This window comes from Streptomyces sp. NBC_01508 (assembly GCF_045040315.1).
GTDB lineage: Bacteria > Actinomycetota > Actinomycetes > Streptomycetales > Streptomycetaceae > Streptomyces.
This window is the reverse complement of record NZ_CP109419.1, coordinates 5,139,031-5,598,534: the sequence shown is the minus strand read 5'-3', so window position 1 is coordinate 5,598,534 and position 459,504 is coordinate 5,139,031. Positions and strand designations below refer to the sequence as shown.

400 protein-coding genes, 4 tRNA genes, 3 rRNA genes, 1 other RNA gene, 10 pseudogenes and 3 riboswitches (2 of these 421 cut by a window edge) are annotated in these 459,504 nt (G+C 70.5%); of the genes and pseudogenes, 173 read left to right on the top strand and 245 right to left on the bottom strand.

Annotated elements, in window-relative coordinates; translation table 11 throughout:
- Nucleotides 1-1,361: the 3' portion of a transglycosylase domain-containing protein gene (locus OG700_RS26065; RefSeq protein WP_405617537.1), read on the top strand. It extends 1,081 nt beyond the left edge of the window; only the last 1,361 of its 2,442 coding nucleotides appear in the window; the start codon falls outside the window, past its left edge; the stop codon is at nt 1,359-1,361.
- A gap of 374 nt (nt 1,362-1,735) precedes the next feature.
- Here the strand turns inward: OG700_RS26065 and OG700_RS26060 are convergent, their stop codons facing one another.
- The 3 genes from OG700_RS26060 to OG700_RS26050 form a co-directional block, all read right to left on the bottom strand.
- The gene (locus OG700_RS26060; protein ID WP_405617535.1) at nt 1,736-2,056 is read right to left on the bottom strand and encodes a DMT family transporter; all 321 of its coding nucleotides are present in this window, start codon (nt 2,054-2,056) and stop codon (nt 1,736-1,738) included.
- Nucleotides 2,057-2,087: 31 nt separating this feature from the next.
- A riboswitch (guanidine-III (ykkC-III) riboswitch) is annotated at nt 2,088-2,159 on the bottom strand.
- 42 nt (nt 2,160-2,201) lie between these two features.
- Nucleotides 2,202-2,504, bottom strand: a complete 303-nt coding sequence (locus OG700_RS26055) for a co-chaperone GroES (RefSeq protein ID WP_189107154.1) — start codon at nt 2,502-2,504, stop codon at nt 2,202-2,204.
- A gap of 95 nt (nt 2,505-2,599) precedes the next feature.
- Nucleotides 2,600-2,920: a DUF3618 domain-containing protein gene (locus tag OG700_RS26050; protein WP_405617533.1), complete on the bottom strand. Its 321-nt coding sequence runs from the start codon at nt 2,918-2,920 to the stop codon at nt 2,600-2,602.
- Nucleotides 2,921-3,078: 158 nt separating this feature from the next.
- Here OG700_RS26050 and bcp point away from each other — a divergent pair, with 158 nt between their 5' ends.
- From bcp to OG700_RS26025, 5 genes are all read left to right on the top strand, one after another.
- Nucleotides 3,079-3,546, top strand: coding sequence for a thioredoxin-dependent thiol peroxidase (bcp, locus tag OG700_RS26045; RefSeq protein WP_405617531.1), 468 nt, complete (start codon nt 3,079-3,081; stop codon nt 3,544-3,546).
- Between the two features lie 327 nt (nt 3,547-3,873).
- Nucleotides 3,874-5,370, top strand: a complete 1,497-nt coding sequence (gene proP, locus OG700_RS26040; RefSeq protein WP_405617529.1) for a glycine betaine/L-proline transporter ProP — start codon at nt 3,874-3,876, stop codon at nt 5,368-5,370.
- A 219-nt stretch (nt 5,371-5,589) separates the two neighbouring features.
- Entirely contained in the window at nt 5,590-6,270 is a 681-nt protein-coding gene (locus OG700_RS26035; RefSeq protein ID WP_405617527.1) for an HNH endonuclease signature motif containing protein, read from the top strand.
- Nucleotides 6,267-6,944: an HNH endonuclease gene (locus tag OG700_RS26030; protein WP_405617525.1), complete on the top strand. Its 678-nt coding sequence runs from the start codon at nt 6,267-6,269 to the stop codon at nt 6,942-6,944. The genes OG700_RS26035 and OG700_RS26030 overlap by 4 nt, the downstream gene beginning before the upstream one ends.
- Before the next feature lie 53 nt (nt 6,945-6,997).
- Nucleotides 6,998-7,081, top strand: a tRNA-Leu gene (locus tag OG700_RS26025).
- Between the two features lie 62 nt (nt 7,082-7,143).
- Here OG700_RS26025 and rdgB read toward each other — a convergent pair.
- The 4 genes from rdgB to OG700_RS26005 form a co-directional block, all read right to left on the bottom strand.
- The gene (gene rdgB / locus OG700_RS26020) at nt 7,144-7,746 is read right to left on the bottom strand and encodes an RdgB/HAM1 family non-canonical purine NTP pyrophosphatase (RefSeq protein ID WP_405617523.1); all 603 of its coding nucleotides are present in this window, start codon (nt 7,744-7,746) and stop codon (nt 7,144-7,146) included.
- A 33-nt stretch (nt 7,747-7,779) separates the two neighbouring features.
- Entirely contained in the window at nt 7,780-8,163 is a 384-nt protein-coding gene (locus OG700_RS26015; RefSeq protein WP_405617521.1) for a hypothetical protein, read from the bottom strand.
- 99 nt (nt 8,164-8,262) lie between these two features.
- Nucleotides 8,263-9,000 carry a ribonuclease PH gene (gene rph, locus OG700_RS26010; RefSeq protein WP_405617519.1) on the bottom strand — a complete coding sequence of 246 codons (738 nt, stop codon included), beginning with the start codon at nt 8,998-9,000 and terminating at the stop codon, nt 8,263-8,265.
- Between the two features lie 104 nt (nt 9,001-9,104).
- Complete coding sequence (locus OG700_RS26005; protein ID WP_405617516.1) at nt 9,105-9,338, bottom strand: glucose PTS transporter subunit EIIB; 234 nt, start codon at nt 9,336-9,338, stop codon at nt 9,105-9,107.
- 203 nt (nt 9,339-9,541) lie between these two features.
- Between OG700_RS26005 and OG700_RS26000 the strand changes: the two genes are divergently transcribed.
- Both OG700_RS26000 and OG700_RS25995 read left to right on the top strand, forming a co-directional pair.
- Complete coding sequence (locus OG700_RS26000; protein WP_405617514.1) at nt 9,542-10,825, top strand: PTS transporter subunit EIIC; 1,284 nt, start codon at nt 9,542-9,544, stop codon at nt 10,823-10,825.
- 383 nt (nt 10,826-11,208) lie between these two features.
- Entirely contained in the window at nt 11,209-12,471 is a 1,263-nt protein-coding gene (locus OG700_RS25995; protein WP_405617512.1) for a PTS transporter subunit EIIC, read from the top strand.
- A 72-nt stretch (nt 12,472-12,543) separates the two neighbouring features.
- On the opposite strand, the gene OG700_RS25990 is transcribed toward OG700_RS25995, so the two are convergent.
- On the bottom strand, nt 12,544-13,296 hold the full coding sequence (locus tag OG700_RS25990; protein WP_405617510.1) for an MBL fold metallo-hydrolase: 753 nt from the start codon (nt 13,294-13,296) through the stop codon (nt 12,544-12,546).
- Nucleotides 13,297-13,506: 210 nt separating this feature from the next.
- On the opposite strand from OG700_RS25990, the gene OG700_RS25985 reads away from it, so the two are divergent.
- A complete protein-coding gene (locus tag OG700_RS25985; protein WP_405617508.1) occupies nt 13,507-14,010 on the top strand; it encodes a type II toxin-antitoxin system PemK/MazF family toxin in 504 nt (167 codons plus the stop codon).
- A gap of 74 nt (nt 14,011-14,084) precedes the next feature.
- Here OG700_RS25985 and OG700_RS25980 read toward each other — a convergent pair whose 3' ends face one another.
- The 11 genes from OG700_RS25980 to clpS all read right to left on the bottom strand — a co-directional run bounded on the left by OG700_RS25980 (nt 14,085) and on the right by clpS (nt 23,230).
- Entirely contained in the window at nt 14,085-15,206 is a 1,122-nt protein-coding gene (locus OG700_RS25980; RefSeq protein ID WP_405617506.1) for a hypothetical protein, read from the bottom strand.
- A 116-nt stretch (nt 15,207-15,322) separates the two neighbouring features.
- On the bottom strand, nt 15,323-16,273 hold the full coding sequence (locus tag OG700_RS25975) for a PLP-dependent cysteine synthase family protein (RefSeq protein ID WP_405617504.1): 951 nt from the start codon (nt 16,271-16,273) through the stop codon (nt 15,323-15,325).
- On the bottom strand, nt 16,273-16,593 hold the full coding sequence (locus OG700_RS25970) for a MoaD/ThiS family protein (RefSeq protein WP_405617502.1): 321 nt from the start codon (nt 16,591-16,593) through the stop codon (nt 16,273-16,275). The genes OG700_RS25975 and OG700_RS25970 overlap by 1 nt, the downstream gene beginning before the upstream one ends.
- Nucleotides 16,594-16,687: 94 nt before the next feature.
- On the bottom strand, nt 16,688-16,801 hold the full coding sequence (locus OG700_RS25965; RefSeq protein ID WP_405617500.1) for a putative leader peptide: 114 nt from the start codon (nt 16,799-16,801) through the stop codon (nt 16,688-16,690).
- 69 nt (nt 16,802-16,870) lie between these two features.
- On the bottom strand, nt 16,871-17,662 hold the full coding sequence (locus OG700_RS25960) for an ABC transporter ATP-binding protein (protein WP_405617498.1): 792 nt from the start codon (nt 17,660-17,662) through the stop codon (nt 16,871-16,873).
- Nucleotides 17,659-18,762 carry a FecCD family ABC transporter permease gene (locus OG700_RS25955; RefSeq protein ID WP_405617496.1) on the bottom strand — a complete coding sequence of 368 codons (1,104 nt, stop codon included), beginning with the start codon at nt 18,760-18,762 and terminating at the stop codon, nt 17,659-17,661. Before OG700_RS25955 ends, OG700_RS25960 begins: the two co-directional genes overlap by 4 nt.
- Nucleotides 18,763-18,773: 11 nt before the next feature.
- Nucleotides 18,774-19,760 carry an ABC transporter substrate-binding protein gene (locus tag OG700_RS25950; protein ID WP_405617494.1) on the bottom strand — a complete coding sequence of 329 codons (987 nt, stop codon included), beginning with the start codon at nt 19,758-19,760 and terminating at the stop codon, nt 18,774-18,776.
- A gap of 40 nt (nt 19,761-19,800) precedes the next feature.
- Nucleotides 19,801-19,932: riboswitch (cobalamin riboswitch) on the bottom strand.
- On the bottom strand, nt 19,932-20,345 hold the full coding sequence (locus tag OG700_RS25945) for a Mov34/MPN/PAD-1 family protein (RefSeq protein ID WP_405617492.1): 414 nt from the start codon (nt 20,343-20,345) through the stop codon (nt 19,932-19,934). Its footprint overlaps the riboswitch before it by 1 nt.
- A 142-nt stretch (nt 20,346-20,487) precedes the next feature.
- Nucleotides 20,488-21,966 (bottom strand): amino acid permease, encoded by a 1,479-nt coding sequence (locus OG700_RS25940; protein ID WP_405617490.1) that lies wholly within the window; start codon nt 21,964-21,966, stop codon nt 20,488-20,490.
- Nucleotides 21,967-22,337: 371 nt separating this feature from the next.
- A complete protein-coding gene (locus OG700_RS25935) occupies nt 22,338-22,925 on the bottom strand; it encodes a DUF2017 domain-containing protein (RefSeq protein ID WP_405617488.1) in 588 nt (195 codons plus the stop codon).
- Nucleotides 22,925-23,230, bottom strand: a complete 306-nt coding sequence (clpS, locus tag OG700_RS25930; RefSeq protein ID WP_354608300.1) for an ATP-dependent Clp protease adapter ClpS — start codon at nt 23,228-23,230, stop codon at nt 22,925-22,927. Before clpS ends, OG700_RS25935 begins: the two co-directional genes overlap by 1 nt.
- A gap of 164 nt (nt 23,231-23,394) precedes the next feature.
- Between clpS and OG700_RS25925 the strand changes: the two genes are divergently transcribed.
- Entirely contained in the window at nt 23,395-24,750 is a 1,356-nt protein-coding gene (locus OG700_RS25925; RefSeq protein WP_405617485.1) for a nicotinate phosphoribosyltransferase, read from the top strand.
- A gap of 122 nt (nt 24,751-24,872) precedes the next feature.
- Complete coding sequence (locus OG700_RS25920) at nt 24,873-25,457, top strand: isochorismatase family protein (RefSeq protein WP_405617483.1); 585 nt, start codon at nt 24,873-24,875, stop codon at nt 25,455-25,457.
- 190 nt (nt 25,458-25,647) lie between these two features.
- Here OG700_RS25920 and OG700_RS25915 read toward each other — a convergent pair.
- Together OG700_RS25915 and OG700_RS25910 are read right to left on the bottom strand one after the other, a co-directional pair.
- Nucleotides 25,648-25,953 (bottom strand): annotated as a pseudogene (locus OG700_RS25915) (hypothetical protein); the annotation flags it as partial.
- 123 nt (nt 25,954-26,076) lie between these two features.
- Nucleotides 26,077-28,494, bottom strand: coding sequence for an immune inhibitor A domain-containing protein (locus OG700_RS25910; protein ID WP_405617481.1), 2,418 nt, complete (start codon nt 28,492-28,494; stop codon nt 26,077-26,079).
- A gap of 404 nt (nt 28,495-28,898) precedes the next feature.
- Here OG700_RS25910 and OG700_RS25905 point away from each other — a divergent pair, with 404 nt between their 5' ends.
- Nucleotides 28,899-29,171 (top strand): hypothetical protein, encoded by a 273-nt coding sequence (locus tag OG700_RS25905; protein WP_405617479.1) that lies wholly within the window; start codon nt 28,899-28,901, stop codon nt 29,169-29,171.
- On the opposite strand, the gene OG700_RS25900 is transcribed toward OG700_RS25905, so the two are convergent.
- Nucleotides 29,157-29,900 carry an RDD family protein gene (locus OG700_RS25900; RefSeq protein ID WP_405617477.1) on the bottom strand — a complete coding sequence of 248 codons (744 nt, stop codon included), beginning with the start codon at nt 29,898-29,900 and terminating at the stop codon, nt 29,157-29,159. The genes OG700_RS25905 and OG700_RS25900 overlap by 15 nt on opposite strands.
- Before the next feature lie 122 nt (nt 29,901-30,022).
- Nucleotides 30,023-31,681, bottom strand: a complete 1,659-nt coding sequence (locus OG700_RS25895) for an RDD family protein (RefSeq protein WP_405617475.1) — start codon at nt 31,679-31,681, stop codon at nt 30,023-30,025.
- Nucleotides 31,682-31,913: 232 nt separating this feature from the next.
- On the opposite strand from OG700_RS25895, the gene OG700_RS25890 reads away from it, so the two are divergent.
- Nucleotides 31,914-32,390, top strand: a complete 477-nt coding sequence (locus tag OG700_RS25890; RefSeq protein WP_405617472.1) for an SsgA family sporulation/cell division regulator — start codon at nt 31,914-31,916, stop codon at nt 32,388-32,390.
- Between the two features lie 27 nt (nt 32,391-32,417).
- Here the strand turns inward: OG700_RS25890 and OG700_RS25885 are convergent, their stop codons facing one another.
- Both OG700_RS25885 and OG700_RS25880 read right to left on the bottom strand, forming a co-directional pair.
- The gene (locus OG700_RS25885; protein ID WP_405617470.1) at nt 32,418-32,801 is read right to left on the bottom strand and encodes a VOC family protein; all 384 of its coding nucleotides are present in this window, start codon (nt 32,799-32,801) and stop codon (nt 32,418-32,420) included.
- Nucleotides 32,802-32,954: 153 nt separating this feature from the next.
- Nucleotides 32,955-34,400 carry an FAD-binding oxidoreductase gene (locus tag OG700_RS25880; RefSeq protein ID WP_405617468.1) on the bottom strand — a complete coding sequence of 482 codons (1,446 nt, stop codon included), beginning with the start codon at nt 34,398-34,400 and terminating at the stop codon, nt 32,955-32,957.
- A 98-nt stretch (nt 34,401-34,498) separates the two neighbouring features.
- On the opposite strand from OG700_RS25880, the gene OG700_RS25875 reads away from it, so the two are divergent.
- The 5 genes from OG700_RS25875 (at nt 34,499) to OG700_RS25855 (ending at nt 39,111) form a co-directional block, all read left to right on the top strand.
- The gene (locus tag OG700_RS25875; RefSeq protein ID WP_405617464.1) at nt 34,499-36,088 is read left to right on the top strand and encodes a tetratricopeptide repeat protein; all 1,590 of its coding nucleotides are present in this window, start codon (nt 34,499-34,501) and stop codon (nt 36,086-36,088) included.
- A 175-nt stretch (nt 36,089-36,263) separates the two neighbouring features.
- Nucleotides 36,264-36,407, top strand: a complete 144-nt coding sequence (locus OG700_RS25870) for a hypothetical protein (protein WP_405617462.1) — start codon at nt 36,264-36,266, stop codon at nt 36,405-36,407.
- Between the two features lie 336 nt (nt 36,408-36,743).
- Complete coding sequence (locus tag OG700_RS25865; RefSeq protein ID WP_405617460.1) at nt 36,744-37,484, top strand: ABC transporter substrate-binding protein; 741 nt, start codon at nt 36,744-36,746, stop codon at nt 37,482-37,484.
- 14 nt (nt 37,485-37,498) lie between these two features.
- Nucleotides 37,499-38,284 carry an amino acid ABC transporter permease gene (locus OG700_RS25860; RefSeq protein ID WP_405617458.1) on the top strand — a complete coding sequence of 262 codons (786 nt, stop codon included), beginning with the start codon at nt 37,499-37,501 and terminating at the stop codon, nt 38,282-38,284.
- Nucleotides 38,285-38,289: 5 nt separating this feature from the next.
- On the top strand, nt 38,290-39,111 hold the full coding sequence (locus tag OG700_RS25855) for an amino acid ABC transporter ATP-binding protein (RefSeq protein ID WP_405617456.1): 822 nt from the start codon (nt 38,290-38,292) through the stop codon (nt 39,109-39,111).
- A 101-nt stretch (nt 39,112-39,212) separates the two neighbouring features.
- Here the strand turns inward: OG700_RS25855 and hppD are convergent, their stop codons facing one another.
- On the bottom strand, nt 39,213-40,367 hold the full coding sequence (gene hppD, locus OG700_RS25850) for a 4-hydroxyphenylpyruvate dioxygenase (RefSeq protein ID WP_405617454.1): 1,155 nt from the start codon (nt 40,365-40,367) through the stop codon (nt 39,213-39,215).
- Between the two features lie 168 nt (nt 40,368-40,535).
- On the opposite strand from hppD, the pseudogene OG700_RS25845 reads away from it, so the two are divergent.
- From OG700_RS25845 to OG700_RS25805, 9 genes and pseudogenes are all read left to right on the top strand, one after another.
- A pseudogene (locus OG700_RS25845) lies at nt 40,536-41,006 on the top strand (Lrp/AsnC family transcriptional regulator); the annotation flags it as partial.
- A gap of 143 nt (nt 41,007-41,149) precedes the next feature.
- Nucleotides 41,150-41,797, top strand: coding sequence for an ABC transporter permease (locus OG700_RS25840; RefSeq protein WP_405617452.1), 648 nt, complete (start codon nt 41,150-41,152; stop codon nt 41,795-41,797).
- On the top strand, nt 41,751-43,082 hold the full coding sequence (locus OG700_RS25835) for a betaine/proline/choline family ABC transporter ATP-binding protein (protein WP_405617450.1): 1,332 nt from the start codon (nt 41,751-41,753) through the stop codon (nt 43,080-43,082). Before OG700_RS25840 ends, OG700_RS25835 begins: the two co-directional genes overlap by 47 nt.
- On the top strand, nt 43,079-43,921 hold the full coding sequence (locus tag OG700_RS25830; protein WP_405617448.1) for an ABC transporter permease: 843 nt from the start codon (nt 43,079-43,081) through the stop codon (nt 43,919-43,921). Before OG700_RS25835 ends, OG700_RS25830 begins: the two co-directional genes overlap by 4 nt.
- An 8-nt stretch (nt 43,922-43,929) precedes the next feature.
- Nucleotides 43,930-44,931: a glycine betaine ABC transporter substrate-binding protein gene (locus tag OG700_RS25825; RefSeq protein WP_405621979.1), complete on the top strand. Its 1,002-nt coding sequence runs from the start codon at nt 43,930-43,932 to the stop codon at nt 44,929-44,931.
- 167 nt (nt 44,932-45,098) lie between these two features.
- Nucleotides 45,099-45,725, top strand: a complete 627-nt coding sequence (locus tag OG700_RS25820; RefSeq protein WP_405617446.1) for an ArsR/SmtB family transcription factor — start codon at nt 45,099-45,101, stop codon at nt 45,723-45,725.
- Between the two features lie 67 nt (nt 45,726-45,792).
- Nucleotides 45,793-45,978 carry a hypothetical protein gene (locus OG700_RS25815; protein WP_405617444.1) on the top strand — a complete coding sequence of 62 codons (186 nt, stop codon included), beginning with the start codon at nt 45,793-45,795 and terminating at the stop codon, nt 45,976-45,978.
- Complete coding sequence (locus OG700_RS25810) at nt 45,975-47,264, top strand: MFS transporter (RefSeq protein ID WP_405617441.1); 1,290 nt, start codon at nt 45,975-45,977, stop codon at nt 47,262-47,264. The genes OG700_RS25815 and OG700_RS25810 overlap by 4 nt, the downstream gene beginning before the upstream one ends.
- Nucleotides 47,265-47,296: 32 nt before the next feature.
- Nucleotides 47,297-47,617, top strand: coding sequence for a hypothetical protein (locus tag OG700_RS25805; RefSeq protein WP_405617439.1), 321 nt, complete (start codon nt 47,297-47,299; stop codon nt 47,615-47,617).
- A 7-nt stretch (nt 47,618-47,624) separates the two neighbouring features.
- Here the strand turns inward: OG700_RS25805 and OG700_RS25800 are convergent, their stop codons facing one another.
- The 7 genes from OG700_RS25800 to OG700_RS25770 all read right to left on the bottom strand — a co-directional run bounded on the left by OG700_RS25800 (nt 47,625) and on the right by OG700_RS25770 (nt 55,374).
- Nucleotides 47,625-48,422, bottom strand: coding sequence for a S16 family serine protease (locus tag OG700_RS25800; RefSeq protein WP_405617438.1), 798 nt, complete (start codon nt 48,420-48,422; stop codon nt 47,625-47,627).
- 81 nt (nt 48,423-48,503) lie between these two features.
- Complete coding sequence (locus OG700_RS25795; protein ID WP_382563253.1) at nt 48,504-49,145, bottom strand: IclR family transcriptional regulator; 642 nt, start codon at nt 49,143-49,145, stop codon at nt 48,504-48,506.
- A gap of 325 nt (nt 49,146-49,470) precedes the next feature.
- Nucleotides 49,471-51,255, bottom strand: a complete 1,785-nt coding sequence (locus tag OG700_RS25790; protein WP_405621977.1) for a DEAD/DEAH box helicase — start codon at nt 51,253-51,255, stop codon at nt 49,471-49,473.
- Between the two features lie 156 nt (nt 51,256-51,411).
- Nucleotides 51,412-51,801: a type II toxin-antitoxin system death-on-curing family toxin gene (locus OG700_RS25785; protein WP_405617435.1), complete on the bottom strand. Its 390-nt coding sequence runs from the start codon at nt 51,799-51,801 to the stop codon at nt 51,412-51,414.
- The gene (locus OG700_RS25780; RefSeq protein WP_405617433.1) at nt 51,798-51,998 is read right to left on the bottom strand and encodes a ribbon-helix-helix protein, CopG family; all 201 of its coding nucleotides are present in this window, start codon (nt 51,996-51,998) and stop codon (nt 51,798-51,800) included. Before OG700_RS25780 ends, OG700_RS25785 begins: the two co-directional genes overlap by 4 nt.
- Nucleotides 51,999-52,038: 40 nt before the next feature.
- Entirely contained in the window at nt 52,039-53,511 is a 1,473-nt protein-coding gene (locus OG700_RS25775) for an MFS transporter (RefSeq protein WP_405617431.1), read from the bottom strand.
- Nucleotides 53,512-53,619: 108 nt separating this feature from the next.
- Entirely contained in the window at nt 53,620-55,374 is a 1,755-nt protein-coding gene (locus OG700_RS25770) for an ankyrin repeat domain-containing protein (RefSeq protein ID WP_405617429.1), read from the bottom strand.
- A gap of 176 nt (nt 55,375-55,550) precedes the next feature.
- Between OG700_RS25770 and OG700_RS25765 the strand changes: the two genes are divergently transcribed.
- Nucleotides 55,551-55,622: transfer RNA gene (locus tag OG700_RS25765), tRNA-Cys, on the top strand.
- A gap of 111 nt (nt 55,623-55,733) precedes the next feature.
- Here the strand turns inward: OG700_RS25765 and OG700_RS25760 are convergent.
- The 7 genes and pseudogenes from OG700_RS25760 to OG700_RS25730 form a co-directional block, all read right to left on the bottom strand.
- Nucleotides 55,734-58,043 carry a xanthine dehydrogenase family protein molybdopterin-binding subunit gene (locus OG700_RS25760; RefSeq protein WP_405621975.1) on the bottom strand — a complete coding sequence of 770 codons (2,310 nt, stop codon included), beginning with the start codon at nt 58,041-58,043 and terminating at the stop codon, nt 55,734-55,736.
- A gap of 5 nt (nt 58,044-58,048) precedes the next feature.
- Nucleotides 58,049-59,626 carry a 2Fe-2S iron-sulfur cluster-binding protein gene (locus tag OG700_RS25755; RefSeq protein WP_405617427.1) on the bottom strand — a complete coding sequence of 526 codons (1,578 nt, stop codon included), beginning with the start codon at nt 59,624-59,626 and terminating at the stop codon, nt 58,049-58,051.
- Complete coding sequence (locus OG700_RS25750; RefSeq protein ID WP_383643955.1) at nt 59,623-60,519, bottom strand: FAD binding domain-containing protein; 897 nt, start codon at nt 60,517-60,519, stop codon at nt 59,623-59,625. The genes OG700_RS25755 and OG700_RS25750 overlap by 4 nt, the downstream gene beginning before the upstream one ends.
- Nucleotides 60,520-60,837: 318 nt before the next feature.
- On the bottom strand, nt 60,838-62,484 hold the full coding sequence (locus OG700_RS25745) for a beta-N-acetylhexosaminidase (RefSeq protein WP_405617425.1): 1,647 nt from the start codon (nt 62,482-62,484) through the stop codon (nt 60,838-60,840).
- Nucleotides 62,485-62,801: 317 nt separating this feature from the next.
- A complete protein-coding gene (locus OG700_RS25740) occupies nt 62,802-63,107 on the bottom strand; it encodes a DUF3039 domain-containing protein (protein WP_405617423.1) in 306 nt (101 codons plus the stop codon).
- Nucleotides 63,108-63,165: 58 nt separating this feature from the next.
- The gene (locus tag OG700_RS25735; RefSeq protein ID WP_405617421.1) at nt 63,166-63,966 is read right to left on the bottom strand and encodes an ABC transporter permease; all 801 of its coding nucleotides are present in this window, start codon (nt 63,964-63,966) and stop codon (nt 63,166-63,168) included.
- A gap of 56 nt (nt 63,967-64,022) precedes the next feature.
- Nucleotides 64,023-64,679 (bottom strand): annotated as a pseudogene (locus OG700_RS25730) (ABC transporter ATP-binding protein); the annotation flags it as partial.
- A 114-nt stretch (nt 64,680-64,793) separates the two neighbouring features.
- Here OG700_RS25730 and OG700_RS25725 point away from each other — a divergent pair.
- The gene (locus OG700_RS25725) at nt 64,794-66,089 is read left to right on the top strand and encodes a sensor histidine kinase (RefSeq protein ID WP_405617419.1); all 1,296 of its coding nucleotides are present in this window, start codon (nt 64,794-64,796) and stop codon (nt 66,087-66,089) included.
- Entirely contained in the window at nt 66,086-66,853 is a 768-nt protein-coding gene (locus OG700_RS25720; protein ID WP_405617417.1) for a response regulator, read from the top strand. The genes OG700_RS25725 and OG700_RS25720 overlap by 4 nt, the downstream gene beginning before the upstream one ends.
- Here the strand turns inward: OG700_RS25720 and OG700_RS25715 are convergent.
- Nucleotides 66,826-67,386 (bottom strand): YqgE/AlgH family protein, encoded by a 561-nt coding sequence (locus OG700_RS25715; RefSeq protein WP_405617415.1) that lies wholly within the window; start codon nt 67,384-67,386, stop codon nt 66,826-66,828. The two genes, OG700_RS25720 and OG700_RS25715, sit on opposite strands and share 28 nt — an antisense overlap.
- 285 nt (nt 67,387-67,671) lie before the next feature.
- Here OG700_RS25715 and murA point away from each other — a divergent pair, with 285 nt between their 5' ends.
- On the top strand, nt 67,672-69,012 hold the full coding sequence (murA, locus tag OG700_RS25710; RefSeq protein ID WP_405617413.1) for a UDP-N-acetylglucosamine 1-carboxyvinyltransferase: 1,341 nt from the start codon (nt 67,672-67,674) through the stop codon (nt 69,010-69,012).
- Nucleotides 69,013-69,160: 148 nt separating this feature from the next.
- Here murA and OG700_RS25705 read toward each other — a convergent pair whose 3' ends face one another.
- The 9 genes and pseudogenes from OG700_RS25705 to OG700_RS25665 all read right to left on the bottom strand — a co-directional run bounded on the left by OG700_RS25705 (nt 69,161) and on the right by OG700_RS25665 (nt 78,762).
- Entirely contained in the window at nt 69,161-69,442 is a 282-nt protein-coding gene (locus tag OG700_RS25705) for an HU family DNA-binding protein (RefSeq protein ID WP_003954777.1), read from the bottom strand.
- Nucleotides 69,443-69,712: 270 nt separating this feature from the next.
- Nucleotides 69,713-71,146, bottom strand: a complete 1,434-nt coding sequence (locus tag OG700_RS25700) for an NAD-dependent malic enzyme (RefSeq protein WP_405617411.1) — start codon at nt 71,144-71,146, stop codon at nt 69,713-69,715.
- A 416-nt stretch (nt 71,147-71,562) separates the two neighbouring features.
- Nucleotides 71,563-74,166 (bottom strand): HelD family protein, encoded by a 2,604-nt coding sequence (locus OG700_RS25695; protein WP_405617409.1) that lies wholly within the window; start codon nt 74,164-74,166, stop codon nt 71,563-71,565.
- A 61-nt stretch (nt 74,167-74,227) separates the two neighbouring features.
- Nucleotides 74,228-75,097, bottom strand: coding sequence for a zf-HC2 domain-containing protein (locus OG700_RS25690; RefSeq protein WP_405617406.1), 870 nt, complete (start codon nt 75,095-75,097; stop codon nt 74,228-74,230).
- Nucleotides 75,094-75,681: a sigma-70 family RNA polymerase sigma factor gene (locus OG700_RS25685; protein ID WP_405617404.1), complete on the bottom strand. Its 588-nt coding sequence runs from the start codon at nt 75,679-75,681 to the stop codon at nt 75,094-75,096. Before OG700_RS25685 ends, OG700_RS25690 begins: the two co-directional genes overlap by 4 nt.
- 221 nt (nt 75,682-75,902) lie before the next feature.
- Complete coding sequence (locus OG700_RS25680; protein WP_405617402.1) at nt 75,903-76,505, bottom strand: CGNR zinc finger domain-containing protein; 603 nt, start codon at nt 76,503-76,505, stop codon at nt 75,903-75,905.
- Between the two features lie 176 nt (nt 76,506-76,681).
- Nucleotides 76,682-77,209: a GNAT family N-acetyltransferase gene (locus tag OG700_RS25675; RefSeq protein ID WP_405617400.1), complete on the bottom strand. Its 528-nt coding sequence runs from the start codon at nt 77,207-77,209 to the stop codon at nt 76,682-76,684.
- A gap of 111 nt (nt 77,210-77,320) precedes the next feature.
- Nucleotides 77,321-78,417, bottom strand: a pseudogene (locus OG700_RS25670) (uroporphyrinogen-III synthase); the annotation flags it as partial.
- Between the two features lie 78 nt (nt 78,418-78,495).
- Complete coding sequence (locus OG700_RS25665; RefSeq protein WP_405617398.1) at nt 78,496-78,762, bottom strand: hypothetical protein; 267 nt, start codon at nt 78,760-78,762, stop codon at nt 78,496-78,498.
- 97 nt (nt 78,763-78,859) lie between these two features.
- Between OG700_RS25665 and OG700_RS25660 the strand changes: the two genes are divergently transcribed.
- Nucleotides 78,860-79,768: a LysR family transcriptional regulator gene (locus tag OG700_RS25660; protein ID WP_405617396.1), complete on the top strand. Its 909-nt coding sequence runs from the start codon at nt 78,860-78,862 to the stop codon at nt 79,766-79,768.
- On the opposite strand, the gene OG700_RS25655 is transcribed toward OG700_RS25660, so the two are convergent.
- The 8 genes from OG700_RS25655 to ftsE form a co-directional block, all read right to left on the bottom strand.
- The gene (locus OG700_RS25655; RefSeq protein WP_405617394.1) at nt 79,713-81,098 is read right to left on the bottom strand and encodes an acyltransferase; all 1,386 of its coding nucleotides are present in this window, start codon (nt 81,096-81,098) and stop codon (nt 79,713-79,715) included. The two genes, OG700_RS25660 and OG700_RS25655, sit on opposite strands and share 56 nt — an antisense overlap.
- Entirely contained in the window at nt 81,095-83,215 is a 2,121-nt protein-coding gene (locus OG700_RS25650) for a glycosyltransferase (RefSeq protein ID WP_405621973.1), read from the bottom strand. Before OG700_RS25650 ends, OG700_RS25655 begins: the two co-directional genes overlap by 4 nt.
- A gap of 86 nt (nt 83,216-83,301) precedes the next feature.
- The gene (locus tag OG700_RS25645; RefSeq protein ID WP_405617392.1) at nt 83,302-83,988 is read right to left on the bottom strand and encodes a hypothetical protein; all 687 of its coding nucleotides are present in this window, start codon (nt 83,986-83,988) and stop codon (nt 83,302-83,304) included.
- 487 nt (nt 83,989-84,475) lie between these two features.
- Nucleotides 84,476-84,862: a transfer-messenger RNA gene (ssrA, locus tag OG700_RS25640) on the bottom strand.
- Between the two features lie 98 nt (nt 84,863-84,960).
- On the bottom strand, nt 84,961-85,446 hold the full coding sequence (smpB, locus tag OG700_RS25635) for an SsrA-binding protein SmpB (RefSeq protein ID WP_405617390.1): 486 nt from the start codon (nt 85,444-85,446) through the stop codon (nt 84,961-84,963).
- An 18-nt stretch (nt 85,447-85,464) separates the two neighbouring features.
- Complete coding sequence (locus OG700_RS25630; protein ID WP_405617387.1) at nt 85,465-86,658, bottom strand: S41 family peptidase; 1,194 nt, start codon at nt 86,656-86,658, stop codon at nt 85,465-85,467.
- Between the two features lie 67 nt (nt 86,659-86,725).
- Nucleotides 86,726-87,643, bottom strand: coding sequence for a permease-like cell division protein FtsX (gene ftsX / locus OG700_RS25625; RefSeq protein WP_405617385.1), 918 nt, complete (start codon nt 87,641-87,643; stop codon nt 86,726-86,728).
- Between the two features lie 35 nt (nt 87,644-87,678).
- Entirely contained in the window at nt 87,679-88,368 is a 690-nt protein-coding gene (gene ftsE / locus OG700_RS25620) for a cell division ATP-binding protein FtsE (protein ID WP_078077079.1), read from the bottom strand.
- A 269-nt stretch (nt 88,369-88,637) separates the two neighbouring features.
- On the opposite strand from ftsE, the gene OG700_RS25615 reads away from it, so the two are divergent.
- A complete protein-coding gene (locus tag OG700_RS25615) occupies nt 88,638-88,832 on the top strand; it encodes a hypothetical protein (RefSeq protein ID WP_405617383.1) in 195 nt (64 codons plus the stop codon).
- A gap of 75 nt (nt 88,833-88,907) precedes the next feature.
- Nucleotides 88,908-89,804: a hypothetical protein gene (locus OG700_RS25610; protein ID WP_405617381.1), complete on the top strand. Its 897-nt coding sequence runs from the start codon at nt 88,908-88,910 to the stop codon at nt 89,802-89,804.
- A gap of 300 nt (nt 89,805-90,104) precedes the next feature.
- Here OG700_RS25610 and prfB read toward each other — a convergent pair whose 3' ends face one another.
- The 3 genes from prfB to OG700_RS25595 form a co-directional block, all read right to left on the bottom strand.
- Complete coding sequence (gene prfB, locus OG700_RS25605; RefSeq protein WP_405617379.1) at nt 90,105-91,211, bottom strand: peptide chain release factor 2; 1,107 nt, start codon at nt 91,209-91,211, stop codon at nt 90,105-90,107.
- A 124-nt stretch (nt 91,212-91,335) separates the two neighbouring features.
- Nucleotides 91,336-92,583: a serine/threonine-protein kinase gene (locus OG700_RS25600; RefSeq protein WP_405617377.1), complete on the bottom strand. Its 1,248-nt coding sequence runs from the start codon at nt 92,581-92,583 to the stop codon at nt 91,336-91,338.
- 189 nt (nt 92,584-92,772) lie between these two features.
- On the bottom strand, nt 92,773-94,434 hold the full coding sequence (locus tag OG700_RS25595; RefSeq protein WP_405617375.1) for a serine/threonine-protein kinase: 1,662 nt from the start codon (nt 94,432-94,434) through the stop codon (nt 92,773-92,775).
- A 415-nt stretch (nt 94,435-94,849) separates the two neighbouring features.
- On the opposite strand from OG700_RS25595, the gene OG700_RS25590 reads away from it, so the two are divergent.
- The 9 genes from OG700_RS25590 (at nt 94,850) to OG700_RS25550 (ending at nt 110,651) form a co-directional block, all read left to right on the top strand.
- A complete protein-coding gene (locus OG700_RS25590) occupies nt 94,850-98,140 on the top strand; it encodes an FHA domain-containing protein (RefSeq protein WP_405621971.1) in 3,291 nt (1,096 codons plus the stop codon).
- 393 nt (nt 98,141-98,533) lie between these two features.
- Nucleotides 98,534-99,934, top strand: a complete 1,401-nt coding sequence (locus OG700_RS25585; protein ID WP_405617374.1) for an ABC transporter substrate-binding protein — start codon at nt 98,534-98,536, stop codon at nt 99,932-99,934.
- Nucleotides 99,935-99,938: 4 nt separating this feature from the next.
- Nucleotides 99,939-101,303, top strand: coding sequence for a carbohydrate ABC transporter permease (locus OG700_RS25580; protein WP_405617373.1), 1,365 nt, complete (start codon nt 99,939-99,941; stop codon nt 101,301-101,303).
- Complete coding sequence (locus OG700_RS25575) at nt 101,300-102,217, top strand: carbohydrate ABC transporter permease (RefSeq protein WP_405617372.1); 918 nt, start codon at nt 101,300-101,302, stop codon at nt 102,215-102,217. Before OG700_RS25580 ends, OG700_RS25575 begins: the two co-directional genes overlap by 4 nt.
- 138 nt (nt 102,218-102,355) lie before the next feature.
- Complete coding sequence (locus tag OG700_RS25570) at nt 102,356-104,599, top strand: CDP-glycerol glycerophosphotransferase family protein (protein ID WP_405617371.1); 2,244 nt, start codon at nt 102,356-102,358, stop codon at nt 104,597-104,599.
- A gap of 390 nt (nt 104,600-104,989) precedes the next feature.
- Nucleotides 104,990-106,207 (top strand): methyltransferase, FxLD system, encoded by a 1,218-nt coding sequence (gene fxlM, locus OG700_RS25565; protein WP_405617370.1) that lies wholly within the window; start codon nt 104,990-104,992, stop codon nt 106,205-106,207.
- Between the two features lie 85 nt (nt 106,208-106,292).
- Nucleotides 106,293-106,508, top strand: a complete 216-nt coding sequence (locus OG700_RS25560) for a hypothetical protein (RefSeq protein ID WP_405617369.1) — start codon at nt 106,293-106,295, stop codon at nt 106,506-106,508.
- Nucleotides 106,509-106,623: 115 nt separating this feature from the next.
- A complete protein-coding gene (locus OG700_RS25555; protein ID WP_405617368.1) occupies nt 106,624-109,428 on the top strand; it encodes a lantibiotic dehydratase in 2,805 nt (934 codons plus the stop codon).
- A complete protein-coding gene (locus OG700_RS25550; protein ID WP_405617367.1) occupies nt 109,425-110,651 on the top strand; it encodes a lanthionine synthetase C family protein in 1,227 nt (408 codons plus the stop codon). Before OG700_RS25555 ends, OG700_RS25550 begins: the two co-directional genes overlap by 4 nt.
- 574 nt (nt 110,652-111,225) lie before the next feature.
- Here OG700_RS25550 and OG700_RS25545 read toward each other — a convergent pair.
- The 8 genes from OG700_RS25545 to OG700_RS25510 form a co-directional block, all read right to left on the bottom strand.
- Nucleotides 111,226-111,399 carry a hypothetical protein gene (locus OG700_RS25545; RefSeq protein ID WP_405617366.1) on the bottom strand — a complete coding sequence of 58 codons (174 nt, stop codon included), beginning with the start codon at nt 111,397-111,399 and terminating at the stop codon, nt 111,226-111,228.
- 71 nt (nt 111,400-111,470) lie between these two features.
- Nucleotides 111,471-112,640, bottom strand: coding sequence for a glycosyltransferase (locus OG700_RS25540; protein WP_405617365.1), 1,170 nt, complete (start codon nt 112,638-112,640; stop codon nt 111,471-111,473).
- Nucleotides 112,637-115,558, bottom strand: a complete 2,922-nt coding sequence (locus OG700_RS25535) for a CDP-glycerol glycerophosphotransferase family protein (RefSeq protein WP_405617362.1) — start codon at nt 115,556-115,558, stop codon at nt 112,637-112,639. The genes OG700_RS25540 and OG700_RS25535 overlap by 4 nt, the downstream gene beginning before the upstream one ends.
- A complete protein-coding gene (locus OG700_RS25530; protein WP_405617360.1) occupies nt 115,555-119,088 on the bottom strand; it encodes a CDP-glycerol glycerophosphotransferase family protein in 3,534 nt (1,177 codons plus the stop codon). The genes OG700_RS25535 and OG700_RS25530 overlap by 4 nt, the downstream gene beginning before the upstream one ends.
- Before the next feature lie 74 nt (nt 119,089-119,162).
- Entirely contained in the window at nt 119,163-120,044 is an 882-nt protein-coding gene (locus tag OG700_RS25525) for a TylF/MycF/NovP-related O-methyltransferase (protein WP_405617358.1), read from the bottom strand.
- Nucleotides 120,045-120,103: 59 nt separating this feature from the next.
- Nucleotides 120,104-120,877, bottom strand: coding sequence for a methyltransferase domain-containing protein (locus OG700_RS25520; RefSeq protein WP_405617357.1), 774 nt, complete (start codon nt 120,875-120,877; stop codon nt 120,104-120,106).
- A 106-nt stretch (nt 120,878-120,983) separates the two neighbouring features.
- Nucleotides 120,984-122,525, bottom strand: a complete 1,542-nt coding sequence (locus OG700_RS25515; protein WP_405617356.1) for a glycosyltransferase family 4 protein — start codon at nt 122,523-122,525, stop codon at nt 120,984-120,986.
- A 323-nt stretch (nt 122,526-122,848) separates the two neighbouring features.
- Nucleotides 122,849-123,478, bottom strand: a complete 630-nt coding sequence (locus OG700_RS25510; RefSeq protein WP_405617355.1) for a TetR/AcrR family transcriptional regulator — start codon at nt 123,476-123,478, stop codon at nt 122,849-122,851.
- A 128-nt stretch (nt 123,479-123,606) separates the two neighbouring features.
- Here OG700_RS25510 and OG700_RS25505 point away from each other — a divergent pair, with 128 nt between their 5' ends.
- Nucleotides 123,607-124,566, top strand: coding sequence for an ABC transporter permease (locus OG700_RS25505; RefSeq protein ID WP_405617353.1), 960 nt, complete (start codon nt 123,607-123,609; stop codon nt 124,564-124,566).
- A complete protein-coding gene (locus OG700_RS25500; RefSeq protein ID WP_405617352.1) occupies nt 124,559-125,347 on the top strand; it encodes an ABC transporter ATP-binding protein in 789 nt (262 codons plus the stop codon). The genes OG700_RS25505 and OG700_RS25500 overlap by 8 nt, the downstream gene beginning before the upstream one ends.
- 158 nt (nt 125,348-125,505) lie before the next feature.
- On the opposite strand, the gene OG700_RS25495 is transcribed toward OG700_RS25500, so the two are convergent.
- From OG700_RS25495 to OG700_RS25485, 3 genes are all read right to left on the bottom strand, one after another.
- Entirely contained in the window at nt 125,506-130,614 is a 5,109-nt protein-coding gene (locus OG700_RS25495; protein ID WP_405617351.1) for an NAD-glutamate dehydrogenase, read from the bottom strand.
- A gap of 364 nt (nt 130,615-130,978) precedes the next feature.
- Nucleotides 130,979-131,650, bottom strand: a complete 672-nt coding sequence (locus OG700_RS25490; protein ID WP_405617350.1) for an HAD family hydrolase — start codon at nt 131,648-131,650, stop codon at nt 130,979-130,981.
- Nucleotides 131,651-131,694: 44 nt separating this feature from the next.
- Nucleotides 131,695-132,201, bottom strand: coding sequence for a DUF6912 family protein (locus OG700_RS25485; protein ID WP_405617349.1), 507 nt, complete (start codon nt 132,199-132,201; stop codon nt 131,695-131,697).
- Between the two features lie 294 nt (nt 132,202-132,495).
- Here OG700_RS25485 and OG700_RS25480 point away from each other — a divergent pair, with 294 nt between their 5' ends.
- Entirely contained in the window at nt 132,496-132,951 is a 456-nt protein-coding gene (locus OG700_RS25480) for an Rv3235 family protein (RefSeq protein ID WP_405617348.1), read from the top strand.
- Nucleotides 132,952-133,390: 439 nt separating this feature from the next.
- Here the strand turns inward: OG700_RS25480 and secA are convergent, their stop codons facing one another.
- On the bottom strand, nt 133,391-136,228 hold the full coding sequence (gene secA / locus OG700_RS25475) for a preprotein translocase subunit SecA (RefSeq protein ID WP_405617347.1): 2,838 nt from the start codon (nt 136,226-136,228) through the stop codon (nt 133,391-133,393).
- Between the two features lie 240 nt (nt 136,229-136,468).
- On the opposite strand from secA, the gene OG700_RS25470 reads away from it, so the two are divergent.
- Nucleotides 136,469-137,074: a GNAT family N-acetyltransferase gene (locus tag OG700_RS25470; protein WP_405617346.1), complete on the top strand. Its 606-nt coding sequence runs from the start codon at nt 136,469-136,471 to the stop codon at nt 137,072-137,074.
- Nucleotides 137,075-137,152: 78 nt separating this feature from the next.
- Entirely contained in the window at nt 137,153-138,343 is a 1,191-nt protein-coding gene (locus tag OG700_RS25465; protein ID WP_405617345.1) for a winged helix-turn-helix domain-containing protein, read from the top strand.
- A 9-nt stretch (nt 138,344-138,352) separates the two neighbouring features.
- Here OG700_RS25465 and OG700_RS25460 read toward each other — a convergent pair whose 3' ends face one another.
- The 7 genes from OG700_RS25460 to mtnA form a co-directional block, all read right to left on the bottom strand.
- Nucleotides 138,353-139,114, bottom strand: a complete 762-nt coding sequence (locus tag OG700_RS25460; RefSeq protein WP_405617344.1) for a response regulator — start codon at nt 139,112-139,114, stop codon at nt 138,353-138,355.
- A 193-nt stretch (nt 139,115-139,307) separates the two neighbouring features.
- Nucleotides 139,308-139,997, bottom strand: coding sequence for a ribosome hibernation-promoting factor, HPF/YfiA family (gene hpf / locus OG700_RS25455; RefSeq protein ID WP_405617343.1), 690 nt, complete (start codon nt 139,995-139,997; stop codon nt 139,308-139,310).
- Between the two features lie 317 nt (nt 139,998-140,314).
- Entirely contained in the window at nt 140,315-141,037 is a 723-nt protein-coding gene (locus tag OG700_RS25450; RefSeq protein ID WP_405617342.1) for a ComF family protein, read from the bottom strand.
- 142 nt (nt 141,038-141,179) lie between these two features.
- Nucleotides 141,180-143,030: an LpqB family beta-propeller domain-containing protein gene (locus OG700_RS25445; protein WP_405617341.1), complete on the bottom strand. Its 1,851-nt coding sequence runs from the start codon at nt 143,028-143,030 to the stop codon at nt 141,180-141,182.
- Entirely contained in the window at nt 143,020-145,107 is a 2,088-nt protein-coding gene (gene mtrB, locus OG700_RS25440) for an MtrAB system histidine kinase MtrB (protein WP_405617340.1), read from the bottom strand. The genes OG700_RS25445 and mtrB overlap by 11 nt, the downstream gene beginning before the upstream one ends.
- Nucleotide 145,108: 1 nt before the next feature.
- Nucleotides 145,109-145,786, bottom strand: a complete 678-nt coding sequence (gene mtrA, locus OG700_RS25435; protein ID WP_005486885.1) for a two-component system response regulator MtrA — start codon at nt 145,784-145,786, stop codon at nt 145,109-145,111.
- Nucleotides 145,787-146,032: 246 nt separating this feature from the next.
- The gene (gene mtnA, locus OG700_RS25430; RefSeq protein ID WP_405617338.1) at nt 146,033-147,181 is read right to left on the bottom strand and encodes an S-methyl-5-thioribose-1-phosphate isomerase; all 1,149 of its coding nucleotides are present in this window, start codon (nt 147,179-147,181) and stop codon (nt 146,033-146,035) included.
- Between the two features lie 183 nt (nt 147,182-147,364).
- On the opposite strand from mtnA, the gene OG700_RS25425 reads away from it, so the two are divergent.
- Genes OG700_RS25425 through OG700_RS25405 form a run of 5 tightly spaced genes read left to right on the top strand, consistent with a single transcriptional unit; the run spans nt 147,365 to nt 152,912 of the window.
- The gene (locus OG700_RS25425; protein WP_405617337.1) at nt 147,365-148,612 is read left to right on the top strand and encodes a hypothetical protein; all 1,248 of its coding nucleotides are present in this window, start codon (nt 147,365-147,367) and stop codon (nt 148,610-148,612) included.
- Nucleotides 148,613-148,616: 4 nt separating this feature from the next.
- Nucleotides 148,617-149,306: a DUF4129 domain-containing protein gene (locus tag OG700_RS25420; RefSeq protein WP_405617336.1), complete on the top strand. Its 690-nt coding sequence runs from the start codon at nt 148,617-148,619 to the stop codon at nt 149,304-149,306.
- A complete protein-coding gene (locus OG700_RS25415) occupies nt 149,303-150,610 on the top strand; it encodes a DUF4350 domain-containing protein (RefSeq protein WP_405617335.1) in 1,308 nt (435 codons plus the stop codon). The genes OG700_RS25420 and OG700_RS25415 overlap by 4 nt, the downstream gene beginning before the upstream one ends.
- Nucleotides 150,607-151,590: an AAA family ATPase gene (locus OG700_RS25410; RefSeq protein ID WP_405617334.1), complete on the top strand. Its 984-nt coding sequence runs from the start codon at nt 150,607-150,609 to the stop codon at nt 151,588-151,590. Before OG700_RS25415 ends, OG700_RS25410 begins: the two co-directional genes overlap by 4 nt.
- 11 nt (nt 151,591-151,601) lie before the next feature.
- Complete coding sequence (locus OG700_RS25405; protein WP_405617333.1) at nt 151,602-152,912, top strand: DUF58 domain-containing protein; 1,311 nt, start codon at nt 151,602-151,604, stop codon at nt 152,910-152,912.
- A 109-nt stretch (nt 152,913-153,021) separates the two neighbouring features.
- Here OG700_RS25405 and rrf read toward each other — a convergent pair.
- The 4 genes from rrf to OG700_RS25385 form a co-directional block, all read right to left on the bottom strand.
- A 5S ribosomal RNA gene (gene rrf, locus OG700_RS25400) occupies nt 153,022-153,138 on the bottom strand.
- A gap of 81 nt (nt 153,139-153,219) precedes the next feature.
- Nucleotides 153,220-156,342, bottom strand: a 23S ribosomal RNA gene (locus OG700_RS25395).
- A 328-nt stretch (nt 156,343-156,670) separates the two neighbouring features.
- Nucleotides 156,671-158,194 (bottom strand): 16S ribosomal RNA (locus OG700_RS25390).
- Together the 16S, 23S and 5S rRNA genes form the textbook arrangement of a ribosomal RNA operon.
- 589 nt (nt 158,195-158,783) lie before the next feature.
- Nucleotides 158,784-159,791, bottom strand: a complete 1,008-nt coding sequence (locus OG700_RS25385; protein ID WP_405617332.1) for a stage II sporulation protein M — start codon at nt 159,789-159,791, stop codon at nt 158,784-158,786.
- A gap of 119 nt (nt 159,792-159,910) precedes the next feature.
- Here OG700_RS25385 and OG700_RS25380 point away from each other — a divergent pair, with 119 nt between their 5' ends.
- Nucleotides 159,911-160,831: an RDD family protein gene (locus OG700_RS25380; protein WP_405617331.1), complete on the top strand. Its 921-nt coding sequence runs from the start codon at nt 159,911-159,913 to the stop codon at nt 160,829-160,831.
- A gap of 18 nt (nt 160,832-160,849) precedes the next feature.
- Here OG700_RS25380 and OG700_RS25375 read toward each other — a convergent pair whose 3' ends face one another.
- Together OG700_RS25375 and ahcY are read right to left on the bottom strand one after the other, a co-directional pair.
- Complete coding sequence (locus OG700_RS25375; RefSeq protein WP_405617330.1) at nt 160,850-161,464, bottom strand: hypothetical protein; 615 nt, start codon at nt 161,462-161,464, stop codon at nt 160,850-160,852.
- 195 nt (nt 161,465-161,659) lie between these two features.
- Nucleotides 161,660-163,117, bottom strand: a complete 1,458-nt coding sequence (ahcY, locus tag OG700_RS25370) for an adenosylhomocysteinase (protein ID WP_405617329.1) — start codon at nt 163,115-163,117, stop codon at nt 161,660-161,662.
- A 364-nt stretch (nt 163,118-163,481) separates the two neighbouring features.
- Here ahcY and OG700_RS25365 point away from each other — a divergent pair.
- Nucleotides 163,482-164,255 (top strand): annotated as a pseudogene (locus tag OG700_RS25365) (fructose PTS transporter subunit IIB); the annotation flags it as partial.
- Nucleotides 164,256-164,390: 135 nt separating this feature from the next.
- On the opposite strand, the gene OG700_RS25360 reads toward OG700_RS25365, so the two are convergent.
- From OG700_RS25360 to OG700_RS25330, 7 genes are all read right to left on the bottom strand, one after another.
- The gene (locus tag OG700_RS25360; RefSeq protein WP_405617328.1) at nt 164,391-165,422 is read right to left on the bottom strand and encodes a cation diffusion facilitator family transporter; all 1,032 of its coding nucleotides are present in this window, start codon (nt 165,420-165,422) and stop codon (nt 164,391-164,393) included.
- A gap of 98 nt (nt 165,423-165,520) precedes the next feature.
- Nucleotides 165,521-166,690 (bottom strand): mannose-6-phosphate isomerase, class I, encoded by a 1,170-nt coding sequence (gene manA / locus OG700_RS25355; protein WP_405617327.1) that lies wholly within the window; start codon nt 166,688-166,690, stop codon nt 165,521-165,523.
- 196 nt (nt 166,691-166,886) lie between these two features.
- The gene (locus OG700_RS25350) at nt 166,887-168,023 is read right to left on the bottom strand and encodes an SIS domain-containing protein (protein ID WP_405617326.1); all 1,137 of its coding nucleotides are present in this window, start codon (nt 168,021-168,023) and stop codon (nt 166,887-166,889) included.
- A gap of 401 nt (nt 168,024-168,424) precedes the next feature.
- Nucleotides 168,425-168,604 carry a Trm112 family protein gene (locus OG700_RS25345; RefSeq protein ID WP_405617324.1) on the bottom strand — a complete coding sequence of 60 codons (180 nt, stop codon included), beginning with the start codon at nt 168,602-168,604 and terminating at the stop codon, nt 168,425-168,427.
- A gap of 224 nt (nt 168,605-168,828) precedes the next feature.
- Nucleotides 168,829-170,187: a phosphomannomutase/phosphoglucomutase gene (locus OG700_RS25340; protein ID WP_405617322.1), complete on the bottom strand. Its 1,359-nt coding sequence runs from the start codon at nt 170,185-170,187 to the stop codon at nt 168,829-168,831.
- Nucleotides 170,188-170,261: 74 nt separating this feature from the next.
- On the bottom strand, nt 170,262-171,878 hold the full coding sequence (locus OG700_RS25335; protein ID WP_405617320.1) for an L-lactate permease: 1,617 nt from the start codon (nt 171,876-171,878) through the stop codon (nt 170,262-170,264).
- A gap of 220 nt (nt 171,879-172,098) precedes the next feature.
- Nucleotides 172,099-172,527 carry a DUF3499 domain-containing protein gene (locus OG700_RS25330; protein WP_405617318.1) on the bottom strand — a complete coding sequence of 143 codons (429 nt, stop codon included), beginning with the start codon at nt 172,525-172,527 and terminating at the stop codon, nt 172,099-172,101.
- A gap of 270 nt (nt 172,528-172,797) precedes the next feature.
- Between OG700_RS25330 and OG700_RS25325 the strand changes: the two genes are divergently transcribed.
- Entirely contained in the window at nt 172,798-173,226 is a 429-nt protein-coding gene (locus tag OG700_RS25325; RefSeq protein ID WP_405617316.1) for a metallopeptidase family protein, read from the top strand.
- Between the two features lie 48 nt (nt 173,227-173,274).
- On the opposite strand, the gene OG700_RS25320 is transcribed toward OG700_RS25325, so the two are convergent.
- The 3 genes from OG700_RS25320 to OG700_RS25310 form a co-directional block, all read right to left on the bottom strand.
- The gene (locus OG700_RS25320) at nt 173,275-174,849 is read right to left on the bottom strand and encodes a DUF5719 family protein (RefSeq protein ID WP_405617314.1); all 1,575 of its coding nucleotides are present in this window, start codon (nt 174,847-174,849) and stop codon (nt 173,275-173,277) included.
- Nucleotides 174,846-178,664, bottom strand: coding sequence for a glycosyltransferase (locus OG700_RS25315; protein ID WP_405617312.1), 3,819 nt, complete (start codon nt 178,662-178,664; stop codon nt 174,846-174,848). The genes OG700_RS25320 and OG700_RS25315 overlap by 4 nt, the downstream gene beginning before the upstream one ends.
- A gap of 278 nt (nt 178,665-178,942) precedes the next feature.
- Nucleotides 178,943-179,206, bottom strand: a complete 264-nt coding sequence (locus OG700_RS25310) for a WhiB family transcriptional regulator (protein WP_023541320.1) — start codon at nt 179,204-179,206, stop codon at nt 178,943-178,945.
- Between the two features lie 659 nt (nt 179,207-179,865).
- On the opposite strand from OG700_RS25310, the gene OG700_RS25305 reads away from it, so the two are divergent.
- From OG700_RS25305 to OG700_RS25295, 3 genes are all read left to right on the top strand, one after another.
- Nucleotides 179,866-180,366: a cysteine dioxygenase gene (locus OG700_RS25305; protein ID WP_405617310.1), complete on the top strand. Its 501-nt coding sequence runs from the start codon at nt 179,866-179,868 to the stop codon at nt 180,364-180,366.
- A 13-nt stretch (nt 180,367-180,379) separates the two neighbouring features.
- Nucleotides 180,380-181,348: a 2-phospho-L-lactate transferase gene (cofD, locus tag OG700_RS25300; protein ID WP_405617308.1), complete on the top strand. Its 969-nt coding sequence runs from the start codon at nt 180,380-180,382 to the stop codon at nt 181,346-181,348.
- Between the two features lie 65 nt (nt 181,349-181,413).
- A complete protein-coding gene (locus OG700_RS25295) occupies nt 181,414-182,691 on the top strand; it encodes a coenzyme F420-0:L-glutamate ligase (RefSeq protein ID WP_405621969.1) in 1,278 nt (425 codons plus the stop codon).
- A 22-nt stretch (nt 182,692-182,713) separates the two neighbouring features.
- Here the strand turns inward: OG700_RS25295 and OG700_RS25290 are convergent, their stop codons facing one another.
- The 3 genes from OG700_RS25290 to OG700_RS25280 form a co-directional block, all read right to left on the bottom strand.
- On the bottom strand, nt 182,714-183,745 hold the full coding sequence (locus OG700_RS25290; protein ID WP_405617306.1) for a DNA-3-methyladenine glycosylase family protein: 1,032 nt from the start codon (nt 183,743-183,745) through the stop codon (nt 182,714-182,716).
- A 282-nt stretch (nt 183,746-184,027) separates the two neighbouring features.
- The gene (locus OG700_RS25285) at nt 184,028-185,110 is read right to left on the bottom strand and encodes a sugar phosphate nucleotidyltransferase (RefSeq protein ID WP_405617304.1); all 1,083 of its coding nucleotides are present in this window, start codon (nt 185,108-185,110) and stop codon (nt 184,028-184,030) included.
- 64 nt (nt 185,111-185,174) lie between these two features.
- The gene (locus tag OG700_RS25280; protein ID WP_405617302.1) at nt 185,175-186,473 is read right to left on the bottom strand and encodes a peptidoglycan recognition protein; all 1,299 of its coding nucleotides are present in this window, start codon (nt 186,471-186,473) and stop codon (nt 185,175-185,177) included.
- A gap of 137 nt (nt 186,474-186,610) precedes the next feature.
- On the opposite strand from OG700_RS25280, the gene OG700_RS25275 reads away from it, so the two are divergent.
- From OG700_RS25275 to OG700_RS25260, 4 genes are all read left to right on the top strand, one after another.
- Nucleotides 186,611-187,411 (top strand): TIGR03089 family protein, encoded by an 801-nt coding sequence (locus OG700_RS25275; protein WP_405617300.1) that lies wholly within the window; start codon nt 186,611-186,613, stop codon nt 187,409-187,411.
- A 366-nt stretch (nt 187,412-187,777) separates the two neighbouring features.
- Nucleotides 187,778-189,325 (top strand): LCP family protein, encoded by a 1,548-nt coding sequence (locus OG700_RS25270; protein WP_405617297.1) that lies wholly within the window; start codon nt 187,778-187,780, stop codon nt 189,323-189,325.
- Nucleotides 189,326-189,549: 224 nt separating this feature from the next.
- Nucleotides 189,550-191,433: an LCP family protein gene (locus OG700_RS25265; RefSeq protein WP_405617295.1), complete on the top strand. Its 1,884-nt coding sequence runs from the start codon at nt 189,550-189,552 to the stop codon at nt 191,431-191,433.
- 69 nt (nt 191,434-191,502) lie between these two features.
- Entirely contained in the window at nt 191,503-193,263 is a 1,761-nt protein-coding gene (locus OG700_RS25260; protein ID WP_405617293.1) for an LCP family protein, read from the top strand.
- Nucleotides 193,264-193,350: 87 nt separating this feature from the next.
- Here the strand turns inward: OG700_RS25260 and OG700_RS25255 are convergent, their stop codons facing one another.
- A complete protein-coding gene (locus OG700_RS25255) occupies nt 193,351-194,382 on the bottom strand; it encodes a glycosyltransferase family 2 protein (protein WP_405617291.1) in 1,032 nt (343 codons plus the stop codon).
- 346 nt (nt 194,383-194,728) lie between these two features.
- Between OG700_RS25255 and OG700_RS25250 the strand changes: the two genes are divergently transcribed.
- Nucleotides 194,729-196,120, top strand: a complete 1,392-nt coding sequence (locus OG700_RS25250; protein ID WP_405621967.1) for an LCP family protein — start codon at nt 194,729-194,731, stop codon at nt 196,118-196,120.
- 124 nt (nt 196,121-196,244) lie between these two features.
- Here OG700_RS25250 and OG700_RS25245 read toward each other — a convergent pair whose 3' ends face one another.
- The gene (locus OG700_RS25245) at nt 196,245-196,793 is read right to left on the bottom strand and encodes an acyl-CoA thioesterase (RefSeq protein WP_405617289.1); all 549 of its coding nucleotides are present in this window, start codon (nt 196,791-196,793) and stop codon (nt 196,245-196,247) included.
- A gap of 129 nt (nt 196,794-196,922) precedes the next feature.
- Between OG700_RS25245 and OG700_RS25240 the strand changes: the two genes are divergently transcribed.
- The gene (locus OG700_RS25240) at nt 196,923-198,203 is read left to right on the top strand and encodes an LCP family protein (RefSeq protein WP_405617287.1); all 1,281 of its coding nucleotides are present in this window, start codon (nt 196,923-196,925) and stop codon (nt 198,201-198,203) included.
- A gap of 33 nt (nt 198,204-198,236) precedes the next feature.
- Here OG700_RS25240 and OG700_RS25235 read toward each other — a convergent pair whose 3' ends face one another.
- Entirely contained in the window at nt 198,237-198,737 is a 501-nt protein-coding gene (locus OG700_RS25235; RefSeq protein ID WP_405621965.1) for a DinB family protein, read from the bottom strand.
- Nucleotides 198,738-199,330: 593 nt separating this feature from the next.
- Between OG700_RS25235 and OG700_RS25230 the strand changes: the two genes are divergently transcribed.
- From OG700_RS25230 to OG700_RS25215, 4 genes are all read left to right on the top strand, one after another.
- Nucleotides 199,331-199,867, top strand: a complete 537-nt coding sequence (locus OG700_RS25230) for a DUF6879 family protein (protein ID WP_405617285.1) — start codon at nt 199,331-199,333, stop codon at nt 199,865-199,867.
- Nucleotides 199,851-200,708 (top strand): helix-turn-helix domain-containing protein, encoded by an 858-nt coding sequence (locus OG700_RS25225; protein WP_405617283.1) that lies wholly within the window; start codon nt 199,851-199,853, stop codon nt 200,706-200,708. Before OG700_RS25230 ends, OG700_RS25225 begins: the two co-directional genes overlap by 17 nt.
- Before the next feature lie 102 nt (nt 200,709-200,810).
- On the top strand, nt 200,811-201,011 hold the full coding sequence (locus tag OG700_RS25220) for a hypothetical protein (protein WP_405622282.1): 201 nt from the start codon (nt 200,811-200,813) through the stop codon (nt 201,009-201,011).
- Nucleotides 201,012-201,109: 98 nt separating this feature from the next.
- Nucleotides 201,110-201,625 carry a hypothetical protein gene (locus OG700_RS25215; protein WP_405617281.1) on the top strand — a complete coding sequence of 172 codons (516 nt, stop codon included), beginning with the start codon at nt 201,110-201,112 and terminating at the stop codon, nt 201,623-201,625.
- A 149-nt stretch (nt 201,626-201,774) separates the two neighbouring features.
- On the opposite strand, the gene OG700_RS25210 is transcribed toward OG700_RS25215, so the two are convergent.
- Nucleotides 201,775-202,950, bottom strand: a complete 1,176-nt coding sequence (locus OG700_RS25210) for an acyl-CoA dehydrogenase (protein ID WP_405617279.1) — start codon at nt 202,948-202,950, stop codon at nt 201,775-201,777.
- Nucleotides 202,951-203,183: 233 nt separating this feature from the next.
- Here OG700_RS25210 and OG700_RS25205 point away from each other — a divergent pair, with 233 nt between their 5' ends.
- The gene (locus OG700_RS25205) at nt 203,184-204,530 is read left to right on the top strand and encodes a UDP-glucose dehydrogenase family protein (protein WP_405617277.1); all 1,347 of its coding nucleotides are present in this window, start codon (nt 203,184-203,186) and stop codon (nt 204,528-204,530) included.
- 17 nt (nt 204,531-204,547) lie between these two features.
- Here the strand turns inward: OG700_RS25205 and OG700_RS25200 are convergent, their stop codons facing one another.
- From OG700_RS25200 to OG700_RS25185, 4 genes are all read right to left on the bottom strand, one after another.
- The gene (locus OG700_RS25200; protein ID WP_405617275.1) at nt 204,548-205,753 is read right to left on the bottom strand and encodes a membrane dipeptidase; all 1,206 of its coding nucleotides are present in this window, start codon (nt 205,751-205,753) and stop codon (nt 204,548-204,550) included.
- A 123-nt stretch (nt 205,754-205,876) separates the two neighbouring features.
- Nucleotides 205,877-207,070 carry a dipeptidase gene (locus OG700_RS25195; protein WP_405617273.1) on the bottom strand — a complete coding sequence of 398 codons (1,194 nt, stop codon included), beginning with the start codon at nt 207,068-207,070 and terminating at the stop codon, nt 205,877-205,879.
- A gap of 8 nt (nt 207,071-207,078) precedes the next feature.
- A complete protein-coding gene (purE, locus tag OG700_RS25190) occupies nt 207,079-207,603 on the bottom strand; it encodes a 5-(carboxyamino)imidazole ribonucleotide mutase (RefSeq protein ID WP_405617271.1) in 525 nt (174 codons plus the stop codon).
- Nucleotides 207,600-208,739: a 5-(carboxyamino)imidazole ribonucleotide synthase gene (locus OG700_RS25185; protein WP_405617268.1), complete on the bottom strand. Its 1,140-nt coding sequence runs from the start codon at nt 208,737-208,739 to the stop codon at nt 207,600-207,602. The genes purE and OG700_RS25185 overlap by 4 nt, the downstream gene beginning before the upstream one ends.
- Nucleotides 208,740-209,013: 274 nt before the next feature.
- Between OG700_RS25185 and OG700_RS25180 the strand changes: the two genes are divergently transcribed.
- On the top strand, nt 209,014-209,529 hold the full coding sequence (locus OG700_RS25180) for a GtrA family protein (RefSeq protein ID WP_405617266.1): 516 nt from the start codon (nt 209,014-209,016) through the stop codon (nt 209,527-209,529).
- On the opposite strand, the gene OG700_RS25175 is transcribed toward OG700_RS25180, so the two are convergent.
- Nucleotides 209,522-210,787 (bottom strand): ATP-binding protein, encoded by a 1,266-nt coding sequence (locus OG700_RS25175; RefSeq protein ID WP_405617264.1) that lies wholly within the window; start codon nt 210,785-210,787, stop codon nt 209,522-209,524. The genes OG700_RS25180 and OG700_RS25175 overlap by 8 nt on opposite strands.
- Before the next feature lie 68 nt (nt 210,788-210,855).
- On the bottom strand, nt 210,856-211,533 hold the full coding sequence (locus OG700_RS25170; protein WP_405617262.1) for a response regulator transcription factor: 678 nt from the start codon (nt 211,531-211,533) through the stop codon (nt 210,856-210,858).
- A gap of 261 nt (nt 211,534-211,794) precedes the next feature.
- Here OG700_RS25170 and OG700_RS25165 point away from each other — a divergent pair, with 261 nt between their 5' ends.
- On the top strand, nt 211,795-213,354 hold the full coding sequence (locus OG700_RS25165) for a peptide MFS transporter (RefSeq protein WP_405617259.1): 1,560 nt from the start codon (nt 211,795-211,797) through the stop codon (nt 213,352-213,354).
- Between the two features lie 95 nt (nt 213,355-213,449).
- Here the strand turns inward: OG700_RS25165 and OG700_RS25160 are convergent, their stop codons facing one another.
- The gene (locus tag OG700_RS25160; protein ID WP_405617257.1) at nt 213,450-213,938 is read right to left on the bottom strand and encodes an ATP-binding protein; all 489 of its coding nucleotides are present in this window, start codon (nt 213,936-213,938) and stop codon (nt 213,450-213,452) included.
- Nucleotides 213,939-214,135: 197 nt separating this feature from the next.
- The gene (locus OG700_RS25155) at nt 214,136-214,504 is read right to left on the bottom strand and encodes an STAS domain-containing protein (RefSeq protein ID WP_405617255.1); all 369 of its coding nucleotides are present in this window, start codon (nt 214,502-214,504) and stop codon (nt 214,136-214,138) included.
- 352 nt (nt 214,505-214,856) lie between these two features.
- Here OG700_RS25155 and OG700_RS25150 point away from each other — a divergent pair, with 352 nt between their 5' ends.
- Nucleotides 214,857-215,762 (top strand): RNA polymerase sigma factor SigF, encoded by a 906-nt coding sequence (locus OG700_RS25150; protein WP_405617253.1) that lies wholly within the window; start codon nt 214,857-214,859, stop codon nt 215,760-215,762.
- On the opposite strand, the gene OG700_RS25145 is transcribed toward OG700_RS25150, so the two are convergent.
- Both OG700_RS25145 and OG700_RS25140 read right to left on the bottom strand, forming a co-directional pair.
- Nucleotides 215,728-216,138 (bottom strand): hypothetical protein, encoded by a 411-nt coding sequence (locus OG700_RS25145; protein WP_405617250.1) that lies wholly within the window; start codon nt 216,136-216,138, stop codon nt 215,728-215,730. The two genes, OG700_RS25150 and OG700_RS25145, sit on opposite strands and share 35 nt — an antisense overlap.
- The gene (locus OG700_RS25140) at nt 216,135-216,539 is read right to left on the bottom strand and encodes an ATP-binding protein (RefSeq protein WP_405617248.1); all 405 of its coding nucleotides are present in this window, start codon (nt 216,537-216,539) and stop codon (nt 216,135-216,137) included. The genes OG700_RS25145 and OG700_RS25140 overlap by 4 nt, the downstream gene beginning before the upstream one ends.
- Before the next feature lie 233 nt (nt 216,540-216,772).
- Here OG700_RS25140 and OG700_RS25135 point away from each other — a divergent pair, with 233 nt between their 5' ends.
- From OG700_RS25135 to OG700_RS25105, 7 genes and pseudogenes are all read left to right on the top strand, one after another.
- The gene (locus OG700_RS25135) at nt 216,773-217,630 is read left to right on the top strand and encodes a helix-turn-helix domain-containing protein (protein WP_405617246.1); all 858 of its coding nucleotides are present in this window, start codon (nt 216,773-216,775) and stop codon (nt 217,628-217,630) included.
- Nucleotides 217,627-217,833 (top strand): DUF397 domain-containing protein, encoded by a 207-nt coding sequence (locus OG700_RS25130; RefSeq protein ID WP_405617244.1) that lies wholly within the window; start codon nt 217,627-217,629, stop codon nt 217,831-217,833. The genes OG700_RS25135 and OG700_RS25130 overlap by 4 nt, the downstream gene beginning before the upstream one ends.
- Before the next feature lie 23 nt (nt 217,834-217,856).
- Entirely contained in the window at nt 217,857-218,279 is a 423-nt protein-coding gene (locus tag OG700_RS25125; RefSeq protein WP_405617241.1) for a hypothetical protein, read from the top strand.
- A gap of 153 nt (nt 218,280-218,432) precedes the next feature.
- Entirely contained in the window at nt 218,433-218,771 is a 339-nt protein-coding gene (locus OG700_RS25120; protein WP_405617239.1) for a hypothetical protein, read from the top strand.
- Nucleotides 218,772-218,792: 21 nt separating this feature from the next.
- A complete protein-coding gene (locus OG700_RS25115; RefSeq protein ID WP_405617237.1) occupies nt 218,793-219,566 on the top strand; it encodes a hypothetical protein in 774 nt (257 codons plus the stop codon).
- 3 nt (nt 219,567-219,569) lie between these two features.
- Nucleotides 219,570-219,737: pseudogene (locus tag OG700_RS25110) on the top strand (type I restriction endonuclease subunit M); the annotation flags it as partial.
- A 783-nt stretch (nt 219,738-220,520) separates the two neighbouring features.
- The gene (locus tag OG700_RS25105; RefSeq protein ID WP_405617235.1) at nt 220,521-221,012 is read left to right on the top strand and encodes an SUKH-4 family immunity protein; all 492 of its coding nucleotides are present in this window, start codon (nt 220,521-220,523) and stop codon (nt 221,010-221,012) included.
- Between the two features lie 74 nt (nt 221,013-221,086).
- Here the strand turns inward: OG700_RS25105 and OG700_RS25100 are convergent, their stop codons facing one another.
- The 3 genes from OG700_RS25100 to OG700_RS25090 are packed head-to-tail and all read right to left on the bottom strand — an operon-like array spanning nt 221,087 to nt 223,790.
- Nucleotides 221,087-221,965: a hypothetical protein gene (locus tag OG700_RS25100; RefSeq protein WP_405617233.1), complete on the bottom strand. Its 879-nt coding sequence runs from the start codon at nt 221,963-221,965 to the stop codon at nt 221,087-221,089.
- Between the two features lie 56 nt (nt 221,966-222,021).
- Complete coding sequence (locus tag OG700_RS25095; RefSeq protein ID WP_405617231.1) at nt 222,022-222,873, bottom strand: ABC transporter permease; 852 nt, start codon at nt 222,871-222,873, stop codon at nt 222,022-222,024.
- Nucleotides 222,870-223,790, bottom strand: a complete 921-nt coding sequence (locus OG700_RS25090; protein ID WP_405617229.1) for an ABC transporter ATP-binding protein — start codon at nt 223,788-223,790, stop codon at nt 222,870-222,872. The genes OG700_RS25095 and OG700_RS25090 overlap by 4 nt, the downstream gene beginning before the upstream one ends.
- A gap of 135 nt (nt 223,791-223,925) precedes the next feature.
- On the opposite strand from OG700_RS25090, the gene OG700_RS25085 reads away from it, so the two are divergent.
- The 8 genes from OG700_RS25085 to OG700_RS25050 all read left to right on the top strand — a co-directional run bounded on the left by OG700_RS25085 (nt 223,926) and on the right by OG700_RS25050 (nt 232,465).
- Nucleotides 223,926-224,804 (top strand): helix-turn-helix domain-containing protein, encoded by an 879-nt coding sequence (locus OG700_RS25085; protein ID WP_405617227.1) that lies wholly within the window; start codon nt 223,926-223,928, stop codon nt 224,802-224,804.
- A gap of 400 nt (nt 224,805-225,204) precedes the next feature.
- Nucleotides 225,205-226,356, top strand: a complete 1,152-nt coding sequence (locus tag OG700_RS25080) for a DegT/DnrJ/EryC1/StrS family aminotransferase (protein ID WP_405621963.1) — start codon at nt 225,205-225,207, stop codon at nt 226,354-226,356.
- Between the two features lie 64 nt (nt 226,357-226,420).
- Nucleotides 226,421-228,388, top strand: coding sequence for a lipopolysaccharide biosynthesis protein (locus tag OG700_RS25075; RefSeq protein ID WP_405621961.1), 1,968 nt, complete (start codon nt 226,421-226,423; stop codon nt 228,386-228,388).
- 77 nt (nt 228,389-228,465) lie between these two features.
- Complete coding sequence (locus OG700_RS25070) at nt 228,466-228,651, top strand: hypothetical protein (RefSeq protein ID WP_405617225.1); 186 nt, start codon at nt 228,466-228,468, stop codon at nt 228,649-228,651.
- A 13-nt stretch (nt 228,652-228,664) separates the two neighbouring features.
- Nucleotides 228,665-229,393: a hypothetical protein gene (locus OG700_RS25065; RefSeq protein ID WP_405617223.1), complete on the top strand. Its 729-nt coding sequence runs from the start codon at nt 228,665-228,667 to the stop codon at nt 229,391-229,393.
- Entirely contained in the window at nt 229,390-230,475 is a 1,086-nt protein-coding gene (locus OG700_RS25060; protein ID WP_405617221.1) for a DUF6895 family protein, read from the top strand. The genes OG700_RS25065 and OG700_RS25060 overlap by 4 nt, the downstream gene beginning before the upstream one ends.
- Nucleotides 230,472-231,425, top strand: a complete 954-nt coding sequence (locus OG700_RS25055; RefSeq protein ID WP_405617219.1) for a DUF6895 family protein — start codon at nt 230,472-230,474, stop codon at nt 231,423-231,425. Before OG700_RS25060 ends, OG700_RS25055 begins: the two co-directional genes overlap by 4 nt.
- Complete coding sequence (locus OG700_RS25050) at nt 231,422-232,465, top strand: serine hydrolase domain-containing protein (RefSeq protein WP_405617217.1); 1,044 nt, start codon at nt 231,422-231,424, stop codon at nt 232,463-232,465. The genes OG700_RS25055 and OG700_RS25050 overlap by 4 nt, the downstream gene beginning before the upstream one ends.
- A 171-nt stretch (nt 232,466-232,636) precedes the next feature.
- On the opposite strand, the gene OG700_RS25045 is transcribed toward OG700_RS25050, so the two are convergent.
- The 6 genes from OG700_RS25045 to OG700_RS25020 all read right to left on the bottom strand — a co-directional run bounded on the left by OG700_RS25045 (nt 232,637) and on the right by OG700_RS25020 (nt 239,662).
- Nucleotides 232,637-233,758 carry a glycoside hydrolase family 26 protein gene (locus tag OG700_RS25045; RefSeq protein WP_405617215.1) on the bottom strand — a complete coding sequence of 374 codons (1,122 nt, stop codon included), beginning with the start codon at nt 233,756-233,758 and terminating at the stop codon, nt 232,637-232,639.
- Nucleotides 233,758-234,138, bottom strand: coding sequence for a hypothetical protein (locus tag OG700_RS25040; protein ID WP_405617213.1), 381 nt, complete (start codon nt 234,136-234,138; stop codon nt 233,758-233,760). Before OG700_RS25040 ends, OG700_RS25045 begins: the two co-directional genes overlap by 1 nt.
- On the bottom strand, nt 234,135-236,051 hold the full coding sequence (locus OG700_RS25035) for a hypothetical protein (RefSeq protein ID WP_405621959.1): 1,917 nt from the start codon (nt 236,049-236,051) through the stop codon (nt 234,135-234,137). Before OG700_RS25035 ends, OG700_RS25040 begins: the two co-directional genes overlap by 4 nt.
- 151 nt (nt 236,052-236,202) lie before the next feature.
- On the bottom strand, nt 236,203-236,958 hold the full coding sequence (locus tag OG700_RS25030; RefSeq protein ID WP_405617211.1) for a polysaccharide deacetylase family protein: 756 nt from the start codon (nt 236,956-236,958) through the stop codon (nt 236,203-236,205).
- A 98-nt stretch (nt 236,959-237,056) separates the two neighbouring features.
- On the bottom strand, nt 237,057-238,415 hold the full coding sequence (locus OG700_RS25025) for a glycosyltransferase (RefSeq protein ID WP_405617209.1): 1,359 nt from the start codon (nt 238,413-238,415) through the stop codon (nt 237,057-237,059).
- A gap of 26 nt (nt 238,416-238,441) precedes the next feature.
- A complete protein-coding gene (locus tag OG700_RS25020; RefSeq protein ID WP_405617208.1) occupies nt 238,442-239,662 on the bottom strand; it encodes a GNAT family N-acetyltransferase in 1,221 nt (406 codons plus the stop codon).
- Between the two features lie 462 nt (nt 239,663-240,124).
- On the opposite strand from OG700_RS25020, the gene OG700_RS25015 reads away from it, so the two are divergent.
- The 7 genes from OG700_RS25015 (at nt 240,125) to OG700_RS24985 (ending at nt 247,162) form a co-directional block, all read left to right on the top strand.
- A complete protein-coding gene (locus tag OG700_RS25015) occupies nt 240,125-241,582 on the top strand; it encodes an ATP-binding protein (protein ID WP_405617206.1) in 1,458 nt (485 codons plus the stop codon).
- Nucleotides 241,583-241,590: 8 nt separating this feature from the next.
- The gene (locus OG700_RS25010) at nt 241,591-242,037 is read left to right on the top strand and encodes a roadblock/LC7 domain-containing protein (RefSeq protein ID WP_405621957.1); all 447 of its coding nucleotides are present in this window, start codon (nt 241,591-241,593) and stop codon (nt 242,035-242,037) included.
- Nucleotides 242,034-242,399 carry a DUF742 domain-containing protein gene (locus tag OG700_RS25005; RefSeq protein ID WP_405617204.1) on the top strand — a complete coding sequence of 122 codons (366 nt, stop codon included), beginning with the start codon at nt 242,034-242,036 and terminating at the stop codon, nt 242,397-242,399. The genes OG700_RS25010 and OG700_RS25005 overlap by 4 nt, the downstream gene beginning before the upstream one ends.
- Complete coding sequence (locus tag OG700_RS25000; protein WP_405617202.1) at nt 242,377-243,072, top strand: GTP-binding protein; 696 nt, start codon at nt 242,377-242,379, stop codon at nt 243,070-243,072. Before OG700_RS25005 ends, OG700_RS25000 begins: the two co-directional genes overlap by 23 nt.
- A gap of 99 nt (nt 243,073-243,171) precedes the next feature.
- Nucleotides 243,172-244,413: a cytochrome P450 gene (locus OG700_RS24995; RefSeq protein ID WP_405617200.1), complete on the top strand. Its 1,242-nt coding sequence runs from the start codon at nt 243,172-243,174 to the stop codon at nt 244,411-244,413.
- Nucleotides 244,414-244,505: 92 nt separating this feature from the next.
- Nucleotides 244,506-245,720, top strand: a complete 1,215-nt coding sequence (locus OG700_RS24990) for a cytochrome P450 (RefSeq protein ID WP_405621955.1) — start codon at nt 244,506-244,508, stop codon at nt 245,718-245,720.
- 176 nt (nt 245,721-245,896) lie between these two features.
- Nucleotides 245,897-247,162, top strand: coding sequence for a family 16 glycosylhydrolase (locus OG700_RS24985; protein WP_405617198.1), 1,266 nt, complete (start codon nt 245,897-245,899; stop codon nt 247,160-247,162).
- Between the two features lie 55 nt (nt 247,163-247,217).
- Here OG700_RS24985 and hutI read toward each other — a convergent pair whose 3' ends face one another.
- The 4 genes from hutI to hutU all read right to left on the bottom strand — a co-directional run bounded on the left by hutI (nt 247,218) and on the right by hutU (nt 253,001).
- Nucleotides 247,218-248,390 (bottom strand): imidazolonepropionase, encoded by a 1,173-nt coding sequence (gene hutI, locus OG700_RS24980; RefSeq protein WP_405621953.1) that lies wholly within the window; start codon nt 248,388-248,390, stop codon nt 247,218-247,220.
- Between the two features lie 68 nt (nt 248,391-248,458).
- On the bottom strand, nt 248,459-249,835 hold the full coding sequence (locus OG700_RS24975) for a formimidoylglutamate deiminase (RefSeq protein WP_405617196.1): 1,377 nt from the start codon (nt 249,833-249,835) through the stop codon (nt 248,459-248,461).
- Complete coding sequence (locus OG700_RS24970) at nt 249,826-251,016, bottom strand: allantoate amidohydrolase (protein WP_405617194.1); 1,191 nt, start codon at nt 251,014-251,016, stop codon at nt 249,826-249,828. The genes OG700_RS24975 and OG700_RS24970 overlap by 10 nt, the downstream gene beginning before the upstream one ends.
- 311 nt (nt 251,017-251,327) lie before the next feature.
- Nucleotides 251,328-253,001: a urocanate hydratase gene (hutU, locus tag OG700_RS24965; RefSeq protein WP_405617191.1), complete on the bottom strand. Its 1,674-nt coding sequence runs from the start codon at nt 252,999-253,001 to the stop codon at nt 251,328-251,330.
- Between the two features lie 116 nt (nt 253,002-253,117).
- Between hutU and OG700_RS24960 the strand changes: the two genes are divergently transcribed.
- Together OG700_RS24960 and OG700_RS24955 are read left to right on the top strand one after the other, a co-directional pair.
- Nucleotides 253,118-254,527, top strand: a complete 1,410-nt coding sequence (locus OG700_RS24960; RefSeq protein WP_405617189.1) for a diaminopimelate decarboxylase — start codon at nt 253,118-253,120, stop codon at nt 254,525-254,527.
- A gap of 75 nt (nt 254,528-254,602) precedes the next feature.
- Nucleotides 254,603-256,003 (top strand): APC family permease, encoded by a 1,401-nt coding sequence (locus OG700_RS24955; protein ID WP_405617187.1) that lies wholly within the window; start codon nt 254,603-254,605, stop codon nt 256,001-256,003.
- Nucleotides 256,004-256,055: 52 nt separating this feature from the next.
- Here the strand turns inward: OG700_RS24955 and OG700_RS24950 are convergent, their stop codons facing one another.
- The 3 genes from OG700_RS24950 to OG700_RS24940 all read right to left on the bottom strand — a co-directional run bounded on the left by OG700_RS24950 (nt 256,056) and on the right by OG700_RS24940 (nt 259,268).
- Nucleotides 256,056-256,685: a hypothetical protein gene (locus OG700_RS24950; RefSeq protein WP_405617185.1), complete on the bottom strand. Its 630-nt coding sequence runs from the start codon at nt 256,683-256,685 to the stop codon at nt 256,056-256,058.
- A 130-nt stretch (nt 256,686-256,815) separates the two neighbouring features.
- The gene (locus OG700_RS24945) at nt 256,816-257,676 is read right to left on the bottom strand and encodes a MurR/RpiR family transcriptional regulator (protein ID WP_405617183.1); all 861 of its coding nucleotides are present in this window, start codon (nt 257,674-257,676) and stop codon (nt 256,816-256,818) included.
- Nucleotides 257,673-259,268, bottom strand: a complete 1,596-nt coding sequence (locus OG700_RS24940) for an aromatic amino acid ammonia-lyase (RefSeq protein WP_405617181.1) — start codon at nt 259,266-259,268, stop codon at nt 257,673-257,675. Before OG700_RS24940 ends, OG700_RS24945 begins: the two co-directional genes overlap by 4 nt.
- A 288-nt stretch (nt 259,269-259,556) precedes the next feature.
- Here OG700_RS24940 and OG700_RS24935 point away from each other — a divergent pair, with 288 nt between their 5' ends.
- Entirely contained in the window at nt 259,557-259,982 is a 426-nt protein-coding gene (locus OG700_RS24935; protein ID WP_405617179.1) for a hypothetical protein, read from the top strand.
- A gap of 297 nt (nt 259,983-260,279) precedes the next feature.
- Here the strand turns inward: OG700_RS24935 and OG700_RS24930 are convergent, their stop codons facing one another.
- Nucleotides 260,280-261,698: a cystathionine beta-synthase gene (locus OG700_RS24930; RefSeq protein ID WP_405617177.1), complete on the bottom strand. Its 1,419-nt coding sequence runs from the start codon at nt 261,696-261,698 to the stop codon at nt 260,280-260,282.
- Nucleotides 261,699-261,869: 171 nt separating this feature from the next.
- On the opposite strand from OG700_RS24930, the gene OG700_RS24925 reads away from it, so the two are divergent.
- The 3 genes from OG700_RS24925 to OG700_RS24915 all read left to right on the top strand — a co-directional run bounded on the left by OG700_RS24925 (nt 261,870) and on the right by OG700_RS24915 (nt 265,983).
- Nucleotides 261,870-262,883 carry an SGNH/GDSL hydrolase family protein gene (locus OG700_RS24925; RefSeq protein ID WP_405621951.1) on the top strand — a complete coding sequence of 338 codons (1,014 nt, stop codon included), beginning with the start codon at nt 261,870-261,872 and terminating at the stop codon, nt 262,881-262,883.
- Nucleotides 262,884-263,199: 316 nt separating this feature from the next.
- Nucleotides 263,200-264,444 (top strand): acetyl-CoA C-acetyltransferase, encoded by a 1,245-nt coding sequence (locus tag OG700_RS24920; protein ID WP_405617175.1) that lies wholly within the window; start codon nt 263,200-263,202, stop codon nt 264,442-264,444.
- 456 nt (nt 264,445-264,900) lie between these two features.
- On the top strand, nt 264,901-265,983 hold the full coding sequence (locus tag OG700_RS24915; RefSeq protein WP_405617172.1) for a hypothetical protein: 1,083 nt from the start codon (nt 264,901-264,903) through the stop codon (nt 265,981-265,983).
- Here the strand turns inward: OG700_RS24915 and OG700_RS24910 are convergent.
- Nucleotides 265,967-266,299, bottom strand: a complete 333-nt coding sequence (locus OG700_RS24910) for a hypothetical protein (protein ID WP_405617170.1) — start codon at nt 266,297-266,299, stop codon at nt 265,967-265,969. The genes OG700_RS24915 and OG700_RS24910 overlap by 17 nt on opposite strands.
- Before the next feature lie 103 nt (nt 266,300-266,402).
- Between OG700_RS24910 and OG700_RS24905 the strand changes: the two genes are divergently transcribed.
- Nucleotides 266,403-266,633, top strand: coding sequence for a DUF4287 domain-containing protein (locus OG700_RS24905; RefSeq protein WP_405621949.1), 231 nt, complete (start codon nt 266,403-266,405; stop codon nt 266,631-266,633).
- 102 nt (nt 266,634-266,735) lie between these two features.
- On the opposite strand, the gene OG700_RS24900 is transcribed toward OG700_RS24905, so the two are convergent.
- Together OG700_RS24900 and OG700_RS24895 are read right to left on the bottom strand one after the other, a co-directional pair.
- Complete coding sequence (locus OG700_RS24900; RefSeq protein WP_405617169.1) at nt 266,736-267,629, bottom strand: Bax inhibitor-1/YccA family protein; 894 nt, start codon at nt 267,627-267,629, stop codon at nt 266,736-266,738.
- A gap of 433 nt (nt 267,630-268,062) precedes the next feature.
- A tRNA-Leu gene (locus OG700_RS24895) sits at nt 268,063-268,146 on the bottom strand.
- A 472-nt stretch (nt 268,147-268,618) separates the two neighbouring features.
- Here OG700_RS24895 and OG700_RS24890 point away from each other — a divergent pair.
- Nucleotides 268,619-269,380, top strand: a complete 762-nt coding sequence (locus tag OG700_RS24890; RefSeq protein WP_405621947.1) for an ABC transporter ATP-binding protein — start codon at nt 268,619-268,621, stop codon at nt 269,378-269,380.
- Between the two features lie 138 nt (nt 269,381-269,518).
- A complete protein-coding gene (locus tag OG700_RS24885) occupies nt 269,519-272,059 on the top strand; it encodes an ABC transporter permease (protein ID WP_405617167.1) in 2,541 nt (846 codons plus the stop codon).
- 117 nt (nt 272,060-272,176) lie between these two features.
- Here OG700_RS24885 and OG700_RS24880 read toward each other — a convergent pair whose 3' ends face one another.
- Complete coding sequence (locus tag OG700_RS24880) at nt 272,177-273,469, bottom strand: class I SAM-dependent methyltransferase (RefSeq protein ID WP_405617165.1); 1,293 nt, start codon at nt 273,467-273,469, stop codon at nt 272,177-272,179.
- A 359-nt stretch (nt 273,470-273,828) separates the two neighbouring features.
- Nucleotides 273,829-275,250 (bottom strand): NAD(P)/FAD-dependent oxidoreductase, encoded by a 1,422-nt coding sequence (locus OG700_RS24875; protein ID WP_405617162.1) that lies wholly within the window; start codon nt 275,248-275,250, stop codon nt 273,829-273,831.
- A 605-nt stretch (nt 275,251-275,855) separates the two neighbouring features.
- Between OG700_RS24875 and OG700_RS24870 the strand changes: the two genes are divergently transcribed.
- From OG700_RS24870 to OG700_RS24850, 5 genes are all read left to right on the top strand, one after another.
- Nucleotides 275,856-276,293: a DUF6069 family protein gene (locus OG700_RS24870; protein WP_405617160.1), complete on the top strand. Its 438-nt coding sequence runs from the start codon at nt 275,856-275,858 to the stop codon at nt 276,291-276,293.
- Nucleotides 276,294-276,369: 76 nt separating this feature from the next.
- Nucleotides 276,370-276,987 (top strand): ArsR/SmtB family transcription factor, encoded by a 618-nt coding sequence (locus tag OG700_RS24865; RefSeq protein WP_405617158.1) that lies wholly within the window; start codon nt 276,370-276,372, stop codon nt 276,985-276,987.
- A gap of 5 nt (nt 276,988-276,992) precedes the next feature.
- Entirely contained in the window at nt 276,993-277,745 is a 753-nt protein-coding gene (locus tag OG700_RS24860) for an SRPBCC domain-containing protein (RefSeq protein ID WP_405617156.1), read from the top strand.
- A 161-nt stretch (nt 277,746-277,906) separates the two neighbouring features.
- A complete protein-coding gene (locus OG700_RS24855) occupies nt 277,907-278,479 on the top strand; it encodes a dihydrofolate reductase family protein (RefSeq protein WP_405617154.1) in 573 nt (190 codons plus the stop codon).
- A 126-nt stretch (nt 278,480-278,605) separates the two neighbouring features.
- A complete protein-coding gene (locus tag OG700_RS24850) occupies nt 278,606-279,058 on the top strand; it encodes an ArsR/SmtB family transcription factor (RefSeq protein WP_405617152.1) in 453 nt (150 codons plus the stop codon).
- On the opposite strand, the gene OG700_RS24845 is transcribed toward OG700_RS24850, so the two are convergent.
- The 7 genes from OG700_RS24845 to OG700_RS24815 all read right to left on the bottom strand — a co-directional run bounded on the left by OG700_RS24845 (nt 278,997) and on the right by OG700_RS24815 (nt 286,369).
- Nucleotides 278,997-279,944 (bottom strand): exopolyphosphatase, encoded by a 948-nt coding sequence (locus OG700_RS24845; RefSeq protein WP_405617150.1) that lies wholly within the window; start codon nt 279,942-279,944, stop codon nt 278,997-278,999. The two genes, OG700_RS24850 and OG700_RS24845, sit on opposite strands and share 62 nt — an antisense overlap.
- Complete coding sequence (locus tag OG700_RS24840) at nt 279,941-280,489, bottom strand: DUF501 domain-containing protein (RefSeq protein ID WP_405617148.1); 549 nt, start codon at nt 280,487-280,489, stop codon at nt 279,941-279,943. Before OG700_RS24840 ends, OG700_RS24845 begins: the two co-directional genes overlap by 4 nt.
- 23 nt (nt 280,490-280,512) lie before the next feature.
- Nucleotides 280,513-280,998: a septum formation initiator family protein gene (locus OG700_RS24835; protein WP_405617146.1), complete on the bottom strand. Its 486-nt coding sequence runs from the start codon at nt 280,996-280,998 to the stop codon at nt 280,513-280,515.
- A gap of 179 nt (nt 280,999-281,177) precedes the next feature.
- Nucleotides 281,178-282,464 carry a phosphopyruvate hydratase gene (gene eno / locus OG700_RS24830; protein ID WP_405617144.1) on the bottom strand — a complete coding sequence of 429 codons (1,287 nt, stop codon included), beginning with the start codon at nt 282,462-282,464 and terminating at the stop codon, nt 281,178-281,180.
- A gap of 359 nt (nt 282,465-282,823) precedes the next feature.
- A complete protein-coding gene (locus OG700_RS24825) occupies nt 282,824-283,528 on the bottom strand; it encodes a transglycosylase family protein (protein ID WP_405617142.1) in 705 nt (234 codons plus the stop codon).
- A gap of 3 nt (nt 283,529-283,531) precedes the next feature.
- Nucleotides 283,532-283,708, bottom strand: a riboswitch (cyclic di-AMP (ydaO/yuaA leader).
- Nucleotides 283,709-283,965: 257 nt separating this feature from the next.
- Complete coding sequence (locus tag OG700_RS24820) at nt 283,966-284,895, bottom strand: transglycosylase family protein (protein WP_405617139.1); 930 nt, start codon at nt 284,893-284,895, stop codon at nt 283,966-283,968.
- A gap of 214 nt (nt 284,896-285,109) precedes the next feature.
- On the bottom strand, nt 285,110-286,369 hold the full coding sequence (locus OG700_RS24815) for a cytochrome P450 (RefSeq protein WP_405617137.1): 1,260 nt from the start codon (nt 286,367-286,369) through the stop codon (nt 285,110-285,112).
- Between the two features lie 243 nt (nt 286,370-286,612).
- Here OG700_RS24815 and OG700_RS24810 point away from each other — a divergent pair, with 243 nt between their 5' ends.
- On the top strand, nt 286,613-287,431 hold the full coding sequence (locus tag OG700_RS24810; RefSeq protein WP_405617134.1) for a TIGR02452 family protein: 819 nt from the start codon (nt 286,613-286,615) through the stop codon (nt 287,429-287,431).
- A 359-nt stretch (nt 287,432-287,790) separates the two neighbouring features.
- Here OG700_RS24810 and OG700_RS24805 read toward each other — a convergent pair whose 3' ends face one another.
- Nucleotides 287,791-288,234, bottom strand: coding sequence for a hypothetical protein (locus OG700_RS24805; RefSeq protein ID WP_405617132.1), 444 nt, complete (start codon nt 288,232-288,234; stop codon nt 287,791-287,793).
- On the opposite strand from OG700_RS24805, the gene OG700_RS24800 reads away from it, so the two are divergent.
- Complete coding sequence (locus OG700_RS24800) at nt 288,195-288,842, top strand: Scr1 family TA system antitoxin-like transcriptional regulator (protein WP_405617130.1); 648 nt, start codon at nt 288,195-288,197, stop codon at nt 288,840-288,842. The two genes, OG700_RS24805 and OG700_RS24800, sit on opposite strands and share 40 nt — an antisense overlap.
- 145 nt (nt 288,843-288,987) lie before the next feature.
- Here OG700_RS24800 and OG700_RS24795 read toward each other — a convergent pair whose 3' ends face one another.
- Together OG700_RS24795 and OG700_RS24790 are read right to left on the bottom strand one after the other, a co-directional pair.
- On the bottom strand, nt 288,988-289,221 hold the full coding sequence (locus tag OG700_RS24795; RefSeq protein WP_405617129.1) for a DUF397 domain-containing protein: 234 nt from the start codon (nt 289,219-289,221) through the stop codon (nt 288,988-288,990).
- 14 nt (nt 289,222-289,235) lie between these two features.
- Nucleotides 289,236-290,078: a helix-turn-helix domain-containing protein gene (locus tag OG700_RS24790; protein WP_405617127.1), complete on the bottom strand. Its 843-nt coding sequence runs from the start codon at nt 290,076-290,078 to the stop codon at nt 289,236-289,238.
- A 187-nt stretch (nt 290,079-290,265) separates the two neighbouring features.
- On the opposite strand from OG700_RS24790, the gene OG700_RS24785 reads away from it, so the two are divergent.
- Nucleotides 290,266-290,595 carry a hypothetical protein gene (locus OG700_RS24785; RefSeq protein WP_405617125.1) on the top strand — a complete coding sequence of 110 codons (330 nt, stop codon included), beginning with the start codon at nt 290,266-290,268 and terminating at the stop codon, nt 290,593-290,595.
- Between the two features lie 11 nt (nt 290,596-290,606).
- On the opposite strand, the gene OG700_RS24780 is transcribed toward OG700_RS24785, so the two are convergent.
- Genes OG700_RS24780 through OG700_RS24770 form a run of 3 tightly spaced genes read right to left on the bottom strand, consistent with a single transcriptional unit; the run spans nt 290,607 to nt 292,220 of the window.
- Nucleotides 290,607-291,458 (bottom strand): helix-turn-helix domain-containing protein, encoded by an 852-nt coding sequence (locus OG700_RS24780; RefSeq protein WP_405617122.1) that lies wholly within the window; start codon nt 291,456-291,458, stop codon nt 290,607-290,609.
- Nucleotides 291,459-291,478: 20 nt separating this feature from the next.
- Nucleotides 291,479-291,994 (bottom strand): DUF6879 family protein, encoded by a 516-nt coding sequence (locus tag OG700_RS24775; RefSeq protein ID WP_405617120.1) that lies wholly within the window; start codon nt 291,992-291,994, stop codon nt 291,479-291,481.
- Nucleotides 291,966-292,220: a hypothetical protein gene (locus OG700_RS24770; protein WP_405617118.1), complete on the bottom strand. Its 255-nt coding sequence runs from the start codon at nt 292,218-292,220 to the stop codon at nt 291,966-291,968. Before OG700_RS24770 ends, OG700_RS24775 begins: the two co-directional genes overlap by 29 nt.
- Nucleotides 292,221-292,527: 307 nt before the next feature.
- On the opposite strand from OG700_RS24770, the gene OG700_RS24765 reads away from it, so the two are divergent.
- On the top strand, nt 292,528-293,655 hold the full coding sequence (locus tag OG700_RS24765; protein ID WP_405617116.1) for a methyltransferase domain-containing protein: 1,128 nt from the start codon (nt 292,528-292,530) through the stop codon (nt 293,653-293,655).
- 239 nt (nt 293,656-293,894) lie between these two features.
- Here the strand turns inward: OG700_RS24765 and OG700_RS24760 are convergent, their stop codons facing one another.
- Genes OG700_RS24760 through OG700_RS24745 form a run of 4 tightly spaced genes read right to left on the bottom strand, consistent with a single transcriptional unit; the run spans nt 293,895 to nt 297,565 of the window.
- Nucleotides 293,895-294,515, bottom strand: coding sequence for a response regulator (locus tag OG700_RS24760; protein WP_405617114.1), 621 nt, complete (start codon nt 294,513-294,515; stop codon nt 293,895-293,897).
- Nucleotides 294,512-295,858 (bottom strand): sensor histidine kinase, encoded by a 1,347-nt coding sequence (locus OG700_RS24755; RefSeq protein WP_405617112.1) that lies wholly within the window; start codon nt 295,856-295,858, stop codon nt 294,512-294,514. The genes OG700_RS24760 and OG700_RS24755 overlap by 4 nt, the downstream gene beginning before the upstream one ends.
- Nucleotides 295,859-295,864: 6 nt before the next feature.
- Entirely contained in the window at nt 295,865-296,611 is a 747-nt protein-coding gene (locus tag OG700_RS24750) for an ABC transporter permease (RefSeq protein WP_405617110.1), read from the bottom strand.
- A gap of 21 nt (nt 296,612-296,632) precedes the next feature.
- The gene (locus OG700_RS24745; RefSeq protein WP_405617108.1) at nt 296,633-297,565 is read right to left on the bottom strand and encodes an ABC transporter ATP-binding protein; all 933 of its coding nucleotides are present in this window, start codon (nt 297,563-297,565) and stop codon (nt 296,633-296,635) included.
- A gap of 416 nt (nt 297,566-297,981) precedes the next feature.
- Here OG700_RS24745 and OG700_RS24740 point away from each other — a divergent pair, with 416 nt between their 5' ends.
- The gene (locus OG700_RS24740; protein WP_405621376.1) at nt 297,982-299,148 is read left to right on the top strand and encodes an IS701 family transposase; all 1,167 of its coding nucleotides are present in this window, start codon (nt 297,982-297,984) and stop codon (nt 299,146-299,148) included.
- 183 nt (nt 299,149-299,331) lie between these two features.
- Here the strand turns inward: OG700_RS24740 and OG700_RS24735 are convergent, their stop codons facing one another.
- Together OG700_RS24735 and OG700_RS24730 are read right to left on the bottom strand one after the other, a co-directional pair.
- Complete coding sequence (locus OG700_RS24735; RefSeq protein ID WP_405617106.1) at nt 299,332-300,339, bottom strand: nucleoside triphosphate pyrophosphohydrolase; 1,008 nt, start codon at nt 300,337-300,339, stop codon at nt 299,332-299,334.
- A 60-nt stretch (nt 300,340-300,399) separates the two neighbouring features.
- The gene (locus tag OG700_RS24730; protein WP_405617104.1) at nt 300,400-301,059 is read right to left on the bottom strand and encodes a SurA N-terminal domain-containing protein; all 660 of its coding nucleotides are present in this window, start codon (nt 301,057-301,059) and stop codon (nt 300,400-300,402) included.
- 190 nt (nt 301,060-301,249) lie between these two features.
- On the opposite strand from OG700_RS24730, the gene OG700_RS24725 reads away from it, so the two are divergent.
- Entirely contained in the window at nt 301,250-301,648 is a 399-nt protein-coding gene (locus OG700_RS24725) for a YciI family protein (protein WP_405617102.1), read from the top strand.
- 38 nt (nt 301,649-301,686) lie between these two features.
- Here OG700_RS24725 and OG700_RS24720 read toward each other — a convergent pair.
- From OG700_RS24720 to OG700_RS24690, 7 genes and pseudogenes are all read right to left on the bottom strand, one after another.
- Nucleotides 301,687-302,055: pseudogene (locus OG700_RS24720) on the bottom strand (GtrA family protein); the annotation flags it as partial.
- Between the two features lie 91 nt (nt 302,056-302,146).
- Nucleotides 302,147-303,715 (bottom strand): protein kinase domain-containing protein, encoded by a 1,569-nt coding sequence (locus OG700_RS24715; protein WP_405617100.1) that lies wholly within the window; start codon nt 303,713-303,715, stop codon nt 302,147-302,149.
- The gene (locus OG700_RS24710; protein WP_405617098.1) at nt 303,712-304,350 is read right to left on the bottom strand and encodes a hypothetical protein; all 639 of its coding nucleotides are present in this window, start codon (nt 304,348-304,350) and stop codon (nt 303,712-303,714) included. The genes OG700_RS24715 and OG700_RS24710 overlap by 4 nt, the downstream gene beginning before the upstream one ends.
- Before the next feature lie 170 nt (nt 304,351-304,520).
- Nucleotides 304,521-304,706 (bottom strand): hypothetical protein, encoded by a 186-nt coding sequence (locus OG700_RS24705; RefSeq protein WP_405617096.1) that lies wholly within the window; start codon nt 304,704-304,706, stop codon nt 304,521-304,523.
- Nucleotides 304,703-305,494, bottom strand: a complete 792-nt coding sequence (locus OG700_RS24700) for an HNH endonuclease family protein (RefSeq protein ID WP_405617094.1) — start codon at nt 305,492-305,494, stop codon at nt 304,703-304,705. The genes OG700_RS24705 and OG700_RS24700 overlap by 4 nt, the downstream gene beginning before the upstream one ends.
- Nucleotides 305,491-309,042, bottom strand: coding sequence for a transcription-repair coupling factor (gene mfd / locus OG700_RS24695; protein ID WP_405617092.1), 3,552 nt, complete (start codon nt 309,040-309,042; stop codon nt 305,491-305,493). Before mfd ends, OG700_RS24700 begins: the two co-directional genes overlap by 4 nt.
- 246 nt (nt 309,043-309,288) lie before the next feature.
- Entirely contained in the window at nt 309,289-310,263 is a 975-nt protein-coding gene (locus OG700_RS24690; RefSeq protein WP_405617090.1) for a helix-turn-helix transcriptional regulator, read from the bottom strand.
- 146 nt (nt 310,264-310,409) lie between these two features.
- On the opposite strand from OG700_RS24690, the gene OG700_RS24685 reads away from it, so the two are divergent.
- The 5 genes from OG700_RS24685 to OG700_RS24665 all read left to right on the top strand — a co-directional run bounded on the left by OG700_RS24685 (nt 310,410) and on the right by OG700_RS24665 (nt 315,355).
- Complete coding sequence (locus tag OG700_RS24685; RefSeq protein WP_405621945.1) at nt 310,410-310,805, top strand: RidA family protein; 396 nt, start codon at nt 310,410-310,412, stop codon at nt 310,803-310,805.
- A gap of 234 nt (nt 310,806-311,039) precedes the next feature.
- Nucleotides 311,040-311,309, top strand: a complete 270-nt coding sequence (locus OG700_RS24680; RefSeq protein WP_405617088.1) for a hypothetical protein — start codon at nt 311,040-311,042, stop codon at nt 311,307-311,309.
- Nucleotides 311,302-311,925, top strand: coding sequence for a DUF6879 family protein (locus OG700_RS24675; RefSeq protein ID WP_405617085.1), 624 nt, complete (start codon nt 311,302-311,304; stop codon nt 311,923-311,925). The genes OG700_RS24680 and OG700_RS24675 overlap by 8 nt, the downstream gene beginning before the upstream one ends.
- Nucleotides 311,926-312,088: 163 nt before the next feature.
- A complete protein-coding gene (locus tag OG700_RS24670; RefSeq protein ID WP_405617083.1) occupies nt 312,089-314,344 on the top strand; it encodes an ATP-binding protein in 2,256 nt (751 codons plus the stop codon).
- Between the two features lie 144 nt (nt 314,345-314,488).
- Nucleotides 314,489-315,355, top strand: coding sequence for a hypothetical protein (locus tag OG700_RS24665; RefSeq protein ID WP_405617081.1), 867 nt, complete (start codon nt 314,489-314,491; stop codon nt 315,353-315,355).
- A gap of 23 nt (nt 315,356-315,378) precedes the next feature.
- Here OG700_RS24665 and OG700_RS24660 read toward each other — a convergent pair whose 3' ends face one another.
- On the bottom strand, nt 315,379-316,569 hold the full coding sequence (locus OG700_RS24660; RefSeq protein WP_405617079.1) for a methyltransferase domain-containing protein: 1,191 nt from the start codon (nt 316,567-316,569) through the stop codon (nt 315,379-315,381).
- 565 nt (nt 316,570-317,134) lie between these two features.
- On the opposite strand from OG700_RS24660, the gene OG700_RS24655 reads away from it, so the two are divergent.
- Entirely contained in the window at nt 317,135-318,130 is a 996-nt protein-coding gene (locus OG700_RS24655; RefSeq protein WP_405617077.1) for a helix-turn-helix transcriptional regulator, read from the top strand.
- A gap of 27 nt (nt 318,131-318,157) precedes the next feature.
- Here the strand turns inward: OG700_RS24655 and OG700_RS24650 are convergent, their stop codons facing one another.
- The gene (locus tag OG700_RS24650; RefSeq protein ID WP_405617075.1) at nt 318,158-318,439 is read right to left on the bottom strand and encodes a hypothetical protein; all 282 of its coding nucleotides are present in this window, start codon (nt 318,437-318,439) and stop codon (nt 318,158-318,160) included.
- Nucleotides 318,439-319,755 (bottom strand): amidohydrolase, encoded by a 1,317-nt coding sequence (locus tag OG700_RS24645; protein ID WP_405617073.1) that lies wholly within the window; start codon nt 319,753-319,755, stop codon nt 318,439-318,441. Before OG700_RS24645 ends, OG700_RS24650 begins: the two co-directional genes overlap by 1 nt.
- Nucleotides 319,756-319,981: 226 nt before the next feature.
- On the opposite strand from OG700_RS24645, the gene OG700_RS24640 reads away from it, so the two are divergent.
- Entirely contained in the window at nt 319,982-320,158 is a 177-nt protein-coding gene (locus OG700_RS24640; protein ID WP_078076938.1) for a thiazolylpeptide-type bacteriocin, read from the top strand.
- Nucleotides 320,159-320,252: 94 nt separating this feature from the next.
- Here the strand turns inward: OG700_RS24640 and OG700_RS24635 are convergent, their stop codons facing one another.
- The 14 genes from OG700_RS24635 to OG700_RS24570 all read right to left on the bottom strand — a co-directional run bounded on the left by OG700_RS24635 (nt 320,253) and on the right by OG700_RS24570 (nt 342,930).
- Nucleotides 320,253-322,325 (bottom strand): TOMM precursor leader peptide-binding protein, encoded by a 2,073-nt coding sequence (locus OG700_RS24635; RefSeq protein WP_405617070.1) that lies wholly within the window; start codon nt 322,323-322,325, stop codon nt 320,253-320,255.
- Nucleotides 322,322-323,077 carry an ABC transporter permease gene (locus OG700_RS24630; RefSeq protein WP_405621943.1) on the bottom strand — a complete coding sequence of 252 codons (756 nt, stop codon included), beginning with the start codon at nt 323,075-323,077 and terminating at the stop codon, nt 322,322-322,324. The genes OG700_RS24635 and OG700_RS24630 overlap by 4 nt, the downstream gene beginning before the upstream one ends.
- Nucleotides 323,078-323,232: 155 nt before the next feature.
- Nucleotides 323,233-324,186, bottom strand: a complete 954-nt coding sequence (locus OG700_RS24625; protein ID WP_405617068.1) for an ABC transporter ATP-binding protein — start codon at nt 324,184-324,186, stop codon at nt 323,233-323,235.
- A 44-nt stretch (nt 324,187-324,230) separates the two neighbouring features.
- A complete protein-coding gene (locus OG700_RS24620) occupies nt 324,231-325,397 on the bottom strand; it encodes a site-2 protease family protein (RefSeq protein ID WP_405621941.1) in 1,167 nt (388 codons plus the stop codon).
- 26 nt (nt 325,398-325,423) lie between these two features.
- Complete coding sequence (locus OG700_RS24615) at nt 325,424-326,485, bottom strand: lantibiotic dehydratase C-terminal domain-containing protein (RefSeq protein WP_405617066.1); 1,062 nt, start codon at nt 326,483-326,485, stop codon at nt 325,424-325,426.
- Nucleotides 326,482-329,205 (bottom strand): lantibiotic dehydratase, encoded by a 2,724-nt coding sequence (locus OG700_RS24610; RefSeq protein ID WP_405621939.1) that lies wholly within the window; start codon nt 329,203-329,205, stop codon nt 326,482-326,484. Before OG700_RS24610 ends, OG700_RS24615 begins: the two co-directional genes overlap by 4 nt.
- A 117-nt stretch (nt 329,206-329,322) precedes the next feature.
- Nucleotides 329,323-330,993 carry a nitroreductase family protein gene (locus OG700_RS24605; protein ID WP_405617064.1) on the bottom strand — a complete coding sequence of 557 codons (1,671 nt, stop codon included), beginning with the start codon at nt 330,991-330,993 and terminating at the stop codon, nt 329,323-329,325.
- A 13-nt stretch (nt 330,994-331,006) separates the two neighbouring features.
- Nucleotides 331,007-332,962: a TOMM precursor leader peptide-binding protein gene (locus OG700_RS24600; protein ID WP_405617062.1), complete on the bottom strand. Its 1,956-nt coding sequence runs from the start codon at nt 332,960-332,962 to the stop codon at nt 331,007-331,009.
- The gene (locus tag OG700_RS24595; RefSeq protein ID WP_405617060.1) at nt 332,952-335,417 is read right to left on the bottom strand and encodes a TOMM precursor leader peptide-binding protein; all 2,466 of its coding nucleotides are present in this window, start codon (nt 335,415-335,417) and stop codon (nt 332,952-332,954) included. Before OG700_RS24595 ends, OG700_RS24600 begins: the two co-directional genes overlap by 11 nt.
- A gap of 338 nt (nt 335,418-335,755) precedes the next feature.
- The gene (locus tag OG700_RS24590; RefSeq protein WP_405617057.1) at nt 335,756-337,549 is read right to left on the bottom strand and encodes a BTAD domain-containing putative transcriptional regulator; all 1,794 of its coding nucleotides are present in this window, start codon (nt 337,547-337,549) and stop codon (nt 335,756-335,758) included.
- Nucleotides 337,550-337,560: 11 nt separating this feature from the next.
- Nucleotides 337,561-337,722 (bottom strand): hypothetical protein, encoded by a 162-nt coding sequence (locus OG700_RS24585; RefSeq protein WP_405617055.1) that lies wholly within the window; start codon nt 337,720-337,722, stop codon nt 337,561-337,563.
- Between the two features lie 283 nt (nt 337,723-338,005).
- Nucleotides 338,006-340,582 carry an ABC transporter permease gene (locus OG700_RS24580; RefSeq protein ID WP_405617053.1) on the bottom strand — a complete coding sequence of 859 codons (2,577 nt, stop codon included), beginning with the start codon at nt 340,580-340,582 and terminating at the stop codon, nt 338,006-338,008.
- A complete protein-coding gene (locus tag OG700_RS24575) occupies nt 340,579-341,367 on the bottom strand; it encodes an ABC transporter ATP-binding protein (RefSeq protein ID WP_405617051.1) in 789 nt (262 codons plus the stop codon). Before OG700_RS24575 ends, OG700_RS24580 begins: the two co-directional genes overlap by 4 nt.
- A 594-nt stretch (nt 341,368-341,961) precedes the next feature.
- The gene (locus tag OG700_RS24570; protein ID WP_405617049.1) at nt 341,962-342,930 is read right to left on the bottom strand and encodes a helix-turn-helix domain-containing protein; all 969 of its coding nucleotides are present in this window, start codon (nt 342,928-342,930) and stop codon (nt 341,962-341,964) included.
- A gap of 448 nt (nt 342,931-343,378) precedes the next feature.
- Here OG700_RS24570 and OG700_RS24565 point away from each other — a divergent pair, with 448 nt between their 5' ends.
- Nucleotides 343,379-343,918, top strand: coding sequence for a hypothetical protein (locus tag OG700_RS24565; protein WP_405617047.1), 540 nt, complete (start codon nt 343,379-343,381; stop codon nt 343,916-343,918).
- 117 nt (nt 343,919-344,035) lie between these two features.
- Here OG700_RS24565 and OG700_RS24560 read toward each other — a convergent pair whose 3' ends face one another.
- The 3 genes from OG700_RS24560 to OG700_RS24550 all read right to left on the bottom strand — a co-directional run bounded on the left by OG700_RS24560 (nt 344,036) and on the right by OG700_RS24550 (nt 348,651).
- Nucleotides 344,036-344,947: a cellulose-binding protein gene (locus OG700_RS24560; RefSeq protein ID WP_405617045.1), complete on the bottom strand. Its 912-nt coding sequence runs from the start codon at nt 344,945-344,947 to the stop codon at nt 344,036-344,038.
- 270 nt (nt 344,948-345,217) lie between these two features.
- A complete protein-coding gene (locus OG700_RS24555) occupies nt 345,218-347,677 on the bottom strand; it encodes an SUKH-4 family immunity protein (protein ID WP_405617043.1) in 2,460 nt (819 codons plus the stop codon).
- On the bottom strand, nt 347,674-348,651 hold the full coding sequence (locus OG700_RS24550) for an SMI1/KNR4 family protein (protein ID WP_405617041.1): 978 nt from the start codon (nt 348,649-348,651) through the stop codon (nt 347,674-347,676). The genes OG700_RS24555 and OG700_RS24550 overlap by 4 nt, the downstream gene beginning before the upstream one ends.
- Before the next feature lie 442 nt (nt 348,652-349,093).
- Here OG700_RS24550 and OG700_RS24545 point away from each other — a divergent pair, with 442 nt between their 5' ends.
- Both OG700_RS24545 and OG700_RS24540 read left to right on the top strand, forming a co-directional pair.
- Nucleotides 349,094-349,555: a YwqJ-related putative deaminase gene (locus OG700_RS24545; protein WP_405621937.1), complete on the top strand. Its 462-nt coding sequence runs from the start codon at nt 349,094-349,096 to the stop codon at nt 349,553-349,555.
- 7 nt (nt 349,556-349,562) lie between these two features.
- Complete coding sequence (locus tag OG700_RS24540) at nt 349,563-350,051, top strand: SUKH-3 domain-containing protein (protein WP_405617039.1); 489 nt, start codon at nt 349,563-349,565, stop codon at nt 350,049-350,051.
- A gap of 40 nt (nt 350,052-350,091) precedes the next feature.
- On the opposite strand, the gene OG700_RS24535 is transcribed toward OG700_RS24540, so the two are convergent.
- Nucleotides 350,092-351,420: a sensor histidine kinase gene (locus OG700_RS24535; protein WP_405617037.1), complete on the bottom strand. Its 1,329-nt coding sequence runs from the start codon at nt 351,418-351,420 to the stop codon at nt 350,092-350,094.
- A gap of 157 nt (nt 351,421-351,577) precedes the next feature.
- Between OG700_RS24535 and OG700_RS24530 the strand changes: the two genes are divergently transcribed.
- The 7 genes from OG700_RS24530 to OG700_RS24500 all read left to right on the top strand — a co-directional run bounded on the left by OG700_RS24530 (nt 351,578) and on the right by OG700_RS24500 (nt 357,273).
- Nucleotides 351,578-352,435 (top strand): hypothetical protein, encoded by an 858-nt coding sequence (locus OG700_RS24530; RefSeq protein ID WP_405621935.1) that lies wholly within the window; start codon nt 351,578-351,580, stop codon nt 352,433-352,435.
- Nucleotides 352,436-352,461: 26 nt separating this feature from the next.
- Nucleotides 352,462-352,534 (top strand) — tRNA-Gln (locus OG700_RS24525).
- Between the two features lie 121 nt (nt 352,535-352,655).
- Nucleotides 352,656-354,104 (top strand): bifunctional UDP-N-acetylglucosamine diphosphorylase/glucosamine-1-phosphate N-acetyltransferase GlmU, encoded by a 1,449-nt coding sequence (glmU, locus tag OG700_RS24520; protein ID WP_405617035.1) that lies wholly within the window; start codon nt 352,656-352,658, stop codon nt 354,102-354,104.
- 110 nt (nt 354,105-354,214) lie between these two features.
- On the top strand, nt 354,215-355,192 hold the full coding sequence (locus tag OG700_RS24515; RefSeq protein ID WP_405617033.1) for a ribose-phosphate diphosphokinase: 978 nt from the start codon (nt 354,215-354,217) through the stop codon (nt 355,190-355,192).
- Between the two features lie 204 nt (nt 355,193-355,396).
- Nucleotides 355,397-355,987 carry a 50S ribosomal protein L25/general stress protein Ctc gene (locus tag OG700_RS24510; protein WP_405617031.1) on the top strand — a complete coding sequence of 197 codons (591 nt, stop codon included), beginning with the start codon at nt 355,397-355,399 and terminating at the stop codon, nt 355,985-355,987.
- 153 nt (nt 355,988-356,140) lie between these two features.
- On the top strand, nt 356,141-356,737 hold the full coding sequence (gene pth / locus OG700_RS24505; RefSeq protein WP_405617028.1) for an aminoacyl-tRNA hydrolase: 597 nt from the start codon (nt 356,141-356,143) through the stop codon (nt 356,735-356,737).
- 65 nt (nt 356,738-356,802) lie between these two features.
- Nucleotides 356,803-357,273, top strand: coding sequence for a hypothetical protein (locus OG700_RS24500; RefSeq protein ID WP_405617026.1), 471 nt, complete (start codon nt 356,803-356,805; stop codon nt 357,271-357,273).
- A gap of 42 nt (nt 357,274-357,315) precedes the next feature.
- Here OG700_RS24500 and ppc read toward each other — a convergent pair whose 3' ends face one another.
- Entirely contained in the window at nt 357,316-360,060 is a 2,745-nt protein-coding gene (ppc, locus tag OG700_RS24495) for a phosphoenolpyruvate carboxylase (RefSeq protein ID WP_405621933.1), read from the bottom strand.
- Between the two features lie 257 nt (nt 360,061-360,317).
- On the opposite strand from ppc, the gene OG700_RS24490 reads away from it, so the two are divergent.
- Both OG700_RS24490 and OG700_RS24485 read left to right on the top strand, forming a co-directional pair.
- Nucleotides 360,318-361,337: an acyl-CoA desaturase gene (locus OG700_RS24490; RefSeq protein ID WP_405617024.1), complete on the top strand. Its 1,020-nt coding sequence runs from the start codon at nt 360,318-360,320 to the stop codon at nt 361,335-361,337.
- Complete coding sequence (locus OG700_RS24485; protein ID WP_405617022.1) at nt 361,334-362,026, top strand: TetR family transcriptional regulator; 693 nt, start codon at nt 361,334-361,336, stop codon at nt 362,024-362,026. The genes OG700_RS24490 and OG700_RS24485 overlap by 4 nt, the downstream gene beginning before the upstream one ends.
- An 84-nt stretch (nt 362,027-362,110) precedes the next feature.
- On the opposite strand, the gene OG700_RS24480 is transcribed toward OG700_RS24485, so the two are convergent.
- From OG700_RS24480 to OG700_RS24470, 3 genes are all read right to left on the bottom strand, one after another.
- Nucleotides 362,111-362,737 carry a Uma2 family endonuclease gene (locus tag OG700_RS24480; RefSeq protein WP_405617020.1) on the bottom strand — a complete coding sequence of 209 codons (627 nt, stop codon included), beginning with the start codon at nt 362,735-362,737 and terminating at the stop codon, nt 362,111-362,113.
- Nucleotides 362,738-362,865: 128 nt separating this feature from the next.
- Nucleotides 362,866-363,228 carry a VOC family protein gene (locus OG700_RS24475; RefSeq protein ID WP_405617018.1) on the bottom strand — a complete coding sequence of 121 codons (363 nt, stop codon included), beginning with the start codon at nt 363,226-363,228 and terminating at the stop codon, nt 362,866-362,868.
- Nucleotides 363,228-364,085 carry a trans-aconitate 2-methyltransferase gene (locus OG700_RS24470; RefSeq protein WP_405617016.1) on the bottom strand — a complete coding sequence of 286 codons (858 nt, stop codon included), beginning with the start codon at nt 364,083-364,085 and terminating at the stop codon, nt 363,228-363,230. Before OG700_RS24470 ends, OG700_RS24475 begins: the two co-directional genes overlap by 1 nt.
- Before the next feature lie 131 nt (nt 364,086-364,216).
- Here OG700_RS24470 and OG700_RS24465 point away from each other — a divergent pair, with 131 nt between their 5' ends.
- A complete protein-coding gene (locus OG700_RS24465; RefSeq protein ID WP_405617014.1) occupies nt 364,217-364,720 on the top strand; it encodes a MarR family winged helix-turn-helix transcriptional regulator in 504 nt (167 codons plus the stop codon).
- Between the two features lie 85 nt (nt 364,721-364,805).
- Here the strand turns inward: OG700_RS24465 and OG700_RS24460 are convergent, their stop codons facing one another.
- Nucleotides 364,806-365,576 carry a LuxR C-terminal-related transcriptional regulator gene (locus OG700_RS24460; protein ID WP_405617012.1) on the bottom strand — a complete coding sequence of 257 codons (771 nt, stop codon included), beginning with the start codon at nt 365,574-365,576 and terminating at the stop codon, nt 364,806-364,808.
- 257 nt (nt 365,577-365,833) lie between these two features.
- On the opposite strand from OG700_RS24460, the gene OG700_RS24455 reads away from it, so the two are divergent.
- Nucleotides 365,834-366,277: a GNAT family N-acetyltransferase gene (locus OG700_RS24455; protein ID WP_405617010.1), complete on the top strand. Its 444-nt coding sequence runs from the start codon at nt 365,834-365,836 to the stop codon at nt 366,275-366,277.
- 54 nt (nt 366,278-366,331) lie between these two features.
- Here OG700_RS24455 and galK read toward each other — a convergent pair whose 3' ends face one another.
- The 3 genes from galK to galT are packed head-to-tail and all read right to left on the bottom strand — an operon-like array spanning nt 366,332 to nt 369,488.
- Nucleotides 366,332-367,480, bottom strand: a complete 1,149-nt coding sequence (gene galK / locus OG700_RS24450; protein ID WP_405617008.1) for a galactokinase — start codon at nt 367,478-367,480, stop codon at nt 366,332-366,334.
- On the bottom strand, nt 367,477-368,445 hold the full coding sequence (galE, locus tag OG700_RS24445) for a UDP-glucose 4-epimerase GalE (RefSeq protein ID WP_405617006.1): 969 nt from the start codon (nt 368,443-368,445) through the stop codon (nt 367,477-367,479). Before galE ends, galK begins: the two co-directional genes overlap by 4 nt.
- A complete protein-coding gene (galT, locus tag OG700_RS24440; RefSeq protein ID WP_405617004.1) occupies nt 368,442-369,488 on the bottom strand; it encodes a galactose-1-phosphate uridylyltransferase in 1,047 nt (348 codons plus the stop codon). Before galT ends, galE begins: the two co-directional genes overlap by 4 nt.
- 156 nt (nt 369,489-369,644) lie before the next feature.
- Here galT and OG700_RS24435 point away from each other — a divergent pair.
- A pseudogene (locus OG700_RS24435) lies at nt 369,645-369,842 on the top strand (hypothetical protein); the annotation flags it as partial.
- A gap of 43 nt (nt 369,843-369,885) precedes the next feature.
- On the opposite strand, the gene OG700_RS24430 reads toward OG700_RS24435, so the two are convergent.
- The 4 genes from OG700_RS24430 to OG700_RS24415 form a co-directional block, all read right to left on the bottom strand.
- Complete coding sequence (locus tag OG700_RS24430) at nt 369,886-370,590, bottom strand: LuxR C-terminal-related transcriptional regulator (RefSeq protein WP_405617002.1); 705 nt, start codon at nt 370,588-370,590, stop codon at nt 369,886-369,888.
- 398 nt (nt 370,591-370,988) lie between these two features.
- Nucleotides 370,989-372,860, bottom strand: coding sequence for a PQQ-binding-like beta-propeller repeat protein (locus OG700_RS24425; protein ID WP_405617000.1), 1,872 nt, complete (start codon nt 372,858-372,860; stop codon nt 370,989-370,991).
- 64 nt (nt 372,861-372,924) lie between these two features.
- Nucleotides 372,925-374,736 carry a PQQ-binding-like beta-propeller repeat protein gene (locus OG700_RS24420; protein WP_405616998.1) on the bottom strand — a complete coding sequence of 604 codons (1,812 nt, stop codon included), beginning with the start codon at nt 374,734-374,736 and terminating at the stop codon, nt 372,925-372,927.
- A gap of 262 nt (nt 374,737-374,998) precedes the next feature.
- Nucleotides 374,999-376,840 carry an ABC-F family ATP-binding cassette domain-containing protein gene (locus OG700_RS24415; RefSeq protein WP_405616996.1) on the bottom strand — a complete coding sequence of 614 codons (1,842 nt, stop codon included), beginning with the start codon at nt 376,838-376,840 and terminating at the stop codon, nt 374,999-375,001.
- A 482-nt stretch (nt 376,841-377,322) separates the two neighbouring features.
- On the opposite strand from OG700_RS24415, the gene OG700_RS24410 reads away from it, so the two are divergent.
- From OG700_RS24410 to OG700_RS24400, 3 genes are all read left to right on the top strand, one after another.
- Complete coding sequence (locus OG700_RS24410) at nt 377,323-378,483, top strand: PQQ-dependent sugar dehydrogenase (protein ID WP_405616994.1); 1,161 nt, start codon at nt 377,323-377,325, stop codon at nt 378,481-378,483.
- Between the two features lie 135 nt (nt 378,484-378,618).
- Entirely contained in the window at nt 378,619-379,194 is a 576-nt protein-coding gene (locus OG700_RS24405) for a GNAT family N-acetyltransferase (protein ID WP_405616992.1), read from the top strand.
- Between the two features lie 292 nt (nt 379,195-379,486).
- Nucleotides 379,487-379,687, top strand: coding sequence for a DUF397 domain-containing protein (locus OG700_RS24400; RefSeq protein WP_405616990.1), 201 nt, complete (start codon nt 379,487-379,489; stop codon nt 379,685-379,687).
- Nucleotides 379,688-380,220: 533 nt separating this feature from the next.
- Here the strand turns inward: OG700_RS24400 and OG700_RS24395 are convergent.
- Entirely contained in the window at nt 380,221-380,736 is a 516-nt protein-coding gene (locus OG700_RS24395; protein WP_405616988.1) for an ATP-binding protein, read from the bottom strand.
- A 222-nt stretch (nt 380,737-380,958) separates the two neighbouring features.
- Here OG700_RS24395 and OG700_RS24390 point away from each other — a divergent pair.
- The 5 genes and pseudogenes from OG700_RS24390 to OG700_RS24370 all read left to right on the top strand — a co-directional run.
- Nucleotides 380,959-381,171 (top strand): annotated as a pseudogene (locus OG700_RS24390) (helix-turn-helix domain-containing protein); the annotation flags it as partial.
- 21 nt (nt 381,172-381,192) lie between these two features.
- Complete coding sequence (locus OG700_RS24385; protein WP_405621931.1) at nt 381,193-381,807, top strand: DUF5753 domain-containing protein; 615 nt, start codon at nt 381,193-381,195, stop codon at nt 381,805-381,807.
- Nucleotides 381,808-381,816: 9 nt separating this feature from the next.
- Nucleotides 381,817-382,017, top strand: coding sequence for a DUF397 domain-containing protein (locus OG700_RS24380; protein WP_405616985.1), 201 nt, complete (start codon nt 381,817-381,819; stop codon nt 382,015-382,017).
- Nucleotides 382,018-382,309: 292 nt separating this feature from the next.
- The gene (locus OG700_RS24375; RefSeq protein ID WP_405616983.1) at nt 382,310-382,690 is read left to right on the top strand and encodes a hypothetical protein; all 381 of its coding nucleotides are present in this window, start codon (nt 382,310-382,312) and stop codon (nt 382,688-382,690) included.
- Nucleotides 382,691-382,735: 45 nt separating this feature from the next.
- The gene (locus OG700_RS24370) at nt 382,736-382,936 is read left to right on the top strand and encodes a DUF397 domain-containing protein (RefSeq protein WP_405616981.1); all 201 of its coding nucleotides are present in this window, start codon (nt 382,736-382,738) and stop codon (nt 382,934-382,936) included.
- Between the two features lie 260 nt (nt 382,937-383,196).
- Here OG700_RS24370 and OG700_RS24365 read toward each other — a convergent pair whose 3' ends face one another.
- From OG700_RS24365 to OG700_RS24355, 3 genes are all read right to left on the bottom strand, one after another.
- Nucleotides 383,197-383,538, bottom strand: coding sequence for a hypothetical protein (locus tag OG700_RS24365; protein WP_405616979.1), 342 nt, complete (start codon nt 383,536-383,538; stop codon nt 383,197-383,199).
- Between the two features lie 104 nt (nt 383,539-383,642).
- A complete protein-coding gene (locus tag OG700_RS24360; RefSeq protein WP_405616977.1) occupies nt 383,643-384,428 on the bottom strand; it encodes a hypothetical protein in 786 nt (261 codons plus the stop codon).
- 21 nt (nt 384,429-384,449) lie between these two features.
- Nucleotides 384,450-384,653 carry a hypothetical protein gene (locus tag OG700_RS24355; protein ID WP_405616975.1) on the bottom strand — a complete coding sequence of 68 codons (204 nt, stop codon included), beginning with the start codon at nt 384,651-384,653 and terminating at the stop codon, nt 384,450-384,452.
- A 226-nt stretch (nt 384,654-384,879) separates the two neighbouring features.
- On the opposite strand from OG700_RS24355, the gene OG700_RS24350 reads away from it, so the two are divergent.
- Both OG700_RS24350 and OG700_RS24345 read left to right on the top strand, forming a co-directional pair.
- Nucleotides 384,880-385,320 carry a DUF6086 family protein gene (locus tag OG700_RS24350; RefSeq protein WP_405616973.1) on the top strand — a complete coding sequence of 147 codons (441 nt, stop codon included), beginning with the start codon at nt 384,880-384,882 and terminating at the stop codon, nt 385,318-385,320.
- A gap of 83 nt (nt 385,321-385,403) precedes the next feature.
- Nucleotides 385,404-386,357: a WD40 repeat domain-containing protein gene (locus OG700_RS24345; protein WP_405616971.1), complete on the top strand. Its 954-nt coding sequence runs from the start codon at nt 385,404-385,406 to the stop codon at nt 386,355-386,357.
- A gap of 69 nt (nt 386,358-386,426) precedes the next feature.
- On the opposite strand, the gene OG700_RS24340 is transcribed toward OG700_RS24345, so the two are convergent.
- Nucleotides 386,427-387,173: an alpha/beta fold hydrolase gene (locus tag OG700_RS24340; protein WP_405616969.1), complete on the bottom strand. Its 747-nt coding sequence runs from the start codon at nt 387,171-387,173 to the stop codon at nt 386,427-386,429.
- Nucleotides 387,174-387,565: 392 nt separating this feature from the next.
- On the opposite strand from OG700_RS24340, the gene OG700_RS24335 reads away from it, so the two are divergent.
- Together OG700_RS24335 and OG700_RS24330 are read left to right on the top strand one after the other, a co-directional pair.
- Nucleotides 387,566-388,309: a hypothetical protein gene (locus OG700_RS24335; RefSeq protein ID WP_405616967.1), complete on the top strand. Its 744-nt coding sequence runs from the start codon at nt 387,566-387,568 to the stop codon at nt 388,307-388,309.
- Nucleotides 388,310-388,329: 20 nt separating this feature from the next.
- Nucleotides 388,330-388,794, top strand: a complete 465-nt coding sequence (locus OG700_RS24330) for a GNAT family N-acetyltransferase (protein ID WP_405616965.1) — start codon at nt 388,330-388,332, stop codon at nt 388,792-388,794.
- A 91-nt stretch (nt 388,795-388,885) separates the two neighbouring features.
- On the opposite strand, the gene OG700_RS24325 is transcribed toward OG700_RS24330, so the two are convergent.
- The 6 genes from OG700_RS24325 to rsmI all read right to left on the bottom strand — a co-directional run bounded on the left by OG700_RS24325 (nt 388,886) and on the right by rsmI (nt 394,706).
- Entirely contained in the window at nt 388,886-389,809 is a 924-nt protein-coding gene (locus OG700_RS24325) for a 4-(cytidine 5'-diphospho)-2-C-methyl-D-erythritol kinase (RefSeq protein ID WP_405621929.1), read from the bottom strand.
- Between the two features lie 17 nt (nt 389,810-389,826).
- A complete protein-coding gene (gene rsmA / locus OG700_RS24320; protein WP_405621927.1) occupies nt 389,827-390,672 on the bottom strand; it encodes a 16S rRNA (adenine(1518)-N(6)/adenine(1519)-N(6))-dimethyltransferase RsmA in 846 nt (281 codons plus the stop codon).
- A gap of 83 nt (nt 390,673-390,755) precedes the next feature.
- The gene (locus OG700_RS24315) at nt 390,756-391,964 is read right to left on the bottom strand and encodes a ubiquitin-like domain-containing protein (RefSeq protein ID WP_405621925.1); all 1,209 of its coding nucleotides are present in this window, start codon (nt 391,962-391,964) and stop codon (nt 390,756-390,758) included.
- 258 nt (nt 391,965-392,222) lie between these two features.
- Complete coding sequence (locus tag OG700_RS24310) at nt 392,223-393,134, bottom strand: TatD family hydrolase (RefSeq protein WP_405616963.1); 912 nt, start codon at nt 393,132-393,134, stop codon at nt 392,223-392,225.
- A 43-nt stretch (nt 393,135-393,177) separates the two neighbouring features.
- Nucleotides 393,178-393,663, bottom strand: coding sequence for a hypothetical protein (locus OG700_RS24305; protein ID WP_405616961.1), 486 nt, complete (start codon nt 393,661-393,663; stop codon nt 393,178-393,180).
- Nucleotides 393,664-393,791: 128 nt separating this feature from the next.
- Entirely contained in the window at nt 393,792-394,706 is a 915-nt protein-coding gene (rsmI, locus tag OG700_RS24300; protein ID WP_405616959.1) for a 16S rRNA (cytidine(1402)-2'-O)-methyltransferase, read from the bottom strand.
- Nucleotides 394,707-394,848: 142 nt separating this feature from the next.
- Between rsmI and OG700_RS24295 the strand changes: the two genes are divergently transcribed.
- From OG700_RS24295 to OG700_RS24280, 4 genes and pseudogenes are all read left to right on the top strand, one after another.
- Nucleotides 394,849-396,570: a dolichyl-phosphate-mannose--protein mannosyltransferase gene (locus OG700_RS24295; protein WP_405616957.1), complete on the top strand. Its 1,722-nt coding sequence runs from the start codon at nt 394,849-394,851 to the stop codon at nt 396,568-396,570.
- A 252-nt stretch (nt 396,571-396,822) separates the two neighbouring features.
- The gene (locus tag OG700_RS24290; protein ID WP_405616955.1) at nt 396,823-398,211 is read left to right on the top strand and encodes a hypothetical protein; all 1,389 of its coding nucleotides are present in this window, start codon (nt 396,823-396,825) and stop codon (nt 398,209-398,211) included.
- Nucleotides 398,212-398,476: 265 nt separating this feature from the next.
- Nucleotides 398,477-398,974 (top strand): annotated as a pseudogene (locus OG700_RS24285) (penicillin-binding transpeptidase domain-containing protein); the annotation flags it as partial.
- A 132-nt stretch (nt 398,975-399,106) separates the two neighbouring features.
- Nucleotides 399,107-399,484 (top strand): nuclear transport factor 2 family protein, encoded by a 378-nt coding sequence (locus tag OG700_RS24280; RefSeq protein WP_405621923.1) that lies wholly within the window; start codon nt 399,107-399,109, stop codon nt 399,482-399,484.
- A 267-nt stretch (nt 399,485-399,751) separates the two neighbouring features.
- On the opposite strand, the gene OG700_RS24275 is transcribed toward OG700_RS24280, so the two are convergent.
- Together OG700_RS24275 and OG700_RS24270 are read right to left on the bottom strand one after the other, a co-directional pair.
- Nucleotides 399,752-400,210 carry a VOC family protein gene (locus OG700_RS24275; protein ID WP_405616953.1) on the bottom strand — a complete coding sequence of 153 codons (459 nt, stop codon included), beginning with the start codon at nt 400,208-400,210 and terminating at the stop codon, nt 399,752-399,754.
- The gene (locus tag OG700_RS24270; RefSeq protein WP_405616951.1) at nt 400,207-400,875 is read right to left on the bottom strand and encodes a DinB family protein; all 669 of its coding nucleotides are present in this window, start codon (nt 400,873-400,875) and stop codon (nt 400,207-400,209) included. Before OG700_RS24270 ends, OG700_RS24275 begins: the two co-directional genes overlap by 4 nt.
- A 61-nt stretch (nt 400,876-400,936) precedes the next feature.
- On the opposite strand from OG700_RS24270, the gene OG700_RS24265 reads away from it, so the two are divergent.
- The 4 genes from OG700_RS24265 to OG700_RS24250 all read left to right on the top strand — a co-directional run bounded on the left by OG700_RS24265 (nt 400,937) and on the right by OG700_RS24250 (nt 403,919).
- Nucleotides 400,937-402,004: a helix-turn-helix transcriptional regulator gene (locus OG700_RS24265; RefSeq protein ID WP_405616949.1), complete on the top strand. Its 1,068-nt coding sequence runs from the start codon at nt 400,937-400,939 to the stop codon at nt 402,002-402,004.
- A gap of 72 nt (nt 402,005-402,076) precedes the next feature.
- Nucleotides 402,077-402,640, top strand: coding sequence for a YbaK/EbsC family protein (locus tag OG700_RS24260; RefSeq protein ID WP_405616947.1), 564 nt, complete (start codon nt 402,077-402,079; stop codon nt 402,638-402,640).
- The gene (locus OG700_RS24255; protein WP_405616945.1) at nt 402,637-403,488 is read left to right on the top strand and encodes an EamA family transporter; all 852 of its coding nucleotides are present in this window, start codon (nt 402,637-402,639) and stop codon (nt 403,486-403,488) included. Before OG700_RS24260 ends, OG700_RS24255 begins: the two co-directional genes overlap by 4 nt.
- 20 nt (nt 403,489-403,508) lie before the next feature.
- The gene (locus tag OG700_RS24250; protein WP_405616943.1) at nt 403,509-403,919 is read left to right on the top strand and encodes an ankyrin repeat domain-containing protein; all 411 of its coding nucleotides are present in this window, start codon (nt 403,509-403,511) and stop codon (nt 403,917-403,919) included.
- A gap of 46 nt (nt 403,920-403,965) precedes the next feature.
- Here the strand turns inward: OG700_RS24250 and OG700_RS24245 are convergent, their stop codons facing one another.
- Complete coding sequence (locus OG700_RS24245) at nt 403,966-404,667, bottom strand: hypothetical protein (protein WP_405616941.1); 702 nt, start codon at nt 404,665-404,667, stop codon at nt 403,966-403,968.
- A 128-nt stretch (nt 404,668-404,795) separates the two neighbouring features.
- Nucleotides 404,796-405,011, bottom strand: a complete 216-nt coding sequence (locus OG700_RS24240; protein ID WP_405616939.1) for a hypothetical protein — start codon at nt 405,009-405,011, stop codon at nt 404,796-404,798.
- 214 nt (nt 405,012-405,225) lie between these two features.
- On the opposite strand from OG700_RS24240, the gene OG700_RS24235 reads away from it, so the two are divergent.
- Nucleotides 405,226-406,275, top strand: a complete 1,050-nt coding sequence (locus OG700_RS24235) for an aldo/keto reductase (RefSeq protein ID WP_405616937.1) — start codon at nt 405,226-405,228, stop codon at nt 406,273-406,275.
- A 57-nt stretch (nt 406,276-406,332) separates the two neighbouring features.
- Here OG700_RS24235 and OG700_RS24230 read toward each other — a convergent pair whose 3' ends face one another.
- Complete coding sequence (locus OG700_RS24230; RefSeq protein WP_405616935.1) at nt 406,333-407,583, bottom strand: NAD(P)/FAD-dependent oxidoreductase; 1,251 nt, start codon at nt 407,581-407,583, stop codon at nt 406,333-406,335.
- Between the two features lie 220 nt (nt 407,584-407,803).
- Between OG700_RS24230 and OG700_RS24225 the strand changes: the two genes are divergently transcribed.
- Nucleotides 407,804-409,624: a lyase family protein gene (locus OG700_RS24225; protein WP_405616933.1), complete on the top strand. Its 1,821-nt coding sequence runs from the start codon at nt 407,804-407,806 to the stop codon at nt 409,622-409,624.
- On the opposite strand, the gene OG700_RS24220 is transcribed toward OG700_RS24225, so the two are convergent.
- A complete protein-coding gene (locus tag OG700_RS24220; protein WP_405616931.1) occupies nt 409,607-410,650 on the bottom strand; it encodes an NAD(P)/FAD-dependent oxidoreductase in 1,044 nt (347 codons plus the stop codon). The genes OG700_RS24225 and OG700_RS24220 overlap by 18 nt on opposite strands.
- An 89-nt stretch (nt 410,651-410,739) precedes the next feature.
- Between OG700_RS24220 and OG700_RS24215 the strand changes: the two genes are divergently transcribed.
- The 3 genes from OG700_RS24215 to OG700_RS24205 all read left to right on the top strand — a co-directional run bounded on the left by OG700_RS24215 (nt 410,740) and on the right by OG700_RS24205 (nt 414,059).
- Nucleotides 410,740-411,333 (top strand): helix-turn-helix domain-containing protein, encoded by a 594-nt coding sequence (locus OG700_RS24215; RefSeq protein ID WP_405616929.1) that lies wholly within the window; start codon nt 410,740-410,742, stop codon nt 411,331-411,333.
- A 117-nt stretch (nt 411,334-411,450) separates the two neighbouring features.
- Nucleotides 411,451-412,347: a class I SAM-dependent methyltransferase gene (locus OG700_RS24210; RefSeq protein WP_405616927.1), complete on the top strand. Its 897-nt coding sequence runs from the start codon at nt 411,451-411,453 to the stop codon at nt 412,345-412,347.
- Between the two features lie 155 nt (nt 412,348-412,502).
- Nucleotides 412,503-414,059 carry an MFS transporter gene (locus OG700_RS24205; RefSeq protein WP_405616925.1) on the top strand — a complete coding sequence of 519 codons (1,557 nt, stop codon included), beginning with the start codon at nt 412,503-412,505 and terminating at the stop codon, nt 414,057-414,059.
- A 3-nt stretch (nt 414,060-414,062) separates the two neighbouring features.
- Here the strand turns inward: OG700_RS24205 and OG700_RS24200 are convergent, their stop codons facing one another.
- The 6 genes from OG700_RS24200 to OG700_RS24175 form a co-directional block, all read right to left on the bottom strand.
- A complete protein-coding gene (locus tag OG700_RS24200) occupies nt 414,063-414,215 on the bottom strand; it encodes a hypothetical protein (protein ID WP_405616923.1) in 153 nt (50 codons plus the stop codon).
- Between the two features lie 25 nt (nt 414,216-414,240).
- Nucleotides 414,241-414,513, bottom strand: a complete 273-nt coding sequence (locus OG700_RS24195) for a hypothetical protein (RefSeq protein ID WP_405616921.1) — start codon at nt 414,511-414,513, stop codon at nt 414,241-414,243.
- 23 nt (nt 414,514-414,536) lie between these two features.
- Nucleotides 414,537-417,980 carry a HEAT repeat domain-containing protein gene (locus OG700_RS24190; protein ID WP_405616919.1) on the bottom strand — a complete coding sequence of 1,148 codons (3,444 nt, stop codon included), beginning with the start codon at nt 417,978-417,980 and terminating at the stop codon, nt 414,537-414,539.
- Between the two features lie 81 nt (nt 417,981-418,061).
- The gene (locus OG700_RS24185) at nt 418,062-418,418 is read right to left on the bottom strand and encodes a hypothetical protein (RefSeq protein ID WP_405616917.1); all 357 of its coding nucleotides are present in this window, start codon (nt 418,416-418,418) and stop codon (nt 418,062-418,064) included.
- 56 nt (nt 418,419-418,474) lie between these two features.
- Nucleotides 418,475-418,972 carry an ATP-binding protein gene (locus OG700_RS24180; RefSeq protein WP_405616915.1) on the bottom strand — a complete coding sequence of 166 codons (498 nt, stop codon included), beginning with the start codon at nt 418,970-418,972 and terminating at the stop codon, nt 418,475-418,477.
- A gap of 4 nt (nt 418,973-418,976) precedes the next feature.
- Complete coding sequence (locus tag OG700_RS24175) at nt 418,977-419,324, bottom strand: recombinase family protein (protein WP_405616913.1); 348 nt, start codon at nt 419,322-419,324, stop codon at nt 418,977-418,979.
- Nucleotides 419,325-419,547: 223 nt separating this feature from the next.
- On the opposite strand from OG700_RS24175, the gene OG700_RS24170 reads away from it, so the two are divergent.
- Both OG700_RS24170 and OG700_RS24165 read left to right on the top strand, forming a co-directional pair.
- Nucleotides 419,548-420,408, top strand: coding sequence for a helix-turn-helix domain-containing protein (locus OG700_RS24170; RefSeq protein ID WP_405616911.1), 861 nt, complete (start codon nt 419,548-419,550; stop codon nt 420,406-420,408).
- Between the two features lie 3 nt (nt 420,409-420,411).
- Nucleotides 420,412-420,633, top strand: coding sequence for a DUF397 domain-containing protein (locus OG700_RS24165; RefSeq protein ID WP_405616909.1), 222 nt, complete (start codon nt 420,412-420,414; stop codon nt 420,631-420,633).
- Nucleotides 420,634-420,711: 78 nt separating this feature from the next.
- On the opposite strand, the gene tgmC is transcribed toward OG700_RS24165, so the two are convergent.
- From tgmC to tgmA, 3 genes are all read right to left on the bottom strand, one after another.
- Nucleotides 420,712-421,848: an ATP-grasp peptide maturase system methyltransferase gene (gene tgmC / locus OG700_RS24160; RefSeq protein WP_405616907.1), complete on the bottom strand. Its 1,137-nt coding sequence runs from the start codon at nt 421,846-421,848 to the stop codon at nt 420,712-420,714.
- Nucleotides 421,838-422,077 carry a hypothetical protein gene (locus OG700_RS24155; protein ID WP_405616905.1) on the bottom strand — a complete coding sequence of 80 codons (240 nt, stop codon included), beginning with the start codon at nt 422,075-422,077 and terminating at the stop codon, nt 421,838-421,840. The genes tgmC and OG700_RS24155 overlap by 11 nt, the downstream gene beginning before the upstream one ends.
- Before the next feature lie 723 nt (nt 422,078-422,800).
- Complete coding sequence (gene tgmA, locus OG700_RS24150; RefSeq protein ID WP_405616903.1) at nt 422,801-423,058, bottom strand: putative ATP-grasp-modified RiPP; 258 nt, start codon at nt 423,056-423,058, stop codon at nt 422,801-422,803.
- A gap of 185 nt (nt 423,059-423,243) precedes the next feature.
- Here tgmA and OG700_RS24145 point away from each other — a divergent pair, with 185 nt between their 5' ends.
- Nucleotides 423,244-423,546, top strand: a complete 303-nt coding sequence (locus tag OG700_RS24145) for a DUF6087 family protein (RefSeq protein ID WP_405616901.1) — start codon at nt 423,244-423,246, stop codon at nt 423,544-423,546.
- A gap of 208 nt (nt 423,547-423,754) precedes the next feature.
- Here the strand turns inward: OG700_RS24145 and OG700_RS24140 are convergent, their stop codons facing one another.
- From OG700_RS24140 to OG700_RS24120, 5 genes are read right to left on the bottom strand one after another with little or no spacing between them, the layout of a single operon-like run.
- Complete coding sequence (locus tag OG700_RS24140) at nt 423,755-424,555, bottom strand: SDR family NAD(P)-dependent oxidoreductase (protein ID WP_405616899.1); 801 nt, start codon at nt 424,553-424,555, stop codon at nt 423,755-423,757.
- Between the two features lie 7 nt (nt 424,556-424,562).
- A complete protein-coding gene (locus OG700_RS24135) occupies nt 424,563-425,765 on the bottom strand; it encodes a serine hydrolase domain-containing protein (RefSeq protein ID WP_405616897.1) in 1,203 nt (400 codons plus the stop codon).
- Between the two features lie 44 nt (nt 425,766-425,809).
- Nucleotides 425,810-426,598 carry an energy-coupling factor ABC transporter ATP-binding protein gene (locus OG700_RS24130; RefSeq protein ID WP_405616895.1) on the bottom strand — a complete coding sequence of 263 codons (789 nt, stop codon included), beginning with the start codon at nt 426,596-426,598 and terminating at the stop codon, nt 425,810-425,812.
- Nucleotides 426,595-427,356 carry a cobalt ECF transporter T component CbiQ gene (gene cbiQ, locus OG700_RS24125; protein WP_405616893.1) on the bottom strand — a complete coding sequence of 254 codons (762 nt, stop codon included), beginning with the start codon at nt 427,354-427,356 and terminating at the stop codon, nt 426,595-426,597. The genes OG700_RS24130 and cbiQ overlap by 4 nt, the downstream gene beginning before the upstream one ends.
- Nucleotide 427,357: 1 nt before the next feature.
- Nucleotides 427,358-428,464 (bottom strand): energy-coupling factor ABC transporter permease, encoded by a 1,107-nt coding sequence (locus tag OG700_RS24120; RefSeq protein ID WP_405616891.1) that lies wholly within the window; start codon nt 428,462-428,464, stop codon nt 427,358-427,360.
- Nucleotides 428,465-428,713: 249 nt separating this feature from the next.
- On the opposite strand from OG700_RS24120, the gene OG700_RS24115 reads away from it, so the two are divergent.
- Nucleotides 428,714-429,130 (top strand): SsgA family sporulation/cell division regulator, encoded by a 417-nt coding sequence (locus OG700_RS24115; RefSeq protein WP_405616888.1) that lies wholly within the window; start codon nt 428,714-428,716, stop codon nt 429,128-429,130.
- 133 nt (nt 429,131-429,263) lie between these two features.
- Here the strand turns inward: OG700_RS24115 and OG700_RS24110 are convergent, their stop codons facing one another.
- Entirely contained in the window at nt 429,264-431,522 is a 2,259-nt protein-coding gene (locus OG700_RS24110; RefSeq protein ID WP_405616886.1) for an MMPL family transporter, read from the bottom strand.
- 157 nt (nt 431,523-431,679) lie between these two features.
- On the bottom strand, nt 431,680-432,252 hold the full coding sequence (locus OG700_RS24105; RefSeq protein ID WP_405616884.1) for a TetR/AcrR family transcriptional regulator: 573 nt from the start codon (nt 432,250-432,252) through the stop codon (nt 431,680-431,682).
- A gap of 197 nt (nt 432,253-432,449) precedes the next feature.
- Here OG700_RS24105 and OG700_RS24100 point away from each other — a divergent pair, with 197 nt between their 5' ends.
- Complete coding sequence (locus tag OG700_RS24100; protein WP_405616882.1) at nt 432,450-435,857, top strand: S41 family peptidase; 3,408 nt, start codon at nt 432,450-432,452, stop codon at nt 435,855-435,857.
- Between the two features lie 162 nt (nt 435,858-436,019).
- Here the strand turns inward: OG700_RS24100 and OG700_RS24095 are convergent, their stop codons facing one another.
- From OG700_RS24095 to OG700_RS24075, 5 genes are all read right to left on the bottom strand, one after another.
- Nucleotides 436,020-436,238 (bottom strand): hypothetical protein, encoded by a 219-nt coding sequence (locus tag OG700_RS24095; RefSeq protein ID WP_405616880.1) that lies wholly within the window; start codon nt 436,236-436,238, stop codon nt 436,020-436,022.
- Nucleotides 436,239-436,903: 665 nt separating this feature from the next.
- Nucleotides 436,904-437,098 carry a hypothetical protein gene (locus OG700_RS24090; protein ID WP_405616878.1) on the bottom strand — a complete coding sequence of 65 codons (195 nt, stop codon included), beginning with the start codon at nt 437,096-437,098 and terminating at the stop codon, nt 436,904-436,906.
- Nucleotides 437,099-437,189: 91 nt separating this feature from the next.
- Nucleotides 437,190-438,071 (bottom strand): SDR family oxidoreductase, encoded by an 882-nt coding sequence (locus OG700_RS24085; RefSeq protein WP_405616876.1) that lies wholly within the window; start codon nt 438,069-438,071, stop codon nt 437,190-437,192.
- Nucleotides 438,068-439,015 (bottom strand): alpha/beta fold hydrolase, encoded by a 948-nt coding sequence (locus tag OG700_RS24080; protein ID WP_405616874.1) that lies wholly within the window; start codon nt 439,013-439,015, stop codon nt 438,068-438,070. Before OG700_RS24080 ends, OG700_RS24085 begins: the two co-directional genes overlap by 4 nt.
- Nucleotides 439,012-440,553: a flavin-containing monooxygenase gene (locus OG700_RS24075; protein WP_405616872.1), complete on the bottom strand. Its 1,542-nt coding sequence runs from the start codon at nt 440,551-440,553 to the stop codon at nt 439,012-439,014. The genes OG700_RS24080 and OG700_RS24075 overlap by 4 nt, the downstream gene beginning before the upstream one ends.
- 144 nt (nt 440,554-440,697) lie before the next feature.
- On the opposite strand from OG700_RS24075, the gene OG700_RS24070 reads away from it, so the two are divergent.
- The gene (locus OG700_RS24070; RefSeq protein ID WP_405616870.1) at nt 440,698-441,348 is read left to right on the top strand and encodes a MerR family transcriptional regulator; all 651 of its coding nucleotides are present in this window, start codon (nt 440,698-440,700) and stop codon (nt 441,346-441,348) included.
- 7 nt (nt 441,349-441,355) lie between these two features.
- Here OG700_RS24070 and OG700_RS24065 read toward each other — a convergent pair whose 3' ends face one another.
- A complete protein-coding gene (locus OG700_RS24065; RefSeq protein WP_405616868.1) occupies nt 441,356-442,165 on the bottom strand; it encodes an exodeoxyribonuclease III in 810 nt (269 codons plus the stop codon).
- Between the two features lie 40 nt (nt 442,166-442,205).
- Here OG700_RS24065 and OG700_RS24060 point away from each other — a divergent pair, with 40 nt between their 5' ends.
- Entirely contained in the window at nt 442,206-442,697 is a 492-nt protein-coding gene (locus tag OG700_RS24060; protein WP_405621921.1) for a GNAT family N-acetyltransferase, read from the top strand.
- 62 nt (nt 442,698-442,759) lie between these two features.
- Here OG700_RS24060 and OG700_RS24055 read toward each other — a convergent pair whose 3' ends face one another.
- Together OG700_RS24055 and OG700_RS24050 are read right to left on the bottom strand one after the other, a co-directional pair.
- A complete protein-coding gene (locus OG700_RS24055) occupies nt 442,760-443,164 on the bottom strand; it encodes a rodlin (RefSeq protein ID WP_405616866.1) in 405 nt (134 codons plus the stop codon).
- Between the two features lie 214 nt (nt 443,165-443,378).
- A complete protein-coding gene (locus OG700_RS24050) occupies nt 443,379-443,789 on the bottom strand; it encodes a rodlin (protein ID WP_405616864.1) in 411 nt (136 codons plus the stop codon).
- A 218-nt stretch (nt 443,790-444,007) separates the two neighbouring features.
- Here OG700_RS24050 and OG700_RS24045 point away from each other — a divergent pair, with 218 nt between their 5' ends.
- The 3 genes from OG700_RS24045 (at nt 444,008) to OG700_RS24035 (ending at nt 445,989) form a co-directional block, all read left to right on the top strand.
- Nucleotides 444,008-444,421: a rodlin gene (locus OG700_RS24045; protein ID WP_405616862.1), complete on the top strand. Its 414-nt coding sequence runs from the start codon at nt 444,008-444,010 to the stop codon at nt 444,419-444,421.
- Between the two features lie 276 nt (nt 444,422-444,697).
- Entirely contained in the window at nt 444,698-444,931 is a 234-nt protein-coding gene (locus tag OG700_RS24040; protein ID WP_405616859.1) for a chaplin, read from the top strand.
- 146 nt (nt 444,932-445,077) lie between these two features.
- Nucleotides 445,078-445,989, top strand: coding sequence for a chaplin family protein (locus tag OG700_RS24035; RefSeq protein ID WP_405616857.1), 912 nt, complete (start codon nt 445,078-445,080; stop codon nt 445,987-445,989).
- A gap of 119 nt (nt 445,990-446,108) precedes the next feature.
- Here OG700_RS24035 and OG700_RS24030 read toward each other — a convergent pair whose 3' ends face one another.
- Together OG700_RS24030 and OG700_RS24025 are read right to left on the bottom strand one after the other, a co-directional pair.
- A complete protein-coding gene (locus OG700_RS24030; protein ID WP_405616855.1) occupies nt 446,109-447,389 on the bottom strand; it encodes an FAD-dependent oxidoreductase in 1,281 nt (426 codons plus the stop codon).
- A gap of 89 nt (nt 447,390-447,478) precedes the next feature.
- Nucleotides 447,479-448,717, bottom strand: a complete 1,239-nt coding sequence (locus tag OG700_RS24025; RefSeq protein ID WP_405616853.1) for an ATP-grasp domain-containing protein — start codon at nt 448,715-448,717, stop codon at nt 447,479-447,481.
- A 148-nt stretch (nt 448,718-448,865) separates the two neighbouring features.
- Here OG700_RS24025 and OG700_RS24020 point away from each other — a divergent pair, with 148 nt between their 5' ends.
- On the top strand, nt 448,866-450,155 hold the full coding sequence (locus OG700_RS24020; RefSeq protein ID WP_405616851.1) for a glycoside hydrolase family 26 protein: 1,290 nt from the start codon (nt 448,866-448,868) through the stop codon (nt 450,153-450,155).
- Between the two features lie 45 nt (nt 450,156-450,200).
- Here OG700_RS24020 and OG700_RS24015 read toward each other — a convergent pair whose 3' ends face one another.
- The 8 genes from OG700_RS24015 to OG700_RS23980 form a co-directional block, all read right to left on the bottom strand.
- Nucleotides 450,201-451,424 carry a GNAT family N-acetyltransferase gene (locus OG700_RS24015; protein WP_405616849.1) on the bottom strand — a complete coding sequence of 408 codons (1,224 nt, stop codon included), beginning with the start codon at nt 451,422-451,424 and terminating at the stop codon, nt 450,201-450,203.
- Nucleotides 451,424-452,128 carry a lipopolysaccharide biosynthesis protein gene (locus OG700_RS24010; protein ID WP_405616847.1) on the bottom strand — a complete coding sequence of 235 codons (705 nt, stop codon included), beginning with the start codon at nt 452,126-452,128 and terminating at the stop codon, nt 451,424-451,426. The genes OG700_RS24015 and OG700_RS24010 overlap by 1 nt, the downstream gene beginning before the upstream one ends.
- Nucleotides 452,129-452,136: 8 nt before the next feature.
- The gene (locus OG700_RS24005; protein ID WP_405616842.1) at nt 452,137-453,318 is read right to left on the bottom strand and encodes a glycosyltransferase; all 1,182 of its coding nucleotides are present in this window, start codon (nt 453,316-453,318) and stop codon (nt 452,137-452,139) included.
- On the bottom strand, nt 453,315-454,118 hold the full coding sequence (locus tag OG700_RS24000; RefSeq protein WP_405616840.1) for a polysaccharide deacetylase family protein: 804 nt from the start codon (nt 454,116-454,118) through the stop codon (nt 453,315-453,317). The genes OG700_RS24005 and OG700_RS24000 overlap by 4 nt, the downstream gene beginning before the upstream one ends.
- Nucleotides 454,108-455,970 (bottom strand): lipid II flippase MurJ, encoded by a 1,863-nt coding sequence (locus tag OG700_RS23995; protein ID WP_405616838.1) that lies wholly within the window; start codon nt 455,968-455,970, stop codon nt 454,108-454,110. Before OG700_RS23995 ends, OG700_RS24000 begins: the two co-directional genes overlap by 11 nt.
- The gene (locus OG700_RS23990; protein ID WP_405621919.1) at nt 455,967-457,460 is read right to left on the bottom strand and encodes an O-antigen ligase family protein; all 1,494 of its coding nucleotides are present in this window, start codon (nt 457,458-457,460) and stop codon (nt 455,967-455,969) included. The genes OG700_RS23995 and OG700_RS23990 overlap by 4 nt, the downstream gene beginning before the upstream one ends.
- Nucleotides 457,461-457,647: 187 nt before the next feature.
- Complete coding sequence (locus OG700_RS23985) at nt 457,648-459,222, bottom strand: sugar transferase (RefSeq protein ID WP_405616835.1); 1,575 nt, start codon at nt 459,220-459,222, stop codon at nt 457,648-457,650.
- Between the two features lie 83 nt (nt 459,223-459,305).
- Nucleotides 459,306-459,504 carry the 3' portion of a glycosyltransferase gene (locus tag OG700_RS23980; RefSeq protein WP_405616833.1) on the bottom strand. Its footprint extends 1,001 nt past the window's final position, so 199 of the gene's 1,200 nt are visible here — the last part of the coding sequence; the start codon falls outside the window, past its right edge; it ends in the stop codon at nt 459,306-459,308.

The following is a 459,504-nucleotide window of genomic DNA, read 5'->3' as shown; positions in this document are numbered from 1 at the left end:
TGGTCGACGCGGTCGACGAACAGGTGATGTCGAAGGTCGACGACAAGCGCGCGGCGGACCGCAACGTACGGGTCGGCGGCGCCTCCATCGACCCGGCCACCGGCGCGGTCGTCGCCATGTACGGCGGCGTCGACTACACCCGGCAGTACGTCAACAACGCGACCCGCCGCGACTACCAGGTCGGCTCCACCTTCAAACCGTTCGTGTTCGCCGCCGCCGTCGAGAACGACTCGCGGACCCAGGACGGTGAGCGGATCACCCCCAACACCGTCTACGACGGCACCAACAAGCGCATGGTGCAAGGCCCCGACGGACCCACCGGCTACGACCCGGCCAACGAGGACGACGTCTCGTACGGCCCCGTCACCGTCAGCGAGGCCACCGACAAGTCCATCAACGCCGTGTACGCGCAGATGGCGCAGGACGTCGGCCCCACGCGGGTCCGCGACACCGCGGTCGGCCTCGGCATCCCCGACGACACCCCCGACCTCACCGCGTCCCCGTCCATCGCGCTCGGCCCGGCCACGGCGAGCGTGCTCGACATGGCGGAGGCGTACGCGACACTCGCCAACCACGGCGCGCACGGCACGTACACGATGGTCACGAAGATCACCAAGGACGGCAAGACCGTCGAACTGCCGCGCCAGCGGCCCGGACAGGCCGTCAGCCGCCAGGCCGCGGACACCACCACGGCGATCCTCCAGAGCGTCGTGCGGGACGGCACGGGCACGGCGGCCCAGTCCGCGAACCGCCCGGCGGCGGGCAAGACGGGGACGGCGGAGGACGACAAGGCGGCCTGGTTCGCCGGCTACACCCCCGACCTCGCGACCGTCGTCGCGATCATGGGCGCGGACCCCAGAACGGCCCAGCAGAAGCCGCTGTACGGCGCGCTCGGCCTGGCCCGCGTCAACGGCGGCGGGCCGCCCGCGCAGATCTGGGGCCAGTTCACGGCGGCGGCGCTCGCGGGCACCGACGCCACGGACTTCGAACTGACCCTGGAGGACGGCGTGGACGACATCTCCCCACCACCGGACGGCGAGTCCGGCCGGCCCGAACAGTCCTCGTCACCGGGGCAGTCTCAGAGCCCCGGCGAAACGGGACAACCCGACACACCGGGCCGGCCACCGGGCCAGAACGCGGGCGCCGACACCGGCGGAAACGAGGGCCAGAGCCAGGGCCAGACGCCGGGACGGACCAACGGCGGCGGTACGGACGGAGGTCAGGGCGACGGCGGGGCGCAGGGCCAGGGGCAGGGCCAGGGCCAGACGAACGGTCTGACCGACGGACTCATCGGGGGCGGCGGTGCCGCGGACGGAGGCACGGGCAACGGCGCGCCCCGCACCGTCCGTCCGCAGCAGTGACGCCTACCGGGCTCAGGCCCGTCCTAGGCCCTGTCCGGCGGATCTTGGGGGGTCCGGGACGCCTGGCACGGCACCTCGCTTCGATGACAGCGTTTTCGAAGGCATCCGAGTACGTCCAGTACGAGCACGATCCTCCGCCTTGCGACGCACCGCACCAGACACCCCGGGCCGATCCCCGAAGATCCACCGGACAGGATCTAGGGCGTGTTGCGAAAGTAGCGCCGTCCGCCCGAAGGGCGGGGCCGACGGCGTCTGGTGCGTGCGATCGCAAGGCGGAGGATCGTTCTCGTACTGGACGTACTTGGATGATTCCGACAACGCGGCGAGTGCGCGTGCCAGGCGTCGTCGGCCAGGCGGGACTTTCGAAACACGCCCTAGTGGCCGGACGTCGCCTTCAGGCCCACCACGGCCACCAGCAGCAGACAGACGAAGAAGATCCGCGCGGCGGTCGTCGGCTCACCGAGGACCACCATGCCGACGACAGCCGCGCCGGCCGCGCCGATCCCGACCCACACGCCGTACGCCGTGCCGATCGGCAGCGTCTTGGCGGCCTGCGAGAGCAGCAGCATGCTGGCGACGATTCCGGCACCGGTGAAGAGGCTCGGCCACAGCCGGGTGAACCCTTCGGTGTACTTCATCCCGATCGCCCAGCCGACTTCGAGCAGACCAGCGACGATGAGCAGGACCCAGGCCATGACAGCACCTCCGAGCGAAACGCGGACAAGGAGTGCGTCGTCTTTCGATTGACCCGGTACGGCGCGTCTCGTCGGGGTCCCTCAAACGTAGCAAAGAGACGGCCGAAGGACCCGGTCCGGTGACGATGATCACCAGGCCGAAGGGCTACAGATAGAGCCCCGTGGAGTCCTCCGACCCCTCGAAACGGTCGGCCGCCACCGCGTGCAGGTCGCGCTCCCGCATCAGTACGTAGGCCACGCCCCGGACCTCGACCTCGGCGCGGTCCTCGGGGTCGTACAGCACCCGGTCCGCGGGCTCCACCGTCCGCACGCTCTGGCCGACCGCGACCACCTCGGCCCAGGCGAGCCGCCGCCCGACGGCGGCGGTCGCCGGGATGACGATGCCGCCGGACGAGCGCCGCTCGCCCTCCGGGATGTCGGTCCTGACCAGCACCCGGTCGTGCAGCATCCGGATGGGCAGCTTGTCGTGCGAGGTGTCGGGGGAGTTGTCGCTCACGCCGATGAACCTACCCGCCCGAATCCGCGCCCCATGACGGGCCCCGCTCAGACCCGGCGACGGCGCACCGACAGCGCGAGCAGACCGACCACGCCCACGGCGACCAGCGCCACCGGGACGAGCCGCTCCAGCCGTGGAGCGCCGTCGTCCGAGACGAACTTGTCCTTCACACCCGCCACCGTGCGATTCACCGCGACAAACGCCCTGCCCGCGGTCTGGTCCACCCGGGAAGCCATCCGGGCCTTCGCGTCGCCCATGATCGTCTGCGGGTGCACCCGCACCCCGATCTCGTCGAGCGTCTCGGCGAGCTGGTCGCGCCTGCGGACGATGTCCGCCTCGATCTGCGCAGGGGTCCTGGCATCCGACACCGCGCTGCCTCCGTCGTCGTGTCCGGTTGATTGATCCTTCGGTCCTTCGCCTTCGCCGACAGTCTGTCAGCTCGGCCGCCGTCGCACCCTGCGGCGCCCCTACTACGCTCGGCCCGATACACCTGGGCGACCTGCCCGCCCCCGTACCGAGGAGAACCATGAGCGAGCGACTTCAGCCCGGTGACACCGCCCCCGCCTTCACCCTGCCCGACGCGGACGGCAACGACGTCTCGCTCGCCGACCACAAGGGACGCAAGGTCATCGTCTACTTCTACCCGGCCGCTCTTACCCCCGGATGCACCAAGCAGGCCTGCGACTTCACCGACAACCTCGACGTGCTGGCCGGCGCGGGCTACGACGTCATCGGCGTCTCGCCGGACAAGCCGGAGAAGCTCGCCAAGTTCCGCGGCAAGGAGAACTTGAAGGTCACGCTGGTCGGCGACACCGACAAGGCCGTCCTCACCGCGTACGGCGCCTTCGGCGAGAAGAAGCTCTACGGCAAAACGGTGACGGGCGTCATCCGCTCGACCGTCGTCGTCGACGAGGAGGGCAAGGTCGAGCGCGCGCTGTACAACGTCCGGGCCACCGGCCATGTCGCGAAGATCATCAAGGATCTCGGCATCTAGGGCGTGTTTCGAAAGTCCCGCCTGGCCGACGACGCCTGGCACGCGCACTCGCCGCGTTGTCGGAATCATCCAAGTACGTCCAGTACGAGAACGATCCTCCGCCTTGCGATCGCACGCACCAGACGCCGTCGGCCCCGCCCTTCGGGCGGACGGCGCTACTTTCGCAACACGCCCTAGGGCCTCTCGTTTGGACCAACCGTTCGCCGATGACGCGGGCGGACGACGCGAGCCGGAGCCCCGCGACACCGTGGCTCCGGCTTGCGGCCGTCACGGCACGGTGTGGAGGCTTTCCCAAGGACTCACGTCCCCGAGGAAAGGAATCCGGCCATGGCGGCACCCGAGCGTGACCAGGTTGCCGACTCCCCCGCGGCCCGGCGCCACCCGGCCCTCTTCCGCGCGCTCCGGCGCCGGAAGAACCCCCGGCTGCGCAGGTCGGACGTCACCGTCACCGACGAGGCGGCCGTCAAGCGGGCGGTGAAGGCGGCCTCGCTGGGCAACGCCATGGAATGGTTCGATTTCGGCATCTACAGCTATCTGGCCGTCACCATCGGCCATGTCTTCTTCCCCTCGGGCAACGACACCGTCCAACTGCTCTCCTCCTTCGCGACCTTCGCGGTGGCCTTTCTCGTACGACCACTCGGTGGCATGTTCTTCGGCCCTTTGGGTGACCGGATCGGCCGCAAGAAGGTCCTGGCCATGACCATGATCATGATGGCGATCGGCACCGGCACGATCGGACTGATCCCGTCGTACGACACGATCGGCTTCTGGTCCCCCGCCCTGCTGATCCTCTTCCGGCTGGTGCAGGGCTTCTCCACCGGCGGCGAGTACGGCGGCGCGTCCACCTTCATCGCCGAGTACGCCCCCGACAGACGGCGTGGATTCTTCGGCAGCTTCCTCGAATTCGGCACCCTCGCCGGCTACGTCGGCGCGGCCGGGCTCGTCACCGCGCTCACGGCGTGGCTCGGCTCCGACGGCATGGACGACTGGGGCTGGCGCGTACCGTTCCTCGTCGCCGCGCCACTGGGACTCATCGGCCTCTATCTGCGGCTGAGGCTGGACGAGACCCCCGCGTTCGCGAAGATGGAGCAGGGCGCCGTGCACGTGTCGGAGGCCGCCGAACCGGTCGAGACCAGCACCGCCGCCGACCTCGGCCGGATCTTCCACGACCACTGGCCGAGGCTGATCCTGTGCATCTGCCTCGTCGGCGCGTACAACGTCACCGACTACATGCTGCTGTCGTACATGCCGACGTACCTCTCCGACCAACTCGACTACAGCGACACCCACGGGCTGCTGATCCTGCTCGGCGTGATGGTCGCCCTGATGGGGATCATCAACCAAGTGGGCCGTCTCAGCGACCACTTCGGGCGTAAGCCGCTCCTGATGACCGGCATGCTCGGCTTCCTGATCCTCTCCCTTCCGGCGTTCCTGCTCATCCAGCAGGGCAGCATCCCCGCGATCATCGCCGGGATGGCGATGCTGGGCCTGTCGCTGGTCTGTCTCCTCGGCACCATGTCGGCGGCGCTGCCCGCGCTCTTCCCCACGAACGTCCGCTACGGGTCCCTGTCGGTCGGCTACAACCTCTCCGCGTCGCTCTTCGGCGGTACGACGCCATTCGTGATCACCGGTCTCATCAGCCTCACCGACAACAAGCTGATGCCCGCGTACTACTCGATGCTCGCGGCGCTGATCGGTGTCATCGCGGTGGCCTGCATGAAGGAGACGGCGCGGCAGCCGCTGGAGGGATCGCCACCGTCGGTGGAGACGGCGCAGGAGGCGGCGGAACTGGTCCAGGAACAGACCCCCGGGCCGAGGTTCTGACCGCCCGGCCGGCCTCGACCGCCCGGCCGGCCTCTCCCGAAACACGGCTTCCCACTTGTCCGCCGACGCGGCACTGCTCCCCCTGGTCATGCGCCGATCCTCGCGCGCCTCGGCCGTGAGCGAGGCGAGTTATCCACATTCCGGACGTGACTAACCGATAAACGGCTCGTTGGGCTGTACGAGGCCGCGAACGCGCGGTCGGATACGGGAGGGCAAGTCATGCCGGTGAGCCCCTACACACGGCAACGCCTCGCCGAAGCGGCGGCCTCGTCGCGGACGTTGTCGGAGGCACTGGTCAAGTTGGGCGTGGATCCGAAGAGTCCGACACGGCGCTACCTACAGGAACGAATGAAGGCGATGGGCATACCGACCTCCCACTTCCAGCGGGAAGGAACGCGCTGGACCAGGGACGTGCTCGCGCCCGCCGTCGCCGCCTCGTCGACCATGTGCGAAGTGCTGCGCCGTCTTGGACTCGACGTGGTCGGCGGACACCACACCCACATCAGCCGCCGTGTGCGATCCCTCGGCATCGACACGTCGCACTTCGGCCGACCGTCCGGCGCGGGACGGCCGAGGCGTCGGCGAACACCGCGAGAACTGCTCGTGGAGCAGGAGAGCGGCCTCGCACGTCGCGTACCGGGCGCACGGCTGAAGGTGGCGATGGCAGCGCTCGGCGTCCCCGAGCGCTGCGCGCTGTGCGGTACGGAGCCCGTCTGGCGGGGCCGGCCGCTCCCGCTCGAAGTGGACCACGTCGACGGGAACTGGCACGACAACCGGCTGGAGAATCTCCGCCTGCTGTGCCCCAACTGCCATTCGACCACCGACACTTACCGCCGACGCGCGAAGGGCCGCCCGGGAGCGGCAGTCGTACCCGCACCGCGAAGGGCTGGTGGCCGATGAGCGGGAGCAGCCGCTACACGCACGAACGGCTGGCCGAGGCGGCGGATCGGTGTGCCGATGTGGATGAGGTCATAGCCTTCTTCGGTACGCGCCCGTACGGCCATCTGCGCCGGTACCTGCTCAGGCGCTTCACGCACTTCGGCATCGACGTCTCACATTTCCGCCGCCGCGGGGGCAACCTGCGGGAGGACCCACGGCCGAGCCCGGCCGAACTCTGCGAAGCCGTAGGCCGGTCCCGTTCCGTCGCCGAGACTCTGCGGCGGCTCGGGAGACCGGACAACAGCCGTCAGCGAGCCCGGCTCCGCGGCTGGGTGGCCGATGACGGCCTCAGCACCTCCCATTTCCTGGGGCAGGCGCATCAGCGCGGCAATCCGTCGCCGACCCCGGCGAGGAGAGCCGAGGACATTCTCGTCAAGCGCGAGGGGAAGACCCGTTCCAGAACCGTCCTGCTGCGCCGGGCACTGCTCGACATCGGCGTCGTGCTGCGGTGCGCGGGTTGCGGGACCGGGCCCGAGTGGAACGGACTGCCGATGACGCTTGAGGTGGATCACATCAACGGCGACCGGAGCGACGACCGTGCAGAGAACCTGCGGCTGCTCTGCCCCAACTGCCACGCTGTGACAGCGACGTGGTGCCGGGGCGGCGAGAAGCGCACCCGCGACGGATCGGCGTAGGACGATTTCGCGTATCGGATCATTCGTAGGCCCGATATCATGGCTGGCGACCGGCGGCCGTTGCTGAATTGGTATAAGCGCGACACTTAGGATGTCGTGGGAGAAATCCCATGTGGGTTCGAGTCCCACCGGCCGCACACCGCACCCTCTCCGATGGCCCCGCCCCCGCGGACCGCAGGGAGGGGGCCATCGACGTATCTCAGCCCAGCAGCTCCCGCACCACCGGCACCAGTGCCCGGAACGCCTTGCCGCGGTGGCTGATCGCGTTCTTCTCCGACGGGGTCAGTTCCGCGCAGGTGCGGGTGTCGTCGGACGGCTGGAGGATCGGGTCGTAGCCGAAGCCTCCCGTGCCCGACGGGGAGTGGCGCAGGGTGCCGGGGAGTTGGCCCTCGACCACCCGTTCCGTGCCGTCCGGGAGGGCCAGGGCCGCCGCGCAGGTGAAGTGGGCCGTGCGGTGGGGGGGTGCGATGTCGGAGAGTTGGGCCAGGAGCAGGTCGAGGTTGGCGCGGTCGTCGCCGTGGGTGCCCGACCAGCGGGCGGAGAAGATGCCGGGGGCGCCGCCGAGGACGTCGACGCAGAGGCCGGAGTCGTCGGCGACGGCCGGGTGGCCGGTCGCGCGGGCCAGGGCGTGGGCCTTGAGCAGGGCGTTCTCGGCGAAGGTGACGCCGGTCTCCTTGACGTCCGGGATGTCGGGGTAGGCATCCGCGCCGACGAGGTCGTGGGGGAGGCCGGCGTCGGCGAGGATGGCCCTCAGTTCGGTGATTTTCCCGGCGTTGCGGGTGGCGAGGATCAGGCGCGTCATGCGTCGATTATCCGCCCATGGCCGGGGCGTCCGTTACGGGGTGCAGACCTTGCCGATCTCGGTGGCCGCGTCCGTGACGGGGCTGAGGTCGGGGGCGGCGTCGCCGTTCTCGATGGCCTCGCGGACGGTGCCGACGCCGGTTTCGAGGTCGCCGACCGCCTTGCTGAGGTCGGCGTTGTCGGTCTTGTCCTGGAGCTTGGTCAGCTCGGTGTCGATGTCGTTCAGGGCCTCTTCGGCCTGTGTCGGGTCGTCCGCCGCGCTGGAGACCGCCTGCTGGAGCTTGTCCACGCTGGTGGCGATGGCGTCGGCGGTCTGGACGCAGTCGAGGGCCTTGTCGAGTGCGCCACAGCCGGCCGCCCCGGTGAGCGTGAGCAGGACGGCGGCTATGGTCGCCGCGGTGCGTCGGCGCGTGGCCATGGGTCGGTTCCCTCCCTGGTGCGGAAGGGCGTACGGGTACGTCCGTACGCCCTGAGTCGCGACTGTAACGACGCCGCACCAGGGCTCTTGGTTGCCTCTTTACCTGGCGAGGGTCTCTTTCAGCACGGCGGTCTGGAGCGCGGCGAGGTCCGCGCAGCCGCTGGTGGCGAGGTCGAGGAGGGCGCCGAGTTCCTTGCGGTCGAAGGGTTCGGCCTCGGCGGTGCCCTGGACCTCGACGAAGCGGCCGTCGCCGGTGCAGACGACGTTCATGTCGGTGTCGGCGCGCACGTCCTCCTCGTAGCAGAGGTCGAGGAGGGGCGCGCCGTCGACGATGCCGACGCTGATCGCGGAGACGGTCCCGGTCAGGGGCTTGCGGCCGGCCCGGACGATCTTCTTGGTCCTGGCCCATTCGACGGCGTCGGCGAGGGCGACGTACGCGCCGGTGATGGCGGCGGTGCGGGTGCCGCCGTCGGCCTGGAGGACGTCGCAGTCGAGGACGATGGTGTTCTCGCCGAGGGCCTTGCAGTCGATGACGGCGCGCAGCGAGCGGCCGATGAGGCGGGAGATCTCGTGGGTGCGTCCGCCGATCTTGCCGCGTACGGCTTCGCGGTCGCCGCGGGTGTTGGTGGAGCGGGGCAGCATCGAGTATTCGGCGGTGACCCAGCCTTCGCCGCTGCCTTTGCGCCAGCGCGGGACGCCTTCGGTGACGGAGGCGGTGCAGAAGACCTTGGTGTCGCCGAAGGAGATGAGTACGGATCCTTCGGCGTGCTTGCTCCATCCGCGTTCGATGGTGACGGGGCGGAGTTGTTCGGGGGTGCGGCCGTCGATTCGAGACATGGGTGTGAGCCTAGCCGGACATGGGTGAGGGGCTCGTTCCGGTTCTCCGTCGTGGGTACGGAGGTTGGCCGGACCGGGCCCCTCGGCGGACGCCGCGTGAGTGGTTACATCATGTCTTCGATGTCGGCGGCGATCGGGTCGGCGTCGGTGCCGATGACGACCTGGATCGCGGTGCCCATCTTGACGACGCCGTGGGCGCCGGCGGCCTTCAGCGCGACCTCGTCGACCTTGCTCGGGTCCACGACCTCGGTACGGAGGCGGGTGATGCAGCCTTCGACCTCTTCGATGTTCGCGATTCCGCCGAGCCCGGCGACGATCTTCTCAGCCTTGCTGGCCATGTCTTGCTCCCTGCTGTTCAAGGGGTGGTGTCCCGGTTCACCGCGGGTCCGATTTTTCACGGTAACTCACGGTTGGCCCATCTTCGCGGGCGGGTGACCGACCCGTACCGAAAGATAACGGTCACCAGTGGTACGCGGCCCGCGGCCCGGCCTCGGGAGCGTATCGCAACTGGTCTACACCACTGTGCCACGGGAGGACGCCGATGAGTTCGACGGGTGCCGACGCGTCGGCCGCTCCCCCGGCGCGTCGACGGCGGTGGTGGTGGAACGCTCTCTTCCAGGGGCTCCAGAAGGTCGGCCGCAGCCTCCAGTTGCCGGTGGCGGTGCTTCCCGCGGCGGGTCTGCTGGTCAGTCTGGGCAATCTCTTCGCGGCGTATCTGGACGGCCCGTTCTGGGACCGGACGACCAAGGTCTTCCTCCAGGGCGGCAACGCGATCCTGGACGGCGGCTTCGGGCTGCCGCTGCTCTTCTGCATCGGGGTCGCGATCGGCTTCGCCAAGAAGGCCGACGGGTCCACGGCGCTGGCCGCGGTCGTGGGTTTCCTCGTCTACCACAACGTCCTGGCGGCGTTCCCCGCCGACGACACGGTCACCGACGCGCTGCCGGAGGGCACCCCGCAGAATCCGGGGGTGCTGGGCGGCATTCTGATCGGTCTGCTCACGGCGGTGGTCTGGCAGCGCTTCCACCGTACGAGGCTGGTGGACTGGCTCGGCTTCTTCAACGGCCGCCGTCTGGTGCCGATCCTGATGGCGTTCCTGGGGGTGGTACTCGGGGTGCTGTTCGGGCTGCTGTGGCAGCCGGTGGGTGACGCGCTGACGGCGTTCGCGAAGCAGTTGATCGATCTGGGCGCGTGGGGCGCGGGCATCTTCGGTGTCGCGAACCGGCTGTTGATCCCGATCGGGATGCACCAGTTCCTGAACACCTTCTTCTGGTTCCAGGCGGGCGAGTTCACGACGAAGGACGGGACCGTGGTCCAGGGTGACCTGACGCGGTTCTTCGCCGGGGACCCGACGGCGGGGCAGTTCATGTCGGGCTTCTTCCCGATCATGATGTTCGGCCTGCCGGCCGCCGCGCTCGCGATCACGCACTGCGCGCGGCCCGAGCGCCGCAAGCAGGTGGCGGGCCTGATGGTCTCGGTCGCCCTGACCTCGTTCGTGACGGGTGTGACGGAGCCGCTGGAGTTCTCGTTCATGTTCGCCGCGCCGCTGCTGTACGGGCTGCACGCGCTGCTGACGGGTGCGTCGATGGCGATCACCTGGGCGCTGGGGGTGCACGCCGGTTTCAGCTTCTCGGCGGGGTTGATCGACTACGTCGTCAACTGGCATCTGGACACGAAGCCTTGGCTGATCATTCCGATCGGGCTCTGTTTCGCGGTCGTCTACTACGTCCTCTTCCGCTTCGCCATCGTCAGGTTCAACCTGCCGACCCCCGGCCGGGAGCCGGAGGAGGTGGAGGAGGAGGCCGAGCGGGAGAACCTGGAGAAGTGACGCCAGGAGAGGAGTGACCGGGAGATGAGCGGCGGGGGTGGCGACCCACCCGCGTAAGCCTCGCAGGCCCTCGCGGCCCTTCGGCAAGACCTTCGGAACGGCCTTCGGAACGGCCTTCGGCGCGACCCTCGGACCCCGTGGTCCGGGGGTTTTTCGCGTACCGAAGGCGCACAGAACGCGCACCGAACGACTACCGAACCCGAACCGGAAGTATCGAGTCCGGATCGAGAGAATCCGAAGGTTCCTTATTCAACCCTCACATGTTAAAACTGGTCTACACCACTCAAAGGTGTAGACCACATGGCCGCGCGCCGTGTTCCCAGGTCGCCGCCGCCCCCCATCATCCCTGCTCACGGCGGTGCCTTGTCCTCTGGAGGAAGTTGATGTCCACGGCCAGCGCCGCCCCCGCGGCTCCGAAAAAGGGCTCCGGCGTAATGTCCGTCATGCAGCGCATCGGCCGCAGCCTCATGCTGCCGGTCGCCGTACTGCCCGCCGGTGCCCTGCTGGTGCGTCTCGGCAACCCCGACATGCTCGGGCGCGAGTCGTTCCCCACCTTCATCACCAAGATCGCCGGTTACATGGCCGCCGGCGGCGGCGCGATCCTCGACAACATGCCGCTGCTCTTCGCCGTCGGCATCGCCATCGGCTTCGCCAAGAAGTCGGACGGCTCGACCGCGCTCGCCGCCGTCACCGGCTATCTCGTCTTCCAGAAGGTCCTCGCCACCTTCACGGACGGAAACCTGCCGCAGGTCGCGAGCGTCGTCGACGGCAAGATAGTCATGTCGGACGCCCCCGTGAACGCGGGCGTCCTCGGCGGTGTCGTGATGGGCGTCGTGGTCGCCCTGCTCTACCAGAAGTTCTACCGGACGAAACTGCCCGACTGGGCGGGCTTCTTCGGCGGCCGGCGTCTCGTCCCGATCCTGTCGGCGTTCGCGGGTCTGCTCATGGGCATCGCCTTCGGTCTGATCTGGCCGGTCCTCGGCGCCGGTCTGCACAACTTCGGTGAGTGGCTGGTCGGCTCGGGCGCGGTCGGCGCCGGTATCTTCGGTGTCGCGAACCGCGCGCTGATCCCGGTCGGCATGCACCACCTGCTGAACTCGTTCCCGTGGTTCCAGGCCGGTTCGTACGAGGGCAAGAGCGGCGACATCGCGCGCTTCCTCGCCGGTGACCCGTCGGCCGGACAGTTCATGACCGGCTTCTTCCCGATCATGATGTTCGCGCTGCCCGCCGCCTGTCTCGCGATCGTGCACTGCGCCCGCCCCGAGCGCCGCAAGATCGTCGGCGGCATGATGTTCTCGCTCGCGCTGACCGCCTTCGTCACCGGTGTGACCGAGCCGATCGAGTTCACCTTCATGTTCATCGCGCCGGTGCTGTACGCGATCCACGCCGCGCTGACCGGTGTGTCCATGGCGCTGACCTGGGCGCTGGGCATGAAGGACGGCTTCGGCTTCTCGGCGGGCGCGATCGACTTCTTCCTCAACCTGGGGATCGCGACCAACCCGTGGGGCCTGGCGCTGGTCGGGCTCTGTTTCGCGGCCGTCTACTACGTGGTCTTCCGCTTCGCCATCGTCAAGTTCAACCTGCCGACGCCCGGCCGGGAGACCGACGAGGAACTGGCCGAACTCCAGAAGGCCGAGGCCAAGTAGGCCCGCCCCACAGGCGCGTGTACGTGACGGTGCCCCCGGCCATCCCGGCCGGGGGCACCGTCACGTATCGGTTCAGATCTCGTACACCGCGCCGGGCGCGGCCAGTTCGGCCGGTCCGCCGTACACCGCCCGCGCGTCGCTCAGGTTCCGCGCGGCGTCCGTCCACGGCGGGATGTGCGTGAGGACGAGCCTGCGCGCCCGGGCGCGGGCGGCGTGCTCGCCGGCCTCGCGGCCGTTGAGGTGGAGGCCGGGGATGTCCTCCTTGCCGTAGGTGAACGCGGCTTCGCAGAGGAACAGGTCCGTGTCGTCGGCGAGATCGATCAGGGCCTCGCTGGCGCCGGTGTCGCCGGAGTAGGTGAGCGATCTGCCGTCGTGCTCGACGCGGATGCCGAACGTGTCGACGGGGTGGGCGACCTTCTCCGTACGGACCGAGAAGGGCCCGATCTCGAAGGCGCCCGGCTTGAGCGTGTGGAAGTCGAAGACCTCGCTCATGGACTTGTCCGTGGGGGTGTCGGCGTGCGCGGTGGTCAGGCGCTGCTCGGTGCCGTCGGGGCCGTAGACGGGGATGGTGGCGCAGCGTCCGCCGTCGTGGCGGTAGTAGCGGACGACGAAGTAGCCGCACATGTCGATGCAGTGGTCGGCGTGCAGATGGCTGAGGAAGATGGCGTCGAGGTCGTAGAGACCAACGTGACGCTGCAATTCGCCGAGGGCACCGTTGCCCATGTCGAGGAGCAGCCGGAAGCCGTCGGCCTCTACGAGGTAGCTGGAGCAGGCCGATCCCACGGAGGGGAAGGAACCCGAGCAGCCGACGACGGTGAGCTTCATGGAGCGTGAACCTCCGTGGCGTGGAAGGGGGGCGACGGGGGTCGTTCGGTCTGTCGAGCGTAAGGCGCTAAACGCCTGGTCGCTCCTCCACACCGGTCTGTTGTGGGGGAACTCACCTGCTCTGTCACCGGTTCGGGCGGACCTGGCCGCCGGGCGGTGTGCCGCGCATCGCGCCGGGTGCGGGCGGGCGGCGGCGGTACGGTCTGGGGCATGGACACGACCTGGTGGGTGGCTCTGATCGTCGTGGCGGTGCTGGCGATGGTCGCCACGCTCGTGGACGGGCGCGGCCGGAGTCCGCGGCCTCCGGGCAAGCGCTTCCTGCGCTCCCGGCGGCCGGGCGGGACGGACCGGAGGCCGCCGCGCGGGCCGGCCGGGCGGCAGACCGGCCCCCGGGCCGGGGGCCGGGGGCCGCGGGCGGGTGAGATCTGGTGGGCGATGGTGCCGTACGAGGACGGGACAGGGGCGAAGGACCGGCCGTGTCTGGTGCTCTCGGTACGGGGCCGTACGGTGCTGGTCGCGAAGATCACCAGTAAGTTCCACGAGGAGCGCCCCGGTGTGATTCCGCTCCCGCCGGAGGCGGTGGGCGACACGGACGGACGGCCGAGTTTCCTGGAGACGGACGAGTTGCGGACGGTGGACACGAAGGCGTTCCGCCGCCGGGTGGGGCCCGCCGATCCGGTGCTGTGGCGGCGGGTCCGGCACCTGGCGGGTTGACGCGGGGCGGCCGGGGGCCGGCGGCCGGAGGTTGGGGCCGGGAGTTCATCGCCGGGGGCTGGCCGGCCGCCGGACTACGGAAGCGGCGCCGTCGGGTACTGGGGCGTGGCGTACGGGCGTGGGGTGCGCAGGAGCAGGGCGATGGCCACCAGCATCGCCGCTCCCGCCGCGAACGCGCTGTTGAGGCTCCAGGCGAAGGTGGTGTTCCGGTAGTAGTCGGAGAGATGTTCGTAGGGGACGCCCGCGAGTTCGCGGAGCCGGAGGTACGCGGCGACGCCGAGCAGCGCGAGCGCCGCGCCGCGGGCCGCCGGGGCGTTGCGCAGCAGCAGGACGCCGACGACGAGGAACGCCGCCATGAGCGCGCTGTGGTAGTGGGTGTAGCCGACCGAGGCGCCGTACCCGCCACGGGCGTTGACGTTGAGCGCTTCGTGCCACCACTCGGTGAAGGCCCCCGGGCCGCCGTCCGGGCCGATGGCCTCGTTGTACTCCCGCAGGTAGTGGACGTACCAGAAACCCTGTACCGCGCCGATCAGGATCAGCAGGACGCCCGCCGCGCGCCGGCCGCCGGTCATGGGCTCGGGAGGTATGTCGCGTTCGCGGGCGGTCAGCAGCAGGATGATCACGGTGGCGGCGGCGAGGAAGGCGAACACGTAGGTGAGCACGATCAGCCCGCCGTGCTCGGTGGCGAACATGTGGTCGCGGTAGTCGCTCCTGGTCAGTCCGTTGAGCTGCCGGGCGCCGGCGCCCAGGAGCAGGAACGCGAGGAGCAGGGCGGCGCCGCGTGCGGTGGTGCGCAGGGCGAGGGCGGCGATGCCGACGACGAGCAGGGCGACGGCGAAGGCCCACTCGTGGACGGTGAGTACGAGCAGCGGCCGGCCCCCGTCGTCCTTGACGAGGCTTTCGAGGAGCACGCCGGGGTCGGGGCGTACGGCGACCGCGGTGTCGATGATCCAGGCGCCGAGGACGCAGGCGAAGACGAGGAGCAGGATGCCGGAGGTGACGTACGCGCCGAGGTGCCTGCGGGACGCGCGAGCGGTGGCCGGCGGTGGCGCGAAGGGGGCGGGGGGTCCGAAACCGGGGGGTCCGTAGCCCGGTGGTGGGCCGTTGCCCGGCGGCGGAGGGCCGTGGCCGTTTCCGGGGCCGGGGGGCTGTCCCGTACCGCCCGTACCGGCCGTGCCACTCCAGCGGTCGTCCATCTCTGTCCCCCGTGGTCGGTGCGTCGATCGACGTCGATCGTCACCGTCGGGGCGGTGGCGCAACAGCCCCGGGCGGGGACTGTTGCACCACTGTTGCCCCACGGGCGGCAGGGGGCTCAGGCCCAGAGCTGGCCCTGGAGCGTTTCGATGGCCTCTTCGTCCGTGGCCGCCGTGTAGACGCCGGTGGAGAGGTACTTCCAGCCGCCGTCGGCGACGACGAAGACGATGTCGGCGCTCTCGCCCGCCTTGACGGCCTTGTTGCCGAGACCGATGGCCGCGTGCAGGGCGGCGCCGGTGGAGACGCCCGCGAAGATGCCCTCCTGCTGGAGGAGTTGGCGGGTGCGGGTGACGGCGTCGGCGGAGCCGACGGAGAAGCGGCTGGTGAGGACGGACTCGTCGTACAGCTCGGGGACGAAGCCCTCGTCGAGGTTGCGCAGGCCGTAGACCAGGTCGTCGTAGCGCGGCTCGGCCGCGACGATCCTGACGTCGGGCTTCTGCTCGCGCAGATAGCGGCCGACGCCCATGAGTGTGCCGGTGGTGCCGAGGCCGGCCACGAAGTGGGTGACGGACGGCAGGTCGGCGAGGATCTCCGGTCCGGTGGTGGCGTAGTGCGCGCCCGCGTTGTCCGGGTTGCCGTACTGGTAGAGCATCACCCAGTCCGGGTTCTCGGCGGCCAGCTCCTTGGCGACGCGTACGGCGGTGTTGGAGCCGCCCGCCGCCGGGGACGGGATGATCTCGGCGCCCCACATGGCGAGCAGTTCGCGGCGCTCCCGCGAGGTGTTCTCCGGCATCACGCAGACGATCTTGTAGCCCTTGAGCTTCGCGGCCATGGCGAGCGAGATACCGGTGTTGCCGCTGGTGGGCTCCAGGATGGTGCGGCCCGGGGTGAGCCGGCCGTCCTTCTCGGCCTGTTCGACCATGCGCAGCGCCGGGCGGTCCTTGATGGAGCCGGTCGGGTTGCGGTCCTCCAGCTTGGCCCAGAGCCGGACGTCGTCCGACGGGGACAGCCGCGGCAGCCGTACGAGGGGGGTGTCGCCGACGACCGCGAGCGGGGAGTCGTACCGCATCAGAGCGTGGCGGACACGTCGGGCATGGACGTGCGGCCGGCACCGCCGGCGACGGCCGGGAGGATGGTGACGCTGTCGCCGTCCGCGAGTTTCGTGGAGATGCCGTCCAGGAAGCGGACGTCCTCGTCGTTGAGGTAGACGTTCACGAAGCGGCGCAACTGGTCGCCGTTGGCGCCGTCGACGATGCGTTCGCGGATGCCCGTGTGGCGGGTTTCGAGGTCGGTCAGGAGCGCCGCGATGGTGTCACCGGTGCCCTCGACGGCCTTGGCTCCGTCGGTATAGGTGCGGAGGATGGTCGGAATGCGGACCTCGATGGCCATGGCGTGGGCTCCTGTCGGAAGAGAGGCGTGACGGGCGCGCGGCTCTGCCCCCGCGCGGGGGGTGGTGCTCGGGATGGGCGTCCTGCCGCGCGACTCAGGCGGCAGCGCCGGCCGTACACATGGCGCTGGCGAGTCGGCACAGATCGACGTGCAGGCGCGTAACCAGGAGATCGCCTGGTGTCTTGTCGCTCACGTCGTGGGAAACCATGGGGTCATCGTATCGATTCCCGGTCCGCATCCCGGTATGTGATCTCGGATGATGGACGTTCGGTGTTCGTCAGATGGACTGTGGCAGGTAGACGACCGTGGGGGCACCGGTCCGGGGGTGCGGCGTGACCTCCGCCTCCACCTCGTAGACGGCGGCCAGCAGGGCGGGGGTCAGCACCTCGGCCGGGGGTCCGGAGGCGACGACGGTGCCCGCTTTGAGTACGTACAGGCGGTCGCAGTAGTACGCGGCGAGATTCAGGTCGTGCAGGGCCAGCAGATTGGTCGTACCCAACTCCCTTATGAGGGAGAGGACTTCGAGCTGGTGGCGGATGTCCAGATGGTTGGTCGGCTCGTCCAGGACGAAGAGCGCGGGCCGTTGGACCAGGGCGCGGGCGACGAGGGCCCGCTGGCGTTCGCCGCCGGAGAGCGACGGGAAGGCGCGCTCCGCGAGCGGCGCGATGCCGACGCGCCTCAGCGCGGCGCCGGCCAGCGCGGTGTCGGCCGCCGTGTCCGCCTCCCAGAAACGCCGGTGCGGCGAGCGGCCCATGGCGACGACCTCGCGGACGGTCAGCTCGAAGTCGCTCTGCCCGTCCTGCGGGACGGTCGCCACGCGCCTGGCGCGCGCCTTGGCGGTCATGGTGTGCAGGTCGTCGCCGTCCAGCAGCGCCCGGCCGTGGGTGGGGCGCAGCGCGCCGTACACGCAGCGCAGCAGGGTGGTCTTGCCGCTGCCGTTGGGGCCGACGAGCCCGACGGTCTCGCCGGGGGCGGCGGTCAGGTCGACGGTGTCGACGAGTTGGCGGCCGTCTCCTACTCCGTAGGAGAGTCCGTCGACGTGGAGCGAGGCGGCCGTACGGTCGCTCATACCGGGGCTCCTTCGGGGCGGCGGCGCATCAGCCACAGGAAGAACGGGCCGCCGGTGAGCGCGGTGAGGACGCCCACGGGGATGTCCTGCGGCGCGGCGACGGTACGGGCGGCGAGGTCCGCGACGACCAGCACGAGCGCCCCGCCGAGCGCGGCGACGGGCAGCAGCGGCCGGTGCGACGCCCCGACCGCCATCCGCGCGGCGTGCGGCACGAGCAGCCCGACGAAGCCGATGGCCCCGCTCGCGGCCACCATGACGCCGGTGACCAGCGAGGCGAGGACGAACACGGCGGCGCGGAAGCGCGCGGTGTCCAGACCGAGCGCGGTCGCGCCCTCCTCCCCCACCAGCAGCAGGTCCAGCGGCCGGGCGAGCGCCATGAGGACGGCGGTGCCGGCGACGAGGACGGCGGCCGGCACGACGAGCGTGCCCCAGCGGGCGCTGCCGAGCCCGCCGAGCGACCAGAACAGCGCCTCCTGGAAGTGTTCGGGCCGGGCGGAGACCACCAGGACGAGCGTGGTGAACGCGGACAGGATGTACGAGACGGTCACCCCGGCCAGTACGAGGCGCCCGCCGGTCATCGTGCCGCCGCGCCGGGCCAGCGCGTAGACGAGGGTCATCGCGACGAGCGAGCCCGCGAAGGCGGCGGCCGGCATGGCGACGGTGGTGGTGATCCCGCCGCCGATGCCGCTGCCGATGCCGAGGACCAGGACGAGTACGGCGCCGGTGGACGCCCCCGAGGAGATCCCGAGGAGGAACGGGTCGGCCAGCCGGTTGCGTACGAGGGCCTGGAGGACCGTCCCGACGACGGCGAGACCTGCGCCGACGACCGCGCCGAGCAGCACACGCGGCAGCCGTACGTCCAGGACGATCGTGCGGAAGGGGCTGGGCTCCGCGCCGCCGGTGAGGATCGTGAGCACCTCACCGGGCGGGATACGTACGGAGCCGAGCGCGAGCCCGGCGACGACGGCGCAGGCGAGGGCCGCGGCGAGGCAGGTGAGCACGACGGCCTGGCGCAGCCTGCGGTGGTGGTGGCCGGGCGGGTGGTGGCCGGGGTGATGGTGACGGGGGTGGTGGTGGCCGGGCGGGGTTGTGCGACTCATGGCCGTCGGCCCTACGCGCCCGCCCCGGGGTGGAGTTGGTCGGCGAGGCGCTGGACGGCGGCGGGGGCGCGGACACCGAGGACGGCGTCGGAGAGCGGCAGGACGGCGAAGCGCTTGTTCCTGATCGCCGGGACGTCCTTCAGTACGGGGTCCTCCAGCAGCCGCTTCTTCTTCTGGGCGACGGTGGTGGCGCCGTAGTCGTAGATGAGGATCGTCTCGGGCTTGCGGGCCACGACCTGTTCCCAGGTGGCGTCGCCGAAGGGTCTGTCGAGGTCGGCGAAGACGTTGCGCCCGCCGGCCCGCTCGATCAGCTCGTTGCCGATGCCCTTGCCGCCGGCGGTGAACGCGGTCTTGTCGCCGCTGTCGTAGACGAAGACCGGGAGGGGCTTCGTGTCTTCGAGCCCGGCGGCGGTGGCGGCGAGGGTGGTGCGCGCCTCGGCGGTCCACTTCTTCGCGCGGTCGGCGACACCGAAGGTGCGGCCGACCTCCTCGATCTCACGGAAGACGTCGTCCATGGAGGTCCGGCCATCGGCGCAGTTCTCCAGGTTGAGCCGGGTGTCGATGCCGGCGTCCTTGAGGTCGTCGCGGGTGCGGCCGTCCTTGGCGGCGAAGGCGCTGGCGTAGCCGCCGTAGACGAAGTCGGGGTTCGCGGCGAGGAGTCTCTCCTTGGAGGGGTACTCCTTGGCGATGACCGGGACGCTGTCGTACGCCTTCTCGTAGGCGGGCAGGACGGCGTCGTCCAGCCAGGCGGTGCCGACGAGGGACTTGGCGAGACCGAGTTCGATCATGATCTCGGTGACGTGCTGGTTCATCGTGACCACGCGCTTCGGGGGTGCCTCGAAGGTGGTCTTCACACCGCAGTTGGTGACCGTGTACGGGAATCCGGCGGCCGGCGCTCCGTCGTTCCGGACGGGGTCCGGGGTGGTGGAGCAGGCGGCGAGCGGGAGCAGCAGCGGGAGCAGGACCGCCGGTATGAGGGCGTGGCGCCGCGAGGACATGACTGGGCCTCCTCCGGGGGATTTCCGCGTCCCCTGGCATGGTGGGAGAAGGGCGACAGGTCAGTTCCTGGCTTCCGGGACCCGCGCTCGCGGGGCCTGGTCACAGTGGCGGGACCGTGCCGGATTCGCACCGGCTTCCTGGGTCCTGCCGCCCTGGATCGCGTCAGTCTCTCAGACGACCTCGACCTCTTCCTCCGTGACCTCGCCCTCGACGATGCGGTACGAGCGGAACTGGAACGGGCCCATGTCGTCGGTGTCGGCGGTGGAGACCAGGACGTAGTGGGCGAACGGTTCCATCGCCAGGTCGATGTCCCGGCGGGAGGGGTACGCCTCGGTCGCGGTGTGCGAGTGGTAGATGACCACCACGTCCTCGTCGCGCTCGCGCAGCTCGTTGTCGAGCTGCTTGTGCTCGGTCGAGTCGAACTCGTAGAACGTGGGCGAGCGGGCCGCGTTGAGCATGGGGATGAAGCGCTCGGGCCGGTCGCTGCCCTCCGGGCCCGCGATCACGCCGCACGCCTCGTCGGGGTGGTCCGCCCGCGCGTGGGCGACGATCCGGTCGTACAGCGCCTGGGTGATGGTGAGCATGAGGTGAAGGATAAGCAGGTGGCCTCCGCGTGTGAGATACGGAGGCCACCTGATGAGACGGCCGGTGAGACGGGTCGGTGGGACGGACCGGTGGGACGGACCGGTGGGACGCGTCGGTGGGACAGCCGGTGGGACGCCCGCGTCAGTCGGACACCTTCGCGTACTCCGGCTCGTGCGGGCCTTCCGGGTCGCGCCGTTCCCCGGAGGCGCGCGCCGCCAGTCCCGGGTTACGGCTCTTGAGCAGCGCCCAGCCGCCGGCCAGGAACAGCGCCCAGAGCGCGCCGACGTACAGCGACACCCGGGCGTCGGAGTCGTACGCGATCAGGCAGGTCACGAAGGACAGGAAGACCAGCGCCACCCAGCTCAGGGCCGAGCCGCCCGGCGCCGGGAACGAGGACGCCGGCAGCCTCCCCGCGACCACGGCGGAGCGGTACTTGATGTGGCTGATGAGGATCATCATCCAGGTCCAGATGCCGGCGGCGGTGGCCACCGAGGTGACGTACAGGAACGCCTTCTCGGGGACGACGTAGTTGAGGACGACGCCGATGCCCATCAGCGCGACGGACGCCGCGATGCCGAACGCCGGTGTCCTGCGGGAGTTGAGCTTGCCCAGGGCCTTCGGGGCTTCGCTGTTGGCGGCGAGGTCGCGCAGCATCCGGCCGGTGGAGTACATGCCGGAGTTGCAGGACGACAGGGCCGCCGTCAGCACCACGAAATTGACGATTCCGGCGCCGAGCGGGATGCCGATCTTGGCGAAGGCGTGCACGAACGGGCTCTCGCCCTCGCTGAATTCGGTCCATTCGACGACGGCGAGGATGACGGTGAGCGCGCCTACGTAGAAGACGATGATGCGCCAGGGCAGCGTGTTGATCGCCTTGGGGAGTGTCTTCTCCGGATTCTCGGACTCGCCCGCGGTGACGCCGACGAGTTCGACGGCCAGGTAGGCGAACATCACGCCCTGAAGGGTCATCAGGCTGGAGCCGATGCCGTTGGGGAAGATGCCGCCGTGCTGCCAGAGGTTGCCGGTGGCCGCGGTGTCGCCGGCGTCCGAGAAGCCGAGGGTGAGGACGCCGAGGCCGATGACGATCATGCCGATGATGGCGGTGACCTTGACCATCGAGAACCAGAACTCGACCTCGCCGAAGATCTTGACGGAGATCAGGTTGACGCCGAAGAGCACCACGAGGAAGACCAGGGCGCTGACCCACTGCGGGATCGCCGGGAACCAGAAGTGGATGTAGATGGCCGCCGCCGTGAGTTCGGCCATGCCGGTCACGATCCACATGAGCCAGTACGTCCAGCCGGTGGCGTAGCCGAAGAACGGGCCGAGGAATTCGCGGGCGTACTCCGCGAACGAGCCGGAGACCGGCCGGTAGAGCAGCAGTTCGCCGAGCGCCCGCATGATGAAGAAGATCACCACGCCGGCGAGGGCGTACATCAGGATGATGCTCGGCCCGGCCTTGGCGATGTTCGCGCCGGCGCCCATGAAAAGCCCGACGCCGATGGCGCCGCCGATCGCGATCATCTGGACCTGGCGGCTGCCGAGTCCGCGTTCGTAGCCCTCCTCCGAGGTGTTTCCGGAGGGCCTTTCCGAGGGGGTGTCGACCTGTGGGGAGGTCATGGTGATGCGCCCTTTCTCCCTGCCTGTGCCGGTGGTCGTGAAGATTTACCACGGGCCGGGCGGCGATTCGCGCAGCGCGCTGTGGCGCGGCCCACAGGAAGAGACGGAGAAATCTCGCCCGGAATCGCAAAGCACGCGGGGGCGGTGGCGCGATCGTTATCCGGAGTTGAGTGTCCGTCGAGGAAACGGAGGCTGTCCGTCCGAACACGGCGTGACGGCCTCGCGGAGAGCCTGTGACGGGTGGGTCCGGCGGGCGCGTACGCGTATGCCGGACCGACCGGTTCGGCGTACGCGTACGACGGACCGACCCGTCACACCAATCACGTCATCAGCGGCATCGCGGCATCACGTCATCAGCGGCATCAGCGGCATCACGGCATCAGCGTCTCGACCAGCGTCTCCTGGAGCGCCCCGAGCCACAGGTACGCCATCACCATCGGCTTGCGCGGGTCGGAGTCCGGCAGCCGGTACAGGCCCTCACCCTCGTCCTCGTCGGAGACGTCCAGCCGGTTGCCGATCGTCAGGCGCAGGTCGTTGAGCGCGCCGAGCCAGTGCCGGCAGTCGTCGGGCGCCAGCTTCAGTACGGCTCCGCCCTCGCCGGCCGCGTCCAGCGCGTCCAGGGTACGGACGACGGCGAGTCCGTCCTCGCGCTTGCGGGTGCGCAGGTCGTTCTCGGTGAAGCGCCTGAACTCGGAGGCGTACTCGCGCAGTTCGTCGTCGGTGTCGTCGCCGAAGCCGTACGCGTCGGGGAAGAGCCGGGCGAGCGCGGGGTCGGACGGCGGCTCGCTGGGGCCCGGGGCGAAGAGCGCGGCGAGCGGGTCCTCGCCCTTGGCCGGTTCGTCGCCGGGGCCGATCAGCTCCAGGAGCTGGACGGCCAGCGAGCGCAGGATGGAGATCTCGACCTCGTCGAGCGCGACGGCGGCGCCGCCGCCGGGGATCGCCTCGAACTGCCCGGCCATCAGCCCGCGTCCTGGGAGAGGGTGGCCCACAGGCCGAATCCGTGCATCGCCTGCACGTCGCGTTCCATCTCCTCGCGGCTGCCGCTGGAGACGATGGCGCGGCCCTTCTGGTGGACGTCGAGCATCAGTTTGTGCGCCTTGTCCTTGGAGTAGCCGAAGTACGTCTGGAAGACGTACGTCACATAACTCATGAGGTTGACCGGGTCGTTGTGGACGATCGTCATCCACGGCACGTCAGGTTCCGGGACGGTGAACGTCTCCTCGGCCGACTCGGGAAGTTCGATCTCTGTCGGGGCAACACTCACGGTTCGGGACGACCTTCTTCTCCGCCGGGGGTCCCGGGGTGCGCCCCGGGATGCACAGCCTCACAGCCCCATGCTGCCACCAGGTGGGGCCTGTCGCACAAACGGCGGTCTGAGCGCCCGTTAGATCTCGTCAGTCTGACGAGATCTCCTGTAGCATCATTGGCATGAACTCTGCGGACCTTGAGAAGGGCCTGGCGAAGGACGAGGGCGGACGCCGGGTCGGCGTTCCGTCGACCGCGCTCTTCACCGACCAGTACGAGTTGACGATGCTGCGGGCCGCGCTGCGGGCGGGGACGGCCGAGCGCCGTACCGTCTTCGAGGTCTTCACCCGGCGGCTGCCCGAGGGGCGGCGCTACGGAGTCGTCGCGGGCACCGGCCGCGTCCTCGACGCCGTCGAGAACTTCCGCTTCGACGAGGACGTCATCGGCTTCCTGCGCGAGCGCGGCATCGTCGACGAACCGACGCTCGACTGGCTCGCCGACTACCGCTTCGGCGGGGACATCTGGGGTTACCGGGAGGGCGAGGTGTACTTCCCCGGCTCGCCGATCCTGCGCGTCGAGGGCTCGTTCGCGGAGTGCGTGCTGCTGGAGACCGTGATCCTGTCGATCCTCAACCACGACTCGGCGATCGCCGCCGCCGCGTCCCGGATGTCGGCCGCCGCCGGCGGGCGCCCGCTGATCGAGATGGGCGCGCGCCGCACGCACGAGCTGGCCGCCGTCGCCGCCTCGCGGGCCGCGTACGTGGGCGGCTTCGACACCACGTCCGACCTGGCGGCCGGGTTCCGCTACGGCATCCCGACGGTGGGCACCAGCGCGCACGCCTTCACGCTACTGCACGACAACGAGCGGGACGCCTTCCAGGCGCAGGTCGACGCGCTCGGCAGCGGTACGACGCTGCTCGTGGACACCTACGACGTGGCCGAGGCGGTCCGTACCGCCGTGGACGTCGCCGGGCCCGGGCTGGGCGCCGTCCGTATCGACTCCGGCGACCTGCTGCTCGTCGCGCACCGGGTGCGGCAGCAGCTGGACGAGCTGGGCGCGGTGAACACCCGGATCGTGGTCACCTCCGACCTGGACGAGTACGCGATCGCCTCGCTGGCCGCCGCACCCGTGGACGCGTACGGGGTCGGCACCCGGCTGGTCACCGGCAGCGGCCACCCCACCTGCTCGATGGTGTACAAAATGGTCGCCCGTGCCCACTCCGCCGACCCGAGTGCGCCGCTGCACGCGGTGGCGAAGAAGTCGCTGGGCGGCAAGACGTCGATCGGCGGCCGGAAGTGGGCGGCGCGGCGGGTGGACGCCGAGGGGTACGCGGAGGCCGAGGTCGTCGGCACCGGCCCGGTGCCCGCCGACCTGCTGGACCGGCAGCTGCTGGTGGAGCTGGTCAAGGGCGGCGAGGTCGTCGCGCGTGAGCCGCTGGACGCGGTCCGTGACCGGCATGTCGTGGCGCGGGCGGGGCTGCCGATGTCGGCGATCCAGCTGTCGCGCGGCGAGCCGGTCATCCCGACGGTCTACCTGTGAGGGGTCCACCCATGAGGCATGAACCGGGACCTACCGGGAACGCCAGCCTGCGAGAGGCCGACCGCGGCGGGACACCATAGGCTCGGTGACCCGCCCCCGCTCCCCACCGAAGGACACCCGCCATGCACCGCGCACTGATAGTCGTGGACGTTCAGAACGACTTCTGCGAGGGCGGCAGCCTCGCGGTGGCGGGCGGCGCCGACGTGGCCGCCGCCATCACCGACCTGATCGGCCAGGCGACGGCCGGCTACCGCCACGTGGTCGCGACACGTGACCACCACATCGATCCCGGTGACCACTTCTCCGCGCGCCCGGACTTCGTCCACTCGTGGCCGGTGCACTGTGTCGCGGGGACGGAGGGGGTGGGCTTCCACCCCAACTTCGCGCCCGTCGTCGCCTCGGGGTCGATCGACGCCGTCTTCGACAAGGGCGCCTACGCGGCGGCATACAGCGGCTTCGAGGGCGCCGACGAGAACGGTGTCCGGCTCGCCGAGTGGCTGCGGGCCCGTGAGGTGGTCGAGGTCGACGTCGTCGGTATCGCCACCGACCACTGCGTACGGGCGACCGCCCTGGACGCGGCGCGTGCGGGGTTCACCACGCACGTGCTGCTGGATCTGACGGCGGGCGTCGCCGAGGCGACCACGGAGCGGGCCCTGACGGAGCTGCGCGCGGCGGGTGTACGGCTGACCGGCAAGCCGGTCGTGTAGGGCCTGTCCGGTGGATCTCCGGGTGCCCGGAGATCCACCGGACAGGCCCTGGCGCCCGGCCCTACGCGGCGCTGCCGCTGTCGGTGCGCAGGCCCGGCCGCCGCCACGAGGGCGACCCGGGCGGCGGGAGTGCCTGCGGCGCCGGGAGCACCCCTGTGCGGGCGTGGCGCGGCTCGGCCGGGCCGTAGCGCCGGGAAGGGCGCAGCAGGGCCCGTATGGGGTGCCAGAGCTCTTGTGCGCACTCCGGGGAGGCCCGCCAGAGCAGGCCGTCCGGATGGTGCAGCACCGCCGTGATCTCGTCCGGTGTCGGCGGTTCCGCGTTGCCGCGCAGATAGACGGCGCGCAGTCCGAGATTCCGCAGCCTGGTCAGGGCGCGGGCCCGGTTCATCGCGTGGACCAGAATCCGGACCGTACGGCCTTCGGCGACCGGGCTGGGCACGGTCAGCGCCACCACCACGGTCCCGTTCGGGAGCCTGCTGAAGCCTCCACCTGTCATGTGTCCTCATCCCCCCGTAAGACGTCGTGTCAATAAGAGTCGGTAGGACGCACCTAAACACGATCGGCCGCCGCCCCGCTAGTGGGCGACGGCCGATCATGGCTTGACCTGCGACGATGTCCGTTACTTGGTCGAGCGGTCCACCTTCACCGTGATCGTGGAGCCGTCGCGCGGCTCCTTCAGGATGGAGATCTTGGTGTTGGTGTCAGGAACGTCGACACCACCAGTGGGGTTCTCCTCGTACCAGTAGGTGCCCTTGCGGTCGTCGAAGACCGGGGTGCCCGACTGCGTACGGATCCGCTGCGCCGCGTCGGCCTTGTGCAGCTGGAAGGCGTCGGTCGGGTACAGGCTGAACGACGAGTCGAACGTCTGGATCTTGTTGCGCATCACCGTGCCGTCGGCCCACTTCAGGGGCTTGGCGTGCGCGTCGACCGGCAGGATCAGACCCTTGCCGGGGTGGGCGCTGGTGTTGTTGTCCTTCTGCGAGCTGTCCCAGAGCCAGACCATCAGGCCGTTCTGGTACGCGTAGTGCTCGACCCAGCCGTCCTTCGGCGACTTGAAGCCGAAGTTGTACGGACCCGACTTGAGGGTCTTGTCGTAGCTGACGTACTGCCGGTTCTCCGCGATGTAGAACTGGTCGTAGTCCTGGGTGAACGACTCACCGATGCGTGAGAAGCCCTTCGCGGTCCAGCCCGCGTCGTCCGCCTCGGCGTTGTCGGTGAACAGCGGGGTCCCGTCGGCGACGACACTGATCGCGTCGGCCGCGAAGCCCTTGCCGCCCGCGCCGCCGTCCGTCTGGTAGCGGAAGCGGACGTCGACCTTCTGGCCCGCGTACGCGTCCAGCGGGTAGACGAGCTTCTTGTGGGCGCCGGAGACACCGGTCAGGGCCGGCTTGTCGCCCGCGTCACGGGTGATGGCCTTGCCGTCGGCGGTGCCGTCGACCGGGGTCCAGTTGGCGCCGCCGTCCTGCGACACCTCGGCGTACAGGTAGTCGTAGTTGGCCTCGATGTCCCACCAGCCGTCCAGTTCCAGCGACGCCTTGGCCTTGCCGGTGAGGTCGACGGAGCGGGTGAGGGTGTTCTTGAGGTCGTCACCCATGTCGCTCCACCACTGCTTGGAGCCCTCGGCGGGCTTCACGACAGTCGTGGTGACCGGCTTCTTCGGCAGCTCGACGACGAGCGCCTGCGGGTTCTTCGTGTTGTACGCGGACACCCCCAGCTTGTGGGTCGACGCCGTCGCGGCCTTGGCCTTGTCGTAGTCGAGCCAGCCCAGCTGGAGCTTGTCCCAGGCGGTCATGTCGCCCGGCAGGTCGCCGATCTCGCCCTTGCCCCGGCCGAGCCAGGAACCGGCGGACATCAGGGACCAGTAGCCGGTGGAGTTCTCGCCGCCGCCCGAGGTGTCGTACAGGTCGGGCAGGCCGAGGTCGTGGCCGTACTCGTGCGCGAAGACGCCGAGTCCGCCGTTCTCCGGCTGCATCGTGTAGTCGCCGACCCAGATGCCGGTGTCACCGATCTGCGTGCCGCCGGACTTGTTCTGAGCGGGGCCCGTCTTGCCGGCGTCCGTGCCGTACGCGTACCAGCGGTGCGCCCACAGGGCGTTCTCGCCCTCGGCGCCGCCGCCGGCCGACTCGTCCTCGCCCGCGTGGACGATCTGGAAGTGGTCGATGTAGCCGTCGGGCTCGTTGAAGTCGCCGTCGCCGTCGAAGTCGTAGCGGTCCCACTCGTCGTAACTCGCGAGGTCCGCCTTGATCTGGGCGTCCGTACGACCCTTGGCCTTCTGGTCGGCGGCCCAGGCGGTGGTGCCGTCGCGTACCGCGTCCCAGACGTTGGCGCAGTTGGAGTCGCCGCAGTAGTTCGAGCCGTAACGGGCCTCGTTGTACTGGACCTTGACCCAGTCGGAGACCTCACCGTCGACCGAGTAACGGCCGGACGAGGTCTTCTCGTAGTAGGTCTTCAGCGACTCCTTCTGCCGGCCCCTGGCGTCCTTGCCCTCGCCGAAGTACAGGTCCTGGAAGTGCGCCTGGTTGTAGTCGGCCTGCCAGGCGGTGGAGTTGTCCACCTTCCGGTCGGGCTCGGCTATCTCGTTGTGCTGCGGGCCGGGCTCGCCGCCGTACTTCTTGACGGGGGGCTCGGGGCCGTCCGCGCCGTCCGGGTCGTACAGGGTGGTGTCGTCGACCTCGTCGCCGAACTCGACCAGAATCGTGAAGATCTTGTCGGTCTTCTCCCGGCCCAGCTCGACGTACTTCTTGCTGTCGAGCTTCACGACGTTGGAGCCACCGCGCTTCAGGATCTCGGCGTCACCGGCGAGGACCTGCTCCAGGGCGGCCTTCTTCCGCTGCTCCTGCTGCTTGCTGAACGGGCCGTCGAGATCGTGCTCGACATGGCCCTTCTGCGGCGCCGGATCGCGGCGCTCGACGCTCGCCCGACCTGCTGTGGGGTTGTCCTCGGCCTGGGCCGGGGCGAGCGCCGACGCCGTCGCGGCAGCCGTGGCGAGGGCCACGAACACCGCGGACGCTCTGATCGCCCGTCGATTGATGGTCACTTGAAGTTTCCTCTCCCCGCACCCGGAGTCCGCGGACCGGCTGTGTGGGGATCCGCGCGCAGGGTGCGCGTCACAAGTGACGACATTCGACCGGAGTTGAAGGAGAAAAGACAGTCCTTGACTTGCACAGGCCAAGTGCACTATGCACAAGTTGAGTTCCGGTATCCGGACGTCACGAGACCGGACGGTGGGCGCATCGATATGTCATATGGCGGGGGCGCGTGACTCCGTGCGCCCCCCATGCTCCGGCCTCGTGGGTTAGGTCACGCTTACTGTCGGTTCCTGCCGGGCATTCACCCGTCGTAGGGTCTTTCACAGAGCGACTTCGCGCAGCCAGCAGACACGCGAGACACCCCCAACACCCCCCGAAATCACTCCCGATCGCCCCGAGGGACGGATCAGCCATGCCGCGTTTGACTGCCGCACAGCTTGCCTACGGTTCCGCCACCGTCGTCCTCGCCACACTCTCGATGCTGCTGCTCTCCGGCGTCACGTCGGTCGTCGGCATCGCGGTGATCGCGCTCGTCGCCCTCTGTCTCGGCCTTCTGGTGTCGGTGAAGGCGGCGCACCCGGTCCGTGCGCACCGCATGGACCACGCCGCCTCCGCCGCCCCGGCCCCGGCCGTCGGGTCGCCGGCCGCCGCGGAGACCCGGATTCCGGCGTCACTGCGCCGCTGACACCACGACGGTCTTCGCCGCCTTGTCGTGCAGGCCCTGCCGGTAGGGCCGGTCGAGCAGGATCAGAATCAGGATCAGCAGCGGCCAGAAGCAGGCGCAGCACACCAGCGCGGGGACCCAGAGCACCAGGGCACGCAGGAGCGAGGCCCGGGAGTCGGGCACCTTCCCGTCGTTGAGCATCGCCACGCGGATCTTGCAGAGCCGCTTGCCGAGTGTCTGGCCGCCCCGCTGCGTCATCACCATGTCGTAGCCGACGTACGCGACGATCGTGATGATCCGGAAGACCCACTGCCCGCCGCCGTTCACGCCGTTGACCGCGTCGTCCCAGTTGTCCGAGCTGTCCGACCAGCGGTGGAAGACGTTGAACGGGATGCTGATCAGCGCGAGCGGGATCGCGACGATGATCCAGTCGACGATGCGCGCGAGGATGCGCTTACCCATGGCCGCGAGCGGCGGCATCCCACGGAGCGGATCGTTTCCGCCGTACGGGTCACCGGGGGGCGGTGGGGCGCCTCCGCCGTACGGGTCACCGGGAGGTGGCGGATTGGCACCGCCGTACGGGTCACCGGGGGGCGGTGGGGCGCCTCCGCCGTACGGGTCACCGTAACGGGGCGGCTGCCCGCCACCCGGGGGCGGGCCACCGGGCGGTGGCGGCCCGCCGGGGGGCGGCTGCTTGCGGAACGGGTCGTCGTCGGGCGGCTGACCGGGCGTCGGCTGATCGTTGCTCATGGGGGCAGTGCACCGCGCCGTGCGGGTGCCCGCAACGGCTCACCGGCCGTTCGGGGGAGCCGCTGGGGACGGTCGGAGCACATCAGCCCGCCGACATCACCCGCTGGCATCACCTGACGGCATCACCCGGCGACGAACGTGCGCGCCACCTTGTCGTGCCAGCACTGCCGCCACGGCCGGTCGAAGACGCACCACAGCACGTTCAGTACGCCGATGACGAGCACCCCCAGTACGGAGTACACGAGCCAGCGGCGCAGCGCCGGGCCGAAGGACGGGGCCTCGAACGACTCGATGCCCCGCACCTGGAGACCGCACAGCTTCTTGCCGAGTGTGCGGCCCCACTTGGCGGTCGGCAGCGCCTCGTACAGCACACCGATCACCAGCAGCGCGGCGAGCACCCCGCCGAAGTAGCCGGCCGTCGTGCCGTCGATCAGCCAGACCGTGACGGTCTCGCCGGTCTGCTTCGCCGCCTCGACCTTGTCGTCGATGTGGGCGAGCGCCTTGGACACCAGAGGTACGGAGACGGCCCCGACGATCCCCAGGAGGACGACGGTGTCGATCAGCCGGGCGGCGAACCGCTTGCCGAGCCCGGCGGGGCGGGCCGCCGCCTGAGCCTGGGCGGCTTGCAGGAACGGGTCGTTGACCGGCGGCTTCCACGGCACGACCGGCTGCCCGCCGGCGGGGTCGGCGCCGGGGCCGTGCCCTTGGCCGGCGGACGGTGTGGCCGGTGGCTGCGCGAGCTGGTGCACCTCCTGCGCCCAGGAGGGCGAGCCGCCGCCGGGGCCGGGGGCGAGCGGGCCGGCGGCGGGGGGCTGCGAGGAGTGCGGTGCGTGGGGTGCCTGGGGTTGGTGCGCGTGGGGTTGCTGCGCGTGAGGTGGTTGCGGTTGCTGAGGTGCCTGTGCCGGGACGGGCGCCGGGCCTGCGGAGCGGGGCCGCAGGGCACGGATGGCCATGGTGCCCTCGGCCTGGCCCGTACGGCCGGTGGCCTGTTCGCCCCGAGCGGGGGCGCCGCCCTGGCCGACCGGGCGGATGGTGACGGTGCCGTCGGTGGGCGCCTCGCCACCGCGAGGCACGGGCGCCGCGCCCTCGTCCGGACGGCGCCGGCTCCGCGCCTGGCCCTGCGACTCGCCCTGGCCCCCGCGTTCGGGGCGCGGGAGACGGATCGCGACCGTGCCCTCGGGGGCGCCGGGAGGTGACTCGCCGTCACCCGGGCCGCCCGTGCCGGGGCCGCCGGGGCCGGGTCCCAGGGACCGTACGCCGGGCAGCGCGCCGCCCGTGGGGTCGGCCGACGGATCGGCCGCCTGACCGGGCACCCGGGGGTCGCGCGAGTCACGCGCGTACCGGGGGTCCCTGGCGTCCTGCGGCTCCGGCGCGCCCGGCGCGTTCGTGGGACCGGGATCCTGCGGGCCACCCTCGCCCCAGGAGACCCGGGCGTCGCGCTCGCCGCCGAAGCCGGTCTGCCGGCGGGTGTCGGCCTGCCAGACGGAGGCCGGTTCCTGACGGGGCTCCTCGGCGGGGTCCTCGTCGAAGAACATCGGCCCCGTCTCCTCGACCGCCGGGGTCACCGGGGCCGGGGTCTGCCGGGCGGTCGTGGGAGGGGGCGCCGCGGCCGCCCCTTGGGGCGGCTCCGGCATGGCTTCGCCGGACTGCGGCGCCGGCCGACTGGTGCCAGGTACCCAGGACCCGCCGTTCCAGTACCGGACATAGCCGGGGATGGACGGGTCCGGGTAGTAGCCGGGGGAAGGGCTGCCGTCTCCGGTTGCCGAGGTCGGGGCGCTCATCACCGTGGTCCCGTATCTCTTCGATGGGCTCAACTCAAGGGTCCACATCTATCAGACCACCGCATGGCCCTGCGTCCATCCGGCTGTTTGGACCTCGATTCGGTCACGAAAGAGTCACGGTACGTCGCGGGAGCAAGTTCTTGCCCGAAGTCGCGTAATGCGGGCGGGAGTCGGTGCTCTCAATCGGTACGGCCCACTCCCGGGCGTCGTACGAGAAGGGAAGCACCCTGATATGCACACCGTGGTGGAACGCGAGCTGGAGATCAATCTGGTGCTCTCGCCCGAGCGCAGCATCCCCGTCCCTGCCCGGCTGACCTACCGCACGGCGGATCCGTACGCGGTGCACATCACCTTCCACATCAGCTCGGACACCCCGGTCAACTGGACGTTCGCACGCGAACTTCTGGTCGAAGGGGTGTTCCGGCCGTGTGGGCACGGTGACGTACGGATCTGGCCCACGAAGGTCGACGGCCGCGGCGTCCTGTGCGTGGCGCTCAGCTCCCCCGACGGCGACGCGCTGCTGGAGGCGCCGTCGGCGGCGGTCTCGGCGTGGCTGGAGCGGACGTTGCGGCTGGTGCCGCCGGGCACCGAGACGGACCGGCTGGGGATCGACGCGGGGCTGGCGCTGCTGCTGGCCCCGATGCCGGCCGACGATCTGTGGCTGCGGGACCCGTGGCCGTCCGACGAGTCCGCGGACGGCGAGTCCTGAGGCCCGCCGTCGATGGCCTGTTGTTCCTCAGTCGACGACGTAGGTGTGCGTGATGAATTCGATCGAGTGGCCGTCGGGGTCGTCGAGATAGACCCCGCGGCCTCCGAAGAGATGGTTGATCCGCTGCGGTGTCTCGTGTGTCGGATCGGCCCAGTAAGGGAGTTCACGCTCCGCCATGCGCGCGAAGATCTGGTCGAACTCGTCCTCGGACACCAGGAAGGCCAGATGCTGGCTGGGGATGTCCGGGGACGGCGAGTCGAGATAGTCGAGGGTGACCCCGCCGTCGAGCGGCAGGCTCGCGAACGGTCCGAAGGTCTTGGGCTCGGGCTCCCCGATCAGCTCCGCGAGAAAGCGCGCGGAGGCGAACCGGTCGCGGCTGTGGACGATGGTGTGGTCAAGACGGGCGGGCACGGGACCTCCCGGGTCGAAGTGCGGGCCGTATGGCGTCGGCCCGCTTCTTGTCCCTTTCACGGTAGGCCGCCGCGCTCCGCCGGGCCATTGGACTTTGGCCGTACGCCCTGTGCCGTACGGCGCCGTACGACCGGCCGAACCGGAACCGGCGGGTCAGAAGAGCTTTCCGGGGTTGAGAATGCCCAGCGGGTCGAAGGTCTTCTTGATGCCGCGCTGCAACTCCATGCCGACCGGCCCCAGTTCGCGGGCGAGCCACTCCTTCTTCAGGACGCCGACGCCGTGCTCTCCGGTGATGGTGCCGCCCAACTCAAGTCCCAGTGCCATGATTTCGTCGAACGATTCGCGGGCGCGCCGGGACTCGTCCGGGTCCGAGGCGTCGAAGCAGACGGTGGGGTGGGTGTTGCCGTCACCCGCGTGGGCGCAGACGCCGATCGTGAGGTCGTACTTCTCGGCGATGCGGTCGATGCCCGCGAGGACTTCGGCCAGCCGGGAGCGCGGCACACACACGTCGTCGATCATCGTGGTGCCCTTGACCGCCTCCAGCGCGACGAGCGCCAGCCGCCGGGCGTGCAGCAGCATGTCGGACTCGGCGGGGTCGTCGGCGGGGACGACGTCGGTGGCGCCGGCCGCCGTACAGAGTTCGCCGACGGCGGCGAGGTCGGCCGCCGGGTCGGCGGTGTCGAAGGCGCAGAGCAGCAGTGCCTCGGTGGTCTCGGGAAGACCCATGTTCGCGAGGGAGTTGACGGCGCGGACGGTGGTGCGGTCCATCAGCTCCAGCAGGGACGGGGTGTGGCCGCGCTCCATGATCTGGCAGATGGCGTCGCAGGCGGCGGAGGCGGACGCGAACTCGGCTGCCAGGACGAGCTGTTGGGGCGGCGCGGGCTTCAGCGCGAGGACGGCCCCGACGACGATGCCGAGGCTGCCCTCCGAGCCGACGAAGAGCCGGGTGAGGTCGTATCCGGCGACGCCCTTGGCCGTGCGGCGGCCGGTGGTCAGGAGGCGGCCGTCGGCGAGGACGATGTCCAGGCCCAGCACGTACTCGGCGGTGACGCCGTACTTCACGCAGCACAGCCCGCCGGACGCGGTGCCGATGTTGCCCCCGATGGTGCAGGTCTCCCAGCTGGAGGGGTCCGGCGGGTAGTACAGGCCGTGCTCGCCGACGGCGCGTGAGAGTACGGCGTTGACGACGCCGGGCTCGACGACCGCGATTCGGTCGACCGGGCTGATCTCCAGGATCTTGTCCATCTTGATGAGGGAGAGCACGATGCAGCCGTCGGAGGCGTTGGCGGCGCCCGACAGTCCCGTACGGGCGCCCTGCGGTACGACGGGGACGCGCAGGGCCGTCGCGGTCCGCATCACGTGCTGGACCTGCTCGACGGTGCGCGGCAGGACGACCACCGCCGGGGAGCCGGCCTCGCAGAAACTCGCCATGTCGTTCGCGTAGGACGCCGTGATGTCCGGGTCGGTGATCAGGGCCGCGGCGGGCAGACCGGCTCGCAGCTCCGCGAGGAGTTCGTCCGTGACGGCGGGGGCGGCGGCGGGGGTGGCTGTGCCGGCGGGGGCGGCGGCGGGGGGCGCGGCGGCTGCGAGGTCATCCATGATCCCAGCGTGGCACTCCGGGGCCATCGGTGTGAACCCGTCTGCGATCCACATCACCAAGGACGGGTGTGGTCTTCGTATTGACGCACAGTAATCACATGATCGCCAAGAACACCATGAACACGCAGCACACGAGGCACATCAGAAGGGCCGCACTGGCCACAGGTGTGGGGGCGGTGCTCGTCGCGGGCGTCCTTGTGTTCGTACCGGACGCGGCCGACGGCCCGCGCCCGCCGGGCCCCGAGGCGCGCGCCCGGGCCGCCGTCGGCGCGGGCGCGCCCGCCTCGCTGCCGGACGTGGCGGCGCTGATCCGGGACCGGGAGGCATGGCTGCGCAAGCACCCGAAGGACGCGGGGTCCTGGGCGGTGCTCGGCGCGGCGTACGTGGAGCGCGGCGGGCTGCGGGCGGACACCGCGTACTACCCGAAGGCCGAACGGGCACTGCGCCGCTCGCTCGACGTCACACCGGGTGAGCGGCGCAATCCGGCGGCGACGGCGGGCCTGGCGTCACTGGCCAACGCGCGGCACGACTACGCGGCGGCCAAGAAGTGGGGCGAGGCGGTACGCAAGGCGGACCCGGCGCGCTGGACGACGTACCCGGTCCTGATCGACGCGTACAACGGGCTCGGCGACTACGCGGCGGCCGGCAAGGCCCTGGACAAGCTCCGGGCGCTGCGCTCCGGCGCCCGCGTGCTGTCCGTGTCGTCGCTGGTCTACCGCGACCGGGGCTGGCGCGAGGACGCGGCGGCGAAGGCGGACGAGTCCCTGACGAAGGCCGGCACGCCCGTCGAGAAGGCCGCGGCGCTGCACGCCATCGGCGGGCTCGCCTGGGAGCGCGGTGAGCCGAAGGAGGCGCTGCGGCACTACGACGCCGCGCTGAAGGCGGCGCCGGACCACCATCCGTCGCTGGCGGGCCGGGCGCGCGCCCTGGTGGCGCTGGACCGGACGGACGAGGCGGCGCAGGTCTACCAGGCGGCGATCGCGCAGCGCCCACTGCCCGAATACGCCCTGGAACTGGGCGAGTTGTACGACTCGCTGGGGCTGGACGGGGACGCGCGGAGCCAGTACGCGCTGTTCCGCGACCGTACGGCGCGGGCGGCGGGCGACGGGGTCAACGAGGAGTTGCCGCTGGCCCGCTTCGAGACCGACCACGGCGAGCCGACTGCGGCGGTGGAGCGGCTGGAGGCGCAGTGGCGGCGCGGCCACCGGAGCATGTGGGTGTGCGACGCGCTGGCGTGGGCGCTGTACCGGGCGGGCGACGCCGAGAAGGCGCTGCCGTACGCGAAGAGGGCCACGGACCAGGGGATGCGGAGCGCGCTGTTCTCGTACCACCGGGGGGAGATCGAGCGCGCCCTGGGGATGGACGGCCCGGCGCGCCGGCATCTGGAGGAGGCGCTGCGGACGAACCCGCGGTTCTCGCCGCTGCTGGCGCCGAAGGCCCGTGCGTCGCTGGAGGAGTTGGGCGAGCTGCCGGGTGGCGGTCCGAAGGACATGCACGGCGACGGCGAGTACACGCCGCTGACGCCGCCGCCCAGCGCGCCGCCGCGAGGTACGACGCCGTCGTCGGCGGCTTCGCCGACCACGCGGCCGACCGCTCCGTCCTCCGCTCCGTCTTCGCCGGCGGCCCGGCCGGAGCCCGTATCCACACCCACGCCGCCCGTTTCGGCGTCTTCCGCCGCCCGCAACTGAATGACCGCTTCCGGTGGGCCCGTAACTGGGTCCTGAGGCCCACGTCGCGCTGACGGGCGTCGTCGCCGCGATCATCGGCGCGATCCTGGCGCTGACGGTCCCCACCGACGCCCTCCCCACCCCCTCCGACGCCGCGGAAGTACCCGGCAGCGACGCCGGACCACCGCAACGCCTGATGCACGACAAAGGCGAACTCTCCCGCCTCGACTACAACGCCAACACCGACTGGTGGAACGCCTCCCTCGGCATCGGCTTCGGCATCTCCGCAGGGCAAGTCACCCTCGGCTTCGAACTCTTCGGCATCGACATCACCCACTGAAGAGAAGAACCAGACCATCACCGGCGACCCCATCTACGCCACCGGACCCGAGAACGGCGGCGCCCGACCCTGGGTCGAATGGAAGAACTGCACCCGGACGACACCCATAACCTGATTCTCCGACCACGGCTCCGTGCCGTCACGCGGCCGTCACGCCACCGTGACGACCCGGTTGACCCCGCCCCCGGCGAGGAGACAACCGGCACCTCCGGTGGCAAGATCGGCGCAACTCACACACCATGTGGGCTGTTGCCCGTCCCCCGCCCTGGAGGCGTCTTGTCCCCGCGTACGCGTACCGTGTTGCCCGCCATAGCCACCGCAGCCGCCCTCGTCGCCATGACGGGATGCACAAGCACCAAGTCCTCCGGGTCCGACGGCTCGAAGCTGGATCTGGTGAACTCCGGCAAGCTCACGACCTGCACCCATCTGCCGTACGAGCCCTTCCAGTCCCGCCAGGACAACAAGATCGTCGGCTTCGACGTGGATCTGGTGGATCTGGTCGCCAAGGAGCTCAAGGTCACCCAGGAGATCGTCGACACGCCTTTCGAGGGCATCCAGACGGGTGAGGACCTCAACGCCCGCAAGTGCGACCTGGCCGCCGCCGGCATGACGATCACCGACGTGCGTGAGGAGAACCTGGACTTCTCCGCCCCCTACTTCGAGGCCACGCAGGCACTGGTCACCAAGAAGGGCTCCTCCTACGACTCGCTGGCGGCCCTCAAGGGCAAGAAGCTGGGCGTCCAGCAGGGCACGACGGGTGAGGAGTACGCGAAGAAGAACGGGAAGGACGTGGAGACCGTCCAGTTCGAGGATCTGGCACTGCTGCTCACGGCCGTGAAGACCGGGCAGGTCGACGCCGCCGTCAACGACAACGGTGTCCTCTTCGAGTACGTGCGCAAGAACCCGGACACCGAGGTCACGGCCGAGTTCAAGACGGGCGAGCGGTACGGCATCGGAGTGCGTACCGGCAACACGGCACTGCGCTCGGAGATCGACAAGGTGATCAAGGCGGCTCAGTCCGACGGCCGTTACGACGAGATCTACAAGAAGTGGTTCCCCGCCGCTCCCAAGAAGTGAAGGAACCACCGCCGATGTCCATGTCCCGCCGACAACGAACCCGCGTCATACGGGCCGTTCAGTACGCCGTGCTGGTCGCCGTGCTGCTCACCGTCGCCCTGGCCGCCGACTGGGGCGAGATCCAGCGGGCGTTCTTCGATGTCGAGGTCGCCAAGGCGCAGTTCCCCGACATCATCACCACGGCGCTCGTCAACACCATCATCTACACCCTGCTCGGCTTCGGGTTCGGGCTGGCGCTGGGGCTGCTGCTCGCGCTGATGCGGCTGTCGCAGGTGCCGCCGTACCGCTGGCTGGCCGTCGCCTACATCGAGTTCTTCCGCGGCATTCCGGCGCTGCTCGTCTTCATCGCCCTCGGATTCGGTGTGCCGCTGGCCTTCCAGGTGGCGCTCAACCAGTACGTGACCGTGATGCTGGCACTGGGCCTGGTCGGCGCCGCCTACATGGCGGAGACGATCCGGGCGGGTATCCAGGCCGTGCCCAAGGGGCAGACGGAGGCGGCGCGTTCGCTCGGCATGTCGCAGGGCCGGGCGATGGTCTCGATCATCATTCCGCAGGCCCTGCGGATCGTGCTGCCGCCGCTGACCAACGAGTTGATCCTGCTGACGAAGGACTCGTCGCTGGTGTATCTGCTGGGCCTGTCCCTGTCCCAGTACGAGCTGGCCAAGTTCGGCCGGGACGCCCTGAACCAGAATCGCAGTCTCACCCCGATCCTCATCGCCGGTCTCTGCTATCTGGTCATCACCCTGCCGCTCGGCCATCTGGTCCGGCGGCTCGAAGCGCGTACGGCAAGGGCGAGGTGAACGCGGTGCGGGAGCCGGTGGAGAAGGACGCGGAAACGCCCGGGGAGGCGCCCGCGATCGAGGTACGCGGTCTGCACAAGTCGTTCGGCACGCTGGAGGTGCTGGCCGGCATCGACTTCACGGTGGCGCGCGGCGAGGTGGTGTGCGTCATCGGCCCGTCGGGCTCGGGCAAGTCGACGCTGCTGCGCTGCGTGAACCGGCTGGAGGAGCCGACGTCGGGCACGGTCCTGGTGGCCGGCGCCGAGGTCACCGACCCGGACGTGGACATCGACAAGGTGCGCCGCGGCATCGGGATGGTCTTCCAGTCGTTCAACCTCTTTCCGCATCTGACGGCGCTGGAGAATCTGACGCTCCCTCAACGCCGGGTGCTGAAGCGGGACAAGGCGGAGGCGACGCGGATCGCCCGCGAACGCCTCGCCCGCGTCGGGCTGACCGACAAGGAGTCGTCCTATCCGGCGCAGTTGTCCGGCGGGCAGCAGCAACGGGTGGCGATCGCACGGGCGTTGGCGATGGACCCGCAGCTGATGCTCTTCGACGAGCCGACGTCCGCGCTCGACCCGGAGCTGGTGGGTGACGTCCTCGCGGTGATGCGTTCACTCGCCGACGAGGGGATGACGATGCTCGTCGTCACGCACGAGATGAGCTTCGCCAAGGAGGTGGCCGACCGGGTCGTCTTCATGGACGGCGGGGTGATCGTCGAGGAGGGCCCCCCGGCACGGGTGATCGGCGCGCCGAGCCACGCCCGTACGCAGTCCTTCCTGTCCCGCCTGCTGGACCCGGCGGCGGCCGGACTCGGCGGGGGCGGGGCGCGGACAGACAAGGAGTAGGAGCCGGACGGTTCGCCGGGTCCGCCCGGTGACCGGTTCGTCCTCAATCGCCGGACGGGCTGTATTCGCAGCCCGTCCGGCGATTGAGGACAGACAACCGGTCAGAGGTTGCCGCGCTTCTCCTGCTCCCGCTCGATCGCCTGGAACAGCGCCTTGAAGTTGCCCTTGCCGAACCCCATCGAGCCGTGCCGTTCGATCATCTCGAAGAACACCGTCGGCCGGTCCTGGACCGGCTTGGTGAAGATCTGGAGCAGGTAGCCGTCCTCGTCGCGGTCCACGAGGATCTTCAGCTCGCGCAGGGTCTCCACGGGCACCCGGGTCTCGCCCGCCCACTCGCCGAGGGTGTCGTAGTACGAGTCGGGGGTGTCGAGGAACTGGACACCGGCCGCGCGCATCGTGCGTACGGAGCCCACGATGTCGTTCGTCGCGAGCGCGATGTGCTGGACGCCCGCGCCGCCGTAGAACTCCAGGTACTCGTCGATCTGCGACTTCTTCTTCGCGATCGCCGGCTCGTTGATCGGGAACTTCACCTTGAGGGTGCCGTCGGCCACGACCTTCGACATGAGGGCGGAGTACTCGGTGGCGATGTCGTCGCCCACGAACTCCTTCATGTTCGTGAAGCCCATGACCTTGTTGTAGAACGCCACCCACTCGTTCATCTTGCCGAGTTCGACGTTGCCCACGCAGTGGTCGATGGCCTGGAAGGTGCGCTTCGCCGGGGCCTGGACCATCGGGGCGGCGGTGGCGTAGCCCGGCAGGTACGGGCCGTCGTAGCCGGTGCGCTCGACCAGGGTGTGGCGGGTCTTGCCGTACGTGGCGATCGCGGCGAGTACGACGGTTCCGCTCTCGTCCTTCAGCTCGTACGGCTCCTGGAGGCCGGTGGCGCCGTTCGCGGTGGCGTAGGCGTACGCGGCGCGGGCGTCCGGCACCTCGATGGCGAGGTCGATCACACCGTCGCCGTGCTCGGCGACGTGGTCGACGAGGAAGCGGCCCCACTCGGTGGACGGCTTGATGACGGAGGTGAAGACGAACCGGGCCGAGCCGTTGGTGAGCACGTAGCTCGCGGTCTCGCGGCTGCCGTTCTCGGGGCCCGAGTAGGCGACCAGCTTCATGCCGAACGCCGTCGAGTAGTAGTGGGCCGCCTGCTTGGCGTTGCCGACGGCGAAGACGACGGCGTCCATCCCCTTTACCGGGAAGGGGTCGGCGTCGCGTGCGGTGGACGGGGCGGAATCGAGGTTCACCGAGGTATCTGCCATGACCGCAGCGTCTCGCCGTTCGGCAAGGTGCGCAACAGTTCGCGTATTCGCTGGGCAGCCTGTACAGCTTAAGGTGCGGATGACCGGACCATCTGCACAGGATGACCATCGCAACGGCCACCAGGATCGCCGTGAGGGTCACCACCACGAACCGCCTCGGGAGGCGCCATGGGTATCGACGGGCTCGACGGCAGGCTCATCGCCCTGCTGGCACGGGAGCCGCGCATCGGCGTACTGGAGGCGTCGCGCCGGCTGGGGGTGGCGCGCGGGACCGTACAGGCCCGGCTGGACCGTCTCCAGACGAACGGAGTCATCCGCGGCTTCGGTCCGAACGTCGATCCGGCCGCTCTCGGATACCCCGTGACGGCGTTCGCGACCCTGGAGATCAAGCAGGGGCAGGGTTCCGATGTTCGAGCACATTTGAGCAACGTTCCAGAGGTTCTTGAGCTCCATACCACGACCGGGACCGGGGATATGCTCTGCCGACTCGTCGCTCGTTCGAACGCCGATCTTCAACGGGTGATCGACAGGGTCGTCGGTTTTGAAGGGATCCAGCGGGCCTCCACGGCGATCGTCATGGAGAACCCCGTTCCGCTGCGGATCATCCCGCTGGTGGAACAGGCCGCGCGGGACACCGACGGGGACCGCCCCGGCGGAGACCGAACCGACGGGGACCCGACCGACGGGAACCCGACCGGCGGGAACCCGACCGACCCACCCGACCGGCCGACCGGCTGAACCGCTGACCGGCCGACCGGCTCCGACCCACCGAGAGGAGCGCCGTGGACTTCTGGGACTACCTGGCCAACCGCCACCAGCAGTTGCTCACCGACACGTTTCAGCACGCCAGCGCCGTCTTCCAGTGCATGGTGATCGCCACCGTCCTGGGTGTCGCCATAGGCGTACTGACCTACCGCAGTCCCTGGGGCGGCAATCTGGCGATCCTCTCCACCGCCTCCATCCTGACCATCCCCTCGCTGGCGGCCATCGGCCTGCTGATCCCGCTGGTCGGTCTCGGCGTCGCGCCCACCGTGATCGTCCTGACGCTGTACGGGCTGCTGCCCGTCGTCCGCAACGCGGTGGTCGGGCTGCGCGGTGTGGACCCGGACCTGGTGGACGCCGCCACGGGCATCGGCATGTCCCGTACCGCCCGGCTGCTCAAGGTCGAGCTGCCGCTCGCCTGGCCGCCGATCCTCACCGGCATCCGGGTCTCCACCCAGATGCTGATGGGCATCGCCGCCATCGCCGCCTACGCGTCTGGGCCCGGTCTCGGCAACGAGATCTTCCGTGGCATCGCCTCGCTGGGCAGCGCCAACGCGATCAACCAGGTGCTCGCCGGCACCATCGGCATCGTCATTCTCGCCCTGCTCTTCGACGCCGCGTATGTCCTGCTGGGCCGACTCACCATCCCGAGGGGGATACGTGTCTGAGACCACCGACCCGAAGACGGCCGAGGCCGCGAGTATCACCTCCAACGGCTCCGCGAGCGGCGCGGGCTCCACGAGCGGCGCCACCATCCAGCTGGATGGTCTGAGCAAGCGCTACGCCGGCAGCGCCAACCCGGCCGTGGACAACGTCTCGATGGAGATCAAGGCGGGCGAGACCGTCATCCTGGTGGGCCCGTCCGGCTGCGGCAAGTCCACCACCCTCAAGATGATCAACCGGCTGATCGAGCCCTCGTCCGGGCGGATCAGGATCAACGACGAGGACGTCACCGACATGGACCCGGTGAAGCTGCGCCGGCAGATCGGCTACGCGATCCAGTCGTCCGGGCTCTTCCCGCACATGACGGTCGGCGAGAACATCGCGCTCGTACCGAAGATGGTCGGCTGGTCCAAGTCGAAGGTGAAGGACCGCGTCGAGGAGATGCTCGACCTGGTCGGGCTCGACCCGCGCGAGTTCCACGGCCGCTATCCGCGCCAGCTCTCGGGCGGCCAGCAGCAGCGCGTGGGGGTGGCGCGGGCGCTCGCCGCCGATCCGCCGGTGCTGCTGATGGACGAGCCGTTCGGCGCGGTCGACCCGATCACTCGGGACCACCTCCAGGACGAACTGATCCGTCTCCAGCACGAGTTGCACAAGACGATCGTGTTCGTGACGCACGACTTCGACGAGGCGATCAAGCTCGGCGACCGGATCGCGGTCCTGCGGGAGCGCTCGCAGATCGCGCAGTTCGACACCCCCGAGGCGATCCTCACCAACCCCGCCGACGACTTCGTGTCGGGCTTCGTGGGCGCGGGGGCGGCGCTGAAGCGGCTGAACCTCACGCGCGTACGGGAGGTGGAGATCGCCGAGTTCCCGACGGTGACGGTCGAGGACCCGCTCCAGTCGATCTTCAACAAGCTGAGCAGCGGCCCGCACAACGAGCTGCTGATGCTGGACCGGAAGAACCGCCCGTACAAATGGCTGCGCCGGGGCGACCTGTCGCGCGCCAAGGGGTCGCTCGCCAACGCGGGCCAGCTGGTGCACGACACCGTGACCAGGGACGCCACCCTGCACGACGCGCTGGAGGCGGTCCTGACCGACAGCGGCGGGCGGGTCGCGGTGACCGGCAGGCGCGGCGAGTACATCGGCGTCGTCGACATGGAGACGCTGATGACGTCCGTCCAGGAAATGCTGGAGGCGGACAGGCTCACCGTCTTCGAGCACCAGCACGAACTGGCGGAACAGCGCCGGCAGCGGACCGGGCAGGAGCCGCAGGGCGGTGCGGACGTATGAGTTCTCCCGCCCAGAAGAAACGCCCACCGGGCGAGCACGACGTCAAGGGACACGCCTTCCGGGACGAGGAGTCGGAGCCGGTCGCGCCGCCCGCCGCCCCGAAGCGCCGGATCACCGTGGCCAAGCTGGTGACGGTGCCCGCCGTGGTCGCGGTCGTCCTGCTGCTCACCTTCGTATGGATCACCAATGTCTCGCTCGACTCGATCGCGGAGAACTCGCTCGCCGGCGGCAATGTGCAGCTGCGCCTGTGGCAGCACGTCGAACTGACCGCGATCTCCACCTTCTGGGTGCTGGTCATCGCGATCCCGCTGGGCATCGCGCTGACCCGGCGCGGTCTGTCCAGGGCGGCGCCGGCGGTGACCGCCATCGCCAACATCGGACAGGCGACCCCAGCCATCGGACTGCTGGCGCTGCTGGTGATCTGGCTGGGCATCGGCCCGTCGACGGCGATCGTCGGCATGGTCATCTACGCGGTGCTGCCGGTGCTCGCCAACACCGTGGCCGGTCTGAAGGCCATCGACCCGCGGCTGGTGGAGGCCTCGCGCGGCATCGGGATGTCGGCGCTCGGCACGCTGGGCAGGGTCGAACTGCCGCTGGCCGTACCGCTGATCCTGGCGGGCGTACGGACGGCACTGGTACTCAACGTGGGCACGGCGACACTGGCGACCTTCGGCGGCGGCGGCGGGCTCGGTGACCTGATCACCTCGGGCATCCAGACGCAGCGCATGCCGGTCCTGATCCTGGGCTCGGTGCTGACGGTGACACTGGCGCTGCTGATCGACTGGCTGGCCTCGCTGGTCGAAGTGGTCCTCACGCCGCGCGGACTGGAGGAGCGCTGATGCGCCGTATGAACCGCAAGGCCAACCGGAAGTTCAACCGGAAGTTCGTGACGGGCGGGGTGGCGCTGCTGCTGAGCGCCGCCGCACTCAGCGGCTGCGGCCTCAAGAGCGGCTCCCCGATGGTGGACGACGTCGTTCCCGGCTCGGTCGGCAAGGGCCAGCCCCTCAAGGGCGCCTCGCTGACGGTCACGTCGAAGAACTTCAGCGAGAACATCATCCTCGGCCAGATGATCGGCCTGATCTTCAAGGCCGCGGGCGCGGAGGTGCTCGACCGGACGAACCTGCCGGGCTCGATCAGCGCACGCGAGGCGATCGTCAAGGGTGACGCGGACGCGATGTACGAGTACACGGGCACGGCCTGGATCACGTACCTCGGCAACGCGAAGCCGATCGTCGACCCGCGGAAGCAGTGGAAGGCCGTCCAGGACGCGGACCGTTCGCACGACGTGAGCTGGCTGTCGCCGTCCACGCTGAACAACACGTACTCGCTGGCCATCAGCAAGAAGAACAACGCGAAGTACAAGCTCAAGACGATGTCGGACGTCGCCGAGCTGTCGAAGAAGGAGCCGGGCGCGGTCACGATCTGCGTGGAGAACGAGTTCGCGTCGCGGGACGACGGGCTGCCGGGGATGGTGAAGGCGTACGGGATGAACATCCCCGCGTCCAGCGTGAAGAAGATGGACGCCGGCATCATCTACACACAGGTGTCGAAGTCCAACTCCTGCCTGGTGGGCGAGGTGTTCACGACGGACGGCCGGATCAAGTCCCTGGATCTGGAGACGGTCGCCGACGACAAGCGTTTCTTCCCGAACTACAACGCGGCGCCGGTGATCCACAGTTCGACGTACAAGAAGTACCCGGAGATCGCCGGTCTGCTCGATCCGCTGAGCAAGCGGCTGAACACCGGGATCGCGCAGGAGCTGAACGCGAAGGTGGACGTGGACGGTCAGGACCCGCACGAGGTGGCGAAGGACTGGCTGATCGAGGAAGGCTTCATCAAGGAGGGCTGAGCCCGCCGCCCTTCGATCCTTGGTCCGGCACTGGGCACTGGGCACCGAGCACCGGGCCGGCCCGACCTGGCCCGGCAAAGGATCGGACTCGCAAAGGATCGGACTCGCAAAGAACCAGTTGCAAAGAAGTCCTTGCAACTGGTTCTTTGCAACTCTACGATAGGGCCATGCCCGACACCCCTGCCGCAGATTCCTCCCCCTCCGCCCCGGGGCCGGACATCCGCACCCTGAACCCGCGCTCGCTGCGCGGCCTCGCCCATCCCCTGCGGATGCGACTGCTGGTCGCCCTGCGACACCACGGCCCGGCCACCGCTTCCCAACTCGCCGACCGGCTGGGCGAGTCGAGCGGCGCCACCAGCTACCACCTGCGGCAGCTCGCCGACCACGGGTTCGTCGCGGACGACCCCGGGCGCGGGAAGGGCCGGGAGCGCTGGTGGAAGGCCGCGGACAAGGCGATCATGGTCGACCAGGCGCTGTACCGCGACCCCAATCCCGAGGTACGCGGGGCGCTGAACACCTTCATCCACGAGACCGCCTCCATCCACGGCCAGGAGCTGAGCACCTGGCTGGCCACCACGCAGGACTGGCCGGAGACCTGGACGACGAAGGCCGACCTCAGCGACTTCACCCTACGGCTCACCCCTGAACTGCTGGCCGAACTCGACGGCCGGGTGCACGACCTGATCGCCAGTTACAAGGACCGCGCCACGCAAGAGAGCGACGAGGACGTGGCACAGGTACGGATCCATCTGCACGCCTTCCCGCAGAAGAGGCTCGACACCCCGGACGCCTGACCCGCCCCCACTCTCCCCCCGGAACCACCACACCCATCACACCCATCACGCGAAGGGTCGATTTGTCATGCCATTTCCCGATGTACACCTCCAGCTCCACGCGATACGCGCGACCGAACTGCACGCCGAGGCAGCCGCGTACCGCGCCCCGGCCCTCCACCAACTGATCCGCGCCCGACTGGGCTGGCTGCTGGTCGAGTTGGGCCTGCGGCTCGTCAACCGGCCCGCGCGGGCACTTCTCACCCCCGCATGAGCACCGTGGCGGTACGGCGGTGGCCACTCAGCGCCGTACTGGCCGCCAACGCGATCTCCGCGACCGGCCGGACCCTGAGCATGATCGGGATCCCCTGGTTCGTCCTCCAGACCACCGGCAGCGCAGGCCGCGCGGGAGTGGTGGCCTTCTGCGCCACCCTCCCGGTGGTGCTCGCAGCGCTCGTCGGAGGCCCCGTCATCGACCGGATCGGCCGGCGCCGCGTCTCGATCGCGTCCGATGTGCTGTGCGCGCTCTCCGTCGGGGCGATCCCCCTGCTGCACCGCGCCGACGCGCTCCCGTTCTGGACGCTCTGCGCGCTGGTGGCGCTCCACGGCCTGGCCCACACACCCGGCGACACGGCCCGCTACGTCCTCGTCCCCGACCTCGCCGAGCACGCGGGCATCTCAGTCACCCGCGCCGCGAGCCTCTTCGACGCCGTCGAACGCGGCGCCCGGATGCTCGGCGCGGCACTCGCGGGCCTGGTGATCGCGCTACTCGGGGCCGAAGCCGCCCTGCTGCTCGACTCGTTGACCTTCGTACTGTCGGCGCTGCTGATCGCGGCCGGGCTGCGCGGCGTACGGGGAGCGGAGCCGGCCAAGAACCCGGCGCCGGTCTCGCCGCGTACGTACGGCGCCGAACTGCGCGAGGGCTACGTCTACTTGGTGCGCACCCGGGTGCTGGCGGCGGTCGTCCTCATGGTGATGTTCATGAACGGCATCGACCAGGGCTGGAACGCGGTCCTGCTGCCCGTGCACGCCGAACGGAATCTGGGCGGAGCGGCCGAACTGGGCCTGGTGACGGCGGTGTTCGGGGCCGGCGGACTGCTGGGGGCGCTGCTGTACGGCGCGGTGGGCCACCGTTTCCGGCGCCGTACGGTCCTGGCCGTCGCCGTCCTGCTCTGCGGCGCGCCGCGCTTCGCGGTCGCGGGTCTCACCGACTCGACGGTGGCGCTCGCCGTCACCATGGGCGCGGCGGGAGTGGCGGGCGGAACGATCAACCCGATGCTGACGACGGTCATGTACGAGCGCGTCCCGGACGAACTGCGCAGCCGGGTGGCCGGCGCGATGACCGCCGGCTGCGAACTCACCATGCCCCTGGGCGGCTTGACGGCGGGCCTCCTGGTGGAGGGCGCCGGCCTCTCCTCCGCCCTGCTCCTGATGGGCGGCGGCTACCTGCTGGCGACGCTGAGTCCGGTACTGCTGCCGGTGTGGCGCGACCTGGACGCCGCCGACCGGACGTCTCAACTCCGCCCGGGCCGCGCCGAGTTCGGATGTGTGGAACGGTAGGACCGGTGCGACACGCGAGGGAGAGGGCCAGGGTGACGGGCAAGAAGGTATGGGCGGTGGGCGCGGTGGCGTTCCTCGTCGGGGCCGGGGCGATGTTCGCGGTGACGGTCGTGGTAGACGGCGATCCGAAGGTGACGGTCCAGCCGGAGTCCGCGGCGAAGGCGGACATGCCGCAGACCCGTGAGGAGCTTGTCGCCGCGTGGACGACCGAGTTGGCGAAGGCGGGCAAGGAGAAGCCGGACGGCTGGGAGACGCTGCCCACGGGTGAGATCCGCGACCGGTACCTGTCGCAGTACTTCATCAACGCGCCCGACGCCGAGGACATCGACCCGGGCATGGTCCGGCGGGGCTGATCCGGCGTCAGCAGCCCGGGACCTTGGCGCCCTGTTCCAGTGCCTTCAGTGACGACACCGCGTCCTTCAGAGTCCTGACCGGGATCAGCCGCATGCCGTCCGGGAGTTCCGACTGGGCGTCGGCGCACTCCGCCTCCGGGACCAGGAAGACCGTCGCACCGTCGCGGGCCGCCGCCTGGGTCTTGAGGGAGACACCGCCGACCGCGCCCACAGTGCCGTTCTCCTCGATCGTGCCGGTGCCCGCGATGTCCCGGCCGCCGGTGAGGTCGCCGCCCGAGCCGTCGCCGTCGAGCAGGTCGACGATGCCGAGGGCGAAGAGGAGGCCCGCGCTGGGGCCGCCGACGTCGGCGAGGTGAAGGGTGACGTCGACCGAGTCCCGCTTGCGGCCGAGTTGGTCCAGGGCCGCGTCGACGGCGACGTTCTGCGACTTCACCATCTCGTCGGTGTTGTGCTTCTGGATCTCCTTGTCGGACCGGCCCGCCGGGTAGACGGAGTCGCGCGGCAGCACGGCGCGGTCGGTGCGGATCCAGGCGTCGAGGACATCGGCGAAGTCGACGTCGGCGGAGGGTCCGGTCGCCAGGATCGTCGTCATCCGCAACTGGCCCTCCGGTTCGCGGGTCGGCGCGCCCTTGACCGAGATGACGGGTGTGCCCTGGTAGTCGCCGAGGACGTTCGCGGTGAGGCCGGGCTGGGCCACCGCGTACGGCAACGGGGCGACTCCGACGACGACGAGCAGCGCGACGATCGGGACCGCGGAGAGGGCAAGGGTGCGGGGGCGCGAGAGGCCAGCGAGACGAGAGAGCACAGCGTCAATCTATCGGCCGATCCGCGGTCCCGGTCCGGGGACCCGGCCCCCGGCCCGTACCGCACAGCCGCCCCCGCGGCCTCAGCGCAGCGCGTCGGCCACCTCGCGGGCGGCGTCGACCACGCGCGGGCCCACCCGCTCCGGCACCGAGTCGGCGAGCATCACGACACCCACGCTGCCCTCAAGGCCGGTCACCCCGACGAGCGCGGCGGCGGCGCCGCTGGCGCCCGCCTCCAGTTCGCCGTGGGTCAGCGTGCATCGCGCCTCGGTGTACGAGCCCTGCCGGGCGGCCAGGATGGCCTTGCCCGCGGCGCCCCGGTCCAGCGGGTGCCGGAAGCCGGCGCGGTACGCGACGTGGTAGTCCGTCCAGGTCGGCTCCACGACGGCCACGGCCAGCGCCTCGGCGCCGTCCACGAGCGTGAGATGGGCGGTGGCGCCTATGTCCTCGGCGAGCGAGCGCAGGGCGGGCAGCGCCGCTTCCCGTACGAGTGGGTGCACTTGGCGGCCCAGGCGCAGCACCCCCAGGCCCACTCTGGCGCGTCCGCCCAGATCGCGGCGGACCAGGGCGTGCTGTTCCAGGGTGGCCAGGAGTCGGTAGACGACGGTGCGGTTGACGCCGAGTTTGTTGGACAACTCGGTGACGGTCAGCCCGTGGTCGGTGTCGGCGAGCAGTTTGAGGACGCGCAGTCCCCGGTCGAGCGTCTGGGAGGTCTCCGCGGTCACGACGCCCTCTCCTTCGGAGTTTCGGAGTGAGCCGCCAGGCAGGCCATGGCGCACCGGCTGCGCTCCGCGGCGGCACTGCCACGGCGCGTAGGTATTGCCGGGACATTAGCGATCCGTACCGCTCAGCGGAAGACCTCGTCCAGAATCCGGTCAGGCCGGTCGGTTGGTCCCCGTTCGCGCCACAACAAGTGACCAAAAGGTACTTACGTCTACCATTCATCCGATTTCCCATGAATGGACGCGCGTAGAAACGTCACGGAAACATCTCGCGAACGCCTCTCGGACACCACAGCGGCGTCCGAGAGGCCGAAAAAAACCCTCGCGCTCAGCGCATTCGGGTCGCCCACTCCTGAACTTTCCTGATCCGCTCGCGGAGTTGGCCGCCGGTGGCCTCCGCGCTGGGGGGTCCGCCGCACACGCGGCGCAGCTCGGTGTGGATCACCCCGTGCGGCTTTCCGCTCTGGTGGACGTACGCGCCGACCATCGTGTTGAGCTGCTTGCGCAGTTCGAGCAGTTCCTTGTGGGAGACCACCGGGCGCCGGTCGGCGGGCAGTTCCAGCAGATCCGCCTCGGAGTCCGGCTTCTTGCGGCTGTGCGCGATCTGCCGGGCCTGCCGCTTCTGGAGCAGCATCTGCACCTGGTCGGGCTCAAGGAGGCCGGGGATGCCGAGGTAGTCCTGCTCCTCCGCGCTGCCGGGGTGTGCCTGCATGCCGAACTCGCCGCCGTCGTACAGCACCCGGTCGAAGACCGCGTCGGACTCCAGCGCCTCGAAGGGCAGCGCGTCCTGCTCCCCGGTGTCCTCGTCCTCCAGGCGCTCCGCCTCCGCCATCTCCTTCTCGGACTCGGCGTACGGGTCCTCCTCGCCGGCCTTCTTCGGTTTGTCGAGGACGTGGTCGCGCTCCAGCTCCATCTCGTTGGCGAAACCGAGGAGGTTGGGGATGGTGGGCAGGAAGACGGACGCGGTCTCGCCGCGCCGTCTGGACCGGACGAAACGGCCGACGGCCTGCGCGAAGAACAGCGGCGTCGAGATGGTCGTGGCGTACACGCCGACCGCCAGGCGCGGCACGTCGACACCCTCCGACACCATGCGGACGGCGACCATCCAGCGCTCCTCGCCCGCGCTGAAGTCGTCGATACGCCGCGAGGCGGCGGCCTCGTCGGAGAGCACGACGGTCGCCTTCGTCCCGGTGATCTCGCGGACGATCTTGGCGTAGGCGCGCGCCGAGTCCTGGTCGGTGGCGATGACCAGGCCCCCGGCGTCCGGGATGGACTTGCGCACCTCGGAGAGCCGCTGGTCGGCGGCGCGCAGCACGTTGGGCATCCAGTCGCCGCGCGGGTCGAGCGCGGTGCGCCACGCCTGCGAGATCGCGTCCTTCGTCATGGGCTCGCCGAGCTTGGCGGCGATCTCGTCACCGGCCTTGGTGCGCCAGCGCATGTTGCCGCTGTAGCTGAGGAAGATGACCGGGCGCACGACGCCGTCGCCCAGGGCGTTGCCGTAGCCGTAGGTGTAGTCGGCGGAGGAGCGGCGGATGCCGTCGTCGCCCTCCTCGTACGCGACGAAGGGGATCGGGTTGGTGTCCGACCTGAAGGGCGTACCGGTCAGCGCGAGGCGTCTGGCGGCCGGCTCGAAGGCCTCAAGACACGCCTCGCCCCAGGACTTGGAGTCACCGGCGTGGTGGATCTCGTCGAGGATCACCAGGGTCTTGCGCTGCTCGCAGCGGTTGCGGTGGAGCATGGGGCGTACGCCGACGCCCGCGTACGTCACGGCGACCCCGTGGTACTCCTTGCTCAGCGGTCCCGCGCTGTAGTCCGGGTCGAGTCTGATCCCTATCCGCGCGGCGGCGTCCGACCACTGCTTCTTCAGATGCTCGGTCGGCGCGACGACGGTGATCTGCCGCACGACGTGGTGGTGCAGCAGCCAGGACGCGAGGGTCAGCGCGAAGGTGGTCTTCCCCGCGCCGGGTGTCGCGACGGCGAGGAAGTCGCGCGGCTGGTCCTGGAGATATCGCTCCAGCGCCTTCTCCTGCCAGGCGCGCAGCTTGTTGGCGGTGCCCCAGGGGGCGCGGCCGGGGAAGGCGGGTGAGAGGTGGTGGGAGGCGGTAGTAGTCACGGTCTCCGGTTCACGGACGCTCGGGTGCACGGGCTGGGGCACGGGGCTCACGTACGGACCGAACCCCGGGCTCAGATACGACAACCGGGCCACCCTACCGGCGGCCCGGCCCGATCCTCGTCCGAAGGGGCCGGGGTCGCTCAGGTGGGACCCGGGTCACACCGGGGGCGCCAGCAGTTCCCGCAAGCCTTCCGAAATGGCCTTCACCTCGTCCGTGGCACCCGTCGCCACATCGATGACCAGGCGCTCGGCCGCGTCGATGTCCGGGCGCAGCTGGACGCCGTTCATCGCGAGGAACGTGACACAGGACAGCCAGGCCGTCCGCTTGTTGCCCTCGAACAGCGGGGGGTTGATGGTGAGCGATTGCAGGAGAGCGGCAGCCTTGTCGAGAAGGTCGGGATACGCCTCCTCACCGAACATGGCCGCGGACGGGCGGTGGGTCGCCGATTCCAGCAGTCCGGCGTCACGGACGACTACCCGCATGTCGCCGCAGGCGTGCCCCGCGATGGCAAGGACGTCCTCGGCGGAGAGATACACACACGTCACTTGAGCCGCGCCATAATCTCGCCCCACTTGGCCGCCTGCTCCGTGGCCGTCTGCTTGACCATTGCCTGATGCGCGGTTCTGGCCAGATAGTCATCCACGGCGCGGAGCAGGATGGCGTGCATGCTGGTCCCCTCCTGCTCCGCACGCCGCTTCAGTGCCTTGGTCTGGTCGTCACGAAGACGCAGGTTGGTAGCCATACCAGAACGGTACCATCAGGTGGGGCCAGGGTGGTACCACTCACCGCACCCGCACCCTCGTCGCCACCCACGCCCCCGCCAGCGCCACCGCCGCCATCGGGAGGAACACCACCGCGAAGGCCGCCGGGTGGGAGGCGTCAGCCGTCGTGAGGCCGTGGGCGCCGACCGCGCCGCCGCCCAGGGCCGCGAACGCCGCGCCGCCCGCCGCGAGCAGCAGGACGTTCGACAGGCCGTCGGATATCTGGAGCGCCGCGGAGTTCGTGCCCGCCTCCTGGGGAGGCGAGAGCTTCAGCAGCAGCACGCTCGTGGACGAGATCACCGTGCCCATGCCGAGGCAGCCGACCGCCCAGGCGACGCCCACGATCCAGACCGGGACCGACTCGATCAGCACGCTCGGCGTGACGGCGATGGCGGCGGCGACCAGCACCATGCCGCCCATCAGCAGCCGTTCGCGGTGCGGCTCCATGCGGGGGCGGGACTGGATGTACGAGCCGAGTGCCCAGGTCGCGCCGCCGACGGCCAGCGAGAGGCCGGCCATCGTCGGGGACAGGCCCCGCTGGGTGACGAGCATCAGCGGGACGAAGCTCTCCGCCGCGATGAAGGAGCCGGCCGCGACGCCGCGCAGCAGGATGACCGAGGGCATGCCGCGGGCCGCGCGGTAGGTGCCGCGCGGCAGCAGGCCGAGGACGGCGGGCACGATCAGCGCGGCGCCGGCCGCGCCGAAGAGCAGGGACCACCGGTTCAGGTCCTGGCCCGCGTACTGGAGCAGGCCCGCGCCGAGCGAGATCGCCAGGGCGAGGCGGATCCGGCGCCGGTCGAAGGGCGGTACGGGCTCCGCGGGGTTGGCCGGTCCGCCCGCCATCTGCCGGATCGCGGGCAGCGCGGTCGCCAGGGGCAGCACCACCAGGACCGGGATACCGACGAACACCCAGCGCCAGCCGAGGTGTTCGGTGACCGTGCCGGAGGCGAGCGGTCCGACGACCGAGGGGATCACCCAGCTCGCGGCGAACGCGGCCATGATCGCGGGCCGCAGCCGCTGCGAGTAGGCGCGGCTGACGACGACGTACAGCGCGACGATGACCAGTCCGCCGCCGAGCCCCTGGACCGCCCGGCCCGCGACGAACAGCCACATCGCGCCGGCCGTGCCGGAGAGCAGCAGTCCGACGGCGAAGGCGGTGATCCCGGTGACGAGCGGCCTGAGCGGGCCGCTGCGGTCGGCCCACTGCCCGGAGAGCACCATCGCGAAGAGGCTGGTGGTGAAGTACGCGGAGAAGGCGAACGCGTACAGCGAGACGCCCCGCAGCTCGCGTGCGGCGACCGGCATCGCCGTACCGACCGCCGTGGCCTCGAAGGCGATCAGCAGGACGACGCAGATGATGCCGATGCTGAGCGCCCGGTGGGTCTTGCCGAGGATGCCGTCCTGGCCGGGGTCCGTGGCGACGGGTGGGGTGGGCGGGGCAGGTGGTGCGGCTTCGGCGGCGACGTCGGCGTCGCTCGGTTCCAGGGCGGTCATGGACTCAGGGTAAGGGGCGTAGACCCGTATGAACCCTGTCGCTGGTCGCGGCCGTCCTGGTCCGTTCGTCGTACGCCCGGGGCGGGCCGTTCGCACGCGGCGGCACGCTCAGGCGGACTGCCACAGGAACGCGACCCGGTCGGGGTGCTCCGGGCACCGCAGGACGTACGCGGCGCCGTTGTCGCCCCAGCGGTGTGCCGGACCGGAGTTGATCTGCAACAGCATCCCGTCCATGAGGTGGTCGCCCTGCGGGCACCGCGGGTACTCGGGATCCTGCACCCAGTTCGGCCAGCCGCCGAGCTTGTGGCCCTGGCGGTTGAGTTCGAACAGGACGTCCTTCTCCTCGGTCGGCAGCTCCGACTCCTGGGCCTCCCGGTAGGGATAGTCCTTGACCGCCGGTCCCCAGCCCATGACGGGCAGCAGGGGCAGCACGCGAGCACCGTCCGGAGCGGCGGTGACGGTGGCCGTGCCGGCCGTGTCGATGATCCGTACCCGGCGCTCGTCGTGGGACGTCCGGTGGGGGTTGCAGGCGGTGCAGAAGAACACCTGCAACAGGCCCGGTCCGAACCTCGCGCGTGCCGTCGGCGGTATGCGGGCGAGGTCGACCTGGGCGAAGAAGGTCAGCGGCGCTTCGCAGTCGCCGCACACGGGCCACGCCTCACCCGCGCGCAGCACCGGAAGCCCGCCGAACCGCGACAGGCCGGCCGCCGTCTCGTCGGGGCGGCCCAACTCGGGGGCCCAGGAGCCGCGCGCCCGGTCCGCGAGCCGCTTGCGCAGCGCGCGGACGATCGCCGCGTGCGAGCGCACCCGCCTGCGCGCGACCGCGCCCGCGGCCTGGAGCAGCTGGACGGCTTCTTGGTTGCCCGTGGAGCGCGCGGCGCCGAGGGCGTCCTGACCCTGCCTGTCCCGCGCCTGGAGGTCGGCCCCGGCGGTGATCAGCGCGCGTACGGCCGCGACGGACCTCTGCTGGGCGGCGAACACGATCGGTGGCGCTCCGTCGTAGTCGTCGGGAGCGTCGATGTCGAGACCGGCCCCGATCACCAGCGGCACGGCCTCCGGGAGTCCGAAATAGAGGGAGTTGCGAAACGCGGACATGAGAGCGTCCGGCCCGGCCCCGCCGTACTCCAAGATCGCCGCGACGACCGGGAGTTGCCGTCCCCGCACGGCGGTGTCCAGCGCGCGGGCGCGCGTGAAGGAATCCTGCGACGGCAGCAACTCCCGCACCCGCGCGGCGAACCCACGTGCCGCCGCCTGGTCGAGATCGAGGTCGTCGGGCGAGAGCACCTCGGCGCCTCGCTCCCGCAGCAGATCGATGATCGCCGCGTCCCCGAGGTCGAGGGCGACATCGAGCGGGCGGTGGGGCGCCGGCGTCAGGAGGTTCGGGTCGGCGCCCGCGTCCAGCAACACGGCGACCGACTCGGCCGAGCCACCACGAATCGCTCCGAAGAGGGGAAGCCGGCACGTGTCCGGTTCGCGGGGGTCCTCCGCCCACGCGTTCGGGTCGGCGCCGCCGTCGAGCAGCAGCCGCAGGCTCTCCGTATCGCCTGCCGCCGCCACCCGCCACAGCGGGAAGGCGGCGGTGTCCGTGCGCGCGGGCGCACCGGCGGCGAGCAGGACACGGACGAAGGGGGCGGCGCCGTGGGGGCGGTCCGCCGCCTGGGCCAGTGCGATGCCCAGGTTGCCCTGTGCGTCGTAGTTCCGCGTCCGTTGTGCCGTGGCCAGCAGGCTCAGCAGGGCGTCGAGGGCGCCGAGCTCCTGTCCCGCCGCCGCCTTGATCACCGCCTGTCCGATCTTGAAGGGGGTGTTGGCAAGCTCCGCCAACTCATCGCCACCGACGGGCTGTTCGGCATTATTGATCTTCATGGCACGTCACGATAGGTCACCCCGATCACGGCCTGACCCCGGCCCGCGCGGTGATGAACGGTGTGTGGCAGTCGTGTTGCGGGGTGGACGATTCGCTTGAGGCCGTGCTGTCGCGGCCCTACGGTCGAGTCACCGACACGGCGCCGGTGAGGGTATCGGCGGCCGGCGGTACGCACGGCCGTGTGCCCGAGTGGTTCAGGGGCTCGACTGCAAATCGAGTTACGTGGGTTCGATTCCCGCCACGGCCTCTTAAGAAGGCTTCTCAGCAGGCTTCCTCTTCAGGAGGAAGCCTGCTTTCTCACGAGCGCCCCCGACCGCCCGGCCCCGCCCTTCCGCGTAGACCCCTCACGTGCCCGCCCTCACGCGCCCGCCGTCACCACCGCCGACTGCGGCCTGATCGGCAGCCGGTTGACCGGCCGGCCCGTCGCCGCGCGTACCGCCGCCGCGACCGCCGCCGGGGACGTCACGACCGGCGCCGCGCTCACCGGCTTCGCGCCGAACGGGGCCACCACGTCGCGCTCCTCGACCAGTTTGACGATCCGGATGTCCGCCGCGTCCAGGGACGTCGGCAGCGCGTAGCCGGTGAGGTCGGGACGGCGTACCAGACCGCGGGTCGTACGGAGGTTCTCCGTCAGGGCCGTACCGATGCCCTGGGTGACGCCCGCCTCGATACGGGTCGCGAGCTGCGCCGGGTTGAGGACCCGGCCGACGTCCTGTGCGACGGCCATCTCCACGACGCGGATCGAGCCGAGTTCGATGTCGACGTCCACGACCGCGCGGATCGCGCAGAAGGCGAGGCCGACGAACGCGTCGCCCTGGCCTGAGTCGTCCAGCGGTTCGGTGGGGTGCGGGCGGCACTGGGCGGTGGCCCACAGTTCCTTGCCGTCCATGGCCTCGGTGACGGTGGTCGACAGCACACCGTCGTAGGAGGTGATCTTTCCGTCGGTGATCTGGAGCAGTTCGGTCGACATGCCGAACTGGTGCGCCAGCGGCTGGAGGAGCTGCTTGCGGACCATCTTCGCCGCGCGTTCGACCGCGCCGCCGGAGACCCAGGTGTGGCGGCCGTGCGTGGCGGGGCCGGCCGGGGGCTGGTCGGTGTCGACCGAGGCGACGTGGACTTCCTCGATGCCCAGCGTCTCCTGGACGATCTGGCGGGCGAGGGTGGAGAAGCCCTGTCCGGTCTCGACGGCCGCGCAGATGACCGTGGCGACGCCGTCGTGGACCTTGACGGTGGCCGTGGAGACCTCGTCGGCGCCCTCCGCGCCGAGCATGTGGACCATGCCGAGCGCGTAGCCGACGCCTCGGCGTACGGCGCCTGGTTCGCCCGCTCCCTCCGGGCCGCCCGGCAGCAGCCAGGACGACTCGGGGATGTCCTTGGGCAGCGCGGGCAGTGGGAAGTCCCGTACGGCGCGCAGCAGTTCGGCCACGGGCGCCGGGCAGGTCACCGTCTGCCCGGTGGGCAGGATGTCTCCGGTCGCCAGCGCGTTGCGCAGGCGCAGTTCGGCCGGGTCGATGCCGAGCTTGGTCGCCAGCTTGTCCATCTGGCCCTCGTACGCGGCGCAGACCTGCATCGCGCCCTCGCCCCGGACGTGGCCGGACGGCGGGTTGTTGGTGCGTACGGCCCAGCCTTCGATGAAGGCGTGCGGGACGATGTACGGGCCGCAGGCGAACGCCACGGCCGCCGCCAGCGATTCGGACGAGGCGTCCGCGTAGGCGCCCGCGTCGAGCAGGATCTGTGCCTCGACCTTGACGAGCCGGCCCTCGCTGTCCGCGTGGTGGCGGTAGCGCAGCAGCGTCGGGTGCCGGTGGGCGTGCCCGAGGAAGGACTCCTCGCGGGTCGCGGCCAGTTTCACCGGGCAGCCGGTCCGCAGGGCGAGCAGGCCGAGCGGGATCTGGAAGCCGGGGTCCTCGCGGTCGCCGGTGGCGCCGGGGACACCGGTGACGACGACCTTCACCTGGTCGGGGTCGAGGCCGAAGCAGGCGGCGGCCAGATCGCGGTCGGTGTGCGGGTCGGTGGAGCCGGTGTAGATCTCCACGCCGCCGTCGGGTCGCGGTACGGCGAGTCCGGCCTCGGCGCCGATGGGCGCCGGGTCCTGGCGGCCGATGCGGTACAGGCCCTCGACGACCACGTCGCCGGTCAGGTCGGGGTCGCCGTAGCGCAGCGGGATGTGGCGGATCAGATTGCCGTCGGGGTGCAGCGGCTCCGCCTCGAAGGCCTTCTCCGGGTCGGTGACGGGATCCAGGATCTCGTACTCGACGGCGATGGCGGCGGCGGCGAGGCGGGCGGTGTCGGGGTGGTCGGCCGCGACGGCGGCGATGGCCTCGCCGTGGTGGCGTACGACCTCGGAGGCGAAGACGGGGCGGTCGGCGACGAGCCGTCCGTAGGAGGGGTCGCCGAGGACGTCGAGATGGGTCACCACGGCCCGTACGCCCGGCATTTCGGCCGCCGCGGCCGTGTCGATCGACAGGATCCGGGCGTGCGGGTGCGGTGAGCGCAGCAGCGCGGCCCACAGCAGGCCCTCGGCCCAGAGGTCGGCGGCGTACGGGAAGGTGCCCTCGGTCTTGGCGCGGGCGTCGGCCGGGGGGAGCGAGGCGCCCAGACCCAGCGCGGGCGGCTCCTGCCGGGGGCCGTCGAGCGCCTGGGTCTCGGTGGCCGCGTCGTTGCTCACGCCGCTCACGCCTTGCCTCCGTCGTGCGGGTCGAGAGGTGTGCCGGGGTGGGCGCCGCCGGTGCCCGGCGGTGCCTGGTGGGGGATGCGGGCCTCGTCGGCGGCCTCGGCGCTCGCCGCGCGTTCGGCGACGACCTCGCCGACGGCGTCGAGCACGCCCCGGTATCCGGAGCAGCGGCAGAGGTTGCCGCACAGCGCCTGGCGGGTCTCCAGTTCGCTGGGGTCGTGGTTGCCTTCGAGGAGGTCGTGGACGGTCATGGCCATGCCGGGAATGCAGAAGCCGCACTGCACGGCGCCGCAGTTGGCCAGCGCGCGCTGGACGTCGGACGGTTCGCCGTCGGAGGCCAGGCCCTCGACCGTACGGACCTCGGAACCGGCCGCGGTGGCCGCGGGGACCAGGCAGGAGGCGACGAGCCGGCCGTCGACCTGGACGTTGCAGGCGCCGCATTCACCCTGCGAGCAGCCGTCCTTGGCGCCGGCGAGGCCGAGGCGTTCGCGCAGGACGTAGAGCAGGGACTCGCCGATCCAGGCGTCGGTGACGGGGCGGTCGCCGCCGTTGACGCGCAGGACGTAGGAGTTGGCGGGGTGTTCGGCGCTGTCGTTGCTGCTGGTGAGGGGGGCGGGTTCGGGCTCGGGCGCCGTCGCCGTCGCCGGTTCGGGCGCCGTCGCCGGCTCCGCTTCCGGTACGGCGCCGGGCGCGGCTTCCGCTTCCGGTGCGGCTGCCCCGGATTCCGCTTCCGCTTCCCGCTCCGCTTCCGCCTCCGGCGCGGCGTCCGCCTCCGGCAGCGCGGTCGCTTCGGCGGTCACCTCGGTGCCGGGCCGTGCCTCCGCGTCCGGCCCCGCCTCGTAGGCGGGCGCCACCGCCATGTCGGTCACGGCCTCCGGCGGCGGCTCGGGCGCCTGTTCCGCCACGGGCTCCGGGACCGGTTCCGGTTCGGTCGCCCACGGTGCGCGTGCGCCGCCCGGAAGGGTGGCGGGCGGAGCCCCGCCCGACCACTGCGAGGTGGTGGGCATGGAGGTGGTGAACTCGCCCGATTCGTCGGGAAGATCGTCCGTGACGACCGGGATCACCCACTGCCCGGCGGGCTGCGACATGGCCGGGGGCCCCTGCTCCGCACGGGCGTCGGCGACAGCTGCGGCCTGGGCCGCGTCGGCGAAGGACCACTGCCCGGTCGCCTGCGGGCCGTGCGGCGCGTCCGGGCCGACGGCCCCGCGCGGGTCGTACGCGTGCGGGTGCCCCTGGCCGTGTGCCTGCCCGTGCCCCGGCCCGTAGCCGTACGGATCGGGCTGCGCCTGCGGCGTGTGCGGCGCCCACTGTCCGGCGCCCGCCGAACCCGTGGGTCCCACGCCGCCGTCCGGCTGCCGCTGGTCGATCGTCGGGGGTACGTAGCCGTGCCCGCGTGCCGCCAGCGGCGCGTCCGCCCGGTCCTCGGGCGGCAGTTGGACGAAGGCGGTCGACTCGCCGTCGTACTCGCCGCCCTGCGGGATCGGCTGCCACGCGCCACGCTCCCGCGCGGCTCCCTGGGCGTGTTCGCGCGGACGCCCCTCCGGATTCCCGGAGTTCTCGTTCTCGTCGGTGGTCACGGCAGCGCCCTCCCCAGTGCTCGTCGAGCCAGCGTGGCGACGGTACGCCTCAAGTGCAGTACGGCGGGCGGCAGAGCGGGCGGCTCGCTCCCGTCCGCCGCCGGAGCCGGGTCGGGGATGCAGGCCGCGGCGACGTACTCCCCGAAGGCGGCCAGCGCCTCGGGCGCCAGTCCCCGGTCCGCGTCCCAGTCGATCAGCGAGGCGATCCAGCGTTCGGCCTCCAGCGGGCGCAGCGGCATCGGCGCGATCGCGCCGACCGCGCAGCGCACCCCGCGGCGCGCCGGGTCGAGCACGACGGCGACGGACGCGGTGGCCCGGCCGGGGCCGGTGCGGCCGGTGGCCTTGAGGTAGACCTGCGGGGCGTGCAGCAGTGGAACCCGTACGAAACCGATGAGTTCGGCGGGCGCCAGCATCTCGCGGCCCGCCAGCAGGTGCGAGACGGGGATCTCCCGGCGCGCGCCGCCGGGGCCCGCGACGACGAGGTCCGCCTCCAGGGCCGCCAGCACGGGCAGTGAGTCGCCGGTGGGGGCCGCGCTGGCGATGTTCCCGCCGAGCGTGCCCGCGTTACGGATCTGGGGCGGGCCCGCGGCGCGTGAGGACGCGGCCAGCGCGGGGATGAGGGCGGCGAAGTCGGGCCGCCCCATGCGCGCGTGGGTGAGTCCGGTGCCCAGCAGGGCGTGTCCGTCCTGGTAGTGCCAGCCGCGCAGTTCGCTGATCCGGCCGAGGCCGACCAGTCCCGCCGGTCTGAGCAGGCCCTTGTTGACGGCGGCCATCAGATCGGTGCCACCCGCGACGGGCACGGCGGCAGGCATGGCGCTCAGTGCCGCCACGGCCTCGTCGAGCGAGGCCGGCAGCGTCACGGACTGCGCCGTCTGCGGTGCGTGCGTGGTCAACCCAGCTGCCCCTTCCCGGTGTCCCGGCTGTCCGCCTGTGTTGGCCGTACCGTACGTGCTCACAGGTCGGACGAGGCAACTCTGGCACATCTTCCGGGCCTACCGGTCCGAGGGTCCACGAAGGACACATCTGCCCCTGAACGAGGGGAAGGTCCTTTTTCGCGCCTCTTCGCCGACACATGCGGAATGCCGTTATTCGGCGCTTCTTGTACGGCATATCCGTACGGAGGGCACCGATCGACGGGTTCGCGGGTCACTGGGGTCACTGGGGTCGCAGTCCCAGGAGAACGTGCGCGGGGCACACGCCCCGGCGCGGGCTCACACGTTCGGGGGCGCTCCCTCGATCGGGCGTCCGAGACTGGCGGAGTCGCCGTTCGGCCCCGGGCGCTTCTGCCAGGGCAACGGGCCGCCGGGCGGCCGATAATCGACCCCGAGGGCGTCAAGGCGCTTGTAGTGCGCGGTCATTCGGCGTTCGAAATCGGTGAAGTCACGGTCCGCCGACGCGGGCAGGGCGGACCAGGCGACCTCGGCGAAGGCGGCGAGGCGCGGGAAGAGCTGGTAGTCGACGCGGGAACGGTCCTGCATCACCTCGGTCCACACATTGGCCTGGGTGCCCAGGACATGGGCGGCCTCGGCGTCGGTCAGCTCCGCCGGTACGGGCTCGAAGCGGTAGACGTCCTGAAGCGTGCGGACGTAGCCGATGGGCATCGGCTCGTCGTCGCCCGCCGCCTGACGGTGGTCCAGATACACCTGCTGCTCGGGGCACATGACGACGTCGTGGCCGGCCTTGGCCGCCGCGATCCCGCCGGCGTACCCGCGCCAGGAGGAGACGGCGGCGCCGGGCGCCAGCCCGCCCTCCAGGATCTCGTCCCAGCCGATGAGGCGCCGGCCGCGCGCCGAGAGCCAGCTGTCGAAGTGCCGGATGAACCAGGACTGGAGCTCGTCCTCGTCGGCCAGGCCGAGTTCACGGATCCGGTCCTGGGCGGTGGGCGAGAGCTTCCACTGGTCCTTGGGGCACTCGTCGCCGCCGATGTGGATGAACGGCGAGGTGGCGGCGGGGAAGAGGTCGAGCAGCTCCTCGAAGACGCCTTCGAAGAAGCGCAGGGTGTTGTCGGTGGGGGCGAGCACGTTCGGGTTGACGCCCCAGGTGTCCCAGACGTCCAGCGCCGCGGTGTCGATGACGTCGGTGTTGCCCAGCTCCGGGTACGCGGCGATGGCCGCCTGCGAGTGGCCCGGGATGTCGATCTCGGGGACGACGGAGATGTGCCGCTCGGCGGCGTACGCGACGATCTCGCGGATGTCGTCCTGGGTGTAGTAACCGCCGTGCGGCTTCTCCTCCCAGATGTCCGAGAACCGGTGGCCGTACTTGGTCCGGGACCGCCACGCGCCGACCTCGGTCAGCTTGGGGTGACGCTTGATCTGGACACGCCAGCCCTGGTCGTCGGTGAGGTGGAAGTGGAAGACGTTGAGCTTGTGCGCGGCCATCAGGTCCAGGAAGCGCAGGACGCCGTCCTTGGGCATGAAGTGCCGTGACACGTCGAGCATGACGCCGCGCCAGCCGAAGCGGGGCCGGTCCTCGATGACCTGACGGGGGATCTCCTGCCGTACGCCGGGCGACACGGGTGCGCGGCGGAAGGCCTTGGGGCCGAGGAGCTGACGGAGCGTCTGGGCGCCCCAGAAGACGCCTGCCGCGCTGCCGCCGTGGATCTCCGCGCCCCACTCGGCGGTGATGTCCAGCCGGTACTCCTCGGGGGCCATGGACTCGTCGATACGCAGCGACACGGCGTTGCTGCCGCCGGCCGGGCCGGGGGCGAGCGGGAGCCCCAGGGCCGCCCCGATGGTGGCGCGCAGCCAGCGCTCGGTGCCCTCGGTCCCGGGCGCCGCCCAGAGTGTGGTGGCCGAGTCGGGGACGAAGCCGCCGCTCTGCGGGCCTTCGACACTGGCAGGCGCCGGGATCAGGTCCATCACGTCAGTCCTCAGTCCTCGTTCGGCCGGTCGGCTGGCATATGCCGGAGTCAATGGGGCGTGGAACGTCCAGGCTGGACACTAGGCCCGTCCCGGACGAACGGACAAGTGGTCTCGACCAATCGGTGATCAGGCACACGTGTACGCCCCACCCTTCCGCGTACCCCTCGCCTACCCCGCTCGCGCCCCCGCGAACGCGAACTGCCCCGGGGCGCGTGTGAACGCGCCCCGGGGCAGTTGAGCCCGTCCGGCGACCGGGAGAAGAGCCGGGTGAAGAGCGGGTCCAGGCCCTGTCCGGCCCTAGGCCCTGTCCGGCCCTAGCTCTTGCCCTTGCCGCTCTTGTCCTTGCCACCCTTGTCCTTGTCCCCGCCGGGGCCCATGGACTCGTAGATCTCCTTGCACATCGGGCAGACCGGATACTTCTTGGGGTCGCGCCCCGGTACCCAGACCTTCCCGCACAGTGCCACCACCGGAGTGCCGTCGAGGGCACTCGCCATGATCTTGTCCTTCTGGACGTAATGGGCGAAGCGCTCGTGGTCGCCGTCGCCGTGCGACACCTTCGGTGTCGGCTCCACGAGGGTGCCCGTACCTGCCCCGCGCTCGGGCTCGTCAAGAGTGCTCATAGCCGCCAAGGGTACCCACGCCCGCGGCACTCCCGTGGCACTCCGGGGCGCCGCCCGCTCACGCATCGCGCCGACGCAGCATCACCAGCCCTCCGCAGAGCGCCGCGGCCGTCCACAGCAGCAGCACGCCGAGGGCGCCCCAGACGCTCACGTCGAACCTGCTGTCGGGAAGGACCCGCATGATCTGGACCCCGGCGACATTGGGCAGATACCGCGCCACGGTGCCGACGCCGGGCAGATTCGCAAGAATGTCCGAGACGATGAAGAACAGCGGGACGAGGATGCCGAGCGCCAGCACCGTACTGCGCAGCATCATCGCCACACCGGCGGAAATCAGACACAGCAGCGTCAGATAGACGGCGAGCCCGACAATCGCGCGCAGCGCGCCCGGGTCGCCGAGCGCCGCGTTCTGCCGCTCCCCTATCGCCGTCTGCGCGACGGCGAAGGTGAGGAAGGCGGTGGGCAGCGTCACCGCGAAGGCCGTCACGGCGACGGCGGTGAGCTTCGCCGCGCCGAAGACGACCCGGTGCGGTACGGCGGTGAGCGAGGCCCGGACCGTCCCGGTCGTGTACTCGGCGCCCACCGCGAGCACCCCGAAGCACACCAGCGCGAGCTGCGCGATGCTCGTGCCGGCGAAGCCGTAACCGACCGCGTCCCACTCGGGCTTGGCCCCGAAGTCGGCGTAATTGCCCCTGATCACCGAGCCGTAGAGGAGCCCCATGCCGACCGAGAGGACCACGACGGCTGCCAGGTTCCACCAGGTGGAGCGCAGCGTACGGAGCTTGAGCCCCTCGGCCGAGAGCACGTCCAGGAAGTGGCGCGCCAGATCGCGGCCGGCCCCGTCGCGTACCGCGCTCATCGCACACCGCCCGACGTCAGCCGCATGAACGCCTCTTCCAGCGAGCCGGCCGGACCCGCGTGGGTGCGGACGATGTCGGCCACGCCGCCCTCCGCGAGGAGCCTGCCGCGCCCGATGACCACTACGTGGTCGACGGTCAGCGCCGCCTCACTCATCAGGTGCGAGGAGACCAGCACGGTCCGCCCCTCGGCGGCCAGCTCCCGCATCAGGGTCCGGATCCAGACAATGCCCTCGGGGTCGAGCCCGTTGACCGGCTCGTCCAGCAGCAGCACACCCGGATCGCCGAGCAGCGCGGCGGCGATCCCCAGCCGCTGCCCCATGCCCAGCGAGAACGTCTTCACACGGCGGCCGGCGACGCCGTCGAGACCGGTCCGGCCGATCACCTCGTCCACGCGGCTGTCCGGAATGCGGTTGGTCCTGGCGAGACAGCGCAGATGGGCGCGGGCGGTCCGCCCGCCGTGCACGGAGGAGGCTTCGAGCAGCGCGCCCACGGTGCGCAGCGGATCGCGCAGCCGTCCGTAGGGCTTCCCGGCGATCAGGGCGTGGCCGCGGGTGGGGCGGTCGAGGGCCAGCAGCATGCGCAGGGTGGTGGACTTGCCGGCGCCGTTGGGGCCGAGGAAGCCCGTCACGCGGCCCGGTTCGACGGTGAAGGACAGCGCGTCGACGGCGGTCGTCGAGCCGTAGCGTTTGGTCAGGTCAGACACTTCGATCATGCGCCGTACGGTCCCGCCCGCGCCCCGGTGCGCGCATCGGGCCGGGGGCGGAGCGCCGCCGTCTCCCTCTCGGGAGGGAGGCGGCGGCCCGCCCGCCACCTCTACCGTCGGAGCATGACCGTCGACAGCCGCGCACACGCGGTGTTCGGGCGCCGCGTCCCCGCGTTCCTGGGACGTGACGTCGCCGCCGAGCGTGCCGTCCTGGGGCGCGACGCGCTCATGGTTCTCGGGTACGCGCTGCTGCTCACCGCCACCGGCAGCCCCGACGCCCCGGTGCCGGGCGGTACGGACGGGACGGCGGCCGGTGGCCGGGAGGTGCCGCTGTGGCTCCAGCTGTCGCTGATGGCCGCCGCGACGCTCCCGGTGGCGCTGCGCCGGCTCGCCCCGCTGCCCGTCTTCTGCTGGGTGACCGGGGTGTCCGCAGTCGCCGTGGCCTGCGACGCCCTGTGGGACCCGTTCCTGCCCGCCGCGTTCGCGCTCTACGCGGTCACCGTCACCCGCGAGGGCCGCCGCTGGTGGGAGCGCTGGCTGCCCGGCCTGGCGATCCTCCTGCTGACCGTCGCGGCTCTCTTCGCTCCGGCGGACGTGGCGGACACGTACTGGTGGTCGGCGGGCCCCGGCCAACTGCTGCTCGGCTTCGCCGCGCTGCTGGCCGCCGGGGAGCTGGGCCGGGTCGTCCGGGAGCGGCGCGCCCTGGTCCTGCGGACCGGGCAGCAGATGGCGCAGCGCGCCGTCACCGAGGAGCGGCTGCGGATCGCCAGGGAGCTGCACGACGTCGTGACGCACTCGATGGGCCTGATCGTGGTCAAGGCGAGCGTGGCCAACCATGTCGTACGGACCCGGCCCGAGGAGGCGCACGACGCGCTGCGGATCATCGAGGCCACCGGCCGCGGCGCGCTCACCGAGATGCGGCACATGCTCGGCGTGCTGCGCTCGGACACCACCGGCGAGCGCCTGCCGGCCGCCCTCGGCCCGGCCCCGGGCCCCGGCGCGCTGCCCGAACTGGCGCGCCGCGCGGGCGCGGAGCTGACCGCCGAAGGGCTCGACGGGCTGCCGGAGGGCGCGGGGCTCGCCGTCCACCGGATCGTGCAGGAGGCGCTGACGAACGTGCTGCGGCACGCGGGCCCCGAGGTGCCCTGCCGGGTGCGGGTGACGGCCGTGGACGGCGTGCTCCGTATCGAGGTCGTGAACGACGGGCCGCCGGTCGAGTACGTGGAACGCCACCCGCGCGAGGCCCGACAGCCCGGCGGCCACGGCCTGGTGGGCATGCGCGAGCGCGTCGCGCTGTACGGCGGCACGTTCACGGCCGGGCCCCGGGACACCGGCGGCTTCGCGGTACGGGCGACCCTTCCGTACGCCCAGGCGCCCCCCGGCGCGCCCGCCGGCGTGCGCCCGGAGACCGCCCGGTGATCCGGGTGCTGGTCGCCGACGACCAGGCCCTGCTGCGCGGCAGCCTGCGGCTGCTCGTGGACGCCGAGCCGGGGATGGTCGCCGCCGGGGAGGCGGCGGACGGCGCGCAGGCGGTACGGCTGACCGCCGAGACCCGCCCCGACGTGGTGCTGATGGATGTGCGGATGCCGGGCACGGACGGGATCGAGGCGACCCGCCTGCTCTGCGCCCCGCGCGACGCCACACCGGACGCCGGGCCTCGGGCGTCACCCGCCCACGTCCCGCGTGTGCTGATCCTCACCATGTTCGACCTGGACGAGTACGTGTACGGCGCGCTGCGCGCGGGCGCCAGCGGCTTCCTGCTCAAGGACGCCCCGCCCGCCGAACTGCTGGCCGCGATCCGGGTGGTGGCGGCCGGCGAGGCGCTGATCGCCCCGGCGGTGACGCGCCGGCTGATCGCCGAGTTCGCGCGCAGACCCGGCCCGGCGCGCCGCGACAGCGCGGGGCTGGACGGGGTCACCGACCGCGAGCGGGAGGTGCTGGAACTGGTCGCACGCGGTCTGACGAACACCGAGATCGCCCGGCGCCTGTTCGTCGGCCTGTCGACGGTGAAGACCCATGTGAGCCATCTGCTCACCAAGTTCGGGGCGCGGGACCGGGCGCAGCTGGTGATCGTGGCGTACGAGACGGGCCTGGTCACCGCCGGTTTCGCGGCCCCCGGTGGTCACCCGCCCGCCGACGGCCCCCGCGCGGCGGGTCAGTTGAGCGACGGATCGTCCGGGTAGGTGGCCACCATGGCGAGTTCACTGCGCTGTCGGCGCAGCACCGCGCGCCACAGGCTCTCCGGGCGCGGCGACGACACGTCGCCGGGCTCCGACTCGACCACGTACCAGGCGCCTTCGGTCAGTTCGTTCTCCAGCTGGCCGGGCCCCCAGCCGGCGTATCCGGCGAAGATCCGCAGCGAGCCGAGCGCCCGCGCGAGCAGTTCGGGCGGCGTCTCCAGATCGACCAGGCCGATCGCGCCGTGCACCCGCCGCCAGCCGAGCGGCCCCTCGTCACCGGGGATGACGGCGAGGCCGAGCGCCGAGTCGAGCGAGACCGGGCCGCCCTGGAAGACGACGCCGGGGTCCCCGGCCAGCTCGCCCCAGGACTCCAGGATGTCGCCGACGTCCACGGGGGTCGGCCGGTTGAGGACCACGCCGAGGGAGCCCTCCTCGTCGTGGTCGAGCAGGAGTACCACCGCGCGGTCGAAGTTGGGATCCGCCAGGGCCGGAGTCGCGACGAGCAGCCGCCCTGTGAGCGAGGACACCTCGGTCATGCGAGACATGATCCCGCACATTGGCCTTCCGCGGGGCCCGCGCGGCAGAGTGTGCGTGATGGCAGCTCAGGCGCACGGCGGCACGGAGGGCGCAAGGACGCGCCGTGACTCGGAACGAAGTGAACAGAAAGAGAAAGGTGACTCACCGCAAGGGGTGGCGAACAGAAAGTGTTCCGCCACCTTCGATACGGCTCCAGGGCGTCCGACGCCTCACGGGACAGGGGTGCGAGCCCCTTACCCTTTTGCTTTGGCCCCCTGTCCGACGACTCCCGGAACGCGAGATTCATGACCGGCTCAGACGATGTAATGCTTGTCCACGGCGGAACCCCGCTGGAGGGCGAGATCCGCGTCCGCGGCGCGAAGAACCTGGTGCCGAAGGCCATGGTCGCCGCCCTGCTCGGCAGCGGGCCCAGCAGACTGCGCAACGTGCCCGACATCCGTGACGTACGGGTCGTCAGGGGGCTGCTCCAGCTGCACGGTGTGACCGTGCGCCCCGGCGAGGAACCGGGCGAGCTGATCCTCGACCCGTCGCACGTCGAGAGCGCGAACGTCGCCGACATCGACGCCCACGCGGGCTCGTCGCGCATCCCGATCCTGTTCTGCGGCCCGCTGCTGCACCGCCTCGGCCACGCCTTCATCCCGGGGCTCGGCGGCTGCGACATCGGCGGCCGGCCCATCGACTTCCACTTCGAGGTGCTGCGCCAGTTCGGCGCGACGATCGAGAAGCGCGCGGACGGGCAGTATCTGGAGGCCCCGCAGCGGCTGCGCGGCACGAAGATCCGGCTGCCCTACCCCTCGGTCGGCTCGACGGAGCAGGTGCTGCTGACGGCCGTTCTGGCCGAAGGCGTCACCGAGTTGTCGAACGCCGCCGTGGAGCCGGAGATCGAGGATCTGATCTGCGTGCTCCAGAAGATGGGCGCGATCATCTCGATGGACACCGACCGGACGATCCGGATCACCGGTGTCGACTCGCTCGGCGGCTACAACCACCGCGCCCTGCCGGACCGCCTGGAGGCCGCCTCCTGGGCGTCGGCCGCGCTGGCGACCGAAGGCAACATCTACGTGCGCGGCGCGCAGCAGCGGTCGATGATGACGTTCCTGAACACCTTCCGCCGGGTCGGCGGCGCGTTCGAGATCGACGACAAGGGCATCCGCTTCTGGCACCCGGGCGGCCCGCTGAACGCGATCGCCCTGGAGACCGACGTACACCCCGGTTTCCAGACCGACTGGCAGCAGCCGCTGGTGGTGGCGCTGACACAGGCGGCGGGCCTGTCCATCGTCCACGAGACGGTGTACGAGTCGCGGCTCGGCTTCACCTCGGCGCTCAACCAGATGGGCGCGCACATCCAGTTGTACCGGGAGTGCCTGGGCGGCTCGGACTGCCGCTTCGGCCAGCGCAACTTCCTGCACTCGGCGGTCGTGTCGGGCCCCACGAGGCTCCAGGGCGCCGATCTGGTCATTCCCGACCTGCGCGGCGGTTTCTCGTATCTGATCGCGGCGCTGGCGGCGCAGGGCACCTCGCGGGTGCACGGCATCGACCTGATCAACCGCGGTTACGAGAACTTCATGGAGAAGCTGGTCGAGCTGGGCGCGAAGGTCGAACTGCCGGGCGGCTCCGTCGTCTGACGCCGTCGGGGCGCCGTCGGGCGTCGGGCGCGGCCCGCGCCCGGTGCCTGCCTGAAGCTCGTCCGAAGCTCACCTGAGGCACCGTATTCAAGCCACAAGGGCGGTCACCCCGACCGGGGTGACCGCCCTTGTGCTCTGCCTGAGGGTGTTACTTGCCCTTGGCGGCTTCCTTGAGCTTGGAGCCCGCGGAGACCTTCACGCTGTAGCCGGCCGGGATCTGGATCGGGTCGCCGGTCTGCGGGTTACGAGCGGTGCGAGCGGCACGGTGGGTGCGCTCGAAGGTCAGGAAGCCGGGGATGGTGACCTTCTCGTCGCCCTTGGCGACGATCTCGCCAACGGTCTCGGCGAGGGCGGCCAGCACGGCGTCGGCATCCTTGCGAGTCACCTCGGCGCGGTCGGCCAGGGCGGCCACCAGCTCACTGCGGTTCATGTTGTTACTCCCGTGTTCTTCTTGCGTGTGAGGCGTGAGATCGAAGCCGATGCTGCCAGGACCCTCTGACAGTCCCTGTGACCGGGTCTGTCCTTCAGGTCTTCGCGCCCCAGTGGGGTATCCCCTGGACATAGTCCTTGGGAAAGCATCCTGCCCCCACCAGCGGCGGGAAAGCCAATCCGGGCCCTGAAACCCCCTTGGAGCAGCGGGCTCATGGTCCGCCACCCTAGAGGTGGGTTCACGGTGCCGCGAATCGCGACGCGCCGGGCGTCAGACGGACGTGGGACCTGTCACAGCGTCACCGGCGGCCTTGGCGGCGGTGCGTACGGCCCCCGCGACGGCTCCGGCGACCTTGTCGTTGAAGACCGAGGGGACGATGTAGTTCGGGTTGAGTTCGTCACCCGTGACGACGTCCGCGAGGGCCGCCGCGGCGGCGAGCATCATGTCCGTGTTGACGGCGCGTGACTGCGCGTCGAGGAGGCCGCGGAAGACCCCGGGGAAGACCAGGACGTTGTTGATCTGGTTGGGGAAGTCGGAGCGGCCCGTGGCCACAACTGCCGCTGTCTCGCGGGCGATTGTGGGGTCGACCTCGGGGTCGGGGTTGGCCAGCGCGAAGACGATCGCGTTGTCCGCCATGGCCGCGACGTCCGTGCCGTCCAGCACGTTCGGGGCCGACACGCCGATGAACACGTCGGCGTCGACGACGGCCTCCTTGAGGGTGCCGGTGACGCCCTCCGGGTTGGTGTTGTCGGCGATCCAGCGCAGGGGCGATTCGGTGGCCGCGGACACCAGGTCGGCGCGTCCCGCGTGCACCACTCCGTGGATGTCGGCGACGACGGTGTGCTTGACGCCGGCCGCGATAAGAAGTTTCAGAATCGCTGTACCGGCGGCACCCGCGCCCGACATGACGACCCGTACGTCACCGATCGCCTTGCCGACCACGCGCAGCGCGTTGGTCAGCGCGGCGAGCACCACGATGGCCGTGCCGTGCTGGTCGTCGTGGAAGACGGGGATGTCCAGGGCCTCGCGCAGCCGCGCCTCGATCTCGAAGCAGCGGGGGGCGGAGATGTCTTCGAGGTTGATACCGGCGAAGCCGGGGGCGATCGCCTTGACGATCGCGACGATCTCGTCGGTGTCCTGCGTGTCGAGGCAGAGCGGCCACGCGTCGATCCCCGCGAACCTCTTGAAGAGGGCCGCCTTGCCCTCCATGACGGGCAGCGCGGCCATCGGGCCGATGTTGCCGAGGCCCAGCACCGCGGAGCCGTCGGTGACGACCGCGACGGAGTTGCGCTTGATGGTGAGCCGGCGGGCGTCCTCGGGGTTCTCGGCGATCGCCATGCAGACCCGTGCCACACCCGGCGTGTAGATCATCGAGAGATCGTCACGGTTGCGGATGGGGTGCTTGGACTGCATCTCGATCTTGCCGCCGAGGTGCATCAGGAACGTACGGTCGGAGACCTTGCCGAGGGTGACGCCCTCGATCCCCCGCAGTTCCTCGACGATCTCGTCCGCGTGGCTGGTGGAGCTGGCGGCGATCGTGACGTCGATCCGCAGCTTCTCGTGGCCGGACGCGGTGACGTCCAGACCGGTCACCGAGCCGCCGGAGGATTCCACGGCCGTGGTCAGCTGGGATACCGCCGTACCACTCGCGGGCACTTCCAGTCGGACCGTCATCGAGTACGAGACGCTTGGCGCCGTTGCCATGACCGTGTTCCTCTGCTTTCACTGGCTTCACTTGCCGCACCACCTCGCGCCTGGCGTCCGGCGGGACCGTCCGATGGTCGCACCTACCCGCAGGTAGGCGGTAACGGGGGTGGAGCCGGAAAACCGCGCAAAGAAGCGGGTCCGCGTCAGTGTGTGACGCGGACCCGCCGCTGTGAAGACGTATTCCGGTGAATGTCCGTGAACACTAAGAAGAAAACTCCGGCGCACAACGACGAACAACGCCGAAGGACGTACGCCGGGAGAGAAGTGGCACCGACCCGCCATGCTCGCCTCGCGGCAAGTGGTCGCTCGAAGCGACGAAGGTTGGGCCCGGGGGCTTGGATCGAGCCGGTGCCGACACCAGGCTAACAAACCACCCGGGAAAGTTGATTCCCCCGCGCGAGTCGACTTGCGGATCAGTCCCTGAGCAGGTCGGGAACTCCCTGCTCGTCGGGATCGTCGCGGCCCGCCGAGACCACCGTGAGCTGTTGCGTCGCACGGGTGAGGGCCACGTACAGCACCCGCAGCCCGGCCGGGGACTCGTCGGCGATCTCGGCCGGCGAGACGACCACCGTGGCGTCGTACTCCAGCCCCTTCGCCTCCAGGCTGCCCAGCGCCACCACCCGGTCGCCGAGCCCCGCCAGCCAGCGCGCCGCCTGTTCGCGGCGGTGCATCGCGACGACCACGCCGATCGTGCCGTCGACGCGGTCCAGCAGACGCGCGGCCTCCTGCCGTACGGCTCCTTCCAGGTCGCCGTCCCGTACGGCGCTGAAGCGCGGCTCGACGCCCGTGGAGCGGACGGCGGCCGGGGACTCCATGCCCGGCATCGCGAGCGCGAGGACCTTGGCGGCGAGGGCCGCGATCTCGGCCGGGTTGCGGTAGTTGACCGTGAGGGTGAAGTGGCGGCGCGGGCGGTTGCCCAGGGCCTCGTCGCGGGCCTGAGCCGCCTCGTCCGGGTCGGACCAGGACGACTGGGCCGCGTCGCCGACCACCGTCCAGGTGGCGTGCCGGCCGCGGCGGCCGACCATCCGCCACTGCATCGGGGTGAGGTCCTGCGCCTCGTCCACGATGACGTGCGCGTACTCCGTGCGCTCGGCCGCCAGCCGCTCCGCGCGCTCGCGCTGCGACTCCTCGCGCTGCGGCATCAGCTCCTCAAGGCCGGTCAGCTGGTCCAGCGGGTCCAGCTCGCGGCGCTTGCGCGGGCGGGACGGGGTGCCGAGCAGCTGCTCCAGCTCGTCGAGGATCGCCACGTCGTGCACGGACAGCGGCCCGGTGCCGTCGGGGCCGGCGCGCCGCAGCGAGCGGGCGACCTTCCTGGTCTCGTTCGGGTTGAGGATGCGGCGGGCCCAGCGGCCGAGGCGCCGTTCGTCGGCCATCGCGGCCAGCACGCCGCGTGCGGTGAGTTCGGGCCACCAGGCGTCCAGGAACTCGATGAAGCTGTCCTCGGACGTCACGTCCTCGTCGAAGCCGCCGCGCAGTTCGGCGGCCAGTTCGGCGTCGCCCTTCGCCAGGTGGTCCCCGGCCCGCGAAGCGGCGCCGGACTTCGCCCACAGCGCGTCGAGGAGCAGCTTGCGGGCGCGCGGGCGCAGCAGGTTGACGGGTGCGGTGCCGCCCAGTACGGACTGTCTGACCCGGTGCAGCTCGTCTGATTCCAGCTCCAGCCGGCGGCCGAACGCGACGACCCGCAGCCGGGTCGGGGTCGCGGCGCGCCCCGGTGCCGGGGACGTACCACCGCGCGGTGCGCCGGTGGCCGCGTTGCCGCCGCTGTCGTCCCGCGCGGTGCCCGCCTCTTCCTCGCCGAAGGCGAGCTGGCCGGTGGACCGCCCGGCGGTCTGCCCCGCCGCCGTACGGCTGCCGCGGGCGCCGCGGCCGCCGGCGGGCGTCCTGTCGCCCTCCAAGGCCCCGCGTGCCGCCTTGCGCAGCACCTTGAGCATGCGCGCCGAGCCCTTGACGCGGGACACGGCGGGTTCGTCGTACGCGGTGGCCTCCGCGCCGTCCACGAGTGAGCCGACCGCGCGGATCGCGACCTGCCCCTCCTCGCCCAGGGACGGCAGCACGCCTTCCGTGTACGCGACGAGCAGCGGCGTCGGTGAGACGACGAGGATGCCGCCCGCGTACCGCCGCCTGTCCTGGTACAGCAGGTAGGCGGCGCGGTGCAGCGCGACGGCGGTCTTGCCGGTGCCGGGGCCGCCCGACACCTCGGTGACGGACGCGGCGGGCGCCCGGATCACCAGGTCCTGCTCGGCCTGGATGGAGGAGACGATGTCCCGCATGGTGTGGCTGCGGGCCTGGCCGAGGGCCGCCATCAGCGCGCCGTCGCCGATGACGGGCAGCGCGGCGCCGTTCAGCGTGGCGGTCAGCTCCGGGCGCATCAGGTCGTCCTCGACGCCCAGGACCCTGCGGCCCTTGGAGCGGATGACCCGGCGCCGTACGACCCGGCCGGGGTCGACGGGCGTCGAGCGGTAGAACGGCGCGGCGGCCGGCGCGCGCCAGTCGATGACCAGCGGCGAGTAGTCGGAGTCCAGGACCCCGATCCGGCCGATGTGCAGCGTCTCGGCGATGTCCGCGGTGTCGTCGGCGCGTACGGCGTCGTCGGCGGGCTCGACGGAGGTGTACGCGCCGTCCGGGCCCTTCTTGCCGTCCTTGCCGGGCAGCAGGTCGACCCGTCCGAAGAGGAAGTCCTCGAACTCGTTGTTGAGCCTGTTGAGATGGATTCCGGCCCGGAACACCTGCGCGTCGCGTTCGGCGAGCGCGCCGGGGGTGCCGACCTGGCCGCGTTTGGCGGCGTCGTTCATCAGGAACTCCGCCTCGTGGATCTTCTCTTCGAGGCGGCGGTAGACCTGGTCGAGATGTTCTTGCTCGACGGCGATCTCACGGTCGCGGACGGAGTCGGCGCCCGCGCCGGGCGCGAGGTCCTTCCCCGTCGCGTGCACGGGGTGGCCTATGGCGTCGTTTCCCTTGTCGCGTACGGGATCGACTACCGATCCAGCGGATTCAACAGCGGCATCCTGCGCGGCCACCGAGGCCCCCTTCTGACGTGCACTGGGCAGCCGTCAACCGTACGCGAAGGGGGCGGGTATGTCAGGCCTCGACCTCCACCAGACGTTTGCCGTCGAATGTCCGGACCTCGAAGTGGTCGATGTCGTCGCGGTCCATGGCGGCGCCGCCGTGCACGTACAGCGGGTTCTTCGCCGGGTCGTGCGTGCTGTCCGGGAGGCCGTAACCCCACTTCGGCACGGCCCAGGAGGTGACGATCTCCTCCTCGCCGGTCTTGGACACGGCGATGAGGCTGCACTTGAGCGGGCCCTTGACGTTCTTCAGCTCCAGGGCCGCGTGGGTCCCCCAGCCCTTGCGCTCCATGCCGACGGTCGCGCTGACCTTCGTCGTGGGATCCGTCGCCCGGACCTTCTCCGGCATGTGTTCCATGAAGGCGTCCTCGGCGGGGCTGGTGGGGTGCGGGTCGGCGGCCTGGTTGCTCGTGCCACCGTCACCGGAGGTGGCGACGACCGCGACGGCGGGACCGCCGATGACCAGCGCCGCGGCGGCGGCGACCAGATACATCGAACGGCGCCTGCGCTTGGCGCGCTTGACCGTGACCTCGTCCACGAGCCGGTCCAGGAGCCGGGGGCTGGGCTGCACGGTGACGGCGGGCGCGGGTGGCGGCAGTGTGGCCGCCGCGGCGGGCTGCGTGAAGGGATCGGACCGGCCGAACGGCGACGGCTGCCCGAAGGGCGACGGCTGCCCGAACGGGTCCGGATTGTCCGCCAGCAGGGCCAGCATGGGCTCCATCTCGGCGAACTCCTCCAGATGGAGCGCGCAGATGTGGCAGCCCGCGAGGTGCGCCTCGAAGGCGGTGGCGTCGGCCTCGTCCAGAATGCCGAGCGCGTACGCCGCCGCCGCGTCGTGCGCGGTCGCGCCGTCGCCCTGCCCGGACTGCTCGTACGTGGTCACGCCGAGACCCCCCTCTCCTCCAGCGCGAGCTTCATGGAACGCAGTGCGTAGAACACACGCGACCGCACGGTCCCACTGGGTATGCCGAGCGTCTCGGCGGCCTCGTTGACCGTACGTCCCTTGAAGTACGTCTCCACCAGAACTTCCCGGTGGGCGGGGGTCAAATCATCGAGCGCATCAGAGAGCGTCATCAGCCACAACGCCTTGTCGATCTCGTCCTCCGCGGGCATGACCTCCAGCGGCGACGGGTCGACCTCCTGCGGCCGGGCCTGCCGGCTGCGGTGAGTGTCGATGACGATACGCCGGGCGACCGTCACCAGCCAGGGTCGGACAGAGCCGGTCGCCCGATTGAGCTGACCGGCGTTCTTCCAGGCACGGATGAGCGTCTCCTGCACGACGTCCTCGGCCCGTTGGCGGTCACCCGCGACGAGGCGCAGGACGTAGGCGAGCAGGGGTCCGGCGTGTTCCCGGTAGAGGGCGCGCATCAACTCCTCGTCGGGAACGGGGATGTTGGCGCGCCGGCCCTCGCTCCGGTGCCGGGCCCGGTGAGGTCGGTCATCGGCCACGGCCGCATCCTTGCGCACCTGAACCTCCCGGTCGAGACCTTGAGTTGGCTGCTTGTTCCGCTCACTGGTGACTTACGGACCGGTGGGCGGACGCACTCAACGGCGCAGCGGAAATCTTTCAAGATCTTTTACAGGGAGGGGCGGGAGGGGCGGACCAGGGCGGACCCGAGACAGCCCGGCACACGGGCCGGCGCGGACCCCGGCGGGCCGGGCTCTCGGGCCGGCGCGGGCCGGGCGGATCAGGCGCGGGCGACCGCCGCGCGGCGGCGGTGCCGGGCGACCCGCTCCCTGTTGCCGCAGACCTCGCTGGAGCACCAGCGCCGGCGGCGCCCGCGCGAGGTGTCCAGATACACCCGCCGGCAGCTGTCGCCCTCGCACTGCCGCAGCCGCGCCCGCGCGACGGGGTCGGTCAGCAGGTCCACGGTGTCCCGCGCCACGACCGCGAGCAGCGCGCCGCATTCGGGCTCGTCGCTCAGCGCCCGGACGAGGCCGCCGCCCGGCTCACGGACGGCCCGGATACCGGGCGGCGCGCCGGCGGCGATCGCGTTGACGCGCTCCAGAGCGGCTGCCGCGTACCGGCCGTCGATCTCGGCGCGCACCAACTGGCCGACGCAGTCGCGCAGTTCGGCGAAGCGCTGGACCCAGCCGGTGTCGACGCCGGTGAGCGGGGTGCCGGCGGGCACCAGGCCGGAGCCGGTGAGCCAGCGGCCGAGGAGTCCGGCGCCGTCGGTCCGTGGCTGTTCGCCGAAGCCCCTCGGTGCCGGTTCCCCGGCGGCCACCAGATCCAGGCAGACCCGCCCGGAGTCGAATCGCCACTCGTCCCAGCCCATGCCCGTAGTCATGCGCCTGTCACCGCCCCGGTCGCCGTCCTGCCGCATTCTTCCTGCCGCATTCTTCCCAGAGTGCCTGCCCCGGAACGCGTCCGGAACCCCTCCGGGGACCCCTCACTTGAACCGTCGACGATGAAATCACAGCCTCGGCGGGGGAACCCCGGCCCCCGCGACACCCTCTTAATGACTCACGGTGCGGTGTTCGGCGGCCCGTCGTGCAGGATCCGCTGGAAGAGATGGTGGTCGCGCCACGCGCCGTCGATGTGCAGATAGTTCGGTGCCGTACCGATCAGCTCGAACCCGCATTTGCGCAGCACCCGTTGCGAGCCGGCGTTGGAGAGCATCGTGCACGCCTCGATCCGGTGCAGCCCCAGATCCTCCAGAGCGGCCCGGCACACCTCCTCGGTGGCTCGGGTGGCCAGTCCGCGCCCGGTGTACCGCGCGTCGATCCAGTAGCCGAGGCCGGCGCTGCGGAACGGCCCGAGGACCAGCGTGGAGAGGGTGGCCTGGCCCACGATGTCGCCTCCGTCGACGAAGTGCCAGCGCAGATGGGCGGGGTCGGCCAGCAACTGGGCCTGCCCCTCCGGCGTGTAGTAGTCGGCCGTACGGTACGGCGACCAGGGACCCATGTGGTCCCTGTTGCGCAGAAGCGCCTCGGCGAGCGGGCCGGCGTCTTCCGCTCGCGCGGGCCGGAACGGAAGGGAGTCGTTGACCATCCGATTAAAATAGACGCGGCGCTTCCGTTTCGGGTACCGGAGCGGTCACGCCGATCGACGGACGGTCACCCGGCCCTGTTCACGCGCCCTCGCCCGCACTCGCGCTCCTGCTCAGGCGCCCCCGTACTTCGTGCCGGCCGCCGGATCCAGCGCGAGCCGGTAGCCGCGCCTGACGACCGTCCGGATCGGCTCCGACGCGCCGAGTGCCGTACGGAGCCGGGTCATGGCCGTCTCGACGGCGTGCTCGTCGCTGCCCGCCCCGGGCGGCGCCCGCAGCAGATCGGCCCGCGAGACCACCCGGCCGGGCCGCTTGGCGAGCGCGTTCGCCAGGGCCGTTCCGGCGGGCGGTACGGGCCTCAACTCGCCGTCCAGCAGCACCGCGTGGCCGCGGATCTCGAAGCCGCGGCCCGCGACCGTCAACGTCCGCGTACGGTCGGGGAGTTCGAGGCAGAGCACCTGAACGAGCGGGCCGAGACGGAAGCGTTCGGGCTGGACGGTGTCGATGCCGTGCCCCTGGAGCGGCAGGGCGGTGACGGGGCCGACACAGACGGCGAGCACATCGTGGTGCGGGGCCTCGACCAGTTCGGCCGGCAGACCGCGCCCACCGGCCCGGGAGAGCAGCGAGGCGGCGGCGGGCGCGCCGGTGAAGGTGACGGCGTCCAGGGTGCGCGCGACGGTCGCGTCGATGAGCCGGTCGACGGGCGCGATGTCCTCGGGCGGCATCCAGCGGTCGACGGACGCGACGACGACATCGGCGCCGCCGGCCCGCAGCGCCTCCACGAAGCCGGGCAGCGGCTCCCCGTGGAGCTGGAGCGCGACCCGGCGCCCCTCGACGCCCTCGGTCGGCAGCCGGTCCAGCACCTCGGCCGTGGACTCGGATTCCGGCGACCACTCCTCGGTCAGCCCGGCGGCGCGGATCGCGCCCTTCACCTTCGGCCCACGCGCCGGCAGCTCGGTGCCGCGCAGACAGTCGAGCAGATCCTGGCCGTGGCCCCAGCCATCGGCCGCCTCCACCAGCCGCGGAAGCCGATCGCGGTCGTCACGATCACCACATGCGGCGGGCGGCCGTTCAACTCCTTGGTGGCGGCGAGGAGTTCGGTGTCGTCGGAGACCGGCACGATACGCAGGGCGGGGGCGTGCACGACGGCGGCACCGCGCCGGGTGGGCAGCGCCCCGAGCTCGTCGGCGCGCCGGGCCGCGGACCGGCCGGGACGGTACGAGAATCCCCCTCCGCCGGGGCGGAGCGGAAGGGGGTCCCGGCCTTGTTTCTCGCCGCCGGGGGCCTCTCAGCGACCGGTACGGCACTCCGCCTTTGGTGCGTACATGACACTGCTCGCGCCCACCACCAGCCTCGGCCCGCCCCCGCCGCAGGGCTCCAGCCAGACCCGCACCCGCCCGCAGGCGCACCGCGTGTAGACCATGGTCCCCTCGGCGACGGCGTGGCGCGACGCCTCCTGGAGCGGGGCCGCCACAGGCCAGCCGCAGTCCGCGCAGACGGCGATGTCTTCCGACCGGATGTCCCGCGGACGGATGTCTCTCGGATCAGCTTCCATACGGCCCAGCGTCCGCCCCCCGGACCGTGCGCGTCCATCGCATCTTTCGGGACGGAACCATGCCGAAACAGCGTACGAATGGCGCACGATGGACGGTGTGATCAATCTGCGCCTCCTCCAGACGCTGCGCGTCATGCACGCGCGGGGCACCGTCGCGGCCACCGCCCGCGCGCTGAACCTCTCCCCGTCCGCGGTCTCCCAGCAACTGCGGCAGCTGTCCCGCGAGGTCGGCGCCGAACTCTGGGAGCCGGACGGCCGCCGGATCCGCCTCACCACGGCGGGCTGCGTCCTGCTGCACCACGCGGACCTGCTCAGCGCCCAGTGGGAGAGGGCCAGGGCGGATCTCGCCGAGCACGGCGGCGGCACGTACCGCACGCTGCGCATCGGCGGCTTCGCGACCAGCATCGGCCCGCTCCTCGCGCCCATCGCCCAGCAGTTGCGGGACGCGACGCCGCCGATCCGTACGACCGTCGCGGACATCGACACCCGCCACTGCTACGAGCAGTTGCTGGCCGGGAAGCTCGACATCGCCGTCCTCACCCAGCTGCCCGGCAGCCCCACCATGGACGACCCCCGTTTCGACCAACAGACGCTGATGGACGACTACATCGATCTGGTCGTCCCGGCGGAGCACCCGCTGGCCGGCCGCGAGCGCGTCGAGCTGTCCGAGACCGCGGACGACGACTGGATCTCGCCGCACCACGACCAGAGCCGCCTCATCGAGGCCCTCTGTGCCGCCTCCGGTTTCGCCCCGCGGCTGGTCCACCACGCCGACGAGTGGTCGGCGGTGCTCTCGCTGGTCAGCCACGGTCTCGGCATCTGCCTCGTGCCGCGACTGGTCCCCCTCACCACCCATCCGGAGCTGGTGAGGATCTGCGTCAGCGGCGACCCGCCGCCCTTCCGGCGGGTCCTGACCTGCGTACGGTGCGGCAGCGGGACCCAGCCGACGATCAGCGACGGTCTGGCGAGCCTGCGGGCGCGGGCGGCGCTGAGCCCCTGGACGTAGGACCCTCCTTCGAAGAACCGCCAGAGCCGCCGGAGCCGTTCGGCCAGAGCCTCGGCCGCCGTTTGGCCGCGACGTCCTCGACCCACCCGAAGGCCAGGATCGCGACCGCTATCAGCGGCCAGACCAGCACCAGCATCAACGCCGGGTAGGCGGCGTCCAGTTGGTCCCCGTACTTCCAGATGTTGGGAATCTTCCAGAGCTGGTCGATGATCGGTACCGTCGCCATGATCAGCAGGTTGTGCCAGAGGTAGATCGTCACGGCACGGTTGTTGGCGAGCGTGATGGTGGAGTCGAACTGCGCCAGCTTTCCCGGCAGTTGCCGCCACGACGGCGAGTACTGGAGCAGGATCGCGCAGAATCCGAGCGACCAGGTCGCCTGGGCCAGCGGGATCTCGTCCAGGTTCCAGCCCTCGTCGGTGAGATGCCCCGACGCCCACCAGAGCCCGAAGGCCATCGTGAACGTGGCCAGCGACACCGTGAGGTAGCGCGGCACCCGTGTGAACATGCCGTCGTTGTGCGCGAAGCCGAGGATCCAGCACGCGCCGTAGACCGCGAAGTCCGTGAGCGCCAGGCCCGTTTCGCCGGGGATCTCCACCAGACCGGTGCCGATGACGGCGGTCAGGGCGAGCGGCGCCAGCAGCGTCGCCCACGGCATCCGTCTGAAGGCCCACAGCAGCAGCGGCGACGCCAGCACGAACCAGAGGTACGCGCGGATGTACCAGAGCGGCCCGGCCGTCTGGCTCGCCCACGACAGGTCCAGCCAGCCGCCCTCGGAGCCGCTCTCCCACGGATACGGCGGCGCCCCGACCGGGAACAGGTAGTTGGCCAGCTTGAGGAACCACCACAGGCCCTCCTCCCTGACCGGCTTCCAGCCCATCGCGAACATCACCGGGACGACGACCAGCGCGAACGCCCACATCGGCGGCAGCAGCCGCCGCATCCGGCCCCGGATGACGCCCAGCGAGGGCCGGTTGAGGGAGCGTGCCATCAGCGAGCCCGCCAGCGCGAACATCACGCCCATGGAGGGGAAGAGGATCGTCAGCCAGGCCCAGCCGAAGATGTGGTAGATCACCACCCGCCCCAGCGCGATCGCGCGCAGCAGGTCGAGATAGCGGTCACGGCCGGCCGGGCGCGCGGCGTCCGGTGTCCCGCCCGTGGCCGGCCTCACGCCTCCCGGCGCCTTGTGCCGGGCGCGCGGCACGCTCCCGGTGCCGGTGCCACTCCCACTCCCGGTGCCACTCCCGGTGCCGGTGCCCGTGGCACCGGCGGCGCCCCCGATCCCACCGGCGCCCCCGGTCACTCCCCCGGTGTCGACAGAAAAGCCGCTCATGCCACTGGCCTCCGGATGTCGTCGCGCCGCCGGCCGGTCGTGGCCCCCGGCGCCTCCACGGCGCCCGTGCGGCGCAGCTTCTGCCAGCGGAGCCGGCCGCCGGTGAGGGCCGTGATCCAGGACTGGAGCAGCACGACGTACATGAGTTGTCGGTAGAGGACCTGCTGGAGGGGCAGCGAGATCAGATGGACCATGCGTTCGCCGTCGAGCCGGAAGGCGTACGCGGCGCAGACCGCCTGTACGGCCAGCACGCCCAGCCACGCGATGACGGTGTTGCGCGTGGGGCCGAAGACCAGCCCGTACAGCAGGAACACGTCGATGAGCGGTGCCAGCAGCGGGAACAGCACCATGAACAGCGAGACCAGCGGCAGTCCGACGCGGCCGAAGCGCCCCGAGGGGCCGCGTTCGATCACCGCGCGGCGGTGCTTCCAGATCGCCTGCATCGTGCCGTAACTCCAGCGGTACCGCTGGGACCACAGCTGCTGTACGGACTCCGGCGCCTCGGTCCAGGCGCGGGCCCGCTCCGCGTACACGACCCGCCAGCCGTCGCGGTGCATCGCCATGGTGATGTCGGTGTCCTCGGCGAGGGTGTCCTCACTCATCCCGCCGACCCGCTCCAGGGCCGTGCGACGGAAGGCGCCGACGGCGCCGGGGATGGTGGGCATGCAGCGCAGCAGGTCGTACATGCGGCGGTCCAGGTTGAAGCCCATCACGTACTCGATGTGCTGCCAGGCGCCGATGAGGGTGTCTCGGTTGCCGACCTTGGCGTTGCCCGCGACGGCCCCGACATTCGGGTCGCCGAACGGCTGGACCAGCTCACGCACGGTGGACGGCTCGAAGACGGTGTCGCCGTCCATCATCACGACGAGGTCGTGCCGGGCGTTCGCGATGCCGTTGTTGAGCGCGGCCGGTTTGCCGGCGTTGGCCTGCCGTACGACCCGGACGTTCGGCAGCCACATGTCGTCGACGAGGTCCGCCGTGCCGTCCGTCGAGCCGTCGTCGATGACGATGACCTCGATGGGATGGTCGCTCTCCATCAGGGAGCGGACCGTGTTGGCTATGCAGGCGCTCTCGTTGTACGCGGGCACGAGCACCGTCACCGGTTCGGTGACCGGCTCACCCCAGCGGAAGCCGCGCCGCCGCACCTTGCGCGCGTGCGCGAAGGACAGCACCAGCATCAGCCCGAACCGCCCGATGACCAACACACCGATCGCGGCGAGCCCGGTCACCAGCACGGCGGTGGTGCCCTCCGAGACGGCGACGGCGCCGACGAAGGCCTTGCCCTGGAGCAGTTCGACGCCGGAGACGGGGGTGTGGGCGCTCGGGGCGCCCAGCGCCTCGGTGAGGTTGGCGAACTCGTACCCCCGGTGCTGCATCTTCGGCAGGAAGCGGCCCAGCGCGGTGACGGTCTGCGAGCGGTCGCCGCCCGAGTCGTGCATGAGGACGATGGAGCCGCTGGTGCCCTTCGGGGTGGCCCGGTCGATGATCTCGTGGACGCCGGGGCGCTTCCAGTCCTCGCTGTCGGTGTTGTTGAGCACAGTGATGTAGCCGAGGCCGCCGATGTACTCGGTGACCGGCCAGGACTTGTCGTCCATCGCGCCGGCGAACGAGGAGTACGGCGGCCGGAAAAGCGACGTGCGGATACCGGCCGCGCCCGCGAGCACCAGCTGGTTCTGCGTCAGCTCCCAGTCGATACGGGACTTGGACTGGTACGCGAGGTCCGGGTGGTTGAAGGTGTGCAGGCCGATCTCATGGCCCTCGGCGACCATCCGCCGCACCAGCTCCGGATGGCGCGAGGCCATCGTGCCGGTGACGAAGAAGACGGCGTGCGCGTCGTACTCCTTCAGCTTGTCGAGGACCTTGGGCGTCCACTGAGGATCGGGTCCGTCGTCGAAGGTCAGCACGAGCTTGCGGTCGGGGACCTTCAGCGCCTTGGGCGTGGTCGTCCCGCGTGCGTCTATGACCGGGCCGCCCTTGAGGATCCGGTTGGGCACCTGCTCGGTGCCGGCCGGGGGGCGTACCCGGTGGTCGGCGAGGATCTCGCTGTGCACATAGCCGCGCAGCATCAGCATCACGAGCAGCGCGACGAGAAGCAGCGAGGGCAACAGATAGCGCATGGGCAGCCGGCGTCTGGCGACGCGCCCCCGCTTCTGCTTGTGCTGGCCTTTGTGCGACGGGGCCCGTCTGCCAGAAGAGGTCATTGCTACCGGGCGCCTTCCGCGACTGCCTGCTGGCCGTCCTGCACGGGTGGATCGACGGGCGGTGTGTCCGAGGGGCTGGGATCCGGGCCGGGATCGACCGGCCCCGGATCGACCGGTCCCGGGTCGGTGCCACCGGGATTGGGCCCGGGGTCGGGATCCCCCGTGCCCGGACCGGGCTCGCCGGGATCCGGCCGCGGATCGGGCTTACCGGGCGTCGGGTCCGGGTCGGGCTTGCCGGAGGTCGACCCGGACGGGTCGGGCTCCCGCGTCACTCCCGTGCTCGCGTCGGGCGCGGACGGCGAACCGGAGACGGAGTCCGACGGGCTGGGGCCGAGACCTCCCGCGCCCGGCGTGGCCCCCGTGGTGGGCCGGTCCTCCGGGGGCGGCTGTATCTCGACCTTGTCGGAGTCGCGCTTGTCACTGACGCCGGGTATCTGGAGCCAGGGGGCGCTGGAGCTGCCGCCGATCAGGGCCGCGGCCAGGGCGACGGCGTAACAGGCGCTGGCGATGGCCAGCACCCAGCCGAGACGCCGGAGTTTCTTGCTCCGCCGGCCGCTGGCGTCGACGAAGACGGGACCGTCGGAGCTGTCCGCGGCACGCGCCGCAGGTATGCCGGAGGCCTCCGCGGTCGGGCCGGGCAGCTCGGAGAGCTGCCGTCCCAGACCGTCGAGCTCGACGGTGACGTCCATCGACTCATGCGCATGCCCCTTTTGGGCATCTTCTCGCCAATTATCCACTGCTGTACGCACATCCCCCACAGGATCACTGGGTGCGTGCATGAAACTGGCCGGAATACGGCCATCGGCCGGGCCCCCACCCGAACCGAGCGCCCCCACCACTTGCACCCGGACCCAGAATGTAGCGCACGGCGCCGACACCCGCGCTCCAGCTTCGCCAGTTCATGGGGCATCTGTACGAGTTCATTGCCGAACGGCCGACCTTGAGGTAAACGTTCCGGCCATTCGGCACGGTCGCCCGACATGGGGCGCACTGTCCTGAACTGGCCTTATTCCGGGGCGCTTCGATGCGACGCGGCGGGCCGGCGGCTGCGCGGCCGACGGCGGGCCGCACCTCGCCGAGCCGCTGTGTCTGATTTCACGGCGGGGACTCGGCGCCGGGAGCACGGCGAAGGCCCCGCTGCCACCAGGGCAGCGGGGCCTTCGCCTCACATGGGAACTGTGGAGATGGCGGGAATCGAACCCGCGTCCAACGGTGCGGAACCAGGGCTTCTCCGAGTGCAGTTCGCTACGCTTTTCTCGGCCCCGGAGATCACACGAACAAGTCTCCGACGGGCCCAGTCACTGTTTGATTTCCCACCGTGTCCCGTGACCGAACACGGTGGTTTAGTCCCCTAATTGATGCCAGGATCCGGGTCGGGAACACTCCCGGGCTGACACTCCACGGAGTCTTCGCTAGCTGCTAATTAAGCAGCGAGAGCGAAGGTGGAGGAATCGCGCTTGGAATTGGCGATTATAGTTTGCGACATATGGTTAACGAGATCATTGCCGCTTCCTCGACTCGCTTCCCCTGCCTCGACATCCGCTGTCGAAACCGATCATCCCCATGTTGATTTTTCAAACGCTGCCCCTGCTGTGCGGGACAACAGCCATCGTACGTGACCAACACGGCGCGCGGCCACCTTATTCCGCCCCGTGGGGCGATCAGGCCCGCTGACGGCGGCGCGCGGCCGACACCACGCGGTCCGTCTCACGCCGGTCCTGCTTCTCGCGGAGCGTCTGGCGCTTGTCGTACTCCTTCTTCCCCTTCGCCAGCGCGATCTCGATCTTGGCCCGCCCGCCCTTGAAGTACAGGGCCAGCGGCACGATCGTGTGGCCGGACTCGTTCGACTTCTGCTCCAGCTTGTCGATCTCCAGCCGGTGCATCAGCAGCTTCCGCTTCCGCCGCGCCGAGTGGTTGGTCCAGGTGCCCTGGGTGTACTCGGGCACGTGCACGTTGTGCAGCCACGCCTCGTGGTCGTCGATCTGTACGAAGCCGTCCGCCAGGGAGGCGCGTCCCTGGCGCAGTGACTTGACCTCGGTACCTGTCAGCACGAGACCGCACTCGTAGGTGTCGAGAATGAGGTAGTCGTGCCGCGCCTTCTTGTTCTGCGCGACCAGCTTGCGCCCTGTGTCCTTTTCCTTAGCCATAGTGCCTTCATTTTCGCACTAAGACCCGCCCCCGAGGCCACTCAATACTGTGCGGGCCCGCTCCTGGGCCCGTTCGTCCACCACCAGGTCGGGTGTGATGCCCTTGTCGTCGACCTTGTGACCGGCCGGTGTGCGGTAGTGCCCGACCGTCAGCTCGGCCACGGAACCGTCCGGCAGCCGGCTCGGCATCTGTACGGAACCCTTGCCGAAGGTGGGCGAACCGACCGTGATCGCCCGGCCCCGGTCCTGGAGGGCGCCCGTGACCAGCTCGGCGGCGCTCATCGTGCCGCCGTCGACGAGCGCCACCACGGGCCGCTCGGTGTCGCCGCCCGGGTCCGCGTACAGGGCGCGCTGCTCACCGCGTATGTCGTACGTGGCGACCAGACCGCCGTCGAGGAAGGCGGAGGCCGTCTCGACGGCCTCGGTGACCAGCCCGCCCGCGTTCCCCCTGAGGTCGAGCAGGACGCCGGCGCCCCTGGGGGCCTCCAGGACGGCGTCCTTGATCTGCTTGCCGCTGCCCTTGGTGAAGGCGGCGACCTTGATCACGAGCGCGCCGTCGGTGCCGGTGTCGAACGTGACGGCGTCCGTACTGAGGCTGGCCCGGCGCAGCCGCTCGGTCCAGTCCTGTCCGTCGCGCGTCAGGCCCACGACGACGGTGGTGCCCGCGGAGGCGTCCTCGGACCGGCCGGTGTCCCGGTCCGTACCGTCACCGCGCAACAGCGCGACGACCTCGGTCACCGGCCGCCGGCCCACCGGCTCGCCGTCGATCGTACGGATGATGTCGCCGGCCTTGATCCCGGCCAGTGCGGCCGGGCCGCCCGGCTGGACCTTGCTCGCCGCGATCCGGCCGTCGGCCAGCCGCTTGGCGGAGAGACCCACCCCGGTGTACTTGCCGTCGAGGGCCTGCTCGAACTCCTCGTACTCACCCTTGTCGTACACGGCGCCCCAGCGGTCACCGCTGCGGCTGACGACGTCCTCGGCGGCCTCGGTGGCGGACTTCCCGTCGGCCATGGCTTCGGCGGCGGCCCTGGCGACCTCGTCCTTGTCGGCCGTGGAGGCGACGGAGCGGGTGCTTGTCCGGGCGGCTTCCTCGTCGGCGCGCGGCAGCGAGCCGGTGGCCGCGGCGGTGGCGAGCACGCTCGCGAAGAGCAGTGTCAGGGCCGCCCCGCGGTAGAACCCGTGGGGCCTGAGGCGATTTTCGTGGCCCGGCATGGCGACGAGTCTAGGACAACCCCCGGCGCCGCAGAGCGGCTTGGCGAGACGACGCCAGGGGCGATCATCACACCTTGAGGTACTTGCGCAGCGCGACGGAAGCGGCAACGGCCGGCATCAGCAGACCGATCACCAGCACCAGCGGAAGGACGGCCAGCACGGCGTCCCAGCCGATGAAGTTGACCAGTTGCATCTTGTCGGCGAGCGCGAGTCCGCCGTCGATCAGGAAGTAACGCCCGGCCAGCAGCAGGACGCAGGCGACGACGCCGCCGATCAGCCCGGCGAAGGCGGCCTCCATGATGAACGGCATCTGGATGTAGAAGCTCGACGCCCCCACCAGCCGCATGATGCCGGTCTCCCGGCGTCTGCTGAACGCGGACACCCGGACGGTGTTCACGATCAGCATCAGGGCGATGACGAGCATCAGCGCCATCACTCCGAGCGCGGCGACATTCATGCCCTGCATCAGGTTGAAGAGGTTCTCCAGGATGTTGCGCTGGTCCGCGACGGACTGCACACCGTCCCGGCCCTCGAAGGCGGTCGCCACCACCTTGTACTTCTCCGGGTCCTTCAGCTTGACCCGGAACGACTCCTGCATCTGGTCCGGGGTGATCATCCCGGCGATGGGCGTCTCGCCGTACTGCTCGCGGTAGTGCTTGTACGCCTCGTCGGCCGTCTCGTGGTAGACGTCGTCGACGATGTCCATCTTTTCGAGATCGGCTTCGATGGTCTTCCGCTGGTCGGCGGTGGCAGGACCCTTCTCGCACTTGTCGGTGGTCTCGGCGTCACCCTTGTTGCACAGGAATATCGAGACGTTGACCTTGTCGTACCAGAAGTCCTTCATCACGCTGACCTGCTCGCGCATGAGCAGTGCGCCGCCGAACAGCGCGAGCGAGAGGGCTACGGAAATGATGACGGCGAACGTCATCGTCAGATTTCGGCGGAGACCGACGCCGATCTCCGACAGGACGAACTGGGCGCGCATGGCGTCCTTTCAGCTTTCGATGCTCTTCGCGTTACTCAGTGCTGGTAGCCGTAGACGCCTCGCGCCTGGTCTCGCACGAGACGGCCCTTTTCGAGCTCGATCACACGCTTGCGCATCTGGTCGACGATGTTCTGGTCGTGCGTCGCCATCACCACAGTCGTGCCGGTGCGGTTGATGCGGTCCAGCAGCTTCATGATGCCGACGGAGGTCTGTGGGTCGAGGTTGCCCGTCGGCTCGTCCGCGATCAGCAGCATGGGGCGGTTGACGAAGGCCCGCGCGATCGCGACGCGCTGCTGCTCACCACCGGAGAGTTCACCGGGCATCCGGTCCTCCTTGCCGCCCAGTCCGACGAGATCGAGGACCTGGGGGACGGATTTACGGGTCTCGCCACGGGACTTGCCGATGACCTCCTGCGCGAACGCGACGTTCTGCGCGACGGTCTTGTTCGGCAGGAGGCGGAAGTCCTGGAAGACCGTGCCGAGTTGACGGCGCATGCTCGGCACCTTCCAGTTCGACAGCCGCGCGAGATCCTTGCCGAGGACGTGCACCATGCCGTGGCTGGCGCGCTCCTCACGCAGGACGAGGCGCAGGAAGGTCGACTTGCCGGAGCCCGACGAGCCCACCAGGAAGACGAATTCCCCCTTCTCGATATCGAGGGACACATCACGCAGAGCGGGTCGGTTCTGCTTCGGATATGTCTTGGAGACGTTGTCGAATCGGATCACGGGTGCACCACGGTAGGCCGGGAGTAGGTGAGCGAGACCTTACGCGAACCGGCCAAGGCCGCGCAGTCGGCCGCCGGGGTTGGTCCGGGCATGGGTGATTTATCACGGATGACGGCCGAGCGCCATCGGGGACGGACCGGGTGTAATCCGACGGGGCGCGCCGAAACGAGCGGAAGCTGGCACAGTGGTAGGGGGAACGGTCGCGTTTCCCGGAGCGTTGAGCGCAGAGACAGTGCCCGCGGCTCCGCGGCGCGGGAGGAGGAGAGCGCATGACCTTTGATCGGCTGGTGTGCGCCAACTGCGCGGGACCCGTCAGCGAGGGCCGGTGCCATGTCTGCCGCGCGAACAGGGAGCGGCTGGAGCACGACCCCTTCGGCGGTCTGAGCCCGGTGGCGCTGCTGACTCTGCTGGCCGTGCTGATAGCGGCGGTGGCCCTGGTGGCGATGGGACAGCAGACGGCCTGAGCCGCCCCTGAGCGGGGTGGACCCGAGCACGGGAAAGAGCCCGGACACTGAATCGGTGTCCGGGCCCTTCCTTGTGTGCGTGCGAATGCGTCAGGCAGCCGCGGCGCGGTTGCCGGCCAGACGCGGAAGCATCCGGAAGCCGATGCCGCCGGCGATCATGGTCGCGGCACCGATGAGCAGGAACGTGGTCTCGGCGGCGCCGGTCTCCGCCAGCTCCTCCTTGGCCTCGCCCTGCTCGACCGGCTGAGAGCCGCCGTTGTCGGTGTCGGCCCCGCCGGTGGCGGTGTCGGTGCCACCGGTCTGGCCCGCGTCGGTGCCGCCGCTCTGGCCCACGGTGGCGCCACCATCGGCTCCACCGTCAGCACCGCCATCGGCACCGCCGTCAGCACCGCCATCGGCTCCACCGTCAGCGCCACCATCGGCTCCACCGTCAGCACCGCCATCGGCTCCACCGTCAGCACCGCCGTCAGCACCGCCATCGGCTCCACCGTCAGCACCGCCGTCAGCACCGCCATCGGCTCCACCGTCAGCACCGCCGTCAGCGCCACCATCGGCTCCACCGTCAGCACCGCCATCGGCACCGCCGTCAGCACCGCCGTCAGCACCGCCGTCAGCGCCACCATCGGCTCCACCGTCAGCACCGCCGTCAGCGCCACCATCGGCACCGCCGTCAGCACCGCCATCGGCTCCACCGTCGACACCACCCGGGTCGCCGCCGCCGTCAACACCGCCGTCGACACCACCCGGGTCGCCGCCACCGTCGGTGTCGCCGAGGCCGAGGCCGACGTCCAGGCCACCCTCGTTGACATCCGCGTTGGCGCTCAGGCCACCGACGTTGACGTCGATGCCGACGGCCGAGGCGGCGCCCGCAGCGGTCAGCGAGGCACCGGCGGCGATCACCGCGCCGGCAGCTATCCGCGCTACGCGGATACGCGTCTTCTTGGTCATGTGCTTGCTACCCCCAGTAGCTAATCGTGAATGGTGCAGCGTCCGGGGCCGGCCGGTTGGGGGTCCGTGTGTGCGGGTCCCCCGATCACACGCGCCCCAGAAATACGCATGCCGCGCGTCACCATTCCGAGTTTTCGCATAAGCGTCAAGGTCGTTGCGCGCACGATGCCCGGATTTCAAGGCAGTTGTCCGCCGAGCGAGCGGTAACTGTGACATAAACGGGAACTGCCGCCTCCTGGGCGACAGTTCCCTTGTCGACAAAGCGAGTCCCTTGTCGGAGGCCTCAGTTGGGCTCTGACCTTGGGCGGAATCCCTGAGAAGTGCCTAGCGTTCCTGCTGCTTGCGCCAGCGAATTCCGGCCTCCAGGAAGCCGTCGATCTCGCCGTCGAGCACACCCTGCGGATTGCCTACCTCGAACTCCGTACGGAGATCCTTGACCATCTGATACGGATGCAGGACGTACGAACGCATCTGATTGCCCCACGAGTTGCCGCCGTCGCCCTTGAGGGCATCCATCTTGGCCTGCTCCTCCTGACGTCGGCGTTCGAGCAGCTTCGCCTGAAGGACGTTCATGGCGCTGGCCTTGTTCTGGATCTGCGAGCGTTCGTTCTGGCACGAGACGACGATGCCGGTGGGAATGTGCGTGATCCGGACCGCGGAGTCCGTGGTGTTGACGCCCTGGCCACCGGGGCCCGACGCGCGGTAGACGTCCACGCGCAGCTCGGTCTCGTCGATCTCGACGTGGTCGCTGGACTCCACGACGGGAAGCACCTCGACACCCGCGAACGAGGTCTGACGGCGTCCCTGGTTGTCGAACGGCGAGATACGGACCAGGCGATGGGTGCCCTGCTCGACGGAGAGCGTGCCGTAGGCGTACGGCGCCTTGACGACGAAGGTGGTCGACTTGATGCCGGCCTCCTCCGCGTACGACGTCTCGTAGACCTCGGTCGGGTAGTTGTGCCGCTCCGCCCAGCGGATGTACATGCGCTGGAGCTGCTCGGCGAAGTCCGCCGCGTCGACGCCGCCGGCCTCGGCCCGGATGTTGACGAGGGCCTGCCGCTCGTCGTACTCGCCGGACAGGAGGGTGCGGACCTCCATCTCGTCGAGCGCCTTCTTCACGGAGGTGAGTTCCGACTCGGCCTCGTTGCGGGCGTCGGCGTCGTCCTCGCTCTCGGCGAGCTCGAAGAGCACCTCGACGTCGTCGATCCTGCTCCGCAGCGCCTCGGTCTTGCGCAGCTCGGCCTGGAGGTGCGACAGCTTGCTGGTGATCTTCTGCGCCGCCTCCGGATCGTCCCAGAGGGACGGGGCGGCGGCCTGGTCCTCCAGGACAGCGATCTCGGCCCTCATCTTGTCGAGGTCAAGGACGGCCTCGATCGACCCCATGGTCGAGGAAAGGGACTTCAGCTCTTCGGATACATCGACGACTGCCACGGCCCCAGCCTAACGGCTGCCCGCCGAAACCCCGCCGCCGTGCTCTGCTGGCTGCCGCGCGGGCGGACGGGGCGCAATCGCGGCCCGTCTCGGCGATCGAGGGCAGCCGTGCCCGGGGGAGCCCCTACGGAACCGGCGGCGCCGACCGTGGCGGGGCCGTGGGGGCGCGCTCCGCGCCGTCGCTGCTCGTCGCCAGCCAGCCGCCGACGCCGAGGACGGCGATCAGCAGCACGGCCGTCGCGCCCAGTGTGATCCGGCGCTTGCGGACGACCTCCGCCTTGTGGCGGGCCGATCCGGGCCTGCGCTGGCCCGCGGCCCGCGGCGCCCTGGCCGTGCCGCGCGCACCGCCCGCGAGTTCGTCGGGGGCCGGGACGCGCATGCTCGTGTGGGTGTCGCGGTTGGAGTCGGGGGCCGCTCCGGGGACGAGCGGGACGGCGCCCCGGCGGCGGGGCTGCTCGGCCGCCGCCGACGCGGCCTCGGCGTCGCCGTACGACCGCTCCTCCTCGGCCGGCTCGGCGTCGGGCTCGTCCACCTCCAGGGAGGGGATGCCGGCGAGCTGCGGAAGCTGCTCGCGGAGCCGGGCGGCCAGCTCGGAGGCGCGCAGCCGGGACGCCGGGGCCTTGGCCAGGCACTGGACGAGGAGCTGCCACAGCTCGTCGGGGATGCCGGGCAGTGGCACGACGGTCTCGGTGACATGGCGGCGCAGGACGGCTCCGGGGTGGCCGCCGCCGAAGGGTGTGAAGCCGGCGAGCAGCTCGTACAGGACCGTCGCGAGCGCGTAGATGTCGACGGCGGCGCGCGGCGGCAGGCCCTCGACGATCTCGGGCGCCAGGTAGTCGGGGGTGCCGATGATCCTGGTCGCCTTCGTACGGCGGGGGGTGTCGATCAGCTTGGCGACGCCGAAGTCGGTGAGCAGCGCGGGGTGCGAGCCGCCCGGGCCGATCGGGCCCTCCATGTCGAGCAGGATGTTCTCCGGCTTGACGTCGCGGTGCACGACACCGGCGGCGTGCGCGGCGGCGAGGGCGTCGGCGACGTCCGCGACGACGGCGACCGCGGCCTCGGGCGCGAGGCGGCGTTCGCGGTCGAGGCGGGTGCGCAGGTCGGTGCCGCGCACCAGCTCCATGACGAGGGCCAGGTCGTTGCCGTCGACGACGAGGTCGCGGACGGCGACCACCCTCGGGTGGTCGAGTCCGAGCAGCGCGGTGCGCTCCTGGACGAAGCGCCCGACCAGTTCCTGGTCGGAGGCGAGGTCTTCGCGCAACAGCTTGATGGCGACGGGCCCTTCGGGTCCCTCACCGAGCCACACCGTGCCGGCGCTGCCCCGTCCCAGGATCTGATGGGCGGTGTACCGGCTGCCGATATTCCGTGCCAAGACTGCTCCCTCAGCGGCTGGCTTTGCCCATCAAAGTACGCGGGTATCGGGGTGTTCACTGCCCGGTACCGCGTCAACGTTCACTTCTACGGGGGAATTGGTCCCGCAGCTATCGACAAAGCGACAGAAGCGCCGGATCCGTACCGGGCGCCGATGGGGAGCCCCCACCGGCGCCGGTGTTCCGCTGGATCAGGGGGTGGGTCCGGAGTCCGAACCGCCGAACTCGGAGACCCAGTCCGACACCGAGTTGTACGAGTCCTTGATCGCCTGCCAGAAACTCTTGCCCTGGCCGATCCACTCCTGGAGCGGGGTCAGCTCCCAGACGAGCCAGCTGGCCACGACGAGCAGGATGATCGTGAACAGGCAGCCCTTGAGACAGCCGAGGCCGGGGATCCGCATCGGGTTGGCGTTGCGCTGCCGGGGCTGGCGCGGTGCCGGCGGCTGGGGCGCCTGGGGCGCGGGCTGCTGCGGGGGCGGTGCGTAGCGCTGTTGCTGCTGCGGGGGCGGTGCGTAGCGCTGCTGCTGGGGCTGCTGGGGCGGGTACGGCTGCGGTGCTCGCTGCGGCTGGTGCTGCTGCTGGGGCGGCGGGGGCTGTTGGCGCTGGCCGCCCTGGCCCTGGGGCCGCTGGGGCCTGCGCCGGAGCGGATCCTGACCCGGGTCCAGGTACTGGACCTGGGTCTGCTCGTTGCGGTCGCGCGCCGCCCTGAGCTGGTTCTGCCAGGGGTGCGGGTCCTCGGGCCGCGGACCGGCGCCGGGAGCGCCCGCGCCGGGACCGCCGGCGCCGACCGGCATGACCGACGTCGGGTCGGCGGAGCCGGGCGCGTTCGGCGCGTTGGTCGGCAGCACGCTGGTCGCGGCGCCCGGGTCGTACGATCCCGCGTTGCTCGGCAGGACCTGGGTCGGGTCGGCCGCGCCGGGCTCACCGGGCACCGTGGTGGGCGACGGGTCGGGCGCCAGCAGGGCTCCCACCCCCATCGCCGCGTTGACCTGGGCGGACGTGGAGTGCACACCGATACCGGAGGCGACGGTGCGCAGACCGCGGGCGAGATTCACGGCGCTGGGCCGCTCGTCCGGCTCCTTACGGAGGCAGCGTTCGATGACCGTCCACAGCGGATCGGGAACGGTGGACGGGCGGCGGGGCTCCTCGCTGAGATGGCGGTGGAGCACTTCGAGGGCCGTGCCGCCCGCGAACGGCGGGCGGCCTGTGACCAGCTCGTACAGCAGGATGCCGGCGCCGTAGATGTCGACGGCGGAGGTCTGCGGCCGGCCCTCGGCGGACTCCGGCGCGACATAGGCGGGCGTGCCGACGAACTCGTGCGTCCGGGTCAGCCCCGGGGAGTCGGCGAGCCGGGCGATGCCGAAGTCGGTCAGCATCGGGTGCAGCTGATCGCCGTCGTCCTTCAGCAGGACGTTGGCGGGCTTCAGGTCGCGGTGTACGACGCCGTCGGCGTGGCTGGCGGCCAGCGCGTCCGCGATCTGGGCCGTGAGCAGCGACGCGGCGACCGGGCTGAAGGGGCCGTTCTGCCGCAGGTAGTGGTGCAGGTCGGGCCCCTCGACCAGATCCATGACGAGGGCCAGGAGGTCACCCTCGACGACCAGGTCGCGGGTCCGCACGATGTTGGGGTGGGTCAGGCGGAGCAGGACGGAGCGCTCGCGCAGGAAGCGCATCACCACGTCCGCGTCGTTCGCCAGCTCCTCCTTGAGGACCTTGATCGCGACGGTCTCGCCGGGCTGCCCGGCCACCGCCGCCTCGGCGCCGGCGGTCTCCCGCTGACGGGCACGCCAGACGGTGCCCGTGGCGCCGCGCCCGATGGGCTCCTCCAGGAGGTACTTGCTGCCTACCGGCCGCACGTCATGCGCTCCCTGCTGCTGGTGGTCCTTGCATGGTCCCGGGCCCACCCGGGTGTCCGACCCACTTTAGAGGTCGGACGCGGGTTCCCGTCGCGGTCATGTTCGAGAGGAAGACGCACGCCTCCTACGGATGGTTGCCACTCACGGGTACCCACAGGGTCCGCGGATGATCCCAACACGCTCCCAACCACGCACTTTTGCACCCACAGCCGACCATTCAAGATCACTTACCCCCGGCCCGTGGGCGTGTTGTCGGTGGCAGGTGCGAAGATGCCATCCAGCACTCGATGTGTGGGGTCGTTCGCTCACCGTCCGTGCCGACCTGTACCGGACGATGTGTCGGTGCCGGGTGGGGGGATTCACACAGGGCAGCACCCCTGCCGGGCACCCCGCGCAGAAGGGACCGCTGACGGCGATGCAGATCCGGCTGACCGTCCTCGCGCCGCGCAGCGGCCATCCTGCGGGGCGCGCGTGCGACGTGCTCGTCACCGCCCCGGCCGGGACGGCGCTCGCCACCGTCGCCTCCGGTCTGGCCACGGCCGTCGCCGGCCCCGACGTCTCGGGCACCGTCGTGCTGTACGCGGGGCGGGAGCGGCTGGACGCGCACCGCCGCACCCTGGGCGAGCCCCCGCTGGTGGACGGCGCCGTGCTGTCCCTCCAGGTCCCCGGCGAGGACGACGCGCCCACCGACGACGTCCCGGCCCAGCTCCATGTGGTCGCGGGTCCGGACGCGGGCGGGGTGCATCTGCTGCACGGCGGGCAGGTCAGGATCGGCCGCTCGGCCGACGCCGACGTACCGCTCGACGATCCGGACGTCTCGCGGCTGCACTGCTCGGTGACCGTGGCCGATGACGGTCATGTGTCGGTGGCGGACCTGCATTCCACGAACGGCACGACGCTCGAAGGCATCCGGGTCGGGTCCCGCGCGGTCCCGCTCCCGGCGGGCGCCCTGCTGCGGCTGGGTGAGTCCGCGCTGCGGCTCACCTCGGGCGGCCGGATGCCGACGCTGACGGCGACGCCGGACGGCGAGGGGTATCTGCGGATCACCCCCGGCGGCGGCACGGACGGCGGCGGTGCGCACAGCGACGACGAGGCCGGCGGCAACGACAGTGCGGGGACGTCCACCGGCGCGCGGTCCGGGTCGGACTCCGGGTCGGACGGAGGACCGGGCACCCCCGGCGGCCGTACGGTCCACGCGTACACGCGGGGCGGTCACGGCGGCCCCGCCGTCACGCCCCGGGTGCCCGACCCGCGCACCCCCCGCTCCGACGCCGACACCCGTTACGGCGACGCCCGTTACGCGCCGGTGCCCGGCGCCGCAGGGCGCCCCGCGCACGACCGCGCCGAGGGCGACGAGGCGCACGGCGCGGCCGACGACGGCCCGCAGGGACACAGCCGTACGCCGGGGTCCCGCCGGCAGGGCACGCCCACGCGCGGCACGGAGCTGCCCGAAGGACCCCCCGGCAGGCGGCGTGGGGGCATAGGCGCCTGGGCCCGGCGGCTGGCCGGTGCCCGCGGCGACGAGTTCCCGGACGGTGACGACGGTGTCCCGTCGGACACCGGCTCCGGGGCCCGGCCGACCGGCCGCGCGCCCCGCGACGAGACCTGGCCGGATCCCGCCTCCGTACTGATGACGACGCTTGGCCCCGGCCCGCGCCTGTGGGAGCGCGGCCCCGGCCACCCCGAATCGCTCGTCCTTCGGCTGGGCACGACCGAGCGCCCGTCGCCCGAGGGGTCCGGCCCGCTGCCCTCGGTGCCCGTGACCGTGAGCCTGCGCGAGGCCGGTTCGCTCGGTCTCGCGGGCCCCAGGGAGCGGCTGACCGGTCTCGCCAGGTCGGCCGTGGCGCAGCTCGCCGCGCTGCACTCCCCCGCCGATCTGGAGATCGTGCTGATCAGCGCCGACCGGACACGAAGCGTGGAGCAGCGCAAGCGGGAGTGGGGCTGGCTCGGCTGGCTGCCGCACGCGCGGCCGGCCCACGGCCAGGACTGCCGGCTGCTCCTCGCCTACGACCGGGACCAGGCCACCGCCCGGCTGGGCGAGTTGACGCGCCGGCTGGACGACGGGCCGCTCGGTACGGCGTGGGCGTCGGCCGACAACCGGTCGGTCGCCGAGGCCGCCGGGCGGTACGAGGGGACGGCCACCCTGGTGGTGGTGGACGGCGATCCCGGCTCGGCGGCGCTGCGCGAGACCACGGCGCGGCTGGCCGGTGCCGGCTCCGTGGCGGGTGTCCATGTGATCTGTCTGGCCGAGACTCCGGCGGCGTCGCCCGTCTCCCCGGTGGCCGCGACGTACGAGACGGCGTGCGCGGCCTCGCTCGCCTTCCGCGAGTGCGGCGCGGTGGCCATGCTGAGCGGCGATGTGGCGACGGCCCTGCGGTTGTTGCGTACGGCGCTGGGGCAGCCCGCAGGGCACGGCACGGTCGCGACGGTGGACGCGGTGTCCCCGGCATGGGCGGACCGTTTCGGCCGGGCGCTGGCCCCCCTCCGTACGGAAGCGGGCAGCGCCGCCGCATCGGGCCGGCGCAGACAGGCCGCGGTACTGCCGCGTTCGGCCAGGCTGCTGGACGAGCTGGGGCTGGCGCGGGCGACGCCCGCGTCCCTGATGGCGCGCTGGGCGTCGGCGGCGGGCAGCACCGCGGTGCTCGGCACGGGGCCGCACGGCCCGGTGACGGTGGATCTGGTGGAGGAGGGCCCGCATCTGCTGATCGAGGGCCCGCCGGGCAGTGGCCGTACGGAGCTGCTGCGCGCCGTCGCGGCGTCCCTGGCGGCGGGTGGCCGCCCGGACAGGCTCGGCCTGCTCCTGGTGGACGGTGCGGGCGGTGAGCGCGGTGAGGGGCTGCTGGCCTGTACGGAGCTGCCGCATGTGACCGAGCACCTGGTGGCGTCGGACCCGGTCCGGATGCGGGAGTTCGCGCAGGCGCTGGGTGCGGAGTTGAAGCGGCGCGCCGAGGTGCTGGGGCGGCTGGACTTCGCCGAGTGGCACAACAGACGTGAGGTCGCCGAGCGGATGGTGGGCCAGCGCGCGCCGAGCCCCACCGAGCAGCGCGGCGGCCCGCGGCCTCCCACCCAGGGCACCGCTCCGGGCGGCAGGCCCGGCGAGCCCGCGCAGCCGGCCGGCGGCGGCACCCTCAGGCTGCGGCAGACCTCGTCCCGTACGCGCGGCGAGCCCGGCCCCGGCCCGGTCCTGCCGAGGCTCATCGTCCTCGTCGACGACTACGACGCCCTGGTCGCTCCGGGGCTGGGCAGTCCGGGCCGCCCGGCGGCCGGTTCGGTCGTACGGGCGCTGGAGGCGATCGCACGCGACGGCGAGCGCCTCGGCGTCCATCTGGTCGCGACGTCCGCCCGCCCCGACCGGACCTCGGAGACGGAGTTGGCGGGCCGGACCCGGCTGCGGGTGGTCCTGGACACGCCGACGGCCGCGCCCACCCCGGACGATCCGCTGCCGGGCCGCGGCAGGCTCGGGCATCCGGACGGCCGGGTGACGCCGTTCCAGGGCGGCCGGGTGACCGGCCGGATCCCGCGTACGGCGACGCTGCGGCCGACGGTCGTCCCGCTGGAGTGGGAGCGCATGGGCGATCCGCCGGCCCGCCGCCCGGTGCGTGAGCTGGGCAACGGGCCGACGGATCTGGCCCTGCTCGCAAGTGCCCTGGAAAGGGCGGCCCGTTCGGTCTCGGCGGTGCCCGTGGGGCCGCTGGGGCCGGTCTGACCGGGCCTGCCCGCGCGGTGGTTGGCGGGGTGGCCGACGAGGTCGGCGGCGAGGTCGATGGCGGGGTCGTCACGCGAGCGGTCGGCGGGCGATCGGCGGGTGTCCGCGCGATGGCCGAAAGCGGACATCCCGAGGTCGGAGCCCTCTTTGGTCCAGACCTCGGCACGTCGCCATGCCTTCACCTCTCTGAAATTACCCCTACGTCCGCAAACGACGTCACGAGCCCATCACGATCTTGGATTTGAAGCCCAGGACGGTATTGCGGCCTACGGTCACGGCGCGTATCACTTACCGCACGGGACAAGGACGGCGTCGTCAGCTCGCGCGAGGCGCCGGTCCGCATGCGAAAACATGCGTCAAGATCCGCACGCGCAATGGAGAGACGGGGCAGTCATGCGTACAACTCTTAATCGCCGTAAGGTGTTTGGAGCCGGAGCACGCTCATGGGCACAGGGCTCACCCAGAGCGGCGGTGGCGGCGGTCGTCGTCGGCGCCGTGGTGCTCACCGGCTGTGGTGGCGACTCCGAGGACAAGTCGGACGGTGGGAGCGAGAGCAAGAAGCCCGCGACCACGGTCGAACTGCCCAAGCTGGACGGCGAGAAGATCCAGGTCGCCGCAGTGTGGACCGGCCCCGAGCAGGCCAACTTCACCAAGGTGCTGGACGAGTTCGAGAAGCGGACCGGGGCGACGGTCACGTTCGTCCCCGCGCAGGACCCGATCGTCAACTTCCTCGGTACGAAGATCGCCGGCGGCAGCCCGCCCGACGTGGCGATGCTCCCGCAGGTCGGCGCGATCACGCAGGCCGTGGAGAAGAAGTGGGCCAAGCCCGTCGGCGCCGAGGCGAAGGCGCAGCTGTCGAAGAACTACGGCAAGGGCTGGCAGGATCTCGGCGCGGTCGACGGCGAGCAGTACGGCGTCTACTTCAAGGCCGCCAACAAGTCGCTGGTCTGGTACAACAACACGGCCTTCGAGAACGCGGGCGCGGCCGAGCCGAAGACCTGGAAGGACCTGCTGACGACCGCCGAGACGGTCTCGGCGTCGGGTGTCACCCCGGTCTCGGTCGGCGGCGCCGACGGCTGGACGCTCACCGACTGGTTCGAGAACGTCTATCTGTCGCAGGCCGGCCCGGAGAAGTACGACCAGCTGGCCAAGCACGAGATCAAGTGGACCGACCCGTCGGTGGCCGCCGCGCTGACGACGCTCGCCGAGATCTGGGGCAAGCCCGCCCTGGTCGCCGGTGGCGCGGACGGCGCGCTCCAGACCGAGTTCCCCGCCTCCGTCACCCAGACCTTCACCGGGGGTGACGCGCCGAAGGCGGCCATGGTCTTCGCCGCGGACTTCGCCGGTGTGAACGTGACCGAGGCCGGCGCGAAGGTCGGCACGGACGCGAAGATCTTCCCGTTCCCGGCCGTGGGTGCCGACTCCCCGGTGGTGACCGGTGGCGACGCGGCCGTGGCGCTCACGGACAGCAAGGGCGCGCAGGCGCTGCTGACCTTCCTGGCGTCCACGGACGCCGCGCAGATCTGGGCGGAGGCCGGCGGCTTCATCTCGCCGAACAAGGCCCTGGACGGCAAGGCGTACCCGAGCGACGTGCAGCGTGACATCGCCAAGGCGCTCATCGACGCCGGTGACGACTTCCGCTTCGACATGTCGGACCAGATGCCGCAGTCGTTCGGCGGTACGCCCGGCAAGGGCGAGTGGAAGGCCCTTCAGGACTTCCTGAAGAACCCGAAGGACGTCAAGGGCGCTCAGCAGCAGCTGGAGTCGGACGCCGCCAAGGCATACAAGAGCTGACGCGGTGACGTCGGCGACAACAGGGGGCACCGGCACCAAGGTGTCGGCGCCCCCGCCCCCTGCCAAGGGGAAGCGCAAGAGCGTGACAGGCACACGTAAAGGTCTCGCGGTGGCGTTCCTGCTGCCCGCGCTGGTGCTGCTTGGCGCGCTCGTGGTCTACCCGATCGGGTTCTCCGTCTACAGGTCGTTCTTCGACCAGTCCGGCGACGGCTTCGCCGGTTTCGACAACTATGTGGAGATATTCACCGAGGACACCATCCGGACCGCGATCAAGAACAACCTGATCTGGGTGATCGTGGCCCCGACGGTGGCCACCGCCCTCGGTCTGATCTTCGCCGTCCTCACCGAACGGGTGCGCTGGGGAACGGCGTTCAAGATGATCGTCTTCATGCCGATGGCGATCTCGATGCTCGCGTCGGGCATCATCTTCCGGCTGGTGTACGAGCAGGCCCCGGAGCGCGGCATCGCCAACGCCGTCGCGGTGGGTGTGCACGACACCTTCTCCGAATCGGCCGGCTACCCGAAGGCGCGCCCGCTGCCGGCGCATCCGCTGAAGGCGGGCGACGCCAAGGGCTCGTTCGTCACCAAGGCGCCGGTAACGGCGGGCACGCCGGTGCTGATCCCGCTGGTCGGCGTACCGGCGGGCAAGATGCCGTCGGACGCCGAGCCGGCCAGGGCGGCCAAGAGCGGCGGCGGCGAGATCACGGGCACCGCCTGGCTGGACTTCACCAAGGGCGGCGGCGGCAAGCCCAACATCGTCGACCCCAGGGAACTCGGCCTGGGCGGCCTCAAGATCGAGGCGGTCAAGGACGGCAAGGTCGTCGCGTCGGCCAGCGCCGCCTCCGACGGTACGTTCAGCCTGCCGGCTTCGGCCGACGGAGCCGTACTCCAGTTGCCCGAGAGCAACTTCAGGGAGCCGTACAACGGCGTGGACTGGCTCGGCCCGAACCTCGTCACCCCCGCGATCATCGGCAGCTATCTGTGGATGTGGGCGGGCTTCGCGATGGTGCTGATCGGCGCCGGTCTGGCGAGCATGCCGCGTGAACTCCTGGAGGCCGCGCGGGTCGACGGCGCGAACGAGTGGAACGTGTTCCGCCGGATCACCGTGCCGCTGCTCGCGCCGGTGCTGGCCGTCGTCATGGTCACCCTGATGATCAATGTGCTGAAGATCTTCGACCTGGTACTGATCATCGCGCCAGGCTCGTCCCAGGACGACGCGAACGTGCTGGCGCTCCAGCTCTACCGCTCGTCGTTCGGCACGGACGCCAACGTCGGCGTGGGCAGCGCGATCGCCGTATTCCTCCTGCTGCTCGTGATCCCGGTGATGCTCTTCAACATTCGCCGGATGCAGAAGGAGAACCGCCGATGAGTACGACTGACACAGCGGTCAAGGCGAAGCGGACCCCGCCGGCCGACACCTCGGTCAAGGCGAAGCTGTCACTGCCGGCCCGGATCGCCGCGAAGGCCGGCGGCGGGGTCGTCCAGGTCTTCCTCATCCTGGTCGCCCTGTTCTGGATGATGCCGACGATCGGTCTGCTGATCTCGTCGCTGCGCGGCGGGGCGGACATCGCGGCGAGCGGCTGGTGGCAGGTCTTCACCAAGCCGGCGCAGCTCACCACCGAGAACTACTCGGAGCTGCTGTCCAACGACATCATCACCAACTCCCTCTGGTCCACGGTGATGATCACGGTCCCGTCGACCCTGCTGGTCGTGGTGATCGGCTCGCTCGCCGGATACGCCTTCGCGTGGATGGACTTCCCGGGCCGCGACTGGTGGTTCATGCTCGTCGTCGGTCTGCTGGTGGTCCCGGTCCAGGTCGCGCTCATCCCGGTCTCGGAACTCTTCGGTGAGATCGGGATCTTCGAGACGACGTTCGGCGTGGTGATGTTCCACGTCGCCTTCGGACTGCCCTTCGCGATCTTCCTTCTGCGGAACTTCTTCGCGGAGATTCCGCGCGAACTCCTGGAGGCGGCCCGCCTCGACGGCGCGGGCGAGATCCGGCTCTTCACCCGGGTCGTGATGCCGCTCGGCGGTCCCGCGATCGCCTCGCTGGGCATCTTCCAGTTCCTCTGGGTCTGGAACGACATGCTGGTGGCCCTGATCTTCGCGGACTCCGAGAATCCGCCGATCACGGTCGCACTCCAGCAGCAGGTAAGGCAGTTCGGCAACAACATCGATGTGCTGGCGCCCGGCGCCTTCCTGTCGATGATCATCCCGCTGGCCGTCTTCTTCCTGTTCCAGCGGCAGTTCGTCTCGGGGGTCATGGCGGGGGCGGTCAAGTAGGGCCGCTTCGGGCACCCGTTCGACGGGAAAGTACGCCAAAAGGGGCGGGCCGGTTCAACTACCGGCCCGCCCGGCGCATTTGTCCCCCGTATGCCACGTCTGGCGTAACCCGGTCACTCCATCGGCCGTTCCCGAGCCATGGCCCGGTTCAGCATCATCGTCCCCGCGTACAAGGTCCAGGCGTACTTGCAGGAGTGTCTGCGGTCGGTGCTCGGCCAGACGTACGAGGATTTCGAACTCATCGCCGTGGACGACGGATCGCCCGACGCCTGCGGAACGATCATGGACGAAGTCGCCGCCGGCGACCCGCGCGTGATCGCCGTGCACCTCCCGCAGAACGAGGGCCTGGGCCCCGCCCGTAACGCCGGTATCGCCCGAGCCACCGGCGACTACCTGATCTTTCTCGACGGCGACGACACCCTCACCCCCGGCGCGCTCCAGACCATCGCCGACCGGCTCAAGGAGACGGACGGCCCCGACGTCCTCGTCTACGACTACGCCCGTACGTACTGGTCGGGCGAGGTCGTGCGGAACATCCTGTCCGACCTGCTGGACGAGTCCGGCCCCGCGCCCTTCCGACTCGCCGACAGGCCGGACCTGTTGAGGGTGCTGATGGTCGTGTGGAACAAGGCGTACCGCCGCGAGTACATCGAACGCCAGGGCTTCGCCTTCCCGCCCGGCTACTACGAGGACACGCCCTGGACCTTCCCCGCGCTGATGGCCGCCGACTCGATCGCGACGCTCGACCGCGTCTGCGTGCACTACCGGCAGCGGCGCCAGGGCAACATCCTGTCCACCACCAGCCGCAAGCACTTCGACATCTTCGACCAGTACGACCGGGTCTTCGCGTTCATCGACTCCCGGCCGGCCCTGGACAACTGGCGCCCCGTCCTCTTCCGGCGGATGCTCGACCACTTCTCCAAACTCGTCGCCGTTCGGGGGCGGTTGCCGCGCCGCAGCCGCCCCGAGTTCTTCCGCCGGGCCCGCGCCCACCACCGCCGCCACCGCACCCCGGGCTCCGCGCCGCTGCTGCGGGCCCGGCTGCGCCACACCCTGCTGCGGTTCGGCGCCCACCGCACGTACCGCGCCCTGTGGACGGCGCAGCGCGCGCAGATCGGCGCCCACCGGGTCGCCACAGCACTCGCGCGGGCCGTGCGCGCCGGGGCGCTGCACCTGCACTACCGGGTCCAACGGTGCCTGCCCGTACGGGAGAACAGGGCGGTCTTCGCGGCGTACGACGGCCGGGGGTACGCCTGCAACCCGGCGGCCATCGAGGAGAAGGTCCGCGAACTCGCCCCGCACATCGGCACGTCGTGGATCGGCCGCGCCGAGTACCACCACACCGTGCCCACCGGGACCCGCAAGCTGCGCCCCGGCAGCTTCGGCTACTGGACGGCGCTCGCCCGCGACAAGTACCTCGTCAACAACGTCAACTTCGACCGTCGCCTGGTCAAACGCCCGCGCCAGATCCTCCTCCAGACCCACCACGGCACCCCGCTCAAATCGATGGGCCTCGACCTCCAGGACCACCCGGCCGCCGCCCGTCGCACCGAGTTCGACCACCTCCTCGCGGGCGTCGACCAGTGGGACTTCTCCCTCTCGGCGAACCGTCACTCCACCCTCGTGTGGGAGAAGGCGTATCCGGCCGGCCACACCGCGCTCGAATACGGCTATCCCCGCAACGACGTGTTCCAGCAAGCCACTTCGGCCGACGTCGCCCGGCTGCGGGAGTCCCTGGGCATCCCCGAGGGCTTCACGGCCGTGCTGTACGCGCCCACCCAGCGCGACTACCGGCGCACCCCGTACGTCCCGCTGGACCTGGAACGCCTCGCCCAGGCGCTGGGCCCGCGCTTCGTGATCCTGACCCGCGCCCACCACACGTACGAGGCCCCGCTGCCGCACACCCCGCACCCGCGCATCATCGACGTCTCGGGCCACCACCGGGTCGAGTCGCTGTGCCTGGCCGCCGACGCGCTCATCACGGACTACTCGTCACTGATGTTCGACTACGTCAATCTGGACCGGCCCGTGGTCATCCACATCGACGACTGGGACGCCTACGAGGCCTCCCGCGGCACCTACTTCGACGTCCGGGCCTTCCCGCCGGGCGCGGTGGCGCGCGACGAGGACGACCTGATCGACATCTTCATCACGGACCACTGGCGCGGCTCACGCTCCGCCCAACTGCGGTCGGCCTTCCGGGCGCGCTTCTGCCCGTACGACGACGGCCTGGCGGCGGAGCGGGTGGTCCGCCGCGTCTTCCTGGGCGAGACGACGGGCCTGCCAGCCCCGGTCCCCCTGGAGGACCGCACACCGGCACCGTCACCGCTGTCGCTGCCGGGCCAACGGCACGGACCGCAGGTGTCGGGGGTACGGCGCTGAGGCGCGGCCCATAGGGGCACGGTGGGGGCGACCGTCCCCACCCGGCAACTGATCCGCTGTCAGAAGTGGCTGAAATCAAGGGACTTGACGCAGAGCCCGTGAACACGGAGAACATGGACGTGGCCTCCGAAGGCCAACCGAAACCGATCACACAACTACCGAACGTGGCGTTCACGACACGTACCGCAACCTTCAGGCTGCTGGCCGAGTCAGTTTCCGCAAGGCGGAGAGTCCGCGGTTGGGGCGTGCTGGAGTTCGACGCGGACTCCTCGGACGCGGGTTGGTCGTGGTTGCCACAGATGCTCGTCTTCTGCGAACGGACACCGGCTCGGTGACGAAGCGCGGCGCGCTTGAGGATGGAGGCGGCGTGACCTTGAGGATGGAGACGGCGTGACTGAGACCGGCGTGAACACGTCGACGCCCGAGGTTCTTCGCAGACGGATGGTCGCGGACCTGCGGGCGCGTGGGGCGATCACCTCGGACGAGGTGGCAGCAGCCTTCCTGGCGGTGCCGCGACACCTGTTCGCTCCCGAGGTGAGTCCGCAGGAGGTCTACAACGCGCCCGAGGGCATCTTCACCAAATACAACGACCGCGGAAAACCGGTCAGTTCGGTGTCGGCCCCCTGGCTGCAGGCCCGGATGCTGGAGGCGGCCCAGGTTGCCCGGGGCATGACCGTGCTGGAGGTCGGGTCGGGCGGGGCCAATGCGGCGCTACTGGCGGAGCTGGTGGGCGAGCAGTCCTCGGTGACCAGCGTCGACATCGATCCGGACATCACCCTTCGGGCTCGCACTCTCCTCGACAAGGCCGGCTACGGGGGAGTACGGGTCAGGCAGGCGGACGGTGCCCAGCCGCTCCCGGACGTTCCGGCGCGAGGGTTCGACCGGATTGTCGTCACCGTCGGCGCGGCGGACGTGGCGGCGGCGTGGGTGGACCAACTCGCCCCGGATGGGCGACTGTTGGTGCCGCTGCGGTTCCGTGGCCTCTCCCGTACGTTCGCGTTCGCCCGCGAGGGGAGGCATCTGCGTTCCGATACGGTCATTCGCTCCGGTTTCGTGGCCATGCAGGGCTTCAGCGCACACGCCGTACGCAGTGTTCGGTTAGCCGGCCGGGACGTGCGCCTGATCGTCGACGAGGACCAGGAAGCAGACGCTGACGCGCTCGCCGAGGCGTTCACCGGCCCGCGCCACGAGCAGTGGTCCGGCGTGGAGCTGAGTGGCCAGGAGGGACTGCTGCCGCGGCTGGAGGTGTGGCTCGCGGGTGTGATCGCGCCGTACGGGCGGCTGCGTGCCACATCGGAGACGGTCGAACGGGGTCTGGTCGGCTGGGTGCTCGGTGCGGGGATGCCCGCCGTGTGGGACGACGGCTCGCTGGCGTACCTCACGCTGCGACCGGTTCCGCGGTCGGCCTCCGAGCGCTACGAGCTGGGCGTCATCGCCCACGGACCGGGCTGCGAGCAGCTCGCCTCCCGCCTGGCCGATGCCGTCCGTCGCTTCGACCGCGAGAAGCGGGACGCCGAGCCCGTTGTACGTGCCTACCGGCCCGACGACCCCGATGTTCCCGGCGGGGTGAGCGTCGACAAGCCCAGCACGCGTCTGACGATCGACTGAAGACGCGGGCCCGTTCGACAGCGGACGGGCCCGGAATCCATGCCACCCGGCGACGAGGCCGGGGGCTTGAGCGCAGGGAGTGGAGATGGCAGCACCGGCAATCCAGGAGCATCTGCCCGGCGACATGAGCGAGGCGCCCGCAGGGCTCTCCGACATTTTCGACCTGGACCCCAGGCACCAGGACATCGGCGAACTGGGAGTCTGGCTCGGCGGCGAGGAGGACGAGCAAGAGGACGACGGTGTCACCACGGGGGACGGCTGCGGAGAGTCGCCGCCCCAGGGTCCGACGAGCGGCTGCTGACGACAGGTGGTTCTCGGGGCTGGGTACGCGCGACGCCGTACCCGGCCCGCCTCTCTACCCGGCATGCTGAGCGGACGGTGTAGTGCGTAGGCTCTTCAATCCCCACCCCGTGGCGATGGCCCGAATTGCGTTACGTCCCGTGTCCGCCTCGGCCGACGAGAACACTGGTCTGCTGGCTGAGGGTGTGCTCCTGGCCGGCCGGATTGCAGAGCCGGCTGCGAGAACCGAGCGCGGGCGCGCGACGCTCAGCGGTTATGACGTGCGGTCCCGTCTTCGTACCACTCCGCACGGGGTTTTCGCCGGCGTCGCGCCCGCCGTGCTCACCGGGTCCGCTCCCGTGTTGCGGCTGGGGAGCACTCATCGGGCCGTGACCACTCTCAGCCCCTCCTGGCTGACCGCCGTGGCTTCCCGCCTGCTCACCGAGGAGCCGGATCTGCTGCTTTCCCTCAGCCTCACCGCCGCCTCCCTGGCCGTGGAACGGGGCGGGCGGCTGGAGGTCGAATGCCCCACCGGGCAGGGAGTCAGGCTGTCCGGCGTGCGTGCCACCAAGGTCTCACGTCGACTACTGGAAGCGGGCCGCAGCGGGGCATCGGCCGCCGAACTGCTGGTGGAACTGGTCCGGCTCTACCCGGGTGCCGGGGAGCCGATGGTCCGGCGCGCCATCCTCGACATGATCGACACCGGCCTGCTGCTGACCGACCTGCTCCCTGCGGATCTGCGCGCCAACCCGCTGGAGCATCTGCTGGAAAGGCTCCCGCCCACTGCGGAGGCCCAGCCTGCCCTTGTCCGTCTCAACCGTCTGTTGAACCGGTGTGACGCTCACCCGCCCGGTGTCTCGCAGCGGCGGCGCCTGCTGGAAGAGGCGCGCGAGCTGGCCGGCCGGCTGCACGAGGCAGACCGGCCGCTGGCGGTGGACACTCTCGCCGACGCCGAGATCACCTTGCCGCCCGCAGTAGGCGAGCAGGCCGCACAAGCCGCCTCCGTCCTGTGGCGGATCGGACACCGCGCCGGCCCGCTCGCCGACTACCACCGGCGCTTTCGCACCCTCTACGGCCGCCAGCGGCTCGTACCCCTGCCCGAAGTCCTCGACTCCGTCACCGGCCTCGGTCCACCCGGCACAGGTGACGGGCTCGGCGCCAGGGAAGAGCCGGGCCAACGCCGTACCGCCGTACTGGCCCGTCTGCTCGCCGATACCCTCACCGAAGGCAGAGGCGAACTCGAGCTGCGCGAGGAGCACATCGACCAGCTCGCCAACCCATCCTCCCTGGCCCCGCCGCGCAGCGCCGAGATCCATATCCAGCTTCTGCGCGCCCCGGCCGGAGTGCGCGTCGCGGTCTGCCCCAGCACCGGATCCCAGACCGGGGGCGCCTCGCCCGGCCGGTGGCACCGCTGGCTCCCCGACCTCGTTCCCGGTGAGGAAGCCGACACCGGCAGCGGCCCGATGATCGCGGAAATCGTCTGTAGCCCCCGTACTGGCGCAGCGGGCGCCCTGGCTGCCGAGACCGGCGCCGCGCCCTGGCGCATCCCGCTCGATGTCCCCACCCGCGACGGCGACCTGCTTCTCGACGAACTCGCGGTGACCACCACCGGCACCCACCTGCACCTGTGGTCGACCCGCCATCGGCGGACGGTCCTCCCCGTGCTCTACAACCGCCTCACGCCCCGCCACCTCCCCCCGGCCGCGTACCTTCTCTATCTGCTCGGCCAGAGCGGGACCCGCCCCTGGCACCCGTGGAACTGGGCCCCGCTGGAGAACTGGCCCTACACCCCTCGGGTGCGCTACCGCGACATCCTCCTCGCCCCGGCCCGCTGGCGGTTGCCCGGCGCCCTGACCACTGCGGCAGGCGACCGCGCCGCCTTTACGAAGCAGCTCGCCAGCTGGCTGAACGGCACCCGCCCCCTGCCCCCGCCCGTACTCGTCGCTGAGGAAGCCGACCGCCGCCTCCCCCTCGACCTGCGCGAGGAGAATCACCGCGAGCTGCTGCGTCGCAGCATCCACCGCGGTACCCAGTTTCTCGCCGAACCCTTCGCCACACCCGAGGAGTTGGCAGTGGTGGACGGCCCGGACGGTCAGTGCCACATGATCGACCTCGTGGTCCCCCTCACACGGCACCACGAGCCTCGCCCCACACCGGCGGACCCGCGGAAGGCGCCACGAGCGCCGGGCACCGGCGTCCACCTGCCCGGCAGCAGTTGGCTCTCCGCCACCCTGAGCGCACCCGCCCGCCTCCACGACACCGTCCTCACCGCGCTCACCCCGCTGCTCACCGATCTCCCCGACGACGTGGAGCGCTGGTTCTGGCTGCGATACACCACCCCCTCCCTCGGCCCCCACCTGCGGGTACGCATTTACGCCACCCCGCACACCCTCACCACCGAAATTCAGCCCCAACTCAGCCGTCTCGCCGAGTACTTGCAGGATTTGCGTATCCTGCGGCCGGGCGCACTGCGGCTGGAGCCGTACGAGCAGGAGATCGAGCGCTACGGCGGCCCCCAGGCCATGCCCCTGGCTGAGGGAGTCTTCTGCGCCGACAGCCGCGTCGCCCTGGCCGCCCTCTCCCGCTCCGAGGACCAGCGACTCCTGAACGCCGCCGCAGGCGCCGCCGACATCGCCCGCACACTTGCCCCCGAAGAACCCCGCTCGGCCCTGGGGCCCGGCCGCCTCACACCGGGTCAGCGCCGCCATCGCGACGCCCTGCGCCCCCGCCTCGCCGACGACCTCGTACCCGACCACCTGAAGGCGGCCCACGCCGCACGCCACGAAACGCTCCTCGCTTACCGCAAGGTGCTCGCCCAGGAGTTCGCCGCACGGTGCGCCGGCGACATCATCCACCTGCACGCCAACCGCATGCTCGGCACCGATCCCGGACTCGAACGGATCACGCGCACCCTGGCCGCCGACCTGCTCCACCGCCCGTGAGCGCCACCCTGCGCACCCGGGCCGCAGAGACGGCGCTGAACATCGCCCGCGAACTGCGCGACCCCGAGGTCGTCACCACCGCACTGTCCGAACGTGCCGCCCCTACCCTGTGCTACGGGCTCGCCGGCACCGCCCTCCTCCACGCCTGCCTCGCCGACGCCGGGCCCAGCTCCGCGGCCACCGCCGCAGCCCACTGGAAGGCAGCCGGACGTCTGCTCGGCACCGCACCTCCTGACGGCATCCACACCGGCCCCGGCGCCGTCGCCGCCTCCCTGATCATCGGTACCGGCTACCTGTCACCACACGACCCTCACCACGACCTGCTGCCCAGTGCCACCGCCTGGCTCTGTGCGCGCGCCACCGCACTGGCCCAGCATCACCATCAGCGTGCCGAGAAACAGCAGGGCACGCCCTGGATGGTGTACGACGCCATCAAAGGGCTCACCGGCATCGGCCGCGTCCTCCTCGCCGCGTACACCCGAGGCCGCTGCGGCGACGCCGAACCCGGCCTGCGTGCCGCCCTGGACGCGCTCATCCACATGATCCTCACTCCTCTCGGAACCCGTCCGGGCTGGTGGCTCCCCCCATGCCTCCACCCGCCGACTGTCAAGGTCCCGGTCACCGGCGCCGCCACCACCGGTCTCGCTCATGGCATCGCAGGCCCTCTCGCCCTCCTCTCAGCCGCGCATCAGGCCGGCTACACCGTGCCGGGACAGACTGACGCCATCCGCGTCGCGGGCGAATGGCTTGTCAACTGGCAGACCCCGAGCCGCACATGGCCACCGCGTGTCAGCGGAGCGGCCCTCGACAGCCAGGACAGGACCACCGGCCATACCGAAGGGCGCACCACGGCTTGGTGCTACGGAACACCCGGCATCGCCACCGCCCTCCGCAGCGCCGGGCACGCCATCGGCGAAGCGGTCTTCCGTCACACCGCCGACGAGGCCATGACCGCACTCGCCACGCGAAAGCCGGACGAGTGGGACACCGAAGGAACCGCCCTCTGCCACGGCACCGCCGGCATCCTCCAGGCGGCCCGCAGCCTCCGCCACCTGAGCCTGACGGACCACGCCACTGACACCACATTGGCCCACGCTCCGCTCACCGGACCACAAGGCTTTCTCACCGGCAGAGCCGGAACCGCCCTCGCTCTGGCCGACTACGCGGGCCTGCTCCCCGGCGGCGTCGCTGACACGTGGGACAGTCTCCTCCTGCTGTCCTAGGTGTTCTGTCCATGGAGGTCGCCACAACCCCCACCACCAGGCGACAGCCAGCAAGACGACCTGAAACAAAGCCCCACCGCGTGGAGCACGATGGGGCAACCTGTCGAACTCCCAAGATTCGAGGATGAGCGGCCGGGTGCCTTCCTTGGGCATGTGCCCCTTCAACCACTGATGAACGAAAGGTGCCCGGTACTTGAGTGGCGTCCCTCGCTCGGTCCCCATGCGGTTGACCGTCTGGGCGAGCTGACGCAGCGTCCACCCGCTCTCGCGGTACAGCCACTCAAGCGCAGTGTTCGGCTCCGGTGTGCCCCCTCGCCCCAACTCCCCCTAAGCGCAGCTCTTGAAGCTCTTAGGTCGTGTCGCTGTAACCACAGTAGCGCTGTCAGTAGCGGTCCAGTTGCCTAGAGCGAGGACGTCGACCGGATCACTCAATGAGAGGGGCACGACAGTGACAACGATCGCGGAAACACCGACCGCTGAGACAGTGCCGGCCACACCCCGACGGCTGTGGTTGGACCTGACCCGAAAGTGCCAACGGGCGAACATCACCAAGGCCGTGCGGCTTGGCATCCCCCTACGCGTCGGGGTCATCGTCGGCGACGAGACGCAGCGAGCGGCCGAGGCGCGGCGCGAACTCGCGGCCCTGGGTGTGACTCGCGTGCGTGTGGATCACGTTCGGCCCTTCGGACGGGGTGGTCAGGACAAGGCGCCGGACATGGCCGAGCTGTGCGGAAGCCCGACGCGGCATGGCTCACATCCATGGTCACGGCGGCGGAATCCTGGGCCGGGCACCGTGGCGTGACAGCGGTCTGAGAGGCCCTACCGGTCCAGCAGCGCGAACAACTCGTGCCAGCGGCGCAGGATCTCGTCCTGCGAGTACCGCTGGACGTTCACCCGCGCCCGGTCCCCCAGTGTGTCCCGCAGCCGGGGGTTCCCCGTGAGCCGTAGCAGCCGGTCGGCCAGGGCGTCCGTGTCGCCCGGTGGGGCCAGGAGGCCGTCCTCGCCGTCCGTGATGATCTCGCGGACGCCCGGCGCGCAGTCGAACGCCGCGCACGGGACCGCGCTCGCCATCGCTTCCATCAGGGCCAGCGGGAATCCTTCACCGCGTGAGGACTGGACGAAGACCGAGCTGGCGGCCAGCGCGCCCGCGACGTCGTCGGTGCGGCCCATCCACTCGACCGAGCCGTCAAGTCCGAGCGCCGTGCACTGCTTCTTCAGTGCGGCGGCGTCCTGGCCGGCGCCGTAGATCCGCAGGCGCCAGTCGGGCCGCTGCCCGGCCACCGAGGCCCAGGTCTCCAGGAGCAGGTCGATGCCCTTCTGGTCGTCCAGCCTGCCGATGCTGGCGACGGTCTTCTCCGTGCGGGGGGAGGGCAGTTCGGGCAGTGAGCCGAGCGCGTTCGGGAGGGCGCCGACGTTGTCGAAGCCTTCGGCGATCCAGGCGTCCGCGTCCTCCTGGGTGAGGGTGAGCCAGCGGTCGACGTGCGGATAGCTGTTCTTGATCCAGCGGAAGCGGTGGCAGCGCTTGCTGTACTCGTACGACTCGTGGCTCATCCCGATCAGCCGCAGACCTGTGGTGTCGGCCTCCAGGACCCACTCCATCGGCCACACCTGGGTGACGATCACCAGCGCGCCGGGACCGGCCGCCCGGAAGATCTCCGAGAGCCGGGCGACGGCCCGCCGTCGGTCCGCGACCCTGGCCGACTCGCGGCGGCGGGCGGCGAGGTCGAAGAAGGAGAGCGGGGAGCGCGGGCGCCAAGGGGTGGGCGGGTGGGTGGGGTAGAGCGCCGTCACCGGGTAGGCCGGCGGCTCGGGGAGCGTGAGTTTCAGTTCGGCCTCGTGGATGCCGACTACCTGGACGCGGTGGCCGTGGGCGCCGAAGAGGCGGGCCATCTGATGGGTCCAGGCGGTGACGCCGCCCAGGACGTCGGTGGCGTTGGCGAGGAGGATCAGCTCGCGGGGCTCGGTGGCGGCGAGCGCGGTCTCGGTCACCGGCGGGTCGTCCTTCCTGCGAGGAGTACGTCCACGGCGGTACGGGCGGCCTGGCCGCTGTCGTAGCCGCCGAACCTCTCGGCGAAGCGGGCGCGGTCCGCCCGGTGCGCGGCGTCGGCCTTCTTCAATTCGCCCATCATCGACAACAGTTCGTCCTGCGACTCGACCACGGGTCCGGGGGCCTCGGCCCGCAGGTCGAAGTAGCCGCCGCGCTGAGCCACGTACGCGTCCAGGTCCGGTGCGAAGAAGACCATCGGCCGGTCCAGCAGGGCGTAGTCGAACATGATCGACGAGTAGTCCGTGATCAACGCGTCGGCCAGGCAGAGCAGTTCACTGACGTCGTGGTGGCCGGACACGTCGATCACCGTGCCGGGCGGGCAGACCGGCAGGACGGCGGACTCCAGATAGTGGGCGCGTACGAGCAGGACGTACTCGTCACCGAACCGTTCCGCGAACTGCCTTACGTCCAGCGGCAGTCGCGTCGTCCGGCCCTTCTTCGGCATCCCACGGAAGGTCGGCGCGTAGAGCACCACCTGCCGGTGGTCGGGGATGCCGAGTTCGGCCGCGAGCGCCGGACGCGGGAAGCGCCCCCGGCTCTCGTCGGTGGCGCGCGCCCGCACGAGGCGGTCGTTGCGCGGATAGCCGCACCGCACCAGGGACGTGGCGGGCTGCCGGTAGTCGCGCGCCAGGGTCGCCACGTCGTGCTCGGACCGTACGAGGAAGTGGTCGAACCGCCCGAGCGCGGCGCTCAACTTCGCCCGCTCGGGGGCGTTCTGCGCCTTGATCCGGCTCTCGGCGAAGCCCATGCGCTTGTACGCGGAGCCGTGCCAGGTCTGAAGGTAGGTGGTGCCGGGGGGCTTCCTCAGGTCGAGCGGGAAGCCCTGGTTGTCGACCCAGTACTGGGCGCGGGCCAACGCCCACAGGTAGCGCCAGGACAGCCGCCGCACCAGCCGCACGTCCGCCGGGAAGCCGTCCGTCGAGGACGCGTACGACCAGGTGGAGCGCAGCCCGCGCCGGCCCTGCTCGCGCAGTTCCTCGTGGATGGCGCGCGGGCTGTCGCCGTAGCACTTGCCCATGTGGCTCTCGAAGACCACCGAGCCCTTACGGGTGGGGAGTCGGACCAGCAGCCGGTTGTAGACGCGCGTCTTGACGGAGCGGGCGGAGAGCCGGTCGAAGCGCCGGCGTACCGCCTTGGCCAGCCGCTTCGCCTTGCGGGCCGGACGGAAGTGGGTGAGGTAGTGGACGGCCGCCGCCGCGAGGCGTCCGGGGCGCCGGCGCGCCGTCAGTTGCAGCGCGAGGTGGTGCTTCACCGTGACATACGGCTGCCAGGTGTCGCCGAACAGCCTTCCCAGGCGCGGGCGCGCCGGGTGGCTGCCCGCCGCGTCGACGCGGTCCCGCTCCAGGAAGAGCGGGCCGGTGGTGGTGCCGGTGGGGGTGTGCAGGGCGAGGCGGGGGTCGCACACGCGCTCCCGCGCGCCGCCGACGCGCAGCAGCGCGCCGATCTCGACGGTGGTACGCCAGTGGACGGCGTCGGCCTCGCGCCACACCTCGTCCACGGGCGTACGGAAGACGAGCCGGCCGTCGCTGCCGCGTGCCACGAACTCCAGGGTGGCCGTCAACGGGGCGCCAGTTGGCAGTAGTTGCAGTGGCGCGGGGAGCCGCCCTTCGAGGACGAGCCGGTCACCCTCCTGCCCGCAGTGGGTGAGGTGGTTGAGCAACGGGGTGTCGGTCAGCGGCCGGTACTGGTGGCCCAGCTCCGTGACGTCGAGCGCCTCCCGCGCCCGCGGGTCGTCGGGCAGCTCCGGGCGCCAGTACACCCTGCCGTCCCGCTCGGTGAGCGCCGTGGCGACGGCACCGGGTTTGCCGAGCGCGTAGCCGGCGGCCAGTACGCCGTCCGCGTCGCCGTCGGCGAGGAGTTGGAGGCAGACCCGCTCCAGGGGCGGCAGGCCGAGCCGTAGGTCCGGGGCGGTGCGGGCGGCGGGCAGTGCGGCGACGAGGGCGGCGGCGCGGGTCCGGGTGTCCGCGTCCAGTTTGGGGAACTGCCGTGCCAAGGCGATGAGTTGGTCGGCGAGGAAGATACGGTCACGGGCCTCGCACAGCGCCGTACGGCCCTGGAGCGTGAGCAGTTCGGCGACCCGTACGTGCGCGGCCAGCCGGCCTTCCAGGGTGGCGGCGGGGTCGTCGGGTGCCCGGCCGCCGACGATCAGGTTGGGGACGAGCGCGATCCGGCGCGCGGCGGTGGCGGCTTCGGCGCCGAACAGCATCTCGCCTCGGTCCAGATCCTCGGCGTAGCGCAGCCCTGTCCGTTCCAGGAGGGCGGTGCGCACACAGAAGCCGGTCACCAGTGCGTCGGCGGTGAGGAGTTCGGGAGCCCCGGCCGGGTTGTCGAAGGTGTGCTCGTCGAGCGCGTGCTGGTCGAAGGTGTGCTCGTCGAGCGTACGGGAGCGCGCGTACAGCTCGCTCCCGACGAGCCGGGCCGGGGGCTGTTCCTTGGCGCGGCGGCCCGCGCGCCGGGTCCACCGCCCGGCGACGAGTTCGGCGCCGGAGCGTTCGGCCGCCTCCCACAGATTGCGGCAGGCGTCCGGCTGGAGCCGTTCGCCCTCGCCGAGCACCAGGACGTACCGGCCGCGCGCCTGGTCGAGGCCGTGGTTGCGCAGCACGGCGGTGGTGGGCGCCTCGGCGCCCGAAGTGGCGATCCTGACGCGCGCCGGGTCGAGTGCGGCGAGTTCGTCGGCCACGGCGCGTACGTCCTCGGCGGCGGATTCGTCGTCGGCCGTCAGCCCCGGCGCACTCAGGCCGAGCACCACCACCGCCTCGGTGGCGCGCATGGTCTGCGCCACGACGGACTCGACGGACCTGCGCAGCGACTGGGGGTCCGCTCCACCGATGACGACACAGCTGATCTCGACCGCGCTCATGCGCCGCCCCCCACGGGCATCAGGTCCGCGACGCGGGCGGCGGCTGTGCCGTCGTCCAGATCGCAGAACGTCTCCCGGAATCGGTCGTACGCGGGGGTGGGCACCGGGGATCTCGGCGCCCGCAGGGCCGCCACGAGCGCGTCGGTGTCGGCGACGACGGGTCCGGGCGCCGCCGGCTCGAAGTCGAAGTAGAAGCCGCGCAGTGTGTCCCGGTAGTGCTCCAGGTCGTACGCGTGGAAGTACATCGGCCGGCCCGTCTGCGCGAAGTCGAACATCAGCGACGAGTAGTCGGTGACCAGGGCGTCGCTGATCAGCATCAGCTCGGCGACGTCGGGGTGGCGGGACACGTCCCGTACGAAGTCGGCCGCGCCGCGCCCGGCGCCCGGGATCGCGCCCCCGACGAGATAGTGACGGCGTACGAGCAGGACATGGTCGTCCGCCAACTCCTCTGCGGCGCGCGCCAGATCGAGTCGGAGGTCGAGCCCGTACCTGCCGCCTTTCTTGGGCTGGTCCTCACGCCAGGTCGGCGCGTAGAGGATCACCCGCCTGCCCTCCGGGATGTCCAGTCTCTCGCGCAGCGCGTCGGCGACCTTTCCCCGGTCGGGGGCGTGCAGCAGGTCGTTGCGCGGATAGCCGGACTCCAGGACCGGGCCCTCGTATCCGAAGGCGCGGCGCATGATCGGGGTGGAGAAGCTGTTGGGCGAGACGAGCACGCTCCACTGCGCGGCCCGGCGCGGCAGGGTCGCGATGTACGCCTCGTCGGCGTGGGCGCTGCCCGAGAGGTCGCGGCCGATGCGCTTGAGCGGGGTGCCGTGCCAGGTCTGGACGACGTACTGGCCGTCCGCCCGCTCGAACCACTCGGGCAGATGTGTGTTGCTGACGACGCATCGGCTGCGGGCCAGCGCCTCGTGCCAGTCGGCGCTGTGGAGTTCGACGGCGCGCACGCCGCGCGGCAGGGTCACCTGCCGGTCGCGTACGACCCACAGGTGCTCCACCGGGGCCTGCCTGCGCACCAGTTCCTCGTGGACGGCGCGCGGCGAGTCGGAGTACTGGCGGCCGTCGAAGCTGTTGTAGAGCACGGCGTCGCGCAACGGCCCGGCGGTGCGGGCGGTCGCGTAGAGGCGGCGCAGGCGCTGTTGCCGGTAGGCGCCGCGGTCCTGTTCCGCCAGTACGGAGCCGGAGTGCAGCTGGAGCAGATCCTGGTGGTGCCGGTCCAGGGTGAACTCGCGTCCGTCCAGCATCCGTACGAGCGGCAGTGTGTGGTGCCGCGAGGGCCGGATCCGTACGGCGGTGTAGCGCTCCGGGTCGCTCTCCCCCGGCTCGCGGACATACAACAGCCAGCGCCCCTCGGCCAGTTGGTGTACGCCGTGGAGTCCTTCGACGGCGCCGGGCCGCAGCACCGTACGGAACCGGCCGTCCGGGAGCGTGTCGACGGCGAAGACGTTCTCCTCGCGGTGGCCGCTGTGGCGCACCACCAACTCGACCGCACACACGGGGGGTTGGCTGCCGGCCAGGATCAGTTCACCGTCCGCCGTCCAGTCGAGCGTGTCGACCACGGGCTGCTCGGTCTGGTCACTGAGGACCAGATCGCCCGCCGCGTTGACGGTGACGTACAACTCGCGTCCGGCGCCGAGGCCGTAGTGTCCGGGCCCGCCCGTGTCGCGGGCCGCGACGGCGAAACGGCTGCCGTCGGCGCGGACGAGGTGGACGCCCCAGGGCACGGTGGCCCGCCGCCGCTCCGTGTGGTCATCGAAGACGGCCAGCGGGACGTCGGCGGTGAACGTGCCGTCCACGAGCCGCAGCGGGACCTCGTGGACGGCTTTGGTGTACCAGTTCTGGACGGCCAGCGCGCTGGGCGGAGGGCCGCCGGTGGGGCCGCCGGCAGGGTGGAGCAGTCCCTCGATCCGTACGGCGTCGGTGGCGCCTTCGGTCCCCAAGTGGCGGCAAAGCAGGGCGCGTACGGGCTCCACGCGCAGTTCGAGCTTGTTGCCGCAGAGCGCGGGCACGACGCGCGTGGTGTCGTCCACGTAGTGCACGGCCGGTACGGCGGGTGCCGCGGCCGAGCCGGTGAGCCGCAGCGGCGCCCGGCGCAGCCGGCCCGCTCCGAACACCCCCATCTCCAGCTTCCAGACGGTGCGGCTCGCAGCGGAGCTGTGTGCCTTCGCCAGGCGGCGCGGGTCGACCACGGTCTCGAAGCCGGCCCAGTCGTAGACGTGCAGGCCCTGCTTCGACTCGTACGTCGCCGCCGGCATCCGTACGGTGCGCGTCCGCAGCGGCAGCACGCGCCGCTTCCCGGCCCGCAGCCAGGCCGTCTTGATGGATTTGCGGCGCGCGTCGGCCGGCACGTTGCGTACGTACGCGTAGCCCCTGAGGTGCAGTCGCCCGTCGCGCCATACCGCCTCGGTGAGATGCGAGGTCACCGGCAGTTCCTTGGGCTTGAGGGTGGCGACGGCCCGGGGCAGACCGCCGGTGAGCACCGGGTACTCGGCGCGGGACCTGCGCAGTCCACGGACGCCGAAGGCCCCGGGGTCGGCCTTCTCGTGGGCCAGCAGCGCGAGGAGTTCGGGCATCCGGCGTTCCCGGATCAGATGCCACTTGACGCGCAGATGCAGCGGCAGGGCGTCGAAGACGCTCTGGTCGACGGTGGCGGCGAATGTGTTGGCGTGGTCGAGGAAGGCGGTGTGGAAGTCGGCGCCGCCGGCGGGCAGCGCCTCGATGAAGAGCCACAGATCGCCGGAGAGCACATGCTGGTGGTAGCGGCGCAGCGCGTCGGCCCAGTCGGTGTCACCCGCACCCGAACTCCGCTGCGCGACAAGGAAGTCGGCGACCGTCGACACGGCGGTGACCCGGTCCCTGATCCCCTTCGGTACGGCGCGCTTCGCGGTGATCGAACCGTCCCTGGTCCGCCAGTGGTAGACGGGGCCCGCCAGCACGTCCACCGCGCCCGCCAGGAAGTACGCGGGCAGCACCACCGCGATGTCCTCGTACAGCACCCCGGACGGAAAGGCGAAGGAGTGGCGGTCCCAGAAGGCCTTCCGGAAGACCTTGTTGCAGGCGATACGGTCCCCGAGCAGCACCCAGTCGCGGGTGACCCGGGTCCCGGAGCGCTCCGTCGCCATCGGCTTGCGGAACATCGGCGCCTGTGTCAGGGCGCCGCCGGGGCCGAGCCTGAGCACGTTGCCGGTCGCGAAGTCGGAGCCCGACGCGTCGAGCGCCGCGAGCATCCGCTCGTACGCGTCGTCCGGTACGACGTCGTCACTGTCGACGAAGGCGATGAACTCCCCCCGGGCGTGCCGGACTCCGGTGTTGCGCGCGGCGCCGAGCCCGGCGTTCTCCTGCTCGACCAGCCGGAAGCGCTCGTCCCGTTCGGCGAACCGTCTCGCGATGCGTGCGCTCCCGTCCGTGGAACCGTCGTTCACCATGACGATCTCGGAGTCGGCCATGGTCTGTCCGGCCAGTGAGCGTAGGCAGCCGTCGAGATACTCCTCCACGTTGTAGATGGGCACGACGACGGTGAGGCGGGGGGTCATGCGCGGTGCACGGTCCTTCCGAACTTCCGGACTTGCGAACTTCCGGACTTGCGAACTTCACAACTGCGTCGGATTCAGGGCTTGACCGCGATCCGGCCCTCGTCCATGCGCAGCATGAGCAGCCGTTCGCCGGTCTTCTCCAGGAACTCGTCGACGGCCTGGCGGGAGCCCTGCCAGTAGCCGTAGTCGTCGATGAGCAGCACACCGCCGCTCACCAACCGGGGGTAGAGAAACTCCAGTTCGTGCTTGGTGGAGGCGTACCAGTCGGTGTCCAGGCGCAGGATGGAGATCTGCTCGGGGGCCTGCTGCGGCACGGTGTCCTCCACCATGCCCTGCACGTAGTGCACCCGCTCGCCCGGGTACGGCACGCTCGCGAAGCCCGCCTGTACGTCCTCCAGCGAGGCGATCGCCCAGATCGGCCGGTCCTTGCCCTGCGCCGCGAGCAGATCCTCGGCGGACTTGCCGTCGCGCCGCAGATCCTCGGCGGTGGGCGGCGGCATGCCCTCGAAGGTGTCGAAGAGGTGCAGGTCGCGGTCGGTCTCGCCGAGCGAGAGCAGCGTCTTGGCGCAGGCCTGCATCGAGCCGCCGCGCCAGACTCCGCACTCGACGATGTCGCCGGGGATGTTGTGCCGTACGACATGGCGGGTGGCGAGGATGAAGGCGTTGAGCCGCTCCGGGGAGGTCATCGTGAACGGCTTGACCGCGCGGATGATCCCCTTCGCCTCGTCGTCGTAGTCGGCGGGGAGCGCCGCGGGCTTCGGTTTCGGCTTGGGCTTGGGCGTCGGCGTCGGTTCCGCGGCCTGCGGGTCCGGCTCCGGTACGACGGGGGCCGCCGCCGATGCCGGACTTGATGCCGGAGTTGATGCCGACGACCGGGGGGCGGGGACCGCGATCCGCCGGAGCTGATATCCGGTGAGCTTTTCGAGTGCGCCGTTCACTGCGCTTCGCCATGCCATGCGGACGGACGGTACGCGGAGAACTCCGCCGATGTCACCTTTCGTCAACTCCCGCTCATTTAGCTCTCTTTCGTGTGCATCTCAGCCGTTACGGGCTGTACGGCTCCGGGCTGTGCCTCCGGCGTGGCGGTCGGAGCGGGCACGACGGGCTTCCCCCGGCCGCACCGGTCGCGCCCCGCGACCGGCCCGGGCAGCGGGATGCCCTCGACGCCGCCGACGCGGTTGGCGTAGCGGACGGTCAGTTCCCGTACCGCGTACTCCCACAGCCGCCGCCTCGGCCGGCGCGGCCTGCGGAACACGCCCACCGAGTCGCCCCAGTAGGCGCGCTTGCCGTCGATGGCGGCGTAGTCGAAGCGGATGCCCTTCATGGGCGGGAAGTCCGTGTACGCCTCGGCCAGTTCGAGCCCGGTGAAGGCGGCCATGGCCCTGAACCCGTCGGGGTAGTACCGCCAGCAGTCCTGCGCGTCGTGCACATGGCCGCGCGAGGGCGCGGTGACGAACGCCAGGCCGCCGGGCCGCAGGACGCGGGCGATCTCCATCATCGACGCCCAGAAGAACGGGATGTGCTCGAACGCCTGGCCCGAGATCACGTAGTCGGCGCTCCGCGACCGCACCGGGATCCGGTACGGCTTGCGCATCACGATGTCGACGTTGGGACCGTCGAGCACGTCGACGCCGATGTAGTCGACGTCGCGCCCGTCGAGCAGGCTGCGGTGGGTGAGGGACTGCTTGGGCGAGATGCGCGAGCCCAGGTCGACCACCCGGTGGCGGCCGGACGCGGGCATGTACTCCTTGACGCAGAGTTCCATCTGCTCGTACGCGGACCTGTGCACGGTGACTCACTTTCCAATCCGGCTCGTTGGGTGCGACGCTCCCCCGACGTTCGAGGACATCAACGCCCGTACGGCCGTATGGTCACGTGGCGACCGGCTCACCCGGTCACGTCGCGGTGGCGCCCGCCGGATCGCCCGGTTCCGTACCCTCCTCCTGTGCGACCGCCGCGACGGCGGTCGCCTCCGCCGGAACGGCCAACAACCCTCGGTAGACGCCGTCGAGGATGTCGGCCTGCGCCTCCCAGGTCCACCGCTCCAGCAGGCCGGGGCGTACGTACGCCCTGCGGTAGGCGGCCGGATCGTCGAGCACGGCGCGTACGGCCCGTACGAAGTCCGCCGTGTCCTCGGCGCGGAACACCTCGCCCTGCCCGGTCTCGCGCACCTGCGCCGCCATCGTGCGCACGTCGCTGACGACGATGGGCAGACGGGCGTGCGCGTACTCCATGAACTTGGTGATCAGGGCGAGTTCGTGGTTCGGCCAGTGGTGGATCGGGATGACGCCGATGTCGGCGGTGGCCAGGAAGGGCACGATCTGCCAGTGCGGGACGTACGGCAGCGGGTGGACGCGGTCGGCGACGCCGAGATCCGCCGCATGGTCCAACACCGTCTTGACGACCCACCCTTCGGGCGCGGGCACGACGAGCGCCGCGTGCGCGCCCGGCAGTTGGGGCAGCGCCTCGATGAGCGTGTCGAGCCCGCGCTGCGGGGCGAGGGCGCCGCTGTAGACGAGCAGCGGCGTATCGGCGTCGATGCCGCACAACTCCCGCAGATCCGGGACGGGTTCATCTGCCGCGACCATGTCGGCGGGCGGGCCGCCGCCGGGGGCGTTGAGCACGACGGCGGGCGGCCTGGGCAGCCGGTGCTCCTTGTGCAGCAGCTCGGCCAGGGCTGGGGAGACGGTGACGACCGCGTCCGCGCACCGCCCGTACTCCCGCTCGTGCGCGACATGCGCCGGCATCCAACGCCGGTACCCGGCACGGGGCTTGATACCCGGCAGATACTCGTGCGCGTCCCAGACCAGCTTCACGCCCCGGCCCCTGCCCCGTGCGCGGTGCACGGCGCGGGCGCCGACGCCGATCATCCGGAAGTCGTTGGCGTGGATGAGATCGGGCTCCAGCGCGTCGACGACGGGGCCGAAGGCGAACTCGTAGTCCCACAGGTACGGTTCGAGCCTGCGCCAGCAACGGTCGCCGAGCAGGGCGCGCCACATGGCCGTACGGAGCCGCTCCGGCAGCGCGTCGGGGTCGCGTCTGCCCTCCACCAGGGCGAGTTGGCGGTGCCGGAAGCCGACCCAGCGGGCCAGGACACGGGCCGCCGTACGCCGGACCAGGAACCGCCGCCCCTCGGCGGACCTACGGGCCAGCAGATCGGCGCGCCACGCCTTGACCCACTGCCTGCGGTGCTGCGCGATGCCGCCGCGCCGGTAGGCGAAGAGCCGGGGCAGTACGACCCGGCGGTAGTCCCTGCGGCGTTTCGCGAGGGTCATCACGACGGGGACCAGCCGCACTTCGGCGTCACCGATGGTCCAGCGGTGCCGGTCACGATCCGGGGACTGCCCGAGGAGCACCACATCCCAGCCGGCGTCGGCCATGGAACGGGCGGCCTTCTGTACGCGGGAGTCACCGTTGACGGCGTTGTCCACGAGCATGACGACCCGTCCCCGGCCTCGGCCGCGTCCTGGGTGCCGCCCGGATTCTGGTGTGGAAGCGACACTCATGGGGTGGCCCGTCCTTCGACTCGTCTTCGCGGGGGCCGCCCTGCCCTGGTCCACCCCCACCGGGGCAACGAAGATTCATCCACCAGGGCTACGGAGACGCCCTCCAAGTCACCCATACGGCGGCTTCACCACCCCCGCCCACCCGGCGGGCCTTCAAGCCCGCCCGGCGATTGAGGGCACACCCCCAGCCCGTCCGGCGCTTGAGGACAGAGCCCCCAGCCCCTCCGGCGCTTGCGGACAGAGCCCCCGCCCCATCAACCGGCGCGCCCACCCGTCATCGCGGAAACCGCCACCGCCGCGAGGTCGTCCAGATACCCGGCCGGCAACTCACCCCGGACCACGACCAGACGCCAGTACAGCGGCCCCGCGATGAGATCGAGCGCCCGGTCGGGATCGGTGCCGTCGGGCAGCTCGCCACGGGCGACCGCCTCGCGTACGACCACCGCCGCGATCCCCTGCCGCCCGTCCAGCAGCGCCGACTTGATCGCCTCGGAGATCTCCGGGTGCCGGGCGGCCTCCACCAGCAGATCGGGGATGACCCGGGAGGCCAGCGGGTGACGCAAGGCGTGCGACGCCACTTCCAGCAGGGCACGTACGTCGCCGTACAGCGAACCGGTCGCGGGCACCGGCAGTCCCTGGGCCGCGACGGCGGAGACCAGATCGAGCACCAGCGCCAGTTTGGACTTCCAGCGCCGGTAGACGGCGGTCTTGCCGACGCCGGCCCGGCGGGCGATGCCTTCGATGGACATGCGGGCGAAGCCGACTGCGGCCAGTTCCTCGAAGACGGCGGAGCGGATGGCGTCGGTCACGTCCTCACGGAGCACGGCGGCTCCCGCTGGGGCGCGGCGTGAGAGGCGGGGGTCCGTGGGCATGGCACCGAGCATAGCGTCAGGGACGTCACGACGAAACGGTTGCGTTGCGACGCACTTCCGCCTTAACCTCTGCGTTACGACGAAACGGTCCCGTCCCGTCGCACGACCCCGTTCAATGTCCCTCGTCGAAAGCGCCCTCCGTGAGCCAGACGACCGCCTCCCCCTCCCCGGTCCGGGCCGCCCCGGCCCAGGGCGCCCCCGCCCCGCCGGCCCCAGTCCCGCAGGTCCTGGACCTGGACCTGCGCGCGCTCGCCGCCCGGCACGGTCTGACCGAGAGCGGGGCCCGGCCCCCGCTCCCCGCGTATCTGCGCGGGCTGCACACCCGCCGCCACTTCGTCACCGCGTTCGCCACCGCCAGGCTGACCTCGCAGTACAGCAAGGCGAAGCTCGGCCAGCTCTGGCAGATCATGACGCCACTGCTCAACGCGACGGTCTACTACTTCATCTTCGGCGTCCTGCTCGACACCAAGCACGGGGTGCCGGACTTCGTCCCGTTCCTGGTCACCGGCGTCTTCATCTGGTCCTTCACCGCCGGCACCATCACCGCCGGGACGCGCGCCATCTCCGGCAACATGGGCCTCGTCCGCGCCCTGCACTTCCCGCGCGCCTCACTGCCGCTCGCGTTCGCCCTCCAGCAGCTGCAACAACTGCTGTTCTCACTGGGCGCGCTGACCGTGATCCTGGCCGTCTTCGAGCAGTACCCGAGGCCCGCCTGGCTGCTGGCCGTGCCCGTCCTCGCGCTCCAGACGGTGTTCAACACCGGCCTCGCGATGATCTTCGCGAGACTGACGGCGGCGACACCCGACATCGCCCAGCTGACGCCGTTCCTGCTGCGCACCTGGATGTATGCGTCCGGCGTGATGTGGAGCCTGGACACGGTCTTCAAGAACCAGAACGTCCCGGAGCTGGTCCGGCTGGCCCTCGAATGCAATCCGGCGGCCGTCTACATCGACCTGATGCGCTTCGCGCTCATCGACAGTTTCACCGCCGGTCAACTCCCGCCCCACGTCTGGCTGGTCGCCACCGGCTGGGCGGCGCTCGTCGGGGCCGGCGGATTCCTGTTCTTCTGGCAGGCGGAGGAGAAGTACGGCCGTGGCTGAGACCGAGCGTGTTCCGACCGTCGTCGTCGACGGCGTCCACATCACCTACCAGGTGCACGGCACCAAGGGCGGCAGAGGCAGCGCCACCTCGGCGCTCAGCCGGATCGTCTCGCGCCGGAAGGCCCCCGGAGTGCGCGAGGTGCACGCCGTACGGGACGTGAGCTTCGTCGCGTACAAGGGCGAGGCGATCGGCCTCATCGGCTCCAACGGCTCCGGAAAGTCGACCCTCCTCAAGGCAGTCGCCGGGCTGCTGCCGGCCAGCCGGGGCAAGGTCTACACGCGGGGCCAGCCGTCGCTGCTCGGCGTCAACGCGGCGCTGATGAGCGATCTGACCGGCGAGCGCAACGTCATACTCGGCGGGCTCGCGATGGGCATGACGCGCGAGCAGGTCAAGAGCCGCTACGCCGGCATCGTGGAATTCTCCGGGATCAACGAGAAGGGCGACTTCATCACCCTGCCGATGCGCACCTACTCCTCCGGCATGGGCGCCCGGCTCCGCTTCTCCATCGCGGCGGCCAAGACCCACGACGTCCTGCTCATCGACGAGGCGCTGTCCACGGGGGACGCCGCCTTCCAGAAGCGCAGCAAGGAGCGCATCGCCGAACTGCGCGCGGAGGCCGGCACGGTCTTCCTGGTCAGCCACAGCAACAAGACGATCACCGAGACCTGCGACCGGGCGATCTGGCTGGAGTCGGGAACGCTGCGGATGGACGGCCCGGCGGCGGAAGTCATCGCGGCGTACGACGAGTTCACGGGCACCCGGAAGAAGCCCAAACGCTAACCGCCGGACGGGCTCACTTCGAGCCCGTCCGGCGGCCACTTCAAGCCCGTCCGGCGCTTGAGGACACCCCCACCACCGGCCCGACCGGTTCCAACCGACCCGCAGGCCACCCCCAGCCCGTCCGGCGCTTGCGGACAGAGCCCCGCCCGGCCACCCGCCTACGCGTGCGTCCGCAACAGCGTCCGCATCGTCCGCATCGCGACCGACAGATTCGCCAGGTCGAACGAGTCCGAGCTCTGGATCTCCTCCAGCGTCGTACGCGAACGGCCCAGAATCGCCGCGTTCTTCTGCTCCCACGCCTTGAAGCGCTCCTCCGGCGTCGACGTCCCGTTGCCCACGGACAGCACGTCCGACGTCAGCGCGGCGTGCGCCGCGTACAGGTCCTCGCGGATCGACGCGCGGGCCATCGACTGCCAGCGGTCGGCCCTCGGCAGCTCGATGATCCGGTCCATCAGCTGCGTGATCCGCAGCCGGTCACCGAGGTCGTAGTACACGTCGGCGACGGCCAGCGGCTCCTTGCCCGTACGGTCGGCGATCTGCACGATGTCCAGCGCCGGGAACGCCGCCGAGAATCCGGCGACCCGCAGCGCCAGCACGTCGGGCACGCCCGCCCCGGTCAGCTCGTCCACGATGTTCTGGTACCACTCCAGGTCCGCGCCGCGCAGCAGTCGCGGCAGTTGCTGCCACACCTGCCTCACGCCTTCGGCGAAGAACTCGACCGTCCCGGCGATCTCCACCGGCTGCGGCCGGTTGCCGAGCAGCCAGCGGGTGCCGCGCTCGACCAGTCGCCGTGAGTGGAGCCGGATCCGGGTCTGGACGTCGGCGGCGACGCTGTTGTCCAGCGACTCGACCGAGTCCCAGACCCCGCCGAGACCGAAGATCTCCCGGGCGGCCGTCTGCGCCCGTACGATCTCCTCGATCGACGCCCCGGTCTCCTCGCGCAGCCGGTGCAGGAAGGTCGAACCTCCCGCGTTCACGGTGTCGTTGACCAGCACCGTCGTGATGATCTCGCGGCGCAGCGCGTGGCCCTCGATCTGCTCGGCGAACTTCTCGCGGAGCTGCTCGGGGAAGTACGCGTACAGCAGCTTGCGCAGATACGGGTCGTCGGGCAGCCCGGTGGAGATCAGCTCGTCGGCGACCGTGATCTTGGTGTACGCGAGCAGGACGGCCAGCTCGGGCTGCGAGAGTCCCTTGCCGCTGTTGAGCAGTTCCCGGATCTGGCGGTCGGTCGGCAGGAATTCGAGCGCCCTGTCGAGGTTGCCGTCGCGCTCCAGGCGGCGCATGAACCGCTGGTGGGCGTGGAGCAGCGACGGGGCCTGGAGGACCGCGTTGGCGAGTGCGACGTTCTGCGCGTAGTTGTTGCGCAGGACCAGCGTGCCGATCTCGTCGGTCATGGCGGCCAGCAGCTTGTTGCGCTGCTTGACGGTCATGTCGCCTTCCGTCACGAGGCTGTTGAGCAGGATCTTGATGTTCACCTCGTGGTCGGAGGTGTCCACGCCCGCGCTGTTGTCGATGGCGTCGGTGTTGATCTTGCCGCCGTCGCCGTCGGCCCCGCGCCGGGCGAACTCGATCCGGCCGAGCTGGGTCGCGCCCAGGTTGCCGCCCTCGCCGACGACCTTGGCCCGCAGATCCTCGCCGTTGATGCGGATGGCGTCGTTGGCCTTGTCGCCCACGTCCGCGTTCGACTCGGCGAACGACTTGATGTACGTACCGATGCCGCCGTTCCACATGAGGTCGACCGGGGCCTTGAGGATCGCCCGCATCAGATCGGCCGGCGTCAGCTTGGCCACGCCCGCTTCGATCCCCAGCGCCTCGCGCACATGCGCGTTGACGGGAATCGACTTCGCGGTACGGGGGTGGATCCCGCCGCCCTGGGACAGCAGCGACTTGTCGTAGTCGGCCCAGGAGCTGCGCGGCAGGTCGAAGAGGCGGCGGCGCTCGGCGAACGAGGTGGACGCGTCCGGGTTCGGGTCGATGAAGATGTGCCGGTGGTCGAAGGCGGCGACCAGCCGGATGTGCTCGGAGAGCAGCATGCCGTTGCCGAAGACGTCGCCGGACATGTCGCCGACCCCGGCGACGGTGAAGTCCTCGGTCTGGGTGTCGTGGCCCAGCTCGCGGAAGTGCCGCTTGACGGACTCCCAGGCGCCGCGTGCCGTAATGCCCATGCCCTTGTGGTCGTAGCCCGCGGACCCGCCGGAGGCGAAGGCGTCGCCGAGCCAGAAGTCGTAGGCGATCGCGACCTCGTTGGCGATGTCGGAGAAGCTGGCGGTGCCCTTGTCGGCGGCGACGACCAGATAGGTGTCGTCCTCGTCGTGCCGCACCACGTCGGCGGGGTGCACGACCTCGCCGGCCACCATGTTGTCGGTGATGTCGAGGAGGGCCGAGATGAACGTCTTGTAGGAGGCGATGCCCTCGGCGAGCCAGGCGTCACGGTCCACGGCCGGGTCGGGTAGCTGCTTGGCGACGAAGCCGCCCTTGGCGCCGACCGGCACGATCACGGTGTTCTTGACCATCTGTGCCTTGACCAGGCCCAGGATCTCCGTACGGAAGTCCTCGCGCCGGTCGGACCAGCGCAGCCCGCCGCGGGCGACCTTGCCGAAGCGCAGGTGCACGCCCTCGACCTGGGGCGAGTAGACCCAGATCTCGTACGCCGGGCGGGGCGCGGGCAGATCGGGGATGGCCTGCGGGTCGAACTTCATCGACACATAGCTGTGGTGCTTGTCGGCCGTGGCCCTGCGGCCCGTCCCTCCGGGCACCTTGCTCGTGCCCTGCCGCTTCTTGACGCTCGACTCACCGGTGCCCTGGCCGGCGCTCTGGAAGAAGTTGGTCCGCAGCGTGGCCTTGATGACGGTGAGGAACGAGCGCAGGATGCGGTCCTCGTCGAGGCTGGCGACCTGGTCGAGCGCGCCGGTCAGCTCTTCGAGGAGCCCTTCGATCAGTTCCGTGCCGGCCCGCTGGCGGTTGGGCGCCATCCGGGCCTCGAAGAGGGAGACGAGCAGCCGGGTGGTGTGGACGTTGTTACGGAGGGTGTCCTCCATGTAGTCCTGGCTGAAGGTCGCCCCGGCCTGGCGCAGGTACTTCGCGTACGCGCGCAGCACCATCGCCTCGCGCCAGTTGAGCCCGGCGCGCAGGACGAGGGAGTTGAAGCCGTCGTTCTCCGCCTCGCCCGTCCAGACGGCCGCGAAGGCGTCCTGGAAGCGCTCGCGGGCGTCTTCGGCGAGGTGGTCGTCCTTGGCCTGACCGTTCTCGCCGCGCGGCATGCGCAGCCCGAAGTCGTAGATCCAGGCTTGGGCGCGGTCGGTGCGGCGCAGCTCGTACGGCCGCTCGTCCACGACCTCGACGCCGAGCTGCTGGAGCACCGGCAGGACGGCGGAGAGCGAGACCTGCTCGCCCGTGCGGTAGATCTTGAAACGGCGCTCGCCGGGGCCGGCGCCGACCGGCTCGTAGAGGGAGAGCGCGAAGTCCTTCTCCTCGCGGCTCAACTCCTCGACGCGTACGAGGTCGGAGACGGCGGAGCGCGGCGAGTGGTCGGCCTTGTAGCCCTCGGGGAAGGCGTTGCCGTAGCGGCGCAGCAACTCGGCGGCGCGCTCCTCGCCCAGCTCGGCGTTGAGCGCCTCACCGAAGCCGTCGGCCCAGGAGCGGGCGGCCTCGACGAGCCGCCCCTCGATGCGGTCGGCATCCGCGTCGGTGAGTTTGGCCAGCTCGGTGCCCTGCGGGACGCGTACGACGAAGTGGAGCCGGGAGAGGATCGATTCGGTGTTCCAGGCGGTGAAGTCGACGCTGGTGCCGCCCAGTTCCTCCTTGAGGATGTCGATGAGGCGCAGCCGGACGCCGGTGGTGTAGCGGTCGCGCGGCAGGTAGATGAGGGCGGAGTAGTAGCGCCCGTACTCGTCCTGGCGCAGGTAGAGCCGCAGCCGACGGCGCTCCTGGAGGTACAAGACGCTGGTGACGATGGAACGGAGCTGGTCGACCGGGGTCTGGAACAGCTCGTCGCGCGGGTACGTCTCCAGGATCTGCATCAGGTCGCGGCCGTCGTGGCTGTTCGGCGAGAAGCCGGCGCCCTGAAGAACCTCGGCGACCTTGCGGCGTACGACGGGCACACGGCGTACGGACTCGGTGTACGCCGCCGAGGAGAAGAGGCCGAGGAAGCGGCGCTCGCCGATGACGTTGCCCTTGTCGTCGAACTTCTTCACGCCGACGTAGTCGAGATAGCTCGGGCGGTGCACGGTGGAGCGGCTGTTGGCCTTCGTCAGGATGAGCAGCTTGTGCTCGCGGGCCTTGGCGCGGGCGTCGGCCGGCAGCCGGTTGAACGACGGGCTCACCGGGTGGGCCTCGTCGTCGGTGTGCCTCGGGTCGGAGCGCAGGATGCCGAGGCCGGTGCCGGGCACGGCGGTCAGGGCGTCGTCGCCGGTCAGCTCGTACTCGCGGTAGCCGAGGAAGGTGAAGTGGTTGTCGGCGAGCCAGCGCAGCAACTCACGTGCCTCATCGACCTCCTGGTCGCGCAGGTCGTCGGCGGTCGGCTCGCTGGGCAGCTCGTCGGCGATGCGCAGCGCGGACTCGCGCATCTTGTCCCAGTCCTCGACGGCCTCGCGGGCGTCGGACAGGACGCGCAGCAGGTCGGCGGTGATCTGCTTGAGGTCGGCGCGGTCGGTCTCGCGGTCGATCTCGACGTGGATCCAGGACTCGATCAGGGTGTCGTGCGTCTGCTCGGCGCCGTCGCCCCGGCCGCCGGGAAGAACCTCGATGAGTTTGCCGGTGACATCGCGGCGCACCAGGATCTGCGGGTGGATGACGGCGTGGATGCCGCGGTTCTGCCGGGAGAGTTCGTTGGTGACCGAGTCGACCAGGAACGGCATGTCGTCGGTGACGACCTCGACGACGGTGTGGGTGCACGTCCAGCCGTTCTCCTCGACCGACGGCGTGTGGACGCGCACGTTGGCGGTGCCCTGCGGACGGTTCTCGGCCAGCCGGTAGTGGGAGAGCGCCGCGCCGTAGATGTCGACCGGATCGCGGTCGGCGAGGTCGTCCGGGGCGGTGTGCAGGTAGTACTTGTGGAGAAACGCGAGCAGCGTCTCGTTGTCCGGACGCTTCGCGTCGTACGTCCGGTCGTGCGTCCGGTCGTGCGTCTCGCCGCCGGTCGCCGTCGCGGCCGAGCTGTTCCGGGAGGCGCCCCCCAGCCCCTCAGCACCCCCGGCCGGGCTGTTCTCAGCGACCCGGGCCGCCCGTGCGAGCAGCTCGGCCTTGGCTTCGTCCAGCTTGGTCTGCATGTCCTCTGGCTCCTGTCGCGCGCCGTTGCGTGACGTCGATGAAAGAAGCGACACAACGCCACGACGCGAGGTCTCCGGTCGATGTCGACGCTATGCCGCGATGAGAGATGTCCGGGACGTTATTGGCCAAACTTGACGGCCACGCCGGATTGTGGAGATCAGCGAGGCCCGGGGCGCTGTGGCACTCCGGGCGCGGGCCGGGAGCTTCGCTGCTCCCACGGCATATCGCACTGATCACGGCCCCAGGCTATCCCGCCGCACCCCGGACCCGTCATGAACCGCATATGTACAAAAGATGGGCGCGAAATCTGCCGGTCCGGCCAGTGACAAGTGGCCGGTGACGTGGGCGTTGTGGAGACGACGGTCAGCGCGCGATGCTCTGCGCGAGGTCGACGGCCTCGGCGAGACTGTCCACGACGGGGACTCCCACCTCCTCCAGGCTCTTACGGCTGTGCGATCCGCCGGTGTAGAGCACCGCACGGGCCCCGACATGAGCGGCGGCCAGGGCGTCGTCGACGGCGTCACCGATCACCACGGTGCGGGCCGGGTCTATCCGGCCATCCTTGGCGAGCGACGCCAGATGGCGCTCCATGTGCACGGCCTTCGTACCGCCGGAAGGTCCCGTCCGTCCGTCGACCCGGACGAAGTGCTGGTGAATCCCGTAGTCCCGCACCACGGGCACCAGTCGATCGTGTTCGTACATGCTGAGAATCGACTGGCTGCGGCCGGCCAGCGTCCACTGCGCCAGCAGCTCCTCGACACCCTCGGTCAGCGCGCACCCCACGCGCCGCTCCACGTAATGCCGCTGGAAGGCCTCGTCCATGACCAGCCACTCGGCGTCCGTGGGCAGGCGGCCCATCAGACGCTCGTAGAAGACCGGGATCGGCATGCAGTACAGATCCCGGTACCGCTCCGCGGTGATCGGCTCCAGACCGATCTCCGCGAAGCTGGCGTTGGTCGCCCCGATGACCGCGCTGAAGTCGTCGAGCAGAGTCCCGTTCCAGTCCCAGACCAGATGTGTGTCGTGCTTCCCCATGCCGGAAACGTTACCGGCCGGGTCTGACAACGCGCCGCCGAACCCTACGCGACGATGCCCGGGATCTCCTGCACCCCGAACCAGAGCAGTTCGTGGTCCTCGGCGCCGTCGACCGTGAACCGCGCGTCGTCGTCGCCGTGGTCGGCGGCGCCCAGCGCCGCGGCGGCGGCGGACACGTCGTCCTCGGCGTCGTCCGCGTCGACGTGCACGGCGGCGGCCTTGGCCAGCGGGACGGCCGAGGCGATCCGCACCTCGCCCAGCCCGGCGGAGTCCACCCCTCGGTCGGGATCGGCCGCGGCGTCCTTGTCCGGTACGTCGACGGCGACCACGACCCGGCGCCGCGCGGCGGACGGATCACCGGCGAGCTGCCGGAGCGAGGAGGCGGCGGCGCGGTTGAGGGCCGCGTACTCCAACTCCTCGATGTCGTCGGAGAGATACCACTCGCGCAGTCCGGGCGTCACCGCGTACGCGGTCAGCGGCCCGGGGCCCAACTCGCCCGTCTTCTGCGCCTCGGCGAGACCGGGAAGGGTCAGAGGGACGTAGACGCGCATGCGATGACCGCTTTCGTAGTCGGAAGAGCGGTTCAAGAGTACGTCCGGTGTCTCCGGCCGGTCCCTCGTCGGGGTGACACTGCGGAGCCGTTCCGCGTCCACTCGCATACGCAGAGTGATGCCTCCAGCCCTGGTACGGCCTGCGCGCCCACTCGGACAGGTGACATCCGACGCACGCGTCACCCCGGAATCCGGACCTTGCGACGGCACCGGATCACCCGTAGAAGATCCCCAACACAAGTTACCGCCCGGTAATGCGATGCGGACCGGGTCGGCGGAACGGGGGCGAGCTGCGTGAGCGGTACCGAAACCAGCAGGACGTACGACAGGGCGGCGGCACGAACGGTCGCCACCACCCGGCCACCGGCCAGGCGCGACCCACGCAGGCCGGGCCGGGTGGTCTCCCAGCGCCACCGGCCCTGGCTCCAGCCGCACGAACGCTTCGCGGAACAACTGCTCGCCGTCCTCAGCGGCCTGCGCCCGGTCCACTCGATGCTGGGCCAGACGGTCGGCGAGGCCTACGACCAACTCGTCCACCTGGCCCCGACAACCCCGCTCCGCGCCCGCAACACCACCCCGGTGATCCGCACCTGCCGGAGCTTCCACCCCCGCCCCGGAGCGGTCGAGGCATGGGCCAGCATCGCGGCGGGCGACCAGATCCGCGCGATGGCCTTCCGCCTCGAACAGGGCCCCGACCTCCGCTGGCGCTGCGCGGCGGTAGAGGTGGCCCCCCGCCGCCCCCCGGGGTAACCGACCCACCCCTCACCGCCGGCCACCGATCAAGCCCGCCCGGCGCTTGAGGACACACCCACCACCGCGGGCCGCTTCCCAACCGCCCCACACCCACCAAGCCCGCCGGACGGGCCATCTGAGCCCGTCCGGCGCTTGAGGACGCCACCCACCGACCGAACCCTTCCCAACCCACCCGCAGCCCACCCAAGCCCGTCCGGCGATTGAGGACACACCCACCACCGCGAGCCGACCCATTCCAACCCGCCTGCGGCCCAATGAAGCCTGTCCGGCGATTGAGGACAACCCACCCACCGGGCCGGCCCTTTCCAGCCCGTCCGGCGCTTGAGGACGAACCGGCCACCGGACGGCCCCGGCAACCCATCCCGCCCACAGACAACGGCGGCCAGGCCCAGACACAACGTGTCCGAACCCGGCCGCCGTCAAAGGTTCCGCCGGCTTACTTCTTGCGCCGCCGCCCCCCACCCTTCTGCGCCTTCCGACGCTCCGCGCGAGTCGTCCCCGCCCCCGCCTCCGTACGGTCCGCCCCGCCGTTGCTCTCGAAGTCGCCCTCGACGACGCCGCCCTCACCGTCAACCGTCGGCGCGGAGAAGTGCAGCCGGTCGCGCCGCTGCGGAGCCTCCAGGCCCTTCGCCCGGATCTCCGGACGCGCGCCACCGGCACGCGCGCCCGCGCCCGCCGGCGCGTCCGCCTTCGCCAGCGACGTACGCTCCGCCGCGTCCTGCACCGGGACTTCCTCGACCTGCTGCTCGACCTGGACCTCCAGGTTGAACAGGTAGCCGACGGACTCCTCCTTGATGCCCTCCATCATGGCGGTGAACATGTCGAAGCCCTCGCGCTGGTACTCGACCAGCGGGTCCTTCTGCGCCATGGCGCGCAGGCCGATGCCCTCCTGGAGATAGTCCATCTCGTAGAGGTGCTCACGCCACTTGCGGTCGAGCACGGACAGCACCACGCGCCGCTCCAGCTCGCGCATCACGTCCGGGCCCAGCGACTTCTCGCGCTCGTCGTACTGCTCGTGCGCGTCGTCCTTGATGGACTCGGCGATGAACTCCGCCGTGATACCGGCCCGGTCGCCGGTCGCCTCCTCCAGGTCGTCGACGGTGACCTTCACCGGGTAGAGCTGCTTGAAGGCGCCCCACAGCCGGTCCAGGTCCCACTCCTCGGCGAAGCCCTCCGCCGTCTCCTGGCGGATGTAGTCGTCGATGGTGTCGTCCATGAAGTGCCGGATCTGCTCCTGGAGGTCCTCGCCCTCCAGGACCCGGCGGCGCTCGCCGTAGATGACCTGACGCTGCCGGTTGAGCACCTCGTCGTACTTCAGGACGTTCTTACGCGTCTCGAAGTTCTGCTGCTCCACCTGCGACTGCGCCGAGGCGATGGCACGGGTGACCATCTTGTTCTCGATCGGGACGTCGTCGGGGACGTTCGCCATCGACATGACGCGCTCGACCATCTGCGCCTTGAACAGGCGCATCAGGTCGTCGCCCAGCGACAGGTAGAAGCGGGACTCGCCCGGGTCGCCCTGACGGCCGGAACGGCCACGCAGCTGGTTGTCGATCCGGCGCGACTCGTGGCGCTCCGTACCGAGGACGTACAGCCCGCCGAGGTCCACCACCTCGTCGAACTCCGCCTTCACCGCCTGCTCGGCCTTCTCCATCGCGGCGGGCAGCGCGGCGGCCCACTCCTCGACGTGCTCCACCGGGTCGAGCCCGCGCTGACGCAGCTCCGCCTCGGCGAGGTCGTCGGGGTTGCCGCCGAGCTTGATGTCCGTACCACGGCCGGCCATGTTCGTGGCGACGGTCACCGCGCCCTTGCGCCCGGCCTGGGCGATGATCGGCGCCTCACGGTCGTGCTGCTTGGCGTTCAGCACCTCGTGCTGCACGCCCCGCTTCGAGAGCTGCTGCGACAGGTACTCGGACTTCTCCACGGAGGTCGTGCCGACCAGGATCGGCTGGCCCTTCTCGTGCTTCTCGGCGATGTCGTCGACGACCGCCGCGAACTTCGCGACCTCGGTGCGGTAGATCAGGTCGGGCTGGTTGACCCGGACCATCGGCCGGTTCGTCGGGATGGGTACGACGCCCAGCTTGTAGATCTGCTGGAACTCGGCGGCCTCGGTCATGGCCGTACCGGTCATGCCCGACAGCTTGTCGTAGAGGCGGAAGAAGTTCTGGAGGGTGATCGTGGCGAGCGTCTGGTTCTCGTCCTTGATGTCCACCCCTTCCTTCGCCTCGATCGCCTGGTGCATGCCCTCGTTGTAGCGGCGGCCCGCGAGGATACGGCCCGTGTGCTCGTCGACGATCATGACTTCGCCGTCGATGACGACGTAGTCCTTGTCGTTCTTGAAGAGTTCCTTGGCCTTGATCGCGTTGTTCAGATAACCGACGAGGGGCGTGTTCACCGACTCGTAGAGGTTGTCGATGCCCAGCCAGTCCTCGACCTTCGCGACCCCGGACTCATGGATGGCGACGGTGCGCTTCTTCTCGTCGACCTCGTAGTCGCCGGTCTCCTCGATGCCCTTGAGCTGGTTGCCCGCCTCGCCCTTGGTGAGCCGGGTCACCAGCTTGGCGAAGTCGCCGTACCACTTCGTGGCCTGGTCGGCGGGACCGGAGATGATCAGCGGCGTACGGGCCTCGTCGACCAGGATCGAGTCGACCTCGTCCACGACCGCGAAGTTGTGACCGCGCTGGACGAGCTCGTCCTGGGACCACGCCATGTTGTCGCGGAGGTAGTCGAAGCCGAACTCGTTGTTCGTGCCGTACGTGATGTCGTTGTTGTACTGCTCACGGCGCTGCGCGGGCGACATGTTGGCGAGGATGCAGCCGACGGAGAGGCCCAGGAACTTGTGGACCCGGCCCATCATCTCGGAGTCGCGCTCGGCCAGGTAGTCGTTGACCGTGATCACGTGAACGCCCTTGCCGGACAGCGCGTTCAGGTAACAGGGCAGCGTGCCGACGAGAGTCTTGCCCTCACCGGTCTTCATCTCGGCGACATGGCCGAGGTGCAGCGCGGCGCCGCCCATCAACTGAACGTCGTAGGGGCGCTGGCCGAGAACCCGCTTGGCCGCCTCCCGGACGGTCGCGAAGGCCTCGGGGAGCAGGTCGTCAAGGGTCTCACCGTCGGCATAACGCTGCTTGTACTCGTCGGTGAGGGCCTGCAACTCGGCGTCGGAGAGGGCGGTGAAGTCCTCTTCGATGGAGTTGACCTGGTCCGCGATGCGGTGCAGTTTGCGCAGGATCTTGCCTTCGCCTGCACGCATGAGCTTGTTGAAGACGGACACTGAGGTTGGTCTCCTTGCCGGTCGGGCCTGGCACTGGGTTCTGGTGAGGGACAGTGGCGCGGGCGCGGCAGGCCGACCCCACCGCAACGGCCATCGTAAGCGAGGACCCGGCCGCCTCGGGAGGTCCACGTGACGCCGGCCTGCTGTCACCCGCAATGAGAACGCTCAGGACGCGCGGAAGGTGCCGGTGAAGGATGAAAAGCGCTCGCGCCGGGGAGTGCCCGTCACCAGAATCCCCCCATGGAGCCCCTCACGCCCGCGGCGGCCTCGCCGGACCCCTCGACCACCTTCCTGATCACCGAGCGCCTGCGGCTGCGGCCCCTGAACCCGGACGACATCGAGGCGGTGTACGCGGCCTGTCAGGATCCCGACGTCCAGCGGTGGACGACGATCCCCTCTCCGTACGAAAGGCAGCACGCCGAACACTTCATCGAGCGCTTCGTCCCGGAGATGTGGCGGGCCGGGAGCAACTTCGTCTTCGGCGTCGAGCCGGTCGGCGGCGGCCCGCTGCTGGCCTCGCTGAACGCCCACAACCAGACGGGTGTGTGGGAGGTCGGCTACTGGACGGTCAAGGAACACCGCGGCCGGGGCTACACGACGGAGGCGCTGCGCGCCCTGACCCGCTGGATGTTCACGGAGCTGGGCGCCGACCGCGTCGAGTGGCGGGCCGAGGTCGGCAACGAGGGCTCGCGTGCCGTCGCGCTGAAGGCCGGTTTCGTGCTGGAGGGCACCCTGCGCGGCGCCCTGCTCACCAGGGGGACGACGCGTGACACCTGGATCGGCGCGCTCCTGCCCTCCGATCTCGGCCTGCCGTCCCGGCACCCGTATCTGCCCCCGCGCCCCTGACGCGGCGGTCGGCGGCGGTCACCAGCGGCGGTCAACGGCCCCGGTCCGCTGTCAGTGCCGCCGACTATCGTTCGGGGCATGACCACTGTGCCGCCCGCCGCCGCCGAGCTGTCCGCCGACGAAGCCCGCCGCATCGCTCTGCGCGCCCAGGGGTTCCTCGGCGCCCCCGACCGCCGGGGCGGTGTGCGCGGCGTGCTGCGCCATCTCGGGGCCGTCCAGCTGGACACGATCTCGGTGCTCGCGCGCTCGCACGAGCTGATTCCGTACGCACGGCTGGGCGCCGTGGGCCGCCGGACGGTCGAGGAGGCGTACTGGACGCCGGCGGCCACCGAAGGCGCCCCGCCCCGGCCGCACGCCTTCGAGTACTGGTCGCACGCCGCCTGCATCCTCCCGGTCGAGGAGTGGCCGCATTTCGCCTTCCGTCGCCGTGCCTACCGCGCCCGCCCGCACTGGCACCACGAGCTGTCGGGCGGGGCGTACGAAGCGGTGATCAAGCAGTTGCGGGCCGAAGGCCCGCTCACGGCCACCGAGTTGGGCGGCGCCAAGAACGGCGGCGAGTGGTGGGACTGGTCCGAGGCGAAGGTCGCCGTCGAGCGGGCGCTGATGCACGGCGAGGTGGTGTGCACGGAGCGCCGGAGCTGGAAGCGGGTCTACGACCTGGCGGAGCGCGCCATTCCCGACGAGGTGCTGCACGACGATCTGGACGACGCCGAATGTCTGCGCCGACTCGTACGGCTGGCGGGCCGGTCGCTCGGTGTGGGCACCCGCTCCGACATCGGGGACTACCACCGCATCAAGGGCGAGCAGGTCGACGCGGTGATCGCGGACTCGGGGCTGGTGCCGGTGACGGTCGAGGGCTGGGCGAAGCCCGCCTGGGCCGATCCCGAGGCGCTGGCGAGCGTTCCGCGCGGCCGGCACCGTACGACCCTGCTCTCGCCGTTCGACTCGCTCATCTGGGAGCGTGCCCGCACCGAGCGGATCTTCGGCTTCGCGCACCGCCTGGAGGCGTACGTCCCCAAGCCCAAGCGGATCCACGGGTACTTCGCGATGCCCCTGCTGTCGGGCGGGAAGCTGCTCGGCCGCGTCGACCCGGCACGCGAGGGCAGCACGCTCGTCGCCCGGCAGGTGTCGCTGAACACCCTCACCGCCGTCGAGCCGATGGCACGGGCGCTGCGGGAGGCCGCCGAGTGGGTGGGCTGCGACTCCGTACGGATCGAGCGCGCCGACCGCCCCGAAGTGGCGGCGGCCCTGACGCGGGCCGTCAACTGATCGCGGGCGTCACCTGATTTCGAGGATCTTCTCCCGCATCGCGTAGACCACGGCCTCCATCCGGGAGTGCAGCTGCAACTTCTCCAGAATGTTGCGGACATGGTTCTTCACGGTGTTCTCGGAGATGAACAACTCCTTGGCGATATCACGGTTGTTCATTCCCGTGGCGACCAGTTTGAGGACTTCGAGCTCGCGGTCGGTGAGCTTCGGCGCCGGCACGAGCCTGCGCTCGTCGGTGCGCTGAATCATCGACTTGAACTCGGTCAGGAGCTTGGAGGCCATGGAAGGGCTGATTTGCGACTGTCCGTCGGCCACGGCGCGAATCGCGGTGGCCACCTCGTCCGTCGAAATCTCCTTGAGGAGATAGCCGGTGGCGCCCGCCTTGATCGCGTCGTAGAGATCGGCCTCCTCGTCGCTGATCGTCAGCATGATGATCTTGGCGCTGGGAGCCACCTCCTTGATGGAGGTGCAGGCCTCGATGCCACCGCGCTTGGGCATCCGGACATCCATCAGCACGATGTCGGGAAGCAGGTCGGCGGCCTTGTCGACGGCCTCCGCGCCGTCTCCGGCCTCTCCCACCACCTGGATGTCCTCCTCCTGGGCGAGGACGATCTCCAGCCCCCGGCGGAAGAGGGCGTGGTCGTCCACGACAAGGACCCTGATCGGCTCCTTGCCCGGGTCGTCCGGGTCCGCACCGGTGTCCGGTGCGGTGCGGCCGGTCATACCGCCGGCACCGTGCGCGTGGTGCACCGGCCCGAAGCTGTCCGCCATCGTTCCTCCCCCTGAAGGCCATGGGCCGAAGTACATGCGAGCTACACCAACCCCAGGTCAGGGACCGGGGGTTGGCGTGCGTGGCCATGATTTCATGCCCGGCCGACAGAGCGGTGATCCTGTGGTCGCGCGGTGGTGCCCCCGCGGCCGGATCGGACACTGCGGGGGCACCACCGAGGGGGCGTGTTCTCTCTCAGCCGCCGAGCGCGCCGCCCGCGCCCGCGGCCTCGGACTCGGCCAGTTGGTCGGTCCTGAGGTGGATGACGCCGTAGTCGTAGGCGTGCCGTCGGTAGACGACGCTTGGCTCCTTGGTCTCGGAGTCCACGAACAGATAGAAGTCGTGTCCGACCAACTCCATCTCGTAGAGCGCCTGGTCGAGGGTCATCAGGGCGGCGGTGTGCGTCTTCTCGCGGACCACCAGCGGTCCTTCGCCCTGCACCTCCAGCGAGCCGATCCTCGTGGTGGGCACGCCGTTCGGCGACTCACTCACGGGGGCGGGGCCCGATCCGTTCAACTGGGCGACACCGGGAACGACGTCGACGACCTCGGCGGCCGAAAGCCTGCCGACGCCACGGCGGTTGTGGCGCTTCTCGTGCTGCCTGCGCAGCCGCGCCTCCAACTTCCCGGTGGCCAGATCGAGCGCCGCGTACGGGTCGGCGGCGGCGGCTTCCGCCCTGATGACGGGACCGCGGGAGTGAAGCGTGATCTCCACCCGGTCGCTGCGGTCCGCCTGACGCGGGTTGTGTTCCTTGGACACCTCGACGTCGAGGCTGATCACCTTGCCGTCGAGCTTCTGGATCTTCTCCAGCTTCAGCTTCTCGGCCACGTGCTTCCGGAACCGCTCGGGTACCTCTGTCTTGCGGCCCTTGACGACGATGTCCACGCAGAACTCCGTTCCGGATTTCGCTCCGCCGCGTTGCGGAGCTACTCCCTCTTGCACCCGACCCCGATGGTCACCGAGGCCTCGGACTTGGTGACTTTCACCTCCTCCTCCCCCGTCGGCAAGATCTCCATTCCCCTCGACTTCGAGGTTCTGGAAAACGCTCCCGCACGCCGCTGCGTCTATCCGTGAGGTCCGGCTTTCGCTTTCCTCACAACCGAACATAGCTCTCTTGGACGGGTGTCGGCACCCGCTACCCGTGCGTACGTCCGTTCCGGTGTTTTACGACCGTTACTACCTGCAACGAAGCAACCTCGCGATCAGTTCCGGTTTATTTCGAAAGACAGCGGCGGTGCGGCCACCACGGCGGCGCTCACCTGTACGAATGCGGGGTACCCCGGCCTTGTCGCGGCATGCATCGCCCGCGACGCCTCGACGAGCGAGGCGCCGGTCGTCATGAGATCGTCCACCAGCACCACCCTGCCGCCCTCCAGAAGCCCCGCGCCCCCGACGGCGACCTCCAGGGCTCCGGCGAGATTGGCGAGCCTCTGACGGGCGCCCAGGCCCGCCTGGTCGGCCACCGCACGCCGCTGCCGCAGCACGGGAAGCACCCGGGCCGACCGTCCCGCCCGCCGCAGCTCCCCGGCCGCCGCCAGGGCGATACGGCGGGCGGCGTCATGTCCCCGCGCACCGACGGCGCGCTTCGTCGACGGAACCGGCACGAGCATCAGCGGGCCGACACCGGTGCCCGGCGGAACAGCGGCCTGCACGGCCCCGGCCAGCGCCCTGCCCAGGGGCGCGGCCAGCCCGAGGGCGCCACGCTCCTTGTGCGCCAGCAGCACGGCCCGTACGGCGTCCTCGTACGGAGCCGCGGCGTGCACCACCGGCAGCCCCACGGGCTCGGGAACCGGCCGCACCCGGCACGGCCACGTCCCGTACAACGCCCTTCCGCACGCGTCGCACAACGGCGTCCTGGGACTCCCGCAGCCGCCGCAGGCGACCGGCAGTACCAGCCCGGTGATTTCTCGCCACCACCCCCGCATGTCACCCACTGTGCCAATGACTCGGACCTCCGGCCACCCCTGTGGATAACCCGGATCGACATCCGGCCCGAATGCCATCGGCCAGGCCTCGACCGGGGCCGGCCTCCCAGGTTCTGTCCGGCCGGATCCAAACGACAGGCCCTTAGCCCGGATAGACCGGTGACGAGCCCTCTTTCACCATCGTCTGCCAGTTCGCACCGGTCGGCAGCCGCACGATGCCCGCGTCGTCCGAGTCGGCCACCAGCGGCTGCTGTTCGTCGTCGGCGGCGGCGATCCCGGTGACCTGGTTCAGACCGGGCAGCACACCCGCCGCCGACGTCGAACCGTCCGTCTGGATATAGCTCACCTGCTGCACCCCGCCGGCCTCCTTGCCCACCACGACGAGCCTGCTGGGCCCCGCCCACGACACGGCTGTCACCGTCTCCATACGAGGCGCCACGGCCTTCAGTTCCGTCACGGACGCCGTCTGCTCCCCGGCCGGCCCGCGACGCTCCACCCGGCCGATCTGAAGGGTCGTACGTTCCCCCTCGGTGAGCAGCAGCGCCACCCGCACCCCGTCGGCGGACACCCGCAGCGCCTCGATACGCGCGTCGCCGAGTCCGTCGACGGTGACCTCCCAGGGCGCGTCGGCACCGTCGGCCAGACGCAGCAGCCGGGGCTGCCTCGGGTCGCGGTCCGCTATCCACAGATCGCCGTTCCCGTCCCAACTCGGCGCCGACAGCCGGTCGTCCTTCTTCTCCGCCTTGCTGACGACCAGGGGGGCGCCCACCTCGCCCGCCGAGATGACGGACCCGACGTACATGGACTTCCCGTCCTGCGAGACACCCGCCGCGTGCTTCTCGTCCCGCGCGACGGCGACCTGGCCCAAGGGCATCGTGCCGTCGCCGAACGGGCCCCGCACGCGCGACGGATCGATCGGCTCCTTGCTGCTCGCCGACAGCTGTGCGAGCCGGCCCTTCGCGTCGATGAAGTACGCGCTGTCCGCGCTGCCCGACGTGCGGTCGGCGGCGAACTCCTCCGCCTCGTCGCCGCTCAGCACGCACAGCGAGGAGCCGTCCTGCCTCAGCAGCTCGACCTGTTCGCCTCGGGTGGACGTCAAGTCGCGGAGGGTGAAGAGCAGTTGCGCCGCCATCTTGCGGCACTGCTCACGCCCGACGTTGTCGACCTTCGCGTTGAGCGGCACCTTCAGGGCGTTCCGGTCGTCGAATTCGAGCGTGCGGGTGCCGCGCTTCAGCTCCGTACCGGTCGGGAAGGGCGAGTCGACCACGGGCCGCATCCAGTCCGTCGGGCCGTCGAGCAGCACCTTGACCGCCTGAGTGACCGGGTCCATTCGCGTCACCGGGTCTATGCGCTGCCGGATGTAGACGGGGTCGGCGACGAGCCAGCCCTGCCCGGAGGCGAAGTAATACTTGTTCACGGCGCGGTAGTTGCGCTGGAAGTCCGACTCGCCGAGCACGAGTCCCTGCGGCAGGTCGTCGATGCGCCACTCCTTGCCGTCCAGCACCTTCTCCTGGACGAGATGGATGGCACGGTTGTACGGCTCCGGCGCCACCGGCTGGTACGCGTGCCCGGCGTCGACCGCGGCGATCTGCTCGCCGTACAGCAGGTAGCTGAGGCCGGGGCCGTCAGGACCGGTCGGCCCCTGGGGATCGGCCGGGTCGGGCGCGGCGGCCAGCACCGTCGTACGGTCCGCCGGCTGCCAGCCCCGCGATGCCTGCTTCGTCAAATACTTCCTGGCCACCGCGAAGTCGGGGTCGTCACTGGTCATCGCCTCCAGGAAGCCGTCGACGATCTCGTTCGGATCGGCCCCCTCGGCGGGAGCGACGGGATACACCCGCACCTGGGAGTCGCCGCGCGGGGACGCCTTGACGGGCTCGACGTCCCCGCTGTCGGGGATCGACGCACAGCCGGCCAGCAGCAGGGCTCCACACCCCCACGCGACGGGCAGCCGCACCGTACGTCCCCGGCCGTGACGAAGGCGGTCAGCGCCCACGAGTCGTGTCCTCCCGCTCCGGTGCCTGGGGCGCGGACGCGACCACGGAGGCAGTTGACGATGGCGTACTCGATGACCGTGGCGGTTGCGAGGACGTGCCGGGGCCCCGTTCCACGGGCTCCCCGGTGGTACGCGGCACCACCCGGGACCCGTTGCCGGGCAGCGCCGTCGGGTCGACCACCCCCGCGGGTGGTGGCACCGGAGCCCGGGGCGGCACCGGGAGCGACGACCCGGACGCCGACTGGGAGGGCACGCTCGTCAACCGGTGCGCGCTCTCCTTCGGTTCCCCGAAGACGGAACGCTCCCGGCCGCGCCGCGAGTCCTCCGGCTCCAGTGGTATCGGCGAGCCCCGCAGCGGCTCGTCGGCGGTACGCGGCAGCGTCAGCCGGAACTGCGACCCGCCGCCCGGCTCACCCCACGCCTGGAGCCAGCCGCCGTGCAGACGCGCGTCCTCGACGGCGATCGACAGGCCGAGGCCCGTACCACCGGTGGTCCGCGCCCGCGCCGGATCCGCCCGCCAGAACCGGTTGAAGACCCGGGTCGCCTCGCCGGGCTTCAGGCCCACCCCGTAGTCGCGTACGGCCACGGCGACGGCTCCGCCCGCCACCGCCATCCGCACCACCACGTCCCGCCCCTCGCCGTGCTCCACGGCGTTGACGACCAGATTGCGCAGCACCCGCTCCACGCGCCGGGCATCGGCCTCGGCGACGACCGGCTGCTCGTCCCCCATGACCCGGATCCGGGTGCCCTTGCGCTCGGCGAGCGGTTCGGCCCCGCCGATCACGCGGCGTACAACCACCCGCAGGTCTATGGGCTCGGCCTCCAGAGCCGCCGCACCGGCGTCGAACCGGCTGATCTCCAGCAGGTCCGAGAGCAGGGACTCGAAACGGTCGAGCTGGTCGCCCAGCAGCTCCGCCGAGCGCGCGGTGACGGGGTCGAAGTCGACACGCGCCTCATGGATGACGTCGGCGGCCATCCGGACGGTGGTCAGCGGGGTGCGCAACTCGTGCGAGACGTCCGACACGAAGCGGCGCTGCATCCTGGAGAGCTCCTCCAACTGCTGGATCTTGAGCTGAAGATTCTGGGCCATCTTGTTGAAGGCTTCACCGAGGCGGGCGATGTCGTCCTCGCCGGTGACCTTCATGCGTTCCTGGAGCCGGCCGGTGGAGAGCCGTTCCGCGATCCCCGCGGCCATCCGTACGGGCGTCACGACCTGCCGTACGACGAGCCAGGCGATGGCCCCGAGCAGCACGACGACGAACAGTCCCGCCGTCGCGAGGGTGCCCTTGACCAGATTGAGCGACTGCTCCTCCTGCGTCAGGGGGAACAGGTAGTACAGCTCGTAGGAGTTGCCGTCGACATCGGTCAGCCGCTTGCCGACCACCAGTCCGGACTCGGACTCTCGTCCGTCCGTGTACTGGATCAGGGTGTACCGCTGGAACGTCCCGGTGCCCTTGGTGACGGCCGACCGCAGATCCGCGGGAACGCTCGCGATGTGGTCCACGCCGCCGGAGGCGCGCGGGAAGCGGCTGCTGGAGCCCGCGCCGTTCTCGTCGGCGCTCAGCGCCACCACGTTGAACGCGCTCTGGCCTCCACTGGCCAGCTGTACGACCAGGTCGGAGCGCCAGTTCACGGAGTTGCGGCTCGATTTGCCGTCCCCCGCCCCGCCGTCCTGGCCACCGGGCTCGATCGGCGCGTCGGCCTTCTCCTTGGCGACGGTGAAACCACCGGCCGCCTGGCTCTGGGCCGCCTTCTCCTTGGCGTCGAGCAGGCCGTTGCGGACCTGCCCGATCACGACGAAACCCAGCAGCAGTACGACGCCCAGCGACATCAGCAGCGTGGTGGTGACCACCCTGAGCTGAATGTTCCGCCGCCACAGCCGCACGGCGGGCAGCACCGGACGCCTGGCCCAGCGCACGACGAGCCGCAGTACGGGACCGCCCGCCGCCCCGTCCTGGAGCAGCCGACCGCCCCGCAGAAGCCTGCCGAGGCGTGAGGCCCCACGGCCCCGGTCGGCGGTCCGCCCCGTACGGACTCCCGGCTCCCCGGGCTTCGGGGCGGTACTGCCGCTGGACATGTCAGCTCGGTCCGGCCTTGTAGCCGACACCGCGGACGGTCACGACGATCTCCGGGCGCTCCGGGTCCTTCTCGACCTTGGAGCGGAGCCGCTGGACATGCACATTGACCAGACGGGTGTCCGCCGCGTGACGGTAGCCCCACACCTGCTCCAGGAGCACCTCACGGGTGAAGACCTGCCACGGCTTGCGGGCCAGTGCGACCAGCAGGTCGAACTCCAGCGGTGTCAGGGCGATGGACTGCCCCTCACGCTTCACGGAGTGACCTGCCACGTCGATGACCAGATCGCCGATGGCCAACTGCTCCGGCGCCGGCTCCTCGGACCTGCGCAGCCGCGCCCTGATCCGGGCTACCAACTCCTTGGGCTTGAACGGCTTGACGATGTAGTCATCGGCACCCGATTCGAGCCCCACGACCACGTCGACCGTGTCGCTCTTGGCCGTCAGCATGACGATCGGCACACCCGACTCGGCCCTGATGAGCCGGCACACCTCGATACCGTCACGGCCCGGCAACATCAGATCCAGCAGCACCAGATCCGGCTTGGCCTCACGGAAAGCGGCGAGGGCCTTGTCGCCGTCCGCGACGAACGACGGCTCGAACCCTTCACCTCGCAGCACGATGCCGAGCATCTCGGCCAGTGCGGTGTCGTCATCGACGACAAGGACGCGTCCCTTCATATCGACATCATCCCATTTTCATTTCCGTTGCGTAGACTTGCGTGATCCAGCTCACTGACCTGGGACGACGTGGACGTGTGTCCTTCGTGGACCGTCGCGGTTCGTGTCTGTTGACGTCAACCACAGATGTCACACCCTGTCTCGTTGACCTGGTCCTCCGACAGGAACCATAGCGAGCCGTCCGCCCGGCGAACCCGACAGCGCCTCTCCCCCGTCCCTCTCTCCGCCCCTCGCGCACATGCCCCGTCAGCGCCTCGCCTCCTGTCGCGCCTGGGCACACAGCTCCGCGATCCCGTCCCGGGTGACCGGGGACAGCGCTCCGTACTCGGTGACCAACGCCGTCACCAGTTCCGGAGGCGTCACGTCGAAGGCCGGGTTGTACGCCTGTGTCCCCAGCGGTGCCACCGGCATTCCGCCGCCCACCGCGACCCCGGCCCCGGCCGCCTGTGGAGCCATCAGCTCGGTCACCTCCTGCCCCGGCCGCTGCTCCACCTCGATCGACGCACCGTCCGGGGTATCGAGGTCCAGCGTCGTGGTCGGCGCGACCACGACGAACGGCACATGGTGGTACTTCGCCTGCACCGCGAGCGGGTAGCTGCCCACCTTGTTCGCCACCGAGCCGTCCGCGGCGATCCGGTCCGCCCCGATGAGCACGGCGTCCACCTCGCCCGCCGCGAACAGCGAACCGGCGGCGTTGTCCGCGAGCAGCGTGTACGCCATCCCGCTACGAGCCGCTTCGTACGCCGTCAGCCGCGCCCCCTGGAGCAGCGGACGTGTCTCGTCCACCCACAGCCGCCTGAGCCGCCCCGCCCGATGCGCGGACAGCGCCACGGCGAAGGCCGTGCCCTCGCCGCCCGAAACCAGTGACCCGGTGTTGCAGTGGGTCAGGATCCGGTGGCTTCCGCCCGGCAGCAACTCATCGAGGAGCGCCAGCCCGGATGCCGCCATCAGAGCACTGGCCACGGCGTCCTCGCGGTGCAGCTTCTTCGCCTCCACCAGCGTGGCCACCGCCGCCTGCTCCTGATCGGCCCCGCCGACGATCGCCGCCCGGTGCACCCCCAGCGCCCGCCGCACCCCGTACCCAAGATTCACGGCGGTGGGCCGGGCACTCTCCAGCAGCGCCGCGGCCTCGTCGACGTCGTATCCACGGGTGGCCGCGAGAGCGACACCGTAGGCACCGGCGATGCCCAGGAGCGGCGCCCCGCGCACGGCGAGCGTCCGTATCGACTGGACCAGGGCCGGCACATCGGTGCAGACCAGCTCAGCCTCCTCGACCGGCAGTCTCGTCTGGTCGAGCAGGACCAGTACGGGCCCTTCCGGCAGCTCCTCCCAGCGCAGCGCGGGAGACATGGACGGCTCGGCCGCGGGCGGGGATGGTGCGTACGGATCAGTCATCCGCCCAGTCTGCCCGGTACCGCCGGGACTATGAAGACGAGAAGGAGATGGAGCACCCCGCCCACCAGCGGGCCACGCGTGGCACGATGGCTGCCAGCCTCCCGCTCTGCTTCGCAGACAGGCACCGTTGAAGCGCAGGCTCCCCGAGCCTGCCTCCGTAACCAATCCACGAGGTGGACGACCGTGAACGACACTCCGGGCTGGGCCTCGCCCGGATCTGCCCCGTCCGACGGCCAGGACGCGAGCGTGCCCCGGCCCGCCGCGCCCGCCGACGACACCGGCGCGCCCTCGGACTCCCCCTCGAAGTGGTCCAAGACCCAGCCGCCGGCCGGACAGTGGTCCGCGCCCAGCGCCCCCGCTCCTGTGCCGCCCGCGCCCAGGTCCGCGCCGGGCTGGGGCGGCCCCGGTCCCGGCGGACGGCACCCCGGCTGGGGACAGCCACCCCTCGCGGCCAAGCCCGGCGTCATCCCACTGCGCCCCCTGGGCGTGGGGGAGATCCTCGACGGTGCCGTGTCCACGCTGCGCGCCCACTGGCGCACCGTCCTCGGTGTCACCATCGTCGTCGCGGTCATCTCGCAGATCGGCAACATACTCGTCCAGCGCTATCTCCTGCCGGAGCCGGTGGACATCGACCCGAACGCGAGCCCGTCGGAAGCCCTGAACCAGGCCGTCGACGCGATGCAGTCCAGCCTCCTCGCACTGGCACCGTCCCTTTTCATCACCATCGTCGGCACGCTCTTCACCACGGCCGTACTGACCGTGGTCATCAGCCGATCCGTACTCGGCCGCAGCGTCACGCTGTCGGACGCCTGGGCCGAGGCCCGGCCCCGACTGCTGCAACTGCTCGGCCTGACCCTGCTGTTGCCCGTCATGGGCGCCCTTGTCGTGACCGTCGGCATCCTCCCGGGACTGCTGATCGGCTCCGGCGCCGGAATCGCCCTCACGATGCTCGGCGGGCTGGCCGCGGTCGTCCTGCTGATCTGGCTGATGGTCAGCTTCAGCCTCGCCTCGCCCGCCCTGATGCTCGAACGGCAGGGAATCGTGGCATCCATGCGCCGCTCCGCCAAGCTCGTGAAGGGCACCTGGTGGCGGATCTTCGGCATCCTGCTGCTGACGCTGCTGCTGACCTTCGTGGTCGACATGATCATCGCCGTGCCGTTCAGCCTCGCTGCCCTGGCCGTGGACGGCGAGGGCGTCCGCAGCCTGCTCTCCGACACCGCCCCGGACTTCGGCTGGCCGTTCCTGATCATCACCGGCATCGGCAGCGTGATCAGCACCTCCATCACCCTGCCGATCTCCGCGGGCGTCTCGGTGCTGCTCTACGTGGACCAGCGCATCCGCCGCGAAGCCCTCGACCTCGAACTCGCACGCGCCGCCGGCGTACCGGGCTACGGCTCCGAGCGGCCTGGCAACGACGCCCCCAGGGGCTGATGCGGTGTTCGGCACGGGGGGCACGGCAACGGCGTGGCTGGCGGCACGCACGAACGACGACATACCGGTGGACACCTCGCGCGTCCCGGCCCGTGAGGCGGCCGAGGACGAGCTGTCCAAGCCCATGTACCACGAGAACGACCCGAATCTGCTCCAGCGCGCGATGGACCGCTTCTGGGAGTGGATCGGAGACCTCTTCAACTCCGTTGCCGGCTCCGGAGTAGCGAGCCCGGTCGGGCTCGCCGTCATCGCATTGATTGTCGCGGCGCTCGGCGTCGCCCTCTGGTGGCGGCTCGGCACCCCCCAACGCACCACCCGCCCCAAGGACGCGCTCTTCGACTCCGGCCCACGCGGCGCGGCCGAACACCGCGCCAACGCGGAGGAACACGCCGCGGCCGAACGCTGGAACCAGGCCGTCCAGGAACGGATGCGCGCCATCGTCCGCTCCCTGGAGGAGCGCACGGTCCTCGACCCACGACCCGGCCGTACCGCCGACGAGGCCGCCGCCGACGCCGGCCGGTCACTCCCCGAGCACGCGACCGCACTGCGGGCCGCCGCCCGAGCCTTCGACGACGTCACGTACGGCGGACGCTCGGCGGACCGGCAGACATACCTGCGCCTGCGAGAGCTGGACCTCGGCCTGGAGAGCAGCAAACCCCAACTGAGCAGCGCCACCCAGGGAGCTGCCGAATGACCGGCACCGCGACGAACTCCCCGTCCCGGCCCGCGACCAGCGCCACGTCGATGTCGCCCAGCGCCCAGCAGGTCTGGAGGCGCGCCCGGGGGCTGCTGGTCGCACTCGCCATCCTCCTCGTGGCCGGGATCACCCTGGCGGCCGTACGCTCCGGCGACCAGCACGGCCGCCTCGACCCACGCTCCGCAGACCCTCTGGGCAGCCGCGCCGTGGCCGAACTGCTCAAGGACCGCGGCGTCTCCACCCGCGTCGTCACGACACTCGCCGAGGCGACCGAGGGGACCGGACCGGACACCACCCTGGTCGTCACCTCCCCCAACCTGCTGACCTTCCATCAACAGCGCACCCTGGAGAGCGCGACGGAGCGCTCCGGCGGTCGCACGGTCCTTCTGTCGGCAGGGCCACCCTCCGTCGACACCCTCGCCCCGGGCGTCACATCGGACACCGAGACATCGGTGGCCGCGCGTGCCCCCCGCTGCTCCCTGCCCGCCGCCCGCGCCGCGGGCGCCGTCGACATCGGCGGAGAACGCTACGCCACCGACTCGCCGAACAGCGACGCCTGCTACCCGGCCAACGGACTGCCGTCCCTTCTCAGGGTCGACACCTCGTCCGGCGGCGACACCGTGCTGCTCGGCTCCCCCGACCTCCTCTACAACGAGCGCTTCGCCAAACAGGGCAACGCCTCGCTGGCCCTTCAACTCCTCGGCTCCCGGCCTCATATCGTCTGGTACCTCCCCTCACTCAGTGATCCTTCCGCCACCGAATCCGCCACCGGCACCGGTAGTGGTAGCGATGGCAACGGCAGTGGCAGTGGCGACAACAGTGGTGACAGCGGCGGCAACAAGGAGGAACAGGACGGAGGAGGCAACGAGTCAAGCTTCCTTGACCTGATCCCCTCCGGCTGGCTCTGGGGCACTCTCCAACTCGCCCTCGCCGCCGTCCTCGCCGCCGCGTGGCGCTCCCGCCGGCTCGGCCCCGTCGTCGCCGAACGGCTTCCGGTCGCCATCCGCGCCTCCGAGGCCACCGAGGGCCGCGCCCGCCTCTACCGCAAGGCCAACGCCCGCGACCGTGCCGCCTCGGTCCTCCGTACGGAGACCCGTACCCGTCTCGCTTCCCTCCTCGGTGTCCCACCGTCCGAGGCCCACTCCCCGGAGGCCCTCGTCCCCGCCGTCTCCGCACAACTCCCCAACGACTCGCGGGATCCCCGCACGCTGCTCTTCGGCCCGGCGCCGGCCGACGATGCCGCTCTCATCCGCCTGACGGACCAACTCGACGCCCTCGAAAGAGAGGTACGCACCTCATGAGTGCCCCGACCCCCGTGACCGCTGAGAACTCGGACAGCGCCCGCGCCTCCCTGGAGGCCCTGCGCACCGAGATCGCGAAGGCCGTGGTCGGCCAGGACGCCGCCGTAACCGGACTCGTCGTCGCCCTGCTCTGCCGGGGCCACGTCCTCCTCGAAGGAGTCCCCGGCGTCGCGAAGACACTCCTGGTACGGGCCCTCGCCGCCTCTCTCGAACTGGACACCAAGCGCGTCCAGTTCACCCCCGACCTGATGCCGAGCGACGTCACAGGCTCCCTCGTCTACGACGCGCGAACAGCGGAGTTCTCCTTCCAGCCCGGTCCCGTCTTCACCAATCTGCTGCTCGCCGACGAGATCAACCGCACCCCGCCCAAGACCCAGTCGTCGCTGCTCGAAGCGATGGAGGAACGCCAAGTCACGATCGACGGAACGCCACGGATGCTCCCCGATCCGTTCCTGGTCGCCGCCACACAGAACCCGGTCGAGTACGAAGGCACTTACCCCCTCCCCGAAGCACAGCTCGACCGCTTCCTGTTGAAGCTGACAGTCCCCCTGCCGTCACGCGACGACGAGATCAGCGTCCTGACCCGCCACGCGGACGGCTTCAGCCCACGCGACCTCCAGGCGGCCGGCGTACGCCCTGTCGCAGGCCCCGCGGACCTCGAAGCGGCACGCGCCGCGGTCGCCAAGACCTCCGTCTCCCCGGAAATAGCGGGCTACGTCGTCGATATCTGCCGTGCCACTCGTCATTCCCCCTCGCTCTCCCTCGGCGTCTCCCCACGAGGCGCCACCGCTCTGCTCTCCACCGCCCGTGCCTGGGCCTGGCTCACCGGCCGCGACTACGTCACGCCGGACGATGTGAAGGCCCTGGCACTGCCCACCCTGCGACACCGCGTCCAACTCCGCCCCGAGGCGGAGATGGAAGGAGTCACCGCGGACTCCGTCATCACCGCGATCCTGGCCCATGTCCCCGTACCCCGATGAGGCGATGAACCATGGCCCTCACCGGGCGAGCGGCACTCCTCGCCGCTCTCGGCTCGATTCCCGTCGGCCTCCTCGCGCCCAGCTGGGCGGGGATGCTGGCGGTCAACGCGCCCCTCTCCCTCGCAATTCTGTGCGACTACTGCCTGGCCGCGCCAGTGCGAACGCTCCAGTTCACTCGAAGTGGTGATACGTCAGTTCGACTCGGAGAAAGTGCCCAGGTCCAGCTCGCGGTCGTCAACCCGTCACGCCGCACACTGCGCGCCCATATCCGCGACGCATGGCCCCCGAGCAGCTGGCCGACCGGCACCGAACAGGTCGCCTCCCGCAACGAGTTGAGCGTCCCTGCCGGTGAACGCCGCCGTATCTCCACGCTTCTGCGCCCGACGCGCCGCGGCGACAGGCACACGGAGCGAGTGACCGTGCGCTCCTTCGGCCCCCTCGGCCTGGCGGCCCGCCAGGGAAATCACGACGTCCCGTGGACGGTCCGTGTCCTGCCGCCTTTCACCAGCCGCAAGCACCTGCCGTCCAGACTCGCCCGGCTGCGCGAACTCGACGGCCGGACAAGCGTGCTCACCCGTGGCGAGGGCACGGAGTTCGACAGCCTCCGCCCCTACGTACCGGGAGACGACACCCGGTCCATCGACTGGCGCGCCACGGCCCGCCAGTCAGCGGTGGCGATTCGTACCTGGCGGCCGGAACGCGACCGCCACATCCTCATCGTGCTCGACACCGGCCGCACCTCGGCCGGCCGCGTGGGCGACGTCCCACGACTCGACGCCGCGATGGACGCCACACTCCTCCTCACCGCGCTCGCCACCCGCGCAGGCGACCGTGTCGACCTGCTGGCATACGACCGCCGGACACGCGCCCAGGTCCGAGGCCGCTCGGCGAACGACGTACTGCCTGCGCTGGTGAACGCACTTTCCACGCTGGAACCCGAACTCGTGGAGACGGACGGACGCGGCCTGGCGGCCACAGTCCTGAAAAGCGCCCCGCGCCGCTCACTCATCGTGCTGCTGACCAGTCTTGAAGCGGCCCCGGTAGAGGAAGGGCTCCTGCCCGTCCTCCCTCAACTCACCCAACGGCACACGGTGCTCGTCGCCTCGGTGGCCGACCCGCACGCCCAGACCATGAGTACGGCACGCGGTTCGGTGGACGCGGTGTACGAAGCCGCCGCCGGCTCCCAGGCACAGTCTCAGCGCCGCCGTACCGCGGAAAAGCTCCAGCGCTACGGAGTCACAGTGGTAGACGCTGTGCCCGACTCATTGGCGCCGGCACTGGCGGACGCCTATCTGGCACTGAAGTCCGCAGGCCGCCTCTGAACAGACAAGTACGGGTTCGGGGACGGGAATTGCCCGGTCCCCGAAACGGCCTCTGAACGCAGAAATGCCCCGCACCAAAATGGTGCGGGGCATTCCCGACTCAAAAATTGTTCGGCGGCGTCCTACTCTCCCACAGGGTCCCCCCTGCAGTACCATCGGCGCTGAAAGGCTTAGCTTCCGGGTTCGGAATGTAACCGGGCGTTTCCCTAACGCAATGACCACCGAAACACTATGAAACTGCTGAACAACCGGATGATGTCACGGACTGTTCGTTGTCTCAGAACTAACACAGTGGACGCGAGCAACTGAGGACAAGCCCTCGGCCTATTAGTACCGGTCAACTCCACACCTCACGGTGCTTCCATATCCGGCCTATCAACCCAGTCGTCTACTGGGAGCCTTACCCCATCAAGTGGGTGGGAGTCCTCATCTCGAAGCAGGCTTCCCGCTTAGATGCTTTCAGCGGTTATCCCTCCCGAACGTAGCCAACCAGCCATGCCCTTGGCAGGACAACTGGCACACCAGAGGTTCGTCCGTCCCGGTCCTCTCGTACTAGGGACAGCCCTTCTCAAGACTCCTGCGCGCGCAGCGGATAGGGACCGAACTGTCTCACGACGTTCTAAACCCAGCTCGCGTACCGCTTTAATGGGCGAACAGCCCAACCCTTGGGACCGACTCCAGCCCCAGGATGCGACGAGCCGACATCGAGGTGCCAAACCATCCCGTCGATATGGACTCTTGGGGAAGATCAGCCTGTTATCCCCGGGGTACCTTTTATCCGTTGAGCGACGGCGCTTCCACAAGCCACCGCCGGATCACTAGTCCCGACTTTCGTCCCTGCTCGACCCGTCGGTCTCACAGTCAAGCTCCCTTGTGCACTTACACTCAACACCTGATTACCAACCAGGCTGAGGGAACCTTTGGGCGCCTCCGTTACTCTTTAGGAGGCAACCGCCCCAGTTAAACTACCCATCAGACACTGTCCCTGATCCGGATCACGGACCCAGGTTAGACATCCAGCACGACCAGAGTGGTATTTCAACGTTGACTCCACCTGAACTGGCGTCCAAGCTTCACAGTCTCCCACCTATCCTACACAAGCCGAACCGAACACCAATATCAAACTGTAGTAAAGGTCCCGGGGTCTTTCCGTCCTGCTGCGCGAAACGAGCATCTTTACTCGTAGTGCAATTTCACCGGGCCTATGGTTGAGACAGTCGAGAAGTCGTTACGCCATTCGTGCAGGTCGGAACTTACCCGACAAGGAATTTCGCTACCTTAGGATGGTTATAGTTACCACCGCCGTTTACTGGCGCTTAAGTTCTCAGCCTCGCCACACCGAAATGTGACTAACCGGTCCCCTTAACGTTCCAGCACCGGGCAGGCGTCAGTCCGTATACATCGCCTTACGGCTTCGCACGGACCTGTGTTTTTAGTAAACAGTCGCTTCTCGCTGGTCTCTGCGGCCACCCCCAGCTCACACCGTAAAGATGATCACCAGAAATGGCCCCCTTCTCCCGAAGTTACGGGGGCATTTTGCCGAGTTCCTTAACCATAGTTCACCCGAACGCCTCGGTATTCTCTACCTGACCACCTGAGTCGGTTTAGGGTACGGGCCGCCATGAAACTCGCTAGAGGCTTTTCTCGACAGCATAGGATCATCCACTTCACCACAATCGGCTCGGCATCAGGTCTCAGACTATATGCACGACGGATTTACCTACCGTGCGTCCTACACCCTTACCCCGGGACTACCACCGCCCGGGCTGGACTACCTTCCTGCGTCACCCCATCGCTTACCTACTACAAGTCTGGTCCGACGGCTCCACCACTCCCCTTTGCCCGAAGGCTCCAGGACGGCTTCACGGTCTTAGCATCGCCTGATTCGATACTGGGCGTTTCAAAGCGGGTACCGGAATATCAACCGGTTGTCCATCGACTACGCCTGTCGGCCTCGCCTTAGGTCCCGACTTACCCTGGGCAGATCAGCTTGACCCAGGAACCCTTAGTCAATCGGCGCACACGTTTCCCACGTGTGTATCGCTACTCATGCCTGCATTCTCACTCGTGAACCGTCCACCCCTCGCTTCCGCGGAGGCTTCACCCGGCACACGACGCTCCCCTACCCATCCGCACGCCCGTTGAGGCTACATGTACGAATGACACGACTTCGGCGGTACGCTTGAGCCCCGCTACATTGTCGGCGCGGAATCACTTGACCAGTGAGCTATTACGCACTCTTTCAAGGGTGGCTGCTTCTAAGCCAACCTCCTGGTTGTCTCTGCGACTCCACATCCTTTCCCACTTAGCGTACGCTTAGGGGCCTTAGTCGATGCTCTGGGCTGTTTCCCTCTCGACCATGGAGCTTATCCCCCACAGTCTCACTGCCGTGCTCTCACTTACCGGCATTCGGAGTTTGGCTAAGGTCAGTAACCCGGTAGGGCCCATCGCCTATCCAGTGCTCTACCTCCGGCAAGAAACACACGACGCTGCACCTAAATGCATTTCGGGGAGAACCAGCTATCACGGAGTTTGATTGGCCTTTCACCCCTAACCACAGGTCATCCCCCAGGTTTTCAACCCTGGTGGGTTCGGTCCTCCACGACCTCTTACAGCCGCTTCAACCTGCCCATGGCTAGATCACTCCGCTTCGGGTCTTGAGCGCGCTACTATGTCGCCCTGTTCGGACTCGCTTTCGCTACGGCTTCCCCACACGGGTTAACCTCGCAACACACCGCAAACTCGCAGGCTCATTCTTCAAAAGGCACGCAGTCACGACTGTATGCGCAAGCACATACAGCGACGCTCCCACGGCTTGTAGGCACACGGTTTCAGGTACTATTTCACTCCGCTCCCGCGGTACTTTTCACCATTCCCTCACGGTACTATCCGCTATCGGTCACCAGGGAATATTTAGGCTTAGCGGGTGGTCCCGCCAGATTCACACGGGATTTCTCGGGCCCCGTGCTACTTGGGAAATACGCAAGAGAGCCGCACAGATTTCAGCTACGGGGGTCTTACCCTCTACGCCGGACCTTTCGCATGTCCTTCGCCTACCTGTACGGTTTCTGACTCTCCGACCAGCCGGCAGACTGATCAAGTGCACTCCCACAACCCCGCATGCGCAACCCCTGCCGGGTATCACACACATACGGTTTGGCCTCATCCGGTTTCGCTCGCCACTACTCCCGGAATCACGGTTGTTTTCTCTTCCTGAGGGTACTGAGATGTTTCACTTCCCCTCGTTCCCTCCACACTGCCTATGTGTTCAGCAGCGGGTGACAGCCCATGACGACTGCCGGGTTTCCCCATTCGGACACCCCCGGATCAAAGCTCGGTTGACAGCTCCCCGGGGCCTATCGCGGCCTCCCACGTCCTTCATCGGTTCCTGGTGCCAAGGCATCCACCGTGCGCCCTTAAAAACTTGGCCACAGATGCTCGCGTCCACTGTGCAGTTCTCAAACAACGACCAACCACCCGCCACCCCACCGCATACACAGTGAGTTCACCGGGGCCGGCAACCGAAGACACAAGCAGCTCACGCAGCCCGTACCCTCAGACACCCAACAGCGCGCCCGGCACCCCCAACCACCGTGTTCCCGTTCCACGCCCCGAAGGACAGTACTTGGACAACACAGCAGCAAAGAGTGCCGAATAGTCAACGTTCCACCCATGAGCGACCACCGTCGGACAGGTGCCGACGAAATGGTTCCTGGACCACCCGACCCAAGGGGTCCGATGGTCTAGATGCTCCTTAGAAAGGAGGTGATCCAGCCGCACCTTCCGGTACGGCTACCTTGTTACGACTTCGTCCCAATCGCCAGTCCCACCTTCGACAGCTCCCTCCCACAAGGGGTTGGGCCACCGGCTTCGGGTGTTACCGACTTTCGTGACGTGACGGGCGGTGTGTACAAGGCCCGGGAACGTATTCACCGCAGCAATGCTGATCTGCGATTACTAGCAACTCCGACTTCATGGGGTCGAGTTGCAGACCCCAATCCGAACTGAGACCGGCTTTTTGAGATTCGCTCCACCTTGCGGTATCGCAGCTCATTGTACCGGCCATTGTAGCACGTGTGCAGCCCAAGACATAAGGGGCATGATGACTTGACGTCGTCCCCACCTTCCTCCGAGTTGACCCCGGCGGTCTCCTGTGAGTCCCCATCACCCCGAAGGGCATGCTGGCAACACAGAACAAGGGTTGCGCTCGTTGCGGGACTTAACCCAACATCTCACGACACGAGCTGACGACAGCCATGCACCACCTGTACACCGACCACAAGGGGGGCACCATCTCTGATGCTTTCCGGTGTATGTCAAGCCTTGGTAAGGTTCTTCGCGTTGCGTCGAATTAAGCCACATGCTCCGCTGCTTGTGCGGGCCCCCGTCAATTCCTTTGAGTTTTAGCCTTGCGGCCGTACTCCCCAGGCGGGGAACTTAATGCGTTAGCTGCGGCACCGACGACGTGGAATGTCGCCAACACCTAGTTCCCAACGTTTACGGCGTGGACTACCAGGGTATCTAATCCTGTTCGCTCCCCACGCTTTCGCTCCTCAGCGTCAGTAATGGCCCAGAGATCCGCCTTCGCCACCGGTGTTCCTCCTGATATCTGCGCATTTCACCGCTACACCAGGAATTCCGATCTCCCCTACCACACTCTAGTCTGCCCGTATCGAATGCAGACCCGGGGTTAAGCCCCGGGCTTTCACACCCGACGTGACAGACCGCCTACGAGCTCTTTACGCCCAATAATTCCGGACAACGCTTGCGCCCTACGTATTACCGCGGCTGCTGGCACGTAGTTAGCCGGCGCTTCTTCTGCAGGTACCGTCACTTTCGCTTCTTCCCTGCTGAAAGAGGTTTACAACCCGAAGGCCGTCATCCCTCACGCGGCGTCGCTGCATCAGGCTTTCGCCCATTGTGCAATATTCCCCACTGCTGCCTCCCGTAGGAGTCTGGGCCGTGTCTCAGTCCCAGTGTGGCCGGTCGCCCTCTCAGGCCGGCTACCCGTCGTCGCCTTGGTAGGCCATTACCCCACCAACAAGCTGATAGGCCGCGGGCTCATCCTGCACCGCCGGAGCTTTCAACCGTCCCCCATGAGGGGCACAGTATTATCCGGTATTAGACCCCGTTTCCAGGGCTTGTCCCAGAGTGCAGGGCAGATTGCCCACGTGTTACTCACCCGTTCGCCACTAATCCACCCGAAGGCTTCATCGTTCGACTTGCATGTGTTAAGCACGCCGCCAGCGTTCGTCCTGAGCCAGGATCAAACTCTCCGTGAATGTTTACCCGTAATCGGGTGACACCACGAGAGCGGAACAGTCGACCGGAATAAGGCCAACCGTTCACAGCGTCCTCGCTGTGTTTCTATCAAAGGAACCTCAACCCAATCCACAACAGTGGACGAGGTCGGGGTATCAACATATCTGGCGTTGACTTTTGGCACGCTGTTGAGTTCTCAAGGAACGGACGCTTCCTTTGTACTCACCCTCTCGGGCTTTCCTCCGGGCTTCCCTTCGGTCTTGCTTTCCTTCGTCTCCGACTCTATCAGAACCTTTCGGCGCCTGATTCCCAGTCGACGGGAGTGCTTTCGGATATTCGCTTTCGCGTTTCTCTTTCGGCGAGACCGACATTATCAGAAACATCAGGGCCGAGGTAAATCGACCGCCGTGATTCGAATGATGTATCGGAAAGCTCTGCGGAAATTCGATCCCCGCTCAGAGCTGGATAGACATTAACCGTCGCTCTCGAACTTGTCCAGCTTCGAGGCAACCGTTCAAATCTACCTCCCCACACAGACCCTGTCAACGATCGGCAGCGATCTTTGTGGAGCGAGGAGGAGACTAACAGGTCGGCGACCCGCAACGCACATCAGGCTGCCGTGGGCAGTTGGGCGCTCTGATCGGCGCTCTCCACGTCGCCCGTGGCGCCCGCGCGGGCCGCTCGGCCGCCGAGTACGTACACGTACGCCAAGAAGGCCAGTTCGGACACGATCCCGATGGTGATGCGCGCCCATGTCGGCAGGCCGGACGGGGTCACAAAGCCCTCTATCAGGCCCGACACGAAGAGGATCAGCGCGAGGCCGATGGCCATGCCCACTGCCGCGCGCCCCTGTTGGGCGAGCGCCGTTCGACGGGTGTATGGGCCGGGGTCGATCAGGGTCCAACCGAGGCGGAGGCCCGTACCCGCCGCGACGAACACGGCCGTCAGTTCGAGCAGACCGTGGGGCAGAACCAGGCCCAGGAACGTGTCCAGGCGGCCGGCCGACGACATCAGGCCGATGCCGACACCGAGGTTGAGCATGTTCAGGAAGAGGATCCAGATCACCGGGAAGCAGAGGAAGGCGCCGAGGACAAGGCACATGGCGGCGGCCTGGGCGTTGTTCGTCCAGACCTGCGCCGCGAAGGACGCTGCCGGGTGACTTGAGTAGTACGTCTCGTACTCGCCGCCGGGGCGGGTCATCTGGCGGAGGTCTTCGGGAGCCGCGATCGCCGACTGGACCTCGGGGTGCGCCGATATCCACCAGCCGATCAGAGCTGCGACGAGCACTGAGAGCAGTGCGGTCGGTATCCACCAGTGCCGGGAGCGGTACACGGCGGCCGGGAAGCCGGCCGTAAGGAAGCGGGCGGCGTCGCGCCAGCCGGCGCGGCGGGTGCCGGTGACGACCGACCGGGCGCGTGCGACCAGCTGGGTCAGGCGCGCGATGAGCATGGGGTCCGGGGCGCTGGACTGGATCAGGGAGAGATGAGTGGCCGTGCGTTGGTAGAGGGCGACGAGTTCGTCCGCCTCGGCACCGGTGAGGTGCCGTCCGCGGCGCAGGAGAAAGTCCAGGCGGTCCCACTCGGGTCGGTGGGCCGTCACGAAGACGTCGAGATCCATGGTCTGCTGCTGCTCCAGGCACTGGGTGCGTACGGTCCGTACTACTGCGGCACGTTGCAGGCCAGCTTGGCAGACTGAGCGGTCCGGGGGCAGAGAAGGTCGGCGAAGGGTGGGCACCGGTGAATGAGCTTGTGACGGGCGACGCGGTCGTACTGGGGCTGCGCCCCGCGAAGCTGCCGAGCCGGGCGTTGGCCGTCGTCATCGATCTGGTGGTGGTCTGGGCCGCGTACATCGTGGTCTCGATCGTCCTGGCCATCGCGACGGATTCCCTGGACACGGCCGCGGTGGCGGCCCTGGCGGTCGCGAGTTTCCTGCTGATACCAGTGGGTGTGCCGATCGCGGTGGAAACCCTCAGTCACGGGCGTTCGTTGGGGAAGTTGGCCTGCGGGCTGCGGGTGGTGCGGGACGACGGCGGGCCCATCCGTTTCCGCCACGCGTTGGTGCGTGGGGCGATCGGTGTGGTGGAACTGCTCATGTCCTTCGGGGTGATCGCGTGCATCGCTTCGCTCGTGTCGGCGCGTGGGCGTCGGGTCGGGGACCTGTTCGCGGGGACGTTGGTCGTACGCGAGCGGGTGCCGGCGGATCGGGCTCCTGCCGTGCCGCCTCCGCCGCCGTGGCTCGTCGGCCGCTTCTCCGAGCTGGATCTGTCGTCGGTGCCCGACGAACTGTGGCTGGCCATACGGCAGTACCTGACCCGTATGAGGCAACTCGACCCCGGCGTCGGCTGGTCGATGGCGGAGCGGCTGGCCGGTGATCTGGCGACGCGTACGGGCGTGCCGCTGCCGCACGGTGTGCCGCCGGCGGCGTATCTGGCGGCCGTGGTGAACGAACGGCAGGCACGGGACGCGCGGCGGGCTTTCGGCGCCGGCCCGGCCGGTCGGCCCACGCCCGGCACCCCTCGTCCCGCCGCTTCGGTCGGTCCGGCCGGTCCGGTCGGCAGACAGCCGGTGCGGCCACCGCGCGACGTGGCGGACGCGGCGTCAACTCGTGCGCCGGATCCGGCCGTTCCCCCGGCATCCAGGTTCACGCCGCCCGCCTAGGTCCTGTCCGAGTCGGTGTCAGGGCAGGGCCGACGGCGGGGATTCGAGGTCTTCGAGCTCGATGCCCGGCGCGGCGAGAACCACGTCACCGCTGATGTGGACGCTGTGTTGCTCACCGGTGTCCAGGGCGCTGACCTGGTACTCGTCCACAGTCAGGGGTCCATTGTCAGTGGCATGCGCTTCACTTCTCACTAGCACCCAGGACTGGTCGAGAGTGCGGGGGGCCAGGACCGGGTCGGTGAAAGCCACGAACCGGACGCGGGTCGTCGGGGAAGCGGGGGTGAGACGCAGGAGGCGGGTGGTCGCGACGAGGAACGCGGGGGACGTGCCGGTGAAGGCATGGGCGGGGACATTGCCTTCGGTGGCTTCGGTGCCGGTGGGGTCGGTGCGGACCCAGGTGACGCCTTCGAGTGCGGCGGCGCGGACCTGCCAGCTCGCGGCATGCAGTTCGAGACGGATGGGACGGCCGAGTTCGTCGAGGGTGAGGTCGACGGAGCCGGAGTGCTCGCCGGAGGGAGCGGTGATCTGGGAGACGTAGCGCCAGCCCGAGGGGCCGGGTGCGCAGTGGAAGTGTTCTTCGCCGAGAGGGGTGTGGTCGTGCGGATCGTGGAGTGAGTAGCGGCCACGCGGCATGTGCGGGAGTCCTTCGGTGTCCTCTGGGCCCGTTGCCGTGAGAGCGCACGGGAGTGCCGCTCGCATACACACAGACCATCTGGACGCCTGGGAACAGACGTGGGCGGGACCAGGAGCCGGAGACCGGGGCAGGCCCCCAACACGGGGGTGTGGGGGCCTGCCCGTACCGCTGGTGTCAGCGGCGGTGTCTGTGGGTCAGTAGCGGTAGTGGTCTGACTTGTACGGGCCTTCGACCTGCACACCGATGTACGCGGCCTGCTCGGGGCGGAGGGTCGTGAGCCTCACGCCGAGCGCGTCGAGGTGGAGCCGGGCGACCTTCTCGTCGAGGTGCTTGGGCAGCACGTAGACGTCGGTCGGGTACTCCTCGGGCTTGGTGAACAGCTCGATCTGGGCCAGCGTCTGGTCCGCGAACGAGTTGGACATCACGAAGGAGGGGTGACCGGTCGCGTTGCCGAGGTTCAGCAGACGGCCCTCGGACAGGACGATCAACGTCTTGCCGTCGGGGAACTTCCAGGTATGGACCTGCGGCTTGACCTCGTCCTTGACGATGCCGGGGATCTTCGCGAGGCCGGCCATGTCGATCTCGTTGTCGAAGTGGCCGATGTTGCCGACGATCGCCTGGTGCTTCATCTTGGCCATGTCCGCGGCCATGATGATGTCCTTGTTGCCCGTCGTGGTGACGAAGATGTCGGCGATGCCGACGACATCGTCCAGCGTCGCGACCTGGTAGCCGTCCATCGCCGCCTGGAGCGCGCAGATGGGGTCGATCTCGGTGATGATCACGCGGGCGCCCTGGCCGCGCAGGGACTCCGCGCAGCCCTTGCCCACGTCGCCGTAGCCGAAGACGACGGCGACCTTGCCGCCGATCAGCACGTCGGTGGCGCGGTTGATGCCGTCGATCAGGGAGTGGCGGCAGCCGTACTTGTTGTCGAACTTCGACTTGGTCACGGCGTCGTTGACGTTGATCGCCGGAAAGAGGAGGGTGCCGTCGCGGTGCATCTCGTAGAGACGGTGGACACCGGTCGTGGTCTCTTCCGTGACACCGCGGATCTCGGACGCCAGGAGGGTCCACTTCTGCGGGTTCTCGGTGAGGGTGCGGTTGAGGAGACGCAGGATGTAGCTGTACTCCTCGCTGTCCGCCGTGGCCGGGTCGGGGGCCGCGCCGGCCTTCTCGAACTCGACGCCCTTGTGGACGAGCAGGGTGGCGTCGCCACCGTCGTCCAGGATCATGTTCGGGCCGCCGGTGGAGGCGTTGGGCCAGGTCAGGGCCTGCTCGGTGCACCACCAGTACTCTTCGAGCGTCTCGCCCTTCCAGGCGAAGACCGGAACGCCCTGCGGGTCGTCCGGGGTGCCGTTCGGGCCGACGGCGATCGCGGCGGCGGCGTGGTCCTGGGTGGAGAAGATGTTGCAGGAGGCCCAGCGGACGTCGGCGCCGAGCGCGACCAGCGTCTCGATGAGGACGGCGGTCTGCACGGTCATGTGCAGGGAGCCGGTGATGCGGGCGCCGGCCAGGGGCTGCGCCTCGGCGTACTCCCTGCGGATCGACATCAGGCCGGGCATCTCGTGCTCGGCGAGGGTGATCTCCTTGCGGCCGAACTCGGCAAGCGAGAGATCGGCGACCTTGAAGTCCTGTCGGTTGGCGACAGTGGTCATAGCGAGCTGCTCCTCGTAAAGGGGTCGAGGGTGGGTACGGCTGACTTTGCGGCGGGCGGGCATACGAATGCCCGGACGTACGCAACGCAGTCCGTCGGAGGCCCTCTCTCCCTCGGCCGGTCCGCGCCGCAGACCGCCCGACCGCCATCAGCAGCGACGTCTGGCTCTGATGACGAATCTACACCGATCGGCCCAGCGCCCCACAGCGCACCGGGGCCCGGATCCCGTCCGCGACGGGCTTCAAAGGGTCCCCAACTCGGGCCTTCCGGGCTTTTTTTCGCGCGTCGTCGGGTGTTGCAGGATGCGGGTGGATCGGTGAGTGCAACACGCACCGATCCGGGCCGCGAAGTGTGAGGAGATCCAAGTGACCAGTCCGGCGAGTGAGCAGCGCAAGGCGCGGCTGCTCGCGGTTACCGCCTGCCCGACCGGCATCGCGCACACCGATATGGCAGCGGAGAAGCTGGCGCAGGCCGCGGAGGCGCTCGGTGTCGAGATGAAGGTGGAGACCCAGGGCTCCATCGGTGCCGAGAACGTCTTGACCGACAACGATGTCAGAGAACGGACGGCATCATCATCGCCGCCGACAAGGATGTCGGCCGCGGCCGGTTCGTCGGGAAGCGGGTGCTGGCCGTGGGGGTGGCCGAGGGTATCCACCATCCCGAAGGACTGATCGAGCGGGTGCGGAGCGCGCCCGTAACACGGGGCCACCGGGAGCGGCGGCGACGATCACGAAGTGGTCGGATCAGCGGGACGTGGTGGCGCCGAGGGTGGCGGGATGGGCGCGACCGGCGGGACCGGTGGGAGCGCCACGGGCGGCGGCAAGGCGCGGAGTCTGGCGTACAAGGCGCTGATGAACGGCGTCTCGTACATGATCCCGTTCGTCGTGGTCGGCGGTCTGCTGATCGCCGTCTCGCTCTCGATCGGCGGCGACCAGGATCCCAAGTTGGGGCTCGTCATCCCCGAGCAGACGTTCTGGCGGTACGTGAACCAGATCGGCACCATCGGGTTCACTCTGATGGCGCCGATCCTGTCCGGTTACATCGCCTACGCGATCGGTGACCGGCCGGCGCTGGTGCCCGGCATGATCGGCGGCTGGATCGCCAACACCGGTGCTCTGTACGACTCCGAGGCGGGAGCGGCTGACGGCAGCGCCCGACGAGGCGGCGATTCTCGGTGTGCTGGGCGAGATCCGGTAGGTCGTACGAACTCACCTCCGTAAGGAGGCCCCGGCGCGAGGTGCGCCGGGGGCCTCCTTACGGATGCGAGCGGGTGATCAGTGGCCGTTGCCCGAGTCGGGAGCCGACTCGGCGGTCGAATCAGCGGCCGGCTCGGCGCTCGGCTCGGTCTCCGTGACGCCGGGCGACTTACCCGGGTTGGTCCCCGCCGCAGCGGCAGCGGCGTTGAAGATGTCCGGCTCCAGGTAGATCACGCGGGCGATCGGGACCGCGTCGCGGATCCGCGTCTCGGCCGCGTTGATCGCCTGGGCGATCTCGGCAGCCGTGTCGTCGTGCTCGACCGCGATCTTGGCCGCCACCAGCAGTTCCTCGGGACCGAGGTGGAGCGTACGCATGTGGATGATGGCGGTGACGTCGTCACCGTCGACGATCGCGGCCTTGATCTTCTCCACGTCCTCCAGGCCGGCGGCCTCGCCGAGCAGCAGAGACTTCGTCTCGGCCGCCAGGACAATCGCGATCACGATCAGCAGGATGCCGATGCAGAGCGTGCCGATGCCGTCCCAGATGCCGTCACCGGTGACGAGCGCCAGGCTCACGCCCATGAGCGCCAGGACCAGACCGACCAGCGCGCCGAGGTCCTCAAGGAGGACGACCGGGAGCTCGGGAGCCTTGGAGTGCCGGATGAACTCCTTCCAGGAGCGCTTGCCGCGGATCAGGTTCGACTCGACGATGGCTGTACGGAAGGAGAACGTCTCGACGATGATCGCGAACACGAGGACGCCGACCGGCCAGTACCAGGCCTCGATCTCGTGCGGGTGCTTGATCTTCTCGTAGCCCTCGTAGATGGCGAACATGCCGCCGACGGAGAAGAGCACGATGGAGACGAGGAACGCGTAGATGTAGCGCTCACGGCCGTAGCCGAAGGGGTGTTCAGGGGTCGCTTCGCGCTTCGCCCTCTTGCCGCCGAGGAGCAGCAGCCCCTGGTTGCCCGAGTCGGCGAGCGAGTGCACGCTCTCGGCGAGCATCGACGACGAACTACTGAAGAGGAACGCCACGAACTTGGCTACTGCGATCGCGAGGTTGGCGACGAGCGCCGCCACGATCGCCTTGGTTCCGCCTGACGCGCTCATGGGTGCGGTGGATCCCTTCCTCGGTCTGCGGCCCTGGCGCCGCGGTACGGCGGCACATTGTTGCAGCCGCCGAGGCGGACGGTACGCGAAGCGCTGGTTCAGGCGATGACGGTGGCACGGAACACCCTGCCCGTACCGGTCAGTTCGGTCTTCTCGCCCGCGGGGACAAAGACCGAATCACCGGGGGTCAGATCGATGTCGTTGGCACGCGGGGTGCCCGCCGTGCAGAGGAGGATCTGAGGGGTGTCGGCGGTGAGTTCGCGGTGCGTCCCGCCGGGCGCCAGGCCATAGGCGGACAGCCGGAACTCGTCGATCGGGGTGTCGTACAGCTCCTCGCCGGACGCCGACGCCTCGGGGCGGAGCACGGCGGGTTCGGTCGACTCGAAGCGCACGATGCGGAGCAGTTCCGGCACGTCGACGTGTTTGGGGGTGAGGCCGCAGCGCAGGACGTTGTCCGAGTTGGCCATGATCTCGACACCCAGCCCGTGCAGATAGGAGTGCGGGACGCCGGCGCCCAGGTAGAGGGCTTCACCGGGCTGGAGTTGTACGTGGTTGAGCAGCATGGCCGCGATGACGCCCGGATCGCCGGGGTAGTGGTGCGCGATCGACACATATGGCGAGTACTCGCCGCCGAGGCGTGCCGCTGCTTCGGCGGTGGAATGAACGGTGTGGGACATCTCGTCGGGGTCGGCGGTCAGCACGGCGGTGAGGACTTCGCGCAGCGCGGCTTCCTCGGGGTGGGCGTGCAGGAGGTCCACATAGGGCTTGAGCGAGTCGACGTCCAGCCGGGCGAGGAGGTCGGCGGTCTCGGCGGGTGCGCGGAAGCCGCAGAGGCCGTCGAAGGGGGTGAGGGCGCAGATCAGTTCGGGCTTGTGGTTGGTGTCTTTGTAGTTGCGGTGCGGCGCGTCGATGGGGACGCCCTGGCGCTCCTCCGTCGCGTAACCCTCCTTCGCCTGGGCGGGGTTGGGATGGACCTGGAGGGAGAGAGGCGCGTCGGCGGCGAGGAGCTTGAGGAGGAAGGGGAGACGTGGACCGAATTTCTTGACGGTACGGGCGCCGAGTTCCGCCTCGGGGGCGGCTGCGATGGCTTCGGAGAGCGGGTGATCCAGGGGGGTGGTGGAGCGGTTGATACGGGACGGGGCCCCCGGGTGGGCGCCCATCCACATCTCGGCCTGGGGCTCGCCGGTGGGGGCGGTGCCGAGCAGCTCCGGAATGGCGGTCGTGGAGCCCCAGGCGTAGGGGCGCACGGTGTTGGAGAGGCGGTCCATGGGTGCTTCCTTGTTGCGTGGTGTACGGGCGAGGTGCTTGATGTGCAGGCGAAGTCGCCTGGTGTACGGGCGAAGTTCGGAGGTGTGTGGAGTACGGGCGAAGTAGAGGCGACATACGGGGGGATGGCCTGCGGGTGACGTGCCCGGTGGATGAGGTGCGTTCAGTGCGGGGGGCGGTCGTGGAGACCGGGCGGGGTCATTCGCGGTTACCCGAGGCCAGGGCCAGATAGACAGCCGTGAAGTCGGTGACGGCGACGAGTTCCGCGAGGGCTTCGAGCTCGCTGCCCTCCTGCGGCTCCAGCTCGCTGATGGCCGTCTCGTGGCTGATGGCGAGTTCGCGGGCCGCCGGCGCCGCGGTCAGTCCGCCGACGGGGCGGTCCCGGAGCAGCACGACGCGGGCGCGCAGCGCCTGGGGCTCCTCGACGCGGTCGCGGAAGAAGTCGTCGGGGTCGGCGGCACCGCCGGCGAAGTCGCCGCCCAGGAGCAGGCCGTGCGCGGGCAGGGCGCCGGGAAGCTCGGCCGCGAGCGCGGGGCGGCCGGACAGCTCGGCCAATACGGCGGCGAAGCGGCGGCCGGCGGGGGCGGCGGCCGTGCCTTCCGTCCAGATCAGCGGGAGACTGTCGGCGAGTTCGGCCGCGAGGGTCTTGGCCGGGTTGCTGTACGTCGCGATGGCCGGGCCGCAGCGCTCCGCCGTGCTGTCGAGGCGATCGGCGACGAGCTGAAGAGTCTCGGCCGAGGCGGTGAGCAGTCCGACGCGGTCGAGAAGCGACAGGAGCGGGGTGAACAGCGCCCAGAGCGCCCCTGGGCTCGCGGCCTGGATCTCCTCGTACTGCTCCTGCGGTGTGGGCGCCATGGGGACGGCGAGGCCGTGTGTGCCGTCCACGGCCTCGCTGAGCGGGGACTGGCGTGGGGCGACGGCGACGACGGTGCAGCCGCGGCGGTACGCCTGCTCGGCGAGGAGGGCGAGGCCCGGTTCGCCGCCGTCGGTGGTGGCGATCAGGAGCAGGTCGACGGAGCCGGCCCAGCCGGGGAGCGCCCAGCGCAGGGCGCCTGCGGCGGGAGCCACTCCGGTGGGCCGCAGCAGGGTGACGGGCGCGGCGGCACCCGCGAGCGCGCCGAGCAGGTCGGCTACGCCGAGTGCGGCGGTCCCGGAGCCGGCGAACAGCACGGCGCGGGGGCGGCCCTCGGGGGTGAGCTGTCCGATGCCCGCCTCGGCGGCGTGCCGGACGGCGGTACGTACCCGTGCCCCGGCCTCTGCGGCGCCGAGGAGGAGCCCACGGTGGTCGGCGCGGGCCAGCGCGTCCGGCGCGTCGAGCAAGGACTCGTCGAGCATGGGGGTGGGTCTCCGATCGCCTGGGCGCCGGGTGCGGCGCGTGAGCAAGGGCGTTGCGCGGGCCTGTGGAGCGGGGCGGCGCCTCTGGGCCGTGTTGGGGAAGTAGCGCCGTCCGCCCCGCAGGGCCAGCCTCGCGCCCGCTCTGCGGAGCGGCTGACGACTCCGTCGGTGCTGGCGATCGCGAGGCGGAGGATCGGCGTTGTGGATGGCCCGGCCGTCCTTGAACGACTGGTGACAACGCGGCTAAGGGGCAGCTCCCGTGCCCCTTCGGGGCTACGGAGGAGTGCGTGCCGGGCGTCACGGGGCAGGCGGGACTTCCCACACACGGTCTAGGCCCTGTCCGGCGGATCTTCGGGGGCCCGGGTCGCCTGGCTGATCCCCGAAGATCCGCCGGACAGGACCTAGGGGCGGCGGGCCTCGTCCACGAGGAGTACGGGGATGTCATCGCGGACCGGGTAGGCGAGGCCGCAGTCCGCGCCGGTGCAGATCAGCTCGGGCGTGTCGGCTTCGGTGCGGTCGCTGAGCGGCGCGTGACAGGCCGGGCAGGCGAGGATCTCCAGAAGGCCGGCTTCGAGCGGCATGTGGTGGGTGTCCCTTCGAACGAGCTGAGGCGTACGGGGTGGTGCGGATTGGGCCACATCAGCCTACCGCCGGGGGATGGGGGCGGGCCGGGGCCGCGCAAGCGGCGCGCTTCCCCCTACCCGCCCTTCCCGCAATCGGGGCAAGCCCCAAGACCCCTGGGCTCCATGCTCAGGCGCCGGACGGGCTGCCCACGCAGCCCGTCCGGCCGGGCAAAGAAACCGGATCAGGACCGGATCAGAGCCAGGGCCTCGTCCCTGATCTTGGCCATCGTCGGTTCGTCGCGGGCCTCCACGTTGAGGCGCAGCAGCGGTTCCGTGTTGGACGCGCGGAGGTTGAACCACCAGTCGGGGGTGGTCACCGTCAGGCCGTCGAGGTCGTCCGTCGTGACACCCTCGCGGCCGGTGAATGCCTTCCGTACAGCGGCGAGGCGGGCCGTCTGGTCGTCCACCGTGGAGTTGATCTCGCCCGAGCCGGCGTATCGGTCGTAGGAGGCGACGAGTTCGGACAGCGGGCCGTCCTGCCCGCCGAGCGCCGCCAGGACGTGGAGCGCGGCGAGCATGCCCGTGTCGGCGTTCCAGAACTCGCGGAAGTAGTAGTGCGCCGAGTGCTCACCGCCGAAGATCGCGCCGGTGCGGGCCATCTCCGCCTTGATGAAGGAGTGGCCGACGCGCGTACGGACCGGGTTGCCGCCGTGCTCCCTGACGACCTCGGGCACCGACCAGGAGGTGATGAGGTTGTGGATCACCGTGCCGCCGGGGTGCTTGGCGAGTTCACGCTCGGCGACCAGGGCCGTGATCGCCGACGGTGACACGCCCCTCCCCCGCTCGTCCACGACGAAGCAGCGGTCCGCGTCGCCGTCGAACGCCAGGCCCAGGTCCGCGCCTTCGGACAGCACGCGCGCCTGGAGGTCCACGATGTTCCGGGGGTCGAGCGGGTTGGCCTCGTGGTTGGGGAACGTGCCGTCCAGCTCGAAGTACATCGGGACCAGGTCGACCGGCAGCCCGGCGAAGACCGTGGGGACCGTGTGGCCCCCCATGCCGTTCCCCGCGTCGACCACGACCTTCAGCGGGCGGTTCGCCGAGAGTTCGACCAGGGACAGCAGATGTGCCGCGTAATCCGACAACGTGTCACGCTGTGTGATCGTTCCCGGCTTGGCCGCCGGTTCCGGGGGTCCCTCGGCCAGCCAGGTCTCGACCAGCGCGCGGATCTCCGCCAGGCCGGTGTCCTGCCCCACCGGTGCGGCGCCCGCGCGGCACATCTTGATGCCGTTGTAGCGCGCCGGGTTGTGCGACGCGGTGAACATCGCGCCCGGCAGGTCCAGTGCGCCGCTCGCGTAGTACAGCTGATCGGTCGAGCACAGCCCGATCAGCGTGGCGTCCGCCCCGCGCCGGACGGCACCCTTGGCGAAGCTCGCCGACAGGTGGGGCGAGGAGGGCCGCATGTCATGACCGACGACGATCGCCGTGGCGCCCGTGACTTCCACGAAAGCCGCTCCGAACAGCTCGACGAGCCGGTCGTCGAGCTGGTCCGGATATACGCCACGTACGTCGTACGCCTTCACGATCTGGCCCAAGTCGGCCACGGCACCCCTCCTGAGGTCTCTGCGGACAGTCCTCACAAACTACCCGCGGGCCCACCGGGATCCGAAGGAAGGGCCTACGGCAGCATCCACCCCAGCACGAAGGTGCTCTGTCCCACCACGATCAGGCACATCACCAGCAGCAGTCCGAGACTCCACGGCAGGACCTTCCTAAGGAGGTCTCCTTCCTTGCCGGCCAGACCGACCGCCGCGCACGCGATCGTCAGGTTCTGCGGGGAGATCATCTTGCCGAGTACGCCTCCGGAGCTGTTCGCCGCCGCCAACAGCTCGGGTGACAGCCCGGATTCGCGTGCCGCCGTCACCTGGAGCGCCCCGAAGAGCGCGTTGGCGGAGGTGTCGGAGCCCGTGACGGCGACGCCGAACCAGCCGAGCACGGGCGAGAGGAACGCCAGCCCCGCACCCGCCGCCGCGACGAAGTGGCCGATGGTGGCCGCCTGTCCGGAGAGGTTCATGACGTACGCGAGGGCCAGCACCGACACGACGGTGAGGATCGCGTACCGCAGCTCGTGCACCGTGGCCGCCCACTCCTTCGCCGCGTCCTTCGCCCTGAGCCCGATGACCCCGGCCGTCAGGAGGCCCGCGACGAGGACGAGCGTGCCGCCGGTCGAGATGAGCGGCAGCGTGAAGACGTTGGCCCCGACCGGCGTTCCCTCCGAGTCGGTGACGTCGAGGAACGGCCAGTCGAAGGACTGGGTCGCCTTGGCCAGTTGGTCCTTGATCGGCGGGATCTGCGCGAGGGAGAAGATCACCACGATCAGGCCGTACGGGGCGTAGGCGCGGACGACTTCGCGGCGGTCGTCCTCGACGTCCAGGTCCTCGCTGCGCGCGCCCGTCAGTACGGAGGTGCGCACCGCCTCGTCGGCCGGCTTGCGCGCGCTCGGCACGGCGAGCAGCGCCGCCGCGCCCACCAGCGCGGCCCCGATGTCGGCGAGTTGGGCGGAGACGAAGTTGGCCGCGACGAACTGCGCGACGCCGAAGGCGAATCCGCACGCCAGGGCGGGCGCCCAGGTCTCGCGCAGGCCCCGTTTGCCGTCGACGAGTCCGACGAGCACCAGGGGTACGACGACGGCGAGCAGCGGCGTCTGGCGGCCGACGACCGAGGCGACGGTGTCCAGCGGCAGTCCGGTCACCTGTGCCAGGGTCACCACCGGCGTGCCCATCGCGCCGAAGGCCACGGGCGCGGTGTTGGCCACGAGGGCGACGACCGCCGCCTTGACCGGGTTGAAGCCGAGTGCCACGAGCATCACCGCGGAGATGGCGACCGGTGCGCCGAAGCCCGCGAGCGCTTCGAGGAGCGCGCCGAAACAGAAGGCGACGACGAGTGCCTGGATGCGCGGGTCGTCGGAGAATCGCCCGAACGAGCGGCGCAGGATGTCGAAATGCTGGGTACGGACCGTCATCCGGTACACCCAGAGGGCGTTGACGACGATCCACATGATCGGGAAGAGACCGAAGACGACGCCCTGCGCGCCGGCGGAGACGGTCTGGCCGATCGGCATCCCGAAGGCGAGCCAGCCGACCGCTACGGCGACGGCCAGGCCGATCAGTCCGGCGCGATGGGCCTTCATACGGACGGCGCCGAGCAACACCAGCACGGTGACCAGCGGAAGCGCGGCGACCAGGGCGGACAGGCCGAGTGAATCGGCGACGGGTTCCAATTGCTGTTCGAACACGACAGGGGCCTCCGAATTCCGCGATGCGGAAAGTGATCTCTCACTACTGGGAGGCATGATCGTGTCCACGACAAGCAGGGTCAATGGTCCGTACAGGATCCGTCGCGGAAAGCCGGAGGAAGGGATTCAGCGCGGCCGGGAGACCCGGCCGGAGTCAGGAACGCAGGAGTCAGGAGTCAGTCATCGAGAATCGAGAATCAACGGACTCGGGAACCGGGATTCAGGAATCGGGGGAACGCAGCACCCGCAGGTGCCCGCGGCGCCCGACCTCCGGCTGACCCGTCCCGCGCGGCCCGCCGCCGGGTCCCCCCGCCGCCCGCTCCGGAGGGCGCGCCGCCTCACGCACGGCGTTCGCCAGGGCTTCCAGATCGTCACCGCTGGGCCGGGCCGGCGCCGAGCCGTCCGTGAGACGGACGACCTCCCAGCCGCGCGGCGCGGTCAGCCTCTGGCTGTGTTCGGCGCACAGGTCATAGCAATGGGGCTCGGCATACGTGGCGAGCGGGCCGAGGACCGCGGTCGAATCGGCATAGACGTACGTCAGTGTCGCGACAGCGGAACGGCCGCACGCGGTGCGCGAACAGCGACGTACAGGGCTCACGATATTGGACGGTACCGCACTCTTGAGCGGGCCGCGACGACTCTCCCCCACGTCCCTCCACCGTGTCGTAACGCGGCGTTCACCCCGCTCCACCCGCGCACAACTGCCCTGACCTGCACGGGAGGAGGAGTGAGCGATCGATGACCTTCAGTGACCGGGTCGCCACTTGGGGCAAATCCCATCAATGAAGGCGAGCCCCACGATCCGGCCGACATAGCGAAACGAGCCCCAGCTTGGCCGGAATGCTCAATTTGCGACATGGCGTCCGGCGGGCTCGGCGGGCCGTCGCGGCACCCCCCGGAGAGCTACCCTGCGTCAGTGATGGACAGTCCCGTACCGCCGCCCCCGACCGAGCCGAAACCACGCCGCCGTGACCGCCATGGACGCGGGATGCGCGGGCCCGTCGCCCCACCGCAGGTACCGCTCTCGGCGAGCCGCTCGGATTCCTTCCGTGATCTTGTACGGGACTCTGTGGAGCGGCTGGAACGGCGCTGGCCCCAGTTGGCGGAGATCGACTTCCTGGTGCTCGACGTGCCCGGCGCGGAGGACGAGTCGGTACCGCTCGGCCGGTCGGTCCCCGAGGGCAAGGACCGGCCCGCGCGCATTGTCGTGTACCGGCGGCCCGTCGAGATCCGTACGAAGAACCGAGAGGAGCGCGCCATGCTCGTCCACGAGGTGGTGGTCGAGCAGGTCGCCGAACTGCTGGGGCTCGCACCGGAATCCGTCGATCCGCGCTACGGCCAGGACTGACCGCGGATCCCGTACCCGTACCCGCACACCGTCAGTCCCGCCCCGACCTCACTTCAGTACGGAGAGGTCTTCCTTCGTCGCCGGTACGGACACCATGCCCCGGTCGTCCGGCAGCGTCTGCACCGTGAACATCGGTACGCCGTCCTGCGTCACCGCCAGCGTGCGCGCCGCGTGGACCGGACCGCCCGACTCGTGCTCGACCGTCAGCGCGTACGAACCCTTGAGGCCCGTCGGCACCGGCGGTGCGACGGCCTGCGTCGTACCGCCCTTGACCGTGTACGTCTTGACGACCTGCTCACCGCCCCCGCTGCCCGCCGAGGCCGTGACCTTCACCTTCCCGGTCTTGCCCGGCGCGGCCAGCGACAGCGTCGAGCCCTTGACCCGGTTGTCGGCGACCGTCGCGCGCTCCGCCACGGGTCCGGTCGCCGGGATGAACGCGACCTCCTGGTCGGCGCCCTTGCCCCGCACGACGCGCAGCGCGGCGACCACCGGGGTCTCGCCGGCCTCCTCCGCCGGGCTCAGGAGCACCGAGCCGGGCTCGCCCTTGGCGACGTCCTCCAGGTCGAGCGACGCCGTCATGCCTGACTTCACGTTGAGTGTCTCGGCGGCGGCGGCCGGGACGATCGTGCCGCTCTTGCCCGCCAACTCCACCTTCAGTTCGGCGTCGTCCTCACCGGGCGCGAAGACCACCAGTCGTACGGAGGTGGCGTCGGCCGGGACTCCGGGGAGCACCACGCGCGGCGCGGGATCGGCGGAGGCCGCCAGCCAGTCGCCGCCGATCTTCTCGTCGGCGGCGTTCACCACGGCGCCCACGCGGCCCGTGCGGGTGCTGACATGGACGGTGACGTTCGGCTCCGCCTCTCCGGTGAGGGTCGACAGCAGGACGGGGACGCTGGACCGCGCCGGGACCGGAATGCTCTCTCCCGTATCGGACTTGAGCGTGCCCTCCTTGCCGTACAGCGCGACGTCGGCGACGGCCGCCGTGTCGTCCGGGTTGGTGAGGTGGACGTAGTCCTGGCGCGACTTGTCCGTGGACGCGCCGGGGAACCAGAAATCGCTGTCGGGCGCGGTGCAGGTCACGCCGAGCAGCCCGCGAGCGTCGCCGGCCGTGACCGTGGTGGTCTGCTGGGTGGTCCAGCCGGGCGCGAGAGGGCCGGTGGCCGTGCCGACGAGTGCGGGGGCGTCCGAGGCGTTCTTGGTCCCGGAGACGGGCTTGCCGGGCTCCTTGAGGGCCAAGAACGGCTTGACCTTCGCGTCCGCTCCGTCCGCCGCGGGTTCCTTCGCCTTGTCGTCATTCGTCCCGTCGTCGGCCTTGTCGTCGGTCTTCTTCTCGTCGTCGGCCGCCGTGTCGTCCAAGAGCGTGACGGACGGCGCCAGTTCGGCCGCGCCGCCCGTGCCCGCGCCCTCCGTTCCGGCCGGGGTGAAGGACGTGTACGCCGTTTCGGCCAGCTCCGACGTGCTGGGCGCCGGGCAGAGCAGGCTGCTGCGCTCCACGGGGAGCCGTGCGGGCGTCTTGGCCGTCGCCGTCGTCTCGGAGGCGTCGGGCGCGCTGACCGCGGCGAACCCGGTGACCGCCGCGAGCGCGGTGGCTGCCGCGATGAGGGAGAGGGTCGTGCGGTTCACTGGTTGCTGCTCCCGTCGGGACGCTGCTCGTTCTCGTTGCCGTCGGTGTACGGCTGTTGGGGATCGGCGTAGGGCTGCTGCCCCTCGGCGTACGGCTGTTGGACGACGTATCCGTACTGGTCGTACTGGACCGGTGCCTGCTGCTGGTACTGGTCCGCCGGGTACTGCGCCGGGTACTGCTGGTAGCCGTCGGCGTCGTACTGGGGAGCGCCGTCGTACTGCTGCGCGCCCTGGTAGGGGGCGCCTTCGTACTGCTGCTGCTCGTTCTGCCCGCCTTGGTACGGCTGTTCATTCGTGTACGAGCCGTAGTCCGCGCCCTGGTAGGACGTCTGGCCGTCCCACTCTCCGTACGACTGCTGCTGCGGCACGGACGCGGCGGCGACGTACGGGGCCTCCGCCGGCTGCGGCGGTGCGGCCTCGGCGACACCGCCGACACCCCCGGCACCGGCGGCCTCCGCCGCCTCCGTGCCTTCCGGCGTCTCCGCCTGGGCCGCGGCACGCAGCCTGCGCGCCCGGCGGCCCTCGCCCGACACGGGCTGTGCGGGCACCTCGACCCGCTCCTCGGGCAGGTCGTCGTCGATCTCCCTGCGCCGCCCCGGCAGGGCGAGCACGAGCAGGACGACGGCGAGCGCGCCCTGCGCCCAGACCCACGCGGTGTGGGTGAACGTGTCCTCGTACGTGAGGTCGAGCCTGCCGCCCTCGGCGGGGAGCTGGAATCCCTGCGCCCAGCCGTCGACGGTCGTCTTCTCAAGGAGGCGGCCGTCGAGCGTGGCCTGCCAGCCGTCGGCGGCCCGGTCGGCGATCCGCAGCACCCGCCCGGCCTTGCCCGCCGGGATGTCGGTGTGGGCCTCGACCGTGGACGATCCGACGGGCAGCGGCTCGGCGCCGCTCCCGCTCCCGCCCTCGCTGTCGCCTTCGACGATCATGGCCCGTGAGATCTGGCGGTCGACGCGCCACAGCGCGCTGCCGTCGAGCTGGCTGAGCCGGCTGAGGCCGGGGGTGGCGTCGAGCACCCGCGACATCTGCGCCGGAGCGCCGTCCCGGACGAGGACGTAGCGGATCGCGAAGCCGCTGAGCTGGTCGGTCTGGTCGGCGCCGGAGCCCGCGACCAGGCGTCCGACGACCTTGTCGAGCCCGGGGTCGCTGCCGCCCGACTCGGTCAGCTCGGCGTCGCCGAGCCGGCCGCCGGAGCCGCGTACGAGCGAGTACGAGACCTCCGCGGCCGACGTACCACCGAGGATCAGTGTGCGCGGCTGGTCGCGGGTGATGCTCTCCTCGGCGACGAACGCCGGTACCTGCACCGGGTCGCGCCGCTCCAGCGGGCCCGCGGCGCCGCTGAGCATCCAGCCGCCCGCCGCGAGCAGCGGGGCCGCCCCGGCCGCTACGGCGATGAGTGCCGCGACGGGCTGTCGCCAGCCGAAGCTCTGGCTGGCGACGCGCTCCTTGGCGCCGTCGGCGCCGAGCACGGCCGCCGCGATGAGCGCGAGGCCGTAGACGAGGGTGGCGGGACCGGCCCAGCCGGAGTTGTTGGCGAGGACGGCGAAGACGAGCGCCACGACGGCGGTCACCCAGGCCGCCCGCACGGCGAACTGCCGCTCGCCACGCAGCAGCGCGGCCAGTGCCGCCAGGACGACGCCGATCAGCAGCAGCCCGCCCGCGGCCTTGGGGCCGCCGGGGCTCATGCCGAGCAGATCGAGGGCGGTGGCCTGTCCCGTACCGAACTCCAGTCCCGCTTCGCGGAAGAGCGCGGACGGTGCCGTCAGCAGCGAGAGCGACCAGGGGGCCAGGACGAGCAGCGGGGTGCCGGCGACGGCCAGCAGGCGCAGCCCGTACGCCACGATGTCGCCGCGGCGCAGGACCAGGACGGCGAGGCCGAGGACGAGCGCCATCGGCCAGACGATGGGGGTGAACGCCATCGCGAGGGTGAGCAGGAAGGCGTACGCCCAGGTGGCGCGCCAGCTTCCGCGCGCCCCGCCGCCCGCGCGGGCTGCCGCGCCGGTGCCGCCGGCGGCGCTCTCAGCGCTCTCGCCGGACCCGGCGCGGAATCCGTAGGCGGCGACGGCCGCCCGCGCGATGAGCGGCAGCAGGACGGCCAGGACGGCCGTGCCGAGCCGCCCGGTGGCCAGGGCGCCGGTGGCGGCGGGCAGGAAGGCGTACGCGACGCTCGCCCAGGCCCGCAGCAGCTTCGACTCGACGAGCGGCCGGGAGGCGAAGTACGCGGTGACGCCGGCCAGCGGTACGGAGCAGACGAGCAGCAGGGTCAGCGCGAAGCCGGTCGAACCGAGGAACAGCGCCGACAGGGCGGCGAGGACCGCGAGGTACGGCGGCGCCGTCTGGGTGCCGCCCGTGCCGATGGGGTGCCAGCCGTCGGCGTAACGGGACCACAGGCCCGCCACGTCCGGCGGCGCGGGCAGCAGCGCGCCGCCCGCGAGCGCGCCGCCGCCGAGCAGCGCGCGGCAGGCGACGAGCGAGACGACGAGCAGGACGGCGAAGAGGACGGGGCCCGGCTTGTGCGCGAGGCGCTTCAGCCGGGCGAACTGCTCGATCTCCAGGAAGTCCGCGTCGTCCCCGCCGGGGCCCGACTCCACCGCGCCGTGGCGTGAGCCACCGGCCTCGGTCTCAGAGCCGCCACCGAGGCTGCCTGCTACTTGCTCGACCGTTGCCCGGACGGTGGCGCCGGGTGGCGGGAAAAGCGCGCGAAGTTCACTGGCTTCGACGACGCCCTTGCCGCGCCGTTTTCGCGCGCCGATGATTCTGCCGGGCCGCAGGAGTGTGCCGGACAGTCCCATGACCTCGTCGACGGCCTGCCCCGGCGCCTTGCCCACCAGGTAGGCGACGGTGCGCAGGAGCGTGCCGACGAAGAGCCGCAGTAGTACGTAGGGCAGCACGGCGCCGCGCGAGTTGACGAGCAACGTGTAGACGGCGCCGGCCTTGTCGACCCGGTGCGGGTTGACGACGGAGCGGCCCGCGCAGTCGACGGTGCGGCGCTCGCGTGCGGCGGCCTCGGCGTGCCGCAGGACGGCGTCGGGTGCGACGAGCACCCGGTGTCCCGCGGTGTGCGCGCGCCAGCACAGGTCGACGTCGTCGCGCATCAGGGGGAGCCGGCGGTCGAAGCCGCCCAGCTCTTCCCAGACGTCCCGGCGGATGAGCATGCCCGCGCTGGAGACGGAGAGCACGGTGCGGACCTGGTCGTGCTGGCCCTGGTCCTGTTCGCGCCGGTCCAGCCCGGTCCAGCGGCGCCCGCTGTTGGCGATGGAGACGCCGACCTCCAGGAGCTGCTTGCGGTCGTACCAGCCGCGCAGCTTGGGGCCGACGATCGCGGCGTGCGCGTCGGTGTCGACGACGCGCAGCAGTTCGGCGAGGGCGTCGGGGTCGGGCGCGCAGTCGTCGTGGAGCAGCCACAGCCACTGCACGGGCTCGCCGTGGGGCAGTTCGGGCATGTCGTACGCCTCGTCGCGCCAGGTCCGGGTGACCGGGTCCCAGCCGCTCGGCCGTCTCAGATACGGCAGGTCGTCGGGCGTGAGCACGCCGGCGGTACGGACCGCCTCCTCGACGGCCGTACCGAAGCTGGTGCGGCGGGCGAGGTGGACGACGCGGTCCGGGCCGAGCGATTCGGTGAGCAGCGTGGCCGATTCGTCGGCGCTGCCGGTGTCGGCGGCGATGACGTTCTGTACGGGGCGTTCCTGGCCGATCAGCCCGGTGAGGGCGTCGGGGAGCCAGCGGGCACCGTCGTGGGAGACGAGCACTGCGGTCACGACGTGCCGCGGGTACTCCGGTGCGGTGGCTGAAACGAACGCGGCTGTGGTGGCGGACATCGAGGTAGGGGCCCTCCGGCCGGGGGGTCGCCCCGACGGGGCGTTGGGGCGTCTCGGACGGGGCCCCACACTAACGGTACGAACAAGCGCCGGATCGCCGAGCGCCGGGACAAAGCGGACGACCGGGGAGACAGCGCCGGGCCGTGGTGCCCGCGCCGGTCACGACAACGGTCCGCCGCCTGCGAAGAGGACGCAGATGACGGACCGTTCGAATAATGACGCGCGAGGTGTCACGCGGGCTATCGCGCAGGGCGCGGGCCGAGAATGGCCGGAACTGTTCAAACCGCGGCCTTCTTGAGACGGCGGCGTTCACGCTCGGACAGACCGCCCCAGATACCGAATCTCTCGTCGTTGGCGAGGGCATACTCCAGGCATTCGGAGCGGACCTCACAGGCGAGACAGACCTTCTTCGCCTCTCGGGTGGAGCCGCCCTTCTCGGGGAAGAAGGACTCGGGATCGGTCTGGGCGCACAACGCGCGCTCCTGCCAGCCGAGTTCCTCGTCCGCGTCCTCGACCAGCAGTTGTTCGAACAGCTCGGTCATGTGCGCCCCTCGTCTGTCTTTACGTCCCCGTGCTTGCGGCCGCTACCGTTTTCGGCCGAACGACACGAGTGAAATTACAAGTGTGCGGATACGAGCCAGTCAAGCCGAGATCTGCTATTGGTCCCGGTATTCACTCTGCGGAACCAAGGCTATGCGGAAAGTGTTCAAATCACCAAAAACCTGACACATGCCACTGGCCTGCCCGCATCCACTCCTCCCCGGGGGAGACGCTCGGAGCCTCATTGATGTTGCGATCCAGCCACGGAAGCGATCCGAATCACAGCTCGATCACGCCAAAGCGAGAGCGCGAGGATGTTTGCGAGCCCGACTGCTGCGCCATGTCTCCCCGTCAGCGAGTGCACAAACCTTTCTCCGAACTCCGTAACCAGATGAGGTGAAACATTGCCGCCAAATCGGTCATTGAGTTGACAAGTGGGAACCGTTCCCGCCACCTTTGAATGCATGCCGGTCACCTCAGCGTCGTACGCGATCCACACCCGTGGATTCCGCAGCGCTGTCCAGGCCCGCTGTTGCTGTTCCTGTTGTCCGTGCTGTTGAGCCTCTGACGCTCCGGCCGTACATCTCTTTCCTTTCCGCTCCTTCCGCGCACCTTGCTTCGCGCCCCCACGCACGCCTTCTGCCGAGGAACCTCCACACCCATGAACAGCGACAGCGACCTTCACATCGCGGGCGACCTCCTTGAGGTACCGCACCTTCTCCAGCCCGCCCGTGAGCACCCCGCCACCGTGGCCGAGTTCGCCGGTCTGGCCCGTGCCATCGCCGCCGACCGCCCGCGGTGGGCCACGCTCGTCCGGTACGACGCCGCCAGCCGCTGGTACCACCGGCTGAGCACCGGTCCCGGCTACGAGGTGTGGCTGCTCTCCTGGGTGCCCGGCCAGCGCAGCGGACCGCACGACCACGGCCGCTCGTCCGGTGTCCTGACCGTCCTGGACGGCGAACTGACGGAGCGTACGCAGACGGCCGGCCGCACACTCGGCGGCGGCGCGCAGCGGGTCTTCGCCCCCGGATACGTCCACGAGGTGGTCAACGATTCGCTCGAACCCGCCGTCAGTCTGCACATCTACCACCCGGGTCTGACCGAGATGCCGATGCACTCCGCCCGGTGCGCCCCGGCGGCCCGGGATGTCGTACCCGCCTGACAAACTGCACCGCATGCGCATTGTGGTTCTGGCCGGCGGTATCGGTGGTGCCCGTTTCCTGCGTGGCCTCAAACAGGCCGCGCCGGACGCGGACATCACGGTGATCGGCAACACCGGTGACGACATCCATCTGTTCGGGCTGAAGGTCTGTCCGGACCTCGACACGGTGATGTACACCCTCGGGGGTGGCATCAATGAAGAGCAGGGCTGGGGACGTACGGGCGAGACGTTCCAGGTCAAGGCGGAGCTTGCGGCGTACGGAGTGGGGCCCGAGTGGTTCGGCCTCGGCGACCGCGACTTCGCCACCCATATCGTCCGCACGCAGATGCTGGGCGCCGGTTATCCGCTGAGCGCGGTCACCGAGGCGCTCTGCGCCCGCTGGAAGCCCGGGGTGCGGCTGCTGCCGATGTCCGACGACCGCGTCGAGACGCATGTCGCCGTCGATGTGCCGGACAGCCCCACCGGCGAGCGCAAGGCCGTGCACTTCCAGGAGTACTGGGTGAAGATGCGCGCCTCCGTGGAGGCCCACGCGGTCGTGCCCGTCGGCGCCGACCAGGCCAAGCCGGCGCCCGGTGTGCTGGAGGCCATCGCCCAGGCCGACGTCATCCTCTTCCCGCCGTCCAACCCGGTCGTCAGCATCGGCACGATCCTGGCCGTGCCGGGGATCCGCGAGGCGATCGCCGACGCCGGGGTGCCGGTCGTCGGGCTCTCGCCCATCGTCGGGGACGCGCCGGTGCGCGGCATGGCCGACAAGGTCCTCACGGCGATCGGCGTCGAGTCGACGGCCACCGCCGTGGCGCAGCACTACGGTTCGGGGCTGCTGGACGGCTGGCTGGTCGACACCGTGGACGCGGCCGCGGTCGCGGAGATCGAGGGCGCGGGGATCCGCAGCAGGGCCGTACCACTGATGATGACCGATCTGGACGCGACGGCCGCGATGGCGCGTGAGGCGCTGACGCTGGCGGAGGAGGTGCGGGCGTGACGTCCTACGAAGGCGAAGTCGAAGGCAGTGCCGGTGGCGGTGGCGAGGGGGGCGCGTCGTACAGCGTGCGGGCGCTCGGCGGGCTGCCCGAGGTCCGCGCGGGCGACGATCTCGCCAAGCTGATCGTGGCGGCGGGGCCCGGTCTGGCCGACGGGGACATCCTCGTCGTCACGTCGAAGATCGTGTCCAAGGCCGAGGGCAGGACCGTCGAGGCGCGGGACCGCGAGGCGGCGATAGACGCGGAGACCGTCCGTGTCGTCGCGCGGCGCGGCCCACTGCGGATCGTGGAGAACCGGCAGGGTCTGGTGATGGCCGCGGCCGGCGTCGACGCGTCCAACACCCCTTCGGGGACGGTGCTGTTGCTGCCCGAGGACCCCGACGCCTCGGCCCGCGCGATCCGGGAGGGGCTGCGGGACGCGCTGGGCGTGGACGTCGGCGTGCTCGTCACGGACACCTTCGGCCGGCCCTGGCGCAACGGGCTGACGGACGTCGCGATCGGCGCGGCGGGTGTGCGGGTCCTGGACGATCTGCGCGGTGGTACGGACGCGCACGGCAACCCGCTGAGCGCGACGGTCGTCGCCCTCGCCGACGAACTGGCCGCCGCCGGCGAGCTGGTGAAGGGCAAGTCCGCCGGGCTGCCGGTGGCGGTGGTGACCGGCCTGGCGCGGCTGGTGGGCGAATCGGCGGACGGCGCGCGGGCGATGGTGCGGGTCGCGGCGGACGACATGTTCCGGCTCGGGACGTCCGAGGCGGTACGGGAGGCGGTCACCCAGCGCCGTACGGTCCGGGAGTTCACCGACGAGCCCGTGGACCCCGGCGCGGTGCGCCGCGCGGTCGCCGCGGCCGTGACGGCTCCGGCGCCGCATCACACGACGCCGTGGCGGTTCGTCCTGCTGGAGTCGCCCGGGGCGCGCGGCCGGCTCCTCGACGCGATGCGGGACGCGTGGATCGCGGACCTGCGCCGCGACGGCAAGTCGGAGGAGTCCGTGGCCAAGCGGGTACGGCGCGGGGACGTGCTGCGCAACGCGCCATATCTGGTGGTGCCGTGCCTCGTGGCGGACGGCTCGCACACCTACGGGGACGCGCGGCGCGACGCGGCGGAGCGCGAGATGTTCGTCGTCGCGACGGGCGCCGGGGTGCAGAACTTCCTCGTGGCGCTGGCGGGCGAGCGGCTGGGCTCCGCGTGGGTGTCGTCGACGATGTTCTGCCGCGACGTCGTACGGGACGTGCTCGAACTGCCCGCGAACTGGGACCCGATGGGCGCGGTGGCGGTCGGACACGCGGCGGCGGAGCCGAAGCGGCGGCCGGGGCGGGCGCCGGAGGACTTCATCGAGGTGCGGTGAGCGCGGGCTGCGGCGACGCGCCTCAGAGGTGGGCGATTCTGCCGACCGGCATGCGGGGTGCGCGGCGTGGTGGCGTACGGCCGCTGAGCAGGATGAGCCGTACGGCGCGGTGGCGTTGCCCGGCGTACGGCTCCAGCAGTTCGAGCATCCCGGCGTCGTCGGTGTCGGGGCGGCCGGCGAGCGCGTAGCCGACGATGCCCGGCAGATGGAGGTCGCCGACGGTGACGGCGTCCGGGGCGCCGTTCGACCGCTGAAGGGTCTCGGCGGAGGTCCACGGGCCGATGCCGGGGATCAGCTCCAGGCGGGCGGCGGCGAGTTCGGGCGTCATGTCGACGGCCTCCTCCAGCCGGCGGGCGACGCGGGCCGCGCGCACGATCGTGTCGGAGCGCTTGCTGTCGACGTTCGCCCTGTGCCACTCCCAGGACGGGATCATGGCCCAGGTGCGGGGGTCGGGCATGACGTACATCGGGCTGTCGCGACGGCCGTCCGGTGATTCGCCGTACGGGCCGGGGGCGGGCTCGCCGTACTTCCGTACGAGCAGCCGCCAGGCGCGGTACGCCTCGATCGTCGTGACCTTCTGCTCCAGGATCGACGGAATCAGCGACTCCAGGACGAGGCCGGTGCGGCACAGGCGCAGACCGGGGCGGCGGTGCCGGGACGCGGCGAGGAGTCTGTGGCGCGGGACGAAGGCGGCGGGGTCGTCCGACGCGCCGAGCATCTCGGGCAGCCGCTCCAGCAGCCAGTCGGCCCCGGGGCCCCACGCCTCGGCGTGCACGGCGCCGTCGCCGGGCCTGACCCGCAGGGTGCCAGGCCCGGCTGGAGTGCGGGTGGCGCGGATGGCGGAGCCGTCGGGCGGGGTACGGAAGGTGGGGTCGGCGGGTCCGCGACGGAGGGGGCCGAGGACGAGCCCCAGGTCGAACGCGTCGCCGGGCGGGACCCAGACCCTGATCTTCGCGGTCACGCCACTGCCGCCGGTGCCGCCGCCGGTGCCGCCGCTCGTCCGGGGTGCGGGAAGGGCGGAGGTGCGGGGACGGGGGGCGAAGCGGCCTGCCACGGGGAGGGTCCTTGGGATCGGGGTCTGTGAAGAGGGTAGGCGGTGCGGCGGAGGCGGTGCCGGGGCGGGGCTCTCCCCGACCCCGCCCCTTCCCGAAACCGGGGGTGGGCCCCGGACCCCGCGCCGGGGCGGCGAACCGGCGGGGCGGGGCGTGAACAGCCCGCACCGGCCTTCCAGGGCCCGGAGGTTACGCGGCGGGGCCGTACCCGCCGGCACAGCCACCCGGCACGTGCACCCCGTCCGTCCTCGGACGCCGGACGGGCTGAAGAAGCCCGGTGGGTCCTATTCGTCCGACGAGAAGCGGATCGAGCGGGCCGGGAGCGTCGTGTCGCACCAGACGCGGGCTCCGGGGTGGAGTTCGTTGTCCGGACCCACCGTCGCGCCGTCGCCGATCACCGCGCCCGACAGTGTCGTGCGGGCGCCCACGTGCGCGCCCGCGCCCACCAGCGAGTCCGTGATGACCGCCCCGGCGCCGATCACCGCGTTGTCCAGGATCGCGCTGCCCGAGATCCGGGCGCCCTCCGCGATCACCGCGCCCGCGCCGATCACCGTGCCCGCCGTGAGCTTCGCGTCCGGCGCGACCCTGGCGGTCGGCAGGACGAGGCGGTCGCCGCAGCGGCCCGGCACCGCCGGGGACGGGGCCACGCCCAGGACCAGGTCCGCCGAGCCGCGAATGAAGGCCTGCGGCGTGCCGAGGTCCAGCCAGTACGTGGAGTCGACCATGCCGTGCAGATGCGCACCGGACTCCAGGAGGTCGGGGAACGTCTCGCGTTCCACCGACACCGGGCGCCCCGCCGGGATGGAGTCGATCACCGAGCGGCGGAAGACGTAAGCCCCCGCGTTGATCTGGTCGGTGACGATCTCCTCCGGTGTCTGCGGCTTCTCCAGGAACGCCGTGACCCGGCCGGTGTCGTCCGTAGGCACCAGTCCGAACGCCCTCGGGTCGTCGACCCGTGTCAGATGCAGTGAGACGTCCGCCCCGGCCGACGCGTGGGTGTCGACCAGCGCGCCGATGTCCAGGCCGGTCAGGATGTCGCCGTTGAAGACGAGCACCGGGTCGTCCGGCCCGGAGTCCAGCCGGGCGGCGACGTTACGGATCGCGCCGCCGGTGCCGAGCGGCTCGTGTTCGGTGACGTACTCAAGACGCAGGCCGAGCGATGAGCCGTCCCCGAAGTACGGCTCGAAGACCTCGGCCAGATACGACGTCGCGAGGACGATGTGCTCGACCCCGGCGGCCCGCGCCCGTCCCAACTGGTGTGCGAGGAACGGGACACCGGCCGCCGGGACCATCGGCTTGGGCGTGTGCACCGTGAGCGGCCGGAGCCGGGTGCCCCTGCCGCCGACCAGGAGGATCGCTTCAGTCACCTTGTCGTCTCTGCTTCCTGCTGGGGCCTGCGCTCCCCCGTACGGGGGAGGGTGACCAGCCAGTCTAGGAGCGACCCTGGTACTTGGCGGCGGACACACGGATGGTGCCGAGTTTGCTGTACAGCTTGTTGCCCGGACAGTCCGTCACGAACCCGTCCCGGTGCCCGGAGACCGCGTTCATGCTGACCTTCTTGCCCTTGGCGTACTTGTTGCCGCCGGCCGACGTCAGCGTCACCTTGCCCCGCGGGTTGATCCCGTGCAGCCCGAGCTTCCAGGCGCTGAGCTTGGCCACCGCCGTCGTGACGGCCGCGGGCGGATTGGTGGTCGAGTACGACCCGAGGACGGCGATGCCCGTGCTGTTCGTGTTGAACCCGAGAGTGTGCGCGCCCATGACCGGCTTCGTCACGCCGCCGGCGCGCCCCTCGTAGATGTTTCCGCACTTGTCGATGGCGAAGTTGTAGCCGATGTCCCGCCAGCCGCTGCTCGTCACGTGGTAGCGGTAGATACCGCGAATGACGGAGGGCGCCTGCTTGCAGGTGTAGTTGTTGCCCGTCGCGCTGTGATGGACGAACGCCGCCTTCACCGTCTTGGTGTAGCCGAGCCGCTTCTCGCGCAGCTTCTCGTTCGCGCCCCACCCCTTGCGGGAGATGATCTTCGGGCGCGGTGCGGTGTACGGCTTGGCGGCGGTGCCGGTGTTCGCCGTGTTCGGCTTGGTCGCCGCGTTCGGCGTGTTCGGCTTGGTCGCCGCGTCGGAGTCGGAGTCGGAGTCGGTCGCGACGGTCTGGCCGCGCGAGGCGTCGGCCTCCGTCACCGGGAGTTGTTCCGGCGCCTCCCCCGGGTCGACCAGTTCCAGGCTCAGTCCGCGTGGCAGCGGCGCGCGGGCGGGGCCGGCGTCCGGGCCGTCGTCCGCCTGGACCCGTACCTGGACACCGTCCGACGCCCCGACCCACAGGGGAGCCGTCGAGCCCCGCACGGTGCCCGAGTCGCGTTCCGACGTACCGAGGTCGGCGCCGTGTTCGGCGTTGTGCGTCTCGATGTCCTGCCAGCCTGACCAGTCGCCTGTTTCGGCGGACCGGCTTCTGACCTGGACCGAGCCGTGGAGTTCGGCGTCGGCGTCGTCCCAGACGACTCCGACGAGCGAGAAGGGTTGGACGTCCCGCTGGGGCAGCCCCTGCTCGGTGGCGACACCGAAGGAGCGTTCCGACCCGAGCGGGACCAGTGGCAGCGACTCCGTGGAGCCCGGGACGGCTGTGCCCGTCCGGGCGTCCTGGGGAGCCGCCGCAGCCCCGGAGGGCACGGAGAGCGGGAGTACGAGAGCCGCGGCACAGGCGACGCCGACCGAGGAAGACAGGAATGCACGCATGTTCCGATCGTGCGGCCGGCCGGCCGGGCCCGCCTTCCGGGAGTACCCGCGGAAACTGACGGGCCATCGGACCAACCGGTGGACGGCGTCACCGGTACGGCGGTGCGCGCCCGGCCGCCCGGCGTACCCTTGCCCGCGTGAACGCCAGCGACCGTACCCCCGCCGACCTGCTGCGATCCGCTCTCGCCACGGATCCGGTCCGCCCCTTGGTCACCTTCTACGACGATGCCACCGGTGAGCGCGTCGAATTGTCCGTGGCCACCTTCGCCAATTGGGTGTCCAAGACCGCCAATCTCCTCCAGGGCGACCTCGCCGCCGAACCCGGCGACCGGCTCGCGCTGCTGCTGCCCGCGCACTGGCAGACCGCCGTGTGGCTGCTCGCCTGTTCCTCGGTCGGGGTGTGCGCCGAGATCGGCGGCGACCCGGCCGCCGCGGACCTCGTCGTCAGCGGTCCGGCACCCGAAGACCTCGCCGCCGCCCGCGCCTGTCGGGGCGAGCGGCTGGCGCTCGCGCTGCGTCCGCTCGGGGGCCGCTTCCCGCAGCCGCCCGAGGGTTTCGCCGACTACGCGGTCGAGGTGCCCGGCCAGGGCGACCGCTTCGCGCCGTTCGCGCCGGTGGATCCGGACGCGCCCGCGCTCGTCGTCGCCGGTACGGAGCTGACGGCGGCCCAGGTCGTCGGGAAGGCCCGCGCGGACGCCGCGGACCTCGGTCTGACGGCGCCCGGCGCCCGGCTGCTGTCCGGCAGGCCGTACGACACCTGGGAAGGGCTCTCGGCGGGGTTGTACGCGCCGCTCGCCGCGGGCTCGTCGGTGGTGCTGTGCCGCAACATGGACCAGTTGTCGGCGGACGGGCTGGCGAAGCGGATCGAGAGCGAGCGCGTCACCGGCACGGCGGTCGGCACGGCCGGAGATGTCGGCCAGGCCGGCCAGGTCGGCTAGGTCGGCCAGGTCGGCTAGGGCGTGTTGCGAAAGTAGCGCCGTCCGCCCGAAGGGCGGGGCCGACGGCGTCTGGTGCGTGCGATCGCAAGGCGGAGGATCGTTCTCGTACTGGACGTACTTGGATGATTCCGACAACGCGGCGAGTGCGCGTGCCAGGCGTCGTCGGCCAGGCGGGACTTTCGAAACACGCCCTAGGTCGGCCTGCGCGCGGCGACACGGTGACCTGATGAGCTGACGGGTTCCGGCGCGGAACACCGCCTCCGGTAGATGATCGTCGGTAGATCCAGTTCAGTGCACAACCAAGCGTGCGGTTCAGCCGTCTACCCCTGAAACCGGCGGGGCCGTGCGTCGCCGACGCCATGAAGGATGGACTCCGCCGTGACCGACAGTGCTGGCACGCCGCCCGAACGGGACCCCCGGGCCGACGACGAGCCGCCGACCGCGTCGACCGGGTCCGACGGCGACAAGACCACGAACGACAGTGGCGGAGCAAGCAAGAAGAAGAGACGCCGCAAGGGCAAGGCGAAGGACGAGCCGGCCAAGGACGCGGCGGGCGCGGTAGGCCCTGCGGCTGCGGCTGCCGGCGAAGAAGAAGCCGCAGCGGAAGACGCCGTACCGGACAAGGCGAGAGACGAAGCGAAAGACGGGGCGAAGGACGGGGCGAAGGACGAGGCGTCCGACAGCCCGGACGCAGTCGCCGCAGTCGCCGCCCCTGTCTCCGCCGGCCCCGACCCCAACCCCGACGCCACCGCCCCGCGCAAACGCCACTGGCTCCGCTGGACCGCCCTCGGCACCTCCGTCGTCGTCCTCGCCGCCGCCGGTGTCGGCTGGTGGTTCTACCAGAAGCTCGACAGCAACATCACCACCGACACCACCGCCGAAGCCGAGCTGCGGACATACGAGAAGGAACGCCCCAGGCCCATCGCCGTCGACGCGAAGAACATCCTGCTCATCGGGTCCGACACCCGCGCGGGCTCCGGCAACGGCAAGTACGGCCGCGACGAGGGCGGTTCGCAGCGCTCCGACACCACGATCCTGCTGCACCTCGCCGCCGACCGGCAGAGCGCGACCGCCGTGTCGATCCCGCGCGATCTGATGGTCGAGATCCCGAGCTGCCAGACCTCGGACGGCAAGCGCTCGGGGGAGCAGTCCGCGCAGTTCAACTGGGCGTTCCAGTTCGGCGGTACGGCGTGCTCGATCCGTACGGTCGAGAAGCTCACCGGCATCCGCGTCGACCATCACATGGTGGTCGACTTCAGCGGCTTCAAGGACATGGTGGACGCGGTCGACGGCGTCGAGGTCTGTCTGAGGAAGCCGGTCGACGACAGGGACGCCCATTTGAAGCTGCCGGCCGGCAAGCAGACCCTGACCGGCGAGGAAGCACTCGGATTCGTACGGGCCCGCAAGACGATCGGCGACGGCAGCGACACCGAACGCATGGAGCGCCAGCAGCAGTTCCTCGGTTCGCTCGTCAAGAAGGTGCAGAGCAACGGTGTTCTGCTCAATCCGACCCGGCTCTATCCGGTGCTGGACGCGGCGACCAAGTCCGTGACGACCGACCCCGGTCTGAACACGCTCAAGGATCTTTACGACCTGGCGCGCGGCCTGCGTAACGTACCGACGGAAAAGGTGCAGTTCCTGACCGTACCGCGACAGCCCTATGCCAATGACCCGAACCGTGACGAGCTCGTACAGCCGGACGCGGGGCGACTGTTCACTCAACTGCGCGAGGACAAGCCGGTTTCGGTCGTGCCCGCCGGGCAGGAACAGGACGTCGAAAGCGACGGAGGGAACACACAGGGTGACGGCGGGAGTTCGAAGACGGACGGAAAGCCGGACGACCCGGGACCGTCGAGCGCCACTCCGACTCCGGCTTTCCCGGGCACAAATGCCGCCGCCGGCCTGTGTAAGTAAAAGCAATACCAAGGAGGGGTCGACAGTCTATGACGATTGGGCAGATTGCCCCCTTGTAAGGGGAGTCGAATTTGTCACGGACGTCGCTGGACGCTGAACTGGGCGGATAGTGTGACGCGATCCGGTACGTCGGGCCGCGAGGTCGCGAACCGCCGGATCGAAAGACCGAGCGCTTTTGGGGGATGAAGCGCTTCGCGTGGCACCGACGGAGGACTCAAGCAACCGTGGATGCGCAAGGCCGTGGACAAGGCGACGGGATCGATCCCGCCGACCAGTGGGTGCTCAACCCGCAGACCGGCAATTACGAATTGCGACTGAACCACTCCGAAGGGCAGCCGTCGACCCCTTCCCGTGACACGGGAATCGGGCACGGCACTCCTCGCCGGCCGAGAAACACCTCGCCCGCGGACGGTTCGCCGCGCGGTCGTTCCGCCGGGAACCGCAGAGCGCCCGGCGCCACGGGAGCGGGCTCCGGTGGCGGCGCCGGTGCTGACGGTGCGTCGGACGGCGCGGGCGCGAGCATCCCCCGGGCGCGTAACTCCTCCGGTTCCACCGGCACTTCGGGTGCGTCCCGCCGGGACGTACCCGCCCAGCGCGGGCGCCGCGGCGCGAACAACGCCGACGCCGCGTCCGCCGCGGGCGCGGGCCGCCGCAAGCGCAAGCCGCCCCCCAAGTCGCGCAAGAAGCAGATCCTCGGCTGGACCGGCGGCATCACGGCGTTCATCCTCGTCGGCGGGGCGGGCGCCGCCTACTACGCGTACCAGGAGCTCAACGGCAACATCAATACGATCGATGTCGACGGGGCGGGCAGCGGCGGCTTCAAGAAGGACCAGGCCGTCAACATCCTGGTGATCGGCACCGACAAGCGCACCGGGTCCGGCAACGAGGGTTACGGCGACAAGAACAGCCTCGGGCACGCCGACACCACGATCCTCTTCCATGTCTCCAAGGACCGGACGAACGCGACCGCGCTCTCCATCCCCCGCGACCTGATGACCGACATCCCGGACTGCGAGACGAACACCGAGGACGGCAAGAAGATCGTCCCCGGCGAGCAGGGCGTCCGCTTCAACACCAGCCTCGGCCAGTCCGAGCGCGACCCGGGCTGCACCATGCGTACGGTCAAGGAGTTGACCGGGCTGACGGTCGATCACTTCATGATGGCCGACTTCAACGCGGTGAAGACGCTGACGACCGCGGTCGGCGGTGTCGAGGTGTGTGTCGGCAAGGACGTCGACGACCCCGACTCGCATCTGAAGCTGAGCAAGGGCAAGCACGTCATCAAGGGCGAGCAGGCCCTCGCCTTCGTCCGTACGCGGCACAGCTTCGGCAACGAGAGCGACCTGGACCGGATCCAGACCCAGCAGCAGTTCCTCAGCTCCCTGATCCGCAAGATGAAGTCCAGCGAGACGCTCACCAGCCCCTCGAAGCTGTGGGACCTGGCGAAGGCGGCGACCGACGCGCTCACGGTCGATACGGGCATCGGCAGCATCGAGAAGCTCCGCGACCTCGGTACGGAGCTGGCCAAGGTCAACCCCAAGAACATCAGCTTCACCACGCTCCCCGTGGTGGACAACCCGGCGGAGGTCGTGAAGGCGACGGTCGTCGTGAACGAGGCGAAGGCGAAGCCGCTGTTCGCGATGATGCGCAACGACACCTCCCTCACCGAGGTGAAGGATCAGGAGAAGGCCTCCAAGAGCAAGCAGGCGGCGCTCCTCAAGGGAACCAAAGCAGCCCCCGCGGATGTCAGGGTCGATGTGTTCAACGGCGGCGGGCCGCAGGGTTCCGCCCAGGAGACGCTCGCCTGGCTCCAGAACGAGGAAGGCGTACCGAAGTCCACCAACAAGGGCAACGCGCCCAAGGAGTTGGACAAGACGTCGCTGGAGTACGCGCCGAACCAGGCGGACCAGGCCCGCCGTCTCGCGGACATGATGGGCCTGCCCGCCGCGGCGATGAAGCCGGGCAAGGAGGACGCCGAGGGGTTGCAGGCGATGGCCCTGACGCTCGGTGCGGACTTCAAGGGTGCGGGCGTGCCCATCGTCGGCCCGGCGAAGGTGCCGGACGACGTGCAGAAGGTGGAAGCCGACAAGCAGGTGTGCGCCAAGTGAGGCAGGCTCCGGTGTGCCCGGAGCCCCGGCTCGCGCGGAGCGCTTGAGCGACAGGGGTAGGGGCACCGGGTGGGGCAGAGCATACGCAGGCAGGGGACGCGACAACGCGTCCCGCACGCCCGCGAGTTGGGCTGGGACGACAGTCTGTACGAAGGCGGCGCGGACGGGACTGCGGGCGGCCCTGACGGCACGTCACACGGCGGCGGAGGCGCGGGCGGCGAAGGCGCGCGGGCCGGCGACGGCTCGGACTCCGACGACACGGCCACCGATGGTGGTGACGGCTCGGGCCGGGCACAGCGGGGCCGCCCGGGCCGCAACGGCGCGCGCCCGCGCAAGCGGCGCGGCAAACGCCGAATACTGCTGTGGATCTCCTCCGTCCTCGCCCTGCTGATACTCGCCACGGCCGGCGCCGGATACCTCTACTACCGCCATCTCGACGGCAAGCTCAAGAAGGAAGAACTGACGCTCGGCGACAAGCCGATGGCCGATCACAAGGCCAACTCCGCGGGCCAGACCCCGCTCAACATCCTGCTCATCGGCTCGGACGCCCGCGACTCCAAGGCGAACCAGAAACTCGGCGGCGCCACGGAGACCTTCGGGGGCACACCGCTCGCGGACGTACAGATGCTGCTTCACGTCTCGGCCGACCGCAGCAACATGTCCGTGGTCAGCATGCCGCGCGACACGATGGTGAAGATGCCCAAGTGCACCGACCCGAAAACCGGCAAGGTCTACCCGGCGAGCACGGGCAACGTACAGACCAACGCGAGCCTGGGGCGCGGGGGTCCAGGCTGCACGGTGGCCACCTGGTACGAGCTGACCGGCATCACCATCGACCACTTCATGATGATCGACTTCGCGGGTGTGGTGTCGATGGCGGACGCCATCGGCGGCGTGCCGGTCTGCGTCCAGGAGAACGTCCACTCACGCAACGCCGAGGGCAAGGGCTCCGGGCTGAAGCTGAAGAAGGGCAAGAACACCATCCAGGGCGAGCAGGCGCTCCAGTGGCTGCGTACGCGCTACGGCTTCGAGGACGGCAGCGACCTCGCCCGCACGCACGCCCAGCACATGTACATGAACTCGATGGTCCGGGAGCTGCGCACGGGCGCCAAGCTGACCGACCCCGGAAAGCTGACGAGCCTCGCCGAGGCGGCCACCGACGCGCTGACCGTCGACAAGGGCCTGGGCGGCGTCACGAAGCTCTACGACCTGGCGGAAGAGCTCAAGAAGGTGCCCACGAAGCGCATCACGATGGCGACGATGCCGAATGTGTACGGCCAGGGTGCCGAGTCCGGTCGGGTGTTCCCGAAGCCGGGCGACGCCGAGCAGTTGTTCACGATGGTCCGCGACGACGTGCCGCTGGACGGCAAGGCGTCCAAGCGCAAGCCCCCGGCCGAGTCCAAGGACCCGGCGGCGGCTCCGGCCGAGACCGGGGTGCTCGTACGCAACGGCACGGGCAGCGACACGCAGGCGCCGACGCCGCAGCGGGCCACGGCGGTGGCGGGGCTGCTGGCCGCCGAGGGCTACCCGAAGGCCGTGGCCGACACGACACTCGATCCGACCGCGCGCACCGAAATCCTTTTCCCCAGCGCCGACTTGGAGGGTGACGCGCAGGCGGTCGCCAAGTCCCTGGGGATTCCGGTGACTTCGGCGAAGAAGTCGACGGACGTATCGGGTGTGACGCTGGTCGTGGGCGCCGACTGGCGTACGGGTGACACGTACCCGAAGTCGGCGGCGAAGGACGAGTCGAAGACGCCGGACACGGCGCGGGCGCTGAACGGGGCCGACGACGGCGAGTGCATGGAGATCCAGCCCGGCTTCACCTGGTAGCGGGGAGGCCGCGTACCAAGTGGCCGCGTAAGAGGTGGAGCCCCGGGCGACGCGCCCGGGGCTCCACCTCGTACGTAACGGCCTTGCTCAGGCGGTCTGTTGGACCGCCGGGCGGCGGCTCGCCATGACCTTCTTGGCGAGCGAGCGCGGGCTGGTCAGGAAGCCGGCCCCCCACGACATGTGCATCGTGGCGAGCGCGAGCGGGATCTGGAGCCGGGCCTTGGGGGGCAGCCCCTTGCCGGCCGGTATCGAGCCCACGACGATCGCGGCGAGATAGCCGCCGGGGACAATCAGCGCCCAGGGCGTGAAGGCGAGGCCGACGACGACGCCCACGACGTTGGCGCAGACCGCGACCGGCGGGGCGAGGTAGCGCAGATTGATCGAGCCCGAGTGGAAGCGGGCGACGATATGGCGCCAACGGCCGTAGTCCTTGTACTGCTTGGCGAGCGCCCGGACGGACGGCCGCGGTCGGTACTGGACGCGCAGCTCGGGCGAGAACCAGATCTGGCCGCCGGCCTCCCGGATCCGGAAGTTCAGCTCCCAGTCCTGGGCGCGGATGAACTCCTCGTTGTAGCCGCCCTGTTGCTCCAGCGCGGCGCGCCGGAAGACCCCGAGGTAGACGGTCTCGGCGGGACCGGCCGCACCGCCCGTGTGGAACGCCGCGTTGCCGACACCGATCTTGGAGGTCATCGCCGCCGCGACGGCGTGCTCCCAGTCGTTCTCGCCCTCGGCGTGCATGATGCCGCCGACGTTCTGCGCGCCGGTCTCCTCCAGGAGCCGTACGGCGGTGGAGATGTAGTTCGGCGACAGCATGCCGTGGCCGTCGACCCGTACGACGACGGGGTGCTTGGACGCCTTGATGGCCGCGTTGAGCGCCGCCGGCGTGCGGCCGGTCGGATTGGGCACGGTCTGCACGCGGGCCCGTGCGCTGTCCGCCGTCTCGCGTACGAGTTCGGCCGCGATCTCGTCGGTGCGGTCCGTGGACGGACCGAGCGCGATGACCACTTCCATCTCGCCGTCGTACTCCTGCTCCAGGATGTGCTGGACGGAGTTCCTCAGATGCCGTTCCTCGTTGAGCACCGGCATGATCACGGAGACGGCGGGGGGCTGGGCAGGCATGTGATCCTTCGGGCGTCAGGGAGACGGGTTCATCGCACGCCACGTTACCGCGAATGGGGGACAGCGACGCGCGTCGGGCGGGCTCAGCGCAAGGCTGCTGATCGTATGGGCCTACGTTGCGTCCCCTGGCCGCCCTTCGCCCCCGTACCCAGTAGTCCAGCCGTTCCCGTCACCCGCGGAGGTGTCCCCCGTGCCCACACCACCCCGCTCCCCCCGGCCCCGGCCCGCCGGCCGGCCGAGACCGCCGCAGACCGGCGTCCGAAGCGCGGGGAACGCCCGAAGCACCCGAAGCACCCGAAGCGCCCGGACCGTGCGCGGCAGACGGGACGGGCGGCCCCGCTGGGGGATGCGGGTGGCGACCACCCTGTCCGTACTGGTCCTCGGCGCCGGCGGCATCGGCCACGCCCTCGTGACGAGTCTCGACTCGGGGATCGGCCGGGTCGACCCGTTCAAGGACATGAAGAACCGCCCGGACGCGGGCCACGGCGTGAACATCCTCCTCGTCGGCACCGACGGCCGCGACAAGATCACCAAGGAGGAGCGGCAGAAGTACCGGCTCGGCGGCGCCCCCTGCCGCTGCACCGACACGATCATGCTCGTGCACATCTCGGAGGACCGTGAGCGCGCGAGCGTCGTGAGCCTGCCGCGCGACAGTTACGCGGAGCTGCCCTCGCACACCGACGAGAACACCGGCGACAAGCACGGACCCCACCCGGTGAAGCTCAACGCGGCCTATTCGGAAGGCGGTCCGCATCTGACGGTCAGAACCGTCGAGAGCATGACGGGCGTGAAGATCAACCACTATCTGGAGATCGACTTCACCAGCTTCATGAAGACGGTCGACGCGCTCGGCGGGGTGGAGATCTGCACCGCCAAGCCGCTGAAGGACTCGCACACCGGCCTCGACCTGACCGCCGGGACACACGAACTGGACGGCGGCCAGGCGCTTCAGTACGTACGGTCCCGCTACCTCGACGGCTCGTCCGACCTCGGCAGGATGCAGCGCCAGCAGCGCTTCATGGCCGCGCTGATCAAGCAGGCCACCAGCAGCGGTGTACTGCTGAACCCGGTGAAGCTGCGCGGTGTGACCTCGACCATGCTCGAATCGGTCCGGGCGGACAAGGGCTTCGGTACGGAGGAGATGCTCACGCTCGGCAAGGCGATGCGCGACTTCACCCCGGCGTCGTCCGAGTTCACGTCGGTGCCGGTCACCGCCGGGGGCTTCCCGGTCAAGGGCATCGGCTCGACGCTGAAGTGGGACCCGGTGAAGTCGAAGAAGCTCTTCCGCGCGCTGCGCGAGGACAAGCCGCTGACGCCGCCGGCCCCCGAGGGGCGGCGCGGGCCGCAGGGGCCGAAGCAGCAGCCGGCCTCGATGGTCGAGGTGTCGCCGCAGCAGATCAGGGTGCAGGTCTACAACGCGACACGGCAGGACGGGCTGGGCCAGCGCGTCGACGGTGCCCTGCGCGCGACCGGCTTCGACACCACGCGAGCCCCGCTGAACCACACGGGACCGGAAGTGTCGCGTACGCAGGTGCTGTTCGACCCGCGCTGGGACCGCTCGGCGAAGTCCCTGGCGGCGGCCCTGCCGGGCTGTGAGCTGCGGCCGGTGCCCCGGCAGGGCGCGACGCTCAAGGTGATGGCGGGGACGGACTACAAGGCGGTGCGGCCGGTGCGGGCGGAGGACACGCACCAGGGCGAGTTCGGGGCGGTGACGGGCGACCAGGTGGTGTGCCCGTGACGCGGGGGCGGACTCTGGCGCCGGGCTCTGGGGCGTGGCTCCTGGTCCGGGGGCGTTGATCGGGTGGCGCGGCTCGTGGGCCGCGGCTGTCCTCGGTCGCCGGACGGGCTGTGATCGCGGCCGGTCAGTCGCCGATGCCGTCCGCTGCGCGCCTCTCGCGCAGTTCCTTGATCGCCCGGCGCCGGGCGAGCCGGTGCGTACGCCGGATCTGCGCCTCCTGGTAGCGCCGCTTGTCGCGCTCCGTCTCCGGGACCACCGGCGGTACGGGGCGGGGCCTGCCGTCCGCGTCGACGGCGGCGAAGACGAGATACGCGCTGCCGACCTGCTGGGCGGGGGTGGACTCGTTCCAGCGCTCGGCGAGCACCCGCACGCCGACCTCCATGGAGGACCGGCCCGTCCAGTTGACCTGGGCCTTCACATGGACCAGGTCCCCGACCCTGACCGGCTCCAGGAAGACCATCTCGTCCATGGACGCGGTGACCGCGGGCCCGCCCGAGTGCCGGCCCGCGACCGCGCCCGCGGCGTCGTCCACGAGTTTCATGATCACGCCGCCGTGCACCGTACCGAGGAGGTTGGTGTCACTCCCGCTCATGATGTGGCTGAGCGTGGTGCGGGACGCCGAGGTGGGCTTACCCGGAATATCTGTCTCGGGGCGGACGGCCTGGTCTGTCATGCCCTCCACCCTATGCGGGGGTCCGTCACGGGACGTCACGGGTCGCATTGCATCAGCTTGGCAACAGCGTTGCTGTGATTTTCCCTCACCCCTGTATACGGGGCGTGTCGGAGCCGCACACTGGTCGGCATGAACGATCGGCGTGATGGATGGAACGGCGAACGCGACGACCGCGGCGGGCGTTACGGGCGCGGCAGCGCGGACGCGCAGCCCGAAGGCGTACGCGCGATGCCGCACGTGCAGCGGCGCGCCGTCCCCCAGCAGCCGTCGCAGGGGTACGACGCGGGGTACGACCCGCCCCCGTACAACAGCGACTACAACACGGGCCAGGTCTACGGCACCCCGGCCGACCGGGGCGGTCAGGGCGGACCGCCGCCGACCGTGCCCCCGCAGGGGTCGTACAACGGCGGCGGGCGCTCCCCCGACTACGCACCGGACTGGCGGCGCCGTATCAAGATCACCGCGATCTCCCTGGTCGTCGTCCTGCTCACGGTCTCCATAGGCACGTACTTCTGGGCCGACTCCAAGCTCAAGCGCGAGGTCGACCTCTCGAAGGTCATCGAGCGGCCGGAGTCCGGCGACGGAACGAACTATCTGATCGTGGGCTCCGACAGCCGTGAGGGCATGTCCGACGCGGAGAAGAAGGATCTCCACACGGGCAGCGCGGAAGGCAAGCGCACCGACTCGATGATGATCCTGCACGACGGCTCGAACGGCCCGACGCTGATCTCGCTGCCGCGCGACTCGAACGTGGTGATCCCGTCGTTCCGCGGCTCGGATTCCGGGAAGATGTTCCAGAACACGGGCCGGGAGACGAAGCTCAACGCCGCGTACGCGGAGGACGGGCCCGAACTGCTCGTCCGTACGGTCGAGTTCAACACCGGTCTGCGCATCGACCACTACGTCGAGATCGGCTTCGCGGGCTTCGCCAACATCGTGGACGCGATCGGCGGTGTCGAGCTGGACATCCCGAAGGCGTTCAAGGACGAGAAGTCGGGCGCCGACTTCCAGAAGGGCAAGCAGACGCTGGACGGCGAGCAGTCCCTCGCGTTCGTCCGGACCCGGTACGCGTTCGCGGGCAGCGACCTGGACCGCACGAAGAACCAGCAGAAGTTCCTGGCGGCCCTGGCGTCCCAGACGGCCACGCCGGGCACGATCCTCAACCCGTTCAAGCTCTACCCGACGCTGGGCGCGGGCCTGGACACCCTGATCGTCGACAAGGACATGTCCCTCTGGTCACTGAGCCAGATGTTCTTCGCGATGAAGGGCGTCACGGGCGGCGACGGCACGTCGATGAACATCCCGGTCTCGGGCAGCAAGGGCGGGAACCTGGTCTGGGACAAGGCCAAGGTCAAGCAGCTGGTGGACCAGCTGAACAAGGACGAGAAGGTCACGGTCACCTCGAACTGAGACCCGGACCGAACGCGGCGGGCGGTCACCGAGTCACCCCTCGGGTATCTCCGGATGACCGCCCGTCGCCCCGTCGATCAGCTCGCGCACGATGTCCATGTGTCCGGCGTGCCGCGCGTTCTCCTCGATCATGTGGATCAGGACCCAGCGCATGGTGACGGTCCTGCCATTCCATGACGTGCCGGTCTCCTCCAGCCCGATCTCCCGGATCGCCCGGTCGGCGGCGGCGCGGGCCCGTGCGTAGAAGGCCAGGATGTCGGCGGTCGACTCGTCCGGCCCGACGGTCATGTCCTCGGTCTCGGTGTCGAACCAGAACGGCTCGCTCTCCCGCCCGAACGTCGCGCAGAACCAGCCGTACTCGACGGTGGCCAGATGCTTCACGAGCGACAGCAGGTTGGTCCCCGAGGGCGTCAAGGGCCGCCGCAGCGCCTCGTCGCCGAGCCCGTCGAGCTTCCACACGACGACATCCCGATGCCGGTCGAGAGCGGCGTACAGGCTGTCCTTCTCACTGCCGGTGTACGGCACGGTTCTGATCACGCGGCGAACGTAACAGGGGGCTCTGACAACGCCCCCCGACGCACACACCAGGTCCCCGGCCCGAGGCTGGACCGTCAGCCCTGCTCAGACCTCCTCCGCTCATGACTCACCTACTCGGTTCTATGCGACTACGTAACTAAGAGCTCGCCGCTCTTGTGACGAGGACAGGACGCTCCGTAGTTTGCTGATCACACCAGGATCGGGGGATGTATCAGTGGAAGAACTACGCGTGATCGCGGGTGGACCGTGCAGGAGTGAGGACGACGACAAGTGCGGAAACGGTGACTGTCCCACCGTGTACGAGACGCCGGACCCGACGATGTTGGCGGTACAGGGCTACGACCTAGGGCGTGTTGCGAAGGTAGCGCCGTCCGCCCGAAGGGCGGGGCCGACGGCGTCTGGTGCGTGCGATCGCAAGGCGGAGGATCGTTCTCGTACTGGACGTACTTGGATGATTCCGACAACGCGGCGAGTGCGCGTGCCAGGCGTCGTCGGCCAGGCGGGACTTTCGAAACACGCCCTAGCGCACAAGACGCCGCAGGGTGAGTCCGTCGTGCTCATCCCCGAAGAGGTTCTGAAGGAGGCCGCACGTGCCCGTGGATGGTTCTAGCCCGATCCTCTTGGACGGCGACAAATGGCAGGCGTACTTCCGGGACTTCAAACGGTCCGCGTTCCGGCTTGAGGTGCACCAGACGTACACGATGCCTGCCGAGGCCGAGACCGTGCGCGCGTTCCTTGCTGGTGACCCGATGCCGGACGGCTTCAACGCTCCGTGGCATGACCTGATTCGAGGTCATGCCACAGCGGGCCGAACCATGACGCGGGCCAAGGTCGTGCGACGGCCCCTCACCGACTACAGCCTCTATCTATTCGAGTGGTGCGTTCCTGAGAACGTGGCAGCCGGAGAGAGCTACCAGATAGTTGATCTGACCAACCGGCCGAACCCCGGACTCCCTGAACAGGACTTCTGGCTGTTCGACGAATCGAGCGTGGTTCACCTGAACTATCGGCCGGACGGGACGCAAATCAATCGTGAGCTCATCCAAGAACCCGACATTGGCAAGTACCTTGCCTGGCGGGACATAGCACTTGAAAGCGCAGTGCCATTCGGTGCCTATCGAACCTGAGAAGCAAGCGCAGGAGCGTAGAGATTTGGCGGGGGCTCTTCGGAGCCTCCGTCGCGCTTCTGGGTTGAGCGGCGAACGCCTCGCGATTCGCTGCAACATGAGCCAGACAAAGATCAGCCGAATCGAAACCGGCCGGACACTCCCGACCGTGATTGATGTGGAGCGCATCCTCAAAGCATTGGATGTGCCCGGTAAAGTCTCGGACGAGATACCGCGGCTTACGCGACGGGCGAACGTCGACTACGCGTCCTGGCGGACGTACGCTCGGGTCGGCTTCTACCACAAACAGGCTGAGCTCAAGGCGTTGGAATCTTCATCGCGGGTGATGCGGCACTTTCTCCCCGCGATTCCTACCGGGTTGCCGCACGTCCGGGACTACGCGACAGCCACGCTGACGCCAACGGTCGAGGGGGACCCCGCCAGGGACGTCTCCAGGGCTGTCGACGCTCGCATGGAGCGTCAGCGGCTCTTGGATGACGATTCCCGGCTGTTCTCCTTCCTGATGACGGAACAAGCCGTGAGGTGGCGACGTGCGGCCCCGGGGGTCATGGCGGCCCAGTGCGCCCACATGGCCAAGGTCAACAGGAAGCCGAACATCAATCTGGGGGTCATTCCGCAGACGGCCGAAGTTCCCGGCATCCCAATGAACATCTTCGTCGTCTATGACGACCGACTCGTGACTGTCGAACTGTTCTCCGGGGAAGTCGCGTTGCGCGATCCGAGAGACATCACCCAACACCTCAACCTGTTTGATCCGTTTTGGAGTTGCGCCCTCACGGGTGACGCCGCCACTGCCTTCCTCATTGAGGCGGCAGAGGGCTTTATGCGTGAACGCAACTAGCCCTTCCTTTGACCCGGCCGGCAGTCGATGATGGATTCATACCGAGCGAAGAGAATCCGTCTCTCGCGCCGTGAAGGTAATCCCAGAATTCCATCTGCCCAGGTGGTGGACGGCCGCGCCTGCGGCCGTACTGACGATCAGGAAGGCACACCCATGATCGACGGACGGGCGCTGTACGCGCTCAACATCGAGAGCGCGGAGTTCGTGAAGGCCTGCGGAGGGCCCTGCACCGAAGGGTGCGTGACTCTCTCGAAGATCGGGCCGGATGCGGCAGGCATCTCGCCCGAGCGTTTCGGCCTGTAAGCCTGACCGCTCTCACCTCTGGCCGGTCCCGATCCACCTCCAAAAGGCGGTGACCGGCCGGATTCCCAGTCCGTGAACTCCCCGAAGGGGAAGAACCATTGCACCACCACGGGTATCTGTGGCCCGGTTCCAAGCAACGGTTTGATCATGAAGCGCTGAGACGGCCTCCTCCTCCCGACCCGCCCCCGGTCGACAGCAATCCGGAACTGATCCAGCGCTACAAGGAGGTGAGGGCGGTGTTTCCCGTAGTGAACCTACCGCCGCTGGAAACGGCTTACTGGCTGATCAAGCCGAGCGAGCTGATTCGCGGTACATGGCAGGAGCCTAAAGAAGCAGCGACATGGCTCGGGGAACGACTGGCGGAGTACGCGCTTCGGTTCGCCTCGGAGAGAGACCGGAACAGCACGTACTTGAGTGAGTTGGTGAACTCGACTGCGGAACTGCTTGGTTGGGGTGAAGACCTCTCCTGCGGCTTCTACCTGGAGCGTCCCGCCTACCTGTCAGTGGCACTGGTGACATGTTCTCCGAACCGTGCGGCGCCTGAACTCGCTTGCCCTCTCGGTCATTCGAAGGGGCCGACCGGTGCGCCGGGGCGGCTGTCGCCGGCATGCTGACACGAGCCGCGCTGCCAGGGGCTGAAGCCGATGCCCCCGGAGGTCGGACCGGCACGGCCGGCGAGAGGCGACGAACGGCCCCCGGCGTTCCGCTGGGGGCCGCCTGTTCGAGCAGGTGAGGGCCGGCGTTCCGTCCCGCGCGGGCCTCGTTACGGCAGGTTCCTCGCCATCACGATCCGCTGCACCTGATTCGTGCCCTCGTAGATCTGGGTGATCTTGGCGTCGCGCATCATCCGTTCCACCGGGTAGTCGCGCGTGTAGCCGTAGCCGCCCAGGAGTTGGACCGCGTCCGTCGTGATCTCCATCGCCACGTCGGAGGCGAAGCACTTGGCCGCCGCGCCGAAGAAGGTCAGGTGTTCCTTGTTCTTGCCGCCGTCGGAGGTGCGCTGGGAGCGGGCCGCCGCCGAGTAGGTGAGCTGGCGGGCCGCCTCCAGCTTCATCGCCATGTCGGCGAGCATGAACTGGACGCCCTGGAAGTCGCCGATCGGCTTGCCGAACTGCTTGCGTTCCTGGACGTAGCCCGCCGCGTAGTCGAGGGCGCCCTGGGCGATGCCGAGGGCCTGGGCCGCGATCGTGATGCGGGTGTGGTCCAGGGTCTTCATGGCCGTCGCGAAGCCGGTGCCCTCGGGGCCGATGAGGCGGTCGGCCGGGATGCGGACGTTGTCGAGGTAGACCTCGCGGGTCGGGGAGCCCTTGATGCCGAGCTTCTTCTCGGGAGCGCCGAAGGAGACGCCCTCGTCGTCCTTCTCCACGACGAACGCCGAGATGCCCTTCGTACGGAGGTCGGGGTCGGTGACGGCCATCACCGTGTAGTAGTCGGAGACGCCGGCGTTGGTGATCCAGCGCTTCACGCCGTTGAGTACGTAGCTGTCGCCGTCCCGTACGGCCTTGGTCTTCATGCCGCCGGCGTCGGAGCCCGCGTCCGGCTCGGAGAGGCAGTACGAGAACATCCCGTCGCCCTTGGCCAGCGGGCCGAGGTACTTCTTCTTCAGGTCCTCGCCGCCGGAGAGGATGACGGGCAGCGAGCCCAGCTTGTTCACGGCCGGGATCAGGGAGGACGACGCGCAGACGCGGGCGACCTCCTCGATGACGATCACGGTGGCCAGGGCGTCGGCCCCGGCGCCGCCGTACTCCTCGGGAACGTGGACCGCGTGCAGATCGGCGGCGACCAGCGCGTCGAGCGCCTCCTGCGGGAAGCGGGCCTCCTCGTCCACGGCGGCGGCGAACGGCGCGATCTTCGCCTCGGAGAGGGCGCGTACGGCGTCACGGAGCATGTCGTGCTCCTCGGACGGGCGGTACAGGTCGAAATCAGCCGATCCGGCCACGGTCTTCCACTCCCCTGGTCAATGCTAACTACCGTTAAGTAACCCTAATTTTAGAGGGCTGGGACGCCGGTGTCCTACGTGAGTTTGCCGACAGCTCTCACGCACTGCCGTACGGGCGCCCGAAAGGGGGTGCGTACGGCGTGGATATGCTCGGGCACCGCACTCGCGGTGCGATCGCAGCCGCGATCGCACCGAGTGCGCGCCGCTTCCCGACCGCACTCCCAGGAGCACCCATGGCCCTCAAGATCACTGTGATCGGTACCGGCTACCTCGGCGCCACCCACGCCGCGGCCATGGCGGAACTGGGCTTCGAGGTACTGGGGCTCGACATCGTCCCCGAGAAGATCGAGATGCTGTCGGCGGGCAAGGTCCCGATGTACGAGCCCGGTCTCGAAGAGCTGCTGCGCAAGCACGTCGCCGGCTTCGAGGGGTCGAGCGGGCGGCTGCGCTTCACCTCCTCCTGGGAGGAGGTCGGCGCTTTCGGCGACGTCCACTTCGTGTGCGTGAACACCCCGCAGAAGCACGGCGAGTACGCGTGCGACATGAGTTACGTGGACAGCGCCTTCGAGTCGTTGGCCCCGCAATTGGGCCGGGCGGCGCTGGTGGTCGGCAAGTCGACCGTGCCGGTCGGCAGCGCGGAGCGCCTGGCGCTGCGGCTCGCCGAGCTGGCGCCGGCGGGCGAGGACGTCGAGCTGGCCTGGAATCCGGAGTTCCTGCGGGAGGGCTTCGCCGTACAGGACACGCTCCACCCGGACCGGATCGTGGTCGGTACGCGGAGCGAGCGTGCCGAGAAGCTGCTGCGTGAGGTGTACGCGACGCCGGTCGGGGAGGGGTCGCCGTTCGTCGTGACGGACTTCCCGACCGCCGAGCTGGTGAAGACCGCCGCGAACTCCTTCCTCGCCACCAAGATCTCCTTCATCAACGCGATGGCCGAGGTCTGCGAGGCGGCGGGCGGCGACGTCGTGAAGCTCGCGGAGGCCATCGGGTACGACGAGCGCATCGGGAAGAAGTTCCTGCGCGCCGGGATCGGCTTCGGCGGCGGCTGTCTGCCGAAGGACATCCGGGCGTTCATGGCGCGGGCGGGCGAGCTGGGCGCGGACCAGGCGCTGACGTTCCTGCGCGAGGTCGACTCGATCAACATGCGGCGCCGGGGGCACATGGTGGAGCTGGCGCGCGAGGCGGTCGGCGGCGACTCGTCGTTCCTCGGCAAGCGCGTCGGGGTGCTGGGCGCGACGTTCAAGCCGGACTCGGACGACGTACGGGACTCCCCCGCCCTGAACGTCGCGGGCCAGATCCACCTCCAGGGCGGTCAGGTGACCGTGTACGACCCCAAGGGCATGGACAACGCCCGCAGGCTCTTCCCGACGCTGGGATACGCCGAGTCGGCGCTGGAGGCCGTACGGGGCGCCGATGTCGTGCTGCATCTGACCGAGTGGCGCGAGTTCCGCGAGCTGGACCCGGCGGAGCTGGGCGCGGCGGTGACGCGGCGGCTGATCCTCGACGGGCGCAACGCGCTGGACCCGGCGGTGTGGCGCGGGGCGGGCTGGACGTACCGGGCGATGGGGCGGCCGAGGGCCTGACCGGCCCCACGTCCCAACTACCGGCGCGGGGCGTCCAGTTCCTCGATCGTCGCCATGGACGCGGGTCGCCGTCCCTGGGCCGCGCGGGCCAGGAACTCGGTGTCGCGCAGCACACGGGCCGCGTTGCCCCAGGTGAGATCGGTGATCTCGGTGTCGTCCCAGCCCCGGTCGAGCAGTTCGGTGATCAAGTGCGGGTAGCACGAGGGGTCTTCGAGGCCGAGAGTGCGGGGCGCTTCCGCCTCGCGGCCGTACGTCCCCGAGAGGCCGACGCACTGCGGGCCGGCCACGTCCCGTACCCGCTCGACACGGTCCGCGACGGCGGAGACGGACGGGGCGCGGGCGTCGCGTGCGGTCGCGCGGGCGTCGGGTGCGGTCGCGCGGGCATCGCTTGCGGTCGGACCGGGCGCGAAACTCACCATGCAGACACCGCTGTTGGCGCGCAGGAGCGTCAGGATCTCGTCGGTTACGTCGCCGTCGCCGTGGGAGAACATCGCCGGGGCCTTGGTGACGGCGAAGGTGGCGCGCGCCGTCTCGTCACACGCGCCGGTGAGATCGACGACGACTCCGAGGCGGTTCATCTCGCGCACGGCCTCCTGGCCGAAGCGGGTGAGCCCGTCGTCGGCCCAGCGCGCGCCCGCGAGGGCGAGGACGCGCACGCCGAGGAAGTGGAACGCGCGGAGCGTGGCGAGCGAGTCGCCCATGGCCCGGCCCGAGACGGGGCCCAGCAGCGAGGCGACGCGTCCGTAGTTACGGGCGTCGGCCAGGTCCCCGGCGCCGAGCGCGAGGCGCAGGGTGTCCGGGCAGGAGGCGATCAAGTCCCTTACGAGGTCGATGAGTTCCAGCGTGGTGCTGACGGCCCCGTCCGTGTCGGCCGCGTCGTCGGCCACCTGGAGGGAGTCCACCTGGAGCGACCAGAACTGCGCGCCCAGCGCGCCCGCCCTGAGTCGGGGCAGGTCGGTGTCCAGGGAGCTCTCGCCCTGTTCGAGGTCGTGGCTGTGCCCGGCGCCGCGACGGCGCAGCAGGGTGGGGGCGAGGCTGTTGTGGCCGTCGACGACGGGGTGCGAGGACAGCAGCACGCGGGCGCGTTCGGCGGACGGCGCCGGGGTGGTCTCAGTGGGCACATGCGGCTGTGGCGGCTGCGACGGCTGTGACGGCTGCGCGTCGAGGTCGCCGGCCGCGGCCGTGGTGTCCGAGTCGATGGGATCGTCCCGTAGATCTGCCATGACGAGGCTCCGTGGGGTGCGAAGGCAGTAGAGCCACCGTGCCACGGGCGGGCGGAGGGGTCGCGGCGGACGGTGCGTTCGGGGGTACGTCCCCGTCCGCCCCGTCCGCCCCCGTACAGCCGCTCAGCCGTCCAGTTCCTCGATCGTCGCCGTCGACGGACCCCGCTCCGCGCGCAGCCCACGCGCCACGTCCTCCGCCGTGCGCAGCACCCGTACCGCGTTGTGCCAGGTCAGCTTCGACAGGTCTTCGGGCGACCAGCGGCGGGCGAACAGCTCCGCGACGAGGTTCGGGTAGCCCGCCACGTCCCGCAGGCCCTCCGGCGTGAACGCCGTGCCGTCGAAGTCGCCGCCGATGCCGATGTGGTCGATGCCCGCGACCTCACGCATGTGGTCGAGGTGGTCGGCGACCGTCGCGACCGTGGCCACCGGGCGCGGGTGGGCCGCCTCGTAGGCCCGGTGGATCTTCATCCCGGCCTCGGTGGTGTCCAGCGGGTGCGCGCCGTGCGCGCGCATGTTGTCGTCGGCGGCCTTCGTCCAGGCGATCGCCTCGGGGAGGATGAACTTCGGTACGAAGGTGGCCATCGCGACCCCGCCGTTGGCCCGCAGCAGCGCCAGCACGTCGTCGGGGACGTTGCGCGGATGGTCGCAGACCGCCCGCGCGGAGGAGTGCGAGAAGATCACCGGCGCGGCGGACGTCACGAGCGCGTCGCGCATCGTCGTGGCGGCCACGTGCGAGAGGTCGACCAGCATGCCCGCGCGGTTCATCTCGCGTACGACCTCGTGCCCGAAGGGCGACAGGCCGCCCACGCCCGGCTCGTCGGTCGCCGAGTCGGCCCACGGGAGGTTGTCGTTGTGCGTGAGCGTCATGTAGCGCACCCCGAGGGTGTGCAGGGCGCGCAGCGTGGCGAGGGAGTTGTTGATGGAGTGGCCGCCCTCGGCGCCCATCAGGGAGGCGATCTTGCCCGTGCGGCGGGCGTTCTCCATGTCGTCGGCGGTACGGGCGGCGACGAGGTCGTCCGCGTAGCGGGCGATCATGCGCCCGACGACGTCGATCTGTTCCAGGGTCGCGCTGACCGCCGTGTCGCCGGCCATGTCGGAGCGTACGTACACCGACCAGAACTGCGCCCCGACGCCGCCCGCCCGCAGCCGGGGGATGTCGGTGTGCAGGTGCGCCGACTGGTCGTCGGCGATGTCGCGGCGGTCGAGGTCGTAGCGGACCTGCTCGCGCAGCGCCCACGGCAGGTCGTTGTGCCCGTCGACCACGGGGAAGTCCTCAAGCAGTTCGCGGGCCTGCTCCAGGTAGTTCTCGGCGCCCATGGCGGCCCTCACTTCCCGAAGCCGAAGGCGTCGTGACCGGCGACCTTCGCACGGAGGCGTTTGCCCTTGTCGGTGGCCTGCTCGTTGAGCCGCCGCTGGAAGTCCTTCATACGGGCCTGGAGTTCCAGGTCGTGGGCCGCGAGGATCCGCGCGGCCAGCAGACCGGCGTTACGGGCTCCTCCTACGGAGACGGTGGCGACCGGCACGCCCGCGGGCATCTGGACGATCGACAGCAGCGAGTCCATGCCGTCCAGGTACTTCAGCGGTACGGGGACCCCGATGACCGGCAGCGGTGTGACCGAGGCCAGCATGCCCGGCAGATGGGCCGCGCCCCCGGCGCCCGCGATGATCGCCTTCAGTCCGCGTCCGGCGGCCTCCTCGCCGTACGCGATCATCTCGCGCGGCATCCGGTGCGCGGAGACGACGTCGACCTCGTACGGGATCTCGAACTCGTCGAGCGCCTGGGCGGCGGCCTCCATGACGGGCCAGTCGGAGTCCGACCCCATGACGACGCCGATGAGGGGAGAGCTCATGTGGTGATCGTTCCTCGGAGGTATCCGGCGGCGTGGCGGGCGCGCTCCAGCACGTCGGCCAGGTCGTCACCGTAGGTGTTGACGTGGCCGACCTTACGGCCGGGCTTCACGTCCTTGCCGTACATGTGGATCTTGACCTGCGGGTCGTGGGCCATGCAGTGCAGATACGCCGCGTACATGTCGGGGTAGTCGCCGCCCAGCACGTTGCACATGACCGTCCACGGCGCGCGTGGGCGCGGGTCGCCGAGCGGCAGGTCGAGCACGGCCCGTACGTGGTTGGCGAACTGCGAGGTGATCGCGCCGTCCTGCGTCCAGTGCCCGGAGTTGTGCGGGCGCATGGCCAGCTCGTTGACGAGGATCCGGCCGTCGGCCGTCTCGAACAGCTCGACGGCGAGATGGCCGACGACGCCCAGCTCGGCGGCGATCCGCAGGGCGAGCCGCTGCGCCTCGCCGGACAGTTCCTCGGACAGGCCGGGCGCGGGCGCGATGACGGTGTCGCACACGCCGTCGACCTGCCGGGACTCCACGACGGGGTACGCGACGGCCTGGCCGTGCGGCGAGCGCACGATGTTGGCCGCCAGCTCCCGGACGAAGTCGACCTTCTCCTCGGCCAGGACGGGGACCCCGGCGCGGAAGGGCTGCTCGGCGTCGTCGGCCGATCGGGCGAACCACACGCCCTTGCCGTCGTAGCCGCCGCGCACCGTCTTGAGGATGACGGGGAAGCCGCCCACCTCGGCGGCGAAGGCCGCGACGTCGGCGGCGTCGGTGACGATGCGGTGGCGCGGGCAGGGTGCGCCCAGCTCGGTGAGCCTGGCGCGCATGACGCCCTTGTCCTGCGCGTGTACGAGGGCGTCCGGGCCGGGCCGTACGGGGACGCCGTCCGCCTCCAGGGCGCGCAGGTGCTCGATCGGGACATGCTCGTGGTCGAAGGTGATCACGTCGCAGCCCCGCGCGAACGCGCGCAGCGTCTCAAGGTCGCGGTGGTCGCCGACGACCACGTCGCCGACCACCTGCGCCGCGGATTCCGTAGGGGTCTCACTGAGGAGCTTGAATCTGAGGCCGAGGGGGATGCCCGCCTCGTGGGTCATACGGGCGAGCTGACCGCCGCCGACCATGCCGACTACCGGGAACGTCACACACCCAGGGTATCCGTCGCCGGACCGGGCCAGGTCCGGCGGTTCCGGGCCGGCCACCGGGCCGGCCAGGTCCGGCGGTTCCCGGCCAGGCCCGGGTCCGGCGGTTCCCGGCCAGGCCCGGGTCCGGCGGTTCCCGGCCTGGGCCGGTCCGGTGGTTACAGTGGGCCGGTCGGCGCCGTCGCGGCATCTCGGGCGGCTCCACCGACAAGACTGCGTCGTCGACGTCACCGGCGTCATCGACGGAACACACCGACAGAACGGGCTGAGCGACCATATGACTGCCGCGCCTTCGCAGCGACAAGCCCTGCGGGACCGGCTGTCCCTGCTCACCCGCGAGGTCGCCAAGTTCGGCGCGGTCGGCGGCGTGGGCCTGCTGGTCAATCTGGCGGTCTTCAACCTCGTACGGCACACCACCGACCTTCAGGTGGTCCGGGCCAGCATCCTGGCGACCGTCGTGGCGATCGCCTGCAACTATGTGGGCTTCCGCCACTTCGCCTACCGGGACCGCGACAAGAGCCGCCGCACGAAGGAGCTGACGCTGTTCCTGCTGTTCAGCGCGGTCGGGCTGGTCATCGAGAACGGTGTGCTCTACACGGCGACGTACGGGTTCGGCTGGGACGGTCCGCTGCAGAGCAACGTGTTCAAGTTCCTCGGGATCGGCGTGGCGACGCTGTTCCGCTTCTGGTCGTACCGCACCTGGGTGTTCCGTACGCTCCAGCCTGAGCAGGAGACCGAGTCGGTGCCGGGGTCCGGGGAGCGGCGCGAGCCGCAGCCCGGCCGCGTCATCTGACCGTCTTCTTCGGCTCCTCGCGCACCCGTACCTCACGGCTGAGGAACAGCGCGAACACCGGCGGCTGCTGCTGGAGCAGTTCGAGCCGCCCGCCGTCCGCCTCCGCCAGGTCGCGGGCGACGGCGAGTCCGATGCCCGTCGAGTTGTGCCCGCTGATCGCGCGCTCGAAGATCCGCGCCCCGAGGTTCGCCGGTACGCCGGGCCCCTCGTCCGTCACCTCGATCACGGCCTGGTTGCCGGTGATACGGCTGCGCAGGGCGACCGTGCCGCCGCCGTGCATCAGGGAGTTCTCGATCAGCGCGGCGAGCACCTGGGCGACGGCCCCGGGGGTGCCGACGGCGCGCATGTGCTGGGTGCCGGAACAGACGATCGCGCGTCCGGCGCTGCGGTAGGCCGGGCGCCACTCCTCGATCTGCTGCTGCACGACGTCGTCCAGGTCGAAGACGATCGCCGAACCGGTCCGGGCGTCACGGGAGTTGGTGAGCAGCCGCTCCACCACGTCGGTCAGCCGCTCGACCTGCGTGAGCGCGATCGTCGCCTCCTCCTTGACGATGTCCGGGTCGTCGGTGGCGGAGATCTCCTCCAGGCGCATGGAGAGCGCGGTGAGCGGCGTACGGAGCTGGTGGGACGCGTCGGCGGCCAGCCGGCGCTCGGCGGTGAGCATCCGCGCGATCCGTTCGGCGCTGGAGTCGAGCACGTCGGCGACCCGGTCCAACTCGGGCACGGCGTACCGCTTGTGGCGGGGGCGCGGGTCACCGGACCCGAGGCGTTCGGCGGTCTCGGCGAGGTCGGTGAGCGGTGAAGTGAGCTTGTTGGCCTGGCGTACGGCGAGCAGGACGGCGGCGATGACGGCGAGCAGCGCCACCGCGCCGATGATCAGCAGGGTGCGGCCGAGTTCGCGGGTGACGGACGCGCGGGACTCCTCGACCGTGACGGTCTCGCCCTGTTCACCGTCGGCGCTGCCCCGGATGGCGCCGCCCTCGGGGCGCTCACCGATCTCGACGGCCGGGCGGCCGGGGATCTCGACCTTGGCGTACCGCTCGCCGTTGACCTGTTCCCGCAGGATCGCCTCGGTGACCCGCTCGCCGCCGAGCAGCCGGCTGTCCACGATGCTGACCAGCCGCACCGCCTCCAGGTCCACGCTCTCCTGGGCGCTGCTGGTGATGGTGCGGGTCTCCACGATGACGAGGGAGACCCCGAAGACGGCGATGACGACGAGCACCACGGCGAGCGTGGAGTTGATCAGACGACGGCGCACTGTGTCCTACTCCGCTCTGCGCTCTGCTCTGCCCGGGCAGAGCCCGGCCACCCGGCCGCCCGGCCGGCTCAGCTCTTCTCGAAGCGGAAACCCACACCCCGCACCGTCGCGATGTACCGGGGGTTCGCCGCGTCGTCGCCCAGCTTCTTGCGGAGCCAGGAGATGTGCATGTCCAGGGTCTTCGTGGACGACCACCAGGTGGTGTCCCAGACCTCGCGCATCAGCTGGTCGCGGGTGACGACCCGGCCCGCGTCCCTGACCAGGACCCGCAGCAGGTCGAACTCCTTCGCGGTGAGCTGGAGCTCCTCCTCGCCCATCCAGGCCCGGTGCGACTCGACGTCGATGCGGACGCCGTGCGTGGTGGGCGGGGCGGCGGGTTCACTCGCGCCGCGCCGGAGCAGGGCCCGTACCCGGGCGAGCAGTTCGGCCAGCCGGAACGGCTTGGTCACGTAGTCGTCGGCGCCCGCGTCGAGGCCCACCACGGTGTCCACCTCGTCGGCGCGGGCGGTCAGCACGAGCAGGGGCACGGAAAGGCCCTCGGCGCGCAGTCTCCGGGCCACTTCGAGGCCGTCCATGCCGGGCAGCCCGAGGTCGAGTACGACCAGGTCCACGCCGCCCTCAAGGCCAGCTTCGAGCGCGGTGGGACCGTCTTCGCGTACCTCTACCTCATAGCCCTCCCTGCGCAGGGCGCGGGCCAGGGGCTCCGAGATGGACGCGTCGTCCTCGGCGAGCAGTACACGGGTCATGGGGTGATGGTAGTCCGCGCGGAGGAGCGGCCGGGCGGTGATCGCCGATGCCTGTGGCTCCGGTATGCGATTGGGTCACCTGCCTTCGAATGTGCCCCGTGGTTCCGGAGAACACCTGTGATCCATCACTCAAGACCTTCCATATACCTCTCTGTCATGCCGTATGGTGGCTTCGCTCTTTACGGCACCAGTTGGGGACCTTTGGCGGTTTGAGGGCCGAAGGTCCCCTTTTCATGAATTCGAGCGAGCAAGGATCCCCCCATGGCGTCCAGCCTCACCAAGGACTCCCCCGAGCCACCCGGCGGCCCCCACGGCCGCGGCCCCCTCAGCGGCCCCGAGAAGACGTTCTTCGGCCATCCGCGCGGTCTGGCCACGCTCTTCATGACGGAGATGTGGGAACGCTTCAGCTTCTACGGCATGCGGGCGCTGCTCACGATCTATCTGCTGTCCGGCGGTCCCGACGCCTCGAAGGGGCTCCAGGAGGGTGGCCTGGGGCTGACCCTGGCCACCACGACGGCGATCTACTCGATCTACCTGTCGATGGTCTATCTGCTGGCGATGCCCGGCGGCTGGCTCGGCGACCGGGTCTGGGGTCCGCGCAAGACCGTCACGATCGCGGCCTGCACCATCATGGTGGGCCATCTGACGCTCGCCCTGCCGGGCTCGGGCACCTTCTTCGCCGGTCTGTCGCTGGTGGCGCTCGGCTCGGGACTGCTGAAGGCCAACATCTCCACGATGGTCGGCCACCTCTACGACGACACCGGCGTGCCGAACGACCCGCGCCGCGACGGCGGCTTCACGATCTTCTACATGGGCATCAACATCGGTGCCTTCTTCGCGCCGCTGGTCATCGGCACCGTCGGCGAGAAGTACAGCTGGCACCTGGGCTTCGCCCTCGCGGCCGTCGGCATGGGGATCGGCCTGATCACGTTCCTGGCCGGTACGAGGCACCTGGCCCCGCGCAGCAGTGCCGTGCCGACGCCGCTGTCCCGCGAGGAGCGCGCGAACTGGCTGACCAGGGGGCTGACCTGGCTGCTGATCGGCTCGGCCTTCTACGGAGTCGTCGTCTTCACCGGCAACTTCACCCTCAACTGGGCGATGGTGCCGCTGACGCTCGCGGGCATCGTGATCCCGGCCGGGGTGCTGATCCGGATAAAGCGTGACAAGGATCTGTCGCCGGCCGAGCAGACGAAGATGTCCGGGTACATCTGGTTCTTCGTCGCGGCCGCCGTCTTCTGGATGATCTACGACCAGGGCGGGTCGACGGTTCAGGCGTTCGGTACGACGAAGGCCGCCGACCAGGTCTTCGGCATCGGCTTCCCGACGTCGTGGTACCAGTCGCTGAACCCCGTGTTCATCATGGCGCTGGCCCCGGTGATCGCCTGGCTGTGGCTCTGGCTGAACCGGCGGGGCAAGGAGCCGAGCACGGTCGTGAAGTTCGCCGCCGGCCTGGTCTTCGTCGGCGTCTCGTTCTTCTTCTTCCTGATCCCGCTGGTCCTGGCGGCGGACGGCACCCTGGTCAGCCCGGTGTGGCTGGTGGGCATCTATCTCATCCAGACCGTCGGCGAGCTGTGCCTCTCCCCGGTCGGCCTGTCGGTGACGACGAAGATGGCTCCGGCGAAGTACGCGAGCCAGATGATGGGCGTCTGGTTCCTCGCGGTCACGGCGGGCGACTCGGTGACCGGGATGCTCGCCATCGCCGGTGTCGATCTGAGCCGTACGGGAGTGGTCGCGGTGGAGGCGCTACTGGCCACGCTGGCGGGCTTCGCGGTGTTCATGTACCGCAGGAAGGTACGGGCGCTGATGGGCGACGTACGGTGACGCGGCGGACGGTGCCGGGCCGCGGCCACGCGCGCCGCCGCGGCCCGGCCGCCTGGCGGATGGACGCCGCGCACGCGGCGATGCCGGGCACGGGCCTACGCCGGGGCCGCCAGGACCGCCCACACCGTCTTGCCGGGCGCTCCCGGCGTACGGGCCACGCCCCAGTCCAGACAGAGCCGCTGCACGATGAACATCCCGTGCCCGCCCGGCCGTCCGGCCCGGTGCGGGGTGCGGGGCGCGGGCTGGCCCGTACCCCGGTCGGTGACTTCGAGGCGCAGCACCTTGGTGTCGGAGGAGACCCGCAGCTGTTCGGGCCCCTCGGCGTGCAGGCACGCGTTGGTGACCAGCTCGGAGACGACCAGCAGTACGTCCTCGGCGGCGGCGCGGCGGTCCGCGGTCGCGGCCGGCAGCCAGCCCCAGTCGTAGAGCGCCTGGCGGGTGAAGTCGCGTGCCATCGGGACGATACCGCTGGCGCTGCCCAACGCCAGGGTGCGTACCCGGCTTTCGGACCCGGCGGAGGTGGTACCCGCGCCGTCCGGCTCGGAGCCGAAATCGCCCGGCGGAGACTGCCGGGTGGTGCTCATCAGCGCTTCACCTCACCGATTCACCGGTTCGCCAATTAGTCGTTACGTCTGTACGGACAGTGCCCGGCGGCCTGTCCCGGCAGGCCACCCGGGGACTCTTCTGCCCGGCGTAATCGTGACAACACCCACAAGACCTACGCGGGTGACGTGAGACTTGCAACATCTGGTTCCCGTGGAGCCCGCGTGCGGCTCCCGGGTCAGTCGGCAAGGGCCGCTTCCAGCGACTCGTGCACGGTGAAGACCGCGTCGGCGCCGGTGATTTCGAAGACCCTGGCGACCACCGGCAGCATCCCTGCCAGATGGACGCCACCGCCGGCCGCTTCGGCCTTGAGGCGCGCCCCGAGCAGCACGTTCAGCCCGGTCGAGTCACAGAACTCAAGCTGTGAGCAGTCGACCACGAGGCGTATCCGCCCTCGGTCGAGCGCTTCTTCCAGAGGTGCGCGCAAAAGCTCGGCGGTGTGGTGGTCCAACTCACCCGCCGCTGTCACAACCTCGCTCCGGCCCTCGGTCCGAACTTCGACCCGAAGCCGGCCCCGGTTCGTGCTGCCGACCGTCTGGCGGTCCATGCCGGTCCGTCCCTCTTCTGCCGTGTCGTGCGCTGCCGTCAGTCGTCTCAGAAGGTGCCATCGGAAGACGTCTCAGATGTTCTGGTGTCCGTCGCCGCTCGCGCCCGCCGTTGCGTCACGCGCCGTTGACGTTCGTCGAAACATTACGCCTTTCAAGCGCCCTGCGGTACCCAATCTCCCACGCAATGCGGACATATGTACGAAATGACACTTGCATGTGTCCGTGCTGAACCGATAGGGCTAGTAAAGACACAACCAACCTGTCCGACACGACCGGCTATGGAGGCGCCGCAAACCGCAGCAGCGCGTATTGGCATCGGCAGCCATATGCCGAGAACGTATGGAGGAGACCATGTCACCCCGGCTCGACGAACCGCGTACCCCCCACGCGCCGTCGACAACCCCGTCCGAACCTGACGAGACCGGCGCCACACCCGCGTCCGGTTTCCCGGGCCTCGATGACATGCCAGAGATCCCGCCCTTCGACGAGGTGGGCGCACTCGACGCCCGATCCCTTTCGAAGACCCTCTTCGGGCGCCTTGAGGGCCTGGAAGAGGGCACCCACGAGCACGCTTACGTACGCAACACCCTGGTCGAACTGAACCTCGCCCTGGTCAAGTTCGCCGCCTCCCGGTTCCGCTCCCGCAGCGAACCCATGGAGGACATCATCCAGGTCGGCACGATCGGTCTGATCAAGGCGATCGACCGCTTCGAGCTGAGCAGGGGCGTCGAGTTCCCCACCTTCGCGATGCCGACGATCGTCGGCGAGATCAAGCGCTTCTTCCGCGACACGTCGTGGTCGGTGCGGGTGCCGCGAAGGCTCCAGGAGCTCCGCCTCGAACTGGCCAAGGCGGGCGACGAGTTGTCCCAGCAGCTGGACCGGGCACCGACCGTCGCCGAACTCGCCGACCGGCTCGGCATCACCAACGACGAGGTTGTCGAGGGGATGGCGGCGAGCAATGCGTACACGGCCAGCTCACTTGACGCGCAGCCGGAGGACGACGACACCGAGGGCGCGCTGTCCGACCGCATCGGCTACGAGGACCACGGGCTCGAAGGCATCGAGTACGTCGAGTCGCTGAAGCCGCTGATCGCCGGACTGCCGGCGCGCGACCGCACGATCCTGTCGCTGCGCTTCGTCGCCAACATGACGCAGTCGGAGATCGGCGAGGAGCTGGGCATCTCGCAGATGCACGTGTCCCGACTGCTGTCACGCACGCTCGTCAGGCTCCGCAAGGGTCTGACGATCGAGGAATGACGAGCACCTGCGGCAGTTGTTGTCCGTGTGGCCCGGCGGTCGTCCCCGACGACTGCCGGGCCACGGGCGTCAGGACCGGCGCCGCCGAGAGTATGTAGATGAGCAGGCCGTCCCTGACGAGGAACGAGTACGCGGAGTCCCGACCGAGCCGGGACAGCGCGCGGGCGTGCTCGGAACCGTCGGTCAGCCACGCGCGCAGCGGCAGAGCGGCTTCCGGGGCGACCTGCTCGGCGATGTGCTCCGCCCGTACGGCCAGCCAAGTCAGCGCCGACCAGGGCGAGTCGGCCGCGTACCCACCGAGCCAGAACAGCCGCCGGTCGTGGAGGGCGTAGGCGACGCAGTCGGCGCGGTAGTCGCCGTGGGCGGGAGAGGTCACGCCAAGTCCCTTTGGTGGATGGGCAGATGCACCCAGACGGTCTTGCCGACGTCACGCGGCCTGACCCCCCACTTGTCGCTGAGCGCGTCCACGAGTAACAGCCCCCGGCCGCAGGTGTCGGTCTCCTGAGGCTTCTTCAGCTGCGGCATCTGCCACTGGAACGAGTCGGAGACTTCGAGCACGAGCACGCCGTCCCGGCGGCGCAGCGCGAGTTCGAAGAACTCGCCCGCACCAAGGGCGTGTTGGACGACGTTGGTCGTCAACTCGCTGGTGATGAGGGTGGCGACGTCGATGAGACCGCCCAACCTCCACTCGGTCAGCAGCGCTTCGACGTGGTGTCGCGCCGCGGGAACGGAGTCTCTGCGGATCCAGAACCTTTTGCTGTGTGTGCGCCCGGACATGCGTCCCCCAAGGGTTGTGGGCAGGCGGAACCAGGGTCACGATCTGTCGCGGCCTGGCAACACCCCGTGACGCAACTCACGGTAGGACTCAAGTTGCGAACAATGCAATCGAACGTAAGCGAGAAGTTGCATCTCACTCTTCGTGGCAACTTGATGGCGTGTAGCGTCCACAGCCGTGCAAACTGGTCACGGACAGTGGAGGAGAGAACATGCCCGCAGGTGGACGACCTACCGTGCGCAGTAGGCGACTTGGGGCAGCGCTGAAGCGCTACCGCGAAGCGGCGAAGCTGGATCAGACGCATGCGGCCGAGCACATCGCGGGCTCGAAGGCCAAGATCAGCCGCATCGAGACCGGCCAGGTCTCCGCCCGCCCCGGTGACGTACGGCTGATGCTGGAGCTGTACGGGGTGGAGGACCGCGAGGTCTATTTACGGCTGGAGCAACTGGCGCGGGACTCCAACAAGCGGGGGTGGTGGCTCAACTTCCCCTGGGCGAGCAGGGCCGAGGGATTCGCCGACTTCGTCACGCTGGAGACGGACGCGAGTTACATCCGTACGTGGCAGCCGCTCTTCATCCCGGGCCTGCTCCAGACCGACGGCTATCTCAAGACCCTCCTGAGTGCGAGTCTGACCGCGTACTCGGCGGAGGCCGTTGAGGAGATGGTCGGCATCCGTCAGACGCGGCGGCGGACCATCGAAGAAGGCGGCGCCCGATTCGCGGCGGTCATCTGGGAGCCGGCTCTGACCGCGCCCATGCCGTCCGCGAAGATCTACCGTGAACAGCTCAGCCACATCTGCGATGTGGCGCAGCGTCAGAATGTGAGCATCCAGGTGTTGCCACTCACTGAATGGCACGCAGCACACATGAGCCCTCATTTCGTGCTGTTCAACTTCGGCCCGGAACCGGCACCCGAGGCCGTCGCGTACGACACCACGACCAGCACCGTGCTCCTGGAAGACCTGGCCGAAATGGCCAATCACGCGCAGATCTTCGAGTCTCTACGATCCGCCGCGCTGACCCCTGATCAGAGCCTTGCCTTCATGCGCAGAACGATGAACGAAATCCCCGAGAGCGAGAAGGACACGGAATGACTAACCAGGAAATCGTGACCGCGTTCAAGAAGTCCAGCGCCTCGTCGGGTGGGACCACCGACTGCGTCGAGGTCGCCCACACCGCCGACGGCGGACGCGCCGTACGCGACACCAAGGACCGCGCCGCCGGGACCCAGTTCTACACGCCGGCCCAGTGGTCCGCGTTCCTGACCGGCGTAAAGAGCGGTGAACTCGGCTCGTAGGCAAGGCCGTTAGCATGCCCGGCATGCAACGGGAGCTGGGTGGCATCGGGGCGGCGCCGCGCGGGGCGGGCGGGCTTCTGCGGGAGTACGTGCTGGGCGAGGCGGTGGACGGGCCGGCGGACCTGGAGGAAGAGGCAGCGGAGATACGCGAGTTGTACGCGCTCGTCCAGCGGTCCGAGCCGGCGGACGTCACGGCTTCTGTCGGTCTCACCGTCCTGGCGCTCGGCACGCTTCAGGCGTACGTGGAGAACGAGTTGGACGAGTTGTCCGAGACGGCGTTCGAGGAGCAGTGGCCGTTCGCCGGGCTGGAGGACGACGACGAGGTCGGCCGTGGACTGGCCGACGACACCGTTCGCGGGGCGCGACGGGCGCTTGAGCCTGACCCGGCGAACAATCTCGCGGCCTTCGCCCCTTGGCGTGGCGTTGGAATGGCTCAACGACCATGAGGGGCCGCCGCGGCCTACCGCGAGGCGCTGCGGCTCGGCCCGGATGACCACGCCGCCCAGGTCCGGGGCGAGACTCTGGAGGACGTAGAGCTTGACCTGGCATCGCCGGAGGAGGCCACGAGCCACCATGCCAGGGGCTTCTACCTGCTGCGGATGACCGAACTGGTCAGCAACAGCGGGACCGTGGTCGGCTGGAACTGGCTGGTGACGGACCCGGCCGGGGTACGTGGTGCGGCGGAGGACCATCTCGGCAAGAGAGTCCCTGGCGACGACGGAAGGGACACCTTCCGGGTGGACACCTACCTGCCTGGTCGGCCGATCGTGAGCGCGGACCTGTGCGCGTCGCTTCGCCGTACGCCGGACAGGCAGGTGGCGATCGACTGGTCAGCGGTGAACATGCCTGTCCTGGCCGGGGAACCGCTACCGGTCGGGCAGCCGGTGCGGGAATGCGGGCAGATGTTCTTCTTCGGCGCCAACGAGGAATTCGACTGACGTGAGTACAGAGGGGTACGGGTGAAAGCTGATCTGTTCAAGGAAGCGCAGGAGCTGACGAGTTCGGATGCGGACCGGGCTCGCAGGGCGCTCTTCGCGATATGTGAGGTGAGCTGTCCTCAGCGCGTGATGATTGAGCGCGACGCCGTGGAGTACATTCCCGTCCTGTTCGAGGCCGGGCTGTCTCTTACGACCTTGATCACGCCGGAAATATTCTTCTCTCTGGGTCGAATCCATACGCAGGCGCTCTGGGGGTGGAAGGACGCTCAGCTGCACACATCACCGGAACACCGTTCGAAATATGACGAGATGGTGGCATGGGAGACGAGTGTCGCCGCTGCCTATGAAAGGTACCTCCCCGCGGTTGTCGCGCTGGTTGAGCGAGATGAAGAGGTGCGTGACAGGTGCGCGGGCGTGTATCTGCTGTCGCAGATGAAGGAACACCGAAACGATCTGGTGGGGTTTCTGCGGTCGCAGTTCGATGATTCACTCGACGCACGGCTCAAGGTGGACATCATCGAGGCCCTGGCCAACCTGGGCTTCGGCACCGGGCCGATGGACGAGGTGGGGCAGGCCGTACATCAATGGGTCCGGGGGAAATTGAGTGACCCGTCTCCCGCGATCCGGCTGGGCGCCTTGCTCAGTCTCTCTCCCCGGGTCGATGACGATCAGCGGAAGTCTTTGAAGCGTGACATCGTCCAGACGTTTTCGGCTGGGCGTGCCGTCGTGAACGAGGCGGTCTGGCTCCTTGAAGGCTCGATTGCGTGGGCCATCCGCAGGGAGATTTCCGACTGAGCCGGGCACGCCGACATCCTGCGCGAGAGCCTCGACGGCCGGACCGGGTTGCGCGCCGAACACGAGAAGCAGATCGGCGAGGAAGCCCGTGCGGCCTACAGCGCGAAGATCGAGCAGGCCGCCAGGCCGGCCGCACCGATCAAGGTCGAGAGGTTGTCTCACGTGACGTGATGCTCGTGCGGCATGCTGCCGGTCCGCTCCATCTCGAACAGGGCTGCGGCACCTGACCGAAGATCACCAACTCACGAGACGTCACCGAGGAGAGTTCAGGCAGAGCCGGCGTCAAAAACGGTGAACTCGGCTTGTGGGCAGGGCCGTTCGGCGCAACCCCCGGAGTGGGCGGGGCGGCGGGAACAGATACGGTTGCCGCTGGTCCGTGGCAGCGGTCGGTCGCGCGGGGGGCGACGCGCACGGGCCGTAACGGGGGGTTCGGATGGAACTTGCTACGGCCTTCAACGACGCGTGGCACCGGCAGCCGGACCCGGCGGACCGGGACGGGGGGCGTCGACACTGGTGCTCGACAAGAGCCGTGGCCACCGCGACGAGCCATGGCCAGCGCCGCCCGAGCGGCTTGCCGCGATCGATCTGCCGGAGGTGACGGGCGCTGTCCCGTACGTCGGCATGTTGTCGGAGGACGACCACTCCACCGCCCCCGCAGAACTGGTCTGGCTCATCGCCGGGGCGGCCCACGTTCACGACGCGCGTCGGGCGTCGTTGGTGCGGTACCTCGCGAACGAGGCGGCGGGCACTCACGGAGTTCGGCCAATTCGTCTTCGTCGAGCTCGCGCTCCAGAGGTTTCCCTTCTTTGAAATACTCGCCCTCAGAGGGGATTTGCCGTATGGCATAACAGTAAAGAGAAATGTGCAACTCGACAGCACGCCAACACTACATTCTTGCTGAGGCGGCACATGTTGGTTTCCTCATCAGCAAACCGGGCCGGAGGCCGTAACCGCATGAATCGCTCATATATGCTCGGACGTTTTGGTGCCGCACTGGCCCCGGTCCTGCATCCCGATGAGATCCCGGACCAACTGGTAGATGTTCGATCCAGATTCGCCCTGACAGATATCGGCATACCCACAAGTATCGGCGATGCCGTCATGACCAACGTGTATGGCATGAGGCCCCTGCGTGAGAACCTGGGAGGAGTGGAACTGCCGGCCTGGGCGCGGTCAGACAACGTGTTGGCGCTGGGCCTGTTCCTCGACGGCTTCCTGTGCCTGGACGGAAAGAACGGCTCGGTTCTGCTGTTGACTCGCGAGCTCGAAGAGGTCCCTGTCAAATTGGCAAGTGACCTCTATGTTTTCACCTCAATTCTCGCAAGGGTGTCCGAGACCGCGACCAGTGCTGCCGACCTGGATATCACTGCCCTCATAGAACAGATTGATCCAAGTGCACTGAGCTCATCCCCCACATGGGAGATGATGGTCAAGAGCCTGGGTTGATTCGTACGAATCGCGGCGCGGGTACCACCGCCTTGGCCGCTGACCCGAGTGCTTGTGATGTGCCGGGCGGTGGCTCACTGGATCAGGTCGGTGTGCGGATGGAACTCCGGGCAGCCGTAGAGCTGAAGGTTGTTGCCCCCGGAGATCTGGACCCCGGGCGGGTTCGACACCCTGGCGTCGTCGAGCGCGGCAAGGGCTTGGTCCTCGTACGGGATCCAGCCCTTGTTGTCGGCGCCCCATTCGTTCGAGGGGATGGTCAGCAGCGGGCTCATCGCGACCCCGCAGGCGACGCAGAACCGGGGGATGGGATCGGTGAGGCCCCACGGGGGCCAGCCGCCGACCTTCCAGCCGGGGGCGAGGGACAGCTCGTCCATGTAGAACTCCTGCGGGGCGATCTCATAGGAATCGTCCACCGCGACACCGGCCGCCCGCCAGGTGCTCCAGTCCGCCAGCTGCTGTTGCAACTCCTCACTCAAATCGAGGTAGTTGGGGTACTCGGTGATCTGCTCCGGTGCGAGCACGCACGGTTCCGGTACGTAGCCGTCGTACTCCACCTCGGACGGCTGGGGCGGCGCGGTGAGGAGGTTGGTGACGTCGGCGGCGGTTTGCCAGTACGACGCGGTCGTCGGCTTGTACTCGGGAGGGTGCTCGAAGGGACACCACAGCACCTGGAGCAGATCGCACCGTCCGGGTGCCCGCAGCAGGGGCACATCGCGCACGTACAGCTGCGCCACGGGGAGAAGGGGGGAGGCCGGTCCCTCGTGCCACTTGTCGCAGTACGGCCACCGCTGTCCGGCGGGCCACAGCAGCGGCCCGCCGACCGAGCTGTCGTACGGCGACGGCGAACCGGGGCGGGGATGCAACCGGGTCGCCGGGCGTGCCAGCGGGGCCAGTTGGGGGAAGACCGTGGTGACGTCGAACGGGCGCGGTGGGGTGGTACGGATGACGTTCATAGCGACGATGCTGCCAGCAGCCTCCGACAGTGGCCGTGCCGATCCACGCACATCCCTCAGCCCACCCGGCGCAGCGCCTTCTCGCGGCGCGCGGAGACCGCCGAGCCCGATTCGCGGCGGGCCATACGGCGCAGGACGAGGGGGGCGAGCGCCAGGCCGAGTACGGCCCAGAGGCCGAGCACGCCGGCCGTCTCCCACTGGCGCCAGGACTCGGCTATCTCGACGGTGACGGCGGTGTCCGGGAGGAGGGCCGAGCGCATGCCCAGGCCGAGCCAGTAGATGGGGGTCGCCTGGCCGATCCACTGCGCCCACTCCGGCATCGAGGTCAGCGGGTAGAAGATGCCGGAGATCGCGATCATGCCCAACATCGGCAGCTGGATGAGCCCTTGGGCGCGGGCGCCGGTGAAGACCGAGCCGAGGACGGCGCCGATGGGGAGGGTCGCCGCCATGCCGAGGAGCAGTACCCAGGTGACGGTGAGCCAGGATCCGGCACTGCCGGTGGCGAGGCCGTCGATGATGAGCAGGCCGGGAATCAGCAGGATCGCGAGGTCGGCGACGAGGCTGCCGCCGACCGTGACGACCTTGCCGATCAGGTAGGCGGGCATACCGTCGGGTGTGGCCTTGGCGCGCAGGAGCGTGCCGTCCTCGCGGTCGGCGGTGAGGATCTGGCTCATGGCGACCATGCCCATCGCGACGTTCATGCCGAGGATGCCGGGCAGGACCAGGGTGCCGAGCATCAGCCCGCCGGACCCGAAGGCCGTGTCCCGCAGGACGTACATCACCGTCAGCATGAGGGTGGGCCAGAGGAAGTGGGAGAGCAGTTCACCGCCGTTGGTGAAGGACTGCCGCAGTTCGATCAGACCGCGGGACCAGCCGGCCCGTACGGTGCTGGTGGTCGTCGGACTCATCGGGCAGCCGCCTCTTCCTCGCGTACGAGCGCCATGTAGGTGTCCTCCAACGAGGCCCGGCGGACCTCCAGTTCGCCTATCGCCGTGCCGTGCCGGGCGAACAGGTCGCGGACGAATCCGGTCGAGTCGGTGGTCGCGCGGGTGAAGCGTTCGCCGCCGTGTGTCCAGCGCACCTCGTCCTCGCCGGCCACCTGCCGGGCCAGTTCGGCCGCTGAGCCGTCGGCGATGATCCGGCCGCCGGCCAGGATCACGATGCGGTCGGCGAGTCTGTCGGCCTCGGCGAGGTCGTGCGTGGTGAGCAGGACCGTGGTGTCGTGGTCGTCGGCGAGGCGGTGGACGAGGTCGTGGAACTCGTGGCGCGCCTGTGGGTCGAAGCCTGCGGTCGGCTCGTCCAGGAAGAGCAGTTCGGGGCGGCCGACGATGCCGATCGCGACGTCCAGTCTGCGCCGCTGGCCGCCGGACAGGGTCTTCGTCTTCTTGCCCGCGTGCGCCGTCAGGCCGACCGCCTCGACCAACTCGTCGGTGTCCCAGGGGCGTTGTGCGCGGTCGGTGGAGTAGGGGGCGTAGTACGTGCCGAGGTGGGCGAGCAGTTCGCGCACCCGCCAGTTGCTGTGGTCGCGCCAGGACTGGAGGACCACGCCGAGCCGGGCCCGCCAGCGTTCGTCGCCGTGCGCCGGGTCGGAGCCGAGTACGTCGACGTGGCCCGCCGACCGCATCCGGAAGCCCTCCAGGATCTCGATCGTGGTGGTCTTGCCCGCCCCGTTCGGCCCCAGCAGGGCCAGCACCTCCCCGTGGTGGGCCTGGAACCGCACATCGCGCAGGACGTCGTTCGCGCCGTACCGCATCCGCAGTCCGTCGACGTCGAGCACGACCCTGTCACTGGTCGCCGCGTTCAGCATGGGCGTGAGCATGAGCATGGGTGAAAGCTACGTTGCGTTTCGTAAATCGTCAACGAAATGACCCGTGCATACAAGGGTCGTTGCAATGAGATGACGGTGAACGCATACTGGACCGACCACTCACCGAAACGAACCATCAGGGGGCGAGCGCGGATGCCGGGAGGCAGGCTGACGCACGAGGACCGCCGGCACATCGGCACGGGACTGGCCGAGGGGCTGGGATACGCCGAGATCGCCAGACGCCTCGGCAGACCCACCTCGACCGTCAGCCGCGAAGTGGCGCGCAACGGCGGGGCCGACGGCTACCGCGCGGACCGCGCGCTGCGGGCCACCGAGCGGCGGGCGCGGCGGCGCGGGCCCGTGCCCGCGGGTCACGGGGACGCCGGCGAGGGCGGTGAGGGCGGGCGTGACCGCGACGAACTCCTGCGCTTCGCCGAGCAGTTCGCGGCGATGCTGGTCGAGACCGGGCTGCCGCGCATGGTGTCGCGGGTCCTCGTCCGGCTGTTCCTCACCGACTCCGGCAGCCTCACCGCCGCCGACCTCGTCCGGCAACTGCGGGTCAGCCCGGCGTCCGTCTCCAAGGCCATCAGCTACCTCGAAGGCCTGGAGATGGTCCGGCGCGAGCGCGATCCCCGGCGGCGGCGACGCGAGCGGTACGTCGTGGACGACGACGTCTGGGCACGGGCCTGGAAGCGCGACACACGCTCGACCGCGAACTGGGCGGACACCGCGCGGCGGGGGGCGGGCCTCGTCGGCGCGGGCACCCCGGCAGGGGTGCGGCTCGACCACATGGGCCAGTTCTTCGCGGCCCTCCACGACGAGATGGCGCCCGGTCCCAGCGCCGTCGACGACGCGCTGACGGTGCTCGCGGCGGTGGTGCACGTGGGGGTGGAGCCGGGCGCGCCGGGCGGGGTCGAGCGGCTGGCCGCCGGGCTCGGGTGGTCCGCGGACCGCGTTGCCGCGGTGCTGCGGTTGGTGGGGGTGGGGCGGCTTACGTCGGAGCAGCGGGACGCGTTGGGGGGTGGCGGGTAGGGGGTGACCGGGGCCGGCCGGTGGGCCGGTTCGTCCTCAAACGCCGGACGGGCTGATTGCGTCCGCCGCGCCGGGGGTGTGTCCTCAATCGCCGGACGGGCTCAAATGCCGCTCTGCCGAGCGGGCTTGGAAAGCTGCGGCCGCAACGGGGGTGTCCTCAAACGCCGGACGGGCTGGATACGCCGGGCGAGGTGAGTAGGTCCGCGGCAACGAAGTGCGTCCTCAAACGCCGGGCGAGCTGAAATGGGCTGAAGGGGGCGGCCGGTGGGCGTCAATCGGGGTGGGGCTGGACCGTATTGACGGGAGCGTCCACAAAGGCCACATTGATCCGGGGGCAGGGGGGAACCATATGGGCCTTGGGGAGGGCTGCCCGGCGCCGTACGGCGTGCTGGAATCGTTCATGCGGCGGCGGCTCGGCAGAGAGTGTCTGTACGTGCCGTCCTGTCGGCTCGGGCTCTACGTCGCGCTGCGGCACTGGTGCCCTTCCGGTGGGCGGGTGTTGATGTCGCCGGTCAACGACGACGTCATCATGTTCGTGGTGCTCGCCGCCGGACTGCGCCCCGTCCAGGCGCCGTTGAACGCGCGGGACGGGTCGATCGACCTGGCCGCCGTACCGGAGTCCGACTGGCGCGGGCTCGCCGCCGTAATGACCACGAACCTGTACGGGAATCCCGACCCCGCACCCGAACTGCGCGCCCGCTGCGATGTGTTGGGGATCCCGTTGATCGAGGACGCGGCCCACGCCATCGGCAGCGAGGTGGCGGGCAGGGCCGTCGGGAGCTTCGGGGACGCGGCCGTGTTCAGCCTCTCCAAGCATGTGGGCGCCAAGACCGGCGGGTTTCTCGCCCTGGCCGATCCCGCCCTCCGTACGGAGCTGACGGCGGCCCGTGACGCGCTCCTCCAGCCGTCCAGGCTCGCCTCCGAACTCGCCTACGCCCTGCGGCCGTACGCGGAGGCCGGGGTACGCGGGCTGCGGCTGGTGCGGGCCGCGCGAGGGCTGTTGCGGGCGGTCGGAGCCGAGGAACGCCGGGGAATCCGGATGGAGTTGCGTCCGGGTGAGCTGAAGGAGGCGCTGGCCGGGGGGCCGGGGCTGGGCGGCTTCGACTCGTGGGTGCGCGTGGACATGCGCCGTTACCGCATCACGCCGGGCCGCCCGCGCTTACGGCGTACCGAACGGCTGCTGTCCGGGCTCGATCCGCTGCTCGCCGCCCACCGGGCGGGCACGGAAAGGCTGTTGGCGACCCGGTGGGCGGCGCCCGCGCCTCCCGGAGCCCTGCAGCCGCTGTTCCGGGCGCCGTTGCTGGTCGCCGACCGGGACGCCGCCGTCGCCGCGCTCGCCCGGCGCCGGATCACCACCGGGTATCTGTACGACCCGCCGCTCGACGTGTACGCGGGTGATGTCTTCACCGACACGTCGCCGCGCCCCGGCCCCGCCGCCTGGTTTGCCCGCCACGCGCTGCCCGCCGATCCGTTACGGGCGCCTCAAGTCATCTCCGTACTGGAGGAGTTGGGGGCCGAGCCCGCCTTGCCTCCGGGGTACGGCGGTGGCTGACACCGCGCGCCACAACGTGGTGGCCGCGGAGGACGGCGCCGCCGAACGCGACAACAGCGCCTCGATGTTCCGCAACGCGTACGCGCTGATGCTCTCCACCGGCGTCTCCGCCGCCCTCGGTCTCGGCTTCTGGCTGGTCGCCGCCCGCTACTACACCGAGGAGGCCGTCGGCCAGGGCTCCGCCGCCATCGCCGCCATGCGGCTGCTCGCCTCCCTCACCGCGACCACCATGATCGGCGCCGTGGTGCGCTACGTGCCACGGGCCGGGCGGGCGACCGGCGCGCTGGTGTGGCGCGCGTACGCGGTCAGTTCGGCCGTCGTATGCGCCGCCTGCGTGGTCTTCCTGCTGACGCTCGACCTGTGGGGTCCGTCGTACGCGCCGCTCAGCGGCGTCACCGCCGGGCTCCTCTTCACCGCCTCCTGTGTCGCCTGGGCGCTGCTCACTCTCCAGGACGGGGTGCTGACCGGGCTGCGCGAGGCGTTCTGGGTGCCCGTCGGCAACACCGTCTTCTCGCTCGGCAAGCTGCTGCTGCTCGTCGCGTTCGCCACCGCGATGCCGGTGCTCGGCGTCTTCGTGTCGTGGGCGGCGGCCATCGCGCTGTCCGTACTGCCGCTCGGCTGGCTGGTGTTCCGCCGGCTCATCCCCCGGCAGGCCGCCACCGACCGGGACCGCGAGCCGCCGCGTACCGGCGACATCCGGCGGTTCCTGGCCGGTGACTCGGTCGGCGCGCTGTTCAGCCTGGCCATGATCAATCTGCTGCCGGTGATGGTCGCGGTCCGCTTCGACGCGGCCCACAACGCGTTCTTCTACACCGCCTACACCGTCGGCGGGACGATGGAGTTCATGGCCATCAACATGGCCTCGTCCCTCACCGCGCACGCCTCGCACTCCCCCGAGCGGCTGGCCGAGGGCGTACGGGGGGCGCTGCGCCGGATGACGGTGCTGCTGGTGCCCGTGGTGCTGGTGCTGGTGCTCTTCGCCCCCCAGGTGCTCGCGCCCTTCGGCGCCGACTACGCCGAGCACGGCTCGACGGTGTTGCGCCTGCTGGCCGCCGCCGCGCTGCCGCGCGTCGTCGTGGAGCTGTACATCGGCGTGCTGCGTGTCCAGGGGCGTACGGGCATGCTCGCCGCGCTCCAGGGCGCCATGTGCGTGTCCGTCCTCGGCAGCGCGGTGGTGCTGCTCGGTCCGGCCGGGATCTCGGGCGCCGGGCTGGCGATGCTGCTGTCCATGACGCTGGTCGCGCTGGTGGCGGCGCCGGGGCTGCGGTCGGCGCTGAGCGGGGGGCGGGGGCGCGGGCGGGGCCGGGGGCTGGGCCATGACAGGGAGCAGGAGTACGGGACGGCGTGGGCGCGCGAGGCCGCCGAGCGGAGGCGGCGTACGGAAGGCGGACCGGCCGCCGCACGGCCTGTGACAGCCGCCGGCCGGCGTGCGGCCGTGGGTCTGTGGCTGCTCCTCGCGCTCGCCGCCGGGCTGGTCCGGATCCCGCTGCGGGGCGTGGCCGACATCGGCGACGGCCGGGTGTCGGGCACCCAACTGCTGGCCGCGCTACCGCCCTTGACCCTCGGCGCCGGTGTCCTGCTGATCGTCGTGCAGTGCGCGGCCATCACCCTCGTACAGTCGCGTCCGCTCCTGCTCACGGCCACCCTGCTGGTGCTGTTCGGCGCGCTGCACGGGGTGCCGCCGCTCCTCGGCGTACGGCCCGAGGCAGCGTCCGGCCCCTGGCACCGGCCGGTGGCCGACGCCCTCGCCGAACTGACCGGCCGGACAACGGCGTTGGAGATCCTGCCCGTCGTCCTGCAACTGCTCTGCCTGGGGTCGGCCGCCGTCGCACTCCGCGCATTGCGCGCAGAGGGGCGGCGGACGGACGGGCGGGGTGTCGCGGTGGGGGTCTGGGTGCTCGTGGTGGTCGGCTGGTCCGCGCAGCGCGCCTTCGCGGCGGTCGCCGTGCCGGTGTCCCTGGGGCTGCTGGCCCTCGCCGTCACCGCCGTACTGGTGCGTATCGCCGCCCGGAAGTCCCGCTCCCGGAGCTGAGCGTTTGCACATGTCCGATATGTGAGGTGCACTTGTTTATGTACGCCAAATCAGCTTCCTCCTGAGGGGATGATGGCATGTCCACCGAGACCAACGCCCGAGACGTTACGAGGGACTTGGACGTCGACATCGACGCGGTCCTGAGCCCGAGCGAGGCCGAAGGAACATACCGCGACAGCCGCGAGTGCGCTTCGCTGGCGCTTGTGGCGGGCGGAGGAGCGATCCTGCTCTCGCCGCCGACTCCTCGCCCGAAGAAGGGTTGACGGGAGACGTCATATGGAGCAGTCAGGTACCTCTCCCCGCCTCGCGGGTGTGGTGCATGACCTGGCTTCAGAGGTGGTCTCCGTCCTACGGGACGGAGGCCATTCCTCTGTGGTGGGCGGCACCGTCGGCACCCTCGCAGACGACCAACTGGGCCTCGCGGCGGTGCGCGTACTGGGCGCCGACGTCCTGCTGCCGAGCGTGCTGACCCGCCGCCGGCCGCTCCCGGACGACCTGGCGGTCTTCCAGCGCGCCGTCGTCACCTTCGCCCCCAAGGCCACATCGTCCGCGACGACGGTGTGGAGCCACTGGGCGATGACCCAGACACTGCACAGACTGGACGTGTCCGCGACCGGAGCGCACGCCAGGCCCGACGCGTCGTGGCTGGACGACCTGGAGTGGCAGCGGCTGACCCACCAGCTGTCGCTGCTGGGCGCACTGGCCGTACCCGGCGCCGACTCGGCGATCGCGCAGGCCGCCGCCCGCAGGCCGGTGGACGTGGCACGGGGCTTCGTACGCGCCGTACGCCGCCGCGACTGGCTCCAGGCGGCCGGTGCCGGGCGCTGGCTGAGCGTCATCGACGGCGTACCGGACACCCTCGGGCTGGACACCGGCCTCGAATTCGTCGGGCAGATGGCCGGGACCGACGCGCGGGTGGGCCTGCATGTGCACGCCGCGCGGCACATCCGTGCGGGGGCCGGGGGCCGGAAAGCCGAGGGCCGGGAAGCCGGAGGCCGGGGATGAGCACGCCCCGGACAGCCTCCCGGGCCGCATCCCGCACGGGCTCCCGCACAGATGCCCCGACCGCCTCCCGGACCACCGGGGCGGCCGGGACCGCGCAGGCGGCGCGTGTCTGCGAGACGGCCCTGGGGTGGGTGTACGACCACCGCGACGCGTTCAGGCTGCCCGCCGACGTGCTGGACCCCGGCGCCGACGTCAACCGGACACTGAAGCCGCTCGGCGAGCTGGCCCAGCTCAGTCTCTCGATCCGGACGCACAGCGACCCCGGCTCGCCGCGCCACCGGCGCGCCGCGGATCTGCTGGACTTCGCGTGGGAGCAGATGCGGCAGGGCCGGCTCTTCCTCGACCTGCTGCGCGGCGAGCCCTTCACCACGTATCCGCTGGAGATCTACGCGCCCTTCGCCGCCGCCGGGCTGCGGCACCCCGGCTTCGAGGAGCTGGCGGACACGGTACGGCGCACCCGCGGCTGGGAGCGGATCGAGCAGGAGCCGAACCGGCGGCTGGGCGTACTCAACTCCGAACGGCGCGTGGGCTTTCCGCAACACGGAGAGCCGTCCGCCGCGCTCGCGCGCACCTGGCTCGGCGGGCTGCCGGAACCGTGGACGTTCGAGCGGACGGCGGGCTACGGACTGACGCATGTCGTCTTCCACCTCACCGACTGGGGCCACGCACCGCACCAAATGCCGACCGAGCTGGGTGACTATCTGGCGACGTGGCTGCCGGCCTGGCTGGACACCTGTCTGGAGGCGGAGCAGTGGGACCTCAGCGGTGAGCTGATCGCCGTGGCGGGCTGCGTACCTGACGCCGCGTCATATACGGCTCTGGCCGCAGCCGTCGAGACCGCGTGGGCGCGCGTCGCCGGCATCCAGGACGCGGCCGGCGGCATCCCCGAGAACGGCGCGGGGCGCCCGCACGAACCTCCCAGAGACTTCGCGAACTGCTACCACTCCACACTGATGGCCGCGTTCGCCGCCGCCCTGACCGACGTCCGGCCCACGGCCGTAGAGGTCGTAGAGGCCGCGCAGGCCGCGCAGGCCGCACAGGCCGCACAGGCCGCACAGGCCGCACAGGAAGGCGCCCTATGACGACGGACACCACCGACCCCGAAAGCGCCGACCACACACGGCTGATCCACCATGTCGGCGCGCAGGCGATGGAGTGGCTGCACACCAACCGCGCCGGCTTCCGGCTCGAACCCGACGTCGACCCCGAGATCGGCTTCCTGGAACGCTTCAAGCCGATCGGCGAAGCCGCCATGATCTGCAAGATCCTGTTCCGCGAAGGGGTGGCCGGCTCACGCCAATCGGCCCTCGCCCGCGGCCTGATGGACCATCTGTGGCGCGAAGCCCTCGACGGCGGGCGGATGCTGGCACGCGGGCAGCGGCAGGAGCCGATCTCGCCCATCCCCTTCGAGGTCTTCCTGCCGTTCAAGGAGATGGGCTACCAGGAACCGGAGACCGAGCGGGCCGTCCACCTCAACCACCAACTCGGCAGCTGGGCCGCCCTGGAGGTACTTCCCGTCCGGCGCCTGGGCATCTCCACGTACGAGCGGCGCTTCGGCCTGACGCCCAGCGCACCGGTCGAGGACGCGACCGCGCGCACCTGGCTCGCCCGCAGACCCGAGCCGTGGACGGTGGAGGGGAACATCGGCTACGACATCACCCACACCGTCTTCCACCTCACCGACTGGGGCCGCAGACCGGCCGGACTGCCGGCGGACATCGCCGACTACCTCGCCCTCTGGCTGCCGGTCTGGCTGGACGACTGGCTGGACCTGGAGCGCTGGGACCTCCTCGGCGAACTCCTCATCGTGGACGCCTGCCTGCCCGAACCCACCCTGGACGTACGCGCGTGGGCCGGCTTCGCCGCCGCGCAGCGGCCCGACGGCGCGATGCCCGCCGTGCGCGGGATGCCGGAGGGAAGCTGGGACGACGTGTTCGACGTCGTCTACCACCCGACGCTGGTCGCCGCGCTCGCGTCCGTACTGGCCACGTCCCGCGCCATGGCGCGCCTGTCCGCGCCCGTACCGTCATGAGCGGAAACGACCCCACCGGCCAGGTCACCCAGGTTGCCCGCGCCGCCCTCGCGAGCACACCGCACGACCGGCTCGACGCGGCGGTACACGCCGTCGACGCGCCGGACGTCGTCTTCGCCGTCTCCGTGCACGGGCACCGCACCGTCCGCGCCTCGCCCGGCGCGGAAGGGCTGCGGTACGAACTCGGGTCGGCGTCCAAGACATACACGGGTCTGCTGCTGGCCCGGCTCGCGGAGAGCGGTCACCTCGCGTACGACGACTCGGCGGCGGCCTGCCTCGGGCCGCCCCGACCGCCGCGCGCCGTCGCGCCGATCACCCTGCGGCATCTGATCACCCACACGTCCGGACTGCCGGCCCTGCCAAGGGACTTCTACCGGCAGGCACTGCCGCACTGGACGACCAACCCGTTCGCGGGCTATCCGGCGCACCGCATGGTCGACGCCTTCCTGCGCGCGCACCCACGCCACCGGCCGGGCACCCGCTGGCACTACTCCAACTTCGCGGTCTCCGTGCTCGGCCACGCGCTCTCCGCCGCCACCCGTACGGGCTGGGACGCGCTGATGGAGGAACAGGTCCTGGCGCCGCTCGGGCTGAGTGCCACGTCGACCCGTGGCGCCGGTACGGCCGGCGACGCCGTCGGGCACGCCGGAGACGGCGTGACCCAGGCGCCGCCACTGCGCATCGGCGGCTTCGCGGCGGCGGGCGCGGTCCGGGCCACCCCGCACGACCTGCTCACCTTCCTGGAGGCCCACCTCCGCCCGGAGCGCACGCCGCCGCTGGCGGGCGCGCTGCACGCGGTACGCCGCCCCGTACTGCGCCGCGGCCTCGGCAAGGCGCACACGCACACGCTGACGTGGTTCCAGCATCCGACGGACGACGGTCCGGCGTACTTCCACTGCGGGGCGACGAGTGGGCAGCAGGCGTTCCTGGGGTTCTGCCCGGGGACGGGGACGGCGGTGGCGGGGGTGGCGACGAGGCGGTTCCGGCGGGCCGACGCGTTTGTGCCCACGGCGTACGGGGTGCTGTTCGGGGCGGGGTGACCCCGGGGCCGGCCGGTGGGCCGGTTCTGTCCTCAATCGCCGGACGGGCTTGGATGGGTCCGCCGCAGCGGGGGTGTCCTCAATCGCCGGACGGGCTGAAATACCCCGCCGGACGGGCTGGGTACACCCATCGCACGCGCCTGAAACAGCGCACCCGCAACCGGGGTGTCCTCAAACGCCGGACGGGCTGGAATTGTTCGGGAGTGGTTGGGTGAAGTAGGAGTCCTTGCCCGCCTCGCGGTAACCCGCCAGTCCCGGGCCCTCGTTGACCGTCAGGTCGCAGTTGGCGCCGGGGACCGGTCTGTTCCACTGGATCAGCGCCTTCACCCCCGGCATCGTGCGCACCGTGGTGGGGATTCGCGTGTACCAGTCGCGTTGCCTGGTGGGGTCCGCCGGGTCCGGGACCGTGCCGAACTCGGCCAGCATCAGCGGCTTCTCGGCGGAGATGTTCGCCCGCAGCCAGTCGTACGCGGGGCGCTGGCTGCGGTCGAAGTCCTTCCAGTCCGTGGTGTTGTGGCAGAGGTAGTAGTTGTACTGGTCCATGCCGATCCAGTCGACGTAGTCGTCCCCCGGATACAGCGCCTTCATCTCGTCCGCGCTGCCCAGATAGCCGGAGACCGTCCACACCCACACCACGTTGTCGACTCCCAACTCCGCGAAGCGGTCGTGGAGATGGCGGTAGGCGGCGACGTACTCGTCCGGGGTGCCCGCGCCTTCCTTGATGCGGGCGTCGGCCTCCTGGTCGAAGGAGAGGAAGATCCGCTTGCCGTGCTCGTCGCCGTACTCCTTGATACGGCGCGCCTGCGGATCGATGATCCGCGCGTCGTACGTCCCGGCGGCGATGTTCGCCCAGCCCAGCTGGTCCTCGGTCCAGTTCTCGTGGTGCGGCTCGCGCCAGACCGTGGACTCCCAGGCCAGCATCAGCATCCGGTCCTCGCCCAGCTCCCGCTCGTCGGGGGTGAGGAGCCGGCCGTCGAGTTCGGTGTTCGACATGTCGTGGTAGTTGTAGACGACGTCGAGCCTGCGGCCGATCTTCTTCTCGAAGGCGTACACCGCCCTGGTGAGCGAACCGTCCGCCGAGCCGTTGTCCGAACGGTTCTCCGCGTACGGGACGTACGCGCCCCACCACGCGCCGCACGGCGGCTCCAGCCGTTCCGTCGCGGCGCAGCCGTCGTCCGCCCGCCCGTCCGACTCGGTGGCCCAGATGCCGATCCCGGCGATGAGCAGCCCGACGGCGACCAGGACGATCACGGTGTACGCCTGCTTCTCGATCTCGCTGAGCCGCACCGCCATCAGTGTCCCCGCCGGCCGGCCGCGCCCCGCGTCGCGGCGGGCAGTGGCAGTCCCGGCAGGGCGGCGGCGACGGTCGTGACGGCCGCGAGCGTCACCAGCAGGGCCGTCGCCGAGAAGCCGCGCACCAGAAAGAGCGTGGTGGCGACGGTGACCGCGAGGGAGAGGCTGAGCGGTGCGGCGAGGGCCACGGCCTCGATCCGCGCGGCCGGGCGCAGTGTGCCGCGCTGCGGGTGGAGCAGCGCGAGGCCGGGTCCGAAGCAGACGAAGAGCAGCACCGGGATCCAGCGCAGTGGAGAACCGCCGGGCAGCGCGGTCGCGGCCACCGCGCCCCAGCCGGCGAGGGCCAGCGGTAGTCGGAGCCGTAAATGATCGAAAGTCATGGGCGCTCGTTCTCCGGGGCGGTGGTGCCCGTGCGGGGCCGGTACTGAAGGACGATGCCGTACGGGTGTTCCTCCACGATCCGGAACAGTGGCGAGGCGGCGAGCCCTGATCGCAGCGTGGCGAAGCCGCCTGGTGGCAGGAGTCCTTCGCCGGCCGCGTAGATGTCCTGGGTGCGGGTGAGAATGACGTACGCGGTGGTGCCGGGTGGGATGCCGTCGGCCAGATAGCGGGCGGGGTCGGTCAACATCCGTTCGTTCTCGGCGAGTTCCTGCTCAGCGAAGAACCAGTGCTCGACCCGGTCGTAGCGGTGCAGCGCCTGCGGGAAGGAGCCGGTGGTGGCGAGGATCAGGGCGCCTTCGGATGCGTCGTCGGGCGCGTCGTCGGGCGCGCGGTCGATGGCGCGGTCGATGGCGCGGGTGACGAGCGCGGTCTCGGCGGGCGGGGTGTAGTACATCTTCTCCTTGCCGTAGTACGAGGGCAGGAAGCCCGCCAGCAGGACGAGGAGAGCGACGGGCAGCGCGCCGTGGAGGGTGAGCGCGGCGGCGCGTCTGCGGGCTTTACGACGCACGCGCCCGGCCGCAGGCACGAGCGTCGCCGCCGCGAAGAACGCGGCGCCGGGCAGCCCGAACAGGTAGACGCGGAACAGCATTTCGCCGCCGTAGTCGTTCACGACGAACAGCGGGACCGGCGCCAGCGACACCAGCAGCAGCGGCAGGGCGGCGCGCACCAGCCGGCGGCGAAGGAGCAGCGCCGCGCCCGCCAGGGCGGCGACGGCGAGGACCATCAACACGTTGGCGCGACCGGTCAGTTCCGGGCCGGGGCCGGTGAGTTCACCGGCGTATCCGGCGCGCGAGTTCTGGGTCAGTTCGCCGAGCGATTCGCGCAGGGTGCCCAGGGTCTCCAGGAAGAGCGGGCGCCCCATGGTCAGGTCCCAGGCCAGCATGATCAGCGCCGCGACCGCCAGCAGTCCGTAGTTGCGGTAGCGGCGGGTGAGGGTCAGGGCGAACAGCGAGACGCAGAGCATCACCGGCGTGAGCTGGTGCGAGGCGTTGACGGCGAGGATCAGCGGCGCGAGAACCGCCACACCCACCGCGCGCTGCCGGGCGCCGGTGGGCGGCGGCACGGCGGCGGACGCCGGGTCCAGGAACGACCGGTCGCGTAGCCTGCCCGCCGACCCCGGCAGCACGAAGTGCCGCAGCACGACGGCGATCACGGACAGGTGCAGCAGATACGCGAAGCCCTGCGGCGCCAGATAGTCCTGCCCCACCCAGTTGGCGAGTTGGAAGATCCAGACCGCTGTCCACACCAGCCGCCAGTCCTCGGCGAAGGTGCGGTAGAGCAGCACGAGCACCGGCATCATCAGCAGACCGAGCGCGATCGGGGCCCAGTTGAGGAACACGGCCGCGCTGTCCACGCCGAAGGCGCGCACCAGCCCGCCGGTGAGGGTGAAGAAGCCGGGCCACTGGTCGTAGGCGGACATGTTGCCCGACAGGGCGCCGTTCGGGCGCAGTTCGCCGTTGAGCAGGAGCTGGTTGACGACGGCGTCGTGCTTGGACGCCCAGGGGTAGCGCACGGAGTCGTACAGCACGGCGGGTGGCGCCTTGAGCGCGACGAGGAGGGCGACGCAGTAGCCGGCGGGCCACCACGGCGCGGTTCCGGCCCGGCGCAGCGCGGCGAGGAATCCGCAGGTGAGGAGCAGCAACGCGAGGTAGAAGGCGGCGGGGAAGCGGTCGAGGAGCCCGTAGTCGCCCATGGAGCGGAAGCCGACGCGCGGCAGCGAGTACGTCCAGAGGGCCGCAGCGGCGAGCAACGGGAGCCAGGAGAGGAGGAGTTGGGGGCGCAAGGAGCGTGGGAGCGTACGGCGGTGCGGCGGCGACGATGGCGGAGGGAGCGGGTGCGGCAGGGCCGTCATGTCCGGGGTCTCGGCCGGCACGGGCACGCGTGGTTGCACGGTGCGACTCCCCCCACCCCTGCGGTGTCCCCTTCAGCGAATTGTAGGAACTCTCCGCACTTTTGCGTGGCTCTCGTATGTCTCTGTTGCATAAGGGACCCGTCTCCAGGCGCTACCCCGCGAACTGCGGGCCGCGCGCCGCCGCGCGGACCCTGCGGCAGAGGCGCCAGCCGACCGTCGCCGGCGAGTCGGGGAACGGCGCCGCCCGCGCCCCCTCCCCCGCCATCCACGCCTCCACGTCCGCCACCGTGTGACCACGGCGCACGATGAGGCGGGCGATGCGGTACGGCTCGTCCGTCTCGGAGCTGAGCGCGTGGCGTACGGCGACGGCGGAGGCGTATCCGGCTCGGCGGGCGGCCTCGCGTACGGAGCGGCTGTTGTAGCCGTGCGGGTAGGCGAGATGCGTGACCGCGTGGCCGAGTACGTCTTCGAGCGCGGCTTTCGACTCCCCCAGCTCGCGGGCGAGTTCGGGCGCGCGGAGGGTGTCCAGCTGCGGGTGTGTGACCGTGTGCGCGCCGATCTCCATGCCGTGCCACTCCAGCGAAGGCGCCTGCGCGAGCGTCATCATCGGCGCGGGTGGCAGCAGGCTGCCGTGGCCGGGGGTGAGGGCGCCGGTCGTGAGATAGGCGGTGGCGGGCAGAGCGCGTTCGGCGAGCGCCTCGGCCGTCGGTCCCGGCAGATCGGCGAATCCGTCGTCGAAGGTGAGGACGACGGGGCGGGGCGGCAGCGGGGCACCACGGGTCAGCCGGTCGGCGAGCGCGCCGATCGGGACGGGGGTACGGCCGGTGGCCACGATCGCGTCGAGCTGGGCGGCGAACTGCTCTGGCGTGACGGTGAATTCGGCGATCCAGGCGGGCGGGTCGGCCATCACCGCGTGGTAGAGCAGCACCGGGACGCGGACGCGGGGGCGGGGGCGAGGGCGGACGCGGGGGCGAGGGCGGGAACGGGAGTCGCTGGTCGGGGGCGTCATCGTCTCCCCCAGCGGGCCTTGGCGTAGCCCAGCGGGCCGTACAGCATGCCCCGGCGCTCCAGCCGGGACAGCGAGCGCGGCCACGGGTGGCTGTGGGCGCCGTGCGCGCCGGGGATACCTGGGGCGCCGGCCCGAGGTTCGTCCCGGTGCGCGGTGATGGCGCGGGCGTGGGCCAGGCCGCGCGGGAGCTTCGCAAGGAGCGGGGGCAGCAGGGCGGGGTGGCGGCACAGGACGGCGGTGAGATACGCGGTGAGGCCGGCGCCGTAGCCGTACGCCTGGTTCCGCAGGTCCTGCCAGGTCTCCCGGTGGTGGTGCCAGACCAGCGCGTCGGGTGTGTAGCGCAGCCGGTGGCCGGCGGCCAGGATCCGGACGAACGCGTAGAGGTCGTCGCCGCCCCTGGCGGGTGTGCCGGTGCCGGTGGCGGGGTCGAATCCGCCGACGGCGCGCAGCGCGGACGCGCGGAACGCCATGCTGGCACCGGAGCCGAAGCTGCCCGCCGTGAAGGGGAAGAGCGGTTCACCGGCGGGCGGCGCGGCCGGATCGTAGAGACGCGGGGCGAAGCCCTTCGCGAATCCGCCGTGGCTCTCCAGCAGGATCTGGGCGGGCGTGGTCAGGCGGGCGGGGAGGATCAGGCCCGTGACACAGCCGGTGCGGGGGTCGGCCGCGAACGGCGCGGTGAGCGCGGTGAGCCAGTGCGGGTCGGCGGCGACGTCGTCGTCCGTGAAGGCGACGACGGGGCTGTCGGTGGCGGCGACGCCCGCGTTGTGGGCGGTGGCCAGTCCGGGCACCGGCTCATGGACGTAGGTGAGGCGGCCCGCGTAGTCCTGGTCGACCAGGTCGCGGGTGGCGGATGTGGCGGGCGCGTTGTCGACGACCACGATGCCGAAGTCCGGGTGGTCCTGCGCGAGGAGCGAGTCGAGCGCCCGGCCGAGCGTGTCCGCGCGCTCGCGGGTGGCGACGACGACTGTCGTACGGGGTGGTACGGCACCGGCACCGGCACCGACACCGACACCCGCACCGCTCAACAGGCTCTCGTGGCAGGGTTGTTGATCTGCGTCCGCGTACTGCGCGCGGAAGGCCGCGGTGAGTACGGCGGCGGGGTCGGCGCCTTCCGGGATCGTGGTGAGGACGGTGGCGACGGGGCGGCCCCGGAGCCGTACGAGGGCGTAAACGGCGCCCGCGCGGACGGGTGGGCAGCCGGGGGCGGGGGTCAGCGACAGCACCACACCATCCTCGCGGTCCAGATGCGAGTCCAGATCTGAGTCCAGATCCAGGTCCAGATCGACGACACGTACGTCGCGCAGCGGTGATCGCGTCGTCGGCCATGAGGATGCGCTCGGAGTGTGCGGCGGCATCATGCCTCCCCTCGTGTGGTGCCGGGTCACCGGTCGCGGAGCCGGCCCACCTGCTTCAGGGCGCGTTGCGCGTATCCGGCCAGCCTCGGCCGGTTCCGTACGAAGCTGTGCGCGCGGCGCGACGGCTCGCGCCCGAGCCGGTACAGGGCCGCTCGCGGCCCGCGCCGTACCGAGGCCCCTTCGTGCACCCGCAGGTCACCGGTCTTGAGCGCGTTCTTGTACTCGGCGGTGCCACGTCCCAGGTCGAGCAGCCCGATCCCGGCGCCGGCCGCCGCCTCGGCCATCCGCAGATGGAGGATCAGGCCCGGCGAGTACTTGGCGAAGTCGGTGTCGTAGGCGGGGAACCAGCAGGACAGGACCGTGCGCGAGCGGAGCCCGAAGTGCGCGGCGACCGGGCGGTCCGCGACGTACAGCACGGAGAGGACGCCCGAGCAGCCGGGCTTACGGTCGGACGTGAGGCCGGAAGGGTCGCCGGGCGTGCGGTCGGGCGTGCGGTCGGACGTGCGGCCGGAAGGGTCGCCGGGCGTACGGTCGGACGTGCTGCCGGACGTGCGGTCGGCCGCCAACTGCCGTACGAGCGCGCGGATCCACTCCTTCGCGAACCGGTCGCGACGGCCCGTCCTGCGGTACTGCGCCGACTTCCACTCCATGAGCGTGCGCAGGGCCGCCGGATCGCGCTCGTCGAAGACGAACCGGACCTCACCGGCCTGCCGGGCGAGTCGGCGTTCCTTGGCGGTCGTCGTACGGAAGAACTTGGGCGATCCGGCGCGCAGGGCCGCCTCGTACGCCTCGTACCCCTGGCCGATGTCGATGACCGGGGAGTCGAACTCCTCGGTGGCGTCCGGGACGAACAGCGTCTGTCCCGCTTCGAGGTTGTCGAACTCCCAGCTGGCGAGCGAGCAGCCACGCAGCAACTCGCCTGCTGTGAGGGTGTGTTCGGGGCTCAGGACCGGCCCCTGACTGTCGGACACCCCGAACCCGATCGCGCGGCCCTGCCCCAACGGGCCCCTCTCGTACGGGAAGAAGCCGACGGTCTCGCCCTGGCCCTCGACAATCGCGACACGGGCGCCCGGCCGGACGCGGCCGACGGCCCGGGTGAACTCGGGTTCCATGAACGGATTGGCGGGCGCGCCGGACAACGCCCGTAACTCCCGCCAGCGTTCGATCTGATCCGCGTCCAGCTCCCCCGGCCGCACCACACGGATGCGGGCGGCGGCGGCAGCGCCACGTACGCGTACCTCGCCCAACTCGACCCCCCGGTCACTCGGACAGGACGGTACCGGGTCAAATCGATCCGGTACAGGGCCAGTCGGCCATGTCATGACGGATACGAAACGCGGCCGACAGGACGGGTCGACCTGTCCATGGGACGGGTGATGGCGGTTGATGACGGGTGAGGACGGGGATGCCGGTGTGCGGGATGGGCTCACGCGTGCGGCCAGCCCGTATGTCCGGCGACTCGCGCATAGGAGTGGGCGGATGGCGCCCGACTCGTGCCGCCGGGTGACAGGAATTGCTCAACTCCCGCCCGAATCAAGCTCATTGCTCGTAGTATCTGGGTGCTCACGATCATGTCCGACGAGTCCTGGAAGAGGCCCGGTCTCCGTGTTAGCCGTATCCACGCCTGTCATGCCGGGGTCGCCGTGTTGAGCCGGCCGTTGAACAGACAGAGCGGACGCAGTGGCTGGGGCGGACGGAACGGACAGGCCGTGTGGTGGCTGGCAGTCCTCGTGGCCGCCGCCGTCACGGCGGCGCTGATCGGCCGGGCGGCCACGGCGGAGTGGCGGCAGACCCTCGCGGCCGGCTGCGCCGCCCTGTCCGTACTGCTCCTGGCCTGCGTGCTCGAACAGCGGCGGCGGTTGGCGGCGGAGCGCGCCGAGCGGGACCAGGAGCGGCGGACCGCCGCGGCGCGGGGCGCCGAGGTGGCGCATCTGGCGGCGGTACGGATCCCCGCCATCACCGAACGGGTGCGCGCGGGAAGTCGGTTGGACGGCGTCCCCGGCCCGCTCGCGCCCGACGCCGACACCGGCGAGGAGTTCGCGCGGGCGCTGGCCGCGGTGGTCGCCGCGCTCGGCTCTGACGAGGCGGTACGGCGCGAGCGCGGGCTGCGCGACTCGGTGCAGACGGCCTTCGAGTCGGTCGCCCGCAACATGCACGCGATGGCCACGGTGCAGCAGCGGGTACTCGACCACGTGGAGCGCGCCATCGACGATCCGCGCCTGATGGCGGACGTGATGAAGGCCGACCACGCGGCCTCGCAGATGACCCGCAAGGCCCAGACTCTGCTGGTGATGTGCGGGATCTGGCCGGCCAGGCGCGAGTCGCAGCCGGTCTCGCTGTACGACTGCGTGCGCGGCGCGCAGTCGCGGATCGTGGAGTTCGGGCGGGTGGAGGTGCACGGCGGGCAGACGCTGTTCGTGGTGCCGCCGGCCGTCGAGGGGCTGATGCACACGATCGCCGAACTCCTGGAGAACGCGACCGTGTTCTCGCCGTCCCGCACCCAGGTGATCGTGACGATCCGGGAAGTGGGCGCGGGAGCCGTCGTGGAGATCGACGACGCGGGCCTCGGGATGCCACCGGACGTACTGCGGCAGGCGATGTCGCAGCTCAAGGACGATCTGGACCTGACACGACTCGGGGCCGTACCGCGGCTGGGGCTGGCGTGCGTGGGGCGCTGGAGCCGGGAGATGGGCTTCAACGTCGAGCTGACGGGGGCGTCGGCGTACGGCGGGACGCGGGCCGTCACCTTCGTACCGCACCGGCTGCTGACCGAACCGCTGTCGCACTTTCCGCCGGTGCCGACGCGGGAGCAGGTGCGGGAGCAGGCGCCGGTGCCTGTGCCTGTGCGGGAGACGGAGTCGGCGGTGGTGGTCGAGGAGCGTGAACACGAGCGGCCGGCCGCCGCCGTACGCGCGCAGGACCCGCCCGGCGGGCTGCCGCGCCGCCGCAGCCGGCGACGGACGGCCCCTGCCGCCGCCCCCGCCCCCGCCACGGCCACCGCCACCGCTCAGGAACAGGCCCCACAGCCGGCGCGGCCCGCCCCCTCCTGGACCCCCGAAGCGGCCCGCGCGTCGATCACCAGCGTGGTGTCCGGCTCGCGTCGTGGCCGCGCGGCGGCCGGCCAGGACACCGAAGTGCCCGACCAACACGACGGAGGCCGGCAGTGACCGGAAGAGTGACCGGAACGATCTCCCGACTGCCCGACCTCGGGTGGATGCTCCGACCGCTGACCGAGATCCCCGGGGTCAGACACGCGGTGGTCGTCTCCGAGGACGGCCTGCGGCTCGGCCACGCGTCCGCCGCCGATCTGGCGGGCCCGGTGGCCGAACTGAGCGTGGCCGAGGCCGAATCGCTCGCCGCCGCGTCCGCCGCGCTGACCATGACCGGCCGGTCCACGGCGGGGCTGCTGTTCGGGGGCGGCGCCGACGTACGGCAGTTGATGCTGGAGTCCGACCAGGGCTTCGTCCTCTTCACATCGGCCGGGGTCGGGGCCCAGTTGGGCGCCGCGACCGAGACCGACGCCGATGTGGGCCTGGTGGCACAGCAGATGCAGCTCCTGGTCGTGAAGATCGGCAGCCACCTGAGCAGCCGGCCCCGGGATCCGGTGAGCCCGTCGTCATGACGGAGCTCCCCGACGACCGGACCACCACCACGTCGGCGGTACGCCCGTATGTGATCACCGGTGGAAGGGCGGACGCCGGAGGCGAACCACTGTCCTGGGAATCGCTCGTGGTGGCCGCGGAAGCGGTCCCGCCGACGACGCTCCAGCCGGAACACCGCACCATCCTGACGCACTGTCAGGGCCTGCTGTCGGTGGCCGAGGTGTCGGCTCATCTCGGCCAACCGCCTTCCGTGGTACAGGTGTTGCTCGCCGATCTCATCGACTGGGGACTGATCGTGACCCGCCCGCCCATACCGCCGGCCGAACGAGCCGATGTGACCATGCTGAGAAAGGTCCTCCATGGCCTCGAAAGCCGCCTCTGAGACCGAGGCGTCCTCGTCGAGCGCACCCGGCGAAGGCCCCGGCGACGACACAGGCCAAGACGCCGGCCAAGGCACCGGCCAAATCACTGGCGAAGGCACCACCTCCGGCAAGTACGTCAGGTCCAGCGTCGCCGGGGCGGCCAAGATCATGGTCGTCGGGCCGCTGGGCGTCGGCAAGACGACGTTCATCGGTACGGTCTCCGAGATCAAACCGCTCAGCACCGAGGCCGTGATGACACAGGCAGGCGCCTCGGTCGACGTGGCCGTCGACCGGGCCAAGGCCACCACCACCGTCGCCCTGGACTTCGGCCGTATGACGCTCGACGGCGAGTTGGTCCTCTACCTCTTCGGTACGCCGGGACAGCAGCGCTTCCTCCCCGCCTGGCGCGATCTGGCACGGGGCGCGCTCGGCGCCCTCGCCCTGGTGGACACCCGCGATCTGACCTCGTCCTTCGACGCACTCGGCCATCTGGAGGATCTGGGGCTGCCGTTCGCCGTCGCGGTCAATGTCTTCCCCGGCAGCCCCCTGCACAGCGACGGGGAACTGCGCGCGGCGCTCGACCTGCTGCCCGAGACGCCGCTGGTGTCCTGCGACGCGCGGGACGAACGGTCCTCCGTCATGGCGCTCATCGCCCTCGTACGCCACCTCGTCCGCGCCGCCGAGTCCTCATGACGACAGAGTCCGTATGACGACAGAGTCCGTATGACGACAGAGTCCGTATGACGACGGGAGTTCACATGACGACGGAGTCCACCTGATGACGGAGTCCACATGACCACGCCCACCGCGGCAGCCACACCCATCTACGGCGAACAGCTCGACGGCGACGGAATGCCGCGCCTGTACGAGCGACTGCGCGCCGAACACGGCCCGGTGGCCCCCGTCACCGTCGCCCCCGGCATCGCCGCGTGGCTGGTGCTCGGCCACCGCGAGGTGCTGCGGCTGACCCGTGAGGAGCAGGACTTCTCACACGATCCGCGCCGCTGGAGCCAGTTGCGCGAGGGCCGGGTGCCCGCCGACTCGCCGATCCTGCCGATGGTCGGCTGGCGGCCGGCGCTGCTGTTCGCCGACGGGCAGCAGCACCGCCGGATGCGGGCGGCCGTGTCGGACGCGCTCGGGCGGATCAACGGGCACGAACTGCGGCGCGGCGTACGGGCGACGGCCGAGCGGCTGATCGCGGAGTTCGCCGACGGCAAGCGGGCGGATCTGGTGTCCGACTACGCGCGCAAACTGCCGCTGATGGTGATCACCGGCCTGCTCGGGCTCGACGAGCCGACGGGCGAGCAACTGGTCCGGGCCATCGCGGGTTTGGTCGTGGCGAACGCCGACTCCGCCGACGCCAGCAAGCGGATGGGCGCGATCCTGCTCGCCCTGATCGAGGAGAAGCGCCGCCACCCCGGCAACGACGTCACCTCCGCGCTGCTGCACCATCCGGCGCGGCTGACGGACGAGGAGGTGCTGCACAATCTGGTGGTGATGTTCGTCGCGGGCAACCAGACGACGGTCAACTGGATCGCCACCACCCTGCGCATCCTGCTGTGCGACCCGGCGTTCCGGTCCTCGCTCACCGGCGGTCATCTGAGCGTCGACGACGCGCTGGACCTGGTGCTGTGGCGGTTTCCGCCGACGCAGAACTTCCCCGCCCGCTACGCCACCCGAGACCTGCGGTTCGGCGGGCGGCAGATCCGGGCCGGCGACATGCTGGTCCTCGGTCTGGCGGCGGCCAACGCCGACCCGGACATCCTGCCGGAGGACGGTACGCCCGTCGTCGGCAACCGTTCCCATCTGGCGTTCGGGGCCGGGCCGCACACCTGCCCGGCGCAGGACCCGGCCAGGCTGATCACCCGTACGGCTGTCGACACCATCAGACACCGGCTGCCGGATCTCGAACTTGCCGTACCGGAAGCCGAGTTGGCATGGATCAAGTCGCCCTGGAGCAAGGGCCTGGCGGCCCTGCCCGTCCGCTTCACCGAACCGCAGTTGCCGCGTGACGCGCAGGCGACGCGGAGTTGAGGAGAGCCCTGTTGAGCCCCGAGCCGAACACGTCCCCCGATACGACCTCCGACACCACCCCCGACCCGTCGTCCGCCACCGCCCCGCACCGGATGGATCCCTCCGGCGGCTGCCCGCACGCCGCCAACGCGCGCCTGCTCGCGCGGGGCGCGGTGGCCCCCGTGGTACTCCCCGGCGAGGTCGGGGCGATGGCCGTACTCGGGCACGACGCGCTGAAGGAGTTCCTGTCGCATCCCGATGTCGCGAAGGGCGCGACGCACTTCACGGCGCTGCGGGAGGGGCGGATCCCCGACGGGTGGCCGCTGAAGACGTTCGCGACCGTGCGGGGGATGACGACGGCGGACGGCGACGACCACCGGCGGCTGCGCTCGCTGGTGAGCAAGGCGTTCACGGCGCGGCGGGTGGAGGCGCTGCGCGGGCGGGTGGAGGAGATGACGGCGGAGCTGCTGGACTCTCTGGCGGCGGCGGGCGGCGCGGACGGGCGGCATGTCGTCGATCTCCGCGAGCACTTCGCGCTGCCGCTGCCGATGGGCGTGATCTGTGAACTGCTGGGCGTGGACGCCGAGTTCCGGGACCAGCTGCACCATCTTTCGAACCAGATCGTCGCGACGGACATCGCCCCCGAGGACGCGATGGCCGCCAACCGGGACATCGTGGCCGTACTGGGCAAGGTGGCCGCCTCCCGTACTCAGGAGCCCGGCGAGGATCTGACCAGCGCGCTGATCGCGGCGCGCGAGGAGGACGGCGACCGGCTCAGCGGGCACGAACTCATCGGCACCCTGCTGCTGATGATCATCGCGGGGCACGAGACGACGCTGAATCTGATCACCAACGCGGTGCGCGCGCTGTGCCGCCACCGCGATCAGCTCCAACTGGCCCAGAACGGCAAGGCGAGCTGGTCGGACGTGGTCGAGGAGACTCTGCGCTGGGACAGCCCGGTGAGCTTCTTCCCGTTCCGTTACCCGACGCGGGACCTGACGCTGGACGGCACGGTGATCCCGGCGGGCACGCCGGTGCTGGCGGGCTACTCGGCGGCGGGCCGGGACAAGGCGGCGCACGGCGCGGAAGCGGATGTCTTCGACCTCACCAAGTACGCCGAGGGCCCGACGGCCCGGCATCTCTCGCTCGGGCACGGCGCGCACTTCTGTCTGGGATCGTCGCTGGCCCGGATGGAGGCGACGATCGCGCTGGAGCGGCTGTTCACGCGCTTCCCGGACCTGGACGTCGCGGTCACGGAGGGGGAACTGCCGCGCCACGCGAGCTTCGTGGGCAACAGTGTGCAGCGACTGCCGGTGCTGTTGCGGTAGTTGGGTGGCGGCCGGCCGGGTGACGGCTGTCAGGGTGAGGGGCCGGGCGAGGTGACGATCCGTCAGGAACCCAGGTCCATACCAACGCCTTGACGGCCTCCCCCGCCCTCCCTTAAATCAAGTATTGAAATAACTCATGCGCATGCCTGCCTCCACGAGAAGTGAAGTGATGACCTGTGCGAACCCCCCTGCGGCGTCGTGTGACGCTGTACGCCCTGGCTCTTCTCTGCTGTACGAGCGTGGCCGCGGCCGTGCCCGCCGGAGCGGCGACACCTTCCCCCGAACCCCGCGTGAACAGCGCCAAGGCGGCCGCGGCCGTGACGTTCGACGAGAACTTCGACGGTCCCGCCGGATCTGCCGTGAACAGCGGCAGATGGCAGATCGAGACCGGCGACAACGTCAACAACCATGAGCGGCAGTACTACACGGCCGGCAACAACAACGCCGCCCTCGACGGCCAGGGCAATCTCGTCATCGCCGCCCGCAAGAACAACCCCGGCAACTACCAGTGCTGGTACGGCCGTTGCGAGTACACCTCCGCCCGGCTCAACACGGCGGGCAAGTTCACCGCGCAGTACGGCCGGGTCGAGGCCCGGATGAAGATCCCGCGCGGCCAGGGCATGTGGCCCGCGTTCTGGATGCTCGGCAACGACATGGGCCAGGTCGGCTGGCCCAACAGCGGCGAGATCGACATCATGGAGAATGTCGGCTTCGAGCCCGGCACCGTGCACGGCACACTGCACGGCCCCGGCTACTCGGGCTCGGGCGGCATCGGCGCCGGCTACAGCCTCCCCGGCGGCCAGGCGTTCGCCGACGCCTTCCACACCTTCGCGATCGACTGGTCGCCCAACTCCATCCGCTGGTCGGTCGACGGCAACGTCTTCCAGACCCGTACGCCCGCCGATCTCGGTGGCCGCCAGTGGGTGTTCAACAAGCCGTTCTTCCTGATCCTCAACCTCGCGGTCGGCGGCTACTGGCCCGGCGACCCCAACAGCGGTACACCCTTCCCGAGCACGCTCACCGTCGACTACGTGCGGGTCACCACCGACGGCGGCGGCACGGGCGGGTCGATCACCGGCCTCGGCGGCAAGTGCCTCGACGTGGCGGGGGCAAGTTCCGCCAACGGGACGCCTGTTCAGCTCTACGACTGCAACGGCTCCGGCGCGCAGCAGTGGAGCAGGGGCGCCAACGACTCGCTGCGGGCGCTCGGCAAGTGCCTCGACGTGAAGGACAACAGCACCACCGACGGCGCGCAGCTCCAGCTCTGGGACTGCTCGGGCGCGGGTAACCAACGCTGGGCCGTGTCGGGCGCGAACGACGTCGTGAACATCCAGGCGGACAAGTGCATGGACGTCACCGGCGGCGGTTCGGTGAACGGGGCGCGGGCCCAGATCTGGACATGCACGGGCGCGGCCAACCAGAAGTGGTCGGTCAACGCGTAGCGCTTCTCCCATCGCCGGACGGGCTCCCTTCGAGCCCGTCCGGCGATCGAAGGACTCAGTGCAGGCGTTCGCCCGCGCGCCAGACCGCCCAGGTCAGCGGAACTCCCGGCCGGTAGGCGAGATGGACATGGCTGGGCGCGTCGAGCAGGACGAGGTCGGCGCGGGCGCCGGGCGTGAGGCGTCCGACGTCCGTACGGCGCAGCGCGGCGGCGCCGCCCGCCGTGGCCGACCAGATCGCCTCGTCGGGCGTCATCCCCATGTCACGTACGGCGAGGGCTACGCAGAACGCCATCGACGAGGTGAAGGACGAGCCGGGGTTGCAGTCGGTGGACAGCGCGACGGTGGCGCCCGCGTCCAACAGGCGCCGCGCGTCCGGCCATTGGGCGCGGGTGGAGAACTCGGCGCCGGGCAGGAGCGTCGCGACCGTACGTGAGTGGGCGAGCGCGTCGACGTCCGCGTCGGTGAGGTGGGTGCAGTGGTCGGCGGACGCGGCGTCGACCTCGACGGCGAGCCGGACGCCGGGGCCGTACGACAACTGGTTGGCGTGAACGCGTGGTTGGAGGCCCCTCGCCCGGCCGGCGGTGAGGATCGCACGCGCCTGGTCGCCGTCGAAGGCGCCCTTCTCGCAGAAGACGTCGATCCAACGGGCGTACGGGGCACAGGCGTCGAGCATGTCCCCGGTCACGAGGTCGACGTAGGCGGCGGGGTCGTCGGCGAGTTCGGGCGCGACGATGTGGGCGCCGAGGTAGGTGACCTCGTCGGTGTGCCGGGCCGCGACGCGCAGGGCGCGCGCCTCGTCGGCGACGGTGAGGCCGTAGCCGGACTTGGTCTCCTGGGTGGTGGTGCCCTGGCGGAGGGCTTCGGCGAGGTACTTCGCGACGTTGGCGCTGAGCTCGTCGTCGGTGGCGGCGCGGGTCGCGGCGACGGTGGTGCGGATGCCGCCGGCGGAGTAGGGGCGGCCCGACATGCGGGCGTTGAACTCCTGGGTGCGGTCGCCCGCGAAGACGAGGTGGGAGTGGGAGTCGACGAAGCCGGGGACGGCGGCCCGGCCGCCGGCGTCGACGGCGTTGTCAGTGGTGGGTGCTTTGCTTGATTCACCGACCCAGACGACGCGGTCGCCGCCGATGACGACGGCCGCGTCCTGGATCAGACCGATGGGGGATCCGTCACCGAGGGAGGGGTCGTTGGTGACCAGAGCGGCGATGTTGGTGATGGCGGTGGTGGGCATGTCGGGTGTCGTGGATGTGGGTGCGACCGTGTCCGTGGTGGTGGGCGTCATCGTGGGGGCGCTCTCCTTCAGCCGCGTACGGCCGCGATCGACCGGGCAAGGGCTTGGGGCACGTCGGGGATCAGGGTGTGCGCACCGTCGCGTACGAGATGGCGGCCGGCCACGACCGTGTGGCGCACGTCCGCGGCTGTCGCGGCGAATACGGCGATCTCCGCGCCCAGTCGCGGTACTTGCCCCGCTGTTCTGACGGAGTCCAGCGCGACGGTGACGAGGTCGGCGAGCGCGCCGCGCTCGATCCGGCCCGCGTCGGGCCTGCCGAGCGCCGCGTGGCCGTCGGCCGTGGCGGCGGTGATGAGCGCGGCGGCAGTCCAGTGACCTCGCGTACGGGTGCGCAGCCGCTCGTTGAGTTCCAGGGCGCGGGCCTCTTCGAGGATGTCGATGACGGCGTGGCTGTCGCTGCCCAGCGACAGGGGCGAGCCGGCGTGCTGGAGGCGCGCGGCGGGGCCGATGCCGTCGGCGAGGTCGCGTTCCGTGGTGGGGCACACGCAGGTGCCGGTGCGGGTGGAGCCCAGCAGGGCGATGTCCTCGTCGGTGAGGTGCGTGTTGTGGACGCCGGTGGTGCGGGGGCCGAGGACGCCGTGGTCGGCGAGGAGACGGGCGGGGGTGCGGCCGTGGGTGGCGAGGCAGGCGTCGTTCTCGGCGGTCTGTTCGGAGAGGTGGACATGGAGCGGGGCCTGCCGGGCCTCCGCCCATTCGGCGACGGTCGACAGTTGCTCGGCGGGTACGGCGCGTACGGAGTGGATGGCGGCGCCGATCCGCACGTGGTCGTCGTGCTTGCCGTCCTTGACGTACCGGTCCGCGAGGTCGGACACGCGTTCCGCCCAGGCGTGCGCGGTGCCGTCGGAGAAGCGGACCTGGTGCCGGTCCGGCGGCTTGCCGCCGCGGCGCTTGGAGATGCCGGAGGAGAGATAGGCGGTGTCGAGGAGGGTGATCCGGATTCCGGCGTCGCCGGCGGCGGCGATCAGCGCCTCGCCCATCGCGTTGGGATTGTCGTAGGGCGTTCCGCCAGGAGCGTGGTGCAGATAGTGGAACTCACCGACGGAGGTGATGCCGGCCAGCGCCATCTCGGCGTACACGGCGCGGGCGAGCGCGTGGTAGTTGTCCGGGGTGAGCCGGGCGGCGGCCCGGTACATCATCTCGCGCCAGGTCCAGAAGGTGCCGGAGCCGACCTGGACCTTGCCGCGCAGCGCGCGGTGGAAGGCGTGCGAGTGGGTGTTGGCCAGGCCGGGGAGGGTGAGCCCGCGCAGGGTCGTGGCGCCGGGCGGCGGGGTGCCGTCCCCGGTGTGGACGCCGGTGATCCGGCCGTCGGTGACCGTCACGGTCACGCCCGGTTCGACGTGGGTGTCGAGCCAGGCGTGCTCCAGCCAGTACGTGGTCACGTGCACGCCAGCCCTTCTACTACGTCGGCGAGTGCGAGGACCCCGGCCACGCAGTCGTCCTCGGCCGCGGATTCGGCCGGGGAGTGCGAGACGCCGGTGGGGTTCCGTACGAACAGCATGGCGGTCGGAATGGATCCGGACAAAATACCCGCGTCGTGACCGGCGCCCGTCCCCAGCACGGGGAGCCGGCCGCCGAGGATCCTGCCGAGTTCGTCGCGCAGGGCGTGCGAGAACTCGACGAGGGGCGTGCGGGACTCCCGTACGACCCGCAGGTCGATGCCCGCGCGCTCGGCGTGCGCGTGGGCCGCCGCCTCGATCGCGGTGACGACGGTGTCCAGGGTGGCCTGGTCGGCGGCGCGGGAGTCGAGCCAGCCGCGTACGAGGGAGGGGATGGCGTTGACGCCGTTGGGTTCGACGGCGACTTTGCCGAACGTGGCGAGGGCACCGGCGAGTTCCGCCTCGCGGCGGGCGGCGAGGACGGTCTCGGCATAGCTGAGCATCGGGTCGCGGCGGTCGGCGAGGCGGGTGGTGCCCGCGTGGTTGGCCTCGCCGTGAAAGTCGAAGCGCCAGCGGCCGTGCGGCCAGATGGAGGAGGCGATACCGACTCGGTCACCGGTCAGGTCGAGCGCGCGCCCCTGCTCGACGTGCAGCTCCACGAACGCGCCGATCCGGGCGAGCCGTTCGGGGTCGGGCCCGATGGCGTCCGGGTCGTAGCCGGCCGCCTCCATGGCGCGCGGCAGCGCGACGCCGTCCCCGTCGCGCAGGGCGTGCGCCTGCTCGACGCCGAGCTGCCCGGCGGTGAGCCGGGACCCGACACAGGCGAGCCCGAACCGGGCGCCCTCCTCGTCACCGAAGTTGGTGACGGCGACCGGCCGGGTGAACTCGACGCCCCTGCGGCGCAGTTCGTCGAGCGCGGCGAAGGAGGACACCACCCCGAGCGGCCCGTCGAAGGCGCCGCCGTCCGGCACGGAGTCCAGATGCGACCCGACGACGACGGCGTCCCCGGCCCGCGGGTCACCGAGCCAGCCCCACTGATTGCCGTTCCGGTCGGCCTCGTACACCAGCCCCCGCGTCTCGGCCTGCGCCCGGAACCAGTCCCGGCACTCGCGGTCGGCCGCGCTCCAGGCGTAGCGCCGGTATCCACGGGTGCGGGGATCCCGCCCGAGGGGCGCTAGGTCCCGCCACATCTCCTGAAAGGTGGCCCCACCGACCCCACCGGCCCCGCCGACCCCACCGGCCCCACCGGCGCTGTCGGCGCTGTCGGTGCTGTCGGCGGGAGCTCCGGGTGTCGGCTGCGCGCCTACGCCCGCGCGACCCGTGTTCGGGTGCGGAGCGGCCGGCCCGGGGGCCTCCCCGGGAGTCGCGGCCCGATCCGGCCGGGCAGGTGGCTGGGCACCATCAGCCCCATCCGGCCCAGCGGCCTCTTCGCGCCCTGCGGTCCGGCCCTGTCCGGGGCGCCCCGGCCGGGGCTCGGAGGATTGCCCGTCCGGACCGGAGGTCATTCGCCCTCCCGCATCGGGATGCGGACACCGTGTTCGGCGGCGGCCGTCTCCGCGGTGTCGTAGCCCGCGTCGACGTGCCGGATGACGCCCATCTCCGGGTCGTTCGTCAGGACGCGGCGGATCTTGTCGCCCGCCAGTTGTGTGCCGTCGGCGACCGTCACCTGGCCGGCGTGGATCGAGCGGCCCATGCCGACGCCGCCGCCGTGGTGGATGGAGACCCAGGTGGCGCCGGAGGCGACGTTCACCATGGCGTTCAGCAGCGGCCAGTCGGCGATCGCGTCCGAGCCGTCGAGCATCGCCTCGGTCTCGCGGTACGGGGAAGCGACCGAGCCGGCGTCCAGGTGGTCGCGGCCGATGACGACCGGCGCGGCGAGTTCACCCCTCGCGACCATGTCGTTGAAGCGCTCGCCGGCCTTGTCGCGCTCGCCGTGGCCGAGCCAGCAGATGCGCGCGGGCAGGCCCTGGAAGTGGACGCGTTCGCCGGCCATCTTGATCCAGCGGTGCAAGGACGCGTTGTGGGCGGACTCGTCCTCGGGGAAGAGTTCCAGGATCGCCTTGTCGGTCTTGTGGATGTCCGACGCCTCGCCGGACAGCGCCGCCCAGCGGAACGGCCCCCGGCCTTCGCAGAACAGCGGCCTGATGTACGCGGGTACGAACCCGGGGAAGGCGAACGCTCGTTCATAGCCCGCCAGTTGGGCCTCGCCCCGGATGGAGTTGCCGTAGTCGAAGACCTCGGCGCCCGCATCCATGAAGCCGACCATCGCCGCCACGTGCCGCGCCATCGACTCGCGGGCGCGCAGCGTGAAGTCGGCCGGCTTCTCGGCGGCGTACGACGCCATGTCGTCGAAGTCGACGCCGAGCGGCAGATAGGCCAGCGGGTCGTGCGCCGAGGTCTGGTCGGTGACGATGTCGATCGGCGCGCCTTCGGCGAGCATCCGGGGCAGCAGCTGGGCCGCGTTGCCGAGCAGCCCGATGGACAGGGGCCGGCGCGCGTCGCGGGCCTCGGTGGCGAGCTGGAGCGCGTGCTCCAGGGAGTCGGCCCGCACGTCCAGGAAGCGGTGTTCGATCCGGCGCTCGATGGCGCGCGGGTCGCAGTCGACACAGATCGCGACGCCGTCGTTCATGGTGACGGCCAGCGGCTGCGCGCCGCCCATCCCGCCGAGCCCGGCGGTGAGGGTGATCGTCCCGGCGAGCGTGCCGCCGAACCTCTTGGCGGCGACGGCGGCGAACGTCTCGTACGTGCCCTGGAGGATGCCCTGTGTGCCGATGTAGATCCAGGAGCCGGCGGTCATCTGGCCGTACATGGTGAGGCCGAGCTGTTCCAGCCGGCGGAACTCCTCCCAGTTGGCCCAGTCGCCGACCAGGTTGGAGTTGGCGATCAGGACGCGCGGCGCCCACTCGTGGGTGCGCATCACGCCCACCGGGCGGCCGGACTGGACGAGCATCGTCTCGTCCTGCTTCAGCGTGCGCAGCGTGCGTGTCATCGCGTCGAACGAGCGCCAGTCCCGCGCGGCCCTGCCCGTGCCGCCGTAGACGACGAGCTGGTCGGGGTGTTCGGCGACCTCGGGGTCGAGGTTGTTCTGGAGCATGCGGAGGGCGGCTTCCTGCTGCCATCCCAGGGCGCTCAGTTCCGTACCGCGCGGTGCCCGTACGGGTCGGGGTCCTGACATGGCGGGTGCCTCCTCCGTCACTGCTCCACTGTTGGTCAATCCATTCACATCCTCGCCGGGTGAATAGATGTAGTCAACAGTGGAGTTACCGGCGGCCGGATGATTGGCTGACACACATGGTTGAGGACAGCGGCACGGTCGAGGAAGCAGGACGGGACAGCGCGGAAGCGGGACAGGGCGGCGGCGAAGCGGAACCGGACAACGGCGCCGCCGCCAGGCGCGATCTCGCCGTACGGGCCGCCGTCGAACAGGGGCTGCTCACCGAGGCCGACCCCGTCGTGGCGCTCCTCGACGTGGCGGGCGTCCGCGCCTCCGCCGCCGCGCTGCACGCGGCGTTCGCCGCCGTCACCGCCCCCGGCACCCCCGTGCTGCACGCCTTCGCCGTGAAGGCGGCGCCCCTCGTGCCCGTCCTGCGCCTGCTGCGCGCCGAAGGTGTCGGCGCCGAGGTCGCGAGCCCCGGCGAGCTGGGCCTCGCCCGCGCCGCCGGGATCGCGCCCGACCGCACCGTCCTCGACTCGCCCGCCAAGACACCCGCCGAGCTGCGCGAGGCCCTGGCGCTCGGCATCGCGGTCAACGCCGACAACCCGCAGGAGCTCGACCGGCTCGACGCGCTCGTGCGCTCCGCGCCCACCCGCTCCCCCATCGGACTACGGGTCAACCCGCAGACCGGCAGCGGCTCCATCGGCGCCCTGTCCACCGCCACGGCCACCTCGAAGTTCGGCGTCGCGCTGCGCGACGAGGGCGCCCGCGCCCGGGTCGTACGGGCGTTCCTGGACCGGCCCTGGCTGACCCGGCTGCACACCCACTCCGGCTCCCAGGGCGTCCCGCTCGCCCTCATGGCGGAGGGCGTGCGGACCGTCCACGAGCTGGCCGAGGAGATCAACGCGGCGGCCGGCCGGCGGCAGATCGACACCATCGACATCGGCGGCGGCCTCCCGGTCAACTTCTCCTCCGACGACGAGACCCCCACCTACGCCGAGTACGCGCGGCTGCTGAAGGCCACCGTCCCCGGCCTGTTCGACGGCGGCTACGGGCTCGTCACCGAGTTCGGCCGCTCCCTGCTCGCCAAGCACGGCACGGTGCTGGCCCGCGTCGAGTACGCGAAGTCCGCCGGCGGCCGTCCCATCGCCGTGACCCACGCGGGCGTGCAGATCGCCACCCGTACCGTCTACGACCCGCGGTCGTGGCCGCTGCGCATCGCCGCGTACGACGCCGAGGGCCGCCCCAAGGACGGCCCGGACGTCGCCCAGGACATCGCGGGCCCTGCGTGCTTCGCGGGCGACGTCCTGGCCACCGACCGGCCCCTGCCGCTGCTGGACCAGGGCGATCTCGTCGCGGCGCTGGACACCGGTGCGTACTATTTCGCCAACCACTACGCGTACAACAGCCTTGCCCGGCCGGGCGTTTACGGCTTCGCCGCGGCAACGGGCGCGGTGCGGTTCGCCACCGTACGGGCGCCGCAGACCGTCGCGGAGATCGTCGCCGAGTCGGGCGGCGCGGACCCCGACGCGCTCGTACGGGACTGATCACCGGACGGACAGGAATCAGCGCCGCCGCACCGGGCAGAACACTCCCCACCATCAACGGGGGAGGTCGTTTCCATGCCCACATCCGAAACACCGACGGCGGCGGACACACCGGGGCCGGCCGGCGGCACACCCGGACTCAAGCGCGCTCTCGGCCCCAAACTGCTGATCCTCTTCGTCATCGGCGACATCCTGGGCACCGGCATCTACGCCACCACCGGCCAGGTCGCGGGCCGGGTCGGCGGCGCGCTGTGGCTGCCGTTCGCGATCGGCTTCGTCGTCGCGGTCCTGACGGCCGCCTCGTACGTGGAACTCGTCGGCAAGTACCCGAAGGCGGCCGGTGCCGCGCTCTACACCCAGAAGGCGTTCAAGGTCCCGTTCCTGACCTTCATCGTCGCCTTCATGGTGATGTGCTCGGGCCTGTCGTCGGCGAGCGCCGCGGCCCGCGCGTTCAGCGGCGACTACCTGGCGGAGTTCACCGACGCGATCCCGCCGACCCTGGTCGCGATCGCGTTCATCCTCGTGCTCGCCGCGCTGAATCTGCGCGGCGTATCGGAGTCCGTGAAGACCAACGTCGTACTCACACTGGTCGAGTTGAGCGGTCTGGCGATCATCCTCGGCATCGGCGCGTACGCCGTCCTGTCGGGCGACGGCGAGCCGTCGCGGCTCACCGACTTCGAGGCGAGCGGCACCGGCTTCTCCCTGATGACCGGTGTGCTCGGCGCGACGGCTCTGGCCTTCTTCGCCTTCGTCGGCTTCGAGGACTCGGTCAACATGGCCGAGGAGACCAAGGATCCGGCCCGGACCTTCCCGCGTGCGATCTTCATCGGCGTCACGGTCACCGGCACCATCTACGTCCTGGTCGCCCTCGTCTCCTCGCTCCTGGTCGACCACCGGACCCTGGAGGGCTCCAGCGGACCGCTGTTGGAGGTCGTGAAGGCCGGCGGCGTCGACTTCCCACCGAAACTCTTCGCCCTGATCGCGCTCTTCGCCGTCACCAACTCCGCGCTGATCAACATCATGATGGCCTCGCGGCTCTGCTACGGGATGGCCAACGAGCGCATCCTGCCCAAGGCCATGGGCCGGGTGCTGCCCACGCGCCGCACGCCCGTCGTGGGCATCGTCTTCGTGTCCGTGCTCGCCGTCGGACTGGTGTCGACCGGTGAGATCCAGGGGCTCGGCGACACGACGGCGTTCCTGCTGCTGTGCGTGTTCTTCGTGGTCAACATCGCCGCGCTCGTGCTGCGCCGCGACCCGGTCGGCCACCGGCACTTCCGCGCGCCGACGATCGTGCCCGTACTGGGGGCGATCACCTCGCTGATCCTGGCCAGTCCGCTCGCCGACCGCGCCGCCGACGTCTACATCCGGGCCGGGGTGCTGGTGGCGATCGGGATCGCGCTGTGGGCGGTCAACAAGCTGGTGCTGAAGGCGCGTTCGGAGGAGCACGCGAAGACCGGCGGTGAGGTGACGAAGTAGGGCGGGCGGCGGGGCAGGCGGCGGGCGAATCCGGCGATGGCCAGACACCGGCTCAAGAAGATCGAGAACGAACTGGAGGTGTGACGGAGGTCCGCTCCCGTCTGCCCGCCTTCTCACGGGGTCGCCGCGCCCCACCGGGCGCGGCGTCCCCGGCTTCGGCCCCGGTCGTACGGAAGCCCTTGACCTTCCCCCCGACGGGGCTGCCGCGCCCGGCCCAGTCGGTACGGACCCACAGCAACTCCTCGCCCGCGCGCTCACGGCGGCCCAGCAGCACGGCCTTGAGCCACAGCCCGGCACCGGCGCCCGCGAGTGCCGCGCCGCCCGCGAACGGTACGGCGAACGAGACGGCCGCCGCCGCGAGGAACCCGCCCGCCAGCCACCACACCCTGGCCCGCCGCCAGACCCGCAGCGTCACCGCGCGGTCCTGGAGATAGTCGAACTTCCCGGCGCGCGAGGCGGCTTCGGCCCAGCCGTCGTACCGCCTGCGCCGCCCGAGCGCGACGGCCGCCGCGCTCAGCACGAACACCGCCGCCCCGGCACACAGCCCGGCCCGGCGGCCGGTCAGTCCGGGGATCAGCACCCCGGGCGCGGCGGCAACCACCCCGAGCCACCACATCGGGACCGCACCGGCCCTCACGATCACCGTCACCCGCGCCAGCGACTGCTGCCCTCCGCGCCCCACGGCCGCCTCCTCTTCCCATTCACAGAAGTTTTGGCGGGCAGAGTAATCCCGTTCCCTGAGCTTTTCCTGAGAACGGCGAAGCCGGAGGGTTCCACTCGTCGAAACCACTCGACGAAACCACTCGACGAAACTATTCGACGAACAGGCCCCTGGCCGCCGCCCGCCCGTCGAAGTCCTCCAGGCGCGCCTGCGCGTCCGGCAGGTCGTCACACATCGCCTCCAGCAGCACCCGCCCCAGGAGCATCGGCGCGCACGCCGTGTCGAAGGCGAGACCCGTGCCGACGGCCGCCGGGATCAGCAGGTCGCTGTGGGCGGCGACGGGCGCGAACGCCGAGTCGGCGACCGTGACCACGAACAGTCCGGCCGTGCGCGCGTGGTCCAGCGCCTCCACGACCTCCTTGGGATGGCGCGGCAGCGCGAAGCAGAGCAGCGCGCTCGCGCCCGCGCGCCGCGCCGCGTCGACCCGGTCGGCGAGCATCGTGCCGCCCTCGTCCAGCAGCCGGATGTCGGGGTGGACCTTGGCGGCGAAGTAGGCGAAGCCCTTGGCCTGGGCGGACGCGGCACGCAGACCGAGGACGGGCAGCGGGGTGGACGCGGCGAGTGTCCGGCCGGCCCGCTCGACGGGTCCCGGGTCGGCGAGCAGATCGGCGAGCTGGCGCAGATTCTCCAACTCGGCGTGGACAGCCTGCTGGTACTCGTTGTACGCGGCGGTGCCCGTGCCCGTGCCTGTGCCCGTGCCCGTGTCCTGGGCGGCGGGTGCGACGTCCCGCAGGTGCCTGCGCAGCGCCGGGTAGCCGTCGAAGCCGAGCGCGACGGCGAAGCGGGTCACCGAGGGCTGGCTGACACCGGCGAGTTCCGCGAGCTCGACACTGGACAGGAACGGCGCGTCGACAGCCCGGCGCACCATGCTGTGCGCGATGCGCCGCTGGGTGGGGGTGAGCCGGTGGCCCTCGAAGAGCTGCTGGAGCCGGGCGGCCGGACTGTCGCTCACGCGATCCCCCTCGTGGTGCCTGTCATGCCTGCCATGCCGGTCCTGCCTGCCATGCCCGTCATGGCCGTCATGGCCGTCCCGCTCATGTCGTCCGCCGCGGAGGCGAGTTGGTCCAGCAGCCGCGCAGCCGCCGTCACGTCGTCGGTCAGCGGCCGGTCGGCGACCTCCGCGCCCAGCACGGACTCGGCCAGGACGAAGGCTCTGCCGACGGGCAGTTCGGCCTCGGGGCGGAGTCCGCGCTGGCGCAACGCCCTTACGGCGGCGACGAGTTCGCACCCGACGACGAGACGGTACGCCTCGCACGCCCGCAGCGTCTGCCGCGCGGCCAGCGACGCGAAGCTGGCCTGCTCCTCCACGCCACGGGACAGTACCGCGTGGCCGAGCGAGGCCGGCGCCGAGAACGCGCGCAGGTCACCGAGGGCGGCCCCGGCCGCGTACTCCAGGATCATCACGCCGGAACTCGCGGGCTCGGCGTCGGCGAGGAAGGGCCGCAGCCGGGTGAAACCGGGCTCGTTCAGCGCGGAGAGCCGGGAGGTGGACAGCCGGGCGGTCTGCACGACGGCGAGCCTGAAGTGATCGAGCGCGAGGGCGAGTTGGGCGAGGTAGAAACCGCCGTGGTGGTACGCGGCGGGCGCCAGGTCGGCCTCCGCGCCCGGACGGATCAGCGGGTTCTCGGCGGCGGAGTTGATCTCGACGGCGAGTGCGTTCTCCAGCGCGCCGGCGGCGTCCCGCGCCGGCCCGTGAACCTGCGGGACGCAGCGGAAGCCGTACGGGTCCTGAATACGGCCGAGCGGTGGGGTGGGGCGTTCGGGGGCGCCGAGGATGTGCCGCATCCGGGTGGCGACGGCGTACGAGCCGGGGTGCGGGCGCGCGGCGTGGACCGGTTCGGCGTACGCCTCGTAACTCCCGTCGACGGCGAGCAGCGAAAGCGCGGCGACGAGTTCGGTGGCGGCGATGAGCCGCCCCAACTCGTCGAGTGCGAGGGCCGCCTGACCGAGCGTCAGGGCGTTACTGCTGATGAGGGCGAGCGCGTCGTTGTTGTCGAGGGGCTGCGCCTCGGGCGGCGGGCCGCCCCGCCAGGGGTGTTCGCCGACGAGGGCGAGGCCCAACTGGGAGAGGGCGGCGATGTCGCCGGTGCCGACCGAGCCGAACTCGTTGACGACCGGGTGCGCGCCGACGCTCAGGGCGTCGCAGAGCGCGGTGACGACGGTGGGGCGCAACCCGGCGCCGCCGGCGAGGAGTTGGTTGGCCCGTACGGCGAGCATGGCGCGGACCTCGCGGGCGGGCAGCGGCCGGCCGACGGCGCCGGCGTGGCTGCGCAGCAGGCGCAGTCCGTGGTCGGCGGCGGCGCCGGAGGGGACGGCCTCGCCGCGGTTCGCGCCGACGCCGGTCGAGCGGCCGTAGACCCTGCCGGACGCGGCGAGTTCACGCGCGGTGTGCCAGGACTCTTCGACGCGCTTCATGGCGTCGGTGCCGGGCACGGGCCGGGCGGTCCCGTCGGCCAGCCGGACGATGTCGGCGACCGGGAGGCTCTGGCCGTCGAGGACGACGAGGGCGGGCCGTACGGCGACGGCGGCACGGTCCTCCGGCATGGGTGTCGCCCTCCTCGGGACTCCGGGCATCGGCAAAGTATTCAGCCATCGACAACTCTGCATGACTATATGCAGCCCGGCAAGAGCTGCCCCGGCCGGAAGCCGGGAGCGCAGGCCAGGAGCACGGGCGGGAGCACGGGCAAGGAGCACGGGCAAGGAGCACGGGCGGGAGCACAGGCCAGGAGCACGGGCAAGGAGCGCGCGGGCGCCGGCCTGAGGTGCCCCGCAGTCAAAGAGGGGGGATAGCCCCACTGTCCGCAGGGCCGCCCCCTTCGTACCGTTGCACCCATGGAAGCCCGCGACCCTGAGCTCCAGAAGGAGCTCGACGCCACCCTTCAAGCCCGCAGCGAGCTGGGGCCCGAGTACGAGTCCGCGCTCATCGAGTCCTTCCTGGAGAAGCTCGATCAGCGTCTCGCCAGCACGACCGACCGTCGCGTCCGGCGCGCTCTCGCGGAACAGCAGATGGTCGTCGCCCGCGGCGCCCACCCGCGTACCGCCGAGGAGACGTTCGGCGAGCGGTTCGGCTTCGGCATCATCTCGCTGGTGCTGGCCATCCCGCTCTCCGCGATCGCCGTGGTGCAGGCGGACTTCGGAGGTCTGTGCGTGGCCTGGCTCGGCATCGTCGGAGTGAACGTGGCACACGCGGCCGGCGGGATGCCCTGGACGCGCCGGCGCACGCCCGAATCGAAGCAGTCGTCCGACTGGGAGGACTGAGCCGGACCGCCCCGCACCCAGCACGCCGGCCGGTCCGCGGGCGGACCGGCCGATGAGCGACGGGAGAGTGGTCGCGGGGACCGCCGCACCCCCGTTTCCGGAGGGCGGGACGACGGCGGTCCCCGCGAGGGACCCGGGCCGGGTCAGTACCGGCACCGTGTCCTGGCGTCCTGTGGGTCCGGGAGCCGCTCCGGAGATCACTGACGCCGACAACAACCACTGTGGCCGAGCCGTGTTAAGCGCGTGCTGCGCGTAGATGTCGCGCTGGTACCACTTTCGCGAAGGCCCGCACCCGCCTTACTTGGCGTCCTTGGCGTCCTTGGCCTTGGCGTCCCTGGCGAGGAACGCGAGCAGGTCCTGGCGGCTCACCACACCCGTCGGCTTCCCCTCCACCAGCACGATCGCCGCGGCGGCGTTGTTGCCGCTCAGCGCCGCCATCAGGTCGGCCACCGGCTCCCCCGAGCCGACCTGCGGCAGCGGACCCGACATGTGCTTCTCCAGCGGGTCGCCCAGCGAGGCGCGCTGCGCGAAGAGCGCGTCGAGCAGTTCGCGCTCCACGACGGAGCCGATGACCTCGGCCGCCATGACGTCGGGGTGGCCCGCGCCGGGCTTCACGATCGGCATCTGCGAGACGCCGTACTCCCGCAGCACCTCGATCGCCTCACCGACCGTCTCCTCGGGGTGCATGTGCACGAGCGAGGGAAGGGCGCCGCCCTCCTTGTACCGCAGGACGTCACCGACCCGAGGCGCGTCCCCGGCCTGCTCCAGGAAGCCGTAGTCGTTCATCCACTCGTCGTTGAAGATCTTGCTGAGGTATCCCCGGCCGCTGTCGGGCAGCAGCACGACCACCACATCGTCGGGACCGAGCCGCTCGGCGACCCGCAGCGCCGCCACGACCGCCATCCCGCAGGAGCCGCCGACCAGCAGGCCCTCCTCCTTGGCGAGGCGCCGCGTCATCTGGAAGGAGTCCTTGTCGGAGACGGCGACGATCTCGTCGGTGACGGTCCTGTCGTACGCGCTCGGCCAGAAGTCCTCGCCGACGCCCTCGACCAGATACGGCCGGCCCGAACCGCCGGAGTAGACGGACCCCTCGGGGTCGGCGCCGACGACCGTGACGCGCCCCTCGCTGGCCTCCTTCAGATACCGGCCGGTGCCGCTGATCGTGCCGCCCGTGCCGATGCCGGTGACGAAGTGGGTGATCCGCCCGTCCGTCTGCTTCCACAGTTCGGGACCGGTGGTCTCGTAGTGCGAGCGCGGGTTGTTCGGGTTGCTGTACTGGTCCGGCTTCCAGGCGCCCGGCGTCTCACGCACCAGCCGGTCGGAGACGTTGTAGTACGAGTCGGGGTGGTCCGGGTCGACCGCCGTGGGGCAGACGACGACGTCCGCGCCGTACGCCCGCAGCACGTTGATCTTGTCCGTGGAGACTTTGTCGGGGCAGACGAAGATGCAGTGGTAGCCCTTCTGCTGGGCCACGATCGCCAGCCCGACGCCGGTGTTGCCGCTCGTCGGTTCGACGATGGTGCCGCCGGGCCGGAGCTCGCCGCTCTCCTCCGCCGCCTCGATCATGCGCAGGGCGATCCGGTCCTTCACCGAACCGCCCGGATTGAAGTATTCGACCTTGGCCAGGACTGTCGCCTGGATGCCCGAGGTCACATTGCCCAGCTTCAGCAGCGGGGTATTGCCGACCAGGCTGATCATCGAGTCGTGGAATTGCACCGTTGTCTCCGGGGTCTCCGTGATGGTCCGGCCAGCGTATGCGTACGCGGAAGGGATTGGGTCACGCCCGTTACGGGGCAATTACCTCTTGCGTGTCTTATCGCGGTGTGCGAACGGCTACAGCGTGTGTACGGCTACAAGGAGGTGACCCGGACTGTGTCGAGAGCGAGGGTGGCACGGCGGATCGCGGCGGGTGCCGCCTACGGCGGTGGGAGCGTCGGTCTGCTGGGAGCGGCGGGGGTCGGGCTCGTCCTGGCCGAGGTCCAGCTGGCGAAACGGTCGGTCGGCGGCGGTACGGCGCCGATCCCGCCCCGCGGAAACGGCTGGTACGGGCTGGCGTACGGGCACACGGAGCCCCTGCGGATGGGCATGCTCGGCGACTCCACGGCGGCCGGCCAGGGCGTCCGGCGGGCCGGCCAGACACCGGGGGCGCTGCTCGCCTCGGGCCTCGCGGCGGTGGCGGAGCGCCCGGTCGACCTGCGGAACGTGGCACAGCCGGGGGCGCAGTCGGACGATCTGGAACGCCAGGTGACGCTGCTGCTCTCGGACGCGTTCCGGACGCCGGACGTCTGCGTGATCATGATCGGCGCGAACGACGTCACCCACCGGATGTCGGCCACCGCCTCGGTCCGGTATCTCGCGGCGGCGGTACGGCGGCTGCGGACGGCGGGCGCGGAGGTCGTCGTCGGCACCTGCCCCGACCTGGGCACCATCGAGCCGGTGTACCAGCCGCTGCGCTGGCTGGCCCGCCGGGTGAGCCGGCAGCTGGCGGCGGCCCAGACGATCGTGGCGGTCGAGCAGGGCAGCCGTACGGTGTCGCTCGGCGATCTGCTGGGGCCGGAGTTCGAGGCGAACCCGCGGGAGATGTTCGGCGCCGACAACTACCACCCGTCGGCGGAGGGGTACGCGACGGCCGCGATGGCCGTCCTGCCGACGCTCTGCGCGGTGCTGGGCCTGTGGCCGGAGACGGACCACCTGGACTCCTCGCGCGACGAGGACATGCTGACGGTGGCGAAGGCCGCGTCGGCGGCGGCGGCCGAGGCGGGCACGGAGGTCACGGGCGCACGGGCGCCGTGGGCCCTGCTCAAGCACCGCAGGCGCCGGCGCCTGCCGGCCCCCGAACCGACCCAGACGGAGCCGGCCGAGCCGCCGCCGCCCCCGAAGGAACGGGCCAACCGCACGTGACGCGGGGCCGGTGCTGGTTCGTCCTCAATCGCCGGACGGGCTGCAGACGCGGCCCGCCCGGCGGGTACTTCAAGCCCGTCCGGCGCTTGAGGACACCACCCACCGGCCGGACACATCTCAAGCCCGTCCGGCGCTTGAAAACGAACCGGCTCCCGCCGGCCCGGTGAACGTCCTCGGCCCGGCCCGGAGGCCCCGCAACCCCGGCGGGAGCCGTACGTCACACGTACGGCCCGGTGACCCGGGCCGTACGTACGGGTAACTTCACCAGACGGCACTCCCGCCGTACCGCTACCGCACCCGCCCCTCTGGAGCCGTGATGCCCGAAGCCGTGATCGTCTCTGCCGCCCGCTCCCCCATCGGCCGGGCCTTCAAGGGCTCCCTGAAGGAGCTGCGGCCCGACGACCTGACCGCCACCATCATCCAGGCCGCCCTCGCCAAGGTCCCGGAACTCGACCCCCGCGACATCGACGACCTGATGCTCGGCTGCGGCCTCCCCGGCGGCGAGCAGGGCCACAATCTGGGCCGGATCGTCGCCGTACAGATGGGGATGGACCACCTCCCCGGCTGCACGATCACCCGTTACTGCTCCTCCTCGCTCCAGACCTCCCGGATGGCGCTGCACGCCATCAAGGCCGGCGAGGGCGACGTCTTCATCTCCGCCGGTGTCGAGATGGTGTCCCGGTCCGTCAACGGTTCCAGCGACGGCATGCCCGGCACCCACAACCCGGTCTTCGCCGAAGCCGAGGCCCGTACGGCCACCGTCGCCGCCTCCGAGGGCGCCGGCTGGCACGACCCGCGCGAGACTGTGTCCGACAGCGGCTCCGCCGCGGGCACACTCCCCGACGCGTACATCGCGATGGGCCAGACCGCCGAAAATCTGGCCCGGCTCAAGGGCATCACCCGCCTGGAGATGGACGAGTTCGGCGTGCGGTCGCAGAATCTCGCCGAGGAAGCCATCAAGAACGGCTTCTGGGAGCGCGAGATCACCCCGGTCACCACGCCCGACGGCACGGTGGTCGCCAAGGACGACGGCCCGCGCGCCGGCGTCACCCTGGAGGGCACCCAGGGCCTCAAGCCCGTCTTCCGCCCGGACGGACTGGTCACGGCGGGCAACTGCTGCCCGCTCAACGACGGCGCCGCCGCGCTCGTGATCATGTCGGACACCAAGGCCCGCGAGCTGGGCCTGGCCCCGCTGGCCCGGATCGTCTCCACCGGCGTCTCCGGCCTCTCGCCGGAGATCATGGGCTACGGCCCGGTCGAGGCCAGCAAGCAGGCGCTGCGCCGCGCGGGCCTGGGCATCGGCGACATCGACCTGGTGGAGATCAACGAGGCGTTCGCCGCTCAGGTCATCCCCTCCTACCGGGATCTCGGCGTCGACCTGGACAAGCTGAACGTCAACGGCGGCGCGATCGCGGTCGGCCACCCCTTCGGCATGACGGGCGCGCGGATCACGGGCACGCTCATCAACGGGCTCCAGTTCCACGACAAGCAGTTCGGTCTGGAGACCATGTGCGTCGGCGGCGGCCAGGGCATGGCCATGGTCATCGAGCGGCTGAGCTGAGCCGGAGCGGAGGGTAGGGGCGGCCCGAGGTACGAGGGCGGCACCTGCCCGCAGCGGTGGCGAAGCGAACGCGACCACACAGACCGAGCGGCTGAGCTGAGCCGGAGCGGAGGGTAGGGGCGGCCCGAGGTACGAGGGCGGCACCTGCCCGCAGCGGTGGCGAAGCGAACGCGACCACACTGACCGAGCGGCTGAGCTGAGCCGCGTTGAGCAGAGCCGCGCCGAGCTGGGTCGAACCCCGTCGAGCCCCAGTCGTGACTCAATCTCCCCCAGGATGTGACCTACCTCCTGGGGGAGACCCATTTACGCTGGTCACGGCAGTAGTAGGGCTGACCGTAAGGCCGAAAGACCTGTCCAATTCATGACGTAATGCACTGCCGACGTGTGCGCCCCCACGACAAGCTGATGTAGGAAGTCGGGGGACCATTGAAGACCGGGAGTAAGTCAGTGAGCGCCATGTCTATTGCCCTGCTGCTTACCACGGCCGCCGCCACGGCCGTGGGCGCCGCCGCCCTGCACGCCGTTCATGGACTGCGGCGAGAGGTCACGGCCCTGCGCGGCGAACTGTCCCTGGCGAATCCGGGCGGCCACGGCGCCGCCGTACCGCAGGCACGCTCCGCCGAATCGGCACCGGCCGCGTCCACCGAGGACATACGGGTGGCGGTGGCCGAGGCCCTGGCCGAGGAGCGCGAGCGGGAGCTCGCCGAGGCGCGTGCCTTCTGGGCCGCGCAGGAGGCGCGCGACGCCACCGACGCACCCTCGCTGCTGGGCGGCTTCGCCGGCCCCGGCAACGAGGACGGGCCGTTCTACGTGCCGCGCCAGGCCGACTTCGTGGGCCTGGAGGCGCTGGACCTGGACGCACTCGACCGGGCAGACCGGGCCCGCCGGGTCACGGACGACGACTACGACGACCTCGCGGAGCTGGCGGAACTCGCCGAGCTGAGGGAGCGCGGCGAGCACGACGACCACACCGACGCCGCCGGTCTCGGGGAGTTCGAGGACCTGGAGGGCCTCGGGGAGTACGACGGCCTGCCCGGGCTGAGCGAGGTGAGTGAGGTCAGCGAGGTCGGTGAGTTCGCCGAGGACTCCCCGGAGCTGGCCGCCGCCCGCCGCAGGCACCCCTCGCACCCGGACTTCGTGCCGGTCCGCACCCCGGTCGTCACCGACCACGAGCGCACGGTCGCGCGGCTCGAAGAGCTGGCCGACGCCCGTACCGCGCTCGCCGATGTCCGCCCCGGCCCGCTGGGCACGCTCGACGTGTACGTCTTCACGGACGGTACGACGCTCTGCATGACCCCGGGCCACCGCGAGACCGCCGAACGCCTCGCGGGCGCGCTGCGCGACGGTGGCACGCCGTTCCTGCTGGGCGGCTCCGGTATCTCGGGGGCGTACGCCCTCACGTTCTCGTGCGGCGCGAGCGGCGCGACCGCCGGCGCGGGCGACGACGACAGCGCCGGGAACACGGGTACGACGGGTGACAGCGTCTCCGGCGACGACCACATCTACATCCTCGCCGACCGGGTCATAGCGTCGCTCTAGCCACCGCCCGCTCCACCGCCCTCACGGCCTCGTCCAGTTCTTCCACGGATGGGGCCGTTCTCAGCGCCTCGGCCAAGTCACCCGCCGCGACGGTGAGTTGATCGGCGACGACGAAGACACCTATGTCCGGCATGACCCTCGGCGGCCCCTGCGGGCCGCCGTCCGCGGTCTCCAGGCGCTGGGCACGGGCGGACAGTTCCCTGGCGAGAGCCAGCCCTTCGGCCGCGGCCCCGCGCCGCAACCTGCTCTGCGGGGCTGCCCGCAGCCGGTCGGCGAATCGGTCCACGGCGGCGGTCAGCCGCGTCGTATCAAACACGCCGCGACCCTACGCGTCCTCCCCGAACTGTTGCCAACGGCCGAACGCTCAGGCACGGTGACGTGAAGGACCAGTACGCGTGAAGCAGCGTCCGGAGGCGCCGATGTCCCTTGTTTTCTCCGAAGAGACCCACCGCAACCTGCTGTCCCGTATTCCACACCGCACCGGTCGCGAGGTCTCCGACTGGCTCCGCACGGTCGACGAGGGACCCGCCCTCATCCGTTTCGACGAGAAGGTCGCCTGGCTGCGCGGCGAGCACGACCTCGCGTACGGGCACGCGAAGGCGATCATCCACGAGCACGACCTGCGGCGGGCGGCCCGCCGGCTTCGCTGAGCACCGGGCCGTAAGGGCTGACACAACGCCGGCACAACGACGAAGGGTCCACGGGCTGCTGCCCGTGGACCCTTCCGCCGTATGCCGTACCGGCCGTTACCGCTAGTCGTTGCCGCTCAGGATCGAGAAGAGCCGCAGCATCTCCAGGTAGATCCACACCAGCGTCATGGTGAGGCCGAAGGCCGCCATCCAGGACTCCTCGCGCGGCGCGCCGTACGTGACGCCGTCCTCGACCTGCTTGAAGTCGAGCGCCAGGAAGCACGCGCCGAGGATGATGCCGATGACACCGAAGAGGATGCCCATGCCGCCGCTGCGGAAGCCGAGGCCGTCACCGCCGCCGAAGACGCTGAACAGCAGGTTGGCGACCATCAGGAGCACGAAGCCCATCGCGGCGGCCATCACGAAGCCGTAGAAACGGCGCGTGACGCGGATCCAGCGCATCTTGTAGGCGATCAGCACACCGGCGAAGACCGCCATCGTGCCCATGACCGCCTGGACGACCACGCCCGGCGAGAGGTACGTGCTGACCGCGCTGCTGATCACGCCGAGGAAGACACCCTCGAACGCGGCGTACGCGAGGATCAGCGCCGGGACCGGCTTGCGCTTGAACGACTGGACCAGCGCCAGGGCCAGGGCCACGATGGCCGCGCCGATGGCGATGCCGTACGACTTGCCGATGTTGCCCTGGTCGACCGGGAGCAGGACCCAGGCGAGGACGGCGGTGAGGACGACCGTGCCGAGCGTCGACGCGGTGCGCGTCACGACGTCGTCGATCGTCATGACCCCGGCGCGTGCGGGCGCCTGCGGACCGGCGCCGCCGTACTGGCCGTCGGTCTGCGGGGCGTAGGGGTTGGTCGCGTACGGGTTGGTCGCGTACGGGTTCTGCGCGGTTCCTACGGCGGCGGCGCCCCCGGCCTGCGGCGCCGCGTTGAAGCCCGCTTGGCCGTTGTCGCGGCTGAAGCCCCGTCGCGAGAAGACCGGGTTGCTGCTCCTCATCTCACTCCTCCATGGCGGCCGCCCTGCGCGGCCTTGGAGTAAGAGTAATGCGGGAGCAAAGGGAACACCCTACTGCCCCGGGAGGATCTTTCCTCGATCGTGACGCGAGGGTCGCCGGACCCGGCTCACCGGCCCGGCCCCGGGCACCGCCCGGGGGCGCTTCCGCGGCCGTCCGGGGGTCTCGGAAGGCGGTTCGGCGGTGGCGTGCCGGAGACCGGAAATTCAGCGGATTGACGCGCACCCGACAAAATGATCAAGGGCCTGAGCTGCGGGTTCGTCACGATTTTGAGCTGACTATTCGTCAAGAACTTTACGGTTCAACCGAGTTGGCCGATCGAGGCGATTTGCAGGCACGTTTCGGCAGCACTGTGCCTCAGAGGCAAAAATGCGGGTAGAATTCGATCTTCGCAGGTCAGCGCACGTTCAGAGAGTGTGCCCGGAACCGGACTTGAACCGGTACGCCCCAATTGGGGCAGCGAGGTTTAAGCTCGCCGTGTCTGCATTCCACCATCCGGGCGTACGCGGCTCCGCGTTGGCTCACGAGCCTATCCGGGAGGACCCCTCGAACGGCCGAGCACTTGGGTGATCCTGTCTGATTTTATTGGCACCTGAGGGTGTGTCAGCCCTGGTTACACGCCATCGGCACATGCCGGAAGCAGGACGAAGGTCTTGATACGGCCCACGGGATATGACGGAAACTCGCCGCTCTCTGTCCACTATTCGCCACTCCCCGCACACGGATCGCACACAGACGTCGTCTCCTTGACAGAACGACGACGGGGAGAGACCAGGAGGCGGCGGCAGGCCCGCCGCGGGGATGACCGGTATCAGGGTCGGCGTCATACCGGAGGAGGACGGAGCGGGCCGCCGGTCCGACCCGAGGCGGCCGGAGGAACGGGCATGCGGGGTGACGACTCCCCGCCGTACGGCCGAGAGGATGGAGTCAATCCACCACACGCCCCCCGACAGGAGCCCCACCCGTGACGACCATGCCTCTCCTCCACCGCGCCAGCGCCGTGGCCGCCCACGCCTCCGGCTTGTCCAAGGTCTACGGGCAGGGCGAGACGCAGGTTGTCGCGCTCGACCAGGTCACCGTCGACTTCCGGCAGGGCGAGTTCACCGCCATCATGGGCCCCTCGGGGTCCGGCAAGTCGACCCTGATGCACTGCGTGGCCGGGCTCGACAGCTTCAGCGGCGGCTCGGTGCGTATCGGCGACACCGAGCTGGGCACGCTCAAGGACAAGCAGCTCACCCAGCTCCGCCGGGACAAGATCGGCTTCATCTTCCAGGCGTTCAACCTGCTGCCGACCCTGACGGCCCTGGAGAACATCACGCTCCCCATGGACATCGCGGGCCGTAAGCCCGACAAGGCGTGGCTGGACAACGTGATCACGATGATCGGGCTCAAGGACCGGCTCCACCACCGGCCCACCGCGCTCTCCGGCGGCCAGCAGCAGCGCGTGGCCGTCGCCCGCGCGCTGGCCTCCCGGCCCGAGATCATCTTCGGCGACGAGCCGACCGGGAACCTGGACTCACGGGCCGGCGCCGAGGTGCTGGGCTTCATGCGCAACTCCGTACGGGAGCTGGGCCAGACCGTCGTCATGGTGACGCACGACCCGGTGGCCGCCTCCTACGCGGACCGGGTGATCTTCCTCGCCGACGGCCGGATCGTGGACGAGATGCAGCACCCCTCCGCCGACGCTGTGCTCGACCGGATGAAGGCTTTCGACTCCAAGGGCCGTACGAGCTGACGCTCGCCGCCCGGCACCCCTGACACGCCCCACACCCTCCCTCGCGGCCCGTCGCGCCCTCCCCCCGCGGCCGGTCCGCGCTGCCCTCCCGCGGCTCCGCCGTTCCTTCGCCCTGCCCACTTCACCTGGACTCCCACCATGTTCCGTACCGCCCTGCGCACCGTGCTCGCGCACAAGGCCCGGCTGCTGATGACCGTGCTCGCCGTGATGCTCGGCGTGGCCTTCGTCTCCGGCACGCTGGTCTTCACCGACACCCTCGGCAACGCCTTCAACAAACAGTCGGCCAAGAGCTACCAGGACGTAGCCGTCTCCGTCTCCTCCTACGCCTCCAACGAGACGGGGCCCGACGGGAAGAAGCCGGATCCGGGACTCAGCCCGAAGACCCTCGACAAGATCGGCGCCATCGACGGCGTCGCCTCCGTCACCGGCCGGGTCGACGGCTTCGCCGGCGTGGCCGACCCGGACGGCAAGCTCATCGGCAACGGCTGGTCCAACACCGGCACCAACTTCTCCCCCGGCGAGAACGGCAAGGACGCCGCGTACGACTTCACCGAAGGCGCGGGCCCCGCCAAGGCCGGCGAGATCGCGCTCGACAAGTCCACCGCGACGCGGGGGAAGTACGAGGTCGGCGAGCCCGTGCGGGTGTCCACCAACGGGCCGGTGAAGGAGTACACCCTCTCCGGTGTCTTCACCACCGAGGACGGCGCCGTCAACGCGGGCGGCAGCCTGGTGCTCTTCGATACGGCGGTCGCCCAGAAGCTCTACCTGGAGCCGGGCTTCTTCCAGGACGCCACCGTCACTGCGGCGCCCGGCACCTCCGAGACGAAGATCCTCGACGCGGTCGAGCCGCTGCTGCCCAAGGACGCCGAGGCCCAGACCGGCACACAACTCGCCGACCAGCAGGCGAAGGACATCGAGAGGGAACTCAGCGGCATCAACCAGATGCTGCTCGTCTTCGCCGCCATCGCGCTCTTCGTCGGCATCTTCCTGATCTCCAACACCTTCACCATGCTCGTCGCCCAGCGCACCAAGGAGCTGGCGCTGCTGCGCGCCGTCGGCGCCTCGCGCCGCCAGGTCAAGCGCTCGGTGATGGCCGAGGCGCTGGTCGTGGGCCTCTTCGCGTCCGCCGTCGGCTTCGTCCTCGGTATCGGTCTCGCCACCGGACTGCGCGCGGCCATGGGCTCGTTCGGCGCCAAGGTGCCCGCCGGGCCGCTGGTGATCTCGCCGGTCGCCGTGGCCGCCGCCTTCGGGGTCGGCGTGGTGATCACCCTGATCGCCGCCTGGCTGCCCGCCCGCCGGGCCGCGAAGATCCCGCCGGTCGCCGCCATGAGCAGCGTGCACGCCGTGGCCACCATGAAGTCGCTCGTCCTGCGCAACTCCATCGGCGCCGTACTCACGCTCATCGGCGCCGCGGGGATCATCGCGGGCGCCTCGGCCGGGAAGGACGGCAAGCTGATCATCGGCGTCGGTGCCTTCTTCTCGCTCGTCGGCATCATCGTGCTGATCCCGCTGCTGTCGCGCCCGGTCATCGCGCTCGTCCAGCCGCTGCTGAACCGGCTGTACGGCGTCGCCGGCAAGCTGGCCGGGCAGAACGCGGTGCGCAACCCGCGCCGTACGGGTGCCACCGCGTCCGCGCTGGCCATCGGCCTCACGCTGGTCACCGGTCTGACCGTCATCGGGGTCACGCTGGGCCAGGCCATCGACAAGATGACCACGGACAACATCAAGGCCGACTACATGGTCACCATGGCCACCGGCGGCGGGCTCGACGAGTCGGCGGTCGAGGCGCTGGAGAAGGCGCCGGGCGTCAGCGCGGTCTCCCCGCAGCGGGCCTCGTACCTGGCGATCAAGGGCAAGGACACCTCCGTCTCGGGCGTGACCCCCGGAGACATCCAGCGGCTCGTCGCACTGAAGACGGAGAGCGGTTCGCTGGACTCGCTGAACGACGGTGCGATCGCGATGGCCTCGGACACCGCGGAGTCCAGGGGTCTGAAGACCGGTGACACCGTCCCGGTGAAGTACCAGGACGACAAGACGGCGCGGCTCAAGATCGGCGCCACGTACGAGCCCAACGAGTTCATGTCACCGGTCCTGATCTCGACGGACGTGGTGGGGCCGCACGAGGAGAAGCCGTACACGCCCGAGGTGTACGTGTCGATGGACGGCGGCATGACCGAGGCCAACGAACTGGCCCTGGTGGACGCGCTGGGTGACAACCCCGCGATCAGCGTCTCCGACCAGCAGGACATCAGGAACATGTTCGGCGGCATGATCAACACCGCGCTGAACATCATGTACGGGCTGCTGGCGATGGCCCTGATCATCGCGGTGCTCGGTGTCGTCAACACCCTCGCGATGTCGGTCTTCGAACGTCAGCGGGAGATCGGCATGCTGCGGGCGATCGGTCTGGACCGCCGCCGGGTCAAGCGCATGATCCGGCTCGAAGCCGTGGTGATCTCGGTCTTCGGCGCGGTGGTCGGGGTCGGGCTCGGCACCTTCCTGGCCTGGGCGATCGGCGAGACGATCCGCTCGTCGATCCCCGGTTACGCGCTGGTCCTGCCGTGGGAGCGGATCGGGATCTTCCTGCTGCTCGCGGGGCTGGTGGGCGTGCTGGCGGCGCTCTGGCCGGCGCGCAGCGCGGCGCGGCTCAACATGCTGACGGCGATCAAGACCGAGTGAGGGTCCCGTGTCGACGCGCGAGCGCCGGACGTGCTGCCTGTGCAGACCGTCCGGCGCTCGCGCGTCGGCCCATGACCCGTTTGACTCGTGTCGGTGCTGTCAGTGCTGTCAGTACTTTCAGTGCCAGGTGCGCGCCCGCAGCGGGAGGGCCGAGGCGCCCGATTCGCGGGGCCGGACCGCCAGGATCTGGTTGACGCCGATCCTGTTGTGCTCGAAGGACAGCGCCGACGCGGCCATGTAGAGACGCCACACGCGGGCGCGGCCGGGCGAGGTGGCCCGGACCGCCTCGGGCCAGTGCCGCTCCAGATTCCGCACCCAGTGACGGAGCGTCAGCGCGTAGTGCTCGCGCAGGGATTCGACGTCGCGGGCCTCGAAGCCCGCCTCCTCCAGGGTGGCGACGGTGCGGCCGAGCGGGGCCAGTTCGCCGTCGGGGAAGACGTACGCGTCGATGAAGTCGTCGATGCGGTACCGGGATTCGTCCTTCTCGGGGCGGCGCGCGATCTGGTGGTTGAGCAGCCGGCCGCCCGGCTTGAGGAGGGCGAAGAGGTCGTCGGCGTATTCGCGGTAGCGCACCGAGCCGACGTGTTCGGCCATCCCGATGGACGAAATGGCGTCGTACGGACCGTCCTTGACGTCCCGGTAGTCCTGAACCCGGATTTCGATCCGGTCCGTCAGGCCCTCATCCGCGATGCGCTTGCGCGCGTACGCGGCCTGCTCGCGCGAGAGCGTGACGCCGGTGACCTGGACGCCGTACTCGCGCGCCGCGTGGATGGCCATGGAGCCCCAGCCGCAGCCGACGTCCAGCAGCCGCTCGCCCTCCCGCAGACCGAGCTTGCGGCAGACGAGGTCGAGCTTGTCGCGCTGCGCGTCCTCCAGCGTGGCGCCGGGCTCCTCGAAGTAGGCGCACGAGTAGACCATGGACGTGCCGAGGACCATCTCGTAGAAGTCGTTGCCCACGTCGTAGTGGTGGCTGATCGCGGCCCTGTCCCGGTGCTTGGTGTGCAGCGCGCCGCTTCTGCGCCGTACCTCCTCGAGGGGCGGCGGAGGCGGCGGCCAGGGGCCGACGATCCCCACGAGCCCCTTGGCGGCGGCGCGCAGCCGCGGGTCGCGCAGCGGGTGCACCGCGGCCTTGGCGTCGGCGTCGCGCTCCCAGACGAGTCCGGCGATCAGGCCGAGCGCCGCGTACAGATCACCGTCGATATCGATCTCGCCGGCCACCCAGCCGCGGGCCAGCCCCAACTCGCCCGGCTTCCAGAGCAGGCGGCGCAGGGCCCTGCGGTGCCGGAAGACGAGCGTCGGCGCGCCGGGCGGGCCCGACTCGCTGCCGTCCCAGGTGCGGATACGTACGGGGAGCGGGGCTCCCAGCAGTTCCTCGGCAAGAGTGCTCAGCCGCAGTGCGGCGTCGGCCATGGCGGACACCTCCGTGATGGTGGATCCCAGAAATGCTCAACAGAGACGTAAACACCCCGACGGGGTATGGCAATCCCGGCAGCGCGCAATGGGTGGGCAAAAAATAGCTGCACCAGCCACGGAATTTATGGCGACTTCTACCGATGCACACCCTTACCTGTCATGTCGTACCCACCTTCGACGCCGGGCGCACGCGAAAGGGCCGCCCGCACCACGGATGGCGGGCGGCCCTTTCGGGTCGGTACGAGCGTTTCGCGTACGGCGGCTCTCGCGGCTGCTCGCGGCTGCCGACCGCTGATCGCGACTGCTTGTGCGGCTGCTTGTGCGGCTGCTTGCGGGCCGCTTGCGGCTGCTTGAGGTCAGGAAGCCTTGACGGCCGTCCCGGCCTCGGCCTTCACGGGCCCCGCGCCCGACTCCGGCTTCGGCTCGGCGGCCTGCCGCGCCGGGGCGGGCTTGGCCGCCTCGTAGAACTCCTCGCGCGGTGTCTCCATCGCGCCGAGCGAGACGACCTCGCGCTTGAGGAACGCCGAGAGGGTCCAGTCCGCGAAGACGCGGATCTTACGGTTCCAGGTCGGCATCGCCATGCCGTGGTAGCCGCGGTGCATGTACCAGGCCAGCCGGCCCCGGAACTTGATCTTCATCTTGCCGACGACGATCATCGCGACACCCTTGTGCATGCCGAGACCGGCGACCGCGCCCTTGTTGGCGTGGCTGTACTCCTTCTGCGGGAAGCCCCGCAGTGCGGAGATCACGTTGTCGCCGAGAACCTTCGACTGGCGCAGCGCGTGCTGGGCGTTCGGCGGGCACCAGGCGTTCTCGACACCGGCCTTGCGGGCGGCCAGGTCCGGGACCTGCGCGTTGTCGCCGGCGGCCCAGACGTGGTGGGTGCCCTGCACCTGGAGCTTGGTGTCGGTGTCGACGTGACCGCGCGGGCCGAGCGGCAGACCGTAGCGGGCGAGCGCCGGGTTGGGCTTGACGCCCGCGGTCCACACGATCGTGCTGGAGTCGACTTCGAGGCCGTTGCCCAGGACGACACGGCCGTCGACGCAGGAGTCCATGCCGGTCTTGAGGTAGACCTCGACGCCCCGGCTCTCCAGGTGCTCCTTGCCCCAACTGCCCAGCTTCGGGCCGACCTCGGGAAGGATCTTGTCGGCGACGTCCACGAGCAGGAAGCGCATGTCCTCGCGCTTGACGCTCGTGTAGTACTTCGCGGCGTCGCGCGCCAGATCCTCGACCTCACCGACGGTCTCGGCACCCGCGAAGCCACCGCCGACGAAGACGAAGGTCAACGCCTTGCGGCGGACGTCCTCGTCCGTGGTCGAGTCGGCCTTGTCGAGCTGTTCGAGCACGTGGTTACGCAGGCCGATCGCCTCCTCGATGCCCTTCATACCGATGCCCTGCTCGGCGAGGCCGGGGATCGGGAAGGTACGGGAGACGGCACCGAGCGCGACGATCAGGTAGTCGAAGGGCAGCTCGTAGGCCTCACCGACGAGCGGGGAGACCGTGGCGACCTTGCGGTCCTGGTCGATGGTCGTGACCCGACCGGTGAGCACCTCGGCCTTGGGCAGCACGCGGCGCAGCGGGACGACGACGTGCCGGGGCGAGATGTTTCCCGCGGCGGCTTCGGGGAGGAAGGGCTGGTACGTCATGTACGAGCGGGGGTCGACAACAGTGACCGTCGCCTCCCCGTAGCGCATCTTCTTCAGAATGCGACGAGCCGCGTACAGGCCTACGTACCCTCCGCCTACAACAAGGATCCTGGGACGCTCCGTGGTGCTCATGCCATCGAGTATCCACCTGCCCGGTGGGGGGTGCTCGTGAGCCCCTTCACAAGGTCCTTACACACCTCTGCTACACTGCGCGCCCCGCGTGATCGACATCATGGTCGGACGGCGGAACCAGGCGGTGTCGTGGGACGTTCCGCACCCCTCGTGAGCTGGCCATCCACCCTCACTCCACACCGAACCACCCGACCGGCTTCATGCTCCCGTAACGCGCCCGGAACACCCCGGCGCAGGGGCGGGACAGCCCCCGGGGCTCGCACCGACCCCCTCTACGCGGCGGCGGCACCCAAGAGGACCGAATTCCTTGTGAAGTAATTCACGAACCTTTTCGCGAGGGCCGCCTCGAGGGCCGCCGCGAGGCCCGTAAAGAGGGGTGGATGACACCGTCGAACCGGCCCCAGGATCGTCGGCGGAAGCGCGCGGCCGGCTTCCCGATCCCACCCTCCCGTACGAGTGGCAGCCCGACGGCCCGACCGACGATTTTTCTTGTCTTGACAATTTTTCTGTTCGGTTGAATGCTGGAGCTGTTCCCGACGCCACCACGGCTCGAAGAACCCGCCGCGGTCGGCACAAACGGCCGCCCCTGCCCCAAGGAGACCGTCATGTCCGCATCCATCTCCATCGCCCCCGCCACCGCCGAGTCGGCCTCGACCACCACCACGACCAGCCGTCGCGCCCTGTGGCTGCCGGGCTTCGGATTCGCCGCGGGAGGCGCCGTCGCCGCGACGGTGGTCGCCGCCGTGGCGGACGCGGCAGGCGTCTCGCTCGAAATCGCCGGCGCCCCGATTCCCCTGCTGGGCTTCACACAGCTCGCGTTCGTGTTCTCGGTCGTGGGCATCGCGCTGGCAGCCGCCTTCCGGCGGCGGTCGGCTCAGCCCGCTCGGGCGTTCGTCCGGACGTCCGTCGCCCTGGTGGCGGTGTCCCTTCTGCCCGACCTCCTGACACCCGATCTCGACGCCGCCACGCGGGTAGCGCTGATGACCGCCCACATCGCGGTCGCAGCCGTCGTCATTCCGGGGCTCCGCTCCCGCCTGCGATAGCCGCCGCGCGCATGCGGACCAACCGACGGCATTTACTGTCTTGACGAATTTCGTTTCTCGATCGAAAGGTGGAGTGATGCTGGACGTCGCCGTCATCGAAGAAGCCGCCGCGGCCGAGGCGTCCCTGGACCCGATCCGGTCCCGGATCCTCGCCGCCGTGGTCGAGCCCGGCTCGGCCGCCATGCTGGCCGTCCGCCTGGAACTGCCCCGGCAGAAGGTGAACTACCACCTCAAGGAGCTGGAACGGCACGGGCTGGTCGAACTCGCCGAGGAGCGCCGCAAGGGCAACGTCACCGAACGCGTGTACCGCGCCACCGCCGCCTCCTACGTGATCTCCCCGATCGCGCTGGCCGCTGTCAGCCCGGACCCCGCGCGGTCCCCCGACCAGCTCTCCGCCCGCTGGCTGCTGGCCCTGGGAGCCCGGCTGGTGCAGGAGGTCGGGACCTTGCTGACCGGCGCGTCCCGGGCACGTAAACGCGTCGCCAGCTTCGGGCTCGACGCGGAGGTGCGGTTCGCCTCCGCGGCCGACCGGACCGCGTTCGCCGACCAACTGGCCCAGACCGTGGCGACGTTGGTCAGCCGCTACCACGACGAGTCCGCCACCGGGGGCCGCAGTCACCGGGTGGTGGTCGGGCTCCACCAGATCCCCGACGCGCGGACGCACAACAACGCACCCGAAGAAGGACAGGACTAGGCACCATGACGCACCCGTTCGAGATCGAGCTGGAAACGACGCTGCCGGCGAGCCCGGAACAGGTCTGGGAAGCGATCGCGACAGGACCGGGGATCGACTCCTGGTTCATGGGTCGCAACGAGGTGGAAGCACGCGAGGGCGGCGTCTCCGCCATGGACACCGGGGGCCACCGCGAGGAGGCGGTGATCGCCGCGTACGAGCCCGGCAAACGCTTCGCGACCCGGGGCGCCGAGGGCGAGGACGGCCGGTTCATGGCCGTCGAGTACCTGATCGAGGGACGGGGCCGGGGCAGCACCGTACTGCGCGTCGTCCACAGCGGTCTGCTCGGCGACAACTGGCAGGACGAGTACGACGCGCTGCGCGGCGGCTGGCCCTTCCACCTCCACACGCTCCGCGAGTACCTGGCCCACTTCTCCGGACGCGTCGGGGTCCCCGTCTTCGCCATGGCGCCGTCGTCGGGGATGCCGGCGCGGGAGCTGCGAGCGGCGATCACCCGCGGGCTGTCCCTGTCGGCACCGGTCGCCGTGGGCGACCGGGCGCACGCCGAACCGGCCGGCCTGCCGCCGCTGGACGGCGAAGTGGTCTGGGCGGACGACGACCGCGTCGGGGTCCGTACCGCCGACGGGCTCTACACCTTCCACCACGGCTCCGGCATCGCGCTGATGTTCCACCACCTGTTCGGGCCGGACACGGACACGGACAGGGCCGAGGCCGCGTGGCAGGGGTGGCTGACCGGCCTCCTCGCCGAACGCGCCTGACGCGCCTCACGCACCCGACGCGCCTCACGCACCCGACGCGCCTGACGCGCCTCTCGGCGTACGGAACCACCGGCGGGCTTCGCCCGCCCACCCCCCAGAACTCCGGATCGGGCGTACCGAACAGTCGCCCCACACATCCCGAACACAGAGGAAGAATCATCATGCGCACACTGATCAGCTCGGTCTTCATCTCGCTCGACGGCGTCGTGGAGGGCCCGGGCGGCGAGCCCAACTACCGGAACTCCGGGTGGACCTTCAAGGACATCGACTTCGTCCCCGAGGCATTCGAGATCAAGGGGCGCGAGCAGGAGGAGGCCACCGCGATCCTGCTGGGCCGCACCAGCTATGAGGCGTTCAGCCCGGTGTGGCCGGACATGGAGGAGTTCGCGGGCTACAAAACGATGCCGAAGTACGTCGTGTCCACCACCCTCACCGAGGACAAGCTCGTCTCCAACTGGGGCGACACGACCATCCTGCGTTCGCTGGACGAGGTCGCCGCCCTGAAGGAGACCGACGGCGGCCCGATCATCGTCCACGCCAGCGCCTCGCTGAACCACAGCCTCTCGGACGCCGGTCTCGTCGACCGCTACCACCTGCTCGTGTTCCCGCTGCTGCTCGGCGCCGGCAAGCGCCTGTTCAGCACCACCGACAAGGACACCCAGAAGCTGAAGCTCGTCGAGCACGAGGCGTACAGCAACGGCCTTCAGAAGCAGGTCTTCGACGTCGTCCGCTGAGGACGCGCCCCTCATCAAGGCGCCGCCGTCCGGGAGTTCCCCGGCGGCGGCGCCTTCGTCACCTTCGGTCCCTGTCTGCGCCGGCGCCCGCCCGTACGGGAAGCCGACTACCCGGTCGACCAGGACATGCGTCTCGGCGGCCGGGGGCTGCTCCTGATCCCGTCCTACTTCCGCCGGCACACGCCGGTCACGCCGGCCGACCCGTCCCTGCCGCCGACCCTCGTCTACCCGGCACGCCCGCCGGGGCGGCCCGGCCAGGCACCGGCACCCACCGACAGCGCCGGTACGGACTCACACCTCGCACGGCTGCTGGGGCACACCAGGGCCGCAGTCCTGCGCTCCCTCGGCGACCACTGCACGACCAGCGAACTGGCCCGGCGCGCCGGGGTCTCGCTCTCCTCCGCCAGCCAGTACGCGGCCGTCCTGCGCGGCGCGGGCCTCATCACGAGCCACCGCCGCCGCAACTGTGTGCGTCACAGCCTCGCTCCGGTGGGCCTGGCCCTGCCCGACGGTGGCCCTACGGAGCCGCTTCCTCCGCCGCCGCCCACGCGATCCCGTCCAGAATGTCGTGTTCGCTGACGACGACCTCCCGCGCACCGGTCCGCTCCATGATCGTGAGCAGGATCAGCGCGCCCGCCACGATCACGTCGACCCGCCCCGGATGCATCACCGGGATCGTCGCGCGTTCGGCGTGGGTGGCGGACAGCAACGTCGTGGTGATCTCCCGGACCACGTCGAAGGGGATGCGCGAGTGGTGGATCGCTGCCGAGTCGTACGCCGTCAGACCCAGCGCGATCGCCGCGACCGTGGTGACGGAGCCGGCCAGGCCGACGAGGGTGCGGGCCTCTCCGAGCGGGACGTCCCGCGCCGCCGTGTCGAGGGCGGCGGCGATGTCGGCGCGCAGGGCGGTGATGTCGGCGTGGGTGGCCGGGTCGGCCGGGCGGTGCCGTTCGGTCAGCCGTACGCAGCCGATGTCCACCGACCGCGCGGCCGTGACCCGCTCCTCGCCGACGACGAACTCGGTGGAGCCGCCGCCGATGTCCACGACCAGGTAGGGCTTCTCCAGGTCGGTGCGGCCGGTCAACTCCTTGGTGGCGCCCGTGAAGGAGAACGCGGCCTCCTGGTCGCCGGTGATCACCTCGGGTTCGACGCCGAGGATGCCGAGAACGCCACGGACGAACTCGTCGCGGTTCTCGGCGTCGCGGGAGGCGGAGGTGGCCACGAAGCGGGTCCGGTCCACGGCCACGCCGTGTTCCTCGATGACGGCGGCGTACTCTCGGCAGGCCGCGAAGGTGCGTTCCAGCGCCTCGGGGGCGAGCCGGCCCGTCCGGTCGACGTCCTGGCCGAGCCGGACGATCGTCATGCGCCGGTCCAGGTCGACGAGTTCGCCGGTGGCGGGGTCGGCGTCGGCGACGAGGAGGCGGATGGAGTTCGTACCGCAGTCGATCGCCGCGACCCTGGTCATACGGTGTCTCCGTCAGCGGGGGCGTCGTTTGTGAACGGGATCACACACGGACCCTTGCGCCACCACTCGGGCAGCATCGCCAGCGCCTCGTCACCCAGCGGGTTCACTCCGGGGCCGGCCGCGAGCGAGTGGCCGACCAGGACGTGCAGGCACTTCACCCGGTCCGGCATACCGCCGGCGCTCGGGAAGCCCGCCAGCACCTCGATGGCGTCGCGGCGCGTGAGGTAGTCCTCGTGGGCCTTGCGGTACGCGGCGGCCAACTCCGGTTCGGCGGCGAGGCGTTCGGTCATCTCCTTCATGACACCGTTCGCCTCCAGCGTGCCGATGGCCGAGGCCGCACGCGGGCAGGTCAGGTAGTAGAGCGTCGGGAACGGCGTGCCGTCCGGGAGTCGCGGGGCGGTCTCCACCACATCGGGCTGCCCGCAGGGGCAGCGGTGCGCGATGGCGCGCAGACCGCGCGGGGGCCGGCCGAGCTGTTGCCTGAACGCCGCGACGTCCGCCTCGGTGGGTTCGGTTCGTTCGGTCTGCGGAGGGGGCGTTTCCATACCTGCGTCGGTTTCCTTGATGTCTATCTGTCCGTCCGGTCGGCGCTGTCGACGCCGTCCAGGAGATTGGAGTACCAGGGCCGGTCGGCCGGATCCTGGTCGGTGCGGCGCTCGTCGGCCGCGCGGGGGTCGGTCATGACGTAGCCGGTCTCCCCCGGCAGCACGTAGTGCAGATGCTCGCGCGCCAGACGCTGGATGTACGCGTCGTCCTTGAGGCGGGCCCGCTCGTCGCGCAGCTCCTCGACCCGCTGCCCGGCCTCGCGCGTCAACTGCCGCTGATCCGCGATCTCGCCGCGCTGCGACACGTACTGCCGCATCGGGTAGGCGAGGGCGACGATCAGCGAGCAGACGACGAGGACGAGGAACGCGGCGCGTCCGGTGAGCCGGGAACGGCCGGCCGGCCGGCGGGTCTGCCGGCGGGTCTGCGAGCGATAGACGCGGGCGGCGGTCTGCTCGCCCAGGATCCTGATCTTGGTCGCGGTGGAGAACCGGTCCCGGTTCGCGGCCATGGTCCCGCCTCCCTCAGAGGTTGAGCCGGCCTCGTACCTCTGTGCCTCGTACCTCTGTGCCTCGTACCTCTGTACCGCCGTACTGCCTCTGTACGCGCGTACGTCCCCGGACACGGTACGGGACCGTGGCCGGGGACGGCCGTAGGACGGGCGCTGTTGGTCAGTCCTTGAAGAGCGGGTCAGTCCTTGAAGCGGGGGAACGCGCTGCGGCCCGCGTACACGGCCGCGTCGTCCAGGATCTCCTCGATACGCAGCAGCTGGTTGTACTTGGCGACGCGCTCGGAGCGGGCCGGGGCGCCGGTCTTGATCTGGCCGCAGTTGGTGGCGACGGCCAGGTCGGCGATCGTGACGTCCTCGGTCTCGCCGGAGCGGTGCGACATCATGCACTTGAAGCCGCTGCGCTGCGCCAGCTCGACGGCGTCCAGGGTCTCGGTCAGCGAACCGATCTGGTTGACCTTGACGAGCAGGGCGTTGGCCGAGCCCTCCTCGATGCCACGGGCGAGGCGCTCGGGGTTGGTGACGAAGAGGTCGTCGCCGACGATCTGGACCTTGCCGCCCAGCTTGTCGGTGAGGACCTTCCAGCCGGCCCAGTCGTCCTCGAAGAGCGGGTCCTCGATGGAGACCAGCGGGTACGAGGCGACAAGCTCCTCGTAGTACTCGGTCATCTCGGCGGCCGAGCGGGACTTGCCCTCGAACTCGTACGAGCCGTCCTTGTAGAACTCGGAGGCCGCCACGTCGAGCGCGAGCGCGATGTCCTTGCCCGGGGCGTAGCCGGCTTCCTTGATGGCCACGAGGATCAGGTCGAGCGCGGCGCGGTTGGACTCCAGGTTCGGCGCGAAGCCGCCCTCGTCGCCGAGGCCGGTGGAGAGCCCCTTCTCCTTCAGGACCTTCTTCAGCGTGTGGTAGACCTCGGCACCCCAGCGCAGGGCCTCGGAGAACGACTCGGCGCCGATCGGCGCGATCATGAACTCCTGGATGTCCACGTTGGAGTCGGCGTGCGACCCGCCGTTGAGGATGTTCATCATCGGAACGGGCAGCAGGTGCGCGTTCGGGCCGCCGAGGTAGCGGAAGAGCGGCAGGTCGGACGCCTCGGAGGCGGCGTGGGCGACGGCCAGCGAGACACCGAGGATGGCGTTGGCGCCGAGCGAGGACTTGTCGGGCGTGGCGTCCAGGTCGAACATGGCCTGGTCGATCAGGCGCTGCTCGGTGGCGTCGTAGCCGACGAGCTCCGGGCCGATCTGCTCGATGACGGCGAGGACGGCCTTCTCGACACCCTTGCCCTGGTAGCGGTTCTGGTCACCGTCGCGGAGTTCGAGGGCCTCGAACGCGCCGGTGGACGCACCGGAGGGAACAGCAGCACGGCCGGTGCTGCCGTCGTCGAGGCCGACCTCGACCTCGACCGTTGGGTTGCCTCGGGAGTCAAGGATTTCCCGGGCTACGACGACGTCGATGGACGGCACGAGCATCTCCTTCTGGGATGTGACGCGTTGGTGCGGGGCCTCATTGGCCCTGCGGCATGAGCCTAACCGGCTCCCGGGTGCCGGTCGGCCGATGCCCGCCCGCTGGGACGAAAAGAGTCCGGAATGCGGGGTGCGCCACGAATGTCCTGAGACTGGTGCGGCGGTCGCGCTCCGGGCCTGGGCGGCGCCTCCGGGCCTGGGCGGCGGACAGGCCCCGGCCCTGACCCGGTCCGGCCCTGGCCCCGGTCCGGCGCGTCCGGGGGGAGTAAGGCGCGCCGGGCCGGGGCTCAGGGTCAGGACTCAGGTCAGGACTCACGGCTCGGGTGGGAGCCGGGTCCGGGTCCGGGTCCGGGGTTCGGGGAGGCTCAGCTCAGGTGGAGCTGCTGGCCCGGGAAGATCTCGTCGGCGTCCTCGACGATGTCCTTGTTCAGCTCGAAGAGCTTCTCCCAGCCGCCTTCGACCTTCTCGGCCTCGGCGATCTTGGAGAGCGTGTCGCCGCCCTTGACCTTGTACTCGCCGTCGCCCTTCTCGACCGGACCACGCGTCTCACTGCGCGAAGCGGGCTGCTCCCGCTCGGCGCGCGGCGCGGACTCCTGCTTCGGGGCCGCCTCGGGGGCGGCCTTCGGAGCCGGGGCCTGCTGCTGCGGGGCCTGCTGCTGGGCGGAGTCGTCCGAGCCGGCGTCGTTCGCGGCGTTGGACAGGCCGACGCCACAGCTCGGCCAGGCACCCTTGCCCTGGCCCGCCAGGACCTTCTCGGCGATCTGTATCTGCTGGGACTTCGAGGCCTGGTCGGCGGTGGACGCGAAGGCGCTGCCACCGAAGGCGGCCCAGGTGGAGGCGGAGAACTGGAGACCGCCGTAGTAGCCGTTGCCGGTGTTGATCGACCAGTTGCCGCCGGACTCGCACTGGGCGACGGTGTCCCACTCGGAGGTGGTGGCCGCGGAGGCGGAGGTGGCGCCGATCAGCGGGGCCGCGACAGCGGCACCGGTGATGCCGGCGAGCGTGGCGTAACGGACGGCCTTGGACGGACGGCGGTGCTTGGCCTTGCCGGACTTGCTGGAAAACAGCATGCGAAATCTCCTCACCGACGCCTACGAGGTGAGCTGTCGGGTTCGGGCCAAGTGAGTTGCCCGGCCGTGCGACCAGGGAACGTCTTCACGTCCCCCTGCGCACGGCTGCACCCCGAGCCGGCCGTTGTGACCGGCGCTTACCTGTGGGTCCCCCGCTCCTGCCTTCGGCGCTTGCGCGACGACTACTCCCCCCGACCGACGGCAGGATTCGGCGTGACGGTCGACGGTGCCCGCGGTGCGAGCGGTTCAGACCGTAAACACAGACATCCCGGATGTTCAAAGAAGGAACATCCGGGATGATTCGCCCATCTTGCCGTGAGGAAACCTCTGTTTACGCAGGTCGGGGCGGAGACGGTGCGAGCCGCCGGGCGACCCGCACCAGTTGAGGCGAAGAGACGCTTGTCTCACTTGCCCAGATACGGACATAGACCGCTTAACTACCCCTGATTTACGGTCAGATCGAGGTTCTGGCCCGGCAGGATGAGGTCGGCGTCCGAGCCCACGGCCTCGCGGTTCGCCTCGTAGAGCGCGGGCCAGCCACCCTCCACCTTCTGCTCGCCGGCGATGGCCCACAGGTTGTCGCCGGAGCGGACGGTGTACGAGTCGTCGTCGGCGGCGTCCGCGGCGTCGCCGTCGCGTGCGGAACCGTCACCCCGTGAGGCATGACGACCGCTTTCTCGCTCTTCGTCCGCCTTGCCGGACTTGCCCGCCTCGGTCGAGCTGTCGGGGCTGTCGGGGCTGTCGGGGCTGTCGGCGCCGCTACCGGTACCCGCGCCGGCCTCGGCCTCGGCCTCGGCGGACTTGCCGGGCTCGGGCGCCGCGTCGCCGCGGTGCTTGCCCTGGCCGGTACTGGGCTCCGTACCGGATTCCGCGCCCGGCTCGGTGCTGGGCTCCGTGCTGGGCGTCTCGGCGGCGGAGTCCCGGCCGAACTGACCGGAGGGGGGCGCCGACTCGGGAGCGGGGGGCAGGACGGCCGTCTCGGTCGGCTCGGGCTCCGGGGGCGTCTCGGGCTTCTGGGTGGCATCACCGGCGGCCCCGGCGTCCGGAGCCGTACCGGCGTCCGCTGTGAGGCCCGTGATCAGCGCGCAGGTCGGCCACGCGGTCGGCCCCTGCGCGGCGAGGATCTTCTCCGCCACGGCTATCTGCTGGCTGCGGCTGGCCTGGTCGGCGGTGGGTGCGTACGCCGTACCGCCGAAGTCGCTCCAGGTCTCCTGGGAGATCTGGAGTCCGCCGTAGAACCCGTTACCGAGGTCGGCGCTCCACATGCCGCCGCTCTCGCAGTCGGCCACCCGGTCCCAGGTGGCGGCGTCTGCCGCACTGGCGCTGGTCGCGCCGAGCAGCGGGATGGCGATCGCCGAGCCTGTCACCCCTGCCGCGACGACAATGGCGGGGGCTTGACGGGGCCGACGGTGCCGGCCGTTCCCGGAGCGCATGCGGTTGCCTTCCGTGAGACTGCTGGAGCCTGAAACCTGAATCCTGAAGATGTGACGGCTGAGACGGTCGTGAACGTAGCGGTACTCGAACGTCTGTCACAAGTCGATGCAGCGCAGATCACGTGAAAGTCACAGTCTTGACGATCCGTCAGTCACGCACCGCTGTGAACTGCACCGGCAGCGTGCGCAGTCCACGCATGATGAGCCCGCCACGCCACCGCAAATCGGATGGATCGACCGCAAGTCGCAAGTCGGGCAGCCGAGTCAGAAGGGTGCCGAGCGCGGCCTGCCCCTCCAGCCGGGCGAGCGGCGCGCCGAGGCAGTAGTGGATGCCGTGGCCGTATCCGAGGTGTTTGTTGTCACTGCGCGACAGGTCGAGCCGGTCCGGATCGGCGAACCGTTCCGGGTCGCGGTCGGCGGCGGCCAGTACGACGAGAACGGGGTCGCCCACCGCGACGCGCCGGCCGCCGAGTTCGACGGCCTCGGTGGCGTAGCGCCAGGTGGCCAGCTCCACCGGACCGTCGTAGCGCAGCAGTTCCTCGATCCCGGTCGCGAGCAGCCCGGTCTCGCCGGCGGCGAGCGAGCGCTGAAGCCGCTGCCGCTGATCGGGGTGCCGGAGCAAGGCGTAAACCCCGTTGCCCACCAGATTCACGGTCGTCTCGAACCCCGCGAAGAGCAGGATGAACGCCATCGCGGCGGCCTCGTTCTCGGTGAGGTGCTCGCCGTCGTCGCTCGCCCGGATCAGACCGGAGATCAGGTCGTCGCCGGGGTTGTCCCTCTTACGGTGGATGAGTTCGGCGAGATACCCGCGCATCTTCTTCACCGCCCGCCCGACCCCGCCGCGCGGCCCACCGCCGTGCCGGATCATCATTCCGGCCCAGTCGCGGAAGTCGTCCTGGTCCTCGCGCGGGACGCCGAGCAGATCGCAGATCGCGTAGATGGGCAGCGGAAAGGCGAAGTCATGGATGAGGTCGGCCTCCCCCTTCGCCGCGAAGGCGTCGATCAGCCCGTCCGTCAACTCCTGCACGCGCGGCGCGAATTCGGCCACCCGGCGCGGAGTGAACGCCTGCGACACGAGCCGCCGCAGCCGGGTGTGGTCGGGCGGATCGATATTCAGCAGATGCGTCATCAACTCCGCGCCCCGCTCCCCCGGGATCCCCGTCTTCCCCTTGGCGTGCGCCTGTTCGGCATGGTGCACGGGGTTCTTGGACAGCCGGGGATCGGCGAGGGCGCGCTTGGCGTCCGCGTACCGCGTCACGAGCCACGCGTCGACCCCACTCGGCAGCGTCGTCCGGTGCACGGGCGCGTGCTCGCGCAGCCAGGCGTAGGCGGGGTAGGGGTCGGTGGCGAACTCCCAGGTGAAGAGTTCGGGGGCGGGGGGCGGCGGGGTGGAGGTGGGGTCGTGCATGGCCCGACAGTAACCGGCCCGCCGGCCGGCCCGGCCGGCGCGGACGCGGCCCCGGCCGACCGCGTTGAACACGTCAAGCCGGCGGTTCGGGTTCGCGGTCCACGGCCCGTCTTGCCCGTCTTGCCCGTCTCCAGACCACGCTCGCGCTCGCGCTCGGCGAAATTGAATGGCCGCAGGCGTGCTGTCGTTGTACATCTGTCCCGTACATGAACGTGGATGACCTGTGACGGGGAGACTGAGACGGTGCGCCGGACATGGCAGGAAACCCAGTTGGCCTTCGAGCAGGGCTGGTACGAGTACGAGGGGCGCAGGGTGGATCTCTCGGCCGATCTCGACGATATGCGCCGCGGAACACTCCTCTACCTCCCGGGTGAGCTTCGCCGCCTGCCTTTCGCCGAGGGCATGGGGCAAACGCGCGTCGAGGTGACGGCGGAGAGCACCCTGGAAGCGGTGGAGCGACTGGCCGGGGCTGGGAACGGGGCCGGGGCCGGACGAGTTGCGGTACTGAACTTCGCCTCGGCCCGTAATCCGGGTGGAGGTGTGGCCCGTGGGGCGCGTGCCCAGGAGGAGAGCCTGGCCCGCTCCAGCGCGCTGTACGACGCGTTGATCCGCTGCCCGGAGTTCTACGAGTTCCACCGGGACAATCCTGATCCGTTCTACAGCGACCAGGTCATATACGCGCCGGATGTACCGGTGTTCCGCCGGGACGACGGTTCCTGGTTGCCCGCACCCCTGCGCGCGGCGTTCCTGACATCGGCCGCACCGAACCGCCGGATGATCGAGCGGGACCGGCCCGGAGCGGCGGGAAAGATCCCAGGCGCACTGTCGAGCCGCGCCCGCGGTGTGCTCGCCGTAGCGGCTCACCACCGCAACTCCCACCTGGTGTTGGGCGCGTGGGGTTGCGGCGTGTTCGGCAACGACCCGGCCGAGGTCGCCGAGGCGTTCGCGGTCCACCTGCGCGGCGACTTCGCGGGGGTCTTCGAGCAGGTGGTGTTCGCGATCCTGGACGTGGACGACGCGACGCGCGAATCGTTCGAATGGGCGTTGACCGACACTTCATGAAGATGGTCCAGGGCTGGTTCTGAGAGAGCGCACCGTCCGGGGGATGATCGTCAAACCACCTCCACCCTCCACCTCCACGACCACGATTGCGTCCGGGTCGGTGGTCGGCTTCCCACACGATGTCGCCGTCGGGCCCGACGCAGGTGGTGTGACGCTTGCCGGCGAAGACCGCCCAGCGTCCGCCGGGGTGGACATCTCAGTCGTACTCGCCGTCACCGACGCGGGATTCAGGTACAGACGTGATGCGACAAGGCCGCGCGTGCCCATCCTGACGACACGGCGTCATCGTTCCATGCAGGTGATGGGATGATGACGGCGGATCCTAAGCTGCCCCACGTGTTGCGCCCGGGAAGGCCGGTTCACAGGGGGGCGTAGTACAGACCAGGACCGACCTCCGCCGGCGTTCGGAACGCCACTTCGCTGATCATCAAGTCCGTCAGGTGCGTTCCGACGCAGATCTGTGTGCCGCTGGTCGTCGTCAGCCGCACCCCACACATCGCGAAAGAGTCGCGAACTCCCTCCTCGGGATCGCGGCTGATCACCTCCACCGCTGCGACCGCCTCGGTCACCAGGCTTCGCAACGGATGGCTGGGGATCGGCTCGGCTATCGGCACCTGGATCGTCATGCCTGAGTACCAGAGGGAGTTGGCCAGGGTCCTTGTGACATCCGAAACGAAAAGGACGTTGGCTTTGGACTCCTCGGTATCAATCAGCCACTGTTCACCATCGTGACCGGTCAAGAGCGCCGGCCCGTACTCAAGACGTGGCTCGTCCTCGGCGGGAACATCGAGAAGCCGCGTCACGGCTCGAAGGCGCTGCCCAAGGAGACAGCCGGCCAACCGATGGTTGTCGGGAAGGTAATGGTGAACGCTGCTTGGGACGATCCAGTCAGGGTGGAACCGGTGCGCCAAGAGCCGATCCTCCAACTATTGGGGCCTGTCAGGGCCATGCCCCTACCAACGCGAAGGGAGCTTGGCATCAGACCACAGAGATCGCGAGCACCGCAATCGCGCACCAAGTCGTTACTCTCCGCTCGCGCGTATCCGGGCCAAGCAACCGGGACCGACTGCGATGTCCTCACGGTGCACACAGCAGAGCCCCGCACCTCAGCGGTCCTGCTGTGCCGAAGGTCGTGCGGGGCCAGCTACAGCACCTACTCAAAGCCACCGCTCTTCCCGGACTGACCTTGGGCATCATCCCCGCAAGCGCCCCACTGCGTATCTATCCTGGCGACGGCTTCTCTCTCTTCGACGACCGTCGAGCCGAGGTGGAGGGCTACCGCGGCGCCGAGACGATCACCGACCCGGACCGACTCCGGATGTTCCGCAAGGCGTTCGCGCTTCTCCAACCGTCGGCCGTGTACGGCCAGGACGCGCTCGCCCTCATCAAGGCGACGATCGCGGCGATGTAGCCAACGGTCACGGAGCACGGCTGTCGCCGGCAGGTTCGACGGGAACTTGTGGTCGGGCCGGGTGGCACTCGCGAGTCTCGGCAGTCACGAGTCTGAACCGATGCGCGGCCGACGCGTTGCTCGATACCGCGTGCGCGGAGAGGCGCTATGGAGTCGGGGAGTCGGATTCCGTGTCGGCTGCGGGTTCGGCGAAGTGGTCGAACTCGCCTGCTTTGACACCGAGGATGAAGGCGCGAAGCTTCTCAGGAGACGTCGTGACGACGGTGTCGGGCTCGTCGCTCTCCTGGATCTTGATGGAGCCGTCGTCAGCCGCAGCGAGGTAGACACAGCCGTTCGCCTCGGCGCTGAACGTTGACTTCTGCCAGTGGAGGGCGGGCATGCGTGTTCCCCTTCTCACAAGTCTGCGGCGACCCGGTGGATCAGATCCCGGGACTTCGATGGTTCGAGGCTACAACTCTCCATGCGGTCCAGAACGGTTCGGTACTTCACCAGATGCGGTTGGGTATCGAGGAACCCGGCCCCGTGATCGGTGTCGAGTTGAACCGTGTCCAAGGCGGGGACGGCCCCGGTCATGTAGTAGATGCCTGTGCCGGAGCTGGGGAACGTGCCGGCGCCGAACGGAATCGCCAGGATGGTGACGTGCTCGAAGTCGCTCACGTCGAGAAGATGTTTCAACTGCGCGCGGGCGACCTCCCGGCCACCGAAGCGCATGCGCAAGGCGGCCTCATGGAGGATCGCCGTCAGCGGCGTCGGATTCTCCCCGTACAGCACCACCTGTCGCTTGATCCGGTAGGAGACACGGTGCTCCACCTCGTGCGGGGCAAACGCCGGTACGGCGTCGCTGATGACGGCATGGGCGTGCGCCCTGGTCTGGAGCAGCCCCGGCAGATGGACCACCGAGGACGTGCGCATCGCTGTCGCGTGGTGCTCCAGCTCCGCCAGATCGATCGTGTCCGGCGGCAGCATGTCGCGGTACTCGTCCCACCAACCGCGCGTCCGACCGCCGGTCATCGCCGTGAGCGCTTCGATGTACGCCTCGTCCGTACAACTGTAGCTACGCACCAGAGCGCGGACACGATCGGCGCCCACCGCGTACCGCCCCGACTCGATGCTGCTGATGCGGGGTTGGGATGAGCCGTCGAGCACCCCGGCTTGAGCTGTGGTGAGGTCCGCCTGCTGGCGGAGTCTGCGCAGCTCATTGCCCAGGCGCCGCTGCCGCACTGTGGCTGGTAGCACTTTCGGTGACACTCTTCCACCTCACCCATATGGATGTTCTGCTCGCAACTAGTGGATGAATCATAGCGTCCACCGCTACGGTGTGACTCAAGCCACTTCAACTGGCCGCGCCACAAGGCGCCTTACTCGCCATGCCCAACCACATCAGCCGGGCAGGCGTCACCCTCTCGCCGACAGGGGATTTTCGATGACCGTATCGCCGCAGAGCAGCCCTGCCCCGGAGCCGTTCGACTTCGCCCAGGAGGTCCACGAACTCGTACGTACCACCGCGCCGCGCCTCTTCGCGGTCGTGGAGGAGTATCGCCCAGGCACGGACGACGCCGACGCCTTCGTCGTCGCCTGGGGGCTCGCGTACAAGGACGGCGCCGCCGAGGTCATGGCGGTCGAGGGACAACGGCGTTGGCAACTCGCCGCCGCCGAACACGTCGTGCGGTACTTCGGCCGGGCCGAGAACCTGTCCGCCCGCCTCGTCTGGCTCACAGACCCCGACCCACACGCGCACGCGCACGCAGCCTGACCACCCCCGTTCTACTCCCGCAAGGACTCCGCAGCGCCGGAAATCAGCAGGCGGGCACCATCGCCCCGTACGGCATCGCGTGCGAGCCCGTCGAACGCCCGCAGGTACAGCTCGATTTGGCTCGGCTGTACCAACGTCACCGCCGCGTCCAGCGAATCCGCGTGTACCCGCGCCGCGTCGAAGATGGTGAACGTGGGCAACGGCCAGATGGTGCGTTCGGCGGAGAACGGGATCACTCCCAGCGCGAGGTGGGCGAACCTCGTGGCGTCGAGGAGGTGGTTGAGCTGCGCGGCCATCGTGTCGGGCTCGCCGATGCGGTGACGGAGGACCGCTTCCTCCAGCAGGATGGAGAACTGGTGCTTGCCGTCGCGCACGACGCGGTTGCGCCTCATACGTGCCGCGACGGCTTCCTTCACATCGTCGGGAGTACCCCGAAAGGCCGCGATGGAGGCAAGCAGCGCGGTCGCGTACTCGGGGGTCTGGAGAAAACCCGGCACCACGTCGGAGCAGTACACGCGGAACCGCTCGGTGCGTTCGTACAGCGTCGCGCCGGATTCCTGCAGTCGGCGCAAACCGGTCCGCTGAAGGCGTCTCCACCGCACGTACGCCTCGGCGGACTGCCGATTGGCCGCGATGAGGTCGGCCGACTGGTCGTCGGCGTGGCAGGCGGCGCACCACGCGCGGAGGTCGGAGTCCGAGGGAAGAGTCCGCGCGTTCTCGATGCGGGACGATTTCGACTCCGACCATCCGCACCTGGCGGCGAGCTCACGCCCGGATATCCCGGCGTCGCGCCTCAGCTCACGCAGCCGCGCGGCTACCGCGTCCCGAGCTTGCTGGACGTCGGCCGATGGATGCGGATACATGGCGGGGCGGGGCCGTTCGGTCAGATCTTGTAGTCCTCATGTGGGACAGCACGTTCCCACACACTCTCGAATGCCGCGACACAAAGGTCCACCGTCGCCGGGTCTTCGGTCATCTCGTCCTCGACCACGGCTCCGTCGCCCGAGAAGTGGTGCACCCGGAGCAAGGTGCCGTCGAACGCCCAGAAGTCGTTCGCCGGGAGTGCGATCCCGTTGGCCAACCTGCGTGGCAGCCAGCGGACTTGCTCGCCGGCCGTGGCGTTGGCGAGTGTCACGTGGTGCTCCCACCGGATGTACTCGCTCACCGGCTCGGAGATGATGCGGGCCCGGCGGATCGTGACGCCTCGGGCCACGGTGTCGGCGATCAACTGGTCGTACGGGTGCCACCACGACTGCCGGTCCGCCCAGTTGACGCGCTCGCCGCGCTGCCACGCGTCGAACCGTTCCGTGGGGGCGTACGAGTCGCGCAGCTCCAAGTGCACGGCGGATGTGCGGCATTGCCCCAGCAGATCACCGAAGCTGGGCACGCTCGACTGCATCGCACGCCTCCCTGATCAGTGGCACCATACGTGCCGGAATCCTGACGAGTGCTTCGTTCGTCGGGATGGGGCCGTTCGCCGGGCTCGTCGCCTCACACTCAGCTGTCGTGGCGGAATCGGGCTTCAAACCCTGAAAGAGGACTTCTTGCGCCTCTGCATTCACCCATACCGTCGGGCAGTGGTCGCGATCGGTGTGGGGATCGATGCCGATGAACTCTACGGACATGGTCAGCCTCCGGATTGTTGCTTCTTGTTGCTCCTTGCGTGCCCTTCGTAGTTAAGCGGAGCGAGTGTCGGTTCGAAGCCTCAGAGACAGGATTGGCGTGCAAGCTGCCGCAAGTCGGTCGAGATGTACTCCGAGTCGATGCCACCGTTGCCGGAACCGCAAGAGACGACGGAGAGAGGGGCACCATGGCCAAGCACGAAAAGCCGCCGCCCGACAACGGGCAGGGCACGCCGCCGCCCGGAAACGCGGACGGGCAGGTACCGAAGGAACCCGAACCCGACGGCAAGCACAAGAAGTAGGGGACTTCGTGGCCTCGTTCGATGAGTGGCGTCGCCGGCTGGCGCGGGCGATGGAGCAGCGTGGGGACTGGCCCGCGCGGTCTCCGTGGGTGCGGCAGGCGGTTGACGCCGTGGCGCGGGATCGGTTCGCGCCCGAGCGGGTGTGGTGGTGGGACGGGCACTCCTATATCCCCGTCGATCGTGCGGCCGACCCCGATCGGTGGGCCGTCGAGGTGTACGGGGACCCGGACGCGGCGGCCGTCACGCAGGTCACCGATGGGCTGCCGTCCTCCAGCCTCTCGTGCGAGGCCGTGGTGGTCGACATGCTCGATTCGCTGCTCCTCGAACCGGGGCACCGGGTACTGGAGTTGGGGACGGGCACCGGCCGTAACGCCGCGCTGCTGGGATGGCGGGCCGGGGCCGGGCGGGTCACCAGTGTGGAGGTGGATCCCGAGTTGGCCGACCGGGCGCGGGGGCGGCTCCGGGAGGCGGGGGTCGACGTACGGGTCGAGGTTGCCGATGGCCGCGATGTGCCGCCCGGCGCCGTACCGTACGACCGTGTGATGGCCACCTTCGCCGTCGATGAGGTCCCGTGGTCGTGGGTGGCCCGGACCCGGCCGGGCGGGCGGATCGTCACCCCGTGGGGGCGGCTGGGGCACGTCGCGCTCACCGTTGCCGGAGACGGGCGTTCGGCCACCGGTTGGATGCAGGGGCTCGCCCAGTTCATGCCCGCGCGGGGTACCGGTCACGGGCGTGGCTCCTTCCAGCAGGTACGGGCGGCGGCAGCCGGGGCCGCCGGGGGCGAACGGCCCGTCCGGCGCCGACTGGAGCCGCTGCGCGACGACGTCCACCTGCGCTTCGCGCTGCGGGTGGCCCTGCCCGACGTACAGATCAGCACGGCCGCGGACGGCGACGGCCTCAACGCCTGGCTGCACGACGGCAGTTCGTGGGCGGCTCTGTCCGCCGTGGGTGGCGGTGACACCGTGGCGTACCAGGGCGGGCCGCGTCGGCTGGCCGACGAACTGGACGGTGCCTGGGACCGGTGGCTCGGTGACGGCAGCCCGGCGCTGTACGACTACGGCATGACCGTGGAGCCTCACCGGCAGTACGTGTGGTGCGCGGACCCGGTCACGGGCCCGAGGTGGCCGGTCCGTTGACGGTGGGGGTGGTCGGCTTCGGGTACGGGGAGTCGCGCTGAAGGCGCTTCGGACACCACAAGGGTGCGGAAGCCGAGCGCAGAGCCGTGGAGAAGTTCAGGCGACATCTGATCGCCTCTGTGGGTGCGTTGCTGGTGCGGGGCCGGTCGAAGTGGCCGCGACCTGGCGAACGTCGTCGCCCGTCCCGATCGCGATGCCGCTCGCGACGGTCCCGCCGTGCGGTGACCGGCGGCGGGACGTCACGTGAGCAGACGGCGGCGGTAGCCCTCGGCCACCGCCGAGGCTCGATCACGAACGCCGAATTTGTCGTAGATGTGCTGCAGATGGGTCTTGATGCTCGCTTCGCCGATGAACAACGCCGTAGCGGCCTCTCGATTCGAGTTGCCGTTCGCGACCAGTTGCAGCACCTCCTTCTCCCGATCGGTCAGTGTGCCGGCGCTGGGCCTGCGAACCTGCCCCATGAGGTGCTGCGTCGCCGACGGCGCGAGCACCGACTCGCCACGCGCGGCCGCACGGACGGCTCGCATCAGTTCGTCGGGCAGGGCGTCCTTCAGGAGATAGCCGATCGCACCCGCCTCGATCGCCAGCAGGACGTCGCTCTCGCTGTCGAAGGTGGTCAGGATCAGCACCCGGGCACTCGGAACCCGTTCGCGCAGGGTCGCGGTCGCGGCGACGCCGTCCATCCCGGGCATCCGGAGGTCCATGAGTACGACATCCGCTGCCAGCGCCTTCGCACGCTCGATGCCCTCGGCGCCGTCACCGGCCTCACCGACCACGACGATGTCCTCGGCGTCCGCGAAGGTGTCGCGAAGGCCGCCCCGCACGATCGGATGGTCGTCGACGATCAGTAGTCGAATCATCGGTCGGTCTCCTCCTTCGCTCTCGCGCCCCCGGGGGGAATCACCGGAACGCGCGCACTGACGGATGTCCCTTCGCCCGGTGCGCTCTGCACCTCTACATGACCTCCGACGCCTCTGATGCGCTGGCGCATGCTCGTCAGGCCGAAGCCGGTGCCGTCCCCTTTTGCGAACCCGCGTCCGTCATCCCGTACGTCCAACAGCACCTCGGTGCCCGTGTACGAGAGCGTGACACCGACGCGTGAGGCCTCCGCGTGCTTCGCCACGTTGGTCAGCGATTCCTGCGCGACCCGGAAGAGCGACACCTCGATCGCCGGGCTCAGTGGTTCTCGGGCGCCGGTGACCTCCACCTGCGCTCTCGTCCCCTCGTCCTGCGACCATCGCTCGGTCAGCGTGCGGAGCGCGTCGGGGAGGTGCGCTCTGGCGAGTTCCTGGGGGGCGAGCGCCCGCACGGACCGTCTGGCCTCGGTCAGGCTGCTGCGCGCGAGCCGAAGTGCGCGCGTAACGTGCTCTTCCGTCTCGCCCCGCACACTCGCGGTGCGCTCCGCGGCCTGGAGTTGCGTGATGATGCCGGCGAGACCCTGGGCCAGAGTGTCGTGGATTTCGCCGGCCAGTCGCTGCCGCTCGTCCTGGGCCCCGGATTCCCGGGCCTGGGCGACCAGTTGCGCGTGGAGCCCGGCGTTCTCGTGCAGTGCCGCCTCAAGTCGCTCGACGAGCTTCTCCCGCTTGCGTTCTTCTGGTTCGCTTCGCGCCGTGAGCAGGATTCCCGCCCCGATCGCCGCGGTCTGCACGGCGACGATCAGGATGAACTCCGCGACCGTCTCCACGGTCGGGTTCGCCCACACTCCCATCGGCGAGCCGTTGAGGGCCACGGAGTTGGCCAGGACTCCGAGCACCCCCACCGGCGACGGCTTGAGCAAGTACGCGTGGAAGAAGCCCGCGATGGTGAAGACGAGGAAGATGTCGGAGTACGTCATGAGGGTGACGCACAGTGCCAGCAGTCCGACGAAGTAGATGGCCGTCGGCACGGGCCGGAGTGTCCTCCTTCTGATGGGCAGTGTGTGCCCGAACAGCACCCACAACGCCGAGACCGCGACCAGCCCGAGGACGGATGCGCCCTCGGGCCAGAAGCGCTTACCGGAGGCCGGAAGCACCCACGAGAAGTAGATCGTTGTCGAGATCGTCAGCAGCAGCCACGGTGTGACCAGCTGCAGCAGGTCCCAGACCCGCAGATGCTCCTCTTTCCAGGCCAACCGGGAGCGATTCGCGATCTCTACTTCTTCCGCGATGGCGGATTCGTGCGTACTGGAGCTCGGGCGCTCACCGGCCCCGGCATCTCGCGTCATCGTCACTTACTCCCAGCGGAAGAGCTTCGCGGCGATCGTGCTCGCGATCACTGCGATACCCGCCATTATGGCAATCTGCAGCCAGAAGGGCTGCCCACCGGCGGTGGCGGTGATCTCGCCCGCTTCGGCGGACCACGCCGTGGTGAGAGCCTGCAGCCCGGGCGGTACGAATTCGCCGACCTCGCGCAGCAGGTCGGGCATCAGGACGCGGGGCAGGAAGGCCCCGCCGAAGAACATCAGCGCAACGAACAGCAGGGTGCCGATCTGGTTCGCGGCACTGCTCGTGCGGACCACCGCCGCGGAGATCATGCCGAGCCCGAGCAGTGCCGCATAGCCGACGACGGAGGCGACGGCGAACTGCAGGGGCCGCTCGGGCGGCGCGATATCCAGCACCGCCCACGCGACGAAGATCATGAGCGCCGCGGAGACGACCACGGAGGCGAACGCGACGATCATCTGGGCGAGCAGGACGATCCGCGGATGCGCGGGAGTGGTCGACAGCCTGCGCAGGACGCCGCGCTCACGATAGGCCGTGATCACCGCCGGGATGTGCTGCACGGCGATCATCACCATCCCGAACACCAGTGCGGTCGGTGCCCAGATGTCGATGGACCGGAGCGTGCCGGTCTCCGGCGACGGCTCTCTGAGCGCCGGGATGGAACCCAGCCCGAGCAGGAGTCCCGTCGGGAACAGCACACCGAAGCCGACGGTGGCAGAGTCTCGGAGGAAGAGTTTCGTCTCGACCTTGATCATGTTCGTAAGAGCAGGCACGGGTCAGCCTTCCTTCTGGAGGGGTTCCGGGGATTCCGGGGCGCGGCCCGTAAAGGCCACGAACGCGTCGTCGAGGTTGCGCTGGTCGACGCGGAGCTCCTCCGCGACGACCTGCGCCCTGGCGAGAGCCCCCGCCACGCTGCTCAGAAGCTGTCCACTGCCGGTGACCAGCCAGCGGCCCTCGGTGATCTCGACATCGGTCACGTCGCGGAGCTCCGTCAGAACACTCTTGTCGAGCGGCTGCCTCACGCGGAACCGGACCTGCTGCACCGCGCTCGCCCGTGCGATCAGCCCTGCCGGTGTATCCACCGCGGCGACCCGGCCACCGTCGATGACGGCGATCCGGTCACAGAGGCGCTCCGCCTCATCCATGAAGTGCGTGACAAGGATGACCGTGACGCCCGTGTCACGAACCCGCTCGATGAGGCTCCAGGTGTCGCGCCTCGCCTGCGGGTCCAGTCCCGTCGTGAGCTCGTCGAGAATCGCGACCTTCGGGTTGCCGACCAGAGCGAGCGCGATCGAGAGCCGCTGCTTCTGTCCGCCGGAGAGGGCCTTGTACCGCGTGTCGCGCTTCTCGGTGAGACCCAGGAGCTCCATGAGCTCGCGCCAGTCGACGGGGTCCCGGTAGAAGGAGCCGTAGAGCTCAAGGGCTTCGGCGACCTTGATCGCGTCCGGGAAGCTGCTCTCCTGCAGTTGCACGCCGAGTAGCTCACGCACCTCCGCGCGATTGTCTATCGGGTCGAGTCCCAGCACGGAGATCGAGCCCGAGTCGGGCGTTCGCAGGCCGGCGATGCTCTCGACCGTCGTCGTCTTGCCGGCGCCGTTGGGCCCGATGATGCCGAAGATCTCCCCCTCTTCAACGGTGAAGGAGACATCGTCGACGGCGATGTGCTGCCCGTAGCGCTTGTGCAGATTCCGTACTTCCAGTGCGGTCATACTGCGAAGTTACGAGCGCACCGCACCCCACCACATCGACCGTCGCGTCTGGCTCGGGTTGATTCGCGCCTCCACCGTTCGGTGGATGTACAGCACCTTACGGAGCACCCGAAGCCCTGTTGGCTGTCGCGCTGTCCGGCCCGTCGTACGGTCAGCCGCTTTCCCAGCCCCCTGACTCGTCGGCCGTCCGATCGGTGTAGCCGTCGAGGGCGAGGGGGCGTGGGGCGCCGTACCTGCTGCCGAGCAGGTCGGTCAGGTCATGCCGGTCCGGGCGGCTGGGCAGGTACAGGTAGCCGTGCCGTCCGCCGGGCCGACTCGGGCCAGGCGCCGTCGGCCGGGCGGGACTTTCGCAACACGCCCTAGTACTGCAACCGCGTTTGCAGTGACGACGTGACGTCGTGGTCGTTGTGCTTGTCATGGGTGGGGACCTCGAAATCGGTGACGTGCGGCGGTGGGCGGTGGGGCTGGAAGAGGTGCACGAGCGGTTTGTGCACCGTTTTCAGCGTTCGGAGCCCCGCGAGTCGGCGCTGGCTTACATGCGCGGGTTGGTGTCGTCGCTGGAGCGGAAGAACGCGTGGACGGTCGCTGAGCGCGCGGGGCATGACCGGCCGGACCGTTTGCAGAGGCTGCTCAATACGTGTGACTGGGATGCCGACGAAGTCCGCGACGATGTGCGGGAGTTCGTGATGGAACATCTCGGTGACCGGCAGGCGATCCTGGTCGTGGACGACACCGGGTTCTTGAAGAAGGGGGTCCGCTCGGCCGGTGTCCAGCGCCAGTACACGGGCACGGCGGGCCGGATCGAGAACAGCCAGGTCGGCACGTTCCTGGCCTACGCCACCGAGGTCGGCCACACGCTGATCGACCGGGAGCTGTACCTGCCCGCGTCCTGGACCGAGGACCGGGACCGCTGCCGCACCGCGGCGATCCCCGACGAGGTCACCTTCGCCACGAAGATCGAGCACGCCAAGGCCATGATCGAACGGACCCTCGCAGCCCGGGTGCCGTTCGCGTGGCTGACGGCCGACGAGGCATATGGGCAGGTCAAGGGGTTGCGCTACTGGCTGGAACAGCGTGGGGTGTTCCACGTGCTGGCCACCCGTCGGACCGACACTGTCGTAACCGCCTCCCGCATGGACCATGTCGTGGAGGAACTGGTGGCGGGCCTGCCCCGACAGGCATGGAAACGCCGCTCGTGCGGGTCGGGCGCCCACGGCGAGCGGGTCTACGACTGGGCCCGGGCACCGATCCGGCCCTGGCGTGAGGAGGGCGTCGAGCACTGGGTTCTGGCCCGTCGCAGCGTCACCGATCCCACCGGGATCGCCTACTACGTGTGCTTCGCACCCGAGGGCACCACCTTGAACACACTGCTGGTGGTGGCCGGCCGCCGGTGGACGATCGAGGAATGCTTCCAGACCGCGAAGAACGAGTGCGGCCTGGACCACTACCAGGTCCGCAAGTACCACGCCTGGTATCGGCACATCACGCTGGCCATGGCGGCCCACGCCTACCTGGCAACGGTCCGTGCGCAGGAGCTGAAAAAGGGGGCTCACGATCCGCTGACCAGTACCTTGTCCCACTGAGCCTGCCCGAAATCCGCCGCCTGACCGCCCACCTCACCGCACGACTCCTGCCCTCACTCGCCCAGGTCCTGCACTGGTCCCACTGGCGGCGACGAGCACAGCACCGAGCACGCGTCAGCCACTACAAACGACGAGGCCACAGCCCGTGACTAAACCATCGTCACAGCAAACACGGTTGCAGTACTAGCCCCGCGCGTCCGACTCCGCCGCGCGGATCGCGTCCCGGTAGGTGCGGGCCGCCGCGCGCAGGGCCGCCTCCGGGTCGGTGCCCGCCTCTTCCGCGCGGGCGGCCAGGGCGAGGAGTTCGTAGCCGATGCCCTCGCCCCGCGGGAGCGGGACGGCCAGGGGAGCGGCGGCGACGCGGGAGGCGAGCTTGGCGGCCAGGGCGAGGGCCGGCTGGCCGAGCGGGACGCCGTCCGTGATCGAGTCGCGGCGCTTCTCCTCCGCCTTGGTGCGCAGCCAGTGCGCCTTGACCTCGTCCGGGGTCTCGGCCGTCTCGTCGCCGAAGACATGGGGGTGGCGGTGGATCAGCTTCTCGACGATCGTCGCCGCGACGTCGTCGATCGAGAAGGGTTCGTCGTCGTCGTCCTCCGTGCCGTCCTCCTCCATGCCGCCCTCCTCCGCGATACGGGCGTGGAAGACCACCTGGAGCAGCACGTCCCCCAACTCCTCGCGCAGTTCGCCGCGGTCGCCGCTCTCGATCGCCTCGACCAGTTCGTACGCCTCCTCGATGGCGTACTTGGCGAGGCCCTTGTGCGTCTGGGCGGACGACCACGGGCATTCGGCGCGGATCCGGTCCATGACCTGGACGAGGTCGAGGAGGCGGGCGCCCGGCAGGTCGTACGAGCCGGGGAGCAGTTCCAGGTCGGGCATCTGGACCCGGCCGGAGCCCGCGAGGCGGGAGAGGCCGTCGGTGAGGGCCTGGTCGCCCTCGCCGGAGGGCAGGACCACGACCGTACGGCCGCCGGCGCAGGCGTCGACCAGCTCGGCGGCGGTGGGCGCGGCCCGTTCGACGGTGACGCCGGCCTCGCGCAGATACGGCAGTTGGGGGTGCGCGGCGTCCGCGCACAGGACCTGGTCGGCCTCGCGCAGCGTCTGCCAGGCGGGCCAGGACAGCACGCCGGGCGCGACCCGGTGGCTGACGGTGAGCAGGACGATACGGCCGGGGGCGACGGCGGGTTCTTCGGTCACGCGACGCAACCTACCCGCGGGCCCCGGCCCCGTCTCACGCGCCTGGTCGGGTGCGCACGCTCACGCGCCCGCCGGGACCTGCTCCGGCGGCGCTTCCTTGGTGACCTGGGTGAGCCACGGCGTCTTCGCCTCGCCGAGCCTGACCTGCTTGATGTCCCACGCGCCGAAGCGCGGGTTGACGTCGATGCCCAGCTCCTCGGACGTCTTGACCAGCGCGGCGAGTACCGTCTGCTGGCCCTCCGGCGTCGTGGTGTTCGCGCCCAGCGACTGGGCCAGCTTCGTCAGCAGCACGTCGCGGCGGATCGCGGCGTCGATCTGGTCCGGGGTGAGCGCGGCCTGCTGGAGGAGCATCGCCGCCAGCTGGTCCTCGCCGCCGGACTGCTGGGCCACCGCCTGCCGGCTGGTCTGGATCTCCTTGCGAGAGACCGTCACACCCTTGTCGTCCGCGGCCTTCTGGACGATCCGGTCGAAGATCATGCCGTTGAGCTTGACCTGGCTGAGCTGGCCGGTGTTCTTGATCAGCTCGGCGGCCTGCGGGGATGCCTGCTGCGCGTCGCGTACGTCCCGGACCTGGGCCTGGAGCGAGGACACGTCGATGCGCTGACCGCCGACGACGGCCGCCGCGCCGGGGTGGGCGTCGTTGCCGCAGGCGGTGAGGAGCGGGGCCGCTACGAGGAGCGCGGCGGACAGGGTGAGCGCTGTGCGACGGCGGCGGTGCAAAGGGTGCCTCCTGGATCGTGACAACGACCGTGCGTTGATCGATGTTAGGCAGTGGCGGTGGATCCGATCCAGTCAGCCCGTCATTTTTCGAAAACTTCGCCGAATGCCCGGCCGGGGTGTCGAAATCGCGGCGGTGGCTTCTACCAGTCTGTGAGAGCACCACCGAACAGTCATCAAGGAGGAGCGAGCCATGAAGTACATGCTGCTGATGCAGTTCAGCGCGGAGAACGCCGGATTCCCGAACCTCTCGACGTGGTCCCCCGAGGAGATCCGGGCGCACATCGCCTTCATGGGCGATACGAACACGATGCTCAAGGACGCGGGCGAATTCGTGGACGCGCAGGGCCTCGCGGGGCCGGAGACGGCGCGGATCGTACGGGCCGGGCGCGGCGCGCCCGTCGTCACGGAGGGGCCGTTCCCGGAGACGAAGGAGTTCCTGGGCGGGTTCTGGATCGTCGACTGCGAGACGCCCGAGCGGGTGGTCGAGATCGCCGCGCACATCTCGACGGCCCCCGGCCCCGGCGGCAGGCCGCTGAACATGGCGATCGAGGCCCGGCAGATCATGGCCGGGCCGCCCGAGGAGTTCTGAGGGGCGGCCGGGGAAAGGGCGTTGAGCCGGTGCGCGCCGTCCGGGTGCGGCAGGATCGTGCGCGAGACCACGAACGTGATCGGGATCGCCGCGACCGCGGCGATCAGCGGCGTGTATGTCCTGCTGAGATGCGGCACCTCGACCAGCAGATGGACGCCGCACGTGGTGACGGTGAGGTTCGCCGCGTTGGTGAGCGGGAACAGCAGGAACTTCCGCCAGGTCGGCCTGGTCCGGTAGGTGAAAAGGGAGTTGAGGAAGAAGGACCCGGTCATGCTGAGCACGAAGGCGACGACATGCGCCGCGACATACGGCAGCCAGGTCAGCAGCACCAGGTAACAGGCGTAGTACGTAACGGTGTTGACGACTCCGACGAGCGCGAATCGGATCACCTGGCCCCGGACCGTCATGTGCCTGCGAACTCCTGCTCCTGCTCTCTCCTGCTCCTGCTCCTGCTCCTGCTTCCGCTCCGGTCTTGGACCACCTGGTCCGGCGGCGGGACTACACGTGCCGGGTCGCGCCCCGGAACTGCTGCCGGTGGTCGAGTCCGCGCCGTAGCTCGACGGGCAGCGGATGGTACGGGCCGTACGCCCGCTCCGCGTCGTACAGCAGGTACTGCAACTGCTGCTGCGCCGCCGAGTGGTCGCCGACCGCGAGCAGCAGGTGCCCGATCCGGTGCCGGATGTCGAAGGCGCGTGACTGGTCGGCGCCCGGTTGCCCGGCGCCTTCGTAGTAGGGCAGCACCGTGCGGTACTCGTCCAGCGCCGCGCCCGCCTCACCGAGCTGTTCGAGGCACTGCGCCGCGTCGTAGCGGAACTGGAGCGTCTGCGGGTCGCCGGGGCCGGCGTCGGCCGCGCGGTCGTCGGCGAGGCGGCGCAGCTCGGGCAGGGCGCGGCGGTACTGCCCGTCGTCCATCAGCGTCGTGGCGTACTGCTTGCGCAGGATGCGGACGACCGGAGAGCGTTCGCCGTGCTCGGCCGCGGCGGCGGGCAGGATGCCGCCGAGGATGTCCACGGCCTGGGTGATGCTGCCCTCGCCGAGGAGGCGCTTGGCCTCGTCCACGGCCGCCGCGACGTCCGGGCGCCGGGCGGGGACGTTCTCCGCCTTCGGCGGCAGGGGCGCGGACGGCGGCGCGGTGGCCCGGTCGGGCCAGGGCGCGTGCGGGCGCAGGAAGGGGCGGGTCGGGTCGAGCGGTGTGCCGGCGTTGCCGGAGCCCGGCGCGCCGACCACGCCGCGCGTGGGGAGCAGCGGGGCGAGCGCCTCGTACACCTCCTGCGCGCCGGCCGGGCGGTGCTGCGGATCCTTGGCGAGCAGGCGCAGGACGATCGCCTCCAGCGTCTCGGGGATCTCCGGGCGGATCCGGCGGACCGGCAGCGGCGGCTCGTACAGATGCCGGTGCAGGACGCCGAGGGCGGTCGCTCCGGGGAACGGGACGGTGCCGCTGAGGAGTTCGTGCAGGACCACGCCGAGGGCGTAGAGGTCGGTGTACGGGCCGACCGCGCCGCCCATCACCTGCTCGGGGGCCATGTAGGCGGGGCTGCCGATGACCGATCCGGTGTGGGTGAGGCGGGTGGTGTCGGTGTCCATGACGGAGGCGACGCCGAGGTCGAGTACGAGGACGGTGCCGTCGGGCTTGACCATCACGTTCCGCGGCTTGAGGTCGCGGTGCACGATGGGCACCGCGTGTACGGAGGCGAGGACCCCGCACAGTTGGGCGGCGACCGAGGCCGCCCACTGCCACGGGTAGGGCGCGTGGGCGACGAAGTGGGCCGCGAGGTCGGTCCCTTCGACGTACTGCATGATCAGGTACAGCTCGTCGCCGTCGCCGCCCGCGTCGTGCACGGTGACCAGACCTGGGTGGTTGACCTGGGCGGTGACGCGGCATTCGCGGATGAAGCGGCGGCGCATGTCCTCGGCGCCGGCGTCGGCGGCCATCTTGTCGGGGCGCAGCAGTTTCACGGCGACGCGGCGGCCGAGGCGCTGGTCGTACGCCGTCCAGACCTGGCCCATGCCGCCCTGGCCGATGAGGGTGGCCATCTCGTAGCGGCCCGCGACGACGCGGGCGCTCACCGCGTGTCGCCCTCGCCGCTGTCGCGGCCGTCGCGGTTGCCGTGGCCGTCGCGGTTGCCGTCGCGGTTGCCGTCGCGGCGGAGGAGGTCGCTCAACTCGTCGAGTTCGGCGCGCACCTGGTCGATACGGGGCGGCGCGGCGTGGTTGGGCTGCGAGGGCTGTTGCGGCTGCGGCTGTCGCTGTTGCGCCGGGTTCGCGTGGGGCCGTGCGCCTTCGACGGGCCGGGTGGGGCCGCCGTACCCGTAACCGGCGTTGGCGGGCGGCTGGTACCGCGCCTGCGCCTGCGGCTGTGGCTGCTGCTGTGCCGTCAGCGGCGGCGGGTAGTAGCCCGCGTAGAACCGGGTGCGGTTTCCGTAGTGTTTGAAGTCCGCGTACAGGTAATACGCGATGGCGCCGGCACCCGTCGTCAGCATGCCGATCATGCCGGTGTTGCCTTCCGGGCTGCTGAAGTCGTCGGTGTTGTCCTGGGCGAGGAAGACGACCCACATGATGTTCAGGCCCACGTTCCCGACGAACAGGAACCAGTTCAGGGTGGACCGGGTCACGATCGCCACTCGCAGCGTCGCCGCCCAGGCAAGGAGACCGCAGGTCATCAGCGGCAATGCCACGAAGATCACTCGCAGGAAGGCAAGCATCCCGGGTGAGGGTGTGCCGCTCGGCGGAGGCTGCGCTATTCCGGGGCCGTGCATGCTGCTCCTGACAGGCCAGGGGGGACGTCTGCGAAAGCGTATCGAGGGTATACAGCGGCACCATCGGCCGAACCCCGTCGTACGGATCCCCCTGCCCCCGTACCTGTCCCCATCGTTCAGGTCCGTCGGCGCACCCGCACATTGGGTTCGACGTAGACACCGTAGCCGCGTGGGGCCTCGCGGCGCACGGCCATGGACGCTCCGGGTGCGACGACGAGCCCGTCGGCCGCGTACGGTGCGGGGCCGCCACGGCTCTGTCCGGCCGCCGGGAGCCGGTCGACCGCCGCCCGACAGACTCTCAACCGCCGCACCGCGTCAGCATCGTCTTCTTGTCGGCGGCGGTCACCGGGAGTTCGTACTTGGCCGCGACCTGCGCGAAGCGCACCACGTACGCGCAGCGCACCGGCTTGCTGGGCGGCAGCCAGGACGCCGGCCCGGAGTCTCCCTTGCCGCTGTTCGTGGGGCCGTCGACGGGCAGCAGATTCAGCGGATCGTTCGCCAGCCGCTCGCGCTTGTCCTCGTTCCAGCGGGCCGCGCCCAGCTGCCAGGCGTAGGAGAGCGGCACCATGTGGTCTATCTGGACGGCTGTCGCCTTCTGCTTCTTCCAGGCGATGTCCTTGCCGGTGTACGGGTCGTGGAGCGTCATCGAGACGATCACGCACGTCGAGCCGGACCGGAACTCGATGTCTTGACCGTCGCGTTTGAGCAGGTCGTTGCGGGTGTCACAGCCGTTGCGGGTGAACGGTACGCCGTCCGCCGAGTCCATCCACGCGTAGCCGAACTCGTCCCGGTCGTAACCGGTCCTGGGGCCGCGCCCCTTCACCTCCAGCGTCCCGATCAGCTCGCGGGCCGCCGCCAGGTCCGCGTCCCCGGTGAGGGGCGCGAGGCCGGGCGCGGTGCCGTCCGCGTTCTTGAGCGGGCTGGTCGCCCGCCCGTCCGGGGCGCCGCCGCCGGCGTCCGCCGAGCCGGCCGAGTCGATGGCGTCGCACCCCGCGACCAGTGAGGCGGCGAGGGCGACGAGCGCGACGACAAGGGGAGGGAGTACCGGACGGGCGGTGCGCGGCGGCGTGTGTCTTCTGGAGGCGGTCACGAACCCAGGATGGTCGCCAGGAACTCCCCCGTCCACGACAGCAGTTCCCGGCCGACCACCGGCTTGCCGCCGATCCTGCCCGCAGTCGGGCGCGGCACCAGGATCTGATGGGCCGTGGGCTTGATGACCGTACGGGGGTGCAGCCGCTTGAGCCGTAGCTCCTGCGACTCCCTCAACTCCACCGGGGCGAAGCGGATGTTGGACCCCTGGAGGACGATCTCGCCGACCCCGCAGGCACGCGCCAGCATCCGCAGGCCCGCCACCAGCAGCAGGTTCTCGACCGGCTCGGGCAGCTTGCCGTAACGGTCCGTCAACTCCTCCCGTACGGCGGTGATGTCGGCCTCCGAGTTGGCGGAGGCGATCGCGCGGTACGCCTGGAGACGCAGCCGCTCGCCGGGCGCGTAGTCGTGCGGGACGTGCGCGTCGACCGGCAGCTCGATCTTGACCTCCAGCGGCGGCTCCTCCTGCACCGTGCCGTCGACGGCCGCGCGGTAGTCCGCGACGGCCTCGCCGACCATGCGGACGTACAGGTCGAAGCCGACGCCCGCGATATGGCCGGACTGCTCGCCGCCGAGCAGGTTGCCCGCGCCGCGGATCTCCAGGTCCTTCATGGCGACGTACATGCCGGCGCCCATCTCGGTGTGCTGGGCGATCGTCGCGAGGCGTTCGTGCGCGGTCTCGGTGAGCGGCTTCTCCGGCGGGTAGAGGAAGTACGCGTAACCACGCTCCCGGCCACGGCCCACCCGGCCGCGCAGCTGGTGCAGTTGGGAGAGGCCGAAGTTGTCGCCGCGCTCCACCACCAGGGTGTTGGCGTTGGCGATGTCGATGCCGGACTCCACGATCGTGGTGGAGACGAGGACGTCGAACTTCTTCTCCCAGAAGTCCACCACGACCTGTTCCAGGGCCTGTTCGGACATCTGGCCGTGCGCGGTCGCGATGCGCGCCTCGGGCACGATCTGGCGCAGCCGCGAGGTGGCGCGGTCGATCGACTCGACGCGGTTGTGGATGTAGAACACCTGGCCCTCGCGCAGCAGTTCACGGCGGATGGCCGCGCCGATCTGCTTCTCCTCGTACGGGCCGACGAAGGTCAGCACCGGATGCCGCTCCTCGGGCGGGGTGGTGATGGTCGACATCTCGCGGATGCCGGTCACCGCCATCTCCAGGGTGCGCGGGATGGGCGTCGCGGACATCGTCAGCACGTCGACGTTGGCGCGGAGCTTCTTCAGCTGCTCCTTGTGCTCGACGCCGAAGCGCTGCTCCTCGTCCACGATGACCAGGCCGAGATCCTTGAACCTGGTCTCGGCGGAGAACAGGCGGTGCGTGCCGATGACGATGTCGACCGACCCCTCCCGCAGCCCTTCGAGGGTCGCCTTGGCCTCCGCGTCGCTCTGGAAGCGGGACAGGGCCCTCACGACGACGGGGAACTGCGCGTACCGCTCGGAGAAGGTCCCGAAGTGCTGCTGCACGAGGAGCGTCGTCGGGACGAGTACGGCGACCTGCTTGCCGTCCTGGACGGCCTTGAAGGCGGCGCGTACGGCGATCTCCGTCTTGCCGTAGCCGACGTCGCCGCAGACCAGGCGGTCCATCGGGACGGTCTTCTCCATGTCCTCCTTGACCTCGGCGATGGTGGAGAGCTGGTCGGGCGTCTCCACGTACGGGAACGCGTCCTCCAGCTCCCGCTGCCAGGGCGTGTCCGCGCCGAAGGCGTGGCCGGGGGCCGCCATCCGCGCCGAGTAGAGCTTGATCAGGTCGGCGGCGATCTCCTTGACCGCCTTCTTCGCGCGCTGCTTGGTCTTCGTCCAGTCGGCGCCGCCGAGGCGGTGCAGGGTGGGTGCCTCGCCGCCGACGTACTTGGTGACCTGTTCGAGCTGGTCGGTGGGGATGTAGAGGCGGTCGCCGGGCTGGCCGCGCTTGGCGGGGGCGTACTCGACGAGCAGATACTCGCGCGTCGCGCCCTGGACGGTGCGCTGCACCATCTCCACGTACCGGCCGACGCCGTGCTGCTCGTGGACGATGTAGTCGCCCGCCTCCAGGGTAAGCGGGTCGATCGTCTTGCGGCGCTTGGTCGGCATCCGTACGCCGTCCTTGCCCGCCGCCTTCTGGCCGGACAGGTCGGTCTCGGTGAGGACGGCGAGCTTGAGCGCCGGGTCCACGAAGCCGTAGTCGATCGAGCCGCACGCGACGTGCACGAGGGACGGGGTGATCTCGCCCAGGCCCCTGCCGCCGTGCGCCTCGGGGGTGTCGAGACGGGCGGCGATGCCCTCGCCGCCCAGCACCTCGACGGTACGGGCGGCGGTGCCGTGGCCCTCGGTGACGTAGACGGTGCGCCAGCCATCGGCGAGCCAGCCCTTGGTGTCGGCGAGGGCGCGGGCGGTGTCGCCGCGGTATGTCTCCGGGGCGCGCATGCCCAGCTTGAGGGTGTCCTGCGACAGCTCCTCGTCGGCGGCGAACGGCGCCACCGTCCACCACATCATCCCCAGCTCACGGGCCCGGTCGCGGACGTCCGCGATGCCCCACAGCGAGGCCGCGCCGACGTCGATGGGCGCCTCGCCGCCGCCCGCTCCCGCCGCCCAGGACGCCTGAAGGAACTCCTGGCTGGTGGCGACCAGGTCCGAGGCCCGGGTCCGGACCCGCTCGGGGTCGCAGACCAGTGCCATGGAGCCCTTGGGCAGTACGTCGAGCAGCAGCTCCATGTCGTCCACGAGGACCGGGGCCAGGGCCTCCATGCCCTCCACCGCGATGCCCTCCGCGATCTTGCCGAGCATGTCGCTCAGTTCGGGGTGCACCTCGGCGAGTGCGGCGGCCCGCTCCCGTACCCGCGGCGTGAGCAGCAGCTCACGGCAGGGCGGTGCCCACAGACCGTGCTCGGCGACTTCGAGGGAGCGCTGGTCGGCGACCTTGAAGTAGCGGATCTCCTCGATGTCGTCGCCCCAGAACTCCACCCGCAGCGGGTGTTCCTCGGTGGGCGGGAAGACGTCCAGGATGCCGCCTCGTACGGCGAACTCGCCGCGCTTCTCGACCAGTTCGACGCGGGAGTACGCGGCGGCGGCCAGCGCCCGCGTCACCTCGTTCAGATCGGCCGTGCCGCCGCCGCGCAGCGAGACGGGCTCCAGATCGCCGAGCCCCTTCACCTGCGGCTGGAGCACGGAGCGGATGGGCGCGACGACGACGCCGACCGGACCCGCGCCGGGGTCGTCGGCGCGGGGGTGCGCGAGCCGGCGCAGCACGGCGAGCCGGCGGCCGACGGTGTCGCTGCGGGGCGACAGGCGCTCGTGCGGCAGCGTCTCCCAGGACGGGAACTCCGCGACGGAGTCGGGGGGCAGCAGGGAGCGCAGCGCGGCGGCGAGATCCTCGGCCTCCCGCCCGGTCGCGGTGACGGCGAGCACGGTACGGCCCGCGTCCCGCGCGAGGGCCGCCACCGCGAAGGGCCGGGCGGCGGGCGGCCCGACGAGGTCGACATGCGTGCGATGCCCGTCGCCGGCGGCACCGACCGCTTCGGCGAGCGCCGGGTCTCGTACAACGGCGTCGAGCAGACCGTGCAGGCTCATGAAGGGTGTTTCCGTCCGGTTCCGGGGGTGGTGGTGCGGGGTGACGACCGACGCGAGAGCGCTTGACGAGCAACGCGAAGGACCCGACACGTCTCACGGGCCGGGGGACCTCCAGCGTACGGCTCCGCAGGGGCGGGTGGCGCGCGGGACGGGTGGGGCGGGTGCGGGGCGGGTGGGGGGCGGGTGGGGGGCCGGTGCGGAGGCCGTGGCTGTCGTTGCGGCTGCGGCTGCGGGTGCGGGTCGGTCTCAGGACGCGTCCCCGTAGCGGGTGGCCATCGCGGCTGCGCGCTCGCGCAGGGAGGCACGCAACGACTGAGGGGCCAGGGCTTCCGCGTCCGTGCCGAGCTGCCACAGCGCCCATACGGCGTGCCTCGGATCCTGGAAGGTCACCTCCAGCCGCAGCCAGCCGTCCGGGTCGGGGTCCTCCGCGCGGACGGCCAGCGCGGCGTCCAGCAGTTCCTCCCGCCGCACCGGGTCGACCCGTAGCAGCACGGTCGTGTGGTCGCCGTCGGAGAGGAACCGCGCGGAGCGTTCCCGCCAGATCCGGTCCAGATCAACCCGGTTCGGTCGCTCTGCCGCTTCGGGCAGTTCCTCGGCGGCCAGCACCCGTGACAGCCGGTAGGTGCGGTCCGCGCCGGATCGCGTGGCCAGCAGGTAGGCCCGGTCGCGTACGGTGACCAGCCCGATCGGATCGACCGTGCGCCACTGCGGTGGCCGGCCCGTGGCCGCGTAGCGGATACGCAGCTTCCGCCCGGCGAGCACCGCGCGCCGGACCACGGTCATGGTGGTGTCGGGTACCTCCTCGGTGACCAGGCGGCGGGAGAGCAGGTCGGTCTCCGGGTCGACGAGAAGACGCTGGACCGCGTCGTTCGCGGTGGCCCGGTGGCCTTCGGGCAGCGCGTCGGCCACCTTCCGCATGGCCGACGCGAGCGCCGAGCCTAGGCCGAACACCAGCTCACCGCGCCCCGATCCGGCGGTCAGCAGAGCAAGGGCCTCGTCATGGTTCAGACCGGTGAGCTCGGTCCGGAAACCCGGCGACAACACGAACCCGCCGTGCCGGCCGCGCTCGGCGTAGACCGGGACGCCGGCGGCGGACAGCGCCTCGATGTCGCGCAGCACGGTGCGGGTGGACACCTCCAGCTCCCGGGCCAGCGCGTCGGCCGTCAGCCGGCCCCGCTGACGCAGCAGCAACACCAGCGAAACCAACCGGTCGGCACGCATACGAGAACCCTAACGAAATACCTGACGGAATACATGACTGAGGGTGTCGTGATTTGTTGGGAGGCTCGTTGAGCGACGCCGAAGCCGACGATTCCGGGCCGGTGGACGTGCGTACTCGTGAGGGATCGAATGGAGCAGACGTGACAGTGGAACGAACGGCGATCAACCCGGTGACCTGGTCGACGGAGATGGGCTTCAACCAAGGTGAGGTCGTCTCCGGACACACCCGGACCCTGTACATCTCGGGGCAGACCGCGATGAGCGAGGACGGCAAGCCCCAGCACGACGGCGACATGGCGGCGCAGTTGACGCTGAGCGTCGACAACCTGGAGGCGGTGCTCGGCGAGGCCGGCATGTCTCTCGCGAGCCTCGTGCGGCTCAACGTCTACACGACCGACGTCGATCTGCTCTTCCAGCACTACGGCGCGCTGGCGGGGCGGTTGGGCGCCGCCGGGGTGGCGCCGGCCACCACGATGCTCGGGGTGACGCGGCTGGCGATCCCCGGCCAGCTGGTCGAGCTGGAGGGGACCGCGGTCGCGTGATGTGACCTCGACAGCGCCGACAGCGCCGACACGACCTCGCGTTCACGCGGGTCGTGTCGGCGCTGTTCTGTTCTGCGGGACACGCAGAACAGCGTGAGGGAGTCGCTGACCCGGGCCACCAACCGCGAGATTCGGCCAGGTCGTTGGAGACCCGCAGACTGTTGCTCTGCGTAATCGGCATCAGTAGAATCTGTGACGCCCATCCGCCGGAATCCTCACACTCGGAGGCAGCGAGTGAACCGTTCCTGGGAAGCAGATCCGTCCGCGTTATTCGAGCGGCGCCTCGGCAAGACGGCTCAAGAACTCGGAAACTCGAAAGACAAGAATGAATGCCCGGACATCTGGCAGCTCAGCAATGGTGATGTCGCAGTTATCGGCCGAGATCTGACAGCAGCCTATTCGGCGAACCTTCCCGCCGGAGTCTCCCTGGCGGCGGACGAACGTCTCGTCGTGATCCCTGGAAATATGCTCAGCGCCGCGAAGGAAGACATTCCGGATGCTTGATTTGAACGTGCCGTCACTCGATCCCGAGCTGGGTGTGCGCCTCGTCAGCAAGGACTACAAGCGTGACTTCAGGGAACGCGACGCGGCAATCCAGGACGGCGGCGCGTGGAAGCTGGAGCGACGGCAATACTTCGAGGAGCAGAACGACCCCAGCAGGGACGCTCTCACGCGTGGCGACTGGCAGGAGGTCTTGCGCCTCTTCGCCGAGGATCGGGAAGCGGTGCTGGCCGGAGCTCTGGAGGACAGGAGCCGTGGGTACACCTTTCACCGGGTACGTATTGTCGAGTACCCGATCACCGCCTATGTGCAATGGGAGTTGTACTGGCTTCGGCAGCATGCGGAGTTGGGTGGAAGCAACGTACGGATTGTCACTGCGAAGCAAGTGGCGGATGCCGAGAAGACCCAGCAACTCCCGGAAATGGTAGTCCTCGGCGAACAAACCCTCTACAACGTCATCTACAGCGACTCCGGGGTGCCGATGGGATCCATCCGCTTCACCGATGAGCAGCATGTCCGCTCCTGGCAGCAGTACATCCGATCACTTTTCGAGATCGGCGAGGACATCGCCTCGTACTTCGCCCGCGAAATCGCACCCCTGCCCGCGCCAGTCCCGTAATCCGGAGCACATCATCAACGAGCACAGCGGTACACCGGACGTTCCCGACAGCTCGCACAACGACCTGTCGGGAACGTCCCACGACGTCGTCCAGGCCGGGAACGTCACCGGCGGAGTCCACTTCCATCGGCATGGCGAGAGCGATTCGGGCCGTGAAGGCCCGGTGCCACGCCAGTTACCGGGCGACGTGCACCGCTTCGTCAACCGCACCAGCGAACTCGGCCAGTTGAACGCCGTACTGCCCGGCGAGGACGGTGACGGTGCCCCCGTCGTCGTCTCGGTCGCCGTCGTCGCGGGCACCGCCGGCGCGGGAAAGACCTCGCTCGTGCTGCACTGGGCCCACCAGGTCCGTGAACGTTTCCCCGACGGGCAGTTGTACGTCAACCTGCGCGGGTACGACCCCGCACAACCACTGAGCGCCCAGGAAGCCCTCCGGGGGTTCCTCTCCGCCCTCGGGGTGCGCGCCGACTCCGTGCCCCAGGAACCCGACGCCGCAGCCGCGCTCTACCGGTCCCTCTTGGCCGACCGGACGATGCTGATCGTCCTGGACAACGCGGCCACGGTGGCGCAGGTTCGCCCGCTGCTCCCCGGCGGCTCGAACTGCCTGACCGTGGTGACGAGCCGCAGCAGACTCTCCGGGCTCGCCATACGGGACGGCGCGCACCGGCTGACACTCGGCACGCTGCCCGAGCCCGAGGCCGTTGCCCTTCTGCGTGCCGTGACCGCCGGCTACCGGCCGGAGGACGATCTACGCGAACTCGCCGAACTCGCCAAGCTTTGCGCCGAGTTGCCCTTGGCCCTACGCATCGCCGGTGAACGCGCCGCCAGCAATCCGCATTTGCGTCTGGCCGACCTGATCGCCGAGCTGCGCGACGAATCCGTCCTGTGGGACGCGCTCAGCATCGGGGACGAGGAGGAGGCCGAGGCCGTCCGGACCGTGTTCGCGTGGTCCTACCGCGCCCTGTCCGAACCGGGCGCGACGCTCTTCCGGCAGCTCGGCGTACATCCCGGACCGGAGTTCGGCCTGCCCGCCGCCGCCGCGCTCGCCGCACTGCCCGCCGTACAGACCCGCCAGCTCCTCGACTCCCTCGTGGGCGCGCATCTGCTGGAGCAGACAGGGCCGGACCGCTACCAGTTCCACGACCTGCTGCGCGCGTACGCCGCCGGACTCACCCGGCAAGAGGAGCCCCAGGAGGAAGGGCAGGCCGCCCTGTACCGAGTGCTGAGCTGGTATCTGCACACCGCGGAGGCGGCGCGGATCAGGCTCGCCCCGGCGGAGGAGCCGGTATCACTCCCGGAACTGCCCGCAGGTGTCCGGCCATTGGCATTCGCGGACTACGACGCGGCGATGGACTGGGCGGAGCGCGAACACACCAACCTGCTGCGCACGGTCAAAGCCGCCGCCACCGGGCAACACGACGTGCTGGCATGGAAGTTGGCGTTGACCCTGTGGTACACGCAACCGCCGTCCGCGTCCATGGCCGACTGGCTGGCGGTGGGCGCCACCGGACTGGCCGCGGCTCGCCGGGTCAACGACTCCGTCGCCGAGGCGCGGCTCCTCGCCTGTCTGGGCATGGCACATCACCGGATCAACGCGTGGGACGAGAGCCTGGACTGCCATCAGCAGGCGCTGGCGATCCGCCGTACCAACGGCGACCGAGCCGGCGAGGCGGATTCACTGAATCTGATCGGTCTCATCCATCTGCGTCGCCGCCAACTGGACGACGCCGCATCGCATTTCGAGAACGCGGCAACGCTCTGGCAGGCGGTGGGCTCCGAGCGCTGGGCGGCCTCGGCCCTGTCGAATCTGGCGACCACGCACTACAACGCGGGACGTCTGGAAGAGGCGTCTGTCTGTGCCCAAGGGGCGCTGGCCGCCCACCGCGCCCTCAAGAACGCGGGGAGCGAGGGTAACGCGCTGCGCGTGCTGAGCTGTTTGCAGCGCGAACGAGGTGAGTTGGACGCGGCCCTCGGCTCGGCCGAAGAGGCCATGGACATCGCCCTTGCCCTGCGTGACCAGATCTACGAGGGCTACTGGCTGCTCACACTTGGCGATGCCCAACTGGCCCTGACCCGGCCCGCGGACGCCCTGACCTCGTACCAGCGCTCCGCCGACCTGCACCGCCGTCTCGGTAACCGCAGCCGTGAGGCCATGGCCTGGTACGGCACCGGTGCGGCGTACCAGGCGCTCGGCCGGGCCCAAGAGGCCACGCACTTCCACCGCCGGGCGGCTGCCGTCCACCACGATCTCGGCGACTCGTGGCACGAGGCGCTGGCCCTGGAGGCACTGGCTGAGGCGCTGGCCCCGACACCGGACGACGCCGGCCCGCACAGGTCCGAGGCGCTGCGGCTGATCGTCGCGTACGACGACGGCCGGGCGACGGCGATGCGCCGGCGCCTCGCGGAGCGGAGCGCGTAAGTCCTTGGGCGGTGGCCCGAGTTGCCCGCCGGGCGATCAGGCGGACACCGCCAACCCGGCGCCGTAGCAGTCGGATGCAACTACCTTGAGAGGATGGGAGCTTGATCACCCGTCAGGCTGACGCTGACGACGAAGGAGGCAGTATTGGTGCTGGCTTGGTGTGGCGACCCCGAGGTGAAGGCCGAGGCGCTTGCCTTCGCGGGCGAGGGCATGCCGCTGTCAGAGCTGTTGCCCGAGGCACAGCGGTCATGGGGGATCCCGCCCGGCGTCTGCACGTTGTTGAAGTGCTTGCCGGATGGACAGTCCGTGGCCGCCTTCGAGGCGATCCCGGTCGGCGCCGATCTCGCCTTGGTACCGGCGCGGTGGGCGCTGGAGTTGCTGGCCGGCGAGCACGGCGCCGTGCATCACACCGATGCCGACTCATCGCAACGCATAGCCGTCGACCTGGTGATCACGCTGTATCGGCGCAAGACCGCCGGTGAGGACCCGCCAGGCAGTGAGTGGGTGGCCGCCTCTCGCGCGGCCGAAGCTGCTGGAAGGGCGGCCGCTGCCGACCACCGCCTTGGTCCTGCCGCGCACGCGGCGGCCACGGCCTACGCCGCTGCCGCTGCCCAGGCGCCCGAGGCCGCGCCCCTCGCCGCCCAGGCCGCCAGTGCGCGAGCCGCTGCCATCGACGCCGTCGACGACACCACCTTCGAGGACTACCAGGCCGCGTACGCCGAAGCCGACGCACTCGCGCAGGCAGCCGAGTACTCCCGGGAAGCGATGATGGATGCGACCGAGGCCGCGTTCCACGTCACTTTCGCTCCGGTCAAGGACGCCGCGGAGCGCGCCCGCGCCGCCCTCGCTGCGGGTCGGCCGGTCAGTGAGCGGGACGCCGCAGCCTGGGAACAGGCCAACGCGGCGGGCGAAGTGGCCTCGGCCACGTTGGGGCAGTACACCGCATGGCGAGTCGATCGCCTGCTGTACCACCTGTCCCAAGGGCCCTTGATCGGCGGTGAACTTCGCTGAGAGAGCCGCCTTCTTCCTCGGCGTCACCCCGCGACCGAACCGGGCGGGGTCTCGGCTGACGGCTGCCGGAGCAGCCCGTCCGGGGTGTCGAGCCACGGCCGTTGCGTGCCGTCGCGGGTGACCGTCAGTCCGTAGCGGTAGAGGTCGGGGCGGCCGGCCCGCGTCCAGTGGGTGTGGGCCTGGGCGAGTTCGTCCAGCAGGGCGCGCGGGCCCCATTGCCGGGCCGTGTCGCCGGCCACGTACGCCCACGACGTACGGGTGGACAGCCACCACGCCGGTTCGTCGCCGTCGCCGGAGTCCGTGTCCTGGCGGTCGGCGTGTACGTCCGGGAGCATCAGGCCCACCGCGAATCGGGCGTGGTAGTCGTCGTCCAGCCAGTGCGGGCCGGACGGGACCGGACGCGGGCGGGTGTTCTCCCACGCGTCACGCGTGTATACGTCGCGCAGCGGCGAGTGATCGTCACGGCGCTGGCCTCGCAGGTCCATGAAGGCCATCGGGTAGCCGAAGTGGCCTTGCGCCGCCCGGCCGTCGTCGGTGACGCGGAGTACCGCCATGCCGGACGTCGCGAGGGTGGTGCGCCACGGGGTCACGATCAGCCCGCCCGGCCGCACCTGTTGGACCCACGCGCCCGGCACGCGCTGCGACGATGCCGTGGAGATCAATCTGTCGTACGGCCCGCCCGCCGGGTGCCCGGCCTCGCCGTCCGCGACGACGACGGCGGGCCGGTATCCGGTCGCGTGGAGTGCTCTTTCAGCGTTCTCCGCCACGGCGGGATCGATCTCGACGCTGACCACGTTCCGCGTCCCGACCCGCTCGCACAGCAACGCCGCGTTGTATCCCGTACCGGTGCCGATCTCCAGAACCCGGTGGCCGGGTGCCAGGTCGGCCGTCGCGAGCATCGTGAACACCGCGTTCGGCGCGCTGATGGAGCTGGTCGGCAGGGTCCCGCCACCGGTGCCGGGGCGCCCGTCGTCGACCTGTGTCACCACGGACCGCGCCGCGTCGTGGACGAGTTGGGCCCAACCGACCGGGTCGACCGTCCGGTCGAGCGGCCGGTAGGCGTCCTTCGACCACACCCACACCCGGTCGGGCACGAACGCGTGCCGCGGAACCTTGCGGAACAGGTCGCGCGTCCAGGGCTGCTGGAAGCCCTCGGCGGCTTCCAGGTCGTCGGCGGCGCGAGCGCTCAGCGCGTCAGGATCGAGGCCGGTCATTTCCGGTGCGTGCCGCCTCCGGGCTTGGAGACATCCGGGTGCCGGCTGTCCGAATCACCAGGCGACGGCGGTGGGGTCGGCGGTGACGGTGGTTGTGACGGTGGCGATCCGTGAGTTCCCATTTGCATCCTTTCCCCTACCAAGCGGGCCTGTTGTGTGACATGGCGCCATGTCGCGATCAACTACGTTACGCAGAGGGGGCACTCGGTCACCAGGGCGCGATGGGGTCACTCCGGGGGCGTGTGAACCTGTCGGGCCGCCCAGCCGTGTACTGCGTGGAGACCCTGGGGAGACTGCCCGGAAACCGGATACGGGGAGATTGACGTGAGTCCGCCGAGCCACTTCGCAACCCGGCACGCCGGGCGGGCGATGGTTGGTCATGACACGCACCGTTCACTCACATCTGGCGCAAGTGCCACGCAAGATCAGTTACAGAGCCACGGTGTTGCCTTTACTCTCTCCAAGGTCCCTCCGAGCTCAGCGGCGTGCCCGGCGGATCGCACCATCCGGCACCGACCCCCCACCCGTCCTCGGCGTGAGCTGATCAAGTAGCGGAGGCCAAGTCTTGGGCGACAACGAGATGTCCGTCTTCGGTGTCTCCCCGACCGAGGAAGAGATCTACCGGCACTTTCTCCGCAATCCCGATACGTCGGCGGACGACATCCACCTGCTGGTGCACACCGCGCGGGACGACGCCCGGCGCGGCCTCGACCGGCTGCGGGAGCTGGGTCTGCTCCATCCCGACAGCAGTCACCGGTGCGTCTCCCCCGCCGACCCCGGCGTGGCCCTTGGCCGGCTGACCGACGCGCGGCTGAACGCGCTCCACGAGGAGTTGCGCCGGCTCATGCAGGCCCGCGATCTCGTCGACGGGCTACGTGCCGAGCAGGGGTCGCGGCTGCCTCCGGTGCGGGGCATCGAGCAGTTGGAGGGGCTGTCGGAGATCCGGAACCGGATCGACGACCTGGCGTTCTTCGCTCGCGACGAGATCCTGTCCGTGGAGCCGTACACGAAGCTCTCGCCCGAGAACATCGAACGGTCCCGCCCGCTGGATCTGCGCTGTCTGCGGCGCGGGGTGCGCATCCGCAATGTGGTGCTCGCCGCCGCGCTCGACGACCTGCCGACCCGGGAGTATCTGCGCGAACTGGTCAAGCGCGGGGCGCAGATCCGGGTCGCGGAGAACATCACGGAGCGGATCCTGGTGTACGACGGCCGTACGGCCCTGGTGCCGGTGGACCCGCAGAACACCTCACGCGGGGCGCTGCTGGCCCACAAGAGCGGGCTCGTCTCCAACATCATCGCCCTGTTCGAGAAGATCTGGTCGCAGGCGGACGATCTGCTGACCGTCACGAAGGAGTCCGCCGACGCCGTGGGCGGGCTCAGTGAGATCGAGCAGCGGGTGCTGATCTCGATGTGCACGGTCGGCAAGGACGAGGCGGGCGCCCGGGACCTGGGTATCTCGGTCCGCACGTATCGAAGACACGTGGCGGACCTGCTCCAGTCCCTCGGGGCCGCGAGCCGTGCGCAGGGCGCGCTGCTGGCCCGCGAACGGGGCTGGATCTGAAGCCAGTTGGGGCGTGGGGGGGGCGGGTCAGCGTTGTTCCGTCCAGCCCCACAGCGCCGCGTCCGCCAGGACCGCGCGCACCGTGCGGTGGATGTCGGTGTCGCTCGTGCCGCCGTCCCGGGCGATCCACAGGCGCACCCGGTCCCCGGCGGCCTCCGGCACGCATCTCCAGTGGTGGGGCAGCAGGCCGAGCAGGCGGATGACCGTCGTCTCGGCGGACGGGGCCGCGCTGTCCTCGCGGACCGTCACCACCTCCACGTAGCCGGGGCCGTGCTCGATGTCCGCGGACCATTCCCACTGGGCCGTCATCATCGGGTCTCCTTGAACAGATGCCTGGCGGCCGTCGCCATGGCCGCGATACCGGCAGGCAGCGCGGTCCGTACGTCCGGGGCGAACTGCGCCGAGTGGTTGGGCGGTACCGGCCGGCCGGCGGAGCGTGCGGCGCGCCACTGGCTCGGGGATGTCGTACCGACCATCCAGTATGCCGTCCGCACGCCGTCGGCGGCGAAGCACGGGAAATCCTCGGTCGCCATCGAACCCGGCCAGTCCGTCACCCGGTGCGGGCCGAACTCCCGCTCGTGGGCGGCCCGTACGGTCGCCGTCGCCGAGGGGTCGGGCAGCAGCGCCGGGGAGCGGGAGACGACGGTGATGTCGGGGTCCCTGGGGCATCCGGAGGCCGCGCACTCGGCTCGTACGATGCGTATCCCCGCCGCCACGGCCCGTTCCAGGGCCTGATCGGTCGTCGCTCGGACGGTGATGCCCAGCTCCGCGTCGTCCGGGACGACGTTGCCGCGGCTGCCCGCGCGCAGGGAGCCGACGGTCAGGACGACCTGGTCGGACGGGGCCGTCTCGCGGGAGACCACCGTCTGGAGGCGCATGACGGTCGCGGCGGCGGTCACGACGGGGTCGACGGTGAGCTGCGGGGTGCCGGCGTGGCCGCCGTAACCGTGGATGACGACGTCCAGCGCGGCGCTCGCGGCCATCATCGGTCCGCCCCGGCCGTGCGCGAGTGTCCCGGCCGGCAGGGGCGCGGTGTGCTGGGCGAGGACGGTGCCGGGGGTGCCGAACCGCTCGTAAAGACCGTCGGCGAGCATCGCGCCCGCCCCTTCCAGGGTCTCCTCGGCGGGCTGGCCGACGACGAGGAGGGTCCCGTTCCAGGTGTCGGCCGCCGCCGCGAGCAGGGCGAACGCGCCTGCGGCCGAGGCGAGATGGAGGTCGTGGCCGCAGGCGTGCATGGTGCCGGGGACGGTACTCGCGTACGCCAGGCCGGTGCGTTCCCCGATGGGCAGGGCGTCGAGTTCGGCGCGCAGCATCAGGGTGGGTCCGGGGCCGTTGCGCAGGACGCCGACGACGCCGTGGCCGCCGACGCCGCGGGTGACGGTGGCGCCGTCGCCCTCCAGGCGGGCCGCGAAGCGCTCGGCGGTCTCGGCTTCGGCGCCGGACAGCTCGGGGTGGGCGTGCAGTTCCAGGTAGAGCCCGAGGGCGTCCCGCAGGGTCTCGCGCGGGACGGCGCCGGGGCCGGCGAGACCGGGAGCGGGACCGGCGGAGGCAGCCGGGGGCGTGGGGGTGGGCGTGGACGTGGGCTTGGACGCTCGGGGTGGGTCCTCGTGCAGCGCGTCGATCATGCGCCGTTCGCCTCCTTGCTTGAACGTTCCCTGCTTGAGCTTTTCCTGAGGTTCGAGCGTGCGCCGACGCACGCGCACCGGGCGAGCGTTCCGCTGACACCACGTGTCAGCGGTGTGACAGCGAAAGCCGGGCCCAACTGACAGCGCAGCCGGGTGAAATGGGCCCATCGCAAGGGAGCGCCGCCGGACAAGCCGGTGAAGCCCCGGTGACCGAAGGAGAACCCCCATGGCCCCGAAGACCGTTCTCGCCACCCTCGCCGACGAGATCCTGGAGCTTGAGTCGGAGACCTTCGAGATCTCGGACTACTCGGACGCGTCCGAGGTCGTTCTCGCCGGTTCCACGTCGTGCTCCTCGACGTCCACCTGCTCCAGCACCACCAGCACCACCTCCTGCTCCGCCTGATCCGGCTTCGCAGCGCACCGCCGGCCCCTTTCCCCGTGGGAACCACCCACCGGGTGAGGGGCCGGCCGCCGTCGTGCCCCTGGCCCGCGACCGGTTACGGGAAAGGATGCGGAACCGCCTTGATCCCCGACTTCGGCAGGTCGTCCGTACGCCGCCCGGCCGCCCGCAGTGCCGTCCGCAGCCTCGGCATCAGCAGGGCTCGCTGCCGTGTCCACCCGAAGTCGAGCGGCAGCAGACCGGGCACGATCGTGCTGACCGTGTGCAGCCCCATCCGCCGCTGCTCCGGCGTCGTCTGGTCGACGGCGATCACGTCGTACCCGGCACCCGCCAACTCGTCGCGCAGCAGCCACAGATCGTCCAGCAGGTCACCGGTGCGCGGCCGGACCGGGGCCCAGTCCGCGTACGTCTCGTCCAGCGTGCGCACGGCCGTCGGCTCCAGGTACTCGCGGGCGTGGTGCGCCATCTCCGGCAGGCCGTACAGCTGTGCGTGGTCCTTGAGATGCAGAACCTTGCGGAAGTCGCCCGCCATCTCCCGCAGCTCGCCCTCGCGTTCGGCGACCTGGTAGGGCAAGTGCGGTATGTAGGTGAGTACTTCGGACAGGGCCGCGTCGACCGTGCCTTCCGGGTCGAAGCCGGCGGCGGCGCTGAAGGAGAGCGTGCCGAGTCCGCCGTCGCGCCGTACGGCGAGGGCCGTGACGACGGGTACGGCGAGATCCATCCGGGTGTCGAAGGCGTGCACGTCGTAGCCGTGCAGCGCGGCCCGGTCGAGCATGCTGCGGATCGTGCCGCTCGCGCACGAGCCGAGGTCGATCTCGGTGAGCTGGGCGCGGCCGTACCAGGCGAGCAGGAACGCGTCGCGTTCGATCAGCTCCAGCAGCCCGAAGAGGATCGCCTCCTCCAGACTCCCGCCGGTGGCACAGCCGTTGGAGCACTCGAAGACGAAGTTGTCCGCGTCGACGCCCGCGCTGTAGTGCGCCAGGCGCGCGGGGACGAGGATCGGGCGCTCGTCGCGCAGCGAGTGGCCCCAGACCCAGGGGATCGGCCGGTCGGGGTCGAACGGGCTGACCAGATGGTCCTTCTCGTACGTCGCGTCCGCGTAGAAGCCGCGGTCCGCCGGGTTCAGCGCGTCGGCTGCGAGGTTGTTGTACGAGTCGACGACCGGGGACGTGCCACGGCGGCGGTGGGTGCCCGCGTACCGCTCAAGTCCCTCCAGATAGGCCAGGGTCCGGCTGGTGGCGTAGCTGTTGGCCTGGCCGCTCCAGGTGACGTCGTTGAGTCCGGCGTAGCCGCGTACGAAATTGGTGCCCGCGACGGGGGCGGTCGTGGTGGACGTGGGGTTGATCCAGATGTCCGAACCGAGCGTCCCGCAGACCGGGTTGGCGAGCGCGGCGGTCGGCAGCGGGTACGCGTCCAGCGGGCGCAGCCGGTAGCCGGCCGGATCCGGTTTGGGCCGGGCCGTCAGGCGCATGCGCGCGGCGTCGGCGGTGTCGGGGTGTTCGGGGACGCAGGACGGGCAGAGCGGTTCGGGCAGCAGCGGGAAGGTCGCGACGGCGAGGGTGCCGAGGTCGATCCGGGTGACCTGCGGCAGCTCGCGGTCGGCGGCGGTGGCGGCGGGCGGGGTCAACTGCCCTGTACGGACGGCGAGATACGCCGCCCAGACCGCGTCCACCGCGTAGTCGGTGAGCAGTGGCCAGTCGACGGCGCCGTGCGGTTCGTGGCCCAGTTCCAGCGCCTCGCGTTCGGAGCGGCTGCGCAGCCGCTGCCAGCGCATGGCGAGGCACTGGCCGCAGGCGGTGTGCCCGGCGCCGCCCCAGGGGCCGACGAGGGCGGCCCGTGAGGTGAGCTGGACGTTCGCGGCCGGGCGCAGGGTGGCGTACGGGTCGGGGTGCCCGAAGCCGAGGACGTCGGCGGCGCCGAGGGGCACCACGCGCGGCGCGGGCAGCGTTCCCCCGACGGATTCGGCGGCCTCGAACCGTGCGGTCAGGGCCTGTTGGAGGCGCACCCGGCCGCGCTCCAGCGGGGTGCCGTCGGCGGGGACCACAGCCGCCCCCGCCTCCGTCCCCGCGACTGTCCCGGTAGCGGTCCCGGTGGTGATCCCGGTCGTGGCCCCGGTCGTGGTCCCGGTCGTGGCCCCGGTCGTGGTCCCTGGCGTGGTCCCTTTCGTCATGACTGGTCGCTCCAGCGGAAGGTCTTCAGCGCGACCGCGCCGAAGACGACGGCGAACGCGGTGACGCCGCCGCAGGCCACCAGGATGTCCCCGCCGCCGCCGTCACCGGTGATGGCGGCGGAGATGCCGTCGTTGAAGTAGCGCAGCGGCAGCACCAGCGACACGTTCTGCATCCACCCCGGCATGGCGTCGAGCGGGAAGAACGACCCGGACAGGAACGCCATCGGCACCATCAGGCAGTTGGCGACGGCGGCGACCGCCTCCGGGGTCTTCGCGAACGAGCCCACGATCACGCCGACCGCGAGGAACGCGGTGATGCCGAGGAAGAGCACCGGCAGCGCCAGCGGCCAGCTCCCCGCCGGTTCGAGGCCGAAGAACGGCAGCATCGCGACGAGCACGAACATCGCGGCCTGCACCGTGCCGATGGCGAGCGCCAGCACGTAGCGCGAGCCGAGGATCGTCGGCAGCGGGGTCGGCGTCATCCGGATCAGCCGCAGGATGTCGTCGCGGCGCCACTGCATGATGACGAACCCGACGCCGAAGACGGCTGCGTTGGCGACGCCCCACGACAGCACACCGGGGGCGATGTAGTTGATGTACGGGCGGCCGCTCTCCTCGACGGTCATGCCGTGGAAGATCAGGCCGAAGACGATCAGGAAGAGGAGCGGGAAGGCGAAGGTGAAGAAGAGGGTGGTCTTGTCGCGCGTGTACGCCTTGTAACCGGCCTGGCTCAGCGCGGAGTAGGCGCTCATGGCGCGCGTACGTGGCCTGCTGGCGGCGCCTGTGGTGCTCGTGGTGCTCGTGGTGCTCATCGTGTCGGTGCTCCGTCTCTCGATGCGGGCGTCGGGGTCCGAGGTGTCGGGGTCCGGGGTCCAAGTCCGGGGTGTCGGGGTCCGGGTGCGCCGGGCTACGCCTGCGGGCTGCCGGTCAGTTCGAGGTACACGTCCTCCAGGCTGGCGGTGCGTGTCTGTACGCCGTGCAGTCCCGCGAGCGCGTCGACCGCCGACAGCACCGGACCCGATTCCTCGGTCTCCAGCACGATCAGGTCGCCGTCCTCGGTGGCCCGCAGCACACCGGGGATGGCCTGCGCGTCGCCGAGCGAGAGCCGGTCGGCGGGGACCAGCAGCCGGGTGACCGAGCTGCTGGCGGCGACCAGCCTGCCCGGGGTGTCCAGCGCGACGATCCGGCCGTCGATGACGATCGCGACGCGGTCGCAGAGCGCTTCGGCCTCGTCCAGGTGGTGCGTGGTGTAGACGATGGTCCGTCCGGCGCGCTTGAGCGCGCGCAGCACCTGCCACAGCGCGCGGCGGGCCTGCGGGTCGAGCGCGGCGGTCGGCTCGTCGAGGAAGATCAGCTCGGGGTCGTGGACGAGCGCGGAGGCGATGGCCAGGCGCTGGCGCTGGCCGCCGGAGAGGTCGTCGACCCGGACGTCGCGCTGTTCGGTGAGGCCGACGGCGGCCAGACCGCGCTCGGCCGCCTCCCGGTCGGCCTTGTACAGCGCGGCGACCGTCTCCAGGTGCTCGCGCGCCGTGAGCCGTACGAAGAAGGCGGACGCCTGGGTCTGTACGCCGAGCCGGGGCAGCAGTTCGGGGTCGCGCGGCCAGGGGTGCCGGCCGAGGACGGTGACCGAGCCCGAGTCGGGGCGGCGCAGGCCCTCCATGATCTCGACCAGCGTCGTCTTGCCGGCGCCGTTGGGGCCGAGCAGACCGAAGAACTCGCCGCGCGGGACGGTCAGCGAGATGCCGTCGACCGCCCGCTTCTCCCCGTACCGCTTGTGGATCGCGTCGAGGACGACGGCGGGTCCTTCGGCGGGTCCGTCTGTGCGTCCTTCGGTGGAGTCGTCGGTGGGGGTGGGGGTCATGCGGGTCTCCTTGCGGGCGGGGTGGTGCGACGGTGCGTGCGGGCTTACGTGGTGACGAGGTGGACGGCCAGCGCGACGACGGCCGCCACGATCCCGGCCAGGACGAGCAGCGAGCCCGCCGTGTAGCCGAGGTAGGCGGTACGGGCCCGGCGCGGGTACGCCTTCGCCGCCGGATCGCGCCGCACGGCGAGGCGAACGTACTCCCGGCTGGACGTGGCGAGTCCGGTCGCGCCGCACAGTTGTGCGGCGATCTTGTACCCGTCGAGCGGCGGGAACGGTACGAGCATGGCCAGCGCCTGCGCACTGCCCAGGAGCAGCAGCCCGGCCAGCGCCTCGCCGGTGGCGTCGTCCACCGGCGCGAACAGCCACACCGCGCAGAACGGCAGCAGGACGGCCAGGTTCATCACCGCGCCCGCCGCGGCGGTCGCGACGCGCTGCCAACGCGTAGGCAGATAAGGATAGTTGTCGACCGTGCAGTACATGATCACGACGGGCAGGCGCCAGCGCAGTCCGATCTCGGCGACCTGCCCGCCGTAGCGTCTCGCCACCACCCCGTGGGCCAGTTCGTGCAGCGCCGTGCTGAACCAGAGCAGCGTGGCGGCGCCGGCGAGCAGCACCGGGTTGGTGAAGAGCGCCACCGCCCCGTCGACGAGTTCGCCGAGCCGGGCGACGGCCAGCACCTCCATGGCGGTGATCAGCAGGAGCAGCGGGACCATGAAGGGCGCGGCGAGCAGGAAGCCGACCGCCCGGTGGAGCCGATCGGCCGTCGCGTCGGCGTCGGCGACCAGGGGGAGGGTGCCGCGCAGCAGGGTGCGCGCGGGCTTCGGCGGCTCCTCGGCGGGCGGCGCGGCGGGGCCGCCCGCGACCGCCGTGACCGCAGGGACCGTAGGGACCGCCGCGGCCTCCGGCCCGCCCTCCAGCAGCCCCCGGGCTCCCAACATGCCCAGCAGCCGACGCCAGTTGGCGTCGCCGAGGCGCTTGCCGTACTCCGCCGCGTACTGGGCGCCCAGCTCGTCCAGACCGCGCGTGCCGTCCATGCGCGCCATCAGGAAATGTTCCTTGACCCCGACCTCGTACGACTTGCCGCTCCGCGGGTTCTTGACGAGGTGCACGGTCCGGGGGCCGAGCAGCAGCGCGTCGCTGACCAGCACCCCGGGGCGCAGACACGGCCGGTACCGGTCGGTCGCGGCCCGGTCCGTGGGGGCGGTCACGGCGTGGTCACCGCCTGTGGGGGCGGTCACGGCGTGGTCACCGCCTCCGTCGCCCTGTTCTCCGCCGGTGCCACGGACTCCCGCAGGGTCCGGCCCAGTACGTGCGACAGATACGCCTCGTCGCGGATGGTGACGTGCAGCCGGTTGTTCGTCATATGCATGTACGGGGAGAGCAGCAGCGGCAGCGCGACCGCCGGGTCCGTCACCCGCTCGTCCCGCTCGCCGTCCCAGGACCGGAAGACCAGATCGCCATCGAGCGTCAACTTCCTTGCGCGCTCGTTCAGTTCGGCGCAGTGTTCGGCCCAGCCCGCGAGGAAGCCGGGCAGCCGGCCGGGCTCACCGGCGCCGACGGCGGCCCGGACGCGGGCGAAATGGCCGGTGAGGCCGGGGGCCATCGCCGCGTAGTTCTTGTCGTACTCGACGGTGCCGATGAAGCCGGTGCCCGGGAACGCCGTGTGCCAGAACTCGTAGTAACTCTCCAGGTATTCGGTCAGCTCACGGTCGTCGGGCAGGAACGTCCCCGCCATGACCATCATCAGCTGCGCGGACGTGCCCAGCAGTACGGTCCGCAGATGGAGGTTCTTGGTGCGCAGCGCCTCGATGACCAGATCGCTGGAGTGCCTGAAGTGCCACTCGGCCAGCTCGATCCCGGCGGGGCCACCGTACTTGCCGTACTCCGGCTCGTACGGTTCGGCGCTGCGCGAGTTGTTGGGGCGCAGATTCATCCGGCCCTGGTCGTCCATGTAGTGGCCGCGCTCGCTGCCGGGGAACTCGATCTCGAACAGCGTGTTGTAGAAGTCGTTGAGGAAGCCGGAGTCGACCTCGTACAGCGCGGGGCGCTCGGCCAGGAAGGCGTCGACGGCCTGCTCGGTGCGGGCGCGCACGGCGGGGGCCACGGCCTCGCTGACCGGCTTGAGGCGCAACCGTACGTGCGGGCCTTCGAGCCAGTAGTTCATGAAGAAGTAGTTGTCGATGAGTCCTTCCGCCTCCAGCCCGGCGACGAGCGGGCGCACGCACTGGAGCAGGAAGGGCCGGGGGTTGGCGGCGTAGAAGACGTGTGTGGCCTGCCAGTTGCCGGGGGTGGTCATGAGGCGTCCCTTCGTGCGGAGTCGGCGGACCGGAGTGCCGCGGGAGTGGTCGGGGCCGGGCCGGCCAGGGTTTCCACGGCCAGCTCGCAGACATGGCGGCCACGCTCGGACACGGCGTGCAGCCCGTCCTCGTCCGGCAGCATCTCGCGGAACACGACCCGCGCCCCGTCCGTCTTGAGCAGCGCCTCGAACGCGGTGAGCGAGAGCGGGCTGTCGAAGTCCAGATACTGCGGCTTCGCGCCCGTCGCCCCGCGCGCCCCGCTGTCCGACACGGTCACGAAGACCCGGTCGGGCAGCCCGGTCGCGCGCCGGAAGCGGTGCCAGCCGAGGAACCACTCGTCGTCACAGACGCCCGGCGCGAGCAGCGGCAGCCCGGCGGCGGGCGCGCTCCAACTGCGCCTGCTCAGTACGACGCTGCCGTGCCGTACCCGCGGCCTGCGGGTGACACCGCCCACCGCCTCGCCCTCCGGCACCCCGCCCCACACATTGAGCGGGGACATCGAGGTGGGCGACAGGAGGAGCAGGGTGCGGGGCAGTTCGGGCAGGGCGAGCGGCACGAGATAGCCGAGGTAGACGGGGATGACCTCGCGGCCGAGCCGGGTCGAGCGCAGCACCAGCCGGTCGGCGGTCTCGTCGTGCTCGATGAACAGGTCGTCGAGGTGGATGCGGTACGCCTCCGGCAGGGTGCCGCTCTCGCCGGGGCAGACGATCTCGTACTCGGTGAGCCGCCCGTGCAGATTGAGATTGCTGGTGACGGGGCCGCCGGTGACCTCGGCGAACACCGCGCCCGGCGGACGCACTTGGGCCGCACCGGCCAGCAGGTCCGCGTCGAGTCCTTCGAAGCACTGCGTGAAGCGGCTGAAGGGGAAGGACAGCCCGCCGTACGAGCGATTGAGGACGATCAGCGGGTCGTGCCGGCGGTCGGCGAGCTGGATGTGGTGGCTCATCGGTGCGAACGCCGGTGCGGCCGGTGCGAGTTCGGCGGCGATGTCGGCGAGGAAGCCGGCGCCGAGGTCGATCTCGTCGCTGTCGCCCTCGGAGGACCAGAGCGCGCGCATCCGCTCGATGAACAGCTGCCGCGCCGTGTCGATCGCCTTGAGCTGCGGCAGTCCGAGCCAGTTCACCTCGGGTACGTACTGCCCGTCGGCGTCGAAGGGCGTACGGCTCGCGGTGAACGTCATGTACTGGTCGAAGAAGTCCTCGTGGAAGTCGTGCACCAGCTTGAGCAGGTCGTCGCAGCGCCCGCCCTGGCCGTAGCGGGCCTGGAAGTAGCCCTTGAACGTGACGCGTTGGGGGAGCGTCAGATCGAAGGCGGGCAGCACGCCCTCCACCCGGCCGAGCGGCGCCGCCGTCAGCTCGCGCCAGGCGGCGAGATCCATCCTCGTCCCGCGTCCGGCCGCCGCGTCCTCGTACAGCAGGGTCTGCGGCACCCGGGCCTTCTCGGCGCCGAGCTCCGCCTGGATGTCCTGGAGTGTGCTCCGGAGCGCGGCGATCACCTCGCGGCGCTCGGTGGGCTCCGCCGCGGCGAACCGGTCGGTCAGCGCGACCGCCTCGTCCAGCCGCGCGGCCAGCTCCGCGGCCCACGGCCGGTCCAGCTCGCGCAGCGACCGCTGGAAGGCGCGCAGCGGGTCGGTGTCGTGAACAGCCGTACGCAGCGCGGGTACTTGGACCATGCCCAGCTCCAGCAGCGCGGCGAGATACTGCTCCGCCTCCGCCGCGTCCGCCTGCGCGTCGTCGGCCAGCCAGGCAGCCAACTCGCCGTAGCGCGGGACCGGGTGCTCCTCGAAGAAGTCGAGCAGCCGCTCCAGCGTGCCGCTGCGGCGCAGGAAGAACAGCCGGTCCTTCACCGCGTCGAAGGTCACGGCCGTGTCGTCGTCGCCGGTGGTGACCCAGCGGCGTACGTAACGCACCCGGTCGTCGTCCCTGCCCCAGCCGGAGGCGGGGGCGACGGGCAGATCCGCGCGGCGTGCGGGATCGGCGATCACGCACTCGGCGAGGCGGCCGAGCGCGACGACGTTGACCCGCGCGTGGCCGGTCCACTTCTCGGCGACCCATACCTCGAAGCCGTCCCCCACCTGCTCCTCTTCGAACTCACCGAGCGCGACCCCGGTGAATGTCGAGAACGGGCTGGTCTTGCAGACGGTGCGGTAGAGGTACGACAGCAGCGACCGCTCGATCTTCCTGCGCCGCTTGTCGGGCCTGGCGTCGTGCCTGCCGTCCGCCCCCTGCCTCAGATACGCGTCGATCTGCGCGTCGAGCGTCGGTGAGGCCAGCAGCAGCCCCTTGCGCAGCCGCTCCTCCCCCGCGATCCCACGGAGCGCGGCGCGCGCCTCGGCGCTCTCGTCCGCGAACAACTCGGCTCCGGTGGAACGCAGTTCGGCCAGCTTCCGCCGGTCGAGCAGCCACCGTGACAGCGCCTCGCCCGTCGCGGCGTCACGCCCGGCGACCAGCGCGAGGGCCGCGCCGGGCCGCTGCGGCAGCCGGTTGTTGAACACCTCGCGGCGCAGTTTCAGCAGCGCGCGCCGGTCTGCCGCCTCGTCGGGACCGGCGTCCGCGCCGTCACCGGTACGGCCGACGAGGTCGTGCAGCAGATCGCCGACGCCCTCGCCCGCCACCCGCAGCCGCTCCTCCTCGGCGAGCACGGTGTCCGCCCAGCGGCGGCCGGCCGGGCAGCGCAGGGCGCGCACGGTGTCGATGGGCAGCCCGGCGACGCGCAGCATGAAGGCGCGCCTCGGGTCCTGGCCGTGGCCGTGGCCGTGACTCTCGCCCTGGTCGTGCGAGTGATTCGCCTGGTCAGACATCGTCGTGGTCCCCCATCCGGTAGGTCATCGGCTCGCTCAGGCGATCTCGTACCGGAAGTCGGCGGGAGCGGGGCGCTCGTTGCCGATCATCATGATCAGGAGCGGGGCCTCGCCGGTGGCGTCGAGCCCCAACTCCTCGATGTAGGAGACGTTGTCGAAGCCCAGGGCGACACCGCAGCCGAGTTCCAGCGCGCTGCACGCGGTGTACGCGGACTGCGCGACGGCGCCGATGGTGGCGTTGACGAGGCGGTAGCCGCGGTCGCCGACCGCGTCGAGGACGGCGGAGGTACGGATCGTGGGCACCAGTACGGCGCCGGCCTGCTCCAGGTTGTAGTTGGAGAGGAAGTAGTTGCGCTGAAGGAACTCACCGGGGCGGCCCGCCTTGACCAGCCGCAGCTCGTGCGCGTCGGGGTCGTACGCGTACGCCCCCGGCTCCAGTCCCTCGACGTGGTTGACGAACGCGTACAGGTTCGTGAGCCGTACGCCGCCGTCCTCGGTGCCGGTGCCGGTGTCGCCGCCGAGGCGCGAGCCCGCCACGGACGCCGCGAGGCAGGCCGCCAACTGCCCGCCCGTGACCGGCCTGCTCGCGTCGAAGCGGCCGAAGCTGCTGCGCCGGCGGCGCAGCACGGTCCGTACGTCGGCGGGCATCGGCCGCGCGGCGGGCAGCGGCGCGAGCGGCAGTTCCGGGTCGGCCGGGGGTGCGGCGGCCGGGGCGAGCGCGCCGGGGGCGGGCCGCTCGGTGGCGTGCGCGGAGGTCGCGGCCTGCATCTTCAGCAGCGCGTCGAAGGTGAAGACCTCGCGTGACCGCTCGACGTCACGGCGCCGTACGGAGACGTTCGCAGGGACAGGGCCGGCGGGCGCGGCGGCCGGACTGCCCTGCCCGCCCGCCCACTTGAGTGGGATGACGGCGAAGACGCCTTCCTCATCGCCCCGTACCCCGAGCAGCTTCTGGAGCCGTGCCTCGTCGAACCACATCGCCGGCTCGACGGCCAGGCCACGGGCGCCCGCCCACATGCGCCACGTCTGCACGGCGGCGCCGAGGTCCATGCTCACGGCGTGGAAGGAGAAGCTGTTGTACTTGAAGGAGTTCTGCCAGTACTTGATGCCCAGGACCAGGTACTGATCGGTGGGGGTCCCGGCGGCGTACCCGCCCAGCGACGCGCGCACCTGGCCGGACACGTCTCCGGTGAGCAGGCGCTGCATGGTGTGGTGGCGGGTGGAGTAGTAGTGCACGCCCGGCGTGACGGGGCCGCGCGGCCCGGAGACCCAGTAGACGCTCACGGGGTAGAGGCCGCCGCCGGAGGCGGAGCCGCGCGACCAGTTGGCGAGCGGGTAGAAGGGCAGGGCGCTCAGGTCGGTGTTGGCCTGGACGCCGAGCCGGCGGCCGGTCAGTCCGTACGAGTCGAGGAGCATCCCGGAGAGCGACGTCAGGTCGAACGCCCCTTCCGCCGTTGGGCCGTTGTCGCCGCCGGAGGCGCCGAAGTCCCCGAAGTCCCCGAAGTCCCCGAAGCCGCCGAAGCCGCCGAAGCCGCGGTCCAGGCTCGCCTCCGCCGGATAGCCGGCGGCGGGCAGCGGCAGGCTGTCGACCCCCGGGTAGTACTTCGCCTTACGCGGCCCGTCGGACCAGTTCGGCACGTAGTCGGCCGGTGGCATCGGGACCCGGCCCCGCTGCATGATCGCGGCGGCGTAGTCATGGGCGTACCCCACGGTGGTACTCCTCTCAGGGGAACGGGTGCGGCGCGAGGTTCAGATCGGCGTCGGTCAGGTCGTGTGCCCGCAGGCCCGCCTCGCGCAGGGCGGTGCGCAGCCGGGGCATGCCGAGCGCGCGCTGCCGGGTCCAGCCGAAGTCGATGGGCAGCAGGCCGGGGACGAGCACGGAGACCGTCGTCAGGCCGAGGTCACGCTGTTCGGGCATGGTCTGGTCGACGACGACCACGTCGAATCCCTTGTCGGTGACGGCACTCACGCACCGTGTGAGGTCGTCGCGCAGGTCGTCGGAGACGGGCGGCAGCGAGCCGTCGCCGTACGCCTGCGCGAGTGACCGCATGCGCGGCCGGGGCGCGCCGGGTTCGCCGATCAGGAAGTGGGCGTTGTTCCCCATCTCGGGGATGCCGTAGGCGAGCGGATGGTCGTGCAGCGCGGCGACCTTGCCGTAGTCGGTGGCCATGGCGCGCAGCCGGACCTCGTCGCGCTCGGTGCGGCCCCGGAGGTTGACGGCGTCGGTGGCGATCTCGCACAGCGCCCCGGCCAGTGCGGACTCCGGGTCGAGCCCGGCGCCCGCGCCGAAGCACATCCGGCCCCTGCCGCCGTCGGGGCGGACGGCGACCCCGGTGATGACGGGGATCGGGAAGCTGATCCGGGTGTCGAAGAAGCGGGCCTCGTAGCCGTACATCTCCAGCCGGTCGACCATCTGCCGGGTGGCGGCGCGGGTGCTGGTGCGCGGGTCGAGTTCGGGGAGGGCGGCCCGCCCGTACCAGGTGAGGAGGAACGCGTCGCGTTCCACGACCTCCATGAGGCCGAAGTAGACGGCCTCCTCCATACAGCCCCCGGACGCACAGCCGTTGGAGCTCTCCTGCACGAACCGGTTCTCCAGGCCCGGCGCGTGATAGTACGTCAGCACCTCCGGTACGAGTACGGGCCGGTGGTCGCGGAGCGAGTAGCCCCAGACCCAGGGGAGTTCACGGTCGGGGTGGAACGGCGTGACGCGCGGGTTGGCGCGGTGGAACTCCTCGGAGTACAGGCCGACTTCACGCGGATCGAGTACGTGCTCACCGGCGGCCCGCAGGCCGTTGAGCGAGCCGTGCGTGCTCGCCGTCTTGGCGCGCGAGCGCATCCCGGCGTACCGCTCAAGCCCCTCCAGGACACCGATGCGCACGCTCTGCGCGAAGGTGTCGGCGTGGCCGCCCCAGAACGTCTCGCGCAGGTAGTCGCCGCTGCGCATCGAGAAGCAGCCGATGGTGGCCGAGGTGGAAGCGGAGGAGATGTCCTGCACGACGGAGGGACCCAGCGAGCCGCAGACCGGATTGGCGTACGGCTCCACGGGCAGCTCGTACGCGCTGATGTCGCGCAGCCGGAAGCTGCCGGGCCGGTGCTTGGGCGCCGGGTTCAGGGTGAGGACGGCCGCCTCGGCGGTGTCTTCCTCCGCACGTCCGCAGCGGGGGCATTCGGGGTCGGGCACCAGGGGGTAGTGCCGTACCCGAAGCGTCTCCATGTCCACGAGATGGACCGCCGGGAAGGAGCCGGTCGACGGCCCCTGCCCGGCGAGTCTGGCCGCGACGATCCCGGCGAGGGCGTCGGCGGTGAACGGGGTGATGTACGGCGACTCCCCGGCGGCCCGGGTGCCGGAGCCCAGCTCCAGGGCCTCGCGCAGCGCGACGGAGCGCACGCCCTGCCAACGGCGGGCGAGACAGCGGGCGCACGGGCGGTGGGTGGCCGCGCCGTCGGCACTGTCGGCGGGGAACGGTCCGACGACGGCGTGCCGGCCGTAGAACCGTACGGGCACGCCCTCGGCGGGTGCCCCCGGTGTCCCCGGAGCCCCCTCCTCGTCCGCGAAGGCGTCGTGGACGCCGAGCGGCGCGATGTCGAGCGCGGGCGCGGGGGCGCCGCAGGCGGCGAAGCCGCGGCGCATCAGCGTGGCGAGGTCGCGGGCGGACCGCTCCCAGGGCTCAGCCGGCATCGGGCGCACCCTCCGGGCGTGGGCGGCCCGTACGTCCGGTGGTGAGCAGGACGCGCGCCGTGCTGATGCCGCCTGCGGGCAGGTCGGCCGGGGTGGTGGCGACGTACAGCACGTCACGCCCGGCGTCGCGCAGCCGCTCCAGGACCGCCTCGAACGTGGTGGCCGTCGCGTCGGCGGCCACCGGCTCGGCGGTCAACAGGACCGTGGCGGCGGCGAGTTCACCCATCAGTGGGTCGCCGGTGTCGACGCCCGGCGCCGGCTCCTCGGCGTCGAGCTGCACCTGGCCGATGAGGTCGCGGAGCGCGGCGCACGCGGCGGCGGTGCGGGAGAGCCCGGCGGCGACGGCCCAGCGGCCCCGCCCTTCCGGGGCGGACCCGCCCACGCCGCCCGTCTCACGGGCCAGCACGACGTGGGCGCCGGAGTGCTCCCGCTCGCCGAGGTCGACGAGTTCGGCCCGGATCCCCACGTTCGGCACGGACTTGAGCAGGAACACCAGCTCCGGGTCGGCGTCCGGTTCGCCGGCCGCCGGGGAGGTGACGAGCGCGCCGGGGGCCTCGCCGCGTACCGCCCGCAGCAGGGCCCCGTGGGCGAGCGCCGAGAGCAGACCGCGGCCCGCCGCCTCCTGCGGGGTGGGGCCCGCGCCCGCGCCGGCGGTGGTCGCCTGGTGCAGGCGTTCGGTGTTGTACGGGCCGAACGGCCGCACGGCGGCGGCCGGTACCCGCACCGGCTCCTTGGTGAGCAGCGATGTCGCGGTGAGCCAGGCGCCGACCGCCCCGACGCCCGCGCCGGTGCCGCTGCCCGTCGTCAGGCTGTCGGGGGCGAGGGCGGCGGCACCGGCCGCGGGCGCGGTGGTGTCGGGGGTGACGGGCACGACGTGCTCGACGTACGTCTCGGCCGCCGCGTACAGGGCGCGCAGCCGGGCGCCCGCCAGGTGGTGCACGTCGAAGGCGGCGATCCGTCTGCGCGGTCCGTGGCCGACGGCCAGCTCGACGCGGCTGATCTTGAGCGGGGTCTGGGTGAGGCTCTCGTCGTCGTACCGGCTGAAGACGCCGGTGAAGGGGCGCACCAGCGCCGTACTGATCCGGTTGAGCCCTTCGACCAGTGCTTCCGCCTCACCCGCGCTCTCCACGGTCGGTGTGACGGGGAGGGTCGGTACGCCGGGCAGGGCGGGGCGTGCGGCCGTCTCGGCGGCGGCGGCCGGCGCGCACAGCGCGCAGCGCGGGTGGGGCTGCACGGGCTCGGCCATGACGTCGAGGGATTCGAGATCCTGGACGAGTACCTGCCCCTCGGTCTCGGCGGGCAGCACGCCGGTGGTGAGGCGGAAGATCTCGTAACCGAGGAGGTTGCCGGACATCGCGGCGACGGGGCCGGTCGGCGCGGACCGCCCCGAAACGCCGCCGGTGGCGCCGCCCGCGACCTCGCTCCAGATGTCGGCGGCCGTCCCGGCGTCGGTGTTGCCGCCGAGGCGCAGCACCGCGCACGACCAGCAGCCGGTCGAACCGGCCCTGCTGAGCGGCCCGGTGACCGACCGGCGGCCGAACGTCCAGGCGGGGATGAGGGTGGCGCCCTGCGGGACGCCCGCCGACAGCAGGGCGTGGGTGCGGACGGCGGAGTCGGCGCCGGTCACGACGACGACGTCGTAGCCGTCGAGCGCGGTCCAGTCGGGGTGCGCGGGGAGGCTGTCGAGGGTCACCGGGCAGTCCTGGGCGGCCAGTTCGGCGATCTCGGCGAGCAGGGTCCGGTCGCTGTGCGCGTCGCCCTCGACGGCGAGAGAGGCGCAGCCGTTGCGGACGAGGCTGAGCGCGCACCAGCGGGCGACGGGGCCGGTGCCGAGGATCGCGACGCGGGTGGTGCGGTAGCGGCGGAAGCGGGCGGGGGCACCGTCGGCGTAGTGGTCGGCGTACGCGATCTGGGCGGCGAAGCGGGTGGTGACCGCGCCGGTGAGCGGAGCGGGGACGGGGGTGCCGGGGGCGTCGGGGGTGCCGGGGGTGCCGGGGGCGTCGGGGGAGTCGGGGGAGTCGGCGGTGCCGGGGGCGTTCGGGGCGGCGGGGGCGGTCTCGTCCTCGGGGATGTCACGGGCGAAGCCGCGCTCGTACAGCGTCTTGACCAGCTCGGCGGCCATGGCCCGCTGGGCGGGTCCGAAACCCTGGCAGATGTCGGCGAGTCGGTGGTGTCCCGCGAGGTGCGGCACCATCAGCGAGGCGAAGCGGTACGCCGTACGGCCGGTGAGGTGGAAACCGCCGTCCGCGTTGTGGAAGAGGACGCCGCCGGGCGTCTCGGTGAACAGCACGTCCCGGCGGACCCGGGGCCTGGTGCCGGCCAGGGCGTCGAAGGCGGAAGCGCCGGACGCCGCCGACGCGTGAGCCTGAGTCTGTGCCTGAGCCGCCGGAGGCGCGACGGCTGTCGGAGCCGCCGTCGGAGCCGCTGTCGGAGCCGCTGTCGCTTCTACAGCCATGGGATTCACCTGAGACCTCCAAGGATGCCCCGGCCTTCAGGCCGGGGAGGAATCGGACTCCTGCGGAGCCGGGCGGGGAACGGGGTTTCGCCTCCATGGCGAAGGACCGCCCACGCGGTCGGGTGGAACGTCCGCCGTGCGGTGCGAGAACCAAGCGCGTGCGCCGTGCCGCGAGGACGGCTGATCGAGAACCGGGACAGCACATGCACCTCCAAGCTTTGCCGTATCAATCCGGGCTGGTTCCAACCCGGTTGGCGCTGATCGTGGAAGACCTGTCGGGCCGTGGGGTCCGCGGGCGGCGTGAGCCAGGAATCCCCCTGCTTCAGCCGGTCGAGGATTCAGACCTTCTGTATCGGCCGGGACCGATACGGCGCGGTTCTGCGCGCGTACACACGCAGCAGTTCGTGCACCCGGTACGGGCCGGGCGGCCCTTCTTCCAGCAGTCCGGCGTCGGCGAGCCGGTCCAGTACGTCGTCCGCCTCGAAGGGGGACATCCCGAGCACCCGCACACTGTCCTCCGCCGTGAAGTGGTCCGGGATCTGCGCGGCGACCTTCAGGAACGCGTCGGCGAGCCGCGGGTCCAGCCGGTCGAGCGCCCCGCCGAGCACCCGGTGCACCGACAGTTCCGGCGAGTCGGCGAGCGAGAGCCGCGCCAGCGGGTCCTCCGCCAGCCAGCTCACGGAGTCGGCCAGCCGCAGCGCGGGCCGGGTGAGCAGCCGGGCCGACATGATGCGCAGGGCGAGCGGGTGGTGTCCGCAGGCGGCGGCGAGCCGGCGGGCCGCCTCGGGCTCCGCCTCGACGCGTTCGGCGCCGAGGACGGCGAGCAGCAGCGCGTACGACTCCTCCTCGGCGAAGGTGGAGAGCCGCAGCACCCAGCCGCCGTGGGTGGCGACGAGGCCGGCGAGACCGCGCCGGCTGGTGACGATCGCCGCGCCGTCGGCGCCGGCCGGCAGCAGCGGCCTGACCTGGTCGGCGTCGACCACGTCGTCCAGCACCAGCAGGGCGCGCTCGCCGCGCACCTGGTCGCGCAGGGCGGCGGCCACCTCGGCCGCCGCGTCGTCGGGGCGGCGGGCCGTACCGTCCGGGCCGACCATCCGCACCAGGAACAGGCCCGCGGGGAAGCTGTCCCTGACCTGGTGCGCGAGATGCCGGGCCAGCGCGGACTTCCCGATGCCGGGTGCCCCCGACACCAGCAGGGTGACGGGTTCCTGGCCGGGCGCGGTCAGCCGCTCCAGCAGGGCGGTGGTCTCGGCGGCGCGCCCGGTGAACGAGTGCACGGCCGCGACCGGCCCCACCATGGCCGAGGGCGGCGCGGCGGGGGCGGTGTGCTGCCGTTCGGCGGCGCCGCCGGACAGATACGCCGGGCCTGCGGGGTGCCGGTCGTCGGCGGGCCCCAGGTCCTCGCCGCGCAGGATGGCCAGCTCCAGCCGGCGCAGCGCGGGCGAGGGATCCACGCCCAACTCGTCGTGCAGATAGTCCTTGACGACGCGGTACTCGGCGAGCGCCTCGGTCTGCCGGCCCGTGCGGTAAAGGGCCTCGATGAGCTGTTCCCGGAACCGCTCGTGCCCGGGGTGGGCCCGGCTGGCGCTCCACAGCTCCACCAGCGCCTCGCCGCAGCGGCCGAGCAGCAGCTTGAGGTCGCAGGCGCGCTCCAGGGTGCGCAGCCGCTCCTCGACGAGCCGGGGGACTTCGTCGCGGTGCAGCACGTCGGAGCGGACATTGGCCAGGACGGAGCCCTCCCACAGCGACAACGCCCCTTTGAGTACGCGCAGTTCGCTCTCCGGGTCGGCGATGTCCGCGGCGCGCCGTACCTCGTCGCGGAAACCGATCAGGTCGAGATGCCGGGGTCCGGCCGTGATCCGGTAGCCACCGGGCACGGCCTCGATCGGGGTCTCGGTCACCCCGTGCTTGGTGAACAGCCGGCGCAGCCGCAGTACGCACGTCTGGAGCGCGGCGCGGGAGGTGGCGGGCTGCTCCTCGCCCCACATGGTCCGCTGCAAGTAGTCGGCGGAGACGACCGAGTTGGCATGCAGGAGCAGTGAGGCGAGGAGGATCGTGGGTTTGGAGGGCTGAAGGACGACGGTGTCGGGACCGTCCGTGATGCTGAGCGGCCCGAGGAGCTGAAACCGCACCGGCTACGCCCTCAGTCCCAGCCGTTGACAAGCTGGCTCGTGGCCACGGCGTCCCCGGCGGCGGGCGCGGAGGCGGCGGCCGTCCCCGCGGACAGGGTCAGTGCGGCCGTACAGAAACCAAGGGCGAGCGCGGTACGTGCGGTGCGAGCGGTGCGCGAACGGGCCGTGATCATCCTGGAGTTGCAGTGCGGTACACCGAGCACAATTCCCCCTGTTGAATCGTTCCGTCGGACCGGATCGCTTCCGGTGGGACGACGATGACAGCGGGTGTCTCGAAATGGGGGGCCGGGCCGTGTCAGCTTGCTGCATCTACGCGCGCAGCTTGTTGTCAGCACCGCTCTGACCAGGGGGAAGGCAATCGGCTCCGATAGGCGTGAAGAACGCCCACCGGAGCCGAAAACCTACGTTCGCCGACCAAATCTGTCCGGCGGCCACCATTCGGGCGGCTCGATGCCACTAATCCGTGGCGATCGCGTTCAGGACGTTCATGCGGCCGGCCCGGAAGGCCGGGACGAGCGCGGCGAACAGTCCCACGAAGGCCGAGGCCACGAACACCCCGATGATGGTCGGCCACGGGATCTCCAGCACCCCCAGGCCCTCCAGGGCGAGGACCTTCTGTGCCGCCGTGCCCCAGCCCATGCCCAGACCGAGCCCGAGCAGGGCGCCGAACAGGGCGATGACCACCGACTCCAGGCGGATCATGCGGCGCAGCTGACGGCGCGACAGGCCGATGGCCCGCAGCAGTCCGATCTCCCTGGTCCGTTCAACGACCGACAGCGCGAGGGTGTTCACCACTCCCAGCACCGCGACGATGATCGCCAGTGCGAGCAGACCGTAGACGATGTTGAGCAGTTGGCCGATCTGGTCCTTCAGATCCTGCTTGAAGTCCGTCTGGTCCTGGACCTTGTACTGCGGGTACGCCGCGAGCGAGTCCTTCAGCGCCGCGTACGCCTCCTTCTCCTTGCCGTCCTGGGCCGCCGCGAACATGATCATGTTCTTCGGCATCTTCGCCGCGGGCAGATACCGCTCGGCGGTCGCGATGGAGATGTACTTGGAGCCCTTGTCCACCGCCACGTCGTCCGACGTGATCGCCGCCACGGTCAGCTCGGCGCTCTTGCCGCCCTTGAACGCGGCGGTCAGCTCGTCCCCGACCTCGACCCCGTGCTTGTCGGCGAACGTCTCGCCGACGGACATCGAGTCCTTTCCGTACGCGGCGGACAGCTCACCCGCGACGGTCTCGCGGCGCAGATCCTTGGCGTACGTCGGATCGGCCGCCGACAGATCCTCGTCGACGGTCTTCCCGTCGGGCGTCGTCAGCTTCGTCGCGACGATCTTGTACTCGGTGACATGCGCGATACCGGGTGACTTCTCCAGTGCCGCCTGGGCCAGCGGCACGATCGGCTGACCGGTGCCGGACTCGATGATGAAGTCCGCGCCGACCGTCTTGTCCAGCTCGTCCGTCGCCGACGCGACCATGGACGAGCCGACCACCGACAGACACGCCACCAGGGCCAGCCCGATCATCAGGGCCGCGCCGGTGGCTCCCGTACGCCGCGGGTTGCGCAGCGCGTTGCGCTCGGCCATCCGGCCGACCGGCCCGAAGACCCGCAGTATCACCGCGCTCAGGATCCGGACGAAGAAACCGGCGAGCAGCGGGCCGACGACGACGAAGCCGATGAGCGTGAACACCACACCCGTACCGAGGAACAGCGAGCCCTCGCTCGCCTTGTCCGCCCCCGTGGCGACGAGGAGCGCGGCGACGCCGCCGGCGGTGAGGACCAGGCCGATCGTGCCCCGGATCCGTCCGGCGCGGCCGTCGGCCGGCGTACCGGCGTCACGCAGCGCCGCCATCGGCGAGATCTTCCCGGCCCGGCGGGCCGGTATGTACGCGGCGAGGACGGTGACGACGACGCCGAGCACCAGCCCGATCGCGGGCGTCGTCCACTTCACGGTCAGATCCTGGGTGGACAGCTCCATGCCCATGGACGACATCAGTTCCATCAGGCCGACGGCCAGCCCGACGCCCGCGGCGACACCGGCGACGGACCCGACGATGCCGAGCAGTACGGCTTCCAGCAGCACCGAGCGGTTGACCTGCTTACGGCTGGACCCGATGGCCCGCATCAGGCCGATCTCGCGGGTCCGCTGGGCGACCAGCATGGAGAAGGTGTTGACGATCAGGAAGATGCCGACGAGGAAGGCGATCCCGGCGAAGCCGAGCATCGCGTACTTCATCACGTCGAGGAACGAGCCGACGCTGTCCCTGCCGGCGTCCGCCGTCTCCTTCTGCGTCTGGAGCTTGTACGTGCTCCCGAGCGCCCCCGCCAGGTCCGCCTTCAGCCGCGCGTCGCTCACGCCCTGCTCGGCCGCGACGTTGATCTGGGTGAACAGGCCGGTCGCGCCGAGGAGTTCACGCTGGGCGGTCGCGGTGTCGAAGTAGACGATCGCGGCGCCCGGGTTGGTCACCTTGAAGGCGGCGATACCGACGATCTTCGCCTTGAGGTCACCCGTGACCACGATGGTGCGCAGCTCGTCGCCGAGCTTGAGATCGTGCTTGTCGGCGGTGTCGGCGTCGACCATGACCTCGGTGGGGCCGCGCGGGGCGTGCCCGGAGGTGATCTCCATCGACTTCAGGTCGTTGTCCGTCCAGTTGCCCGCGATCGTCGGGGCGCCGCTGGACGCCCCCACGTTCTTGTTCTCGGCGTCCACGACCGTGACGCTCATGCTGCTGACCGCGCCCTCGGCGGACTTCACGCCCGGCGACTTCTCGACGCGTGCGACGACGGAGGCCGGCAGCGACTCGGGCTTGCCGGTCTGCGACGGCGAGTCGTCGCCCGCCGCCGCGCCCTTGGGGCTGACGGTGACGTCGGACGACGACGCGGCGAACAGCTTGTCGAACGTCGTGTTCATGGTGTCGGTGAACACGAGCGTCCCCGAGACGAACGCCACCGACAGCAGGACGGCGACGGCGGAGAGCGCCATACGTCCCTTGTGCGCGAGGAAGTTGCGCACCGAGGTCTTGACGACGGTCACGAGGTCCGCCCCCGCGCGTCGAAGTTCTTCATCCGGTCGAGAACCTGCTCGGCGGTCGGGTCGCGCATCTCGTCGACGATCCGGCCGTCGGCGAGATACAGCACCCGGTCCGCGTACGAGGCGGCGACCGGGTCGTGCGTGACCATCACCATGGTCTGCCCCAGCTCGTCCACCGACCTGCGCAGGAAGGCCAGCACCTCGGCGCCGGCCCGCGAGTCCAGATTGCCGGTCGGCTCGTCACCGAAGATGATGTCGGGCTGGGCGGCGAGGGCGCGGGCGACGGCCACCCGCTGCTGCTGCCCGCCGGACAGCTGGGTGGGCCGGTGCTTGAGACGGTCGGCGAGACCGACGGTCTCCACGACCCGCTGGAGCCACTGCCGGTCGGGCTTGCGGCCCGCTATGTCCATGGGGAGCGTGATGTTCTCCAGGGCGTTGAGCGTCGGCAGCAGGTTGTACGCCTGGAAGATGAAGCCGATCCGGTCCCTGCGCAGTCGCGTGAGCTTCTTGTCCTTGAGCTTCGTGATCTCGGTCTCGTCGAGATGGATCTCGCCCGAGGTCACGGTGTCGAGCCCGGCGAGGCAGTGCATGAGCGTCGACTTGCCGGAACCGGACGGGCCCATGATCGCGGTGAACTGCCCGCGGGCGATGTCCACATCGACCTGGTCGAGCGCCACGATCCGGGTCTCCCCGGAGCCGTACGCCTTGACGACCTGTCGCGCCCGCGCGGCGACGGCCACGCGCCCTCCCGTGCCCCCGGGCCTGGGGATGGTCATAGCCGTTGTCACCGTAAGTCTCCTAAGTCCATCGATAATTGGGCGTCGTGAGCCGCGCCGCGCGTCCGCGCCGTGGGTAGTGGGATGGTGCTGATGATCGCGATCGCGATGGTGATCGCGCTGCGGTCGTGATCGTGCCGCGGTCGTGCGGCGGGGGTCGTTCCCGCTCCGACTTGAGTCTGCGCGCCCGACACCGTCCGGCGCGCTGGGGAAAGGCACCCACTTCTCCTGGGGTTTCCCTCAGGACTTCCGGGTGCTACCCCCCCCTGGAACTGTCTTCGAAGTCCCGCCCTCCACCGGGGGGACCGGCCCCCCGACCGGTCCCCAGCGGTGTAGGACCAACTTAAAGAACGGCACACTCCCTTCTCGTCCTCCGGCGGGACGAACCGCCCCCGGACGTAAGTAGGGAGAACCACCTAAGGGCCGTCCACCCTCAGGTGGAGCGACCCTGAGGGTCCGCGGCGGCGCTCACCGACCGCGCGGCCGAATTCCGTGGCGCCGCGCCGCTTCCCCGTCCACGAGGACCCGCAGACGGCCAAGGACCCCGGAAAGGATGTACGGGCGCGGCCGCGCTGAGACCGTCACGCGCGGGAGGCCGTCAGACCGTCACGCGCGGGAGCGGGGGTGGTTCTGGTCGCGCCAGGCCCGAGGCGAGATTCCGTATGCCTGTTTGAACACCTTGCTGAAATGGGTCGCGTCAGCGAAGCCCCAATTCCGTCCTACCGCCGCGATGGTCCGCAACCGGCCGTTCACACCGGCCAGTTCTCGTCTGCATTCGGCCAGGCGGTGTGTACGGATCCAGTCTCCGAGGCTGATTCCCGACCGGGACAGCACAGCGTAGAGATGACGCACGGAGATGTCGTGCGCGGCGGCGATCCGTGCCGCCGACAGATCGGGATCAGCCAGGTGCGCCCGGATGTAACGAGTGATCCGCAGGCCGAGTGTTGCCTCCGCCGGTCCTCTGGCCAGGTCGGCGTCACCGTGCTGGGACGTCAGGACGGCGCGGAGCAGCTCGACACTGGGTTCCACCACGGCGGCGGCGTGCACGCCCTGGTGCATTTCCTCGCTGACGGCCAGTTGCGAAAAGTAGCTGAAGGCGAGGCGTGCGATGGGATTGTCGGATCCCAGGGGAACCGCGGCGATATCCCGCAACAGCCGCTCGGGGAGCGCGAGCGCGGCGCGGGGAAAACGGAAGAAGTGCTGGTCGACTCCCTCGTCGAAGAGAAGTGTGTAGGGAACGGTGGATTCGTAGACGGCGAAGGTTCCCGGCTCCAGCAGGCACTGGCGGCCGTTCTGCACCACCAGGCTGGTGCCCGTCACCTGAAGACCCACGAAGACGGCCGGCTCCTCGTCCTCCCGGGCCAGCCGCGCCGTCCGACGGACAGTGACCGCGGTCGCCCGCGCCGAACCGACCCGCAGAGGCCCAACGGTGCCGAGCCCCATGCGAACCGAAATGTCCTCAGCCCGATAACGATGATCGATATCGACAGCCACCATGGATTCCCGCATCGCGTCCCGGAGCGCTTCCTCCCGGTCCTGCGGCGGCATGAACGCGGTGTCCAGCATCGGGCTCATGAGGCAGACCTTCGCCCGCATCGGACATGAAGCCCGCCGGCCAAGACCTCGGCCCGCTTCTCCACAAGTTACTCCTCGATACGGACAGTTCCCGAGGCCAGTTTGACAGAATTGCCTCTTTCCACGCAACGCGCGCCGGCGGCACACAGCGGATCTCGCCCTACGGGGCGTCATTTCGAGACGCTGCACCACTGACAAAGTTCCCTGCGTGAATGACAAAGTCCGAAGCCCACGCCAACCCTAGGGTTGGCATCGGAGTTCGCGGCCTGCGGTTTCTCCGAACCGCCTCAGGAAGTACGAGTCATGAGTCGGGCGGGAACTCGCCGCCCCGGTCACGCGGCCGGGCGGCTCCCCGGGTCCAGGGATGTCAGTCACCTTCGCCAAGCGCAGCGATCAGTGGCTCCTCACGCCCGTTCCTCAGACCCAAACCCTCGAAAGGGAACGAGCTGTGTTCAACATCAAGCGCGCGGGTGCGGCGGCACTCGCCACCGCCGCGCTCGCCGGGACCTCCGTCGTCGCCGCGTCCCCGGCCTCGGCCCTGACGTACAAGTGCAAGACCAGCGAGAAGTCGATCGACGACCCGTCCTACTCGGGTCCCTGGGCCGACAACTGGGACATCACCGTCAAGCTCTGCTCCGCGCGCTCCGGCTCGACCGTCCACGCGTACGCCTCCGTCTCGTGGGACGGTCCCGTCTACGCGCAGGTCGACAACACCGGCATCTTCAACGACGCGTACTTCAAGCTCCAGGTGAAGAAGAGCGTCAGCGGCACCGACCCCGTCGTGAAGTCCAAGAACTTCGGCGGCATCGAGGCGAAGCTGGAGAACTCCAGCGCCAACGCGAACTACAACGGCAGCTACAAGACGTCGACCATCTCCTACGCGGTCGGCGGCACCAGGGGCCTCGCCGACGGCGAGCTGCGTCTGGACTGGGCCAACGACGGCAAGGGCCACCAGACCCACGGGTACAGCGCCTCGCCCACCGTCTGATCCGACCGCGAGCCGGCGCCGGGAGTGTCCTGCCCCCACGGGGGTGGGGCGGGGCACTCCCGGCCCCCACGGGAGTGCCCCGCACGAGGGGACGGGGCACTCCCGGCACCGCCCGCCTCAGGCGTTCTCCGCCTCCGCCTCGGCGTCCACCGGAGTCCGGCCCGTCAGCGCCGCCAGACTGTTACGGACATGCGTCATCCGCGCCTGCGTCTCCTCACGGACCTCCGTGTGCTCCCGCAGGACCCGCTCCGTCTCCCGTACGGTCCGCTCCTCCGCCGCCCGCGCCCGCGCGATCAGCTCCCGCGCACGCGCCACGGCGTCCTCATGGATGTGCCGGGCGCTCTCCTCCGCCTCCGCGAAAGCCCGCTTCGCGTCCGCGAGCCGGGCGTCCGAGCGGGTCGCCAGCTCCGCCTGCCGGGCCTGCGCCGCCGCCTCCCGCTCCGCGAACTCCCGTGCCGTCGCGGCCAGTCGCTCCGCGTGCTCCCGCGACAACTCGGCGAGCAACGCCTCCGTACGCTGCCGGATCTCGTCGAAACGGGCCAGCGCCCCGCCCCGTACCTCCTCGGCGTCCCGGCGCGCGGCCGCCCGTCGCTCGTCCGCCGCGCCCTGCGCGCCCTCCACCGTCCGCGTCGCGTACGCGTCCGCGTCACCCGTGACCGCCTCCGCGTGCGCGCGGGCCGCCTCGCGCGTACGGCGGACCGCGTCACCCGCCGCGTCGTACCGCGCCTGCGCGTCCTCCCGCGCGGTCGCACGCGCCGCGTCCGCCTCCTCGGCGGCCAGCGCCAGGATCTGCCGGGCGCGGTCGCCCAGCGACTCGAACGTCTGCGGCGGCAGCGCCTCCACCTGCTGCCGCAGCAGCCCGGCCGCCGCCTCCAGCCGCTCGGCGAGCTCCGCGAGCCGCCCCTCGTGCGCCTCGGCGTCCTCCCGGTCCCTGGACAGCTCCGTGACCCGCCGGTCGACCTGCTCGGGGCGGTATCCACGGCCCCGAGCGGGGTCGAAGCCGTGAGCCGTTGCCCGTGCAGCAGCCATTACTCAAGCCTCTCTCCGACCTACGGTGACAAGAAGGGGCGCCTCGACGAAACGCCCCACCCGTCCATCCTGCTCAAGGATGCGCCCTTTGACGCCGGGCACCCGACACCGCTTCCGTACCGATGACACGGCCGACGCGTTCAAGCCACCGCCCGGTCCCGGCGCGCCAACGGGCGCCACAACGACCGAGACGCCCACCGTGAATCACGGAGGGCGCCTGGGCGCGTTCCTGGGGTGGTGGATCTCACCGCCGAATCGACAGCCGCACGGTCAGAGCAGCCCGTCCCACATCTGCTCAAGCAGCACCGACCACCAGCTCTCCGGCGACGACAGCGCCGCCGGATCGATCGCGGCGAGCTGCGCCTGGAAGTCGACGGTCCAGCGGCCCGCCTGCTCCGGATTCAGGCCGAAACGCAGCCGCCACATCCGGCCGAGCAGCGCCATCGAGCGGGTGAACTCCGGCAGCCCGGTGTTCACGAACTGCGGCGGGATCGTCTCACCGCCCGGCCCCGTCTCGACCGACACGGCCATGATGTGCGCCGTGCCGTACTGGACACAGATCGCCCGGCCGAAGTCACTGCCCATCACCAGATACGACCCCGCGTCCGCCGCCGGCTGCACCTGCCGCTGCGCGGCCAGCTCGGCCAGCGTCGGCACCACCGGCTGCGCGGGCTGCGCCCAGAAGAACGGGCCGAAGTCGCCCGGCAGCCCCGCCCACACGAGCGTGCGCGCCACGGCCTCCGGTACGCCCTGACGGGACACCGCCCGCTGATCGAACCGGCAGATGCCCTGCGGGCCGAACGCGCCCGCCAGCTCCTGCGCGATCGCCTCCGGCGGGACCGGCTGCGCGGGCGGCACCTGCGGCAGCGGAGCGCGTACCGGCGCCGGACGCGCCGGACCGTCCGCGACCTGGTGCAACTCGCCCTGGTGGGTGAGCAGATGCCGCATGCCCTGCTGACGGCTGGAGTGGTCCCTGCCGTACGGGGCGACGCTGGTGATCCGCACCTGCGGCCAGGTCTCGCGGATCATCCGCGCGCAGTAACCACCGGGCAGCTCACAGGACTCCAGCTCGGTGTGGAGTTCGAGCACCTGCTGCGGCGGCACGTTCATGGCGCGCAGCTCGTGCAGGATCTGCCACTCGGGGTGCGGGGTGCCGGGCGCCGAGCGGCGGATGAGCTGGGCCTCGGAGCCGTCGGGCGCGCGGTAGCGCAGCACGGCCTGATAGCCGGGGCCGACCGTCGGCATGCCGCCGGCCTGCTGCGGGTAGCCGTACGCGCCCTGCGGGGCGCCGGGAGGCGCACCGGGCGGACCCGGCGGACCGGGGGTGCCCGGTACGGCACCGGGGCCGGCCAGCATCGTCGCCGCGTGGTGGACACCACCGGGCGGCGGCGTACCAGGAACACCAGGGGCACCAGGCGGACCGGGAGGACCGGGAGGACCCGGCGGCATCACGGGCGCACCGGGAGGGCCGGGGGGACCCGGCGGGCCGGGAGGCCGGGGGCCGCCCGGCAACGAGGACTGACCGCCCTGACTCGGATCCGCGAACATCGTCGCCGCGTGATGCACACCACCGGGCGGCGGCATCCCCGGAGCACCGGGAGCACCGGGCGTACCAGGGGCACCGGGAACGCCGGGCGGACCAGGAGGACCCGGCGGCCGGGGGCCGCCCGGCAACGAGGACTGACCGCCCTGACTCGGATCCGCGAACATCGTCGCCGCGTGATGCACACCACCGGGCGGCGGCATCCCCGGAGCACCGGGAGCACCGGGCGTACCAGGGGCACCGGGAACGCCGGGCGGACCGGGCGGACCCGGAACACCGGGCACCCCGGGCGCACCGGGGGGCGGCGGAGCCGACGGCCCACCGCCACGCGGAGCGCGCGGCGGCGCCGTCGCCTTGCTCGTCGCCGCGTCGGCGATATCGGCGGCGCCGGGCGCGGCCGGCCCGCCGGGCGCGGGAGATGCCGATCCGAGACCCGGGGCCAGCGATGTACGCGGCAGCTGACTGCCGCCCGAGATCAACGCCGTCGGCGCCTCGGCCGCCAGACCGGGCGGCGGCGTACCGTCGTCGTCCGCGCCCGACAGCGGCGGCGCGAAGACCGTCGCCGGAAGCCCCACGGAACCGCCGTCACCGGCGGCGTTGGTGTCTGTACCGGCCCACGGGGTCGCCCCGGCCGGGGCGACCGACGCGGCGGGACCGTGATCCCCGCTGCGGTCCGCGTCGGGCCACGGCGAACTGCTGCTCTGCGACGCCGAGACCGGCGGCGCACCGGCAGCGACAGCACCGGCACCAGCGCCGGAGGCGCCGCCGCCCGACGCGTCCGCGCCCGCACCCGCGCCGGAATCCGGAATCCCCATCCTGTCCGCCGCGTCCTGCAACCACTCCGGCGGCGTCAACAGGAAAGACGTCTGATTCAGATCGATACGCCGCGCCGCCGGCGGCGGCTCCTCGGCCTGTGCCTGCGACCCGTACTCCTCCTCGTACCGCCGGATCACCTCACCCACCGGCAACCCCGGCCACAACGTCGCCTCACCGCTGTCCCGCGCGAGCACCAGCCGCTGAAGCCCGCCGTCCGAACGCGGGCCCTCCGCGCGGTCCTCCGCCCACACCACGAACCCCAGCTCGAACTCCCGCACCCGCACCTCACGGTGCTGATACGCGGGCACGTCGCCGTTGACCCACTCGTCCGCGCGCTCCTGCGCCTGAGCGAATGTCACCACCGCGCTCATCCCTCCACCGGGACGGCGCGGGCGAAGCCGCCGTCCACCATCAGGTTCGCCACCGTGTCCAGCTCCGACGGATTGCCCGCCAGCCTCATAAGGAAGACGTCGAAGTCCGCACCACAGGGCAGCAGCAGGCGCTCCACCCGCTCCCGCACACTCCAGCCATCCCGGTCACGCGCGTCGTCGTACGCGCAGAACCACACCGAACCGACCGCATCGCCGCGCACCTTCACCGCGAGGATGCCGCCCTGGACGAACGCCACGCCCAGATAGTCCTTCGTCAGATGGTCCCGCAGACACTTGTTGACGTACAACAGGTCATTGACCGCCGCCTCCTCACGCACCGTGAAGAACGGCTGGTCCACCAGCAGCCCCAGCTCCGCGTCCAACGCCGCGCCCACCGGGGCGCACCCGCCCGCCGCCTTGAGGAACGAGCGGTACGCACCGGGCAGCCGGAAACCGAGATCCTCCTCCACACCGAGCAGTTGCTGCTCGGTCACCGACACCGAACCCTTCGGCAACCCGAAGTGCACCGGTCTCGTCTCCTGAAGAGGACGCGTCCCGCGCTTGCCGTGATCCACCAACGTCGTCGCGAGACCGCCATGATGGCGGAGCAGCGCCTTGACCTCCACCGGCACCAGCAACAGCCGGCGCGAACGCGGCGCGTGGTGCCAGGTCCAGCCGTGCGGAGTGGCCACGGCGGGAATCGTGTCCCACAACTCATGGCCGTCCGCGTGCAGCGCGGCGTTGGCCGACACGTAATCCGTGAGCCGCAACTCGTCGACACCGAAGCCCTCGGGGGGCTCGGCGATCTCGGCGGCGGCACGCGCGTACGGCGAGAAGTCCGGGAAGCCGTCGCCGTCCACCGGCACACCCCTGGGGTGGCGCGAGGCCCGGACGGGGTCCGGGAATTGCACGACCTGCCCGGCGTAGGCCGCGTTCGGTGGCGCGGTTTGCTGACCGAGCCGACCTGTCGTCATGGCGGATGCCCCCTGCTGGCTTCTGACTGGTTCGACACAGCCTATGCGGTGAAGCAACACAGGACGCCGCCCTTCCGCTCCCCCGCCGGCCCCCCGCACGCCCTCACCGCGGCACCCGTTCGAGTACCGGTGACAACCGGTCACCCCAGGTCACGCAGCGACGACGCCACGCCCTGATCCCGCCCCGGCTTCCCCGCGGCATGTCACATTTGGCAGGCTGTCCCCGCAACTCGGGGGATTACGTGGGGATTACGTAGGGAGGGACAACGCTTTGCACACAGCACAACAGGACACATCGGGAGATCCACGCCTCGGCTCACCGGACCGCCCGGGAGCGACGTCGGGACGCCTCACCACGGGCACCACCGGAAACGGCACGCCCGCGACCACGCCCTCGACCACGCCCTCGACCTCGGACGCGGACACCTCCGGCGACCCGCGCCTGAGCTGGAGCAGCACCGAACCGCACCGCCCGCCCGCACTCCGGCAGCGCCGCGACGGAATCCTGCCCGCCGTCGCCGCCGCACTCTCCGTACGTGGCGAAAATCTCACGTGCACCGCGGGCAAGGCCGACCAGCCACCGGCCCTGCACCCCCTCGTACAGGACTTCCTGGACACCCTCACCAGCAGCCAGCGCGAACGATTCACCGGCCGCTGCCCCGAGACCATCCTGCTGTCCCGGCACCTCACCGCCGTCGAAGGCGCCCGCTCCAAACGCGCCCAGCGCAAACCCCTCACCCACGGCGAGGCCCGCCGCTCCCTCAAGCACGCCAAACTCACCGCACGCCGCATCCGCGAGGACGGCGACCCGCTCCACGGCAGCTACGCGCCACCCTGCCGCTCCTGTACGGCGATGCTCGCCCATTTCGGCGTACGCCCCGTCGACCCGACGCAGAACGGCTGACCACCCCGTGCCCGACGTCACCACCACCCGCTTCCCCGTCGCCGTCGACGCCGCCCTGCGCGAAGCCGGCTGGCATCCGGGCCGCTGGGACATGCGGCAGGCCGAGGAGTGGGCGGACACCCTGCGCGCCCACATCACCCCGGCGGGACACGTCCACGCCGTGTTCGCGGCCGTCGTCGAGATCTGGGCGGAGTTCGGCGCACTGACCGTGACCGGCCCCGGACCGGGACGGCAGATCGCCCCCACGACCGTACGGTTCGACCCACTCGCCGGCATCCACCTCGCCCGCACCCTCGGCGACCTCGGCCGCTCCCTGGACACCGAGATCAGCCCCATCGGCGAAGAGGGCGACGGCCAGGCCGTACTCGCCGTCGACGCCACCGGCCGCGTCTACTCCATCGACCACACCGGCGACTGGTACCTCGGCCCACACATCGACCACGCACTCGCGGCCCTGGTCACCGGAGCCCAGCCGCAACGGCTCACCTCCCACTGACCCCCGCCCGGCCGCCTCCCGCCCGGCCGCTGCCCGCCCCCTACGCGGCGTCCCGGTGCGGCAACACCGCCGACACCCGGAAACCCCCCGCGTCCGTCTCCCCCGACACGAACACCCCGCCCAGCGCGTGCACCCGCTCCCGCATCCCCACCAGCCCGTTGCCACCACTGGGCAGCCCGGCATCGGCGGCACCGCACGACGGACCGTTCTCCACCTGCATCGCGATCTCGGCCTCCCGATGCGCCAGGCGCACCATCACCTTCGCCCCCGCCGCGTGCTTGTGCACATTCGTCAACGCCTCCTGCACCACCCGGTACGCCGTCTGCTCCACCACCGGCGCGTACTCCCGCGACACCCCCTGCACCGCCAACTCCACCACCATCCCCGCATCCCGCGACTGACCGACCAACGTCTCGATGTCCCCCATCCCCGGCCCGTCCCCCGCCGCCGCCGCGGCAGCCGCCGCGGCCGCGACACCCACCGACGCCAACGGCACCGTCACCCCCGAACCCCCGCCACCCGCCTCACGCACCGCCTGCTGCTCCCCCGCCCGCAGCACACCCAACATCTCCCGCAACTCCGTCAACGCCTGCCGCCCCATGTCCCCCACCAACGCGGCGTTCTTCACCGCCTTCTGCGGATCCTTCAACGCCACCGCCTGCAACGCGGCGGCATGCACCACCATCAGACTCACCCGGTGCGCCACCACGTCGTGCATCTCACGCGCGATCCGCGTCCGCTCCTCCGTACGAGCCCACTCCGCCCGCTGCTCGGCCCGGTCCGCCAGCAGCGACAACTCCTGCTCCAGACTGTCCGCACGCTCCCGCAAGTTCTCCATCAGCCGCCGCCTGGCCCCCACGTAGAGACCGAGCAGCACCGGCGGCAACGCCATGCTCAGCGCCATGAAAACGGCGATCAGCGGGATGTACCACCCCGCGGCCTCCAGATCCGCGGCACCCACGTCACGCCGCGTCCGTACGAAGGCGACGATGAGCGTCCCCACGAGCGACATCGCGGCCAGAGCGCCGATGATCCGGCGAGGCGAGTCCGAGGCGGCCAGCGTGTACAGCCCGACGACCCCGAGCAGCAAGCCCATCTCGGCGGGCGTGACGGCGACGGACACCAGCACAACGGTCATCGGCCACCGCCGCCGCAACAGCAGCACGGACCCGACCAACACCCCGAAAACGACCCCGAGCGGCACCGGCAGCTGCGCACTGCCCGCGAACCGGATCCCCTCGAACGCACACTCCACGGCGGACACCGCGCCCAGCCCCACATCCAGCACGGCGCTCCGCCGCCGCCTCCACCACCAGAAGCCACGGGTGGTCAAACCCGCGGCCTCCTCATTGGCCCCCGTTGTGGTCATACCTCCCAGCCTACGGGCGCCCGCGACGCAATATCCGGCGAGTGCGATCAGCACGGGAGCGGCCCTCGCACAAGGGGAACGGACGTCGATCACACGATCCGGCGAACCGACCACATATTCGAGCCGGACGTTCACATTCCGGACGATGATCTCCTACATGACTGATTTGAACGCCAAATACGCCGACTTCGAGGGACTTCGCGAACAGGCGGTGGCGCTGCGCCGCGAGGGCCTGAGCCTGCGGCAGATCCGCGACCGCCTGAAGATCTTCAACGACGAAATCCTCAGCCGCCTGGTGCGAGGCGAGCCCCCGCCGGAGTGGACGAAGCGCCCGAACGCGAAGGACGACCTGCGGGCGAAGGCACGGGAGCTACGACTCCAGGGGCTTACGTACGACCAGATAGAGCTGGAGCTGGGGTGCTCGAAGAGTTCGATCTCGTTATGGGTACGGGATCTGCCGAAGCCGGAGCCCCGCTACACGGACGAGGAGCGTCGGGCTCGAATGAACGCCGGCTTGGCGCATCTCCGCGCCGCACAGGACGTGGACCGACACGAGACGAAGCGCTTGGCGCGAGAGGAAGTCGGGGGGTTGTCCGACCGGGAGCTGTTCCTGATCGGAGTGGGGCTCTACTGGGCCGAAGGAGCCAAGGACAAGCCGTACAGCCGCCGGGAAGCACTGCACTTCATCAACAGCGACCCGAACATGATCAAGACCTACCTCCGCTGGCTCGAACTGCTGGGGGTCACGCGCGAGCGCATGCGACTGCGGGTCAGCATCCACGAGTCGGCCGACGTTCCCGGCGCCGAGGCATTCTGGGCCGACCTGGTGGGCGTGGACGTCTCCGCATTCCAGAAGGCGACCCTCAAGAAGCACAACCCAAAGACCAAGCGGAAGAACACCGCCGAAACCTACCGAGGCTGCTTGGTCATCTACGTCACCAAAAGTGCTGATCTATACCGTCGCGTAGAGGGCGCCTGGTACGGCATAGTGTTGGGTGCAGAATCAACGACCTGACGAAATGTCCGTTTAGGCCGCAATATTCCCCTGTGGTGTAATTGGTAAGCACTGCGGTTTTTGGTACCGTTAGTTCAGGTTCGAGTCCTGGCAGGGGAGCTGTCGCACAGTACGGGTCCTGATCTCTCCGGTCAGGACCCGCCTTCGTTTCCGCCCCGAAACCCCCCGGTATCCTGCGGATGTCCGCCATGCCAAGCATCCGAAGCCGAAGGGCATCCCCGTGAGCGCCAATCGCCCGGCCGCCGTCGTCGTCCTCGCAGCGGGTGAGGGCACCCGCATGAAGTCGAAGACTCCCAAGGTTCTGCACGAGATCTGCGGGCGTTCGCTCGTCGGTCATGTCGTCTCCGCCGCCCGTGAGCTGGAGCCCGGTCATCTCGTTGTCGTCGTCGGGCATGCGCGGGAGCTGGTGGAGGGGCATCTGGCCGCCTCGTACGACGGGGTGCGTACCGCCTTCCAGGCCGAGCAGAAGGGGACCGGGCACGCCGTCCGGGTCGCCGTGGAGGAGCTGGGGCAGGCTCCGGACGGGACCGTCGTCGTCGTGTGCGGCGACACCCCGCTGCTCTCCGGGGCGACGCTCGCCGCGCTCGCCGCGCGGCACGAGGAGGACGGCAACGCCGTCACCGTGCTGACCGCCGAGGTGCCGGACGCGACCGGTTACGGGCGGATCGTGCGGGACGAGGCGAGCGGGGCCGTGACCGGGATCGTGGAGCACAAGGACGCGACGGACGAGCAGCGTGCGGTGCGGGAGATCAACTCGGGGGTGTTCGCGTTCGACGGGCGCCTTCTCGTGGACGCGCTCGGCAAGGTCCGTACGGACAACAGTCAGGGCGAGGAGTATCTGACCGATGTCCTCGGCATTCTGCGGGGGGCGGGGCACCGCGTCGGCGCCTCGGTCGCGGATGATCACCGGGAGATCCTGGGCATCAACAACCGGGTCCAACTGGCCGAGGCGCGCCGGCTGTTGAACGAGCGGGTGTTGGCGCGGGCGATGACGGCCGGTGTGACGGTGGTGGATCCGGGGTCGGTGCTGATGGATGTGACGGTGACGTACGAGCCGGACGCGGTCGTGCATCCGGGGACGCAGTTGCTGGGGGTGACGCATCTGTCGGAGGACTCGGAGGTGGGTCCCAACTCGCGTCTGACGGATACGAGGGTGGGCGTGGGCGCCCGGGTGGACAACTCGGTGGCGATCGACGCGGAGGTGGGTGAGTGGGCTTCGGTGGGTCCGTTCGCGTATCTGCGTCCGGGCACGAGGCTGGGTGTGAAGTCGAAGGCCGGGTCGTTCGTGGAGATGAAGAAGGCGACGATCGGCGACGGTTCGAAGGTGCCGCATCTGAGTTATGTGGGTGACGCGACGATCGGTGAGCAGACGAACATCGGTGCGGCGAGTGTGTTCGTGAACTACGACGGTGAGTCGAAGCATCACACGACGATCGGCTCGCACTGCAGGACGGGTTCGGACAACATGTTTGTGGCGCCTGTCACTGTCGGGGACGGTGCTTACACGGCCGCGGGGTCGGTCATCACGAAGGATGTTCCGTCGGGTTCGCTGGCCGTCGCGCGGGGCCAGCAGCGGAATATCGAGGGTTGGGTGGCTCGTAAGCGGCCGGGAAGTGCCGCCGCGCAGGCCGCTGCCGCTGCCGCTGAGGAGCTGGCGCTCGAAAGCTGACCGGAAACAGGCGCCTCGTGCGGCGCGTACCGTGATAGCTGCTCACGTTCGGCTGGCTCGCAGGGACGCGCGGGTGCAGCGGCAATCAACACGTCTGAGGAGACTGTGCTGTGACCGGGATCAAGACGACCGGCGAGAAGAAGCTGATGCTCTTTTCCGGCCGCGCCCACCCCGAGCTGGCTGAGGCGGTCGCCCATACGCTGGGCGTCGGGATTGTGCCGACCAAGGCTTTCGATTTCGCCAACGGTGAGATCTACGTGCGCTATCAGGAGTCGGCTCGTGGTGCGGACTGTTTCCTGATCCAGAGCCATACCGCTCCGATCAATAAGTGGATCATGGAGCAGTTGATCATGATCGATGCTCTGAAGCGGGCTTCGGCCCGGAGCATCACGGTGATCGTTCCCTTCTACGGTTACGCCCGGCAGGACAAGAAGCACCGTGGGCGGGAGCCGATTTCGGCCCGGATGGTGGCGGATCTGATGAAGACGGCGGGTGCGCACCGCATTCTGACCGTGGATCTTCACACGGATCAGATCCAGGGCTTCTTCGACGGTCCGGTGGATCATCTGTTCGCGCTGCCGATCCTGGCGGACTATGTGGCGACGAAGGTCGACCGGTCGAAGCTGACGGTGGTCTCGCCGGACGCCGGGCGGGTGCGGGTGGCGGACCGCTGGTGTGACCGGCTGGACGCGCCGCTGGCGATCGTGCACAAGCGCCGGGACAAGGATGTCGCCAACGAGGTGACGGTCCATGAGGTCGTGGGCAATGTGGCAGGCCGGGTGTGTGTGCTGGTGGACGACATGATCGACACGGGTGGCACGATCTGTGCCGCCGCCGACGCGTTGTTCGCGCACGGTGCCGAGGATGTCATCGTGACGGCGACGCACGGTGTGCTGTCGGGTCCGGCGGGCGACCGGCTGAAGAATTCGAAGGTGAGTGAGTTCGTCTTCACGGATACGCTGCCGGATCCGGGCAATCTGGAGATGGACAAGATCACGGTGCTGTCGATCGCGCCGACGATCGCGCGTGCGGTGCGTGAGGTGTTCGAGGACGGTTCGGTGACGAGCCTCTTCGACGAGCAGGCGTAGCCGGCACACGCTCCACGGGGCTTTCGAAGATCGATTTCTGGGCGGCCTCCCCGCCGGGTAGACTCACGGAGTTGCTCGGCGAGGGAGGCCGCTTTCATTCGCGGCCGTCCGTTATCGACGCGCTCTTCGTAGCAGGCCGCCTGTCGTGGCCGGGTGACCACCAGTCTCATCGTCACCTATGTTTCATCTACGAGGAGTGCAGTCATGGCTGAGGTCAAGATCACCGCTGAGGTCCGGTCCGAGTTCGGCAAGGGCGCTGCCCGCCGTACGCGTCGTGAGAACAAGGTTCCGGCGGTCATCTACGGTCACGGTGCCGACCCCGTTCACGTGTCTCTGCCGGGTCACGACCTGATGATGGCGCTCAAGACGGCGAACGCGCTGCTGAGCGTCGACATCGAGGGCCGCAAGGAGCTGGTGATCCCCAAGGCTGTCCAGCGTGACGCGCTCAAGGGCTTCATCAAGCACGTGGACCTGCTCGCGGTGAAGCTGGGCGAGAAGGTCTCGGTCGAGGTCGCGGTGCATACCGAGGGCGAGCTGGCCCCGGGTCCGTTCCTGCTGGAGAACGTGTTGAGCACCCTGACCGTCGAGGCCGAGGCGACGCACATCCCCGAGTCCGTCACGGTCTCCGTCGAGGGCCTGGAGGCCGGTGCCTCCATCGTCGCGAAGGATGTCCCGCTGCCCGAGGGCACGACGCTGGTGACCGACGAGGACGCGGTCGTCATCCAGGTCCTGGCCGCGCAGGCGGAGGAGCCGTCGGCCGACGACGCCGCTGACGAGGCCGCCGCCGAGGCCTGAGCCCCGGCCGGATCCTGGGACGGGGTCCTGAACGACTGCACAGCTGAACGACTGAACGACGCTTTGCCCGACGGGGTGGCGGGCCGGTGCCCGCCACCCCGTCGTTCTTTCTTCTTTCTTCTTCCTTCTTCGCCTTGAGGAGACGCAGCGCAGATGACGACCGATGTCACCGCCCCGTGGCTGATCGTGGGCCTGGGCAATCCCGGTCCCGGTTACGCGGCCAACCGCCACAACGTGGGTTTCATGGTGGCGGATCTCCTCGCGGGCCGCGTCGGCGGTTCGTTCAAGCGCGCGCAGAAGGCCCAGGCGCAGGTTCTGGAGGGCCGGGTGGGGCCGATGGGTCCGGGCAGCCGGCGGGTGGTGCTGGCGAAGCCGCTGTCGTTCATGAATCTGTCCGGGGGGCCGGTCGCCGGGCTGCGGGACTTCTACAAGGTGCCGACGGCCAACATCGTGGCGATCCATGACGAGTTGGACATCGACTACGGCGCGCTGCGGCTGAAGCTGGGCGGCGGGGACAACGGGCACAACGGTCTGAAGTCGATGACGAAGTCGATGGGCCCGGAGTACCACCGGGTGCGGTTCGGGATCGGCCGGCCGCCGGGGCGGATGCAGGTGGCCGACTTCGTGCTGAGGGACTTCTCCTCGGTGGAGCGCAAGGAGCTGGACTTCCTCGTGGACCGTGCGGCCGACGCCGTGGAGTGTCTGGTGACGGAGGGGCTGGAGCGCGCGCAGAGCGCGTACAACTCCTGACAACAACGACCTTTCCTCTGCCACAAGTTGACCGACCGCGTCCGGATGGCCAAGGATCGCCGTCCATGAAGCCGAGCTCGTCGCAACTGGCACTGTCGGTGGGCCGCCGTGCCGCGATGGCGTGTGTCGCCGCGCTGCTGCTCGCCGCGGGTTTCTGGACGTCCTGGGGTACGGCGCAGCACGTACTGCTGTCCAAGGGCCGTGAGCACGGGACGTTGTCGGTCACCGAGTGCGGCGATACGGCGTGTACGGGTACGTACGACCCCGAGGGGAGCCCCGGGCCGCGGGCCGGGACCCGCATCGAGCGGTCGGTGGCGGTGAAGAGGGGCCGGTCGTACGAGGTGGTGCTGAAGCCGGGCACCGGGGAACTGGTCCGCTCGGGTTCCTCCGGTGCGCTGCTCGCGTGGGTGCCGCTCGGTGGCGCGTTGTTGCTGGCGGCGCCGGTGGTCGGCGGCGGGCTGCGGCTGACGCGTATGGCGTGGGGTACGGCGCTGGCGGGTGCGGTACTGCTGGCGGCGGCGTTCTTCGCGCTCTGACGTGGGCCGGGGCGCCGGACGGCGGCACCCCGGCCCTCTCATTCAGCCGGTGTTGCGCAGCCCGGCCGCCACCCCGTTGACCGTCAGGAGCAGCGCCCGCGCGAGCAGCGGGTCCGGTGCCTCCTCGCGGGCCGCCGCCGCGCGCTGGCGCGCGAGGAGCGAGACCTGGAGGTAGGAGATCGGGTCGAGGTAGGCGTCGCGGATGGCGAACGTCTGCCGCAGGACCGGGTTGGAGCCGAGCAGTTCCTTGTTGCCGGTGATCCGCAGGACTTCCCGCACGGTGAGCGCGTGCTCGGTCTCGATGGCGGTGAAGACGTGCTTCAGTTCGTCGGGCACGAGGGTGTCGACGTAGTGCCTGGCGATCCGCAGGTCGGTCTTGGCGAGGGTCATCTCGACGTTGGAGAGGAAGTTCTGGAAGAAGTGCCAGTGTTCGTGCATTTCGTCCAGGACCGGGTCGAGGCCCGATTCCCGTAGCGCCTTGAGGCCGGAGCCGACCCCGTACCAGCCGGGGACGATCTGCCGGGACTGGGTCCAGCCGAAGACCCAGGGGATGGCGCGCAGCCCGTCGAGTCCGGCGCCGGAGTCCGGGCGCCGGGAGGGGCGTGAGCCGAGGTGCAGGTCGGCGAGCTGGTCGACGGGGGTCGCGGCGAAGAAGTACGCGGGCAGGTCGGGGTCTTCGACGAGCTTGCGGTACGCGCCGTGGGCGGCGTCCGAGACGGTGTCCATGGCGGCGTCCCAGCGGGCCAGTGCCTCGTCGGACTGGCGGGGTGCGGTGTGCAGGGCGGAGGCCAGGAGGGTGGCGGCGACGGTCAGTTCCAGGTTCTCCCTGGCGAGGGCGGGGATCAGGTATTTGTCGGAGATGACCTCGCCCTGCTCGGTCACCTTGATCTCGCCCTCCAGGGTGCCCCAGGGCTGCGCGAGGATCGCGTCGTGCGAGGGGCCGCCGCCGCGGCCGACGGTGCCGCCGCGGCCGTGGAAGAGGCGGAGGCGTACGCCGTAGCGGTGTGCGACGTCGCGGAGCCGGCGCTGGGCGCGGTGGATCTCCCACTGGCTGGTGGTGATGCCGCCGAATTTGGAGGAGTCGGAGTAGCCGAGCATGACTTCCTGGACGTCGCCGCGCAGGGAGACGAGCCGTCGGTAGGAGGGGTCGGCGAGCATCTCGTCGAGGATGATGTCGGCGGCGCGCAGTTCGTCGGTGGTCTCCAGGAGCGGCACGATGCCGATCTTCGCCCAGCCGGAGTGCAGGTCGAGCAGTCCGGCTTCGCGGGCGAGGACGGCGGCGGCGAAGACGTCGTCGGCGCCCTGGCACATGGAGATGATGTAGGACTCGATGACTTCGGGGCCGAAGCGCTCGAAGGCCTGCTTGACGGTGTGGAAGACGCCGAGGGTCTTCTCGCCGGCGGCGTCCAGGGGTGCCGGGGTGGGGGCGAGGGGGCGGCGGGAGCGCAGTTCCTTGGCGAGCAGCTTCTGCCGGTACTCGCGGGGCATGTCCGCGTACCGCCAGGACTCTTCGCCGAGGCGGTCGAAGAGCTGGCCGAGGGCGTGGTGGTGGGCGTCGGCGTGTTCGCGTACGTCCATGGTGGCGAGCTGGAGCCCGAACGCGGCGAGGGTGCGGATGGTGCGGTCCATGCGGCCGTCGGCGAAGAGTCCGCCGCGGTGGGCGCGCAGGGAGGTCTGGATCAGGGTGAGGTCGTCGAGGAGTTGCGCGGTGCCGAGGTAGTCGCGGCCTTCGCTGTGCGGGGTGCCTTTGGCGAGGCGTTCGCGGGTGTTGACGAGCTTCTGCCGGATGCAGGTGGCTTTGAGGCGGTAGGGCTCTTCGGCGTTGAGGCGCTTGTAGCGGGGGCTGATCTCGGGGAGGCGGTCCAGGTCGGTGGCGAGTGAGTCCAGGAGTTCCTGGGTGGCGCCGGCGTACCGGATGGAGTTGGAGAGCTGGCCGCGCAGTTGGTCGATGAGGTCGAGTGCGTCGGTGATGCCGTGTTCGTGCTGGAGGATCAGCACTTCCCAGGTGACGGCGGGGGTGACGTTGGGGTTGCCGTCGCGGTCGCCGCCGATCCAGGTGCCGAAGCTGAGGGGGCGGGTGCCCGGGGGCAGTTCGACGCCGACGCGTTCCAGTTCGGCGACGAGGTCTTCGAGGACGTCGCCGACGGCTTCGGCGTGCAGTTCGTCCAGGTAGTAGATGGCGTTGCGGGCCTCGTCGGCGGGCTCGGGCCGTACGACGCGCAGTTCGTCGGTCTGCCAGATCAGGTCGATGGACTCGGCGAGCCGCAGGTCGTGGCGGCGCCGGTCGGCGGCGATGACGGGCACTTCGAGGAGTTCGGCGATACGGCGGAGCTTGTTCAGTACGGAGCGGCGCGCGGCTTCGGTGGGGTGTGCGGTGAAGACGGGGCGGACGCTGAGGTTGTTGACGGTGGCGCGCAGGTGGTCGGGGTCGGCGTCTTTGAGGCGGTCGGCGGTACGGGCGAGGAGCCCGCCCTCGGCGGCCCGGCGGTCGCGCATCTCGCGGCCCCGGTGGACCTGCTCGGTGACGTTGGCGAGGTGGAAGTAGGTGGAGAAGGCGCGGACGAGCTTGGCGGCGGTCTCCAGGTCGGTGTCGCCGAGCAGCGCGGCGGCGGCTTCGCCGTCCTCGCGGGTGAGGGCGCGGACGCGTTCGACGAGGTCGAGGAGTTCGGGGCCCTCCTGGCGTACGAGGGTTTCGCCGAGGAGGTCGCCGAGCCGGCGGATGTCGGAGCGCAGCTCCACATTGGCGGTCGGGGTGCCCTCGGTGGCGGACGGCCGGTCGGCTGACAACCCGGCGGTCGGGGTCTGGTCGGCACTGCTCACAGGTGCGGCTCCTTGCAGTGTTTGAGCACGTCGGGAGGAGAAGGTTCTGGAGAGATTGTTCGACCGGACCGCGCTGTCCGACGTCACAAGGATAGGTGTCCTTTGCGCGTCGTTATCCACAGGCCCTTGCCGCGTGGCTCTTCGCTGCCATACTTACGTTGCCGTAGGTTACGCGCCCGTAGACGGGCAGAATGCCGCATTCCACACCTCCAGGGGACACACCCATGTCGACAGGCCCTGACGTTCTCGGCGACTCCTCACAGGCTCAGCCTGCGCCGGACGGTTTCTCCGCTCCTTCAGCTCTCTCAGCTCAGTCCGCTTCCTCCGCCACGCTCGGCGGGGAGAGCAAGCGTTCACTGGAACAGATCACGCTGCTGCTCTTCATCGTCGTGCCCTTCATCGCCCTGCTCGGCGCCGTTCCGCTGGTCTGGGGCTGGGGGGTGAGCTGGCTCGATCTGGGGCTGCTCGTGGCGATGTATTTCATCGGCTGCCATGGCATCACGGTCGGCTTCCACCGGTATTTCACGCACGGCTCGTTCAAGGCGAAGCGTCCGCTGCGGATCGCGCTGGCCGTGGCGGGGTCGATGGCGGTGGAGGGTCCGGTGGTCCGCTGGGTCGCCGATCACCGTAAGCACCACAAGTTCTCGGACGCGGAGGGTGACCCGCACTCGCCGTGGCGGTTCGGCGAGTCGCTGCCCGCGCTGCTGAAGGGGCTGTGGTGGGCGCACATCGGCTGGCTCTTCGACGAGGAGCAGACGCCGCAGCAGAAGTACGCGCCGGATCTGATCAGGGATCCGGCGATCCGGCGGGTCTCGCGGCAGTTCCTGCTCTGGGCGTTCGTGTCGCTGGCGATCCCGCCGCTGGTGGGCGGGCTGGTGACGATGTCGTGGTGGGGCGCGTTCACGGCGTTCTTCTGGGGCTCGCTCGTGCGGGTGGCGCTGCTGCACCATGTCACGTGGTCGATCAACTCGATCTGTCACGCGGTGGGCAAGCGGCCGTTCAAGTCGCGTGACCGCTCAGGCAATGTGTGGTGGCTGGCGGTCTTGTCCTGTGGCGAGTCATGGCACAACCTGCACCATGCGGACCCGACGAGCGCACGGCACGGTGTGCTGCGAGGTCAGGTCGACTCCAGTGCCCGGCTGATCCGGTGGTTCGAGGCGTTCGGCTGGGTGCACAGCGTGCGCTGGCCCGACGCCGGACGGCTGGACGCCCGGCGGAAAATTGACCATCCCAACGCGGCATGATTGGCAACGTGGCGATCGACGGCGGTAAGAGCGACACCGACAAGAGCCGGACCCCGAGCGCGCCCCGGCGTTCCCGCCGGGTGCGGATGACCGGCAAGGAGCGTCGCGAGCAACTGCTGGACATCGGCCGCACCTTGTTCGCCGAGAAGGGCTACGAGGGCACGTCGGTGGAGGAGATCGCCTCGAAGGCGGGCGTCTCCAAGCCGGTGGTGTACGAGCACTTCGGCGGCAAGGAGGGGCTGTACGCGGTGGTGGTCGACCGGGAGATGCGCCAGTTGCTCGACATGGTGACGAGTTCTCTTACGGCGGGCCATCCGCGTGAGCTGTGCGAGCAGGCGGCGTTCGCGCTCCTGGACTACATCGAGGAGTACACGGACGGTTTCCGCATCCTGGTCCGCGATTCGCCGGTGGCGCAGTCGACGGGCACGTTCGCCTCGCTGATCAGTGACATCGCCACGCAGGTCGAGGACATCCTGGGCATGGAGTTCAAGGCCCGCGGCTTCGACCCGAAGCTGGCCCCGCTGTACGCGCACGCCCTGGTGGGCATGGTGGCGCTGACGGGCCAGTGGTGGGTGGACACCCGCCGCCCGAAGAAGAACGAGGTGGCGGCGCATCTGGTGAATCTGGCGTGGCACGGGCTGGGCAATCTGGAGGCGAAGCCGCGCCTGATAGGCCACCGCAAGGTGTGAGCGAGGGGTTTCGGCCGGGGCCGGGTGCCGACGGCGCGCGGCGCCCCCGGGTCCCGGTCCCGGCCCGTGGGCCTTCGGCTCCGGTCAGTTCCGCGTGATCGCCTCGCCGATGGTGAAGCCCTTGGCGGCGCCGTCCGGGATGACGGCGTCGGTACCGTAGGGCACCCGGTGTTCTTCGGTGTAGGTGGCCTTCTTGCTGTCGGGGACGGTCAGCAGGGAGACGGTGCCTTCGCCGTCGAGGTCGTCGATCAGCACGTACAGCGCGATGCCGGCGCGGGCGTACTCACGGCGCTTGCGGACGCGGTCGCGTTCGACGTTGCGGGCTCCGGGCGAGACGACTTCGACGACCATGACGACGCCGGCGGCGTCGACGCCGAGATCCTCCTCGTCGGGGATCTCGTCCGGATCATCCGGAGCTACGAAGAGATCCGGGATCCAGCACTTCCTCTGATGGATGACGTTGCCGTCGTGCCACACCGCGTAGTCGTGGCCCTCCAGGTGCGCTTCCAGCGCCCGGCGGAGACGGTTGATCAGCACCATGTGACGGCGGCGACCGGTAGGCGACACTTCGATGGACGCCTCGATGATCTCGGCCTGATAACCCTCGGGGAGTTCCATGGCCTTCCACGCCTGCCACAGGATCTCGTCCAGGCCGGCAGCCGGCTTGTCGTCCGTTGTCACCGGCGTCACCTCATGTGCGAGAGCGGTCATCGTGAAGCACCTCCTCCTTCAAGTGTGGGCATGTGTTTCGTCGCATCACAAGCGACACCGGGACGCTACGAGGCCGTGTCGTCCCGGTGTGCCGTACCGCGTGTTGATCATCAGAAAGAGTGATGGCGTCAGGTCACCGGCTCCAGGAACTCCAGCCGGTTGCCCACCGGGTCGTCGCAGTAGAAGCGGCGGTGGCCGGGGAGGCCGGCGTCCCAGGTCACCGGGGTGCCCCGGCTCTCCAGGCGGGCCGCGAAGGCGTCGATGCCGGTGACCCGCAGGCCCGGGTGGGCCTTTCGCGCCGGGCGGAAGTCCGCCTCGATGCCGAGGTGGAGCTGGACCTGGCCGGTTTGGAACCAGCAGCCGCCGCGTACCGCCAGGGCCGGTGGTTTGGGGATCTCCGTCATGCCCAGGACGTCGATGTAGTACGTACGCAGCGCGTCCTCCGAGCCCGCCGGGGCGGCGAGCTGGACATGGTCGAGGGCGGCGATCATCAGGCCTGCCTCCTCGCCACGGCGAAGATCCGGCGGAATGGGAACACCGTGCCGTGCGGGCCGGGTGGGTAGGCCTTGCGGAGCAGGTCGCCGTACTGGCCGAGGAATTCGGCCGCCGCCTCGGGGTCGTCGGCGAGTTCGGTGAGGACGGGCCGCAGGGCGGTGCCCTTGACCCAGTCGAGCACCGGGTCCTCGCCGGAGAGCAGTTGGAGGTAGGTGGTCTCCCAGGCGTCCGTCGTGCAGCCGAGGTCGGTGAGGCGCAGCAGGTAGTCGGCCGGGTCCAGGATGTGTACGAAGCGCCGGCCGTGGCTGTCGAGGCGGTCGCTCCAGCGCGGGGTCTCGCACAGTTCGCCGAGGAGCGCGTGGCTGGGGGCGGTGAAGTTGCCGGGGACCTGGAAGGCGAGCGTGCCGCCGGGGGTGAGGGCGTCGACCCAGTCCGGGAAGGATTCGGCGTGGCCCGGGACCCACTGGAGTGCGGCGTTGGAGACGATCAGGTCGTACGGCTCGTCGGGGGTCCAGTGTGTGGCGTCCGCGGGCCGGAAGTCGAGCCGGCCGCCGCCGGCGGTGGCGCCGGCGTACTCCTTCTCGGCCTGTGCCAGCATCTCGGCCGAGAGGTCGTAGCCGGTGATGTGGGCGGTGGGCCAGCGTTCGGCGAGGAGTGCCGTGACGTTGCCGGGGCCACAGCCTAGGTCGGCTATGTGTGGGGGCCGGTCGCCGTTGGGCAGTTCGGGGATCCGGGCCAGCAGGTCGAGGAACGGGCGGGTGCGGTGCGCGGAGTGGTGGAGGTACTGCTGCGGGTCCCAGGTCGGAGCGGAAGTGGTGGCGGGAGTGGTCGCCGGAGTCGCTGTCGAACGCATGTGTGAAGCCCCCTCGGGATACGGAGCGGACGGGCGGATTCCCCTCCGCGCCCGACCATGCCCAAGCGTGCCTCCAAATATATCTTGACGTCAAGAGACTTCATGTCGACAGACCCTCTACACTGATCGCCATGGAGGACGAGGTCGACCGTCTGGTCGCAGCATGGCGCCGGGAGCGGCCGGACCTCGACGTGGAACCGCTTGAGGTGCTCAGCCGCGTCAGCAGGCTCGCGCGCCATCTCGACCGGGCCCGTCGCCTCGCGTTCTCCGAGCACAACCTGGAGCCGTGGGAGTTCGACGTCCTGACCTCGCTGCGGCGGGCCGGCGCGCCGTACCAGCTCTCCCCCGGTCAGCTGCTGACCCAGACCCTGGTCACGTCCGGCACGATGACCAACCGCATCGACCGGCTGGCGAAGAAGGACCTGGTCGAGCGGCTGCCCGACCCCAGCGACCGGCGCGGGGTCCTCGTCCGGCTCACCCCCGAGGGGCGCGACCGCGCCGATCAGGCGCTGGCCGGGCTGCTCGCCCAGGAGCGCGCGATCCTCGCGGAGCTGTCGCGCGGGCAGCGCGGCGAACTGGCCGCGCTGCTGCGCCGGTTGACCGCGCCGTTCGACAACGTCCCCGGCCCCGGCTGACGCCCGTCCCGTGCGGCGACCGGAAGGGTTCGCCGGGTCCGTCCGGCGGGCCGGTTCGTCCTCAATCGCCGGACGGGCTGGATGTTCAGCCCACCCGCACCGCGTCCGTCTCGCCCAGGTCCGCCGGGCCCACTCCCGCGCGGCGGGCCAGTGCGACCGCCGCCAGTGTCGAGTGCACGCCGAGCTTCCCGAGCACGTTCTGCATGTGCGTACGGACCGTGTGCGGGGACAGGAACAGCCGCTCGGCCACCGCCTTGCGCCCCAGGCCGGCCACCATGCAGCGCAGCACCTCCAGCTCGCGCGGTGTCAGCGAGTCGACCAGCCGCTCGCTGTCCGTGCGGTGCTTGCGCGCGGCGGTCAGCTCCCGCAGGACGTTGGTGAGCAGCGCGGGCGGCAGATGCGTCTCGTCGCGCAGCACGCCTCTGATCACCGCCAGCAGCCGTTGCAGCGAGCAGTCCTTGGCGACCCAGCCGGACGCGCCGGCCTGGAGCGCGAGTGCCGCGCGGCGCGGGTCGTCCTTCTCCGCGAGAACGACGCACCGTACGGACGGCTGTCCCGAACGGACGCCCGCGACCAGCGAGATGCCGTCGACGAGCCCGAGACCGCCTTCGCCGCTGTCGGGTACGGCGCGGGCCACCGGGCCACTGCCCGGACCCGCGACGATGCCGAGGTCGGCGTCGACCAACAGCACGTCGTATCTTCGCCCTTCGGCCGCCGCCCGCTCAAGACAGCGCAGCGCGGCGGGACCGCTGCCGGCGGCGGCGACGTCCACGTCGGGCTCCGCCGCGAGGGCGGCTGCCAGCGACTCGGCGAATATGCGGTGGTCGTCCACCACGAGAACCCTGATACGGACCACTTGCCACCCCCAGATGTCGGGGCGCGGACGACGCGGGTACGGCGCCCGGTGGGGTGGGGTGCGCGTCGCGTGGACACTGGTGCCGCCGCGGCCGCCGCCGTGCGGCTGCCCACCCACCCCGGGCGTCGTACCCGACTGTCTCGCTTCCCTGATCAGCACCGGCCCCCACCGGTGCTGTGCATCAGCGTACGGGCGGGCGCCCGCAGCGGAAGACTATTTGCAGAACTGATCGACGACGGCTGGTTAGGGTGGGGCGCATGTTTCGTATCGAGACAGAAGTCGACAAAGAACGACGCGCGTCGCTCGGCGAGCGGATGCGGGAGACCAACACGGCCCGTTCGCCGGTTCTGCGGGAGCTGCGGGGGTCCGCCTACGACGAGGAATTCCCGCTGCACGTATGGCTGATGGAGGAGTCGACGGGCGCGCTGGCCGGCGGTCTCGCGGCCCATGTGTGGGCACGCTGGCTCCATGTCGATCTGCTGTGGATCGATGAAACGCACCGTGGCACGGGCCTCGGCACACGCCTTCTCAACGAGGCGGAGGACCTGGCCCGCGCCAGGGGCTGCACGCACGCGCGCCTGGAGACCTGGGACTTCCAGGCGCCGGCGTTCTACCGGCGGCAGGGGTACGACCTGGCGGGCCATATCCCCGACTATCCGCCGGGCGTCACGGAGTACCTGTTCATCAAGCGCCTGACCTGAGCGCCTGAACCGAGCACCTGACCTGAGCACCTGACCAGAACCGGCGGCCCGCCCTCAGACCACCCGGTGCGCCCCCCGCGACGGGACCGCCGGGAAGACGCGGGGCGCCGTGTGGCCGCCCGCCGTGAACGCCTCCAGGACCGCCTTCGTCACCGTGTCCGCGTCCGCCGTCTCCACCAGCACGATCGCCGAGCCGCCGAAGCCGCCGCCCGTCATCCGCGCGCCCAGCGCGCCCGCCGCCATCGCCGACGACACCACGAGGTCCAGTTCGGGGCACGAGACCCGCAGGTCGTCGCGGAGCGAGCGGTGGCCGTCGGCCAGGACGGGGCCGACCGCGCGGACGTCGCCCGCGTCGAGCAGGCCGATGACCTTCTCCACGCGGTGGTTGTCGCTCACGACATGGCGGACATAGCGCCGTACGCTCTCCTCCTCGCCCGCCAGCCGGTCCAGCGCGACGGGCAGACGCGCGTACTCCACTTCACGCAGCGTGCGTACACCGAGCGCCCGCGCGCCGGTCTCGCAACCGGCGCGTCGCTCCGCGTACGCGCCGTCGCCCAGGGCGTGCTTCACCCGCGTGTCGACGACCAGCAGTTGGAGCCCGACGGCGGCCAGGTCGAAGGGGACCCGGCGCTGCGAGAGATCGCGGGTGTCGAGGTACAGCGCGTGGCCCTCGGTGCAGCAGGCGGAGGCCATCTGGTCCATGACGCCGCACGGGACGCCGACGAACGCGTTCTCGGCGCGCTGCGCGAGGACCGCCAACTCGGGCCCGGACAGGCCGAGTCCGTACAGGTCGTTCAGGGCGAGCGCGGTCACGACCTCCAGCGCCGCCGACGAGGAGAGCCCCGCGCCCGTCGGCACGGTCGACGTGAGGTGGATATCGGCGCCGGTGACGGTGTGCCCCGCCTCGCGCAGCGCCCAGACGACGCCCGCCGGATACGCGGCCCAGCCGGTGTCGGAGAGCGGCACCAGCGCGTCCACGGCCAGTTGGACCACTGCGCCGGGGGCGTCGGCGGAGTGCACGCGCAGGACGCCGTCCGTGCGCCGCGAGACCGCCGCGACGGCGGTGTGCGGCAGCGCGAGCGGCAGCACGAAACCGTCGTTGAAGTCGGTGTACTCGCCGATCAGGTTCACCCGGCCGGGAGCGGCCCACACGCCCTCGGGCGCCGAACCGTACAGCTCCTCGAACTGCGCGCGCACGCTCACCCGTTGGTCTCCTCTCGGCGTGCGAACGCCCACGCGTCCGCGACGATCCCCGCCAGGTCGGCGCGGCTCGGGGCCCAGCCCAGGCGCTCGCGCGCCGTGGCGGCGGAGGCGACCAGGACCGCCGGGTCGCCGGCGCGGCGCGGGGCCGCGACCTCCGGCACCGGGTGCCCGGTGACCGTACGGACGGTCTCGATGACCTCGCGGACGGAGAACCCGCTGCCGTTGCCGAGGTTGCAGACCAGGTGTTCCCCGGTGACCGCGGCGTCCAGCGCGAGCAGATGGGCGTCGGCGAGGTCGGCGACATGGATGTAGTCGCGGACGCAGGTGCCGTCCGGGGTCGGGTAGTCGTCGCCGTACACGGAGATCGACTCCCGGGCGCCGAGGGCGACTCGCAGGACGAGCGGGATCAGGTGCGACTCGGGGTCGTGGCGCTCGCCGTAACTCCCGTACGCGCCGGCGACGTTGAAGTACCGCAGCGAGACGGCGGCGAGAGCGTGCGCCCCGCACTCGCCGCCGATCATGTGGTCGACGGCGAGCTTGGTCGCGCCGTAGGGGCTGGTCGGCGCGGTCGGGTCGGTCTCGGTGATCGGGGTGGAGACGGGCTCGCCGTACGTCGCCGCCGTCGAGGAGAAGACGAGCTTGCGTACGCCCGCCTCGCGCATCGCCGCCAGCAGCGCCATGGATCCGCCGACGTTGTTGTCCCAGTACTTCTCGGGCCGGGCGACGGACTCGCCGACCTGTGAGGACGCGGCGAAGTGCAGGACCGCGTCGTAGGACGGGTCGAGCCACTTGGCCGCGTCGTGGACCCGGCCCTCGACGAATTCGGCGCCGGCCGGGACCGCCTCGCGGAAGCCGGTGGACAGGTCGTCCAGCACGGTCACCGTGTGCCCGGCCGCCAGCAGATGCGCCGCGACCACACTGCCGACGTACCCCGCGCCGCCCGTAACCAGATACTTGCCACTCACGCGCTCGCTACCTCTCGCAGTGTCTCGGCCGCGGTCTCCGGCGGCACGTCGTTGATGAAGACGTTCATTCCGGACTCGGATCCCGCGAGGAACTTCAGCTTGCCCGACGTCCGGCGGATGGTGAAAAGTTCCAGGTGGAGGGCGAAGTCGTCGCGCCCGGCGGCGCGGAACGGCGCCTGGTGCCAGGCGGAGATGTACGGCGTCGGCGGCTCGTCCGCGCCGAAGATCCGGTCGAAGCGGCGCAGCAGCTCCAGATAGACCGACGGGAATTCGGCGCGCGCCGCCTCGTCGAGACCGCGCAGGTCCGGCACCCGGCGCAGCGGGTAGAGGTGCACCTCGTACGGCCAGTGCGCGGCGTACGGCACGAAGGCCACCCAGTGCTCGCCCGCCAGGACCACCCGTCCGGCGCCGCGCTCGCGCTCCACGACGTCGTCGAAGAGGTTGCGGCCGGTGGCCGCGCGGTGCTCGGCGACGGAGCGGGACATCCGCTCGGTGCGGGGGGTGACGAAGGGGTACGCGTAGATCTGCCCGTGCGGGTGGCCGAGCGTCACACCGATCTCGGGCCCGCGGTTCTCGAAGCAGAACACCTGCTCCACCTGCGGGAGTTCGGCGAGTTCGGCGGTGCGGTCGGTCCATACGTCGAGGACGAGACCGGCCTGGTCCTCGGTGAGGCCGGCGAAGGACGTGTCGTGGTCGGAGGTGAAGCAGACGACTTCGCAGCGCCCAAAGTCCCCGGCGAGGGAGGGGAAGCGGTTCTCGAAGACGACCACGTCGTAGGCGCTGTCGGGGATCTCGCTGAGCTTGCCGGCGGCGGCGTCGGTGGGGCAGAGGGGGCATTCGCCGGCCGGCGGGTGGTAGGTGCGGCCCTGGCGGTGCGAGGCGACGGCGACCGAGTCACCGAGCAGCGGGTCGTGGCGGATCGCGGAGGTGGTGGCGATCGGTTCGAGGGGCCGCAGGTCCACGGCGTCGCGTACGGCGTCGTCGCGGGAGTCGTAGTAGATCAGCTCCCGGCCGTCGGCGAGCACCGTCACCGTCTTCTTCATCGTTCTCTCTTCCTCCGGCCGCACGCGAGCCCACACCTAAACAGAATCAAACATAACTAACCACGAGCCCACACGCACGTCAACGGTTACGGCACTCGATCGTAATCGAACAAAGAACACCATCAGAAATGTTCAGTTTCGGTCACCGCAGCCCGCTTGTTCGACATCCGGCTCACCATCGGCGGCCTGTTCACGCTGAACGGGGTGATCGTCACCGTCGCCGGTGTCTTCGTGTCCGACGCGGGCATGGAGAAGGCCGAGGGCGTCAACATCAACCTCTGGACGGGGCTGGCGATGCCGGCACTCGGCCTGTTCTTCCCGGGGTGGACGAAGCCGCGCCCGGTGCGGATACCGCCGCACGGGCTGCCGCGCTGTGTGTGCTGTGTGTGCTGTGTCCTCAAGCGCCGGACGGGCCCGAGAGCCCGTTCCCGGCGTCCGGCACCAGCGCCCGGTCCAGCAGCCCCGTCCGCGCGGCCAGCGCCGCCGCCTCCAGCCGGGAGCCGACCCCCAGCTTCATCAGGACCCGCTGCACATGCGTACGGGCGGTGCTCGGCGCGATGCCCATGCCGGCGGCGATCAGCCGGGTGTCCTCACCCTCGGCGACCCGCACCAGCACCTCGACCTCGCGCGGCGTGAGCATCCGCAGCAGCCGCTGTCCCTCGTCGTCCGGCTGCGCCGCCGGATTCAGCAGCTCGGTGAAGGCCCCCTGTAACAGCCCCGGCGCCACGGCCGCGTCGCCCGCCCGCGCCTTCACTATGGCCCGCTCCACACCCTCGATGCGCTCGTCGTGCCGGACGTAACCGCACGCCCCGGCGGCGAACGCGGCGGCGATACCGCGCGGGTTCGGCACCGGCCCCAGGACCACGACCGCCACCTGCGGGCGGTCGCGTCTGATCCGTACGATCGGGTCGAAGGCGCCGGGCGCGGCCGGTGCCGCCGTCCCCATGAGGCAGACCTCGGGCGCCCGGCTCACGACCAGTTCGGCGGCGCCGGCCGTGGGCGCCGCGGCGGCGAGCACCCGGTGCCCGCGCAGTTTCAAGGCCGAGGCGAGCGCCTCGGCGAGCAGTCGGTGGTCGTCAACCACCATGAGCCGTACGCCCATCGAGCAACCCCATCCCGCGGGCCCCCCGGCCCCCCTGACCCGGCAAGCTACACGCTCGGCCGAAGTCGCGCGCCCCCATACGGGTAAGAAGGCGCCCACTTGTCGAATTCGCCGCGTTTCAGCGGCGAAACGTGATCGCCGGACGGGCCGCCGCACCCGCGGCGGCCCGTCCGGCGATCCCGAACCGAACCGAACTGAACTGATCCTCAAGCTAGGGCGTGTTGCGAAAGTAGCGCCGTCCGCCCGAAGGGCGGGGCCGACGGCGTCTGGTGCGTGCGATCGCAAGGCGGAGGATCGTTCTCGTACTGGGCGTACTCGGATGCCTTCGAAAGACGCTGTCAACGCGGCGAGTGTGCGTGCCAGGCGTCGTCGGCCAGGCGGGACTTTCGAAACACGCCCTAGTTCGTGGTGAACGCCACCACGAGGTACTCCTTGCGGTCCGTGTCGTAGTCGGTCGGCTCGCTGATCAGCGTCTCCGATGTGTACATCCGGCCGCCGCCGAAGCGGACCTCCGCGCCGTCCAGCGAGAAGCTGGTCTCGGCCTCGCGGACGGTCTTCTCGGCCGGGTTCTCCAGCAGGACCGTCTCCTTGAAGGTGGCGCCGTCGATGGAGACGATCTGTCCGCCCCCGTCGAACGGGGGCCACTTGTACGCGATGATGTTCGACCCGTCCATCCGCAGCGGGTACATCGTGTAGCGCCCGCCCGCGTCGGCCCGGTCGCTCAGGGCCTTGCCGGTCGCGAGGTCGAAGGAGACGATCTCGTTGGTCTGCCCGTACTCGTCGCCGGCGCCCTCGTGCTCCTCGGTCGGCACGTAGATCTTGTCGTTGCCGACGGCGAGCTTGGTGCACTGCTCCACCTCGGTGGAGGCGCAGTTGCCCGCGTACTTGTCCGCGTCCACCGGGATCTTGGCGCGCAGCTTGCCGGTCTTCTCGTCGATGGAGAAGAAGTCCGAGATACCGCTGCCGTCCCCGGCGGTGTCGCCGACGTCGGCCGCGACGACGAGCGGCTTGGTGGAGACGACCGACACGTACTCGACGCCCGCGGGCATCTTGAACGAGGAGATCGGCGCCCCGTCGGACGGCTTCAGGTTCTGGATCGTCACCGTCGGGTCGTCGTACGAGCCGCACTTGCGGGCCGCGACGAGCCCGGCGCCGCCGCCGTAACCCATGTCGTAGCAGCCCTCGGCGTTGACCTCGGGCTTCCACAGGTTGTCGCCGGTGGCCAGGTCGAAGGCCGCGCCGCCGTCGGTGCCGCCGGCCGCGATGGTCTTCCCGCTGAGGGTGACCTCCCTGAAGGCGGCCTTGTTGTCACCGGCGTTGCCGCCCGTGACCGACTTGGTCCACATCAGGGAGCCCTTGTCGAGGTCGATCGCGCCGACCTCGGTGCAGGAGACGTACTTGTCCTTGGAGGTCGGCTTGCTCGCGCCGAAGACGACGGCCGTCTTGTTGTCCTCGGTGGCGTGCCGGGACGCCGCGCAGACCTGGCCGGGCAGCGGGATGGTCCAGAGCTGCTTGCCGGTGTCCGCCTCGTAGCCGACGATCTGGTTCAGGCCGGTCTTGACGTACGCCTTGTCGGTGAGCCACGAGCCGGACACGTCGGTGATGTCGCCGACCTTGGGCTGCGGCAGCTGGAAGGCGACCTTCGACTTGGTGTCCGCCGGGGGCTTCTCCGTGCCGCCGCCGAGGGCCTTCCCGTCCTCGCCGCCCTTGCCGCCCTGGTCGTCCTTGGAGTCGGACGTCGTGGCCCGGTCGTCCTTGTCGTCGCTGGAGGCGAAGAAGACGCCACCGCCGACGATCAGGACGACGGCGACCACCGCGGCGATGATGATCTGCGCCTGCGTGCTGACCTTCTTCTTACCGCCGGGACCGCCGGGACCGCCGATGCCGGGCTGGGTGTACGGCTGGCCCGGCTGCTGCGGGTACCCGTACTGCGGCTGGCCGGGCTGAACGGGCTGGCCGATGGGCCGCGTCGGGGGCTGCTGCGGGTACTGCCCCTGCTGCGGGTGCCCGTACTGCGGCTGGCCGGCGGGCTGCGTCGGCGGCTGCTGTGGGTACTGCCCCTGCTGCGGGTAGCCGTACTGCGGCTGGCCGGGCTGGCCGGGCGGCGTCTGCGGGTAGCCGTAACCGGGCTGCTCGGGCGGCGGCGCCGGGGCGCCGAACCCGCCCGGGGGCGGCTCGGTCGGGGCGCCGAAGCCGCCGGCCGGCGGCTCCTGCGGCTTGCCGAACCCGCCCTGCGGGGGCTCGTTGGGCGGCTGCGGTGGCTGGGTCATGGCGTGCTTACCTCAAGGTGATGAGTGTGCGTACGGAGCGGGAGAGCGAGAGACATGGGGCGCGTCACTTGCCGAAGGCCATCATGGTCTTCGTCTCCATCTCGGCCTTGTCGTCACTGGCGCTGACCCGGTCGCTGGTCACGAAGAACCGTCCGCCCACGTAGTCCAGTTGGGTGGAGTAGAAGGAGCTCTCGATCTCGGAGGTGGACTGCGGGTTCTTCAGCAGCACCTTGGGGGCGCCGCCGGTGGGCGCCAGGGTCGCGACGGCGCCGCCCTTGTCGTACGACGGGTCGAAGTACAGGAGCACGTTCGCGCCCTCCATCCGCAGCGGCGTCATGACGCGCTCGGCCGGGGCCTTGGCGCGCCACTTGGCCTTGCCGGTGTCGAGGCTGAACGCGATGACCTCGTTGGTGCCGGTCGAACCGGTCTCGCTGGGCTGCGTCGCCATGTAGAAGGTGTTGGCGTCGGCCGCGACGCCGATACAGCCGTCCAGGTTCTCACCGAAGACGATGAAGCTTCCGCTGCATTTGGGCTGGAACTTGTCCTTGCCGCCGTCGATCTGGGAGCGCACCGTGCCGTTGTCGTTGAGCGCGACGATGGCCCAGGACTTCTTGTCCGGCTCGGTCAGCGACAGGACGATCGGATCGCTCGAATAGACCTTGTCCAGCTGCCAGTTGACCTTGAGCTTGTACGTCCACTTGGCCTTGCCGGTGGTCGGGTCCAGCTCCTGGACCTGGTTCTGCTGCTTGTCGATGTCACCGCCGAGGCACGACTCGGCCGCGATCATCCGGGGGCCGCTGGAGATCGCGCCGGGCTGGCAGTTGCCCGCCACCTTGTCGAAGAGCGCCTTGCCGTCGCTCATCCGGTAGGCGTTGACGTGACCGGTGCGGGCCGCGGTGACGGTGTCGCCGTTGATGGCGAGGGTGATGTCGCTGAGGAAGTCGAAGTTGCCCTGCTGCTTGACCTCCTGCTTCCAGCCGCCCTTGCCGGTCTTGAGGTCGATCTGCTGGAGGACGGTGCACTCGGACTTCTCCGTGACACCGTCCTTGATCCCGATGACGATCTTGCCGTCGGCCGTGGGCATACGCGGCGCGGCACACGCCTCGGCGGGCAGCGTGAGGCTCCACTTCTCCTCACCGTCCGCGGCGTTGTAACCGACGACCTTCTTGTACATGGCCTTGACGACGATGTCGCCGGCGAACCACGGGCCGTACACGTCGGCGCCGTTCTTCGGCAGGTCGACGTCGTTCTTCTGGAGCCACAGGACCTTCGACTCGCCGTCCTTGCGACCGGCGTTGAGGTCGTCCTGCGCGTCGCGCCCGCCGCCGGTGCCGTCGCCGTCGTCGGGCTCCTGCGAGTCCTTGGGCTTGGCGTCGTCGCCCTTGTCCTTGCTGACGTTCTTCTTGCCGCCGCCTTCGTCACCGCTGAGGGCGAACCAGGTGCCGCCGCCGATGACGAGCAGACCCGCGACGGCCGCGGCGATGACGGCGCCGGGCTTGCGCTTGAAGAAGCTGCCGCCGCCGTTGCCGCCGTTGCCGCCGGGGGGCGGGGTGGGCGCGCCGGGGAACTGCTGGGGCGGGTAGCCGCCGCCCCCGCCGTACGGGTTGGGCTGGGAGCCGTAGGGCCCCGGCTGGTTGTAGGGGCCGGGCTGCTGCCCGTACGGACCGGGCTGGCTGTACGGGCCGGGCTGGCCCGGCTGCTGGCCGTACGGTCCCGGCTGCTGAACCGGCTGGCCCGGCTGGCCCGGCGGCTGCGCGGGGGCGGGCGGTGTCTGCGGGTAGCCGTACTGGGGCTGCCCCTGCGGGTACCCGTATCCCGGCTCCTGGCCCGGCTGCTGTCCCGGCGGCGGCGGTGGCTGGCTGGGTGGCTGGGTCATCAGCGCTTCCCCCTTGTCGTACGGTCCTTCGTCCGGTCGGTCTCCCCCGCTGTTCCGGCGACGGAAAAACCGGCTGGCAGTTGAAATGCCGGCCGGTGGCACCGGAACGGAGCGATTCGGGCTTGGGAATCCGCAGTGTCACGTCAGTCGAGCGGGCCTTCTTTGTATCACTCGCACCCTTGTACGGGACGGGCCGGTCCTCCCCTGTTCCCAAGGGAGGACCGGCCCGTGATGCTGTTGTTACGCGGTCTGTACGGGAGCGCTACACGTCCTCGGCCAGCTCCATCCAGCGCATCTCCAACTCGTCCCGCTGCGCGACGAGTTCACGGAGCTCGCTGTCGAGTTTCGCCACTTTGTCGAATTCTGTGGCGCTTTCGGCGATCTGTCCGTGAAGTGCGGTCTCGCGCGTGGACATCTTGTCGAGCTGCCGCTCGATGCGCTGGAGTTCCTTCTTCGCGGCGCGGTTGTCCTTCGCGGACGCGGCGGGTGCGGCCGGTGCCGACGTACCGGACGACGTGCCGGACGGCTTACCGCCCGAGCGCGCCGGGGCGGACGCCGGCGCCGACTCGACGACCTTGCGCCGCCGCTCCAGGTACTCGTCGATACCGCGCGGCAGATGGCGCAGGCTCGCGTCGCCGAGGAGCGCGTACACCTTGTCCGTCGTCCGCTCGACGAAGAACCGGTCGTGGCTGATGACGACCATCGAACCGGGCCAGCCGTCGAGGAGGTCTTCGAGCTGGGTGAGCGTCTCGATGTCGAGGTCGTTCGTCGGCTCGTCCAGGAACAGCACGTTGGGCTCGTCCATCAGCAGCCGCAGGATCTGGAGCCTGCGCCGCTCACCACCGGAGAGGTCACCGACGGGCGTCCACTGCTTGTCCTTGGCGAAGCCGAACTGCTCGCAGAGCTGCCCGGCGGTCATCTCCCGCCCCGTACCGAGGTCGACCCGGTCGCGCACCTGCTGCACGGCTTCCAGCACCCGCAGCGTGGGCTTGAGTTCGCTGACCTCCTGCGACAGGTACGCCAGCTTGACGGTCCGGCCGACGATCACCTTCCCGGCCTCGGGCTGGACTTCGCCCTGCGTACGGGCCGCGTCCGCGAGCGCGCGCAGCAGGGAGGTCTTGCCCGCGCCGTTGACACCGACGAGACCGATCCGGTCGCCGGGGCCGAGCTGCCAGGTCAGATGCTTGAGCAGCACCTTCGGCCCGGCCTGGACGGTCACGTCCTCCAGGTCGAAGACCGTCTTGCCGAGGCGCGCGTTGGCGAACTTCATCAGCGACGAGTTGTCGCGCGGCGGCGGCACGTCCGCGATCAGTTCGTTGGCGGCCTCGATGCGGTAGCGCGGCTTGGAGGTACGGGCCGGCGGGCCGCGCCGCAGCCACGCCAGCTCCTTGCGCACCAGGTTCTGCCGCTTGGACTCCTCGGTGGCGGCGATGCGCTCGCGCTCGGCGCGGGCGAAGACGTAGTCGGAGTAGCCGCCCTCGTACTCGTGCACCGCGCCGCGCTGCACATCCCACATCCGCGTACAGACCTGGTCCAGGAACCACCGGTCGTGGGTCACGACGACGAGCGCGGAACGCCGCTCGCGCAGATGTCTGGCGAGCCAGGAGATGCCCTCGACGTCGAGGTGGTTGGTGGGCTCGTCGAGGACGATCACGTCCTGCTCGGCGATGAGCAGCTTCGCGAGCGCGATCCGGCGCCGCTCGCCACCGGACAGCGGCCCGATGACGGTGTCCAGCCCCTGCGGGAACCCGGCCATGTCGAGCCCGCCGAACAGCCCGGTGAGCACATCGCGGATCTTGGCGTTGCCGGCCCACTCGTGATCGGCGAGATCCCCGATGACCTCGTGCCGGACGGTGGCCTCGGGATCGAGCGAATCATGCTGCGTGAGCACCCCGAGCCGCAGCCCGCCACTGTGCGTGACGCGCCCGGTGTCGGCCTCCTCCAGCTTGGCGAGCATCCGGATGAGGGTGGTCTTGCCGTCCCCGTTGCGCCCGACGACCCCGATCCGGTCTCCCTCGGAGACGCCGAGAGAGACACCGTCGAGCAGCGCACGGGTGCCGTACACCTTGGTGACTGCCTCGACATTGACCAGATTGACGGCCATTTCACTCCTGCTACGGGACGGATGGATCGACTGCCCAGGGTAGTCGGCGCCGGGGGTGGCGTGTCGGGGCGGTCCGGGTGGTGGTCGGCGGCGGGCCGGGGCGCCGGGGCTGCCGGGCATACGGCACGGCGTGACATGGCGTGGCATGGCACGCGGACGGTCCGGGCGTCAGGCGCCGACCGCTTCCCGCGTCCCGCTTCCCGCGTCCCGAGATATTCCTTCGTGCGCCGCAGCGCGTCGGCGATCAGGCCGTTCGCCAGAAGCAGCAACCACCCCCCACTGACACTCCGCCAGTTCGCCCGGCGGGTCCACGCGCAGGCAGCCGGACGGTATTGGTCTAGGCCAAACCGTCCTGTCTCTGTATCCTCACCCGTGGCCAGCGACACACAAGTCCCCCACCCAGGTTGCGTGTTGGCGCCGGGCAACACCCGTACGACTGCCCGAGCAGCCGGGTCCCCCATTCGCCGCCTCTAGGAGTCACGGTGAAATTTCGCACCAGAAGCTCGGCGATCATCGGCACCATCTCCCTCGCCGCCTCCCTCGTCGCCTCCCTCGTACTGACCACGGCGTACGCGGACGAGCCCCGCGGCCCGCGCCCGGCGGCCGCGGTGGCGCTCACCCAAGTGGCCACCGCCCAGAACCCCATCGCCGGCACCGCCGGCCCCCGTGGCACGGTCTGGATCGCCGAACGCGCGGGCACCGTACGGGTCCTGACCGATCAAGGGCTCAGCAAACCCGTGCTCGATATCTCCGCCGAGACCACCACCGACGGTGAACGCGGCCTGCTGGGCGTCGCGTTCGACAAGAAGTTCGCACACCTCTACCTCTCGTACACGGATCTCCAAGGCACCAGCACCATCGACGAGATCGCCCTGCGGCACGGCAGGCTCCAGCCGCACACCCGGCGCACGGTCCTGACCCAGACGCAGCCGTACAACAACCACAACGGCGGCGACATCAAGATCGGCCCCGATGGCTACCTCTACATCGCGTTCGGCGACGGCGGCGCGGGCGGCGACCCGCACGGCAACGGGCAGAACCTCGACACCCTGCTCGGCAAGATCCTGCGCATCGACCCCACCGGCGGCAAGCACACCGGCAAGCCCTACACGATCCCGAAGGGCAACCCGTTCGTGAACGACCCCAACGCCAAGGACGAGATCTGGGCGTACGGGCTGCGCAACCCCTGGCGGTTCTCCTTCGACTCGGGCACCGGCGACATGCTGATCGGTGACGTCGGCCAGAGCGACTGGGAGGAGATCGACTGGGCCTCCGGCAAGAGCGGGGGCGGCGAGAACTACGGCTGGTCCTCGATGGAGGGAACCCACCCCTTCCGGGGCGGCACGGAACCCGCGAACCACACCCGGCCGGTCCACGAGTACGACCGCACCGGCCTCGGCTGCTCCGTCACCGGCGGCTACGTCTACCGCGGCGACGCCATCCCGGCCCTCAAGGGCCAGTACCTGTACAGCGACTACTGCGACGGCACCGTACGCACCCTGAAGATGAAGAACGGCAAAGTGACCGGCCAGAGCGACCTCGGCGTCACCAACGGCGAAGTCATCTCCTTCGTCCAGGACGGCGACGGCGAACTGTACGTACTCGCCATCGGCGGCGCCATCTCCCGCATCGACCCGGCGTAACTCCTGCCGGACACGGGTCGGGTGACCCGGTGCCGCAGCCTCGGCACCGGGCCGCCCGCCCCACTCTCCCGCTTGTCAGTTCGAACGGCGCTCGGAAGTGATGGCGCGATCCGAAAGACCGCGACAATGGATCCCATGAACGCACTCCCCACGCTGTCCACCACTGAACTCACCACCGACCGGCTCCGGCTGCGCAAGGCGCACGACGCCGATGTCGACGGCCTCATCGAGCTCCAGACCGACCCACAGGTCCGTGCCCACCTCGGCGGCCCGCGGCCTCGTGAAGTCGTCCAGCAGTACTTCGACGCGTACGGCATCAGCGCCATCGCGGGCGCGCCCGGCACGTACGTCATCGCCGACAAGGAAACCGACCAGCTCCTCGGGACCCTCGTACTCGACCGCCGCTCCGCCGACGTCCCCGGCCACGTCACCGAGGAAGGCGGGGAACTGGAGCTGACCTACCTGCTCCGGCACGGAAGCTGGGGTGCGGGGCTGGCGTTCGAGGCCGCCACGGCCGTGCTGCGCGCCGCCGCCGGCGAACTGCCCGATCAGCCGGTCCTGGCGGTGACCCAGACGGCCAACGAGCGTTCCCTCAAGCTCGCCACCCGTCTCGGCTTCCGGCCCGTGGACACTTTCGAGGCCTTCGACGCGGAGCAGACCCTCGCGGCGGCCGACCTGCACTCGTTCAAGGCCGGGCCCCCCGCTCTCTGACCCACGCCGGCCCGCGGCTTCGCCATGCCCGGATACGGAAATCCGCTACTGGTACGAGCACGTCACGTACCGTTCGCTCACCGCCCCCGGGCAACGCCACCGCGCCCGCACCCCCGCCGAGGCGATCCGCCAGACCCGGCTGTTGGACACGCTCCCACCCCAAGAGCGCCAACGCGCCCTCAGCCGGGCCGCACCGGGGCGAACCCCGCGGGTTCTCGCCCAGCCACCGCAGCACCAGCACCTGGCTGAAGCGCGCCAACTCCCCCCTCGTCACAGAATGCGAGCCACCGTCATGACCAGCACCATCAACTGGCAGAAGTCGTCCTACTCGGGCTCCGACGCCGAGATCAAGTGCGTCGAACTGGCCCACGTCGACGGCCAGATCCTCCTCCGCGAGAGCGACGCCCCGGACACGATCGTCACCACCGACCGCGACAAGCTGCGCGCCTTCCTCCTCGGCGTGAAGGCCGGCGAGTTCGACCACCTGGTCTGACCACACCCGCCACTCGCACGGCAGCGGCCTGCGCACCACACCCCGGCGGAGACCGCCCCGGCCGAGCCGGTCCAAGTCTCCGCCGGGGCCTGCCGGCCCACGCCGCTCCACCGCGGCGCACGGGTGGAGTGGACCGTGCACCCGTACGACGTGATTCGTACGCCCACGAGGCGCCAACTCCCCCTTCTTACCGGCTTGTCCGCCGCGCTGAACGCAACCGGCGCTACACAACCCGCGCGCAGTAGGCCAGCCTCGGCGTCACCAACGGCGAAGTCATCGCCTCCGTCCAGGACGGCGACGGCGAGCTGCGCGTACTCGCCATCGGCGCCGTCTCCCGCACCGACCCGGCGTAACTCCTGCCGGACACGGGTCGGGTGACCCGGTGCCGCAGCCTCGGCACCGGACCCGAACTGCTCTCCGGCCCCATCCCGGGAGCCGGGACCTCTCCCGTACCAGCACCATGGCGAGTGCGGCGAGGCCGGCGGCGGCAAGGAGAAAATCCCACGCGAAGTCGCCGGTGGCGGGGCGGTTCGTCACGCGGCGACGCCCGCACCGCCGGGACCGGGGGCGCCCCCGCGGGCAAGGGTGAACCAGACGGCCTTGTAGTCGGGTTCCCGTCCCCCGTAGATGGTGAGCCCCCAGGCCCGGGCAAGACTCTCGACGAGCCGGAGCCCCTGCCCGTCCTCTGGTGCGGCACTTTGTCCAACATTTCGTACGGCTCCGAGGCTCACCCCGCCCGGTACGGGCAGTGCCCAGGGGTTGCTGTCGCAGACGTACACGGTGGCCTGCTTCCGATTGACGACGGCCTCGACCCGGATGAGCCGGGTGCGGGTGTGCCGATGGGCGTTGGTGACCAGCTCGGTGACGCAGAGGCGGGCGTCGTCCACGAGGGGGGTGTAGCCGCTGACGTGGAGGAGCGTGCTGATGAAGTCCCGGGCGAGGCGGGGGGCGTGGGCGGTGTTGGGGACGGTGAGTCGGTAGGTCTCACCGCCGTGTGGGGGCGTGGGGGCGGTGGGGGTGGCGAGGGTGGGGGGTGTCATGGGGGGCATGTCGTGTCTCCCTACGCGGGGCTGGGTTGCGCGCAGCGCCATGCGTGGCAACGGCCGCTGAAGCGGCTGCACTTCGGGTCGGCAGACACGGTGCGGCGCGATCCAGAATTTAGGGCACAACCGTGGGACGGTGCAACAGTGTGACGGCAGTCGCACTCGTATGGGTGGACCGGTGACACAGTGGGACGGCACACTCATACGCACCAGAAGAGGGAGGGGTCCATGCCGCCGAGGGCCTGTCCGACAGCCCGACAGAAGCGTGTCGGGACCGAACTGCGGAAGCTGCGCGAACGGGCAGGAATGTCCGGAAGCCAGCTCGCGGCGTTCCTGGGCGGGGAACGAGCCCAAGTCAGCCACCTGGAGTCCGGCAGGTACGGGGTCAGCGCGGAACGCGTGCGGCGCATCGCCGCACATTGTTCGGCGACAGACAGACACCTTGTTGACACCCTGGCAAACATGGCCGAAGAACGCGGAAAGGGGTGGTGGGAAGAGTATCGAGGAGTCCTTCCGCCCGGATTCCTGGACCTGGCAGAACTGGAACACCACGCGACCTATCTGCGCGCCATTCAGATGCTGAATGTTCCGGGGCTTTTCCAGACTGCCGCATACGCACGCGAACTGATCACGAGCGGCGTGACGAACCTGCCAACAGCCGACATCAACGCACGCGTTGAGCACCGCGTCCGGCGCCGTGAAATCTTTGACCGCCCGAACCCGCCGAAGTTCGAGGCGATCATTCACGAGGCGGCGTTGCGCATGAGGTACAGCCCGGTGGACGTCATGCGAGCGCAGCTCACCTTCCTGCACGAAGCGTCACACTGGCCGAGCGTGACGATCCGTATCATCCCGTTCGACACACAGATCACCGGATCCGTTCACTCCATGCTCTACGCAGGCTCCGCGATCCCGCAATTGGACACCGTCCAGATTGACAGCGCGTTTGACGGCGGCCACCTGGACGCCGAGGCTCAACTCGCCCGCTATCGGGCGCTACTCGACTCACTCGTGACCATTTCACTTGACGCCGACGAGTCGAGCAAATTCATCCAACACATCGCACAGGGAATGTGAGTCAGTGGCATGACCGACCACATCAATTGGCAGAAGTCTTCATTCTCGGGAGCCGACGACAGCCCGAACTGCGTCGAACTGGCCGCCGCCGACGGGCAGATCATGATGCGTGAGAGCGACGCACCGGACACGGTTTTCACCACAAGTCGCGAGAAGCTGCGCGCCTTCCTCCTAGAAGTCAAGGCCGGCGAGTTCGACCACCTGATCTAGCCAACACGCACCGCGAGCGCCCCCCACCTACGCAGGTGGGGGGCGCTCCCCGTATCGGGGCGCACCTTTGGGACGTCCCACCATTGCGACACTCCTACCTGTCACGCTAACGTCACCATGCGTCGCAACCCGGTCTGGCCACCTCGGCAGGTCAGGCCCCGTGGCGACATACCTCCCCCTGCCCTTGGCCCGGTCGGGGAGAGGCCCGAAGGGTTGTCCCCGCCGTCCGCCCGTCATGCCGGCGGCAGGCGGGGACAACTCCGCACCTCACGCCTCGGCGGAAGGCCCATCCATGCACCAGCCCGCAGCCTCGCCATGCCCGGATACCGAAATCCGCTACTGGTACGAGCACGTCACATACCGTTCGCTCACCGCCGCGGGCTCGGACGTCGAGAGGATCGAACGCCGCTCCACCCGTACCCCCGCCGAGGCCATCCGACAGATCCGGTCGTCCGTCCGCACCCTCATGTGCACGCTCCCACCCAAGGAGCGTCAACGCGCCCTCAGTTGGGCCGAGGGCGGCGGCTGCGTCGGAGCCGTCGCCGCCCTGCACCGGGGCGAACCCTGCGGGTTCTCGCTCAGCCACCACCGCACCTGGCTGGAGTGGACGGTCCGCCCGTACCACGCGTTCCACACCCCTGACGCGCGCCAACTCCCCCTGGTACCGCGCTGAACGCAACCAGCGCTTCACATCACTGACAGAATGCGAGCCGCCCTCATGACCAGCACCATCAACTGGCAGAAGTCGTCCTACTCGGGCTCCGACGCCGAGATCAAGTGCGTCGAACTGGCCCACGTCGACGGCCAGATCCTCCTCCGCGAGAGCGACGCACCCGACACGATCGTCACCACCGACCGCGACAAACTGCGCGCCTTCCTCCTCGGCGTGAAGGCCGGCGAGTTCGACCACCTGATCTGACCACACCCGCCACTCACACGGCAGTGACCTGCACACCACACCCCCGCGGAGACCGCCCCGGCCAAGCCGGAACAAGCCCCCGCCGGGGCCTGGCAGCGCAGACGGTGCGCGCGCCCGCACTCCAACCGCGGCCTCGATGCGGTTGGGCCAGGGCGACCAGCAGGTGCCACGCCCCGCCCTGACGGTCGCAGGTCGCGCGGCGCCGTCGGCGGGGGCGCACGATAGGGATCCTTGTGGACGATCGGGTAGTACTCGTCTCGTCAGAGATCCACTCGACGCCCGGCAGCCGATGGGTCATCGACCGAGCCGTAGCGCAAGACGGCGTGCGCCGGGCGGAACGGCAGGTCGTGCAGGATGGGCGCCATCGCAGCGAAGAGTGCGTCGGCGTCCGGCCCGTAAGCGTAGAGGACCACCTCGCCGCCTCCGTACTCGTTTCCGTCGAACGCGCCGACGTCGGCATGCGCGATCGCCTCGGTCAGCAGGGACTGGGCCTGGCGGACGACCTCCCGTTGGCTCTGCCCGCCGAGGCCACCATCGGCCAGGCGGTAGCGAGCGATGACGGCATGCTCAACGTCGGTCTCTGCTTGGTCTGCGTCGGCCATGCGGGAAACGATCTCATCCCGGACCGACATCATCGCTGGTCCAGGACGCGGTCCTGGGTGATCGCGGGCTTGGGTGATCGCGGACTTGGCGAACCTGTACGCGCTCAGGTGGAAGCCGCAGGCGGCGCGTAGTGCTCCAAGTAGTCCCGCAGCCGCGGTTCGAGCTGTGGCGATCCACCGCCGTTGGTCGCATGCCAGAGACGGTTCTCAATCCAGAACCGATAGGCGAACTCCTCGAACGACGGAGCACACCACAGGAGCGCGGCCCTCTGTTTCTCCGCATCGTCAAGATCGGCCCCTGACTCTTCCCCCTCACGCCGTGCCTCGTACTCGTACTCGTAGTCGATCTCGGAGTGCACCACGAACGCCTCGCTCGACGGGCGCAGGTAGAGGTACCAGGTGACGCAGTCCTGCTGATCCTGGAGGAACCGCACGAGGTAGGCGCCGGGCTCGACCGGGCTGGGCAGCGGATCCGAGATGTTCGTCCAACAACCAGTTGCCGAGACCTTGTCCAGCGAGCCGTGCAGATTCGCGCCGGTCTGGAACGTGACGAAATCCGGCGGCAACGTGAGGCCCCTGGCGGACAGCTCCTTGGCAAGGCCATCGAGCCTCGTGACCTGATGCGGGATGGGTTCGCCGAGGTCCCCGAGCCATCGAAAGGCGCCCGTGAACCGGTCGGAGTCAAGCGGCGGCAGGCTCTCGTAGGAGTAGTACTCGTAGGTGAAACGGCAAGCACGGTAGTCGCCGAGGCCGGTGGCGCACCAAGCCGTGTCGAAGCGGACCGGAGGCGCGACGGACGCCGATTGCTCACTCATCGGAAACCCCACTTGATCACTGCGAGCGGAATTGTCGGCATCAGCATCGCATCGGCGACTGACAACTCGTGCCACGGAGCGGGCCTGGCCGCACCCTCAAAGCTCCGTCGAGAGGCGAGCGTTGCCCCACGCGGCGTCGGCTTCGGGGCGTACGACGAGATGCGCCACTCGCAGTTGATCGAGGTCACTCACCTCCGCGAGAAGCGGTGGGCGGTCGATCCGGCGAAGCGGTCCGGCAGGTGTGAAGCCCTGGCGCTCGTAGTAGGTCACCAGGCCGTCGAAGCGGCAGCCAGCCGCCAACTCCCCCTTCTTGTCGGCTTGTCCGCCGTGCTGAACGCAACCGGCGCTACACAACATTCTCCAGAGTGCGAGCCGAGCGGACTGTGTCCCGGCCGGACCGCGGACCGCGGACTCCGGGCGCTGGGCACCGGGCGCCGCGCGCCGCCGGGCAGGACGTAGCACCGACGAAGGCGATCACCCGGCTGGATACGCTGGCCTGTCATGGTCAGCTGAGAGGTGTGCCGCGATGAGCCAGTACTTTGATCTGGGCGAAGAGACACTGTGGAACCCGTCCAATGGGGCGTCTCAACTGTTCCAGCGCCAAGTGGCCGTCTTCGAGGCAGAGGTGGAACTCGCTTCGGGCATCGGGCCGATGGAGAACGACGAGTGCCAGATCGACCCGGCCGCCTTCGAGACCTTCGTGAACGCTCTGCTGGCGCGGCACCGGCGAACGCACCACGCCATATCGCTCGCGCTCTCCGGAGACTTCACCGCCACCGTGCTCGTGCTTGCCGGGCGCGCCGGGATCAGGGTCGATTGGGCGCGGCTCGGGGCCATCCCGGAGGACCCGCTCGACGGCGCGCGGGTTTCCTCCGTCGCGGGGATGTCCGCTCCGGCCGACGCCGGGGCCTGGGGTGCGGGACTGCGGGAGAGGGCACTGGAGTTGGGGCGGCGCATGCCCCGGTGACCGGAGTGAGCGCGTACGGCGTGCGGGATCGAGCGGAGCGCCCTGGAGGCCGTCGACGGCTGAGCGGAAACTACACTCTCCGGATGCTCATGAGCACGAGGATTCCCGGTGATTTCCTGATCAGCGACTTCTCCGTCGTCCACCACGAGGGAAGTTCCCTGATCGTCTGCCTGGACAAGTGGGGCGGGGTGTGGACGTGGTCTGCGTCGACCGGGGAATGGCTGGCGCGGCCCCTTTCGTACGCGCACGCGGCGGATCCGGTCATGGCGGAGTACCCGGATGCCGAGAACAGCATCGACATGGTCGCCGCGCTCTCCGTCGACGGCAAGCTCCTGTTGGCGGCCGGCGGAGACGAACAGGAACCGGCACTCTGGGATCTCGGCACCGGTGAACTCCTTTGGCGGACACCGCTCAACGGTGCCTACCTCGCCGATGTGATCGCGCTCGACGGCACCTTCGTCACCGCGCAGCAGTACTCGGAGGAGGTGCGGCTCTGGTCACCGGACGGCACGGACACGGTACTGGGCGAAATGGGCCAATCGTCCTGCCTCGGCGAAGCGCGGGTCGGTGGCCGCTCACTGATCCTGGCCGGCGGGTCGGAAACCGAGGTGTGGGACGCCGCGACCCTCGCCAGGATCGCCTCCTTCACTCCGTACGACGGGCGGGTGTGGGCCGTGGCGGCCTGCGCGCTCGCGGAGCGTACGGCGATTCTCGCGCTCACCGAAGAGGGCGATCTGTGCGCCTGGGACCTTGATTCCGAAGCGGACGAGCCGCTGTACGAACTGGCCGTCGGCACAGAGGCGTCGGACACATTGGCTGTCACGACGGTCGGCGGAATGCCGCTGGTGCTCACCGCGCACCCGGGCTCGCTGCGGATGTGGTCCGCCGTCGACGGGACGGAGGCCGGACACGTCGACACGCGCGAGCACGGTGTCACGGCGATGGAGACGACGGCCGTCGACGGCCGTCAGGCACTCGTCACCTCGGGGAGCGACGGCGTACTGCGGATCTGGGACGAGTCCGACCTGGTCCGATAGTCCGCAGTTCCGCAAGTTCCGCCGTCCCCCGCAGTCCAGCCGCAGGCCGCAAGCCGCAGGTGGTGATCTTCACTGTCCAAGTGGCTGCTCGGGTGGCTGCTCGCCCCCGGCAGCGGCGGCGCGGAGCAGGATCCGGGCCAGTTCGTGCGGCTGCGAGAACATCGGCCAGTGGCCCGTGTCCATCTCCACCAGCCGCCAGTGCTCGCTCTTCAGCAGCTCGGCCACGTCGGGGCTCGGCTCCGGCCAGTCCAGCAGGCATTTGACGTACGTCGCCGGAAGGTCGTCAAGTGGGCCGTCCAGCCTGGCCGGTTCGGTCAGGGTCGCGCCCGGGTGCGGTGTCGTGCCGGACACGATGCGGGCGATCTGCTCGTCCGTGAGGCCCTGGCCGTCGTACTGATCCGCGGCCACGACCGGCCAGAAGCCGCCGTTCTCGGCGATCGACGCCTCCACCTCCGCCCGGCCCTCGGGCCAGGCGGAGAGGAACGACCCGCCGTCCACCGGCACGTTCGAGTCGACGAACACCACGCGGGTCAGCCGGTCACCGATGCGCTCGGCGGCCTGGCCGACCGGGATGCCCGAGTAGCTGTGGCCGACCAGGACGACATCGCGCAGGTCGAGGCGCTCGACGGCGTCGACGATGTCGCGCACGTGCGTCTGCTGCCCGATGGGCGCGTCCAGCCGCTCATGCCGTCTGTCGGCGAGCCCCGACAGCGTCAGCGCGTGGGTGTGGTGCCCGGCCGCCCGCAGGTCGGGCACCACCTCGTCCCACGCCCACGAGCCCAACCGCGCACCGGCCACCAGTACGAATCGCGTCATGCCGAGAACGTAGCGCAGGGGTCTGACAGGAGGTGGCCGCGTGGAAGACGCCGCGACCGGCAGCGCCCTGGCCTGCGACCACGGCTTCGTCCACACCTCGGGCGCCGCCGGGTCCCCGGCGCATCCGAGGGGCGGAGATCTCCGCCGTTCACAAGCTCAGCCTCTTCACCCGCGCCACGTCCCTCTCCACGCACCGCCCGGACCTGGACACGGCGATCGGCGGGGCGGGGCGTGCGGTGGTGGAGGGGCTACGGGGGTGCCGCGGGTCCGGCGCGGGGCCGGGATAGCCTTCGCGCCACAAGCAAGTCTCTTTAGAAGAAAGGGGTGTTGGGATGGGGAAGCGAAGACGGCACACAGCGGTGCTGTGCGCGATCGTGGTCCTGGGAGTGGGCGTGACCGGGCTGGCCGGGTGCGGTGGCGCAGGGGCGGAGGATGACAAGTCCCCGGCGGGGGCGGGCGGGAGTGATGCCGAGCGGATGTCTTCGGCGCTGAAGACCCTGAAGGGGTACGACACGGTCCAGATGAACGGTCGCTACCTGTCGATGGCCAACATCGACTTCCAGGCGGACCGGGAGGGCAACTGCGTCGGCACCCTCGATTTCGCGGATAACGGCGCCATCGAGTTCATCCACGTGGGCGGCGAGCGGGTGTGGCATCGCTACGACGACGCCCTTCTGGCCAATTGGCGCGGGATCGCCGGGCAGGTCGGCCCGGACGCGGTCGCCCTCCACGACAAGGCCGCGAAGAAGGCTCGCGGAAAGTACATCGAGTCATCAGCGGCAGAGGTGGCGGAGAATCCGCAACGGAAGCTGTGTGATCCGGACAGCGCATTCGCCGAAGTGCCCGATTCGGTGGACAAGGTCAAGCCGCGCAACCCCGAGACGAGGGCCGGCAAGCGGGTGGTGGGGCTGGTGCAGCAGCCGGAGGGCGATGAGGTGACCGTCTATGTGCCGGTGGAGGGAGATCCCGTCCCGCTGCGCGTCGAGTTCGAGATCGACGACGAGCCCTTCGAACTCGACATCTCGGGCTTCGGCAAGCCCGTGCGGGCCACGCCTCCTCCGGCCGCTGAGACCCTGACATCCGCCGAGGTGGCCGGCCTGGACCCGGAGATCCCCGAGCACATGCAGAGTCATTAGCAGTACGAGTAGGAGCGCCGTTGACCGTCGAACCGCACGTCGATCCCACCCCCGCCGGGCGCCCCGCGCTCGTCCTGCGCCCCTGGGACATCGGCGACATCCAGCCGCTCGTCGACATCTACCGCGACCCGGCCGTCCGGAAGGGAACTCTGCTGCCCATCACGGGAGTTGAGGACGCCGCGCGGTGGCTGGAGATTCAGTGGGACGGGTGGCGGAGCGGGGAACGGTTCAGTTTCGCCGTACTGGAAGAGGACCGGCTCGTGGCCAACGTCGCCGTCAAACGGGGTACGGGGCAAGGCGATTGTCCCGAGGTCGGGTACTGGACCTCCGCCGAGGCGCGCGGGCGGGGGATCGCGCCGCGCGCCCTTCAGGCCCTGACGGGTTGGGCGTTCGGCACCCTCGACGGGGTCACGCGGCTCGACCTGCTCCACCAGATCGACAACGTCGCCTCCTGCCGCGTCGCGGAGAAGACCGGTTACGCGTAAGGGCTGTCCCGCCGGACCTTGCCCGCCCGGCCGCCGTTCCCCCTGGACGGGCACCAGCACGTACGCGAGGCTCCCCGGTAGTCACGGCCGGTCAGGACACCACCCGAGCACCCGCCGCCGGTGCCGAAGTCACCCTTGCCGTAAGGCAGTTGCCCGATGCCAGCAGCGCCTCGGCCACCGTCGCCGCCGACTCCTCGTCCTTCGTCAGGAACGCGGTCGTCGGGCCCGAGCCCGAGACCAGGGCCGCCAGCGCGCCCGCCGACGTGCCCGTGGCGAGCGTCGTCGCGAGGGACGGGCGCAGCGAAAGGGCGGCGGGCTGGAGGTCGTTGGTGAGGGTGGCCGCCAACGCCGTCGCGTCGCCCGTGCGCAGGGCCGCGAGCAGGGCGGGATCGGCGGCGGGCTCGGCGACGGGATCGGCGGGGGCCGGGGTGTCGGCCGCCGACGTGAGGCGGTCGAACTCCGCGTACACCGCCGGGGTCGACAGCCCCCCGTCGGCGACCGCGAACACCCAGTGGAACGTGCCGCCGACGGCCAGCGGCGTCAGCCGCTCCCCGCGCCCGACGCCGAGCGCCGCGCCGCCCAGCAGGCTGAACGGTACATCGCTGCCCAACTCGGCGCAGATGGCGAGCAGTTCGGCCTCTGACGAGCCCAGCGACCAGAGCGCGTCGCAGGCCAGCAGCGCGCCCGCGCCGTCCGCGCTGCCGCCGGCCATGCCGCCCGCGACGGGGATGTCCTTGTCGATGTGGATATGGACGCGCGGTTCGATCCCGTGGCGCTCCGCGAGCGCGATCGCCGCCCGTGCCGCGAGGTTCGTCGTGTCCAGCGGGACCTGGTGCGCGTCCGGTCCCGCGCAGGTGACGCGCAGTTCATCGGCCGGGGTCACGGTGATCTCGTCGTAAAGGCCCACCGCCAGAAAGACGTTGGCGAGGTCGTGGAACCCGTCGGGGCGCGCCGCGCCCACCGCCAGCTGGACGTTGACCTTGGCCGGGACCCGTACGGTCACCGCACCCTGGATACGTGCCTCGGTGTCACTCACGCCACCGCCCCCTTCGATTCCGCGATCCGTGCGAACTCCTCCACCGTCAGCGACTCCCCCCGCGCCCGCGGCGAGATTCCCGCCGCGACCAGCGCCGCCTCCGCCGCCGGGGCCGATCCGGCCCAGCCCGCGAGCGCCGCCCGCAGCGTCTTGCGGCGCTGTGCGAACGCCGCGTCCACGACCGCGAAGACCTCGGTACGCGACGCGGTGGTGGTGAGCGGCTTCGCGCGCCGGACGAGCGAGACGAGGCCCGAGTCGACGTTCGGCGCGGGCCAGAACACGTTGCGGCCGATGGCACCCGCCCGCTTGACCTCCGCGTACCAGTTGGCCTTCACCGACGGCACGCCGTACACCTTGTTGCCCGGGGCCGCCGCGAGCCGGTCGGCGACCTCCGCCTGGACCATGATCAGGGTGCGCTCGATCGTCGGGAAGTGCTCCAGCATGTGGAGCAGGACGGGCACGGCGACGTTGTACGGAAGGTTCGCCACCAGCGCCGTGGGCGTCGGCCCCGGCAGCTCGCGTACCCGCATCGCGTCGGCGTGCACCAGCGAGAAGCGGTCGGCGCGGGCCGGCATCCGGGCCTCGATGGTGCGCGGCAGCGCGGCGGCGAGGATGTCGTCGATCTCGACGGCCGTCACATGGTCGGCCGCCTCCAGCAGCGCCAGTGTCAGCGAGCCGAGCCCGGGACCCACCTCCACGACCACGTCGTCGGGCCGTACGCCGGCCGTGCGGACGATCCGGCGGACCGTGTTGGCGTCGATGACGAAGTTCTGGCCGCGCTGCTTCGTGGGGCGTACGCCCAGGGCCGCGGCCAGCTCGCGGATGTCCGCGGGGCCGAGCAGGGCGTCGGGGGCATGGGGCGCGCCGGAGGCGTCGTCGGGGACTTCGGGGGCGTCGTCGGGAACTTCGGGGGGCTCTGTGGTGCTCACCCGTGCAGCCTACGGCCGCAGTGCGGCCACGGACTCGCCCCCCTTTGCACATAGAGCTTCTTCGCCCGGAACGTCTGCTCGCCCGCCGACGCGTCCTGCGGACGTCCGCTGCCGCCGAGCGCCTGCCAGGTGCCGGTGTCGAACTGATACAGCCCGCCGTACGTCCCCGAGGGGTCGACCGCGTCCGGCCGGCCGCCCGACTCACAGGCGGCGAGCGCGGCCCAGTCGAGGCCGTCGGCGCCCGCGACGGAGGCCGGGCGCTGCTTCGTACCGACGCTGACGCGCTCGGTGACGGGCGCGCGGACGATCCGCTCGGCGATCCTGCGGGGCTTCCGCTTCACACCGTTGACGGCGCGCACGGCGTACGTGATCCGGCGTGTGCCCTGCTCGCCCTGGCGTGTGACGACCTCCGTGCCGGTGAAGAGCGAGGCGTCGCGGGTGCGTTCGGTGCCGTACGGGATCGCCTCGTCGCGGACGATCTCACTGCTGGTGATACGCATCACGGTGATCGTCTGGCCGTCGCGCGGGAAGCTGTCGGGCCGCACCGAGGTGGTGTCCTCGCCGCGCAGGGTGAGTCCGGCGTGGGCCAGGGCCTCGCGTACGGTCGCGGCGTTCGTACGGATGGTGCGCTCGCGCCCGTCGGCCATGAACGTCACGGTGCGTTCCGTCAGGACGTCGAGGGCGAGTCCGCCGCGCGGGATCGCGGACGAGCGCGAGACGGACAGGAGCGCGCCCTCCGCGCGGACGCCGAGTTGGCGCAGCGCGCCCTCGACGGTGTCGGCGGTCGTCCAGATCTGCCGGCGCCGGCCGTCGACGGTGAGCATGACGGGGCGGCCGTGGCGGACGACGACCGCGTCGCCGTTGGTGAGTTCGGCGCCGTGGCCGGGGGCGACGAGGTCGTGCTCGCCGATCTTCACGCCTTCGTCGTGCAGGAGTTCGGCCACGTCGTCGGCGAAGGTGTGGAGCGTGCGCGGGGTGCCGTCGACGCTCAGCTCGACCTCCTTGTCGCTGGCGACGAACGCGGAGGTGCCGCCGGCCAGGAAGGCGACGACGAGGGCCTGCGGAACGATCCGGCGGCGGGAGGGGGTGCGGGAGGAAGCACGGCCGGGGGCGGGGTCCGGCGCGGGCTGCGGCGCGGGCTCCGGCGCGGGCTCCGGCGTGCCCGCATGGACGGCCGGAGGTGGTGGCTGCTGGTGCGGTACCAGCGCTTCGGTGGGGTCGAACCAGGCCACGGTGGGCGCCGGTTCGGGGTACGGCCACGCGGCGACGCGATGCCCGCCGCGTCCGGCACGGTGACTGCCCTGCGCATTGCTCACGACGCTCGACGCTCCACAAATCCGGTCCGGCCCCCGATGCCCGGCGGACACTAGCGGAGCGGCGGTCACTCTCCAAAGCAACGCGACTACGTGACGTGACTGTTCGAGTGGGCGTCGAATCCACCTGCCCGCATGGGACCACCCGGCTCAGTACCCGAAAGCGCGCGCCGTGTTGGCCGAAATCGCCGTCGCCATCGCGTCCTCGTCGATCCCGCGCACCTCCGCCATCGCACGCACCGTGACCGGAATCAAATACGGCGCATTGGGCCGTCCTCGGTACGGAACGGGCGTCAGAAAAGGCGCGTCCGTCTCGACCAGAACGAGTTCGGGCGGAGCGACGACCAACGCCTCCCGCAGCGGACGCGCGTTCTTGAACGTCATATTTCCCGCGAAGGACATGAAGTAGCCTGCGGCGGCGCAGATTTCGGCCATTTCCGCGTCGCCCGAATAACAGTGGAAAACGGTGCGTTCCGGCGCGCCTTCGTCGGCCAGGACGCGCAACACGTCGGCGTGCGCGTCGCGGTCGTGGATGACGAGCGCTTTTCCGTGCCGTTTGGCGATCTCGATATGCGCGCGGAACGAGCGTTCCTGCGCGGCCATGCCCTCGGGACCCGTACGGAAGAAGTCGAGCCCGGTCTCGCCGACCGCCTTCACGTGCGGCAGCGCGGCCAGCCGGTCGATCTCGGCGAGCGCGTCGTCCAGGGCCGCGTCCCCGCCCGCCTCCCGCGCCCCCTGGCGCGACCAGCCGTCCGGGTCGCCGTGCACGATGCGCGGCGCCTCGTTGGGGTGCAGCGCGACCGCCGCGTGCACGGACCCGTGCGCGGCGGCGGTGTCGGCCGCCCAGCGGGACCCCTTCACGTCACAGCCCACCTGGACGACGATCGGCACTCCTACGGAGGCCGCCTTGGCGAGAGCGTCCTCGACGGTGCCGCTCTGCATGTCCAGGTGGGTGTGCGAATCCGCGACCGGCACCCGCAACGGTTCGGGTGCCGGCGGCGCTTCATCGGCGCGCGTGGCGCGCGTGGCGCCTTTTGTGCTGTTGGCGCTCTTGGGACTCATGGGGACGATCGTACGAGGACCGTGCCCGCCGGGTGCCGGGCGGCTACTTGCGGTGGAAAGGGTGCAGGAGATCCGAGAGGTGCCAGTGGTGGTGCGCCTTCGCACGCGCGCCCTCGGCGACGGCCGCCACGGCCGCCCCGCCCGCCTCGTCCGTCACGGGTACCGGCTTGGCCGGCTTCGCCGTCCTGTGCGCCTTGGGAGCCCTCTGCGCCTTGGGAGCCTTGGGTTCCTTGGGCGCTTTCGGCTCCCTGGGCGTCCTGGTGTAGTCCCACTGCTGGCTGAGGGCGCGCACCGAGGACACCTGACCCGAGCGCATGATGCGCACGACGTGGTGTCCGCAGTTGAGGCAGGTGGGACTCGACAGCGGCGAAGGCACCCGCAGTCCGTCCGCCTTGTACACGACGTACTGCTGACCCGAACCGTCCGTGTGGTGTTCTATGTCGTACGCCTGTTCCCAGCCGTGACCGCATCGCATGCAGCAGAACGCATATGCCTCGTGGGCGACGGCGTTGCCCGTGATCTCACTCATGCCAGCTCCTCTCCACTCGATCCAGTGGACGCCTATTCGGCCGGGAGCGCATCAGCGCTGTCGATTAATGGCAGGCTCTTGGCCTCCTCATGCCGAAAGGGCCCGGGAAGCGGTCCGCGCTTTGCTTTTCAAGATAGTCCTTTACCGTCACCAGGGCTTTTCAGGGCGGCATTCTTTGCCGCCACGACCGCATCGAACACCTCGCGCTTGGGAACCCCCGCTTCCAAGGCGACCGCGGCGATGGCCTCCTTCCGCCGCTCCCCCGCCTCCTCCCGCACCCCCACCCGGCGCACCAGCTCCGCCGGATCCGTCACGGGCGCGCTTTCCGGCGCCCCCTCCACGACGACGGTGATCTCCCCGCGCACGCCGTCGGCCGCCCACACGGCCAGTTCGCCCACGCCGCCGCGCTTCACCTCTTCGTACGTCTTCGTCAGCTCACGGCAGACGGCGGCCCGGCGCCCGGGGCCGAAGACCTCGGCCATCGCCGCGAGGGTGTCGTCCAGCCGGTGCGGCGCCTCGAAGTAGACGAGGGTGCGGCGCTCGCCGGCGACCTCGCGGAGCCTGCCCAGCCGCTCGCCCGCCTTGCGCGGCAGGAATCCCTCGAAGCAGAAGCGGTCGACGGGCAGCCCGGACAGCGCCAGCGCGGTCAGCACGGCGGACGGGCCCGGCACCGCGGTCACCTTGATGTCGCGTTCGACGGCGGCGGCCACGAGGCGGTAGCCGGGGTCGGAGACGGACGGCATCCCGGCGTCCGTCACGAGCAGCACGCGGGCGCCGCCGGCCAGCGCCTCGACGAGTTCGGGGGTACGGGCGCTCTCGTTGCCCTCGAAGTACGACACCACCCGGCCCGTGGTCCGCACGCCGAGCGCCTGGGTGAGCCTGCGCAGCCGCCGGGTGTCCTCGGCGGCGACGACGTCCGCGGTCGCCAGCTCGGAGGCGAGGCGCGGCGGGGCGTCGGAGGTGTCGCCGATGGGGGTCCCGGCGAGGACGAGGACGCCGGTCGGGGCTGCGGGGGCCGTTCCGCGGGAGGGCACAGTAGTCACGTACGCCATCCTCGCAGGGCGGCCCGCACGCCGTGTCCGGCCGCCTTCGCACCCCCGGCCCACCGCCGCCGCACCCCCGGTCCGCAGCCGTGTCCGCGGACGTGTGCCCACGTCACACAGTCGCGTTCCCTACGATGGCGCGGTGACCAGTACTGCGCCGGAAGCCCTCCAGGGTCGGGACGCCGAGGAAAGACCGCCGTCATGGCCCCAGCGGCTGCGGCGGTTCGGCTATGCGCCGAGACCCGTGATCGGGCTGCGCGAGCGGCTGGTCCCGCCCTACACGGAGCCGTCCGAACGCCTGTGGATCATGCTCGCCGTGCCGCCGCTCGTCGCCGGCCGGCTGACCCGCTGGTCGGCGTGGATCGGTCCGCTGCTGGTGGCGCTGGTCGCGGGGCTGATGCGGTTCTGGCACCTGGGCAGCCCCAAGGCGGTGATATTCGACGAGACGTACTACGCGAAGGACGCGTGGGCGCTCGTCAAGCAGGGGTACGAGGGGAGCTGGCCCAAGGACGTCGACAAGCTGATCCTGACCGACCCCTCGCAGGTCCCGGTGCCGGTCGACCCCGGGTATGTGGTGCACCCGCCGGTGGGCAAGTGGGTCATCGGGCTCGGCGAGCTGATGTTCGGCTTCGACCCGTTCGGCTGGCGCTTCATGGTGGCCGTGCTCGGCACGCTCTCCGTACTGATGCTGTGCCGTATCGGCCGCCGGCTGTTCCGTTCGACGTTCCTGGGGTGTCTGGCGGGCGGGCTGCTCACCGTCGACGGACTGCACTTCGTGATGAGCCGCACGGCACTGCTCGACCTGGTGCTGATGTTCTTCGTGCTGGCCGCGTTCGGCTGTCTGCTGCTGGACAGGGACTGGGCGAGACGGCGGTTCGCCGACGCGCTGCCGGTGGACGCGGAGGGGGTGCTGCGGCCGGACGTCGCCGTCGCCGGGGGGCTGCGGCTCGGCTTGCGGCCGTGGCGTATCGCGGCCGGCCTGATGCTGGGGCTGGCCTTCGCGACGAAGTGGAACGGCCTCTACATCCTGGCCGCGTTCGGGCTGCTCACGGTCCTGTGGGACGTGGGCGCGCGGCGCACCGCCGGCGCCGTGAACCCGTATCTCGCCGTACTCAAGCGCGACCTGCTGCCGGCCTTCGTCTCGACGGTCCCGGTGGCGATCGTCACCTACGTCGCGTCCTGGACCGGCTGGATCGTCAGCGACAAGGGCTACTTCCGGAACTGGGCCGCCACCGAGGGCAAGGGCGGGATCTGGTCCTGGCTGCCGGACTGGCTGCGCAGCCTGTGGCACTACGAGACCGAGGTCTACAGCTTCCACGTCAACCTGACCTCCGGGCACACCTACCAGTCCAACCCGTGGAGCTGGATCGTCCTGGGCCGCCCGGTCTCGTACTTCTACGAGGACCCGAGGGGCGGCACGCAGGGCTGCACGGCGGCCCCGGCGGACAAGTGCGCCCAGGAGGTCCTGGCGCTCGGCACCCCCCTGCTCTGGTGGGCGGCGTGCTTCGCGATCCTGTACGTGCTGTGGCGCTGGTTCTTCCGCCGCGACTGGCGCGCGGGCGCCATCGCCTGCGCGATCGCGGCGGGCTGGGTGCCGTGGTTCTTCTACCAGGAACGCACGATCTTCCTCTTCTACGCGGTGGTCTTCGTCCCGTTCCTGTGCCTGGCGGTGGCGATGATGATCGGCGCGATGGTGGGCCCGGCGGGCTCGGACGAGAGACGCAGGACGATCGGCGCGGTGGGGGCGGGGGTGCTGGTCCTGCTGATCGTGTGGAACTTCATCTACTTCTGGCCGATCTACACGGGGCAGACGATCCCCATCGGGGAGTGGCAGGACCGGATGTGGTTCGACACCTGGGTGTAGGGCGCGGGAACGCTCGGCCGGTCGGGCGGCTCGTGGGCCGTGCTCGTCCTCAATCGCCGGATGGGCTTGAACCAACTCGCCCTGGAACACGCCGTCCTCTCAGGGCGCGACGCCGACGTGGCCAGGGTCAGGACACTGCGCGGCCCGAACTGCCTTTTCAGGTGGTGGAGTTGAGCGAGCGGTTACCGCCTCGTCAACGAGCAGTCGAGCACTAGGCTGCTGCCCCACGCGAGTCAGCCGAAGGGGGAAGTCGTGCCACGGCCCGATACAGCGGTCAGGGCTCATACACGCCTGCTGTTGATGTACAACCTCACACCGCAGGTGCGGGTGCCCGACAACATGCTCCGCCCGCTGACCGAGGCGCTTGACCTCGGCCGGTTCGCCGCCCATGTCGAGGCCGCCGGGCGGCTGCTGCCACGGCTGGTGCTGCACGAGCGCGCCCCCGAGATCACGCTGCCGCCGAGCGCGGCCCGGGTCGACGGTGCGGCGATCACCCTGGCCGTCACGCCCCGCTGGGACCCGCTGCTCTTTGTGGACGTCGAAATCGCGGACGACGCGGACGTGATCGCCGACACTCTCTATGCCACCTGGCAGGACCGCTCCGCGACGCGCGTCGGCGGGGCGCCGCTGGCCGAGTGGCTCGACGGACGTCTGCGCGCGTACGGCGTGCCGGCCCGGCCCGCCGACCAGCCGCCGCTCAAGTTCGGCCGCAACGTCCACCAGAGCGTCTTTCCTGGAGCGGCGCTCGCACGAGGGCTGCTGGCCGAGCACGTGCCCGGCGACGCGGTCGGCCAGGACGTGGTGACGATCGTGCTGCGCGGCACGCTGGACGACGGCACCGGCGCCACCCTCGGCATACGCCGGCCGGAGACGCTGAACAACCCCGGCCAGACCATGGTCGCGCACGGCAGGGGTGTGTCATTGATCGTCGGCTACGCGCCACCGGTGGAGAACGCGTTCGGGCTGGCCGCGGCCGGCATCCTCAACGCGGTCGCGGCCGTGCACCGCATCCGGCTACAGGCGTTCGAGGCGCTGGAGCTCGACCGGGCCGCAGTGGTCGAGACGACGGACGATGCCCGCGCCCTGGTCGCGCGGCTCTCGCGCCGGCTCAGCGATCTCCAGCTCGACCTGAGCTTCAGCGTCGAGACGTACGCCGACACGATTCTCATCCCGGAGCTGCTGGTGGAGGGCTTCCACTCGTCGCTGCGCGGCGTCTCGGCGCTGGCGGACGCGCTGGACAACACGTCCCGCATCGTCGAGCGCGTGAACGCCGTTCTCGCGACGCGACGCGTCGACCTGGAGACGGCGTCCCAGGAGTACGCCGAGGGCCGCGACCGGGTGCTGGCCGCGGTGATCGCCGCCGGCTCGGTCTTCGCGCTCCCGCCCGCGCTACTGCTCGCGTTCTTCGGCGTCAACAGCAGCGACGTGGACCCCCGCCGGTCGATCCTGGACCTCAACCACTACGGTGTCGCCTACGCGATCGCCTGGTTGCCATTCCTGCTGCTGATCGCCGCCGGCCTGGTCGCGCGCCGCCGAATATCACTGCGGCTGTCCGCCCCGGACGCCGTCACTTCCGATCGGCGCCGAACTCGGCGTTCCTGGCGTTCCTGGTTCAGACGCTCGCGGCGCCGGTCGGCTTAGCGGTCCGTACGGCGATCGAGGACCAACCGGTCGCGGCCCTGGGTTCTGTCCGGCGGATCACCGCACGCGGAGTCCGTCGCGTCGCGCGGGTCCCGGCGGCGGGACCACCGTCGCGGTCCGATAGCGGACAGGTCCGCGTTCACCCGGGTCCCGTACAGCGCGAAACCATTGCTCCTTGCACACGTTCGAACGTGGCCGGGGACGCTCCTGGGGGGAGGGGACCGCACCCATGCCCAGTGGAGCCAAGGTCGCCGTCGTCGGCGGCGTGTTCGACGACCACGCGCTGCCCGCGGAGGCCCGGCAGGTCTTCGGCCTCGGGCTGGACTGGCAGACCGGCGTCGCGTCGGCGGACGGCAGCGTGCCGGAGTCGTCCGGGGGCGGGGCCGCCGCGCAGTACATAGGCCAGGGCACCATCCAGATGAACGTACTGAACATCGCGTCCGTCACCGCGACCACGAAGGACGGCACGTTCCGCCAGCCCGTCATCGTCCCGCGCGACCTCGACAACCGCCAACTGGCGGTGGCCGAGCGGCAGTTGCCGGGCGCGGTGGGCCGGCAACTGCGCGACATGATGCGGGCGACGGCCTCGTGGGGCACCGGCAAGGCGGCGATGGCCGCGCTCGGCGGTGACAAGGGCGCGAAGACGGGGTCCGCCGAGGTGGACGGGCAGGCCACGTCGCACAGTTGGTTCACCGGCTTCCAGGACGACCTGGCCGCCGCGGCGAGCGTCGAGGCGGGTGGCCACGGCGGGGACGCGGCGGGGACGCGGCGGGGCCGGTGGTCGCCGCCGTACTCGCGGCGGGGTGAGGGGCGGGGGGTGAGGGGCGGGGCGCCCGGCCGGAAGACGGGTCACGGGCCGAGCGCGCTCAGTGAGGCAACTGGTACTACTGGGTGCATGCATGAAGAGACCGCGCGGTCCGCGATCGACACGTTCATCTCCGCGTTCAACGCCTCGGACGACAGCTATGTGACCGGGCTGCTCTCCCAGGCCCTGACCGCGGACGTGGTCTTCTGGGGACCGCTGGGCCGCAGTGAGGGAGTGGAGGCTGTCGAGCGATTCGTCCTGGACATCCGCCACCACCCGGCGGGCACCGGCACGATGGTGCGCTGCTCGGCGGTGGACATGCCGGACGAATGGGCCCGGTACGAGTGGGTCTTCACCACACCGGACGGCGGCCCCCGCCTGGCGGGAACGGACGTCGTCCATCTGCGGCGGAACCTCATCGACCAGGTCATCGTCTTCGCGGGCGAGATCGAACCGAACGGAGCTTAAGGGCTGTGGCCGGGAAGGTTCACCGGGCTGCGCGGCTCTTGGGCCGCTGGGGGCGGCCGGCCGGAGTCACCGGCCGCGCCGCCGCCGGCAGGGCTGTTTCATTGCCCGGTGGTGAGCCGGGCCGCGAACTCAAGCCGACCACGCCGAGCATGGTGCTGCCCTGATCGACGCGTTGGTGCACATGACAGACGTGTCCTGCCAGGCGAAGTCGCGCCACTGGCCGTCGGTCCGTCGGTCCGTCGCTCTCAGCCGGGACAGAACGCTCTTTCAGTCAAGGCAGAACTCGTTGCCCTCGGGATCCGTCATCACGAGGTGGCCGGGGCTCAGCGACGCGGGCTCGTCGCGGCGTACGCGGGTGGCCCCCAGCGCCACGAGCCGGTCACACTCGGACTCCAGCGCCGCCATCCGGGCCGCTCCCTCCAGTCCCGGAGCCGCGCGGATGTCGAGGTGGACGCGGTTCTTGGCGACCTTGTCCTCCGGCACCCGCTGGAAGAAGAGCCGGGGGCCGCGCCCCTCCGGGTCCTCCACGGCCGACCGGGTGTTGCGCTGCTCCTTCGGTACGCCCAGCCCCGCGAGGAAGTCGTCCCACGCGGCCAGCGGGTCGGCGCCCTCGGGCAGGTCGACTCCGGGCGGGCCGGGGTGGACGTAGCCGAGCGCGTCGCGCCAGAAGGCCGACAGGGCCTGCGGGTCGTGCGCGTCGAAGGTGATCTGGAGCTGGCGGCTCATGGGGTGGCTCCGTTCGTGGTGGGCTGTGCGGCGGATTTCGTGTGGTGGTAGAGGTCGCGCAGCAGGCAGACCTCGGACAGATGGTGGATCAGCTCCCGGTGGATGTGCAGCACCAGATCGGCCATCGGCGCCTCGGGATACGGCTCCTTCGGGCCGACCGGGGGCCGGAGCCCGGCTTCGCCGAGGCTCCGCACGCCGGCCAGCCAGGCATCGAGCTGTGCCTCCAGCTGGCCGAGCGCCGTCCGGGCGTCGCCGGCGTACTCCCACGTCTCGTACGACACCGGCGGCCCCCCGAAGTGCGCCGCGTTGCGCGCGGCGAGCACGCCGACGATGACGTGTCCGAGCCGCCAGGAGATGGTGGTGAAGGCCGCCGGGACCGGGCCGGGATACGCGTAGTCGATCGTGAAGTCCCCGGCACCGAACCCCGTCGGCTCTGTCGGCTCTGTCGGCTCTGTCGGCTCTGTCGAGTCGCCCGAGTCGCCCGAGTCGCCCGTGTCGCCTGTCGAGTCGCCGCGTGGCCTCACGTTCCAGGCGTCCGGCACCGGCGACCAGAAGTACTCGTCGTCGGTGAGGCCGTCGAGCCGGGGCCGTAGCTGATGGTTCCAGTGGAACTCCCACTGCTCGCGCAGTGTCCGGTTCCAGTCGAGTTCGTCCGCGTCGTCCATGGGACCACCGTGACACCCATGGCGGACAGGATCGGTCCGCCATCTCTGTCAGGCTGGCGACATGGATACGGACCGGGGCACCACGGAACGGGTGCTCACCCTGCTCGGGCTGTTGCAGCAGCGTCAGGTCTGGACCGGCCCCGAGCTGGCCGACCGGCTCGGGGTCACGTCGCGCACCGTGCGGCGTGATGTCGAGCGGCTGCGCGCGCTCGGCTATCCGGTGCGGGCCGGCCAGGGCGTCGGCGGTGGCTACCGGCTCGGCCCGGGGCAGGAGTTGCCGCCGCTGCTCCTCGACGACGAGGAGGCGATCGCCACCGCGGTCTCGCTGCTCGTCGGCGCGGGTGGCGCGGTCGCCGGTGCCGGCGACGCCGCGCTCCGGGCGCTGACCAAGCTCGACCAGGTGCTGCCCACCCGGCTGCGGCACGAGGTGCGCGCGCTGTCCGGTTCGGTGGAGTCCTTCGGCGGTGGCCGCTCGCCGGTCGACCCCCAGGTGCTCATGACGCTGGCCAGGGCCTGCCGCGACGAGGTCGAGGCCGGCTTCGACTACCGGTCCGGGCGCGCCCCGTCCGGCGGCGCCCCCTCCGGGGGCGAGGTGCGACGGCGGCGGTGCGAGCCGTACCGCCTGGTCGCCTCCGACCGGCGCTGGTACCTCCTCGCCTACGACCTCGACCGCGAAGGCTGGCGCACCTTCCGCGTCGACCGGATGACCGAGGTGTCCGTACGGACCTGGCGCTTCCGCCCGCGCACGGCGCCCGACGCGGCGGCGTACGTGCAGGAGGGCGTGGCGAGCCGGGTCTACCCGCATCGGGCGCGCTTCCTCGTGCACGCGCCGGCCGACACGGTGCGCGAGCAGATCCCGGCGGCGGCTGCCGTCGTACGGGAGCGGGGACACGAACAGGGAGGCGAGCGGGGACAAGAGCGTGGACAGGAGCGTGGACAGGAGCGTGGACAGGAGCGTGGACAGGAGCGTGGAGGCGAGTGCTGCGAGGTGCTGAGCGGCGGCGGCAACCTCGACTCCGTACTGATGCATGTGCTCCTGCTGGGGCACGACTTCGAGGTGCTCGACCCGCCTGAGCTGGCGGACCGCTGCCGCGTGCTGGCGGAGAGACTGCGGTCGGCCGGCGGCTGACGGCGCGTGAGAGACGCGTACGTCGGTGGAACACGTTCGCACCGCCCCTCCCCTGCCACTAGCGTGCCCGTCATGAGCAACCCCGACGGCACGCCTGACACCCCCGGCACCAACGCCGACGCCACCACCTCCACCACCTCCACCGCCTCCGCCACCGCCGCCCATCCCCGTTTCGCCGAAGCCCTGCGCGAGTTGGGCCTCGACGACCTGACCGGCCAGGTCCGCACCTTCCCGGACGCCACCCGCACGGCGGCCGAGGCCGCCGCCGCCATCGGCTGCGAACTCAGCGAGATCGTCAAGTCGCTGATCTTCGAGGCCGACGGCGTCCCGGTCCTGGTCCTGATGGACGGCGCCTCGCGCGTCGATGTGGAGCGCGTACGGGAGGAGTTGGGCGCCGGGGCGGTCAAACGGGCGCGCGCCGATCTCGTACGGGAGACCACCGGTTACGCGATCGGCGGCGTACCGCCCTTCGGCCACCGCACCCGCACCCGCGTGCTCGCCGACCGGGGGCTGCTCGACCACGACGTGGTGTGGGCGGCGGCCGGCACCCCGCACGCGGTGTTCCCGATGGACCCCAAGAGCTTGGTCTCGTACGCCGGCGGCACCCTGGCGGACCTCCGCGAGCGCATGGCGTGACGCCCGTCGTCGCCGCGGCCGTCCTCCTGGCGGCGGTCACGCACGCCACTTGGAACGCGATCGCGCACACCATCAAGGACCAGTTGGTCGCCTTCACCCTGATCGCCGGCGGCGGCACCGTGATCGGCGCGGTCCTCGTGTGCTTCGCGCCGTTCCCGGCCGCCGGGGCGTGGCCGTATCTGATCGTGTCCGCGCTGGTGCACGTCGGCTACCAGGCGCTGCTGATGCGGTCGTTCAGCCTCGGCGACTTCGGCCAGATGTACCCGATCGCACGCGGCACCGCGCCGCTGCTGGTGACCGTCCTGGCGGCGGTCTTCGTCGGCGAGTCGCTGGACCGCTGGCAGGCGACGGGGGTGGCCGTCGCCTCGGCGGGGCTGGTCTGCGTGGCGCTGTGGGGCATGCGGGGCGCGGAGACGAAGCCGCAGTGGCCCGCGTTGCTGGCCGCGCTCGCGACGGGGGTGTCGATCGCCGCGTACACCGTGGTGGACGGGGTGGGCGTACGCGAGTCGGGATCGCCCCTGGGCTACATCGGCTGGCTGATGATCCTCCAGGGCGCGCTGATCCCGGCGTACGCGCTGTACGCGCGCCGCGGCCTGCTCCTCGCCCAACTGCGCCTGCACGCACGGCTCGGCCTGCTCGGCGCGGTGCTGTCGGTGGGGGCGTACTCCCTGGTGCTGTGGGCCCAGACACGCGCGGCGCTCGCGCCGATCGCGGCGCTGCGGGAGTCGTCGATCATCGTGGGGGCGGTGATAGGCGCGGTGTTCTTCAAGGAACGGTTCGGTACGCCGCGCATCGCGGCGGCCGGGCTGATGGTGATCGGCATCGGCCTGATGCTGCACACGAGTTGAGGAAGCGAGACAGGACAGAGATGAACAACAGACGACGGAAGAAACTGTCGCGGCGCCTGGTGTGGGCCGCACGGCTCGGCAGTGCGGCGGAGGTCGCGGCACTGCTGCGGGCCGGGGCGCCCGCCCAGACGTACGACTCCGAGGGGTCGACGCCCCTGTACGCGGCGTCCGTGCAAGGCAACACCGACTCCGTACGCCTCCTGCTGGCGGCGGGCGCGCTGCCCGACACCGAGAGCGGGGGAGGCACGGAGGGCACGCCGCTGTGCGGGGCCGCGTGCTGGGGGCATGCCGGCGCCGTACGCGAACTGCTCGCGCACGGCGCCGATCCGCGCCTGTGCGAGGACGGCGGCAGTGGGCGCTCGCCGCTGTACTGGGCGCAGCGGGAGCCACATCCGGAGACGGTGCGGCTGCTGGAGGAGGCGGGCGCTTAGGCCCTGTCCGGCGTGTTACGCGCGGCGGCTACGCGGGGTACGCGCGCTACGCGGGCGGCATCGGCAGCCGCCAGTACTGGCGTCCGTCCTCGTCGCGGACCGCCAGACCCAGCCCGTTCAACTCGTCGCGCAGTACCCGGACATCGCCCGCCGTGCCCGTCTTGCGCATCGCCTGCGCGCGGGCGCTGAGCAGGGCGTTCGCGCCCACCGGGAGGCCCGGGGTGTCCGGAACCCAGACGCGGAAGTCGGCCTTGTGCGGGTCCTCGGCCGCCCATGTGTAGCCGTGGGTCGTGAAGGCGGTGGCCAGGGCCGCGCGGTCCAGGTCGCAGGGCTCGCGGGCCGTCTCCTCGGTGCGGTGGCCGAGCAGTACGAGGAACTTGCCGTCCAGGAAGACCGGGCCGACGTCGGCGTGGAGCAGCTCGCGGGTCTCGTCGCGGATGGTGAGCGTGACGTGGGTGTCCGCCACCCGTACGGTCAGCGACTCGTGCAGCGCGATGAACGCCACCAGCACACCGAGCAGCGTGCCCGCCGTCACCCCGGCGACGGTGAACCACGGCTCGGGGATCGAGTTCAGCAGCTCCGCGGGACCCTTCATCGGGGCCCAGCGCAGTGTCACCAGCCAGTTGGCGAGCAGTTTGAGCAGCCAGCCGGCGACCGCCCCGATCGCGGCGAAGGCCGGAACGACCCAGCCCGGTGGGGCCAGCACGGTGGTGTCGGTCGGCGCGGCGGGTTCCGGCCCTTTTCTCATACCTGTCCTCATGCCTGTCCTCGTGCCAGTCCTCGTAGCTGTCCTCGTGCCAGTCCTCGTAGCTGTCCTCGTGCCTGTCCTCGTGCCAGTCCTCGTGCCAGTCCCCAGGTCCATGCTCAGGTCCATCCTCAAGCGGACGCTTTCTTCTTCGCCGCGTCGGTCGCGAAAATCACGGCGAGCCCGAGCAGCGTCGCGACGACGTGGCCGGGCACCTCGTACCCGTCGGGAAGGATGAACCGGAAGAAGCCGAAGACGGTCGGCATCCAGTCGATCCAGTGCGCGAGGAGCCCGGTGACGCCCGCCGCGACCAGTCCGAAACCGATGAGTTCGAGGATTGACTTCATACGCCGAGGCTAGGAAGCGGGAGCCGGGGCCGGTATCGGCCGAAGGGATCCGTGGGCGTGACCAAAGTATTGGCCTTGCGCAGCGGCCTCCGGACGGACCGTCACGCTTTCGCCTCGCGCGCCTTGCCCTCGCGCCTTGCCCTCGATCGCACTCCAAGTCCTAGAGTGCCCCGCGTACGCCCCAGGGGATGCCTGACCAGCAAGGGAGCACGACATGCGTTACCGCACTCTCGGCGGCACCGGTATCGAGGTGAGCGCCCACTGCCTCGGCACCATGATGTTCGGCTCCGTCGGCAACAGCGACCACGACGACTCCGTACGCGTCATCCACGCCGCCCTCGACCAGGGCGTCAACTTCGTGGACACGGCGGACATGTACTCCGCCGGTGAGTCCGAGTACATCGTCGGCAAGGCCCTCAAGGGCCGCCGCGACGACGTCGTCCTCGCGACCAAGGTCTACTTCCCGATGGGCGAGGGCCGCAACCGCGGCGGCAACTCGCGGCGCTGGATCGTCAAGGAGGTGGAGGAGAGCCTGAAGCGGCTGGACACGGAGTGGATCGACCTCTACCAGATCCACCGGCCCGACCACACGACGGACATCGAGGAGACCCTTTCCGCGCTGACCGATCTCGTACGGGAGGGCAAGATCCGCGCCTTCGGCTGCTCGACGTTCCCCGCCGAGGAGATCGTGGAGTCGCACGTCGTGGCCGAACGCAGGGGGCTCCACCGGTTCAGGACCGAGCAGCCGCCCTACTCGATCCTGGCGCGCGGCATCGAGACGTCGGTGCTTCCGGTGTGCGACCGGTACGGGATGGGCGTGCTGACGTGGAGTCCGCTCGCCTCCGGCTTCCTGACGGGCAAGTACCGCAAGGGCGGCGCGATCGACCTGACCACGGGCCGCGCCGCGCTCACCCCGGCGCGGTTCGATCCGTCGCTCCCGGTGAACGCCGCCAAGCTGGAGATCGTCGAGCGGCTGGTCGAGCTGGCGGACGGTATCGGCTGTTCGCTGCCCGAGCTGGCGGTGGCCTTCACGGCCGCGCATCCCGCCGTGTCGTCGGTCATCATCGGCCCGCGCACGATGGAGCAGTTGGAGGGTCTGTTGAAGGGGGCGTCACTCACCCTGGACGACGCGGTACTCGACCGTATCGACGAGATCGTGGCGCCCGGGACGAACGTCTACCAGCCGGACGGTGCCTGGAAGCCGCCCGTGCTGACGGACGCGTCCCTCCGCCGGCGGCCGGTCGCGGACCGGGCCGCGGCGTAGAAATCTGACGGTACGTCATACGAGTTGGCGCGCTGGACTCGTTGGCCGCGACGGCGGTCAAGTGGGGTGTCGGAAGCCCGGCTTGACCGCCATGGGCGCGAGCAGCACTTCCACCGGGGCGCGTGCCGCCACCATCCGCCGGAAGCGGGCGAGTTGGGAGGGCATGTCCACACACAGCGCGCCGGTGACGTGCTGTCCGTCCGTGTACACGGCGACGAACCGGCACTCGGCCACCGTCCCCGAGACGACGTACGGGACACCCGTTCCGCGCCCGACGAACTCGATCGTGGTGCCGTACTGCTCCGACCGGAAGTACGGCAGCGACTCGAAGGGCAGCGCGCCCGCACCGTCCGCCAGCAGAGTCTCGGCCGCGGCCACGGCCTGCTCCACGGTGTCGGCGCGGTGCTCGACCCGCATCACCTCGCCGAACAGCGGGTTGTACCAGCGGGCCACACTCCCGGCCGCCACGACGCGCGCCGCACCCACCGCCGCGCACGTCGCGTCCAGGAGCACCCCGTCCTCGATGTCGAGGCCGCTCCCCCGCAGCCAGTCGGTGCGCGGCGCGCGGCCGGCCGCGATGACCACCACGTCGGCCGGTACGGAGGTGCCGTCGGCCAGTTCGACCCCGTCGGGGCGCAGCGCGACGGCCCGGACGCCGGTCGTCAGGACCGTGCCGTGGTCGCGGTGCAGCGCGGCCAGCTCCCGCCCCATGGCCGTACCGAGCACCCGCGCCAGCGGGGCGGGGCCCGCCTCGACGACGGTGACGTCGAGGCCGCGGGCCCGGCACTCCGACGCGATCTCGCAGCCGACGAATCCGGCGCCGACGACGGCGACCCGGGGGCCGCCGAGGAGGGCGGCGCGCAGCGCGAGGCAGTCCTCGAAGGTACGGAGGACGTAGACGGCCGGGTGGCCACTCCGCAGCCCGGCGGGCTGCCGCGCCACGACACCGGTCGCGATGACCAGTCCGTCGAAGTCCAGGGTCCGGGCACCGGACAGCTGGAGGGTGCCGCCGGGGTAGCCCATGAGTCCCTTGAGGCTCTTGAGGTCGAGCCCTTCCGGCGTCGTGTCCAGCAACAGCTCGGCGTCGAGGCCGGGCTCGACCGGCAGCCGGGTGCCGTCGATGTCCCCGCCGGTCAGCACGGCCTGGGCGAGCGGAGGACGGTCGTACGGCGGGAAGTCGCTCTCCGCGCCGACCAGGGTGAGCCGGCCGTCGTAGCCGCGCCGGCGCAGGGTCTCGGCGGCGCGTACACCGGCGAGGGAGGCACCGACCACGGCGATATGACGGAGCGTTCCGTCGATTCCGCGCATCCCGGTCATCTGCTGTTCGCCGCTTGGTTCGTAGGGTCACTGTTCACTCGATTGGCCTCTACCCAAAACCTGTCAAGAGGCGTTAAAAGCTGACGCGCCCGCCGCTCACCTCACCACTCGTTTCGCCACTCGCCGCGCCCGCCGCGGACCGGCGGGAGACCCTGATGGCAGACGGCCGGGCCGCCCACGCCCGGCACGTACGACGAGGAGACGGTCTTCCTTGACTTCCGCCGAGCACGCCGAGCACGCCGAGCACGCCGAGCACGTCGAGCACGTCGAGCACGTCGAGCACGCAGACCACCCGGACCACGCAGACCCGGCCGCCGGCCTCTCCCCCGACGCCGGGCTCCTCTCGCCCGGCCGGGCGGGCTCCGCCGCCGAGGCGGCGACCGGCGACGCCGCCTTCCTCCGGGCGATGCTCGACGCCGAGGCGGCGCTGGTCCGCGCCCAGGCGGCGGTCGGTCTCGCGCCGGGGGCGGCGGCCGACGCGATCACAGCGGCGGCGACAGCGACGGCGGAGCGGTTCGACGTACGGGACGTGGCACTGCGGGCGCGCCCCGGAGGCGACCCGGTGACCCCCCTCGTGGCGGATCTGACGGCGGCGGTGAACGACGAGGACGTCGCGCGGTACGTCCACCGGGGCGCGACCGGCCAGGACATCGTGGACACGGCGATGATGCTGGTCGCCGCCCGTACGGTGCCACTGGTCCTGGCGGATCTGGACCGTACGGCCGACGCGCTCGCCGCCCTGGCCACGGCCCACCGCACGACCCCGATGGCGGGGCGCGCCCTCACGCGGCACGCGGCCCCGACGACGTTCGGGCTGAAGGCGGCGGGCTGGCTCTCGTCGGTACGGGACGCCCGCACCCGGTTGGCCGCCGTCCGGCTCCCGGCCCAACTGGGCGGCGAGGCAGGCACGTTGGCGGCGTTCGCGCGGGTCGAAGACCCGATACGCGGCGCGCCCGGCACGACCTCCACCGCCGCGTCCTGCGAGCCCGTGTACGACCTGACCGGCGCGCTGGACACCACGCTGGACAGCCCTCCCGAGCCGCTGCCTGACTACCCGCCCGCCGCGGGTCCCGCTCCGGGGCCGGATCCGGAGCCCGGCCTCGGGGTCGGCCCCGCGCCCGACGAGCCGGTCTACGACCTGACGGGCTCGGGCGAGGCCCAGGAATCGGATCGGAGCGCCCCCGGCACCGGCACCGGCACGGACGCCGCCCCGGACACGGGCGCGAACACGGACACAGACACGAACACGGAGACGGACACGGACACGGACACGGATACCGGAATACGCCTCCTCGCCGCGTACGCCGCCCAGCTGCGCCTCGCCGAACCGGCACTGCCGTGGCACACCCTCCGTACCCCCGTCGCCGATCTCGGCTCGGCCCTCGCCTTCACGGCGGGCGCGCTCGGGAAGCTGGCCGCCGACGTGCTGGTGCTGTCCCGGACCGAGATCGGGGAGGTCGCCGAGGGGTGCGGCGGCGGTTCGTCCGCGCTGCCGCACGAGCGGAACCCGGTGCGGGCCACCCTGATCGCCGCCGCCGCGCGACAGGCACCCGCGCTCGCCTCCGTACTCCTGGGAGCGCTGGTCGCCGAGGACGAACGCCCCGCCGGTCCCTGGCACGCCGAGTGGCAGCCGCTGCGCGAGCTGCTGCGGCTGACCGGCGGAGCCGCCCGCGACGCCGCCGAACTCGCCCACGGCCTGCGCGTCTTCCCCGACCGGATGCGGGACAACCTCGCCCTCACGCACGGACTGCTCACCTACGAACGGCTCGCGGCGGCCCTGGCCCCCGCCGTCGGCCGGTCCCGCGCGAAGGAACTGCTCGGCGCCGCCGCCCGCCTCGCCACGAGCGCGGGCATCCCGCTCGCGCAGGCGCTGACCGAGACCGACCCGGCGGTCGCGGAACTGATCGGCGAGGCCCGCATGCGCGCCCTCACCGACCCGACCGCATACACGGGCTCCGCCCCGGCCCTCGTGGACCGCGCCCTCGTGGACCGCGCCCTGGCGGACCCCGAACAATCAGGCAGCGCGGGCTGATTGTTCCCAACCGGCGAGAGCCGCGTCGGTGTCGGCGCCCGCCAGGTCTGCGTTGATGTGCGCCCCGGCCAGGGCGCCGGCCGCGGCGGAGGCTCCCACCTGGGCGGTCAGGTCGGCGGCGTTGCCCGCCACCCACACACCCCGGACGTCCGTGGTGCCCGCCGGGCCGGTCGCGAAGTGGCGGCCCATGCCGCCCGGCAGATCCCGCATCGGCAGATTCAGCCCGCCGAGGCCGTCGGCGCGTACCCACAGCGTGGTCATGACCGCGAGAACCCGGCGGGGAACGAACCGGCCGTCGGCCAGCCGCACGCCGGCGATGCCGCCGCCCTCGGCGGCCTCGGCGGCCTCGATCGCGGCCGTGGGGGTGTCCACGACGCGGATGCCGCGGGCGGCGAAGCGTGCGCGGGTGTCCTGGTCCAGATCGGTTTCGCGGGTGAAGTAGACCAGGTCGTCGGTCAGTTGACGGAACAGCAGCGCGTGGTGGACGGAGGCCGGGCCGACCGCGAGGATCCCGATGGGTTCGTCGCGTACCTCCCAGCCGTGGCAGTACGGGCAGTGCACCACGCCGTGCCCCCAGTGCCGTGCGAGTCCGGGAACGTCGGGCAGTACGTCACGCGCTCCGGTGGCGACCAGCAGCCGGCGCGCCCGCAGGACGCCGCCGTCCGCCAGGGTCACGGCGAAGCGCGGATCACCTTCGGCGGCCGGGGCGGCCGGGGCGGTCGAGCCGACCGGGAGTGCGGCGGTCACCTCGCCGGTCACAACCCGCCCGCCGTACCGGCGCACCTCCTCCCGTCCCCTGCGCAGCAGTTCCGCCGGCGCGACGCCCTCCAGGCCGAGCAGGCCGTGCACACCCTCGGCGGGTGCGTTGCGGGGCGTGCCGCTGTCGATCACGGTGACCGAGCGGCGGGAGCGAGCGAGCATCAGCGCGCCGTTCAGCCCTGCGGCGCCGCCGCCGATCACCACGGCGTCGACGGTCTCGCAGTCGGTATCGGTATCGGTATCGCTATCGGTAGTCGTCACAGACATGTGCTTGACCTCTCCTCGCAGTGATCAGGGGGCCGCCGTTACGCCTTCACACTAAGCAAGCTGTGCGCATGAGGCATACAATCTTGCCTATGACGCAAGACGATGGTGAGCTGGACAGCCTGGTACGCAAACGGATCCGCGCGCTGCGGATGGCACAGGGCTGGTCCCTCGACGAGTTGGCCACCCGCGCCCGCCTCAGCCCCTCCACGCTCAGCCGGATCGAGACCGGTCAGCGCCGGCTGGCTCTGGACCAGCTCGTCACCCTCGCCCGCGCCCTGGACACCTCACTCGATCAGCTCGTCGAGACGGCCGCGGACGATGTCATCTCCAGCCCGGTGATCGACGCGGCCCACCAGCAGATGCGGTGGCCCGTACGGGCAGACCCGGGCATGACGGTCGTACGTCAGCGGATGACGGATCCGCCGTCCGACCGCCCTTCGGCCATGCGGGCCCACCCCGGCCACGAATGGTTCGTCGTCCTGTCCGGTACGGCGATCCTGCTGCTGGGGAACCGCCGCTTCCGCGTGGAGACCAATCAGGCCGCGGAGTTCCCCACCATGCTTCCGCACGCGATCGGCGCGGAGGGCGGCCCCTGCGAGGTGCTGGGCATCTTCGACCGCGACGCCCGCCGGGGGCACCGGAGCGGCGAGAACGCGGGGGACGCCGACCGCCCGTCGAAGTGAGGCGCGCGGCACCCGGCGCGCGTCTGCGTTGCGTGTTCAGCAGCTCAACGAGCCATCGTCTTGCGCATCCGGAAAGCGACCGCGCCGGACGCCGATGATCCACCTAGCGTGCATGTCATGACACACGCACCCCACCAACACGGACACCAGCACGGCCAGCAGCACGGCCACCCGCAAGGCCACCCGCAAGGCCACCCGCAGGACGACGCCGACGACCAGACCGAGATCCTCGATCTCGACGCGGAAGTGCTCGCCGAGCACATCGCGTCCATCACCGCATGGCTGCCCGTCAAAGCCGCCCCCCGGCACATCGTCGACCTGGGCAGCGGGACCGGAGCCGGCACTCTCGCCCTGCTCAACCGCTTCCCCGACGCCGAGGTGACCGCCGTCGACACCTCGGCCGCCCATCTGGACCGCCTGCTGGAGAAGGCCGAGTCGGCGAGCCTGGCCGACCGTGTGCGTACCGTCCGGGCCGACCTCGACACCGACTGGCCCGACCTCGGCACACCCGATCTCGTGTGGGCCTCGGCCTCCCTGCACCACATGGCCGACCCCGACCGCACCCTGCGCCAGGTCCACGACACCCTCGCGCCGGGCGGGCTGTTCGCCGTCGTCGAACTGGCGGGCTTCCCGCGTTTCCTGCCCGCCGACGCCCCGGCGGACCGGCCCGGCCTTGAGGAGCGCTGCCATGCCGCGATCGACCGTCACCACACCGAACACCTGCCGCACCGCGGCGCCGACTGGGGACCCAAGCTGACCGCCGCCGGCTTCACCGTCGAGGGCGAACGCACCGTCACCGTGAACATCGCCCCGCCCCACACCGAGGCGGTCGGCCGCTACGCGCTCGCCGGCCTGCGCCGTATGCGTGGCGGCGTCGCCGAGTTCCTGACGGCCGAAGACCTGGCCGCTCTGGACCAGCTGCTCGACACCGAGAGCCCGCGCGGCATTCTGCGCCGCGACGACCTGACGGTGCGCACGGAGCGCACCGTATGGGCGGCACGCTCTCCCGCTTGAGTCCGCCGAGTCCGCCGAGTCCGCTGCGACCCGGCCCCTCGCGGCCGGTTCGCGGCCGGGTCGCGAGACCGGTTCGCCCCATTTAGAGTCAGATCCGATGAACGGTGGCGTTCCCTGTCCGAGGGCGCGCACCACCCCGTTCACCACCCCCACCTATGACTGATTCACCGGCCACGCCGCCGAACAACGCGAAGAGCGCCGACGCCCCCGACCAGGGCCGCGGCAACGGCATCGCCCTGGCCATCATCGCCTCCTGCCAGTTGATGGTGGTCCTCGACGTCACCATCGTGAACATCGCGCTCCCCCACATCCAGAGCGCGCTCGACTTCTCCACCCAGAACCTGTCGTGGGTGGTCAACGCGTACACCCTCACCTTCGGCGGTCTGCTGCTGCTCGGCGGGCGCCTCGGCGACATCCTCGGGCGGCGCCGGGTCTTCATGTTCGGCATCGCGCTCTTCGCTGCCGCCTCCCTGCTCTGCGGTCTCGCGCAGGACTCGTGGCAACTGCTGGCCGCCCGCGCGATCCAGGGCATCGGCGGCGCGATCGCCTCCCCGACGTCCCTGTCGCTGATCACCACCACGTTCCGCGAAGGACCCGCGCGCAACCGGGCGTTCGGCGTGTTCGCGGCCGTCTCGGCGGGCGGCAGCGCGATCGGGCTGCTGGCCGGCGGCATCCTGGTGGAATGGCTCGACTGGCGGTGGATCTTCTTCGTCAACGTGCCGATCGGGCTGGTGCTCATCCTTCTGACGCCCCGCTTCATCAAGGAGTCCGAGCCGCGCCCCGGCCACTTCGACGTCGTCGGCGCGCTCACCGCGACGCTGGGCATGGTGTGTCTGGTGTACGGGTTCATCCGGGCGTCCGAGGAGGGCTGGACCGACGCTCTGACGCTCGGGTCCTTCGCCGCGGCGGTGGTGCTGCTGTTCCTCTTCATCGTCATCGAGCGCCGTTCGCCGCAGCCGATCACTCCGCTGTGGATGTTCCGTGACCGCAACCGCGCGGGTGTCTACGGAATGATGCTGAGCCTGGCCGCCGCGCTGTTCGGCATGTTCTTCTTCCTGACGCTCTTCGTGCAGGAGGTTCTGAACTTCAGCCCGCTCCGGGCCGGTCTCGCCTTCCTCCCGGTCAGTGTGGTCATCGCGATCGGCGCGGGCATCGCCTCACAGCTCCTGCCGCGCTGGGGTCCGAAACCGTTCATGGTGTCCGGCGCGATCCTGGCCGCCGGTGGTCTCGCGTGGCTGACGCTGACGGACGTGAACAGCACCTATCTGGGCAGCCTGCTGGGCCCGGTGCTGATCTTCGGCCTCGGCATGGGTTTCCAGTTCGTGTCGCTGACCCTGATGGCGCTGTCGGGCGTCAGCCAGCAGGAGTCCGGTGCGGCCTCCGGCGTCTTCAACGCGACGCAGCAGGTGGGCGGTTCACTGGGGCTGTCCATCCTGGTGACGGTGTTCGGCACCGCCAGCAGGGACGAGGCGACGACCCAGGCCCGGGACTTCCTGGCGCACGCGACCCCGGCCCAGAAGCTGACGTTCCAGAAGACGGGCACGCTGCCCAAGCCGTGGAGCGACGAGGTGCTGACGGCAGGTGTCTCGAACGCGTTCATCGTGGCGGCGGTGTTCGCCGTCGTGTCGGCCCTGATCGCGCTGTTCGTGATCCAGGTACGGGCCTCCGACCTCGAACGCCTCCAGGGCGGCATGCCGCCGCCGGGCGCCTGAGCCTCACGAGGCCGTGCTGATCAGCCCCAGGACGAGGACCAGAGCAGGCCCGACGGTCCTGCGGGTCCTGGCGGTGTGCGCGGGCGGGTAGCCGCGCGGTACGCCCTCGACCAGCATGATCAGGTACAGATAGCAGCGGTAGAGCGCCATGCGCACCCGCGCGGCCTCGTCGAAGCCGGCGTCACCGCCACCCGCCCGGTAGCCGGCCAGCAGGATGTTCCCCTCCCAGGTCGAAGTGCACCAGCGCGGGAACGGTGACCTCGTCCAGGGCAGGGGCCGCGCCCCGTACCGACGTCCGTACGCGCTCAACGGACACCGGCAGCTTGGCCCCGAACCGCTCGGCGTCCGCCAGCACCGCCTGAAGCATCGCGGTGAACGCCTGGCGCCAACTCCCGGCGGTGGCCACGGCGGCGTCAAGGATGGCCGAGAGCCGGGACGCGGTCAGCGCCGACATGTACCGACCCTTCCGATCCGGCCCTAGGAGAACTCTCCACCGGCCTGAATGGCTTCGACTGCCTGCACAGTTTGTGCCGCCGTCGAGCGTACGTCTTCCGAGGAGTCGGTGGCGGCTACCTCTTGCAGGGTGGGGAGAGTGAGTGAATCGCCCGGCCATCCAAAGGCCAGCATCCACAGCGCGCCGTGCCTGACAGCCTCACTGTCGTCGTGGCGGGCGCGCTCCTGTAGAGCATCGCGAGCTTCGTCTGTGGTTTCTGCCGCCCAGAGCCGGAGTGCCCCAAGTCTTAGCTCGGGGTCCTGGTCGGTGGTGGCGCGGTCCTGGATCAGGGCACGGGTCTCCGGGTCGTCGGGCCAGAGCCCTGCCAGCAGCTCCAAAGCCCTGTCGCGGGGGGTCTCGTGGGGGTCGGTGGTGGCACGGTCACGAATCAGCGCACGAATCCCCGGATCACCGGACCAGTGCCGGGCCAACAGCCACAGGGCGGTGGAGCGAGCGGCCCCGTCGGGGTCGGCGGTGACACGGTCACAAACCAGCGCACGAGTCCCCGGATCCTCCGACCAGAGCCCTGCCAACAACCCCAGGGCGGTGGCGCGGGGGTTTCCGTCGGGGTCGGCGGTGACACGGTCACGAATCAGCGCACGAGTCCCCGGATCATTGGGCCAGTGCCGGGCCAACAGCTCCAACGCCCGGAAGCGGGGGGTCCCGTCGGGGTCGGCGGTGACACGGTCGTAGATCAGCGCACGAGTCGCCGGATCACCGGGCCAGCGCCGGGCCAGCACCTCCAACGCGACGTAACGAGCGACCTCGTGGGGGTCAGTAGTGACACGGTCGTAGATCAGGGCACGAGTCCCCGGCTCATTGGGCCAGCGCCGGGCCAACAACCCCAACGCCCTGTAGCGAGCGGTCCCATCGGGGTCGGCGGTGACACGGTCGTGGATCAGCGCACGAATCCCCGGATCACCGGACCAGTGCCGGGCCAACAGCTCCAACGCGACGTAACGAGCGACCCCATCGGGGTCGGCGGTGACACGGTCGTGGATCAGCGCACGAGTCCCCGGATCATTGGGCCAGTGCCGGGCCAACACCTCCAACGCCCTGAAACGAGCGGTCCTGTCGGGGTCGGCGGTGACACGGTCACCAACCAGCGCACGAATCCCCGGATCACCGGACCAGTGCCGGGCCAACACCTCCAACGCGACGTAACGAGCGACCCCATCGGGGTCGGCGGTGACACGGTCGTAGATCAGCGCACGAATCCCCGGATCACCGGACCAGCGCCGGGCCAACAACCCCAAAGCGGCGGAGCGAGCGACCCCATCGGGGTCAGCGGTGACACGGTCACAAACCAGCGCACGAATCCCCGGATCACCGGACCAGCGCCGGGCCAACAACCCCAAAGCGGCGGAGCGAGCGACCCCATCGGGGTCAGCGGTGACACGGTCACAAACCAGCGCACGAATCCCCGGATCACCGGACCAGCGCCGGGCCAGCAAAGCGAGAGCTTCTGCGCGTACGACGGACTCCGGCGCGAATCTCGCGAGCAGTGTGGGGGTTGTGGGGGTCCTGTACAGAGCGCCGGCTACTTTCACCGGCCAGTCGAGGCCCCCCTGGAACTGGCCAAACGTGTGAAACCAGCGCAAGTAGCGGTGGCGCCCGCTCCAGTACTCGCTGAAAGTGGTCAGGGCCGGCAGCGCGGCGCTGAGTGCGGGGTCGCCTTCTTGCGGCGAAGGTCCGCTGACAGCCTGGATGAGGGCATCGACGACAGCATGGCTCTGCGTGGCGAGGGGACCGATCTTGCGTACTTCGGCCAGGGCGCGTACCGCCAGGGCCAGCATGGTGTTGTCCTCGGTGGGCAACTCGCCATGAAGCCGCAGCAGACAGTCGATGGCCGGGCCCGCATCCCGGTCGCTCAACTGGCCGATCACCAGGAGCAGAACCTCGTGCCAGGAGGGGTCTGCCGCGCGGGCCTTGAAGACCTGGTCGATGAGTTCGTCCCGGCTCCATTCACGATCTTCCTTGTACCGGTGGGCAATGTCGGCGGCGGCCAGGTATTCGAGGAACGCTCGGTGGACGAACCCGTAGACCTCACCGCCGTACCTGCTCAGGATGAAGTTCCGTGTCCGCAGCCGGTCCACCATGGCGCGTGCCGCGGCCTTGGCCTTCATCGGCGGGAGTTCGTAGTCCCGCAGGTAGCCGCAGAGGACAGCCTCCAGCTCCCGGACATGAATGTGGTTGCCCGCGATGCCGCTGCTGCCGTTCTGCATGGAGCGTGCCAGCAGGCGCAGCAGTTCGTGCAGTTCTTCGGGAGCCAGGTCTTCCCAGGCTTCCGAACCGGGTTGTCCCTTCAAATGCTTGACGTCCTGATCCAGATGCGCGACCAGGACGGTCACGGCGTGCCGGTACACACCTTGGCGGTCTCGTGGCAGGGTCTGGCGGCGGCCGATGATGGCCAGGATCGTCAGGAGCAGCGGATTGCCCGCCAGTTCACGCACCGGCCGGGAGTGGGATACGGCGTCGGTGACCCGTCGTACCAACTGGGCCACCTGCACGGGGTTGTTGGGGCAGGCGTTGCCGTACCAGAGCCGGGCGAACTCGGCGATCTGCTCCTCGTTCAGGTCTTGCAGCATGTGGTGCTTGAAGTCCGCGCCGTCCAGGGTCGCCCGCTGGTAGCCGATGACGCGCGAGGTGACGACCACGCGGCTGTCCGGGTACCGGGCGGCGAACGCGGCGATGCGCCGTGCGGTCTCCGCTCGTACGCGTGGATCGAACAGCTCGTCCAGACCGTCGAAGACGACCAGCGCCTTTCCGCACCGGAGGCGCTCTTGCAGCACGTCGGCGGGGACCGACATTCCCTCAGTGATGTGCAGATGCTCCAGGAAGTCCTCGAAGGTCCGCTCGCGCCAGCGCTCCTCCGCGTAGAGCCGGAGTTCGATGACCTGGGGCAGCCACCCGTCCAAGGCGGCCAAGGGGCCTTGTGGCTCGGGGCTGGTCAGAGCCAGCGCGAGATAGCGGGCCAGGGTTGACTTCCCCGCGCCCGGGTCCCCCAGCAGCACCACCTTCTTGACCTGCGGGTCGGCCACGATCTCCAGCACATCGGCGGGCGGGCGCTGACGGTACGCCTCACGCACCTGGTGCAGCCGGGCGGAATCGGTCCCCGGGGGAAGGTCGCCGATCTCCAGCAACTCACCTTGTTCCACAAGCCGCTTCATCAGTTCGCGAGGCAACTCGACCTGCGGTGGATCCGCTCGCACCAAAGGGGCGACGAAGACCTCGCGCAACTCCACGACCGGGTGCTCGTTCTGCTCGGACAGCGGCGTCAAGACTTCCAGGTCCAGCCGCCCGTACTGCCCACGGACCCGGCCCGCGTACGCCTCTACCGCCGCCTGCGCCTCCTCGGGCGTGATCTCGGCCGGTTCCGGCGCATGCTGGTGCAGCTCCTGGATGTTCATGACGCCGCTGTTGGCCACGCTACCGTTCCTGGCCTGCGCGGTCCCCGTGTCCGCGGCCTGAACGGTCGGCCTCTTCCCCAACACCACTGTCCGTGCCCCCTAATTGAGCTGGATACCGCTGTTCGCCCCGCTGCCGTCACCGTCCGCCTCGGCATCACCGGTATCCGTGGCACTCGCCTGAACCGGACCACGCGAACCGCTGCGCGTGACACCGGCGTTGGACGCACCGCCGTTACGTGCGGTGCTCCTGCCGGTCCGCGTCACACGGAAGCCGCTGGGCTGCTGCTCCGCACCGCCGATGAGGGCGTAGCCGATCCCGACGACTCCCACGGACGCCCCGACGACACTGGCCACACCGTCGGCGGTCCCGAGGTCCACCACCACCCAGACCACGACCATCGCCACGATCAACGCGCACGAACCGGCGATCAGCGCTGCTCTCTTCCATCCCCGCATGGGCGAATCCTCACGCAATACACCACGCATGTCACGCCGTTGATGCCGTTGTGGGACTACCAACCGCGCAACGCACCCAGCACCCGTTCCATGAGAGCGACGTCGGCCAACAACTCGGCGCCGGCCTCCGGTCCCAGCGGCGCCACTGCGCCGGGCGGCGGTTCCGGAGCGTCGGGCAAGGTCAGTTCGGCCCAGACGACTTTTCCTCCGGCCCGGGGCCGGCAGACGCCCCAGCGTGTCGCCAGCGCCGCGACGAGCCGAAGTCCCCGCCCCGCCTCGTCCTCCGCATCCGCGTGGGCCACCTCGGGAACACCCGGAGCGCCGTCCCACACCTCGACGTACAAACTCCGTTCGGCCAACCGGAGTTGGACGGCCACGAGGTCCGCCCCTCGGATCGCGTTCGTGACCAGTTCGGACGACACGAGCAGCGCGTCGTCCAAGACACCCACCGCTCCCCACGAACGCAGCGTCGCCGCCGTGAACGCCCTCGCGCGCCCCACGGATTCCGGTACGGCCACGAGTACGAGCCGGTCCCCGGCGCACTGTCGCGACACGGCGCTACGCACCGGCCGCCGCGCACTCGTCCAGGGCGTGCACGCACACCTCGACGCCGAATTCGAGCCGGTCGAGCAGGGCGTCACGCAGGGGGCCGCTCTCCGCGAGATGGGAGAGGGACGGCACCAGCACATGGCGCGCTCCGGTGTGGCGGAGGGCGTCGACCAGTTCGTTGAAGGCGTCGAGCGCTCCGCAGACGAACTCGTGGTGGATGGCGACCAGTTGAAGGCCGCACTCCTCGGCGAAGCGCTTCATGTCGCGTTCTTGCGCGTACGCCGCACGCTCGGCCGCGTCGGAGAGGACGCGGAGATATCCGTAGGCCATGCATGGCTCGCCTGTCAGGGAGTTCATGACGTTTTCCTCCGGTGGGGGGTCGTGCCCGCAGGGGTGGGCAACGGCGATCGCCATCCATGGCGGTAACCGTTGGTCATGCGATGACCACTGCGAGTACTATGCCCAGTGCGGCGCTCGAAGTGTCAAGTACCCACTTCCAGGAGTCGCGGTAGAACATGGTCGATACAATGTTCGAGCGGCGTACTTGGCCTGCGTGAACGAGTGAGGGAGGCGCATCAGCGTGACCATCAACAACAACCCGACGATCCGTCAGAGGCGTTTGGCGCGAATGCTTCGCGAGTTGCGGACGGCCGCCGGCCTGACGCACGCGGACGCGTGCCAGGTGCTCGAATCGGCCGAATCCAAGCTGGGACGCATCGAGAACGCCCAGTCCAACATCCGACTCCCCGACCTGCGCGCCCTGTTGGACGCGTACGGCATCACCGACCCCGCCCAGCGCCAGGAGATCGAACTCCTGTCACGCGAGTCCAAGAAGAAGGGCTGGTGGTCGCGGTACGCCGAGACGGTGGACTCTTCCTATGCCGCGTACGTCAGCGTCGAGTGGGACACGACCAAGCTCTACAACGTACAGACCAATCTGATTCCCGGCCTGCTGCAAATTCCTGAGTACACCCGCGCGTTGATCGAATTGCAGGCGCCCGACGCCACGGCGGAGCACGTCGAGACACAGATCGACGTACGGCATGAGCGCCGCGCCATCCTGAGCCGGGAGAACCCGCTCCAACTGTGGGTCATCATCGCGGAGAACGTGCTGTACCACCGGGTCGGCGGCCCCACCACGATGAAATCCCAACTGAAGAGTCTGGTCGAGGCGAGCCGCGAGCCACATGTCCAACTCCAGGTGCTGCCGCGCGAAGACCCCATGAACGCCTGCCTGTTCGGCCCGTTCGTCATCATGGGCTTCGCGACGTCCGCCGAGACCGACATCATCTACGCGGAATCACCCACGAGTACCGTGTACTACGAAGAAGAAGCCGACGTGGAGACGTACACGACACTGTTCAGGCGGCTCAACGTCGCTGCGGCGAACGCCAGTCAGTCGCGGAAGCTCATCATGAACGCCATAAGGGAAATGGAATAGACGATGAAGCCACACATCGGGGCTGCTCCGACAGCGGGACCGGTCTGGATCAAGTCCTCGTACTCCGGCAACAACGGAGACTGCGTGGAAGTGGCCGCCCTGCCCGACGGAAACCGCCTGCTGCGCGACAGCAAGCAGCCCCACGGCCCCGCTCTCGCCTTCACCGCAGGGCCATTCGACTCGTTCATGCGCGACGTCATATCCGACGGGTTCACCGCACGGTAGCCAACGAGCGCCCAACCACCGCCGTGGTTGGGCGCTCCGCGCGGTCAACCGAAGGCGTGGTTCACAGACCTGACAGACCTATACGGGAAGCTGCCAACTCGGGCCCTGGGGCGAGCCGATCCAGACCGTCTGAGAGTCGGGCGTCGCTGTCATGCCGAACTCGGAGAGGTCTGCCGCACCTGCTTGTTGCCACTGCGCCAGTGCGTCTTCGACTTGGTCCCACAGCCGCAGAGGCCCGTGCTGGTGCACAATCCATCCGCCGCCCTTCGGTTCTGTCCACGCCTGTGACCCGGTGGCGACGTCGCGGAGGATGATGCCGGAACCGGTTTCCATCAGCTCGGCGGACGGAGCTGAGAGCTGGGCGACGAACCGCGCTTCCCACTGCTCCAGAAGCGCCGGGTCCACGCGGGTGGGAGTGGTGTCGCCGTCGATCTTGAAGAACAGCGGGGACGGCGGGCGCTCGTGCGGGCGGGCGAGCATGTATGTGATGTTGTCCGCGGTGAAACGCCCGTGGGCGGTTCCCTCGTCGTCGAGGACGAGACGGATCAGACCGGCCACCTGCATCCAGCCGCAGATCGTGGTGGTGATGGATCCACCGTCGTTGAGTTGCCAGAACCACTGCGGGGGGATGTATCGCACGGAGCAGGTGGCGGTCACCGCGTCGTAGTCGGCGTGCTCTCCGCAACCGCGGAGGCCGTCTCCCACGGCGAGGGTCGGCGTGTACCCGGCGGCTCGCAGGTGAGCGGCGGCGGTGGCGGCCAGCCCCGCGTCGTACTCGACGCTGACGACGTTCTCGGCTCCGAGCCGGTGACACAGGACAGCCGTGGAGTAGCCACTGCCTGTGCCTACCTCAAGGACGCGTTGCCCGGGTTGGAGATCAGCCACCTGGGCTGTGCGCACCACGAGCGAGGGCAGTGTGGCCGAAGATGTGGGGCTCCCGGTGATCGGGCCGTCGACGTCGGCCACGTCCCGTCCGTCGACCTGGGTCACCCACGTCGAGTCGGTGTAGACCATCCCCAGCCACTCGGCGTCGCCGCTCTCGGCCCGGCGTACGGGCGTCCAACCAGTCCCGACGTGGCGGAAGAAGGCGTCGTCCACGAACAGCTCCCGGGGAACGGCCGCGACGGCGTCACGCCAGGAGGGATCGAGCGTGGGGTTGCCGGCCGCGATCTCGTCGGCGAGGGCGAGACGTAGTGCGGCGGGGTCAGCGGGCATGGTGCTCTCCTGCGTGCTGGAGCCGGTCGGCGACGGCCGTGACGATCCTGTCGGTGACAGGAGTCGGAAACCAGGCGAATTGCCCGTTCGGGTTGCACTCGTACAGCCAGATCCGGCCCTCGTGATCGACGCCGAAGTCGAAGGCACCGAAGACCAGCCCGAACGTGTCGAGGTAGTTCCGGATGCTCTTGACCAGAGACGGCGGCGGGTCGATGAGCGTGTACGACAACTGTCGTAGAGGCGACGCCAGTCCAGGCCGGGCGAGCCGTCGATCCGGACGCCGAACACCTCGTCGCCGACGGCCGTCACCCGCAGGTCCGCGACGGAGGCCACCCGCTTCTGGAACAGGTGCATGGTCAGCCCGACCGTGCCGGTCAGGTCTGCCGGGTGTACTTCCTCGACCCACACGGTCAGGGCACGGCCGTCGGCGTCGTGGTAGTCGGTGTTCCGCAGCGGTTTGTAGATCACGGGGCCGTGCTCGCGGGTGAACTTCCGTGCCTCGTCCACGTCGTTGGTCAGCAGCGTGGGCGGGATGCCGAACCCGCATGCGGCTGCGGCGGCGAGTTGCGCGGGCTTGTACTAGGCGTCTCGGATTCGCCACGGATGGTTGACGTAGTGGGCGCCGGGCAGCGCGGCGAGAATGCCGCCGAGGCCGTAGCGGGCCTCCTCTCGGCACCACCGCCCGGTCTGCTCATCCGGACCGGGCGGTGGTGCGTACGGCCGAGGGCGCCGCCAGTACACGGATCGGACGTCGCCGAGGTCTGCGACGGAGTGGCGGTTCGTGCCACACCCTCAAGCCCGCCTTGTCCGAGGCGGGCGGTGACGGTGAGGTCGGTGGGGAAATCTCCGGGGTCAAGTCGTACGACGGGGACACGCCGGTGATTCAGCTCCTCGATGACCATGTCCGCCGTCGCGTCGTCCGCCTGTGTGACGACGAGAACGGATCCGCTGGTCAATCGGTGTCGCCTTCCTGGTCGCTGCCCTGATCAGGGTTGCCGTCCAAACTCGTCTTCGTCGAGGTCTCCTTGTTCGTCTCGGACCGCTTGTGTCGCGCCGTCGCAGGCAGGATCTCCCCGTCCGAGCCGACCCATCGGCCAGTCTGTGTGACCGGATCGACGGTCGCCGTCCCGGCCGGCAGAGTGACGGCCTCGGGGTAGCGCCTCATACGGGTCAGGCCCCAGGGGACGGTGGTGAGCACGCGCACCTCCATCGTTGTGACCGTTGAGGGCCATTATGTTCCTTGGGCGAATCCCTTGGTTACATCACAACAGGCCGATTCCTTGGCCAAACTGGCGCTCCGCACGCAACAGCACCTTGTCCGCTCGACGGCGACACGATCACCGGCGTGCGCACTACTCTGCCGAGAGATGGGTCTCCTGAGCGTAGGGAAGCACGATGGACGACGAGCCGTTGTCGGACTGGGCGGAGCGCCGGGACGCGAAGATCGGACGGCTTCGAGCCGTGCCGCTGGTGTCCGATGACGGCCTGAAGGGATCACACCTGAACCCCGACGCGCCCCGTGTCATCCAGCGGTGGAACGGCTTCGCCTGGGAATCGCACGGGACCGTGGTGAACCTCGCCGCTGCCCAACGCCTCCTGCACCCCCGCGACGAGGAACCGCCGACGGTGGCAACCCCCGAGTCTCAGCCTCTCAGTGCCGGCCGAGGCAGGCACCGCAAGCCCCGGCCGGGTGAGTGAGCGCCGACAGAGAGATGGGCCGGCCCCGGTGCGCAGGTCGTCCAGGATCGCGGCGATGTCGTCGGCGCGCACGTCAAGGGTGCGGATGGTGGACATGATCGAACCCGTCCTTGCCTGGGAGCCTGGAGATACTCGGTGACAGGTGACAGGTGACAGGTGACAGGTGACAGGTGAGACCCTGCCGCCCGCCGAACTCATCGCTTCCCGACTACCGCGCGCCGTCCTGCGTCGGCTCCCCTTCCGGCTCCCCCGCCAGCGCCCTCCGCAGTCCCACGTTCGCCGACAGGATCCCCCCGTCCACCGGCAGCGTCACCCCCGTGATCCAGCCCGCGTCCGACGACGCCAGGAACGCCACCGCCGACGCGACGTCGTCCGGCAGGCCCACCCGGCCCGCCGGGTAGTGGGACGCCGCGCGTTCCAGGTTGGTCTCGCGGCCACGCCAGGCCTCCGTGTGGATCGTGCCGGGGGCGACGAGGTTGACGCGGACCCCGCGCGGCGCCGCGTGGCCGGCCAGGGTGCGGGTCAGGCTCGCGAGGCCCGCCTTGGCCGCGCTGTAGGCGTGGTTGCCGAAGTCCTGTTCGCCGTTGACCGAGCCGATGCTCACGATCGCGCCGCGCCCCGACGCCGCCAGGTGCGGCAGCGCCGCCCGCGCGCAGCGGAAGGCGCCGGTCAGGGTGAGATCGAGGTCGCGGGCCCAGTGTTCGTCCGGTTCGTCCTCGAAGAGCGGGACGTCCGGTGTACAGGAGTACGCGTTGTTCACCAGGACGTCGAGCGTGCCGAAGCGCTCGACGGCGTACGCGACGGCCGCCTCGACCGACGCGCGGTCGCCCACGTCGCACCCGTACGGCTCCGCGCCGTCGATCAACTCCGCGGCGCGCGACGCCCGTTCGACGTCCACGTCGGTGATCAGCACCCGCGCGCCCTCGGCGGCCAGCCGCCGGGCTGTCGCCTCGCCGACGCCGCGCCCGGCACCGGTGATCAGTGCACCGTGATTCTCGAATCGCCTCATGCGCCGATCATGACGCCAACCTGACCGCTCGCACCAGAGCCTGCGCCCGGGGGTCCGCCGTCACGCCCTTGCGCATCCCGTTGGTGACGTAGCCGAAGGCGATGCCCGACTCGGGGTCCGCGAAGCCGAGCGAGCCGCCGCTTCCGGGGTGTCCGAAGGAGCCGGGGCCGAGCAGCGGCGTGCCCGCGCCGTGCAGCATGAAGCCGAGGCCGAAGCGGGTGGGGACGGCCAACACCCGGTCGGGGCCCGCCGATTCCTCGGTGCGGGCGGCCGTCAGCGTCGCCGGCGCGAACAGCCGGTCGCCGCCCCGGTAGCCGTGTCCGGGGCCGTCCACCGGGCCGATCATCGCCGCGTAGCAGCGGGCCAGCGCCCGCGCGGTGGAGATGCCGCCGCTCGCGGGGAGTTCGGCGGCGCGGTAGGCGGCGCTGTTCAGGTCCGGCGGGGGATCGATCGCGTCGAACGCCCGCCGGGTGAGCGAGCGCGGGTTCTTGTACGCCTCCAAGACTGAGCGCTTCAGGCGCACGCGCAGTTCGCCACCGCCGCCCGCGGGCTCCTCGATCCGCCCGATACGGCCCACCCGGTGCGCCTCATCGGCGGGCAGCCCGATCCAGAAGTCCAGGCCGAGCGGGCGGGCGATCTCGTCGGCGATCCAGCGGCCGACCGAGCGTCCGGTGACGCGTTTCACCAGTTCGGCGACGAGCCAGCCGTAGGTGTGCGCGTGGTAGCCGTGGTCGGTGCCCGGCTCCCACAGGGGCCGCTGCGCGGCGAGCGCGCGGGCGCCCGACTCGCCGTCGAGCGCTTCGGCGGGGCCGAGCGGCCGGTCGAGGACGGGCAGGCCCGCGCGGTGCGACAACAGGTGCCGTACGAGCACCCGTTCCTTGCCCGCGGCCTTGAACTCGGGCCAGTACGTGCCCACCGGCGCGTCCAGGTCGATCCGCCCGCGCTGGTGCAGCAGAAGCGGTACGGCGGCGGCCACGCCCTTCGTCGCGGAGTGCACGATCTGCGCGGTGTCCACGGCCCACGGCTCCGCGCCGTCGACGTCGCGCGTGCCGGCCCACAGGTCGACGACCTTGTGCCCGTCCCGGTACACGGCGACGGCCGCGCCCCGCTCACCGCGCTCCCGGAAGTTGCGTACGAACGCGTCCTTGACGGGTTCGAAGCCCGCGGCCACCGTGCCCTGGACGTCTGCGACGCCTACCATCCCGCTCATGCCTCCATGGTGCACGGTTCGCGGCGCCGCCGGGGCCACGGGGCTCAGCGCGACGGTGCCGCCGGCGCCGAAGGGACCGACGCGGGGTCGAAACCGAACGGCAGCTCCAGCCGGTGCGCGCCCATCAACTCCGCGTCGCCGAGCAGCTGCCGCGTCGGCCCGTCCGCCGCGATGACGCCCTCGCTGAGGATCACCGCGCGTGGGCAGAGTTCCAGCGCGTACGGCAGGTCGTGCGTGACCATCAGCACGGTGATGTCCAACGCCCGCAGGATGTCGGCGAGTTCACGGCGCGACGCCGGATCGAGGTTGGACGAGGGCTCGTCCAGTACGAGGATCTCCGGCTCCATCGCCAGGACCGTGGCGACGGCGACCCGGCGGCGCTGCCCGAAGGACAGATGGTGTGGCGGCCGGTCCGCGTAATCGGCCATGCCGACCTGGGTGAGCGCGGCGACGACCCTGGCCTGAAGCTCCGGGCCGCGCAGTCCGGACGTGGCGGGGCCGAAGGCCACGTCCTCGCGGACCGTGGGCATGAACAGCTGGTCGTCCGGGTCCTGGAAGACGATGCCGACGCGGCGGCGGATCTCGGCGAGATGCCGTTTCGCGACGGGCAGCCCGGCGACGGTGACGGACCCGGCGCCCGCCGTGTGGATGCCGTTGAGGTGCAGGACGAGGGTGGTCTTGCCCGCCCCGTTGGGGCCGAGCAGGGCGACCCGCTCCCCGCGCTCGACGGTCAGGTCGACGCCGAAGAGGGCCTGGTGGCCGTCGGGGTACGCGTAGGCGAGCCCGCGTACGTCGAGGGACGGGGGCGGCTGTTCCCGGGACCGCGTACTCATAGTGTCCAGCCGAGCAGACAGACCGCGAGCGCCGAGAGCGGGAGTGCGGCGGCGGACGTCCACTGCGCGCGGGAGGCCGTCATCTCGTCGATGACCGGCATCGTGCCCGTGTAGCCGCGGCTCATCATCGCCAGATGCACCCGCTCGCCGCGTTCGTAGGAGCGGATGAACAGCGCGCCGGCGGATTTGCCGAGCACCCCCCAGTGCCGTACGCCGCGCGCCTCGAACCCGCGCGAGCGGCGGGCGATCGACATCCGGCGCAGCTCGTCGCCGATCACGTCGCCGTAGCGGATCATGAAGGACGCGATCTGGACGAGCATCGGCGGGAGCTTGAGCCGTCGCAACCCCAGCAGCAGGGCGCGCAGTTCGGTGGTGGAGGCGAGGAGTACGGAGGCGGCGACGCCCAGCGTGCCCTTGGCCAGCACGTTCCAGGCGCCCCACAGGCCGGGGACGCTCAACGACAGCCCGAGGAAGGAGACTTGGTCGCCGGGCACCACGAACGGCATCAGGAAGGCGAAGGCCACGAACGGGACCTCGATCAGCATCCGCCGCAGCAGGAAGCCGGCCGGGACGCGGGCGAGCGCGGCGACGGCGGCGAGCAGCGCGGCGTACAGGCCGAAGGCCCACACCGCCTCGCGCGGGGTGGCGACCACGACGAGCACGAAGCACAGGACGGCGGCGAGCTTGCAGTGCGGCGGCAGCGTGTGGACGGGCGAGTGTCCCTGCCGGTAGAGCTGGTGGGCGTGGCCCGCGCCCATGTCAGGCCCGCTCGGGGGAGGCGCCCGGGGACCCGGCGGACGTGCTGACCGTCGTACGGCGCCGGTGGACCACGTAGAAGATCCCGCTGCCCACGACGACCGTCGCGCCGACGCCGATGACGCCCGCGAGGCCGCCGGAGAGCCGGGTGTTGGAGATGTTCTCGATGCCGTAGTCGGCGAGCGGCGAGTCGGCGGCGGCGTGCGCGTGCTCATCGACCTTCTCGTCGAAGCCCTTGTCGGCGGCGACCTTCTCCAGGCCGTCGGGGTTGGCGGAGGCGTAGAAGGAGACGACGCCGGCCAGCAGGAGGGCGGTGCCGAGACCGGCCACCAGCAGCCTGCGCGGCGAGCGCGCGGAGACCGAAGCGGCGGGCGCGGGGCTGGGCGCCGGGGCGTCCACCAGCTCGCCGTCCACCCGCAGCTTGAGCGGCGCGGCGAGCCCGAGCGCCCCGTGGACCAGGTCCGGGCGTACGGCGATGACCGCCCCGACCGTCAGCGCGGTGATCGCGGCCTCGCCGATGCCGATGAGCACGTGCACGCCGACCATCGCGGTGAGCACCTTGCCGATCGGGATGTCCGTGGTCCCGCCGATCGCGTAGAGGAGGGTGAAGGCCGCCGCCGCGGCGGGGACGGACACCAGCGCGGCGACGAACGCGGACACGGTCACCGACCGGCGTTTGCGCGGCAGGATCCGCAGCAGGCCGTGGAAGATCGAGTACGAGACGATCACCGTCACGACGCCCATGACCGTGATGTTCACGCCGAGCGCGGTGAGTCCGCCGTCGGCGAAGAGGATGCCCTGCATCAGCAGGACGACGGCGATACAGAGCACCCCGGTGAAGGGGCCGACGAGTATCGCCGCCAGCGCCCCGCCGAGCAGATGCCCGCTGGTGCCGGCGGCGACGGGGAAGTTCAGCATCTGTACGGCGAAGACGAAGGCGGCGACGAGGCCCGCGAGGGGCGCGGTGCGCTCCGCGCCGTGGCCCTCGGCGAGCGGTCCGTCGCCCAGCTCGCGGCGGGCGCCGCGCAGGCTGACCGCCACGGCACCGGCCGCGACGACGCCGGCGGCGGCCGACACCGGCAGGTTGATCATTCCGTCGGGGACATGCATGGGCGGGCTCCGCTTCCGGCAGGCGTGACGAACCGCTCCAAATGAACCGCTCGGAGTGAGCCGTTCGCATAGATAGTCCTCTCTTGCGAACGAGTTGCAAGAGCGCCTGCCATGCGAACCGGTGTACGGACACCGAACGGCGCGGAAAGTTTGGGGATTCCGGGACACACGGCGTTAAATATCGGATAAAAGGTATGTTGTGCTGTAAAGCGCCATGAACTACATCGAATGCCGCATAGGAGCGAAGCGATGTCAGCCGTCGTCGAGCAGCCCGCCAAGGTCCGTCTCATCACGGACGCCCCCCACCACGGGCGCCTGTCGGTCACCCTCCGCTACGACAGCGCCGACCCCCTCGCCGTACGCGTCGCCTTCCCCGCCGAGGTGTCCCGCGACGACGGCGAGGTGCTGTGGGCCTTCGCCCGCGAGCTGCTCGAAGCGGGCCTGCGCACCCCCTCCGGCGACGGGGCCGTACGCGTCTGGCCCTGCGGCCGGGCCCAGACGATGCTCGAATTCCACTCGCCGGACGGTGTGGCGCTGGTCCAGTTCGACACGGCCGCGCTGCGCCGGTTCCTGCGGCTGACGCACGAGACGGTCCCGGTCGGCGAGGAGCGCTACCCACTGCGCGCCAAGCGCGGCCTGGACCGCCTGCTGCACCACACGAACTGAGCCCACACCGACTGAGCCGGCGCGAAGCCCACACGAACCCGAGCCCGGACGGGCCGCCGCACACGCGGCCCGTCCGGGCTCGGTCAAGGAGAGGTCGAGGAGAGGTCGGGGAGAGGTCGGGGGAGACCCGGCCTCAGACCCGTACCAGCTCCTTCTCGGAGCCCGGACCCGACTCCGGGCCGGACCCCGCCCCGTCCGACTCCTTCTCCAGCATCTTCCGCAACTGCTCCCCCTCCACGTCCACGTTCGGCAGCACCCGGTCCAGCCAGCGCGGCAGCCACCACGCCTTGTTGCCGAGCAGCGCGAGCACCGCCGGGACGATGGCCATCCGGACCACGAACGCGTCGAAGAAGACCGCGATGGCCAGCGAGAAGCCGATCATCTTGATCATGGAATCGCCGGAGCCGATGAACCCCGCGAAGACCGCCATCATGATCACCGCGGCGGCGGTGACGACCCGCGCCCCGTGCCGGAAGCCCGTGACGATCGCCTGTCCCGGCCGCTCCCCGTGGACGTACGCCTCGCGCATCCGCGTGACCAGGAAGACCTCGTAGTCCATGGCGAGACCGAAGACCACACCCACCATGAAGATCGGCATCATCGACATGATCGGACCGGTCTGCTCGACGCCGAACAGGCCCCCGAGCCAGCCCCACTGGAAGACCGCGACCACCGCGCCGAGCGCGGCGACGACCGACAGCAGGAAGCCGAGCGCCGCCTTGAGCGGTACCAGGATCGACCGGAAGACGAGCATCAGCAGCAGGAACGCCAGACCCACGACGAGCGCGAGGTAGGGCAGCAGCGCGTCGTTCATCTTCTCGGAGAAGTCGGTGTTCATCGCGGTGGCGCCGGTCACCAGGACCTTCGCCTCGCTGCCGACGGCGATCTCACCGCCCGCGTCGCGGATGTCGTGGACCAGGTTCTCCGTCTCCACCGACGAGGGGCGGTCCTTCGGGACGACCGTGATCGTCGCCGTGTCGCCGGCCTTGTTGTACGTGGCGGGGGTGACGGCGGCGACGCCCTTCAGCTCCTTCACCGCGTCGGTGACCTGACCGGCGGTCTGCTTGGCGTTGTCGTCGCCCTTGCCGTCCACGACGACCACCAGCGGGCCGTTGAAGCCGGGGCCGAAGCCGTCGGAGAGCAGGTCGTACGCCTTGCGCTGGGTAGTGCTCGTCGGCTGCGAACCGTCGTCGGGCAGACCCATCTCCAGCGAGGCCGCCGGGACGGCGATGACGCCGAGGCCGACAACTCCCGCGAGGAGTACGGCGACGGGCCTGCGCAGCACGAAACGGGCCCAGCGGGTGCCCATGTTGGGCTTGCCCTCGGCCACCTTGCCGTCGGCCGAGGCCGCCCGCTCCCGGTCCTGCCTGGCGCGCAGCTTCTTGCCCTGCACGCGCCTGCCCGCGAATCCCAGCACGGCCGGGACGAGCGTGAGCGCGATCAGGACGGCGATGACGACCGTACCGGCCGCCGCGACGCCCATCTTGGTGAGCATCGGGATGTTGACGACGGAGAGCCCGACGAGCGCGATGACGACGGTGAGACCGGCGAAGACGACCGCGGATCCCGCCGTCCCGGCCGCCCGCCCGGCGGCTTCCTCGGGTTCACGCCCCTCCGCCAGCTCCGCCCGGTAGCGGGAGACGATGAACAGGGCGTAGTCGATGCCGACGGCGAGGCCGATCATCGTGGCGAGAATGCCGGTGGTGGAGCCGAGATCCATCACACTGGCCAGCGCGGTGATGGTCGAGATGCCGATCCCGACGCCGATGAGCGCGGTGAGCAGCGGCAGTCCCGCCGCGATCAGCGAGCCGAAGGTGATGACGAGCACCACGGCGGCCACGGAGACGCCGATGATCTCGGTGGCCCCGGTCTCCGGTACGGCCTGGAGCGCGTCCCCGCCGATCTCGACCGTCAGGCCCGCGTCCCGCGCGTCGCCCCCGGTCTCCTCCAGCGCCTTACGGGTCTCCTCGGTCAGCTCCATCGAGCTGACCTTGTAGGTGACCGACACGTAGGCCGTCGAACCGTTCTGCGAGACGGCCTTGGCCGTGTACGGGTCGGTGACCCGCGCGACCTGGTCCGAGCCGGCCGGCAACTCGTCGACGATCTTCTCGACCTCGGCCTTGTTGGCGGCGGAGGTCATCTTCTCGCCGTCCGGCGCCTTGAAGACGACGCGGGCGGTCGCTCCGTCGGCGCTGCCGCCGGGGAAGCGCTCCTCAAGCAGGTCGAAGGCCTTCTGGGCCTCCGTCCCCGGAATGGAGAAGGAGCTGGATGTCGCGGTGGACGCGGATGCCGCGCCGACGCCGGCCAGGGCCAGCAGCGCCACCCATACGAGGGCGACGAGATTTCGGCGCCGGAAGGCGAACCGTCCGAGTTTGTAGAGAAACGTGGCCACGAGGCGTACTCCCGGTCTGGGCGTGGATCAAGGGCATGGGGAGCCGGCCGACGGCGCGAGAGCGACACGCGTCAGATGCTGGTGCCGGAAAGGGCACCGGGTAGCGCTGGGGAACCCCGGAGGTGGGCGAGCGGCCCAGGGGGTGCTGCGGGGAGAGTCAGACGCCGAGAGCGGGGAGGAGCACGGCGTCGATGTAGTCGCGGAGGAACGCCTGGTCGACCGAGCGGTCCTCGACGAGCTGCCGGGCGACGAAGGCGCCGACCAGCATGTGGGTGACGTACTTCAGCGCGGGTCGGTCCGCGCTGATCTCGCCCCGGTCCACGGCACGGCTCAGGAAGACGCCGAGCCCGTTGAGTTCGGGCTCGATGAGCAGTTCGCGCAGCGCGAGGTGGAGATCGGGGTTGTTGTGGACGGCAAGGGCCAGGCCCCGCATCAGCGCGGAGTCCCGCTCCATCTGACAGTCGTCGGCCATCGACACCATGGCGTGGAAGTCCCCGCGCAGCGAGCCGGTGTCGATCTGTGCGACATCGGTCGGCTTGTTGTGCCGCAGGGCTCGTGCGACCAGCTCCGGCTTGCTCCCCCACTGGCGGTAGAGGGTGGCCTTGCTGGAGTGGGTGCGGCCGGCGACGGCGTCCATGGTGAGGGCGTCGTAGCCGACCTCGCGCAGCAGGTCGAGCACGGCTGAGTACAGCTCGCTCTCGCGCTCCGGCGTGAGCCTGGTGCGTGCCATGGTCGACCTCCCGTCAAGGAGTCAAGGTACCGAACGAAACGGTTTCGTACAGTACGAAGATAACCCCGCCTTCATCGAAACGGCAACGTTTCGCTTGTGGGCTCCGCCACAAAGAGAACACGCCCGCCGAACACATCCGGCCAACCGGCCTCCGCCCACGAGTTGCCCCGCCCCTGCCGCACGGAAAGCATTGGGGGGTGAGTGACGACGTCGCGTATCTCCGCTATCCGCATCTGCACGACGACTTGCTGTGCTTCGCCGCCGAGGACGACCTCTGGGTCGCCCCCCTCTCGTCGGCCAGGCACCGCCCGGACCGCGCGTGGCGGGTGACCGTCGACCGCACCAGAGTGGGGCATCCGCGGTTCTCGCCCGACGGCTCCCAGATCGCCTACACGAGCTGGCGCAGCCTGGATCCCGAGATCCATCTGGCGCCGGTGGCCGGCGGCCCGTCCCGCCGGCTCGGCTACTGGGGCTCCACCGACACCCGCGTCTGCGGCTGGACGCCGCCCGACAAGGACGGCGCGGCGCAGATCCTCGCCGTCTCCTCGCACGGCCAGCCGTTCTCCTACTACTCCTGGGCCTACAGCGTCCCCACCGACGGCTCCCCCGGCGGCAAACTCCCCTGGGGCCCGGTCGCCGACATCGCGGTCGCCGACATCGAGGGCGAGCGGCGCACCCTGCTGCTCACCGGGAAGCCGCCGCACGAGCCGGCCGCCTGGAAGCGGTACCGGGGCGGGGCCACCGGGCGGCTGTGGCTGCACGGCGAGCGGCTGCTGGCGGATCTGCCCGGCCATCTCGACTGCCCGATGTTCGTCGACGGGCGCATCGCCTTCCTCTCCGACCACGAGGGCGTCGGCAATCTCTACTCGACGCTCCCCGACGGCACCGACCTGCGCCGGCACACCGACCACGACGCGTTCTACGCCCGCCACGCGTCGTCCGACGGGCGCCGGGTCGTCTACCAGTGCGCGGGCGATCTGTGGCTGGTCGACTCGCTGGCGCCCGACGCGGTGCCGCGCAAGCTGTCGGTACGGCTCGGCGGCCCGCGCACCGGGCGACGCTGCTACCAGGTCCCGGCCGCCCACCACGTGGACGCGATCTCCGTGGACACCACGGGCCGGGCCAGCGCCGTCTCCGTACGCGGCAGCCTGTACTGGCTCACCCACCGCGACGGCCCGGCCCGCACCATCGCGGACACGCCGGGGGTACGGGTCCGGCTCCCCGAGATGCTGGGCAGCGGCGGCAAGGTCGCCTATGTCACCGACGCGGACGGCGAGGACGCGATCGAGATCGCCCAGCTGCCCCGCGCGAGCGGCGACCGGCCGCCGGTACGGCTCGCCTCCGGGCTGCTGGGGCGCGTGCACGAGCTGATCGCCGACCCGGACGGCGAACGGCTGGCGCTGACCACGCACGACGGAAGGCTGCTGATACTGACGGTCCCTGACGAATCGTCAGAGTCTGTCGACCCGGGCTCGCCCGAACCCGATTCCAAATCCGAATCCGAATCCGATTCCGATTCCGACTCCGATTCCGATTCCGACTCCGATTCCGACGACGTCACCGAACTCATCCGCTCCGTCAACGGCCCCGTCACCGACCTCGCGTTCTCCCCCGACGGCGACTGGCTGGCCTGGTCCCACCCCGGCGTCGGCCGCTCGCTGCGCCAGATCAAGATGGCGCGGATCGCCGACCGTACGATCGTCGACGTCACCAACGGCCGCTTCGAGGACGAGAATCCGGTCTTCACCCGGGACGGCCGATATCTCGCCTTTCTTTCCTGGCGCGGCTTCGACCCCGTGTACGACGTACACACCGGCGACCTCTCCTTCCCGCTGGGCTGCCGCCCCTATCTCGTGCCACTGTCCTCGGCGACCCCGTCGCCGTTCGCGCTGTCCCCGGACGGCCGTCCGGCCGCCGGCGGACTCGACCCGGTGCCGGTCGCGGTGTCCGACGGCACGACTCCGGTGCCCGACGGGACGGTCACGGTCGAGGTCGAAGGGCTCGCGAGCCGCGTCACGCCGTTCCCCGTCTCCGCCTCCAAGTACTCGGCCCTGCGACCCGTCAGCGGCGGCGGCCTGGTCTGGCTGCGCTGGCCGATCTCCGGCGCGCTCGGCGAGACGTTCGCCAACCCCGCCGACACCTCGGGACGGCCGACCCTCGAACACTTCGACATCACCAAGGCGCGCAAGAGCGAACTCGTCGACCACCTCGACTGGTTCGCGCTCAGCGGGGACGGCTCACGCCTGGTGGTCGTGGACGACGACGAACTGCGCGCCGTGCCCGCCAACGAGCCAGGCGACAACGACTCGACCGTCCAGCTCGACCTGCGCCGCATCCTGCACGAGGTCGAGCCGGCGGCCGAATGGCGCCAGGCGTACGGGGAGGCGGGCCGCATCATCCGCGCGTACTTCTGGGAACCCGACATGTGCGGCATCGACTGGGACGCGATCCTCGACCAGTACCGCCCGCTGGTCGAACGCGTCGCCACCCCCGACGATTTCGCCGATCTGCTGCGCGAGGCGCTGGGCGAACTGGGCACCTCGCACGCGTATGTCACCCCCGCCCGCCGCAACGAGGGACCGCCGCACTACCAGCGCGCCATGGGCCTGCTCGGCGCCAACCTCGTCTGCCGGGACGGCGAATGGCTCGTCAAGCGCATCCTGCCCGGCGAGTCCTCGGACTCCAAGGCCCGTTCCCCGCTGGCCGGTACGGGCATCCGCGAGGGCGCGGTCCTCACCCATGTCGACGGCCGGCCCGTCGACCCGGTGACCGGCCCCTACCCGCTGCTGTCCGCCGCCGGCGGCACGACGGTCGAGCTGACGTTCCGCCCCGCCGAGGATCTGTCAACGGCCAACGGCGGTACCCGGCAGGGCAGTTCACGGCGCGTCGCGGTCGTCCCGCTCGTCGACGAACGGCCGCTGCGCTACCAGGACTGGGTGGCCAAACGCCGCGAGGTCGTCCGCGAGATGAGCGGCGGCAAATGCGGCTACCTCCACATCCCCGACATGGGCGGCTCCGGCTGGGCGCAGTTCAACCGGGACCTGCGGCTGGAGGTGTCCCGGCCCGCGCTGATCGTGGACGTACGCGGCAACGCGGGCGGCCACATCAGCGAACTCGTCGTGGAGAAACTGACCCGGCGCATCCTCGGCTGGGACCTGACGCGCAACGCCCAGGCGGTCAGTTACGCCTCCAACGCCCCGCGCGGCCCGGTCGTCGCGATCGCCGACGAGGCCACCTCGTCCGACGGCGACATGATCACCGCCGCGTTCCGGCTGCTGAAGCTGGGCCCGGTGGTCGGCCAGCGCACCTGGGGCGGCGTGGTCGGCATGACCGGCAGACACCGGCTGGGCGACGGCACGGTGATCACGGTGCCGATGAACGCGGCCTGGTTCGACACGTACGGCTGGTCGGTCGAGAACCACGGCGTGGAGCCGGACATCGAGGCGCTGCGCACCCCGCTGGACTGGGCGGAGGGCCGGCACGCGCAATTGGACGACGCGGTGTGGGTGGCGCTGGAGCTCCTGACAAAACAGCCCGCGGCAACCCCACCGGGCTACGCGGACGTCCCGGACCGCCGCCGCCCCCTGCTACCGCCGCGAAGCTAGGGCTTGTTCCGCGTCCTCAATCGCCGGACGGGCTCGATTCGAGCCCGACCGGAGGTTGCGGTGCGGGGCGGCCCGCCGGGGTTGGTTCCTGCCGATGGGCGGGCGTTCATCGGCAGGCGAAGACGCGTGGCGATGGTCTGATACCGCTGGGAGGACCGCTGGTCAACGCCACCGCTCGTGCCATTTCTTGTCGGCTTCGAGAGACCTGCGCCGACGGCGCCCTATCCAGGCTGCGGCGAGCCCCACCGAAAGCGTCAGCGCGCCCAGACCGTAAGCGAGGATCCTGAAGTCCCAGCCTCTGCCCCGGACCTGCTCGTCCTTCAGCGTCTCGTAGGACCTGCCACTGGTGACCGTCCCATCCCGCAGCTGGTCGCAGACCACCGATGCCGATGGGCGTGACCACAAACATCCTGATCGTGCCGTACGCCGGACGCCGGACACGACGCGCCTCGCGTCGACCCGAAGGGCGGCACCGAACCCCGAGGCACCGCTGAACGAAGAACTCCGTAGGCTCACACGCCACCACCAGGCAAGATGGATCCGGTGAAGGATCTACCACCCGGCCTCCCGCCGGCAGACTCGCGTAAATGGCACAGTCGCAGATGGTGGGACCAACTGGGGTATCTGCGTGTGCGTTCCCTGGCGAACCCGAGTTGGGCCAGGGACATACCGTGGCTGATCGCGTGGCTGCGACGCGAGCGCTCGACCGCCCTCCCAACAGATCACGCCCTCTACGACATCGCGATCACCGCAGCTCAGACCTATGCACGGACGCGCGATCGGTCCCCGGAAGCGGACCGCGCGTGGGATCGGGTTCTCGAACCGATCGATGAGTTGCTGACGCGGCGGCAAGCAAGGCACCTTGATGAACTCCACAAGGCTCAAGCCGAGCAACGCAACCCAGGTTCGTGACGTCGCCCAGAGGAAGCCCGTCCGGCGATTGAGGGGCACCCGCCCCGCCCCGCACCCGGCCCCGCACTGAGCGGCGCACAGAGCAGCGCACCCGGCGCCAAGGCACCGGGTGCGCCGACCCGCCAACTACCCGCTCAGGCGTCGTAGTTGTCGTCGAAGCGGTCCCGCGCGTCCTGCGCCCGCTGACGCGCCTGACCCTGCTCGTCCCGCGCCCCGTCCTCGCCCTGCGGGGAACGCTCCGACGCCTCGTCCTTCTTGTCGGCCATCTTCTTCTTCGCCTGGTCGGCGAGCGACTGCGACTTGTCCTTGAACTGGTCCGCGATACCCATGAGAGATCCGCTCCTGGAAGTCCGGTGAGGCCCGTGGATGAGTCCCGGGCCTCGACCAGACTTACACGCCCCGACATAGCGCGCATTTCGATCAATTACGCTGCGTACGCGCCTGCTCGTCGGCCGCCCCGCCCGCCCCCACGAGCCCCTTGCCCACCCCGCCCAGCCGTGCGTCGAGACTCCGCATGTGGCGGCTGCCGACGGCCGCGATGATGCCGGGCAGATACCCGCGTACGGAGTGCGTGCCCCGCAGCCACCACTGCGCGTACACATGCGCCGAACGGCGCTCGATCCCCGCCACGACGCGGTCGACAGCGGGCCCCAGCGGGTACGTCTTGTTGGCGGGCCACGGCAGCCGGCTCCGCATCTCGCGCATTACCTCGTCCTCGTCGGCGCCGCGCACCATATCGGTGTCGGTCCAGGACAGATAGCCGACGCCGACCCCCACGCCCCGGTAGCCGACCTCGGCGCGCAGGCTGTGCGCGAAGGCCTCGACGCCCGACTTGGAGGCGCAGTACGCGCTCATCAGGGGCGCCGGTGTGATCGCGGCGAGCGAGGCGATCTGGAGGAAGTAGCCGCGGCTCTCCAGCAGTACGGGCAGGAACGCGCGGGCCGTCACCGCGCCGCCGATGAGGTTGACCTCGATGACCCGCCGCCAGGCGACGGGGTCCGAGTCCAGGAACGGACCGCCCGCCGCCACACCCGCGTTGGCCACGACGATGTCGACCTTCCCGAAGCGCCGCTTGACCTCCTCGGCGACGCGGGTCATCGCCTCGTGGTCGGTGACATCGGCGTACCAGTGCTCGCACTCGGTGTGCAGCCTGCTCGCCACGTCCTTGAGTTCGTCGGCCTCCAGGCCCACCAGCGCCACCCTGGCACCGCGCGCCGAGAGTTTGCGGGCCAGCAGCTCGCCCACGCCACGTGCCGCGCCGGTGACGACGGCGACCTGCCCTTCGAGACTGACCTTGCTCATACGGCACTCTCCTCATCGACATCGACATCGGCACCGGCACCGGCACCGGCACCGGCACCGGCCCGCAGATGGTCGTCCACCAGATCGCGGATCGCGGCGGTCACCGCCTCGGGCGCCTCCACCGGTGTCATGTGTCCCATACCCGTCAGTTCGGTGAGGCCCACGCAGCGGGGCAGCGTGTCGGCCAGCCGGCGGGCCAGCACCGGCGGCGTCAGCCGGTCGGCCGTGCCCACGACGACGGCCGTGGGGACCGTCAACTCCCTTACGCCCGCGTCGAGATCGAGTTCACCGAGCACATGCGACCAGCCCACCCGCACCCCGCGCGGACACGCGTGCACGATCCGCGCGCACGCGGTGACCCGGTCGGGCGCCGTGCCGGGCCCCATGGTCCCGTACCGCAGGATCCGCTTCGAGACCGGCGTGACCGGCCCCAGCGGGGCCCGCGCGCCGAGGATCAGCCGGGTCAGCCGGGTCCGTGTCCGCCCGGGGCGCATCGGCACCACCCGCGACGCGGCGACCAGCTCCGAGCTGCCGGTGCCGCACAGCAGCGCGGCGGCGGCGTGCTCCCGGAAGGCGGGCCGCGCCGACGCGGCCATGAGCGTCATGCCGCCCATGGAGTGCCCGGCCAGGACGGCTCTCTCGCCCGGCGCGAGGGTGGCGCCCAGCACCGCCTCCAGGTCGTCGGCGAGCGCGTCGGTGGTGTACGGACCCCGGCCGCCCCGGCCCACCGCGGGCGAACGGCCGTGCCCGCGCTGGTCGTAGACGATCACGCGGTGGTCGGCGGACAGGGCGTCGATCTGCGCGGCCCAGAAGAGAGTCGAGCAGGTCCAGCCGTGGATCAGGACGATTGCGGGCGCCCCCTCGGAGCCGTACACCTCGATGTGCGGGCGCGAGCCGTCGGTGGAAGTGGCGCTCAGCACACGGGGGTTGGGGGGTGTCGTCATCGAAGTGCCTCCTTGGCGTGCGTGCTGCCGTGCGTGCCGCCGTCCCGCTTGCCGTGCGTCCTGCCGTCCCGTACGCGCACGACGTCGTACTCCCCGAGGTCCACGGTCCGCGTCGCCCGGCGGAACTCGGTGGTCGTCCCCGGCCAGATGGTGGTGTTGCGCCCGTTGGCGTCCAGGTACCAGCTGGTGCAGCCGCCGGTGTTCCACACGGTGCGCTTCATCCGTTCCTGTACACGGCGGTTCCACGCCTCGACGGCCGCCGGCCGGGGGGTGAGCGCGGCGCCCGCGCCGAGCGAGCCGAGGGTGCGCAGATAGTCGCCGAGATAGTTGAGCTGGGCCTCGATCATCAGGATCATCGAGGAGTTGCCGAGGCCGGTGTTCGGGCCGACGACGGTCATCCAGTTGGGGAATCCGGCGGCGGTCGACCCGCGCAGCGACTCCATGCCGTCCTTCCACGCCTCGGCGAGGGTGATCCCGTCCGCCCCCACCACCCGCTCGGCGATGGGCATGTCCGTCACATGGAAGCCGGTGCCGAAGACGATCGCGTCGACCTCCGTCTCCGTCCCGTCGGCCGCCACGACGGTCGACCCGCGCACCTCGGCCAGCCCGGACGCGACGACGTCCACGTTGGGCCGCGCGAGCGCCGGATAGTACGCGCTGGACAGCAGGATCCGCTTGCAGCCGATCCGGTACGAGGGGGTCAACTTGGCCCGCAGCGCGGGGTCCTTGATCGCCCGCGCCATGTTGGCCTTGGCGACGCGCTCGACCAGCCCCAGCTCGTTGGGGCGCTTGGTGAACGCCTGCACCTGCAACTCCCTTATCCCCCACAGCAGTCCGCGCCGCGCCACGCCGGTGACCGGCACCGTGCGGTGCAGCCACCGCTCGGCACCGGAGATCGGCCGGTCGGCGCGCGGCATCACCCACGGCGGGGTGCGCTGGAAGAGCGTCAGCCTGGCCACGTCGGGCTGTACGGCCGGCACGATCTGGATCGCCGACGCCCCGGTGCCGATCACGGCGACACGCTTGCCCCGCAGGTCGTAACCGTGGTCCCAGCGCGCCGAGTGGAAGACTTTGCCGGGGAACGAGTCGAGGCCGGGCACGTCCGGCACCTTCGGGTCGGACAGCGCCCCGGTCGCCGAGACCACGACGTCCGCCGTGATGATCCCGCGCGAGGTCTCGATCTCCCAGTGCGCCGCGTCGGCGATCCAGCGCATCAGCCGCACCTCGTGGTTCAGCCGGATGTGCGGCCGGATCCCGAAGGTCTCGGTGACGTGCTCCAGGTACGCGCGGATGTGCCGCTGGCCGGAGAAGGTGCGCGGCCAGTCGGGGTTGGGCGCGAAGGAGAACGAGTAGAGGTGCGAGGGCACGTCGCAGGCGCAGCCCGGATAGTCGTTGTCGCGCCAGGTCCCGCCGACGGAGTCGGCCCGTTCCAGGACGACGAAGTCGGTGATCCCGTCGCGCCGCAGCCGGACGGCGGCCCCCAGACCACCGAATCCGGATCCGATCACCGCCACCCGTACGTGCTCGTGTCTGGCCATGCCGCCGCCTCCCGCCGGAGTACCCGCACCCAACAGTGCCAGTAATCACTGGCACTGTTGAGAGAGAGTAGGGCAGCTCCTTACTCATGGGTAGGGGGCGAACAAGAAAAGTTACCGCCGGTACGAGGACATATGCTGACCGCCATGTCCGACCAGGAGGAAGCCCGCGAGTACCGCGTGAAGGAGCTGGCCGAAGCCGCCGGCATCACCGTCCGCACGGTGCGCTTCTACCGCGAACGCGGCCTGATCCCACCGCCCCGCCGGGAGGGCCGGATCGCCTGGTACGACAGCCACCACCTGGCCAGACTCCGTACGATCGCCGCCCTGCTGGAACGCGGCCACACCCTCAACGGCATCGCCGACCTCGCCACCGCCTTCGAGAGCGGACGCGACGTGGGTGAGGTCCTGGGCCTGGGCGAACCAACCGAGGAGACACCCGTCCGCCTCACCCCCGAGGCCCTGGCCGACCACTTCGAGGGCGAGGTCACGGCGGAGAACCTGGCCACCGCGCTCGAACTCGGCTACCTCGCCACCGACGGCGACGACCTCGTCCACATCAGCCGCCGCCTGCTGGACGTCTCCGCCGCCCTGGTCCGCGAGGGCGTCCCGCTGGCGGCGGTCTTCGAGGCCGGCCGCCAGGTCCGCGCCCACGCGGACGCCCTGGCGGAACTCTTCGCGACCACGCTCCAGACCCACGCGAGCACCACGGACCCGGCGGTACTGCGCCCCCTCGCCAAGAGCGTGGTGGACGCGGAACTCTCGATGGCGCTGGACCGCCGCCTGCGGAAGCCGTAGCCCCCCGCTATCCCTGCTGTCCCTGCTCGTAGACGACAGTCACCGGCGCGTGGTCGCTCCAGCGCTCCGTGTGGGTCGCCGCCCGCTCCACCCACGCCTTCGCCGCACGCCCCGCCAGCCCCGCCGTCGCCACGTGGTAGTCGATCCGCCACCCCGTGTCGTTGTCGAAGGCACGCCCCCGGTACGACCACCAGGTGTACGGCCCCGTCTCGTCCGGGTGCAGGGCGCGGACCACGTCCACGTACGCCGCCTCGTCGAAGACCCGCGTCAGCCACGCGCGCTCCTCGGGCAGGAAGCCGGACTCCTTGCGGTTGGCCTTCCAGTTCTTGAGGTCGGCCTCCTGGTGCGCGATGTTCCAGTCGCCGCAGACCAGCACCTCCCGGCCGTCGGCCGCCGCGCGCTCCCTGAGAGCGCCCAGATACGTCAGGAACTCGTCCATGAACCGGACCTTCTGATCCTGGCGCTCCGTGCCCACGTCGCCCGACGGCAGATAGAGGCTGGCCACCGTCACACCGGGCAGGTCGATCTCCACGTACCGCCCGCTCGCGTCGAACTCCGCGCTGCCGAAGCCGATCCGCACCCGCTCCGGCTCCCGCCGCGAGTAGAGCGCGACGCCCGCCCGCCCCTTGTCGGCCGCCGGCGCGAACACCGTGTGCCACCCCTCGGGCTTCCGTACGGCCTCGTCGAGTTGCCCCTCCTCGGCGCGCACCTCCTGAAGACACACCACATCGGCCCCGGTCCCGCCCAGCCACTCGACGAAGCCCTTCTTCGCGGCGGCGCGGAGCCCGTTCACGTTCACGGATGTCACAGTCAGCATTCCGGCACCCTACCCAGGCTCTACGATCGGTGCTGTGGCCATCCAGATACGTCAGGTCCCTTACGACCACCCCGACGCCGTGAAGCTCGACGCCGAGGTCCAACTCGAATACGCGGCGCGTTACGACAGCGAGGGGGATGCCACCGTGCTCCACCCCCGCATGTTCGACCCGCCCGGCGGTCTCTACCTGCTCGCCTACGACGCCGACGACCGCCCGGTCGCCACGGGCGGCTGGCGCGCGCAGGAGACCAACGACGAGGGCTACTCGGACGGTGACGCCGAGATCAAGCGGATGTACGTGACGGTGGAGGCACGCGGCCTCGGGCTGGCCCGTCGCATCCTCGCCGAGCTGGAGGAGAGCGCCCGCACGGCGGGCCGTACCCGCATGGTGCTGGAGACCGGCACCAGGCAGCCGGAGGCCATCGCGCTCTACCGGTCCAGCGGCTACACGGACTGCGCGCGGTTCGGCCACTACCGCAACGACCCGCTGAGCGTCTGCCTCGCCAAGCCGCTCGGCCGGCGCCTGCCGTAGCCGGAGAACGACAGAGCCCGGCCCGGCAGCCGAGCTGCCGGACCGGGCCCGAAGCGGGAACGTCAGTGGTTGCCCACGCCGTTCGCCGAGAGGATCGGGATGTCCTCCAGGATGTGCGACAGGGGCTCGTCGCCCTTCGCCTGCGTCGAGTTCTCGGTGCACTGCTGGTTCTGCGGGGAGGACAGGACGTTGATGTCCTGGACCGCGATCGGCACGAGGCCCACGAGGGAGCCGACGTTGGCCTTGACCGGCAGACCGATGCAGGGCTTGTTGAGCGTGCCCTGCACGAGGCTGAGCTGCGGGCTCATGTCCCCGTGGGTCTCCGAGTTGCCGAACTCCTGCTCGGCACCGTTGCCACTGAGCGACGTCGTGCCCGTGTCGTTGCCGATCGCCAGCGCCGGCGACGCGGTGGCGAGGCCACCGACCATCGTGGCCGCTACAGCGGCGGTAGCCCACAGCTTGTTCATTTTGTTGCCTTTCCGGAAAGTCGGAGCCCCACCGGTGGAGTTCCGATTTGTTCAACTCGCCACGCGACGTTTGGTTGCGCCCATTCCCCCGAACGGCCCATAAGGCATATCGGTCGTCGCGGCGGCATGAATACGACCGGGTCACCGCCGAATTCAGCGGTGACCCGGAAGTGGTGAATCGATCAATCGGCGAATCGGTCAATCAGGGGCGATATCAGCCGTTGCCCGCACCGTTGGCCGACAGGATCGGGATGTCGTTGAGGAGGTGCGACAGCGGCTCGTCGCCCTTCGCCTGCGTCGAGTTCTCAACACACTGCTGGTTCTGCGGGGAGGACAGGATGTTGACGTCCTGGACCGCGATCGGCACGACACCCAGGAGGGAGCCGGCGTTGACCTTGGCGGGCAGGCCGATGCAGGGCTTGTTGAGCGAGCCCTGGATGAGCGCCATCTGCGGGCTCATGTTTCCGTACGTCGCCGAGTTGCCGTACGACTGCATGGCACCGTTGCCGCTGAGCGACGTGGTACCCGCGTCATTGCCGACGGCGAAAGCGGACGGCGCGGCCATAGCCGACATGCCGACGACGGAAGCAGCGACGGCCGCGGTGGCCATAACCTTCTTGATCACGATGAGTCCCCTTCTGAAGGATGCCCCAAGTCCCCGGGGCGCCATGAGCAACTGGATTCCGCAGGTTTAGTTATCGCGCTTCACTCCAACAGCCCATTAGGCACTCAATCAGCCTGCGCGCGGCCCGCAAGCCGTACGAGTGAAGGAGCGGAACCAAACCCAGGCCATTCGGTTGGGCAGGCCGCACCACCTGCATTTCTTGAGAAAAGGAACTAACCGTGATCAAGAAGGTTCTGGCCACCGCGGCCGTCGCCGCCTCCGTGGTCGGCGTTTCCGCCGCAGCCGCTGCCCCGGCGCTCGCCGTCGGCAACGACACCGGCACCACCTCGCTCAGCGGCAACGGCGCCAAGCAGTCCTACGGCAACGCCGCGACCCACGGCGCCATGAGCCCGCAGCTCAGCCTCGTGCAGGGCTCGCTCAACAAGCTCTGCGTCGGCCTCCCGGCCAAGGCCAACGTCGGCTCGCTCGTCGGCCTTCTCGTGCCGGTCGCGGTCCAGGACATCAACGTCCTGTCCTCCCCGCAGAACCAGCAGTGCACCGAGAACTCGACGCAGGCGAAGGGCGACGAGCCCCTGTCGCACCTCCTCAACGACATCCCGGTCCTCTCGGCGAATGGCGCGGGCAACGGCTGACAGTCATTGCCGTTCCGGCCCCATCGCGGGTCGGCGGAGGCCGGCCGGGGCGAATTCGCCCCGGCCGGCCTCTGTGTCGTATAAACGCCTCCCACCCCTGAAGAAACGTCATTTCTCGCGGCGATCGGGTGAACCGGTAAAGGCCATAAATCGGGGCAGTTTCCTCATAAGCGCGTGACTCGTTGGAGTTCCAGCAGCGGCGGTGCGGGCTGGTAAAGCCGTGCTCGCGTGGCACGAGAGCCGTGCGCGCGACCCCGTTGCGGAAAGGGCTCCATCATGAATGCCAAGAAGGCAGCCACCATCGTCGCGGGCGTTCTCCTGTCCGTCGGTGCCGCGGCGCCGGCCATGGCCGACGCGGGCGCGCAGGGTGCCGCCGTGGGCTCCCCGGGCGTCCTGTCCGGCAATGTCGTTCAGATCCCCGTGCACATTCCCGTCAACGTGTGCGGCAACAGCATCAACGTGATCGGGCTGCTGAACCCGGCCTTCGGCAACACCTGCGTCAACGCCTGACACCCGCACACGCACTGAAGCGCCCTGAGGGGGCGCCCCCGGGGCCGGTCCCCGAGGCGTACTGCGATACGCGCCTCGGGACCGGCCTCAGCCGACACCGATACACCGACGCACCGGCGACACACCGGCGACATCAGGAGAACCAGATGCGAGAACTGATCGGCAAAGGCCTGCTCACCGCCGCGGCGGCGTCGAGCGTGCTGACCATGAGCGGTGGATACGCCCAGGCCACCGACAGTGCCGCCACCGCCGCCGGGTCGCCGGGTCTGCTGTCGGGCAACAGCGTCCAGGCGCCCATCGAGGTCCCGGTCAACGTCTGCGGCAACACGGTGAACCCCGTCGGCGTGGGCAACCCCTCCTTCGGCAACGGCTGCGGCAACTCCTCCGGCGCGCACGCGGCGCCCCAGCACCGGCCCGCCCCCCACGCGCAGCACCACGCCCCGCGCGCCGAGCCCGCGCCCAAGGCGGCGCCGGCCGGCCCGGCACGGACCGGCCACGACAGCAACGCCGGCTCGACGCACGGCGCCAAACCCCGTGAGCACGGCGGCGGTTCCGCGCCCGCGAGCCACGGACACCAGACGAAGCCCGCCGGCCACGCGGACCACGGGAACCACGGCGGCTCGTCGGCGTCCGGCGCCGCGCTCAACTCGCCGGGACTGCTGTCGGGCAACCTCCTCCAGGCCCCGCTCGACATCCCGGTCAACGCCTGCGGCAACAGCGTGGACCTGATCGGTCTGCTGAACCCGGCCTTCGGCGACTCCTGCGCGAACGGCGCCGAGGGCGCGACCCCTCCGGCCCCGCTGCAGCCGCCGACCCCGGTCGACCCGCTCGACCCGTCGACCCCGCCCGGGGGCCGCTCCGTGGAGCCCCCGGCCGTGCCGGTCGCCCACCACCCGATGCTCCCGGAGCAGCCGCGCGCCGTCGAAGAGGCCGACGCCATCGACGAGTTGGCCCACACCGGCGCGGACGCGAACCTGATCGGCGCCGCCGCGCTGAGCGCCGGCCTGCTGATCGGCGGCGGCATCCTGTACCGCCGCAACAGCGGCTCGCGCGGCTAGGGCCTCTCGTTTGGATCTTGCCGGGCTCGCGGTCCCTGGCACCGCGCCTCGCCGCGTTGATGGCGGAAGGGGAGGCACGGCTCCCGCCATGCCTCCCTCCTCCGCCGCTTGAGGTGTTCTCAATCGCCGGACGGGCTCAACATGAGACCGTCCGGCGACTGAGGGCGAACCGGCCGCCGGACGGACCCCGTTCCCAGGCGCCGCCGCACCCCGCGTACCACCCGGCCCGCCGTGTACGTCGCGCCGAGCACGAAGCGCATCGACGGGCCGAACGACGGCGCGCTCAGCAGACCGGTCACGAACAGGCCGGGGTGCGACGTCTCGAAGACGGTGTCCGTCTCGGGGGCCGCGCTCGCACCCACGGTGCGCAGGTTCCGGCGCAGCCGCTCGTCGAGCAGCCCCAGCCGGTCCAGGCCCGGGGTGAAGCCGGTGGCGGCGATGACGTGGTCGGTCGTGACCGCGGCCACGGAGCCGCGGGTGGAGAGCAGGTCGAGCCGTACGCGGCCGCCGGCCGGGACGGCGGCGGCGACGCTCTCGCCGAGCCGGAGCTCCACCGCGGGCTCGAACCGTTCGCGCAGCCACCAGGCGCCGGCCGGCCCGAGCGACGAGGTGAAGACGCGGGCCCGTGTCGACCCGGGCAGCCGGTGGAAGAGGCCGGGGGTCTGCGCGTAGAGCCAGTTCCGCCAGCCGCAGCCCAGGCCCGTGTGCGGAGCGCGGGCGGCCTCGCCGAGGGGGCGTTCCAGGGGCGGCGGGAGGGTGTTCCAGTTCAGCGCGTGCGACCGGGCGACCACGCGTACGGCCGTGCCCTGTTCGGCGAGGAGCGTCGCGGTCTCCAGCGCGGCCTGGCCCGCTCCGACGACCGTCACGTCCTTGCCCTGGAAGCGCGTCAGGTCCGCGTGGTCGACGCTGTGCGACACGCGCTCGGGCGGCAGGGCGCGCAGCGGCCCCGGGATGTCGGCGAAGGGCCGGACGCCGACGGCGAGCACCACCGTGCGGGCGAGGAACGTCTCACCACAGCCACCGTCCGGGTCGTCGACGGTGACCTCGAAGCCGCCGCCGGCGCGGGGCCGTACGGCGGTGACGGTCCGTTCCTCCACCGGCGGCGCCGCGTGGGCGGCGAACCACAGGCCGTACGAGGCGAAGAAGCCGACCGGCAGCGGGACACCGTGCCGGGCCGCCACCCCCTGGGTGGCCGCGTAGGCGGCCAGCCCGTAGGCGCCCTCGGGGTCGGACAGGTTCGAGGCCCACGGCTCCGACTTCAGGAACATGCCGGGAGGCATCCCGTCCCGCCAGGCCGCCATCGGTCTGCCGAACACCCGGGGCCGGACACCGGCCGCCGCCGCGTGCGAGGCGATGGAGAGTCCGTACGGTCCGGCACCCACAACTACCAAGTCCTGCATAGGAGTTCGCCGCTCTCTCTGTTCTCTGGGGGTCTGGATCCGGGTCCGGGTCCGGGTCCGGGTCTGCCGGCCGCGCCGATCGGGGCCGGTCAGACGGTGGTGTTGTCGGGAGCACGCCCACGCCCGAGCCGCCGTGCCCCGCCGCGCGCCGCGTGCGGGAGCCAGGCCGCGGTCATGGCGTACGCGGGGCGCGGGTCGTCCCGCGCGAACCACGCCGTCTCCGTGCCCGCCGCCCGCCGCCGTCCCCGGCGCCCGGCCGGGGACAGCGTCGGGGACAGCAGGGACAGCGGCGCGTAGTTCTCGACCACGAAGGTGCGGCCGTGCGCGGGGACGGGCGGCGGGACGGGGCGCCCGGTGAGGTCCAGATGCAGCGCCCGTACGACGTCGGTGCCCGACGCGTCGGTGAAGAGCCGGAACTGGGCGCCGGGCCGGGGGTTGAAGTCGAGGAGGTGGTACGCGCCGGTGGCGGCGTCGAGCCGGAAGTCGAGATCGACGATGCCCCGGTAGCCGAGCGCGGCGAGCACCTTGGCCGCCAGCCGCTCGACGGCGGGGTTGGGCAGCCACCGGCCGACCGCCGTCAGCCCCGCCCCCACCGGCCAGGACCGTTCCTTGCGTCCGGTCGCGCCCATCAGGAGCGTGCCGTCGCCGCCGCGGTAGCCGTGGAAGAACCAGTCGAGGTCGCGGCCCCTCGGCAGCAGTTCCTGGAGCAGCAGCCGGCTGCCCGCCTCCGCGCCGCGCCCGAACAGTTCCCCGGCCTCCCGCGGCGAGCGCACCACGACGGTGCTGCGCAGCCCTGCGCCCTCGGGCAGCAGCCAGGGCCTGCTCCACTTGGCGACCACCGGCAGCCCGAGGCCGAGCGTCCACGCGGCCCGAGCCGCCTCCGCCGGGTCGGCGGGGACCGCCGTACGGGGATGCGGCAGCCCGAGCGTGCCGCAGATGGCCGCCAGTTCCGCCTTGTCGGCAACCCGTTCCGGGAGACCTGACGGCTGTTCGGGCAGGAGATAGCGGCCGGTGAGCCGGGGGCGCAGCCGGTCGACGGAGATCGCGCCGAGATCGTCGAGCGGGACGAGGACGGCGGGGGTGCCGAGCCGTTCCGAGATCCGCAGCAGCAGAGCGTGGAGTCTGTCCTCGGACGCCCGGTCGGGCCGCTCGTGCGCGGTGTGCAGATAGCGCGACCGGGTGACCGGGCTCCGCAGTGACTCGATGACCGCGTGCACCGTGATTCCCGCCCGGCCGAGTGATCTGACGGCGCCGAGGGTTCCGTGGTGAAACGGATTCCGGTCGAGCCGCACAAGCACGGCGGGGACGCTGATGTCAAAGCTCACCACGGTGGTGTCCTTCATTTCCGATGGCCCATGCGGGGGGTGAAATTCACGAACGGTCTAGTGAAGCGGGTGACCGGGTTACCGATCGGCTCATTAGAAATACTTTTGGGCCACTGCGAACACGGCACGCGTCCCCTCATGAGGAGCACATATGTCCTATCGACGTCGACGGCTGTTCAGCACCTGGCTGGGTGTCATCACGGCCGGCCTCCTTGCTTCGGGTTCCGTGCTGCCGACGGCGAGTTACGCCGCCGGTCCCGACGCTCCCGGCAGTCCCGAACCACCGGAAGTCCGATCAACGGCGGTCGGCGCGTACCTCGATTACGGTCCCGAGGGCGTCCGCCGCATCGCCGATATGCAGAAGTGGCTCGGCGGTACGGAACTGCGGGTCGGGCACACCTACCTCCCCGGCGACGTGTGGTCCAACATCGAGGGCAGCCCGAGCTTCCTGGGCGACTGGGCCGACTGGAAGAAGGCCCGCGACGACCGGATGTTCGTGCTCAACGTCCCCATGCTCGAACGCAACGAGGGCCGGGTCCGCGACCAGGTCGTCCGCAAGGAGCTGCGCCGGGGCGCCCGGGGGGAGTACGACCGGCACTTCGAGGTTCTGGCCGAACGGCTCGTCTCGCTCGGTGTGCCGGACACCGTCGTCGTGCTGGGCTGGGAGATGAACGGCACCACGTACACCCATCGCTGCGGCCCCGACCCGCGGGCGTGGAAGGCGTACTGGAAGCGGATCGTCGGCGCCATGCGCGCGGTGCCCGGCCAGGAATTCCGTTTCGATTTCGCTCCGAACCGCGGAAAGGACGCCATTGCGTGGACCGAGTGTTATCCGGGCGACGACGTCGTGGACATCGTCGGTATGGACTCCTACGACCAGCCGCCGGGACGGACGTTCGAGGAGCAGGTGAATGAGCCTTTCGGGCTCCGTCAGCAGGTGGAATTCGCCGCTGAACACGGGAAGGTTATCTCCTATCCGGAGTGGGGCCTCTTCCGCAACGGCGACAATCCCGCATACATGCGGGGCATGCTCCAATGGATCGAGGAGCACCGGCCGATGTATCACACGCTCACGGACTACTGTCCGCACGGCGTCTGGCAGTGCGAGGAGAATCCGCGGTCGTCGAAGGTGTTCCGTTCGGCGCTGTACGGGCTGAAGCCCGAGCCCACGCCCACGCCTGAGCCGAGTACGCCGGTCACGCCCGTCCCCGAGCCGACGCCGGAGCCGACCACCCCGCCGGATCCGCAGCCCGAGCCGACGCCGGATCCGAGCACCCCGGTCACGCCGCCCGTGGCCGAGCCGACGCCGGATCCGACCACCCCTGCGAAGCCCGAGGCGCCCGCGAACTGCAAGCAGTTGACGCTCAGTTCGTGGATCGAGGCGCTGCTCGGCCGGAAGATCTGCCTGCGCGTCGACGGCTGGGAGCGCTGGCTGTCCTGACGGATCTCATCGCGGCGGCGGCAAGGAACCAGGACCCGTTCGGGATCATTCCTTGCCGTCGCCGCGCCGTGTCCGCCTCGCCAGGCCCGCCCGCATCGCCGGCAGCCGCTCGTTGACCAGGACGGCAGCCCGGCCGCGTGCGGCGGCGTGGGCGGCGATCAGCCGCAGCGAGGGGGAGAGCAGACCGCGCGCCAGCAGCAGCCGCTGGTTGCAGACGGTCTCCGGGCGCCAGTGGTGTTTGTACGGCTCGTTACCGCGCAGCATGCTCAGCGTCGTACATCCACCGACCCCACCGGCACTGGTCCGGCGGGCGCTCTCGCGCAGCAGCATCGTGGCGACGTCGACCTTCCGGTCGCGCAGTGTCGGGTCGGCGCCGTACAGATAACCGCCCGCGAGCCGCGGTGACATCAGGGTGAGGTCGGCGGCCACCACCTCGCCCCCGAGCCGGAATTCGGTGACCATCGCGTCGCCGCACCCGACCATGGAGCGCACCGAGCGGGTCAGGTGCTCGCTGAAGCGCGCGCTGAGGTGTTCGGGGGTGACGCCGCGCCCCTGCCACTGGAGCCGGTGCAGGTGCAGCAGGCGTTCGACGGCGGTCGGGATCTCCTCTCCGGGCACCACGCGTACCTCGATGCCGAGCGAGTCGATCTTGCGGATCTTGGCCCTGGCGCGCTGGGCGCGGGACGACGGGAGGCGGCCGAGCAGTTCGCCCATGGGGACGGCGGGCAGTTCGAGGCAGGGCGAGTCGGCCAGCCGGTCGCGGGCGCCGTCCCAGCAGTCGTAGACGCGTTCGGCGGCGGCTCCGGGCCGTACCTCCCGCAGGTCGATGACGGCGGTGCGCGCGGCGGTGGCGATGGCCTTCGCGAGCGCCGGGGCGGCGCTGTCGGCGCTGTCGTCGTCGAGCAGGACGTCGGAGAAGTCGGAGATGGTGCCGCCGAGTTGGACCAGGACGGGGAACGGCCGGTGCGTCAGCATCAGCGGGGCCGCGGCGACGAGCGCGCCGCCACGGCGTACGAGGACGACGCGGAGCCGGCCGGGGGTGCCGTACGACAGCCACCAGGAGTGCAGCCACGCGTGGCTCTGGAAGGGGGTGGCCGGGCCGCAGCGGCGGTGCAGCGCGGTCCACTCGGCGGCGAGCGCGCCGAACCGGTCGGGGTCGCGGCAGATCTCCGAGGTCAGTGGCGTGAAGGTGCCTCTGCCGACGGGCGCGGCCGGGGCCTGCGCCGTGCCCGCGCGCACGAGATGCCGGGTGGTCGGTTCCGCCGCCATCACACGGTTTCCGTCTGCGGTACGGGTGGCACGGACGCCGTCGGCACGGAGGCGGTCGGCACGGAGGCGGTCGACGGGCCGGGAACCGTCGCGCGCACCTCGCCGCGCCGGCGCCTGGGCCGGACCAGCAGACCGAGCCCGCCGAGCAGTCCGCCGGCGGCGGCGCCGACGAGCGCGGCCAGCGGCGCCGAGGGTGACACGGGGCTGGTGGGCTTGACCGCGCGGGAGAACTGGACCACCCGTACGTTCGTACTGGCCTGCATCTGCGTGCCGTTGAGCACCAGCGAGCGCGCCACACCGTCGGCCATGCCGACGGCCGCCCGCGGGCGGCTCGACGTGGCCGTCACCGAGATCATCGGGGCATCGGGCGAGGTGACCGTGGTGACGTTCTCCTTGAGGACCTTCGCGGAGACCCCGGCCCACACCTGGGCGTCGCCGACCGCGGCGACCTGCGCGGCGACCCGCCCGTACGCCTGCGCGAAGCCGAGCGCGGCGGCCGGGTCGGTCTTCTCGGTCGGTACGACGAGTACGTAGCTGGTGGCGGAGTACTGCGGAGTGCGGAGCATGCCGTACGCGCCGCCCGCGAGCGCCCCGACCAGGACGCCGACCGGCACGATCCACCAGACGGGCAGGGCCCGGATCCTCGCCAGGACGCGGCCGGGCCAGGCACCCACGCGGCGTCGGCCGCTCTCGTTGTCGGTCATCGTCGAACTCACTCCTCGGGGGTGGCCGGGCGCCGGACGGTGGGCTCGGGCGAGCCGGTCCGGCGCAGGGCGCGGTCGTAGACGGACAGCAGTTGTTCGGCGCTGCGGGAGATGTCGTAGTGGCGCGCGGCGGGCGGTACCGGCAGCCGGTGCGGGCCGTCGCCGGCCGCGAACCGCCGCTGGGCCGCGGTCAGTTCGGTGACGAGTTCGGGCACGGATCCGCTGATCCGGCGGGCGGTGGATGCCGCGTCGGCGGGCAGGTCGTGCAGGGCGGGGCAGGTGACGTACAGGACGGGCAGCCCGGCGGCCAGGCCCTCGATCACGGCGAGCCCGAACGCCTCGTCCGCCGAGGGGGACACGAAGAGGTCCATGGCGGCGAGCAGTGACGGCAGGTCGGTCGTGCCGGTGGCGGGGTTCGGCGGCGGGTCCTCGCACGCGCCGTGCGTCAGGACCCGGTCGGCGGCGCCCAACTCCGTTGCCAGTGCGCGCAGTCGGTCGTGCTCCGGGCCTTCGCCGACGAGCAGGAGGCGGGCGCCGGGCAGGGCGGCGACAGCCCTGACGAGCATGTCGAAGCGCTTGCCGGCGGTGAGCCTGCCGACTCCGCCGACCACGAACGCGTCTGCGGGCAGGCCGAGTTCGGCGCGCGCCTTGTGCCGGGCCGTCTCGTCGTACGCGAAGCGCGGCACGTCGATGCCGTTGGGCACGACGTGGATGCGGTCGCGGCGTACGCCCCAGCGGCGCAGCCGGTTGGCGACGGTCGTCGAGACGGCGACGGTCTCCGTACCGAGGCGTTCGCTGCCGAGGTAGAGGGCGCGGGCGCCGGGGGTCAGCGGGCGGCCCTCGATCTGGGTGGCGCCCAGCGAGTGCTCGGTGGCGACGACGGTACGTACGCCCGCGAGGCGCGCGGCGAGGCGGCCGTACACGCAGGCGCGGTAGAGATGCGTGTGGACCAGGTCGTACCGACCGTCCTTGATCAGCCTCGTCAGCCGGGGCAGCGCGCCGAGGTCCCGGTTGCCCCTTATGCCGAGGTCCGTGACGGGGAAGCCGTCGGCGGCGATGCCCCGTGCGACGGCGCCCGGGTTGGTGAGCGTGACGACGGCGCTCTCGGTGGGCAACCGGCCTAGCAGCAGGCGCAGTTGCTGTTCGGCGCCGCCGATGCCGAGCCCGGTGATGACGTGCAGCACCTTCATGCCGCGCCGCCCTCACGCGCGGTGGTCCGAACGGCCGGGGTGCCGGATTCCGGGCCGGAGGGGCCGTACGGGCCGTACGGGACCGGTTCGCGGCGCCGGCTGTGCAGGGCGCGCTTGAGGAACAGCCGGGGGCCGGTGTCCTCCTGGCCGATGTGCACGCGCGGCAGGGCGAACAGGCCGGTGAGCGGACCGGGGCTGATGCCGACCGCGTACCGGTAGCCGGCGTCCCGTACGGCGGCCATGGCGCGCTCGTCGACCGTGCCGTACGGATAGCAGAACCCGGTCACCTCCTTACGGATGATGGCGCTCAGCGCCTCCCGGCTGCCGCGCGTCTCGTCGGTCAGCAGCGCGTCGTCGGCCTCGGTGAGATCGGTGTGGCACAGCCCGTGCGAGCCGACCTCCATGCCCGCCGCCGCTGCCTCGCGGATGCCGTCCTCCGTAAGGAGGGGCTTGCGCGGGCCGGGGCTGTCCCACGCGTTGGTGCCGCCGAGCCGGCCGGGGAGCACGTAGACGGTGGCGGTGAACTCGTAGCGGCGCAGCAGCGGCACGGCGTTGGTCAGGAAGTCGGCGTAGCCGTCGTCGAACGTCAGGCCGACGAGCCCGGCGGCGCGGCCCTGTGCGCGGGCGAGCAGCAGGCGTTCCATGCTGACGCCGGTGAGCCCCCGGCGGCGCAGCCAGCGCAGCTGCCGGTCGAGGCGGCCGGGCGAGACCGTCACCCGGTAGGGGTCGTCGGTCGGGTCGGTGATCGAGTGGTACATGGCTGCCCACAGGGGGCCTGCGGAGACCGTGTCAGCGGACATCGATGAACTTTCGTGTGGCGGAGCGGACAACGGAGTCGATCTCGGGTGCCTGGAGGGCGCGGGCGATGACGAGGAAGACGGCGGCGACCACCAGGCAGGCGACGGCAGCCGCCGGGACGGGTGCGGGGATGAGGGCGCCGCAGAGCCATCCGGCGCCGGTGGCGGCAGCGGCGGCGGCGCTGAGTTTGACGAGCCCTCCGGTCATGTGGCGGACCCGCACCGGAACGCTGTGGCGGGCGACGCCGTGCAGCAGCAGTACGGCGGTGACGGTGATACCCAGCGCGTTGCCCGCCGCGATACCGAGGACGCCCCAGACACCGACGAGGAGCGCGCCGCCCGCGGTGGTGAGGACGAGGCCGACGAGCATGGCGAGCGCCGGGAACCACAGGGGACGCGCGGCGGAGAAGTAGCAGCGGACCAGGGCTCCGACGAGGGTGTGGCCGAGCAGCCCCAGTGCGTACACACGCATCACGGCGGCGGTGGCCGCCGTGTCCGCCCGGTCGAAGGCACCGCGCTGGAAGAGGATTTCGATGATCTGTGGCGCGCACGCGATGACGGTCGCGGCGCCCACCAGCACGATGACACCGGCGAGGGCGAGGTCACGCTCGACGCGCCGCCTGGCCCGGTCGGTGTCGCCCGCCGCCATGGCGCGGGCGACGACCGGGAAGGTGACCGTGCAGAGCATCAGGGACAGGACCATCGGCATCTGCGCGACCTTCTGCGCGTAGTTGAGATGCGAGATGGCGCCGGCGGGCAGGGGCGCGGCGAGGAAGCGTTCGATGAGGACCTGGGACTGGCGGGTGAGGGCGAAGACGATGACGGGGGCGAGCAGTCCGAGGGCGACGAGCGGGCGGCCGGCGCCGCCGGGCTGCTCGCCGGGCAGCTCGCCGGAGGGTGAGACTGGGGGTTCGGGTGCGGGTGTCCGCTCCGCCGTCGCGCGGCGCTCGCGCAGTCGGCGCAGGACGACCGGCGCCTGGACGAGGACCATCAGGACCCCGCCGACGGCGACCCCGGCCGCCGCCGCCCGCACCCCGAGCCGGTCGCTGAGGATCAGCATCGTGGCGATGATGCCGACGTTGTACGCGACGTAGATCATCGCGGGCGGTACGAAGCTGCCGTGCGCCCGCAGGGCGGCGCTGCAGTACCCGGCGATACCGAAGCTGAAGGCACAGGTGGCCGTCAACCGGGTGCAGTCGACGGCCAGTTGGGTGTCCGGGAGCCCGGGGGCCAGCAGGGCCACCACCCAGGGGGCCGCCAGCATCAGCAGGACGGCGCACGCGCTGAGGGCGAGCAGCAGGCTCGGCAGGGTCGTACGCAGCAGGGTGTGCACGGGGTCGCGGTCGCGAACCGCTCCGCTGTCCTGCGGTGGGCCGGCCGGAAGCGGCCCCCGCGCGGCCCGGCGCGCGAGCGCGAGGCTGAAGGCGGGTACGAGGATGAGCGCCATGGCGTCCTCGATGAGCAGCGTCGACGCGACCTCGGGGACGGTCCAGGCGACGAGGAACGCGTCGGTGCCGGGGCCGGCACCGTGGAGATGGGCGATGGTCTGGTCGCGTACGAGACCGAGCAGCGCACCGGCGGCGGTGAGGAGCGCGGTCACGAGGGCCGCGCGGGCGAGGAAGCGGTTGGAGAGATAGCCGCTGCGGCCGCTGTCCGGGTCGCCGGTCCCGGCATCGGCCTGCGGGTCGGCCGCCGAGTCGGCGGGGGTCTCGGCCGGTGTCTCGGCCGGTGTCTCGGGGGGCGCCGTGGGGGGCGCCGACGGCGGTGGCGGTGGGCGGCGGCCGGGGACGGCCGGTTCGGCCGCCCTGCCGGGCTCCGTGGGCGGCGACTGTGTCGCGCCGGTCAGATCGGTCATGCCGGGCCGGCCCCCAAGTCGGAGCCGCCACAGGCGCCTTGACCGGAGCCTCGGTGGGCGCCGTCGGCGCCTCCGCCGTCCGCCCGCCGGTCCCACCGCGGTGGGTCGCACGGCGCCGACGTGCTCGCGGGGTGGTTTCCTGCGGGCGTCCCGGCCGCACGGCCCAGCGCCCACCACGCGGCCAGGCCGAGCGCGACGGCCGTCAGCACCGTGGATGGCCCGCCGATGTCCGCGTAACCGAAGTCCACCAGTTGCCAGATCAGCAGCCCGGCGGCGACGAGCGCGCAGTCCGCGCCCGTACGTCCGCGCCGCGCGCCGGGCAGTCGACGCAGCGCGAGGACGAGCAGCGCCGCCCAGCTCCCGGCGAGGGCCAGCAGGCCGACCAGTCCCTGCTCGCTGAGGATCAGCAGATACATGTTGTGCGGGGAGAGCAGCGGCTGGCGCCGGAAGACCGTCCCCGCGCCGGCCGTGTCGCTGCCCGAGGAGAGCGCGATCGAGGAGTGGCTGTCGCGGTAGGCGGGGAAGGCCTTCAGCCCGACGCCGGTGACCGGGTCGGTGCGCCACATCCCGGCCGCCGCCGCCCACATCGTGTACCGGTCGGTGACCGACCGGTCGGGCGCCTCGGCGACTTCGGTGATGCTGCCGAGCCGGTCGGAGACCAGCTGCGAGCCGATGCCGAGTCCGCCGACCAGGACGACGCCGAGTGCCGCCGCCACGAGCGCGACCCGGACGGCGCGGCGCAGCCCGGAGAGCGCGAGTTGCAGTGTGAGGGCCACGAGCGTCGCGATCCACGCGCCCCGGCTGAAGGAGAGCACGAGCGGCGGGAACAGCAGTGCGGCGCAGCCGAGCGCGACGGCGCGCTGACGGTTACCGCCCCCTGCGCCGCCCGGCGCGCCGCCCGGCGCGCCGCCCGGCGCGCCGCGTTCAGCGCCGCGCTCCGCGCCCGCGCCCAGGGCCAGTCCGACCGCCACCACCAGGCCGTACGACACGACGGTGGCCATGCCCATGACGTCGGTGGGGCCGAACGTCCCGACGGCGCGCACGTCCTCGCCCATGTACGAGGCGCCGGTGCCGGTCAGGTACTGGACGACGCCGATGAGCCCCTGCACCAGCGCGAGGGCCACCATCGACCAGGCGACGAGCCGGAAGTCCCGGCGGTGCCTGATCAGCAGCAGCAGCGCGCCGGGCACCAGCACGAAGATCTGGAGGTAGCGCGCCACGCCCGGCAGGCTGGACGCGGGGTCGGACGACGTGATCGCGGCGGTGCACACCCCGAACACCGGAAGTCCCAGGACCAGCGCGGCGGTTCGGGTCAGCGGCCGGGCACGCTCGCGCACCACCCGTACCAGGCAGAAGACGACGAGCAGCCCGGACGCGGCGTCGGCCGCCGTCCCGGAACCGGCCGATCCGTCAGCCGCGGGGCCCGTCCCCGGGGCGGCGAGGAGCGCCACGACCACCAGGACGGGCAGCAGCGGGGCGACCCGGCGCAGCACCTCCCGCCAGTCCCGCCAGTCCTGCCTGTCCCGCCTGTCCCGCCTGTCCTGCCTGTCCTGCCTGTCCTGCCTGTCCCGCCTGTCCCGCCTGTCCCGCCTGTCCCGCCTGTCGCTGTCGGACTCAGGGTCGGATTCGGATTCGGTACGGGGGGCGAGGAGCGGCGCGCCTCGGGCGTCGGCCACGTCAACTCCCCGCCGGGCGGACGAGCGAGAGAGCGGTTCGGATGATGATGCACACGTCCTGCCACAACGACCAGTGGTCGATGTAGTGGTTGTCGAATCGGGAGCGGTCCTCGATGGAGGTGTCCCCGCGCAGTCCGTGGACCTGCGCGAGGCCGGTGATGCCGACGGGCATCCGGTGGCGGGCGGCGTATCCGGCGTGCGTCTTGCTGAAGTCGGCGACGAAGAAGGGGCGTTCGGGGCGTGGTCCGACGAGGCTCATGTCGCCGCGCAGGACGTTCCAGATCTGCGGCAGTTCGTCCATCGACGTACGGCGCAGGAGGTGGCCGACCGGGCTCATCCGCCGGTCGTTGGCGACGGACCAGCGGGTGGCCGCCTCGTGGTCGTCGGCCGGGCGCAGGGTGCGGAACTTCAGCAGGGTGAAGGTGCGGCCGTGCTGTCCGACGCGTTCCTGACGGAACAGCACACCGGGGCCGTCGAGGAGCCGTACGGCGAGCGCGCAGGCCAGCAGGACCGGTGAGATGGCGAGCAGGACGGGGGCGGCCACGGCGATGTCGAGCAGACGCTTGGCGAGGGTGCCGCGGCGTGCGGTGGGCGGGTCGACGCGGTGGCAGGTGAAGCCCCAGACGTGCTGGGACATGGGTCCCCCACCGCTCCCACCGCCCCCGCTGCCGCCGCTGCCCCCGCCGACGAACCAGGTGGCGCAGCCGTATTCGTGGAAGAGCGAGACGAGCCCGGACGGGTCGGCGCCACCGCCGAAGGCGGCGGGGCCGTCGACGAACACGGCCTGCTGGACGCCGTTCTGGATGACGGCGCGGTGGATCTCCTCGATGGTGGTCAGCACGGGGAGCGCGGGAAACGCCGGGGCGAGGGGGTCGGTAACGGTGTCGGACGTGCGCTCGTCGCCGGTTGTTGGGGCGACGATGCCGACGGGCCGCAGGCCGTACTCGGGATGCCGGGCGAACAGCGCGGCGAACCGCCGGCCCGCCGCCCCCGTCCCCACGACCAGCGCGGAACTCGGCCGGTGCCGCGCCGTACGCCTGCGGTGTCCGTGCACGACGGCCCGGCCGCAGCCCGCGACGAGCAACTGTGTGGCGCTGCCGGCCAGCAGTGCGGTGAGGCTCAGCGCGTACGCGGGAAGGAGCGCCGCGAGCAGCGCGGCGGTGGCGCACCACGCGACGAGGATGCGCGCGGCCAGCGCGGGGAGTTCGACCAGGGCGGTTCGCGGCCCGGACGGGCGGTAGAGACCGGCGTACGCGTTGAGGACGGTGACGCAGAGCATGAGCTGCGCGACCAGCACCGTGTGGCGCTGTCCGGAGCCGAGCACCGTGGTGCTCAGCAGCGCGGCGGCCCAGTCGGCGGCGAGGAGCGGCAGCCCGAGGCGCAGGGGCGCGGCCGTACGGCGGCGGGGTGGCAGCGCGACCCGGTCGGTCGCGTCGCGCCGGGGCGCGACCGAGACGAACCCGAGCGGCGGCCGGCCGGTGGCGGTGACCGTCGCCGGACCCCGGCCCCGGAGCCGGACTCCCTTTGCCAGGTGCCCTGTTGACCGGGCCGGTCCCGCAGATCCCGCGGATCCCACCGAACCCGCAGATTCGGGCCCGGGCGATCTTCGCCCTGTCGATCCGCGTCCGGACGGTGCGGGGACGCTGGTGCTTTCGGTGGTCACTGGGGGATCGGCTCCCTGCGCTCGGAGCGCGGCACGGTGGCCACGTCGCGGTACACGTCCGCGATGGCGCGAGCGGTCTGCCGCACGTCATAGGTGCTGAGTACGTACTCGTGGGCCTCGCGGCCGAAGGTGTCGCGCAGCGGCCGGTCGCCCAGCAGCGCGATGATCGCCGTCGCCGTCGCGGCGTGGTCCCCG

What these genes read in the sequence shown, in the direction of transcription:
- OG700_RS24750 (WP_405617110.1), bottom strand. Translation starts at nt 296,611, where the DNA reads ATGATCAAGGTCGAGACGAAACTCTTCCTCCGAGACTCTGCCACCGTC.
- OG700_RS25140 (WP_405617248.1), bottom strand. Translation starts at nt 216,539, where the DNA reads ATGTCCGGGCGCACACACAGCAAAAGGTTCTGGATCCGCAGAGACTCC.
- OG700_RS24465 (WP_405617014.1), top strand. Translation starts at nt 364,217, where the DNA reads ATGGAGGACGAGGTCGACCGTCTGGTCGCAGCATGGCGCCGGGAGCGG.
- purE (WP_405617271.1), bottom strand. Translation starts at nt 207,603, where the DNA reads ATGAGCTCTCCCCTCATCGGCGTCGTCATGGGGTCGGACTCCGACTGG.
- OG700_RS24585 (WP_405617055.1), bottom strand. Translation starts at nt 337,722, where the DNA reads ATGATCACGGCCCGTTCGCGCACCGCTCGCACCGCACGTACCGCGCTC.
- eno (WP_405617144.1), bottom strand. Translation starts at nt 282,464, where the DNA reads ATGCTCGTGCCGTCCATCGACGTCGTCGTAGCCCGGGAAATCCTTGAC.
- OG700_RS25470 (WP_405617346.1), top strand. Translation starts at nt 136,469, where the DNA reads ATGGAGCCCCTCACGCCCGCGGCGGCCTCGCCGGACCCCTCGACCACC.
- OG700_RS25385 (WP_405617332.1), bottom strand. Translation starts at nt 159,791, where the DNA reads ATGGATCTCGACGTCTTCGTGACGGCCCACCGACCCGAGTGGGACCGC.
- OG700_RS24235 (WP_405616937.1), top strand. Translation starts at nt 405,226, where the DNA reads ATGCGTTACCGCACTCTCGGCGGCACCGGTATCGAGGTGAGCGCCCAC.
- OG700_RS24835 (WP_405617146.1), bottom strand. Translation starts at nt 280,998, where the DNA reads ATGGCCGCGAACCGGGACCGGTTCTCCACCGCGACCAAGATCAGGATC.
- OG700_RS25905 (WP_405617479.1), top strand. Translation starts at nt 28,899, where the DNA reads ATGCCGCGTTTGACTGCCGCACAGCTTGCCTACGGTTCCGCCACCGTC.
- OG700_RS25130 (WP_405617244.1), top strand. Translation starts at nt 217,627, where the DNA reads ATGACTAACCAGGAAATCGTGACCGCGTTCAAGAAGTCCAGCGCCTCG.
- OG700_RS25075 (WP_405621961.1), top strand. Translation starts at nt 226,421, where the DNA reads ATGTTCCGCAACGCGTACGCGCTGATGCTCTCCACCGGCGTCTCCGCC.
- OG700_RS25655 (WP_405617394.1), bottom strand. Translation starts at nt 81,098, where the DNA reads ATGAGCGGCTTTTCTGTCGACACCGGGGGAGTGACCGGGGGCGCCGGT.
- OG700_RS24040 (WP_405616859.1), top strand. Translation starts at nt 444,698, where the DNA reads ATGAATGCCAAGAAGGCAGCCACCATCGTCGCGGGCGTTCTCCTGTCC.
- ahcY (WP_405617329.1), bottom strand. Translation starts at nt 163,117, where the DNA reads ATGACCACTGTCGCCAACCGACAGGACTTCAAGGTCGCCGATCTCTCG.
- OG700_RS24815 (WP_405617137.1), bottom strand. Translation starts at nt 286,369, where the DNA reads ATGCACGACCCCACCTCCACCCCGCCGCCCCCCGCCCCCGAACTCTTC.
- OG700_RS24480 (WP_405617020.1), bottom strand. Translation starts at nt 362,737, where the DNA reads ATGACCGCTCTCGCACATGAGGTGACGCCGGTGACAACGGACGACAAG.
- mtrA (WP_005486885.1), bottom strand. Translation starts at nt 145,786, where the DNA reads ATGAAGGGACGCGTCCTTGTCGTCGATGACGACACCGCACTGGCCGAG.
- OG700_RS25025 (WP_405617209.1), bottom strand. Translation starts at nt 238,415, where the DNA reads ATGCCGCCGCACACTCCGAGCGCATCCTCATGGCCGACGACGCGATCA.
- OG700_RS24375 (WP_405616983.1), top strand. Translation starts at nt 382,310, where the DNA reads ATGCACCAGCCCGCAGCCTCGCCATGCCCGGATACCGAAATCCGCTAC.
- OG700_RS24920 (WP_405617175.1), top strand. Translation starts at nt 263,200, where the DNA reads ATGCCCGAAGCCGTGATCGTCTCTGCCGCCCGCTCCCCCATCGGCCGG.
- OG700_RS24210 (WP_405616927.1), top strand. Translation starts at nt 411,451, where the DNA reads ATGACACACGCACCCCACCAACACGGACACCAGCACGGCCAGCAGCAC.
- OG700_RS24425 (WP_405617000.1), bottom strand. Translation starts at nt 372,860, where the DNA reads ATGACCCAGCCACCGCAGCCGCCCAACGAGCCCCCGCAGGGCGGGTTC.
- OG700_RS24220 (WP_405616931.1), bottom strand. Translation starts at nt 410,650, where the DNA reads ATGTCTGTGACGACTACCGATAGCGATACCGATACCGATACCGACTGC.
- OG700_RS24870 (WP_405617160.1), top strand. Translation starts at nt 275,856, where the DNA reads ATGTCCGCATCCATCTCCATCGCCCCCGCCACCGCCGAGTCGGCCTCG.
- OG700_RS26055 (WP_189107154.1), bottom strand. Translation starts at nt 2,504, where the DNA reads ATGCTGCACGACCGGGTGCTGGTCAGGACCGACATCCCGGAGGGCGAG.
- OG700_RS24990 (WP_405621955.1), top strand. Translation starts at nt 244,506, where the DNA reads ATGGATCCCTCCGGCGGCTGCCCGCACGCCGCCAACGCGCGCCTGCTC.
- OG700_RS25360 (WP_405617328.1), bottom strand. Translation starts at nt 165,422, where the DNA reads ATGAGCGCGTCAGGCGGAACCAAGGCGATCGTGGCGGCGCTCGTCGCC.
- OG700_RS25415 (WP_405617335.1), top strand. Translation starts at nt 149,303, where the DNA reads ATGACCGGCACCGCGACGAACTCCCCGTCCCGGCCCGCGACCAGCGCC.
- OG700_RS24995 (WP_405617200.1), top strand. Translation starts at nt 243,172, where the DNA reads ATGACCACGCCCACCGCGGCAGCCACACCCATCTACGGCGAACAGCTC.
- OG700_RS25945 (WP_405617492.1), bottom strand. Translation starts at nt 20,345, where the DNA reads ATGCTCACCATCACCCAGGCGCTGTACGACCGGATCGTCGCCCACGCG.
- OG700_RS25775 (WP_405617431.1), bottom strand. Translation starts at nt 53,511, where the DNA reads ATGACCGCCCTGGAACCGAGCGACGCCGACGTCGCCGCCGAAGCCGCA.
- OG700_RS24570 (WP_405617049.1), bottom strand. Translation starts at nt 342,930, where the DNA reads ATGAGCCCGATGCTGGACACCGCGTTCATGCCGCCGCAGGACCGGGAG.
- OG700_RS25040 (WP_405617213.1), bottom strand. Translation starts at nt 234,138, where the DNA reads ATGACTTTCGATCATTTACGGCTCCGACTACCGCTGGCCCTCGCCGGC.
- OG700_RS25510 (WP_405617355.1), bottom strand. Translation starts at nt 123,478, where the DNA reads ATGCTCGGTGCCATGCCCACGGACCCCCGCCTCTCACGCCGCGCCCCA.
- OG700_RS24615 (WP_405617066.1), bottom strand. Translation starts at nt 326,485, where the DNA reads ATGACCACCCCCGGCAACTGGCAGGCCACACACGTCTTCTACGCCGCC.
- OG700_RS24145 (WP_405616901.1), top strand. Translation starts at nt 423,244, where the DNA reads ATGGACGACGAGCCGTTGTCGGACTGGGCGGAGCGCCGGGACGCGAAG.
- OG700_RS24070 (WP_405616870.1), top strand. Translation starts at nt 440,698, where the DNA reads ATGTCCGACCAGGAGGAAGCCCGCGAGTACCGCGTGAAGGAGCTGGCC.
- OG700_RS24240 (WP_405616939.1), bottom strand. Translation starts at nt 405,011, where the DNA reads ATGAAGTCAATCCTCGAACTCATCGGTTTCGGACTGGTCGCGGCGGGC.
- OG700_RS24860 (WP_405617156.1), top strand. Translation starts at nt 276,993, where the DNA reads ATGACGCACCCGTTCGAGATCGAGCTGGAAACGACGCTGCCGGCGAGC.
- OG700_RS25375 (WP_405617330.1), bottom strand. Translation starts at nt 161,464, where the DNA reads ATGCCGCGTGGCCGCTACTCACTCCACGATCCGCACGACCACACCCCT.
- OG700_RS25155 (WP_405617255.1), bottom strand. Translation starts at nt 214,504, where the DNA reads ATGGACCGCCAGACGGTCGGCAGCACGAACCGGGGCCGGCTTCGGGTC.
- OG700_RS25940 (WP_405617490.1), bottom strand. Translation starts at nt 21,966, where the DNA reads ATGACCTCCCCACAGGTCGACACCCCCTCGGAAAGGCCCTCCGGAAAC.
- OG700_RS24340 (WP_405616969.1), bottom strand. Translation starts at nt 387,173, where the DNA reads ATGACGCGATTCGTACTGGTGGCCGGTGCGCGGTTGGGCTCGTGGGCG.
- OG700_RS24000 (WP_405616840.1), bottom strand. Translation starts at nt 454,118, where the DNA reads ATGTCCGCTGACACGGTCTCCGCAGGCCCCCTGTGGGCAGCCATGTAC.
- OG700_RS24770 (WP_405617118.1), bottom strand. Translation starts at nt 292,220, where the DNA reads ATGTCCGTAGAGTTCATCGGCATCGATCCCCACACCGATCGCGACCAC.
- OG700_RS25515 (WP_405617356.1), bottom strand. Translation starts at nt 122,525, where the DNA reads ATGCTCGTGGACAACGCCGTCAACGGTGACTCCCGCGTACAGAAGGCC.
- OG700_RS25200 (WP_405617275.1), bottom strand. Translation starts at nt 205,753, where the DNA reads ATGGCAGATCTACGGGACGATCCCATCGACTCGGACACCACGGCCGCG.
- OG700_RS25555 (WP_405617368.1), top strand. Translation starts at nt 106,624, where the DNA reads ATGGCCCGAATTGCGTTACGTCCCGTGTCCGCCTCGGCCGACGAGAAC.
- OG700_RS25080 (WP_405621963.1), top strand. Translation starts at nt 225,205, where the DNA reads ATGCGGCGGCGGCTCGGCAGAGAGTGTCTGTACGTGCCGTCCTGTCGG.
- OG700_RS25240 (WP_405617287.1), top strand. Translation starts at nt 196,923, where the DNA reads ATGAACGATCGGCGTGATGGATGGAACGGCGAACGCGACGACCGCGGC.
- OG700_RS25535 (WP_405617362.1), bottom strand. Translation starts at nt 115,558, where the DNA reads ATGAGCGCGGTCGAGATCAGCTGTGTCGTCATCGGTGGAGCGGACCCC.
- OG700_RS24270 (WP_405616951.1), bottom strand. Translation starts at nt 400,875, where the DNA reads ATGGACGACGCGGACGAACTCGACTGGAACCGGACACTGCGCGAGCAG.
- OG700_RS24785 (WP_405617125.1), top strand. Translation starts at nt 290,266, where the DNA reads ATGACCGTATCGCCGCAGAGCAGCCCTGCCCCGGAGCCGTTCGACTTC.
- OG700_RS24610 (WP_405621939.1), bottom strand. Translation starts at nt 329,205, where the DNA reads ATGCTGCGCGTCGCCGGGCTGCCCATCGACACCGTGCGCGCCCTGCGC.
- OG700_RS25325 (WP_405617316.1), top strand. Translation starts at nt 172,798, where the DNA reads ATGGACAGTCCCGTACCGCCGCCCCCGACCGAGCCGAAACCACGCCGC.
- OG700_RS24310 (WP_405616963.1), bottom strand. Translation starts at nt 393,134, where the DNA reads ATGAGTCCCAAGAGCGCCAACAGCACAAAAGGCGCCACGCGCGCCACG.
- OG700_RS24130 (WP_405616895.1), bottom strand. Translation starts at nt 426,598, where the DNA reads ATGAGTACGCGGTCCCGGGAACAGCCGCCCCCGTCCCTCGACGTACGC.
- OG700_RS24630 (WP_405621943.1), bottom strand. Translation starts at nt 323,077, where the DNA reads ATGAGCGCCTACTCCGCGCTGAGCCAGGCCGGTTACAAGGCGTACACG.
- OG700_RS25560 (WP_405617369.1), top strand. Translation starts at nt 106,293, where the DNA reads ATGGCAGCACCGGCAATCCAGGAGCATCTGCCCGGCGACATGAGCGAG.
- OG700_RS24370 (WP_405616981.1), top strand. Translation starts at nt 382,736, where the DNA reads ATGACCAGCACCATCAACTGGCAGAAGTCGTCCTACTCGGGCTCCGAC.
- OG700_RS25830 (WP_405617448.1), top strand. Translation starts at nt 43,079, where the DNA reads ATGAGTTCTCCCGCCCAGAAGAAACGCCCACCGGGCGAGCACGACGTC.
- OG700_RS25035 (WP_405621959.1), bottom strand. Translation starts at nt 236,051, where the DNA reads ATGACGGCCCTGCCGCACCCGCTCCCTCCGCCATCGTCGCCGCCGCAC.
- OG700_RS26015 (WP_405617521.1), bottom strand. Translation starts at nt 8,163, where the DNA reads ATGGCCACGCGCCGACGCACCGCGGCGACCATAGCCGCCGTCCTGCTC.
- OG700_RS24740 (WP_405621376.1), top strand. Translation starts at nt 297,982, where the DNA reads ATGGGTGGGGACCTCGAAATCGGTGACGTGCGGCGGTGGGCGGTGGGG.
- OG700_RS25870 (WP_405617462.1), top strand. Translation starts at nt 36,264, where the DNA reads ATGCACGACAAAGGCGAACTCTCCCGCCTCGACTACAACGCCAACACC.
- OG700_RS24550 (WP_405617041.1), bottom strand. Translation starts at nt 348,651, where the DNA reads ATGACGACAGGTCGGCTCGGTCAGCAAACCGCGCCACCGAACGCGGCC.
- OG700_RS25675 (WP_405617400.1), bottom strand. Translation starts at nt 77,209, where the DNA reads ATGGTCAACGACTCCCTTCCGTTCCGGCCCGCGCGAGCGGAAGACGCC.
- OG700_RS25495 (WP_405617351.1), bottom strand. Translation starts at nt 130,614, where the DNA reads ATGCAGACCAAGCTGGACGAAGCCAAGGCCGAGCTGCTCGCACGGGCG.
- OG700_RS24165 (WP_405616909.1), top strand. Translation starts at nt 420,412, where the DNA reads ATGAAGCCACACATCGGGGCTGCTCCGACAGCGGGACCGGTCTGGATC.
- OG700_RS24015 (WP_405616849.1), bottom strand. Translation starts at nt 451,424, where the DNA reads ATGGCGGCGGAACCGACCACCCGGCATCTCGTGCGCGCGGGCACGGCG.
- OG700_RS24080 (WP_405616874.1), bottom strand. Translation starts at nt 439,015, where the DNA reads ATGACGACACCCCCCAACCCCCGTGTGCTGAGCGCCACTTCCACCGAC.
- OG700_RS25920 (WP_405617483.1), top strand. Translation starts at nt 24,873, where the DNA reads ATGCACCGCGCACTGATAGTCGTGGACGTTCAGAACGACTTCTGCGAG.
- OG700_RS25960 (WP_405617498.1), bottom strand. Translation starts at nt 17,662, where the DNA reads ATGAGCGACCGTACGGCCGCCTCGCTCCACGTCGACGGACTCTCCTAC.
- OG700_RS25650 (WP_405621973.1), bottom strand. Translation starts at nt 83,215, where the DNA reads ATGCGCTATCTGTTGCCCTCGCTGCTTCTCGTCGCGCTGCTCGTGATG.
- OG700_RS25150 (WP_405617253.1), top strand. Translation starts at nt 214,857, where the DNA reads ATGTCACCCCGGCTCGACGAACCGCGTACCCCCCACGCGCCGTCGACA.
- OG700_RS25985 (WP_405617508.1), top strand. Translation starts at nt 13,507, where the DNA reads ATGGACACGACCTGGTGGGTGGCTCTGATCGTCGTGGCGGTGCTGGCG.
- OG700_RS24745 (WP_405617108.1), bottom strand. Translation starts at nt 297,565, where the DNA reads ATGACCGCACTGGAAGTACGGAATCTGCACAAGCGCTACGGGCAGCAC.
- OG700_RS24555 (WP_405617043.1), bottom strand. Translation starts at nt 347,677, where the DNA reads ATGAGCGCGGTGGTGACATTCGCTCAGGCGCAGGAGCGCGCGGACGAG.
- OG700_RS25890 (WP_405617472.1), top strand. Translation starts at nt 31,914, where the DNA reads ATGCACACCGTGGTGGAACGCGAGCTGGAGATCAATCTGGTGCTCTCG.
- OG700_RS24795 (WP_405617129.1), bottom strand. Translation starts at nt 289,221, where the DNA reads ATGCCCGCCCTCCACTGGCAGAAGTCAACGTTCAGCGCCGAGGCGAAC.
- OG700_RS24230 (WP_405616935.1), bottom strand. Translation starts at nt 407,583, where the DNA reads ATGCGCGGAATCGACGGAACGCTCCGTCATATCGCCGTGGTCGGTGCC.
- OG700_RS25745 (WP_405617425.1), bottom strand. Translation starts at nt 62,484, where the DNA reads ATGGACCTGATCCCGGCGCCTGCCAGTGTCGAAGGCCCGCAGAGCGGC.
- rdgB (WP_405617523.1), bottom strand. Translation starts at nt 7,746, where the DNA reads ATGACGCGCCTGATCCTCGCCACCCGCAACGCCGGGAAAATCACCGAA.
- OG700_RS25860 (WP_405617458.1), top strand. Translation starts at nt 37,499, where the DNA reads ATGTCCATGTCCCGCCGACAACGAACCCGCGTCATACGGGCCGTTCAG.
- OG700_RS25585 (WP_405617374.1), top strand. Translation starts at nt 98,534, where the DNA reads ATGCGTACAACTCTTAATCGCCGTAAGGTGTTTGGAGCCGGAGCACGC.
- OG700_RS24755 (WP_405617112.1), bottom strand. Translation starts at nt 295,858, where the DNA reads ATGACGCGAGATGCCGGGGCCGGTGAGCGCCCGAGCTCCAGTACGCAC.
- OG700_RS24010 (WP_405616847.1), bottom strand. Translation starts at nt 452,128, where the DNA reads ATGACCGACAACGAGAGCGGCCGACGCCGCGTGGGTGCCTGGCCCGGC.
- mtnA (WP_405617338.1), bottom strand. Translation starts at nt 147,181, where the DNA reads ATGACTGATCCGTACGCACCATCCCCGCCCGCGGCCGAGCCGTCCATG.
- OG700_RS24185 (WP_405616917.1), bottom strand. Translation starts at nt 418,418, where the DNA reads ATGCGGGGATGGAAGAGAGCAGCGCTGATCGCCGGTTCGTGCGCGTTG.
- OG700_RS25615 (WP_405617383.1), top strand. Translation starts at nt 88,638, where the DNA reads ATGACCTTTGATCGGCTGGTGTGCGCCAACTGCGCGGGACCCGTCAGC.
- OG700_RS24690 (WP_405617090.1), bottom strand. Translation starts at nt 310,263, where the DNA reads ATGCGTGCCGACCGGTTGGTTTCGCTGGTGTTGCTGCTGCGTCAGCGG.
- OG700_RS24710 (WP_405617098.1), bottom strand. Translation starts at nt 304,350, where the DNA reads ATGCTTGCCTTCCTGCGAGTGATCTTCGTGGCATTGCCGCTGATGACC.
- rph (WP_405617519.1), bottom strand. Translation starts at nt 9,000, where the DNA reads ATGTCTCGAATCGACGGCCGCACCCCCGAACAACTCCGCCCCGTCACC.
- OG700_RS24905 (WP_405621949.1), top strand. Translation starts at nt 266,403, where the DNA reads ATGTCCCTTGTTTTCTCCGAAGAGACCCACCGCAACCTGCTGTCCCGT.
- OG700_RS24430 (WP_405617002.1), bottom strand. Translation starts at nt 370,590, where the DNA reads ATGGGCGTACGGCTCATGGTGGTTGACGACCACCGACTGCTCGCCGAG.
- murA (WP_405617413.1), top strand. Translation starts at nt 67,672, where the DNA reads ATGACCGGCTCAGACGATGTAATGCTTGTCCACGGCGGAACCCCGCTG.
- OG700_RS25980 (WP_405617506.1), bottom strand. Translation starts at nt 15,206, where the DNA reads ATGGACGACCGCTGGAGTGGCACGGCCGGTACGGGCGGTACGGGACAG.
- OG700_RS24140 (WP_405616899.1), bottom strand. Translation starts at nt 424,555, where the DNA reads ATGAGGCGATTCGAGAATCACGGTGCACTGATCACCGGTGCCGGGCGC.
- OG700_RS24420 (WP_405616998.1), bottom strand. Translation starts at nt 374,736, where the DNA reads ATGACCCAGCCACCCAGCCAGCCACCGCCGCCGCCGGGACAGCAGCCG.
- OG700_RS24120 (WP_405616891.1), bottom strand. Translation starts at nt 428,464, where the DNA reads ATGCATGTCCCCGACGGAATGATCAACCTGCCGGTGTCGGCCGCCGCC.
- OG700_RS25255 (WP_405617291.1), bottom strand. Translation starts at nt 194,382, where the DNA reads ATGCCTGCCCAGCCCCCCGCCGTCTCCGTGATCATGCCGGTGCTCAAC.
- OG700_RS23995 (WP_405616838.1), bottom strand. Translation starts at nt 455,970, where the DNA reads ATGACCGATCTGACCGGCGCGACACAGTCGCCGCCCACGGAGCCCGGC.
- OG700_RS25250 (WP_405621967.1), top strand. Translation starts at nt 194,729, where the DNA reads ATGCGGGTGGCGACCACCCTGTCCGTACTGGTCCTCGGCGCCGGCGGC.
- cbiQ (WP_405616893.1), bottom strand. Translation starts at nt 427,356, where the DNA reads ATGGGCGCGGGCCACGCCCACCAGCTCTACCGGCAGGGACACTCGCCC.
- OG700_RS24780 (WP_405617122.1), bottom strand. Translation starts at nt 291,458, where the DNA reads ATGTATCCGCATCCATCGGCCGACGTCCAGCAAGCTCGGGACGCGGTA.
- cofD (WP_405617308.1), top strand. Translation starts at nt 180,380, where the DNA reads ATGCGCATTGTGGTTCTGGCCGGCGGTATCGGTGGTGCCCGTTTCCTG.
- OG700_RS24530 (WP_405621935.1), top strand. Translation starts at nt 351,578, where the DNA reads ATGACTGATTTGAACGCCAAATACGCCGACTTCGAGGGACTTCGCGAA.
- OG700_RS25545 (WP_405617366.1), bottom strand. Translation starts at nt 111,399, where the DNA reads ATGCCGCGTCGGGCTTCCGCACAGCTCGGCCATGTCCGGCGCCTTGTC.
- OG700_RS25900 (WP_405617477.1), bottom strand. Translation starts at nt 29,900, where the DNA reads ATGAGCAACGATCAGCCGACGCCCGGTCAGCCGCCCGACGACGACCCG.
- OG700_RS25000 (WP_405617202.1), top strand. Translation starts at nt 242,377, where the DNA reads ATGGCCTCGAAAGCCGCCTCTGAGACCGAGGCGTCCTCGTCGAGCGCA.
- OG700_RS24380 (WP_405616985.1), top strand. Translation starts at nt 381,817, where the DNA reads ATGACCGACCACATCAATTGGCAGAAGTCTTCATTCTCGGGAGCCGAC.
- OG700_RS25005 (WP_405617204.1), top strand. Translation starts at nt 242,034, where the DNA reads ATGACGGAGCTCCCCGACGACCGGACCACCACCACGTCGGCGGTACGC.
- OG700_RS24415 (WP_405616996.1), bottom strand. Translation starts at nt 376,840, where the DNA reads ATGGCCGTCAATCTGGTCAATGTCGAGGCAGTCACCAAGGTGTACGGC.
- hppD (WP_405617454.1), bottom strand. Translation starts at nt 40,367, where the DNA reads ATGGCAGATACCTCGGTGAACCTCGATTCCGCCCCGTCCACCGCACGC.
- OG700_RS24625 (WP_405617068.1), bottom strand. Translation starts at nt 324,186, where the DNA reads ATGACCCCCACCCCCACCGACGACTCCACCGAAGGACGCACAGACGGA.
- OG700_RS24850 (WP_405617152.1), top strand. Translation starts at nt 278,606, where the DNA reads ATGCGTCTCGGCGGCCGGGGGCTGCTCCTGATCCCGTCCTACTTCCGC.
- OG700_RS25100 (WP_405617233.1), bottom strand. Translation starts at nt 221,965, where the DNA reads ATGAACGTCATCCGTACCACCCCACCGCGCCCGTTCGACGTCACCACG.
- OG700_RS25055 (WP_405617219.1), top strand. Translation starts at nt 230,472, where the DNA reads ATGACGACGGACACCACCGACCCCGAAAGCGCCGACCACACACGGCTG.
- OG700_RS25865 (WP_405617460.1), top strand. Translation starts at nt 36,744, where the DNA reads ATGACGGGATGCACAAGCACCAAGTCCTCCGGGTCCGACGGCTCGAAG.
- OG700_RS24970 (WP_405617194.1), bottom strand. Translation starts at nt 251,016, where the DNA reads ATGTGGCGGGACCTAGCGCCCCTCGGGCGGGATCCCCGCACCCGTGGA.
- OG700_RS25665 (WP_405617398.1), bottom strand. Translation starts at nt 78,762, where the DNA reads ATGGAAGCTGATCCGAGAGACATCCGTCCGCGGGACATCCGGTCGGAA.
- OG700_RS24500 (WP_405617026.1), top strand. Translation starts at nt 356,803, where the DNA reads ATGAAGCCGAGCTCGTCGCAACTGGCACTGTCGGTGGGCCGCCGTGCC.
- OG700_RS24020 (WP_405616851.1), top strand. Translation starts at nt 448,866, where the DNA reads ATGTCCTATCGACGTCGACGGCTGTTCAGCACCTGGCTGGGTGTCATC.
- OG700_RS24215 (WP_405616929.1), top strand. Translation starts at nt 410,740, where the DNA reads ATGACGCAAGACGATGGTGAGCTGGACAGCCTGGTACGCAAACGGATC.
- OG700_RS25590 (WP_405621971.1), top strand. Translation starts at nt 94,850, where the DNA reads ATGCAGATCCGGCTGACCGTCCTCGCGCCGCGCAGCGGCCATCCTGCG.
- OG700_RS24470 (WP_405617016.1), bottom strand. Translation starts at nt 364,085, where the DNA reads ATGCGTTCGACAGCGACTCCGGCGACCACTCCCGCCACCACTTCCGCT.
- OG700_RS25105 (WP_405617235.1), top strand. Translation starts at nt 220,521, where the DNA reads ATGAATCGCTCATATATGCTCGGACGTTTTGGTGCCGCACTGGCCCCG.
- OG700_RS25305 (WP_405617310.1), top strand. Translation starts at nt 179,866, where the DNA reads ATGAACAGCGACAGCGACCTTCACATCGCGGGCGACCTCCTTGAGGTA.
- OG700_RS25315 (WP_405617312.1), bottom strand. Translation starts at nt 178,664, where the DNA reads ATGTCCGCCACCACAGCCGCGTTCGTTTCAGCCACCGCACCGGAGTAC.
- OG700_RS25310 (WP_023541320.1), bottom strand. Translation starts at nt 179,206, where the DNA reads ATGACCGAGCTGTTCGAACAACTGCTGGTCGAGGACGCGGACGAGGAA.
- OG700_RS24675 (WP_405617085.1), top strand. Translation starts at nt 311,302, where the DNA reads ATGCTTGATTTGAACGTGCCGTCACTCGATCCCGAGCTGGGTGTGCGC.
- OG700_RS25045 (WP_405617215.1), bottom strand. Translation starts at nt 233,758, where the DNA reads ATGGCGGTGCGGCTCAGCGAGATCGAGAAGCAGGCGTACACCGTGATC.
- OG700_RS24560 (WP_405617045.1), bottom strand. Translation starts at nt 344,947, where the DNA reads ATGGCTGCTGCACGGGCAACGGCTCACGGCTTCGACCCCGCTCGGGGC.
- OG700_RS24490 (WP_405617024.1), top strand. Translation starts at nt 360,318, where the DNA reads ATGTCGACAGGCCCTGACGTTCTCGGCGACTCCTCACAGGCTCAGCCT.
- OG700_RS24485 (WP_405617022.1), top strand. Translation starts at nt 361,334, where the DNA reads ATGATTGGCAACGTGGCGATCGACGGCGGTAAGAGCGACACCGACAAG.
- OG700_RS25875 (WP_405617464.1), top strand. Translation starts at nt 34,499, where the DNA reads ATGATCGCCAAGAACACCATGAACACGCAGCACACGAGGCACATCAGA.
- OG700_RS25780 (WP_405617433.1), bottom strand. Translation starts at nt 51,998, where the DNA reads ATGGCTACCAACCTGCGTCTTCGTGACGACCAGACCAAGGCACTGAAG.
- OG700_RS25060 (WP_405617221.1), top strand. Translation starts at nt 229,390, where the DNA reads ATGAGCACGCCCCGGACAGCCTCCCGGGCCGCATCCCGCACGGGCTCC.
- OG700_RS25530 (WP_405617360.1), bottom strand. Translation starts at nt 119,088, where the DNA reads ATGACCCCCCGCCTCACCGTCGTCGTGCCCATCTACAACGTGGAGGAG.
- OG700_RS25950 (WP_405617494.1), bottom strand. Translation starts at nt 19,760, where the DNA reads ATGTCCTCGCGGCGCCACGCCCTCATACCGGCGGTCCTGCTCCCGCTG.
- OG700_RS25270 (WP_405617297.1), top strand. Translation starts at nt 187,778, where the DNA reads ATGGACTCCGCCGTGACCGACAGTGCTGGCACGCCGCCCGAACGGGAC.
- OG700_RS25095 (WP_405617231.1), bottom strand. Translation starts at nt 222,873, where the DNA reads ATGAGTCCGACGACCACCAGCACCGTACGGGCCGGCTGGTCCCGCGGT.
- tgmC (WP_405616907.1), bottom strand. Translation starts at nt 421,848, where the DNA reads ATGCCCGCTGACCCCGCCGCACTACGTCTCGCCCTCGCCGACGAGATC.
- OG700_RS24075 (WP_405616872.1), bottom strand. Translation starts at nt 440,553, where the DNA reads ATGGCCAGACACGAGCACGTACGGGTGGCGGTGATCGGATCCGGATTC.
- OG700_RS25090 (WP_405617229.1), bottom strand. Translation starts at nt 223,790, where the DNA reads ATGCTCATGCTCACGCCCATGCTGAACGCGGCGACCAGTGACAGGGTC.
- OG700_RS24280 (WP_405621923.1), top strand. Translation starts at nt 399,107, where the DNA reads ATGCATGAAGAGACCGCGCGGTCCGCGATCGACACGTTCATCTCCGCG.
- OG700_RS24115 (WP_405616888.1), top strand. Translation starts at nt 428,714, where the DNA reads ATGTCAGCCGTCGTCGAGCAGCCCGCCAAGGTCCGTCTCATCACGGAC.
- OG700_RS24400 (WP_405616990.1), top strand. Translation starts at nt 379,487, where the DNA reads ATGACCAGCACCATCAACTGGCAGAAGTCGTCCTACTCGGGCTCCGAC.
- OG700_RS24645 (WP_405617073.1), bottom strand. Translation starts at nt 319,755, where the DNA reads ATGATCGACGCGCTGCACGAGGACCCACCCCGAGCGTCCAAGCCCACG.
- OG700_RS24660 (WP_405617079.1), bottom strand. Translation starts at nt 316,569, where the DNA reads ATGACCGGCCTCGATCCTGACGCGCTGAGCGCTCGCGCCGCCGACGAC.
- OG700_RS25970 (WP_405617502.1), bottom strand. Translation starts at nt 16,593, where the DNA reads ATGGCCATCGAGGTCCGCATTCCGACCATCCTCCGCACCTATACCGAC.
- OG700_RS25525 (WP_405617358.1), bottom strand. Translation starts at nt 120,044, where the DNA reads ATGGCATGGCGAAGCGCAGTGAACGGCGCACTCGAAAAGCTCACCGGA.
- OG700_RS24055 (WP_405616866.1), bottom strand. Translation starts at nt 443,164, where the DNA reads ATGAACAAGCTGTGGGCTACCGCCGCTGTAGCGGCCACGATGGTCGGT.
- galT (WP_405617004.1), bottom strand. Translation starts at nt 369,488, where the DNA reads ATGAAGAAGACGGTGACGGTGCTCGCCGACGGCCGGGAGCTGATCTAC.
- proP (WP_405617529.1), top strand. Translation starts at nt 3,874, where the DNA reads ATGGCGGCACCCGAGCGTGACCAGGTTGCCGACTCCCCCGCGGCCCGG.
- hutU (WP_405617191.1), bottom strand. Translation starts at nt 253,001, where the DNA reads ATGTCAGGACCCCGACCCGTACGGGCACCGCGCGGTACGGAACTGAGC.
- OG700_RS25070 (WP_405617225.1), top strand. Translation starts at nt 228,466, where the DNA reads ATGTCCACCGAGACCAACGCCCGAGACGTTACGAGGGACTTGGACGTC.
- OG700_RS24640 (WP_078076938.1), top strand. Translation starts at nt 319,982, where the DNA reads ATGGCCCCGAAGACCGTTCTCGCCACCCTCGCCGACGAGATCCTGGAG.
- OG700_RS24005 (WP_405616842.1), bottom strand. Translation starts at nt 453,318, where the DNA reads ATGAAGGTGCTGCACGTCATCACCGGGCTCGGCATCGGCGGCGCCGAA.
- OG700_RS25820 (WP_405617446.1), top strand. Translation starts at nt 45,099, where the DNA reads ATGCCCGACACCCCTGCCGCAGATTCCTCCCCCTCCGCCCCGGGGCCG.
- OG700_RS24855 (WP_405617154.1), top strand. Translation starts at nt 277,907, where the DNA reads ATGCGCACACTGATCAGCTCGGTCTTCATCTCGCTCGACGGCGTCGTG.
- OG700_RS25030 (WP_405617211.1), bottom strand. Translation starts at nt 236,958, where the DNA reads ATGGCCGACCCGCCCGCCTGGATCGCCGAATTCACCGTCACGCCAGAG.
- OG700_RS24840 (WP_405617148.1), bottom strand. Translation starts at nt 280,489, where the DNA reads ATGGAAACGCCCCCTCCGCAGACCGAACGAACCGAACCCACCGAGGCG.
- tgmA (WP_405616903.1), bottom strand. Translation starts at nt 423,058, where the DNA reads ATGGAGGTGCGCGTGCTCACCACCGTCCCCTGGGGCCTGACCCGTATG.
- OG700_RS25125 (WP_405617241.1), top strand. Translation starts at nt 217,857, where the DNA reads ATGCAACGGGAGCTGGGTGGCATCGGGGCGGCGCCGCGCGGGGCGGGC.
- OG700_RS24405 (WP_405616992.1), top strand. Translation starts at nt 378,619, where the DNA reads ATGAACGCACTCCCCACGCTGTCCACCACTGAACTCACCACCGACCGG.
- OG700_RS25345 (WP_405617324.1), bottom strand. Translation starts at nt 168,604, where the DNA reads ATGCCGCTCGAAGCCGGCCTTCTGGAGATCCTCGCCTGCCCGGCCTGT.
- OG700_RS24880 (WP_405617165.1), bottom strand. Translation starts at nt 273,469, where the DNA reads ATGGCCGACGCCGCACTGCGGCTGAGCACTCTTGCCGAGGAACTGCTG.
- OG700_RS24065 (WP_405616868.1), bottom strand. Translation starts at nt 442,165, where the DNA reads ATGCTGACTGTGACATCCGTGAACGTGAACGGGCTCCGCGCCGCCGCG.
- OG700_RS25925 (WP_405617485.1), top strand. Translation starts at nt 23,395, where the DNA reads ATGAACTCTGCGGACCTTGAGAAGGGCCTGGCGAAGGACGAGGGCGGA.
- mtrB (WP_405617340.1), bottom strand. Translation starts at nt 145,107, where the DNA reads ATGTCCAGCGGCAGTACCGCCCCGAAGCCCGGGGAGCCGGGAGTCCGT.
- OG700_RS24900 (WP_405617169.1), bottom strand. Translation starts at nt 267,629, where the DNA reads ATGAGGAGCAGCAACCCGGTCTTCTCGCGACGGGGCTTCAGCCGCGAC.
- OG700_RS24385 (WP_405621931.1), top strand. Translation starts at nt 381,193, where the DNA reads ATGGCCGAAGAACGCGGAAAGGGGTGGTGGGAAGAGTATCGAGGAGTC.
- OG700_RS25835 (WP_405617450.1), top strand. Translation starts at nt 41,751, where the DNA reads ATGTCCTGCTGGGCCGACTCACCATCCCGAGGGGGATACGTGTCTGAG.
- OG700_RS24395 (WP_405616988.1), bottom strand. Translation starts at nt 380,736, where the DNA reads ATGCCCCCCATGACACCCCCCACCCTCGCCACCCCCACCGCCCCCACG.
- OG700_RS25485 (WP_405617349.1), bottom strand. Translation starts at nt 132,201, where the DNA reads ATGCGCGTCTACGTCCCTCTGACCCTTCCCGGTCTCGCCGAGGCGCAG.
- OG700_RS25350 (WP_405617326.1), bottom strand. Translation starts at nt 168,023, where the DNA reads ATGCTCGACGAGTCCTTGCTCGACGCGCCGGACGCGCTGGCCCGCGCC.
- OG700_RS24510 (WP_405617031.1), top strand. Translation starts at nt 355,397, where the DNA reads ATGGCTGAGGTCAAGATCACCGCTGAGGTCCGGTCCGAGTTCGGCAAG.
- OG700_RS25700 (WP_405617411.1), bottom strand. Translation starts at nt 71,146, where the DNA reads ATGGCAACGGCGCCAAGCGTCTCGTACTCGATGACGGTCCGACTGGAA.
- OG700_RS26035 (WP_405617527.1), top strand. Translation starts at nt 5,590, where the DNA reads ATGCCGGTGAGCCCCTACACACGGCAACGCCTCGCCGAAGCGGCGGCC.
- OG700_RS24600 (WP_405617062.1), bottom strand. Translation starts at nt 332,962, where the DNA reads ATGCCGGCTGAGCCCTGGGAGCGGTCCGCCCGCGACCTCGCCACGCTG.
- OG700_RS24350 (WP_405616973.1), top strand. Translation starts at nt 384,880, where the DNA reads ATGAGCCAGTACTTTGATCTGGGCGAAGAGACACTGTGGAACCCGTCC.
- OG700_RS24105 (WP_405616884.1), bottom strand. Translation starts at nt 432,252, where the DNA reads ATGGCACGCACCAGGCTCACGCCGGAGCGCGAGAGCGAGCTGTACTCA.
- OG700_RS25195 (WP_405617273.1), bottom strand. Translation starts at nt 207,070, where the DNA reads ATGGGCGCCGAGAACTACCTGGAGCAGGCCCGCGAACTGCTTGAGGAC.
- OG700_RS24345 (WP_405616971.1), top strand. Translation starts at nt 385,404, where the DNA reads ATGCTCATGAGCACGAGGATTCCCGGTGATTTCCTGATCAGCGACTTC.
- OG700_RS25180 (WP_405617266.1), top strand. Translation starts at nt 209,014, where the DNA reads ATGACTGCCGCGCCTTCGCAGCGACAAGCCCTGCGGGACCGGCTGTCC.
- OG700_RS25460 (WP_405617344.1), bottom strand. Translation starts at nt 139,114, where the DNA reads ATGGCGGACAGCTTCGGGCCGGTGCACCACGCGCACGGTGCCGGCGGT.
- OG700_RS24205 (WP_405616925.1), top strand. Translation starts at nt 412,503, where the DNA reads ATGACTGATTCACCGGCCACGCCGCCGAACAACGCGAAGAGCGCCGAC.
- OG700_RS24250 (WP_405616943.1), top strand. Translation starts at nt 403,509, where the DNA reads ATGAACAACAGACGACGGAAGAAACTGTCGCGGCGCCTGGTGTGGGCC.
- OG700_RS24195 (WP_405616921.1), bottom strand. Translation starts at nt 414,513, where the DNA reads ATGTCGGCGCTGACCGCGTCCCGGCTCTCGGCCATCCTTGACGCCGCC.
- OG700_RS25680 (WP_405617402.1), bottom strand. Translation starts at nt 76,505, where the DNA reads ATGACTACGGGCATGGGCTGGGACGAGTGGCGATTCGACTCCGGGCGG.
- smpB (WP_405617390.1), bottom strand. Translation starts at nt 85,446, where the DNA reads ATGGCTAAGGAAAAGGACACAGGGCGCAAGCTGGTCGCGCAGAACAAG.
- OG700_RS25410 (WP_405617334.1), top strand. Translation starts at nt 150,607, where the DNA reads ATGAGTGCCCCGACCCCCGTGACCGCTGAGAACTCGGACAGCGCCCGC.
- OG700_RS25280 (WP_405617302.1), bottom strand. Translation starts at nt 186,473, where the DNA reads ATGCGTGCATTCCTGTCTTCCTCGGTCGGCGTCGCCTGTGCCGCGGCT.
- OG700_RS25405 (WP_405617333.1), top strand. Translation starts at nt 151,602, where the DNA reads ATGGCCCTCACCGGGCGAGCGGCACTCCTCGCCGCTCTCGGCTCGATT.
- OG700_RS24535 (WP_405617037.1), bottom strand. Translation starts at nt 351,420, where the DNA reads ATGACCACAACGGGGGCCAATGAGGAGGCCGCGGGTTTGACCACCCGT.
- OG700_RS25715 (WP_405617415.1), bottom strand. Translation starts at nt 67,386, where the DNA reads ATGACCGAGGTGTCCTCGCTCACAGGGCGGCTGCTCGTCGCGACTCCG.
- OG700_RS25895 (WP_405617475.1), bottom strand. Translation starts at nt 31,681, where the DNA reads ATGAGCGCCCCGACCTCGGCAACCGGAGACGGCAGCCCTTCCCCCGGC.
- OG700_RS24085 (WP_405616876.1), bottom strand. Translation starts at nt 438,071, where the DNA reads ATGAGCAAGGTCAGTCTCGAAGGGCAGGTCGCCGTCGTCACCGGCGCG.
- OG700_RS25170 (WP_405617262.1), bottom strand. Translation starts at nt 211,533, where the DNA reads ATGACCCGTGTACTGCTCGCCGAGGACGACGCGTCCATCTCGGAGCCC.
- bcp (WP_405617531.1), top strand. Translation starts at nt 3,079, where the DNA reads ATGAGCGAGCGACTTCAGCCCGGTGACACCGCCCCCGCCTTCACCCTG.
- OG700_RS24650 (WP_405617075.1), bottom strand. Translation starts at nt 318,439, where the DNA reads ATGACGGCCCAGTGGGAATGGTCCGCGGACATCGAGCACGGCCCCGGC.
- OG700_RS24955 (WP_405617187.1), top strand. Translation starts at nt 254,603, where the DNA reads ATGCCCACATCCGAAACACCGACGGCGGCGGACACACCGGGGCCGGCC.
- OG700_RS25990 (WP_405617510.1), bottom strand. Translation starts at nt 13,296, where the DNA reads ATGAAGCTCACCGTCGTCGGCTGCTCGGGTTCCTTCCCCTCCGTGGGA.
- OG700_RS24775 (WP_405617120.1), bottom strand. Translation starts at nt 291,994, where the DNA reads ATGCAGTCGAGCGTGCCCAGCTTCGGTGATCTGCTGGGGCAATGCCGC.
- OG700_RS25065 (WP_405617223.1), top strand. Translation starts at nt 228,665, where the DNA reads ATGGAGCAGTCAGGTACCTCTCCCCGCCTCGCGGGTGTGGTGCATGAC.
- OG700_RS24890 (WP_405621947.1), top strand. Translation starts at nt 268,619, where the DNA reads ATGCCTCTCCTCCACCGCGCCAGCGCCGTGGCCGCCCACGCCTCCGGC.
- OG700_RS26030 (WP_405617525.1), top strand. Translation starts at nt 6,267, where the DNA reads ATGAGCGGGAGCAGCCGCTACACGCACGAACGGCTGGCCGAGGCGGCG.
- ftsX (WP_405617385.1), bottom strand. Translation starts at nt 87,643, where the DNA reads ATGCGCGCCCAGTTCGTCCTGTCGGAGATCGGCGTCGGTCTCCGCCGA.
- OG700_RS25825 (WP_405621979.1), top strand. Translation starts at nt 43,930, where the DNA reads ATGAACCGCAAGGCCAACCGGAAGTTCAACCGGAAGTTCGTGACGGGC.
- pth (WP_405617028.1), top strand. Translation starts at nt 356,141, where the DNA reads ATGACGACCGATGTCACCGCCCCGTGGCTGATCGTGGGCCTGGGCAAT.
- OG700_RS25120 (WP_405617239.1), top strand. Translation starts at nt 218,433, where the DNA reads ATGACCGAACTGGTCAGCAACAGCGGGACCGTGGTCGGCTGGAACTGG.
- OG700_RS24725 (WP_405617102.1), top strand. Translation starts at nt 301,250, where the DNA reads ATGAAGTACATGCTGCTGATGCAGTTCAGCGCGGAGAACGCCGGATTC.
- OG700_RS24275 (WP_405616953.1), bottom strand. Translation starts at nt 400,210, where the DNA reads ATGAGCCGCCAGCTCCAGATCACCTTCGACGCGCACGACCCGCAGGCC.
- OG700_RS26000 (WP_405617514.1), top strand. Translation starts at nt 9,542, where the DNA reads ATGAGTTCGACGGGTGCCGACGCGTCGGCCGCTCCCCCGGCGCGTCGA.
- OG700_RS24175 (WP_405616913.1), bottom strand. Translation starts at nt 419,324, where the DNA reads ATGAACTCCCTGACAGGCGAGCCATGCATGGCCTACGGATATCTCCGC.
- OG700_RS25740 (WP_405617423.1), bottom strand. Translation starts at nt 63,107, where the DNA reads ATGAGCACTCTTGACGAGCCCGAGCGCGGGGCAGGTACGGGCACCCTC.
- OG700_RS25725 (WP_405617419.1), top strand. Translation starts at nt 64,794, where the DNA reads ATGACCGTCGACAGCCGCGCACACGCGGTGTTCGGGCGCCGCGTCCCC.
- OG700_RS25160 (WP_405617257.1), bottom strand. Translation starts at nt 213,938, where the DNA reads ATGAGCACCACCCGGCAGTCTCCGCCGGGCGATTTCGGCTCCGAGCCG.
- OG700_RS24760 (WP_405617114.1), bottom strand. Translation starts at nt 294,515, where the DNA reads ATGATTCGACTACTGATCGTCGACGACCATCCGATCGTGCGGGGCGGC.
- OG700_RS25050 (WP_405617217.1), top strand. Translation starts at nt 231,422, where the DNA reads ATGAGCGGAAACGACCCCACCGGCCAGGTCACCCAGGTTGCCCGCGCC.
- OG700_RS25630 (WP_405617387.1), bottom strand. Translation starts at nt 86,658, where the DNA reads ATGCCGGGCCACGAAAATCGCCTCAGGCCCCACGGGTTCTACCGCGGG.
- OG700_RS25205 (WP_405617277.1), top strand. Translation starts at nt 203,184, where the DNA reads ATGGCCCTCAAGATCACTGTGATCGGTACCGGCTACCTCGGCGCCACC.
- OG700_RS24845 (WP_405617150.1), bottom strand. Translation starts at nt 279,944, where the DNA reads ATGACCAGGGTCGCGGCGATCGACTGCGGTACGAACTCCATCCGCCTC.
- OG700_RS24245 (WP_405616941.1), bottom strand. Translation starts at nt 404,667, where the DNA reads ATGAGAAAAGGGCCGGAACCCGCCGCGCCGACCGACACCACCGTGCTG.
- OG700_RS24960 (WP_405617189.1), top strand. Translation starts at nt 253,118, where the DNA reads ATGGTTGAGGACAGCGGCACGGTCGAGGAAGCAGGACGGGACAGCGCG.
- OG700_RS24885 (WP_405617167.1), top strand. Translation starts at nt 269,519, where the DNA reads ATGTTCCGTACCGCCCTGCGCACCGTGCTCGCGCACAAGGCCCGGCTG.
- OG700_RS25490 (WP_405617350.1), bottom strand. Translation starts at nt 131,650, where the DNA reads ATGGGGAAGCACGACACACATCTGGTCTGGGACTGGAACGGGACTCTG.
- OG700_RS25705 (WP_003954777.1), bottom strand. Translation starts at nt 69,442, where the DNA reads ATGAACCGCAGTGAGCTGGTGGCCGCCCTGGCCGACCGCGCCGAGGTG.
- OG700_RS25575 (WP_405617372.1), top strand. Translation starts at nt 101,300, where the DNA reads ATGAGTACGACTGACACAGCGGTCAAGGCGAAGCGGACCCCGCCGGCC.
- OG700_RS25975 (WP_405617504.1), bottom strand. Translation starts at nt 16,273, where the DNA reads ATGCGGTACGACTCCCCGCTCGCGGTCGTCGGCGACACCCCCCTCGTA.
- OG700_RS25450 (WP_405617342.1), bottom strand. Translation starts at nt 141,037, where the DNA reads ATGCGGGGGTGGTGGCGAGAAATCACCGGGCTGGTACTGCCGGTCGCC.
- OG700_RS24305 (WP_405616961.1), bottom strand. Translation starts at nt 393,663, where the DNA reads ATGAGTGAGATCACGGGCAACGCCGTCGCCCACGAGGCATATGCGTTC.
- OG700_RS24940 (WP_405617181.1), bottom strand. Translation starts at nt 259,268, where the DNA reads ATGCCGGAGGACCGTGCCGCCGTCGCCGTACGGCCCGCCCTCGTCGTC.
- OG700_RS25965 (WP_405617500.1), bottom strand. Translation starts at nt 16,801, where the DNA reads ATGGTTTCCCACGACGTGAGCGACAAGACACCAGGCGATCTCCTGGTT.
- hutI (WP_405621953.1), bottom strand. Translation starts at nt 248,390, where the DNA reads ATGCCCACCACCGCCATCACCAACATCGCCGCTCTGGTCACCAACGAC.
- OG700_RS25810 (WP_405617441.1), top strand. Translation starts at nt 45,975, where the DNA reads ATGAGCACCGTGGCGGTACGGCGGTGGCCACTCAGCGCCGTACTGGCC.
- mfd (WP_405617092.1), bottom strand. Translation starts at nt 309,042, where the DNA reads ATGAGCCTGCACGGTCTGCTCGACGCCGTTGTACGAGACCCGGCGCTC.
- OG700_RS25570 (WP_405617371.1), top strand. Translation starts at nt 102,356, where the DNA reads ATGGCCCGGTTCAGCATCATCGTCCCCGCGTACAAGGTCCAGGCGTAC.
- OG700_RS24260 (WP_405616947.1), top strand. Translation starts at nt 402,077, where the DNA reads ATGAGCAACCCCGACGGCACGCCTGACACCCCCGGCACCAACGCCGAC.
- OG700_RS24090 (WP_405616878.1), bottom strand. Translation starts at nt 437,098, where the DNA reads ATGGGTATCGCGGACCAGTTCAAGGACAAGTCGCAGTCGCTCGCCGAC.
- OG700_RS25645 (WP_405617392.1), bottom strand. Translation starts at nt 83,988, where the DNA reads ATGGACGTCACCGTCGAGCTCGACGGTCTGGGACGGCAGCTCTCCGAG.
- OG700_RS24365 (WP_405616979.1), bottom strand. Translation starts at nt 383,538, where the DNA reads ATGGCCGACGCAGACCAAGCAGAGACCGACGTTGAGCATGCCGTCATC.
- OG700_RS25165 (WP_405617259.1), top strand. Translation starts at nt 211,795, where the DNA reads ATGGCGTCCAGCCTCACCAAGGACTCCCCCGAGCCACCCGGCGGCCCC.
- OG700_RS25815 (WP_405617444.1), top strand. Translation starts at nt 45,793, where the DNA reads ATGCCATTTCCCGATGTACACCTCCAGCTCCACGCGATACGCGCGACC.
- OG700_RS25935 (WP_405617488.1), bottom strand. Translation starts at nt 22,925, where the DNA reads ATGGCCGGGCAGTTCGAGGCGATCCCCGGCGGCGGCGCCGCCGTCGCG.
- OG700_RS24595 (WP_405617060.1), bottom strand. Translation starts at nt 335,417, where the DNA reads ATGGCTGTAGAAGCGACAGCGGCTCCGACAGCGGCTCCGACGGCGGCT.
- OG700_RS24265 (WP_405616949.1), top strand. Translation starts at nt 400,937, where the DNA reads ATGGATACGGACCGGGGCACCACGGAACGGGTGCTCACCCTGCTCGGG.
- OG700_RS26005 (WP_405617516.1), bottom strand. Translation starts at nt 9,338, where the DNA reads ATGGCCAGCAAGGCTGAGAAGATCGTCGCCGGGCTCGGCGGAATCGCG.
- OG700_RS24030 (WP_405616855.1), bottom strand. Translation starts at nt 447,389, where the DNA reads ATGCAGGACTTGGTAGTTGTGGGTGCCGGACCGTACGGACTCTCCATC.
- OG700_RS24935 (WP_405617179.1), top strand. Translation starts at nt 259,557, where the DNA reads ATGGAAGCCCGCGACCCTGAGCTCCAGAAGGAGCTCGACGCCACCCTT.
- OG700_RS25245 (WP_405617289.1), bottom strand. Translation starts at nt 196,793, where the DNA reads ATGACAGACCAGGCCGTCCGCCCCGAGACAGATATTCCGGGTAAGCCC.
- OG700_RS25770 (WP_405617429.1), bottom strand. Translation starts at nt 55,374, where the DNA reads ATGAAGATCAATAATGCCGAACAGCCCGTCGGTGGCGATGAGTTGGCG.
- OG700_RS25465 (WP_405617345.1), top strand. Translation starts at nt 137,153, where the DNA reads ATGACCACTGTGCCGCCCGCCGCCGCCGAGCTGTCCGCCGACGAAGCC.
- OG700_RS25735 (WP_405617421.1), bottom strand. Translation starts at nt 63,966, where the DNA reads ATGAGCGCGGTACGCGACGGGGCCGGCCGCGATCTGGCGCGCCACTTC.
- OG700_RS24865 (WP_405617158.1), top strand. Translation starts at nt 276,370, where the DNA reads ATGCTGGACGTCGCCGTCATCGAAGAAGCCGCCGCGGCCGAGGCGTCC.
- OG700_RS25955 (WP_405617496.1), bottom strand. Translation starts at nt 18,762, where the DNA reads ATGAGTCGCACAACCCCGCCCGGCCACCACCACCCCCGTCACCATCAC.
- OG700_RS24915 (WP_405617172.1), top strand. Translation starts at nt 264,901, where the DNA reads ATGTCTATTGCCCTGCTGCTTACCACGGCCGCCGCCACGGCCGTGGGC.
- manA (WP_405617327.1), bottom strand. Translation starts at nt 166,690, where the DNA reads ATGGACCGCCTCTCCAACACCGTGCGCCCCTACGCCTGGGGCTCCACG.
- OG700_RS24035 (WP_405616857.1), top strand. Translation starts at nt 445,078, where the DNA reads ATGCGAGAACTGATCGGCAAAGGCCTGCTCACCGCCGCGGCGGCGTCG.
- OG700_RS25880 (WP_405617468.1), bottom strand. Translation starts at nt 34,400, where the DNA reads ATGGATGACCTCGCAGCCGCCGCGCCCCCCGCCGCCGCCCCCGCCGGC.
- OG700_RS26060 (WP_405617535.1), bottom strand. Translation starts at nt 2,056, where the DNA reads ATGGCCTGGGTCCTGCTCATCGTCGCTGGTCTGCTCGAAGTCGGCTGG.
- OG700_RS24825 (WP_405617142.1), bottom strand. Translation starts at nt 283,528, where the DNA reads ATGCTGTTTTCCAGCAAGTCCGGCAAGGCCAAGCACCGCCGTCCGTCC.
- OG700_RS24875 (WP_405617162.1), bottom strand. Translation starts at nt 275,250, where the DNA reads ATGAGCACCACGGAGCGTCCCAGGATCCTTGTTGTAGGCGGAGGGTAC.
- OG700_RS25085 (WP_405617227.1), top strand. Translation starts at nt 223,926, where the DNA reads ATGCCGGGAGGCAGGCTGACGCACGAGGACCGCCGGCACATCGGCACG.
- OG700_RS24475 (WP_405617018.1), bottom strand. Translation starts at nt 363,228, where the DNA reads ATGATCGCCGCCCTCGACCATGTCCAGCTCGCCGCCCCGGCGGGCTCG.
- OG700_RS24635 (WP_405617070.1), bottom strand. Translation starts at nt 322,325, where the DNA reads ATGACGAAAGGGACCACGCCAGGGACCACGACCGGGGCCACGACCGGG.
- OG700_RS25995 (WP_405617512.1), top strand. Translation starts at nt 11,209, where the DNA reads ATGTCCACGGCCAGCGCCGCCCCCGCGGCTCCGAAAAAGGGCTCCGGC.
- OG700_RS24135 (WP_405616897.1), bottom strand. Translation starts at nt 425,765, where the DNA reads ATGAGCGGGATGGTAGGCGTCGCAGACGTCCAGGGCACGGTGGCCGCG.
- OG700_RS24455 (WP_405617010.1), top strand. Translation starts at nt 365,834, where the DNA reads ATGTTTCGTATCGAGACAGAAGTCGACAAAGAACGACGCGCGTCGCTC.